Genomic DNA, 458,831 nt, shown 5'->3' with positions numbered 1-458,831 from the left:
GCGCGGATTGTCATGGATTCCATTTCGCCCAATAAGGCTCGCGCGTGGGCTTTATGTCTGGTTCGAACGCTATCTGAGTCCGCTTCTTCAGTTCGTCATTCGTGTCGGGCTTGCCGCTTCACTCGTTAACTTCGTATTGCCAACGGGTTCGTGGTTGCAGAAATCGATGTTGGGCGCCGCGGCGACCGCTCTTGTTCACCCGGCATGGTGTGCGGTGGCGCTCGCGTTAGCGCTCGCGCTTGGCTGTGCGACGCGCTTGGCCGCCCTCGTCATCGCGGTGATGGTGCCAGTGGCCGGTATCGCCATGTCGACCGACGATCGGCTGGCAGTCCTGCTTCTTCTTTTGGTGCTTGTGGTCGCAGGCGGCGGCGCATTTTCCGTCGATTGGCTGCTTGACCGGTGGACGGGCACCAGTTCGCAGGAAGACGATTCCTCCCCGGAGGATTTGCCCCATGTCGTCGTAGTCGGGGGAGGCTTTGGCGGCGTCGCAGCCGCGCAGGGACTGCGCAATGCGCGCTGTCGGATCACGCTGATCGACCAGCGCAACCATCATCTGTTTCAGCCGCTGCTCTACCAGGTGGCGACGGCCGCGCTGTCGCCCGCGGAGATCGCCACGCCGATTCGCAGCCTGTTCCGGCGGCAGCGCAACGTTCAGGTCAGGTTAGGGCAGGTGACGGGGGTGGATGCGGTCGCGCGCGAGGTACACGTGGGCACGCTATCCGTGAAATTCGACTACCTGGTACTGGCGACAGGCGCTCGCCACAGCTATTTTGGCAAGGACAGTTGGGCGCCTTTTGCACCGGGCCTGAAGAGTATCGAAGATGCGACCGACGTGCGCAGCCGCCTGTTGCGGGCATTCGAGGAATGCCGAAAGCGCGGCGGGCGAGACCGAGCGCGCCGCGTGGCTGACTTTCGTGATCGTCGGCGGCGGCCCCACCGGCATCGAACTGGCGGGTGCCATCGCCGAACTGGCCAGGCATGGGATGGCCGAGGAATACCGCAAGATCGATCCGGCTCGCGCTCGCGTGATCCTGTTGCAGTCGGGCCCGCGCATCCTGCCCACTTTCGCCGCCACGTTATCGGGCGCAGCAGAACGCTCACTGCAAGCGCTCGGGGTCGAGGTCCGGCTCGACACCCGGGTGCTGGGCGTGGACAGCAAGGGTGTCGACATTGGGGGGCAGCGCATCGCCGCGCGTACCGTTCTGTGGGCGGCGGGCGTGGCAGCGTCGCCTGCGGCTCAATGGTTGAACCGGACCGCTGATCCGTCGGGACGGCTTGCCGTGGGCGCCGACCTGTCGGTGCCGGACCTGCAAAGGATCTATGCGATAGGCGATACGGCATCCTGTCTGGGATGGCGCGGCGCAGTGGTTCCTGGTCTCGCGCCGGCGGCCAAACAGCAGGGCCTGTATGTGGCCGGCGTGATCGCGGCCAGTCTTGAGGGGCGGCCGCCGCCGCCGCCGTTTCGCTACCGGCATTTCGGCAGCCTTGCCACAATCGGACGTCAGGCGGCGGTTGCCGAGATCGGCAAACTTCGCGTATGGGGGGAGCCCGCGTGGTGGTTTTGGGGCGCAATTCATATCGCCTTCCTGGTCGGCGGACGGAACCGCGCCATCGTTATTCTCGATTGGCTCTGGGCGTATCTCACCTACCGGCGCAGCACCCGGCTCATTACAGGCGATGTACGGGACAAGACGATGGATTGATAGGGCGTGACGTTTCGAATAGACGTATCGGAACCTTGAGTGCTGCTGGTGCGCGCTCGACAAAAGCTATCCAGTCCAGGCTGTAGTCGAAGCCCGAGCAATCCGGTGTTTCTAACGTCCGGCGACTTTTTTCATCAGAAGACAAGAGGCTGCGGGTCCGCGGCCCACGTCAATGCCATGGGCATTTCCCCCCGCAAAATCGTCGCAAGCACTTGGATTACTCTGGATCAAACCGGATAGATCTCCACAAACCGGAGGCGTAATCGAAGCGAACGTATAACGTTTCAGCCATTCGCTGCAGCCCTTTACCAGAAAGCCTCCTGAGCGTTCTATGTATTGCTGGCGGGACGTTTCATAGACTTTCCGGAGTGCGAACCATGGCACGTGCGGTAAGTCATGATGCACCAGATGGTAGTTGTTGTTCGGAACCAACTCAGGATCGTGGAAAGCTATGTGGACCCGGGGGCTGTCAGAAATTTTGTGTTGGAAGGCATAACATGTAGCTCAAAGGAGCATGTATGCCACGCAAACCGGAACAGACGACTGAGGCGCGGACAGACTTGCCATCGATTCCAATGGAACCGGTTGACCAATTCGTGAAGGGACCGATGACAGCGGAGGCGGTAGAGGCGGCTTCGGCCGCATTCAGGAAGGCACTGATGGAACGGGCGCTGGGCGCCGAGCTAGGCCACCATCTGGGCTATCCAGCCGGCGCTGGGCGCCCGCCCCAAGCGACCAATTAGCGCAACGGCACAAGCGGCAAGACCGTGCGCACCGACGACGGCCCGCTCGTCCGATCTTTGCCCGAGCCAGGAGGAGAGCGGGATGGTGTCTAGGCGCGGCGGTCGCCATTACAGGGCAGCGCTGTTGTGCAGAGAACCGATCAGCGGTTCACGAGCTTTGCGGAATACGTCAACGCAAGCGTGCAGCCGACGATCATGCATGCGGCAAAGCCGAACAGGCCAGCGCTCTGCGAGTGGAACGTATCGCGCAACCAGCCGATGAAATATGTGCTGCCGAAGCCGCCGAGGTTCGCGATCGAACAGGCGAAGGCGATGCCCGCCGCCGCCGCGGGGCCTTTGAGGAAGGTCGAAGGCAGAGACCACACCACGGGCATCGCAGCGGCCGCGCCCGCATTGATCAGGGAGAACAGAATGACCGTGGCGACCGTGCCGTGGTGGCCCGAACCGGCGATAACCAGTGCAACCGCCGCGACGAGGAACGGGACCACGATATGCCAGCGGCGTTCACGCATCCGGTCGGAGCTGGCGCCGCAGTAAAGCGTGCTCAGCACGGCTAACGCGTTCGGAATCGCCATCAGCCACCCAATGTGATACGGATCGGCGACGCCGGTATCGCGCAAGATGGACGGCAACCAGAAACTCGTCGCGTACAGCCCGAGCAGCACGCACAGATCGATGAGGCCGAGTGCCCACACCTTGAAGTCGACGAAGGCGCCGCTCAGCGAATGACTCTTGTTGCCGGACGGCTCCGCGTCGAGATTCGCGCGCAGCGTTTTCTTCTCCGCGGCGCTGAGCCAGCGGGCGGATTCGATGTTATTCGGCAGCCACGCGAGGATCGCAATGCCGAGCGCGATCGACGGCAGCGCTTCGAGCAGGAACAGCCATTGCCAGCCGCCCAGGCCGTGTGCGCCGTTGAAGAACGCCATGATCCAGCCGGAAATCGGGCTGCCGATCATGCTCGACAGCGGCAAGCCGACCATGAACAGCGCCACGATGCGAGCACGGCGTGCATCGGGATACCACTGCGTCAGATAGAGCAGTACGCCCGGCAGAAATCCGGCTTCGGCGACGCCGAGCAGGAAGCGCACGATATAGAACTGCATCGGCGTGGTGACGAACAGCGTCGCGCCCGACAGCAGACCCCAGGTAATCATGATGCGCGCGATCCACAAGCGCGCACCAACCCGCTGCAGAATCAGATTGCTCGGTACTTCGAAGAGGATATAGCCGGCGAAGAACAGACCCGCGCCCAGGCCGTAGACGGTATCGCTGAACTTGAGAGCATCGAGCATCTGCAGCTTCGCGAGACCGATGTTGATCCGGTCGAGATACGCCGCGAAATAACACAAACAGAAGAACGTGATGAGACGGATCGTAACCTTGCGATAGAGATCGCTGTTGTCGGTGCTGCTCGTGTCGAGCACGGCACTGCCCTGATAAACATTCGCCATGACTGCCACTCCCGGAAGGTGGTGCGAAAAAAAGGTGGATGTCGTGCGACAGAGATCACTCGCACTTCGCTTGCAGATATCTGTGTATCACGCTAAAAACGTAGCGTATACACTCCAAAATACGGTGCGGGAAAACACCGGTCCAAGCCCATAAAATTTCCTCGTCGATTCGCTCAATCAATCGAAAAATGCCCGTAATTCGTGCTTTTTCACGGGCGTGTTCGTGCTTCTTGCACAGCGGAAGTGCATGAAAAATGTAAAGCGTGTTAGCTACAAATAAGCTGCACGACGCGGCAGCTTGATCAAGGTCGTATTGAGGGTCCGGTTAGGGGGTGTACACTCTTTCTCTTTCGTCTTCAGGCCGCCCGGCCTTGTACCCCTATGGCGCCGCGCAAGGATTCCTACGACTTTCACGATCAGATCGGCCACTTGTTGCGTCGTGCGTATCAACGGCACGTCGCGATTTTTCAGGAAGAGATTCCTGATTCCGATCTGACCGCCGCACAGTTCGTCGCACTGTGTGCGGTCAAAGAGCAGCAACCGTGCTCACTGAACGACATCGTCAAAGCAACCGCGATCGATCAGGCGACGATCCGCGGCGTCGTCGAGCGCCTGAAGGCGCGCGCGCTGATCGAGGTGGGCGCCGACCCGAACGACGGACGCAAGCTTGTTGTGCGTCCCACCGCTGCGGGCCTCGCACTGATCGAGCGCACCGTGCCGTTCGCCCAGGAGGTCACGGAGCGCACCTACGGCGCGCTGAATGCGGGCGAGCGCGTCGCCATACTGTTTCTGCTGCGCAAAATGATGGAGTCGGATGCAGACGGCGAGTAGGTGAGTCACACCGTAATTGTCTTGCCTGGCTCCTAAATATTCGTCGCCTGCGCCGGTTCAGCCGCCAGCAGCTTGCCGGCGGCGCGCAAACCTTCGCGCACAGTCTCTGGCGTGAACGGCGGCGCGAGCAGGCGCACGCCAGTCGCGTCGTAGATCGCATTCGCGAGCGCGGCGGGTCCAGGCACGGAGGCCGATTCGCCGGCGCCCAGCGGCGGTTCGCCTTGACGCGGCATCAGCACGATGTCGACGGCCGGCAATTCCGGAAAAGTCAGGATCGGATAACTGCCCCATTCGCGGCTCGCCACCTTGCCGTCGACGAATCGCACGCGCTCCTTGAGCGAGCGGCTCAGTACCTGGATCACGTTGCCGTGAATCTGATGACGCACGCCGTCGGGGTTGATCATCGTGCCGGTGTCCTGGCCGATCGTGATGCGCTCGACCCGCACCTGCCCGGTCACCCGATCCACCACGAGTTCCACCGCCCACGCCGACCATGCCGCGCCAAAGCCTGGAAAGCGGCTGTGCACGTAGCGTGCGTATGCAATGCCATGTCCGCGCGCATAGCGCCCGTCAGCCGCTTCACTGCCGCGCTTGCGATGCTTCCATCCGGCGCGCGCGGCAAGCGCTTCAAGCAGTTCGGCGGCGCGTGTGTCGTTCAGATGGCGCAACCGAAAATCCAGTGGGTCACAGCCGGTTAGCGCGGCCATTTCATCGGCGAACGAATCGTGCGCGAACGAGTTGGGCAGCGCCGACACACCGCGAAACCATGATGAACGCACGAGCGGGGCGAGATCGTCGCATGCGAAACGGCGGTGTGGGCTTTCGTACGGCGAGACAGCGGTGCGGTCACCCATTTCGAAGACGCGCGCTTGTGGGGCGACGGCGCCTGTCAGCAGCGACGCGAGCAACGGTGCATCGTTCGACGGATAGCGCGTCACGAAGTCGTAGCCGAGCAGACGGCCGTCGTCGCTGACCGTGCCGGTGACGTCCACCACCTGGCCACAGCCTTGCGGCTCCCACGTGTGTTCGTCGGCACGCGAAAGCTGCACGCGCACCGGCGCCCCGACCGCGCGCGAGAGCAGCAGCGCGTCGCCGCAGACGTCGTCCGCACAATTGCGACCGTAGCAACCTGCCGCTTCCATGCGGACGACGTCGATATCGGCTTCGTCGCGTTGCAGGAGGGTCGCGAGATCGAAGCGTAGCGAGACCGGATTCTGCGTGCCCGACCAGACGGTGATGCGTCCCTTGCCGGGTTCGCGAAAGTCGGCCACCGAGCACGATGGACCGATCGAGCCATGCATCTGATAAGGCCATACGTAGGTGCGTGACAGCGTGATCGTGCCGGGCAGGCCGCGCACGGATTCGACGTCGCCTTCTTCCAGCAGAGGCCGTCGTTTTGCCGGCGCAGCGGAGATCGCAGCGCCTGGATCATCCAGAGATTCGAGCGGCGGTAGCGGCTTCCATTTGACGCGCAACTCGCGTGCGGCACGAATCGCCTGTTCTTCGCGCTCGGCCACGACGCCGATGAAATCGCCGATCACCACCACGTCTCGTACACCGGCAATATGGGCGACGGATTCGCGTTCAACCTGCTCGAAAGATGTGCCGACGAAAGCGCCGCTATCGATGCCGCTATAAGGCGGACGCACCACCCGCCCGTGCAGCATGCCGGGCACGCGCATGTCATGCACAAAGGTCAATGCGCCGGTCGCCTTCGCCGGCAGATCGACGCGCGGCGATGAACGCCCGACGAGCCGGTACGTCGATGGATCCTTGACGGGTGTGGCGATGTCGAGTTCAAGCGTCATGCTGCGGCCAGCGAGCAGTTCGGCAAAAGTCACATGTGCGCCGTTCGGGTTGGCCGCGCAGAAAATCCGGGCGTCGTCAGTGGCAAGCTGTTCTATGGCGACGCCGAGGCGCTGCGCCGCGAGTTCGAAGAGCGCGCCGCGCGCCTGCGCCGCCGCACAACGCAGCGGTACCGCCGAAATCTGGATCGTCGCGCTGGCGATCGTGGGACCCTGATTCGGCGTGGCGGCGGTGTCGCCGAGCAGCACCGTGACGCGCCTGGCCGGCACGTCGAGTTCTTCCGCGACGATCTGACCGAGTGATGTGCGTATGCCCGTGCCGAGATCGACGTGACCGTTGAACGCGAGGATCCGTCCGTCATCGAGTATCGCGACGAAGACTTCGGGTATGTCCGGCACGTAGGTCGAGAGGCTGCCGGGCTGTCCCGCAGCGGGCCTGACGGGCGCAGCCGGCCGACGGATCACGGCCAGGCGGCCGATGCGTGCCAGAAGTTCGGAGCGGTTCACGGGCAGAGTCCCAGGATGTGCACCATGCTCATGCGTCAACGCACGCGCTGCTCGATCGCGACCAGCGCGTCCGTGAGCGGCATGACCGCGGCATACTTCTGCTGCATATCGAACAGGTTTGCGTCGTGCGGGCCGACGGCTCGATCGCCGACACAGTCGGACAACACCAGCGGCCGAAACCCATACGACATCGCATCGACAACACTGGCGCGCACACAACCACTCGTCACGGCACCTGCCACGAGCAGCGTTTGCACGGCGCGCTGCGTAAGCCACGGCGCGAGTTGCGTGCCAAAGAACGCGGACGGCACGGTCTTGCGCACCACCAGTTCGCCTTTCGCGGGTGTCAGTTCCGGCACGATCGCGCTATTGGGATGGTCTTCGGTGAGCGTCGCCATGCCCGGCACCTTCAGCGAGAACACGTTGTCGTCGCTGCCGTCCTCCGCGTAGACGATGCGGCTGTGTGCGACCGGCCAACCCGCGGCGCGGGCGTGGGCAAGCGCCGTCACGGTACGTGCGATCGCCGGTGCGATATTGCCGCCGCCGAATGTAGACGGATCAGCAAAGCCGACCACGAAGTCGACGATCAAGAGGCCAATATTGCCGTGCACAGGCAGCGGTGTGCCGAACCCTTGCTGCTGATACACATGGGCTTCGGCGTGCGTTTGGGGAGCATTCATCGCATCAGGTCTCAGAGGGTCGATTCGATTACGCGGCCGTCGCGCACGACGACATCATCGTCGAGCAGCACGGTGCAGTGGCGCAGCGGAATATCGATGTGGCAGGTCGTGGTGCGGCTGCCGCCGCCTTCGTTGTTCGGGCCGAGCGAGAAGAGGAAATTGCCCTCGAACGCGCGCGCATCCATGCCGATGGTCGCTTCACGATCGTAGAGCCCGAGCGTCGACCAGCGCGCACGCGGCTGCAGCCCCCAGCCGATATGCGAGATCGCATAGCCTTCTGGGTCATTGAAGGTTTCCATATAGTCGCGCAGCAACGCGGCATCGACCCCCCCTTCGATCTTTGTCGCATAGCCGCCTTCAACAGTCAGCACGATCGGCTCGCTCACATAGCGTTTCTGCGGCAGCAGGATGTCGCCGCGATCGATCACGATCGTGCCGTGCGCGGTGCGATCGTTCGGATAGGTGAGCGCGAAGCCGCTCGGCCAATGGTCCCAGCGGCCGGGTTCGTCGACGAAACCGTATTCGGCGGTGGGTCCGAACTCGCCAAGCGGACACACGAGCGACGTGCCGGCCGGGGACGTCACGCGCATTTCCCGCGCGGCGGAGATGCGCTTCGCCGCGCCCAGCACCCGCGTGCGGTCGGCCTGGGTCGGCACCATGCGCACGAGCACCTCGGGAGGCTCAACCGCCAGCAGGATTTTCGTGCCGGACTTCAGAATGTCGTGCTGCTCGGGGGAGAACAGCAGGGTCATCAGATCGAGCACGAGATCGCTCGCTTTCAGCGCGGCGATCGCGGGGCCGTTGCCGGTGAGTGGCGTGGTGCCCAGATAGGCGAGCGAATCGCGGCTGAATGCCTTCTCGCCGTTCACCGGCGGCAGATCGAGCCGATTGACGATCGCGCCCATCGATTGCGTCGCGATGAGTGCGCACGACAAGGTCTGCGGATGCGTGGCCGGGCTCGTCAGGATCGTGACGCTCTGGCCGGGTTCGAGGCGAGAGAGCGTGAGCACTTCCTTCCACGCTTCGATCAATTGGTAGTCGCTGACTGGCATCGACGGTTCCTTTTTACGGTCAGTAGACGAGCGGCGCGCCGAGGAAGTCGCTGAAGGCGGCGTAAAAGCCGGCAGCGTTGTCCCACGGAATCATGTGGCCGGCGTTGGGCACGCGTACGTGCAGCATCGCCGGTGTGGCGCGCTGCAGTTCGGCGACGTCCTCGTCGCGCACCACGTCGCCGTTCTGCGCGGTCATCAGCAGCGAGGGCACCGTAAGACGGGCGGCGTCCGCGTGGAAATCGTCGGTGTGGAAGCCTTCATAAGAGGCGAGTACCGCGCGCTCGTCGCAGGTATGCAGCCATTCGGCGCGCAACTGGCGTTCGGCTTCCGTCCAGGTCGGGCAGAACGCGCGCATGCCTTCGGCGTCGGTGCCGCTTCGCGCGAGCGCCATCGAATCGACGTACCAGGGCAGCTTGCCTGGATAGTCGCGGCGGCCGGGTCCGGAAACCGGCGGATCGATCAACGCCACCGATACGAGTCCGCGCGGCGCATGCAGCGCGGCGCGCGCCGCGATGCGCGCGCCCATGGAATGGCCGACCAGGCTGAATTCACGCAGACCGAGCGCCGCGACGAACGCGGCCACGTCGGCGGCTTGCGCGTCGAGGCTGTAGTCGAGGGTCGGCGATGCCGACGACAGGCCACGGCCGCGTACGTCGAGTACATAGGTGTCGTGCGTGCGGCCCAGCACTTCGCCGACGAAGCCCCACGTGATCGCCGGGCTGGTAATGCCCGGAATCAGCACGATGGCGGGGCGATTCGCGCGTGAACCGTCGGCGCCGCCGTAGCGCAGATAGTGCTGGCGGATGCCGTTGGCCGCGACGTTCGCGCCGTACAGGAAGGTAGTCATGGTGCGTCCTCGTGCGGTGGCGGTCAGTAAGCGCCCGACAGCAGGGCGCCTGCGCCCGGCACGATCGGTTCGAGATCGAGTTCGCGCAGCATCGCGTAGGTAGTGGCGATCGCGGCCGTAATCACCGGCTTGCCCGTCATGGCCTCGACCTTGGCGACCGCCGGCAGTGACGGCATCTGTACGCAGGCGGACAGCACGATTGCGTCGGCCTGTTCGAAAGGCATGCTTTTGACGATGTCGGGCAAGCGCGCGGGATCGTGGCGGCCCACATCCAGGTTGTCGGGGATTTCGAGCGCACGATAGTCGATGACTTCATACCCTTCGTGGCGGATGTAGTCGACCACGAGCTCGGTCAAGGGCTTCATATACGGCGCCACGACGATGACGCGTTTGGCGCCGATCACACGCAGTGCATCGACCAATGCCCCCGCGCTCGTCAGGACAGGCGCCTGGCCGCCGTTTTCCGCCGTGCGCTGCGTCAGGCGTGCCTGCGACACGCGGTGATAACCGTGACCCATAGCCATGATCGCGACGAGGCAGGCATAGCCGAGCACGTCGACGCGCGCGTCGGACAACTCGAGTGCGCAGCGGTCCGACTCGGCATCCATTGCCGCCAGTTCTTCCTTGACGACCTTCTTCATGCGCATCCGGCTCGAATGGAAGGTGAAACGCTGCGGGCGGATCGTCTCGCGCAGTCGCAGCATGGCCGGGATCTCGGTTTCCATCGTGGTGTTTGAGCTCGGCACGATCTGGCCGATCCGGTATGTCCTGGTCATTGTGATGCTCTCCGGTCAATGTGAGTGATGCCCGGCGCCTTGCGACGGCGAGGGGGCGTCGTACGTTGAAGCAAAGTCTAGTGTGTACATTATAAAAATTCAACAGAATAAAAATGTTCATGGCGAGCGACAGCAAGAATAAACGCATGATTGCACGTATATAGCCGATAACGTTGGCGTTAGAGTGTACGAAAAATTTTTGTTGTCGAAAGAATGTCGAATGTGTACGCTACATTTAATCGAACTCAACCGGGCCGTCGAAGCATGTCGCTGGGCGGGCGCACGAACAGGAGAACATCATGAGAAAAACCCGTATCGCCGTTATCGGCGCAGGCCTCGGCGGCACGGCGGCTGCCGCGTTGTTGCAACGCAGCGGTTATGACGTCAGGCTCTACGAGCAGGCTCAGGCGTTTTCACGCCTGGGTGCGGGTATTCACCTGGGGCCGAATGTGATGAAGATCATGCGGCGCATCGGCTGCGAGGACGCTCTGAACCTGATGGGTTCGCATCCCGACTTCTGGTACAGCCGCGACTGGAAAACGGCCGAAGCGATCTCGCAGATCCCGCTCGGCGATCACGCGCTCAAGGCCTATGGCGCGAGCTATCTGACGGTCCATCGTGGCGACTTTCATGCACTGATGACCGAGTCGGTGGCGCCCGGCACGATCGTCTTCGGCAAATGCCTGAGGTCTGTCGAGGACACCGGCAGCGACGTGCGCATGACTTTCGCGGACGGCTCGGTCGAGACGGCCGACATCGTGATTGGCGCGGACGGCGTCAACTCGAAGATTCGCGATCACCTGCTGGGCTCGGAGCCGCCGCGTTATACGGGCTATGTTGCGCATCGCGCGGTCTTTCCCGCGTCGCTGCTCGGCCACAAACCGTATGACATGTGCGTGAAGTGGTGGTCGGAAGATCGTCACATGATGGTCTACTACGTGACCGAGGCGCGCGACGAGTACTACTACGTCACGGGCGTGCCGCAGGCCGAGTGGCCCACGGGGGTATCGATGATGGAAAGCAGCCGCGAAGAAATGCGTGAGGCGTTCGCGGGTTTTCATCCGGACGTGCAGAATCTGATCGACGTATCGCCGTCCATTACGAAATGGCCTTTGCTCGAACGCGATCCGCTGCCGTTGTGGAGCCGTGGCCGCCTGGTGCTACTCGGCGACGCATGTCATCCGATGAAGCCGCACATGGCGCAGGGCGCGGCAATGGCGATCGAAGACGCCGCCATGTTGACGCGCTGCCTCGACGAAGTGGGCGCAACCGACTACGCGGGTGCCTTCGCACTGTACGAAGCGAACCGCGCGACGCGCGCCTCCAAGGTCCAACTGGTCTCGCACAACAACACGTGGCTGCGCACGAATGAAGACCCGTCGTGGGTCTTTGGCTACGACGTGTTCAACGTACCGCTCGTGTCGCCGGCCGCCGAGGTCGCTTCGGCCTGAGTGTGCGAGTCGCAAGCACGCGATACGGAAGCGCGTAACGCCGGCGCCATAGCACGCAGCGTGCTTCCGCTGTAAGGTCGTCTCTTTTCATTTATGAACAGGCCCAGATATGGCGCATTCGAGTCCGCCCGCCGGTCCGCTGACGCTCACCGTCAACGGCGTTCGTCGCACCGTTCAGGGCGCCACGACGGACACGCCGCTGCTGTATATCCTGCGCAACGACTTCGAACTGAATGGGCCGAAGTACGGTTGCGGCCTCGGGCAGTGTGGCGCGTGCACGGTGATCGTCGACGACCAGCCGACGCGTTCGTGCGTCGTGCCGGCGAGCATTGCGATCGGGCGCGAAGTTACGACGCTCGAAGGACTGGGGACGGCGGATGCGCTGCACCCGGTGCAGCGCGCGTTCATCGACGAACAGGCGGCGCAGTGCGGTTACTGCCTGAACGGCATGATCATGAGCACGAAGGCGTTGCTCGACCGTAACCCGGAGCCTGACGACGACGCGATCCGCGACGCGCTGCGCTTCAATCTGTGCCGATGCGGCACGCACTTCGAGATCGTCGACGCGGTGCGTCGCGCCGCGCAATATCTGCGACATGAAGGTGTGCATGAATCAGAACGGTGACGACGTCGTAGCGGTGCGTGATGATGAACGTACGCTTGAGTCTTTGCGTGAGCAGTCTGTCGGGAACGAAAAACCCGGTGCGGCACTGTACCGGTCGGAAAGGTATCAATGGCCCGTACGAATGCAAACGGGCGATGCAGCTGCTATGACCCATGCGGACCTGATGGTCGAGACCGGCCACGAGCGCGACGGCACGATGACAACGTGGCAATACCGTGCGCGGCTGGAGCACAACGAGGTTCCAGCGTGCGATGCCGGCGTCGAGCCTGGCACGCCTTTGCTGGTTTACCGGCACGCTCAGACGTCCGTGGCAGTCGAAGCTTCTGCGGCCCGGGCAATTCCTGTTCAGGCGCACGCATTTGCCCGCGAATCGTTCATCGACGAACTCGCTCATGCGCTGCACCGCGACCCTGTCGCGTTGCGCCTGCAGCACCTCGACACGCAGCGTGACGGCGGCGCGCGCGAAACGATCCGCATGGTGACCGAGCGTGCCGCGTGGGGCGGGGCGCTCGCGGCTCAGGTTGAGCCGGCGTCGCCCTGGGTTCGCGGCCGCGGCTTCGCGTTCGACGGCGAAGCGCTCGAACCCGGCGCGCCGCTATCGTCGGATGAGAAAGGCAGTTTGCCTGTGCGCGTCACAACGGGAACCCCGAATCCGGGTGCTGATAGTTGGACTGCGTGGGTCGTGGACGTCGACGTGAATCGTGAAACTGGCGATGTCGCGATCAGGCGCTTGGTCGCGGGCCGTGGTTCCGGCGAGCCGGGTGCCGCGCGCGTCTCGGGCTTGCCGTCGTGGCAGGTGGCCGATGCGGTCGAGCGCTCCACCGGCGTGCGCTTTCTTGCCCGGTCAGCCCACGACGAAACCGGCGTTGCGAACGGCGATGCCGCGGTGTCGCATGAACTGAGTGTGGCGGGGAGAGCGCTGAACGAATCGACTGCCGGGACGGCGCGTACCTTGACGAGCGTGGAGGCCGACACGATAGAGCGTGCTGCGGCGCCCGCCGCCGCCGCGATTGCGAACGCCTTGTTCGACGCAACCGGCGTGCGTTTCCGTGCACCCCCGTTCGACGCGGAGCGCATCCGCCGCGCGTTGGCTGACGCACCTTCCGCTACGTTGGCTGAGGCGCCTGCGCAGATGCGTCGTCCGTCGCGTTGGCGGCGCTGGTTGGCCGGGGGCGGTATCGGGGGCGTGATGGGCGGATTGATCGGCCTTGCCTGCTCGATCCTGCCAGGGCCGGCGCCGATCGCACCTATTTCCACCATCGATACTTCGCTGTGGTCGCCGGCTACGCTCGAACGCGGTCGTCAGATCGCCGCCGCGGGCGACTGCGCGGTCTGCCACACCGCGCCGGGCGGCAAGACCAATGCCGGCGGGTTCGCGCTCGACACGCCGTTCGGCACCGTCTATTCGACCAATCTCACGCCCGATGCGCAGACCGGCATCGGCACCTGGTCATACGAAGCGTTTGCGCGAGCGATGCGCGAAGGTATTTCGCGCGACGGCTCGCATCTCTATCCGGCGTTTCCGTACACCGCGTTCGCGAGGATGAGCGAGGCCGACATGATGGCGCTGTACGCGTATCTGATGTCGCAAGCGCCGGTCAGAAACGCGCCACCGAAAACGAATTTGCCGTTCCCGCTCAATCAAAGACGACTGGTGGCCGGATGGAATTGGCTGTTTCATGACACACGTCCGTTCGTCCCCGACGAGACGCGCTCGACGCAGTGGAATCGCGGCAAGTATCTGGTCGACGGGGCAGGGCATTGCGGCGCGTGTCATACACCGCGCAATGCGATCGGCGCGGAGAAGGGCGGTTTTGCGTATCTGACGGGCGGGAGCGCGGAAGGCTGGGACGCGCCGTCGCTGGTGGCTTCGCGTGCGTCGCCGGTGCCGTGGTCCGAGGCCGCGCTATTCGATTATTTGCGCACGGGCTTTTCTGCGGAACACGGTGTGGCGGCGGGACCGATGGCGCCCGTCGTCGCCGGGCTCGCTACACTGCCGGAATCCGATGTACGCGCGATGGCTCACTACGTCGCCTCGTTGTCGCCACCCGTTGACGCGGAGGTGTCTGCCCGTGCTGCGGCCACGCGTTCAATTGCCACAGACGCGGGCTTGACGACGCTTGGCTTCGAAAACGGCCGCCGCATTTTCGAAGCATCGTGCGCGGTGTGTCATGCGGAATCGGGCGGCGTCGGCCATTTCGGCGTGCGTCCGTTGATGGGGCTGAACACCAGCGTTGCACAGGCCTCACCGGACAATCTTCTGCATGTGTTGCAACATGGGATCGATCAGCCCGCAACGGAATCGCTCGGTTACATGCCCGGATTCGGTGACGTATTCGACGACAAGCAGATGGCTGAGCTCGCGTCGTATATCCGCGCTCGTTATGCACCGGGGCAGCCAGGCTGGCGTGATCTTGAATCGGCGTCCGCAGGCCTGCGCTCGCGGGCGCACTGACGCCGGCTGAAAATATTGCCCGATTTGGTGCAATTCCCTGTGGGTTGGTCACAAAAGACGTGGTCTATTAATGACCTGATGTATCGGCGTTCCGGATAAACAGCGTGATCGCGGAGCCTTGATGGGCACAGATCAACATTCGGTCTCCGCCATATTTCAGACGAAAAATGTTGCCGCAGGTCGGGAGGCGTCACGCTAGGTAGCGGGTCGAATTGGGGATATTTGAAAGAAGATCTGAGACAGTCGGCAACTTGCGCGTGACAGGTCGCGTTCCGGTGCCGTAACTCGAAGCCGTGCAACGGTTGGGGGACGCGTCAACCTGGTCACAGTTCGTCAAGTAAGCTGATTCGATGCAGTCAGCGCTGCAGCCCGACGCGATAGCGACAAGAAGCCTTCCGGGATGAATGACGAAACGCTGGCATGGATTGCCGCGACGGTTAAGGAGTCGCCGAGAGTGCATGGAATAGAGTCTGATCACTGGACCAACGCACGTTTGCGCATCGTGCTTCATCGTCGGCTGGGCGTTGAGTATTCTCGACGTTTGTCTGGGAAATTGCCACGCGGGCCGGCGTGGCAGACCTGCTGACAAAGCTTCGTAGCTGAGCGGCAGTCTATGTAAAAATATGTCGTCAACACTTCCGCTGACCACATGAGTTCGAACTCCGGGCTGAAGCCAATCGCCGCAAAGCGCCTTCAGGCAGCAAAACTACTCGAGAGAGGCTGGCCTGTTGATAGCGTCGCCGAGACCGTGGGAATGAACGTTCGAACGGTCAAGGAATACAAAGCCATGCTGGACGCAGGAGGCATCGAAAAAATCGAACGAATCAGCGTGGGCGGACGAAAATCGGTGCTGGACGACAAAGCCCGAGCCTGGATTGTCAAGACGGTAAAGGGGTCGCCCCGGTTGCACGGTTTTGAAACGGATCGCTGGTCAAATCCGAAATTGCTGACTGTTGTCGAGCGCGAGTTCGGCCTGCGGTTTTCCGACGTGTACATCCGGAAACTCACCATTGACCTCGGGTTACTTGACCGGATGCAGCCGCACAAGGCGCCGAGCCGACGAGCACCCGGAACTATCGACGCTGCGGCGCTTGCCTGGATCGCGTCAGCTTTACGGCAGTCTCCCCCGGGAACAGGGCATCGATGCTGACTATTGGTCGAATGGGCGCCTTAGAACGGCCATCGAGACGAAGTTCGGCGTGCGCTACTCGCGTTTCTATATCTGGCATCTCGCAACAGGATTGGGCCTGTCGCATGTGCTGATCAATATGCGAAAGTAATCGTTGGTCAACACGTGTAGGAGTGCCGGCGCGTCAGACGTTCGAGTGTGTGCAACTCCGGCACCGCCCTTAGGGCGCCTGTCCACACCCGTGTGATGTGGGCAGCGGAATAGTGCACACGGGGAACAGGCACGGCGGTTGTGAATCGCTAGGGGGAGGGGTCCGGGGAGGGATTGAACTCTACGCTCAATGAATATCTAAAAGCTTGCGCTACACAGCGCATGACACCAACCGACCTGCTCCCCAATCCGAGAATACGTCGCGACGCTGAAGTAGCACCGGACGATGTCTGATTTTGAATGGCCTCAGCACTGAGTTCAGTAACTGATTCGCAGACACCCCACACTCGGTCTCAGGCCGCCGGGTTGTACTGACCGGCCCGCGTGCAAAGCTTGCGCGGATGCGGAGAGTCAGCTTGAGCGCTTACAGCTACGACGCGTTGGAACCGCTTGTCGACACTCGCATGCGCGTGCATGTAAAAGTTATGGACATTCCGTAATAGCGACCTTTCTGAACCGCTTTGCTCACGATGCTCACCAAATAGTCGGTATCCATCGTCGGCTTTGCCGGCATTCTTTTCAGGGGAGGCAGCGAGCGATTAGCTGGCTATCTCGTGCTGATTGCGGTCCGCAGGTTCTTTCTCCGGGGTTGCATTTCTACGCGCTTCCTCGACACAGCTGTCGACGTTATCCTGCCGACCATTGCGCTCGCCAGCCTTTTTAGCGAGGTTGAAATAGGCGTTCGCTATGCGGCGCAGGTCTTCCTCCGACGCATCTTCGATACCAATTAAGCGATTGCTGGCCGCGTGGTTTGCTGCAAGCAGCTCGTTCAGCTTCAAATGAACGGCAACACTGTCCTTGTTCTGACTTTGCTGAATCAGAAACACCATGAGGAACGTGATGATGGTGGTGCCGGTGTTAATCACCAACTGCCAGCCGTCAGAATAGTGGAACAGCGGGCCGGTTACTACCCACGCTACAACAACAGCGACAGCCAGGCAGAATGCGAGGGGCGAGCCCGCCCATCGAGTTACCAGGCTGGCGAACGCGTCGAAAACTTTTGTGACGGGGTGTCCGCTTGCATACGCCGGGCTGGACGTGTCCGGCATAGAAGCAATTTCATCGGTTGGACCGCTGGCGGCATCGTTCGTCATATCGTTCTCCCGAAGGATAAGGTTCATCGTTCACAGCAAGTTTTGTACCGGCCGCACGCGTGCGGTTAGTGGCGACTGAACCAGGCATCCCGGCTGCGAGAATACGCGCGTCGACCCGTCGGGTGGTACGAGGGTTGCTCGTTCGTCAAGGCCGCAGTGTTGCCCCTGCGCTGCTTCCCGGGAGAGTTTATGTCACTCGCTGGTCATCCTCGCGAGACGGTCCGCAAGCCAAGGAAAAAAGGTAAATTTGATGAAGCGAAGGAGATAGTTCTGCGCTTCTCGTCGGACCGCTGCATGACCTTAGGCGCGAGCATCGCGTTTTACTCGGCATTTTCCTTAGCCCCGACATTATTAATCGTGCTTGGGGTCGCAGGCTGGTTTTTTGGGGCGGATGCGGCACGCGGGGAGTTGTTTGCACATATGAAAGGCATACTCGGCTCCGACGCAGCTGCAGCCATGCAGGATATCGTCGGCCATGCCCGTTACGCCGAGGGAAAAGGGGTGGCTGCAGTCATCTCAGTCTTGTTGCTTGTGGTCGGCGCTTCTGCGACATTCACTTCGCTCAACACCGCTCTTGATGTCGTATTTGACGCCGAGCGAAAATCTGGCATCGAAGGCTTCGCCCTGTTACTTCGCGCGCGCCTGATGTCCTTTGGGTTGGCAATGGGACTCGGATTTCTGATGGTCGTCTCGCTGGTGCTGGATGCCGCGATTCAATTTGCTGGACACGCCATTTTTGGCGACAAGCCCGTCGTAGTCTTCGCCCTTGTGCTGCAATCAATTCTTGCGTTCGTAGCTCTGACGGCAGGCTTTGCTGCATTGATAAAGTGGCTGCCAGACGTGTCCGTAAGATTTCGGCACGCGCTGGCCGGTGCAGCCCTCGCTGCAGTCCTGTTTACAGCGGGTCGATATCTGTTTGGCTTTTATCTGTCGCATGCTGGAACGGCGAACGCGTTCGGCGCCGCGGGCTCGCTTGCTGTGCTCATGATGTGGTTGTATTTCTGTGCGCTTGTATTTCTGCTGGGCGCCGAAACGACAGCCGCAATTCGGCGGAATAGGATGTCCGCGCTACATCCGAAGGCGGTCTGAACGCAAGCGAGCAGAAAACGCGACGCAGCTTGGACCGAAGGACAAAACCCAACTAATCCAATTGTCGGGTGACCGAAAACGCCGCCAGCACGTGCTTGAGCTCATCAGCCTCCAACGCTCGATTGTGTCGGGTAGGCGGAAGCGTTACAACATCCGATGGCTTGAGTGCTGCGACAGGATTCGAGTCTACTCGTCCGCTGATAATCGCTCGTCTGAATGCAGCGTCAAGGTGTTGGCGCAAACGTATTGCGATGTGAGGAGCGCCCCCGGCCTTGCGTTCATCGCCTGAAAGAGTTTTGCGCTTCGCAATGGATTGGATCAGGTCATACAGGTGCGCCACTGTGATGTCGCGAATTGGCATTGCACCGAGCTGCGAGTCCTTCACGTAGCGTGCAAGGAAGCGCGTGGCTTGACCGTGATAGTACGCGGTCCAGTTCCCTCGGCTGTCGCTCAGCCATTCCTCACACACCGGCCAGAGCGTGTTTTTGTAATGGGCAACGTTCTGCTGTTGAAGATGCTTTTCGTGTGCCTTTGGATGAACCCCGGACGCGACAAGGCTGGCTGCAGCGTTACGAAGTTGACGAGCATCCGCGATAGAGAGATCGGGAAATCGGCCGAGGGTGTAACTGCAATCCTTGCCATCCAACTGGTAGTCAAATTTCCACACCTTCGAACCCGCGACCGACACCAGCAGATACATGGAGTCGCTGACACGAATCTTATAGGGCTTGTCTTGCGGCTTGGCGTTCAGGAGTAGCGGGCAGGTTAGCTTCAGGGAGTTCTCCTCGACGGAAAACCACCATGAATTTTACTCACGATTGACCTGCAAAATCGTCGGAAGCCCTTGGATTACTCTGGATCAAACCGGATAGCTCTCCATGGACCGGAGGCGCAACCGAAGCGAACGTATAAAGTTTCAGCCATTCGCTGTAACCCTTTACCAGAAAGCCTCCTGAGCGTTCTATGTATTGCTGGCGGGAGGTTTCATAGACTTTCCGGAGTGCGAACCATGGCACGTGCGGTAAGTCATGATGAACCAGATGATAGTTGTTGTTCAGAAACAGCAACCGCCAGAACCACGCAGCCTCGTTGATAACGGTGCGATGCTCGTAAGCATGTGCCGCGCGGTGTTCCTGAAACGAGCGGATCGAACCGAGCGACAACGATCCATAACCCGCACCGACGATAAAGACCCACGCCGGGATCGAGCAGACGCGCTGCAGCCAAACCGTCAGTGCGGCTAGCGCGGCCAGATGGGCGAGCCACGTCGGCACGTCACGCCAATCGCCACGTTTGATTTTGCCGAGCGCATCCGCGCCAGTTGCCGCGATCGCGAAAGCCGGGCCGACCAGCAGGCGGCCGCCAAAGGTATTGCGCAGGGTCAACAGCGCACGAATCGCAAAACCGGCGCGTTGCCACACAGGCTGACTCACGAAATAGCTTTCGGGATCGTGCTCCGGGCGCGTCAGATGCGGATCGTCGTGATGCTGAAGATGCGCATCGCGGTAGACGCTGTACGGAAACCACACCGCAAGCGGCGCGAAGCCCAGCAGTGCGTTCAGGCGCGGCGAGCGCGTCGGGTGACCGTGCAGCAGTTCGTGCTGCAGGGACATGTACCAGGCGCCCAACAGCGCCAGCAGCGCGGTCGTCAGCGGCAGGCCGAGCGCGTGCGCGTGCATCGCTACGCCGAACCAGGCTCCATAAATCGTGACGATCAGCAGCCACGTCGGCCATTGTGTGCGCCATGTCCAGCTTGCGGCCTGGTGGGCGAGTGCCTTGCGTTGCGTGTCGTCGAGATATGTCGCCATCGGCTGGATCGGTCGGAATGCAGGTTTAGACCGATCCTACGGACCAATTGGCAGCACTAGAACCATTTTGTTCAGCAATGCATCTGCATATAGATGCAAAAGCCGGGGGACACATCGCGGGCCCTTACGCAATGCGGCCCGACGCTGCCTGCCGCCCAGAACGCTTTGTGAACCTCGGGCAAGCGGCGCTCAACCACCGTCCGCCACGCGGCACGCATGATCGAGCAAACCTTCTGCCGTGCCGCTGCCATTGTCGATATCCAGACCGCTATTCACGATGAGCCAGCCGTCCTGTTTCGCCGATGGCCCCGCGCCGGTCACGAGGACGGTTTGCATCGCCATGGCCTGGCTGTTCGGGTTGTCACGCGCAACGATGCGAAACGGATTGTCGGCCTGAGTGAGGGACGTGACGCGCATGATCCGGTAGCGCTGACCGTCGAGCGTATCCCAATGCCACTCGCCGGGAGTGTCCTTCGCGTGACGTGCCAGTGCGTCGCTGATCTTGTCCTGCATGCAATCGATATGAATATGCAGCTGGTTTTGCGAGCGGCGAAATTGCGAATTGATCTCGAGGCCGAGTTGATTGTCGGGAAGGGTCTGCTTGACGGATTTCTCGACGTAAAGCCGCGAAGTCCATGCGTCGTCCCAGTAGTCCGGCGCGTTCGGCGCCAGAATGAACGGGCTTTCGATGCCGGTGACGCGATCGGTCGGAATCAGCAGATGCTGCGAGCGGCCGACGATATCCTTCAGGATCGCGTAGCGTTTGTCGAGATTGACGACGGTACACTGGCCCGGCGTGCCGGTGGCTTGTTGCGACGGCACGCAACGCACGTCGACGATTTTCCAGAGCGCATTCGAATCGATTGCGGCAAGGCGCGCGCAGGCCGCGGCAGTGCAGGCGAGCGCCAATGCCGCGACGGTTCGCAGAATCGTTTGCCGAAGACGCGCGTGCTTTAACCTGCTGGTCGTCAGCACTCGGATCGGCAGTTTTTGAGCGGTGTGTTCAACGGCATCCTTGAGAGGCATCTTCAGGCTGCCCCTCAGAGCGCCGGCGCCGGCAGTGCGCCGAGCAGTTGCTCGACCGCGACGCCAATTGCCAGCAACCGCCGATCCTCGCCGAGCGGGCCATCCAGCTCCAGGCCGACCGGCAGGCCGGCGGCGCTCAGCCCGGCCGCCAGCGACAAGCCCGGAATGCCGGACGTGCTGGCCGGATCGGTGTTGCGCAGGAACGCTTCCATCGTATCGATCGGCGCGGCGCCGTCGATCGAGACGCTCGACGAACCGTTCAGGTCGTCGATGCGCGCCGCGGTGAGGCGCGTGGTCGGGAACAGCAGCGCATCGAGACGCTCATCGGCGAAAGTCGCTGCGATGTACTGCTGCAAACGCGGCCGCCACTGCAGCAGTGCCGCGTCGTAACGGTCGCCGAGCACGTCGGCGAGTACGTCGTCGTAGATCGCGCGCACATCCGGGCTCGCAATGCGGGCCGCCAGTTCAGCCACGGTCTTGACCGGCGCATCGTTGGCGACGAGCCAGGCGCGCACGTCCTCACGTGCCTCGTGGACTGCGATCGGACCGCCGACCAGGCCGTTCAGGGTTTCCAGTTCGCTCATCGCGACAGGCACGAAGGTGACACCCGCTGCTTCGAGACGGCGCAACGCGGCGCGTGCGACATCTTCCACCTGTTTTTCGAGCCCGTCCCAGAGCGGCGCGGGCAAACCGATGCGCAAACCGTTCAAGGCAAGCACGGGCAACGGCCCGGCCCCCGTGATTACGCCGTCGAGCAGAGCGACATCGGCAACCGTGCGGGCCATCGGTCCTACCGTATCGCGCGTATGGCTGATCGGCACGACGGCATTCGGGTCGTGATAGCGCCGCTCGGCGCCACCGTTGCCGACCGATGGGCGAAACCCCACGGTGCCCGTCAACGCCGCCGGAATGCGGGTCGAGCCGCCGGTGTCGGTGCCGAGACCCGCGGGCACAATGCGCGCGGCGATCGCGGCGGCCGTGCCGCCCGACGAGCCGCCAGGGATCAGGGTGGGGTTGTACGGATTGCGCACCGGCCCGGCGTGCGTGGCGAGATTCGTGCTGGTGATGCCGAACGCGAGTTCGTGCATGTTGGCTTTGCCGAGCACGATTGCACCGGCATCGAGAAGCCGCTGTACCGAAGGCGCGTTCGTCTTCGGGACGAAACCCTCCAGAGCGGGCGTGCCCGCCGAGGTCTGCAGGCCGGCCGTGTTGATGTTGTCTTTCACGACGATGGGCAAACCGGCGAGCGGCAACTGCGCTTTTGCTTCGGGCGGCAATGCATCGATGCGCTGCGCGGCGGCCAGTGCACCATCGAGGTCGAGCGTGGTGAGCGCATTGAGGCTCGACAGCGATGCCGCGCGCGCGAGCAGCGTGGCTATATAGTCTGCGGCTTTGAGGCGCCCGGACTGGATCGCGGCGATTGCTTCGGTTGCGGTTAAAGCTAACTGTTGATCGACGGTCCACGGCATTGCAGGCGACTCCTTGAACTCAGGTGTCGTCTATTCTGGCACAGCCGTTTCAAAACCGACGTCAGGTGTCGCAATGAGCAATAGGCAATAAGGACTGTGCTGAAGGCCTGCGTTTGCCGCTTTGCCGGTTTGTTTAGCGGCTTATTTCCGGCTGTCGATCCACATGCGTCCCCAGCGGAACGCATAGGCGAGCGCATGTTCTTCGTCGAAGAAGTAGTCGAGCGCGTCGAACGAATAGGCCTGACCCTGGCTTGCGGTGGTTTTCTCGATAGTCAGATTGGCAGCGAACAGGCCATTAGGCAGTTGTTGCGCAGCCGGTGCGACTTCGTAGCCTTTGTAGCGGATATGTGAATTCATGGTCGTGGCAGTGAGTGTGCCCGCGTGTGTTGCCAGGGAGCCGGCAGGCGGGACGCAACCCTGTGCGTCAGGCAACCGGTGAGTCAGCGGGCAGGATCAAGCGTAGGCCGCGCCGCGCAGCGGGTGAACCAATCTTTCCTCGTAAGCAAATCAGCGACGTTCTGGAACGGTCTTCAGGAGGCTGGATCGGTCCATAGTCACCAAGCGTAAAGACACTATCCAGCCTTGTTCGCGGATGGTCTGTTATGTGGCGCACGGTTTGGAACGGAGCGGGCGCGGCGGGTCGAGAAAATCGGCCGCCGACGGGAGTTCGCAGAGGATTCTTGCAGAATGCGTGGACCGCGAGGCGCGGTCCACGAGGTCACACGAGGTGCGCTTAAACCGCGTGCAGCAAACGGGCGGGTTGTGCTTCCCTGGCAGCCTGGCCGAGCGGCGCGGCCGTCGGCGTGCGATGCGCGTTGAAAGCCAGCGCGAATTGCGCGGCCTGCTGGCCGACCGTGGCGAGCTGATCGACAACCTTGGCGTCCGAACAGGTCTCGACGGTGTCGAAACGCGTTTCGAGCGTGTTGATTCCCGCGCCGAACGGCGTGGGCCAGCCGCGCAACGCATGGACGATCGAGCGCAGCGAGGTCAGCACCGAGCCGGCGGCCTGCCAGCCATACGCGGTGACGATACAGCCGACCGCGCGGCCATCCAGATAAGGCCGCTCGTCGGCGCGCAGCTCCTCGAGCGTGTCCAGCGCGTTCTTGACGAGACCCGAGACGCCGCCGTGATAGCCGGGCGTCGCGATGATCAGCGCGTCCGCATGGCGCACGGCCTCGATCAGTTCGAGCTGTTCGTCGGTGCGTTGGGGGTTTTCCGGGGCGTAGTGGGGCAGGCTATGCAGGAAGGTGCCGCCGAACAGCCGGGTATTCGCGCCCGCGGCTTGCGCGCCACGCAGCGCAAAGCCGAGTGCGCGCTCGGTCGACGACGCCGCGCGTGTCGTGCCGCCGATGCCGATGACAAGTGGCCGGCGCTGATGATCGAAACTGGTCAACGAAATACTCCTTCGGTAGCGGCTCACGGGACGCTGGCGCGGGGCTGCGCGCAGACGAACCGGGGCGAACCGGACTTTGAAGCGTTATCTTAATGAGCGCGGCGAGCCGGGCGAAGCGACTTTTTGTTCTAACGATATAACCGGGCGGGGTAACTGGCGGCTCGGCGGCCTGTTTGACGAAGGCCTCGAAGGCGGCTTCGAACCCGCTTAGGGATCCACTTAGGGACCCGCTCGGAACCCGCTGCGCCATCTTGTGCAATGCAGTTGAAGCCGCACGGGATAAGCATATGGCGAACCATTGTTTGGGGGTGCGATGACGCACGGCTATGATTGAGCCGTCTCCTCCATGACATCTCCTTGACATGGGATTTGGCCTCGCTGCGTCAGTAGCGGGGCCTTTTTTTGTCTGCAGGTTCGGTGACAGAAGCGCCGGCTGCTTCACGATAAAGCCGTTTTTCGCATGCTACGATGGTTCGCGAAGCGATTCCCCGCGAGGTCGAGCAAGCAATGGCAACCCTCTATGACATGCTCGGTGTGCCCATGCACGCCACCGGCGAAGAAATCAAACAGGCCTACCGCAAGGCCGCGATGAAATGGCATCCGGACCGCAACAGCGGCGCCGAGGAAGTGGCGCGCGCCACCTTCCAGGAAATCAAGGACGCGTACGCGATCCTCTCCGACGCCGCGCAGCGCAAGGTGTATGACACGGTCTATGCCGAGCAGATGCGCGGCTGGGAAGCGCAGCGCGCACGCCAGCAGAAGGCGCAGGCCGAGCGCGAGACGGCGGCGCGGGCCGCGGACGAAGCGGCCTATGCCGAGATGGTGTCGCTTGCCATGCGTTTCGCCGACGAGGGCCACAATCGCGACGTGCTGTTCGGCGTGCTGCTGGGGCGTCGATGCGAGGCGCTGCGAGCCGCGCAGATCGCCGACAGCGTGTCGGCTTTGCAGGCGTCGCGCCGTGAGGCGCAGAGGGCGCAAGCTGCCGCCGAGGCAGCAGCAAACGCAGCGGAGGCTCCCGACGTTGCAGCTACGGCTCAGGCACAAGCACAAGCCACGGATGATGCAGCCGTCAGGCGAGGCACGCCGTCTGACCCCGCCAACCACGGCACGTCCCGCAAGCGCGAAGAAAACGCCGGTGACGCCCACCCTGCCGGGGTGCTGGGCGGACTCTGGTTCCAGTTCCTGAACGGCTTGCGGTTCTGAAGAAAACAGTTATCGCGAGCGCCGCCGGATTGGCGCGCGGTTGACAGCATACTGAAAGCATTCTTGCCGTGCGACAAACCAAGTCATGGAAGTGTCACCAACGCGCAAGACTGCTGCGGCAGAATCCGACAGAGAGAAAAAGAACACAGGTACGGGGTGAGCGTGACCAGAAAATACAAGGTGCTGTTTCTCTGTCGAGAGAATTCAGCACGCAGCATCATTGCCGAAGCTTTACTGCGCGAACTGGCGGGACACCGGTTCGACGTATTCAGCGCGGGGCCAGAGCCGGCCGCGCGAGTTCACCCGACTGCGATCGCGCAATTGCGGCCGGGAATTTCGGACCTCGGCGTGCTCAGCCCGAAAAGCTGGCTGGAGTTCACCGGCGAGTGGGCGCCGCGAATGGACATCGTCATCGCCATGGACGAATGCGTCGCCGGTCACCATGCGCCGCTCTTTCCGGGTGAGCCCTCGTTGAGTCGCTGGATCTTTGCCGATCCGCTTGCCAACGGCTTGTCTGAGCCGGAGCAGGTCCGCGTATTTGAAAAGGTGTTCTGGCAAATCGTGCGGCAGGTCAGCGCATTCATCGAGTCGCCGCGGTTCGCGGCGGCGCGGGAGACTGCCGCGAACACGGAGGCGCCGGCTTGCGTGAGCGGTACGATCTGACGGCTTAGCGGTTGGTCTGGCGCGCCAGCGGGCTGCCGGCGAACGGGTCGTTTACCCAATCCACCTGTTTTCTCGGCTGCGGGGCAGGTGCCGGCGTGGCCGATAATTCGAAGTGGTCAATTGATTGACCTGCGCTAATTGCCTGTTTAAGCCATTGAGGCATTTCTCCCTGGCCATCCCAGCTATCTCCGGTTGCGCTGCGGTAACGCGCGGCGGCTTGCCTCTTCGGTTCGGCCGCCAGCACGGCGGCGAGGTCTTCTGGTTTGATACCAAACTCTTCCATGCGATGGCGGAGATACGCAATCATGCTATCTCTCTTCCTTTCGTCCATAAGATATTCGTCCTTCTAAAGCGTGTGGCGTTCTGTCAGTTGCAGATTGCAAGGGGGAGCCGCGACAGCATTGAGCCCATGTAAATGGGGTCCGCCCGCGGTAAGGTTATTGATCGAAGGAAATCCTGCTGGCAGCGTAAAAACGGTGCCTCATAAATTGCGTTACTGCCTATGCCCAGCGAGCCCGCCTATACGGCTGGCCGCGCCAATCAGTCAATATTCAAGCGCTGCGCCGCGCGGCAGGTACGGCTGGGTAAGCCTTGCGGCCGCGATGGAAAAAACGGTGATGACGATACATTGATTGCGAATCGCCTGTCTCACGCCCGCACTCCGCCTTTCGCCGGTGTTTCGCGTGGGCTGCTGATTTGTGCGTTATTCCACCATCATAACGCACTGTTCGGGTAAATCACGCGCCAGCCCGATTGATTTTGTTGTCGCATGTTGTTGATCGGGGTGCGAACAGGTCGCCGCGCCGGGTTTGAAATCCGCAGTGGCCGACCTATAACGGAACTGCAGAACCACAATCTGCGTTTCCAGCCTGGCGGCGACCGATTCCGGCAAGCCACACGTGCCGCTCGCGCACTGCGGCACTTTCCGGCACGCCCGAACCCGTCGCAGGTTTGGCAATTACTTACTCGTTTAGTTCGGTGACTCGCCGCAGCAGTCCCGCATAGGCATTCGCCCGTCCGTCAGGTCGATCTGGCGATAGGACGTTTTTTCGCGGATCAATTCTTTTTGAAGGGGATGACAGTTGCTGCGCCGGATTCGAGGAGTCTGGACATGAAACTACGTTTATTGATGGCATTGGCAAGCGCCGCTCTCTTTCTGGCACCGAATACGGCCGGTGCCTCGGGCAGCCAGCAGGATGAAATCGCGCCGAACCGGGTGTTGATGCAGAACGCAAACGAATCAGTGCAAGACACCACCGACATGTCGTTCGGTGAAACCACGTTGCCGGCCGCCCAGCCGGTGCAGAACGTCTCCTATGGCGGCGTGGCCGCGGGCACGGCTCAAGCGGGAGGCCGGCAGGGGCGGCCGTGCTCGTCCGGGTCGCTATGCAGGGTCTATTTCGGCCAGTAGTCGGGCCAGTAGTCGGCCGATAATCGCCGATAGCGCGACGGCCGTTCAGGAGGCGGTGGGAAGCAGCACACCGCCTCTGTTTCCGATTCGCGCTGCCTCGCTCCGATCGAAATACCCACACGGCCGACTGCAATTTTCCGGGGTCGTCAGCGAGCGATTTAATACGATGTTAAGGTGTGCGCTATTCAGGGTTTCACCCGCTGTCTTTCCAATTGCAATCATCGGCAGGCCAATATCGCCTGCTTTTTATTCATGATTTGCCGTTCGGGAATTGATTAGTCCGGTGCAACTGCTCTAATCCCACCGTTGTTTAGTTACCCGCAAACAATACTATGTTGATGGAAGATAATCTGCCGGCGAGCACGGCCTCGCCGGACGATGGGGCGTCGTCGTCCCTGCGCTCCTGGCTTGCTGTCGTGGCCGTTGCAATCGGTGCTTTTGCCTTCGTGACCACGGAGTTTTTACCCGTTGGGCTGCTGCCGCGCATCGCGGCGGATCTGGGCGTGATGCCCGGCACCGCCGGATTGATGGTCACGGTGCCGGGTGTCATTGCTGCCATCTCCGCGCCCGGTTTGATGCTGGTGGCCGGACGGATGGATCGCCGGCGGGTATTTCTATTGCTCACGGCCTTGCTGCTGGCGTCGAATCTGATTTCCGCATTTGCGCCGGACTTTCTATTCATGCTGGTCGGACGCGCGCTGCTCGGCGCCGCGTTGGGCGGATTCTGGACCTTGGCGACGGCAGCGTCGGCGCGTCTTGTTCGGCCGAAGGATTCGGCCAGAGCGATGGCGACGATTCTCACCGGCGTGACCTGCGCAACGGTGATCGGGGTGCCGCTCGGCACGTTCATCGCCAGCTTCGCGTCGTGGCGCGCGTCGTTCATGGCGACGGGCGGACTGGTCGCGGTCGCGCTCGTCGCCCAGTTTTTCTTCGTGCCGTCCCTGCCGTCGAATGCCGCCTTGCGGCTGCGCGATCTGATCGCGCTATTGCGCCGGCCGCATCCGCGTAGAAGCATGCTGATGGTGGGGCTCGTGTTCGGCGCGCACTTTTCCTCGTACACGTACATCACGCCGTTCCTGCTGCGCAATGCAAGTTTTACGATGTCGACGATCACGTGGTTGCTGCTTGGCTTCGGCATTATTGGCTTCTTCTCGAACTTCGCCGTTTCGTCGACGGTGACGCGCAACCTGAAACTATCGGTTGGCGCGATGGTGTCCCTGCTCATGTTCGCGCTGCTGGCAATGCCGCTCCTGCAGCAATCGCAGCCGGGGGTCGCCGCGCTCGTTCTCGCGTGGGGTGTTTCGTTCGGGGCGCTGCCGCTGTGCTTCAGCATCTGGATTCAGCGTGCGACGCCGGACTCGCCGGAAGCGGGCTCGGCGCTGTTTGTCAGCATCATTCAGGTTGCCATTGCGCTGGGATCGCTGATTGGCGGCGTCGTGGTCGACCATGTCGGCATCTCCGCCGACTTTCTGTTCGGCAGCACGCTGGCGCTGCTGGGGCTCGCCGCGCTCGTGAGTTTTGGGCGGAGTGAACAGCCGGCCGCGGCGAAAGCGATCGCGTGTCCGGCGTGCACGGATTAGTGGCCGCCCGTCGAACCCGGATCGCTCCCGTGATGACCGCTTCCACGTCGCCCGGCGCGCAGTATCTGAAGGATCATCCGCAACGCCATGTACGCATCGAGCGAAACACAAGCGTAGTGATTGGAAAAGACGGGCAGGGCGACGCGTGATCGTCCTCGTGCGTGGCGTCTGAAGAGCGCATCTGATCGGCGCGCGTGCGATTAAAGGCCTTGCATGGGCTCGATCCGGCGTGGCTGCAAATAAGCAACTGTTTGCAGGTCCGAATCCTCAAGTTGGACAACCGATTTGCGTAGCCAGGTCGTTCAAATCCGTCGCGATGAAGTCCCAGGCCTGCTCGGCATGCAGGTCGCTCTTTTGCGCGGGACCATGCTCGGTCGGCCGCAAGACAAACGCCGTTTTGAGGCCGCATTGGCGCGCCGCTGCCAGATCGCCATTGTGAGCGGCGACCATGCATACCTCCGAAGGCTCGAGGCCAAGGATCTCGGCTGTTTCAAGGTAGACCTGCGGCGAAGGCTTGTACGCGCGCACGACTTCCGCTCCGAGAATCGCGTCCCAAGGGAGTGCGGCGCGTTTTGCCATGTCGAGTATGAGCCTGATATTGCCGTTCGAAAGCGGCGCGATCATGAAGCGACGCTTGAGCCGCAAGAGACCCTCGACGGAATCGGGCCACGGGTCGAGGCGGTGCCAGCTGTGGTTCAGAGCGTCGAGTTCATCCGCGGGAATCGAACCGACGTCGATGCCGTAGTCGGCTAACACCTTGAGCAGGTTTTCCCGGTGCAGTACGTCGAGCCGGACAAACGGCCGGCGGCCACTGCGTATCTCGCCCATTGCGGGCACATACTGACGCCGCCATGCATCCGCGAACTCATACGCGTCAATGTGTGCTGCGTGCCGCCCGAGGAAAGGGCGCAGGTCGCGTGCGACCCCGCTGCGCCAGTCGACGACTGTTCCGAATACATCAAACAGAAGCGCTTTGATTTCTGAGCTATCGGTCACGTCGCAAACCTCGTCGCAAGTTGGGCTGAAAGCGAGTCTAACCGGAGGCTGGGATGACGCCTACGAACCGACGCCAAACCTGAACACGCCCACTCACCGATTCGCTTTTGTTATCACCTCCTTCAATACACGGATTGTTGGCGTATCGCACCCCTCGTATATTGACCGAACGAAAGCAAATGCAGCACGAACAGCAGAAATACAACAATTGAAAGGCAAGCCTCGCAGGCATGCCGCAGGAGCACAGCAATGAACCGAATCGATCTGGAGGGGCGTGTTGTCGTCATTACCGGCGGCGCGCGCGGCATTGGCTACGCGGTGGCTCAACGAGCGCTGAAGTCGGGTGCATCGGTCGCCTTGTGGGACATCGACGCCGAGCGGCTCGCGCGCAGTCAGCAAGAACTCAGCGAACTGGGCAAGGTAACGGCCGTCACGGTCGAACTCACCCAGGAGGCATCGGTCGCTCAGGCAGTGGCGCAAACACTCGCGGCGCATGGTGCGATCGACGTGCTGATCAACTGCGCCGGCATCACCGGCGGCAACGGCACGACGTGGGAGTTGGACCCCGAGGTCTGGCGCCGCGTGATCGACGTGAATCTGATCGGCCCGTATCTCACCTGCCGCGCGGTCGTGCCGCAGATGCTCAAGCAAGGCTACGGGCGGATCGTCAATATCGCCTCGGTGGCCGGTAAAGAGGGCAACCCGAACGCCTCGCACTACAGCGCGTCCAAAGCCGGACTTATAGGTTTGACCAAATCGCTCGGCAAAGAACTGGCGACGAAGAACATCCTCGTCAATGCGGTCACGCCGGCCGCGGCCAAAACGGAGATCTTCGATTCGATGTCGCAGCAGCATATCGACTACATGCTCTCGAAGATTCCGATGAACCGGTTTCTGTTGCCCGAAGAAGCGGCGTCGCTGATTCTCTGGCTCTCCTCCGAGGACTGCGCGTTCAGCACCGGTTCGGTATTCGATCTGTCCGGCGGCCGCGCCACTTACTGAGCTATCGCCGGGTGACCTGAGCGGCGGCCGTGGTAGTGCAAGAGTAAAAAACGCAGAGCGCGACCCGCATGCTCTGCGAAGGAGACGACATGAATCCGCATTCGCCCGCTTCGCTGGAGGCGATCAACAGCAAGGTCATGCGCCGGCTGTTGCCGTTTCTGTTGCTGATGTACGTGCTGGCGTTTCTCGATCGCGCCAATATCGGCTTCGCGCAGAAGGCGTTGCAGCATGATACGGGTTTGTCCAACGCGGCTTTTGCGTTCGGCGCGGGCGTGTTCTTCGTGGGCTATGCCCTGTTCGAAGTACCGAGCAATCTTCTGCTGCACCGGGTCGGCGCGCGCGCCTGGATGTGCCGGATCATGGTGACCTGGGGGCTTGTCTCGGCGGCCATGTGTCTCGCGCATACGCCGACTGCTTTCTACTCGCTGCGTTTCCTGCTAGGTGTCGCCGAAGCAGGCTTCTTCCCCGGCGTGATCTATTACCTGACCCACTGGTTTCCGCAAACGGCGCGTGCGCGAGCGGTCGGCGTGTTTTATTTCGGCGCGCCGCTGGCGTTCATCTTCGGCAGTCCGTTGTCGGGCTCATTGCTCGACCTGCACGGCATGCTGGGTCTGGCCGGCTGGCAGTGGCTGTTTCTGATCGAGGGGGTATTGGCTTCCATCGTCGGCGTGTGGGCGTTCTGGTATCTCGACAATCGCCCCGAAGATGCGGGTTGGCTCGACGCGCAAGAGCGCAGCACCTTGCGCGCCGCGCTCGACGACGATGCGCGCGCCGCATCCGCGCAGGGGCCGCATCATATTCTCGCCGCGCTGCTGGATCGCCGGGTGTTGCTGCTCTCGGCGATCTATCTGCTGATCCAGATGAGCGTCTACGGGGTGATCTTCTATTTGCCGCAACAGGTGGCCGCTTTGCTCGGTACCACGGTCGGCTTGCGCGTGGGCCTCGTTGCCGCGTTGCCGTGGCTGTGTGCATTGGCCGTGACGTGGTACGTGCCGCGTCGTGCCGACCGTACCGGCGGGCACCGGCGCTGGGCGGTCGCGCTGCTGGTGCTCGCGGGCCTCGGCATCGGTGCTTCGGGACTCGCGCATAGCCCGTTGGTCGGCCTGATCGCGCTGTGCTTCGCGGCCAGCGGCTTTATCGCGGCGCAACCGCTGTTCTGGACTTTCCCAACGCGCTACCTGACGGGCGCGGCGGCGGCGGGTGGCATCGCGCTAATCAATTCGCTCGGCGGCCTTGGCGGATTCATTGCGCCCAGCCTGCGCACCGCCGCGGAACGGACCTTTTCCTCAACCTCGGCGGGGCTGATCGTACTGGGCGTGTCGAGCCTGCTCGCGGCGCTCATGATCGGCACGCTATTGCGACGTGATGGCGCTCATTCAGCCGGGTCTTTCCAGCACTTGCTGCACCGCGCCCGCTAGGCGCATTTTCGGCTGCGCGTCAGACGCACCAACAACGGAGCCCTCTTCATGGCCATGCCTACTATCCGGCACGTGCGTGCCTTCATCGTCCGCGGCGGCGGGGCGGATTATCACGATCAACCCGACGGACACTGGATCGACGATCACATTGCCACACCGATGGCGCGTTACCCCGAATATCGTCAGAGCCGCCAGTCGTTCGGTATCAATGTGCTCGGCACGCTGGTCGTCGAGATCGAAGCGAGCGACGGCACGGTCGGTTTCGCGGTAACAACGGGCGGTGAGATCGGCGCCTTCATCGTCGAAAAACATCTCGCACGTTTTCTCGAAGGCCAGCTTGTTACCGACATCGAGAAAATGTGGGATCAGATGTATTTCTCGACGCTGTACTACGGCCGCAAAGGCGTGGTGCTGAATACGATTTCGGGTGTCGATCTCGCGTTGTGGGATCTGCTCGCGAAGGTCCGCAAGGAGCCGGTGTACCAGCTATTGGGCGGCCCCGTGCGTGACGAACTCGTGTTTTACGCCACCGGCGCGCGTCCCGATCTCGCGAAGGAGATGGGTTTCATCGGCGGGAAATTGCCGTTGCAGCATGGTCCCGCGGAAGGCGAGGAGGGTCTCCGAAAGAATCTGGAGAAACTCGCCGAGATGCGTAGCCGGGTTGGCGACGACTTCTGGCTGATGTACGACTGCTGGATGAGTCTCGACGTACCGTATGCAACGCGCCTCGCGCAGGCGGCGCATGAGTACGGCCTGAAATGGATCGAGGAGTGCCTGCCGCCGGACGACTACTGGGGTTACGCCGAACTGCGCCGCAACGTGCCGCGCGGCATGATGGTGTCGACTGGCGAGCATGAAGCGACGCGTTGGGGCTTTCGCATGCTGCTGGAAATGCAGTGCTGCGATCTGATCCAGCCGGACGTGGGCTGGTGCGGTGGCATCACCGAACTCATCAAGATTTCCGCGCTTGCCGATGCCCACAATGTGATGGTGGTGCCGCATGGTTCGTCGGTCTATAGCTATCACTTCGTCGTGACGCGGCACAACTCGCCGTTCGCCGAGTTTCTGATGATGGCGCCGAAAGCGGATGAAGTGGTGCCGATGTTTACGCCGCTGCTGCTCGATGAACCGGTGCCGGTGAATGGGCGAATGAAAGTGCCGGACACGCCGGGTTTCGGCGTGCGGCTCAATCCGGAATGCGCGCTGGTGCGGCCATATCCACGCTGAACGCGTTGGATGCGCGCGAAAGGCGATGCAGCCTCGATTTCGATCTGCAAGTCTGCACGACATCGTACTGATTCAGCCAACAGGAGAGGAACGTGTTGCTCAAGGACAAGGTCGTGATCGTCACCGGCGGTTCGCGGGGCATTGGCCGCGCGATAGCGGTTGCATGCGCCGCCGAAGGCGCGGATGTGGCGATCAACTACTGGGGCGATAACGACGCATCGTACGGACGCCGCTCGGCCGTCGCGGAAGTGATCGGTGAAATCGAAGCACTGGGACGGCGCGTGATCGCGGTCGAAGGCAATGTCGCCGCGCGCGAAACCGGTCAGGAACTCGTGCGCCGAACGGTCGAAGCGTTTGGCCGGGTCGACGTGCTCGCGAGCAATGCCGGCATCTGCCCATTCCATGCCTTTCTCGACATGCCGCCCGACATTCTGGAGTCGACGGTGGCCGTCAATCTGAACGGAGCGTTCTACGTCACGCAGGCCGCCGCGCAGCAGATGAAAACGCAGGGCACGGGCGGCGCGATCGTCGCGACCAGTTCGATCAGCGCCCTGGTGGGCGGCGGCATGCAAACGCATTACACGCCGACCAAAGCGGGCGTGCATTCGCTGATGCAGTCCTGCGCGGTAGCGTTGGGGCCGTACGGCATTCGCTGCAACTCGGTCATGCCGGGCACGATCGCAACCGATCTGAACGCGGAGGATCTCGCCGACGAAGCGAAAAAAGCCTACTTCGAGAAGCGCATTCCGCTGGGCCGCCTGGGCCGTCCGGAGGATGTCGCCGATTGCGTGGTATTTCTCGCCTCCGACCGCGCGCGCTACGTCACAGGCGCCGCGCTGCTGGTGGACGGCGGACTGTTCGTCAACTTGCAGTGATGCGCGACAGCGACGCGATGATGCCGACTTCAGCTAACCGGCGCGGATACGGTCCCAGGTTCGGTGATTGCAGTGCTGGAATCGTCGCGCTTCAGCTTGCGCGAGAAGCCACGCAGCAGTTCGATAAAGCGCAGTGCCGGATCGGCGAGGGCTTCTTCCTTGCGCGTGAGAATGCCGAACCCGGCGAGGCTCTTGCCGATTTCAAGGGGCAGCGCGACCAGCAGCTTGCCGCGCACATGATCGCGCACGACCGACTCGGGCAGCATGGCCACGGCGTCGTAGTTCTCGAGCAATTGCAGCGTGGCGAAAATCGACGCGCACTCGGTCAGATTGACCGGCGTCGCAAGGCCGGCGCGTGCGAGTTCCTCTTCGAACAGCACGCGTGCCGGACTGGTGACCGGTTGCGCGACCCACGGCCAGTCGATCAGCTCCCGCAAGCTAATGCGCGAGCGCTGCGCCAGCGGATGCACCGAACGGACCACCAGCAGCAAGGTCTCGCGGGCGAGCGGCTCGAAACTGAAGTCGTTGTGCTGCAGTGGACTGGTCAGGCGCCCGAGCGCCAGGTCGACTTCGCGGCGATGCAGCAATTGCACGACCTGGTCGCTGGTTTCGCCGAGAATGCGCACGTTCAGCAAGGGGCTTTCGGTTTTCAGGGCGGCGACTGCCATGGCCAGCAGATCGGGCGCGGCGCCCATGATGGCGCCGACGGTCAACTGTCCATGTCCGCCGCGCCGTTTGACCTCGAGGTCTTCGGCAAACCGGGTCAGCTCGGCGAGTGCCCGGCGCGCGTAGGCCAGCGTGACGACACCGAGCGGCGTGGGCGTCATGCCGCGTGCGTTGCGTTCGAACAGCAGGAAGCCAAACGCTTCCTCGATGTCGCCGAGCATGCGGCTCGCGCTGGGTTGCGCGACATTGATCGCCTCGGCGGCCTGATGGAGATTGCGCGCGTCGTCGAGCGCGACGAGCAGCGCGAGGTGCTTGAACTTGAGCCGATTGACGAGTGCGATGGCAGCTGAGTGTTGGCTCATGGTTCCGGTGCGATTCGGTTTGTGGATCGCCCAATCCCAACAACGGATTGAGATGCTATCGACGCAGGAATTATAGTCGTATCGGACGCTTCCACGCTTCTCAGGGAAAGCGCCCGGATACGACGGGAGACAGGCCGCAATGGAAACAATCGCTTTCCGGATGGTGCTCAACCCCGGCATGCGCGAAGAATACGAGCGACGTCATGCGCAGATCTGGCCTGAACTTGTTGATGCATTGCACAACGCCGGCGTGCACGACTATCGGATTTTCTTCGACGCCGAATCGAACCACCTGTTCGCTGTTCTGACGCGCACCACGAATCACACGATGAATGCGCTGCCGCAACTCGACGTGATGCGCAAATGGTGGGATTACATGGCCGACATCATGCACACGGCCTCCGACCATACGCCGCTTCAGCAACCGCTCGAACCGGTCTTTCATTTGAGTTCACTTAGCTGATTTTGCCTGGACCCTGGCGTGGAGGATGTTGCATGCAGGTTGTCGATTCGCATATCCATTTGTGGGACCTGAAGACGCATCGTTATCCGTGGCTGGAAAACCCGGGCGTGTCGTTCGTGGGAGACGCGCGCGCGTTGAAGCACGACTATCTGCTCGACGATCTGCTTGGCGAGGCGGGCGATATCGAAGTGTTGAAACTGGTGCACGTGGAAGCGAATCACGACCCCGCCGATCCCGTTGAGGAAACCCGCTGGCTGCAAGCCATTGCGGAGCGTGCGGGCTCGCGCGGCATGCCGAATGCGATTGTCGCCGCAGTGGATCTGTCCGCGGCGAATGCAGCGGAATTACTCGACGCACATGCGTCGTTCGGCAATACGCGTGGCATCAGGCAGATCCTCAACGTGCACGAGAACAAGCTGTTCGATTACGTGGGCCGACATTTCATGCGTGAGCCGCAGTGGCGTGAGCATTTTGCGTTGCTGCGCCGTTACGACCTGTCGTTCGATCTGCAACTGTATCCGTCGCAGATGGAAGCGGCGGCGGAGTTGGCACGCACCCATGCCGATACGGCTTTTATCGTCAACCATGCGGGCATGTTCGTGGACCGTAGCAGTGTCGCCGGTTATCGCGCATGGCGCGACGGTATGCGATTGCTCGCCGGTTGCAGGAATGTCGCGGTGAAGATCAGCGGGCTTGCCATGTTCGATCATCAGTGGACGGTTGAGAGTTTGCGGCCGTATGTGCTCGAAACGATCGATACGTTCGGCGTCGAGCGCGCCATGTTCGCGTCGAATTTCCCGGTCGACCGGTTGTTCGGTTCTTACCAGGATTTGTGGCACGCGTATGCGTCGATCGTCGACGGTGCGAGCGAAGCTGAAAAAGCAGCACTGTTTTGCCGCAACGCGGAGCGTATCTACCGTATTTGACGTACCGGGCGCGTCTGACGCATTCCCGAAAGCAAAAAGAAGGAGACACGTAGTGCAGCCATCCCCATCCGCTGTGCCCAGGCTCGAACTACGGCGCGCGAGCAAATCGTTCGGCCGGGTCCGCGCGTTATCCGACGGCGACCTCGCACTGTGGCCGGGTGAAGTGCATGCATTGCTCGGCGAAAACGGCGCGGGCAAATCGACGCTCGTGAAGATTCTGGCGGGCGTGCATCAGCCGGATAGCGGCGAGTTGCGCGTCGACGGCGTGGCGCGCCGCTTCGCGACGCCTGCCGAAGCACGCGACGCGGGTCTCGCGGTGATCTATCAGGAGCCGACGCTGTTCTTCGATCTTTCGATTGCGGAGAACATCTTCATGGGACGGCAGCCGGTCGACCGGATCGGCCGCATTCAGTACGACGCGATGCGGCGCGAAGTGGACGGCTTGCTGGCCTCGCTCGGGGTCGATCTACGGGCGGATCAACTGGTGCGTGGCCTGTCGATTGCCGATCAGCAGGTGATCGAGATCGCGAAGGCGTTGTCGTTGAACGCGAACGTGCTGATCATGGACGAACCGACCGCCGCCTTGTCGCTGCCTGAAGTGGAGCGGCTCTTTGCCATCGTGCGCAAGCTGCGCGAACGCGATGTCGCGATTCTATTCATCACACACCGCTTGGACGAAGTGTTCACGCTGACGCAACGGGTCACGATCATGCGTGACGGCGCAAAGGTGTTCGACGGCCTGACCGCCGATCTCACCACCGAAGCCATTGTCGCGAAGATGGTGGGCCGCGATCTGGAAACGTTCTATCCGAAGGCCGAGCGCCCGCCGGGTGAAGTGCGCCTGTCCGTGCGTGGACTCACGCGCGTGGGCGTGTTCAAGGACATTTCGTTCGAGGTCCGCGCCGGCGAGATCGTCGCGCTGGCAGGGCTCGTTGGCGCGGGGCGCAGCGAGGTGGCGCGCGCGATCTTCGGCATCGATCCGCTCGACTCGGGCGAGATCTCGATCGGCGGGCAGCGGCTCGCCGCGGGCAGTCCGGCGGCGGCAGTACGCGCGGGTCTTGCGCTGGTGCCGGAGGACCGTCGCCAGCAAGGGCTGGCGCTGGAACTGAGCATCGCGCGCAATGCCTCGATGACGGTGCTCGGACGTCTCGTCAAACATGGCCTGATTTCCACCCGCAGCGAAACACAGTTGGCCGATAAGTGGGGCACGCGCTTGCGTCTCAAGGCGGGCGACCCCAATGCGCCGGTCGGCACGCTTTCCGGCGGCAACCAGCAGAAGGTCGTGCTCGGCAAGTGGCTGGCCACTCATCCCAAGGTGCTTATCATCGACGAACCCACGCGCGGCATCGACGTCGGCGCCAAAGCCGAGGTGTACAGCGCGCTGGCCGAACTGGTGCGCGACGGCATGGCGGTGCTGATGATTTCGAGCGAGTTGCCGGAAGTGCTCGGCATGGCCGATCGCGTACTGGTCATGCACGAGGGCCGTATCAGCGCCGATATCGCGCGCGCCGAAGCCGACGAAGAGCGCATCATGGGCGCCGCGCTCGGTCAGCCGCTTCCTCCGTTGGGGCACGCGGCATGATGCGCCACTCTTCCACCCATCCCGCACCCGTTCAGGCGCCGGCTCCGAGGCGCAGCGGCAGCGCGCCCGGCGGTTTTATCGCGGGCCTCGCGAAGAGCCGCGAGACCACGCTGTTTGTCGTGCTGATCCTGCTGATTGTGGGCACGGGGCTCGCGAAGCCGCAGTTTCTGAACCTGCAGAATCTGCGTGACGTGCTGCTGAATGTGTCGATTATCAGCTTGCTCACAGCCGGCATGACGGTGGTGATCCTGATGCGGCATATCGATCTGTCGGTCGGCTCGACGGTCGGCATCAGCGCCTATGCGGTCGGCAGCCTGTACGTTGCCTTTCCGCAGATGCCGGTGATCGTTGCGTTGCTGGCCGGACTCGCGATCGGTCTGGTGGCGGGCAGTATCAATGCGTTGCTCGTTGCGGTGGGGCGGGTGCCCTCGCTGGTGGCGACACTCTCCACGCTCTACATTTTTCGTGGCGCGGACTATGCATGGGTACACGGCGGCCAGATCAACGCGACCAGTTTGCCCGACGCGTTTTCCCGTCTCGCTACCGGCACTTTCTTCGGCATACCGACGCTCGCGCTGATCGCGCTCGTCGTGCTGGCCGGGCTGGCCGTTTATCTGAAACAGTTTCGCGGCGGACGGGAGCATTACGCGATCGGCTCGAACCCGGAGGCGGCGCGGCTTGCCGGCGTCAACGTCGAGCGTCGCGTGATGGCGGGTTTTCTGCTGTCGGGCGCAATTGCGGGTTTTGCGGGCGCGTTATGGCTCGCGCGCTTCGGCACCGTCGACGCAAGCACCGCGAAGGGCATCGAATTGCAGGTTGTTGCCGCCGCCGTGGTGGGCAGCGTCGCGATCACCGGCGGTGTGGGCACTATTCTCGGCGCCACGCTCGGCGCGCTCGTGCTGGGTGTGATCAGTATCGCGCTGGTCGTGCTGCACGTCTCGCCATTCTGGGAGCAGGCCATTCAGGGCGCGCTGATCGTCGCCGCGATTACCGCCGATACCTTGCTGGCCCGTTCCGTCGCCAAACGCATGATGAGGAAACGCGATCATGGCTAAACCCGATTCCGCGCTGCTCACGCGCAAACGCGAAACGCCGTTGCAATGGGAAGTGCTGCTGGTTGTCGTGCTGGCTTTGTCGCTTGCGCTCGGGCGATGGTTGTCGCCGGTGTTTCTCACTGGTGCGAATGTCAGCAATATTCTCGCCGATCTGACCGAGATCGCATTGATGGCGCTGCCCATGACGCTGATTATCGTGGCTGCTGAAATCGATCTGTCAGTGGCATCGGTGCTAGGCGCCTCCAGTGCGCTGATGGGGGTGCTGTGGCACATGGGCCTGCCGATGCCGGTGGTAATCATGCTCGTTCTGATCGCCGGCGCGCTGGCGGGTCTGCTGAACGGTCTGGTGATCGTCAGGCTCAATCTGCCCTCGCTCGCGGTCACGATCGGCACGCTGGCGCTGTTCCGTGGGCTTGCCTACGTGTTGCTCGGCGATCAGGCCGTGGCGGATTTTCCGCCGGCCTATACGGCGTTCGGCATGAATACGGTCGGCCCGACCTTCATTCCGTTGCCCTTTGCGATCGTGATTGTCGGCGCGGTGCTGTTTACCGTGCTGCTGCAGTCCACCGCGTTCGGCCGCAGCCTCTACGCAATCGGCGCGAATTCTACCGCCGCGGCTTTCTCCGGTATCGAAGTCGCGAAGATCAGGCTGCGTCTATTCGTGCTGTCCGGCGCGATGAGTGCGCTGGCTGGCGTGGTCTACACGCTGCGCTTCACCAGCGCACGCGGCGATAACGGCGAAGGTTTCGAATTGTCGGTGATCGCGGCGGTGCTGTTCGGCGGCGTGAGTATTTTCGGTGGACGCGGCTCGATGTTCGGCGTGCTGTTGTCGCTGCTGATTATCGGCGTGCTGAAAAACGCGCTGACGCTCGACGACGTGTCGAGCGAAACGCTGACGATCGTGACCGGCGTGCTGTTGCTGGCGTCCGTGCTGATTCCCAACCTGGTTGCCCGCTGGCGGGCGGCGCGTGACCGGCGTTTTATCGCGAAGTCCGCTGCATCCTCATAACGTTTTCCTGAACCGGCTCCAGAAGAAATACCGCATACCAAATACCGACAACCCGGACAGCCATTCGTCCAACAACAAAGCAGGAGACGCCTCATGTTCAATCCTCTACGTCACACCGGCAAGGCCGCGCTCTGCGTCGCTCTCGTCGCGATCAGTTGCGCGGCATCCGCTGCCGGTCTGAAAAGCGGCCTGAAGATTGCCTTCGTGCCGAAGCAGATCAACAACCCGTATGAAGTGATTGCCGACGACGGCGGCATGGCCGCGATCAAGGAATTCGGCGGTGTGGGCAAGGTAGTAGGGCCGTCGGATGCGGGCGCATCGTCGCAGGTGCAATACATCAACACGTTGATTACGCAGCGGCAGGACGCGATCGTGATCGCGGCCAACGACGCGAATGCGGTCGTGCCCTATCTGAAGAAAGCGATGTCGCAAGGCATCAAGGTCGTGACCTTCGACTCCGACACGGCGCCTGAGGGCCGTCAGCTATTCGTCAATCAGGCGAACGCGGAGGGCATCGGTCGAGGCCAGATCCAGTTGGTTGCGAAGTTGATGGGCGGCGAGGGCGAATTCGCCGTGCTGTCGGCCACGCCGAACGCGACCAATCAGAACACGTGGATCAAGTGGATGCAGGAGGAGTTGAAGAAGCCCGAATATTCGAAGATCAAGCTCGTGAAGATCGCATACGGCAACGACGACGACCAGAAGTCGTTCGTCGAAACGCAGGGCTTGCTGCAGGCGTATCCGAATCTGAAGGCGATCGTCGCGCCGACTACGGTGGGCATTGCGGCGGCGGCGCGTTATATCTCGTCGTCGTCGAGCAAAGGCAAGGTGCAGGTGACCGGGCTGGGCACGCCGAACCAGATGCGGGCGTTCGTGAAGAACGGAACGGTCAAGGCGTTCCAGTTGTGGGATCCGAATCAGCTGGGATATCTGGCAGCCTATGCGGCGGCGGCGCTGTGCTCGGGAACGATCACCGGCAAGGAAGGCGAATCGTTCGATGCCGGCAAGCTCGGCAAGCGCACAATTGGACCGCAGGGCGAAATCATTCTCGGACCGCCGACCACGTTCGATGCGAGCAATATCGATAACTTCAATTTCTGATTAGCGAGCCGGGCGCCACCATGCCGCGCATTGGCGCCCGGTTCGTCAGACAGCGCGCGCTCCGTTTGGTACGGGATATGCAGGCCGGCCGATCGATCGAAACCGAAAGCCGCTTTGAAGGTGTACAAGCGGCTTCGGCGTGAACTTTGAGACCTATACTATGAATCGGTGATCCGGGCGTGGGCGTCGTGCGCTCGAACTGCTATCGTACTTGCGAACAAATCCCTGCCTGGAGGTGCATGATGAGCGATATGACCTGGCTTGTGGTGGCTGACGGCGGTCGCGCGCGGGTTTTCCAGACGCCAGGATTGACGCTCGCTCTGCAGGAGAAAGAAGATCTCATCAACACCGCATACACCGGCACGATGCTCACGGAAAAAGACCGTGAGAAATTCGCAAAGCGCGTTTCCGATTATCTGGAAGCCGGCCGGCTTCACCAGCTTTACAATCGGCTGAGGCTTGCCATCGAGCCCAAATTCCTCGGCATGGTCAAGGCGAATCTCAGCGAGGACACACGCCGGCTGATATTCGAGCAGGTTAGCGAGGACCTGTCGACGCTCAATGCCAGGCAAATCGAAGCACATCTCGGGCGAAAGCACTGACCGGCGAGCCGTGGCGCGCTAAGCCAGGGCATTCACACGGCGCGGCCAGGATTGCCCTGGATCCTGCCCCGTGGGCTCTACGCGTCACTCACGCGTGTTTCCGAGCCATCGGATTCCTCGGTATTACGGAACCAGTTTTCCGCGTGCGAACGCTCGGCGACCCAGGAGCGGGACTGCGGCGTGTTGAATTCGCGATCGATATACCGGCGTCCCCATTCAACCCCGTCTCTCACGGCCTCCTCCTCGGTTAGCCATTCGGGCTGAACGGTCATGGGCACAACGTCGATGACAGTCTGACCGCCCCGGCTCACACTGACACTTGCGATCCACGCGCCGAGCTTGTTACGCTCAGGGTGCACGGTAATCTCAAACTCGCCGTACGAAACAGAGCCTGTTGGCATCGTTTTCTCCTTTGCCGTGTTCATGATCGTTAGCTGTCAGCAATCCGGCATGCATGCTTCTTCTTACGGACGCCGTGGCGTCATCATGCCGCAATTCCAGGCTTGTAACACGCAGATATCGCAACTCAGCGACAGACCGGCAGACCGCGTCGACCAATAGCTGGCATCGGAAAAAGCCATGTTCACAGGGTCATGAGTTGTTCATAGACTTCCGGTACGAAAGAATGGCAGGCCCTCATATCATCCAGTAGCAGGAGGTTGTATGGCGCAAAATGAATTCTCATATCGGCGATTTCTCATTTCCGCAACGATCGCACCACTGCAAGCCAACCGGGGCGTCGTCACGGTCGATGTCACGGCCGCCGACCCGGAACGCATTGCCGATCTGGGAACAGAACGTTTTATTCATGTGGAGCGCTGGGTCGAGAGAAATGATCCTGCGTTCCTTCAGGTCGTGGTGGACGAGTGCAAAGTCGTTATCGACCATTACGCGGACAACGTCGACGATAGTTGAATCCGCCGACTCTCGCATGAGGTGTTGCAATGCAGGAATTCGATTTCTACCTCAACCTGAAGAAGCCGACACTCGGGCTCTATGTGCGCAAGGGCGCGGGGCTGCCCGACCTGGTCGACACAAGCCAATGGCAATTCGACGGCCATGTGTGGGAGAGCGAGCTCGCGCCGGACATCCTGAAGGGACTGGAGGCCAATGGGCACGCGTTTCAGGAACTGGGTGGGTGAGTTCGTCCGACGCGCGACCCCATGCCAGCGTCGAGATAGCAATTCGATCCTTGCAAATTAGTACTATCCTAGCCTTAGGCTGGATGAAAGCGCGCTGTCGCATGACAGTCTTTCGGTGGATGCAGGCAACGACCGGTCTTGTGCGAAGCCGCATGGGGTCAGGGAGAAAACCATGCCGCAGCAGCAGGTCAATTTGAGTGACGAGTTCATTGCGCAGCAGCGTCAACGTCTCGAGGCAATGCGCCGCGAACTGTTGGGCGGAGAGGAGAAGACGACCGCTGACGAACGCACCGCTCAGGAGGAGCATGGCGACGAGGCCGAAGAGTCGGAGGACGTAGCCCAAGGCATGGCGCAGAACGAAGTCAACCAGGCGCTGCACGACGTGAACGACCAGCGCATTGGCGATATTGAACGCGCGCTGCAGAAGATCGACGAGGGTACCTATGGTCTCTCCGATGAAAGTGGTGAGCCGATACCGAAAGCCCGTCTCGAAGTCGCCCCGGAAGCGATCCTGACCGTTGAAGAGCAAGGCCGCCGCGAGGCACGGCAATGACTTCCGCCGGCGCGCGGTAGTACCGGCTCCACGCTCAATAGCGATTCATAAAGTTCAGTAGAACCCGGCGCGCAGCGCACCATGCCGCTGCGCGCCGCTGCACGTCCGTGAATCGGACCATCCGGGTGAAACGCGTCGGGGCGGATGCCACCCAATGCCTATCATCGGAAAAGCCAATATTCCCTTCTGCATGAGCCGCTCATAGAATCCAGATACGGATTCCGAGTTTCGTCATGCTAATCATGTTTATGAATCTGGCATGACCGATCCGTACTTTTCAGACAGTGCTCGTCAAAAACGGACGGGATAAAGAATCTCAGGACATGCGGTGTCCGATGGGCCATCGCTATCACGGTTCCTCGCTTATTGAACAAAACAAACGGACCGTGGACGGCGGCTCCGGCGTGTTCGCAATTCACATCGACGCGTTCTATAACCTTTGACATAGCCGGATGTTTTAACCGAAAAGGTGAGTCTACGATGCCAGCCCTCTGCGAAATCTGTAACGCCCGTCCCGCTGTTGCCCGAGTGACCGTTGTGCAAAACGGCGAACGGAAGACCATGTCGATTTGCGACTACGATTACCGTCAATTGATGCGGCACCAAAGCATGCTCAACCCGTTCGACTCGTTGCTCGGGGGCGGCGGCCTGTCGCGCTTCTTCGGCGGCCTCGGCGGTGGCGCCGAACACGACGACGAAGATGCCGGATTCGCCGCCGAGGTGCCGCGCGAATCAGTCGATGCCACCGATGCTTTCAGTGAGCAAACGCTCGAATTATTGCAAGGCGCCGCCGAGAAAGCGCACGAGCTTCGTCGCAACGAACTCGATACCGAGCACCTGCTGTACGTGCTGGCGGATACCGACGTGGGCACCGCGCTTCTGAAGGAGCTCAAGCTCTCGCCGCAAGACATCAAGGGCTATATCGATCAGCACGCGCAAACGGGAACGGCGGACCCCGACGCACCGGTTGACAAGATGACCGTGTCGCCGCGTTTGAAAAAGGCGTTCCAGTATGCGTTCCAGGCATCGCGCGATCTGGGGCACTCGTATGTCGGCCCGGAGCATCTGCTTATCGGTCTGGCGGCCGTGCCCGATAGTATTGCGGGCACGCTGCTGAAGAAATACGGCGTGACGCCGGAGGCCTTGCGGCAGAAGGTCGTGAAGGTCGTGGGTAAGGGCGCGGAGGACGGCCGCGTCGATACGCCCACCGGCACACCCACGCTCGACAAGTTTGGGCGCGACCTCACAGCCATGGCGCGTCAGGGTAAGCTGGACCCGGTTCTTGGCCGTGCGCAGGAAATCGAAAGCACGATCGAAGTGCTGGCACGGCGCAAGAAGAACAATCCCGTGCTGATCGGCGAGCCGGGCGTCGGCAAGACGGCTATCGTCGAAGGGCTGGCGCAGCGCATCGTCAACGGCGACGTGCCTGAAGTCCTGCGCGGCAAACGTCTCGTCGAGGTCAACATTAACTCCATGGTGGCGGGCGCGAAATACCGTGGCGAGTTCGAGGAACGCGCGAAGCAGTTGATCGATGAAGTCACGGCGAAGCAGGACGAACTGATTCTGTTCATCGACGAACTGCACACGATCGTGGGTGCCGGGCAAGGCGGTGGAGAGGGCGGCCTCGACATCGCGAATGTGCTCAAGCCCGCGCTGGCGCGTGGCGAGCTGAGTCTGATCGGCGCCACGACACTCAATGAGTATCAGAAGTACATCGAAAAGGATGCCGCGCTCGAACGGCGCTTTCAGCCGGTGCTGGTGCCGGAACCGACGGTGGAGCAAACCATCGTCATCTTGCGCGGCCTTCGCGACAAGCTTGAAGCGCATCACCAGGTAACCTTTGCTGACGACGCGTTCGTTGCCGCAGCCGAACTTTCCGATCGCTATATTACGTCGCGCTTTTTGCCGGACAAGGCCATCGACCTGATTGACCAGGCGGCGGCACGTGTGCGCATCGGCGCGACCTCGCGGCCGGCGGCGATTCAGGAACTCGAAGCCGAGATTTCCCAACTGAAGCGTGAGCAGGACTATGCGTCCTCCCGCAAGCGCTTCGATGAAGCGAAAGATTTCGAGGCACGAATCGGCGAGAAGCAGACGAAGCTCGACGAGCAAATGGAGGCGTGGCAGCGCAAGACCGGCTCGGAAACACTCGAAGTGACAGTTGCCTCGATTGCTGAAGTGGTGTCGCGTCTTACCGGCATTCCGGTCACGGAGCTCACTCAGGAAGAGCGTCAGAAGCTGCTGGACATGGAGAAGAAGCTGCGCGAGCGCGTGGTCGGCCAGGAGGACGCGGTGCTTGCCGTGAGCGACGCAGTGCGCCTGTCGCGTGCGGGACTCGGCCAGCAGAACCGGCCCATTGCGACCTTCCTGTTCCTTGGACCCACCGGTGTCGGCAAGACCGAACTGGCGAAGGCGCTGGCGGAAACGGTATTCGGCGACGAGCAGGCGGTGATTCGTATCGACATGTCCGAATACATGGAGCGTCACGCGGTTGCGCGGCTGATCGGCGCGCCTCCGGGTTATGTCGGTTACGACGAGGGCGGGCAACTGACCGAGCGCGTGCGGCGGCGCCCGTATAGCGTGATTTTGCTCGACGAGATCGAGAAGGCCCACCCGGACGTGAACAACGTGCTGCTACAGGTATTCGACGACGGGCGGCTGACCGACGGCAAGGGCCGCGTGGTGGACTTCAGCAACACGATCATCATTGCGACCAGCAATCTCGGCGCGTCGATCATCATGGGTAACCTCGAGAAACCCGAAGCGGATCGTCAGACCGAGAAAGCGATTCGCGAGGAATTGATGGACGTACTCAAAGGTCATTTCCGCCCCGAGTTCCTGAACCGGATCGACGAGATCATCGTGTTCCACGGGCTCTCGCGCGACAACATCCGTTCGATCGTGCAGATCCAGCTCGAACGCGTGGTGCGCACCGCGGCCGCGCAGGACATTACCCTCAAGATAGACGACTCGGTTGTCGATCACCTCGCCGATGCCGGCTATCGGCCGGAGTTCGGCGCGCGGGAGCTGAAGCGTCAGATTCGCCAGGAACTGGAAACGCGGCTCGCCAAGCAGATTCTCGGCGGCGCCCTGAAATCCGGCGACACCGTCGACGTCAGTTACGACAAGGACAGCGACGAAGTGAAGTTCAACAAGAGCGAGGCACCTGCTGCTCCTGCTGAATCGAAGACGGCGGCCGGCAAGGCGGCCAACGGACGTGCGAAGAAAAAGACGTCGAAAGAGGCCAGCAGCACGGAACCCACTGCGAGCGCCGAATCGAAGGAGTGAGGTGCATATCCGGCAGGGAGGCACCGCCGCGTCATTGTCGGCGGTGTGCCGGGTTGCCGGCCTGATCGAAGGCGGGGGCGGTGTTCATGTGCGTGAACTGTGCACGCCCGCTGCGGCTCGATCTGTATCTTTCGCAGCGCCTCAACGCAACTAGACTGAATTCCATTCAAGCCTTACGCCGTGACGCGGCGTAACCCCAAGTAAAGCTGCCCGCAGATTTCCTGCGGCGGCTCATGGAGTCTCAAATGACCACGCGACGCGAAGTTCCGGGAATCCGGCCGTATGACGGGCCCGCTGGAGGTTGGGGGGCGCTGCGAGCGACTGCCCAGGCCGTCCGCACACAAATGGAAAACATCGAGGCGCCGATTACGTTGATGCGGACCAATCAGCCTGACGGCTTCGATTGTCCGGGTTGCGCGTGGCCCGACAAGGAGCACAAGTCCACCTTCCAGTTTTGCGAAAACGGCGCCAAAGCAGTGACGTGGGAAGCGACCACGAAGCGGGTGACGCCGGAGTTTTTCGCCGACAACACGGTGTCGTCGCTGCTGCAACGAACGGACTTCGAACTGGAGGATCTCGGCCGTTTAACGCATCCGCTCGTCTACGACCGCGCCACGGACAAATTCCGGCCGGTCGAATGGGAGGACGCATTTGCCCGCATCGGCGAGGTGCTGCAAGGCTTGTCTTCGCCCAATGAGGCCGAGTTCTATACATCGGGCAGGGCATCGAACGAGGCCGCGTACCTCTTTCAATTGTTCGCCCGGGAGTACGGCACCAACAATTTTCCCGACTGCTCGAACATGTGCCACGAGCCGACTAGCGTCGGCTTGCCCCAGTCGATCGGGATCGGCAAGGGCACGGTGTCGCTGGACGATTTCGACACGACCGAGCTCATTCTCTCGATTGGCCACAATCCCGGAACGAATCACCCCCGCATGATGGGCACGCTCCACGAGTGCTCACGGCGCAATGTGCCGATCATCGTGTTCAATCCGCTGCGTGAGCGCGCGCTGGAGCGTTTCGCCGATCCGCAGAGCGTGGTCGAGATGGCGACTTTCGGCTCGACCCGAATCGCCTCGACCTATTTCCAGCTCGACGCGGGCGGCGACGCGGCCGCCCTCAAGGGCATCATGAAGGCGTTGTTGCAGATGGACGCGGAGCAGGGCAAGACGGTCCTCGACCATGAATTCATCGCGACGCATACCCAAGGCTTCGAAGCGTTTGCCGCCGATCTGGAAGCGACGTCATGGGACGATATCGAGAAGGCGAGCGGACTCACCCGTGAAGATCTCGACGAAGTGGCGCTCGCCTATGCAAAATCCAACGCGACGATTGTCACGTATGGAATGGGGATTACCCAGCATAACAAGGGCACCGCCAATGTCCGTCTGATCGCCGACCTGTTGCTGTTGCGCGGCAACATCGGCAAACCCGGCGCAGGCATCTGTCCTTTGCGCGGACACTCGAACGTGCAGGGAAACCGCACGGTGGGTATCACGGAAAAGCCGTCCGCAAGCTTTCTCAAACAGATCGAAGACGTATTCGGTTTCACGCCGCCCGCCGCGCACGGTCACGATGCGGTCCAGGCGATGCAGGCGATGATCGACGGCACGGCCAAGGCGCTGATTTGCCTGGGTGGAAACTTCGCGGTGGCGCTACCCGACGCCGGGCAGTCCTTTCCGGCCATGGGCAAACTGGATCTGAGCGTTCACCTCGGCACCAAACTCAACCGTTCGCACCTGCTGGTGGCGAAGGAGACGTACGTGCTGCCGGTGGTGGGCCGCACGGAGCTCGATATCCAGGCGACCGGCCGGCAATCCATTACGGTCGAGGATTCCATGTCGATGGTTCACGCTTCGTCGGGGAAGCTGAAGCCCGCGTCCGAACATCTGCTCTCCGAGCCGGCGATCATCGCCGGGATCGCCAGCGCCACCTTACCGGACAGCAAGGTGGCGTGGTCGAACCTGGTGGCGGACTACGACCGGATACGGGATCTGATCGAGCGAACCGTGCCGGGATTCGAGGCATTCAATGCGCGGATCAGAGTGCCGGGAGGATTCCGTATGCCGCTTCCTCCAACCGAACGCGTGTGGCCCACGCCATCCGGCAAGGCGATGTTCTCGGTGTATGGCGGCGTGAAAGAAGATGCCGACGTTCTCGGCGCTGAAAATGTGCTGCGCCTCATCACGATCCGCAGCCACGACCAGTACAACACCACCATCTACGCGCTCGACGACCGTTACCGGGGCGTATTCGGCCGGCGTGACGTGCTGTTCATGAACGAGGACGATATGGCGGCGCGCGGAATTGAACATGGCGATCTGGTCGACATCGAAACCGTTTCGGCAAACAGACAGCTCCGTCTGAACAGGATCACGGCGATCGCGTACAACATCGCGCCGGGTTCGGTGGCGGCCTACTATCCGGAGGCGAACGTGCTGGTGCCGCTCGACTTCATCGACAAGGAGAGCGGCACGCCTTCGTACAAGTCTGTTCCCGTTCATGTTGTGCGTCCGGCAGAAGCATGACATGGATATCTTCGACGCGTTTCACCTCGCCAGGCTGCAATTTGCGTTCACGGTTTCGTTTCATATCATTTTTCCGGCGATCAGCATCGGCATGGCGAGTTTTCTCGCCGTGCTGGAGTGGCGCTGGTTGCTGACCGGTGACGCGGCCTACAAGGACATGTTTCTGTTCTGGTCGAAGATTTTCGCGGTCGGCTTTGGCATGGGGGTGGTCTCGGGTGTGGTGATGGCTTACGAGTTCGGCACCAACTGGAGTGGGTTTTCCAGCGTTGCCGGCAACGTCACTGGGCCGCTGCTGACCTATGAAGTGCTGACGGCGTTCTTTCTCGAGGCCGGTTTTCTCGGCGTCATGCTGTTCGGCTGGCAACGCGTCAGTCCCCGCTCGCACTTCTTTGCCACGCTCATGGTGGCGGTGGGCACGCTCATTTCCACCTTCTGGATTCTCGCGTCGAATAGCTTTATGCAAACGCCGCAGGGTTTCGCGATCGAGAATGGCCGGATCGTGCCCGTCGACTGGTTCAAGGTGATTTTCAACCCGTCGTTTCCGTATCGCCTCGCGCATATGACGATCGCCGCTTTCATTGTCGCGGGCTTTATCGTGGCCGCGTGCGGCGCGTGGCATCTGTTGCAGGGCCGGCGCGACAAACCGGTCACACGCAGCTTTTCGATGGCATTGTGGATTCTGCTGTTCCTGACGCCGATACAGATTGTGGTTGGCGATGCGCACGGCCTCAATACGCGCGAGTACCAGCCGGCCAAGATCGCCGCGATCGAAGGGCTGTGGGAAACCGAGAAAGGCGGCACGGCGCTCAATCTGGTCGGCCTGCCTGACATGAATGCCGAGGTGACGCGGTACGCGATCCAGATCCCGCATCTGGGCAGTGTCATCCTGACGCATAGCTGGAATGGAGAAATTCGCGGCCTCAAGGAGTTTCCTCCCGAAGATCGTCCGTATTCGCCGATCGTGTTCTGGACCTTCCGGGTCATGGCGGGTATCGGCATGCTGATGCTGTTGACCGCGCTACTGGGCCTGCTGCTCAGAGTGCGTGGCCGCCTCTATGAGACGCGCTGGTTTCAGCGTTTCGTTTTGTGCATGGGGCCTTCCGGCATCGTGGCGCTGCTGGCGGGTTGGATCACGACCGAGGTCGGTCGCCAGCCCTGGACCGTGTACGGTGTGCTGCGCACCGCGGACTCCGTGTCGCCGATCGGTTCCCAGCAGGCAGGCGTTTCCTTGCTGATCTTTGTGCTGGTGTATTTCCTGGTGTTCGGCATGGGGTTCTACTACATGATGAAGATGATGAAGCGCGGACCGGAGGAGCATCTCGAGCGCAGCAAGTCACGCCGGCATCCGGTGCTGCGTAATCGCCCGCTCGACGCACTGGAAGGGGAGTGACGCCATGCAGATCGATCTTCCTGTTGTGTGGGCCGCGATCATCGGACTCGGTGTTTTCATCTACGTGATGCTGGACGGCTTCGATCTCGGCATTGGCCTGCTGTTTCCGTTTTTCGAGGGGAAGGGCGACCGGCAGGTGATGCTCAATACCATCGCACCGGTCTGGGACGGTAACGAGACCTTTCTTGTGCTGGGCGGCGCCGGGCTATACGGGGCGTTTCCGGTGGTTTATTCGACGCTGCTGCCGGCCAACTATCTGCCGCTGATCCTGATGGTGGTGGGTCTGATCTTTCGCGGAGCGGCCTTCGAATTGCGCGCCAAGGCCGTCAGGACCCAGCACGCGTGGGACCTCGCTTTCATTGGCGGTTCCGCGCTCGCGGGGCTTTGCCAGGGCATCGTGCTGGGCTCGCTGCTGCAAGGCATCAAGATCGTCGACGGCCGCTTCGCCGGTGAACCGTTCGACTGGCTCTCGCCGTTCAGCCTGTTCTGCGGAATCGGTGTGCTGACTACGTATGCGACGCTCGGCTGCGGCTGGCTCATCCTGAAGACGGACGGCGAATTGCAGCGCAAGATGCGCGAACTGATGCGGCCGCTCGTGAGCGTCCTGCTTGGCGCGATGATGATTGTGAGTCTCTGGACCGTGATTGGATTGCCGGCAGTTGCGCATCGCTGGTTCGGCAGCGGCAATCTCGGCTGGTTCCTGCCGGTGCCGATTCTTGTGATTGCCTGCGTGTGGGGCGTGTTCCGTTCGGTGCGTCTGAAGCACGAAGCCACCCCGTTTCTGCTCACCCTCGGGCTGTGCTTTCTCGGTTACAGCGGCTTGCTCATCAGCATCTGGCCCAACATCGTGCCGCCTTCGCTGACGATCTGGGAGGCCTCGTCGAGCCACTCGAGCCAGTTGTTCGCGCTGGTCGGCACGGTGATCGTGTTGCCGGTCATTCTCGTCTACAACGTCATGCAGTACCGCGTATTCCGGGGCAAGGTGCGCGAAGGGGACGCCGGCTACCACTGAGGGTGGCGGCGCAGTCAGACTATTACAAGAGCACGTTATGATTGTGAGGCCAGGGCAAAACTGGTTCCGGCTGCTGTTTATCTGGAATGGTTCTGTATTGCAGTCGATTATTCCTCAACTGGTTTTTATGGGGGCTGTCAGCAGTCTTGCCGTGCTGACGCACGGGCGCATTTTCGGCGAGAAGATCCCGCTCAATACGGCGCCGTTCACGTTATTTGGCCTCGCGCTGGCGATCTTTCTCGCGTTCCGCAATAACGCAAGCTATGAGCGCTTCAACGAGGCGCGCCATCTCTGGGGCAGCACGCTGATCTCAGCGCGCTCGCTGACTTCACAGATGCTGTGCTACGTGCCGCGCGGCGATCACAACGTGCAAATGGCCCATACCCTGATTGCGGCCGTGTACGCGTTGAAGCATCAATTGCGTGGGACCGATCCGACGCCGGACCTCGTTCGACTGCTCGGACGCACGCGAGCCGAGGCACTGCAGCACACCTGCTACAAACCGACTGCGCTGCTCAACGACGTTCGTCGCAATCTGGCCGATCTGCAGGTCCGCGGATTGATCTCGGACACGAAGCTCTGGATGCTGGACGCGCAGATCGACGAGTTGGGAAAGACGGTGGGTGGTTGTGAACGGATCGCATCCACGCCGATTCCGTTCGCCTACAGCGTGCTGCTGCACCGTACCGTCTACGCCTATTGCGTGTTGCTGCCGTTCGGTCTTGTGGATTCGACGGAGTTCTTCACGCCGCTGCTCTGCGTTTTCATTTCTTATACGCTGATTGCGCTGGAAGCGATCGCCAGCGAAGTCGCCGAGCCCTTTTCGCTTGCGCCGAATGCGCTGGCGCTTGATGCGATAACCCGCAATATCGAACGCTCGGTTCTCGAACTATGCGGCTGCGAACTGCCCGCCGAGGTGCAACCGCTGCGCTCGTACCAACTGACCTAGCGGCGCTCATCGACGCGCCCGTGCTAACGGGCGCACCTCGCAACCAGCTTGCCGACGGTAATCACCGCCTGTTCGATCTCGCTCGACCAGGCGCTGCTGTAATTGAGGCGGATGAAGTTCCGATAGGTCGTCTCCGAGACCGAGAACATGTAGCCCGGGCCGATGGTGATGCCTTCATCGAGCGCGAGCTTATAGAGCCGCATGGCGTCGACCTTGGGCGGCAGTTCGATCCACAGCACATATCCGCCGGCCGGGTTGGACATGCGCGTACCTTCGGGGAAGAAGCGCGCGACGGTGGCCTTCATCAGATTGGCCTGCTGCGCATACGCTTTTCGGACTCGTCGCAGGTGATGCTCGTAGCCGTCGCGCTCGAGGAATTCCGCAATCGCCATTTGCGGGATCGACGGAGAAGTCAGGGTGTTCAGAAACTTGAGTTTCTCGACCTTGTCGCGATACCGGCCCGGCAGCGCCCAACCAATCCGGTACGCTGCCGTGAGGGTCTTCGAGAACGAGCCGCAGTGCAGCACCAGTCCCTTCGTGTCGAAGGATTTCAACGTGCTCGGGTGCGTGCTGTCATAGTGCAATTCGTTGTAGACACCGTTCTCGATGACCGGAATGTCCCACTTCGTGAGGCGTTGCACGAGTTCGCGCTTGCGTTCGTCGGGCATCAGAAAGCCCAGCGGATTCTGGAAGTTCGGCATGATCATGCAGGCCGCGATGGTCTGCGATTCCACAATCGCGGCCAGTGCCTCGATATCGATGCCGTGTTCCGGATGCGTCGACACTTCAATCGCTTTCATGCCCATCCGTTCGATCGCGTGGAGCATCGCGTAGAACGTCGGTGACTCGACCGCGATCACGTCGCCGGGTTTCGCGACCGCCTGGAGGCACAGGTTGATCGCTTCAGTCGCGCCGACCGTGATGACGATCTCGTTCGGATCGACCGCCATGCCGTTCTCGAGGTAACGACGCGCGATCTGGCGCATGAGTGCCGCGTTGCCGGGCGGCAGCGCATCCGTCACGCCCCAGCGGGTCTTGCCCCGGCCCGCGTCGTAAGCGTAGCGGTTGAGCTTTTCGAATGGAAACAGCGTGGCATCGGGATAGGGCGAACCGAGCGGCACGGCGTCGTCGACACCGATCGAGCGCAAGGTGGACAGCACGAGGCGGCTCACATCGACCGGCGACGAAATCGGGATCGGTTTCGACGGCCGGAGCTCGAGCGCTTTGCGCTCGCCGCTGTCGCCCCGGAAGTTGACGAAATAGCCCGACTGGGGCCTCGCCGTTAGCAAACCACGGCTTTCGAGCAGCAGATAGGCGCGGATGACGGTCGTCACGCTCAGCCGATGCTGCTGGCTGCTCTGCCGTACCGACGGCAGGCGTTCGCCATGCCCGTACATGCCTTGCCGGATCAGTTTCTCGATATCGTCTGCAAGCTTCTTGTAGAGATTCATCGGACGATTCCCTTAGCGTTTTGCCGCCGCATCCGTGCCGGTCTCCGCGCCGGCTGATGCGCGCTTGCGTGGCTGTGCCGCACGGCTGGTGCCGAGATCGTAGCAGAACTGTACTGGCCGGAGCCGGTCCGATTTGTGCACTCTGCGAGCGACTGCCCGGCCTTACTCTGTTCTCCATCGAATACGCATTGCCAGGTCCCCACGCCGGGGCCTTGCGATGCGTAAGAACGTATTCGGATGATGCGAAATCGGTACATAGGGAGAATGGGCACCATGAATCTGCTAGAAGCCATGCGGATTTACGTCAGAGTGGTTGAACGGGAGAGTATTTCCGGCGCGGCGCGAGACCTGAATATCGGTCAGCCGGCCGCGAGCGAGCGCATCGAGCGGCTCGAGAAGTATCTGGGCTGCCGGCTTCTGCTGCGTAGCGCGCGCGCTTTCAATTGCACGCCTGAAGGGCTCACCTTCTACGAGCGCAGCAAGCGGATCCTGCATGCCGTGGAGCAGGCGGTCGCCGAAGTGTCGAACGACGGCGAGGAGCTCAAGGGCACGATCCGTATCGCGGCGCCGCACTGCTTTGGCGAAACGATCGTGCCGGAGGTGTTGACGCGGGTGCGTGAAACCTATCCGCAACTGGAACTGGAACTGGTCCTGAACGACAGGATCGTCGATCTGGTGACGGAGGGCGTGGACATTTCATTTCGTCTTGGGCAACTGGGCGAAGGGGCTTTCATTGCCCGTCAGTTGGGTCAGGTTGGGCGCGTGCTGGTTGCCGCGCCGGGCTATCTGGGCCAGCACGGTCCGATTGCCGAGCCGTCTGAACTGGTGAAGCATCCATTCATCCGGGTGCAGGGCATGTTCGGCACGGACCAGTTGCCGCTCAGGCACGTCGCGACGGTGGTGGAAAGCGTGCCGATCCGCACTGCGATCAGGACGAGTCATTGGCGGCCCATGTATGAAATGATCCTCGCGGGTGCGGGCATCGGCGTGCTGGAAGAGCCGGCGTGCGTCGAGGCGCTCGCGGACGGGCGGCTGGTCCGCATCCTGCCGGAATTCGAAGTGCTGCCATTCGATCTGAATGTACTGACGCAGGCGCAACGTCCGGTGCCGCCGAGGGTGCGGACGATGGTGACGACGTTGAGAAAGTACACGTCGGAAATTCTGGAAAGAGTGCACGTCGATTGCGGCGAAGTGACAAATCGCTTCGAAGTACTTCCCGACGATGAGGTGTCCGCGATTCTGAAACCGTCGTTGCGGGCCTGAGCCCTCGACGAGCGGGTCAGCTTCTGTTTTCCCGGCGAAGTCACTCCGCTGGATTATCGAGCAACTTGCCAGGTGGAAACATCCTCCGCGCACCGATTCTAAATATCGGCTCAGGCTGTTTCCAGTTTGGCTAGCGTGTGGGCCGGATAGGCGATTCCTCAACCGATAGCAGGAATCGGGAAGAACAAGTGGCAAGTTTGACGGGAAGGACTATCTTTCATAGGCAGCGCAGTTCATTCACGCAGCTCGCTCATTTAGCTTCCGGCATTCGCTGCCTGTTTGCTCGATTCCGCAAAACGCGATGAGGTTTGACGATGGTTGAAGGCAAAATCGTGCAATGCATCGGCGCCGTTATCGACGTGGAGTTTCCGCCTGGGCACATTCCAAAGATCTACGACGCGCTGGTGCTGGAAGGCTCGGACCTCACACTCGAAGTCCAGCAGCAGTTGGGCGACGGCGTAGTCCGCACCATCTGCCTGGGTTCGTCGGACGGCTTGCGCCGGGGCCTGATGGTAAAGAACACCGGTCACCCGATTTCCGTGCCAGTCGGGAGGGCAACCCTAGGCCGCATCATGGATGTACTGGGGCGTCCGATCGATGAAGCAGGGCCGATCGATAGCGAGCACACGCGTTCGATTCACCAGAAGGCGCCCGCATTCGAGGAATTGTCGCCGTCGACGGAGTTGCTCGAAACCGGCATCAAGGTTATCGACCTGATCTGCCCGTTTGCGAAGGGCGGTAAGGTTGGCCTGTTCGGTGGCGCAGGCGTGGGCAAGACCGTGAACATGATGGAACTGATCAACAACATCGCTAAAGAACACGGTGGTTACTCCGTGTTCGCCGGTGTTGGCGAGCGGACCCGTGAAGGGAACGACTTCTATCACGAGATGAAGGATTCGAACGTTCTCGACAAGGTGACGCTCGTGTACGGCCAGATGAACGAGCCGCCGGGCAACCGTCTGCGTGTCGCGCTGACCGGTCTGACGATCGCTGAATACTTTCGTGACGAAGGCCTCGACGTACTGTTCTTCGTCGACAACATCTACCGTTTCACGCTGGCAGGCACGGAAGTGTCGGCACTGCTCGGCCGTATGCCGTCGGCAGTGGGCTATCAGCCGACGCTGGCTGAGGAAATGGGCAAGCTGCAAGAGCGTATTACGTCGACCAAGACTGGCTCGATCACGTCGGTTCAGGCCGTGTACGTCCCTGCGGATGACTTGACCGACCCGTCGCCGGCTACGACCTTCGGCCACCTGGACGCAACCGTCGTGTTGTCGCGTGACATCGCTTCGCTGGGTATCTATCCGGCAGTCGACCCGCTCGATTCGACCTCGCGTCAGATCGACCCGAACGTGATCGGCGAAGAACACTACTCGATTACGCGCGGCGTGCAGCAAACGCTGCAACGCTACAAGGAACTGCGCGACATTATCGCGATTCTGGGTATGGACGAACTGGCGCCGGAAGACAAGCTCGCCGTGGCGCGTGCGCGGAAGATCCAGCGTTTCCTGTCGCAGCCGTTCCACGTCGCCGAAGTATTCACGGGGACGCCGGGCAAATATGTATCGCTGAAAGAAACGATTCGTGGCTTCAGGATGATCGTCGACGGCGAATGCGACAGCCTGCCGGAGCAGGCGTTCTACATGGTCGGCACGATCGACGAGGCTTTCGAAAAGGCCCGGAAAATGAAGTAGATCCGGGCCTGGGCAGGCGCTTGTTCCAGCGGCCTTATTTGGCCTGCCTCATTCGGCCTGGGTCATTCGGCCTGAGTCAGCGACACCGATGCTTCACTCGTCAGCGCGAGGAAGGTCAGCGTCTCGCGCAGATAGAGGCGCACTACCGTGTCGGTATGGCTCGAATAACCGATCGACAGTTCTTCGCCAAGGTGCAGTTCGAAATCGCCGCCTCGCGTGGAGATCACGCTGCCGCCTGCCAGCGCGGGCGCCCAGATGACGTCGCCGCTCACAATCCGCTTGATGTGTTCGATGACCGGATAACCCTGATCGCGCGCCTCGGCGAGTGCCGTGTAGGCGTCGGCGCCAAGCAGCACGGAATAGGGACCGTCGACACCGGCAAGCCGCAGTTCTTCGAGCGCGTTGCTGATCGTGTTCGGATAAGCGGCAATGTCGGCCGGCAGTGCGAGCGCCGGGTTCGACGAGCCTTCGCGCAGGCCGCCGATACCCGCGGCCTTGTAGCCGTCGAAAATCGCGCGATCTTCGGCATAGGCGAGTTCTTTTGCGGCTTCCTTCGCGGGCTGCCAGTCAGCATCTTTTGCGCCGCGCAAGACGCTGTCGATCGCTTCGCGCTGCAGTTCGAACGGCACGGTCAACTCGACAAGGCTCTTGACCTCGGACAGCTTCGCCACAACGCCCGGCTGCGGCGCGGCGATCGCGATCTGGTGCCCGGTGCCGACGCCGGATAGTTCGGTTCCGCCAGGGCCCTTGACGTCAACCACTCGACGGCCGGCAACACTGCGCTTGAAGGTGCGAGCCACTTCGTCTTCGATCTGCGACCAGGCGGCATGAGAGATGGGGGCAAGCTCGCGATGCAGATTATTCATGTTGAGAGATTCCCTTGAGAGAGCCAATATTCAGCGAGCCGTCATGACGCGGCCCTGCGGATGAAGAGGAGTCGGGCGCTGGCGCGACCACGGCGGCAGTTTGCGGATCGCGATCCGCGAGCGCCTCGAGCAAGCTGGCCGACGGCACGAAGAAGAGGTTGCCCGTGACCGCGCGGCTGTAATCGAGCAGCCGGTCGTAGTTGCCCGGCGGCCGCCCGACGAACATGTTTTCCATCATCTGCTCGATCGGTTCGGGCGAACGCGCATAGCCGATGAAGTAGGTGCCGAACTCGCCCATGCCGGGGCGCCCGAACGGCATGTTGTCGCGCAGGATCTTCACTTCCTCGCCGTTTTCGGTGATCGTGGTGAGCGAGCTGTGCGAACAGGTGGGTTTGACCGCTTCGTCGAGTTCGATATCGGACAGTTTCGTGCGGCCGATAATGCGCTCCTGAGTCTCGACCGAAAGCGCGTTCCAGCCGGTCATGTCGTGCAGGTACTTCTGCACGATGACGTAGCTGCCGGCCTCGAATTCCGGATCCTCGTCGCCGATAAGCGTGAAGTCCACGGCCTCGCGACCTTCTGGATTCTCGGTACCGTCGACGAAGCCCACCATGCTGCGCAGATCGAAGTTGCGAAATCCGTGCACTTCTTCGATCACCGTGACCGCATCGCCGAGCCGTCCCGCCAGTTGCGTGGCGAGTTCGAAGCAGAGATCCATCTGATCCGCGCGGATGTGCAGCAGGATATCGCCGGGCGTGCTCACGGCGCGACGTTCACCCGAGCCGAATTCGCGAAACGGATGCAGGGCCGCCGGGCGTGGCGCGCCGAACAGCGTGTCCCACACGTCGGAGCCGAAGCCGACCACGCACGACAGGTTGCCGGACGGGACGCGCTTGCCCACCGAGCGCACCAGGGCGGCAACGTCGCCGCACCACGCACGCACCTGTTCAGCGGGGTCCTGACCATCCTTGAGGGTCGCGACGATGAAGATCGCGCTACGGGTAATGTTATTACATACGGCTTGCGGTTCTGGGATGTCGTCTTTAGGCATCGGATTGATTATGGATAAACCGTCACGGATTCCAGGAGTGGAGCGAATGCTTTCTGTTTGCTATACACCCGGGGATGTTATACCGCCGAGGCACTTTATGGAAAGTGCGTGAAGGTCTTCAACGAGTTCGCACGCGGCCTTGAGAAGGCCGAATGACGGTTCGATAGCGTTGCGCGGGCTGAGTCAGCCGGCGTTGTGCCAATGCGGTGTCGGGCGTGATTGGGCGCCGATATGTTTCGACATTATTCTGTCGTAATTCTCTGCGTCTGTTTCGATACTTCATATTGGGTCCGACGGTCTTTTATTCTCCTGTCATCCCGTTACCATCCGAACAGGCTTCGCTATTGTGGCCCAGAAGGCGACACCAATTAATTCGCATTGCGAATGGAGGTTGAGTACGGTGAATCTGCTCGAAGCCATGCGCATCTACGTCAGGATGGTTGAACGCGGGAGTATTTCCGGCGCGGCGCGAGACCTGAATATCGGTCAGCCGGCCGCGAGCGAGCGCATCGAGCGGCTCGAGAAGTATCTGGGCTGCCGGCTTCTGCTGCGTAGCGCGCGGGCTTTCAATTGCACGCCTGAAGGGCTCACTTTCTACGAGCGCAGCAAGCGGATCCTGCATGCCGTGGAGCAGGCGGTCGCCGAGGTGTCGAACGACGGCGAGGAACTCAAGGGCACGATCCGTATCGCGGCGCCGCACTGCTTTGGCGAAACGATCGTGCCGGAGGTGTTGACGCGGGTGCGTGAAACCTATCCGCAACTGGAGCTGGAACTGGTTCTGAACGACAGGATCGTCGATCTGGTGACGGAGGGCGTGGACATTTCATTTCGTCTTGGGCAACTGGGCGAAGGGGCTTTCATTGCCCGTCAGTTGGGTCAGGTTGGGCGCGTGCTGGTTGCCGCGCCGGGCTATCTGGGCCAGCACGGTCCGATTGCCGAGCCGTCTGAACTGGTGAAGCATCCATTCATCCGGGTGCAGGGCATGTTCGGCACGGACCAGTTGCCGCTCAGGCACGTCGCGACGGTGGTGGAAAGCGTGCCGATTCGCACTGCGACCAGGACGAGTCATTGGCGGCCCATGTATGAAATGATCCTCGCGGGTGCGGGCATCGGCGTGCTGGAAGAACCGGCGTGCGTCGAGGCGCTCGCGGACGGGCGGCTGGTTCGCATCCTGCCGGAATTCGACCTGCCGCCATTGGAATTGAATCTCCTGAGTCAGACACAGCGCGAGGTCTCCACGCGGGTACGGCTGATTGTGACGATGCTGAACAACTGCACGCCGGACATTCTCGGCAGAGTGCGCGCGGAGATCGATGCTCACTTCGACCGATGCCATGCATCGGAAATAAACCGATGGCACGCGCTGCGAAAATCACTATCTTTGATAGACACCGTCGCCGATACGAGGAGCTATCAAATGGCACAGCAATTGATTGTTGCAGTTTTCGACAGCGTGGACGTTGCCGAAAGAGCGGGCCGGGATTTCAGGAATTTCGAGGAAAAAGACCTTGGTTTCAAAATCGAGAGCGGCGTACTGGTTCAAAAGGACGCTACAGGTAAGCTGATTTTGCTCGACAAGCAGACCCGGCCGTTTTGGGGCACAGTGATCGGTGCGTTAACTGGCGGTCTGATCGGAATGCTCGGGGGGCCGGTCGGGTCGATCCTTGGCTTCACGATCGGAGCGAGCGGTGGATTGGCTGAGCACGCAATCAAGGACGCGTTCGATGACGACCTGGTCGCCGCGATAACCAGCAAACTGAGTTCCGGCCATGTCGCATTTATCCTCGAAGCGCAGGAAGCGTCACCGTTTGAAGTCGACAATATCGTGCTCGGTTATGGCGGCACCATTTTCCGCAAAGCGCTACCCTGATCGCGAGCACCATCCAATCTTCAGGAGTAACCGGACATGACTGTACCGCCCGACGAAGCCGTCACCCGTGAAGCGATTGAAGGGCTCTATCGCGCCTTCGAGCAGAAAAGCGTCCCCTTGTTACGAAAGGTGGTGACCCCGGACTGGGAATATGTTCCCGAGCCCGTCGGCGTGGCGCCAGGACCCGACCAGATGGTGCCCATATTCGCGACCCTTGCCACAGCGTTGCCGGATATGAAAATCGCTATTCTCGACGTGCTGATTCATGGGGACCGGGTAGGCGTTCGTGCGGAGGTCAGCGGCACGCAAACCGGGGAGCTACTTGGCATTGCTGCCAGTTCCAGACACATCAGTTTCGCGATTCACTCTTTCCATCAGATGCGCGGAAGTCTGATCGCGAAGACGTGGCACCTGGAGGACTGGTTATCGGTATTCCGGCAGCTTGGGCAGTTGCCGCCCACGCTCGGACGGTCTTGAGTTGCCGCCGGTACGGACGCGTTGGCGCCGGGAAAAGTGTCAATGCGCGTGATGGATTGCTGCCGCGACCAGAAGATGAAACGGCAGCACGAGGAGTGCCGTACCGCCGACGCCGAGCAGCCACAATGCAACGAACCATAGCAGACCGTGGCGCGGCGTTTCAGGGGTATCGCGGCTTGTCTGTGACATGGCATGACTCCTGTCGGCATGGGCGCGAATCTGATAACGAAGCGGGCGCTTGTTCAGTTTGCTCGATTTATTCTAGGCGATCGAATGGTATAGAGCTATCTAAAACCAGACGAACGAGGCGCACCGAAGGATTGACCTTCGGCGCGCCTCGCTCTGCTTTACCCGCGTCAATGCATCAGAACCGATGCTGAATCCCCGCCGTCACACCCGCTTGCGTATCCGCCGCGCCGGTCAGATCGCGCGACAGGCTGACCGCGTTGCCATGCTTGGCCATGGCATAACCGCCCGCCAAATACAGCACGGTTCGTTTTGACAACGCGTACTGCCCGCGCAGGGAGATCAGCGTCGGATCGGCGTCGCTCGCATCCTTGATGTCCTGGTGATAGACCGCGGCAAACAGCGAGAAGAACGGCGTCACGTCGTATTGACCGCCGAGCCAGTACATATCGCTGCGCAACGTCGGCGCGGCGGTGTGGAAGGTGCGCCGATAGTTGCGATAGCCGGCCATCGCCTTCACCGCGCCGAAGTCATAACTCAAGCCCGCATGAATGCCCTGGATGTAGTTGGTGGTGTCCGCGGGCGTCACGCTGTCGTTGGCGCCGTTCTGCCGGTCGAACGTAGCGACCACGGCGAATGGACCATTCTCGTAGCCCAGCCCGAAGTCATATTTCGAGCTCGACTTCATGCTGCCCGGCACGTTGCCGAAGCCGTACATGGCGCCGAATTTGAAACCGGAGAATGTGCCGTCATAGCGCACGGAATTGGCCGAACGCGAGAACAAACCGTCCTTGCGGCCACCCGTCGCCGTGGATGAGGTCGCCCACGAGTAGTTCGGCGCGTAACCCATCGGGTCGAACTGCAGCATGTAGTCATAGGTGGTCGTGAAATTGCGGCCGAGCGTGATTTGCCCGAAGCGGTTTTTCAGGCCGATCGTGGCGCGGCGGTCGAAGATCGCGCCGGGGCCGTCGTCGAACTGACCGTTCGCAATGTTGATGCCGCTCTCCAACTGAAAGACCGCTTTCAGGCCGCCGCCCAGATCCTCGACGCCACGCAGGCCCCAGCGCGAAGTGTTCTTGCCGCCGGACACGAGACGCGCGGCGCCACCGTCCTTGCTCGCGTGATTCACATACTCGACGCCCGCGTCGACGATGCCGTACAAGGTCACGCTCGATTGCGCATGCGCCGCTGCTGCAAATCCGGCGAGGCCGGCGCAGGTCATGCCAAGGGTTGCCTTCTTCATACTCCACTTCATCAACAGTCTCCTGTGCTTGTTTTTTTTACTTCGGTTGGGGATGCGGTGCTGCCGGGTCCATAGACACGTGTTAGCTCGCCTGCGCGAACGCCCAGCAGTCGTTGGCGGGAAATTCAATCCAGTGGCGGCCGGCCGCGCGCGGCACGTGGCCGAAGGCACGCAGGCGCAGATCGCCGCAATGGAACAGGTACTCCCAGCGGTCGCCGAGATACATCGAGGTAATCAGGTCGGCCTCGAGGCGGTTCGCGCCCGGACCATCGGCGACCTGCACACGCTCGAGGCGAATCACGGCCTGTGCGTTTTGCCCGGTGCTGAGCGCTTCGCGCGCCTGCGCCTGCAATTGCCAGCCGTCGCCGGCCAGCGTCACGCGTTCGCCGTCGACCGCGGCCACGCGTGCGTCGATGCGGTTATTGCTGCCCATGAACTCGGCGGTATAGAGCGAGCGGGGCGCACCATACAGTTCGGCCGGCGTGCCTTCCTGTTCGATGCGCCCGTTGCGCAGCAGCAGGATGCGATCGGACATCGCCATCGCTTCGGTCTGATCGTGCGTGACGCACAACGCGGACAAACCCAGTGAAACGATCAGTTCGCGCAACCAGGCGCGCGCTTCTTCACGCAGCTTGGCGTCGAGATTCGACAGCGGTTCGTCGAGCAGAATGACGGGCGGGTTGTAGACCAGCGCGCGCGCAATCGCCACCCGCTGCTGCTGGCCGCCGGAAAGCTGATACGGATAACGCGCGGCGAGATGGCCGAGGCCGAGCTGGTCGAGCGCGGACTGCACGCGTTTTTTCTGCTCAGCGGCCGATACGCGCCGCAACTTCAAGCCATAGCCGACGTTGTCCGCCACGGTGCGATGCGGCCATAGCGCATACGACTGAAACACGAGACCGAGCGAGCGTTGTTCGACCGGCAGATCGACTTGAGCGGTGCCGTCGAAGAACACCTTGCCGTCCAGTTCGATACGGCCCGAAGAGGGCTGCTCGAGTCCCGCGACCGCACGCAGCAGGGTGGTCTTGCCGCTGCCCGACGCGCCGAGCAGGCATACCACTTCGCCGGGGTTCAGGTCGAACGACACACCCTTCAGAATCGGGTTGTCGCCATAGCTGAGAAACAGGTTGTCGACCGAGAGCTTATCCATGCAATTTCACTCCGAAGCGCAGGGCGACGCCGAGTCCGACGCCGACCATCGCGATGTTGATGACAGAAAGCGCCGCGACCTGATCGACCGCGCCGGTCGCCCACAGCGACACCAGCAGCGCGCCGATCACTTCAGTGCCGGGCGAGAGCAGATAGACCGCGGTCGAGTATTCGCGCTCGAAAATCATGAAAATCAGCAGCCATGCCGCGAGCAGGCCGAAGCGCACGAGCGGCAGCGTCACGTCGAGACTGACGCGTGCGCGGGTGCCGCCGACGCTGCGGCCCGCTTCTTCGAGTTCGGGTCCGACTTGCAGCAGTGCGCTTTGAATCAGGCGCATGCCGTACGCGAGCCACACGACCGTGTAGGCAATCCAGATGCTCCACATGGAGTTCTTCAATTCCTTCAGGCCGGGCACGAAGAGGAAAATCCACAGGAAGGCGAGACCGGCGAGCAAGCCGGGCACCGCACGCGGCAGCAGCACGAGGTAATCGAGCAGGCGCGTGGCCCAGTCGTTGCGGCGATGGCCGGCAAAGGCGACCAGCGAATAGAAACCCACAGCCAGTGCGCCGCCGATTACGCCGATGCCGAGCGTGTTGAGAATCGCGCGAACCAGGTTGTCCTGTTCGAACAGTTCGGTGAAGTTCGCGAGCGTCAGCACGTCGGCGAGATTCACGCCTTCGCCCCAGTTGGTGACGAACGCGCGCAGCGTGATGCCGGAGAGCGGGACGAACACCGTGAGCAGCAGCCACAGCGCGACGATTGCCAATGCAACCCAACGCCATGCGCCGAGCGGCAACACGGTCTGACGTCCCGCTTTACCCTTGACCGTGACAAAGCGGTTCGCGCTCTTCAGCAAGCGTCGTTGCAACAGCACCAGCGGAAAAGTGATTGCGACGATGCATACGGCGACTGCGGCCATCAGGTGATACGAAGGCACGCCGAGCTTGTTCGTGAGCTTGTACAGGTACGTCGCCAGCACGAGATGGCCTTCGGGGTCGCCGAGTACAAGCGGCAGGCCAAACACTTCGAAGCCGAGGAAGAACACCAGCACGCCCGCGAACAACAGCGCGGGCAGCGTCATCGGCAGGCTCACGTCGAGCGCGACGCGGAACGGCCGCGCTCCGGCGACGCGCGCGGCTTCTTCGACATCCGAACCGAGATTGCGCAGCGCGGCCGACGAATACAGGTACACGTGGGGCACATGCGTGAGCCCGACGATGATCGTGATCGCGAGAACCGAATACACGCTCCAGGGCGCTTCGGCGGCGCCGAACAATGCCTTCCACCAGACCGAATAGAAACCGACCGGGCCGGCCGCGACCACGTAGCCGAATGCAAGCACCATCGGCGAAACGAACACGGGGGTGAGTAGCAGCGGTTCGAGCCAGCGGCGTCCAGGCAAGTCGGTGCGCACCATCAGGAACGCCAGAATGCCGCCGAGCGGGATCGAGATGAACAGCATCCCGCCCGCGATGATGAAAGAGTTCTTCAGTGCGGACCAGAAGTCGGGGTCGCTGAAAATGAATTCGAAACCGGCCAGACCGAATGTGCGTTTCGCGTCGAAGAACGGTGCGTTCAGCACGCTTTGCAGCAGAATGAAGCCGAGCGGCAGCGCCACCGCGACGGTCAGCACCGCGACGACGAGCCAGCGCAGCAAGCCCGCAAATGGCTGCAGACCGCCGCGCGGCAGCGCGCCTCTCGTGCCGCCGTCGGCCGCGCGTGGTGAGGCATCGCGGTGTCCGGTTGCGCTAGTGGAAAGCATGAGTGTCCCCCTGCAGCGTAAAAGCCGCATATCGACAGGTAGTCAGGAAAGGTAGGGCGCCCGCGCGTTTCGGCGCGCGCGCCGTCAGGTCAGTCGAGGCTTAGCGCTTGATCGACTGTTGCCATTGCTTGAGGAATTCAAGCCGCTTGGACTGGTCGAGATACACCAGCAGGCCGGCGCCGATCGGGATCGGCTTGAGCGAGTCGCCAAGCTGCTTCGTCAGACCGGCCATCGACGTTTCACCGTCTACGTCCGCGCGAATCGAGAACAGGCTCGCCTGGTTCGCGAGCAAGGTCTGACCGCGTTGCGACAGCAGATAGTCGACCCACAGCTTCGCGGCATTAGGGCTTTGCGCCTTCTTCGAAATCGTCACGAGGCGGCTCACCACCAGCGTGTAGTCCTTCGGATAGACGTAGCCGATCGACGGGTCTTTCTTCGCTTTGGTGAGCGCGTACGAGCCAAGAATGTTGTAGCCGATCAGGTTTTCACCCGACGAGATGCGTTCCATCATCGCGCCGGTACTCGATTGCAGCTTCGGGCCGGTTGCGCCCATGGCTTTCACGAGATCCCAGGTGACTTGCGGATTGACGCGCGCGTCCTGCGTCAGATAGTTGAAGCCGACACCGGATTTTTCGATGTCGTACGTCGTGACCTTACCCTTGAACTGATCGGGCTTGTTTTGCAGCAGCTTGATCAGATCGGCGCGCGTTTGCGGCACTTCGCCGGCCGGCAGCAGGCGCTTGTTGTAGACGATCGCGAGCGGCTCGTAGGTGGTGCCGTATGCCTGCTTCTGATACTGCGCCCATTGCGGCAACTGCTTCGCTTCGGGCGATTCGTAGCTGGCCATCAGACCGTCGTTGACGAGCTTCACCTGCAGGTCCATCGCGGAACTCCACAGCACGTCGGCGCTGGTGCTGCTGGCCGCGTTCTCGCTGATGTAGCGGTTGTACAGCTCGGTGCTGTTCATGTCGTTGTATTCGACCTTGATGCCGTACAAGCTTTCAAAATCCTTGATGAGCGGGCGCACGAGGGCGGTGTCCGTGACCGAATACACGATCAGCTTGCCTTCCTTCTTCGCCCCGTCGACGGTGGTCTGGTAGTCGCTGGGATAACCGGCCGGAAAGGCCGCCCACGCTGAGTTTGCGGCGAATGCAACCGCTACGGCGAGATACTTCAAAGAGATTTGCACGTCTTCCTCCAGAAAACATTGTGTTTGTTTTGTGTAGGCGAATGGTAAGAGAGGCGTGCTTTCTGAATGCTTTCAGTTTTCGAAAGAAATGCGTCACAATGGTCGAATCCGCCTCATGGATTTCCCTGGGATTCTGTTTATGCGTGTGCTGCTCGTTGAAGACAATCCGATCCTTTCCCGCTCGCTGACCGACGCGTTGACCAGCGCGAAACTCACCGTCGATTGCATGCACGACGGCGAATCCGCCGACCATGTTTTGCGCACGCAAGACTACGCACTGGTGATTCTCGATATCGGTCTGCCCAAGCTCGACGGTCTCGAAGTGTTACGCCGTCTGCGCGCGCGGCGCAACGCGGTGCCCGTATTAATGCTGACCGCGCATGGTTCGGTGGAAGAGCGCGTGCGCGGCCTCGATCTCGGCGCCGACGACTACCTCGCCAAGCCCTTCGCGCTCACCGAACTCGAAGCACGTGCGCGGGCGCTGTTGCGCCGCAGTCATGGGCAGGAGCCGCTGCACGCGCAGTGCGGCACGCTGCTTTACGACAGTGTCGATCGCGGCTTCACGCTCGACGGCGAGCCGCTCGCGTTGACGCCGCGCGAACGGTCGGTACTCGAGGTGCTGATCCTGCGCAACGGCCGCGCGATCAACAAGGACACACTCTCGGAGAAAATCTTCGGGCTCGACGAATCGGTGAATGCCGATGCTATCGAAATCTACGTACACCGTTTGCGCAAGAAGCTCGAACGCAGTTCGGTCGGCATCGTGACGCTGCGCGGGCTCGGCTATCTGCTGGAAGCGAAAGACGTATGACGCGGCCGAATCTGCGCGTTCGTGTCGCGCTCTGGTTGTTGCTGCCCTTGCTTTTGCTACTCGCTTTCGATGCATGGCTCACGTATCAACGCGCAATGAACGCGGCGCACGCGGCCTTCGATCGCACGCTGGACTTTTCGCTGCGCTCGATCCGCGATGGCATCCGTTTGCGCGACGCCCAGATCGAAGTCGATTTGCCGTATCTGGCGCTGGAGATGTTCGAATCGAACGGCGGCGGCAATATCTACTATCAGATTCGCGAGGAGGGTGGCCGGGTGGTGACCGGCTATCCGGACTTGCCGGCAGGCACGAAGGCGTCTGGCGATCTCTACAGCGTGCAGTTTTACGACGACATGTTTCGTGGCCGCCCGCTGCGTATTGCGATGCTGCGGCTGCCGGTCCACGACGTGCCGAGCGCGCAAACGCGCGTGGTGCTGGTGCGGGTCGGCGAAACGATCGAACAGCGCCAGGCGCTGGCACGCGAAATTCTGATCGGCTCGTTGCAACAGGAATTCCTGCTGGTGGTGCTTGCGCTAGGCATTGTGTGGCTGGGGGTTGCGCGCGGCTTGCGGCCGCTGAACCGCCTGTCGGCCAAAGTCGCCGCGCGTGCCGAGAACGATCCGACGCCGCTCGATACGGTGGGCCTGCCGAGCGAAGTCGCGCCGCTGGTCGATTCGATCAATCAGTACATTGGCCGTACGCAGTTGATGCAGTTGTCGCGCAGGCGATTTTTCAACGACGCCGCGCATCAGTTGAAGACGCCGCTTGCGATCATTCAGGCCGAGTCGGAGCTGGCGCTGCGCGATATCGACGGCGGTGAAGAAGCCTCGCTCGGCAGCCGGCGGCAAGGCGTGCATTTGCGGCGGCTGAATCGAGCGGTGCAGCAGGCGGGGCGCATCGTGCAGCAACTGCTGTCGCTCTCGCGGCTCGATGCGGACAGCGGATATACCGTCAAGCATGCCGCTGTGCCGCTGCACAAGGTAGCGCGCAGCGTGACGCTCGACTGGTCGCCGGTCGCGCGCGCTCGCGGCATCGATCTCGGCTTCGAACAGGACGTGCGCATCGAGGTGATGGGGCAGAGCGATCTGCTGGCGGAACTGGTCGGCAATCTGATCGATAACGCAATTCGTTATTCCGGCGATGGGGCAGTGATTACCGTACGCGTTGCATGTGAAGCCGGGCAGGCGCTGCTGCAGGTGATCGACAACGGACCGGGGATTGACGTCGGCGAACGCGATGCGGTGTTTGAGCGCTTCTATCGTAGTGAGGCGACGCAAGCGGTCGAGGGTAGCGGGCTGGGCTTGTCGATCGTGCGGGAAATTGCACGCGTGCACGGCGCGTCGATCGCACTGAGTGAGGCGCCCGGCGGTGGTCTTGTGGTCAGCGTGCGGTTTCCGATGTTAGAGGCCGCGCTCGCGTGATGACCACGCCGTAATCACCGCAGCGCTCTCTATGCGCGGATAGCGAAGCTCCTTGCGTACGCGGTGGCGACCGTCTCGCTACCCCACACCTTGCCGTCGATGAGCCGTGGGGCATGTTCATCGCCAGGCACGGCTACGCCAACGCGCGCCGCTGCTTCGCGATACAACTGCGTCTGATTGATTCGCGCCGCGATCTCCGCGTAATCCGCGCGCGCGTCGATCATGCCCCAGCGTTCGAACTGCGTGAGAAACCAGGCGCCCTCGGCGGCGCGCGGGTAGTTCACCGCGCCGTTGTCGAAGAACCGTACCGGCAGGCCATGCGGCGCCGATGCAGCGATTTCGTTGCCTAAGCGCGCTGCGATCAACGCTTCATCGATGCCGATGAATTCGGGCCGCGCCAGCCAGTGTGCAATCTCCTCGCGATGCCCGGCGCCGTCGAGCCAGCGGCATGCTTCGAGCATCGTCTGCACGAGGGCGCGGGCGGTATTCGGATTCTCGTCGACAAAATCGTGCCGGCATGCCAGCACCTTCTCCGGATGATCGGGCCACACCTCGCTCGTATAGGCGACCGTTCTGCCGACACCGTTCGCTTCCGCCATTGCGTTCCATGGTTCGCCGACGCAGAGGCCGTCGAGCTTCTCTTCGGAAAGCGCGGCGACCATTTGCGGCGGTGGAATCACCACGCTCTCAATATCGCGCAATGGATGCACGCCTTGCGACGCGAGCCAGTACGACAGCCACATTGCGTGCGTGCCGGTGGGGAAGGTCTGCGCGAACACCGGCTTGCGGCCGAGCGTCGCCAATGCTTTCGGTAAGCTGCCGTGTTCGGCCAACGCATCGGCGAGGCGCGTTGACAGCGTAATCGCCTGGCCGTTGCGATTGAGCACCATCAGCACGGCCATATCCGTTTGCGGACCGCCGAGGCCGAGCTGCACACCGTAGACGAGACCATAGAGCACGTGGGCCGCATCGAGATCGCCGCTTAGAAGCTTGTCGCGCACGGCAGCCCATGACGGCTGTCGGCACAACTCCAGCGTCAGGCCATGGGCGTGGCCGAATTCGAGCAGCTTGGCGGCGACGAGCGGCGCGGCATCGGAGAGTGCGACGAAACCGAGCCGAAGATGAGTTTTCTCGAGCGGTGCGGGCACGGACGAGGAGGAGGCGGAGGCGGCAGAGTTCATGAGCGGCGCTTCATTTGAGCGATTCCGCCGACGCGATGACAGCACGCGCGACTTCGGCGAGTTTGACGCCCTGGTTCATTGCGCGTTTGCGCAGGTTGGCGTACGCAGCGTGTTCGGTGATCTTCTGTTGATCCATCAGCAGGCGTTTGGCGCGATCGATCAGCTTGCGTTCGGTGAGTTCGCTTTCGACTTGCGCGAGCCGCTCGCGTAACTGCGACTCCTGCGCAAAGCGTGCGAGCGCCACTTCGAGAATCGGCGCGAGCCGTTCCGTGGCGAGCCCTTCGACGAGATAGGCCGTGACGCCCGCACCGACCGCGTCGCGAATCAGTTGCTGGTTCGCGTCGTGGCTGAACATCAGCACCGGGCGGGGTGCGGTGGCATTCATCACCGCGAGCTGTTCGAGCGTATCGCGCGACGGCGATTCCGTATCGATGATGATGACGTCCGGCCGTTCGCTCTGCACCACGCGGTGCAGCGCTTGCGGCGTCGCCGTGCCGGCCAGCATCTCGTAGCCAAGTCGTGCGAGTGCGTCGCGCAGATCGCCTATCGGCTTGTCGGTATCGGTAACGAGAAGAACACGCAGCATGGGGGAGGGTTTATCGACGGCTGACAATCGATAAAGCAACCTGTATGCCAGTGCCGGCCAATCACGGCGAAGCTCACGCAATCACGGGCTTATCTGCGGTGCCGGCAAAGGCGGCTGCACTTGCGCGGTGCGTCCGTGGGGTGTGCACCGAAGCGGGGCGCTATATCATGCCACACCCGCACCGCAGCACGCACTCTTCATGCCGGCGGCCAGTTTTGCGATGACGCCCGACCGGGCAAAGCAGCGAAAGCGAACGCGTGCGCTGATCAATACCACCGCGCGTAACTGCGAGGCGAGAACAGGCAACTGACTGCAATCATGGCGGCTATGCTGACGGCGAGCATGATCCATGCAGCCCCAAACCCGCCGCTCCAGCCGCGAACGATGCCGGCAAAAACGGGCGCGACGGCGGCGACGATAAACCCGACACCCTGAGTGAACGCGACCAGTTTTCCCGCGACGCGATGATCGGCCGAATGATCCATGGCGGTCACGAGCGTCAACGAGAACGTCCCGCCAAGTCCGGCGCCGGCAACGCCGACCCAGACCAACGGCGCCGCATCGGGCCATAGGATCAACCCGAGCAAGCCGACGAATTGGGCGGACAAGCCCAGAACCAGCCACGGTCGCCGGTCCCGGAATGGCGCTGCGGCCAGCGGAAGCAATAAGGCTGCTGCTGCCTGAAACATCGTCATGCTGGCAAGCAACGAGCCGCTATCCGTGACACTCACGCCACGCTGCTGGTAAAACGCGGGCAACCACGCGACGAGCGTCGTGTAGCCACCGTTGACGATGCCGAAGTAGAGGCCAAGTGTCCACGCGCGCCGTTTGCGCCACAAAAGAGGCGCCACGGGACGCGTGACAGCGGACTGTGCTGCAACCCCGGCCGCAGACCGAAGATTCGGACCCAACCAGCAGATCAGTGCGATCAGCGCAGGAATAGCCCATACCGCGAGCCCTGCATGCCACGATCCCATCGCGTTGCTCACCCATGGACTCAGGCGCGCCCCCAGTCCGCCGCCACCCATGATCGATGCCGAGAAGACGCCCATCGCCAACGGCACCCGCGTATGGAAGCGCTGCTTCATGACCGCGGGCAGCAGGGCCTGAATCGCCGCGACACCGACGCCCGCCAGCGCAGCCGTGAACAACAGGCCGGCGCCGCTTGCGGCCGTTGCCCAGCGCGCGCCGCAAGCCAGGCCGATCGCCAGCAAACCGAGCGCGACACCGCGCGTCTCGCCGACCGTACGGGTCAGCGCGCCGGCACCGAACGCGCCGATGCCCATCGCGACAACCGGCAGGCTCGTCAGCAATGACGCGCCGTAGAAGCTCAGACCGGTTGCCGCACGGATCGTCGTCATCAATGGGCTGATCGACGTCAGCAAGGGCCGCAAATTGATGCCGATCACCACGATCACGCCCAGCCACAAGGCATCACGCCACGTCAGCGCTTGGGAGGCAGGGATGGCGTCGGTACGGGCTGAAGTGGCGCTGGAGTGCGAATTCACAATGGACCTGGAGGCGAGAGGTGGACGCTGCCGGTAGGCGCGAAAAAACTGTGCGGCTTTGGCGGGATGGCTGGAATAGCGTGTCGAAGGGAACGGAACACTCATCTGGGGCGTATTTTGGTCAACAATAGTATCATTGAATGGTTAACCATTTTTTGTGATTCCCGGTATAGGCAACCGGATAGTCGCGCCGTGAACGCGTGGCGCCGGCCGTGCGCCATCGCTACAATGCCCGGCGATATCGCTTCCTTTCCGTCACTGAATTCATGGCCCCACGTTCCCGAAGTGCATCGTCTGCCGCTACAGAAACGCCTCTTCACACCGTGATCGAAGACGACGCGGTCACGATCGAAGAGCGCATTTACACGTCGATTACGGCGGCGCTATTGCAAGGCCGTTTGCGGCCGGGTGCGCAACTGGTCGAGCGCGATCTCGCTGCCGCGTTTGGTTGCACGCGCGGCGCGTTGCGCAAGGTACTCGCGCGGCTGGGTTTCGAGGGCAAGCTGGTGCTCGAGGCGAATCGCGGCGCGTTTGTGCCGTCGCCGTCGGAGGAGGATATTCGGCAGGTGTATCGCGCCCGGCAGATCGTCGAGGCCGGCATAGTCGCGGCTTTGTGCGGGAGTTTGAGTGCGGCTCACAAGCGCCGCCTGCGCGCGCACGTGCGTGGCGAGGAGAAGGCGTCACGAGCGGGCGCGGTCGACGAATCCGTGAGGCTCGCGGGCCAGTTTCATGTGTTGCTGACCGAGCTCGCGGGTGGTACGGAATTGCTTGGCCTGGTAGGTCAACTGGTCGCGAAGACCGAGCTTTACAAGGCGTTGTTCGATCCGTCGAAGGGCTCGACCTGCTCGGCGGACGAGCACAGGCAGATTATTGAAGCGCTCGATGCGGGAGACCTGCATGCGGCACTCGCGGCGATGCGCGAGCATCTGTCGGAACTGGAGGAGCGGGTGGTCGAGCAGGTGCGCAAGAGCGCCGCCGGAGAGGATCTCGTTGCGGTGTTCGGGGCGTAGGAAGGCACGGAAAGCGCAGGGAAGCGCAGATAAAGAAGGCGTAACGTGTGCGGCGCCCAGGCGCGCCGCTCAGGCTCGAGTCGATGATTCAAGCCGGAGAAGGCGCGCGAAAGGCTTCGCTAACAACCGGACAACAACAGTTCACCACGCGTTGACCGACCACGAAGCAGGTCGTTGAACGGTCAGCGTGCCGCCAGTCTTAACGGCGACGGAATTGCGTATTGCGTGCGCCGCCGCCACCGGTGGCGCGCTCGTCTTTGTGACGGAAATTGATCCGGCCTTTGGTCAGATCGTAAACCGACAGTTCCAGCGTCACGCGGTCGCCCGCGAGAATACGGATGTGATTCTTGCGCATGCGCCCGGATGCGTAAGCGCCAACCACGACGCCGTTGTCGAGCGTCACGCGGTAACGACTATCCGGAAGTACTTCGTCGACGATACCGTCAAGTTCAAGCAGTTCTTCTTTCGCCATGCATAACTCCTGGTCGATGGGATAAGTGGGTGTTGGCCACGCAGTTAAGCCTGGCGCAACATCTGATACGGTTGACAGCTGGCTTTCGGGCCAACTGCTGCGGCACCAGCAGATTCGCTGATAGTACCGCTCAAAGATCGGCGACGGACTGGCCGTCTACACGGCCGTCGATCAATTGCTCGGCGTGGGCCATGCACGCAATGCGCGCCTTGCCCGTGCCGTCGAACGGAAACAGATACTGCAGACGGAACACACGCCCGTCGGCCGCCGGATTGGCGCCTACGCGGCAGATGCGCACCGACGCGTCGTAGCCTGCGTCCGGATTGCGGCTCGTTTGACCGTCCGCCGGGCGGCGCGGATAGACGAGCGGGTGAATTTCGTAACCCTTGTACGTCTTGACAGCTGAATTCATGAAGCACGTGTCCTGTATTACGTGGCCCCCGTGTCACGCGTGTTACGCGCGGCACAACAGGCCGGGCAGCGCTGCACCTTGGGGCGCGCCGCCATGGAAAAGGGTTGGCACAGGCCCAATGGCAAGGGCATGAGCGCGGCCGCGCAAAATCGCGGATTCGATGGAGAAGAAACACGCTGATGTCGCGCAGACATCGGGCGCGTAAATGAACTACTCAGCTGCACAACTCGCGACGGCGAATGCAGGCGGCGCATTGCCGGAGTGACGGGATCGCCGACAGGCGGCGGTCGAACAGTCGGGGGTGGTGCGGAGACGCCAATTGAAACTGTGCTTGATACTGCCGGTGTTACGGATGCGGAATACAGCTATTCCAATATGATGCACTAAATGGGGCTAATTGGATAGCAAAAAGTTCCGTGCGCGGGCAAACCGCCCAACTGGCGGGGCGTTGGGCGAGAAAAGGCTGCTGCGGACGGGGCGCCGGCAGCGGACCGGCGCGCCGCGCCCGAGACGGCGCCGGGAGGATAAAGGCGGGTCTCAGCGGGTCGTTTCGGCGACGCGCTTCTGCAACTCGCGTGAAGCGGCGAGCGGAATGCGTGCGTCGTCCCAGCCGGCCAGCCATTCGACTTCCTTCGACGTAAAAATCTGCCCGTGATTGCGCAGCGTGTATTGCAGGGAATCGATGATGTGGTTGCGAATGATTTCCGGCGTGCCTTCATCATCGAGCACGGCGCGAAATGCTTCGAGCGTGGCCATCTGTTGCTCCGTGAAAGGGTGGATTGTTTTATCGCACGAAAAAAAAGCGCCCGCCACGCGGACAAAAATGCTTCGGTGCGGATGCAACAACGGGAACCCGGGGAAATCATCTGATTGAACGCCCATCAAAGCGCTGCGCGCGATGCGGCCCCGCAATAAAACCGCGCGGCGCAGTCCTCATGCCGTGGCGGTCGCGGTCGTCGAGTGGGGTCGTTACAATGGCGCGTTATTGCATGTTATTGCGCCTCGCTGCCGGGCAGCGTTGTGCTTGCCGCGCCTGACGGCCATAACCCCGGCGCCTTGCCTGGCTCTTCGGAGCACAAGCGGCGCCGCATCCCTCGAACACTGCGATTCATCAATGCGCAAGACAACCGTCTCTCCCGTGAAAGATCTGCTGCTGGAGCGCTACGCATCCATCGCGGACGGTATCGCGGCGCTGTTCTACCCCTGTGCCGAAGTCGTGATTCACGACCTGCGCGACCAGACGATCGCGTATCTCGTGAACAACCTGTCGAAGCTCGAAGTCGGCGGCCCGTCGGTGCTCGATGAAGTCCACTATGCGGCGCGGGGCCGGACGATCGGGCCCTACGAGAAGCTGAACTGGGACGGCCGGCGTATGCGCTGCGTCAGCAATATCCTGTTCGACGACGAAGGCAAGCCGGCCGGCATGCTGTGCGTCAACTTCAACATCGCGGTGTTCGAAGACGTGCGCTCCACGCTCGATCTGTTCATCAAGGGCGGCAATCTGAGCGCCGCGCCCGCGGAGGAACTGTTTCGCGACGACTGGCAGGACCGCATCAATACGTTCCTGCACACCTGGCTGCGCGAGCGGCAAATTGGCATCAATGCGCTCACGCGCGAGCACAAGCGGGAAATCGTCGAGGCGCTGCACGCGCAAGGCGCGTTTCGCGGCCGCAGTTCCGCGAATTATGTGGCCGCCGTGCTGACCATGGGGCGCGCCACCGTCTATAAGATTCTGAAGCAGATGAAAGAGGGTGGCTGAGCGTCACTGCACGGTCGTGTCGATCCGGGTGCCCCGTTTGATGAACAGGGTGACCGGCGTTTTCTCGCAGATCTCGGCGAGGCGGTTGCGCTGGCTATCGTCGAGCGGGCCCTCCACCGAGACGGTGCGCCGAATGAATTGACCGCCGTCGCGCTCGACGTGCAATTCCGTGTCGACCTTGATCCGGCCGCCCGGCCAGGCCTTTCTCTGCATGTACATCCGCAGCGTGGCGGCCGTGCATGCCGCGAGACCCGAGAGCACGAATTCGAACGGCGCTGGGCCGCTATCCTGGCCGCCTTCTCGCGGCCCTTCATCACCGAGCAGGCTGTGTGTGCCCGCATCGACTTTGACGACATAGTTGGGCGCGTCTGCGTCCGAGATGGCGCTTGCGATCGCGAGAGTCATTTTTGTCCTCACTGTTTTATCCATGGACCATCTGGCTGAAACGCCCGGCGTTGAAATACGCGCTTGCCGGCCGGAATCTCGTCGGGCAGATCCATCACGAAGAGACCCTGCACCGGATGCAGGATATCAACGTGGCGTCGCGCGTGCATCCTCGCACCTCACGCTGCTTCCAATCGACGCCTGAAATCGACGCCGTGTGACGCGCTTCATCGTGCTCCCGGATGGTTCGGCGCAATACGATGGTTCTACTCTCTGCTTGCCTTCGTGAAAAATAGCTGCTATTTTTTCATGAAATTATTTGGCTATTTTTCACGGGGCAGCGCAGATGTTCCATCAGTCCGCCGAGCACGTCGCGAGCTACTATGCGCGCACTTATCCTGGCCCGATTCCGCTGCGTCCGGCTCTCGAAGGGCGCCTGGACTGCGACGTGCTGATCGTCGGCGCAGGTTTCAGTGGCTTGCACACGGCGCTACGCCTCGCTCTGGGGGGCAAGCGTGTGACCGTGCTGGAGGCGAGCCGGGTGGCGTGGGCGGCTTCCGGGCGCAATGGCGGTCAGGCGCTGCTCGGCTGGTCATGCGATATGCCGCCGCTGGAAGCGGCGCTGGGGCTGGAACGTTCCCGGCGGCTATGGGACAGCATGTGCTGGGCCGCCGCAGAAATACGGGCGTTGCCGCAGCGGCATGGCTTCGATGCGGACTATCGCGCCGGCAGTCTGTGGGCGGCGGTGCTGCCGCGCCGCGTTGCGCTGCTGCAGCAGGCGCAGCGGGAGGCCGAGGAGAAATGGGGCTACGACCGGATGCGCTTCATTCCTCGCGAGGAGATGCCGGCGTGGATTGCGAGCGAGCGCTACCAGGCGGCGCTCTACGATCCCGAGGCGGGCCACCTGAACCCGCTAAAGCTGGCCCAGGGTCTGGCGGCGGCGATCGAGCAGGCCGGTGGACGTATCTTTGAGCAGAGCCGCGTGCTGGATTACGGCGAGACGCCGGGCGGGCTCGGCGGCTATGTAGCGCGCACCGACAAGGGCGCGGTGCGTGCCGACGTACTGGTCCTCGCCTGCAACGCGTATATCGACCGCCTCGACCGGCAACTGGCGAGGCGCATGTTGCCGGTCGGCACTTACCAGGTGGCCACGGCGCCGTTACAAGCGGAGGTGGCCCGTTCGCTGCTGCCGCGCAACAGTTGCGTGATCGACAACCAGTTCGTTCCCGATTACTTTCGCCTCAGTCCTGACAACCGTCTGTTATTCGGTGGCGGCTGCACGTACGCGGGCGGCATTCCCAAGGATATTGCCGCGGCCACCCGGCCTTACCTCGAACGGGCGTTCCCGCAATTGCGTGGGGTGGAGCTGGAGTTTGCCTGGGGCGGACATATCGATATCAGCATGAAACGCACACCCGATATCGGCCGGCAAGGCGAGCGCTACTGGTTGCAAGGCTATTCGGGGCACGGCGTGCTTCCCACGCTCGCCGCGGCCCGGGCCGTCGCCGACGCGATCCTCGGCGACGATGATCTGCTGGATCTGTATCGGTCCATCGAGAATCCGCCGTTTCCCGGCGGCGCGTTGCTGGCGGCGCCGCTGGAGGTCATGGGTAAGACCTGGTACCGTCTGCGCGACAGAGTCTGAGAGAGCCTGAAGAGGGGATGGAAGGTGAACAAGCAGGAAGAAATCGAAGGTCTTGCGATACTGATTCGCGACCTGCGCAAGCATAAGAAAGTGACGTTGGGCGCATTGGCGGAAAAGATCGGCCGCTCAGTGGGTTTTCTCTCGCAAATCGAGCGTGGTCTTTCGCGTCCGACCGTTGGCGATCTGACCGCCATTGGTGAAGCGCTTGGCGTGCCTACCACGTATTTCTATAACCTGAGCAAGCCGCGAGCGCTGCCTTGGGTGACCCGACCCGATGAACGCCGCACCCTCTATTACGCCGAGGGCGTGACCGACGTGCTGGTGTCGCCGAACATGTCGGCGGGCTTTTCGATGCTGGAAAGCCACCTGGCGCCCGGCGCCAGCAGCGGCGACAAACCGTTGAACGACAGCGACGAGCAAGGTGGCTTCGTCCTCGAGGGCGAGTTGACCATCTGGCTGGACGACGAGGCGCAGCCCGTAACCCTGGGTCCTAACGACGGCTTCCAGGTGCCGGCGCACGCCCGGTTCCGCTACGCCAACCTCTCCGATCAACCGACACGGGTGCTTTGGGTGTTCACCTAGCATTGCGGCGGCCCGCTCGATCAAGCATCGGAGCTGATGCGGAACAAAAATATGGATTGCTAATTACTGACATCGTCAATGAACGTGATAAGCGACCACGGTGAATTTAACATCCCATCATGGCACTGACTTGCCGGCCCCGATCCATCGCAACTTTGCACTGAATCTCAACCCTCGCGCTTGCGCGTGAGAAGGACAACACCATGACGTCCCCCAGCGCTGATCTGCTTAGCGAAGTGAGAGCCTTCCGCGCGGCCTATCCCGAGGTGCGCTACGTCGACCTCATTTGCCTCGACATCCCCGGGCACTTTTACGGCAAGCGGTACCCCGTGGAGATGCTCGAGAAGGTCGCGGGAGGCAGTCTGCTGAAACTGCCGCAGAACTGCATTCTGCTGGGTGCGCAGGGCGGCCTGTACCCGATTGGCGACTATTGCTTTAACGACGGCGACCCGGATGCGGTGCGCCGCCTGATTGCCGGCACCCTCAAACCCGTGCGATGGGAAAGTCAGCTGTTGGGCCAGATGTTGATCAGCTCGGACGGCACCGCGGCGCCCATCGTGTTCGAACCGCGCGAGGTCCTCGCGCGCGTGCTGAAACGCTTCGAGCGGCGCGGCATCCGCCCGGTCGTGGCCTTCGAACTGGAGTTTTACCTGTTCGACGCCCGGCTCGCCGACGGTCTGCCGCAGTTCCCGCGCGATCCATTCTGTGACGACAGGGACGACCAGCCGAACATGCATATCGAGCGTCTGTCGCGCTTCTCCGGGGTGCTCGATGAAATGGTCGAAGTCACACGTGAGCAGGGCGTGGAAGCTACTGTAATCACGGCTGAACTGGGACCGGGGCAGTTCGAGATCAACTTTGCCCACAACGACGATGGCCTGCGCGCCGCAGACTGGGCCGCCCTGTTCTGCCGCAGCACGCGCGGCGTGGCGATGAAACATGGCTACCGCGCCAGTTTCATGAGCAAGCCTTATTTGCAGGCGCCGGGCAGCGGCATGCACGTGCACGTGAGTCTCTACGATGAGGCCGGCAACAACCTGCTGGCGGCGGACGGCCAGCGCCCATTACGCCACGCTGTGGCCGGGTGTCTCGCGCTGTTGCCGCATTGCATGCCGGTCTTTGCCGCCAATCACAACGCGTTTCGCCGCTACGGCTGGAAGGCGAATGCCGCGAGCCGGGGCAGTTGGGGTTTTGAAGACCGCGACGCCTGTATTCGCATTCCCGAATCGGACGATCGCAACCTGCGCATCGAACATCGTGTGGCGGGCGCCGATGCGAACCCGTACCTCGTGCTGGCCGCGATACTCACCAGCATGGAGCACGGCCTTGACACCGGCCGCGAGCCCATCGCGCCGCTCAATGAAGACCGCGCGAGCGGGATCGACTTCCCGAAGGACATGCTCACCGCGGTCGCGGCAATGCAGGATCATCCGGTGGTGCGCGCGGGGATGGGCGAGGAGTTCGTCATGGTCTACTGCGAGAACAAACGGCAGGACCACCTGGATTTTATGAACGAGGTGAGCGCGCGGGAATACCGCTGGTTCCTTTGAGCGCGCATCGAGACTGTAGATCGCTTGCCGCGCGAGTCTCAACGCGTGATTTTTCACGTCCCGACACGGGTTTAAAATAACGGCCGCAACAAGACCGCGTGCTCTGTTTCGGAGGGCGCCGGGTCGTCTACATACATTCCGTCGACCGGAACAGGAGCAGTTGAATGGTGCGTTATCGGCATTACAAAGGCGGCATTTACGAACTGATTTGCGAGGCCACGCTGGAGTCCGACCCAACGGTCACGATGATCGTGTACAAAGCCAGCAATGGTACGATCTGGACGCGTCCGGCTTCGGTATTTTTCGAGCTGGTCGAAATCGACGGCGCCAAGGTGCCGCGTTTCGCGCCGATCAACTAGACGGGCTCGCTCAGGCGATCGCAAGTGCGATCTCTGCCGGAGAGCGCGTGCCGCCAGGTCATTACAAACAGGAAATCTGAATGCGTTTATTGCTTGCCATCATTCTGCCGTGGTTTCAGTTCTTCACGATCGGCCGGCCGTTTGCCGGCATCATCTGCCTGATCTTGCAGATCACGCTGATCGGCTGGATTCCGGCCGCGATCTGGTCGGTGTACGCGTTGAGCCAGTACAACACCGACAAAAAAATCGCCCGCGCAATGGGCAACGGCCGTTGAGGCCGGCTGCGAGCTTATTCGCCGCGCGCCTGTAACTCGACCGCATCCGGTACTTCGAGCACCACGTCGGTTTCCGCAATCGCCACGCACGGCAGGACGTAGCCTTCTGCTTTTTCTTCCCGGCTGAGGCCGGGCCACTCGATCGTGTAGCGCACGCGTCCTGCCGTCATTTTGCAAATGCAGGTGCGGCACGTGCCATTACGGCACGAGCGCGGCAGGCGGAGATTCGCAAAGCCGGCGGCTTCGAGGATCGTGAGCGAATCGGGCGCTTCGAAGCTTTGGCCGAGCGGCTCGACGCGAACGAGAGGCGGGCGGGTGGAGTCGGACATCGTGTGAGCGGGTGACAGATTGCGCCACACTTTACACGCTACGCGCCTGCAGCACGCTGCCGGGCGTCCATGCCTCAGCGTCGCCGGGTCAATGCGTCGTGTTTCCGCGCCGCAGATACCGATACACCGTATTTCGCGCCAGTCCCAGCTCGCGCGCGGCAGCCGACACATTGCCGTCCAGCCGCTCGAGCGTTTGCGCGATCAAGGTGGCCTGCCAGTCTTCCATCCGGGCGGGTGATGCATGCACGGGTGCGGCCTGTCGTTCACGCCCATCACCCCCGTTAGCATTGCCTGAGTGGGTCGAGTGTGCCTCCAACGGCTGGGCGGCGGCCATCGAATCCCTGCAATCCTGCAGAAAATCCTCCGGCAAATCTTCCAGTTCGATCTGCTCCGCGCCTTCGGCCATGATGCTTGCGGTGCGCAGCACGTTAGCCAGTTGCCGCAGATTGCCGGGCCAGCGGCATTGCGCAAACCGTTCCAGAACCTCATCGGATACACGCCGCGGCAAACGCTCGCCATCCGCTTGCAAGGCCAGCATGCGCTCGACGAGCACTGCCAGATCGCTGCGCTCGCTCAGCGCCGGGAGGGTGACGACGAGGCCGTTGATCCGGTAATACAGGTCTTCGCGGAAGGTGCCGGCTTCAATCATCTCGCGCAGATTGCGGTGGGTTGCGCAGACGATGCGCAGATCGACCGGAATCGCCCGCGTGCCACCGAGCGGCACGACGGTGCGCTCCTGCAGGACGCGCATCAGGCGCACTTGCTGGGCGAGCGGCATATCGCCGATTTCGTCGAGAAAAAGCGTGCCGCCGTCGGCCTGCACGATCTTGCCGACGCTGCCGCGTTTCTTTGCGCCAGTGAACGCGCCGTCCTCATAGCCGAACAATTCTGCTTCGATCAACGTATCGGGCAAGGATGCGCAATTCAACGCAACGAACGGCGCGGAGCGCCGCGGCGAATCGTGATGGATCGCGCGGGCGAGCCATTCCTTGCCGGTGCCGGTTTTGCCGAGCACGAGAATCGGAATGTCGCGGCCACGCAGCTTGGCGACTCGTCGCAGGATGGCGGAGACGTGTGGGTCGCCGGTATCGAGCGTTTCGAGTGTCGCGGGCGGTGTGGGTGGCGTTGCTTCGCACGGACGACCCGTCGCGCGCGCGCCATTGGACGCGGACGCACGCGCCGCGTCAGGCAGGGCTTCCGCCGAAGCCACATAGCGTGGCGCGGCAAATTCACCGCGTGCGACCACCCGCACGCCGCTTGGCAAGGTCAACTCGACGCTTTCGCCGGGCGCGCGCGCGATCTGTTGCAGCAGCCGGGCGAACGCGGTACCGAACAGCGCATCGAAGCGCTGTCTTTGCAGCTCGGCGAGTGGCTGGCCGAATTGAAACAGCGCGCTGCGATTCGCGGACAGGAACACGCCGTCTGGGGCAAAGGCGGCTAGTCCTTCGTACAGCGTACCGATGAATTCGGCGCGTGCGTGAAAGTGGACACGAATCGCGTCGGCGAACTGATTGGAGAACAGGTGATTTTCGATCATCTGCGCCGACATCCGCACGAGCGCCAGCGTGTGCTTGTGGAAGCCGCGCGTGTCGCCGCTGACATCGAGCGCGCCGATGGTGCGCCCGAACGGATCGGCGATCGGCGCGCATGAACAGGTCAGGATCCGGTTCGCGTGCAGGAAATGCTCGCCGGCGTGCACGACAGTGGGCTGCCCGTCGACGAGCGCGGTGCCGATCGCGTTCGTGCCGCGATCCGCTTCGGCCCATGACACGCCCGGGCACAGCGCGACGCGATTGGCTTTTTCGATGAAGTCGCTGTCGCCGAGACTGTGGAGAATCACGCCGTGATTGTCGGTAAGCAGCACCATGCTTTGCGTGTCGACAATCTGCGCGTGCAAGGTCTCCATGACGGGGAGCGCGTGCGTATAGAGCGACTGATTGCGCTCGACAAGCTCACGCAGCGCGACGCGGCGCAGCGGCTGAAAGTCCGGCGTTTCCGACGCCCGCAAGCCGACTTCGAGCGAGCGGGCGTGAGCCTGCGCGATGACATCTGGACGACCGACGGCGGGCGGCGTGGCAGCAGGATGAGTCAAAGCATGTCTCCGGTTATCGGACCCGGCAGGTGCGTTGCCCGCCATTGCGTTGCGCAGTGCAGCATACGGGGTGGATGCGTGCTTGCGGCTGAACACCGATATTACAGGACGAAACGGGACCGGAGCGTAACCGCCGCAGCAGGAAAAGATCCGTTCGCACGACCGGGGCGGTGCCTCAAAACAGCACGTCAGGCACCAAAATCAAGCAAACAAAAAGGAAAACTTGCGCAGCGCCCGAACTCGTCTACAGTGAATCCAATCACCTCCGCGAGGCGCGAAGTACGGCGCGCTCGCAACCGCGAGGTGACGGACCCGCACTACCGGCATCCGACCAGGGGGAAAAAGCGCTGCAAGTGCGACCAGACTCAACCAGCGTGCGCAGTACCGACCGATTCATGCGCAGCACCCAACCTTTCAGGTGAATCCCATGCAGATCCTCTTCCCGAACGAAACCCCTGAATATTCAGGTCGCGAACTTACCTTGGCGTTTCCGGCAATGGTCGATGGGCAAAGGGTGGAATGCATGATCACGGCCGAGGCGCTGGAAGACCACTTTGGCGCCGCCTCGCCGCGTCTGGAAGACATGGTCGGCGCATTCGACGCGCACCGGGCCCGGATCGAAGCAGCGACGAGACGTCTGCTGTCGGAAACACGGGCGCAATGTCTGGTGCTGAGAAGCGGTTACGTGCGCTTCTATGAAGCGAACTGGCGCAACTGAGCGCGTGCGCCAAAGACCCGGCGCCGGCTTAAACCATTCGCCGCAGCGTCTGGTCCTTGAACACGACATGGTGTGCAATCGCCGCCAGCGCGTGTAATCCGATCACCCAATAGAACGCGTTGCCGAGCCACACATGCGCGGTCTTGAGCAATGGCTTGGCGACCGGATCCGCGCCGATCAGCGTGTAGTTGACGTTGATCCAGGCGAGCGTGACCGGATGCCCGCCGGCATTGATCATCAGGATGCCGACCAGCGGCTGCGCGAAGATAAAAGCATATAGGGCGAGATGCGCGGCGCGCGCCAGAAACGCGAGCAGCCGGTTGCCGGTGAGTTCCGTGGGTGCGCCGGCCCAAAGCCGCCACAGCAGGCGCAGGACCGCTAACGTCAGCACCAGGGTGCCGGCCCAAAGATGCACGCTGCTCCAGAAAGCCCGGCTGTCCGACCCTTTTGGCCCACGAATTTCGATTGCCAGATAGGCGAGCGCGACCAGCAGAAAAATCGCCCAATGAAAGAAGATCGCGGGCGTCGTATAACGGCCCGAGGCGCGGTGGTAGGACATGCAGGGAACTCCTGTGACCAGATCGTTGGTTTTTATCAATCATCGGATGATAAAGGGTGCCAGAGCTGAACGGACGCCTTCAGGGAAACGATTATTGATCCAGACCGAACCGTGGCCAAACACCGTGGCGCTATCGCCGTGCTCTCAGCCGGGAGCGGCATGGCATTACGCATTGAGCGCTGCCATGCCATGCCGCGTCTTGTTTTGTTTTGTCCCGAACCGGTTCCCGGCTTGCGTGCCAGAAGCCGTCGTGTTTATTCGCTGCCGAGGTAGAAATAGCGGAACAGGAAAATCGCCGCGATGATCCACACCACCAGCTTCACTTTGCGTGCTTGCCCGGTCAGCAGTTTCAGGCCGGCATACGAGATGAAACCGAACGCGACACCATTGGCGATCGAATAGGTGAACGGCATCAGTAGCGCGGTGAGCGCGGCCGGCACGACTTCGGTGGCGTCGTCCCACGGCAAGTCGAGCATTTCGCGCAGCATCAGGCACGACACGTACAGCAGGGCCGGCGCCGTCGCGTAGCCGGGCACGACGGCCGCGAGCGGTGCGAAAAACAGCGCCGCGAGGAACAGCACGGCGACGGTGATCGCCGTCACACCGGTGCGGCCGCCGGCCTGTACGCCCGACGCGCTTTCGATATACGCGGTGGTCGACGACGTGCCCAGCATCGAGCCGGCCAGAATCGCCGTGCTGTCGGCGAGCAGGGCGCGGTTCAGCCGGAACATCTTGCCTTCCACCAGCAGTCCGGCACGATTGGCCACGCCCATCAGGGTGCCGGTCGCATCAAACAGTTCGACGAGGAAGAACACCAGGATCACGTTCAGCACGCCGGTGGAGAGCGCGCCGCGAATGTCGAGCTGGAACAGTGTCGGCGAAATGGACGGCGGCGCGGAGACGATGCCGTGGAACTGGTTGCCGCCGAAGAAAAAGCTCAACACCGTCACGCCGACAATGCCGATCAGGATCGCGCCGCGCACCCGCAGAAAGTCGAGTGTGACGATCGCGAAGAAGCCGATCACCGCGAGGATCACATGCGGGTTGTGCAGATCGCCGAGCGTGACGAGGGTGGCCGGATTGCCGACCACCACGCCCGCCGTTTTCAGCGAAATGATCGCGAGAAACAGGCCGATACCGCCGGTGATGGCAATCCGTATCGAATGTGGAATGCCGTTGACGATCACTTCACGCACGCGAAACAGCGTGACGATCAGGAACAGGCAGCCGGAGATGAACACCGCGCCGAGCGCGGCTTGCCAGGTGAACCCCATGCCTTTAACGACGGTGTACGCGAAGTACGCGTTCAGGCCCATGCCGGGTGCGAGCGCGATGGGGTAGTTCGCGTAGAGGCCCATGATCAGCGAGGCCAGCGCGGCCACGATGCAAGTCGCGACGAAAACGGCGTCCTTCGGCATGCCGGCGTCGCCGAGAATCGCCGGGTTGACGAAGATGATGTAGGCCATCGTCAGGAAGGTTGTCAGCCCTGCGAGCACTTCGGTGCGCAGGTCCGTGCCGGCGGCGTCGAAGCCAAAGTATCGTTTTATGGAGTCCATGTGGCGGGTCTCTCGTTGTTCAAAAAGCGTTTCTTGTGGTTGATACGGGCTATGCGCAGCAGATGAGCAGGCCACGAGCATGGCGACCGCACCGTCCGACACGGATCTGATCGCTGATGCGCCACGCAGCCAGGCCTACCGGCGGATTGTAGTCATGATTGGCGGCGCCGCCCAGATTGCGTGACGGCAGGCTGCACTGAAGGGGCGTGATGATACCTTGTCGGCGCGCGGCGTGGCGCGGCGCGGAGTGGCAAACAGGCTTGCGGCGTTGCGGCGTTGCGGCGGGGAGGGAGGTTTTGCGAGGAGGGCGACGGCAGAGGCATGCCTTACAGACGCGCCAGATGCATTGTCTGCGCAGCGGTAAGGAACACTGCGCCGGCATCGCCCGCAACCGTTGCAGTCGCGGGCGGCCGGCTTGCCGTTCGAAGGCTGGGGTGAGACCGGTTACTGGGTCATGCTTGCGCCTTGCCGCTGCGCGCGACGCGCGGCGACAATGCGGCCGGCGCGCTGCGCGTTGTCCGGATAGTCGATCCAGTCGAGCGGATCGTAACCGGCGGCGCGCCAGTCGGCCAGATCGGCTTTCACCTGGGCACGCGTGAGCGGCGCCGACGGGTCGTAAGGCCGTGAAGTTTGCGCAAACGCGGTGCTCATGCCAACGGCGGCCAATAGCGCGCCGAGTCCAACTAAAGAAACGATTTTCATGATTGGCTCCTATGGAGCGGTTAAAAACAATCCCCGCATTTTAATTTTCGTAAGCTTTTCGATTAAGCCGGTTGAACGTAATGCACCGTTTCATCCGGCGCTTCAAAGCGGCCCCGATTGACGCCGCGTGCCGCTCGTCTCAGGGAGGCGAAGGCTTGCTGAAGCGGTCCAGCACCGCGCTCAGCAGATCGATCGGCAGTGGAAAGACGATCGTCGAATTCTTGTCGGCGGCAATCGTCGTAAGGGTTTGCAGATAACGCAACTGCATGGCCTGTGGTTGCCGTGAGAGCGTCTGCGCCGCCTCCAGCAGATGCTGCGAGGCCTGCAGTTCGCCTTCCGCATGAATCACCTTGGCGCGGCGTTCGCGTTCCGCTTCGGCCTGACGCGCAATCGCGCGGATCATCGTTTCGTTGATGTCCACATGTTTGATCTCGACGATCGATACCTTGATACCCCACGCATCGGTCTGGGCATCGAGTACCTTCTGGATGTCGGCGTTCAATTGCTCGCGCGCCGCCAGCAAATCGTCGAGTTCGTGCTTGCCGAGCACCGCGCGCAGCGTAGTCTGCGATAACTGGCTGGTCGCCTCGAAATAGCGCGCGACCTGAATCACTGCCTTCTCCGGATCGACGACGCGGAAATACACCACCGCATTGACCTTCACCGACACGTTGTCACGCGTGATGACATCTTGCGGCGGCACGTCGAACACGACGGTACGCAAATCCATCCGCACCGCCTGCTGCACGATCGGGACGATCAGCACGAGCCCCGGCCCTTTGACCTTCCAGAAGCGTCCGAGCATGAACACCACGCCGCGCTCGTACTCGCGAAAAATCCGTATCGACGATGCAATCAGTACCGCCACCAGCAGAATCAGAATGCTGCTGAAGCCAAATGTGAAACCGATCATGTGTGTTCTCCTTGTTGTTGTACTTCCGCGGGCACCACGGTCAGCGTCAGTCCGCGCCGTGCCGTGACGCGCACCGCTTGACCGGCTGCGACCGGGGCCGTGCTGGACACCCGCCAGCGCTCACCTTGTACCTGCGCCCAGCCGGCCAGCGTGCCGCCCGTGGTGGCGTTGGTCGTGGCGATTCCCGCTGCATTCGCACTTGCGCTTGCGGCTGCGCTTGCGTCTGCGTTTGCGGTTACGTCTTCAGTTACGCCCCCAGGCAGCGGACCCGCGTCGAGCATGACGCCGAGACTGCCGATCAGCCCTTCGGAGCCGGTCACCACGGGCCGGCGTCGTGCCCGCAACGCGAGCCTCGACACACCGAACACAAACGCGACGCTGAACACCACCACCGCCGCGATCAGCGGCAGCGGAATGCCGTAGCCGGGCACGTCGGTATCGATCAGCATCAGCGCACCGATCACGAACGCGATCACCCCGCCGAAGCCGAGCGAGCCGAAGGTCGGCAGAAACGCCTCGCCGATCAGGAAGGCAATGCCGAGAAAGATCAGGCCGAGCCCGACGTAGTTGATCGGCAGCATCTGCATCGCGAACAGTCCCATCAGCAGACTGATGGCGCCGACCACGCCCGGCAGCAGGAAGCCGGGATTGGCGAACTCGAAGAACAGCCCGTACATGCCGATCATCAGCAGCACCAGCGCGACATTCGGATCGGTGATGACCGCAAGGAACTGGCTGCGCCAGTCGGCTTCGAGCGCGACGACCGGCGCATTTGCAGTGTTCAGCCTGACGTCGCCGCGGCTCGTGCTGATCGTGCGGCCGTTCACCTGGCGTAGCAGGTCCGCAATGTCGCGCGCATTCAGATCGACCACGTGCTGTGCGAGCGCCTCGCCGGCCGACAGGCTGACGGCCTCGCGCACGGCGCGTTCGGCCCAGACGGCGTTGCGGCCGCGCAACTGGGCAAGACCGCGGATGTAGGCAGCCGCGTCGTGGACCTGTTTGCGCAACTCGGTGGATTGGGTGTCGAGCGGCAGGGCGGCGCTGGCCGGCGTGGCTGCGCTGGCGGCGTTGGCCGGGCCGGCTGACGCAGCGGCGCCGGGTTCGTTTTTGGGTGCGCCGGCGCCGGGCAGACCCGGCATACCGCCGCCCGCCGGCGGTTCCGCCCCGCCGATGCCCATCTGGATCGGCGTCGCCGCGCCGAGGTTGGTGCCAGGCGCCATCGCGGCAATATGGCTGGCGTAGACGATATAGGTGCCCGCGCTCGCGGCGCGCGCGCCACTCGGGGCGATGAAGGTGGCGACAGGCACTGGCGAAGCGAGAATCGCCTTGATGATCTGCCGCATCGACGTATCCAGCCCGCCGGGGGTATCCAGTTGCAGTACGGCGAGTTGCGCGCGCTGGTCGGCGGCGCGCTGCAGGCTGCGCACAATGAAGTCGGCACTGGCCGGACTGATTGCGCCATTCACCGGAATCACGACCACGCTATCAGGCGCGATGCTGGCCTGGGCAGCCGAGGCCGGCGGTGCGTTTTCGCACAACGCGAAGCCGAGCGCCAACAGGACGCCGAACGCGGTCATGCCGCGCATCAACCGGCCCGCGACGCCGCCACGGATAAGCGCGGCGCGCGGACCAGACTGCCGGAACGGGAGACGTGGATACGTGCTCATCGCTGACGGCTGCCGCGCCATGCCGACGGGTATCGACGGCGCGGGCCGCTACCTCAGGAAGGCTGGCCTGCTCCTTACAGCTTAGTCCGATTCCGTGCGGCGCGTGAAATCCGCATGCGCCGGCCGGTAGTCGCCTGGCCGCATGCCGGTCCACTTGCGAAACGCGCGATGAAACGCGCTCGGTTCGGCAAAACCCACGGCGGTGGCGATGTCGGCAATCGTGCGCCCGCTGTCCTGCAACTCGCCGATTGCGATGTCGCGCCGCAAGTCGTCCTTGATCGACTGATACGTATAGCCTTCCTGCTTCAGATGGCGCCGCATCGTCGCTTCGGCGACATTCAGGCGCAGCGCCATCTGGTCGGCGGCGGGCCAGCTGGCCATCGGCAGCGCGCGCAGCATTTTGCGCACCCGCGCGGTAAGCGAGCCGGGATTACGGTATTTGACGATGAAGCTGCCGGGCGCATCGCGCAGAAAGGGCTTTGCCGATTTGCTGGTCTGGATCACCGGGAGGTCGAGAAACGCCGTCGAGAGGTCGACGTACGACTCGGCCTGATCGAACGCCATGTCGTCGCAGAACATCAGACGGTACTCGTGCGCGGCAGGCGGCTCGGCGCAGCGAAAACGCGCTTCGATAAGCGGAATGCGGCGTCCGACCAGCCAGCACAACAGGCCGTAGACGAGGATGAAGTAGGTCGCGTAAGCGAACATGGCGGGCGGCTTCGCGCCTTCGCGTTCGACATAGCGCAGCCGCACGCGCTGCGCGTCCGTCTCGATCCGTGCGCCAAGGTCGTCCAGCACGAGCTGCATGAAGCCGACCGCCCGCTTGAGCGCCTGCGCGCCGTTACGTGCGCTCAACGCCATCTGCGTCATCGCGATGAAACTGCCGCTCTTCATGCGGTGCGAATCCTGACCGAAGAATTCGTCGTCCAGCGCGCGGGCGATGCCGGCCCATAACGCGCCGTACTGCGCCGCCGAAACCCGGCTTTTCGGCGACGCCAGCATGGTGGCCGCAATGCCGGCGGCTTCGGCGAGCGGCAGCGCATCGAAACCGCGCGCCCGTGCCAACGCCAGAGCCTCTTCGACCAGGCTGACGGAAATCGTGCCTCTGTCATTCTTGAAGTTCTTCATGTTTCTCATGGCTGTCTGGCAAACGCGCTCAACATTTTCCTTGGAATGAAGTGCGAATCCCCTGAAAAGTCGGCCTGATCCGGCCTTTCATGATACAGGCATGGCAAATGCGCTCAAACAGAATGATCGGGCTGAGCATCGAACCTGTCCAGCGGCTTGCCTACACTTGATCTGAATCGACCGCGGGACGCATTGCCCGGAGACACCCGGCGAGCCAGCCTCGCCGCCGCGACTCGATGCATATAACAGGATTGAGCCATGGATAGCTTCTATACCGAAGAGCAGCGGATGATCCGCGACGCCGCGCGCGACTTCGCCACTGAGCGCCTCGCGCCGCACGCCGCCCAATGGGATCGGGATGCGTTACTGCCGGCAGACGTGGTCGCACAAATGGGCGAGCTGGGTTTCCTCGGCATGATCGTGCCGTCCGAGTGGGGCGGCTCCTATACCGACTACGTGGCTTACGCGCTCGCAATCGAAGAGATTGCCGCGGGCTGCGCCTCCTGTGCCACGCTGATGAGCGTGCACAACTCGGTCGGCTGCGGGCCGATCCTGAACTTCGGCACCGACGCGCAAAAGAACCGCTATCTGAAGGACCTGGCCACCGGGCGCGCCATCGGCGCGTTCTGCCTGACTGAGCCGCAAGCCGGCTCCGAGGCGAACAATCTGCGCACCCGTGCCGTGCACAGCGACGGCAAATGGGTGCTCAACGGCAACAAGCAGTTCGTGACCAACGGCTCGCGCGCCAATGTGGCGATCGTGTTTGCCGTCACCGATCCTGAACGCGGCAAGCGTGGCCTGTCGGCCTTCATCGTGCCGACCGATACGCCGGGCTTCAACGTCGGCAAACCCGAACACAAGCTAGGGATTCGCGCCTCGGACACCTGTCCCATCTCGCTTGAGGATTGCGCGGTTCCCGAGGCCAATCTGCTCGGCGAACCGGGCGAAGGCCTGCGCATTGCGCTGTCGAATCTCGAGGGCGGCCGTATCGGTATCGCGGCGCAGGCGGTCGGCATCGCGCGTGCCGCGTTCGATGCCGCGCGCCGCTATGCGAGCGAACGTGTCCAGTTCGGCAAGGCGCTCAAGGACCACCAGACTATCGCCAGCATGCTCGCCGACATGACCACGCGCCTGAACGCCGCGCGTCTGCTCGTGCACCATGCGGCGCGGCTGCGCACGGAAGGTTTGCCGTGTTTGTCGGAGGCCTCGCAGGCCAAGCTGTTCGCGTCGGAAATCGCCGAGGATGTGTGCTCGAAGGCGATCCAGATTCATGGCGGCTATGGCTATCTCGAGGATTACGCCGTGGAACGCCACTATCGCGACGCCCGCATCACGCAGATTTACGAAGGAACCAGTGAAGTGCAGCGGATGGTCATTGCGCGCCAGGTTTAAACGCGAAGCAAACGGTGTTTGAGCGCAAAATAGCCTGGAAGCAGGGCAAAAAGCACGGCAAAAAGCAGGACAAAAAAAGCAGAAGCTAAAAGCAGAGCGCATAGCGCGCCATCAGCATGGGATCGGACGAGGCGCCAAAGCGCTCACGCCGGCCGACAATGGAGACGACGATGACTGTAGCGAAGGGTTTTCTCGAAGCGCGTGACCTGTTATTGCGCCATCGCACCGACTACGACCGCGCCTACCGCGAATTCGCATGGCCGGCGCCAGGCGAGTTCAACTGGGCGCTCGACTACTTCGACGTGATCGCGCGAGACAACGACAACCCGGCGCTATGGATCGTCGACGATCTGGCCAGTGACGGCTTGCGGCTCTCCTTCGCGCAGATGTCGGAACGCTCGTCGCGCATGGCGAACTTCCTGCGCGGTCTCGGCGTGGGGCGCGGCGACCGCCTGTTGCTGATGCTGCCGAACCGCGTCGAACTGTGGGACGTGATGCTTGCGGCCATGAAGCTCGGCGCGATCGTATTGCCCGCCACGACCCAGCTTTCCGCCGACGACGTGCGCGACCGCGTGCAGATCGGCGGCGCGCAGTTCGTGGTGGTCGATAGCGCGGAGCTCGCCAAGTTCGATGCGCTCGACGTGCCGCTGACCCGCATCTCGGTCGGCACACCGCGCGACGGCTGGATCGACATCGCCGCCGCTTATGATGCATCGCCGCAATTCACGCCGGAGGGCGTCACGCGCTCCACCGATCCATTGCTGCTGTACTTCACGTCGGGCACCACCTCCAAACCGAAGCTCGTCGAGCACACCCACCAGAGTTACCCGATCGGCCATCTGTCGACGATGTACTGGATCGGTCTGCAGCCGAACGATATCCACTGGAACATCAGCTCGCCGGGCTGGGCCAAGCACGCGTGGAGTTGCTTCTACGCGCCGTGGAATGCGCAGGCCTGCGTGTTCGTCTACAACTTTCCGCGCTTCGTGCCGAAAGATACGCTCGACGTACTGGTGCGTTTCAACGTCACCACGCTGTGCGCGCCGCCCACGGTCTGGCGCATGCTGGTGCAGGAACATCTCACCGACTATCCGGTGAAGCTGCGCGAGATCGTCGGCGCGGGCGAGCCGCTGAATCCGGAGATCATCGAGCGCGTCAGGCATGCGTGGGGAATCACGATTCGCGACGGTTTCGGCCAGACCGAAACCACCTGCCAGATCGGCAACCCGCCCGGCCAACCGGTGGTGGCGGGATCGATGGGCCGACCGCTCCCGGGCTACCGGATCGAGCTCCTCGATGCCGACGATCAGCCCGTCACCGAAGGCGAAATCTCGTTGCCGCTGGCCGAACGTCCGCTCGGTTTGATGACCGGTTATGCGAACAACGCCAACGCCACCGCGCAAGCCATGCGCAACGGTTTCTACCATACGTCCGACGTCGCGCTGCGCCGCGATGACGGTTACTACGTGTACGTCGGCCGCGCCGATGACGTCTTCAAATCGTCCGACTACCGGCTCAGCCCGTTCGAACTCGAAAGCGTGCTGATCGAACACGAGGCGATCGGCGAAGCCGCCGTGGTGCCGAGTGCCGACGCGCTGCGCCTGTCTGTGCCTAAAGCGTTCGTCACCGTGCGGCAGGGCTATGAAGCCGGCCCCGAACTCGCGCGCGCGGTGTTCGCGTTCTCACGCGAAAAGCTTGCGCCGTACAAGCGGATTCGCCGTTTGCAATTCAGCGAGCTACCGAAAACCATCTCCGGCAAGATCCGCCGCGTCGAATTGCGGCGCCGCGAAATGGAGCGCGAAACCGAGCCCGCGCGCCTGCCCGGCGAGTACTGGGAAGAGGACTTCCCGGATCTGCGTTGATTCGTTGTTTCCAGTCACCGGTTGGCCCTCATAGGGCCGTCCATGGTCACCGATACGGCCACCGATATGGCCACTGCACAGGAGTTCCAGCATGAACACAATTGCTTCGAACCAGGTCCCCACCGTCAAGCTGCTGATCAATGGCGAGTTCGTCGAATCCAAAACCACCGAGTGGCGCGACATCGTCAATCCGGCCACCCAGGAGGTGCTCGCCCGCGTGCCGTTCGCCACCGCGAATGAAGTGAACGAGGCGATCCAGTCGGCGCACACTGCGTTCAAGACGTGGAAGGACACGCCGGTCGGCGCGCGCATGCGCATCATGCTGAAGTTTCAGGCGCTGATTCGCGAGCATTCGCCGCGTATCGCGAAGACCTTGAGCGCCGAGCAGGGCAAGACGATTCCCGACGCGGAAGGCGATATTTTCCGCGGGCTTGAAGTGGTCGAGCATGCCTGCTCGATCGGCACCTTGCAGCAGGGCGAATTCGCCGAGAACGTCGCAGGCGGCGTGGACACCTACACGTTGCGCCAGCCGATCGGTGTATGCGCCGGCATCACGCCGTTCAATTTCCCCGCGATGATCCCGTTGTGGATGTTCCCAATGGCGATCGTCTGCGGCAATACATTCGTGCTGAAGCCTTCCGAGCAGGATCCGTTGTCGACGATGCAACTGGTCGAATTGGCGCTTGAAGCCGGCGTGCCGAAGGGCGTGCTGAATGTGGTGCACGGCGGCAAGGACGTGGTCGACGCGCTCTGCACGCACGATCTGGTGAAAGCGATTTCCTTCGTCGGTTCGACGGCGGTGGGCACGCATGTCTATCGCCTTGGCAGCGAACACGGCAAGCGCGTGCAATCGATGATGGGCGCGAAGAACCACGCGGTGGTGCTGCCCGATGCGAATCGCGAGCAGACCTTGAACGCGCTGGCGGGCGCCGGGTTTGGCGCGGCGGGACAGCGTTGCATGGCGACTTCGGTGGTCGTGCTGGTCGGCGCGGCGCAGCAATGGCTGCCCGATCTCGTCGCGAAGGCGAAGACGCTGAAGGTCAACGCGGGTAGCGAGCCGAATACCGACATCGGCCCGGTGGTTTCGCGCACTGCGAAGCAGCGCATTCTCGGCCTGATCGAACAGGGCGTGAAAGAGGGCGCGACGCTCGCGCTTGACGGCCGCGACGTGAAGGTGCCCGGCTATGAGCAAGGCAACTTTATCGGCCCGACCGTCTTCACCGACGTCACCACCGACATGGAGATCTACCGCCAGGAAATTTTCGGCCCGGTGCTGGTGGTGCTGAATGCCGCGACGCTCGACGACGCGATCGCGCTCGTCAACCGCAATCCGTTCGGCAACGGCGTGGGTCTCTTCACGCAAAGCGGCGCGGCGGCGCGCAAATTCCAGAGCGAGATCGATATCGGCCAGGTCGGTATCAACATTCCGATTCCGGTGCCGGTGCCGTTCTTCAGCTTTACCGGCTCGCGCGGCTCGAAACTCGGCGACCTCGGGCCGTACGGCAAACAGGTCGTGCAGTTCTACACGCAGACCAAAACCGTCACCGCGCGCTGGTTCGACGACGACACCGTCAACGACGGCGTCAACACGACCATCAGTTTGCGCTGAGCCATTCAGTCCAGTGGAGACAACACCATGAAAATAGGCTTTATCGGACTCGGCAACATGGGCGCGCCGATGGCGCTCAACCTGCTCAAGGCGGGCCACACGGTCAAGGTATTCGACCTCAATGCGCAAGCGGTGCAGGCGCTCGTCGAGGCGGGCGCCAATGCGGCCGCTTCGCCGAAAGCGGCGGTGACCGACGTCGAATCCGTGATCACGATGCTGCCCGCGGCCGCGCACGTGCGCAGCGTACTGACCGCGGACGACGGCGTGCTCGCGGGAATCGCGAAAGGCGTACCGATCATCGATTCGAGCACCATCGACCCGGCCAGCGTGAAGGCGTTTGCCGAACTGGCCGCGCAACACGGCAACACCTTCGTCGATGCGCCCGTTTCGGGCGGCACCGGCGGCGCGGCGGCCGGCACGCTGACCTTCATGGTGGGCGGCAGCGCGAGCGCGTATGAGCAGGTCAAGCCGGTGTTGTCGGCGATGGGCAAGAACATCGTGCATTGCGGCGACACCGGTACCGGCCAGGTCGCGAAGATCTGCAACAACCTCGTGCTCGGCATCACCATGGCCGGCGTGGCCGAGGCGATGGCGCTGGGCGAGGCGCTCGGCATCGACACGAAAGTGCTGGGCGGCATCATCAATACCTCGACGGGCCGCTGCTGGAGTTCGGACACGTATAACCCGATGCCCGGCGTGATCGAAACCGCGCCGTCCACGCGCGGTTATACCGGCGGCTTCGGCACCGATCTGATGCTCAAGGACCTGGGGCTTGCCACCGACGCCGCGAAATTCGCGCGTCAACCGGTCTATCTCGGCGCGTTGGCGCAACAGCTTTATCAGACGATGAGCACGAGGGGCGCGGGACGGCTGGACTTTTCCGCGGTGATCAAGCTCTACCGCGACGACAGCAAAGACGGCAAGGGCAGGGACGCGTCATGATCGAACTCGACTATGCCCACGACGGCGCCGTCGCGCTGCTGACGCTCAAGCGGCCACCCGCGAACGCATTCACGCCGGATGGCTTGCTGATGTTGCAGCAGACCGTCGAACGTCTGAACGGCGAAGCGCGCGTGCGGGCCATCGTGATAAGCGGCGACGGTCCCAAGTTCTTCAGCGCGGGCGCCGATCTGAACACGTTCGCCGACGGCAATCGCGAGGTCGCACGCACAGCGGCGACGCGCTTCGGCACGGCGTTCGAAACCTTGCAGAGCGCGCGGCCGGTGGTGATCGCGGCGATCAACGGTTATGCGATGGGCGGCGGGCTCGAATGCGCGCTGGCCTGCGATATCCGCATCGCCGAGCAACACGCGGTGATGGCGCTGCCTGAAACGGCGGTGGGCCTGCTGCCCTGCGGCTGCGGCACGCAGACGTTGCCCTGGCTGGTCGGCGAAGGCTGGGCCAAGCGGATGATCCTGACCGGCGAACGGGTGGATGCGGCGACCGCCTTGCGTATCGGTCTCGTCGAAGAAGTAGTGGACAAGGGCGCTGCACGCGAGGCCGCGCTGAGCATGGCCGCGCGTGTCGCGACCTTGAGCCCGCAGGCGGTCGGCTTCAGCAAGACGCTGATTCATCAGGGCCGCAACGGCGTGCCGCGCGCGGCGGCGCTCGCGGTGGAGCGGGAACGCTTTGTCGATCTGTTCGACGGCGCCGATCAGCGTGAAGGCGTCAATGCGTTTCTCGAGAAACGCGCGCCACGCTGGCAGGTGACGCAGGTTGAGCACGCAGGGCAGCTCCAACCGGGTGCCAACGTCGAACAGGAGCCCCGTCGATGAGCGCTTTGCAGAGCGTCGCCACCGATACGAGCGCGGAAGCGGAGCGCGAGATTCTGTTTCGCGTGGTCAACCGTGTGGCGATCATTACGCTGAACCGGCCTGCCGCGCTCAATGCGCTGTCGCATGCAATGGTGCGCGAGCTTGCCGTACTGGTCGAACATTGCCGTACCGACGACGGCATCGTTGCCCTCGTGCTGAAAGGCGCGGGCGCCAAAGGTTTTTGCGCGGGCGGCGACGTGCGCGAGGTGCACCGGCTCGCGAAGAATGGCGATAGCCGCTGGCTGGCGTTTTTCGTCGACGAATACCGGCTCGACTATGCGCTGCACCGGTTTCCGAAGCCGGTGGTCGCCTTGCTCGACGGTATTTCGATGGGCGGCGGCATGGGGCTCGGTCAGGGGGCGCGGCTGCGCATTGTCACGGAGCGGAGCAAGGTCGCGATGCCGGAAACGCGCATCGGCTTCCTGCCCGACGTTGGCGCGACGCGGTTCCTGAGCGTGATGCCGGCGGAAGTCGAACTTTACGTCGGGCTCACCGGTGCGACCTTATCCGGCGCCGATGCGCTGCGCCTGCAACTCGCGGATCTGTGCGTACCGGCCGATTGGCTTGCGACTTTCGAAGAGCGCCTGCAGCGCATGCCGCACGCGGGGGACCTGCTGGGTGCGTTGCGCGGCGTGTTCGAGCCGCCTTGCAATATCATTCCCCACGCCGCATTGGGGCCGTTTACGCAACTGATCCTGAAACACTTCGACCGGCGTTCGAGCGTCGAGCGGATTGTCGCGACGCTGCGCCAAGACCTGGAGCGCGAGCCGCCGCGCGAGGTGAGGCAGTGGCTGCAGTCTACCTACGACGCGATGGCCGGGCATTCGCCCACGATGCTGTATGTCGCGCGCGAGGCATTGCTGCGCGGCCGGCAGATGAGCCTCGCGGAGTGCTTCCGGATGGAACTGGGCATCGTCAAGCGGGTGATCGAGGAAGGCGATTTCTGCGAAGGCGTGCGGGCCCACTTGATCGACAAGGATCGCAAGAGCCGCTGGGCGCCCGCGACACTCGCGGAAGTGAGGCCGGAACGGGTCAGGCATTTTCTGGCTTCGCCGTGGAAGCGGGAGAGCCATCCGTTGGCCGCCTTGGGAGCGGAAGAGGGCTGAAGTCCAACGCCTGCGGTAACCAGCACCCGCCACGCTTGCCACGCAGCATGCGGCGAAGGCGGGCGCTTTTTGCTGCTTGCGTGCTGCACCTGGTGCAAGTGCACCAGTAAGCCTGGTGCATTGACCATTGGCGCCGCGGCGCGTTTTGGGCGATTCTGGCGTCTGGACAGGCTCTCGCGTGCTTCCCGCACGTCCACAATAATGACTGCAACACCCTCCGCCGCGCCCGCTCCACCGCTGTCGACCGACGCTTTGGACGACACCCCGCCGCCAGCCGACGACAAGGTACTGCGCACCCAGACCGACCGTCGCCAGTTGCAGCAGATCATTACGGGGTTGACCGAGGGCGTGATCCTCGTCGAACCGGACCAGACCATCGTCTGGGCCAATCAGGCCGCGCTGCAGATGCACGGCATCACCGAAGTCGCCCAACTGGGCGCGGACGTCACCGAATACCGCGAGCGCTTCCGGCTGCGTTACCGCAACAATCACCCGCTGCCGGAAGGCGGCTACCCGATCGAACGGGTGGTGGCGGGCGAGTGTTTCAGCGACGTGGTGGTCGAGGTTTTCCCCGCGCATGACGATGAAGTGAACTGGGTGCACCGCGTGCGCAGCCTCGTGCTGACCAACGCCCGCGGCGAGCCCGACTGCCTTGCGCTGATCCTGCACGATGCAAGCGAATGGGCGAGCGCCGAGAAGCGTTTCGAGAAGACCTTCAACGCCAACCCCGCGCCGGCGGTTATCTGCCGCCTCAGCGATCGGCGCTACATCAAGGTCAATCAGGGCTTTCTGGAGATGACCGGCTATGTGCGCGAAGACGTCATAGGCCGCTCCGTGTACGAACTCGATGTGTTCGAAGGCGCGGAGAAGCGCGAACTGGCAATCGAACGGCTCAGCGAAGGCGCGACGATTCCGCAGATGGAGGCGCTGCTGCGCCTGCCGGAAGGCGGCAACAAGTTCGTGGTGGTGGCGGGACAGCCGATCGACATTGGCGAAGAAGCGTGCATGTTGTTCACGTTCATGGATCTCGAACCGCGCAAACGCGCCGAGAGCGCGCTGCGGCAGAGCGAGGAACGCTTTGCCAAGTCGTTCCGGATGACGCCGGTGCCTACCGCGCTGTTCGTCGCCGACGACTACATGACGCTCGATATCAACGATGCCTTTACCGCGACCACCGGCTTTTCCTCCGAAGAACTGCTGGGCAAGCCGCTGGACCGGAGCGGACTGTGGAACGGCGACGCCTGCGAGCGGATCAGCGCGGCGTTGCAGGAGTCGGGCAGCCTGCGCAACGTCGAATTCCAGGTGAGCAATCACGCGGGCGACGTGCTGAACTGCCTCGTGTCGGCTGAAGCGGTCAGCATTCACGGCAAGGATTGTGTGCTGATGACCTTGCTCGACATCACCGAGCGCAAGCGTTCCGAAATGGAACTGGTCACCGCGATTGAAACCGTCATGCAGGACGCCTCCTGGTTCAGCCAGACGCTGATCGAAAAACTGGTCAACGTGCGGCGCGCGAACGCGCCCGACGCCGGCGGCCATCTCGCCGACCTGACCGCGCGTGAGCGGGATGTGTTCTCCTGTTTGTGCGCGGGTCTCGCGGACAAGGAAATCGCCAGAGAGCTGGGGCTCGCGCCGAACACGGTACGCAACCATGTCGCCACGATCTATGCGAAGCTGGATGTACATAGCCGGGGCGAGGCGATCGTGTGGGCGCAAAGCCGTGGCCACTTCGGGCTCGCGCCTGGCAAAGCCGCCAAAGCGCCACGCCGTAAGGGTTCGAAGACGGCTTAGGCGGATTTCCATTGCGCTTCACTCGCAGGCGAGGTGGCCGGGAACGAAGCGTGCTACACAGATGCGTCCGGGCCGCTGCGGGACGAAGCGGCGCAGATCGGCTCGCGGGTTCAGGCGCGCGGGCGTGCGGTTCAAATGCACCAGGCGATCCGGTGCATTCGCGCCTGTCGGCAGATGCGGTGAAGCTGGACAATGAGTTCCTGCGTCGAGTGTTCGTGGGCAAGCGCTCAGGCTTTTCTGACGCGACGTGCTCGACGTCTTTGGTGCACAACCTAACCTTTCAAGGAAAATCGTCATGGATAAGAATCGTGTCGAAGGTGCGGCGAAACAGGTCAAGGGCTCCGTCAAGGAAGCGATTGGCAAAGTCACCGGCAACCGGACGACCCAGGCCGAGGGCGCGGCCGAAAAACTGGCCGGCAAGGTGCAGTCGAAAGTCGGCGAAGCTGCGGACGCGGTCCGTGACCGCGTGAAGAAGTAATCCGGCAACAACCGTAAAGCGCCCGCTGCGGCGGGCGACGCTTGCTCACTCTGTTCAAGGAGAACGATGATGAATTCAAATCAGATCGAAGGAACCGTGAAAGATGCGGCAGGCAAGGTGCAGGACGCGGTCGGCGGTCTGACCGGCGACGTCGACCTGCAGGCCGAGGGCAAGGTCCGCCAGCTTGCCGGCAAGGCTCAGGCGAAGTATGGCGACAGCGTCGAGCAGGTCGCCGAGACCGCACGCAACAATCCGCTCGGTGCGTTGTTGATTGCGCTCGGCGTCGGATTTCTGCTGGGCAAGCTGATGTAAGCCGGATCACGGCGCTTTGCGACGCGTGGTGCATGGCGTCGCGAAGCGCGCGTCTTTAGCCTTGGCGGGCGCCTGGTTGTCCGATGTTCCCGGCGGCTTTCAGGCGCCGGGTTCGCCGTCTGTTCGAGGAAAGTTAATGCTGGGATTCGACGTCTGCACAGCCAGGAAAGTCTGGACTGCGTTTCTGATTGCGCTGCTGCTGTTCATTATCTATACCGCGTCGTCCACATTGTTAGTGGTCGTATTCGCGGTTTTTTTCAGCTATCTGATCTACCCGATGGTCGATTTCGTCGACCGCTTCCGGCCGCGCCCCGTGCCGCGGGTTGCCTCGATTGCGCTGGTGTTCGTGGTGGTGGTCGCGGTGATCGCGGTGGCAGGTTCGCTATTCGGTGTGCAACTGCAGGATCAGGCCACCCGTCTGTTCGCGCAACTGCCCGAACTGATGAAATCCGACGTGCCTAACCGTCTTCCGTTGCCGCATTTTCTCGAGCCGCTGCGCGAGCGAATTGTGGATTTCGTGCGCGGGCAGATCGAGACCGGTTCCGACAAGGCCGTGCCGATGGCGCGCAGTGTCGGTCTCGGCGTGATGCATGCAGCGAGCAATCTGATTTACCTCGTGCTGATTCCTATTCTGAGCTTTCTGCTCATCAAGGAAGGCCCGCAGATGCGTGATGCGTTTCTTGATCTGCTGACGGACCGGCATCGCGTGCTGTGGGGCGAGATCGTCACGGATCTGAATGTGCTCCTGTCGAAGTATGTACGGGCATTGTTGTTCCTGTCGCTCGCGACGTTGATCTGTTACGGGGTGGTTTTTTCGTTGCTGGGTGTGCCGTATGCGTTTTTGCTGGCCGTTAGCGCAGGGTTGCTGGAGTTTGTGCCGTTCGCCGGGCCGCTGGCGGCGGTGGCCATTACGCTGGTGGTGGCCGTTTTCAGCGGGTATGCGCATTTGCTTTGGCTGGTGATTTTTATTGCGCTGTACAGACTGTTTCAGGACTATGTGCTCAATCCCTATCTGATGAGTGAAGGGGTGGAGGTGAGCCCTTTTCTCGTGATTGTCGGGTTGCTGGCGGGGGATCAACTGGGTGGTGTGGCGGGGATTTTCCTCGCCGTGCCGGTGATTGCCATGTTGAAGATCGTTATTGGCAGGGCGCGGGTTTTTTATGCGTCTTCTGCGAAGGGAGAGGCCGCGCGGCGGGCTCTGGTGGGTGAGCCGGATTAGCAGTTTTTTCTGTGTTCTCGGCCATTTCACCCCGATAACAAGGCCTTCATTCTTCCGGCTGCACCGCGCGCGCCGACGCGGTGCTCCGGGATGGACGCCGGCTTACCTGTTGTCTCGGATTCTCTAACCTTCGCCGACTGCGTTGCTTCCCAATGGCGTGATTGGCGGCAATGAGCTTTCTGCCCCGTGCACTCGCGATATCCAGAATATCGCGACCAGCGCGACGGCGACCGCTGCCCAGCCGACCGTTCCGTACCCCACGATCTGCCCGCTCGGCGAACTGCTTAGCATCAGACCGCCGATCCATGCCCCGCATCCCGTGCCCAGAGCCTGTAGCGCGCTATTTGCGCTTAGAAAAGCGCCTCGGCGGCTTGACTCGGGGACGGTGGTCAGGAGTGCCTGCATCGGTACCATGCGCGCGGACATCAGCACCATGAAAAACGGGAAGAACATGACCAGGACATAGAACGGCAGATCCGGCAGATGCGTGACGAACAGGACGGGTAGAAACGAAAGTAGCGCTGCTATCCGGAATACGCGGCGTGTGCCGAACCGGTCAGCAAGTTTGCCCACGCGGCGCGAAGTGAAGAATGTTGCTGCGCCGCCCGCCATGTACAGCCAGGACAACTGCGCCGGCGCCACCCCATGGTTGGCAACCAGTACCGGTGAGATAAAAGGGATCACCAGCATGTGCGAGACCATCATCATGAAGGTCAGCGCAAACGCATTCATATGGCGCGGGTTGCTCAAGATCCGCCACAAGTCAGGCAGCACCTCGCCAAGCGCCGGCTGACGGCGACTCAGATGCTCGGTAAGCGAAGGCACCAGTTGTGAGCCCGCAACCCACACAAGCAGCGACAGCACTACCAGTAAATAGAAGGGCGCGGCCCAGTTGAAATGCGCGCCTAACATCACGCCGGCCGGCACGCCGGCGATCGCGGCCAATGAAAAGGCCGTCATGATCGTGCCGGTTGCGGCGCCGCGGCGCTGCACCGGAATCACGTCGCCGACAATCGCCATGATCACCGAACCCAGCACGCCGCCCGTAATGCCGGCAAATGCGCGCGCAGCAAGCAGGAGAGGGAAGCTGGTGGCCAACGCACACGCCAGGTTCGATAGCGCGAAGAGCGCATAGACGGTCAGCAACAGCCGGCGCCGGTCGAAGCGGTCGATATAGGTCGCCGCGAATAGGCCCGAAAGCCCTGAGCACCACGAATACGCCGACACGGCCGTTGCAAACGCAGCGGGTGTGATGCTGAATGCGTGCATGATCTGCGGGCCGAGCGGCATCATCACCATGAAGTCCATGATGATGGTGAGCTGCGTCAGCGCAAGCAGCCACAGTAAGCGGCGCTCGTGCTTAGTGCTAATGGAGTACATCGGTCAATTCCTTGTCTTGTTGTTCGGGGCACGCCGCTTGTCGTGCGATCCAGTTTCGCGCGGCCCCGCAGTTCACCCGGCTTACATGGCTCACGTGGCTCACATCGCTCACCCGGTTTGACCGACGTACGCCATCCGCTGCACGCACGCTGTGGACCGTCAATCGTCGAGCGATTCGTGTACCGCTTCGGCGCCCTGTTTCCAGTAGCTGGCCGCGCGAATCCGCGACTTGTCGATACCGCGCTCGGTGCACAGGTGGTAGCGCACCGCACGCATCGTCGCGGATTCGCCCGCGGCCCATACGTAGCCTTCGCCGTCTTCAGGCAAATAGATCTCACGTACTGCCTGCAGCAAGGCCTCGCCGCGATAGGCCGATTCGCTGCGGTGGCGCCAGACCATATGCAGTTCGGCTTGCGTCGTGAATTCGATCTGCGCTGACGGGTCGGCCACTTCGATTACCGCTGCGACACGGGTGCCGGGCGGCAGTTCTTCGAGCCGGCGGGCAATGGCGGGCAACGCGGTATCGTCGCCGATCAGCAGATGCCAGTCGAACCCGGTCGGAATCACCAGCGAGCCGCGCGGGCCGCCAATGCCGAGATACTGGCCCGCTTTGGCTTGCGCCGCCCATGTTGCCGCCGGGCCGGCCTCGTGCATGGCGAACTCGATATCCAGTTCGCGCGCCTCGGCGTCGAAGCGGCGCGGTGTGAAATCCCGGGCGATCGGCCGCGGCTGGCCGGTGGGAAACACCGGACCGTCGGGGCCGGCTTCCGGCAGCACGGGTTTGTCGGCACCGGGTTCGGGAAAGAACACTTTGATGTGATCGTCGAACGAAGCAGAGACGAAGTCGTGCAGATCCTCGCCCGTAAACGTGACGCGAATCAGATGCGGATTCAGCGCGTGGACTTTTTTGACCTGCAACAGACGGAACTTCAGCGGATGCCGTACGCGATGGACGGCCAGATCGGCGCGGTTGTCATTTGTCAGCATAAGGGTGTCATTCCTCGTGGTTGGATTGGCGCGCGAAGGTGGGCATGGGCGCCTTCGCGCGCGAGTGGCAGATCGCGTAGTCTCAAACGGTCGGTTCGCCGCTGGTTGCGTCGTTGCCAGGATTGCCGTCAGCTTCACGTTCGATTTCGTTGACCGCGCGCATCAGAATTGCGGCGATGCGGCGTTGCTCGTCGGCCGGCACGTTGTCGCGGCGCAGGAGCGCATGCTTCAGCGCGCGGCGCGCCTGGCTCAGTTCCGGCAACCAGCCGCCTTCGCTGATGTCGGCCGGCTCCTCGCCGGCGAACGCGCGGCGCACGGAATCCATCTTGCGGGCGATATGCGCCAGTTTGGCGAGCATCAACTCGACGCGGTCGCGATTGGCGGCCAGATATTCGCGGCCCGTTTCCGATAGTTCGTAGCGCTTACGGTTGCCCTCGAGTTGCACGGTGACGTAGCCGAGTTCTTCCAGATAGGTGAGCGCCGGGTAGACCATGCCGGGGCTCGGGCTATAGAAACCGTTCGAGCGCGTTTCGAGCGCTTTGATCAACTCGTAGCCGTGGCTAGGCTGGGCGTCGATCATCGAGAGCAGCAGCAATTGGAGATCTTCGGAGCTGAATTTGCGGCCGCGCGGAAAACCGTCGCCGTCGCCACCGAAGCCTCCGGGGCCGCCGCCGAAGCGTCCGCCACGGCCACCCCCACGATGTTCGTGCCCCCGGCCGATCGCGTGCCACATTGCGTGAAACGAGAAGCGGTCGTAGCCATGGCGGCCGAAGTGGGAGGCGCCGAGATCGTCGCGGTCGCGGCGCTCGTTGCGCTCGCCATGGTGTCCGTGACGACCGTGGCCGTGTTCGTCGCCGTGGAACTCATGCCAGGCGCCGCGGCTGCCGTGACGGCGTTCGAAACTTTCTTCATATCGCTCGCTGCCGCGCTCGCCGGCTCGCTCGTAGCGGCGGGCGAAGGCGTGCCAAAGCTCATGCAGCGACGGGCGGTCATGTCCGGCGAAGAAACCGTCGTCCGCGCCGCGCGAACGGGAAAAACGAGGGTGATGACGCATCTTGGGTACTCCGGTTATGTCTTAAGATGTGTCGTAAGATATATATCTAAAGATAGTTTGTCAAACTTATTTTCTGACGGCGCCGGCAGGGGGACGAATGGAACGGGAGTGATAGGGAGCGTCTCGCGGTACCGTATATCGGTGGATTGAGCGCGGGCGGTGCGGGGCGGTGCGATTGTCGCGCTGCTTTACTTCAGCATGGCATTGGGCAAAGTCACCGTTACCACGCTCAACGCTTGCGGCAGCTTCATATCGCTCAGATTAGTGAACGAGCAACGAAGCGTGAAAATTGCTGAATGTAAGAGCGCTGACAAACCGTAATTGCGCAGACCGACGGGTGCAATTCAAACGCCCCCGGTCTTGTCCAAGTAAGGTGGACCTGCTGCCGAGGCGCGCTTATCGCGACGAGACGAATAGAGCACGTCATGCATGGACCACTCTTTGCGAGGGAGGCATCGTGCAAAAGAAAATCGTCATTCGAATCGTCGCGGGAGGCATCGGCCTGATGGCGCTGTCCGGCGTTGCATTCGCTCAATCGCTGGCGTATACGAATCAGCCTGTGGACGTTTATGCGGGTCCGTCCGGGGACTATCCGGTGGTGGCGCAAGTGCCCCCGAGCGCTCAGCTCACCGTGTACGGTTGCGTCTCCGATTACAGCTGGTGCGACGTCGAAGCGCCCGGACTGCGTGGTTGGGTCTACGGCGGATATCTCGACTATCCGTACCAGGGGAGCGAGGTGCCGGTCATGACTTACGGCGTGCAGATCGGACTGCCGGTCGTGGCGTTCTCGTTCGGAACTTACTGGGATCATTACTATCGCGGCCAGCCCTGGTATCACGACCGGGACCGCTGGGCGAATCACCCGCCGCCGATGCGGGGCGCTCCGCCGCCGCATGGCGGTCCGCCGGCGGCGGGCGGTCCGGTTGTGAATCCGAGGCCGGTCATGCACGGAGCCCCGCAGCCGCAACCCCAGCCCCAGCCGGGGTACGCGCATGGGCCGACGCCGCCGCAGCCGGGGTACGCGCATGGGCCTGCGCAGCAGCCCGGACACATGATGGGCGCTCCCCAGGGACAGGCTCCCATGCACCCGGGCGGTCCGTCCGGTGAGCGCGGCGGCGAGGCGCGCGGCGGCAATGAAGACCGCAATCATCCACCGGATAACCATTAGCGATTGCATTTAGCTGACGTATGGGCGAGGTCTTGCGGTCGTGGCCAATCGCCAACCCGCAAATTCCGGACTGTGCGTGCCCTTTACATCAATCCATCGGTGGAAGGGTCACCCGGCGCCAAAGAAAACAATCAACCTCGCTCACGACGAATTGTTTATTCGGCAGCATCAGAAAATCGACCGCCCCGTATAAGTCGTCAACCATTCCAGCGCCAGCACGCCCGCGAGCGAGTTCCCATTGCTGTCGAGTCCGGGCGACCACACACATACGGCCATCTCACCCGGCAGCACCGCGACAATTCCGCCGCCCACGCCGCTTTTCGCCGGCAAGCCGACCCGGTAGACGAAATCGCCCGCCGCATCATAGGTGCCGCAGGTGAGCATCAGCGCGGAGAGCCGTTTCGCGGAACTGGTGTCGAGAATCCGCTCGCCGGTGGCGGGCACCACCCCATGATTGGTCAGGAACAGCGCCGCCTTCGCCAGCTCCACGCAGCTCATCGAAATCGCGCACTGCCGGCAATAAGCATCGACCACCACCTCGGGCGGCATCTCCATGTTGCCGAAGCTCGCCATGAAATGCGCCATCGCGCGATTGCGGTGCGCGTGCTGCAACTCCGATAGCGCGACGCGCGAATCGTAGTCGATGCTGGTTTCGCCTGTCAGCCGTCGCATGAATTCGACCAGCGCGGTTTCGGCCTGCACGAAACGGCGGCACAACACATCGGTGACGACCAACGCTCCGGCATTGATGAACGGATTGCGCGGCTTGCCGTGTTCGGCTTCGAGTTGGACCAGTGAATTGAAGGCGTTGCCGGACGGCTCGCGCCCGACGCGTTGCCAAAGTTCGTCGCCAAGCAGCCGGAACGCGAGCGTGCAGGCGAATAGTTTGGAAATACTCTGAATGGAAAAGCGCGTGTCGGCAGCGCCGGTGCGGAATACGTCACCCGATGCCGTGACGATCGCCATGCCGAAACTCCCGGCAGGGACGTTCGCGAGTTCGGGAATGTAATCGGCGACCTTGCCGGCGCCCAGATACGGCTGAAGATCGCGATGAATCTGTTCGAGGATGGATGCGTAGTTCATTGGGGCTCGGACCGTTGAAGCCGCGATTCTACTGGCATCCTGCTGCGAATTGGTGATGCGGCGTAGCGCCGCCGTGCCTGCTCGCGCGGCAGCGCCGTCGCCCGGAATCAGTGCGCGCCCGCCGCACCCGGACCGCCGCCACCCTTGGCCGGCTTTGTAATCCAGATCAGCGGAATGATCAGAATGAAAATGATCGCCGACACATAGAAGATGTCGTTCAGGCCCATCATCGCGGCCTGCGTGTTCACCGTGAAATCGAACAGCGCATGCGCCGATTGCGGATTCAGTTGCAGCAGCGACTGGGTGGAATCGATCTGCTGGTTGAACAGCGGGTTGTTGACGCTGGCCTGCTCAGTGAGCCGGGCATGATGCAGCACCGTACGGTTATTCCACTCGTTGCCGGCGATCGACGTGCCCACCGCGCCGCAGAACACGCGTGCGAAATTCGACAGCCCGGCGGCGGCCGGAATCCTGTTTGGCGGCTGTCCGGAAAGAATAATCGCCGTCAGCGGCACGAAGAACAGCGCCATCGGAATGCCTTGCAGCAGCGTGGGCAGTACGAGGTGCCACGTGTCGATTTCGATCACGTACTTCGAGCGCATGTAAAACACAATCGCGAAGCCGACAAACGCGAGCGTCGCGATGATACGTGCGTCCGAACGCGGCAGCACGCGGCCCATGATCGGCGCGAGAATCACCGCAAATACGCCGAGCGGCGCGGTCACGAGGCCGGCATCCACGGAGCGGTAGTTCAGATACTCCTGCATCCATTGCGGCAGCAACACCAGGTTGCCGAAGAACACGCCGTACGCCACTGAAATCGCGATCGTGCCGCCGAGAAAATTGCGCTGCGTGAACAGCCGCAAATCGACGATCGGGTTCTCCTCGGTCAGCTCCCACACAAGGAAAAACGCGAAACTGATCAACGCGGTGATGCCCAGAATCAGGATTACCGGCGACGAAAACCAGTCGAGATCCTTGCCCTTGTCGAGCATGATCTGCAGCGACGCGACCCATGTCACCAGCAGGCCCAGCCCGACCACGTCGATGGGTGGCTTGCGGGTTGGCGATTCGCGGGTGCGATAGATTATCCACGTGACGCCGGCCGCGAAAATGCCGACCGGTATATTGATGTAGAAAATCCACGACCAGCTATAGCTATCCGTGATCCAGCCGCCGAGCGCGGGACCCGCAATCGGGCCGACGGTGGCCGTCATGGCCCACAGCGCGAGCGCGGTCGACGATTTCTCCTTCGGATACGAACCGAGCAGAATCGCTTGCGAAAGCGGGATCAGCGGGCCGGCCACCGCTCCCTGGAACACCCGCGCGATCAGCAGGATCGGCAGCGTGGGCGCAATGCCGCATAACCACGAAGCCAGCACGAACATCAGAATCGCGCCGACGAACAACCTGATCTGGCCGATGCGTTGCGTGAGCCAGCCGGTCAACGGAATCGAGACGGCATTGGCGGCGGCGAACACCGTGATAACCCAGGTGCCTTCGTCGACCGATACGCCGAGGTTGCCCGAAATGGTTGGAATCGCCACATTGGCAATCGACGTGTCGAGCACGTTCATGAAGGTGGCGAGCGCGACGGCGATGGTCGCCAGAACCAGTTTGCCGCCTTGTAGCGGCGGCGGTGGTGCCGGCGGCGCGGCGGCAGGCGCGGAAGAGGGCTGGCTCAAAACGATTCTCCGGATTGCGGTGCAACGGATGTCTGATACGGCGTGATGCTCTGCCCAGGCAGTGAGCCGGGCGGCTGCGCGAATGCCCACAAAAGCATACCTGCATTCACGTTCCGGCGTAGTCGAAGCACGCAGATCGGACGGCAGGAAGCGTTCCGGCAGCGTATGCTCCCGGCTGAGGCGCCGCGGCGGACTGCACGTCGCCGCCTCGCTGGCCACACGTGCTGAAACACGGAAGCGCGGACACGAACCGGAAGTACAGCGAGTACGAAGAGAGGATTTGACTATGGCCTGGGAGCAATTCGAACACGGCTGGCGGCGCGCGCCGTCAGCCACGCCCGCGAGAGCGCTGGTGGTGCTGTTGCACGGCGTGGGCAGCAATGCGCGCGATCTGATGCCGCTTGCGGACATCTGGAGCGAGAGCCTGCCGGACGTGGCGTTCACCTCGCTCGACGGCACCGAGGCCTTTGACGGCGGCTTCGGCGGACGCCAATGGTTCAGCCTGCGCGACGTCAACGAAGGCAATCGCGAAACCCGCGTCGCTGCCGGCTATCCGGCCTTGCGGCGCGTACTCGAGGCGGAACTGGCGTACTGGCAGCTTCCTTTCGATCGCCTTGCGCTGGTCGGTTTCTCGCAGGGTTCGATCATGGCGATGCATCACGTCGCGACGAGCGCGGAAGGCGCTGCCGCCGCGCTCGCGTACTCGGGGCGGCTCGCCTCGGTGATCGTCGCGCAGAACCGCACGCCGCTCACGCTCGTGCACGGCGAGGAAGACGAAGTGATCCCGGTCGAGGAGCTGGAATACGCCGCGGACGCATTCAACAGCGCCGGTTACGCGGTCGACGCCTACGCGTTGCCCGGCATTGGTCACACGATAAACGCGGACGGTGTCGAGCTCGGCAAGCAGGCGCTGGAACATACCTTGGGTGCTTTGCCGCGCGGTTGACTCGCCCGGAATTGAAAAGTGGCCCTAAAGATTCTGATTTACTTGCCGTTAACTGCTCATTGGTATGAAAATCACCCCCGCCGCGCGGATCGCGCAACGCCCAACTGGGCGTGCCAAGCGGTTCGGGTAACCGGGGGCGCATTTTCAGACTGCCCAGCAAGGGCGGATAACGACACATCAGAGCCTTCCTATGGCCAGACCGACGCCGCATTACCCGATTTTCGATCGACTGTTCCGTCATTCCGTGACGGTGGACCTCGGCACGGCCAATACCCTTATCTATACCGACAACGGCGGCATCGTGCTGAACGAGCCGTCCGTCGTGGCGTTCCAGAAAGAGTCCGGCGCCGGCCAGAAACGTGTGGCGGCCGTGGGCACCGAAGCGCGCCAGTTACTTGGCCGCGCTCCGGGCAACGTCGAAGCCGTGCGGCCGATGCGGCACGGCGTGATCGCCAATTTCTCCGCGGCCGAACAGATGATCCGGCAATTCGTCGACATGGCGCGCCCGCGGCCGCTGTTCAGCCGGCGCGCGGCCTTCACCCTGTGCGTGCCGGCGGGGGCAACCCAGGTCGAGCGCCGCGCGATCAAGGAAGCGGCGGTGGCAGCCGGCGCGTGGAAGGTCAGTCTGATCGGCGAATCGCTGGCGTCGGCGGTTGGCGCGGGCTTGCCGGTGTCGGAGGCGGTTGGCTCGATGGTGGTCGACATCGGCGGCGGCACGACCGAAGTCGGCGTGATCTCGCTCGGCGGCCTCGCCTATAGCGGCTCGGTTCGCGTGGGTGGCGACAGTTTCGACATGGCGATCGTCAGTTACGTGCGCAGCCTGTACGGCGTGCTGCTCGGCGAGCAAACCGCTGAACACGTCAAGAAGGGCATCGGTTCGGCCGTACGCGACGTGCCGCTCGAGCATATGAACGCAACCGGGCGCAGCGTCGACGACGGCTTGCCGCGTACGGTTCAGGTGAGCAACCACGATATCGCCGATGCAATCGAGGGGCCGTTGCGTCACGTGATCGGCGCGGTGAAACGTGCGCTTGAAACGGCGCCGGCCGAACTGGTGACCGATATCGCCCATAGTGGCATCGTCCTGACCGGCGGCGGTGCGCTGCTCGGCAATCTGGCCCGCCGCCTGACCAACGATCTCGGACTCGAGGTCCGCGTCGCCGATGAACCGCTCACTTGCGCGGTGCGAGGCGCGGGCGCGGCAGCGGCCGCCGGTTTGCTGGATGACAACGCCTACGAGTGAATCGACTCGACGTGATTCGGCGTGATTCGCCCCCCGCGCGCCGAACGAGCTTCAGCGGATATTCAACGGCTGTGTGACAATACGCGTCGTATCCCAATTTTAGGGATGCGACTCCGCTTTCTTCTTCGAATCCATTTCTAGCCGTCGCCGCTGACAGGTTCAGCCGTCGCCGCGCTGTCCGTGAACCCACCTGTGAATCAGTCCGTTTCGGCTTCGTCCTCTGCTGTCCCTCCGTCCTTTATCGAACTGCATAGTGGCCTGCGCATGCCCTATGTGGAAGCCGGGGAGGGTGAGCTGCTGCTGTTCGTGCATGGCTCGCTGTGCGATTACCGCTATTGGCAACCTCAACTGGCGGGTTTGTCGAAGCAGTATCGCTGCGTCTCGGTGAGCCTCACGCATTACTGGCCGGTGACGGATACCGAGCCCGACCAGCCGTTCAGCTGGAGCGAACATGCGGACGATGTGGCTGAGTTCATCGATCGTTTCGGCGCCGGGCCGGCGCACGTGGTGGGTCACTCGCGCGGCGGCTGCGTGGCATTCCATTTCGCGCGGCGTCATCCGCAGTACGTGCGCACGTTGACGCTGGCCGACCCGGGCGGCCCGTTGCAGATCGCCGGCCGCCCGCCTGCGACTTTGCCGGAAACCGTCAATGCATTGCGTGCGAAAGCCGCACAACTGATCGAAACAGGGGAAGTGGAAGCGGGCTTGCAGCTGTTTGTCGATTCGGTGAGCCGGCCCGGGTTCTGGGCCATGAGCACGCCAGGCTTTCGCCGGATGGCGACCGACAACGCCCACACGCTCGCGCGTCAATTCCGCGACCCGTTGCCGGCTTACGTGCCCGAGCAGGCCGCCGAGGTGCGTTGCCCGGTGCTATTGATCGACGGCGAGAAGAGTCCCGACATGTTCCGCCGCACGGCGACGGCACTGCAAACCTGGCTGCCGGATTCGCGCCGCGAAACGGTGCGTGGCGCTTCGCACGGAATGAATCTCGCGCATCCGGCAGCATTCAATCGCTACGTCGACGAGTTCATTTGCTCAGTGGACGTTTGATCAGCGCGCGATGAGCGCGTCGTGCACTCGCCCGCGTATCGGGGGCGGTGCGCTTTCAATTGATCGCCTGGTGCGGTTCAGGCCTTGCGATGCGCGTCTTTATCGAGTGCACGTTCCGCGGCTTCGCCGACGAGACCGTGGTAATAGAGGTGCACGCCGATCGCGAGTGAGTCGTTGCGAATCTCGTGGAAGGCTTTCCATGCCTTGACCGGATCTTTGAACAGCAGATAGTGCGCTTCATGCGCGATCAGATCCGCGACTTCATGCAGCCCATGGCCGTGCAGGACATTCACCAGTGCGTCGAGGCTGCGATGGGTACGCGCGTCGGTGCGCGGGTAAAGCATATGCAATACCGCCACGTCTTGCGCTTTTAGTGCTGCCGACAAAGCCACGACGATGTCCTGATGATTCAGTGCGGTGACCACGTTGTCTTCGTTGTGGACGTGATCCGGAAACAGCATTTCGAGAGAGGCGTTCATCTGGTCCTTCCTGTTCTTCTGGCTGATTAAAAAGGCCCGCCGTAGGACGGCGGGCCAAAGACAGCGACGTGTTTGCAGGGGAAGCAAAACACGACTTCAGTATCGCAGAGCGACGGGGCTTGCGCAGCTTGACTGCCGCAAAACATTGTTGCAGTAAGCGCGCTAACCTCATTTGGCTGGCAACGGTGCCGAGCGGTTGCAGCATTTTCTCAGACCGTGTACTCGCCGGTTATTTGCGCATGTTTCCGGCGATGGTGCTTATTTTCTGTGCAATGAATGTTGCGCCAGTCGAGATGGATTGTTGCGGTCAATCGTCGCAATCTAAGCTCTTTCGGACCGTAGAATGCGAAGCGGAGCCTGAGCATGCCAAGCGGTGATCCGACGATCGGGCATGCCGGCACGTGTGCGATGTGAAAGTAAAAGGAACGTGTAGATGAACTCGAAGACACACGCAACGCTGAGCTTTTCCGACAGCGATCAGACGATTGATTTGCCTGTCTACCAGGGCACGCTCGGGCCGGATGTCATCGACATCCGCAAGCTGTACGCTCAGACTGGCAAGTTCACGTACGACCCGGGCTTCATGTCCACGGCGGCGTGCAACTCCGAAATTACGTATATCGACGGTGACAAAGGCGAGCTGCTGTATCGCGGTTATCCGATCGACAATCTGGCGCAGAACGCCGACTTCCTTGAAACGTGCTATTTGCTGCTGAAGGGCGAATTGCCGAATGCGCAGCAGAAGGAGGAGTTCGTCACCACGGTTACGCAGCACACGATGGTGCATGAGCAGATGCATTTCTTCTTCCGTGGATTTCGCCGTGACGCGCACCCGATGGCGATTCTGGTGGCGGCGGTTGGCGCATTGTCGGCGTTCTATCACGACTCGCTGGACATCAACGATCCGCAGCATCGTGACGTATCGGCGATTCGCATGATCGCGAAGCTGCCGACGCTGGTGGCGATGGCGTATAAGTACACCGTGGGTCAGCCTTTCGTTTATCCGCAGAATGACCTGTCGTACAGCGCGAATTTCATGCGGATGATGTTTGCGAATCCGGCGCAGGAGTACGAGGTGAATGACGTGCTGGTGCGCGCGTTGGACCGCATTCTGATTCTGCACGCGGACCACGAGCAGAATGCGTCGACGTCGACGGTGCGGCTGGCGGGTTCTTCGGGTGCCAATCCGTTTGCCTGTATCGCGGCGGGCATTGCTTGCTTGTGGGGTCCGGCGCATGGTGGCGCGAATGAAGCCGCGCTGAATATGCTGGAGGAGATTGGCTCGGTCGACAATATTCCTGAGTTCATTGCGAAGGTGAAGGATAAGAACTCGGGTGTGAAGCTGATGGGCTTTGGTCATCGTGTCTACAAGAATTACGACCCGCGCGCGAAGCTGATGCGTGAGACCTGTCACGAGGTGCTTGAAGAGTTGGGGTTGCATGATGACCCGCTGTTCAAGCTTGCTATGGCGCTTGAGAAGATCGCGCTTGAGGATGAATACTTCGTGTCGCGGAAGTTGTATCCGAATGTTGATTTTTATTCGGGTATCGTGCAGCGGGCGCTTGGGATTCCTACTGCGATGTTTACGTGTATCTTTGCGATGGCTCGGACTGTTGGGTGGATTGCGCAGTGGAATGAGATGATTGCCGATCCGGAGCAGAAGATTGGGCGGCCGCGGCAGTTGTTCGTGGGGGAGACTCAGCGCGAGGCTCGGGCGCTCGATAAGAGGTAAGCCGCCTGGTCGGCGGGGTTGTTGGTGATCTGGGGTTTTGGCTTTTTCCTTGCAGGGTGCGTGGGCTGGTCTGTTGTTGGGGTTTTGGTGCTTTGGCCTTTCCTTGCTTTGTTAGTGGTCTATTAGTGTTGCCCCTGTGCGGGGCGGCACCTACTTTTCTTTGCATGCCGCAAAGAAAAGTAGGCAAAAGAAAGCGGCTTTACACCGCCAGCTCATAAGCGGGTCCCCCGCGCAGCCACGGTAGTGGTGCATCTGGAATCTGTGTTCCCGCACATTCCGCTTTAGTGACAAGGGCGTCATACCTCCGGCGGCGCTGCGCGCGCCGATACCCACTTCATAAAACCGCTCGCCGGGTTTTTGCTTCCCTCATTTACCCCGTTTCCTCATTACCCCGTTTCCTGACTCGGCGTTGCATGGCTGCCACCGAGTTGCGTTTCATTCTCCCGGTTGTCCTCGTTCCCCGATTCGCTGTTGCGTCGCTGATCCGGGATGTCGTTTTGCTCTCGCGTTTGCCTCCGTTCCATGACTTGCCGTTGCTTCGCTGCTGCAGCTATAACCGCGGCAGCGATCGCGATCGCACGGCGAAAAGCGTCGCACAGACATCTTCTATGAAGTAGGGGGCGCCAATCATGGCGGGAGCGCTTCGCCGAGGCGAAGCCAATGGCCCCCGCTGCGCGAAACGAAGCCCCCGGGTTTCGCTGGCAGACCCGTCCGCGACGCACGCAGTGCGGAGTGGGAGCTGATGAGTCCTTTGTCAACGGCGTGGAGTGTGCGAGGGCACGGATTCCAGATGCACCACTACCGCAGCTGCGCGGGGGACCCGCTTATGAGCTAGCGGTTTGAGCCGCTTTCTTTTGCCTACTTTTCTTTGCGGCAGGCAAAGAAAAGTAGGTGCCGCCCCGCACAGGGGCAACGCTAATAGACCACTAACAAATCAAGGAAAGGCCAAAGCCCCAAAAAAATACCATCTCAGCAGCGAACCCACCGAGCAGACCCGCCTCCGGCGAGGGAAAAACAAAAAACCAAAAACCGAAACTCTCGTGTGATAAGTTCGTCTGACGCGTGCAGACCTTCTACAATCGGAAGCAGCCGCGCAGCCGCGCAGCCGCGCAGCCGCGCAGCCGCGCAGCCGCGCCCCCACCCCCAGACCCGCGAAAGCGACCCCCACACCGACTACGATCACCACAGGAGTGCCCTTGATGCAGCAGCCAGAAGCCCTCGGCGGCCTATCCCACTCGGGTGGAATCGACCACCACGAACCCGAGCCGGACGGCGCATTCATCCCGACGGAAAACCTCAACGTCGCGAGCGCTACCCAGCACGTGCTGAAGTCCGGCGACACCTTCATCGTCAATGACCCCCTCGGCGATATCACCGGCCATGACGACGGCCTGTTCGTCAACGACACCCGCGTTCTGTCCTCATTGCGCCTCACCTTCGGCGGCCGCGCGCCCTCATTGCTGTCAGGCAGCGTCAGCAGCGACAACACCTCGTTCACCGCGCATCTGACCAATCGCCCGCTGCCGCCGCTCGGCGGCGACAGCACGCCGGAAGGCGTAATCCACGTCGAACGCGTACGCGTGCTCTCGGGCACCGTGCTCAACGAAGCCATCGAACTCACCAACTACGGCACGAGCGATGCAGTCGTGCCGCTGTCGATCTCCTTTGCCAGCGATTTCCGCGACATGTTCGAAGTGCGCGGCCTCAAGCGCGACAAACAGGGTCGTGTCGAACCGGCACGTGTCGAGAACCGCGAGGTGCTGCTCGGTTATATCGGTCTCGATGACGTGGCGCGCAATGTGCAGATCGCCTTCTCGCCGGAACCGGACAAGCTCTTCGCCGATCGCGCGGATTACACCGTCAAGCTGCCCGCGCAAGCGTGCGTGTCGATCTATCTGTCCGTCTCGGTGCAGGTCGTCCCGCAAGCGGACAAGCCGGCCGCGGAAGTCGCACAACCCACGCACGCAGTGAGTGAAGCCCATCTGTCGCAGATCGACGCGGAACGCCCACGAGTCGGGCGCGCTGCCGTGCGCGCCGCACTGGTCGACGCCCACCTGGTGATGCGGGAACGGCGTCGCGTCACCGCGCGTGTGCGTTCGAGCAATCCGCTCTTTAACGCGTGGATCGACCGTTCGCTGGCCGACCTGGGCCTGCTGACCACCGATCTCGCCACGGGGCCGTACCCCTACGCCGGTATCCCGTGGTTCTCGACGCCGTTCGGACGGGATGCGGTCATCACGTCACTGCAGACTCTGTGGCTGCAACCAACACTGGCTGCGGGCGTACTGCGTTTTCTCGCCGAACATCAGGCGCGCGAGAATTCGCCGTTTCGCGATGCCGCGCCCGGCAAGATCATGCACGAGATGCGCAAGGGCGAAATGGCCGCCACCGGCGAAGTGCCGTTCGCGCTGTACTACGGCGGCGTCGACACGACTCCGCTATTTATCGTGTTGGCCGGCGCCTATGCAGCCCGCACGAACGACCTCGCGCTGATCGACGAATTGTGGCCGGCGTTGGAACGCGCGGCGCAATGGGTCGCGGGCGTGTGCGACAAGAATCGCTATGGCCTGCTGGACTATCAGCGCGAGTCCGACGGCGGCCTCGCCAATCAAGGCTGGAAAGACAGCCACGATTCAGTCTTCCACGCCGACGGCCGCTTCCCCGACGGTCCTATCGCGCTCGTCGAAGTGCAGGCCTATGCGAGTGCCGCCTTCGACACGATGGCTCACTTTTCGAAGCTGCGCGGCCAGCACGATCAGGCAAAGCAATACAGCGAGCGCGCGAGGAAAATCCGTCAGTGCGTCGAAGAAAAGTACTGGATGGAAGAGTCCGGCTTCTACGGCATCGCGCTCGACGGCCACGGCGAACTGTGCCGCGTCATGGCGTCGAATGCGGGCCACCTGCTGGCCTTCGGTCTGCCTTCGCGCGAGCGCGGCGAAGCGGTGGTGCGCGAGCTCGACTCCACGCTGTTCCACACCGGCTGGGGCGTGCGTACGCTGGCCGCGAGCCAGGCACGCTTCAATCCGATGGCCTACCACAACGGCTCGGTCTGGCCGCACGACAATGCGCTCTGCGCGCGCGGCCTGTCACGCTATGGCGGCAAGGCGGCGGCCGTGCGGCTGCTGCAGGCGCTCTTCCAGGCCGCGGTCAATTTCGACATGCGCCTGCCCGAGCTGTTCTGCGGTTTCCCGCGGCGGCGCGGCGAGCCGCCCACCGCCTATCCGGTTGCCTGTCTGCCGCAGGCGTGGGCGGCGGGTTCGCCGTTCATGATGCTCGAAGCCTGTCTCGGCATCACGATCGACGCGGAGCGGCGTGAAGTCATCATCGAACAGCCCATGCTGCCTGAGGGTATCGATTGGCTCGAAGTCGGCGACCTGAAAGTCGGCGATTCGTCGGTATCGATCACGTTCCGGCGGATCGGTGACAAGGTGGTCGCGTCGGCGGCCGAGCAGGGTGACGTGCGGGTAGTTGCGCTTCTCTAGATACGCGCCTTCGCGAGGAGGCGCACGCTGGATCTTCGCTGAATCCGCTGTTGGCTGCGATGCCCCGGGTGGTAACATTTGTTGTCATCTTTATCGGCCGGTTACCCGGACCATCGCATGCCAGACAGTTTTGACCAGCTCGCCGCCCTGATCAGGGCGCGATTCTCCGAACTGAGTCCGCAGTTCCAGATGGGCGCGGCGTTCCTGCTCGACCATCCTGACGAAGTCGCGGTCTCGTCGATGCGCAAAGTAGCCGAGCGGGCGCAGGTGCAACCGGCCTCGCTGGTGCGCCTGTCGCAACAGCTGGGTTTTCCCGGCTGGAACGAATTGCGCAACCTGTTCGTCGCGCGCGTGCGTACGCGGCCCGAGCCGCTTACCAGCCGCGCGCGTTCGCTCGTCAAATCGAAAGATGCGCTGGCTAACGACCTGTTGGTCGCGCAACAACACAATCTCGAAGTCACCGCGGCGCATAACAGTCGCGTGATCGTGGAAGCGGCGCGTCTGCTGCGGCGCGCGCCGCACGTGCATGTCGCCGGCTTTCGCTCCTGTTATGCCGTGGCGTTCGGACTGGTTTACGGCTACCGGTTGTTTCGCCCCTCCGTGTCGCTGCTCAACGGCGAAGCCGGCACGCTCGAGATGCAACTGCGTACGGTGGCGCGTGACAGCGCTACCATCGTCATCAGTTTCGCGCCGTATTCCGTCGAGGCTGCGCGTGTCGCCGAGGCCGCGCTGGAAAAGGGCAGCAAGCTGATCGCAATCACGGACAGCGCGGTCTCGCCGATCGCGTTGAACGCTGACAAGGTGCTGATTTTTTCGCACGAAAGCCCGTCGTTCTTTCCTTCGCTGGTGGCAGCCACGGCGATTTCCGAATCGCTGGTCGCGCATCTGCTCGCGCTGGAAGGGGCGGGGGCCGTCGAACAACTCGGCATTGCAGAACAATCGCTGCATGACAAAGGCGCATACGTGCCTTGATGTTCTTCGTCTTAGTCGTTTGAGCGAGGCGCAGGTCCGCGCGGTTTGAAGCAGGCCGCTTCGCTTGTTTCGTTGACACGCAATTTGACAACAAATGTTGTTTGGAAGTATAAATACGTACCGATTGTTGATTAGGTGCGAACCGTGGCGTCCAGGCAGGATTTGAGTCTTTTTCAGGTGAGCGGTGAGCCGTATGACATCGGCTTCCGGCTGGGTGAACTCGCGAGGCCGGTGTTCGCCGCATACATGGAGCAAAGCATTGCGTGGCGGGCGGTTCGGCGCTGGCGCGGCGAGCCGTTCGTGCAGCAACTACGTGCCGCGGCTCACGCACATTTTCCGGCGCTGCTGGCCGAGCTCGACGGCATGGCGGCAGGGCTGGGCTGGTCGGCGGAAGATATCTTTTTGTGGAATTGCCGCGGCGAGTTGATTCACAACGCACCGGACGGTTGCACGACGTTAGCCGCAGTCGAAGGCAATGCGCGTTTCATCGCGCACAACGAAGACGGCGATCCGTTTCTGCGCGAGCGTTGCGCGCTGGTCGAGGTTCGACCTGCCGGCAAGCCCGGCTTTGTCAGTTTCTACTACCCGGGATCGTTGCCGGGCCACACCTTCGCGGCCAACCGCGCGGGCCTCGTACAGGCTATCAACAACCTGCGTATTCGCCTGCCTGCGGCCGGCGTGCCGCGAATGATTCTCGCGCGCGCGGTGCTCGATGCGGCCTCGCTCGACGAAGCATTGTCCATTCTGCGCGGCACGCCGGCCGCGAGCGGTTTTCATCACACGCTCGGCTGTGCGGGCGACGAGCGTCTTCTGAGCGTCGAAGTCAGCGTGCAGCGCTGTTCCATGCAGACGGTGTCCGCGATCGCCGGTCATGCGAATCATCTGATTCATGCTGGCTGCGAAGCCGAGGCGCAAATCGTCACCGATTCTTCACGCGACCGGCAGGCTCGCGTCGAGCATCTGCTGAGCACATACGCCGGTCCAATCAATCCCGCCGCGTTGCTGAATATGTTGCAGGATCGCGCCCCTGAGGGCTTGCCGATCTACCGCGACGACCCCTTCGATCCCGACGACGAAAACACGCTCGCCACAGCGCTTTTCGACATCGGCAGCGACCGTGTTTCGATGACGGTTTATCGACAAGGTCAATGTGCGTTCGAGACTGTCGTCGCCTCCTTGCAGCCCGCGCCGCTGCGCGCCTGAGCCGCCGTCGCCCATAGAAAGGAACAGGAAAACCATGTCTACCGTATTCCATCGCTCGCCGAAGCAGTCACTGCCGGTCGCGATCGCCGGCGACGGCATCGAAATTATCGATTCCACCGGCAAGCGCTACATCGATGCTTCAGGCGGCGCAGCCGTCTCGTGCCTCGGCCATAGCAATCAACGCGTGATCGACGCGATCAAGCGCCAGGCGCAGCAATTGCCGTACGCGCACACGTCGTTCTTCACGACCCAGGCCGCGGAGGAACTCGCCGAGCGCCTGGTGGCGAGCGCGCCGCAAGGGCTCGAACACGTGTATTTCGTGTCGGGCGGCTCGGAGGCGATCGAGGCGGCGCTGAAACTGGCGCGGCAGTACTTCGTCGAGAAGGGTGAATTGCAACGCCGTCATTTCATCGCGCGTCGGCAGAGCTATCACGGCAACACGTTGGGGGCGCTCGCGATCGGCGGCAATGCGTGGCGGCGCGAGCCGTTTCTGCCGATCCTGATCGAAGCACATCACGTAAGCCCGTGTTACGCCTATCGCGAGCAGCGCGCCGACGAAACCGAAGAGCAGTTCGCGCAACGTCTCGCGGATGAACTCGAACAGAAGATTCTGGAACTCGGCGCGGACACGGTGGCCGCATTCGTCGCCGAAACGGTGGTGGGTGCGACGGCCGGCGCGGTGCCGCCGGTGCGCGAGTATTTCCGCAAGATCCGCGCCGTGTGCGATCGCTACGGCGTGCTGCTGATTCTCGACGAAATCATGTCCGGCATGGGCCGCACAGGCTACCTGTACGCGTGCGAGGAAGACGGCGTCGCGCCGGACCTGCTGACCATTGCCAAGGGACTCGGCGCCGGCTATCAGCCGATCGGCGCGACGTTGGTCAGCGAGCGCATTTACCAGACGATTGTCGGCGGCTCGGGCTTCTTTCAGCATGGGCATACGTATATCGGCCACGCCACTGCCTGCGCCGCGGCGCTCGAAGTGCAGCGCGTGATCGCTGACGACCGGCTGCTGCCGAACGTGCAGGCGCGCGGCGAGCAGTTGCGTGGCCGCTTGCGCGAACACTACGCGCAGCATCCGCATATCGGCGACGTGCGCGGGCGGGGCCTGTTTGTCGGCGTTGAACTGGTACGCGAGCGCGCCACCAAGGCGCCGTTCGACGCGTCGCTAAAACTGCATGCGGCGATCCGGCGCGAGGCGTTCGCGCGTGGCTTGATGGTGTATCCGATGGGCGGCACGGTCGACGGCAAGATCGGCGATCATGTGCTGCTGGCGCCGCCGTTTATCTGCACGGCGCGCGACATCGACGAGATCGTCAACCGTCTCACCGATGCGATCGAAGGCGCACTGGCCGCCATCTGACGCCCTTTCTATTTCTGCGAGATTTGCCATGACCGAGCGCTTGCCGCACTTCGAACTGTCCGATGCCACGCCCGAACAGAAGGCCGTACTTGACGAGATATTGTCCGGTCCGCGCGGCAACCTGAACGGGCCGTTTCTGGGCTGGATTCATAGTCCGGAGCTGGCGCAGCAGGCGCAACGGCTCGGCGCGTTCTGCCGCTATCGCACCGGCTTGCCGTTGCGCCTGTCGGAGCTGGCGATTCTGGTGACCGCGGCACGCTGGCAGGCGCAGGCCGAGTGGTACATCCACTATCCGATCGCGCTGGAAGCGGGCGTAGCCGAAGCCGATGCCGAGGCGATCCGCCTGGGGCATCGCCCGTCCTTCGCTCACGCCGATGACGCCTTGATTCACGATTTCGCGAGTGAACTCTACGATACCAAACGCGTGTCCGATGCTACCTATGCAAAGGCCGTCGAGCGCTTTGGCCATCAGGTGGTGATCAATCTTGTCGGATTGCTTGGCTACTATGCCCTGGTGGCAATGACGCTGAACGTGTTCGACATGCGCGCCGTGGGGCAGGAGAGCTTGCCCTTCGCCGAATAGCGGCGGCGGGGGTGGCGGGGGCGCAGGTTTCGCCGCCGGGTTTTGCTCCGCGCGTTTTCGAACCGTAAGCCGTTGCCGTCACGACACTGGCACACGGAAGCGCCTATCATGAAGTCCGGTCCACGCCCGCGCCCCTCGCGCCGCGCGGCACGCCCTCGAGGGAAATCCTTGCGGGCGACTCGCGACCGATGCCGATACCACGAAAATCCGGGCTGGACCGTTGCGGGCGGCATCACGTAGGGTTGAGGAGCGGCACGAAGCAGGGCACAAACAGGAGAGAGCGATGAAGCGCAAGGCATCAGCAGTCTGGCAAGGTGGCCTGCAGGACGGCAAAGGCTCGATTTCTACCGACAGCGGCGTCCTCAAGGAAACCCAGTACTCGTTTTCCACACGCTTCGCGGACGGCATCGGCACGAATCCGGAAGAGCTGATTGCGGCCGCGCATGCGGGTTGCTTCTCGATGGCGTTGTCGGCGGAACTGGGCAAGGCCGGCATCACGCCCGAGCGTATCGGCACCACGGCAACCGTCACGCTCGACAAGGACGGCGGCGGTTTTACGATTACCGCGGTGCATCTCGATGTGGCCGTGAAAATCCCCGGTGGCGACAAAGCCGCGTTCGAAAAGGCCACTGCGGACGCCAAAGCGGGCTGCCCGGTGTCCAAGGTGCTGAACGCCACCATCACGATGGACGCGAAGCTCGAAACCTGAGCACGCGATTTGTGCGCGGCAGATCCGTGCAGCGCCGGTTGGCAGGGGGCACCTTGCCGCCGGCAGCCGCGTTCCGTGCATCTCACTCATTTGTAATCTAACGAACATGACGACGTTCCGGCCGCGCGCGAGTGCGAGAGGCCGGTCGACGTCTTCGATGGGATCGTCAATGACAACACAAACCGAAAAAGCACGGCAATTCCAGTCCTATCACGCAGCCGGCGAAGCCTTCATCATCCCGAATCCGTGGGATATCGGCACCGCGCGGCTGCTCGCGCTGGCGGGTTTCAAGGCGCTCGCCACCAGTAGCGCAGGCTATGCGTTCTCGCGCGGCCGGCCCGACAACGCGGTGGGCCGCGCGCAGATGATGGCGCATCTCACCGACATCGCAGCAGCGACCGATTTGCCGGTCAGCGCCGACCTGGAAAATGGTTTCGGCGATGCCCCGGAAGATTGCGCCGAAACGATCATGCAGGCTGCGGCGGCGGGCGTGGTCGGCGGTTCGATCGAAGATGCGACCGGTCGCGCGGATGAGCCGATCTATGGGTTCGAAGCCGCGGTGGAGCGCGTGCGTGCGGCGGTTGTTGCGGCGCGCAGCTTGCCGTTTCCATTCACGCTGACGGCGCGCGCCGAGAACTATCTGGTGGGCCGGCCCGATCTGGACGATACGATCCGGCGTTTGCGGGCCTATGAGGAGGCCGGCGCGGACGTGCTTTACGCACCTGGCCTCAAGACGCGGGAAGAGATCGCCGCGGTGGTCGATGCACTCGAACGTCCGGTCAATGTGCTGATGGGGCTGCAGGGCGTGCTGCTCAGTTTCGACGATCTGCGTTCGCTGGGCGTGCGGCGTGTCAGCGTCGGCGGTTCGCTGGCGCGCGCGGCGTTGGGCGCGTTTCTCCGCGCGGCGCATGAAATGCGCGATCACGGCACCTTCAACTACACGAAGGAGGCCGCGAGCGGTAACGAGATCAACCAGCTCTTCACGGCCGCCGAACAGAAGTGGGGTAAGCAGACCGGCGAGTGAGGGTAGATGGCGACTGGCGGGCGCGTGAATTCTTGCCGGACCCTCCCGCTATCCAAACTTGCCTTGCTTTCTTGAACGGTTAGTCATAATATCCGCTTCATGAAGCAATCTGGCAACTGGAAGCAATCCGTGAAAAAAGGCGGCGAAGCCCCCCGTGGGCGGCCGCGCGAGTTCGACACGGATACTGTTCTGGCGAGCGCGAGCCAGGTGTTCTGGCATCACGGCTACCATGCCACCTCGATTGACGACCTTTGCAAGGCCACCGGCTTGCTGCGCGGCAGCCTGTACGGCGTCTTCGGCGACAAGCACGGCATCATGCTCGCCGCCCTCGATCATTACGCGGAAGGCTCGGTCGCGCGGCTGGCCGAGCGGCTCAACGCACCGGTGCCGCCGGACGAGGCATTGCGTAACGCCTTGCTGCATTACGCCCGGGTTGCCTGCGCGCTGACTGGCGAGCGCAGTTGCTTCATCACCAATACCACGCTGGAGATGCCGCGCGACGACGAGACCTTGCGTATGCGCGTCGCCGCCATTCAGCGGCGCATGGCAACCTTGCTGGCGGCGGCGGTGATTCGCGGGCAGGCGAGCGGCGCCTTCAATTCCACGCTCGACGAAAAAGCCGTTGGCGATTTCCTGCTGTGCGTGATGCAAGGGCTGCGTGTGCTGGGGCGAGTCGCCCATACGGAAGATGCGCTGGTTGGAATCGTGGACGTCGCCATGCGTGCGCTCGTCTAATTTTTTTTGCCTAATTCTTGAACGAACAGTCATGAATAGAGATCCTATCAAGCCCGCTCCGGCGGCACTCGCGGGGGCGGAGGTTGGGGCCGTTGCCGTCTGTCCTGGTGCCGGCGCGATTGCCGCTCGCGCGGCCGCCGTCTCCGGGAAGGCGGCGGCCGGCTTCGAGCGTCCGGGCCTGGCGCTCGCCGTGCTGTTCGTCGGTGCCTTCCTCGCGCCGCTCGACTATTTCATCGTCAACCTGGCGCTGCCGTCGATTCACACCGGCCTGAACGCGACCGACGCGCAACTGCAACTCGTCGTGTCCGCCTACGCGTCGGCTTATGCCGTGCTGCTGATCACCGGCGGACGGCTCGGCGACCTGTTTGGACGGCGTCGCATGTTCATGACGGGGATGGCGGCATTCGTGGTCGCTTCGGCACTGTGCGGTTTTGCTACCAGCGGTCATATGCTGGTGATCTCGCGGATCGTGCAGGGCATCGCGGCCGCGGTCATGGCGCCGCAAGTGCTCGCGACCATCCGCGCGGTCGTGCCGCTGCATCGGCAGACCAAGGTGATGAGCCTCTATGGTTTCGTCTTCGGGCTGTCGTCGATCGTCGGCCAGTTGGGCGGCGGCGCGCTGATTACCTATCATCCGTTCGGGCTCGACTGGCGCATCATCTTTCTCATCAATATTCCGATCGGCATCGCGGCCTTCATCGGCACCTGGAAGTTCGTGCCGGAAAATCAGCCGGCCACGCAGACCGGCATCGACCTGAAGGGCGTCGCGTTGCTCTCGATGGTGCTGCTGCTGGTTATCTATCCGATGACGCACGGCCGCGAAGCCGGCTGGCCGGCATGGACCTTCGTGACGTTCGCGCTTGCCGTGCCCGTGTTCGCGCTCTTCGTGGCGACCGAGCGGAGCGTCGAACGCGGCGGCGGCCATCCGTTGGTGGATTTGCAATTGTTCCGCAACCCGGCCTTCGCGCTGGGTCTCGTGCTCGCGTTTCTGTTCTATTGCAACAGCGCGTTTTTCCTGACCTACGGAATCTTCCTGCAAACCGGCCTGCACTGGTCGCCGCTGGCCTCGGGCATGGCCATCATGCCGTTCGCGATCGGCTTCGTGATTGGGCCGCTGACGTCGCCAGCGGTGGTCAAGCGGATCGGCGGCCATGTGCTGGCGCTCGGTTTCTCGATGATGACGGTCGGTTTCACGGTTACCGGCTGGTCCGCGACGCATGCCGCCACCCCGGATCTGCTGTTCTATTGCGGGCTGGTATGCGCGGGCGTCGGTCACGGCCTGCTGCTGCCGTCGATCATGCGCATCGTTCTGCAGGAAGTCGTTCCGGAGAAGGCGGGACTCGCCTCGGGCGTAGTGTCGTCGACCTTGCAGATCGGCTCGGCGTTCGGCACGGCGGCCATCAGCGGTGCGTTTTTCGGTGTGATCGGCGGCCGCGAGACACCCGCTGCCTACGCGCACGCGTTCCAGTACAGCCTCGCGATCAATGCGTGTCTGATGTTCGTGTGTATCGGATTGAGCGTGCTGCTGGTACGGCATCAGCAACTCGCATTGCGTCGGAACGCCGCGCAGCCGGTTTGAAAATAACCGGCCGGGAATCGTTTTCAACTGAAGCCGCCGCCGACTTTTATGCCCTCGCTCCAACCGGTTCGTGGTGTGAGATTTACCGGCTAGTTTTTTGTTCACTGGTAATTCTGCTTTTAAGCTGATTGGAATAAACCCGGAGCGGCTTGTCAGGCATGCATTAAATATGACAAATGCAACCCGCATTTTCTACTTGAGATTCGGGTTTTCCAGAGTAATTTTTGCATGTGGATGGCATTGCTGGGACGGCTTGCTGGCTTGATCTGCCGGGTTTTCGCGAGTCTTGCCTTAGCTGCCGGTATGGAAAACCCATTCCAGCGCCTATGAAAACGGTATCAATAAAAAGCGCTTGCCGCGATTAATTCGGATTGTTAATCTTGGTGAGTTCTTTGGGGTTTTCCTTCGGCAGTTCGATGTTGCAAAGCACCAGGCCATAACTATTTCCGCGCAACGGGTTCCGTAGGGATTGAATATGCTGACCGCTATCATTGATGCATTTGAAACACCGCCAGCCGCCCCTTTCAGTGTCGGTGACGTCGTCACGTTAAAAGAAGGCGGTCCGCGCATGACCGTGACCTACGCAGGGCCGGTGGCGCTCAATCCTGGCGACTGGCTGATTTGCGAGTGGTTCGACGAACAGGGCGAACTGCGCCGCGAGATGTTCGCGCACGAGAGCGTGCGGGCTGAACCGCGCTCGATTCCGGCCGGCTCGGTGACGTGGGGCAAGATCGGCCGGGCGGCTTGAGAGAAGCAGCCAGCGGCACGTACTAGCACTAGCAGCCCCGCGAGCCGGCTTATCCGTCGATCAGTTTCAACCCCGCCACTGACAGCACGATCAGCGTCATGCAAATCACCCGGGGTGCCGAAACCGGGTCGTTGAACAGCACCACGCCAAGCACCGTGATGCCAAGCGATCCGATCCCTGTCCATACCACGTAAGCCGTACCGGCCGGCAGGTGTTTCATCGCCAGCGTCAGTAAGAATACGCTGCCGAGCGCGGCCGCAACGCCGCCGATGCTCGGCCACAAACGTGTCCATCCATTTGCATATTTCAATGCCAGCGCCATCAGGATTTCGACCGCGCTTGCGGCGAGCAGAATAAGCCATGCCATCATGAGTTCCATCGGTAAGTGGTTATTGGGCGGCCAGCTTAGAGCTATAGTGATGCGCTCACCATTACTTACCCACTGGTAACCATGGCATTCCCCGAGTCCGCCAGCGCGTCCCTCACATCGGCCGAACAAGCCTATCGCGGCGACGTTTTCGACGCGGCCTGTTCGTCGCGCCTTGCGCTCGAACTGATCGCGGGAAAATGGACACTGCTCATCATGCCGGCGCTGCTGCCCGGTCCGATGCGCAATAACGCGTTGCTGCGCAAGATCGGCGGCATCTCGCAGAAGGTGCTGACGCAGACGCTCAAGGAACTCGAGCGCAACGGTCTGGTGATCCGCGAGGAGCAGCCGGGCGCAGTGGCGCACGTGGAGTATCGGCTCAGCGAGCTGGGGCGAACGCTCAGTGACGCGCTGGTGGCGCTCGATGACTGGGCCGAGAACAACGCGGCCGAACTCGACGCTGCCCGTGAACGCTATGACGCGCGGCAGCAAACACGCCGCTAACTGGCCGGCTGCGATTGCTGCGTACGCTTGTGCTCTGAACTACGGCTGTTTGTTTTCCGGGCGCTCACGCGCCGCGGCGCGCTTTTGCACACGCACCAGAAGCGCCGAAGAAAACGCCCGCATCCGCACGATCTTGCGCGTCTCTATCACTTCACCGGCCACGTTCTTCGGCGGGTTGGGCTGCATCGCCCAGTAGAGTGCGAGTAGCCAGCCGAACCCGGTCCAGCCGAGGCACGCATTGAAGAGCGCCAGCGTCAGCAGGTCATGACGTTTGCGCCGGTCGGCGAGAATGCTCGGCAGAAAATACAGCGCCAGCGCGAGCACCGCGGCGATGGCCTGAACCACGACGTTGCCACCCATAGCCTGGCTCCTCAGGACGCGATGTATCCCCGATTGTCGCGCGATTGTCCTGTTTGCGCAGAGCCGCCGCGAAACATGCAGGTAGGCCGAGGGGTTCAGTGCACAGCGCATCAGGACTATCATGGGCGTTTCGACCGAACAGATCCGCCACGGACCACCCCACCATGATCTCCGACGATACGACCCAGCAGACTCAGCGCATCAACCAGGACACGCTACGCGAATTCGTAGACCGCAAATGGAACGACGAGATCGTGCCCGCGCTAATGGACTACATCGCCGTGCCGGCCAAGAGTCCGGCGTTCGATCCCGAATGGGTCAAGCACGGCTATCTCGAGCGCGTCATCACCGACGCGGCGCAATGGGCCGAGCAGCAACCCGTGCGCGGCCTGAAACTTGAAGTGGTCCGCTTGCCGGGCCGCACGCCGGTGATCTTTTTCGAAACGGCCGCGACCCGCTCGGGCAGCGACGAAACCATCGTGCTGTACGGCCATCTCGACAAGCAGCCTGAATTCGACGGCTGGCGCAACGACCTCGGTCCATGGACGCCGAAGCTCGAAGACGGCAAGCTCTACGGCCGCGGTGGCGCCGACGACGGCTACGCGATCTACGCGAGCCTCACGGCGCTGGCGGCGCTCGACGCGCAGGGCATCGAGCGTCCGCGCTGTGTCGGTCTGATCGAGACCTGCGAGGAATCGGGCAGCTACGATCTGCTGCCGTACGTCGACGCGCTGCGCGAACGGCTCGGCAAAGTCGGTCTGGTGGTGTGCCTCGACTCGGGCGCGGGCAATTACGATCAGCTGTGGCTCACTACGTCGCTGCGCGGCCTGGTGGCGGGCGACCTCGAAGTTCAGGTGCTCGACGAAGGAATTCACTCGGGCGGCTACGGCGGCATTGCGCCGTCGAGCTTCCGCATCATGCGGCAACTGTTCGACCGTCTCGAAGACTCCGCCAACGGCACCTTGCTGCCCAAGGGTTTTCACGTTCAGATCCCGGCAGACCGGCTGCGCGAAGCGGAGGCGACCGCCCGGATTCTCGGCGACGACGTCTGGAAGAAGCTGCCGTGGGCCTGTGGCCAGGACGGCCGGCAGGTGTTGCCCACCACCACCGATCCGCAGGAAGCCTTGCTCAACTCGACGTGGCGTCCTTCGCTGTCCGTGACCGGTGCGGCCGGTTTGCCCGCGCTCGCCGACGCGGGCAACGTGCTGCGTCCGCGCACGGCATTCAAACTCTCGCTGCGCCTGCCGCCGATGATCGAAGCAGAAAAGGCCGTCGCCGAACTGAAGGCGCTGCTCGAATTCGATCCGCCGTACAACGCCAAGGTCACCTTCAAGCCGGACGCCGGCGCGGCGAGCGGCTGGAGCGCACCCGAACTCGCGCCGTGGCTCGCTAGCGCGCTTAACGAGGCGTCACGCGAACACTACGGCGCGGACGTCGCCTATATGGGGCAGGGCGGCACGATTCCGTTGATGAACGTGCTGAAGTCGGGCTTCCCGAAGTCGCAGTTCATGGTGTGCGGCGTGCTCGGGCCGAAGTCGAACGCGCACGGGCCCAACGAGTTTCTGCACGTGTCCTACGGCAAGAAACTGACGGCGGCCGTGGCGCAGGTGATCGCGGCAGCACCTTGACCAGGACTTTGCTTTCCCTTTTCTTGCAATAACATTGCAGGCAAATCAGCGGGCGCCATGAGGCGCCCGCATTTTATTATGCGTATTGAATAGTCCGTCTGTTAGGTCACAAATCAGAAAGCAATCGCCTGCAAACACTATTTTCGATTGCATTACCTAATCGAAAGCCATTTCTTTTTCTTTCAAATCCGGCACGAAATCCAGACACCGTTCGTTCGCTAATTTATCGTGACCGGCTGTCCAATCCACGCCTAATTTCGCCCAGCTCCGGTGCGCAAGCGTTTGCGTCCATAGATCCTCTTTTCCGGTATTTTGCCTTCCCGCAGAGCCCCGTCCGGCGGTGCTCCGGGAACCTGTTGCATTCATCTGTTGGTTACCCCGCTCCCATCCGATTCCGGTCTGCTTTAGGCTCGCATTGCAATGCCAATGTTTAACCTTAAAAAGGATCATTCAAAATGAATCTACATAATCACCACGCCTGCCGTCCGTTCCTCGAGGCCGGCAATTTGTCGCAAATCTCGGCTTACTATGAAGAAGGCCGCAACATCATGTGGATGATGCTGCGGGCACAACCGCGTCCCTGTTTCAATCTCGAACTGGTCCATGACATTCTGGGTCTCGCGCAGGCAGCACGAGAATCCGGCCTGCCGATCGATTTCTGGGTGACGGGCTCGCTGATTCCGACCATGTTCAATGTCGGCGGCGACCTCGATTTCTTTGCCGACTCGATCCGCTCGGGCAAGCGTCAGTCGCTGCTGTCGTACGCGCGAGCCTGTGTCGATTGTGTGCATGCGGCGGCACGCGGCTTCGACACCGGAGCGATTTCGATCGCCATGGTGGAGGGCACGGCACTGGGTGGGGGCTTCGAGGCGGCGCTCGCGCACCATTTCGTGCTGGCGCAGAACGATGCGCGCATGGGTTTTCCGGAGATCGCATTCAATCTGTTCCCGGGCATGGGCGGTTATTCGCTGGTCGCGCGCAAGGTGGGCATGCGTCTGGCCGAGGAATTGATCGGCGTGGGCGAATCGCATACGGCGGAATGGCACTTCAGCAAGGGGCTGGTCGACCATCTGTTCGAGCCGGGCGACGCTTATATGGCGACGCGTACGTTCATTGACACGCTCAAGCCGAAGATGAACGGAATCCGCGCGATGCTGCGGGCGCGTCAGCGCGTCTTGCAACTCTCGCGCGCCGAACTGATGGAAATTACCGAGGACTGGGTGAATGCCGCCTTCATGATCGAAGAGAAGGACTTGGCCTTCATGGAGCGGCTGGTGATGCTGCAAAATCGCCGTACTTCAAATTTGCGCCAGACAGCTTCCAGTGCGGCCAATTTCGCCTGAATCGATCCGCGTCTCGACGACGGCGAACCGCAGCGGGCGCGGGCCGCCAATACTTCACGGGAACTTCTTTCGGGGCGGGGCGCTTCCTGTGGGCCACCGGTTGCGCGGAAGCTCAGGCAATCAGCCTGAGCTTCTGCCTATCCTGCAACCAGCGCTCGAACTCCGCGGCCGGCATGGCCTGACCATACAGAAAGCCCTGCACGTAGTCGACGCCCAGCCCCTTCATGAACACCTCTTCGGCCTCGGTTTCGATGCCTTCGGCGACCACCTTGAAATTCAGTTCCTGCGCGACCGCCACCATCGAGCGCACCAGGGCCTGCGCCTTGGTGTCCGCATTGATCGAGCGGACGAAACTGCGGTCGAGCTTGATGACGTCGAGCGGAATGCGGCCCAGTTGCGAGAGCGACGAGTAGCCTGTGCCGAAATCGTCCAGATGAACCTGTGCGCCGAGTTGGCGGAACTGCGTGATCAGATCGATCGCCGCCGCCTCGTCCTCGATCAGGCAGCTCTCGGTGAGCTCCAGATCGATCAGGCAGGGATCGAGATTCGCGCATTGCAGCGCTTCGCTGAAATGGCGCACCACGGCGGTATCGACCAGTTGCCGTGCCGACACGTTGATCGCGATGCGCAGGTTATAGCCGTCGGCCTTCCACTTGGCGGCTTGCCGCGCGGCTGTTTCCATGACCCAGCGGCCGAGCACGCCGATGAGCCCGGATTCCTCCGCATAGCGGATGAACTCCGCCGGCATGATCTGCCCGCGCTCGGGCGAGTTCCAGCGCACCAGCGCCTCCGCGCCTTGCACCACGCCGGTGGCGAGCGAGAGCTTGGGTTGATAGTGCAGGGTCAACTGGCCTTCTTCGAGGCCGCGCCGCAAGTTGGTATCGAGCCACATGTACTCCGCCACCTTGCGGTTCATGTCGGGCGAGAACACGCGATAGGTGCGCTTGCCTTCGTCTTTGGCGACGTACATTGCCGTGTCCGCGGAACGGATCAGCGATTCGAGGTTGTCGCCGTGCTCCGGATAGAGCGCGATGCCGATCGAGCAGCCGGTGTAGACCTCGACGAGCCCCAGGCTAAACGGCGTGCGCAGGCGTTCGAGAATGCGTTGCGCGGTTGCTTCGAGATCATGGGCGGTGCACCTGGTGGCGAGCACGATGAACTCGTCGCCGCCGAGGCGCGCGAGCGCGTCGCCTTCGTTCAGGCAGGCGTGGATCGCCGAGGACACGTCGCAGATCAACCGGTCGCCGAAAACGTGGCCGTAGTGGTCGTTGACCTTCTTGAAGTTGTCGAGATCGAGGAACAGCACGCCGACCGATTCGCCTGGCGCCGCATCTTCTATCGCAGTCCGGATCTTGTCCTGGATCGCATTGCGATTGGCGAGGCCGGTGAGCGAATCGGTGTTCGCCAGTTCAGTGAGCCGGTCCTGCGCGAGCCGTTCTTCGGTGATGTCGGTGCCCGAGCAGATCAGAAACTGTTCGTCGACACCGCTGCCGCTGTGAACGAACTTGTTGCGAAACAGAAAGAGCCGTTCGCCGCGCAGGGTTTTCACGCGCCGCTCGACTTCGTACGAGACGCCGCGATTGAAGAAGCCCGCGATGTTCTGGCTCGATGCCGCGCCAGATTCAGTGCTCATGAACAACGCCCACACATTGCGCCCAACAATGTCTTCTTCCTTGACGCCGGTGAGCTCCTCGGCAAGGCGGTTAAAGCGCTGTATACGGCCGTGTTTGTCGACGATGACCACAACCGAATTGACTTCGGAGACGACCTGTTCGGCGAACGACAGACCATGGACCAGATCGCGTGCGACGGACTCCGTATCGTCGTAGGCCGAAGCGGTGCCTGCCCAGGTATTGCTGGCGAGTTTTTTTCCGACGAGGTGCAGGCGCAGCGGCTCGCCGAACAGCCGCACGTCGAGAACGAGGTGCGAAGTGATGCCGGTGAGGCAGCGGATTTGCGAGGCCTGCTGGGGATTCAGCGGAATTGCGACGTTAGCCGGCACGTCGCCGCTGACCGGCGTGAGTTCCAATGCGTTGCTGTCGTTCGACAAACGCCAGCAAGGGCTGCTTGTGCCGAACTGCGCAAAAAGCACCTGATCGTGTTGGTCGTCGTTCATGAGATCCCTGGGCGGTGTGCCGATGGGCCCCACCATGAAGGTGGATTGGCGGCAAACAGTCTCATCATACTTAAAGACTTGCCTCATTGTAGCGAAGCAACTGATATTCGGGCCCATAAAACATTAACGATCCGAATGGGCTTTGTCTTTAAACTTTTGTTGCGCCACATATGCGTGCGAAGCTCGCGAAAACGCATAGAAATTGTTTCAGAATCGAATCAAAATCGCTTTAGAATCGCCGCGCCAGCAGGCTTCGTGCGTGCTCCCGTTCGGCGGGAATCGTTTCCACGTCAGGGGCAAACCAGAATGCCCCCGCAATTAGTGTCGCGATAACAACACCATCCCGATACAGAATCCGATTTCCGGCGACAGCAGGCACCCGTTCGCCGACCAGCAAAGTGCCCGCGAGATTTAAAGGATCAGTTGCGGCGACGCACACAAATACACCGTCGTTCGCGTGTCGTCGAACTTCCCGCAACAATGGAATCGCTTCCGGTAATGCGAACTGTTCGCCGGCGAGCCCATTGATAAATCGGCCGCCGCGAACCACGCCGCGCGCTTCGAGCCGTTGGAAAACACGCAACAGATCGCGCCACGGCGGCAACCACTCGGCCTCGCGTTCGAGCAAACGCCAGAACACCACGCCATAGCGGCGCAGCAGCGTCATCGCGATGTGTTCGAGTGTCTCGGGCGCGAACTGCTGGCGACGCGCGGGCGAAGTTTCCGGCGCGGCGGCAACGGTTTGCCGATTGACGAGCGCCCAGCGTCCCGCGTCGTCCATTCCTCCGATGAATGCACCCGACCTGACACGGCGGCTGCTCGAATACGTACTGCGTTTGGCGGCAGGTTTGAGTAGCGCGCGCAAGCCAGCGAAACTATCGGAATTCACGAGGCCTGCTGCGACCAGTTCGCCCAATGCGTTCTCCAGTTCCATCCGCAAGCCGCTTACTTCAGTGAGCAATTCGTCGAAGAACATCGCGCCGTGCTGCGCTAACGTGTCATAAACGAGCTGCGCCCGCGCCGATAGCTCCGGCTGCTTTGACGGATCGATCAGCGCGCTCCAGACACGCACCTGAGCGCGCGGCAGCAACACGATCGGCGTGCTGCGCACCGGCCCCGCCGCGCCGCGTGCCCGTTCGGTCAGACGGGTCCAGACGATCTTGCCGGCCCGGCATAGTTCGTCCAGCGAAGTATTTGCGTACGCCTTCACGCGTGCCGGCAGAATGTCTTCTTCCCATGCGCCCGCAGCCGCCTGAAAACCCTCCATCTGTTCAAGCACGGCGGCCAACGCTTCACGTCCTTCACTGCGGGTGTCCGGCGTCAGATGCTGCCACTCGAATAGAAAGCGCATGAAGTCGTGCCGTTCCACGGGCTCGATCTCGCGGCGCAAGCGCTTCACGGTATAGCGGTGTATCCGCGCCAGCAAATGGCGCTCGCACCATTCTTCCTCGCTTGCGCCCGGCGAGAAGCGGCCACGCATCACGTAGCCTTCCGCTTCGAGGCGCAGCAAGGTCTGTTCGACGGATGCCGCCGGCAAGCGCAGCGCTTGCGCAATCGCCTGCACCGGCAGCGGGCCAAAACCGGTCAGCCGCGCGCGCAACACGTCGAGCAGGGCGTCGTCGGCGCTCCAGGTCTCGGTGAAGCCCTTCGGTGCGGTGAGCGGCGGCTCGAACGGCGCGTCCGGATAGAGCGCCTGGAAACAGGTCAGGCGCTCCACGGGTAGCCACAGCACGTCGTCGCCGCCGAACCGCAGGCGGGTCGCGCGGCCGGATTCGGCAAGCGACGCGAGCCACGCCGGCCAGCCTTCGTTGTGACCCGCTTCGGTTCCGGTGATGCACGCGAGGCCCGTTAGCGCTTCGTGCATCTCGTCGGCGGTGCGTGCCTGCGGCCATGCTTCGCCGCGTACGCTGTCGATCGCGTCGGCGTCCAGGGCGCCAAGGTCGTCGGCGCTGGCCGGATCGGTCCAGCGCCGGTTCAGTACCGCTTGCGTGCGACGCTCTTCGATTGGTGCGTCGTCGAGATAGGCATACGGTTTTGCGTTGAGGATTTCGGCGGCAAGCGGCGAGGGTGCCGGCAGATCGCGGGCGATCAACTGCACGTCGCCCTGTTCGATGCGACGCAGCAAAGCGAGCCAGCGGTCGCTATCCATCGCCTCATGCAGGCAGTCGTCGACGGTTTGGTCCACTAACGGATGGCGCGGGAGTTCACGCTCGCCGACAACGTTCTCCAGGCACGCAGCTTGCTCCGGAAACACGCTTGCCAGCAGATCTTCGCTACGCATGCGCTGCAATTGCGGCGGCGTCTTGCGCCCGCCGGTATAGCGCGGCAGGCCGAGCGAGGTGGTCGCGTTCCAGCGCCAGCGCACGCCGAACAGCGGCGCGTCGAGCAGCGCCTGGATCAGCAGATGCTCGGCGCTGTTCGAATGCAGATAGCGCCATACGTCGTCGAGTACGAACGAATGGCTGCCGGTGAGCGAGAGGACGATCGCGTCTTCAGTGGCGGCGGCTTGCAGTTCGAAGTTGAAGGTTCGGCAAAAACGCTTGCGCAAGGCGAGCCCCCACGCGCGATTCACGCGGCTGCCGAACGGCGTGTGGATCACGAGTTGCGTACCGCCTGATTCGTCGAAAAAGCGCTCCATGACCAGCGTGTTTTGCGTCGGCAGCACGCTGAGGGCGGCACGTGCACGAGCGAGGTAGTCGACAATCTGACGGGCGGCGGCTTCATCGAGACCGAGAGTTTCGATGAGCCAGTCGATTGCGTGCTGCAGGCGTTCAGGCATGGAATCGGTATCGATACCGGCATCGTCCGCGTTCCCGGCAAGCCGACGCTCGATCTCTTCGCGCAGGCGCGCCACGCCGAATGACAGCTCATCGCTGCGCCCCGGCGCTTCACCCAGCCAGAACGGAATATTCGGCGGCTGCCCTTGCGCGTCCTCGACTCGCACGCGGCCGCTCTCGATCCGCAAAATGCGATATGACGCGTTGCCGAGCTGGAACACATCGCCCGCGAGACTCTCGACCGCGAAATCCTCGTTGACGGTGCCGATATTGATCGCCTGCGGCTCGAGCACCACCGCATAGTCGGCGTTCTCGGGAATCGTGCCGCCCGAGGTCACGGCGACCAGTTTTCCGCCGCGCCGGCCGCGCAGCGTGCCGCTCACTACGTCGCGGTGAATATAGGCGCCGCGCGGGCCGTTGCGGCTCGTGTAGCCTTCCGCGAGCATGCGCAGCACGGCGTCATATTGCTCGCGTTCGAGTTCGGCGTAGGGGGCCGCGCGTCGCACCATGTCGAACAACGCGTCTTCGCTCAGTTCGTTGCTCGACACCTCGGCCACGATCTGTTGGGCGAGCACATCGAGCGGCGCGCGCGGGATCCGCAATGCATCGAGTTCGCCGCGTCGCACGCAATCGAGCAGCGCCGCGCATTCGATCAGATCGTCGCGCGAGGCCGGAAACAGCCGACCCTTCGGCATGCCGCCGACGTGGTGGCCCGAGCGCCCCACGCGCTGCAGGAATGGCGCGATCGCGCGTGGCGAACCCATCTGGCAGACCAGATCCACGTCGCCGATATCGATGCCCAGTTCCAGTGAGGCGGTGGCGATCAGCACTCGCAAGTCGCCGCGTTTGAGGCGCTGCTCGGCATCGAAACGGTGTTCCTTCGCAAGACTGCCGTGGTGTGCTGCGACCGCGTCCTTACCGAGGCGCTCGCTCAGATGACGCGCGGCGCGTTCGGCCATACGGCGCGTGTTGACGAAAATGAGCGTGGTGCGATGCATTGCGATCAATTCGGCGAGCCGGTCGTAGACGCGCTCCCACACTTCGTTAGGCATCACCGCTTCGAGCGGCACGGGCGGAATCTCGAGCGCGAGGTCGCGCTCGCGGATGTGCCCCACGTCGACGATCGCGCAATCCGCGGGAGTGGGGCTTTCGATACTCGCGCCGCCCACCAGGAAGCGCGCAACGGCGCTGACCGGTTTTTGCGTGGCCGACAGTCCGATCCGCGGCAAGCGCCGCTCGCACAGCGCGTCGAGCCGCTCGAGGCTGAGCGCCAGATGGCTGCCGCGCTTGCTGCCGGCGAGCGCATGAATTTCGTCGACGATCACCGTGCGCACCGTCGACAGCATGCGCCGGCCGGAATCCGAACCGAGCAGGACGTAGAGCGATTCTGGCGTGGTTACGAGAATATGCGGCGCGCGCTTTTTCAGCGCGTTGCGCTCCTGTTGCGTAGTGTCGCCGGTGCGCACGGCGGTGCGAATTTCGAGCGGCGCTAAGCCGCGCGCGTCGAGTTCCGCAGCGATGCCCTGCAACGGCACTTCCAGATTGATGCGGATGTCGTTGGAAAGTGCTTTGAGCGGCGAGACGTAGACCACCAGGGTTTCGTCGGGCAGGACACCGCCGTTGGCGAGGCCTTGCTGAACCAGTTCGTCGAGCGCGGACAGAAAGGCGGTGAGGGTTTTGCCCGAACCGGTGGGCGCGGCGACGAGCGTTGAGCGGCCGCTGCGAATCTGCGGCCAGGCGGCCGCCTGCGCGTCAGTGGGCGCCGGGAAGGTCTTCAGGAACCAGCCGGCGACCGCGGGATGGAAGTCATCGAGCACAGTGGCCGTTGAAAGGCCGGAGGCGGGACGCGCAGCGGCGTCTGGCGCCGTCCGCGAGGCCGGATCGAAGCTGGCGGAATCAGGGTGCGCGCGCAAGGCGGTCGCGGATGTCGAGGCCGAAGTCATGCTGGCATAGATGGGGGCGCGGCGTGCCATATCCAGAGGACGGCAAGCGCCGGCCTGTTGCGAAGATCAGCGCTCAGTCTGGCAGGTTTTTACCGGCTTTGCCGAGGGCCGACGGGTGGCGAGGAAGGTGTGAAGCGCGCTGGCAATGGCTACCGGCGCGGATCGTGCCGCGCCGCACCGGTAGCGCTTGGCTGGCTATGCGGAAACTACCAGATCCAGCGCACGCCCGCGTCGCCGGTTATCGTTCTCTGATGCGCGCCGCCCAGGTTCGTCAGCCAGCCGAGCGTCGCGAACACGCTGCCGGACGCACTGAATTTGCCGACCACACCCGCGCCGAGCTGCGCCTCGGTTTGTCCGACCGTGCCCTGCATGACGGTTCCTCCGCCGAAGGTGACTTTGTCGTCGGCACCGAACTCGCGCAAGAGGCTGACGCGCAGATAAGGGCGCCATGCTGTCGCGAAGGCCTCGAATTGACCTTGCAGGCGCGCACCGATTCGTCCGACAAAAGTATTGCCGCTATTGAAGCCGACACTCGACACCCCGTCGTTGAAATCGGACAGCGCGAGGTGCTGCCAGACGAGTTGCGCCTGCGGTTCGAGCGAGAGGCCCGCGCTGAGCGGAATCGGCAAGCCGCCTTCGAGCGAACCGCTGACCGCATTCCCGTGCGTCGTCGTGCCGACGCCGTCGCGCGAGAGCGGATCGACGTTCAGCGAGCTTCCCATCAGCACGGCGTCGGTGTACCAGCCGCTCGGGCCGACATGCGTCCAGTAACCGCCGAGGCTATACGCGTTGATCGCAAGGTGGCCCACCGCGAGATTGGGCATGCCGAGCGCAAAGCCGTCGACGTCGCCGGTGGCCCGCGCGAAACCGACGAACACGCCGTAGTGGTTGCGCTGGCCGCTCGCGCCGTGATCCGCGTAAAGATCCTGGCCGGCCTGAATGCCGTACACGGACCCGTCGAATTGCGGACTTGCCGTACCGCTCTGGCTCAACACGCTATGACCACCCCATACGCGGCCCCATGCGGCAGGCAATGTGCCGCTTTCGCTCAATAAGGCCTGATCGCCCAGGCGGTCGTGAAACGTATCGATCTGCATCAGGCCGAGTTCACGCGCGACACCGGGCGCCGCGGCGTAGATCGGCACTTCGACGCGATAGAGCGGCGTGGCGGCCGAGCCGGCCGGCGGTGCGGGCGGCAAGGGCGGTGTGCCCTCGGCTGCAACCGGCATGCCGGGTTCGGCGACCGGGGGCTCGCCGGGCGTGCCAGGCGGCTCGCCCGGTGTAGCCGTGGGCAGTGGCGCGACCGTATTGCGCAGATACCAGTTGTCCGTTGTACCGCCGCTCACACCGCCTTTGGCGAGGTAGTAAGAGTACGCGCCGGCCTTCACCGGTGTGGCCAGCGTGAACGCGCTCGAAGCCGTGGTGGCGCCGTTGGCCCCCTTAACCAGCTCGATGCCGTCCGCAATCGTTTGCGCGCCCTGGCCGCCGATGTTCGTGACTTGCAGACGGGTCGAACCGCTGGCCGTCCCGCCGCTCAGTACGAGGCGATCGGACGCCGCGCCGTCGCCGGCGACAACGGTGTTCAGTCCGATGGTGCCATTCTGGCCGGTATAGTTGCCCGTCACATTCAGCACATTGCCGACGCCGGCGCTGGCCGGACCGCCAATCTGCACGAGTCCTGCATTGAGCAGTGAGCCGTTGATCGAGAACGCGCCGGTCCCCTCGCTGGCCAATAAGGGCAGTGCATTCGCCACCGCCAGCGCGCCATTGTTCTGGACGGCGCCCGTCACGCCGCCGTAGCCGCCGAGCGTCGCGCCGGCGGCCACCGTGGTGGCGCCGCCGCCGGTCAGCGCGGCGTTCGCATGGCTAGCGTCGCCGATCGCGAGACTGCCCGCGGCGACCGTGGTGGGGCCGCTATAGGTGCTCACGCCGGTCATCAGCAAACTGCCGCTGCCGGCTTTCGTCAAGGCGCCGCTTCCGCTTACGGCCTGCGTGAGTGTGGAGTTGAACGCTTGTGTGTCGATGGTGCCACCGCCCGCTGCCAGTGTTATTGCGCGCGTGCCGGCGAGGTCGAAGCTCGAGGTCAATTGCAAGGTGCCGCTGTTGAACGTCAGACCACCTGTGTTCGCGCCGAGCGCATTGTCCGCGCCCACCGCGATTCCGCCTTGATCGATAGTCGTACCGCCCGAGTAGGTGTTGCCGGTGGTCGCCGTCGGCGCGAGCGTCAATACGCCGGCGCCAGTTTTATCGACCGCGCCGGTGCCGCTGATCGTTCCTGCGTAGGTGCCCGCGCTGTCCTGGGCAAAGCGTACCAGGCCATTGTCGGTGACGCTCGCGGGCAGGTTCTGCGCATTCGCCTGCAAGGTCGCGCCGCTATCGACCAGCGCCGTCGCGCTTGCGCCGAGTGTACCGGTGAGACTGAGCGTGCCGGTTTGCACATGCGCGAGCGAGAAGGTCCCGCTGCCGGTCCAGTTCCACAGTGCCCCTTGCATCAGCAAGGTCTGAAAATTGGTGAAGGCGTTCGATGCGGTGCCGGAGCCTTGCAGGATCACCGTGGCCGTTCCTCCGGCGCCGCCGTCGGCCGCGCCGTTGATCACGGAGCCGGTCTGCAGGATCAGCGTGTTGTTGCCGTTGCCCATTGTGATCGCCGTGCCGATGCCGCTCTGCACGAGTCCCGCATTCGTGATGGTGCTGCTGCCATTGAGCGTGCGGATGCCGGAGCCGTTCTGGCTGATGATGCTGCCGCCCGCGAGGTTCTGGATCGTTGCCACGAAGCTCGATCCCGCGGTATTCGAGAACACCGCATCCGAGCCGGCACCGCTCGCGGTGATCGTGCCGCTGTTGATCAACTGGTCGTTATTGCCTTGCAGATAAGCGGTTGGACTGTTCGCGCCGGAGGTGGACAGCGTGCCGCTGTTGTTGATGGTGCCGTTGCCGCCCAGAATCGATGCGGCGCGTGCGTTGCTGCCCGAGGTCGTCACCGTGCCGCTGTTGATCAGCGTGTTGTTCGACTGCCCGACGTTCGTTTGTCCCCACGCGGCCGTCATGCCGTAAGCGTTGGGGCCGCTGGTCGTGATCGAGCCGCGGTTGATCAGCGTGTTGCCGCTGCCGTTGGCGGCCATGCCGTCGTTATAGGCGCCGCTCGTGGTGATGCTGCCGCCGTTCGCGTTGGTGATCTGATTGCCGTTGTTCACGCCGAGCAGCACGGCGCCGCGCGCGGTGCCGGTGCCGCCGCCGCCCGTCAGCGAGAAAGTGCCGCTGCTGGTGATCGTGCTGTTGGTGTCGGTGCTGAAGACGACCGGGGTGGCACTGCGTACGAAGTTGCCAGAGGTGGTGTTGTCGGCATTGATCGTCACACCGGTGCTGCCGGTTTGCGCGACGACGGCGGGGAGGCCGCTGCCCGAGCAGGAGACTGTGGTGCCGCTCGGCGGCGCGGTATTGCTGCACGCGGCCATCGCGGAAGGGGTGAGTGCCCTGGAGAGCAGGACGACGCTGCCCAGGCCGATTCCAAACTTTTTCTTCTTCTTCATACGCGTGGTCCTTTTGGTAAAGGCACTGCACCATACGAGCGGAATGGTCCGACTTATACACGTCTTACCGAAACTTTCCAAATGCCCCTGGCATAACTGACGAATATGTTGCAAATCGCCGACGTTTGCCGGAGACCCGCATGGCGACTGGCTCACCAGGGACCGGATTGTTTTTCCAGGCGAAACATTCAGCGGTAACAGTGACGTCTCGCTGTAATGAAATTGAAACATACGTTCGTTCGGTGGCTGCTTGTGCGACGTGTCGCGCGCTGTGGAAATTTGCCGGGTGAAGTACTCTGTATGGCTCACCGAACCACGAATCTTCAATGGAGTCTCGACGATGCGATACAACCCGTTAGGCCGTACCGGTGTGTTTGTTTCAGAGCTATGCCTGGGCACGATGACCTTCGGCGGTGGCGAAGGCATGTGGAAGCAGATTGGCGATCTGCAGCAAGGGGACGCGGAGCGGCTGGTCGGCCGGGCGCTCGATGCCGGCATCAATTTCATCGACACCGCCGACGTCTACGCGGAAGGGCTGTCCGAACAGATTACAGGCCAGGCGCTGAAGAACCTTAAAGTGCCGCGCGACAAAGTTGTGGTCGCAACCAAAGTGTTCGGTCCAACGGCCGGGTTTCCGAACGCACGCGGCGCTTCGCGCTATCACATCATCGACGGTGTCAAGGCGAGCCTGAAACGCCTGCAACTCGATCACGTCGACCTGTATCAGATCCATGGCTTCGATCCGGCCACGCCGATCGAGGAAACCGTGCGCGCGCTCGACACGCTGGTTCAGCATGGCCACGTGCGCTACGTCGGCGTGTCGAACTGGGCCGCGTGGCAGATCGTGAAGGCGCTGGGCATTGCGGAGCGTCTCGGTCTCGCGCGCTTTGAAACGCTACAGGCGTATTACACGCTGGCGGGACGCGACCTCGAACGCGAGCTCGTGCCGATGCTGCGCAGCGAGGGGCTTGGGCTGATGGTGTGGAGTCCGCTCGCGGGCGGCTTGCTGAGCGGTAAATATGGGCGTGAGCAGCAGGGCGAAGCGGGCAGCCGCCGCACCACCTTCGATTTTCCGCCGGTCAATCGCGAACGCGCTTACGACTGCATCGACGTGATGCGCGATCTCGCGGAGGCGAAGAACGTTTCGGTGGCGCAGATCGCGCTCGCGTGGCTGCTGCATCAACGCGTGGTGAGCACGGTCATCGTCGGGGCGAAGAAAATCGAGCAACTCGACGACAACATTGCGGCGACCAGTGTCACGCTGAACGCCGACGAACTGGCGAAGCTCGACAAGGTCAGCGTATTGCCGGCCGAGTACCCGGGCTGGATGCTGGAGCGCCAGGGCGAGGCGCGCCGCAAACAGCTTGAAGAAGCGCGCCATCCGCTCTAGCCCGTGCAAGGCGTATGGGAAGCTGCGGCTTCCCTCACGCCGAGGGTGACTGGTCCGCCTGATAAGCGGCCACGGCGTCCATGGTGCGCGCCGAGTACACCATCGCGGCGCCCGCATTCACCGCGATCGCGACACCGAGCGCTTCGGCGATTTCTTCGCGGGTCGCGCCGTGCTTCAGCGCTTCGGCGGTGTGCACGGTGATACAGCCGTCGCATCGTGCGGTTACCGCGACCGCCAGCGAGATCAGTTCGCGCGTCTTCGCGCCGAGCAGGTCAGCCTTCTGACCCGCGGCTGAGATCGTTTGATAACCCTTCACCGTATCCGGCGACATTTTGGCGATCTCGCCGATACGGCCGAACAGTTCCTTGCGGTAATCGATCCAGTTCAACATGACAGAGCTCCTTGGTTGGAGGCAAGCCGGCGGGTGCCGGTGCCGTGAGACAAAGTATTGCGCTGTGCCGCGACATCCTGAATACTCGATTCGCTCAACTTTTAGCGCGATCGTCTCATGGATACCCTTAGCCGGCTGATCGACCTTGCCAGGCCGCAAGCCAGCCTCGACCTGCGTTGCCTGTTCAGCGGCGGCTTCGACGTCGATCATGCGCCGATGGAGGCGGGAATTGCGCCTTTTCACCTGGTGCTGGACGGCGCTTGCGTCGTCGAGACGGCGAGTGGCGAGCAGCTTGAATTGCGCGCGGGGGATTTCATGCTGTTTCCACGCGGCGCCGCGCATCGGGTGCGCGATATCGGACGGGCTGGCGGCGGCGCACCGATCAGGTTGGGTCATGACGGCATGCTGCCTGTGCGCCGCAATGATGGTCGCGATGCTGAGCGCAGTCACGCCGTCAATGAAGCCTGTCCTGCGGCATGCAACCCGGCACGCAATCCCGTCGGCAATGGCGGCAATGGCGGCAATGGCGGCGACACGCGCGATTCGAGCGGCGAGTGCGACCTCGGCGTCGATCTGGATCTTCTGTGCGGCCGGTTCGTCTACGCGCCCGGTTCCTCCGCGTTGCTGCTCGACGCGCTGCCCGATCCGTTGCATGTGTCGCTCGGCGGCGTGCAAACACTTGGCGCGCTGCAGACGGTGATTACGCTGATGCGTACCGAAGCCGAACGGCGTCAGCCCGGCGCGCTTGCAATCGTCACCGCACTGAGCCTTGCACTCTTCGCAATGGCCCTGCGCATGCATGGGGAACGGCATGCGTCCAGTCCTGGCGTGCTGGCTCTACTGGCCGATGCGCGCCTCGGTGCGTCTATCCAAAACATGCTGAGCGTGCCCGAGCGGGCATGGACGATCGCGGAACTGGGTGAGATCGCCGCGATGTCCCGCGCGACTTACGCGCGCCACTTTAACGAGCGCGCGGGTATGAGCGTGATGGACTTTCTCACGCGGATTCGCATGACGATTGCGTGCGACCTGCTGCGGCGCACGCAGCGTAGCGCGGCGGAGATCGGCGAGACGGTGGGGTATCAATCGGAAGCCGCGTTTGGCAAGGCGTTCCAGCAGAGCGTAGGTGTGACGCCGGGACGTTACCGGCGTCAACCGCATGAGAGCGATCGGAATGCCCGTTAAGGGTTAAGTCTTCCCGGGTCTGCCGAACCAGCGTTTCTCGATCGACGACATGATCAGAGTCACCAGCAGCGCGCAGATCGTGCCCAGCGTGACTTCGCCGAGGCGCAGCAGAGCCTTGTCCCATGGCGAACCGGTGCCCGGCACCAGCAGCATGATGGTCGCGGTAATGCCGCCCAAACGCGCGGCGCTGCCGACGTTCACGACCCAGCAGGTCAGGATTGCCACGGCGACGGTGGCCGCATAAGCCGCGAGATTGCCGCCGCCGAGCGTTGCGCCGACGAGGCCGCAAATGCCGCCTACCATCGCGCCGATGAACTGATCGCGCGAGAGATTGCGGGTGTCGATATAACTGTGCTGACTCACCGCGATCGCCGTGATCGCGGCCCAGAATGCCTGTTCGGTATGCAGCCAGCGGCCGATAGCGAAAGCGAGGCTGGCGCCGGCCACCGCCTGCGCGGCCATCACGCCGCCTTCGGCCAGGCGGTCGCCGAGCGGCAGCGTCTTGAGAAAAGCAAACAGCGAATTGGCGGCATTCGCGCGTTCTGCGCGTCTTGAGTTGTCGGGAGCGGTCATCGAACGGAAGGAACCTGTTGCAGCGTGCAAGGACTCGTATTCTAGCGACTCCGTTCTGACGACTCCGTGTGTGACCATGCAGGTAAGGGCCGCCATGCTAACGAAGCATGCGCGGCCGGTTGAGGATTAAGCACCCGGACACGTCATCTCATGGTGCGCGTCCGAACGCCTCACGCAACTTGCGTTTGGCCTGTTGCAAGGTGTCGCGGCGCGCTTTCGGCAGATTCCTGCCTGCGCGATTGATATAGAAGTTCAGCATCGACATCGCCGACTGGAACGGCGTGCCCTTGCGGCGGCGGCTTCGCGTCGACGATCGTTTCAGCGATTCGGCGATCGACTCCGCGCTGCCGGTTTTGAAAATATCGTGCTCGATATCCATCGCATCGCTGGTCTCCATGACGTGATGCGACCACTTCTGCGGCTGCCTGGCGCGGCTTCGGCTGGCGGTTTTCGCGCGATGCGCCGCATGCGCGCGAGCATGCCTTTGACGTGGCGGACGCCCGGACTTGCCGCCCGTGGCGGGGCGTTTCGATTTGCTGCTGGTCTTGCCGGTGGCTTTCCTCGCGGCCATGATTTTGCCTCCCGACCTATAGCTTTACGCCGCCGGCTTCCGGCGCATCCGACGAAGCCGCCGGGATGTCGCCAACCCCCACGTCGTCGCGCCGATGATACCGGGCGGGTCCCCAGTAAGGCTCGCTGCCGTAGTACTGATGCACGGAGGTGGCCCAGGTCTGGTCAGCCATCGCCGGCCAGTGATCCTTGTCGAACCCCGGTGCATTTTTCACACGCTCGGCCGTCATATCGAGGACGAAACACTTCCGCTGCGTGTCGAGCGTCAACGCACGCCACGGAATGGCCAGCAGCTTGTCGCCGATGCCCAGAAAGCCGCCGCTCGAGAGGACTACATACGCGATGCGGCCCGAGCCGACGTCGAGCATGATGTCCTTGACCTTGCCGATATCCTCGCCGTCGCTGCTGATCACCTTGTTGCCGTCGAGGGTGGCGGCTGCCATCACTTCGGGGCCCGGACCGTCGGCGGTCTCACTGCCTTTGCCTACGATACGTGCGCCTTGGGTCTGAGTCTGGTCGGCCATGACGTTTCTCCTTTACGTTTCGATGTAGGGAGAACTGAGCAACCGGCATTCCTTCGATTTGCGGCGAGCCATGCACCACAAGGCATAAGGCTTGCTCTGCATTTGCTCTGTAGCTTGCTATGTATTTCGACGACAGCGTGGAGAGCACCGTGGACGGCAGCACGCGGTTGGCCGCCAGGTTGGCCGGCCCGCTTCGATAGACAGGTTGACCAGGGAGAAAATGCATGAAATTCCGGTATTCCCTACAAGTGATGACCGTTGCGCTAGGGTTTGGCGCCGCGTCGGTCGGCACCGTGTACGCGCAAGCCAGCGACGCTCCCGCGAGCGACGCGCCCACGAGCGCCACTCAACTTTCGCCGGCAGACCAGCAGTTCGTGCAGGATGCCTCGCAGTCCGACGCCACCGAGATCGCGGCAAGCAGGATTGCGCTCAAGAACTCGAGCGATCCGCGCGTCAAGAAATTCGCTCAACAGATGATCGCTGACCATACGAAACTCTCGCACGGCATGGCCGCGCTCGTCGCGAAGAAGGGGCTCACCGTGACGCCGTCTGCCGACTCCGCGCTGGTCGGCAAACTGCAGACGCTCAAGGGTCGCGAGTTCGATCAGGCCTATGTCGAGCAGATCGGACTGGAGGCGCACCAGCGCGCGGTCGATCTGTTCCAGCAGGAGAGCCAGAGCGGTACCGATTCGCAGTTGAAGGCGGCCGCCGCGCATGCATTGCCGACCATCAGACATCATCTCGCGATGGCGCAACAACTCGCCGGCGCCATGAAGGGTTCGTCATGAGCGCGACCCTGCCGCGTCCGGCCTATGAGGATTCCCTTATGCACATTACTTTTCCCGACGACCCGCCGGTCTTCGATGGCGCGAACCTGACCGTGCAATTCGTGGCGCGCGTCGACGGCGAAACGGTGGCTTGCGCGATCAGCGCGGAAGCGCTGGAAGACCATTTCGGCGCCGATTCCGCGCTCGAATCCGCGTTGATCGCAGCCTTCAACCGGGGCCGCAACCGTATCCGTTCGGTTTGCGCGGAAGCACTCGACCGTAACGGTGGAGAAGGCGTAGTGTTGCATAGTGGATTGTTCAGGGTGGAAGGCATGGAACCCGATCGCGGCGCCGCCGCGTAGTTCTGCCGCGTAGTTCTGATAGATGCCTGCCGTCTGCGCGCGTTTGTGCAGCGCAAAAGGCCGCGCGGCGGCAAGGTCCGCGAAACGCGACTTAACGATGCAAGGAGGTCTTATGTCACTCATCGTCGCAGCACGCTTCACCACTTTCCCCGCTGCTGAAGATGCGGCGCAAAAACTCTTCAACGCGGGGTTCGTCGAAGAAGACGTCACGCTGTTTTTTGTCAATCCGCGCGGCCAGCACGCACGCTACCCGATTGGCGGCGATACTGGCACCGACCCGGCAGCGAAAGAAGCGCCGAAAGGCGCGGGTATCGGCGTCACCATTGGAGCGGTGGCGGGGGCGGTAGTCGGCGTCGGTATATTTGCGACTTTCTCGGCGCCGCTGCTCGTGTCGCTGATTGCAGCGGGTGTCGGTGCTTACGTGGGCTCGCTGATCGGCGCCATGTTGCGCACGCGTGAACGCGGTCATACCGGCCATCACGTGGCGTTTCACGAGGAGTCGCGCGACTCCGGCGTGCTGGTCGCCGTTCATGTGTCGCCCGACAATCAGTTCGACGCGGCTCGCGTCTTGCGCGAAGCAGGGGGCGCGGCGATCGAGCGCGCGAGCGGGCGCTGGCAGCAAGGGCGTTGGGCCGATTTCGATCCACGCAAAACGCCTGAACCGCTCAACGAATTCAGCGAGAAACATGCTTGAGTGAAGCGAGCAATGCACACGGTTTCGTTCAAGCGTAGACGTGGTCAATCACAAACGGCCCGACAAATTGTCGGGCCGTTTGCATTCCAGCGGGAGAATCGTCCGCGCTTATTCGGCGACGACCTTCAAATGGTTCTTCACGCTCGAGACGCCATCGACGCCTTTCACGACTTCGCCTGCCGCAGCCTTGTCGTCGGCAGTCGGCACGGAACCCGTGAGCCATACCACGCCCTTGCGGGTCTTCACGTGAATATGGGTCGACTTGACGTTCTTCGCGCTGAGCAGTTCAGCCTTGGCCTTGGTGGTGATGGTGCCGTCGTCCACGTGCTGGCCGATGGTTTCGGATGCTGCCGACGGGGCCGATGCACTGGTCTGCGCCGTGGCGTTCAGTGCGAATGCAACACAAGCGATGCTGCCGGCGGTTTTCAGAAGTTGAATAGTCTTCATGGTTTCTCCATTGGGTATTGATGAAGGATGCGTTCAAAGATGCAGTCATTGCCTGCGATCGTCTGCTGGCGACGAGCTGCGTCCGTCCACACCGAGTTCATCCGCAAGGTATGTGCCTGGCCCGCCGCAGCATGGCGCGCTGCCGGAAAAAGCCGTTACCGCCCATGCATTTAGGCTGAAGAATAGGAGGACACGCCGGTGCGGTCCGCCGGGCGACGCCGCACAGGCCATAGGACCGGAAATTGCCGGGTACTTGTAAAAATGGGGCTCGGCGCCTGCGCAATCGGCGGGCCTGAAAACGCAAAACTTAGAAAAAACAGCGTGTTGGGAAAGCTGGTATGACAGTTGCTCTATAGAGGTCACGTACGATTTTTCAGCTAATAACCGGACCTCACTACAATGCCGTCAATTGAACTACGCACAAGGCAGTCTCTCGCACTCACGCCTCGTCTGCAGCAATCGGTGCGTCTGTTGCAGTTGTCGTCTCTGGAGTTTCAGCAGGAGTTGCGCACCGCGCTCGATACCAATCCGTTTCTCGAATACGACTCGACCGACACGGAAGACGTCGCGCTCGCCACTACAACGCCAGGCGAAGACTCTGGCGCTACGCCCGCCACGGACCAGGTCACCGCGGCCGAGTCCGAATCACCACTGGCTGAAAGCAGCGGCAGCGACACAATGGAAAGCGCGGGGCCAGACGATATGCCCGGTGATTTTTCGGGCGAGTTTTCGGGCGACTACACGGGTGACTACAGCAGCCGTGGTTCGTCGCGCCAGAACGGCGACTCGGAAAACAGCGATCCCGCGGAATGGGCGCGCGCCCAACCGACCTTGCGTGAGCAACTGCACGACTCGTTGCGCCTGTACCGACTCGACGACCGCGACCGCGCGGTGGCCCGCTTCATCATCGAGGCACTCGATGACGATGGTTATCTGCGTCAGGAGTTGAGCGAGCTTGCGGAAAGTGTCGACCTCACGCCTGAATTGACGGAAGAAGAATTGCTAGTCGCGCTGCGCCTCGTGCAATCGCTCGACCGTCCCGGTCTCGGCGCCCGCTCGCTGTCCGAGTGCCTGTCGCTGCAAATCGACGCGCTACCCGCGGATACACCGGGACGCGATGTGGCGAAGCAAATCGTCGAGCATCATCTCGAACGTCTCGCGCGTCGCGAACAGGCTGAACTGCAAAAGCAGATCGGCTGTAGCGCTACGGAATTGCGCGTGGCCTGCGCGCTGGTGCGCAAGCTTGATCCGAAGCCGGGCAACAGCTACGGCCGTACCGACGACAACTACGTGGTGCCGGACGTTATCGTGCGCCAGGTGCGCAACAAGTGGGTGGTGTCGATCAATCCGGCCGTGCAGCCGCGTGCTCGCATCCATCGCATGTATGCGGAGTTGTTCGCGCAGTCGGCCGGTGCGAGCCGTTCGCCGCTCGCGCAGCAATTGCAGGAAGCGCGCTGGCTGATCCGCAATGCGCAGCAGCGCTTCGATACGATTCAGCGCGTGGCCGAGTGCATCGTCGCGCATCAGAAGGCCTTCTTCCAGTACGGTGAAATCGCGCTCAAGCCGATGGTGCTGCGCGACGTGGCCGAAGAGCTCGGTCTGCATGAGTCCACGATCTCGCGCGCGACCGGCAACAAATATATGGCTACGCCGCGTGGCATCTTCGAGTTCAAGCACTTCTTCCCGCGTGAACTCGGCACGGAAAGCGGCGGCACCTGCTCGGCCGCGGCCGTGCGTGCGCTGCTCAAGGAAATGATCGCCGCGGAAAACACGCAGGACCCGCTGTCGGACGTAACGCTCGCGAAGATGCTCGCCGATCAGGGCGTGCTGGTGGCGCGGCGTACGGTGGCCAAGTACCGCCATCTGATGAAAGTGCCGCCGGCCGAACTGCGCCGCCAGGTCTGAACGTTCTTCACTGCCGTTAAAGCCGGGATTCACCGTAGAGTCGCGCGAGACTGACCGCTCGCGTGACTCTTTTTCGTATCTGGACGTTTCGCGCGTGCCCCATTACATTGGCGGGTCAAGTCGAAACGGGATGAGTCAATGAAGTACTCGAATCTGGTCGAGCGTTTGCAAGGCAGGCGCACGTCGGCGTGGGAAATCCACCGTGTTGCCCAGCAGGCGCTCGCCAACGGTGAAGACGTGATCGTGCTGAGCGTGGGCGACCCTGACTTCGCGACACCCGCGCCGATCGTCGAACGTGCAATCGAGGCGTTGCGCGGCGGCGATACGCATTACAGCGCCGTCTCGGGGCGTGAGCCGCTGCGTGCGGCGATTGCCGAAGAACATGTGCGCACCACCGGTTGCGCCGTGAGCGCGGCCAACGTGATTCTGACGGCGGGGGCGCAGAACGGCGTGTTTGCCACCTCGCTGTGTCTGCTGGAAGCAGGCGACGAAGTGATCGTCCCCGAGCCGATGTATCTTACGTACGAGGCCTGCGTGCGCGCCGCGGGCGCCACGCTCGTGCCGGTGCCGGTCGACTCCGCGCGGGCGTTTCACCTCGACTGCGACGCGCTCGAGGCGGCGCTCACGCCGCGCACCAAGGCCATCTTCTTTGCCACACCCTGCAATCCGACCGGCGTGGTGATGCCGCGTGCCGACCTCGAACGCATCGCGCAGCTTGCCTGCCGGCATGATCTGTGGGTGCTGTCCGACGAGGTCTATGCCGATCTCACGTTCGAGCGCGAGCACGTCAGTATCGCCGCGATGCCGGGCATGGCGGAGCGCACGGTGACGCTCGGCAGCCTGTCGAAATCGCATGCCATGGCAGGCTGGCGCGTGGGTTGGGCAATCGGGCCGGCTCTCCTGATCGAGCATATGGGGCGGCTCGCGCTGGCCATGCTCTATGGCTTGCCGGGTTTCATCCAGCAGGCCGCGCTGACGGCTCTGCAGAACAAGGCGCCGATCGTAACCGGGATGCGCGAGCTATACCGGCGTCGTCGCGACGTCGTGTTCGAACGGTTGCGCCACGTGCCGGGTTTGCGTTGCCTGTTGCCGGAAGCCGGCATGTTCATGATGGTCGATGTCAGCGGCACCGGTCTCCACACGGTCGATTTCACCTGGCAACTGTTTCGGGCGCAAGGCGTATCGTTGCTCGACGCCAGTGCGTTCGGCGAAACGGCGAACGGGTTCGTGCGGCTGGGTTTCGTAGTCGACGAAGCGAGCCTGATCGATGCATGCGAGCGGATTGCCGCATTCGTCGGCGGATTGCCGGCGTACAAGCGGGCGTAGGCGGAAGCGGGTGCAAAGAACGCTGATGAAAGCTCGGACACAAGGTGGACCGCTGGCGGGGGCAGGATAATTGGTCGGCTTTCTTAACTGTTTCGAATTGCTTTCGTTTCTCCTCGAAGAAGCAACGCGATGCAGGGGACGGGCTTTTTTGAGCCGGTTAGAGTCCGTTAAAGCCCGTTAGAGCCCGTTTTCGATTGACGTCCTTCCTGCTTGCGTCAAGAATCGTTCGCCGAGTTCGTCTTAGTCTGGACGGCCGGAATATCGGCGCCTATCGACTTGCGGACGGAAACTGCATGGCCATTCGCTTTTATCTCGCGTTGCGCCGGTCATTGATGGCCGGATCCGTGGCGGCCGCGCTGATTGCGATGGCGCTCGTCTTCGCCGTTATCGCTGCGTTCAGCCAGATGTGCGTGGCAGCCGAACTGGACGAACCTTCCGCTGCCACCGCCGGCGCGGGAACAGCCGCGTTGCCGGTCAGTCCGGCGAGCGCATCCGGCATACCGGTTACTCAGGCGGGAACAGCCGGTCAGGCCGTCGATGCGAACGGTCAGCCAGTCAGGGCGCCCGGCGCCAATCCTGCACGCCCTGGCCGTCCGTTACGGGTTGCCGCCGCCAGTCAGAACGAATCGGAAGACAACGCGCCGCATAACGCCAAGCCGGAAACTCCGGCGATTCCGGTGCCGCCGGAGAACGCCACGGCGACGCAGCATTCGATCCGGCTCGGCGGCCGCAAGATCGATTACACCGCGACTGCTGGCAACCTGCTGCTGCGTGACAATAGCGGCCAGGCCAATGCGAGCGTGTTCTATATCGCCTACACCGTCGCCACGAAAAATCCCGCGACGCGTCCCGTCACCTTCCTCTTCAACGGTGGACCGGGTGCGGGCACCGTGTTTCTGATGATCGGTTCGTTCGGTCCGAAGCGGGTGCGCACGGCGAGTCCCGCGAACACGCCGCCCGCGCCGTATGTGCTGGATGACAACCCCGATAGTCTGCTCGACACCACCGACCTGGTGTTTATCGACGCCGTGGGGGCGGGCTTATCGAGAGTCGTTGGGCACGGCACGGGGAAGGACTTCTGGGGTGTCGATAAAGACCTCGCCGCGTTTTCGCAGTTCATCGATCGCTACCTGACGGTCAACCAGCGTTGGAATTCGCCGAAATATCTGCTCGGCGAATCGTACGGAACCGCGCGCGCCGCGATGCTCGCGTATGAACTGGGGCAAAACAATATCTCGCTCAATGGCGTGATCCTGATGTCCTCGGTGCTCGATTCCGCGGCGTTTTCACCGGGCTCCGATTTCCAGAGCGAAAGCTATTTGCCGAGCTTCGCGGCCGTTGCCTGGTATCACGACAAGATCGTGCCGAAGCCGGCCAACCTGCCGGCCTTTCTCGACGAAGCCCGCGCGTTCGCCCGAGGGCCTTATGCGCAAGCGCTTGCGCAGGGCGACGCATTACCCGACGCGCAGCGCGACGAGATTGCCGCGCGCGTCGCGCAGTTCACCGGACTCGACGTCGATTATGTGAAGCGGAGCCGCCTGCGCCTCTATCCGTCCCGCTTTCGCGATCAGTTGCTGCGCGATCGATCGCGCAGCGTCGGCCGTTTCGATGCGCGTTTTGAAGGGATCGAGTATGACGGCGTGTCCGAGCATCCCGATTTCGATGCGTCGGTGGCCGGGGTGTCGAGCGCTTTCGATGCCGCGCTTCATCAGCATCTGGCGCAGGATCTGCACTTCACGCCCGCGGACCGCTATCGCGTCTTCAACAACGAGGCGTTGACGCAATGGGACTGGAAGCATCGCGAGTGGTGGGGAGAACACCTGAACGAGCCGTACGCCGCGGGCGATCTCGCTGAAGCGATGCGGCAGAACCCGCATCTGCGCGTGATGTCGGTGAACGGGTATTTCGACCTTGCCACGCCGTTCTATGCAACCGAGTACGCGCTTGCGCATCTGGGCGTCGATGCGCAACTGCATGCCAACGTGCGTATCGCCTACTACCCGACCGGCCACATGATCTATCTCGACGATGCCGTGTTGCATACCCTCAAGCGGGATCTGGCGAGCTTCTATGCGGCGGGTGCGAGCTAGCTTCGTCAGTGGCGCAACGTCGGCGAACGGTATAATTCGTCCACTTCTTCACCCGCGCCGCCCATGCCATTTCTCCCGATCCAGTCCTTCACGCGCAAACGACTTTCCGACGTGGTGTCCGACCAGATCAAGCAACTGATCTCGGACGGCGCGCTGATGCCGGGCGACCGGTTGCCGGCCGAACGGGATCTGGCCACGCAACTCGGTGTGTCTCGGCCGTCGTTGCGGGAGGCGCTGATCAGGCTGGAAGCGGACGGCTATATTGAAACGTCGGGGCGGGGCGGTTTTACGGTTGTCGACGTCACCGCGCCGATCATTTCCAAGCCGCTTGCCGAACTGCTGCTGCAGAATCCGCGTACCAGTGCCGATATTCTCGAACTGCGCCAGGGTCTCGAATCGATTTCGACCGTGTATGCGGCGCAACGTGCCACGGCGGCCGATCTGCAGAAAATTACCGAAGCATTCGAAGCGTTGAAGGCTGGCTCGCAGTCGCAAGATCGCGTGAACCTGGCGGAACTGGACGCCGCGTTTCACCTCGCGATTGCCGACTCTACGCATAACATCGCGCTTGCCCATGTGATGCACGGCATCCATACGCTGATTCGCGAAGGCATGCGCCAGTACCATCGCCTGATCGATTATGACGAGGCGATGGAAAAACAGTTGATGAGTCAGCATCAGGCCATCTATGACGCGGTCATCGCGCGTGACGCGCAAAAGGCGCGCAAGGCCGCCGAGCGGCATTTGACCTTTGTGCGTGAAATGTACAAAGACGACGCGACGAAACCTGCGCCGAGCGTGATTTCCTGATTCCGCCGGGCGTCTGATGTTCCGGTTTATCTGAGCTTTCGAAGTCCATGCGCGCTCGCTGCGCGAGCGGCGCATTGCGCGCCTGCGCGCCTCCTGTCGACCCACTCAACTCGCTCCTGCTCTGATTTCCGGTTGACATCGTGCGGTGCGCTCCTTATATAATTCATGGTCAGACCAACATGACCAGTCTGACTGAGTGCTCACAATGCATGCTCACGACGAGCGACCGCGCTGACTGGCCAGACGCATGGCGTCGGCGGAAAACACCTGCGCCGCGACGATTCCAGCACTAGAGTGGATGAATCGCCGGCCGCCGCCTTTCTTTTCAATGAGCTTATGAAAGTCGCCCTGTTTATCCCGTGTTTTATCGATGCGTTCTACCCCGAGGTGGGCATCGCCACGCTCGAATTGCTCGAACGCTTCGGCATCGAGGTCGACTATCCGCAGAAGCAAACCTGCTGCGGCCAGCCGATGGCCAACAGCGGCGCGCAAGCCGAGGCCGCCGGCGCCGAGCGCGTGTTCGCGCGCAACTTCGCCGGCTACGACTACATCGTCGGGCCGTCCGCGAGTTGCATCCATCACGTGCGCGAGCATTTGACCGCGATCGCGCAGACCGATGAAGTCGCGAAGGTTCGTGCCAACGCCTATGAGCTCGTCGAATTTCTGCACGACGTGGTCGGCGCGCGCGAGTTTCCATGGGCCGAGTTTCCGCATCGCGTCGGGCTGCATAACAGTTGTAGCGCGTTGCGGCATCTGAAGGAAGCATCGGTTTCGGAGATCGCCGCGACGCCGTTTTCGAAGCCACGCACCTTGCTCGAAGGCGTTAAGGGCATCGAGTTCGTCAAACCGTCGCGGCCCGACGAATGCTGTGGTTTCGGCGGCACCTTCTCGGTGACCGAGGAGCCGGTGTCGGTCCGCATGGGACAGGACAAAGTCCGCGATCATCTCAATGCGGGCGCCGAGTACATCGTATCGGGCGACATGTCGTGCCTGATGCACCAGCAAGGTTGCGCGGAACGCATGAAAGCCGACGCGCGCTTCATTCATATCGCGCAGGTCCTTAACGGAGCACGCGCATGAGTCGCATCGATCACGCGAAAGCCGCGGGTGCTTTCATCAGGAAGACGGAGCACGTCGCGTTTCACGACAAGCGTCTATGGGATTTGCGCGAGAAGCGCGATGCGCAGGCGCACGGCATTGCGGAATGGGAGACGCTGCGCGACCTGGCGTCGGGTATCAAGGAACACACGCTGTCGCATCTGTCGGACTACCTCGAGCAGTTCTCTACCGCGGCTGAAGCCAACGGCGTTGTGGTGCATTGGGCCGCGACGGCGGAAGAACACAACGCGCTGGTACACAAGCTGATGTCCGAGCGCGGCATGACCACGCTCGTCAAAAGCAAGTCGATGCTCACCGACGAATGCAAGATGCGCGAGTACCTCGAACCGCGCGGCATCACGGTGATGGAAACCGATCTCGGCGAGCGCATCCAGCAACTCGATCACCAGGACCCGAGCCACATGGTGGTGCCCGCGGTCCATAAACTACGCGCCGACGTGGCCGAACTGTTCGGCCGCACTATCGGCACCGATCCGAACAACAGCGATATTCATTACCTCGCCGAAAGCCAGCGGATGAACACGCGGCCGTATTTCGTCGCCGGCAAAACCGCCGGCATGACGGGCTGCAATTTCGCGGTGGCGGAGACGGGCACGGTGGTTGTGTGTACTAACGAAGGCAATGCCGACCTGTCGGCGAATGTGCCGCCTTTGCATATCGCGTCGATCGGTATAGAAAAGCTGATTCCCAAGGTGTCGGATCTCGGCGTCTTCGTCCGCATGCTGTCGCGCAGTGCGCTCGGTTCGCCGATTACGCAATACACCTCGCATTTTCGCGCGCCGCGTCCGGGCACCGAGATGCATTTCATCCTCGTCGATCATGGCCGTTCGGAGCGGCTTGCGATGGAGGATTTCTGGTACTCGCTCAAATGCATCCGTTGCGGCGCGTGTATGAATACCTGCCCCGTGTATCGGCGCAGCGGCGGTTTGTCGTATGGCGGCACGTATTCAGGGCCGATTGGCGCGATCATCAATCCGACTTTCGATCTGAAGCGCTATAGCGCGTTGCCGTTCGCGTCGACGCTCAACGGCAGTTGCACGAATGTGTGTCCGGTGAAGATCAATATTCACGAGCAGATCTACAAATGGCGCACGGTGATCGCCGAGCGTCACGAGGTGCCGTTCGTGAAGCAGGAGGTGTTGAAAATGGCGGGGCGTCTGCTCGCGAGTCCGACGCTGTATCGGGCGACGGTGTCGTCGATGGGCGGCGCGCTGCGGCGGCTGCCGAATTTCGTGCTGTACAACCCGCTCAACATCTGGGGCCGGCAGCGTGAGTTGCCGGAGGCGCCGAAGCTGACCTTCCACGCCTGGTACAAGAAGAATCGCGGAGGTGGCGATGGCAACGCGTGAAGCTTTTCTGGCGAAGGTGCGCGAGGCGCAACCGGCGGCGCGTCCGCGGCCTGAGGTGCCGTTGTTCGCTTCGCTGGGCGGGGATTTGCGGGCGCGCTTCACCGCTGCATTGCAGGCGATGGGCGGCACGTGCGTCGACGTGTCGGCCGCGGGTGACGTGCTGGCGCTGATCCGCGAGCGGTTCGGCGACGCAGCGTCGGTGGCCTCGGCGACCTCCGAGGTTCCCGGCACGCGGGAGATCACGGCGGAAACCGAGCCGGCTTCATTGCAGGACGTCGAGGTGGGCGTGGTGCGGGCGCGCTTCGGTGTCGCTGAAACGGGTTCGGTGTGGTTCAGCGAGCGCGAGTATGGCGTCAATGCGCTGGGGTACATCGTGCAGCATCTGGTGGTGCTGCTCGATCCGGCGCAGTTACTTGACGGTTTGCAGGACGTGTACCGACGCGATGACTTTCGCGACGCGCGCTTTGCCGCGTTGGTTACAGGCCCTTCGGCCACGGCGGATATTGAAGGCGTGCTGATTCGCGGCGCGCAGGGGGTGAGGTCGTTGACGGTGGTGTGGGTGGCTGGGTCGTAAGGGATCTGGTGCGGGCCTGGCTCCAGGGGACGACGCCCGATCTCATCCGGGCACGTGTTATACTAACTCGATGATCGATATTTGTTCAATTTTTGTTATTATAATCATTGGGTTGCATGTTGATTTAGGTCAACTGTATGAGCGGAGTTTGTCATGGTCCTCGAAGACCGGCTGAAGATAGCAATTGCCAGGCGGGAGTCCGATGTGTTCCTGCGGACCGAGCTTGCCCGTCTTGGTAGCGAGGCCCAGCTTGGCCGGGCGCTTCGCAAACTGCTCGACAGTGGGGTCATCGTTAAACTCGGCGTTGGCGTGTATGCAAAAGCCAAGCGTAGTGTCCTGTCAGGCGTACCGATCCCGGTTCAGCCGGTTGAGGTTTTAGCCGAGCAAGCCTTGACGAGGATGGGTGTCGAGGTCTACCCGAGCAGGCAAGTCGAGTTGTACAACGCGGGTGAAACGACTCAATTGCCGGCCGGCACGGTAATCAACACCGGCAATCGCCGCATCGTGCGGAAATTAGGTTTCGGCAATAAAACTGTTCAATATGAAAATAATCTCAGAAGAACAGAAAGAGCTTATTGATTCGATTACCGCGGAAGGGCTGGCCGGAAACCTCTCTGCCTTCGTTCTCGAGAAAGATATCCACGTCACTGACGCCTTGCATGCGTTGGCGAAACTTCGGCATCGGCACATTCAGTTCGTTTTTTGCGGTGGTACGAGCCTGTCCAAGGCGCATGGTCTGATCGAACGGATGTCCGAAGACGTCGATCTGAAAGTGGTGTTGAATGCCGATCACGGGTTCACGCAAAGCGGCGTGAAGACTCATCTCGGCAAGCAAAAAAACGCTGTAATCGACGCGATGAAGACACTGGGCTTCCACTTCGTCGAAGAAGAAAAACGGGCTCTTAACGCGAACCGTTACTTCGCGTCCGGTTGGCGTTACAACACGCGCTATACCGCTCACACCAGCTTACGACCTCATTTAAGCCTCGAATTTACAGTGCGTACGCCGAGCTTTGCCGTTGTGCAAAAACCTATCGGCTATCTGATCGACCGTTTGGCGGGCCGCGAAAGGGCGCCGATCCGTATGCCGTGTGTGGCTATCGAAGAAACACTCGCGGAAAAAGTCCTGTCGTTTTTGCGCCGTCACGCGGAACACAGAGCCGGCGTGCGGGAAAAGTGGGATCAGGCATTGGTGCGCCACATTTACGACACCTATTGCATCGTGGGCTCGAACGCGGCGTTCGTCGATCGAGCGGCTGCCCACTTTAAAGACTGTGTCGAGTACGATCGCGGAGAGTTTCACCATCACTCCGCGTTTGTCGACGATCCAAAGCAATCCATGACCGCGGCTCTCGCGACTGCGGAAACAGAAGCGCAGACGAAACGTGAGTATGAGCAGGTGCTGCTGCCGCTTGTCTATGGAGCGATGAGGCCGACGTTCGGAGAGGCCTTCGCAGTGTTCAAGTCCACGGCGTCGAAGCTTCTGGCAACGCTTTGAGAACCGCTACACGTCGCACCACTTTCAATAAGGCGTGGGTTAGCTGGTTCTTCCACGGTTTTTGCTATCATAACTGTATAAACATACAGGTTTCGTCAAAACCCCGTGGCAATAGATGCTCCGTCAGACCTCCGCGCTGATGCCCCTTACTACCTGCTGAACTTCGAGCGCGCGCTCGCGTGGCTCGCCGAGCGTTACGACGATCTGCTGGACGCGCACGAACACGGTTTTCTGCGCGATTTCGCCGCTTTGCCGCAGCCTTCGCGTGCGTTGCTGGTTCGCATGCTGATGCGCAAGGGCGAACTGTTCCGCGCCAGCCGTCTTTCTTATGACGAGATCGGCTGTCCCTTCGAAGCCGTTGCTCCCCTCGCGGCGCTCGGCTGGGTCGACACTGAACCGCGCCTGACGCTCGACGATCTCTTTGCGCTCACCACCCGTCCCGAGTTGCTGCTGATCTTTGCGGACGCCATCGCGTTGATTCCAGGCGCGAAGGGCTTGCGCAAACCCGATCTGCTCGAAGCACTGCGGCCGTTGTTCGCCGACCGCGGAGACGAAGGCGAGGAACAAAGCGTTACCGCGTATCCATTGTCCACATGGCATAGCAAAACCACCGACCGTGTTTTCCATGTCGCCGTCGCGCCGCTCTGCGAGCGTCTGCGCCTGATGTTCTTCGGCAATCTCCAGCAGGACTGGTCGGAGTTCGTGCTAGCTGATCTCGGGGTGTTCCAGTACGAGCAGGTTGCGTTCGCGCCATCGTCGCGCGCATTCCAGCAACGTGCGGACGTGGACGTCTATCTTGCGCTGCAGGCCTGCCGCGAAGCACTCGAATGGCTGCCTGCGGGAGACGCTGAAGCCGCGGCGATCGACGAACTCGTCGCCGCGATTGCCGCAATCGAAATTTCGAATCCCTGGCTCGAAACGCGGCGCGCGAAACTGTTGTTTCGTATAGGCCAGCATTGTGAGCGTCAATGGAACTGGGCCGCCGCACTGGCCGTCTACGAGCGCTGTGCCTGGCCAGGCGCGCGCCATCGGCGCTTGCGGGTGCTCGAACGCAGCGAACGATTCGACGAAGCCTTCGCGCTCGCTTCGCAAGCCGCTGCCGCGCCTGAAAGCGAAGAGGAAATGCAGCGTGTCGCACGCATGCTGCCGCGGTTGCGGCGCAAGCGCGGCGAGCGGGTGGCGCGCGTGCCTGCCGCACGGCCGGTCGAGCGCGGCACACTGGTGTTGCCGAGGCCGGAGGCGCCACAACCGGTCGAATACGTTGCCCGGGATCATTTGACTTGCGAGTCGGCGCCGGTTCATTACGTCGAAAACGCGCTGATCAACTCGTTGTTCGGTTTGCTGTGCTGGGAGCCGGTGTTTGCGGCAGTGCCCGGGGCATTCTTCCATCCGTTCCAGCGCGGGCCGGCCGATCTGCATGCGCCGGATTTTCATGCGCGCCGCGCGGACCAGTTCGCCACCTGTCTTGCGCAACTCGACAGCAGTGCCTATCGCGAAACGATTCTGCGGCATCTGCAAAGCAAGGCGGGTCTGCAATCGCCGTTCGTATTCTGGGGCTTGCTGACGCCGGAACTGGTGGCGTTGGCGCTCGATTGCCTGCCGGCCGCGCATCTGAAGCTCTGGTTCGAGCGTTTGCTGCGCGATATCCGCGGCAACCGCTCAGGCCTGCCGGACCTGATCCGTTTCTGGCCGGCCGAGCGTCGTTACGAGCTGATCGAAGTGAAGGGCCCCGGCGACCGCTTGCAGGACAACCAGATCCGCTGGCTCGCGTACTGCGCGCAGCACGGCATGCCGGTACGCGTACTCGATGTGCGCTGGGCCGATGATGATGCCGCTGTGGCCGGGACAACGACGGTGTGGGAGGCGGCGACAGCGGTCACGACGGCGGCTCGGAATGCGGCTCCCGAAAACCTCACCGCGGGTGCCGCGAACGAGGGCGCCATATGACCTACGTGGTCGCCGTACGGGCGATGTGCGAATTTACCGCAAGGCGCGGCGACCTGGATCTGCGCTTCACGCCCGCTCCCACCTCGCTGGAGGGCATGGCGGGCCACGTGACGGTGGCCGGGCGGCGCGCGGGCGGCTATGAAACCGAGATCACGCTAAGCGGCACGCATCGTGGCCTGACGGTGCGTGGCCGCGCCGACGGCTACGATCCGGTGTCGAACCGGCTGGAAGAGGTCAAGACCTATCGCGGCGCGCTCGAACGGATGCCCGCCAATCACCGCACCCTGCATTGGGCGCAGGCGCTGGTGTACGGCCATCTGCTATGCCGTGCCCGCGGGCTCGCCGAATTGACGGTCGCGCTCGTGTACTTCGATGTCGGCACCCAGAAGGAAACGTCGCTGGCCGAAACACACAGTGCACGTGAGTTGGAGATTTTCTTCGTCGAGCAATGCGAGTGCTTTCTCGATTGGGCCGTGCAGGAAGAGGCCCATCGCGCGGCGCGCAACGCTGCGCTCAGCGCCTTGCAGTTTCCGCACGGCACGTTCCGTAGCGGGCAGCGCGAACTCGCGGTGTCGGTGTATCGTGCCGCGCGAGACGGCACGCCGTTGATGGCGCAAGCGCCGACCGGCATCGGCAAGACCCTGGCGACAATTTTTCCGCTGCTCAAGGCGTGTGCGTCGGACCAGATCGACCGCGTGTTCTTCCTCACCGCGAAGACGCCGGGCCGCGCGCTCGCCCTCGATGCGATCGAAACGCTGCATCGGAGCGCCGCGCCGTCCGCAAGCCGGTTGCCGCTCAGAACGCTGGAACTGGTCGCGCGCGACAAAGCCTGTGAGCATCCCGACAAAGCCTGCAACGGCGAGTCCTGCCCGCTCGCGCGCGGCTTCTACGACCGGCTCGATGTGGCCCGCAGCGCGGCGTTGGCCGGGCCGAAGCTCGACCGCGTGTCGGTGCGCGAAGCGGCGCTCGCGCACGAGGTCTGCCCGTACTATCTGGCGCAGGAACTGGCGCGCTGGTCTGACGTGGTGGTCGGCGATTACAACTACTACTACGACAGCAGTGCGATGCTGTACGCGCTCACGCAGATCAATCAGTGGCGCGTCGGCGTGCTGGTGGACGAGGCGCACAACCTGCTCGAGCGGGCGCGCCGCATGTACAGCGCGTCGCTCGACCAGGCGGCGTTCCGGCTCGCCCGTAAAACTGCGCCGGCAACCCTGAAGAGGCCGCTTGAACGGCTTCAGCGCGAATGGAACGCCGTCAAACGCGCGCAGACCGCCACCTACCAGGTCTACGCCGAGGTACCCGGCAAGCTGCTTTCGGCCGCGCAAAACCTGATCGGCGCAGTGACGGACCAGTTGGCCGAAGCGCCGCTTTCAATCGACGAGGCGTCATTGCGGTTCTTCTTCGACGCCATGCATTTCGTCGCGCTGGCGGAGCAGTTTGGCGAGCATTCGATTTTCGACATCACGCTCAGCACGGATCGTTACGCGCCGCGCGACAAGACCAACGCCACGCTGTGCGTGCGCAACGTGATCCCCGCACCGTTTCTCGCCGGGCGCTACGCTGCCGCGCGCACCACGGTGATGTTTTCCGGCACGCTCAATCCGCATCGTTTCTATCGCGACACGCTGGGTCTGCCTGAGCAGACCAACTGGCTCGAGGTCGAAGGGCCGTTTCGCGCCGAGCAGTTGCAGGTGCGCGTGGCGGGCAATGTATCGACGCGCTGGCGCGACCGCGAGCGTTCGCTCGTGCCCATCGTCGAGCTGATCGCGAAGCAGTACGCCGCGCAGCCGGGCAACTATCTCGGGTTTCTGAGCAGCTTCGAGTATCTGCAGCAGGTGGTGGGGTTGATGCGCGAGCGTCATCCGGACCTGCCGGTATGGGCGCAGGAACCGGGTATGGACGAGGCAGCGCGCGATGCGTTCCTCGCGCGCTTTCGCACCATGGGGCAGGGTGTCGGCTTTGCAGTGTTAGGCGGCGCGTTTTCCGAGGGCGTCGATCTGGTCGGGCAGCAGTTGATCGGCGCCTTCATCGCGACGCTCGGTCTGCCGCAAATGAACGACGTCAACGAGCAGATGCGCCGCACGATGGACGCGAAGTTCGGCAATGGCTACGACTACATGTATCTGTATCCGGGTTTGCAGAAGGTCGTGCAAGCCGCGGGACGGGTGATCCGGACCGAGCAGGATCAGGGCGTGGTGCATCTGATCGACGACCGCTACCGGCGGCCGGAAGTGCGCCGGCTGTTGCCGCGCTGGTGGCAGGTGCAATAGAGGCAATAAACGCAATAGGCGCAACAGGCGCGCCATCGGCATAAGCCGATCTCTTTACCTCCCAGGTAATCGACCTGCGTACCGCCGCCGGGCAAAGTGGCGGCACGGCACAACGATTCCGACCCAGCGACTCCAGGTAAAGAGGCTCTCATGAACGCAACCGCACCGTATCTCACCGACGAACCCAACACCGTCCGCACCGCGGACCATACGCGTCTTTTCTACCGCGACTGGGGGCACGGCACGCCGCTCGTGTTCCTGTCCGGATGGACGCTGAATTCGGACATGTGGGCCTATCAGATGGAGCCGCTGTCGCGCGTCGGCTGCCGTTGCATCGCTTATGACCGCCGCGGCCACGGCCGTTCGAGCGATCCGGGGCGCGGCTACGACTTCGACACGCTCGCCGCCGATCTCGATAGCGTACTGAGCACGCTCGATCTAAGCAACGTGACGCTGGTTGCGCATTCGATCGCGAGCGGCGAAGTGGTGCGCTACCTGACGCGCTATGGGGCGGAACGTGTGGCGCGGGTTGCGTTCATCGCGCCGGCCGCCACGCCGTATCTGCTGAAAACCGAAGACAACCCGAACGGGATCGACGCCGCCCTTTTCGAGCAAGGCCGCGTTGCGCTGCGGCGCTCTTTCCCCGACTGGATCGAGGCCAATGCCGCGCTTTACTTCGGATCGGGCACGTCGCGCGCACCGCTGGACTGGACGATCCGCATGATGCTGCAAACCTCGCATCAGGCCATGCTCGAACTCGCCCGCGTTCAGACCGTCACCGATTTTCGCGCGGAGTTGACCCGCATCCGCGTGCCGTCGCTGGTCGTGCAGGGTGATCGCGACGCCTCAGCGCCGCTCGAATTGACCGGCCGGCCCACGGCGGCGCTGATCGAAGGTGCGTCGCTGAACGTCTACGAAGGCGCCGGCCATGGCCTGTATTTCACGCATGCGGAGAGGTTGAACCAGGATTTGCTGGCGTTCCTGGACCACCGGCCGGTTTAGGGTCGGCCGGCGGCTGATCGTCGAGCGGTGCGTCGGGCTTCGCGTCGGTCTTTGAGTCGGCCGCCGTTTTCAGCGAGGTATCGGCTGCCGGCGTTGCCGGCGCCTGGCTTTCCGGTGCGGCCTTGGGGGCGTCATCCGGCGTGCCGTTCGATTCGACTTTGGCCGCCACGCTGTCCGGGTCCCACGTCAGCAAATGCCGTTGCGGGTTTGCGATGGCGATGCCGCGCGCGTTGAACTGATCGAGAATGCGCCGGTTGAATTCGCGCTGTACGCCCCAGCGCGCGGTGTCGCGGCATTGGATCTGGCCGGCCAGCGTTACCGCCGAGCCATCCACGCCATCCACGCCCCAGAAGCTGAAGTCGGACAGGATGCCGTCCTTGTATTTCTCGTCCTCGCGCAGCGCGGCGCCGATTTCCTTCAGCGTGGCGATTGCCAGATCCACATCTTCGCCGAACACGATATTCACTTTCACCGCCGCATTGCCGAGTCCGCGATTGGTGTTGTTCACTGTCGACACCGAACTGAACGGCACGGTGTAGAGCGAGCCGTCGCTGCCGCGCAGCCGCACGGTACGAATCGACAGATATTCGACCGTGCCGGACACGCCCGCGAGCGTGACCCAGTCGCCGACCTGCATGGCGTTTTCCATCAGCAGGAACATGCCGGTGATGAAATCCTGCACCAGCTTTTGCGAGCCGAAGCCGAGCGCCACGCCGAAGATACTCGCGCCTGCCAGCAGCGGGCCGATGTTCACGCCGATCTCACTCAGGCCCGTGAGCACCACCACCAGCGCGATCACGCAAAAGAGCACGCTGCGCAGCATCGGCAGGAGCGTGCGCAGACGCGCGGCGCGCACCAGGTCGCCGCTCGTGGTCCAGCGGTCCAGCCGCTTTTCGATCGCCACATTGGCGCCTTCCCACACCACCAGCGCGATCCCCGCAGCGACCCCGATCGTGACCAGCGCCGAAGCCAGCCGATGACCGATCGAACCGGTCTGGAACAGCTCACCCACGTCGACACCCCATACCTGCAGCAGCGCGAGTGCGGTGACGATGCCGATAATCCACGACACGATCCGTCGCAGCAGCGGGTAATAGCGGTAAGCATGCTCCTGAACGAGTGACTTTTCCGTATCGCCCTGGACATTGAAGAGCCGCGCCATGGCGCCGAAAATCACGATCGCGACGACCCGCGCGCCGACCAGGATCGCCAGCGTAATGCCGCCGAGATGCAGCAGCGTGTGATAGCCGTTCTGCACGTCGAGCGCCCAGATGAACCAGAGCGCCATGACGATAAACGCGGCGAACCACGCCCATGCGTCGGCGAGGGCGTGGCCGAACATTTCCAGCGACTTGCTCGCGGCGAAGCGCTTGCGGATCAGGTCGCCGACCGGCTTTGCGCAACGCAGGATCAGGATCGAGATCATGATGTGGCCGGCGAGCGCGACCACCTTCATTAGCGCGAGATGCGCCGCATCGTTCAGGCCGAGCGACTGCGCGATCTCCGCGATCGCCGAACCGGCGCCGACCACGGCAACGATCCGCACGATCCAGCGCTGCAAGAAAACAGCCCACGTATCGCCCATGCGCAACAGACGCAGGCGTGGCGCGGTAGGTTGCAGGAAGAAGCCGCTGCCGATCACGATCAGGCGGCACAGTACGTAAATGTCGATGATCGAATCGAGCGCGCGGTCCTGCGGCGTGCCGTCGGTGGTGAAGATCGACATGAGCGCGCTTGCCGTGGCGACGAATATCGCCAGCGGCAACAGGCGCAGCACGGCGGTCAGCAGCGCGCGCGGCAGACGCTGCAGGAGCGTCCAGTGATGCGCGGCGTGCTGCTTGCCTTTGGCCTCGATGGCTTTGCCGCTGGTGGGCGAGGACGTGGGCGTGCTGGCGGATGCGCCCGGCGCATCGGCGGGCGGCGCGTGGGCGTCGTCGGCCGCCTGTTCGCGCCGTGCGGCGAGGGCCTTGTAGGCGCGGCGCAGCAGGCGGCGCGCGAGCCATTCGATTCCGAACGCGGGCAGCAGCGCCGCCAGCAGAGACCACGTCACCTGGCCCAGGATGCTGCGCGCTTGCGGGTTGGTCGATTGCCAATGCCACCAGGCGCGCACCGAGGCGACGTCAAGCAGCGCGGCGAGCGAAGTGCGCAGCGATGCGCCGAGGCGCACGGCCCAATGCGCGCCCTGACGCGCCAGTTGCGAGGCAAGGCCATTGGACTGGAATGCGGCTGGAACGAGGGCGGCGGCGCTGCTGGCCGCGGCCGGCGCTGAAGCCGCGGTTGCCGCTGAGGCAGGGGGAGCGCTGAGGGCGCCCGCGGCGGCGATCGCCCGGAGGGTGTCGCTGACTTGCGCGCGGCGGGCGGGGTCATTGAGGACGCTGAGGGCCTGACGGGCCTGTTCGGGCGTCAGGGTAAGCGCGGCGGCGGATGCCCCGGAGGCGGCGGCGGGTTGCACCGCGGCGGCAAAGACCGGCGCGGTGCTCAGAATGAGAAAAAGGAAAAGCCAGGCTTGAAGTATTTTGCGCATAGGGTGTAAAGCGGGGTACCAGCTTCGGACGGTGGTGCCGGGACGCGTGAACCGGTTCGGCGGCGTGACCTTGAACCGACACGGGATTGATCGTACAAGTTCCATCCGTGACGGCTTTCGGTGGCCATGCGAAAGCTCGGCCAGATGGTCCGGATTGTAACGTCCGCCAGCAAAAAGCCTGCCTGTCGGACGATGCCGTCGCTGGCACCAACACCGACGACCACGTCGTCGCGAACCCGCCGGCGTACCCGGCGCTTATTCCGTTGCGTCCACCGCGCCCGATGCCGCCACCCCGAGCGTGCCTTCGACCACTTCAGTGAAGGTGCGCTCCTCGCGCAGAATGAAGCGCCTCGTCTGCGCGAACTGGAAATTTTCCCGCGCTTCCGCATCGCTGCGCAGACGCGCCCGATAGGCTTCATAGGCGGCGAGGCTGTCGAATGCAATCAGGCCCCAGGCGATGTCGTTGGTGCCTTCATGGGGCAGAAAGTAGCCGATCAGATGGCCGCCGCAGCGGGGAATGATGCGGCCCCAGTTGCGAGCGTACTCGTCGAAGGCTTCGCGCTGGAACGGGTCGATCTGATAGCGGATGAAGCAGGTAATTGTCATGTGCAGGCTCCCGATCGGGTGGCAGTGATGGTCTGAGGTAACCAGTTGCCAGTATGGCGACCGGCTGACCACGACGTTTCACCGCCTTCTGAACTGTCGATGGAAATAGCGCGGCCTCGCTAGGGCCCATGTTGCGAGCGGATCGTCAACGCCGCGAGCAACCCGCCGGCCAGCGCGCATGCCGCCGACACCAGCGCCACCGCCCGCAGCGCCGCACCCAACGCCTCGGTCTGGGCCTGGGTTTGGGCGCCGGTCTCGGTCCGGGTCTCGGTCCGGGTTTCGGTCATTCCCGCGTTCACTTCGGCATGCGAAGGGCTTTGCGCAACACCGGACGGCGCGGCCCCCGCATCGCTACCTGCCTGCGCCAGGCCCGTTTGCGCCAGGCGTCCCATCTGGCGTGCCGCGTCGGGCACATGCAACGCGTCGAGCCGCGCGTCGAGCGCCGCGTCGTGCGACCACACGTACACGATCCCGAGCACGGCGATCGCCAGCAGACTCGCCACCCTGGCAACGGCGTTATTGATGCCCGACGCGACGCCGGTGCGCGCGGCCGGTACGGAGGTCATCACGGTGGTCGTCAACGGTGCGACCGTAATCGTCATGCCGAGTCCGAGCACAACGAGCGCAGGAAAGAAGCCGCGCCAGTATTCGCCGCCTGCCCAGGGCAGCGCGAGCATGGCAAAGCCGAGCGCCGCGATTGCAGGTCCGACGCCCAGCAGGAGCCGCGCGCCGTAACGGCCCGTCAGCCCGCCGGTGAAACGCGATAACACGCCGATCGTGACCGGCACCGGCAGCAGTGCGGCGCCGGCTTGCGTCGCGCTGTAGCCATAGGCGCGAATCAGCGTAAACGGCAGGAAAAACAGTGCGCCGCCCAGGCCGAAGTACAGCAGCAGCGTGACGAGGTTCGCGCCGGTGAAGTTGCGCGAACGGAACACGTCGAGCGGCATCATCGGATCAGGGGACTTCGCTTCTAGCGCGACAAAGCCGGCCAGCACCAGCATGCCCGCGAGGATCAAAGCCTGCACCCGGTGATCGCCGAAACCGCGCGCCGCGGCGATGGTCAGGCCGTAGGTCAGCGCCGCGAGTCCTGCGGTGGCTGTCACCGCGCCTCGCCAGTCGAGTCTGGACGGCGCGGGCTGGTTGAGCGCCGCGGCGGGGCCGGATGGCTCGTCTTTGCGCCGGTTATCCGGCACGGCGATGATTGCCAGCGCGATGGTTGCGCACGCAACCGGTACGTTCAGAAAGAAAATCGCCCGCCACGAAAACGCGTCGACGAGCCAGCCGCCCGCCACCGGTCCGAGCGCCGACGTGATCGCGCCGACGCCGGCCCAGGTGCCGATTGCCCGGCCGCGTTCCTTGTCGTCGAACACCGCGCCGATAATGGCAAGACTGCTCGGCACCAGCAGCGCCGCGCCGATGCCCTGCACGGCGCGCGCCGCGATCAGGGCGCGGGCGTCCGGCGCCAGGCCGCAAGCAATCGAGGCCAGCGTGAACACGCCGATTCCCGCGATAAACACGGTGCGGCGGCCGAGCGTATCGCCGAGCGAGCCGCCCACCAGCACCAGCGCGCCGAGAAACAGCAGATAGGCGTTGACCACCCATTGGATGGCCGCGACGCTCGCGCCCAGCTCGGTCTGGATCGAGGGCAGCGCGACGTTGACCACGGAGCTGTCGATGAACGCCATGCTCGAACCAAGGATAGTCGCGGCAAGCACGAGCTTTTTGCGCCGGCAGGGAGGACCGAGGCCGAGGGGCTGAGCGTGGATGGCAAGCGTGTCGCACGGACTCGCCTGGGCCGGAAGGACGGAGGAAGGGCGGCGCGCAAGCGCCGGAGCGTGCTGATCGGCCAAGTCCACTCCCGGGTGGATGAACGGCTTTCAGCATAGCAACGCCAGCAGAGATCCGATAGGCGGTTACGACTTCTGGCGCGCTGGACCGCGATAACCATCCTGCCCGGCGCGTCCGGCGCACCCGGCCCGGGCCGCCAGACTTACGCAGCTTCGCCCGTTCAGGCGGCCGGCAAAATCAAACCAGATACGGCGCCTGCCGCTCCGCCTCCTCGTCGGCATCCGTGCCGCCGTTGGCATTCGGCGCACGCCCGACCGCCGGTTCCTGATGCAGCCGGTTCGCATGCATCAGGCGATACAGCGTGGCGCGTGAAATGCCGAGTTCGGCCGCGGCGTCGGACAATTTGTAGCCATGCCGCTGCAACGCGTGCTCGATGGCGTCCTTTTCAGCCTTGCTGCGGATCTCCGCGAGCGTCACGGCCGGCCCGCTGTCGGTTTCCGGCAAGCCGAGGTCGCTCGCGGTGATAAAGCGGCCCTCGCTCATCACCACCGCGCGGCGCACGCAGTTGATCAGCTCGCGCACATTGCCCGGCCACGGATAGTTCGACATGGCGACGATCGCGTCGCTCGAGAGCCCGCGCAGTTTGCGCGCGCCGTCCTGCCGGTACATGCTGAGCGCGTAGTTGGCGAGCAGCTTGATGTCGCCGCCGCGCTCGCGCAACGGCGGCTCGACGAGCCGCAGCACGCACAGGCGGTGGTACAAGTCGGAGCGGAAACGGCCGTCGTCGACGGCGCGGTCCAGATCGACATGGGTTGCCGAAATCACCCGCACGTCGACCTTGATCGGTCCGCTGCCGCCCAGCCGTTCGATGGTGCCTTCCTGCAGGAAACGCAGCAGGACCGCCTGGCACTCGTGCGGCATGTCGCCGATTTCGTCCAGAAACAGGGTGCCCTCGTTGGCGCTTTCGATCCGGCCGATTTTACGTTGCAACGCGCCCGTAAAGGCGCCGCGTTCGTGGCCGAACAATTCGGCTTGCAGCAGGCTCGGCGGAATCGCGGCGCAATTGATCGCGACGAACGCCCGGCCCGCGCGCGGCGAGCGCTCGTGAATCGCCCGTGCGGTCAATTCTTTGCCGGTGCCCGATTCGCCTGCGACGAACACCGGCGCATCGGTCACGCCGCATTTGTCGATCCGGCGGTACAACTGCTGCATCGCCTCGCATTGCCCGACCATGCCGTGCCGGCCGAGCGAGGGTTCCGTGACGACCGGCGCGTGCCTGAGGCTCGACAGTCCGTGCGCATGGCCGAGCGCGAACACGAGCCGTTCGTTCAACCAGGGCCGGGTGACGAAATCGAAGCAGTAATCGAGGATAAAGCGGCTAACCAGTTCGTTCTCCGACTGGCCCGGCGCGATTTGCGCGACCCAGTTGGTTTCGACGCGCCGCATGCACGAGGCCAGAGCCGACAGGTATTGGGACGTGCAGTCCGTGGGCAATTCGACGAGGCCGACCTTGATATTGGCGCGCTCGATCATGCGCTCGGCGATCGCCGTGCTTTTGGCGTGCACTGCTTGCCAGCCCGATGCGGCCAGGAAGTGGGCAAGGTTCTGATCGGGCGCGCTCGACACGTACAGAACGGTGCGTTCGCTGTCGACAGGTGCGCTAATCGTATTCATGTTACCCCCGGATCGTTGCTTCTCTCAGAACGGCTTTCGACGAATTGGACAGACCGGCAGTGGCAAATTCACGGTAGCGGCAATGACGGGGACTTGGAGCGGCGTGAGCCGCCGAGCGCTGCATTTCGGACAGGCAGCAGAATGAGTGTTCACCGCTGAAACTGCCTGACTATTTCATCCCCGAATCACAAAAAGCCGTTTATTACCTCGGTGGCCTGGCACAGGCGCTCTAAGTGGCGCATGGCCTAACGATATGCGAAAGCGCTTTGGAGCGCCATATAAACAATTCCGGATCAGGAAGCGTTTTTCGCACCGGAACGTATCGGCGTGCCGTTCAAAAATAGCAGGTCAACCCCGGCTGTGAGTGTAAGACCACATAGTGACCGCAAATCTCATGCTGTTAATCATGCAATAAATGGCGTGTCGTCGAATTTCCAGGCATTACCGCGTCTCAAGCTTGCGACATTTTGGGCAGCGGCTGCGAAAGCCGTTTTGTGGCCCGAAGCGTCGGCATATTTGACCGGTGCACGCCGCAAAGCGTGGCCGGAGAGGGACCGATAAAAAGTGCGCCGATGGCCTGCGCAGGTAGATCCTTCCGCCTTGCGTTAGCCGTTGAATCCGGCGCGTGTCAAATCCGAATCAAGCTGTGCCGCGTGACCCGGCCTGGCGCGGTGCGTTGCAGCAAATACTCCATCCAGCAAGGGATTGATGATGCATGGCACAGCCATTGCAATAGGAGTCTCACAAGCAGATTGATTGCCGCCTGGCTCCGGATGCACGGGGAAACAGCAACTGGAGCCCAGCGGCAAAACTTGTCTTCGTAAGCGCGGCCGGGGAAGCCAATGTGTCTTACGAGGGTGCGGCGGGGCCACTGAAAAACGGACGTCAAAAAAACGGGGCGAATGAGCGATACGAAGTATCGGTCATTCCGTCACCGGACGACGTGAAGCATTGACCTCGCCACTTTATCCGTCGAACTGAACGGATTTGAAAGTGAACGGTCGAGGCTGATCGTCATAACGACAGATACCGTGCTCGGGCAGATTACGGGCATGCGAAGCAAAGAATAGGGAAGCGGCAGCGGGGAAGGGGCAGCGCACGGTCCGTACGGCCGGCGCGACGAAGCGGGGAGGAATGGCCTGAGTCTCCACAGAGGGGCACACGCTACGAGGAGAACTGGGCGCCGTGCCCGCGCATCAAGGCGGGCACGGCTTACCTGGAGATGGCCTTGCAATGGCTCTTCATTCGGGGGTGTCATGAAAACGATCAGCAAGCCGGCCGCATTGCGGCTGAATCACCAGAACACGGCGCGCAGCGCCGGCGTCTTCTACTCGCGGCACTTTGCGCAACAGCAGTCGTTGGTCGCCGCGCCGTCGGCCGATCTGCTCACGCTGGTGATCGCCGAGGCAATCAAACGCAAGGCTCAGGCCGAGATTCAGCGCGACGTGTTACGCGAAGCGATCTATGAAATTCCGGTTTTGCCCGAACGCGATCACGATCGGGGCGCAGCCATCTACCCAGCCGATCCCGACGACGACGTCTGAAAGTGGAGCGGGATTGACGTGGCCTTACCCACCGGAAGGCTTCAGTTCGGCGGAGGCCCGACATGATCGACATCTTTCTGATTTCGTCCAGCGTGGAGCGCGCGCCGCATATCGTCGCGCGCCTCGAAGAAAGCGGCGTGGTATTCCGTTTGCGCACCGCTTATGGCACGGCGCGGCAATTGCGCGTGCATGCCCGCGAAATCAGGAGCGCCGATCTGCTGATTGTCGACGACGTCGATCTGAGCGCGCGCGAGTTGCACGGTGTCGAAGAGGCGCTGGCCTGCTCGCCCGCGTTGTATTGCATGCTGGTCACGCCGGCGCCGTCCGCGACCCTGCTGACCGCGGCAATGCGCGTCGGCGTGCGGCACGTGCTGTCATGGCCGCTGGACGCGTATGAGATTGCCGCGGCGCTCACGCATATCGCCGGGAAGAAAAGCGCGGGCGTGCGTCGTGCCGGGCGGATCGTGTCACTGGCATCGTGCAAGGGCGGCAGCGGCACGACGCTGATCGCCGTGAATCTCGCCTGGTCGCTGGCCGCGCAGCGTAACCGGCGCGTGCTGCTGATCGACCTCAGTCAGCAATTCGCCGACGCGAGCCTGCTCCTCGCCGACAAGCCGCCGCCGGTGACGCTCGCCGATCTATGCCTGCAGATCGACTGTCTCGACGCCGCTTTGCTGGATACCTGCGTGATGCACGTCCACGCGAACCTCGACGTGCTGGCGGGAGCCGGCGATCCGCTCAAGGCGGCCGCGATGTTGCCCGCGCAACTGGAGCAGATTCTCGCACTGGTGCGCGAGCGTTACGACGCGGTGCTGATCGACATCGGCCAGAGCCTCAATCCGTCGACGATCCATGCGCTCGATCACAGCGATGCGATCTGCATGGTCGTGCGGCAAAATCCGCTGTATCTGCACGGCGGCCGCCGGATGCTCGATATTTTCAGGGAACTGGGCTATCCGCCCAGCAAGGTGCGGGTCGTGGTGAATCAATACGACAAGAACGCTCGCATCAATCTGCCGACCCTCGAACAGACCCTCGGCGCGAAGGTCGCGCACCAGCTTCCGCGTGACGACAAGCAGGTCAACGAGGCGCTCAACCGCGGCGTGCCGCTCGTCACCACCGCCCACGACAGCGCGCTGGCGCGCGGCATCTGCCTGCTCGCCGACATGCTGTGGCCCGCCATCGCCGAGCCCCGCAAAGGCATGCTCGGCCGCCTGTTCGCTGCGCGGCCTAACGTGCCGCCGCAGTTGAAGCCGGGCCACTGAACCAGGCCGATCGCTGGAACCCGCACGCCCGGCCTGAATCCGGGCGCGGGTGGCGTGACGCGTGGCATGATATGGACAACGGCCCGTTGCGACTGCTACGCTGCGGCACGGGTGGAGCAGAAATCTTCATGCAGCAGACTTGAAAAATAATTCGCAGATCGAAGTGAGTGACGCATGACAGAAACCACACGCTCGGGGGAAGTCGATAGAGAGGGTTCGCTCGAGAATGCCGCGAACGGCGAGCCGGCCAGCGCGGCAGCTCGCGTCGGCGGTGAGGGCAGCGGTGAATACGGCGGGGAAGACCGCGCGATGGCGGCCGGCGGCTGGCGCGAGGCGGCGGTCGAAATCGCCGCGCGTGTCGCCGCGGGGTTCATGCTGAGCATTTTTACCTATGCGGCGGTCAGGCAATGGCTTGTTGCGCCCACCCGTATCACCTTGTTGCTGCTCGTGGTGAGCGCGTTCATGACTCTCGGCCTGTCGCTGTTTGCGCGGGTGCCCAGCAAACGTGACTGGACGCCTTTTGCGTTCATCTGCTCGGTAGGCGGAACCTTCTATTTTCTGGCCGTGCGGCTGTCGCCGGGAGCCCAGCTCATTCCGGAACTGGCCGGTGCGTCATTGCAGTTGCTGGGGATCTTCTGGCAGATGTTTGCGAAGGTGTCGCTGAGCCGGTCCTTTGGCATCTTGCCCGCCAATCGCGGGGTGATCTCCCACGGCGCTTACCGGTTCATGCGTCACCCCATGTACCTGGGGTATTTCCTGACGGATATCGGGTTTTTGCTGGCGAACTTCGGAATTCAGAACGTGATTGTCTACGGATGCCAGTTTGCATTGCAGATTGGCCGCATTGTGCGGGAGGAACGGCTCCTGGCCGAAGACGAGCAGTACCGGGCGTACAGGGGCAGGGTGCGGTTCCGGGTGATTCCGGGCGTGTTTTGACGATGTATGGTGTAGTTCGGGCTACGGCATAAGCGGCAAGATACCCGGCCGGCCCGATTACCCTTGAGAGAGCCGCATCAGCGTAACGTCACCCATGCAAAGCGATATCAACCCGTTCAACGACATGGCGTCGATCCTGTCCAATCCGATCCTCAACACGGATTCCTACAAGGCGTCGCACTATCTGCAATATCCGCCCGAGGCGTCGGCGATGTTTTCATACATCGAGTCGCGCGGCGGCCGCTATGACCGCACGCTGTTCTTCGGCCTGCAGATGCTGATCAAGGAGTATCTGTGCCGCCCGATTACGGCGGCCATGATCGACCAGGCGAAGGCGTTTTTCACGGCGCACGGCGAGCCGTTCAACGAAGCCGGCTGGCGTTACATCGTCGAGCAGCGCGGCGGCTATCTGCCGGTGCGGATTCGCGCGGTGCCGGAAGGCTCGGTCGTGCCCACGCACAATGTGCTGATGACGGTCGAGTGCGACGATCCGCAGGTGTTCTGGCTGGCCTCGTATCTGGAAACCATGCTGCTGCGCGTGTGGTATCCGATCACGGTCGCGACGCAAAGCTGGCATCTGCGCAAAACGATCCGCGCCTGGCTGGAGAAAAGTAGCGACGACCTCACGCAATTGCCGTTCAAGCTGCACGATTTCGGCGCGCGCGGCGTGTCGAGCGCGGAGTCGGCGGCGATCGGCGGTTCGGCACATCTGGTCAGTTTCATGGGTTCGGATACGGTGCTCGGCGTGCTTGCCGCGAACCACTACTACAACGAGCCGATGGCGGCGTTCTCGGTGCCGGCCGCCGAGCACAGCACGATCACGTCATGGGGGCGCGAGCGGGAAACCGACGCCTTCCGCAACATGATCGCGAAGTTCGGCAAGCCGGGGGCGATCGTTTCGGTGGTATCCGATTCCTACGACCTGTTTGCCGCGCTCAAGGTATGGGGCACGGAATTGAAGCAGGCGGTGCTCGACTCGGGCGGCACGCTGGTGATCCGGCCGGATTCCGGCGATCCGCTGACGATCGTTCTGCAAACCATGCGGGCACTCGAGGCTTCGTTCGGTTCGACGGTGAACGGCAAGGGGCGGCGCGTGCTCAATAACGTCCGCGTGATTCAGGGCGACGGTGTGAATCCGGACTCGATCGAAGCGATCCTTGCGCGCATGGATCAGGCCGGCTTTGCCGCGGACAACATTGTGTTCGGCATGGGCGGTGCGTTGTTGCAGCAGATCAACCGCGATACGCAGCGATTCGCCATGAAATGTTCGGCCATCCGGCTTGGCGACGCATGGCACGACGTCCACAAGGATCCGGTTACGGATGCCGGCAAGCGGTCGATGAAAGGGCGACTTACCTTGCTGCAGAATCGTCACACCGGCGAGTATCGAACGGCGACGCTGCCGGTGGCGTGGGACGAGCGCACCGTCGAAGGCGATTGGGACGAGGCGCTCGTCACCGTTTTCGATTCAGGAAAACTGCTCGTGGACACCGCGTTTTCCGACGTCAGGAAGCGGGCTCACGCGGGCGAGAATTAGCCGCGGGTCAACTGAGCTTCCAGACCGACACGCCGGATTCGTCAATATCGATCCGGCAGGGGCTTCCTTCGCGCAGGCGGGCATCTTCGTTGGCGATATCGAACCGTACCCCCGCGATATTCAGCCTGACATACCGCTCGCCGCGCCGTAATTCAACCGCCTCGACCACGCCGGCATGCGCGCCATCGGGACAAAGAAGCACCGCATGGGAAGAGATGCGCCACATCACGCGTTGCCCAACGGCAATCTCCTGGTCGCCGTGAGCCGTTGCGATTGTCAAACCATTGCCGATCTCGATCCGACCCGGGGCGGTCACCGAACCCTTGCCGACATTGTGCAAGCCCAGCAGTTCGGCGACCCGCATCGAAGCCGGCTGTTCGAATACCGCGGCAATGGCACCCGCTTGCAACACGCGGCCCTGTTCGACCACCAGCACTTCGTCGGCGAGGAGAGCCGCTTCGTCGGGATCGTGCGTGACGATGATGGTCACTGCGGCTATCTCGCGCTGCAAGGCTCGCAACGACTGCTGCAAACGCCGCCGCCGCGGCGTATCGAGCGCCGCGAACGGCTCGTCGAACAGCAGCAATTCGCTATGACGCGTGAGCGCGCGGGCCAGCGCCACACGCTGCCGCTGACCGAACGACAACTGATGCGGCAAGCGCGCGACCAGTTGCGCGAGGCCTAGGTGTTCGAGCCAGTAACGCGCGCTGGCGGCATCGGCATCGACCGGAAACGCGAGTTGCTGCGCGACCGTCATGTGCGGAAACAGACCGTAGTCTTGCGGCATATAGCCGATCTGGCGGCGCTCGGGCGGCAGCGGGCTCAAATCGGTGGCGCCCAGCCGGACCGAACAGGACGCGTTAGATTCGAGCCCCGCAATCAGGCGCAATGCCAGCGATTTGCCGGAGCCCGACGGTCCGATGATCGCCAGCCGTCGTGTCGCGGGCGTCCACGCGATGTCGAGTTCGAACGCGCCCAGGCGGCGTTGCAGATGAAAGGCGAGACGCCGGCCGGCGGTCTCGCCCCGGCTGGCGGTGAGATCCGTGCCGGGTTCCGGCGCGTCGTCGCCGTTTTCGGTTTGTTCGAGCGCGGATTTCTGCCGAACGCTATAGACCGACAGCGCCGCGCAAACAATCGCAATGGCGAGCGTTGGCAGCAGCAGGGGCATCATCGCCGGCAGACCCTGGCCGCCGAATACTACGTACGTATACACCGGCAGCGAGTACGGGTGATAGGCCACCATCACCGTTGCGCCGAATTCGCCGAACGCACGCAACCACGCGAGCGCGAGTCCTGCACGAATCGCCGGCCACGCGACCGGCAACATCACGCGGAAAAAACGGCTGCCCGCATGGTGACCGAGCGTGGCGGCCACGTCGTCGAGCACCGGGTCCACGGCGGCAAACGCCGATTTCGCGGCGATGATCAGGAAGGGCGCGGCCACGAAGACTTCCGCGAGCACGATGCCGGCAAACGAATCCGTCAGCGCCCCGTCGGTGAACTGGCCGACCCAGCTATACGGGCCGAGCAGAAACAGCAGCAGCACGCCGCTCGTGAGCGGCGGCAAGGCGAGCGGCAACTGTACGACGAAGCCGAGCAGCGCCATCTTGCGCGAGTTCGACCGTGCCAGCAGATAGCCGAGCGGCACGCCGCCGAGCAGAATCACGAGCGAGGCCACACTGGCGCTCGCCGCCGAGATGCCGACCGCCGACCACACCGCGCGCCAGTCGACATTCGCCCAGTCGGCCGCGCCGAGTTGCGGCACGCTCGCGACAAACGGCGCGCACAGATAGACGGCAAGCAGCGCCGCCAGCCACAGCAGCGGTCGCGCGGCGGACCGGTTTACCAGCTGTTTTGCCACCTTACTGTGCCGCGTCGATCACGGCCTGGACCGAAGGCGGCATTCCCTGTACATCGCCGGTAATGGTCGGCTTGATCACGTCGACGCCGTGTTGCTTGAGCAGCGCGCGGCCTTGCGCGCTCAGCAGAAAGTCGACGAAGCTGCTCGCGCCGTCGCGGTTCGGGGCGTCGCTCAGAATCGTCAGTGTGTAGCTTGCTTTAGCCTGCAATTCGGGCGCCGGACGGAGCGCCGGAATTTTCAGGTCGGAGGTTTCGGTCGAGTAGAAAAAGCCGGCGTCGAGCTGACCGGATTGCAGGCGGCCCACCAGCGTTTCTTCAGGCAAAACCTGAGCGGGATTTTCCGCGTCGCCCAGCGTTTTTTCGACGAGATCCGCTTGATGGTAGAGCGCCGCGGCCTTGGTCATCATCTCGACGGTGAAGGCACCCTTCGGATCCAGCTTCGGATCAGTACGGCCGATGCGGATGCCCGGTTCCTGCAACACCTGGTCCCAGCGCTTGCTCCTGAAGTCTGCCGCGAATCTGCTTTGCGGGTTGTAGCCGATCATCAGCGGCGATTCGGCGAAGTTCACATACCACGTCACGTGATTGCCGTTCGCCTCGCCCATCAGGCTGGTGTTTACCTTCGGGCTGGCGCTGATGAATACGTCGCCGCGCCGCAGTTTGCCCTTGATTTCGTTGGCGATCTTGTTCGAGCCCGCTGCATAGCCACGGAAATGCTGGCCGGTCGCCTTTTCAAAGGCAGGCCCGACGCTGCGCTCCATCAGATTGACGAGCGAACCGGCGTACAGCACGTTGACCGTATTGTCCTGCGCGAAGGCGGGCGCGGCCGTCACCACGCCCGTGACGACAACGAAAGATGCCAGCAGCTTGCGAATCATGCGATTAACCCCGATGCGTTATTAAGAGCGATATATTACGACGTCATCGCCTTGCGTTGTGCGTCGTTGCGCGCCTGGTCCGATCGATTAATTGAGCGGGAAGGTGCGCACGTAGCGGGTGCCGCCCGTGCTGCCGGCGCATACCGACGCATTTTTGCGCCATGGCGATCATCGCAGCGTAATATACACACGGACATAACGAGCCAACAAGCGGCTCAGACACGAAATGCTGGAGATAAACGCATATGGATGGTGTGAATGAGATTGCCGCGCCTGCCGTCGAAAGCGCGCTCGTCCTGTGCGGACGATTTCAGCGCCCGTTGTCTTTCGACCTCGAGCGGCTCAAGGCGTACGAAAGCGTGCTGTCCACGCCCTTCGACCTGCGCTGCTATACGACGAACCGTTTTATCCGCAGCGTCGAGCCATACCGCGGCGTGCGTTTGACGACCTTGCTCTCGGAAGCGGGCCTGCCGAACGAGGTGCCGGGCGAGTTCAAGCGCACGGTATTCGTGGCCGTCGGACACGATGGTTACGTCGTGACGTTTTCATGGCATGAGTTGTTCAACAGCCCGATCGGCGAGAACGTGCTGGTCGCATACGAATGCGGCGGCCGCGCGCTCGACGCCGAAGACGGCGCACCCATTCTGTTTTCCGGTTCGGACATTCTGCCCGCCCCACGCCACGTCAAACGACTCGCCCGTATCGAGGCGCATGTTTTGAGGCCGTTGGGGTAGGCGATCTGGGCGACTGGCGTAACATGGTCCGTTGCTCATCATTGCGTTGCCGCCATGCCTGACGAACCGCTTTCGCCTGCTGTTGGAGGTGCCGTGCCCGGCACCGCGCCGCTGCGTGCGCCGCTCGATGCGCCGGTTGCCGAGCGCGCGGCCAGGTGGCTGGCTGGGGCGACGGACGCCGCCTCGCCCGATACACAACTGTTCGCCAGACTGATTGCCGCGCGCGACGTGCGTCACGAACTCGCGCTGCTGGGCTTGCCGCAGCCGGCATGGCGCGCGCTAGTGGCGCGGCACTTCGCGCATGCGGCCGCGCTTGCGCCGCTATCCGCGTTGCCACCGGTGGACACCGGCGAACACGCGGCATTCGTCGACACGTTGCGCGCGCTCCTGCTCACGTATGCCAGCGGCACCGTCGACGCGGACGACGCCCTCTGTCTTGCTTCGATCATCGCGCACGCATGCCTGCGGCCCGATCACCTGTGGCGCGACCTCGGTCTTGCGGGCCGCGAAGAGGTCACCTGGATGCTGACGCGTTATTTCCCGAAGCTCGTAGCCTTGAATGTCGACAATCTGCGCTGGAAGAAATTCCTTGCCCAGCAACGCGCGCTTTCGTTAGGGCTTGAGCCCGGCCCGGCTCCAGGTTGTCCGGGTTGCGAAGACTACCGGCATTGCTTCCCCGGCCGCCATTGAAGGCCGTTTAGCGTGGGTGGCAGGGCGAGGCGGTTCGTGTATCCTTTCGCGCATGGCTGATACCGCGAAAACCAAACCAAGACCCGCGACGAAATCCGCGAAACCGCGCCCCGAAGTGCGCTTCAGAATGCGTATTCTGAGCGGCGACGCCGTTGCGCTCGGACCCGGCAAAGTCGAACTGCTCGAAGCTGTGCGCGAACACGGCTCGATCTCGGCGGCGGCGCGCAGTCTCGGCATGTCGTACCGGCGCGCATGGCTGCTGATCGACGAGTTGAACCGCTCGCTCAAAGTGCCCGCTACCCATTCGGAGCAGGGCGGGCAGAGCGGCGGCGGCTGCACGTTGACGCCGGTGGGCGAAGACATTATTCGTCTGTACCGCGAGGTCGAAATCGAGGCGCAACGAAGCTGCGCAAAACAGATTGCCGAGTTGACCCGGTTGATCCGCCCGTAAGCGTCGGAGTGCTATCCGGTTCAGTGTCCGGGGTTTAAGCGTAAGCGGCTGGCGGCTACCTCTTACCACCGGCAACTCAACTGTGGCGCAGGCAAAACGCCGTGGGCGGCGGATTACCTAACTGGGCAAGATGTTCGGGCCGCAGCCGGTCCATCAATTCGACGAAACTCGCCACGCTCGCCGTGCGCAACGGGTGGTAGTCGATCTGATGGCGCTCGCATACGCGCTTAAGCGTCGTCATCGAATCGTGATCGACGCAGTCCACCGGAAACACGACGATATCCGCGCCCGGCAGCGCAGCGGCAAGCAGACCCTTGCGATCTTCCACGCCGCCGTCATGCACCACGAAATCACCGCCGGCGGCTTCCACCAGCCGCTTGAGCGCGGCATTCGAGCCGGGGCGGCCGCCTACATACACGACCCGTTTGCCGCGTACGCTGTCCAGGCTCGCTTGCCGCATCCTGACGGCGCCATGGCCTTGGGCGGCATCCACCGTTGCGCGCTCCAGTGCATCACATTCGCTTTGCACCAGTTTGAGGAGCGCCAGCGCCTGATCGTGGCTCTTGCGTAACGCCAGCGCCGCGCCTCGCTCCTGCAGCACCCGCTGCTCCGCGGCCTCGCGGCGGCTGGTATGCAGGGCCACCCACTGGTCGGTGTCGGCCAGTTTGTCGCGCAGTCTGGACACTTCGGCTTCGAGGTCCGTGGGGTCCGTCGACATCTGGCGCGCGGCCAGCGCGGTGAGCTGCGCGATCTGCTCATTGAGCGCGGCGATCGACGCATCGCGCTGCCTGCTGATTTCCTGCAAACGGGCTTGCTGCCGCTCGATTTTCTCTTTCAATTCGGCGTTTTCCGCTTCGAGCGCAACCAGCCTGCGAATGTCCGCGCGATTCGCCGCGCCGACCAGATGCGACAGCATGTGCAGTTCGCCGAACGCTTTCTGGCGGATGTGCAGGTTCGCATACGGATGCGTCATCAACGCCCAGTAAGCCGGTGGGATGTCGCCGTTTTTCAGCGCTTCGTCCCAGAGCTTCTGCAGTTCGGCCTGGTCGGCGGCTTTGTCGAAGCGCCGGATCGCGGCCGCATAGCGCTCGTCGAGCAACTTGTGCAGGGCTTTGGCGCCCGCGCCGCCATCGATCGCGAGTTCGACCGCCGAGTGATGAATCTCCAGATCGCTCGCGTCCCGGCTGTCGAGGGTAGTGAACTTAGGCACCAGCTTGCGCAGCTCATGTGTGCTGAGACAGGTGCCGATGATCGAACAATGCAACTGGCCGTCGAGCTCGGCGAGGCGCGCGCGCCGTTTGACGTTCGAGAACGACGTTTTGGCGGGCGTGCAGCACGGATCGGCCGCGCGCAAGCCGGTGCCGGCCAGTTCGTCGCTGGACAGCTTGAGACGCGAGGGTTGGGCAAGGCGAAACGGGGGCGTGTGCATGAGGACCTCGAATCCGGTTCTGGCGTCAGGCTGAGAGAGCATGCGTGCTCGACATGCACGTCACGCACGGCAAGCAAGCGTCGCTTTCGATATATTCGAAAAGATATAGCGCTGGGCAAATAAAAACGTTCATTTGTGGCTATGGCGATCCAGCACGTGCCCGACGCACAGGCCGATAAAGGCTGTGTCGAGCCGTTCGAGTTCCGCTACCACCTTGCGCAACGCGACCAGATCGTTGCTATAGATGTCCGAGAAAATCGCGTCGCGAAGCTGCTCGGCCGAGCGCGCCTCTTCAATCGACGCTTTCAGCTCGCGCAGGCGGACGAACGCCGCCGCCCTGGCCTCTTCGGCGAGGACCGAGAGCAACTGGTTCAATGAGTGCGAACCCGAGGTGCCCACCGAGGCGAAGTTCAGGCGATCGTCCGTCAGCATCGACACGAAGCGCTCCACGCTGCCATAAAGGCGCCGGTAAGCATCGACGACATCCCGGATTAACTCGGCGCGGCCCCGTTCGGACGTCGACTTGACCGCAACAATGGTCGACGAAAAATCCGTCGGAACGCGTCCCGAAGGGTTGGCCGAGGTGGGCCGCACGATCGGTCGCGAGGTGGATGGCGCTGCGGGTTCCGCTGTAAGTTGCGCTGTAACTGGATTACGCACCGCTGCTGGCTCCTGCTGGCTTGTTTCGCTTCATCGTGCGCGGGCGACAGGCGAGCCGCCGCGCTTCACGAAGCATACCGTGATATTCGACAGGATATAACGAAAGGCGGCGCGAGTGTTACAGAGGCCGCACCCCGGCCGCGCCGTTTTCCGCTATCGTGTGATGCCTGCGCGCCTCAAGTCCTGGTGCGCGCTCCTTTTCCGGATCGTCTCCACGGCCGGCAACGCTTCAGCACAAGCAATGAGCCATTTCAAATGAGCCATCCCCGATGAGCCATCCCAATACCGAACTGATCGAGCGTTTTTACACCGCGTTCCAGCAGCGCGACGCCGACACCATGGCCGTCTGCTACGCCGACGACGTGGTCTTCAGCGATCCGGCCTTTGGCGAGCTGCGCGGCGAAGAGGCGCGCGATATGTGGCGCATGCTGGTGGCGCGGGCGCAGGACTTCTCGCTGACGTTCGACGGTGTCGAAGCCGATGAGCATAATGGTCGCGCTCACTGGGTGGCCCGTTACACTTTCAGTCAGACAGGCCGCACGGTGGTCAACCGCATCGACGCCCGCTTCAGGTTTCGCGAGGGCCGCATCGTCGAACATCGCGATGCGTTCGACCTCTGGCGGTGGACCCGTCAGGCTTTAGGCGTCAAAGGTGTGCTGCTCGGCTGAACCCCTTTCGTGCAGCGCGCAATCAGGGCACAGGCAAGAAAAGGCCTCGATCTCTATCGCCGCAGACAGCGCAGCGCGTAAGAGATCAACCGGAGACCGGCCGGAGATCAACGCGCTTTGCTCCATCCAGTCTTGCTATGCCCCGGCCAGTTGATGCAGTATTTCGTGATATGAACAAGCGGGGAATGCTATGCCGGTAGTGGATGCGTCGTGGGAAGCGTGGCTGAACAGCAATGTGGCACGCGGTTGCAGCATCGACTCGATGATCGACGCGATGGTGCAGGCCGGCTTCGCCACGGAAGCCGCGCGCGTGGAAGTGCACAGGGCGTTTGGCAAGGACCCGGTTGACGCGGGGGGCTCGCCGCCGGGTGCTACCGAGGCCGCGCTGGCGAAAGCCGCGCCGCAAACCTACCAGTACGACACGCCGCCGGTTGCGCGCGGCAATGTGATCCGCGCGCACGATCGCGACGTCCGCGTGCTGATGCGTTGCGAGCGGCCGCAGGTAATCGTGTTCGCGGATGTGTTGTCGCCCGAAGAATGCAACGAGATGATCGAACGCTCGCGGCATCGGTTGAAGCGCTCGACTACGGTCAATCCCGCCACCGGCAAGGAAGATGTAATCCGTAACCGCACCAGCGAAGGCATCTGGTACCAGCGCGGGGAAGACGCGTTCATCGAGCGGCTGGACCGGCGCATAGCGAGTCTGATGAACTGGCCGGTTGAAAACGGCGAGGGACTGCAGATCCTGCATTACGGCACGACCGGCGAATATCGTCCGCACTTCGACTATTTTCCGCCCGATCAGGCCGGCAGCGCGGTTCATACCGCGCAGGGCGGCCAGCGCGTGGCAACCCTCGTGATCTATCTGAACGACGTGCCCGACGGCGGCGAAACGATTTTCCCGGAAGCGGGAATGTCGGTCGCGGCGCGACAAGGCGGCGCGGTGTATTTCCGCTATATGAACGGCCAGCGCCAACTCGATCCGCTGACCTTGCACGGCGGTGCGCCGGTGCTCGGCGGCGACAAATGGATCATGACGAAGTGGATGCGCGAGCGGGCCTACGGCTGACGCGCAAGCAATACGCGCGAGGGGCGCGATTTTTCCGCTATTCGGCCGCGTGACGCCCGGACCGGCGTCCGGCCGCCCGTGCTTCGCTCAAGCAGTCTTGTAGACGTCCGGATTGTGCAGTTCCATATAACGCTCCGGCGTCGTCAGTCCTTTGAAGCCGTGCGGCTCGTAGACGTGGTGAGCGTCGGTCGTGACCAGCACGATCCTGCGCAAACCGGTCAACTGTGGGCTGGCAAATACGTGCTTCATCAACGCCGAAGCGTATCCCTTGCCGCGATAGGCCGGCAGCACGAAGACGTCGCACAGGTAGGCGAAGGTCGCCTGGTCTGTGATCAGGCGGGCAAACGCGATCTGCCTGCCTTCGATATACGCGCCGAAACAGAGCGAGCCGGCCATCGCCCGGTCGAACGTCTCGCGTGGCATGCCCTTCGCCCATGGGGTCTGCTGGGAGAGGAACGCATAGATCATCTCGATGTCGAGATCGGCCTTGTTGTCTGAAATTGTCAGCTCGTTCGCTGGCATCGCGTCTCTCCGCGTGTTCTGGTTAAGCAATCAAAGGAGGCAGTGCCGGCACGGCAGCGCGGTTTCTCTTTACGTCTCTATTCACGCTTCCATTGCCGCTTCACGGCCCGCGTTGTCGTCAGCTTTTCGCCGGGCCCTCGACGCCGCGCGAGCCGCCGCCGATGCTCTGTCCCGCGTTGCGCGCGAGGCCCAGGTAACCGGTCACGGACACCAGCGTCAGCACACCGGCAAACAGAAACGCCAGGCGGAAATCGTCCAGCGTGAAAACGTGGCCGCTTGTCTCGCCATTGAAGACCGCTGCCGCGCGCAGCGAAACGGCGCCGAAGGCAATGCCCAAACCGATCGTCATCTGGGCGGCGGCGCTCCATAGCGTGCTGGCCGCGCTCATCTGCGGTTGTGAGACGTCGGCGTAGGCGAGCGTGGCAAGCGTCGAGAATTGCATCGAGCGCGCCACGCCGTAAATGAACACGACGAACAACACCAGCACGAGCGGCACGTTCGGCGTCAGCAGTCCGCAGGCAATGATGAAAATGCCGGCCACCGTCACGTCGATAATCGACACCATGCGGAAACCATAGCGTTGCAGGATGCGAGTGGTCAGGGCCTTCATGCCGAGATTGCCGAGCGCGCTCGCGAGCAACAACAGGCCCGACTTGAACGCCGACAAGCCGAAACCCACCTGGAACAGCAGCGGCATCAGATACGGCACCGCGCCAATGCCGATGCGGGTGAACGAGCCGGTGACCACCGTCACGGAAAAAGTCGGGATTTTCAGCGTGGAGACGTCGATCAGCGGATGCGGGAGACGTTTCGCATGCTGGAACGCCAGCACGCCCATCAACAAGCCACCGAGGATGACCGCGCCGGCCACCCAGGGATTCTCGCCGGGCTGGCTCGCCAGTTCGGCGCCGTACAAAATCGCTGTCAGCGTGGTGGCGCTCAGCAGGAGCCCGACGACGTCGAGCGGTTTGCGTTCGGTGCCGCGCAGGTTAGGCACCAGCGCGAGCGCAATGGCCATTGCGGCCAGACCGAACGGCACGTTCAACAGAAAGATCCAGCGCCAGTTCGCATACGTGGTGATGAAGCCGCCCACCGGCGGCCCGATCACCGGCGCGGCAATCGCCGGCCATGTGATGGTCGAGATCGCCTGCATCATGCGGCTCTTCTCCGTACTGCGGACCACGATCAGGCGGCCGACCGGCACCATCATCGCGCCGCCCATGCCTTGCAGCAGCCGCGCGGCTGTAAATTCGGCCACATTCTGCGACAAGCCGCACAACACCGAAGCCACCGTGAACACGCCGATCGCGCTGACGAACACCGTGCGCGAGCCGCAGCGGTCGGCAACCCAGCCGCTCACCGGGATGAAAATCGCCAGCGCCAGCATATAGGCCGTCATGCCCAGGCTCAGGCTGTTCGGTCCGACGCCGAACGAGTGCGCCATTTGCGGCAGCGCTGTGGCGATTACCGTGGTGTCGAGATACTCCATGAAGAAGGTGGCGGCCACAATGTACGGCAGCCAGCCGACGTGCGAATTGCGTGCGCCACCGCCGGTCATGAGCTCTTCCTCATCGCACCGCGTGTGGATTCGCTGACGCCGCCGCGCCGGCGCGTACTCAGAGCGCGTGTTGACTTCATGTTTTTGCGACTACCTTTCGAAAACGTGTTTCCGGCATCCGGATATAGACGATCAACAGGATCGCAGACCATACGGTGACGTACCAGTCGAGATACGACTCATGGCTGCTAGCCTCGAATCGTAACGCAACAAACCCGGTCGTACCTGCGAGGATCGCAGCGGCCAGCGCGTAAGGCAAGCCGACGGCGAGCGCGCGGATGGGTGCCGGAAACAGTTCGGTCTTCGCCAGCAGGTGAACTGCCGCTCAATCCTTCGCCGCGTACTCCTTGTCGAGCTTGTCGTACAGCGGCTTGTTCACGAGGCGCTGGCGTTCGCTGAACGGCGCGACCAGCGTAGCGTCTTCATCGAGGCGGCCGTTGCTCTTCAACGTGCCGAGCGCGCGCTGCATGCCGAGCACCGCGCCTTGCAGCGCCGCGTTTGCGTACAGCACGATGCCGTAGCCGAGTTTGGCGAGCGCTTCACGCGATTGCACCGGCGTCTTGCCGCCGATCACGATGTTGATCAGTTGCGGCTTGTCGAACAGTCCTGGAAGGCGCTCGATATCGGCGAGCGATTCGGTTGCTTCGATAAACAGAATGTCCGCACCGGCTTCGATAAAGCGATGACCGCGTTCGATCGCGTCTTCAATGCCGTGGACCGCGGCCGCGTCGGTGCGGGCCATGATCTGCAGATTGCCGTCTTCGCGGGCATCGACTGCCGCGCGGATCTTGCCGACCATTTCGCTCGTGCTGACGACTTCCTTGCCGGCGAAGTGGCCGCATTTCTTCGGCATGATCTGGTCTTCGAACTGGATCACGTCGGCGCCGCTGCGCTCCAGCACGCGCACGGTCTGGCGTACGTTCAGCGCGTTGCCGAAGCCGGTGTCGGCGTCGACGATCAGCGGCAGGGCAACCGCGTCGCGAATCCGCGCGCAATGCTCGGCGACTTCGGCGAGGCCAATGAAGCCGAGATCGGGCAGGCCGAGCGACATGTTGGTGACGCCCGCGCCCGTGATGTAAATCGCTTCGAAGCCGGCGTCCTCGATCACGCGTGCACTCATCGCGTTAAAGGCGCCCGGCACGAGCAGGCCCTGGCGTTGGTTGACCTTGGCGCGGAAGGCGGCGCGGCGGGTGGCAGAAGTGCTCATGGCGGTATGTCTCCAGATGGGAAGTAAGTGATGGAAGCTAGGCCTGACTGCGCAGGAACCATGCCATTCGCCGGGTCCTGGAATTAATGCCGAACAATCAGTAGCTTAGGCTGAGCGGGAGCAGAGGCTCGGTTCATGGCAGAATGCTGGTGTGTTCCATGAAACGTTTAATGGAACGTTTCAGTTGTGAACGGAGCGCTGCAGTGTCTATTTTCACGTCGTCTGTTGCTGGTCCTCAACCGGGCCTGCCAGGTGTTGCTCTGGTCAGTATCAGCCGCTTGCAATCGGTTTGCGAGACGGTCGCGCCGCGTTATGCCGATCGCGCCAGGTTCTTTTCGGTCCGTGAAGGCTACGGCGCTGCCGTTACGGCCCTGCAGGCCTACGTGGACGCGGGTTCGGTCGATGTGGTACTAGCGGCCGGATCGAACGGCGCGTACCTGCGCGACAACCTGAGCGTCCCGGTGGTGATGGTCAAGGTGAACGGTTTCGACGTGCTGAGCGCGATCACCCGCGCCACCACGAGCTGGCCGGGCGCGCAGATCGGCCTCGTCCTGCATGAAACCATCTCGCACGAACTCGCGGACCTGCGCGCGTGGCTGAACATCGGCCTGAAGCAGCGCGCCTATCGCTCGATCGACGAAGTGCGGCTGGCGGTCGCGAATCTGGCGGCTGAAGGTTGCAGCGTGATCATCGGCCCGGGCATGGCCTGCGATTTCGCCCAGCAAGCTGGTATGGAGAGTGTCTTTCTGTACTCGCTCGGCGCGGTCGAAGAAGCGTTCGAGCGCTCCGTTGAACTGGCGCGCGTGAGCCGCCAGAAGGAATCGAAGCGGGTGCGCCTGAACACGATCGTCGCCCATTTGCGCGACGGCGTGGCCGCCTTCGACGATGCCGGCCAGCTCGAAGCCATCAATCCGGCAATGCTGGATCTGCTCGGCCTCGACCGCGAACAGGACGTTGCGGCGCAATTGACACGAGCTGTTGGCCCGCTGCTGCGCGGGACGCTCGAACATGGCATGCCGGTCGAGGAGCGAATCGAGCAGATCGGCGGCCGCGCGCTGATCGTCAACTGTATGCCGATCGTCGAGCAGGGCCTGCGCTCGGGCTCGGTGCTGACGGTGCAGGACGCGCTGGTCGCGCAGCGGATCGACCGCTCGCTGCGCACCAGTCAGCGGCCCAAACATCTGGTCGCGCGGCACCATCTGGACGATCTGGTCGGCAGCTCGCCGGCGCTCGAACGGGTGCGGCGGCTCGCCCGCGCGGGTGCGGCTCACGACGCCACCGTCCTGTTGAGCGGCGAAAGCGGCACCGGCAAGGAACTGGTCGCGCAGGGCATCCACAATGCCAGCCGGCGGCGCGGCAACCCGTTCGTTGCCTTCAACTGTGCGGCGCTCCCCGAAGGGCTGATCGAAAGCGAGTTGTTCGGCCATGAGGAAGGGGCGTTTACCGGCGCGCGCCGCGGCGGCAAGCCCGGCCTTTTCGAAATCGCCCATACCGGCACGATTTTTCTCGACGAAATCGGCGAGATGCCGCCGGCGCTGCAAAGCCGGCTGCTGCGCGTGTTGCAGGAGCGTGAAGTGATGAAGCTCGGCGCCGGGCGCGCGACGCCTGTCGACGTGCGGGTGATTGCCGCCACACATCGCGATCTGCACGCGCTGGTCGCGCAGGGCGTGTTTCGCGCGGATTTGTATTTTCGTCTGAATCTGCTTCAGATAGCGTTGCCGCCGCTGCGCGACAGGCGCGGCGATGTCGAACAACTGGCGCGGCACCTGCTGGAGCGCAGCGCGCGCCAATATGGGCTATCGGAGGCTGCGCTCGAGCGGGTGCTGACCTTTCTCACGCCCCTGTTCAAGCACTATGCATGGCCTGGCAATGTGCGGGAGCTGGAAAATCTGCTCGCGCGCGCCGCTATTTATCTGAACAATGCGGCCGGCGACGAGTGGCAGGACCTGCAAACGGTGTTTCCTGAGTTCGGGCGGATGCGTCAGGTGGCCGCAGACGGGGACGGCGCGATGGATCATACCAGGCTCACCGGCGATAGTCCGGTCCGTCGTTCACCCAGCCGTCGGGACCTCGAACGCGCGCTCGAACAGGCCGGCGGCAACCGCGCCGCAGCAAGCCGGGCGCTGGGCATCGGCCGCACAACCCTCTGGCGGCTGATGAAGGATTTACCGGAAGATTGATGCGCTGCAATAGCCTCCGGCAGCCGTTCAAATAGTAATAAACTATCAAAATAATTGAAACACACCACTTTACCTATTAAGCAGTGTCTGACATACTGACTCCACTTTCCAACCACTCAGAAAGAGGACTCAGTAAATGCCGATCATCAACAGTCAAGTCAAACCGTTCAAGGCGCAGGCATATCACAACGGCGATTTCCAGACCGTCACTGAAGAAGACCTGAAGGGCAAGTGGTCGGTTTTCGTTTTCTACCCGGCTGACTTCACCTTCGTGTGCCCGACCGAACTGGGCGACCTGGCCGACCGTTACGCCGAATTCCAGAAGCTCGGCGTCGAAATCTACAGCGTGTCGACCGATACGCATTTCACGCACAAGGCTTGGCACGACACGTCGGACACGATCCAGAAGATCAAGTACCCGATGCTGGCGGACCCGACGCTGGCGATTTCGCGCAACTTCGACGTGCTGATCGAAGAAGAAGGTCTGGCACTGCGCGGCACGTTCGTGATCAACCCGGAAGGCGAGATCAAGCTGGCCGAAATCCACGACAACGGCATTGGCCGTGACGCTGGCGAACTGCTGCGCAAGGTGCAAGCTGCGCAATACATCGCGGCTCACCCGGGTGAAGTTTGCCCCGCCAAGTGGACGCCGGGCGCTGAAACGCTGACCCCGTCGCTCGACCTGATCGGCAAGATCTAAGGTCTAAAGACCTCTGGCAGTAAGCGCCTCACGGCGCATCGCCGTGCGGACCGCGTCTTACCGCGGTTCGCACGTCCCCGGGCTGCGCGCTCCTATCCGGATGCGCACAGCGCGGGACCCAACACCCCTCGTCACGGAATCGAAAGCCATGCTGGACGCCAATCTCAAGACTCAGTTGAAATCCTACCTCGAGAAGGTTAGCAGACCTATCGAGATCGTTGCTTCGCTCGACGACAGCGCGAAATCGCAAGAGCTGCTGGCGTTGCTGAACGATATCGCGACGTTGTCGGAACGCGTCACCGTGATCGAACGCCGCGGCGACAGCGAGCGCAAGCCGTCGTTTTCGATCGGCGAGCCGGGTAAGGAAACGGGCATCCGTTTCGCCGGTATTCCGATGGGGCATGAATTCACGTCGCTCGTCCTCGCGCTGTTGCAGGTCGGCGGCCATCCGGTCAAACTCGACGACGCGGTGATCGAACAGATCCGCAATCTCGACGGCGACTATCAATTCGAAACGTATTTTTCGCTGTCATGCCAGAACTGCCCGGAAGTCGTCCAGGCGCTGAACGTGATGGCGCTGCTCAACCCGCGCATCCGTCACGTGGCGATCGACGGCGCGCTGTTCCAGAACGAAGTCGAAGCGCGCCAGATCATGGCGGTACCGACCATGTTCATGAACGGCGAAGTGTTCGGCCAGGGCCGCAGCGGTGTGAAGGAAATCCTTGCCAAGCTCGACACCAATGCCGGTGCGCGTGCTGCGAAGGAACTGGAAAAGAAGCCGGTGTTCGATACGCTGATCGTCGGCGGCGGCCCTGCCGGCGCGGCCGCGGCGATTTACTCGGCGCGTAAGGGCATTGCCACGGGCGTGGTGGCCGAGCGCTTCGGCGGCCAGGTGCTCGATACGCTGGCGATCGAGAATTTCGTCTCCGTCACGGAAACGGAAGGACCGAAGTTCGCGATGGCGCTCGAACAGCACGTGAAGAGCTACGAAGTCGACATCATGGACGTGCAGCGCGCCGAAGCGCTGATCCCGGGCCGCATCAACGAGGTGCGTCTGGCGAATGGCGCGGTGCTGAAGGCAAAGACGATCGTTCTGGCAACCGGCGCGCGTTGGCGCGAAATCAATGTGCCGGGCGAGCGCGAATACCGCAACCACGGCGTGGCGTACTGCCCGCACTGCGACGGTCCGCTGTTCAAGGGCAAGCGCGTGGCGGTGATCGGCGGCGGCAACTCGGGCGTCGAAGCGGCGATCGATCTCGCGGGTCTGGTGCGTGAAGTGACGCTGCTGGAATTCGGTGCGCAACTGCGTGCCGACGAAGTGCTGCAACGCAAGCTGCGCAGTCTCGCCAACGTGACCATCGTGACGCAGGCACAGACTACGGAGATCACCGGCGACGGCAAGAAGGTCAACGGTCTGGTCTACAAGGACCTGCGCTCGGGCGAAACGAAGAGCATCGAGCTCGAAGGCGTGTTCGTGCAGATCGGCCTCGTGCCGAACACCGAATGGCTGAAGGGCACGGTCGAGTTGTCGAAGCACGGCGAGATCGTCGTCGATGCGCGCGGCGCCACGTCGGTGCCGGGCGTGTTCGCGGCCGGCGACGTGACCACGGTTCCGTTCAAGCAGATCGTGATTGCCGTAGGCGAGGGTGCGAAGGCGTCGCTTTCCGCGTTCGATCACCTGATCCGCAACAGCGACGCAGACGAAGTGGTCAGCGAGGCGGAAGCTGAAGCGGCAGTTTGATAAGCGTTGTGTGAGTAGAGAACGGCGGCCTGCGGGCCGCCGTTTTTGTTTGTGGTCGGTCGGGATTCGCGTGAATGCGGCTTCGATCGCACGCGTTTTCGCGTGACGGCGGCGCCGACGCTCCGAAATGCACTGCAGCAAACAGGCAAACGCCCGTTTCATTCACCCGCTCGACGCCCATCCTTCCTGCCGCGTTGAGCGCCCCTTTGTTTGGAGCCTCCCACCTGGGCCAATTCCTTGGCTATCCCACCGCTCAGGCCATATAAATCTGGGGTCGGGCGCGTGCCGCCGACATGCGTACTGGCTTGCAAGCGCACAGCGTGCTGCCGCCAGGCGACATAAAACAAGGAGGGAGACAATGGCAATATCGCAAGCAGCCCCCGCCCGGTGGGTCGACGGCAAGCGCTATTTGTGGCTGCTCGGTGCGCTCACCATCACCTTGCCGCTGCACGCCGCCAATCTGGCGTTGCAGACCGGCTGGCATATCTTCTGGTGGTTCGGGCCGATTTTCGTGTTCGGCATTATTCCGGTGCTCGACTATCTGATCGGCGACGATCCGAGCAATCCACCGGAAGACGTCGTCCCCAGGCTCGAACGGGAGCGCTATTATCGCCGCGTGGTGTATCTCGCCACCTTCATCGAATATGTGTCGTTCTTCGGCTCACTGTGGATCGTCGGCACGCACGCGCTGACGTGGTACGACTATCTCGGTTTCGCGCTCTCGCTGGGCGCCGCGACCGGCGTGTCGATCAACACCGCGCACGAACTCGGCCACAAGACCGACGGCTTCGAGAGATGGCTCGCCAAGATCACGCTGGCGCCGGTCGCTTACGGTCATTTCTTCGTCGAACACAATCGTGGACATCATGTGCGCGTGGCAACGCCGCCCGATCCGGCGAGTGCGCGCTACGGCGAATCGTTCTGGCGTTTTCTGCCGCGCACCGTATTCGGCAGTATCGCGTCGGCGTGGCGCCTGGAGAAGCAGCGGCTCGAACGCCTTGGCAAGTCGCCTTGGACATGGCGCAATGAAGTGCTGCATTCGTGGGCGATGACGGCGGTGCTGTGGGGCGCGATGGTTGCGCTGTTCGGCAAAACGGTGATTCCGTTTCTGCTGATTCAGGCGGTGTATGGCGCTTCGTTGCTCGAAGTGGTCAATTATCTGGAGCACTACGGGCTCGGCCGCAAACAGCTCGCCAGCGGCCGTTATGAGCGTTGCCAGCCGCAGCACTCATGGAACAGCAATCGCATCGTGACGAATCTCTTTCTGTACCAGTTGCAGCGTCACGCCGATCATCATGCGAATCCGACGCGCTCTTATCAGGCACTGCGTCATTTCGACGGCGCGCCGCAGTTGCCCTCCGGTTACGCGACGATGATCATGCTCGCGTACGTGCCGCCACTGTGGTTTCGCGTGATGAACCCGCGTGTGGTCGCGCATTATCGAGGCAATATGGCGCAGTCGAATATCCGGCCGGCCATTCGTGAGCGAGTGCTGGCGCAGTTTGCCGGCTAGCGCGCACCGCTTGATGATGCAAATAAAAAGCCGCCCGGGCAATTGGGGCGGCTTTTTTGCTGCGCTTGCGGAACAAGCGCACCGTGGTCCTAACGGCGGTCGATCGAATACTTGCCGGCTCCGGTCACACACAACAGCAGCAATCCACCCATGATGCTGATGTTCTTGTAGAAGTTGATCATGTTTTCGTACTGGGCGGCGCCCGTCATGTTCCAGAAGTGGTGGCCAATGATCGCCGTGCCCAGCGTATAAAGCGCCAGCAGCAGGGCAAGCGGGCGCGTGTAGAAGCCCACCAGCAGCGCGATGCCGACCACAAACTCCATCACCACCGCGATGACCGCCGACAATTCCGGAACCGGCGCGCCGGTGGACGTCATATAGGCGACGGTGCCGGCAAAGCCGGTCAGCTTCGACCAGCCAAAGATCACGAACAACACCATCAACAGGATACGGGCGACGAGAACAACGGCGTCTTTCTGGTTTTCGAATAGCGTATAGCGCATGATTTTTCTCAAAAGGTAAGGAAAGGGGGCGGCTCGCCGCGAACTGCGCAGCGAGCCACGCTTAAGCCTGCCGCTTAATCGGCTTGTCTCACTGAACCGCTTAAGCCCACAACTCCGACACTTCAATATTGCGCAGATCGAACACCAACACCTCCGCGTCGTGACCTTTTGTGAAGGTCAAGGCGTGTTCGTCGCGGACCCGTGCGCCGTCGCCTTCGCCAAGCTCGACGCCGTTCACTGTGACGCTGCCGCGCGCCACATGAATATAAGCATAGCGATTACTGGCCAGTTCGAGGCGTGCAGTTTCGTCACCGTTCAGAAGACCGGCATAGACCCGGGCATCCTGTTGCAGCACCAGCGAACCGTCCGCACCGTCCGGCGACAGCACGAGACGCAACACGCCGCGCTTCTGGTCCGCGCCGAAATGACGTTGCTGGTAGCGCGGCGCGGTGCCTTGCTTTGCCGGCGCAATCCAGATCTGCATGAAGTGCACGGGCTCGCTCTTCGAATGGTTGTATTCGCTATGCGCGACGCCGGTTCCCGCGCTCATCAACTGGATGTCGCCGGGCACGATCACCGAGCCGGTGCCCATCGTGTCCTTATGTTCCAGCGCGCCTTCCAGCACGTACGAAAAAATCTCCATGTCGCGGTGCGGGTGCTTGCCGAAACCCTGAGCCGGCGCGACACGGTCGTCGTTGATCACGAGCAGGTCGGAAAAGCCGTTCTGTTTCGGATCGTGATAGTTCGCGAAAGAAAACGTATGACGCGAGCTGAGCCAGCCGTGTTCCGCGCGGCCGCGTTGATTGGCGTGTCTGATATCGAGCATCGTGTTTCTCCTGGTTCTGGTGGACGATCCGGCCAGATGTTTGGCCGCGATCCATGAACGACAGTTTAGGTCAATCAGGATGGTTATAATCGGGTGTAAATAGGAAACAGTGTCTCGATGAGGTGGACAATACGATGCAACTCGATGACATGCGGATCTTCGTCGCCACGGTCGACGCTCATAACTTCACCGCGGCGGCAAAGCGGCTGGCGCTGTCCAAGCAGTTCGTCAGCCGGCGCGTGATGGCGCTGGAGGAACGGCTTGGCGTGCAGTTGCTGATCCGCAATACGCGCAAGCTGGCCGTGACCGAACTCGGGCAGGAGTTTTATGAGCGCGCGCGGCGCATCCTCGGCGAGGTGGAAGATGCGGAACAGGCTATGTCGGCGGGGCGCGCGGGGCCGCGTGGGTTGTTGCGGGTCAGTGCGCCGATGTCGTTCGGGATGACGCATCTGTCGCCGTTGGTGGCGAGTTTCTTGCGTGAGCATGCGGAGGTGCGCTTCGATATGGAGTTAAGCGATCGCACCGTCGACGTGGTGGGTGAGGGGTTCGATATGGCGATCCGGATCGGCACGTTGCCGGATTCGACGCTGATCGCGCAGAAGCTTGTCGATGTGAGGATGGTGGTGTGTTGTAGTCCAGGGTATGTGCGGCGGCGTGGGGCGCCGGTTGGGCCTGCCGATCTGGCGCGGCATTCATGCCTGTTGTATGGGCACGGTGGGGTTGTGAGTTGGGATTTTGTTGTGGATGGGGTTTCGAAAGGGTTTGAGGTGCATGGGCCGCTGCGGGCCAATAATGGAGAGTTGATTCGCGATGCTGCGATCGCCGGGCTTGGGATTGTTCGGCTTCCTGATTTTATTGTTTCTCAGGCCGTTGGGAGTGGGCTGCTCGTGAGTGTGCTTGATGAGTTTTTGCCTTCGGCGGCTACTGTTTATGCGGTGTATCCGCAGCATCGGCAGAGTTCGGTCAGTATTCGGGCTTTTGTGGAGTTTTTGAGGGAGGGGTTGAGGGGGTGAGCTGGTTTTTTTGCTCTTTTGGCCTTTCCTTGAATTGTTAGTGGTCTATTAGCGTTGCCCCTGTGCGGGGCGGCACCTACTTTTCTTTGCCGGCCGCAAAGAAAAGTAGGCAAAAGAAAGCGGCTTTACACCGCTAGCTCATAAGCGGGTCCCCCGCGCAGCCACGGTAGTGGTGCATCTGGAATCTGTGTTCTCGCGCATTCCGCCTTAGTGACAAGGCAGTCATACCTCCGGCGGCGCTGCGCGCGCCGATGCGTATTTCTATGACCCGTCGTCCGTTTTTCTCTTTACCCGTTTCGGAACAGGAAGCTGTAGCCGTTCAGTGCGGGGACGCCACCCAGGTGCGCGTACAACACGCGTGAGCCATCCGGGAATTCGCCGTTTCGAACCATGTCAATCATGCCGTGCATCGATTTTCCTTCGTACACCGGATCAGTCAGGACGCCCTCGAGTCTCGCGCACAGGCGAATCGCCTCCAATGTGCCATCGTTCGGTAAGCCATACTCCGGGCCGCCGTAGCGCTCGTCCAATACCACGTCCTTGCTCGTAATGTCGCGCTCAAGCGCCACTTTTTCCGCAGTCTGCTTCGCGATTCGGATGATCTGCTCCCGCGTCTGCGCAGGTTTCGCAGATGCATCAATGCCAATCACGCGCTCGGCACGGCCGTCGGCAGCGAAACCCACCACCATCCCCGCCTGAGTGCTGCCCGTCACGGAACACACCACGATATAGTCGAACTTGAAACCGAGTTCGACCTCCTGCCGGCGTACCTCTTCAGCAAAACCGACAAACCCCAGGCCGCCCAGCGGGTGGTCCGAACAGCCAGCCGGGATCGCGTATGGCTTGCCGCCCGCAGCACGCACGCTCGCCAGAGCGTCCTCCCAACTCTTGCGGAAACCAATGTCGAACCCGTCGGAAACCAGCCGGACGTCAGCGCCCAGAATGCGCGACATCTGGATGTTGCCGACCCGGTCGTATACGGCGTCCGAATAGTTGACCCAGTTCTCCTGCACCAGCACGCACTTCATCCCCAGATGCGCGGCAACCGCCGCGACCTGACGGGTCTGGTTCGACTGGATGCCGCCAATCGATACCAGCGTGTCACACCCCTGCGCCAACGCCTCAGGAATCAGATACTCAAGCTTGCGCGTCTTGTTGCCGCCAAATGCAAAACCACTATTGCAGTCCTCACGCTTCGCATACAAATGCACCTTGCCGCCCAGGTGGTCACTCAAACGCTTCAGCGGCTGGATCGGCGTGGGCCCGAAAGTCAGGGGGTAACGTGCGAATCGTTGCAGGTTCATGGCAGCTCCGAAATGATAGGTTCGGCGCGAGCAGCAAGCCGCCGCGCTATCCAGATGGTAGGGAAAAGCGCTCGAAATGAGCTTGCAAATAAATTCTCTCCGGCATACTTTTTAAAATATTCAATCGAATATGACCTAATAAAAAACCGATCAGGAACCAATGAGCACAATAAAAGTTCGTAGCAGATCCGTTGCCGCCGAGGTGCCCGCCGCCCCAAGCGCAACCGCGCCAGCCGACTCGCTCCACGCGCTTGATCGCATCGACCGGGCGATCCTGCGTCAATTGCAAACCGACGCGTCGATTTCGAACGTGGCGCTGGCGGCCAAAGTCAAACTGAGTGCGCCGGCCTGTCTGCGGCGCGTCGAGCGGCTAAAGGAGTCGGGGCTGATTCGCGGCGTCGTCGCGTTGATCGACCCGAAGGCGGCCGGGGCGGGCATGCTGGTGATCATCGGCGTGGTGCTGGATCGGTCCACGCCGGAGTCGTTCGCCGAGTTCGAAAAAGCCGCGCAGAAGGTGGCGGGCTGCATGGAATGTCACGTCGTGACCGGTGAATTCGACTATTTCATGACGATCCGCACGCGCGACAGTGAGAGCTTCAATCGTCTTCACGCGGAGCAGTTGCTTTATCTGCCGGGCGTCCGGCAAATCCGCTCCTTTATGGTGCTCAAGGAGATTCTGTCGACCACGAAATTTCCGCTGTAACCACCGCCATCACGCAAAAAGACGCGCATGCTGTCATAAACGCCGTGGCTGGCCGACTAAGTGTCGGGACCACTCGCGGGCGGCGCGTTCAGCGCCTGAACGGGTGAACGGTACGGACTTTCCGGGACGATCATCATGGCTTGCAGCAGACGAAGTTTCTTCAGGTTAATCGGGGCGGTGTCGCTCGCGGGCAGCACCGCCGCGTGGCGCACGGCACGCGCGGCGGAGTTGGGCGCCGCGGCAGCTTACGAGGTCGCGCACAGCGACGCCGAATGGCACCAGCGCCTGACAGATGCGCAGTACCGCGTGCTGCGCGAGGCGGGGACGGAGCGGCCGTTCAGTAGCCCACTAAACGACGAACACCGCGCCGGCACCTTCGCGTGCGCCGGTTGCGCGCTGCCGCTGTTCTCGTCGAAAACGAAGTTCGATAGCGGCACCGGCTGGCCGAGTTTCTGGCAGCCGCTGGATCACGCGGTCATCACGCGGACCGACAAGTCGTTCGGCATGACGCGCGACGAAGTACTGTGCCGGCGCTGCGGCGGCCATCTGGGGCATGTATTCGACGACGGTCCCAAACCGACCGGCCTGCGCTATTGCATGAACGGCCTCGCTCTCACTTTCACGCCCGCTGCGCGCGGTACCAGTTGATCGAATCAGGACAGACATCATGAACATCGAGAAACGCATCATCGGCAAACCGGCCCGCTCGCGCGGCGCGGCCATCGCGCTTTCGCTCGGGCTCGGCGCGCTGGCGCTGCTGCTGGCGCAGCGCGTGGCCTTTTCGTCGGAAGCCGGGGTTGTCATTGCGCCGCCCGCGCTCGACGAACCCGTCTCCGCCACGAGCGCGCACGAAGAAACCGCCGTGTTCGCGGGCGGCTGCTTCTGGGGCGTTCAAGGCGTGTTCCAGCACGTGCGAGGCGTCACGAAGGCGGTCGCGGGTTATTCGGGCGGTCAGCGCGACACCGCGCAGTATGAGACCGTCAGCGGCGGCGACACGGGCCACGCGGAATCCGTGCAGGTCACGTTCGACCCCACCAGGGTCAGCTATGGGCAGTTGTTGCAGGTCTACTTCTCGGTGATTCAGGATCCGACCGAGTTGAACCGCCAGGGGCCGGACAGCGGAACGCAATATCGTTCGGCAGTGTTCCCGCTCAATGACACACAGCGGCATGTCGCGCAAAGTTACATCGCGCAACTCGACAAAGCGCGTGCTTTCCCGGCGCCGATCGTCACGAAGACGGAGCCGTTCAAGGGCTTTTATCCGGCCGAGTCGTACCATCAGAACTACCTGACCTTGCACCCGAACTCCGCCTATATCGCCATCAACGATATGCCGAAGATCGCCAATCTGAAGCGGCTGTTCCCGAATCTCTACCGCGACAAACCCGTGCTGGTCGAAGCGGCGCAGTAGCAACGCAAACGCCGCGCGGGCGGCAATCTTCCTGTTCCGGCGCCGTGTCACGCGGCGCCGGACGTTTTTTTGTGGCTGTATTCTGCCTGTCACCATCGCCACGGCATGCTTGTCAGCATCCGTCGGTCCGTCCTTGCATTGTCCCTGTCCGAACCGGTCCTCCAGCGACCAGGCCCGCATTTTGCACAGCAGCATGCGTCGGCAAATCTTCCGCAGGTCACGGTTCGTACCAAGGCGCAATTGGCGGGGCGGCATCGGGTCCGAACACTGCGTTTTGTCAGACAAGGCGTGTCGTTTGCTGAAAGAATTACATGCTGCGCGTAGTAAATGCGGCATTCGCCCGGGCGTTTGTTATCCGTTTTGGAGTCCGGGCGAGAACCTAAACCCTTCGCGATATGCGAGAACGGAGGCTTCTGGTGTTGATCAGCCGTAAAAAGCGAATCAGCAAGATTCGCAATGAACGAACAAGTATCGCGGCAAAGTCTCTGGTCGCCGTGACCCTGGGTGGTATCGGCGTTCTGCCGGGCTCGGCGCAGGCTCAAACGCCTTCGCCATTGGGCGAATGGCAGTATTCCGTAGGCATTCCGCTGCAGAAGATGTGGCAACCGGAGATTCCGGACTGGCAGGTGCGTGTTGGCGCGGCGACGTCGTTCCAGCCGCGTTACGAAGGCTCGGACAGGTATCACCTGATGGCGGGTCCAAGCGTCGACGTGCGTTACAAGGACCTGTTCTTCTTTTCGAGCGGCGAAGGCCTCGGGGTCAACTTCGCCCAAGGGCAGAACTGGCGCGCGAGTCTTGCAGCCGTCTACGATCTCGGGCGCCGCGCGCATGACGATCAGCAGGAGTTGAACGGACTCGGCAACATCAATCCCGCGCCGGGCCTCAAACTCTCCGGGGAATATGTCGTGTCGAAGGATTTCCCGCTCGTGCTGCGCGCGGATGTCCGGCGCTATTTCGGCGGCTCGAACGGCTGGATCGGCGATCTCGGCGCTTATATGCCGTTGCCGGGCAGCTCCAAGAAATTCTTCTGGTTCGCCGGGCCGAACGTGACGCTTGCGGACTCTAACTACATGAATGCCTGGTATGGTGTGAACCAGAATCAGGCGGCGCACTCGCAATATTCGCAGTATCACGCGAGCGCGGGTTTCAAGTCGGTGGGCTTCGGCGTTAGCATGGTATGGCTATTCGACAAGCACTGGTTTGCCACGGCCGACGGCGCATTCGAACAACTGGTCGGCAGTGCGGGCAATAGTCCGATTACGCATACCAGGGCCACCGGTGTAGCCGATATCTCGATCAACTATCGCTTCTGATGGACGCGCGGGTTTGCTGCAAGGCGCGATAGCCGGTGTCTTTCGCGACGGCCGGGCTACGGTCGTTGCGCAGTGGACCCGCTAACCCCGCCCATTGTCAATCAACCGGGCTGGCGCGTGGCAGAAGACTGCGCTGTTTTGCCACCCGCGCTTCCAGAAACCGCTGCCACGCCGGGTCCCGTTCGACATTGGCTCGCGCCCCGTTGTGCTACGCTTGCCGGACCGAAACCCAAGCTTGGCAAGCTCGCCTTTATCATGCGTTCCTGGCGCGTATCCACACCGCCCCGCAGCGGGCACATCAATACCTCGCGTGTTACCGACCTCGTCATGTCGATCTCGCATGCCGACCCGGACGCGCTTGCTGCAAGTATTCTGAAAACCGTCGGCGACGCGCTGCCCGTTTCGCAGTGCACGATTTTTGCCTATGAGTTCGACGCGCGGCCGCGTACCGTCTCCGCCGCCGACCATCGGGGCGGCCGCTTTCTGCGCAATGTCGCCGACCACTACGCGACGCACTTCTATGCGCTGGACGGCAATCGCGCCATCATCGGCCGTCCGCAAGCGAAGCAGCCGCATGAGGCGTTAGTGCTGCACCAGCAGCAAAGCGAAGAAATCGAAAACGAAGCCTACCGCGCCGCCTGCTATGCGCAGCCCAACGTGTCCGACCGCTTATCGTTGCTTCTGCAACCAATGGAAAGCGTCTGGCTGTCGATCAATCTGTATCGCGACCGCGCCTATGGCATGTTTCAACCGGGTGAACTGGAGCATGTGGAGAGCGTGGCGCACCTGTTCGCGCATGCGGCGAAAAGCCATTACGCGCTCAACGGCCAGCATCAGCAAGGTACGGCAGCCGCGATGCTGGCGCGCGTGAGACGGGCCTGCCCGACACTGACGCCGCGCGAGATCGACGTGCTGCGCGGCACGCTGGAAGGCGCCAACGCGGCCGAGATCGCCGCGCAAATGGGGATCAAGGCCACAAGCGTGATTACGTATCAGAAGCGCGCGTACGCCCGGCTGGGTATTTCCAGCCAGCGCCAATTGTTCGCGCTATGTTCTGCTGCCTGAGTGGCGTTGAGCGGCCCTAAACGAGCCTGAGCGGTTCGAAGCCGGCGCGCCGAAGTTGCAGCGATCGCCTCGCGGCGCCGCAGTTGACGGGCTACCGCCAAACAGCCGGACTGTAATCGCTCCCGGCTCGACAATCATCCCCGTTTAGCCCGTGCGTCGGCCTGCGTCTCACGATCCCAGCGCTTCAGCCACGGCATGATGAATTCCGCGAAGCCGTCGGCCGGTGGCGACAGCGCACGTTCGGTCGAGCGATACACGCATACCTCGCGGATGGTCTCCGGATCGACAATGCGCTTCATCACCAGACCGAAGGTTCGTGCGAGCGGCGCGACGTAGGCGGGCGCAAGCGTGACCGCAAGCCCCTGTGAAGCGAGGCCGAACGCGGTGGTGACGTTGTCCACCACGTCCACCGGAATGATGCGCGCTTCCACCGGCAGATTCGCCAGCATCTGTTCGACAGCGCGCTCGTGATCGCGGCCGGTGGCCACAATCGGCACGTCGCGCAAATGCTGCCACTGCACCCGGCGCCGCGCGCTCAACGGATGCGTTGCCGCGCACCACATCACCCATGGGCTCGCGAAAGCCGGATCGCAACGCACCCGCGTGCCGCTCTGGCGATCCGGGCCGATTGCGAGGTCTACGTCGCCACTTTCCACGCGTTCCACCAGTTGCTCGACCACGGTATCGCAAATGCGTACGACCACCTTCGGCTTGTCGCGCGCGTATTCGGCGATGGCTACCGGCAGCGCGGTCGCTGCGAGCACTAGCGGCGCGCCGACCCGCACGATGCCGGCGGCGCGATTGCGGATGTCGTCGGCGGATTGGGCGGCGGCGCGCACATGGCGCAACACCGATTCGGCCGACGACAGAAAATCCTGCCCCGCGCTCGACAGGTTGACGCGCCGCGTCGTACGGTCGAACAGGCGAAAACCCAGTTCGGTTTCCAGTTCGGCCAGCAACTGGCTGACCGCCGACGAGGTCAGCCCGAGCCGGTCCGCCGCCGCGCCGATGCTGTGCAAATCGACGATGGCGAGGAAGGCTTCGAACTGACGGATGGTGACGCGCGTAAGTGGCATCAGGCGATTCTAAAGAAAAACTTACTAATCGTGAAAAAACGATTGATTGTATGTGGCGAGCCGTTGGCCGACACTCGTGCTGGTCGACGCGAGGAGGGAACCCGCTTAGACTTTCGTCTTGCCCACGCGGGGCTCCACTCAAGGAATTGCCATGTTCGACCACATTCCCGCCTATCCGGGCGACCCAATCCTGAGCCTGAACGAGGACTTTCAACTCGACCCGCGGCCCAACAAGGTCAACCTGAGCATCGGCATCTATTTCGACGACGCCGGCAAGCTGCCGGTGATGGACGCCGTGCGGCACGCCGAAACCGCGCTGCTCGGCGCGATCGGCCCACGCTCCTACCTGCCGATGGCGGGTCTGCCGCTGTACCGCGACGCCGCGCAGGCACTCGTGTTCGGCGCGAATCACGAAGCGCGTGCGGCGGGCCGCATCGCGACCTTGCAGACCATTGGCGGATCGGGCGCGCTGAAAGTCGGCGCGGATTTTCTGAAGCGCTATTTCCCGGCCTCGCAGATATGGATCAGCGATCCGAGCTGGGAAAATCATCGCGTGGTGTTCGAAAACGCGGGCCTCACGGTCAACACTTATCCGTATTACGACGAACGCACCGGCGGCTTGCGTTTCGCCGACATGATCGAGACGATTAGCCGCTTGCCGGAGCAAAGCATCGTGCTGCTGCACGCGTGCTGCCACAACCCGACCGGCGTCGATCTGAGCCCGGCGCAATGGGCGGAACTGGTGCCCGTATTGCAGCGCCGCAAGCTGATTGCGTTCGTCGACATGGCCTATCAAGGTTTCGGTTCGGGCCTCGAGGAGGACGCCGCCTGCGTGCGCCTGCTCGCCGATGCGGGCGTGCCGTTGATCGCCGCCAATTCGTTTTCGAAAAACTTCTCGCTGTACGGCGAGCGCTGCGGCGCATTGAGCGTGGTGTGCAAGAGCCGGGACGAGGCGGCGCGCGTGCTCGGCCAGTTGATGTCGGCGGTGCGCGCCAATTACAGCAATCCGCCGACGCATGGCGCACGGCTCGTTGCCAATGTGCTGTCGGATGCGTCCTTGCGGGCTTCGTGGGAAGCGGAACTCGCTACTATGCGCGAACGGATTCTGGCCATGCGCGGCACGATTCACGACGGCCTCGCAGGCCGCGTCGATGAAGTGATGCGGGCGCGTTATGTCGCGCAGCGCGGCATGTTCACCTACACGGGCCTGAGCGAAGCGCAGGTCGAGCGTTTGCGCAGCGAATATGCCGTGTATGTGCTGCGTTCGGGGCGCATGTGCGTGGCCGGATTGAATGCGCGCAACGCGGGCTATGTGGCGTCGTCGATCGCGGCGGTGGTGGCAGGCGCTTAAGCGCTGCGACGCGCAACGGCTGCGCATTCGACTCGGTGAACGATAACAATGGAGACCCTGATGACGATTCTCGAAGTACAACCGGCGAGCCCACCGAAGTCCGCGGCGATGCATCCCGACGAATGGCAGGCGCGCGTGCAACTGGCAGCGTGCTATCGCATCTTCGATCTGCTCGGCTGGACCGAGATGATCTACAACCACATCACGTTGCGCGTACCGGCGAGCGTCAGCGGTGACGAGCGTCACTTCCTGATCAATCCGTTCGGGCTGCATTACAGCGAAGTGACGGCGAGCAATCTCGTGAAGATCGACGCTCAGGGACGCGTGCTCGACAACTCGCCGTATCCGGTGAATCCCGCGGGCTTCGTCGTGCATGCGGCAATTCACGAAGGTCTGGCCGACGCGCACTGCGTGATGCACACGCACACCACGGCGGGTGTCGCGGTGGCCTGCCTCGAAAACGGTTTAGAGCAGACCAACTTCTATAGCGCGCAGTTGCACGACCGTATCGCGTATCACGATTTCGAAGGCATTACGGTGCATGCGGAAGAAGGGCCGCGACTGCTCGAACATATCGGTAACAAACAGGCGGTGATCCTGCGCAACCATGGCCTGCTGTCATGGGGCCACACGTTGCCGCAGACTTTCGCTATCCTGTGGACGCTCAACCGCGCGTGCGAAATTCAGATGGCCACGTTCTCGATGGGCCGCGCGCGGCCGGTGCCGGAAGATGTGGCGATTCGCTGTTCGCGCGATTCGTTGCAGTTCGATCCGCGCCACGGTGCGGGACAGGATGTGTTCGACGCGCTGGTGCGGCGTGTGGATCGCATCGACGCGAGCTATAAGGAATAACAGGAATAACGCAAGAAATAACGCAAGGCTTAACGCAAAGCCAGGCTCAGGAATCAAAGCAAGGATTGAATCGATGAAAGTAGCAATCTACGGTGCGGGTGCGATCGGCGGCTGGATGGGTGTGAAGCTCGCGCAGGCCGGCCACGACGTGAGCGTGGTGGCGCGCGGTGCGACGCTCGATGCGTTGCGGCAGCACGGCTTGCGTCTGATCGAAGGTGGCGTGACGCACACCGTGCCGGTGAAGGCGAGCGATCAACCGGCGGATCTGGGCGTGCAGGATCTCGTCGTGGTGGCGGTGAAGGGGCCGGCCATGGCGTCGGTGGCCGCGCATATCGCGCCGCTGCTGGACTCGCGGACCACCGTGCTCACCGCAATGAACGGCGTGCCATGGTGGTTCTGCGACGGACTCGGCCGCGATTTCGCCGGCAAGCGGCTGAAGTCGATCGACCCTGACGGTGCGATCGCCGCCGCGATTCCCACCGCGCAAACGGTGGGCTGCGTGGTGCACGCCAGTTGTCTGATCGAAGCACCGGGCGTCATCCGTCACCATCAGGGCAATGGGCTGATTATCGGCGAGGCGTCGGGACAACCGAGCGAACGCGTCAAAACGCTCACCGCCGCGCTGAGCGCCGCGGGCTTCAATGCGTCGCTGTCGGAGCAGATTCAGCGCGACGTCTGGTACAAGTTGTGGGGCAATATGACGATGAATCCGATCAGCGCCATCACCGGCGCGACCACCGACCGGATTCTCAGCGACGAACTGGTGCGAAACTTCGTCACCAGCATCATGCTGGAAGCGAAGGAGATCGGCGCACGCTTTGGTATTCCGATCGAGCAGGCGCCGGCGGATCGGCACGAGGTCACGCTCAAACTCGGCGCGATGAAAACCTCGATGCTGCAGGACGTGCAGGCGGGCAAGGCCGTCGAGCTCGACGCGCTGGTGGCCGCGGTGCGCGAACTGGGGCAACTCACCGATGTGCCGACGCCGTACACGGACGCGCTACTCGGGCTCGCGCGCTTGCATGCGAGCACATTGGGCTTGTACCCACGACAGTGAACTGTAGTCATAGAAAACCGCCCCGCGTCAGCAGTTCACTCGCGGGGCGGTTTTTTTTCGTCAGATGGTTTGCTTCGGCAGCGCTGCGCCGTATTGCTACCGCGATACGCGATACGCGATACGCGTTACGCGCTCACGGCCGAGGCATCCGGCAGCTTCGCCGCTTCGATCAGCGACAACGCCCGCTGCATATCGCCGAGCTCTGTCATGGCTAGCAGCGCAAGGCGTGCCAGGTACAAAGGCGCTTGCGCTTCGCCTTCGGTGGTGAGTGTCGTGCAGAGCGTCGTGTAGACGCGGTCGAGTTCGCTATCGGTCATGGTGTGGATTCCTCTTGCGTCATTTCGTCAGACTGGCCGTCACGGCGCTTTGCACATTCGCCGCGCTGCCGTTGCGCCAGCGGGCGAGCACGTGACCGTCGGGCCTGATCAGATAGACGGTGCCCGGCGTCGCGTCGAGCATCTCGTGCAGGCGTCCCGCCGGATCGACCACGTTCGGGCAGGCGGTGCGCGGCGCGTCGGCCATGACCAGCGTGACCGCCTTGAACGGAATGCTGTGTTCGCCGAGCGCATGATGCAGTTGCTGCCACGCCTCGTCTTGTGCCGCGTTCGGGCCGAAGCGAAGCGCGGTGAAGCATGGCCCAAGCAGGTCGGTGAGATGGATGTCGACCGGTGCGCCGTCGCATAGGCGTTGCAGGCGGCACTCCGGCAGCACCGTGCCTGGCGCGGGGCCTTTGGCGAACGCGTCCGACGCTGCGGCCGCAACCTGATTGAGCGGGGACTGGGTGTACGCAATTGCATGCGTTTGCCGCGGATTGATCAGTGGCCGCACGGCGGGATGATGTTCGGCAAGTCCCAGCACGGCCTTGCGCATCAGGTCGAACGCGAACGACGGCGGCGCCATGAATTCCGTGCTTTTCATCCCGTAGCTCAGATTTTCACGTGCCGCGAAAACGCGCTCGTCGCTGTAACTGTCGAGCAGCCGTGCCGACGCGATGCCATTGACCACGCAAGCGAGTTTCCAGCCAAGATTGTCCGCGTCGTCGATGCCGGAATTCGCGCCGCGCACGCCGAAGATCGGCACGAGATGCGCGGCGTCGCCCGCGAACAGCACCGAGCCGTGACGGTAGCGTTCGAGGGTCAACGCATTGGCTTTGTAGACCGTAATCCAGATTGGCGACCATGCGCCGGTTTCACCCATCGAATCGAGCACGCTTTGCACGCGCGGCATTACGTTTTCAGGTTTGACCGCGGCTTCGGGGTCTTCGTCGTCGCGAAGCTGGTAGTCGATGCGCCACACATTGTCAGGCTGTTTGTGCACCAGCACGGTCGAGCCGGGATTGGAGGGCGGATCGAAATAGGCGAGGCGTTCGGTGGCGCGCGCACTCTCCAGTTCGATATCGACAATCACATAGCGGCCCTCGTAGGTCGTGCCGGTGAGCTTGAGGCCAAGCGCCTCGCGTATCGTGCTGCGGCCGCCGTCGCATGCAACGACCCAATCCGCGCGCATTGTCCATGCGGTGTCGCCGGTGCTCAGGGCGAGCGTCGCGCCCGTGGCGCCGTCGCCTGCATGCTGCTCGATGCCGGTCACACGCGTTTGCCAGCGCACCTCGATCAGATCGGCGTGCTGTTCCACTTCGTCGAGCAGCAACTGTTCGATCTGGTATTGCGCGATGTTGATCATCGGCGGCAGCGACTGCTCGTCGTCCTGATGCATTGTGAAGCGGAACACTTCAGCGTCGCGGTAGAAGCTGCGGCCGCCGGTCCATGGCAGGCCTTTTTGCAGGAAGCCGTGCACGACGCCAAGGCGTTTGAAAATCTCCAGACTGCGCCGCGAAATGCAGATCGCGCGGCTGCCGGTGCAAACGCCGTCGTCGGCTTCGATCAGCACGGAGCGCACGCCCAGGCGAGCCAGCGCCAGCGCCAGCGTCATGCCGACGGGACCGCCGCCGACAATCGCCACCGCGCGCCGCACGGGGTCGCGTCCGTCGACCAGCGGCGGCACCGCGCCCGCGTAATGACGAGGCGTGAAAGGATAGGGTTTGAAGCTGCGGCTCATGCATGTCTCCTGGATCTTCGATGCCGGGGATCGCCCGCCACGGCGCTGAACGCGCTCTAAAGACGGTGCGAATCGATCGATGAAGTATGCAGGAGGGGTGGCCCGTGGCTGTCCTCATTTTGGGTACATTGCGCCGGTGCATGGGTGTATTCGCGTTTCGGTGCATCGAAGCCGCGCAAACAGAAAGGCCGCGAGGTGCACCGGCACCTCACGGCCTCTTTCATTCGATCCATGCCGGCGTTGCGAGGACTACCTCAATCCGCGCCTGTCGCATGCAAGGGCTGGCGCAGGTGGTACGCGCTCGTCGTCGCCTGGCATTCCTCGATCATCGCGCGGAAGGTCGGCGCCGCATGCAAAGCGCCGGTTGCACCGGTTTCCGGGCTCCCCTCGGGCGCTCCACCGACGCCAACCACCAGGGTTGCCTTCGGCCGCCATTCCCGCGTACGCCGCAGCATATTGCGCAGATACGGCGGCGATTCCGGCGCGTCGAGCGAGATGATGCAGATGATCGGCGCGTCCCTGAAGGTCGGCTCGTCGGCATGGGCGCTGCGATAACCCGAGTGCGTGGCCATGATCGGCGCAAACCCGTGGCGGCCGAGCAATTGCACGGCGATCGCCACGGTGACCTCGTCGAATGCGCCACGTCCAGGCACGCACAGCACCGAGGTCTTTTCTCTTTCGTGGCGCGGCGGCGTATGGGCCGGATTGTGGCTGTCGTCCCGGTCCGAAAGGTCCGCTGACGCCGAAGCCAGCATCGCGCCAGCCGAGCCGGCCGGTTCCGTGCGCGACAGACGATCTGGCAGTCCGTCGGCGACTTCCAGGTTCTCGACGATATCGACCAGCGCATCGTTGATGCGCGCCAGTTGCTCGGGCATCAATACCCCGCGCATCGCATCGTTGCGCGCGAGTTTGAGACCTTCCAGCGCGACGTTGTCGTAGTAGTCGATCAGCGACATCTCGCGCAGCAGGCGCTCGGCTTGCACGATGGCCTCATGGGTATCGTCTGCCAGAAGCCGCTGATAGAAGTTCTGCGCGGGCGTTAGCGCGGGCTGGTCGCCCAGCAGCACCGTGAGAAAGTTCAGACGATCGGCGTAGCGCCCCAGCGTGACGACGCACAGCGTGAGCGGCGTGGACAGCACGAGGCCGATCGGCCCCCACAGCCAGCTCCAGAAAATCGCCGCCACCACTACCGCCAGCGGCGACAGGCCCGAGCGATGGCCATACAGCAGCGGCTCGGCGATCTGACCGGCCGCCACATCGACGACGATGAAGAGGATCAACGTGTAGACCGCCATGGTCCATTGGGGCTGGATGGCGGCGGCGAGAAACACGGCAAGAATCGCGGCGATCCAGATGCCGATATATGGCACGAAACGCAGCAACGCGGCAATCACGCCGAACAGCAGCGCCCCCGGCACGCCGATGATTGCGAGGCCGATCGCAATGATGCCCCCCGCGCTGAGGTTCACGCCCAGTTGCGCGACGAAATAGCGGCTCAGGCGCCCGGCGGCGTCGTCGATGGCGGTGGTCGTGCGGTGCAGGTCGCGCGAGCCGAACAGACTGATCAAACGGTCGCGCAGATCTTCGCGTTGCAACAGGATGAAGATCGTCACCACCAGCACGATGAAGGTCGTCTCGATCGGTGCGATCGCCGGCGACAGCGCCCGTTGTGCGAGTTGCAGCGGCGTGGGCGAGGGTTCGTGCACTTCCACAGGCGTCGGTACAGGGGGTGCGTTGCGCGCCGCGCGCCCGGTCAGGCGCGGCGGGGCCGGCTTGGTTGGCGCGACGCGCTGCAGCGCGGCGGCGGCGCGGCTCATCAGCGAATCGGCCCGGCCGACGGTTTTCTCCTGCACCGTCTCGATCTTTTGCTCGATCGCCTCCTGGTACTGCGGCAGATCGCCGGCCAGTTGCACCAGTTGCGCGCCGATCAGCCCCCCTATGGCCAGCAACGCGGCAAGGGCGAACAGTACGGCGATGAAGATCGACGGCAACTGCCCCATGTGCAGGCGCCGCAACGCCTGCACCAGCGGGGCGAGCAGAAAGCTGAGCAGCACGGAGAGAGTGATCGGGATCAGCACCGCGCGGCCGAAGTACAGCGCACACACCACCACCACGCCGGTGATGACCGAGGCGAGGCCATGCAGGCTGGGCGTGCCCGGCGGGTATACGCGGTTCGGCCGCCCATGCGGCGGTAACGATATTTTCATAAGCACACTTCTCGATATGGTGGCGCTGCCGCTTGGTCTGGAGGCACGCGCGAATGGCAAGGCGGCGGATGGATAAAGCGCCCGAGCAATTCATATGCCTGGATTGTAGGCGTTTTGACGGGCGGCGCCGTTTCCGCCTAGCCCAGGTGCAGCCGCAACAGTTCGAACAGGCGCGAACTCGCATACAGCAGCAAACCGATAAAGCCGCCCACGATCGTCCCGTTGATGCGGATGTACTGCAAATCCTTGCCGATATTCAACTCGACTTGTCGTGACATTTCGCGTGAGTCCCAGTTCTTCACGGTATCGCTGATGTGGCGCGTGAGGAATTGGGCGAAATCCGGCGCCATACCACGCGCCACTTCTTCCATATGATCGTTGAGCGACTGGCGCAGCGCGGGGTCGTGCGCCAATTCCCGGCCCACCCATTGACCCATTGCCATCACCCGGGCATGCAGGGCCGAATCGCTGCTTTGCAGGTCGCGCTTGAGCCATGCGCGCAATTCGCCCCACATGTCCTTCACATACGTGCTCAGCGCTTCGCCTTCCACCAGGTAGCGCTTCAGTTCCTCGCCTTTTTGCAGGAAGGCGGGATCGCTCTTGAGTTTGACGATCAGCTTCTGCGCGGCCTCGTCGAACTTCTGGCGTAACTGATGGGTGGGGTTCTCGCTGATCTGCTCGAGCATCCGGTTCACTACATTGGCGATCGTTTCAGCGCCTTTCTCGCCTAGCCATGCGGACGGCAGAATCATCTCCATCTTCGGATACTCGTTCTTCACCCACTCGACGATGCGTTCCGCGATAAACTCGCGCGCCTGCGGCTCGCTCAGCAGCGCCACGACCTGTTCGATGCCGGCATCGAGCAGTTCCTGGTGGCGGCCGTCTTTGGTGAGCGTGTCGAGAATCGCACCCATGGATTGCGACAGATCGACTTTGGCCAGCACGTCGCGCAAGGCGTCCTTGATGAAGACCTGGATGCGCACGTCGTCGGTCAGCTCGAGGATGCCGCCCGTCAGCCTGACCACGTAGTCGCCCAGGCGCGCGGTGTTGGCCGGCTTCGTCAGCCAGCCGGTGATGCTTTGCGCCGGGTCGTGCTTCTGAATCAGCCCGACCAGCGAGGGCACGTCCAGAAACTTGTCCTGCACGAACACCGCGAGGTTGTCGGCGATCTTGTACTTGTTCCTTGGAATGATCGCGGTGTGCGCGGAGACGAGCGGGATCGGCACACGGCGAAACAGCGCGGCCACCGCGAACCAGTCGGCGAGCGCGCCGACCATGGCGGCTTCCGCCACGGCCTTGATGCCGTCCACCCAGAGGCCACGTGGCATGAAAGCGGTTACGACAAAAATGCAGGTGGCGGCCGCCAGCAACAGCAAGGGGGTGCGTTTGGCCTTCTTCAGGTCGGTTTCTTTGTTCATCGGCAGCAGGGCAGCGTGGGCAGGTCGATTAAATGTTGCGGTGCGATTGATCCGATCGTCCAGAAACGCGAGTGTAGCGCCGCTGTTCCTGCTGCGTGGCACCGGCCCGGGACTTTCTTTGAGCGGCCGGCGCGGTAACATGAGCGCCGAATGACGGTTGAGTCACGAGGCAATTGAACGGAATGGAGGCACAGTGATCAGGTTTCTGCACACCGCGGACTGGCAGATAGGCACGCAATTCGGCCAGTTCGAGCCGGACGATGCCGCGCACCTCGCGGAAGCGCGCTTCGAAACCGTGCGGCGGATCGCCGGGGAAGCCGCCGCGCGCAAGGTCGACGCCGTGCTGGTCGCGGGCGACGTATTCGACTTGCAGACCGTCTCGGATACAGTGATTCGCCGTCTGTTCGGCGCGTTGCAGGCATTTTCCGGCCCATGGATCATGCTGCCCGGCAATCACGATGCCGCGCTGGTCGAGAGCGTGTGGACCCGTGCACAGCGCCTGAACTGCATCGCGCCGAACGTGGCGGTGGTGCTCGAACCCGGCGTGGTGACCCTCGACGCCTGCCAATGCGCATTGCTGTGCGCGCCGCTCACGCAACGCATCACCTACGACGACACCACGGGCTTCTTCGACACAACCGAAACGCCGCCGGGCTATCACCGCATCGGACTCGCGCATGGCAGCGTGAGCGGAATCCTGCAGGAGGGTATCGATTCGTCGAACCCCATCGCCGCGACGCGTGCTGCCAGCGCCCGTCTGGACTATCTTGCGCTCGGCGACTGGCACGGCCATCTGCGGGTCGACGAGCGTACCTGGTATGCCGGTACGCACGAGCAGGACCGGTTTCGCGCCAACGAGCCGGGCTTCATGCTCGACGTCACGTTGAGCGAGCCTGGCGCCGTACCGGCCGTCGAAGCGGTGCGGGTGGGGAAATATCAATGGCATCGCTGGGAGGAAACGATCTCGGTGCCGACGGATGTGGATTCGCTCAGAACGCGCCTTGGCGCATTGGGCAGTCACGACGTGCTGCGGGTCACGATAAGCGGCACGGCCGCGTTGGCCGACGCGGAGGCGATTCACGTCGCGGTGGAAGAAACCCGCGCGCGGGTGCGTGCGCTGCGCGTCGATCTGAGCGGCCTGCAGGTGCTGCCTACCGCCGCCGACCTCGCCGAACTCGGCGCGCAGAGCGGCTACCTCGCGAAGGTGGTGGCGCGTCTGCGAAGCTTGCAGGAAGACCCGCAGTCCGACCCGGAGAAGGTCAAGCGCGCGGCGGAGGCGTTATTGCTTCTCGCGCGTTTTCAACGTGAACTGCCGCGCGAAGCGAGGTCCGCATGAAGCTGGAAAGTATTGCGATTCAGGAATTCAGGCAGTTCACCGGCCGCCTTGTCATCGACGATCTGCAGCCCGGGCTCAACCTGTTCACCGGTCCGAACGAGGCGGGCAAAAGCACGATCGCCGAAGCCGTGCGAGCGGTGTTCCTCGAACGCTACAAGGCTTCGCATCTGAAGGACCTGTTGCCGTGGGGCAAGGCAGGTGGGCAGCCCTCGGTTGAAGTGACGTTCGATCTGGACGGCACGGCGTGCCGCCTGTCGAAGCAGTTCGTCACACGGCAGCGCTGTGAGTTGAAGATCGGTCAGGCGGTGTTCGGTGAGGATGAAGCCGAAGACAAGCTCGCCGCATTGCTCGGCTTTTCGCGTGCCGCGCGTGGGCCGCTCAAGGCGGAAAACGCCGGCGTCCCCGGTTTGTTGTGGGTCCAGCAGGGCGCCACGCAGGAGGTGCGCGACTCCACCGGGCACGCGGCGCAGTATCTGCGCGACGCGCTTTCACAGCTCTCGGGCAGCAGCGAGTCCGCGGGCGAGGACGCGTTGATCGCTGCCGTGCAGCGCGAATTGCGGCAACTGCTTACCGCGCGTACGCAGAAGTCCACCGGGCCGTTGGCCGAGGCCGAACAGGCGTTGGCGGCGCTCCAGCAGGAACGCGGCGAACTGGAGCAGCAGCGCCAGCAATTCGACGACAACATCGTGCGGCTTGCCGCGCAGCAGGAAGCTTTCGACGATGCGCAACGCAAACGCCCCTGGGAGCTTCACGAGCAGAAAGCGGTGCAGGCGCAACAGCGTGCCGATGCCGCGGCGGAACTCGAGCGTAGTCTTCAGGCGCTCTCACAGTCGTTGCAATTGAGGGACGCGGAATTGGCGCTCTCGTTGCAGCAGGAACAGGCGGCGAACGAACTGGAGGCGGCCGTCGCACGCGAGAGGCAGCAACTCGATGCCGCGCGCGCCAACGTGGCGGCGATACAGAACGAACATGCGCAGGCTCAGGCGAGCGTGACGCAACTCGAGCAGGTGTATGCCGACGCCACGCGTGCGCAGGAACTGGCGAACGCCGCAGTGACCGCGGGCGATCTGCGCAGTCAGATTGCGCTGCACCGTGCCGAAAGCGAGCGGCTTGAAGCAGCGATTGTGGCTGCCGACAAGGCAAATGAGACCGTGCTGGAGGCGACGCGCGCGGCTGCCGCGCTCGAAATCGACGCAGCGCAGTTGAAGCGGCTGCAATCGTTCGATGCCGAATTGACCGTGCTGCGCGCGCGTACCGAAGCGGCGATGACGCGCATCGAATACCGGCTGACGGGTGCGATTAGCGTCGGCGATACGCAGGTAAGCGGTGATGGTGTGTTACGGGTCGATGAGGAGAAGCGGATCGGCCTTGGCGAGCTTGGCGAATTGCGCGTGATTCCGGGCGTGTCCGATCTGTCGGCGCAGTTGTCCGAGCTGGCGTCGCTCGAAGCTCGTCATGCGCAGTTATTGCAGGCGCTGGGCGTGGCGTCGCTGGGCGAGGCCGAGGCCCGGCACGAGCAGTGGAAGACGCTGGTCGCGCAGCAGAAAAGTCAGGCGAAGATTCTCGAAGTGCATGCGCCGCACGGTATCGACGCGTTGCGTGCCGCCCTGGCGACGGCTGCTGCACGTTTGCAGACCTCGAATGAGCGGCTGGCGCTATTGCCCGATGCGTCCGCTGCGCTGCCGCTCGACGAAGCTCGCCGCAATGCCGACATCGCGCGCGATGCATTGGAAGCCGCCAGAAAGGTGCTGGCGCAGGCCGCGGAAAGCAGATCAACCGCTACCGCAACGGCAGAGTCGCTCGCGGTTCAGTTGCAGCGCAAGGAAGCCCAATTGGGCGACGAAGCGTTCTGCCGCAACCGTGCGCAGTGGCAGACGAAAATCGTCGAGCAGCGCGTGCAGGTCGAAGCGCTGAAAAAACAGCTCGAAGGACGTGAGCGCGAACTGGAAGCGGCGCGTCTCGACGATCCGGCGGCTGAAGCGAAACGCTATCGCGCGTCGGCTGAGCTTGCGCGCAACGAGCAGCATGAGCGGCAGGTGCGGATTGCGCAATTGCGCAGTCAACTGGAGACGGTTGGCGCGTCCGGGCTTGGCGAACGTCTCGCCGCCGTGAACGCTTCGCTGGAACAGGCCACGCGCCGTAAAGACGAACTGAGCTTGCGGGCAGGTGCGTTGAGTTTGCTAGACGAGGTGCTGGTCGACGAACGCGATGCCGCGGTGGCGCAACTGCGCGCGCCGTTGACCGAGCGCCTCGGACACTACCTGAAGCGGATTTTTCCGCAGTCGACGATCGCGCTCGGCGACGATCTGAGTCCCGCGACGCTGGATCGTTATGGTCGAGCGGATACGCTCGATGCGTTGAGTTTCGGCACGCGCGAACAGTTGGGCATCCTGACGCGGCTTGCCTATGCGGATCTGTTGCAGGCATCGGGACGCCCGACCTTGCTGATGCTCGACGATGCCGCCGTGCATACCGATGCGGCACGGCGCGACGCGATCAAGCGCGCATTGATCGACGCGGCCACGCGGCACCAGATTCTGGTGTTCACGTGCCATCCGGAGCTTTGGGACGATCTGGGGGTGCGGCAGCGGGCGATTGACGATCTGAAAGTGGCGGCTTAGCGGGCTAAGCGGGTCGCCTTTGTTGAACCAGGCGGCTACCCCAAAGGAGGGTGGTATGAGCGAGCCGACCGCTCACTCATACCAGCGCGGCGTATACACCCACTCGCCACCGTCGACGCCGTTGGTAAACCCGCGCGTGGTCGACGAGCCGACGATCACCATCGTCCGCATATCCACATCGGACGAGCGCAGTTCTCCTAGCGTGATCGTACGCAGCGTGCCGCCCGGTCTGCCGATATCGCGACCGAGTACCACCTTCGTTGCTGCCGTGCGATATTCCCGCAGGATATCCAGTGCCTTATCCAGTTGCCACGGTCGTGCGCGCGAGATCGGGTTATAGAAAGCCATCACCAGATCCGCTTCGGCCGCATGCCGGAGGCGCTTTTCGATGATGGTCCACGGTTTCAGATTGTCGGATAGCGACAGCATGCAGAAATCGTGACCCAACGGCGCGCCGGCCTGTGCGGCAGTCGCCATGGCTGCCGACACCCCCGGCACGATGGCGAGTTCGACCGCACGCCAATCGGCGTTCGCCGAACCGCCTTCTTCGAGCGCCTCAAGCACCGCAGCCGCCATCGCGAACACGCCAGGATCGCCCGACGACACCATCACCACCGACCGTCCTGTGCCAGCAAGTTCGAACGCATGGCGGGCCCGCTGCATTTCCTCGCGATTGTCGGTGCCGTGCACGCGTTGATCGGCGCGCAACGGGCCGGCCATTTTCACGTAGGTTTCGTAGCCGAGGATATCGGTGGCTTCGTTCAGCGCGGTTCGTGCGGCGGGCACCATCAGGTCGGCGCGGCCAGGGCCCAGGCCGATCACGGTCAGGCGGCCGCGCGCGCCGCCAATCGTGTGCGGGTCGATGGCCAGCGCGGCCAACGCGAGGGCAACGCCTGCGTCCGCATCGTCGTGCAGCGTTTGATAAGGGACGCGCAGCGCGGCGTGCAGCAGATTGCTCGGCGGTTCGCCGTCCTGCGGGCGCGGCTGGGCAAAACGCAGCGGCACGTTCAGGCTCGCTGCGGCATCGGCGAGCGCCGCGTCCAACATGTGTTCGGAAGGCGCCAGCAATGCCGCGAGCGAAAGCGGCGCAAGACCGTGCGTGTCCAATGCGTCGCGCACCAACGCCGCGATCCGCGCGCCTGAACCCGTCCGGGAATCGGATCTGGAATTTGCGCTGAGGTTTGCGTTCGTAGCAGAGGGCGAGCCAGAACTAGCACCCGCACCCGGCACGGTGACTGCCGCCACCACGCTCCGAGGATGAATCACCAACTCATCATCACGCCCATCCCACGCACGGGGTGTCACGCGAATCGCGAGACGTGCCGATTCGGAGCGCGGCAGTTGCGCATCGTCGAGCCACGGCGCTTCGCCCTCGATTCGCGTGCTTTCTCCAGCGAGCAGGTCTGAAACAAAGCGCTTGCCTTGCGCGATATCGGCGAGTGCATAACCTTCGGGTGGATTGAGCACGCAGGTGCCGAAGCGCAGTTCGCCACTGGTCGTAATCGCAGGCGGCACAGCCAATTCAGCCGCGATCTCACGCGCCATCACGTTGACGCCTGCAAGGCCGCCGAGCAATGGCACGACCGCGCTGCCATCTTCCGCGACGGCCAGCACGGGCGGCTCGACGCCCTTGTTCGACAACAAGGGCGCAATGCAGCGAATCACGATACCGGCGGCGCACAGCGCAACGATCGGCGTGCCGCGCGCATACAGATCGCACAGATGCGCGCGGAGTTCCGCATACGACACGTCAGCTTCGACGCGCCCCTGCAAGGCGTGCACCTGGGAACCGGCATACAGCGTCTGGATACGCCGTGCGGTTGCCAACGCGCCCGTGCCGAGAATGACAATGGCGGGCGGCGTCATCCTTGCCATTTTTCCCCCGGCACCACAAGCAGCGAGAAATACGGCGAGGCCATCGGGTCGACTTCGTCGAGCGCCACAATACGTTGATTGCCCATCGTCGCGCGTTCGACGTAAAGCGCCCGATGCGCGAGTCCCAGTTCGACGAGTACGCGCCGTACCTTATCGAAATTGCGGCCGAGTTTCATGATGACCGCGGCGTCGGCGTCGGCAAGACGCCGGCGCAATTCGTCTTCGGGCAACACGCCGGAGAGCACCGACAAACTCTGATTGCGATACACCAGCGGCGCGCCGAGCACGGCCGCACCGCCGAGCATCGAGCACACGCCGGGCACGACTTCGGCCTCGAAACGCGTGGCAAGGCGGTCATGCAGATACATATACGAGCCGTAGAAAAACGGGTCGCCTTCGCAAATCACCGCGACGTCGCGGCCGGCGTCGAGATGGCCGGCAACGATCTCCGCGGCGGTGTCGTAGAAATCGGCGATGATCGCTTCATACGAAAGCGGCGGTGCGAGCGCTTCGGTCGTGACGGGATACACGAGCGGCAGATGCTGCTGAGCGTCATGCAGATGCGCCTCGATGATGCTGAAGGCATTGCCCTTTTTACCCTTCGCGACGAAATACGCGACCACGGGGGCCGCTTTCAGCACGCGCAGCGCTTTTAGCGTGATGAGTTCCGGGTCGCCGGGGCCGACACCCAGGCCGAATAAACGTCCTCGCACGGTCATTTACTCGACCTCCGTCGCCAGCGCATTCACCGCGGCGGCGGCCATCGCGCTGCCACCGCGCCGGCCATGAATCACGACGTAGGGCACGCCGCGGCTATTTTCCGCCAGCATCGCTTTCGATTCGGCGGCGCCGACAAAGCCGACTGGAAAACCAAGAATCAGCGCGGGTTTCGGTGCATCGTCGTCGAGCATGTCTAGCAGATAGAAGAGGGCGGTCGGCGCATTACCGATCACCACGACGCTGCCGGCCAGATGCGGCCGCCACAATTCGAGCGCGGCGGCCGAACGCGTATTGCCGAGTTCGCGCGCGAGAGCGGGCACGTCCTGATGCGTGAGCGTGCAGATCACTTCGTTGTTGGCGGGCAATCGTGCGCGCGTGATGCCCTGCGCCACCATGCCGGCGTCGCACAGAATCGGCGCGCCTTGTGCCAGCGCCGTGCGGCCCGCGGCGCCCGCCCCCGCGGAAAACCGCAGGTCTTCAATGACGTCCACCATGCCGCAGGCGTGGATCACACGCACCGCGAGTTTTTCGAGGTCGGCGGGAATACGCGAAAGATCGGCCTCAGCACGTATCGTCGCGAAGGATTGGCGATAGATCTCCTGACCGTCGCGAATGTAATCAAGCATCTAAAGGGCTCCGGGCCGGGTGGGCCAATGAGTCGAGCATGTCGGCGGCCTGTTCGATCGTAAGTTGGTGCGCGACGCACGCGCCGAAATCCGGTTCGCCGGTGTGTCGATAGAGGTCATAGAGGCCGGGCGCGGTGGCCAGCAGCGTGTACGGCGCGCAATGGGCCGCAGCGCATGAGCGCGGACAGCCGCTCAGATGAACGTCGACGCCAGCGGGCAAGCGATTCGCCAGAAGCAGTGCATCGGCCTTGGTGTCGGCGAGGCTTTTTGCGCAACCCGTGGAACCGGCGCAGGCGATCAGGTGCGTAATCGGCTGCGCGGGATCGCAGGCGAGACCTAGCGCGTTCATTTCCGCGAGCGCGGCGGATGCGTTATGCGCCGCGATATCGGGAAGCAATACGCTTTGCCAGGGCGTGATGCGCAGCGTGCCGTTGCCGTGCTGCTGAGAGAGTTCCGCGAGGCCGCGTAATGCGGCGGCGTCGAGGCGCCCAAGCGGCGGCTGCCCGCCCACGTGCTGCAGGCCCACCACGCGTTGAGCATGCGCGCCGAGCCGCAGCGTGGCATCGGCAAGCGTGCCGCGTTGCCAGTGTGCGAGCGACGCGTCGCGTGACAGCGGGAAATCGACGTACTGACGAGCGTGCTGCAAGACGGCGTCGATGGAATGCGCGGTAAGCAGATGACGCATGCGCGTGGCATCGGCGGTGCCCAGGTCGAGGAACGTATGCAGCAGCGCGCGAACCAGGCCGGTGACCTGCTTGGGCAGAACGGCGCCGAGGGCGCCAGGTTTCGCGTTCATCTCTGCAGCGGGGCAACCGGCCAGGCCGAACACAAATCGCACGCCGTCTTCGGCTTGCGTCGCCGCCAGCCAGACATCGTGCGGATGATCGACTCTCGCAAGGCGCTCGCCGCCGTCGAGCAATAGCGCGAATTTGGGCGACAGCGCCGCGAAACGCGCTTCGGTCTGCAGCAAGGCAAGCAGTTCGGCGCAAAGAGGCCGCGTGTCGAACAGTGCAAATGGATCGCGCCCGGCAGTCGGACTCAGCATCACATTGCGCACGTCGTCCGCCGAAGTCGCGAGCAGCGACTTGGCGGCATCTACCGCAGCGTCGGCTCGAATCGGCTCGACAGCCGGTCCGAGGCCCGCGTCGAGCAACGCCGCGATCAGTGCCGTTTCCTGCCCGCTGCGCACGCCACGCACCTGCAGATTCGCGCGATTGGTCAGCTCGATCACACCGCTTGCATGCCGCGTGCTGGCCTCGGCGATCGCGATGGCCTGTGCGGCGCTCAACTCGCCGCCGGGCAGTTTGATCCGGCAGATCCCACCGTCGCGCGCGGCGACGATGCGCAGCAGCCCCGGACATGCGGAGGGCCGCAGCGCGAGCGCCGCGTCAGGCAAAACAGTGGAGGGCGAAGCTTGCTTCAAGACGGACACCGGGTTGAGCGTCGCGCGATAGCCCGAGCGCCGCCCTTACGGGCATTGCTGCGGCATCGGTACACCCCGCCCGATGGTGGCTGGCACGAACAGTCTGGCCGGCAGGTCTCCTGGCTGGCAGGTCATCGTCCGCCGCGGCCTTCCCGGTTAAACCAGTGGCGCGCAGCGCAGGCGGACTCGCTGCATACAGTTGCGGGGGCAGCCACAGCGATACTGTGTTCCCTCTTCGGCCCCGAAGGGCACCGGCGGCTGTATTATGCCTTTTTTCGAACAGCACAACGAGGCTGGACGCTTTGACCGGCGTGGCACAGCACAAGATTTGAAGACACAGAATGAGGATGGATGCATGCCGGCGTGGCTGACTGTGGTGGGCATAGGCGATGACGGTTTCGCCGGCTTGGGGAGGCCCGCGCGGCGTGCTTTGCTGGAAGCGTCGGTGATCTATGGCGGCGAACGTCATCTGGCGATGCTGCCCGGGCGTCTGGCCGCGCGCCGGACAGCATGGCCGAAGCCGTTCGATCTTGCACCTTTGCTGGCGGAGCGTGGTGGGCCCGTGTGTGTGCTGGCGAGTGGCGACCCGATGCTGTTCGGCGTCGGCGCGACGCTGGCGCGGCGGTTGCCGCCCGGTGAGTTGCGAGTTCTACCGGCGCCGTCGTCGATATCGCTAGCGGCTGCGCGGCTGGGCTGGCCATTGCAGGACGTCGCCACGGTTTCGCTGGTGGGGCGGCCATTGCCGGCGCTGAATGCCCATTTGTACGACGGCGCGCGCGTGTTCGTTCTGAGCGCTGACGGGCGTACGCCCGCAGCGCTGTCTGAGTTGCTGAACGCGCGCGGTTTTGGCGCGACACGAATGAGCGTGCTGGAACATTTGGGCGGCGACCTGGAGCGGTGTATCGACGGACGCGCCGACCAGTGGTCCGCGGGCGACGTGGCGGCGCTCAACCTGGTGGCGCTCGAATGCCGTGCAACGGAAGGCGCGCCGCGTTTGCCGTTGACCACCGGCTTGCCCGACGACGCCTTTCGCCACGATGGTCAGTTGACCAAGCGCGACGTTCGCGCGATCACGCTGGCGCGCCTCGCGCCGACGCCTGGCGAATTGCTCTGGGACGTCGGCGCGGGCAGTGGCTCGATTGGCATCGAATGGATGCGTGCGCATCCGGGCTGCCGCGCGATCGCGATCGAAGGGCACGCGGAGCGTCAGCGGTTCATCGAACACAATCGCGATGCGTTGGGCGTGCCGGGTTTGCACCTGGTCGCCGGCCGCGCGCCCGAGGCACTGGCAGGATTGGCCGCGCCGGATGCCGTGTTCATCGGCGGCGGCGTGACGGTGCCAGGCGTGCTCGATGCGTGCTGGACGCGGCTGCGCGCAGGCGGCCGACTGGTCGCCAATGCCGTCACGTTGCAGGGCGAGGCGGCGCTCGCGGCATGGCGGGAGCAGCATGGCGGCACGCTGACCCGCATCGCGCTGGCCGAGGCTCAGCCACTCGGCGGTTTCGATACGTGGCGTCAGGCGTTGCCGATTACGTTGCTGGAGGTCACAAAACAGGCCAACGGCGCGTCCGGCAACTCACCTCAACCGTAATCGGAGCCGTGCAATGAAGCGCGTTCTGCTGCTCGGCGGCACCGGCGATGCTGTGCGGATCGCCAGACAACTCGGTCATGAGCATGTGTACAGTCTCGCGGGCCTCGGCAAGGTGCCGGACGATCTGCCGTGCGCGGTGCGTGTGGGCGGCTTCGGCGGTAGCGATGGGATGGCGCGCTATATCGCGGACGAACGTATCGACCTGGTGATTGACGCGACGCATCCGTACGCCGCGCGGATTAGCGCTAATGCTGTGAAAGCGAGTGACGCGGCGCGCGTGCCGTGTTGGGCACTGCGGCGCGAAGCCTGGCTGCCGCAAGCCGGCGACGACTGGCGCATGGTCGGCGATTGGGCCGAACTCACGGCGGCGCTCGCTTCATTCAAGCGGCCGCTTTTCACGCTCGGCCGCGAACCGCTTGCGCATCTCGACGAAATCCCTCTGCGGCAGTTCTGGACGATACGTTGCCTCGACGCATCCGAAACCCATCCGCGTGCGCGGATTCTGGCGACACGCGGGCCGTTTACACTCGAAGGCGAACGAGCGCTGTTCGGCGCGGAAGCCTTCGATGTCATCGTCAGCAAAAACAGCGGGGGTAGCGCCACCGAGGCGAAACTCGAAGTCGCGCGCGAACGCGGCTTGCCGGTCGTGATGCTGCGTCGCCCTGAATTGCCCGCGGTCGATCGCGAGTTTGCAAGCGTGGCCGACTTGCTGGAAGCGTTGCGAGTCTCAGCCTGAATGGCAGGTGCATGACATGCCGACTGAACGAATCATGGAGTACTGAATGACGGTGTTTTTTATCGGTGCGGGTCCCGGTGACCCGGAACTGATCACAGTAAAAGGACAACGCCTCGTGCGCGGCTGCCCGGTGATCCTGTACGCCGGCTCGCTGGTGCCGGCCGCCGTGTTGGACGGGCATAGTGCCGAGCAGGTCGTGAATACCGCCGAACTCGATCTCGATCAGATCGTTGATTTGCTCAAGGCCGCACACGACAAAGGCCAGGACGTGGCGCGGGTGCATTCAGGCGATCCGTCGTTGTACGGCGCAATCGGCGAGCAGATTCGCCGGCTTCGCGAACTCGATATTCCCTACGAAATCGTGCCCGGCGTAACGGCAACCGCGGCTTGCGCGGCGACGCTCGGTTGCGAACTGACGCTGCCCGATATCTCGCAGACGTTGATCCTCACGCGCTTCGCCAGCAAGACAACGATGCCGGAAGGCGAGCAACTCGCCGACCTCGCGAGACATCGGGCGACGATGGCGATTCACCTCGGCGTGCGTCATCTGGCACGCATCGTCGATGAGTTGCGGCCGCATTACGGCGGCGACTGTCCAATCGCGGTGGTCTATCGCGCGAGTTGGCCGGATGAGGAGAAGATCGTCGGTACGCTCGACGATATCGTGGGCAAAGTGCAAACGACCTCCATCGAGCGTACTGCGCTGATTCTGGTCGGGCAGGTACTTGCCGCGGACGGGTTCGCCGAGTCCACGCTGTACGCGAAAGGCGCCTGATTCGCGCGGCGCCGACTCGTTACCCTCCGGTTTTTAGCTGCGCCCACAGCCTGCCTTCCAGGCGCTTGATCGGGGCAGGCAATGGCTTGAGCAGAAACAGCGTTTTCAGCACGGAATCAGGCGGGTACACGGTCGGATCGTTGAGAATTTCCGGGCGCACGAATTTGCGGGCGGCCGCGTCCGCGTTCGGATAAAACACCTCGTTAGTGATGCCGGCATGAACCTCGGGCCGTTCGATGTAGTTGATCCAGTCGAGCGCGGCTTGCGGATGCGGCGCATCTTTCGGAATCGCCATCATGTCGAACCAGACGGGCGCGCCGCCTTGAGGAATGAAGTATTTGACCTCGTAACTCTTGCCGGCTTCGCGCGCGCGATGGCTCGCCATCGACACGTCGCCTGACCAGCTCAGCGCGAAGCAGATATCGTCGCCTGCGAGATCGTTGATATAGCTCGTTGCGTTGAACTGCGTGATGTACGGGCGGATCTTCTTTAGCGCTTCGTACGCGGCCTGGTAGTCGGCGGGGTTCGCACTGTTCGGATCGCGGCCGAGATAGTGCAGCGCGACCGCGAATACATCGGTCGGTGCGTCGAGCACCGACACGCCGCAAGTTTTCAGCTTGCTCAGATATTCGGGCTTGAAAAGGATGTCCCATGTATCGAGCGGCGCGTCGTTGCCGAGAATCTTCCTGACCCGCGTCACGTTGTAGCCGAGCCCCGTGGTGCCCCACGCCCACGGCACGGCGTACTGGTTGCCGGGATCGGCGTCGGCGACCAGCTTCAACAGGCTGGGGTCGAGGTTCGCGAGGTTCGGCAGCTTCGATTTGTCGAGTTTCTGGTAGATGCCGGCCTCGATCTGCTTCGCGAGAAAGTTCGAGGTGGGTACCACGACGTCGTAGCCGGTCGACCCGGTCAGCAGTTTTGCCTGCAAGGTTTCGTCGCCGTCGTAGACGTCGTACCGCACGTGAATGCCGGACTCTTTCTCGAAGTTCGGCACGGTGTCCTTGGCAATGTAATCAGCCCAGTTGTACAGATTGAGTTGCTTGTCGTCCGCGTGCGCGGCGGTGCTGAACGAGCTGAACGTGCAGAAGGTGCAGAGCAACAGCGCGGACAGTGTTGGCGCGGCGGGCGTCCGTTTCATGACGGTATGGGGCATGGTGATAATCCAGAGAGATTTCAACGGAGGAGTAACGACACTTACACGCAGGCGCTTACTCGCGCTGCTGACTTTGCAGCTTCTGGTTACGCATCAGGCACAGCATGTCGGCGGCAAGGTGCGCTGCGGCGAGCGCGGTAACGTCGCTGTGATCGTAGGGCGGCGACACTTCCACCACGTCCGCGCCTACCAGATTCACGGCGCCCAGCGCGCGCACGATTTCAAGCGCCTGCGCCGAGCTCAGACCGCCCGCCACCGGCGTGCCCGTGCCGGGTGCGAAGGCCGGGTCGAGGCAGTCGATATCGAAGGTGAGGTAGGTCGGCGCATCGCCGACGATCGACAACACTTCGTCGATGGTCGCCTGCGTGCCGTTGCGATGCACCCACGGCGCGTCGAGAATGCGCACGCCCATGAAGTCGTCGTTCCAGGTACGAATGCCGACCTGCACCGAGCGGGCGGGGTCGATCAGCCCTTCGCGAATGGCCTTGTAGAACATCGTGCCGTGGTTCAGCGAATCGGGGTTGTCGTCCGGCCAGGTATCGCAATGCGCATCGAAATGGATCAGGCTCAAGGGCTTGCCGAATTTTTCAGCGTGCGCGATCAGGAGCGGATAGGTGATGTAGTGATCGCCGCCGAAGGTCAGCATGCGCGTGCCGGCGGCAAGAATTTCCCGGGCGTGGGCAACGATCGCGTCGCGAATGCCGAGCGGGTTGTGGGCGTCGAAACAGCAGTCGCCGTAGTCGACCACGTTGAGATGGTCGAAGGGATCGATGCCCCACGGAAACGCGCCCAGGTCCGCCAATTGCACCGAGGCCGCGCGCATCCCGGCCGGCCCGAAACGCGTGCCGGGGCGGAAGGTGGTCGCGAGATCGAGCGGAATGCCCGATACGGCGACGTCGACGCCGGCGAGATCGCGCGTATAAGGGCGGCGCATGAAGGACAGCACGCCCGCGTAGGTGGGCCCGGCGGGGTGCCCGGCGGTGGCCGTGTCAGCGCGCGCCGGGGGCATGGCTTCGGCGTGCGGGGCGTGCAGGTTTTGGTGAAGGGTCTGGGACATACAGATCGATCCGGTCGGTTTCAAAGGACGCCATGACACAAATACTGTTCATGTCTGGCGAAATGGCTAAAGGCACGGGAAGGGCGTTGGCGCTATGATTGCGGGGCAATAATCCGGCGAAAAGCGAAGAATCTTGCTGGAAGTATCGATATTTTTAATATCTGGCCGTGAGCCCCCATGCCCCATGTCCATGCGTAGACTTCCCCCTTTGCAGGCTTTGCTTGCTTTCGACGCCGCCGCGCGTCTCGGCAGCTTCACGCGCGCCGCGCAGGAACTGGCGTTGACCCAATCGGCGATCAGTCATCAAATCCTGCAACTCGAGGAATGGACCGGCCAGCCGTTGTTCCGGCGGATCGGACGCGGTGTCGCGTTGACGGCCGCCGGCGCGCTGTATGCGCAAACCGTCACGACCGCGCTCGCCACGCTGGCCGACGGGCGCGACCGGATCGAGCCGTATGGCAATCCGGACTCGGTGATCCTCGTGTGTGCGCCGCAGTTCGCATCCGGTTGGCTGATGCCGCGCATGCGGGCTTTTTCGGAGGCATTGCCGAACCTCGAGATCTGGCTCGTGACGGGCGAAGAGGTCAACGAGATCGATCGTGTCGACGTCGACCTGGTGGTGTCGGAGAAAGCGATTCGCACGCCGGAAGTCGTGTGCGAATTGCTGCTTGAAGAAGAGGCGCTTGCGATCTGCGGCCCTGCGACCGCACGCCGGCTGCGCTCAATGCCGTTTCCGGAAGTTTTGACGCGAGCTCCCTTGCTGGTTCACGAGGCGCACGCGGACTGGGCGCCATGGTTGCCCGAGTTGAGGCGGGGTGGGTTGCGTATGCGGCGGGCGATGACGGTTAGCGACTCGCGTTTTCTCGTGGCGGCTGCCGAGCAGGAGGCCGGCATCGCGATGGTGTCGCGGCTAACCGCGGGCGAGGCCTTGACGAGCGGGCGCGTGGAAATCTTGCCGCAGGTGCCCGGGTTCGCGCTGGCGCCGCTCTGGCTGATGCGCTCGGCCCAACCCGCGCGCTCCGCTGCAGTGGACGCGGTCTATGCGTGGATGATGAAGCTCTGCCGGGATGGCGCTTGACGGCTTGATGCACAGCAGATGCCGTCACGCATCCCGCCAGACCCGTCCATTTGTAGTATTGAAACCCGAGCCTGCGCCCGGGTAAATGCCGCAAGTTCTGCACCGTCTTCCGTCCATGAGACCGCTATCCTAGCGCCATGATGAAGCCCAGCACCGAACGCGATTATCGTCGACGGATCGCCCGCGTAATCGAGGCGATTCTGGTGGAACCCGGCGCGCCGCATACGCTCGAGAGTCTTGCCGCGGTGGCGCATCTGTCGCCTTATCACTTCCATCGGATCTATCGCGCGCTAACCGGCGAAAGCGTGGTCGAGACCGTGCAGCGCCTGCGGCTCGCCCAGGCCGCGCAACGGCTGACCAATGCCGCGGCTTTGGTCACGATGGTCGCGCACGATGCCGGGTACAACAGTCCGCAGGCTTTTGCGCGCGCGTTTCGCGGTTTCACCGGGGTGACGCCGAGCGAATTCAAGGCGCGGCAGAAGCGACTGGCCACGCCGTCCAGAGGGCGCCGGGACAATGAGGCAAACGGGGCCGGCAGCGAACACGCGGCTGAAAGCCGGGTGTCGGCTCTGCCGTCGGTTGAACTCACCGAGATCGCGCCGCTCGATCTTCTGTGCCTTCGCCACGAAGGGCCGGTGGCGACGATCGGACAAACCTTTCGCTCGCTGATGGAGCGGCTCGGCTGTGGCGCGAACGCGCTTGAGGATCAGCGTATCGGCGTCTGTACGCGCGATCCGGCGCAGCCTGCCGGTTTCCACTATCACGCGGGCCTTGTCGCGTCGCTTCATGATGTGCTGGAAGCGGGCGAGGCAATCGAGCCTATGCGCGTGGAGGGCGGCCTGTACGCGGTCCATCGGCTGGTCGGCCCGTATGCGCTGATCGCACCGACCTTCCATGCGCTCTACCGCGGCTGGCTGCCGCAAAGCGGCTATGCACGCGACAACCGTCCGTTGCTCGAGGTGTACCGGAACCCGGCGATTGCCGGGTTGCAGCATGCGTGCGTCACGGATCTGATGATCCCCATTCGCAAGGATTAGTCATGTTTCGTTTCTGCTGTGCCGCCATCGCGTGTTCGGCGGCCTTCCTGTGGGCAGACGCCGCTGCGCCGGCCGATCCGCCCGCCTGGCATGTGGGGGAGGCCGCGCGTGTGTTGCACCCGGCCGCGGCGCGTAACTGGCGCGGGGCCCGGACCCAGGCGCTGGTGACGACCATCTGGTATCCGGCCGATCCGGCGAGCCCGGAACTCGCCCATGATCTTGGCGCACCAGGACGTCCGCTGTTTCATGGGCACCCGGCCGTCGTGGATGCCCCGCTGTCGGGCGCGCGAGCGAAGTATCCGCTGCTCGTGCTGTCGCACGGCACCGGCGGTAGCGCGGACAGTCTCGACTGGCTGGCCTCGGCGCTCGCGGCCAAAGGTTATATCGTGGCGGGCGCCAATCATCCCGGTAACAACGCGTTGGAGCCGATGACGCGCGACGGCTTCATGCTCTGGTGGGAGCGCGCCACGGACGCGAGCGAAGTGCTGGACGGTGTCCTTGCCGATCCGATGCTGAGCCCGCATGTCGATCGTGACCGGATCGGCGCGGTGGGTTTCTCGCTCGGTGGCTACACGGTTCTCGAACTGGCCGGCGCGCGAACCGATTTACCGGCCTTCGAGCGTTTCTGCTCCGGGCCGCAGGCCGATGCGATCTGTCATCCGCCGGAAGCCGCCAGAATCCACGACGACCCTCAGGCCCCAGCGTTGACACTCGCCACGCTTTCGCCGGAAACGAAGGCGTCGCGGGACCGCGCCGGCGACTCGTACCGCGACCCGCGCGTCAAGGCGGTCTTTGCAATCGCGCCGGCGCTAGGCGAGGCATTCGATAGCCACTCGTTCGCGGACGTCGACATTCCCGTCTCGCTGCTCGCGGGCGAGGCCGACGTGACCGCGCCGTTGGACACCAACATTCACCGCATCGCGGGTTTGCTGCCGAAGGCAAGCGTCACGATGGTGCCGGGCGCGTCGCACTACACCTTTCTCGACACCTGCCTGCCCGGTGTAATGGATCGCCTTGCGACTATCTGCAAGGACAATCCGGGTGTCGATCGGGATGCTGTACACGCACAAACGGCCCAGCGGGCGATCGATTTCTTCGCCGCCGCGTTGCCGGCGAGCGGCGCGTAGCGCCACATATCACGCGGCGGCGCTCAATCCTCGAGCGGCGACAACGCTTCAAGCGGAATCTGCTTGGTCGGCCCGATGGAGATGGGCGGCACGAAGCCGAGCAGCACGACCACAAAAATCGCAATCGCGAAGATCGAGATGAAAGTCAGGTGCAACGACTGATGCAGCACCATGCGGATCATGTCGCTGTCGGCGAGACTCGTCACCTGATTCTGCAGCAGCGCTTTCAACTGGTCGGAGGTGACCACGGCCACATTCTTCGAGTGGCTGAGCCCGAAGTTAAGCACCGCGCCGAACAAGGTCGCGCCCAGCGTGCTGCCGAGATTGCGCGAAAAAAGATTCGATGCGGTCGCGCTGCCGCGTTCGTCCATCTTGACGATCTCCTGGATCAGCACGAGCGAGCTGACGCTCGACGTACCCATGCCGAAGCCCATGATGAGCGAGCCGAACGCCGCGATGAGCGGCGAGCCGCCAGGCTGCAGGAACAGCAGCAACACCGCGCCGAGCGGCACGAAAGCGCTGCCGCCGATCAGAATGCGCCGCAAGCCGATGCGGTGAAATGACTTCGCCGCGAGCGTCGCGCCCGCCGGCCAGCCCACCATCATCATCGTGAGCGCAAGACCCGCGACCACGGGCGAACGGTGCAGCACGCCTTGAACGTACATCGGCAGGAAGGTGGTGGCGCCCATCAGGATCATGCCGGCCAGCACGGTGGCGGCATTGCACGCCGCAATCGGCCGCCGGCTCCAGAGCGCGAACGAGATCATCGGCTCGGCCGCGCGGCGTTCCTGGAACACGAACAACAGCAGGCACAGCATGAATGCGCCACCGGCGAGCGAGGCTTTGACAAGGTCGTCGTCGCCCGCATAGGTGAGCGCCATCATCAGTGCCGCGATCGCCGCCATGAAGAGCGCCGCGCCCGCGAAATCGATCGACGGCCGCGCATGCCGTTCCGATTCGCGCAGGAACGCAATGAAGCCGGCTGCCGAAGCAAGGCCGATCGGCACGTTCATCCAGAAGATCCACGCCCACGACAGGTTGTGAATGATGAAGCCGCCGACCATCGGCCCGACCACCGCTGAAATCGCCCACACGCTGGCGAGATAACCCTGCACCTTGCCGCGTTCGCGTGCCGGATAGAGATCGGCGACGATGGTGAGCGTGACCGGCTGGATCGCGCCCGCGCCGACACCCTGGATCAGACGGAACACGATCATCGCGGGCATCGACCACGCAAAGCCGGCCAGCACCGAACCGAGCAGAAAGATCGCGATGCCGGCGAGCATGACCGGCTTGCGTCCGTACAGATCGGCGAGCTTGCCGAACACCACGGTCATCGCGGTTTGGGTCAGCAGGAACGACGAGAAGACCCAGCTATAGAGATGCAGATCGCCGAGTTGCGCGACGATCTGCGGCATGGCGGTGGAAACGATGGTGGCTTCAATGGCGACCATTGCCATTGAAGCCATGACGGCGGCAATGACTAAACGACGCGACGATTGCGGGCTGCGGGACATGGGGGCGGTAGTATTAGGATGTTGGACGCGTCTGACGGCATAACAGGCAACACGCATGCCGCGGCGCATAAGCGCGGCCGCCCGAAGGCGGCCGATCTCGAGTATGCACCTTGCGGAGAATGTGTGCTGAACGCGGCTCGCGGCGGCGCGGGTCAGGCCGGTATTGAAGTGGCACCGGAACGGCTTGGCATGGCCATTGCGGCGTCGGCATTACTTTCACCAAATGGAGGGTCATTATGAGGATCGAATTCACCGGACGCCGTGAAGTGGTGGCAGCGGCGCGCGTCGCCTTCGAAGCCAATGTCGATGGAGCCGACGTCTGGTGCAGCGTGTCGCTGGACGCGCTGAATAACCATTTTGGCAACGAGGGACCGTCGGCCCACGATCTGGTCGGGACCTTCGAGGCCAATCGCGCGCGGATTGAAAATGCTACGCGGCGTGTTCTCGAAAAAAACGGGGGACGGTCAGTGGAACTCGAAACCGGGGATTTCAACTGAGGCCTGAGCGGCCCGAATCCTGACACGGCAGGGCGGGTCCGGCATCTTTGTGCCGGGCCCGCCCTGATTGCTTTTCGCCGGCGCACCGGCTGATTTCTCCAGATTCAACAACAATCCCTTCGATGAGCGCCCGTTACTCCGTGAGGAAGCGGCGCCTATATTGGGTTCAGCGGGCACGACGAGTATGAATCGACTGACCGCCCACCCTTAACTATCGGAGGTTGTTTTTTATCATGAAGTCTTTGATCCAGGCCGTCGTTATCGTTGCTTCGCTTGCCGCTTCGGCCACCGTTTTTGCGCAATCGAATTCCCGCATCACCCGCGAGCAGGTGCGTGCCGAACTGATTCAACTCCAGCAGGCCGGGTATCACGTCGGTGACGGCGACCAGGCGCATTATCCTGAAGCGATTCAGGCTGCGGAGGCACGAATCGCCGCCCGCAATGGCGACATGAGCGGCTACGGTGGCAGCGTTGCGGGATCGTCGCAAAGCGGCCGTCCGGCAGTATCTGCCGCGGACTGGAATGCCATGTACAGCCGTTAAACCGTGAGCTTTGCCGGAAACGCGGCGCGGATTGACTGACCTGGTTGTGTTGCGCTTATGCGTGTCGGTGCGTGTTGCCGTCTGGCGATGCAGCAATGTGGCAGCGCGCATTAGCGCAACGCGTTCGGGTTTTCGCCGCGCAGCCGGCGAGCGGTGGAGAGCGATGTAGAGCGGAGACGACTGGTAGAAAGGACTCTTCCAGAGTCGCGTGTATATCCGCTGCGTCTGCGCAGATACAGTATTCATGCCCGCACGGTTTCCGGTGTGCGGACGAGAGAGTTGGCCCCGGCTGGTAACAGCCGGGGTTTTTTTGTTTGCGGCTTGCTTGCCGCCGGATGAAATGGCAACCGCGACTGCGGTATAGTCCCGCGAACCGATCGCAGACACGCCTTGGACCTTTGCCGCAGTTCCGGCAGGCTAAGGCTTTGACTATCCGGAGAAAATCGTGAAAGAAATCATCGAAGGGCTCATCCGCTTCCAACGTGAAGTCTTCCCGCAGCAAAGCGCCTTGTTCAAGCGCTTATCGACCGCGCAAAGTCCGAAGACGTTGTTCGTGACCTGCTCGGATAGCCGGGTCGTCCCCGAATTACTGACCCAGGTGGAGCCGGGCGCGCTGTTCGTCATTCGCAACGCGGGCAACATCGTGCCGTCATACGGTCCCGAGCCGGGCGGGGTATCGGCCACGGTCGAATATGCAGTGGCGGTACTCGGCGTGCGGGACATCGTGATTTGCGGTCACTCCAATTGCGGCGCAATGACGGCAATCTGCACGTGCAAGAACCTCGACCATCTGCCGGCCGTGGCAGGCTGGTTGCGTCACGCCGACGCCGCGAAAGCGATCAACGCGTCACGAACCTACGCATCGGACACCGAGCGTCTCGAAGCGCTGGTCAAGGATAACGTGATAGCTCAACTCGCGAACATTCGCACGCATCCATCCGTGGCCGTGGGGCTGGCAAACAGAACGGTGCGGCTGCACGGCTGGATCTTCGATATCGAAAGCGGCACGATGCTCGCGCTCGACGGGCGTACAGGACAGTTTCTGCCTTTAGTGGACAACACGGAAATTTACGCCGTCTAGTTTGAGCGGGATGCTTCTGCGCGCCGGATAGCCGCCTATACTGCCAGAACGCGCGGCGCCGGCGATCCCGTTGCACGGTGCCGCGCCACGCGAATTGAACTGACTCGCGAGGTTTCCATGAAAATCCTGGTGGTGCTGACTTCACACGACCAACTCGGCAATACCGGCCGGAAGACTGGTTTCTGGCTGGAAGAGTTTGCCGCGCCGTATTACGTGTTCAAGGATGCCGGCGTCGAGATGACGCTTGCTTCGCCCAAAGGCGGCCAGCCGCCGCTCGACCCGAAGAGCGACGATCCCGATGCGCAGACCGATGCGACGCGCCGGTTCGGCAAGGACAAGGACGCACAAGCCGCGTTGGCGAGTACCGTAAAACTTTCCACCGTGTCGGCCGCGGACTACGACGCGGTGTTCTATCCCGGCGGCCACGGACCGTTATGGGATCTCGCGGAAGATCCGCATTCGATTGCGCTGATCGAAACGCTCTACAACGCCGGAAAACCGGTCGGCGCCGTATGCCACGCGCCCGCTGTGCTACGCCATACGAAGCTGGCGGATCAAGCGCCGCTCGTGCGCGACAAACCGGTTACCGGTTTTTCCAATTCCGAAGAAGCGGCGGTCGGTCTTACCGACGTCGTGCCTTTCCTCGTGGAAGACATGTTGAAGAAACATGGCGGACGTTATTCGAAGGGGCCGGACTGGCAGTCGCATGTGGTGGTCGCGGGCAATCTGATTACGGGGCAAAATCCCGCGTCGTCGGAAGCGGCGGCCAAGGCGTTGCTCGCGAAGCTCGGTTAGCGGCAGGCTCGATCGGCCTCAGTCGGCCTCAAGCCGCATAGCAGCGAAACGCGAGGCTGATACGCGGCTCGGTCACGCCCGCCAGTTTGGGAATGCCGTGCTCATGGGTGAACTGCGAGGCGTAGCTCATGACGATGCAACTGCCTGGCTCCAACTGCACATGCACGATCCGGCCGGAACCCGCCTTTGGCCGGATCGACATACGGCGGCACGCGCCGAGCGAGACGATGGCAATCGGCTGGCCCGGTAACAGCTTTTCGGTTTTGTCGCCATGGAGCGCGACGCTGTCGTTGCCGTCGCGATAGAGATTCAGGCCGACGCGATTGAATGGCGCGCCCAACAGCGCGCGTACGGCCTCGAATGCTTCGCCAAGCGGCGCAGGCAGATCTTCGGCTTCGCGGGCGAAGGTGGCGAGCAGGCGCGGCACCGCCACTTCCCGGTCGTACATCATGCGCTGCTGGCTCACCCAGCCGATATTTTCAAGTAACTGCTCGAACCACTGTTGCGCGGCAATTGCGGGGATCGAATCAGGTAAATATCGAATTCCGCCTTCCGCGTCATTGACGAGGGATAAGGATTCGGGGGCAAACAGGCCTGGCTGGAACACCATGATTCAAACCTTGGGGAGCAATAGCCCGCACACGAAGCAATGGGGCCATCCGTAAAGGCTATTATACTGTGTTTTTATACAGTGTTTCGAGGCAAGGCCGCGCATTTCCACCGGACATCCACGTGAACCGCAAACGAGTACCCGGTCTGTTGGCAGCCGTCTGCATGACGGCGGCGTTTTCGGCCTGCGTGCAAACCGGTGATGGGACGGCGAACGCCGGCGTGCCGCCCGCAACGACAAGCGGTAAAACTGGGTCGCAGTCCGATGACAATCTGGCGATAGCAGTCCGGCGAGCACTCGACAAGGCCCCAGGCTTCAATGTGGCGGGCGTATTCGTGCGCGCACGGGACGGCGCGGTGATCTTGAGCGGCACGGTGCATAGCGCCGAGCAGATCCGGCAGGCGGAGCAGATCGCCCGAACCGTGCCGGGTGTGCTGGTCGTGGTGAACAAGCTCACGCTGTGGCACGGCGGTAACGGCTGAACCCGCGGATTGACGACACCACCAGTCGGCAGTTGTTGCTGGGCTGCCGCGCTGCCGACTGGCGCAACGATCGCTCCGTTAGTTCGATGTCACGAGCGAGTCCGACGGCACGATCCTCAGTGCCGCCGGGTTCTTCGCCATTGGGCTCGACCACGACAGGTGCATGCTCGCCGGGCCCGACCCGTGCACATACTCCACCTTGATCGAGGCGCGCTGCTTCGCGGTGAGCCACGTGGTGCCGCTCACGGTGGCCAGCGCCGAGGTCTTCTTGTCGATGACCCGCACCCCGTTGATCCACAGGCGCGCAACGTTGTCGCTATTGATCGAGAACGTGTAGAGCCCGGTTCTGGCGGCCTCGATTGCGCCGGTCCACCGCACGCCATAACCGGTCGCGTTGACGCCCGCGGAGGCATCAGGCGAATCGGTGCCGCGCTCAGTATTCAGGTCGAAGTCGATCAACGGCGTGACCGAGGTCTTGACCGGCGCGCTGTTGAAAGTCGGATCGTTGTAGTAGCCGACTTGCAGCACCGGCAGCTTCACATCGAATCCGCCCGTCAAGGCCTGGACCTCCGACGTCTGCCACGGGTGGCCATCCGGATAGATCGTCCCCTGGAAGGGCGTGGCCGGTTCGACGGTGGCGGGCGCGCTCGGCACCTGACCCCAGTGGAAGCGCGTATTGGTACGGCCGATCATCAGTTCCCACACGACGAAACCCGTCGTGCCGCCGTAGTTCGACACAATGCCCGGCATCGTCTGTCCCGTCGTGCCGGGGAAGCCGCGCTGCAGCGTTTCGGAATTCAAGGCGCTGACATTGCTGCCGTTCACCGGTCCCGTGTACGGGTTGTTGTACGGATGGAACGCATAAAAGTCCGAGAAATACGTGCCTTCGTCCTCCTGCACCTGGGGCGAATTGATCGGCTGCGTCGCACCGGCATTCAGAATTGCGATGCGCGCGTCGTTCATCATCACGGCGCGGGTTTGCTGCAACGAACCGTTGCCGCTGCAACCCGGTTCGTTCATCGGCTCCCAGAAAATGATGCGCGGGTCGTTGCGGTGCGGTGCGACGAAGTCGGTGATGTAGCTCGCGAGACTCGCCTTATACGTGGTGCCGGCATTGGCCGCTGTAGGCTGGAAGTACGCCTGCTCGACCGGCGTGCCTGGCGACTGCACCCATTGACTGTTATGCACGCCCCAGATCGGCGCGGGTTGCGGGCCATACGCGGGCGTCGGGTTCCAGCAGTCGTCGTAGAAGATCGGCGAGACCTTGATGCCATGCCGCGCGGCGATCTTCAGCAGGTTTTCGAACTTGCTGAGGAATGCGACGCGATCGTTCGCCCACACGAGGTAGTGCAGATACACGGCAATGGTGTTCATGCCATATGTCTGCGCATACGTCAGCTCGCGATTGACGATCTCGGGGTCGTAGTTCTCCCAGAAGTCGATCGCGTTCACCGCGTTGGACGGCGTGTAGACCGCGCCGACCACCTTCGAGAAATCGAAGCGGGGCGACGTAACGGTCGGATAGGTGCGGATCGTGATGTTGCTGAAGCTCGCGCCGACGCCGAAGCGCCGCAGCCCGAAGCTGCCCGACTGGAAGGCCGTGGGGAGCGCGTTGGTGGCGTCGTTGACGCTGATCACGCGCTGCTGGTCGAGATCGACGGTGATGGCCGTGCCGCTCGTCGTGACTTTCAGGTGGTGCGTGCTGCCGCCCACGATCGTGCTCATCGGGTACGCGATAAAGCTCGTCCAGTTGTTGTTTTCCCGGCCGACCTGCAGCACGTGCGAACCCGTATCGAGGCCGATGTAATAACCGGTCAGGCTATCCGGGCCGCCTGCGGTGGGGTTCGTCGTGCGGACGATAAAACCGGCGTTCGCCGCGCCGCTGCCCACCGGCGCGCTGACTGTCACATCCGCTTCGTAAGACGCGGTGGCATAGGTGCTGGCGAGCGCAACCGTTTTGTCGCCGGCGCCTGTGCCGTTGGTGGCCGGCGGCGGAATCGTGATAGTCGAACTGCTCGTGCCGGGCTGCCAGCCTTGGGTCGACCCCGGCGCGAGGTAACTCGTGAAGTCGCCGAAGTTGAGGGTCGTGGTGGAAACCGGTGTGGGCGGGGGTGGTGGCGTGTACGGCGGAAGGTTGAGGGTGGGGTCGGCGATCACGAGCGGCGGCGTCGTTGTCTTCATTCCGAGGGGGATGGTCTTCGCCGCCCTGAACTCGGCTTCCACGTTGGCCGTATCCGCCAGCGCCGCTGCCGAGGCCGCGGCTGCCGCCGACGCTGCTGAGGAATCGACTGCCGCGATCTGCCTGTTCGCCGACGCGGCGACGTCCGGCGAACCATCATTGCCGCCGCAAGCGCCCAGCATGGCGAGCGTTGCCAGCACAAAGTAATTGCGCACCTGTATCTCCTGATGTCCCCGCTTAATTGATGGTCATAATTATTATTAAACTCGCATAGGGCCTCTGACAGTTGGTCTGGCTCCTATGAGTGCGGAAATCGATATGAATAATATTATTAGTTGGCCAGACCTGTATCGGTACTTACCCGGAATGGCGTAGACGCGGGGGCAGGGTGTCAGGCGAGGGTGCAACCGATGCCGGCGGCGCAAAGGAGGCGCGGCAGGCATAATCCGTTTTCCGATTACGCAACCCTTTCATTGGGGTGCAATCCAGGCGGTGCACCGCCGGGTGCGCCGTCAGGAAAACTCATGCCGCCCATCACTGCAGTCCGGAACACCGCCGTGCCGCTGCGCAGCATTGCGCTGATCCTCGTCTCGATGTTCTGCTTCGCGCTGGTCGATGCGCTGGCGAAGTCGGTGGCGCTCGCCTATCCGGCCAATGAAGTGACCTTTTTCCGGATGCTGTTTGGCCTGCTGCCTGCCATCGCGGTTTGCCTGCGCGGCAAACCGCTCATCGAGCGTCTCAGGCATATGGATGTGCGTGGGCAGACCGTGCGCGCGCTGACCTTGCTCGGCGCTTCAGGATTGTTCTTTGCCGGACTGCGTTATGTGCCGCTCAGCGAGGCGGTGGCGATCGTCTACTCGGAGACTTTGCTGGTGATCGTTCTGGCGCCGCTTATTCTGAAGGAGACGCTCAAGCCACGCGATGCGCTCGCCGCCGCGATCGGTTTTATCGGCGTACTTTTCGTGGTGCGGCCGGACGGTTCGCATTCGAGTTGGCTCGGCCCGGCCCTGCTGATTGCGAGCGCATTTTGCGGCGCGTTGTCGATCATTCAGATCAAGCGGATTCGTGCCACCGACGATTCGCGCACCACGGTGTTGTATTTCACGGTGATCGGCACGATCGTCACCGGGGCGTCGCTATTTTTCGCGTGGCGCACGCCATCGCTTCAGGCGCTCGCGGTGATGGCCCTGCTGGGCGGATTTGCCACCGCCGGGCAGTTGCTGATGACGATGGCATTCAGACAGGCCGACGCCGGTGCGCTCGCGCCGTATAACTACACCAGCATCGTATGGGCCGCGTTATTCGGCTATGTCGCGTGGGGCGAGACGATCGGCAGCATGTCGCTGCTCGGCATTGCCTTGATTGTCGGCAGCTCGATTGTGGTTGCGGTGCGTGGCAAGCAGGCGGAAGGGCCGCTCGTGTAGGCCTGTACCGGGCTCTCCGCATGCGCCGGATTCAAACGCTGAATTCAAATTCGCTGCTGATTGCTTCGCAGTTCAAACAATCGTCCTGGAAATGTCTGGCCAGCAAGCTGGCTTTTTCGGACAACACGCCAGACACATGCGGACAGATCGACGTTTGGTGGCTATAAATAGCACATAGCACGCATCCAGCTTGCACTCCTGTTCGTACGTGCCTGTACCGGCCCGAACTTGCGGTCGTTGCGGCGACATCGATTAATTCGCTACGAACCCTCCGATGAATTCGGGCACGTTTGCGATACCGCGAACGCGCACGCGTACGTCCACGATTCGAGGGGAGACGTCATGATTAGTGAACCCAGCAAGATCGTTCTCACGAGCCTGATTGTCGGCACGCTCGGGATCGCGGCTTATATTTCGCAGTCGGATAAAAACTGGCTGCCGGCGGATGACCTGGGTCTCGAGCACGGAAACACTTTGGCTCGCGACGCAGGCGGCGGCACGAACAGCGGTTCGGTAAGTTCGGGACCCGTCCTGACATCCGGCGGCTCGGCGGCAGCTATCGCCGGGAATCTCGACGCGGCGCGCCATAGTCTGCAGCGCAACGATCTGGCTGCCGCGCAAGCGCAACTGGACGCGGTACGGCCGGCACATCGGGGCGACGATCAGGTTCGCGCGCTGCAAAGAGAAGTCGCGGCACGCATGGAGCAGGCACAGCAAGCGCAGGCCGCCGTGCAGGTGCGCCAGCCGACGCGGCAAGGGATCAAACCGGCTCACGCTGCGTCGCTGTCTTCCAGCAACACGGTCCGTTTTCCTGAGCGTCACGTGGCAACGCGCGAACAGTCGAAGCGCGTGCCCGCCAGTTATGCGAAGACCAGGCGGGTTCCAGAAACAGCGGTGACTACGGCTGGCGCGGGCAGCGTGTTGAGCGGGGCAGCGAGTGCCGTTGACGCTCCTGCAACTGGACGCGCATTACCCTCAGTTCCCGCTGGGGTGGCGGAAGTCTCTAACGTGGCCGACGCGCCGGCTGACTCGAAGCCGACCGTGCCAGCGTCAACTGCGCAGTCCGTACCGCGAGCCGAGCTAACCGCGCAAGCCGCATCGGCGCAATCGGCGCAATCGGCGCAATCGGCGCCGCAACTCGCGCCCGCTGCCGGCACGTCGGCGAATTCAGAAGGCGGGGTGATAACACGTGCACAGGTGCGTGCGGAAATCGCCCGTGCCCGTGCCGACGGCGCTCTGCCCGCGTTCGGCAATCCGGACCCGGCCGGACCCGGCGGCGCGCCGAGCCTGACCCTCGCGCCGCGTCCTTGAAGCGTTGTGCGGGAACTGTACCCGCGACACTTCGCGGGCGGTCGGCACGTAGGTATCCGTCACCGTTTCTAACCGGCCGGTGCAGAGGTAAGCAGAAAAGCCCGCATTTTGCGGGCTTTTCTGTTCTCGCCGACGAAGCGGTCCCGCCCTCATGCTCCGAGGCCGCTCATTGTGTACCATGCGGATTGCCGTGCCCCGCTTTGTGCCTTCGCTGCCGCCGGGTGGACGTGGTCAGCACGACGAAGGTCGAATGTGAAGCGCCCGTTATTCCCCCACACGCTGTGCCGGATGAACTGACATGCAGATAGAGCCGTTTCAGATTGCCGTGCCTGACGCCGACATAGATGATCTTCGCCGGCGTATTCGCGCAACCCGCTGGGCCCCGGCGACGCCATCGCCCGCGTGGCAGCAAGGCGCCGATTCCGCGTGGCTACGCGAACTCGCGCAGTACTGGGCCGAGCGTTTCGATTGGCGCGAAGCCGAGCGCAAGCTGAATCGGCTGCCGCAATTTCTCGCGGAGGTCGACGGACAGCGCGTGCACTTCGTGCATCGGCGCGGGGTCGGCCCAGCGTGCTATCCGCTCGTCGTCACGCATGGCTGGCCCGGATCGTTTTTCGAGTTCCACGCGTTGCTCGACCGCCTGTGCGACCCGGCCGCCTTCGGCTGCGATCCGGCCGATGCATTTGACGTCGTCGTTCCGTCGCTGCCCGGCTTCGGGTTCTCGCAGGCTCCGACAGAGGCCGGAACATCCGCGTTTCAGGTGGCGGACCTGTGGGCCTCGCTGATGCGGGGTCTCGGTTATGAACGCTTTGGCGCCCAGGGCGGCGACCTGGGCGCGGGTGTCTCGATCGCGCTCGCGGCAAGGCATCATGAACGCGTCGATGGCATTCATCTCAACTTCCTGCCGAGCTCGTATGAGCCCGCAAGCGGCGCCGCGCAAACACCGCTCACGCCCGCGGAGGAAGCCTATCTGCGGCACAAGAACGAATGGGCCGCGCTCGAAGGCGGCTATGCGCATATGCACGGCACGAAACCGCAGACCGCGGCGGCGGCGCTGAACGATTCGCCGGTGGGGCTCGCCGCATGGATCGGCGAGAAGTTTCGCGCATGGAGCGATTGCGACGGCGACGTCGAGCGGGTGTTTTCGAAAGACGAGCTGCTCACCAATATTTCGCTTTACTGGTACACCCAGAGTATCGGCTCGTCGATGCAGATGTACTGGGAAAACCGGCTGCAGCCGATGCGTTTCGCCGATGGGGCTCGCGTCGTGCCGCCGGTAGGATTCGCCTGCTTTCCGAAGGAAATCAATCAGCCGCCACGCACGTGGCTCGAGCGGACCTTCAACGTGGTGCAATGGAGCGACATGCCGGCCGGCGGCCATTTTGCCGCGATGGAGAAACCGGATCTGCTCGCAACCGAGATTCGCAAATTTTTCAGGAAGTTGAGGCACTAGGTGTCGATTCAATGGCGTGATCGGTTCGGCGATGATGTGCCTGGCCGACACGACCGGCGTGTGTTCCGAAGCGAATCTTCAAATATCGTCAGGGCGCATTGCGGTGCCACGGAGGCCGCGTATGATCGGCAGGGCAACAAGAACAACGCAGTGACGCAGGTCTGGGCACAACGCGTCTCAGAGCAGGCTCTGCGGGAAAACCAAAAACAATGCAGACAATGAAGGCCATGACGCGGCGTGTCATCTATTTCACGCGCGACGCTTCGCCAGAACTATTGGCGAGCTTCGAGGAACGCGATTGGGAGGTCGAGGTGATCGGCTCGGTTCGAGACGTGCGGCGCGCCGTGGACGATGGCTCGCTGGCGGCCGGACTGGTCGATCTGTCGAGCGTGTTCGACGTTCACGACATTGCCGCGCTGGAAGGCTGCCTGGCAATGCCGAACGTCGGCTGGGTGGCAATGACCGCGACGCCGGAGCTCGATGAGCCCGCCGTGCGCCGACTGGTGCGCGACTACTGCTTCGATTATGTGACACTCCCTGCCGCGCACGCCAGGATTGTCGATACCGTCGGCCATGCCTGCGGCATGATCGCGCTCGGCGAACCCGCGTTCGTCGATACGTCGATGGCGGAAGGCGAGATGATCGGCAGTTGCGATGCCATGCTCGCGCTATTCCGCTCGATCCGCAAGGTCGCAACGACCGACGCGTCCGTCTTCGTTTACGGTGAATCCGGTACCGGCAAGGAGCTGACCGCGGCGGCGATTCATGCGCGTTCGCCCCGCCGTAACGAGCCGTTCGTTGCCATCAACTGCGGCGCGATACCGCCGCATCTGCTGCAGTCCGAGTTGTTCGGCTACGAGCGCGGCGCGTTCACGGGCGCGAGTCAACGCAAAATAGGGCGCGTCGAGGCCGCTCACGGCGGCACGCTGTTTCTCGACGAAATCGGCGACCTGCCGCTCGAAAGTCAGGCAAGCCTGCTGCGTTTCCTGCAGCAAAACACGATCGACCGCCTGGGCGGCATCGACGCCATCGATGTCGACGTGCGCATCATTTCCGCTACCCACGTCGATATGGAGGCCGCGATTAACGACGGGCGTTTCCGCGCGGATCTGTACCACCGCTTGTGCGTGCTGAGAATCGACGAGCCACCGCTGCGCGCGCGCGGCAAAGACATCGAACTGCTCGCGCTGTACACGCTGGACCGCTACCGGAAGGATGCGAGCCGGCGGGTGTACGGTTTTTCGCCGGACGCGATCGCAGCAATGCATCAATACGACTGGCCCGGCAATGTGCGGGAACTGATTAACCGGGTGCGCCGCGCGATTGTGATGTCGGAAGGGCGAACGATTGGCGCGGACGACCTCGAACTCTCCAACTACGTCGAAGTCGTGCCCGTGACGCTCGCCCAGGCGCGCGAGACGGCGGAACGCCAGGCCATCGAACTCGCGCTGCTGCGCCATCGCGGACGACTCGGCGACGCCGCGCGCGAACTCGGCATTTCGCGCACCACGCTGTACCGTTTGCTCATCTCGCACGGTATGCGCGAGGGGGAAGATAGCAGCGTGGCCGAAAGCTGATGCGAGGATTGCCGGGCGTTGGCCAATCTGCCCGGCTAATTCACTTCAGCGAATGCACCCAACTGCTGCACCCAAGTAAGTTATTCACGCAAATGTCAAAACACCGGATCGCTGCGCGTACTTTCGACCTCCCGAAAGCCGATTGACGGCGCCCGCGTTGCGTCTCGCTGGCTTTTGGCGGAAAGGGGATGCAAGGACGTGAAACGATAGCTCATACCTGATAGCCGCGGCCCGGTTCATCCGATTCCATCGCCGCGGATCATCACCCGGCTCGAGCGTGACGCCACCAGGGCGCGAGCCGCGGCACGACGGCTCTCGCACCACCTCGCGCGGGCTTCTGGCTTGCCGCCCGATGCGGCCTGTGGATCAATCCGCGAACGATTACGGCAGCGCTGGAAAAAGCGAACCGTCTCTCACACATGGTGAGGAACAACGTGAATCTTTTTCCTTGCACGCTGGTGTATGTGGATGTCGATGCGAATCCGGGGCCCAACTCGAGGAATCGCGATCCGCTGTCGTACGTGAGTCAGGCGATCTGCCTGAACAACAGCTTGCGGCAGGTCGGCATGCCGAAGCTGACCATCGTGACCAATGCGCCGGCACTGGTCGCGCCCCGGCTCGACAAGGTGACGCCCGAGCGCCGGCCCGCACTGATGACCCTGAAGGCGACGATGGAGTTGCCGAAAAACACGCCGTTTTACGCCGCGCATTTCAAGCTCGATCTGATGGACCAGATAGCCGGCTGGCTGCCAGCCGACACGATGCTGTTGCTGCTCGACGCCGACATGGTCGCGCTGCAGCCGCTCTCGCGCGATCTGATCGGGCGTTGCGCTGAAGCTGGCATCGGCGCCTTCGATATTTCAGATCAGGTATTTCCGCCGTACGGCAGCGAACGCGTTGTCGCCGACCTGGAAATCGTCGCGGACAGGCGGCTCAAAAATCCGCGCTGGTACGGCGGCGAGTTTCTCATGGCGACGCCCGCTGCATTGCGCCGGCTGGTGCCGCGCGCTCGCGCCAGCTACACCCGCTATATCAGCGAAATCGAGCGGCTCGGACATCACGGCGACGAAGCGTTCATTTCGGCGGCGCTCAACATCCTGGCCGACGAGGGGCAGGGCCTGATCGAAGTGGGCGCCTATCAGGCGGTGGGCCGCCATTGGCCCGGCAATAACTATCGGGACGTGCGCTGGTTTCGCTGCTGTTCGTTTGTCCACTTGCCAGGTGGTAAGGCATTGCTTGAACGAGAAGCGCGTTTCGCGGATTTTGTGCCGGACCGTTTCTGGCGCCATATGCGACAGGCGCATCTACGTGGCCGCGTGCGCCATGCACTGAAACGCATCGCCCGGTGGCTGAGTGTGGAGCGTCTCGCCACGCGCTCTGCCTGAGACCTGCACGGCGTGAAGCGGTAGGCCATTGCATTCCGCGGGGCACGGCGGCGGTGTCGATCAGATCGTGCCGAACAAAGCCCGGGGGCGATCCTTCAGCGTGCCCGTCAGCAGCCGCAACGCACTCACGAGTTGATCGCGGCTCGCGGCGCACGCGAGGTTGATCCGTACCCCGTGCTCGATCTCCGAGCGGTCCACGGCAAACGCCGACGACGGCATCACCACCACGCCACGCGCCTTCGCATTCGCCGCAAAGTCGTCGGCACGCCACGGCGGCGGCAGCTTGAGCCACACGAACATGCACGCCGGATCGGTCTGCAGCCATTCCTGCGGCAACAACTCGCGAGCGAGGTCTTGTCGGGCACGAATTTCGGCGAGCTGCGCGTCCATGATGTGGCGCGCGGTGCCGTTCTCGATCCAGATCGACGCGATCAGCATCGACATCGGCGCGGGCATCCAGGCGGTGGTGCGTACCGCCTCCGCACACAGCGCGGAACTGTCCGGCGGGCTCAGCAGATAGCCGAGCCGCAGGCCGGGCGCGAGAATCTTCGAGGTCGCCGCGAGGTGGAACGTCAGTTCCGGGCACAGGCTCGCGATGGTCGGCAGCCGCTGCGAAACCAGCGGCCCGTAGACGTCGTCTTCGATGATCGCCACGCCGTGCCGACGTGCAATGTCGACGAGCGCCATGCGACGCTCGAGACTCATCGTCGTCACGGTCGGGTTCTGCAGATTAGGCACCGTGAAGATGGCTTTCACCGGCATGCGCCGGCAGGCGCGCTCTACCTCGTCGGTCAGGAGGCCGTCGCGGTCGCTCGGAATGCCGACGATCTCGAATTGGAACACCGGCGCCAGCGCTTTCAGCCCGTAGTAGGTGAGCTGATCGGCGAGGATCACGCCGTCCGTGCCGATCAGGCTGTTCAGCACCGCATACAAACCGTGTTGCGCACCGCTCGTGACCACCACGTGGTCGGGTGCCGGCGTGAAGCCCGGCGCGGCCATCCAGCGCGCGCCGGCGGCGCGCGCCCAGACGGGGCCTTGCGGCGGCTGATATTCCTGCAATTGCGGGTAACGCGGATCACGCGGCAATTCCGCCAGCGTGCGCGCGAGGCAGTTCAGGAATTCGCCCGTGGCCGGCCGGTTGACGGTCAGATCGATCGCCGCGTTGCTGGCCGCCTGCGCGGGTTCGACGCTCGGCATTGCGCCGCCGGTCACGAGCGAGCCGCGCCGCTTGCTGCCGATCACCAGCCCGCGCAACTGCAATTCCTTGTAGGCGCGGGACACTGTCGACACATTGATGCCCAGTTCAGTGGCCAGTTGCCGTTGCGGCGGCAGGCGGCTGCCCGGTGGATAAACACCGCTGCGAATCTCGTTTTCGATCGAGCTGGACACCTCGACGTAGGTGGAGCGCTTCATCTGCGCCGGTGCGCCGTTGGACCCACGCGCCGTGTCTTTGTCAGAAGCCATAAGAACCGATGTCTCCATACAAAATCGACTTTGTCCGCAATTGTGCGGAATTTTGCCGATTCTATACCAGACAAGCGTCCGCGCAACGCTTAAAAACAAGCGCGCCGGGACTGCACGGTTGTTGCAGCGCCCTTGGCTGCAAGGATCGAACCACAGACCATCCAGGGAAAATGCCAGGGCCACACAATGTGACTTTTAATTGCACACAAAAAAATATTGTGTGATTCTGATTGCCAGAGTTTGTCTGGCGGCGTGCATGTCGCGCTGTCGCCGAACAGTGTCCCGATTCTGTCAGCAGGAGTTTTCCGATGAGTTTTCCTGAGGCAAGCCTCGCGAGTCTCGCCGTCGTCTCGGCCGCGTATCTGCTGGCGGCCAAACGCCGGCAAAGCGAAGGCAGCGCAACCGGCTATCTGTCGCGGATGGGCGTCGCTTCAATGGAAGGACGCAAGTGATGTCGGAGATTGCCATCATCGGTGCGGGATTCATCGGCCTCGCGAGCGCTGCGGCGCTGATGCGCGACGGCCATCGAATCACGCTGTTCGACCCGGCGGGCGTGGGGCAGGGCGCGTCTTTCGGCAATGCGGGGACCTTCGCGCACTATGCGTGCATTCCGGTCAACAATCCGTCCGTATTCCGCGACTTGCCGCGCTTTCTGTTATCCAGAGACAGCCCGTTCAGAGTGCGCTGGGGCTATCTGCCCCATCTTGCGCCATGGCTGGTGCGTTTCATGATGAGTTCGTTGCCGCGGCGCTACGAAGCGAGCGCCGGCGCGCTCGCCGCGCTGCTCGATTGCGCGCATGACGGTTATGCGCCGCTGCTGGCGGACGCAGAACTGGCGCGTTTTGTCCGGCCCCACGAATGTCTTTATCTTTATTCGAGCGCGGCTTCGTTCGATGCCGCGCGTCCCGCACTCGATCTGCGCCGGCAGCTAGGCGTTACCTTCGAGGTGCTGGGCGGCAGCGAAATCCGCGAGCTCGAACCGTTCCTCGCACCGATATTCGAGCGCGCTGTGCTGTTCAGCAATAGCTGGCATTTTTCCGATCCGCACGGTTTTCTTCAGACGCTTTATCAACAGCTTGCCGCGCAAGGATTGAAGCTCGAGCGTTCGACTGTTGACGCCGTGCAGCCTGCCGGGGACGGTGCTGCCCTGAGCGTCGCCGGCGCCACGCGGCGTTTCAGCCACGTGGTGGTCGCAACCGGCGCTCGCTCCGCCCAGTTTGCCAAACAATGCGGCGACCCCGTCCCGCTGGATACGGAACGGGGTTACCACGTCCGCTTTCCAGGCGCGCAGCAACTGGTGTCGCGGCCGGTCGGCTGGGCCGAGCGCGGCTTCTACATGACGCCGATGAGCGACGGCCTGCGCGTTGCCGGCACGGTCGAACTCGCGGGGTTCGGCGAGACCCGCAACCGTTCGCTCATCGATCTGCTGACGTTTTCGTCGAAGCGAGCCTTACCCGCGCTCGATAGGCCGGATAGCAGCTGGCTCGGATTTCGTCCGACCTTGCCGGACGGCGTGCCGGTGCTCGGACGCTCGCGCGCTAGCGAACGGGTTATCTACGCATTCGGCCACCAGCATCTCGGCTTGACGCTAGCCGGGGTGAGCGGGCGCATCGTCGCCGATCTGATCGCGCGGCGCGCGCCGCCGCTCTATCTCCCGCCTTACTCGGCCACGCGTTTTTGACTTTCATCGAGGCTTTGAGCGCACAGGTTTTCTCGCTTCACGATCAGTATCTGAGGACGGTTTCGACGCGTCGCGCATCGGATCGGCCAACCTTCACATCGCGCGACGTTATATCTCGCAAGGAGCGCATCATGAATCGCCGCTATTGGTTGTTGAGTGTCACCGTCTGCGCGCTCGCCACGGCCATGTCGTCGGCGTGGGCGGCCGATCCTGAAGTCGTCAAGATCGGTTTCGTCGGACCGTTGACCGGTCCCGTTGCACGCGTGGGCAAGGACCTGCAGTACGGCGCTCAATTGGCGCTCGACGAAGAAAATGCGAAGCACCCGACGATTGGCGGAAAGCCGGTCACCTTCGTGCTCGATGTGCAGGACGATCAGGCGGACCCGCGCGTGGCAATTCAGGTGGCGCAGAAACTGGTCGACGACGGCGTGGTCGGCGTGATCGGCCACTACAATTCGGGCTGCAGCATTCCCGCCTCGGCCGTTTATCACCAGGCGAACGTCGCGATGATTACGCCGGGCTCGACTAATCCACAACTCACCAAGCAAGGCTACAAAAACGTGTTCCGCACCATGGGGCACGACGGCATCGGCGGTGTCGTAGCCGGGCATTTTGTAGTGGAGCAGATGAAGGCGAAGCGCATCGGCATCATCGACGACCGTACCGCATTCGGGCAAGGCCTGGCGGATGCGTTCGAAAAAGGCGCGAGGGAAGCGAAAGGCAACATCGTCGACCGCGAATTCACTAACGACAAAGCGGTGGATTTTCGCGCTATTCTCACCACGCTCAAGAGCCGGAACGTCGATCTGATTTTCTTCGGCGGCCTGGATGAACAGGGCGCGATGCTGGTCAAGCAGATGCGCTCGCTAGGCATGCAGGCGCAACTGTTCGGCGCGGGCGCGCTGAAGAGCAATGCGTTCCTGCAAATCGCCGGCACCGCAGGGGACGGCACGCAGGATCTCGAGCCCGGCCCGGCGCTCGACAAGCTGCCTGCCGCGCAGGCCTTCGGCAAGCGCTATAAAGCGCGCTTCAATCAGGACGTCGAACTGTACGCACCGTTTGCCTACGATGCCGCGCTTGCAATGATCAAGGCGATTCACAATGCTGATTCGCTCGACCGGGCAAAGATCGTCGACGCGCTGTCGAAAGTGACGGTGACCGGTGTGACCGGCAACATCACCTTTGACCCGTATGGCGATCTCATCAAACCGCCGTACACGCTGTTCCAGGTGCAGCAAGGACAATGGAAGAGCATCAGGACGGTGGGCGGCAGCAGCGGCGTCTAACTGTGCGCGGGCGGGCGCCGGCGATTTTGCCTCTATGACGGCGGGAAAAAACCGTGATACCGGGCGTTGCCGGCAACGCTGGTTTCAACGAGGTGGCCGGCCGCGCCTACCGACTGGAGCGTTTCAACCGTGCCAGTGCGATTCGACACGAAGGTCCACTGCGTGGCGGCGTCCTGCGACGGGTCGCTCGCGTGTATTTTGCGCAGGGCGCTCAACAGCGCCTCGCTATCCGGCGAAACCATCACAAAGCCCTCGTTCGCAAGCGCAGCCTCGTTCAGGCCGAGCTCGGTGCACACCTGCATACGCAGCGGCGCCTCGAGCTGATTCGCGCGCCGCGACTGCTCGATCTGCTCGACGGTTGCCGCATCGACCAGGATTCCCTGCCGGAGCAGCGGCTTGTTTTGCCACGCGTCAGGAGGACAGCCCTTGTTTTGCGGCATCAACTCAACGAACGGATTGATTTCCGCGGGATAGATCCGGCAGACCAGCGGCCGCTGCTCGTAGATATTGCAGCGCATATCGGCGCGCAGATTGGGACAGGCTCCTTCGAATGCCGCGGCGAGCACGATCGAAATGCGGACCGGCAAGCTTCCGCTCATGGCCGGTGACGACCGGGCCCGTTTGTATTCCGCTTGCGCATTGCCGGCTTCGGGCTCGACCGGCCACGGGATGGCCTCGCAAATGAGTTCCATTTTCCCGCCGCGCTCGAGCCACGCGATAGCCTCGGTAACCGTCAGCGCGAGGCGCAGGTCGTGGCAGCATTTGCCGCATTCAGTACATTCGAAATCGATGTCATTCATCATAAGTTCCTCGCCGCGAAAGTCTACGCCGGCTTTAGTCGGACCAGATGACAAATTCTGACAGCAGAGCCGATAAACTTTTTGCGGCGAGCGGCTCTAGCAGTTCCCTCGAATTTGGCTGATTCGCGATCTTCAACGGACCGGCGATACGCCACAAACACAAGTCCGCGCGATCCGGGCAGCCTGCGAAAAATCTTGACAGGGCTCGTGATCCACCTATAGTTCACCATATGGCAAAGTCTCCAGTCAGTCAGCTCGATCGCACGTTTTCCGCCCTTGTGGACCCGACGCGGCGGGCCATCCTCGCTCGCCTTGAGCGGGAGCCCGGGCTGTCGGTCACGGAAATCGCGCGGCCGCTGCCGCTCAAGCTCCCCGCGGTCATGAAGCACCTCGACGTGCTGAGCGACGCGGGTCTGGTATCGCGTACCAAGAGCGGGCGGACGGTGTCGGTCGATCTGGTCGCGGGGCCGATGGAGGAGGCAATGGCATGGTTGAGACGCTATGAGCGTTTCTGGTCCGCGAGCCTCGACCGGCTCGCCGATTTTGTGGAGGGAGACGGGCAATGACCCAGGAAAAGCCGAGCCTGACTATCGTGCGGCGCATCAAGGCACCGCCAGCCCGAGTGTATGCAGCGTGGACCCGGCCCGAACTGATGGTGCGCTGGTGGGGGCCCGACGCCGGGCCGGTACTCAGCGCCGAAGCCGATCCGCGCGTGGGCGGCCGCTTTCGCGTGGTGTTCCAGACACTGGATGGCGAAACGCACGACTGTCGCGGCGAATACCTGGAGGTCGAGGCGGACCGCAAGCTCGTCTTCACGTGGGAATGGGCCACGCTGCCCGAGCGCCGCTCGCAGGTCACGCTCAGGCTGCGCCCGATCGAGGAGGGGACCGAGCTCACGCTCACGCACGCACAGTTCTTCGACGAAGCCGCACGCGATGCTCATCGGAGCGGCTGGGGCACGGCCCTCGACAAGCTCGACGCGTTCATGGCGCGACTGGAAGACGAAGGCAACTGACGCACGTCGAAAAACACATTCAACTCATACCGAGGTCGAATATGAAGCTCTATTACGCGGAGACACTGGCTCCGCGAAAAACCTGTGCAGTGGCAAAGTATTTAGGTTTGCCAATCGAATACGCTTTCGTCGATTTGACGAAGGGTGAGCATCGCAAGCCGGACTATCAGGCGATCAATCCGAATGGCAAGGTGCCGTGTCTTGTCGATGGCGGGAGAAGTATCTGGGAAGCCGACGCGATCATCAGCCATTTCGCCCGGCGCGCGCAGTCCAACCTCTGGCCGGCCGATGACCGGCTGGTCGACGTGCTGCGCTGGTTTAGCTGGAACAACCACCATTTTTATCCGCATGCCGGCACGCTTTACTTCGAGTCCATCATCAAGCCGGTGTTTGGACTCGGCGGCCCCGATCCGTCGAAAGTGGCCGAAGAGCAGGGTATGTTTCGCAAGTCCGCCAGCGTGCTCGAGCAGCATCTTAAAGGCCGTAAATGGCTGCTTGGTGACGGCTTGAGCCTTGCGGATTTCTCCGTCGCCATTGCGCTGCCCTATGCAAAAAACGCAGCCATGCCGCTTGACGAATTTCCGGAAATGCAGCGCTGGCACGATCAACTGAACGAGATCGAAGCGTGGCGCAATCCGTTTCCGGTGCGTTCGGCAATTTCAGCCGCGAACGCTGCGCTCAACGCGTGAAAATACAGTCATGTGCTGCGCGATCGTTGCACTCGCCATGACCTTGCTCGCCAGTTGGCGCAGCGTGTCGGGCACGCTGACCGGCCGCGCCGGATGGCTACGCCGCATCGCGATCGCGTCGATTGCGATCGGCGCGGCCGCCGGCTCCGCGCTGGCAGCCGATCAATTTGCCGATGTTCGTGGCGGACAGTCGGCGTTTTATACCCGCCTGAAGGCAATGCCGATTTGCGCTCATTTCATCCGTTAGCAGCGGATTTTCTTTCATGGACTCGACAGCGGATTAACTTCGTCAGCGCATTGACTGCTGTCCCGCGTCCTATCACACTCCGCGCCGCAATAAAATAAAGTTTCTCGTAGAAGCCGGCGTGCATTCGAGCCTTTAGAGCATTAACTCCGTTTATTACGTGAGCCATTCTGTTCGCATACACCATGCACTGGTGCAGGAAAGATTGTGAAAGGAAGTTGACACGGGAACGTTTGCCAAACTAGGCTACGCACTATCGCTAAAACTGACCTTGTTCCTGTTCACCTGCCCGGAGACGCAGGTATGCCGTTGTGTTGTCTGTCAGTCTGGCGATCGCTTCAAAACGGAAGAAAATGGCTCACGCCAGCTTTTCGAAAGGATTGTAAAGATAAGCCAGCGCAATTTAAAAATCAGCCACAAGTGCTGAGGTAGTAACACGTCCATATATTCTCGCTAGCAATCTGCGGCTAGTGCGGGAGACCTTTTTCGCTGAAAAAAGAGAAACACAGCTTAAGCACTCAACGCACTTTCTTTATGCCGATTTTGTCAGTCGAGGATTAATAATGCGTATAAATTTCCGATTGCAGATACAGTGCCTGGCGTTAGCCGGGATAATGGTCCTGGCGGGCTGCGGCGGTTCAGACGGCTCGTCAACGCCTTCGAGCAAGTCCGCCCAGGCGCCCACGGCCGCTTCCGACGCGGCGCTCGCGCCGCCTACCGCGCCGATCGTCGCGGATGCCTCGATCAACAAGAGCGTGCCGCCGGTCGAATTGCCCGACACGGTCACCCCGATCAACTACAAGCTGTGGTTCCGGCCGAACCCGGCGCTGTCTTCTTTCGACGGCCGCGCGGACGTTCAGATCAAGGTGCTGAAGTCCGTCAACGCGATCACGATCGCCGGCCACCGCATCAAGTTCACCAACGGCTCGATCACGCTGCAGCCGGGCAACATCCAGTTGATCGCCACGCCTCAGGATGACGGCGATTTCTACCAGCTTCGGCCCGTGAGCGGGCAGATCGCCGCCGGCAACTACTCGCTGCACATGGAGTGGAGCGGCATCATCAACTTCAAGACCTATGACGACCCGGTCGCCAAAACCGGCGGCAGTTGCGGCAACGATCCCTATCCGGGTTGCTCCGCGGCGGAGGGCGTGTTCCGCGTCGATCTGAAGTCGACCGATGGCACGACCAGCGGCGCGATTCTCACGCAAGGTGAATCGAACCTCTCGCGCCAATGGTTCCCGGGCTGGGATGAGCCGGCGTTCCGGCCCACCTATGAGGTCAGCGCTGAAGTTCCGCAAAACTGGAACGTCGTGTCGAACGCGGCGGAGAAACCGGCGGTGAACGTGGATAGCGGCTACAAGCTGGTCTCGTTCGAAAAAACCCCGCCGATGCCGTCCTATCTGCTCTTCTTCGGCGGTGGTCAATTCGACATTCTCGAAGACGATTTCGCGAGCCCGCTGCCCGATCACAAGGGTCTGCATCTGCGCATCTTCACGCCACCCGGCATGCGTCACTGGGCAAAACCGGCCATGCAGCAGACCAAGCAGGCGCTCGATTACTACTATCGATACACGGGTATTCCGTTGCCGCTCACCAAGTTCGACACGATTGCTGCGAACGACGCCTTCAAGGAGCAAAAGGACCTGAACTTCGGCGGTATGGAGAACTGGGGCGCGATTCTCGAGTTCGCCGACGATATTCTGCCGCCGCCCGGCACCGCGATGTCCGACTATGGGGTGACGGTTTTGACGCATGAAGCCGCGCACCAATGGTTCGGCGATCTGGTCACGCTCGACTGGTGGGACGACGTGTGGCTCAACGAATCGTTCGCGACGTTCTTCGAGAACAAGACCAAGGTGCGCTTCTTCCCGGACCGCTTCAGTTGGGTCGATGACGTGAAGAACAAGTATGCGGTGATCAATGCCGATCTGAAGTCCACTTCCTTCCCGGTGCAGCCGAACTTTAACGGCTGGGCCTCGAACGACTTCGTGCTGAGCGCAAGCGCCTTTACATACGACAAGGGCGGCCATGTGCTGAAGATGCTGGAAAACTATCTCGGCGAGGAGGTGTTGCGCAAGGGGTTGCAGTCGTATCTGGCCGACTACGCGCTCGGCAACGGCACGCCTAAGCGTTTGTGGGACGAACTGGCCAAGGCCAGCGGCGAGCCGATGGTCGCGATTGGCGACAGCTTCGTGCGCCAAACCGGCGTGCCTTTGCTGTCGCTCGACACCCAGTGCGATCTGACGACCAATCAGACCGTGGTCACGCTGAAGCAATCGCCGTTTCCGAACCAGAACCAGTACCCCGGCACGCAATGGACGATTCCGTTGACGCTCGCTTACGGTGATGGACTGAGCGCGCGCAAGACGGTTGCGATGAAGGACACGCAAATGCAGGTGCGTCTGAACGGCTGTTCCGCCGTGCTCGCGGATCCGAGCGGCCTCGACTACTACGTGACGAACTACAGCAACAACGCGTGGAGTCAGTTGCTGACGCAAGGTAACGCGCTGAAGGACCCGGTGTTGCTGACCAGTTTGCAGCTCGAGGCCAAGCTGCTGGTGAAGAACGGTCTGGCGGATCCGTCGCGTGAAAGCAGTATCGGTTCGCTGGGCGGCGCAACGGCTACGCCGCTCGCACGTCAGTTGTTGATGACGGCGCCGACGACACAGTCCCTGCGTCCGACGATCCGCTATCAGGGCAAGTTCAAGCTGAAGCCGCAGGCGCAGCAGGCGCAATAAGCCTGGCAGGGTGGGCAGACGGCCTCGCGCCGTCGTGAAAGAGCCGTCACGTGGCCCGCATTCTTCGCGATGCGGGCCACGGTACGACTGCATCCATCGGAGCCATACGCCGCGAGCGGTGCTCATCGAGCAAGGCGCCATCTCGAACGATCAGATCCGTGCCATCGCCACCTCAAGCCGAACGTGGTCTGCTCTCCAGCCAGTTTCGCAACAAGCCCGCCAGAAGCGCGCTAGCGAGCACGGCAAGATACAGCGTAACGAGACTGTGACGCCATGTATCGAGCGCAAGCTGATGCGTCAGCAGTTTCGAATCGGGCGCGGGGAGAACGGCATGCATTGCGACGACCGCCCGCTTCATTCGCAGAAAACCCACGGCCGAAAGCAACGGCAGAAGAACGAGCAGGGCAAACAGTACCGGTCTGGCGCGTTGCGCCGCCGGATGATGACGCAAGCGGAACCACACGCCAAGGCAACCATGAATCCAGCCCGGCGCAAGCAGCGCAAGTTGCAGACCTTGCGTGCCGCTTGTGATCAGCGATATCACAATCCGCTCGTAGTTCGGCTCGAAACCATATAGCGACGCCGCAAGGCGCGTTGTGACCGCATGCCGGATGAGCAGCAGAGGCAGGCTGAGCCCGGCCCACAGGCGAATCCATTCGTCCGGCGGGAGCGCCCAGTGACGCCGCCCGTAAATCGTGCGCACAGCCAGCGCGAAATGGAGCAGGGCGGCACCATACAGCAGGATCGTGCCGGGCACGCTGTGCCATACCCATAGAGCCAGCATCAGTCCGCGCCCGGCTAGATCGAGCGACCAGATTCCGAGCGCATGATTGACCAGATGCAAAGACAGATAGATGAGCAGCACGACGCCGGACCCCAGTTGCAGGCGGCGCAGAAGAGGCCGTAGTTCCGCTCGCACTTTACCCTCCCTTCCATTCGTAAGCTGCGTAGAAACGGCTTGAGGGGCCGCCGCAGCCGGGTCACGTCGAGCATATCGCGGCGCCTGCCGGGTTTCTGCGTTCCTCATGCTTTGCGAGCAGGCGTAAGCGCGCGCTTGCGGGATCGGCTCTCGTGTGCCGTACTCTGGCGCACCGCCTCGGCGAATCGCTGTAGCGCGGACAGCGAGCCGCACACGCTCTGATATTCCTCGCGGCCGATCCTGCCGTCGAGGATGACGGCCATGCCCGAGGTACGAGCCATGTCGATGATGTCCATGTTGACTACTCCTTTCAGGTTCTCTCACCTGCAAGACTGCGGACGCGGCGTGGCTATTCCCGCGTTGACGATCGTATTTAGCCTGTAAGCCGCCGGCACTGAATTCGCCCGCCACCACTATTTTCGTTTTTCCGGGAATAAAGCCGGCGACACCGTGGTCTTGCAGGTGAACCGAGTCGTGTGGCCCGCCGGATGATCCCGCGGTTTGCCTGCGAATCCTTATCGTGAGGTCGACATGTCGTCACATCATTCATTCAACCCATCGCGCCGCGGCGCACTGAAATGTCTTGCTTTCGGGGGCGTAGGCACGGTGTTCGTGCTCGCGGGCGGCATTCTCACGCCCGTGGAGCTGGCGCTTGCGGCCGACGCGAAATCGTCCGCGACATCGATGGGTGTGCCGCTTTTCCTGCAGATCAGCGATTCACATATCGGCTTCAATAAAGAGGCGAATCCGGACGTCGCGGGCACGCTCAAGCAAACGATCGACTACGTCAATGCCATGCCGGTCAAGCCCGCGCTGACTATCCACACGGGCGACATCACGCATCTTTCCAAGCCGGCGGAATTCGATCTCGCGGCGCAGCTGATGTCAGGGTTGAATATCACGGAGCTTCATACCGTGCCGGGCGAACACGATGTGACGGACGGGCCAGGAACCGAGTACTTCAGCCGCTTCGGCAAGGCTTCGGACAACAAAGGCTATTACAGCTTCGACCACAATGGCGTGCATTTCGTCGCGCTCGTCAACGTGATGCATTTCAAGCCTAACGGCCTGGGCAGCCTCGGCGACGATCAACTCGCCTGGCTTGAAAACGACCTCAAGAGCCGCTCGTCCAGCACGCCGATCGTCGTCTTTGCCCACATGCCGATGTGGACGATCTACGAGCCTTGGGGATGGGGCACGGGCGACGCCGGTCAGGCGATGAGCTATCTGAAGCGTTTTGGCTCGGTGACCGTACTGAACGGCCATATTCATCAGATCGTGTCGAAGGTCGAAGGCAATATCACGTTCCATACCGCTCGCTCGACCGCCTATCCGCAACCAACCGCCGGCAATGGTCCCGGCCCCGGGCCGCTCACGGTAGCGAGCGATCAACTTCCAAAGATGCTCGGCGTGACCAGCATCAAGATCGAGCGCCATCCGCTCAAAGCGACGCTTGACGATACAACACTCGTTTGATTGCAGGATTTTCTTTCACGCAGGAGATCAGTTATGCGAAATAATTCTCTATACAGTACGCTTGTGATGTTGTTCGGCGGCTCGGCGCTCGTCGCCGCATCGGCCGGGCTTTCCGTTGCACAAGCCCAGACGCCCAACACCGTGGTCATCAAGAACTTCATGTTTTCGCCGATGGAGCTCACCGTCAAAGCCGGATCGACGGTGACGTGGAAAAATCTCGACGGCGAGCCGCACACTGTCGTGAACGACGCCGGCATGTTTCGCTCTGCCGCGCTGGATCAAAACGATACCTACCAGTTCAAGTTCGACAAGCCCGGGGTGTACAAGGTCTTCTGCGGCATCCACCCGAATATGAAAGAGACGATCACCGTGCAATAGGTGCCGGATCCTGCGTGGGCGCTACGCGCTCACGCAGTCATGCGTCGCGTTTAAAGCGGCAACTGCCCGCAGGCAGCGCGTCCGTTGGCGTGCTTATTGCATAATAAGGATGCACCGCGCATGTTCGTACCGCTTCCTATCCGCCCAGCCCGGAGTTGTACCGCAAGTGTTCGCGGTGTCGCCTATTGATACATGCGGCGTTGAATCTTTTACCTGTTTCGCCGACGTGTACCGAACTCGTCAAACTGCTGTTTAAAGTGCAGCATTGCCGTAGCGAGGCTGCACGAGACGCGAAATAGATTCATCCAACAAAATAAATTTCTCGAACATCACCCGCCGTTGAATCGTACGAACAAAGTCTGACCTATAGGCAGACATAGGGATTCCGGAGAGTATTGCGATGTCCAACGATACTGACTTGCCAAAATCCGCCATGGAGCGTCCAGATACTCGCTTCGACGCCGGCAGCCGGCCGTCGTCGGCTGCGCCGCCACCCATGCGGTTCGGACGTCTTGCATTATGCGTTGCAACAGCGAGTGCACTAGCTGTCGGCGTGGTGGGTACGGTCGCGTATGGCGTCTGGTTCAACCACGACCAGCAAAGGTATGCCGACGCTATCTCAGGCGCGCGGCAGGCGCTCGGCACGGCCGGGTCGACGGTGGTCAGACAGGCGATCGCGGAACCCGCGCATTCGATCGCACCGCCCGGATCGGCCGCAGTACCCGCGCACGCAGTACCCGTGCAGACAGCAGCGGCAGCATCACCCCTGGAAGAGGCTGGGACAAAAGAGGCCTCCTGGTCCGGCCCGGTTACGCGTCCTCCCGCGCCGACGGTCAGCCGGACCGCCGTAGCCGACGCGACTCCGGCCACCGCTTCGCAGCCTGCCGTTCTTCACGCGGCGTCTCCCGCCAATCCTCCCGTGCAGCAATCGGGCGTCGCCCGATCAGGCAGAGACGCGCGTCTTGCGCAGTCGGATCGCCGGTCGGCTTCGACGGCCAATGCCCGGCACAAGAGCAGTCTGTTCGCCCGGATGGGTTCGTTCTTTCGTCGCGTGAGCTATCGTCAGCATGGCACCGGAAGCCAGCAAGACATCTATTCCCATCCCTGAGCGAGCGCGCAACCGGTTCGCTGCCGGGAGGCCCACGCTTGCCATCCGCTTCAGGCCGGGCCCGGCTGTGATCGCCGCGGCCGCGCTGATTTGTCTGCTGACAGGACTTCTGTACCTGGCGCTGCAGATCCGGACGATCTTCTCCGATCAGTTGAAGCAGGAGTATGCGGGGCTCGTTCTCGAAGCGGTCGAACGCGCGGAAAGCGCGCGAAACGTAGTCGGCATCTGGCAGCAACTGCCCGACGCCGCGCAAGCCGGAGCCGCCGGATACCAGCGGGCTCAGGGGTACCGGCAGGCGCGAACCGAACTTGCTCAGCGGCTCGCGTCACTCGCGGCGCTGGTGAATGCCAGTCCATCGGCGGCGCCGCGTTTGCCCGCATCTTCGCTTGGACCCGACGCCGATCTGCGCGATACGGATGCCGCGCTCGGTGCCGCGTCGGCCTGGTGGCGAGCACAACGCGACGCGGACAGCGCCGACGTGCGCGTGCGAATTGCTCACATTGCGCGCACGCTGATCGCATTGGCAGCATTGCTATTCTGCATGCTGATCACCGCGCTGGGGATGTATGCGAAACGCAATCGCCTGCTGGCAGGCAGGTCGAACGAATTCGAATGGGCGGCCCTGCACGACGCAATGACCGGCTTGCCGAACCGGCGCAAGCTGTTCGCCTCACTCGAAGAGGTGGTGACGAAATCGCACGCGTTCGCGGCGCCTTGCAAAATCGCCGTGCTGTATGTGGATCTGGATGGCTTCAAGCACGTTAACGATTCGCTCGGCCACCGCGTCGGCGATGAATTTCTGATCGCCGTTTCGAAGCGCTTTCGTGAGTCGGTGCGTAAAGGCGATGTGGTTGCGCGGATCGGCGGCGACGAATTCGCCATTCTGGTGTGCGAGTTTTCGACGAGTGCGGAACTGGGCGAAATCGCCCGGCGGCTGATTGCCTGCGTCGCTCAAACGGACCGGGAGATAGGGGTCGGCGGAGTTCGCGCCAGCATCGGGATTGCCAGTTTCCCCGATCCCGTCGACGATTATCAGCGCCTTGTGGCGTCCGCCGACGAGGCGATGTACCGCGTCAAGCGTAGTGGCAAGAACAGTTACGCGTTCGCGAGCGGGGCGAGTTGATCCGCGCCTTTGATGATGCCCACCCGATTAGAGCGTCGCGGCCTTTTCAGCCGTCAGCGTCGACTTGCGGCGCGATAGTTCGTCGATCAACACGATGCGCAGTTCGTCGGACAAGTGTTTCCATCCGCGAATTTCGTCGCGTGTGCGCAGACAGCCGATGCACCAATCCGTATTGCTGTCGATTTTGCAGATGTCGATGCAAGGCGAGGCAACCGTTGCGATCGGTGCGCTCGGTGCAATCGACTCGATCGGTGCGGCGCTTGCGCTGGCTTGATCCTGCTTTTTATCGAATGCTCCCGCAGAGCCAGGCTGGCATTCTGTGTCATACGCAGCGCTCTTTAAGTCGCTCATTTCCGGATCCGTTCTACTTGAATTGGCTGTGAGCGCGGCGACCAGCCGTTCGGCCACGCGCTCCAGAATTGGCCCGCGGAGTATAGCAAGCGGCTGCACAACCCTGCGCCTCGCGCGCGAACGCACGCGCCGACTTATTTCGTGTTAAAAAATCGGGGCCTGCCGATATGCGATGAAATACGTCGGCACGGCTGCCGTGTTCCGAAGTCATCCGCAGCGGAAGGGTCAATGTCCAGATATTCGTTGATGCGCGCCCTGGAGCGTGCAAGCCGGCCTGAGTGGATCGTTGCTGTGCTGACGGCGGCACTGGCGGCCTGCGCGCCGCTACCGCCGGCTGCAAATCCGGTTGCAAATCCGGCTGCGGATCAAGCCCAGCATCAGGACGCGCCGCAAGCGCCTGCTTCGGTTGCGGTGCGCTCAGCCGACGGACCGCTGCCGGTTCCCCCGAATCTCATCGCGTTGACGCAGCCGGCGGGCCAGAAGCGCCTGATGGGCACCGTCCACAACCGCTCGTACTGGCCGCTTTCGCAATACTTCGAAACGCAGCGCAACGAGGCTTACTGTTCGGTCGCGACTTCGGTGATGGTGCTTAATGCTCTGGGCATTCGCCGTCCCGCGTCGACGTTGTATCCGGATTTCCCATACTTCTCGCAAGAGGATTTCTTTCGCGACGTCGATCCGCAGGTGGCCAATGCCGCGCGGGTATCGAAGGAAGGCATGACGCTCGACCAGCTCAGCGCGGCCCTGAACGCATTTCCTGTCGAGGTGAAGGCGTTCCATGCCAACGATCTGACGCTCGGCCAGTTTCGCGATCTGATTCGCGACACGACGAGCCGCAGCGGCCGCTTTGCGTTGCTGAACTTCAGGCGGGTGGACATCGGTGAAACTGGCGGCGGCCATTGGTCGCCGCTGGCCGCTTACGACGCCGCAAGCGATAGCGCGCTGCTGCTCGATGTCGCGCGCTACAAGTATCCGGCGGCGTGGGTGCCGGTTGCGCAACTGTACGCGGGAGCCTTGGCGGTCGACTACGTCAGCGGACTTTCGCGCGGGATTGTGATCGTCGGCACGCGAGCGCATTAACGCTTTCTCCCGGCTTGCCGGTCCCGCAGACTGTCCGGCGCGATTGAACTGAGCGCGCCTCAGTCGTCCTGATTGCGCCACTCGGCGAGTCCCTCCCGCGCATTCAATTCGATGAACGACGGCAGCGCGCGCAACCCGCGGATATAGCGCGCGAGATGCGGCCAGCCGAGTGCCGGACGCGGCATATTGCGGGTCCAGCGCATCAGCACGACGGCGAGGAAATCCGCTGTGCTGAGCTTGCCGCCGACCAGATAATCGCGTCCGTCGGCGAGCCCGGCGTCGAGCCGGTCACAGGCTTCTTCGATGCGGCGTCGCGCAAGCGCCCGAACGCCTTCGGCCCCCGCGGGATCGCCGTCGCTATCCGCGTAAAACCAGTCGCGCATGGCGGGCAGCACCGTGTTGGCCAGATAGATCATCAACTCCAGCCACGCCGCGCGCTCAGCGGAGCCGGGCTCGGGGGCAAGGCCCGCTTCAGGATGCCGTTCGGCCAGCAGCATGAGCAACGCGGCCGACTCATGGCGCGGCGTGCCGTCGACCATCAGCGTGGGCACGCGGCCAGACGGATTCAGCCGCAGATATTCAGGGTCGCGCTGCTTGCCGACGTTGATGTCGACAAGACGGGTCTGGAACTCGACGCCCATTTCTATCAGCATCCAGTGAACCGCCATACTGGCCGCGCCGGGCGAATAGCAAAGAAGGTAGCTCATTTGTCGGTTGACGAGGTTGGCTGAAGTGGAGCGTAGTCTAACGCCATGCGTGCCGGGCAGGCACTCGGCAGGGACTCAGCGGTCCCGCAAGAGCCGCATGATATCGGCCGCTCAACCGCCCGGCCGGCGCGCGCGATTGCCGTCCTTACGAAAACTCGTGGGTAGTCCATCGGACGTTAATGGTCCTATGCTGCCCCTGTCCATGTTCGAAGGTGACGCAACGCGATGTGTGCACTCGATAGGCGGACTTTGCTAAAAGGCGCGCTCGCCGCGCCGTTGCTGCGCGTAGCAGCGCGCTCTCCTGCGTACGCCCAGCACGCTTCGAACGGTCCAGCTGAGCCGCCGCCGGGCCCGACCCAACGCCGCGTGCGGCCCGGCGACCCGTCATGGCCGTCGGCGCAGGCCTGGCAGGAGCTGAACCGGGCCGTCGAGGGCCGCCTGAGCGCTGTCACTTCGCCATTGGCGATCTGCGCGCAAACGCCTGCAAGCACCGCTTGCACGGAAGTCTTCGGTCGCCTGAAAAACCCGTACTACCTCGGCGACACCCCGGCGCTGACGCAGGCATCAGGATGGCTCGATGCATGGACATCGGCGCCGAGCGCCTACGTGGTGGCTGTCGCCAACGCGAACGACGTCGCGCGCACAGTCGATTTCGCGCGCGAACATCGTCTGCGGCTGGTCGTTAAAGGCGGCGGTCACAGCTACCAGGGCACGTCGAACGCGGCCGATTCGCTGCTGGTCTGGACGAGATCCATGCGCGACATCACCCTGCACGATGCGTTCGTACCGGCAGGATGCGAAGGACGCCTGAAGCCCGCGCCCGCGGTGACCGTAGGCGCCGGTGCGCTGTGGGGACACGTGTACGACGCCGTGACCACGCGTGGCGGCCGCTATGTTCAAGGCGGCGGCTGCCTGACGGTAGGCGTGGCCGGGCTCGTGCAAGGGGGCGGCTTCGGGAGTTTTTCGAAACGGTTCGGCACCGCCGCCGCGAATTTGTTGCAGGCGGAAGTCGTCACGGCCGATGGCGAGGTGCGCATCGTCAATGCATGCTCGCACCCGGATATTTTCTGGGGGTTGAAGGGCGGCGGTGGCGGCAGTCTCGGCGTCGTTACGAGCCTGACGCTACGCACGCATGAGTTGCCCGATCAGTTCGGTCTGATACGCGCGACAGTGAAGGCATCGTCGGATGACGCGTTCAAAGCGCTGATCGGCGAGTTCGTCGCATTCAGCGCCGACCATCTGGTGAGCAAGCATTGGGGCGAAACGGTCGCCTTCCACGCCGACAACACGTTAGGCATTTCGATGCTGTTTCAGGGCATGAACCAGGACGATGCCGCACGAGTCTGGCAACCGTTTTTCGATTGGATCGCGGAGCCCGCCCACGGCTGCACGACAACACCGCCGCAGGTGCTGAGCCTGCCGGCGCGACGTTTGTGGGACGCTGAGTTCGTGATGCAGCATCTGCCCGGCGTGCTGAAGATTGACGATCGTCCGGGCGCGCCGGCAGAGAATGTTTTCTGGACGAGCAACGTCGGCGAAGCGGGGCAATATCTGTACGGCTATACCTCGACCTGGCTGCCTGTCGCGCTGGTGGCTCCCGCTCAGCGGGGGCGCCTGACCGATGCGCTGTTCGCAAGCACCCGGCACTGGACGGTCTCGTTGCACTTCAATAAGGGCCTCGCGGGGGCACCAGCGGACGCATTGAACGCAACCCGGGATACCCCGATGAACCCGGCCGTACTCGACGCCTTTGCATTGGCGATCATTGCAGGCGAGGGTGCTCCGGCCTTTCCCGGCATGCCGGGCCACGAACCCGATGAAGCGCGGGGACGACGTGCTGCAACGCGAATCGCGCAGGCTGCGCAGACACTACGTACGGTTGTCCCGGAGCCTGGCACCTACTTGTCCGAGAGCAATTTCTTCGAAGCTGACTGGCAGCAAGCGAACTGGGGACGCAATTACGCGCGGCTGGCTGCCGTGAAACGCCAATACGATCCTGACGGCCTGTTCTTCGTCCATCACGGCGTGAACTCGGAAGAGTGGAGCGCCGACGGTTTCACGCGAGTCCAAAATACAGAAGGGGCTGGCGCCTAAGGCGGCCAGCCCCTTTAACCACGATGCGGCAAGCTACGCGGAACGCCTCAATGCACCGGCGCGTGAGTCTGCTCGGCCGGACGCGGCTGCGTCACGGCGCTCACCAGGAAGAAAACGATGATGTTCACGGCCAGGGCCAGGAAGCCGATATTGATGTCCTTTAGCGCGTCGGGCAAAAACGGCATCAACTGCCCAATGCTCAGATGGAGCGTGGTGGTCAGGGTCACGACCGCGACGCCCGCCAGAATCCCGCAAAACGCGCCGTACTTGGTCGCCCGGTTATTCGGCATCAAACTGCAGATCACCGCCGGAAAGAGCTGGGTCACAAAGCTGTAGCCCATCAGCAGCAAGGCCACGATCGTCTCGCCGCCGTGCAGCGTAAAGCCGACGGCCACCAGCGCCACCACCGGCACTAGGAAGCGCGCGAGGTTGGCTACCGTCGCGTCGGACGCATTGCGGCTCACCATGCCGCGATACACGTCGTTGGCAAGCAGCGTGGATGCCGACGTCAGGATCATCGATCCCGGCACCAGCGCCGTCAGAATCCCGGCCCCGCCGATCACGCCGACGAACCACGGGTCGAAAGTCTGCAACGACAGGCGGAACAGCGACAGGTCGATGTCGCCGCCCTTCAGGCCCGGCACCTTCAGCGTTGCTGCAAAGCCCACGAAGAACACGAACAGCAGAATGAGCTGGTAGAGCGGCAGCACCATTGCGTTACGGCGGAAAATACGCTCGTTCTTCGCCGTGAAAATCGAACCGAACGAGTGCGGCCACATGAAGAAGCCCAGTGCGGTCAGCAGCACGGTCGACTGGAACCAGATCACGCTCGACCCCTTGGCCGGGAAGCTCAGGAAGCCCGGGCGCGCGGTGTCGATGGCGCGGAACATGTCGGCGAAGCCGCCGTAATAGTGCAACGGCAGGTAGATGCCGAGGAACAGTACGATCGCCAGAATCAGGATATCTTTCACCACCGAATTCCACGCCGAGCCGCGCACGCCGGATACCGTCACGTAAGCCGTCACCACCGCGGCGCCGATCCAGATGGCGGTTGTCGAGGAAATCGCGCCATACGAGGCGGTTGCCACGATGATGCCCAGGCCCTTGAGTTGCAGCACGAGGTACGGAATCAACGCGGCCACGCCGACCAGCGCGACCAGCGTACCGAGCGCTGGGCTATCGTACTTGCGCGCGAAGAAATGCGGCTGCGAAACGAGGCGGTGGTTTTTCGCGTAACGCCAGATCGGCGGCAGCATCCAGTACGAAAGGATGTACGCCAGCGTGCCGTAGGCAAGAATGTAGTAGACCGGTGCGCCCTTGCCGTACGCAAAGCCGCTGCCGCCGAGGAAGGTGAAGGTCGTATAGATCTCGCCGGCCATCAGCAGGAACACGAACGCGGTGCCGAAGCTGCGGCCGCCCACGGTCCACTGTTCGAGACTCATGTCGTGGCCGCGCCGCGCGCGCACGCCCAGGTACAGCGCAAACAGCGTAATGGCCGCAATGATGATGAGGGCGCTCATGAGTGGGCCTCCTCGGCGTCAGCCGCAAGCTGACGGTTGCTCGGATCCAGACGGTAGACGATCGCCATGATGAGGGCACTCAGGACCACCCACATGACGATCCAGGCCAGCACGAATGGCATGCCGAATACCAGCGGTTCGACACGATTCACAAACGGGACGCCGAGCAGAATGCCGATGAACGGCAGCGCGGCGAGTGCACGAAGCAACATGGGGGCAACTCCTCGAACCGGTAAGTACGTCTCGTTGAAAGTGCAGCTTCGCTGAGGACTTTATGCCTGATGCTTCGAGCCCGTAAAGTCCGTCAAAAAAGTGTAGGCTTTCTGAAAGTTGCACGCGCATCTTTCCGCGCCTGTCTGCTGCGGTGCAACGCCGCGCGTGGCTTGCATCGTCCCTTTTTTACCTATTTGCGTGCCGCACCGCGATATCATCTGCCTCACACAACGCGGGCATCGCTCTGGAGCGAGGAGCGCCCCAGCACTTCAACTCAGCGTAGCGCCCCGGCGGGCAGTCAGTCAATCAAGCCGCCGGAGCCGCTGCCCGAAACGGATCGCATATGGTCGAAAGTCTGGTCTCGGATATCCTGTTTGGCTTCACCGGGCTGATCAGCATCATCAATCCAATCGGCATGGCGTTCGTTTTTCTCGACCGCACCGCATCGCTCACCACCGAAGACCGTACCGCGCTCGCCAAGAAGATCGCCTTCAACGTGATGTGCGTGCTGCTGGTTGCCTTCTTTGTCGGCACCCCGATTCTGCATTTCTTCGGCATCTCCATGCAGGCCTTGCGGATCGGCGGCGGCCTCGCGGTAGCGGTGAGCGGCTGGCAGATGCTCAATGCGCCCGATACGCCGGCCGAACAACCGGCCGTCAAGCGGGTGGATTCCGATAACGCGATGTCGAAGGCATTTTTTCCGCTCACCATTCCGCTTACTACCGGGCCGGGTTCGATCGCCACCGCGATCGCGCTGACCGCGAACCGCACGCACAAACTCTCGGAGTTCGTGCTGTCGGGCATCGCTTCGGTGGGGATCTCGATCCTCGTGGCGGTCACGGTCTATCTGGTCTACAGCCGAGCCGTGGTTTTCGCGAAGTATCTCGGCGCGGACGGCACCAAGGTCGCGATGCGCGTCTCGTCGTTTCTGCTACTGTGCATCGGCGTGCAGATTATCCTGACCGGTCTTTCGGAGTTCCTGATACCAATCGCGCAGATGCAACCCGTGGTCAAATAGCGAAGACAGGAGGGAATCTCATGTGCCGCTGGCTCGCTTATACCGGCAACCCGCTTCAACTCGAAACGGTGCTGTTCAACGCCAAACATTCGCTGATCGACCAGAGCCTGCATTCGCGGCTCGGCCATACCACCACGAACGGCGACGGGTTCGGCATCGGCTGGTACGGCCATCCCACCGATATCCCGTTTCGCTACCGCTGTATCCAGCCCGCATGGAGCGACCGCAATCTGCGCGAGGCCGCGCGGGCCATCCGCGCGCCATTGTTCGTCGCGCATATCCGTGCGGCTACCGGCACGCCGTCACAGGAAACCAACTGTCATCCGTTCCGCTATGGCCGGTGGCTCTTCATGCATAACGGGCTGGTGCGCAACTTCCCTCTGGTGCGCCGCGAGCTGATGCTGGCGATCGATCCCGAGTTATTCGCCTCGGTTGAAGGTTCGACGGATTCCGAGGTGCTGTTTTATCTCGCGCTGACCTTTGGTCTCGAACTTGCGCCGGTGACCGCGCTCGAGCGCATGGTGGGATTTGTCGAAGACGTCGGGCGCAGACAAGGGGTGGATGAGCCGCTGAACATGACGGTCTGCGCGACGGATGGCGAACAGATCGTCGCGGTTCGTTATTCGAGTGAAAGACAGTCGCGCTCGCTCTTTCACAGCACCTCGTTCCAGCATTTGCACGAGCTGTATCCGGACGACCCGCGCATCACGGCGGTGGGCGATAACGCCTTCCTGGTGTTGTCGGAGCCGCTTTCGGATCTGCCGGGCTGGTGGGAGGAGATTCCCGAGAGCACGGCCGTGATCGCCCGGGGTGGCGAGATAGAGCAGTATTCGTTCGAACCGAAACTGGTCGAGATCAAATCGGCGTAGCTGTGTTCCAGCGATACTTCGGTTCGGGCCGCCGCGATCCGTGACCCCGCGTTGTGCCGCGCTAGCGCGTCAGCAGCATCGAACTCAGCACCGAAAACACCGTCGACGGCAATTCCGCGAGACGGCTCACTACCACGTTGTGTGGATAGAAATCCTCGACTGCATCGGTCAGCACGCCGATGCCGACCAGTTCGATGCCGCGTTTGTGGATCGCCGCGACGCGTTCGCGCAGATCGTAGCGCAGCACCTGCGGATCGCCGTCGCCGGTCGACGGATAGCCGTCTGAGAAGACGATCAGGATGCGCCGCTCGGCCTGATGATCGGCGAGCCGCGTCGCGGCCCAGGCGAGCGCCTCGCCGTCCGGATTCTCGTGACCGCAGTCGATTTCGGCAATGCCGCTCAGATCCGTCGCGCCAAAGCGTTTGTAGACTTTCAGGTCGAGCCGCTCGACAAAGCGGTTATAGCGCCGCAAATCCGCGCCGCCCGCCAGTTGCCTTTCATACAGTTGCTTCATCGGTGCGGATTCGAGCGAGCAATAGCCGAGCACTTCGCAGTCGAACGACAACTGCGTAAGCGCATCGCACAGCGCACTCGCGCACAGGCGCGCGAGTTCGATCTTGCGCCCGGCCATCGATCCGCTGCGATCGATCAGCAAGCTCACGGCGACGTCGCGCCCTTTAGCCGCCCGCTGCGTGCGAAACGGCGTACGGTAACCCGGCGACGTGGCGAGTTTCGCCAGCGCGGTGCGATCGATTTCGCCGCGCTCCTGTTCGCGGCGCCAGCGGGTGCGTTCGTCGGCGCTCAGCGCGCGTTCGAGTTTTTCCTTGAGCGGTGCCGTATCCGCGCGGGCCTGCGCGCGAAGCTCGCGCCAGGTTGCGCTGTCGCCCTGGCCGGTGACGTCGGTGATTTCGTCGAACTCGGTGGCAAGCGGAATCGATAGCCGGTCGCGAGATGCGTTTGACACTGCGGCGGCTTCGCCTTCGGAACGCGCGGACGACTGCTGCGCATCGGCCAGCGATTGCCCCATGCCGACCGCATTTTCCGCCTGCGCACCGCCGCCTTTGTCGGACGGAGGCGAGGCAGCGTTGTCCTGGTCGGGCAGGGCGGTGTCGTCGTCGTTGAACGGTTCGGACGAAGAAGCCGCGGTTTCCGTGTCGAGGTCTTCAAGCGGATCCGCGGTGAACACCATGCTGTTGACATCGCCCGCCGACAAAGCCCGCACGCGCGCGACCAAGGCTTGCGCCGCCGCAATGCTATGCGCGCTCGAACGGCTTCTGCGGGCCTCGTCCAGCAGGTCCTGCGAGGCGTGCAGCGCGGCCAGCAATGAGTGGACCGCTTCGGTGCGGGTCGGCTGCTCGTCCCATAGCGTGCGCTCCACCAGCCAGACCAGCCGGTCGCGCCAATGCAGCTTCGGCCAGCGTTGCCGCGCCTGTTCGGCGGCATGTGCCCGCAGTTTGCCGATGAACCAGCGCGCCCCCGGATACTCGTCGAGCAATTGCATGCAGACGCGGCGGTCCTCGATCACCTGTGCGAGATTCGCGCTCACGCCGGCCGGTTGCGCATCCATCTGCGCGAGCGACGAGTGCTTGGCGCGCGCCACCAGCAGATCGAGATAGCCGATCAGCACGTCGCGCTCGACGCCGCCGCTCAACTCATAGTCGGGAATCACGATGCGGCCGGGTTCGACACGCGGACCATCCGGACTGAACGCGACCGTCACGCCATATTGTCCGGTCAGCACGCGCGCGACCTTGCTGAGCGTCGATTCGAACGCGAAACCTTGTGTGTCGCGGGTGAGATGCCTTGCGTTCATGGCGATCGCCTAGGGTGCACAGCGGGCGTCAGGCGGCCGGCGCGATGTGATGGCGAACGATGCCGCGAATCAGCGCCGCGTCTTCCGGGCTGACTTTCGCGTAAATCGCCGGACCGGCAGCCCGTTCGGGGTCGCCGGTACGCAGCATCAGTTCGGCCCAGTCGAGCAGGCGCCGCGTGGAGAATGCGCTCGACAGGTCTTCGCGGGCGAACGCCGCGCGGCAGTCGGCGGCAATCGCGGCAAGCGTGGTGGCGAGCGCGCGTGTCATATGCGGCGCGAGGGTACGCATCAGCACGTCGGCTTCTTCGGCGGGCGTCAGATAGTCGAGCATATAGACGCGCCAGCGATCGAGAAAAGCCTCGTTCATCAGATTCGCACCTTGATACAGGTGACGGAACTGGCTCATCGCGCCGACCGCGTTCGCCGTGGCAAACAGCCGGAAGGCGGGATGCGGCGCGACGATCTCATTGCCTTTTTCTTTCAGCACGAGGCGGCCGTGCGGTTCGAGCACGGCGGTGAGGGCGGCGAGAATCGACGGTTCGGCGAAATCGATTTCGTCGACGATCAGCCAGAGACCTTCGCGCATTGCGGTGGGCAGCACGCCGTCCACCCAGATCGTCTCGCCGCCCTTGACCGTCCAGAAGCCGACAAAATCGCCGACGGTGGTTTGCCCATTCATGTTCGAGCGCAACACACCGTGATGCGAGCGTGCGGCTACCTGTTCGATCAAGCTGGTCTTGCCCGCGCCAGTGTGACCGATCAGCATCACGCGCCGGTTCTCCACGATATCTTCGACAATGTCGTTAAAGCGCTCGGAGAACAGATAAGCGGGATTGACGCGCGGCACGAGCGGATTGTCCACACCGCACGGCACGTCGACCCGGCCGATGCGCACGGTTTCGCGTGCATCCTCCTGTTTCTGCAAATGATGTTTTGCTGCCGAGGCTCGCGCCGCGACGCGCTGCAACTCGGGAATGAAGGCCACGCGCTCCGCTGTCCCTGCTTCATTTGAGGCATCGGGCGTATCGATGGCAAAGCCCTCGCGGCGCCACTTCTTCAGCTTCGCGCGCAGGTTCTCCGCGTCGACCACCAGATCGATATCCACCGATCCGATGCCGGCGCCTTCATTGACCCCATGCTCGAGCCGATAGTTTTCCGGCCGGTCCGCCACGCTGACGCGCCACCATTCCGCGCCGGTTTCGGTCGCCCGTTGGTAAAGGCCAAGGTTTTCGTCTTCGGTCAATTCAGGCGCGTTCATGGCGAGTGGCAAATGGTGAATGTTGATGGATCAAATAACAAATAATGCGTTTCGATTTGGCTGAGGCCGAATGACCGACTATCTTATCGTGAGTACCTTTCGTTCTCCCCGCCAGGCATTTCATTTGCAGCGTATGCGGATTCAACTGAGGATTCTCAATGTCGAGCGCGCTGATCGCAAAAGTTTATTGCGTGAAATGGATAGGCTATCAAGCACCGATCACCTATAGTTCGTGCGCGACGCGTGTAGTTTTGCAACATCTCAATTGCAAACTGGCTGGATCCGGTGTTCGCTCCAGCATTACAAGCATTACGCCGGTGTAACCCGGTAGGTGCAACAGGTCATTGCCCATACCGTTCCGTTGTATGCACGAGGCCTCGCAGACGGGCCTGGCGCCAGGTGACCGTGGCTTGACGCAGAGTCGGTCGCGGTGCGACACGCTGAGTAGTTTTGAATCATCGGCAGTCGGCTTTGCGCATCATTTCTACAAAAGAAACTCACGGCAAAAACAATGAGACTACCTACAAAATTAATGGCGGCGCTGGCGGTGGTCAGTCCGCTGGCATACGGTCAAACCAGCGTGACGTTATATGGCCGTCTCGACGGCGGCGTGGAATATCTGAATCACATCAACAACGGCGCGGGCGGCACATCGAACCGCTGGAGCGCTGAAGGCGGCGATTGGGGCACCAGCATGCTGGGCCTGAAAGGCAACGAAGATCTGGGCGGCGGCCTGAATGCGATCTTCAATCTGGAAACCGGTCTGCAAGTCATGAACGGCACCACCAGTGGCGGACGCCTGTGGTCACGGCGCGCGTTCGTCGGTCTGAAGGACAATCAGTGGGGCACATTGCAGGCTGGGCGTAATCTGTTTATCGACAGCGACGGCGTGTGGGAATTCGACCCGTTCGTGCAGCAGGCGTTTTCTTCGGCCTCGCTCGTGCGCGGACGCAACTGGCAGCAGACCAGCAACAACGTCGAGTATCACAGCCCGGTGTTATGGGGCTTCGACGTCCAGGCGCAGTACGCGTTCGGCAACCAGGCAGGCGCGTTCAACAACGGTGCGGCGGGCGAGTTTGGCCGCTCCGACGGCATCATGCTCACGTATCACTCGCCGCTCTTCGACGTGCGCGGCATCTACGACGAACTGCGCGACAGCAATGGCCGCTTCAGCAACATCTTCCAGGCCTCGCGCGAATATTTCGCCGGTGCGAACGTGCATTTCGATGCGTGGAAGATCCAGGGCGCCTATACGCATTACTCGGCGCCGGATTCACCGGTGGGCGTGGCCGATAGCGCCGATCACTACTGGCTGGGCGCCACGTACAACATTCAGTCACGCTGGGCGGTGACGGCGGGCGGCTATTACATCAAGGTCGGCGACGGCGGCGGCGATGCCGCGCACGACCCGTCCGGCCACGCGATGATGTACGTGCTCGGCACCACGTACAACCTCTCCAAACGCACGTTCGTGTACGGCACCGTGGGTTACGTGCGCAACGGCAGCAATTCGAATTTCTCGCTCGAAGCGTCGCCGCGCGATGCGACCAATAACACAAGCCCACTCGCGGGTGAATCGCAAACCGGTGCGTACGTCGGGATGTTGCATCAGTTTTGACGCAGTAAAACGACTCACAAGGGAACAACAACATTGACTCCACAAGACTCTCACGGCGAGTTCGCCGCGAGCGATGAACCGTCCACGATGACGCGCCGCCGCTGGCTGCAAGGCGCGCTCGCGTTGACGGCCGCGGGCCTCACCGGCTCGCTCACGCTCAAGGCGCTGGCCGACGACTCGGCCGCGCCGCCCATCGACGCCTTCATGACGCTGTCGCAATCGCTGACGGCGAGACCCGCTCTCGATCGCGATGTCGGCACGCGCCTGCTGGCCGCGTTGCAGAAGTCCACGCCCGATCTCGCGCAGCAGTTGCCGAAGCTGGCCGGCGCGCTCGCCGCCGGTTCCGCCGACGCCGCGCAGCAGGCGCTCGCGCTGAAGATCATGGAAGCCTGGTATCTCGGCACGGTCGACAATCAGGTTGTCACGTATGAACAGGCGCTGATGTACGACGTGGTGTCCGACACGTTGATCATTCGTTCGTACTGTCCCAACAAGCCCGGTTTCTGGGCCGCCAAACCCATCGAAAGGCAAGCCTGAGCTATGGCCGATGCACAAAACCAGGCTGAACAAGCCGATATCGTCGTAGTCGGGTCGGGCGTTGCGGGCGCGATCGTCGCGCATCAGTTGGCGTTGGCCGGCAAGTCCGTGATCCTGCTCGAAGCAGGGCCGCGCATGCCGCGCTGGGAGATCGTCGAGCGCTTTCGCAACCAGTTCGACAAGTCGGACAACTCCGCGCCGTATCCGTCCAGCGCGTGGGCGCCGCATCCGGAATACGGGCCGCCGAACAACTATCTGATCCTGAAGGGCGAACACAAATTCAACTCGCAGTACATCCGCGCCGTGGGCGGCACGACATGGCACTGGGCCGCGTCCGCATGGCGCTTCATGCCGAACGATTTCCGCATGAAGACCACCTACGGCGTGGGCCGCGACTGGCCGATGGACTACGAGGAACTGGAGCCGTATTACCAGCGTGCCGAAGAAGAGCTCGGTGTGTGGGGTCCGACCGACGAAGAACTCGGTTCGCCGCGCAGCCAGCCGTATCCGATGGCGCCGCTGCCGCTCTCGTATAACGAGCAGACCATCAAGAGCAAGCTCAACGCATTCGACTCGGGTTATCACGTGGTGACCGAACCGGTTGCGCGTAACAGCCGTCCGTACGACGGGCGCCCAACCTGTTGCGGCAATAACAACTGCATGCCGATCTGCCCGATCGGCGCAATGTACAACGGCATCGTACACGTCGAAAAAGCGGAGCAGGCCGGCGCGAAGCTGATCGTCAACGCTGTCGTCTACAAGCTCGAAGTGGGTGCGGACAAGCGCATCACCGCCGCGCTGTACAAAGATCCGCAAGGCAACGAGCATCGCGTGGAAGGCAAGTATTTCGTGCTGGCTGCGAACGGTATCGAAACGCCGAAGATCATGCTGATGTCCACCAGCCACGATTTCCCGCACGGCGTGGGCAATAGCTCCGACATGGTGGGCCGCAATCTGATGGACCATCCGGGCACGGGGATTACGTTCTACGCGGACGAAAAACTCTGGCCGGGCCGCGGTCCACAGGAAATGACCTCGCTGATCGGCTTTCGCGACGGCCCGTTCCGCGCGAACGAGGCCGCCAAGAAGATCCACCTGTCGAACCTGTCACGCATCGACCAGGAAACGCAGAAGATTTTCAAGCAGGGCAAGCTGATCAAGCCGGCTGAACTGGACGCGCAGATTCGCGACCGTTCGGCGCGCTTTGTCGAGTTCGACTGCTTCCACGAAATCCTCCCGCAGCCGCAAAACCGCATCGTGCCGAGCAAAACGGAGGTCGACGCGATCGGCATTCCGCGCCCCGAGATCACGTACGCGATCGACGACTACGTGAAACGCGGCGCCGTCCATACCAGAGAGGTCTACACGAACGCGGCGAAAGTGCTGGGCGGCACCGAGATCGAGTATCAGGACGAATTCGCGCCGAACAATCACATTACCGGCGCGACGATCATGGGCAGCGACCCGCGCGACTCGGTGGTCGACAAACATTGCCGGACCTTCGATCACCCGAACCTGTTTATTTCGAGCAGCGCGACGATGCCGACCGTGGGCACCGTCAACGTGACGCTGACCATTGCCGCGCTGGCACTGCGCATGGCCGACCAGTTGAAGAAGGAAGTTTGAACGTGCTGAAAAAGACCTTTTTCTGGCTGCTGGCCGCTGCGTTGACCTCGCCCGCATTGGCGCAGGCTGATGATTCCGCGAGTCCGGTGAGCGGCAACGACACCGCGTTGATCAAACGCGGCGAGTACCTCGCCACCGCGGGCGATTGCATGGCCTGCCATAGCACCGCCAAAGGCAAGCCCTATGCCGGCGGCCTGCCGTTGAAAGTGCCGATGCTCGGTACGATCTATTCGAGCAACATCACGCCGGACCCGCAAACGGGTATCGGCGCGTGGACGCTTGCGGACTTCGATCGCGCGCTGCGCAAGGGCGTCTCGAAGGACGGCCACAATCTGTATCCGGCGATGCCGTACGTCTCGTACGCGAAGGTCAGCGACGACGACGTGAAGGCCTTGTATGCGTACTTCCGTTACGGCGTGGCACCGGTGAACGAGGCCACGCGCACGAGCGACATTCCGTGGCCGCTCAACATGCGCTGGCCGCTGACCGTATGGAACTGGGTGTTCCTGAAAAACGGCGCGTATGAAGCGAAGCCGAATCAGAGCGTCGCCTGGAATCGCGGCGCGTATCTCGTGCAGGGCCTCGCGCATTGCAGCACGTGTCACACGCCGCGCGGCTTCGCGATGCAGGAGAAGGCACTGGATGAAACCGGCAGCGGTTTCCTCGGCGGTTCGGTGCTGGCGGGTTGGGAGGGCTACAACATCACCTCGTCGGTCAATAGCGGCATTGGCGGCTGGAACCACGCGCAACTCGTGCAGTATCTGCAAACCGGCAGCGTGCCGGGTCTCGCGCAAGCGGCCGGCCCGATGGGCGAGGCCGTCGAGCATAGTTTCTCGAAGATGAGCGACGCGGACATCGATGCAATCGCCACTTACGTCCACACGGTGCCGGCCGTAGAGGGCGGCAGTTCGCAAGCTCGCAGCACGTGGGGCAAGCCATCGACAGACGTTACGCGCTTGCGCGGCGTTGCGTTGAGCGACGGCACGCTCGACCCGGCACGGTTGTACCTCGGCAATTGCGCAAGCTGCCACCAGGCGCAAGGCAAGGGCACGCCGGATGGCTACTATCCGCCGCTGCTGCACAACTCGACGGTGGGTGCGTCCAATCCGGGCAACCTCGTCCAGGTGATCCTGCACGGCGTGCAGCGCAAAACGGCCGCCAACGACGTCGGCATGCCGGCTTTCGCCACGCAGTTGAATGACGCGCAAGTCGCCGCGTTGACCAACTATGTGACGACGCAGTTCGGCAATCCGGCGGCCACGCGGGTGACCGATAAGGACGTCGCGAAGCTGCGTTAGGTCGATCAACCGGGGCATGCGTACGAGGCCGCTGGGTCACCATTAAAACCGCAAGCCGAATGAAAGGGGCGCCGCCAATCATCGGTACAACGGGGCATTCGATGTAACGTGCCGTGCAGTTTTGTGCGCATCGGCGCATCATCGATAGGCCTTGCGGTCCTCAAGCGTCCTTTCCACGTTCTTCCGCGCGAACACGGTTCGCCGGGCACGGCCGATGCACGTCGTCCCGGCGAAGAGTTCCCAACCGCCGAACAAGGAGTGTCCCTATGCAAAACGATCCCGCCCTCGATCAGTTGTGCATCAACACGATTCGCACGCTGTCGATGGACGCAGTGCAAAAGGCTAATTCCGGTCACCCCGGCACGCCGATGGCACTGGCGCCAGTCGCCTATCATCTGTGGCAAAACCACCTTCGCTACGATCCGGACGAGCCGCTCTGGCCAAACCGGGATCGTTTCGTGCTCTCGGTGGGGCACGCTTCGATGCTGTTGTACTCGCTGCTGCATCTGGCCGGCGTAAAGGCCGTGGATGAGCACGGCAAGCCCACCGGTTCGCCCGCCGTCTCGCTCGACGACATAGAGCATTTCCGCCAGCTCGACAGCAAGACACCGGGCCACCCCGAGTACCGTTTGACCACCGGTGTGGAAACGACGACCGGTCCGCTCGGCCAAGGGCTCGGCAATAGCGTCGGCATGGCAATGGCGGCGCGCTGGTACGAAAGCCACTTCAACAAACCGGACGTGCCGCTGTTCGATTACCGCGTCTATGCGCTATGCGGCGACGGCGACATGATGGAAGGCATCTCGCACGAAGCGGCGTCGCTCGCCGGACATCTGCAACTGTCGAATCTGATCTGGATCTACGACAGCAATCGCGTGACGATTGAAGGCCACACGGATCTCGCGTATAGCGACGACGTGGAAAGCCGCTTTCGCGGTTACAACTGGCACACGCTTCGGGTGAACGACGCGAACGACGCCGCGGCGCTGGAGGCCGCGTTTGTCGAAGCGAAAAGCATCACGGACCGGCCGACGCTGATCGTGGTGCACAGCATTATCGGCTGGGGCGCGCCGCATAAGCAGGATAGCTCCGCCGCGCACGGCGAAGCGCTCGGCGTCGAAGAAGTGGCGCTGACCAAGAAGTTCTATGGCTGGCCGGAAGACAAGTTTTTCTACGTGCCGGACGGCGTGCGTGAACGTTTCGCAGAGGGTATCGGTGCGCGCGGCAAGGCGGCGCGCGCAGCATGGCAGACGAAGCTCGACGCATACAGCACGAAATATCCGGACCTGTCACGCCAGTTCGCACAAATGGAAGCGCATGAATTGCCCGCGGGCTGGGACAGCGATATCCCTACCTTCGATGCGGATCCAAAGGGAATCGCGTCACGCGATTCATCCGGCAAGGTGCTCAACGCGATTGCCGCGCGCGTGCCGTGGATGATCGGCGGCGCGGCCGATCTCGCGCCGTCCACCAAGACCAATCTGAAATTCGAAGGCGCGGGTAGTTTCGAGCACGACAACTATGGCGGCTGCAATCTGCACTTCGGGATTCGCGAACACGGCATGGGCGCGGCGGTGAATGGTCTCGCGTTGTCGAATTTGCGGCCGTTCGGTTCGACCTTCCTGATTTTCAGCGACTACATGAAGCCGCCGATTCGCCTGTCCGCGATCATGGAGGTGCCGTCCATCTTTGTGTTTACGCACGATTCGATCGGCGTCGGCGAAGATGGCCCAACCCATCAGCCGATCGAGCAACTGGCGTCGCTGCGTGGGGTGCCGGGGCTGACCGTATTGCGCCCGGGCGACGCGAACGAAGTTGCCGAGGCATGGCGCGTAGCCATGTCGGATCCACGGCGGCCGTCGTGCATTGTCGTGTCGCGCCAGGCGTTGCCGACGCTGGACCGCACGCGCTATGCGCCGGCCAGCGGCGTGCAGAAGGGCGCGTATGTGCTTGCCGACGCGCCGGACGGGCAGAAGCCCGAGGTTATTCTGCTCGCCACGGGCAGCGAGTTGTCGCTCTGCGTCGACGCCTACGAGAAGCTGAAAAGCGAAGGGATTGCCGCGCGGGTGGTTTCAATGCCGTCGTGGGATCTTTTCGAGCGTCAGGACGAGGCATATCAGGAGGCCGTGCTGCCGTCCGATGTGGACGCACGTGTGGCCGTCGAGCAGGCGGCAACGCTCGGTTGGGATCGTTATGTCGGGCGGCTCGGCGCGCAGGTGGTGATGCATACGTTCGGCGCGTCCGCACCGCTGGCCGACCTGAAGAAGAAGTTCGGCTTCACGCCCGAGCGCGTGTATGACGCCGCGAAGCAGCAGATTGCGCGGGTGAAGGGCAAGACCGGCAAGCAGTAGCAGGGCCTGTTTGCAGGCGTTCGCGCGGCCCGTATGGCTAGGCGAGCGTCTGCACCGCTGTTGCTCCAGTCTCCACACGGCCGGCTGTACCGTCGAGCGTGTTGCGATAGCCATGCGATTGCATTTCCGCAAGCCTGCTGAGTGTTCTCGACAGATCGTGCGCGCCCTCCAGTCCGCTGAGCGCCGCCTCGATCGGCTGATCGGAGGCGATGAACAGCGCGCATTTGCGGTCGTAGAAGATGTCGACGAGCCAGATGAACCGTTGCAGCGTATGGGCTTTGGCAAGCCATTCGGTGTGCACGTGGTCGAGAATCAGGCCATGCCATTGCTCGGCGAGATCCAGATAATCGAGGTGCGAACGGCTCGCCACGCACAGGCTCTCGAAGTCCGCCCATAGCAGGGCCGCGCCCGCGGCACGTGCAACGAGCGGCCGGCCTGCCGCGCTGACGGTGGTTGACTCCAAGGCCTCGTTGCCTTCATAGCGCACAAAAATGTCCAGTAGCGCGTCGTGCGTCGCCGGGTCGAGCGGTGCAAAAAAATGCGGAAGTGCCGCTTCTTCGGCGCCGAAACGGTAATCGCGCGCACCGTCGAAGTGAATCACAGTGAAGCAGCGTTTGATCTGTTCGATGGTCGGCAGGAAGCGCTCGTGAAACTCCGGGTCGGACAACAGCGTGTCCGGTGCGTAGTTCGACGTCAGCACGATGCGCGTGCCCTGGCCGATCGCGGTATCGAGAAAGCGGCCCATCAGGAATGCATCGGCGATATCGTGCACATGAAATTCGTCGAAGCACAGCAACTCCACGCCGTCGAGCCATTGTTTCGAGACCGAGCCCAGCCGATCGTCGCCGCGCGGCTCGTTCACCAGACGCCGGTTCATCTCGCGTAGAAACTCGTGAAAGTGCACGCGCCGTTTGCGGCAGTCCGCCAACTCGAACACCGTATCGACCACCAGGCTTTTGCCCCGGCCAGGCAGCCCATGGCAATACACGCCCTGATGCGCGCGCGCGGCGTTAGTTTTCAGACGGTGCCCGTTATCATTCGCGCCGAGCAACGCGACGAGCGCCGCAATGGCATCGCGCTGCGTGGCATCGGGAACGATCTGGCGCGCGGCGAGGGCACTGACTATCTGGGTTTCATCGAGCATCGGTTGAAGTTTCTGTCTGTTGTTCCTGTGCGCTTTTTGTTCGTCACCGGGTCAGCGCCTCAATACCCGCTGCAATTCGCGCGGATCGACCGGCTTGGTGAAATGATGGTCGAAGCCGGCCGCTTCGGCGGTCTGCTTGTCCTGCTGCTGGCCCCAACCGGTGACGGCGATCAGCAGCATGCCGGCATCGTGATAATCGCTGCGAACGCGGCGCGCCACTTCATAGCCGTTCAGGCGCGGCAAGCCGATGTCGAGAATCACCGCATGCGGGGCGAATTCGCCGATCAGTTGCAGCCCGGCGATACCGTCACCGGCTGTGCGAACCTCGTGGCCTTCGAGTTCGAGCACCATGGCGAGACTATCGGCGGCGTCCGCATTGTCGTCGACGATCACCACACGCAAGCCCTGCGAGCGCGGTACATCGAGCAGCGCGCTATCGGAAGGCTGTGGGATCGCTTTCGACAAGGGCAGACGGATCACGAACTCGCTGCCGCTGCCCGGACCGTTGCTGAATGCGGCCACGGTGCCGCCGTGCAGTTCGGCGAGGCCGCGCACCAGCGCGAGACCGATGCCGAGGCCGCCCTGCGAGCGGTCCAGCGCAGGGGCGAGTTGCGAGAACATTTCGAACACGCTGTTCAGATGCTCGCGCGGAATACCGATGCCTGAATCGCGCACTACGATCACCGCTTCATCGCCTTCGCGCGATGCGGCGAGCGAAATGTCGCCGCCTGGCGGCGTGTACTTGGCGGCATTGTTCAACAGGTTCAGGATCATCTGCGACAGCCGTGTGGGATCGGCGTCGAGATAGAGCGCCTCGCGCGGCAAGGTCACGCTCAGATGATGCGCCGAGGCCTGCACGGTGGGCCGCGCCGCTTCCATGGCCGCCTGCATCGCGCGGGCGAGTTCGAGCCGCTGTTTGCGCAATTCGAGCTTGCCCTGCGTGATGCGCGACACTTCCAGCAGGTCGTCGACCAGATGCGTCATGTGTTGCAATTGCCGCTCGAATACGTCGCGCGACCAGCTTAGCTGCGGGTCGGCAAAATCTTTCAGACGCAGGATTTCGAGCACGTTGCGCATCGGCGCGAGCGGGTTGCGCAACTCATGTGCGAGCGTGGCGAGAAATTCGTCCTTGCGGCGGTCCGCCTTCGAGAGTTCCAGGTTCAGGCGTTGCAGTTGCTGTTCGGCACGTCTGCGCCCGGTGATGTCGCGGCTTACGCTAACTGCGCCATAGATGTCGCCGCGCGCGTTCGCCAGCGGTTTGACGACCGTTTCGCAGACGCCGTGAGTGCGGTCGCGTCGCACGAAAACCAGTTCGCTGCGCCACGTGCCCTCGGCGGCGAGGGCGGCGAGCGCTTCCCGGCGAATGCGCAATGCGTCTTCCGGCAGATTGAACATTGCAATTGGCTTGCCGAGAATTTCACGCCTCCGGTAACCCAGCATGCGCTCGCCGCCGGCGTTGAAATCGGTGATGTTGCCGCGCAGATCGGTGATGACGATCGCGTCGCTCAGATGCTCGAAAATGGCAGCCTGACGCAACAGCACGGTCTGCGCGTCCTTGCGCCCGGTAATGTCGATGCCGAGACCGTAGATCGTCAGCGGCTCGCCGTGCTGGTCGTAGGTGGCGCGGCCGCGGCCTTCCATCCAGCACCAGTCGCCGCTCGCATGCAGGAAGCGGAATTCGGCAACGTAATCATCGCCGTTTGCCACGGCAAGGTCGACCGCCTGCTTGAGCGCGCTAAGGTCGCCGGGGTGGATCAGTTCGAAAAAGCCCTCGGGCATTTTTGCAAAACGTCCCTCGGCATAGCCCGCGAGCGCTTCCAGTTCGCGGCTCCACCAGAATTTGCCCGATTCCGGCTCATGCGACCACGCACCCATGCGCGCCCCGCGCATGGCGAGACTCAGCACGTCACGGCTTTCCTGCAAAGCTTTCTGCGCGAGCTGATGCCCGGCGAGGGAAGCTTCCGCGTTGCGGCGCGCAAGCAGCAATTCCTGCTCGTACTTATGACGATCCGCGACGATCAGCGCCGCCACTTCGACGTAGCTGCTTTCGCCATGGCGGCGGCTCACTGCGTTAAGCAGCATCGGCACGACGTGGCCGTCCCGATGCAGCATGTTCAGTTTGACCTCGGCCACTGAGCCTTGTTTGTGCAGCAGCGGCGACCAGTGCGTCCGGTAGAACACCTTGCCCTCGGTAGTCAGCAGATCCTGAATAGACTTCGCCTCGGCGAGTTCCGCCGCGCTATAGCCAAGCCATGTGCAAAAGGTGGTGTTGACACGCAGGATCCAGCCATCGGGAGTGGTCACGAGCAGGCCGCAGGCGGCATGCTCGAAAAGCGCATCGGAGGAGGGCAGCGGACGGTACGCGCTCTGCATCGTCTTATGGGCTCAGCGGCTCGGCGCTACGGGGCATGCACGGATTGCAGCCAGCGCCATGCGCCGGCACCATGGTCCGCTTGCCGCTAGCGCAAATCTTTATGTCGTTGTATTTGCTGAAGCTCATGATCGAATCCTGTGACCTGCCAGTGGGCCAGGGTAAGCGATAAATACTGCGGTAAATATGGCGGTAAATACTCCAGGGCCCGGCGCGAATAGGGAATGTTACCGAAGTTTGAGTGTTTTCCCCAACCCGAGCGGACTATATCCGTCCGTATACAGCGGGATAATGATGTCGAAGTGAATGCAAAGTTATGCGCAATGCACGTAATCAGCACGATATGCACGGCGGAAGGGCGTTTCATCGATCTTTCCGCACAACAACCCGCGCTTGCGCACGATGTATCGGGGCGAGTCAAGACAGCATAAATCAGGAAGCGGCAGCGCGCCCGGTGAGCTATGTTGACGAAACAGGAAGCGGCAGCGCAGACCAGGGAGAATGAGGTGACGTTCGACAACAGAATGGACGAGAACGATGACGTTGTGGTTTGGCGGCCCATCCCGTATGCGATGGCTTCGAACCGTCGCGTGCTCGTGGTCGACGATTACCGGGAAGCGGCTGAAGCGCTGCAAATGCTCCTGGCTGCCGACGGTTTCGAGTGCCGCGCGCTTGAAGACCCGTTTGCCGTTTGCGAGGCGGCCTGTGAATGGCGGCCGTTCGCGGTTCTGCTCGACATCAAGATGCCGGGTCTCGACGGCTTCGAACTGGCGCGCCGCCTGCGCGCCGATCCGTTGACTTCGGACATGCTGCTGGTGGCCTGTACGGCATTTTCTTCACGCGCCGACCGGGCGCGTGCCAAAGCAGCGGGTTTCGACGCGCATTGTGCCAAACCCCTGACGCCGGAGCGTCTCTTGCGCGTGCTCGAATCGGCTGCCGCGATGCCTGCGCTCGGGCCACCATAAAATTTACGCCTAAGCGGTGTCTGGGTCCGGAATTTGCTGGAGCAGCAAGCTTGCGCATGCCAAACACATGTGCGGCATTCTCAGCTTCCACAGGAATCCCTATGTCATCCCAGACCAGCTATTCGACGCGCATCGCGGAAGGCACACCGTTCCCGCTCGGCGCGACGTGGAACGGAAGCGGTGTCAATTTCGCGCTGTTTTCAGCGCACGCAACCCGGGTCGAACTGTGTCTGTTCGATGAAACCGGCGAGACGGAAATCGAACGCATCGAACTGCCGGAGTACACCGACGAGGTCTGGCACGTGTTCGTGCCAGGTCTGAAACCGGGTGCGGTGTACGGTTACCGGGTCCACGGTCCTTACGAGCCGGAAAATGGACATCGCTTCAATCCGAACAAACTTTTACTCGATCCCTACGCCAAAGCGCATATCGGCGAGCTGAAGTGGGCGCCGGAAATCTTCGGTTATACGCTGGATTCGGAAGAGGGCGACCTGTCATTCGACGAGCGGGATAGCGCCCCCTTCGTGCCGAAGTGCAAGGTGGTGGACGCCAATTTTTCGTGGAGTCATCCGGAACGCAATGCGCTGCCCTGGGAGCGCGTGATCTTCTATGAGACCCATGTGCGCGGTTTTACCAAACGCCACCCCGGCGTACCGGAAAATCTGCGCGGCACCTTCGCGGGGCTTGGCCAGCAGGTCGTGCTCGATTACATCAAGGGGCTCGGCGTCACCTCGGTCGAATTGATGCCGGTTCAGACCTTCGTCAACGACAGCTACCTGCTCGACAAGGGGCTCACCAACTACTGGGGCTACAACACGATCGGCTTCTTCGCGGCCGATCCGCGCTATTTCGCGTCGTCGAGCGACCCGGTCGGCGAATTCAAGGAAATGGTGGACCGTTTTCATAACGCGAACCTCGAAGTCGTTCTCGACGTGGTCTACAACCACACTGCCGAAGGCAACGAGCGCGGCCCGACGATTTCTTTCAAAGGCATCGACAACGCGTCTTACTATCGCCTGATGCCTGACGAGCCGCGCTATTACATCAACGACACCGGCACGGGCAATACGCTCAATCTGTCTCATCCACGCGTGCTGCAAATGGTGACCGACAGTCTGCGCTACTGGGTGACCGAGATGAAGGTGGATGGTTTCCGTTTCGACCTTGCCACGATTCTCGGCCGCGAAGCGCACGGTTTCGACGAAGGCGGCGGCTTTCTCGACAGTTGCCGGCAAGACCCGGTGCTCTCGAGTGTGCGGCTGGTTGCCGAGCCTTGGGACTGCGGCCCCGGCGGCTATCAGGTAGGCGGCTTCCCACCGGGATGGGCCGAATGGAACGACCGTTTCCGCGACACGGTGCGCGAGTACTGGAAGGGCGATGAAGGCAAGGTGCCCGATCTCGCGACACGCCTGACCGGTTCCGGCGACAAGTTCAACCATCGCGGCCGGCGGCCATGGGCGAGCGTCAACTTCATCAGCGCGCACGACGGGTTCACGCTCAACGACCTGGTCTCGTACAACGACAAACACAATGAGGCCAACGGCGAGAACAACCAGGACGGCCACTCGGACAACAAGTCGTGGAACATGGGTGTCGAAGGCCCGACCGACGATCCGGAAATCCGCCAGCAACGCGAGCGTCAGAAGCGCAATCTGCTGGCTACGCTGCTGCTCTCGCAAGGCACGCCGATGATTCTTGCGGGCGACGAGTTTGGCCGCACGCAAAAGGGCAATAACAATGCATATTGCCAGGACAACGAGATCAGTTGGGTCGATTGGGAAGGCATCGACGACGACGGACGCGCGTTGACCGAGTTCGTCAAGAATCTGACCACGCTGCGTCACCGTCTGCCGGTATTGCGTCGCGGACGCTTTCTCACCGGCGAATTCAACGAGGCGCTCGAGGTGACCGACGCGCGCTGGCTTTCGCCCGACGGTACCGATCTTTCGCAGGAGCAGTGGGACGACCCGGCAATGCGCTGCTTCGGCCTCGTGATCGACGGGCGCGCGCAGGCGAGCGGCATCCGGCGTCCCGCGTCCGATGCGACCTTGCTGCTGGTGCTCAATGCCCATCACGACGTGGTCAATTTCACGCTGCCGGATATTCCCGAAGGCGATCAGTGGACCTGTCTGCTGGATACGAACATGCCGGTGCGCCCGGAGTTGCCACAATTCAGCGCGGGCGATGCCTATCAGGTAACCGGCCGATCCCTGCTGCTGTTCGCACTCGACGCGCCGAGCCGCGCAACCCAGCGCGTGTTCGAACGTCTGGAAGAACAATTGACCAGCGACGAAGGCGAACAGCCCGCCGGCACGTGAGCGAGGCGTGGCTTTCGCGTGAGCCGGTTGTAATCCCTGCCGCGGCGCGTGTAACGTTTTCACGGCCCGGCACCCTATGGAGAACGGCGGAAGTGCGGTAAATTCCGTGGAAAGGAAATAGCGCACGAACAACGTGGGGGCGTTGTGCACTGCCACCCGACCACTCATTTTTCATGGAGATCGTGACCGTGCAACGTGCGGAGCGTGCCGCAATCGACTTCCCCATGCCGTCGCGTAATTTCGCGGCGACGCGGCGCGTGCTGCTGATCGTGCTTGCCGTGTCGATTGTGTTCCCGCTGACCTGTCTGGCGGGTTATGGCTATTTCGACTACCAGCGCCGGATTGCCGACTCGAACGACGTGATCGACCGGCTCGCGCGCGTGGCCGAGGAGCAGGCCGTCAAAGTGTTGGACCTCAACCAGCAGATGGCTTCGCGCATTGTCGATCTGCTAGGCAATGACGACGACACGCGGATTCGTATGCAGGAAGCCAGCCTGCACGACCGGTTGCGGCAAATCGGCGGCGACTTTCCGCAAGTCGCGTCGATTTACCTGCTCGGTGCGAACGGCGATCTGCTGGTGTCGAGCCGCGCTTATCCGGCGCCTGTCATGTCGACGAGCCAACGCGACGACTTCGTTACCGCCAAGGCGATGCGGCCGCAGCCGTACTTTTCCCAGCCGATGTTCGGGCCGCTGTCGCAGACCAATGTGTTCAATACGTCGATTGGCCGTTCCGGCGAGAACGGGCAATTCCTCGGCGTGGTGTCCGTGGCGCTGCGCACCGAGTACTTTTCGCGCTTCTATCGCGATCTGACGAATGGCGATCCGTCGCTCTCGTTGGGGCTGTACCGCCAGGACGCCAGTCTGCTGGTGCGCTATCCCCCGTGGCCCAAGGGCGCCAAGCCGACCCCGCACAGCGCGTTTAGCGCGGCGTTGCGCGACAAGCAGTTGTTCGGCCACATTCGTCTGACCTCCTCGGTCGACGGCGTCGAACGGCTGCTGGCTTTTCGCCGGGTCGGCGACTATCCGCTCTATGTGATGAGCGCCTACGCGACGGCCGCGATCGCCGACGCATGGCGCCAGCACTTCATGGTGATCGCGGGGATCACGGCCGTGCCTTGCCTCGCGATCTGGCTGCTGGTGTTTTTCTCGTTACGCCAGCTCGCCGACGAGCGCCGCGCGTGGGAGCGCTGGCAAGGGGAAGTGGCCATGCGTCTTTCCGCGGAGGCATCGACCCGGCAATTGCAGCGGATGGGCGCGCTCGGCAATCTGGTCGCCAACGTCGCGCATGACTTCAACAATCTGCTGATGGTGGTGTCGGCCAACACCGAGCTTGCGCGTTTGAAGCGTTACAACAGCCTCGAAAAAGAGGTGCAAGCCATCGAACGCGCCACCGCCACGGCGGAATCGTTGACCCGGCAGCTCCTGAGCGTGGCGAAGAAGCAGCCGCTCAAACAGCAGCCGGTCGACCTTGCCACGTGGCTGCCGAACGCCGCGCCGCTGATCGACGCATCGCTCGGCGACAACATCGAATTTGCGTTGAACATGGTCGACAACATCTGGCCGGTGCTGGCCGATCCGACCGACCTCGAATTCGCGATCATGAATCTGGCGGTCAACGCCCGCGATGCGATGCCGCGCGGCGGGCGCTTCGTGATCCGTTGCCAGAATAACCGCCTGGTGGGCAGCGACACCTTGCTGCCGGACGGCGAATATGTGCTGATCACCTGTTCCGACGACGGCGAGGGCATGCCCGATACGGTTGTCCGTCGCGCGTTCGAGCCGCTCTTTACGACCAAGCTGCGCGGCTCGGGCACCGGTCTCGGCCTCGCCCAGGTTCTCGCCATGTGCGAGCAGGCCGGCGGCACGGCCAAAATCGACAGCGTGCCGGGCCGCGGCACGACGGTCAGACTTTACTTGCCGCGCTATCGCGAACGGCAAAAAGCCCTGGTGCCGGAGGTGGAAACGACACTGGAGCCAGCGCCGGCGTCAAAAGGCGTGGTGCTGCTGGTGGAAGATAACGAAGACGTGGCGGCCGGCGTCGCCGCCGTGCTGGAGACCTTTGGCTGCGAAGTGCACCACGAACCGACCGCCGACCAGGCGCTCGATCTGCTGAACGGCGGCGCGACATTCGAACTCGTGCTGTCCGACATCCAGATGCCGGGCAGGCTCAACGGCATCGATCTTGCTGAGAAGGTGCGCAGCGCCTGGCCCGCGCAGAAGATCGCGCTGATGACAGGCTACGCGGACGAACTCGAGCGGGCGCGCCGCCTCGGCGTGGCGATACTTGCCAAACCCTTCAATATCGACGAACTGCACGCCCTGGTGGTTTGCGAACCGTAAGACTGAGCCCGCCGGGCACCGGTCTTTGCAATGCGGCGCAACACACGCGACAATGCGGGAAGAAGCCGTGAGAAAGCGGCGAAGGCCTGACGCTGCAAGACTGCGCGGGCGCCGTCACGCGGCGTAGCGCACAAGGGATGGGTATGGCGGGTAGTGAAACAGGGGCGTCTCCGGCAAACACGCAATCAATCGCGCCAACGGACACGCAAACTGACAACGCAGCAACGAATACCGACAGCGCGGACGTCTCGGCGGCGCGCACGCCTGGCCCGGAGACCCGTTCGCTCGATTTTCCAGTGGTGGGCATCGGTGCGTCCGCCGGCGGCGTGCAGGCACTGCTGCGTTTCTTCGAGAATGCCACGCCCGACATGGGCATGGCATTCGTGGTCGTGCTGCATCTCTCGCCCGACCATGCGAGCAGCGCGGACCAGGTTCTGCAGCACGCTACCGACATGCCGGTGCTGCAGGTGCAGCACCCCGTCCAGGTCGAAAAAAATCACGTCTATGTCATTTCACCGTCGAACGATCTGTCGCTCGACGACGGCCATCTGACTCCCGTCGAAGCCGGCCGGCCGCGCGCCCGCCCGATCGCCATCGACCTGTTTTTCCGCAGCCTCGCCGACACCCACCGCGAACGCGCGATTGCCATCGTGCTGTCGGGTACGGGCGCGGACGGCGCGACCGGCATCGGCCGCATCAAGGAGCAGGGCGGTCTGACTATCGCGCAAGAACCGGCGGATGCCGAATACCCGGAAATGCCGCAGAACGCGATTGCCACCGGTATGGTCGACCTCTCGCTGCCGGCCGCGCAGATGCCGCGCAAGCTGCGTGAACTGGCCGACAACGCCCGCGCGATCCGCTTGCCGCCCGCCGAAGACGAACCCGAAACGCTGGCCGCCGCGCAGCCCGATCCCGTGTCCACCGCCGAGCGGGCTTTGCTAGGTGTGCTCGCCACCTTGCGCGCACGCACCGGCCACGATTTCCGTCACTACAAGCGTGCCACGATCCTGCGGCGTATCGAACGCCGTCTGCAGGTCAACGGTATTGCCGATCTGCAGACGTACCAGGACTACGTCCTCACCCATCCCGAAGAAACCCCGGCGTTGCTCAAGGACATGCTGATCGGCGTGACCAATTTCTTTCGCGATCGTGAAACCTTCGAGGTGGTCGAGCACGAGATCGTGCCCAAGCTGTTCCAGAAGAAATCGCAGGACGATCCGGTGCGTGCCTGGATCGCCGGCTGCGCGACCGGAGAAGAAGCCTATTCGCTCGCCATGCTGCTCGCCGATCATCCTGAGCGTCAGGAGGGCATACCGGTCCAGTTGTTCGCGACCGATATCGATGAGCGCGCGATTGCTTTCGCACGCGCCGGCATCTATCCCGAGTCAATTACCGCTGACGTCTCCGCGCAGCGCCTGCGCCACTTCTTCATGCCGGAGCGCTCGCACTTTCGTGTGACCAAGGCTATCCGCGAAAAGGTGCTGTTCGCCGTGCACAACGTGCTGCGCGACCCGCCGTTTTCGCGCGTCGACCTGGTGTCGTGCCGCAATCTGCTGATCTACCTCGATCGCAGCGTGCAGAGCCAGGTGCTGCAAATGTTTCACTTCGCGTTGCAACCCGGCGGCTATCTGCTGCTCGGCAGTTCGGAATCCGCGGAGGCTGCAGGCGATCTGTTCACGCCGGTCGACAAGAAAAACCGCATCTACCGGGCCAACGCGGTGACCAGCGCGGTGCGCCCGCCGATCAGCATGCCGGTCGTGCAAAGCGGCGGCACGGCTGCCACGGCGAGCGCCGGTCCCACGCCGCCGCTGCCGCAGAGCCTGCCGTTTTCGGCCTTGCATCAGCGCATTCTCGAGCTCTATGCGCCGCCGAGCGTCGTGGTCGATACGGACGCGAACATCCTGCATATGTCCGAGCACGCCGGCCGTTTCCTGCGTTTCGTGCGCGGCGAACCGTCGTATAACCTGATCATGCTGGCGAACCCGGCTTTGCGCCTGCAACTGCGCGGTGCGCTGTTTCAGGCGATGCGCGGCAACAGCGAGGTCGTGACCGCGCCGATCGAATTCACGTCCGAGGCGCAGGTGCGAATTATCGTGCGCCCGTACCGGCGTGCCGAAGATGCACCGGAATTCGCGCTGGTGCTGTTCGAAGAGAGCGCGGCCGGGACCGCCGTGCCCGCCATTCAGCCGAGCGGACCAGCCGCGCAGGATTCACTGCTGGGCCACCTCGAAGACGAACTGCACCGCACGAAGCAGGAGTTGCGCTCCACGGTCGAGCAATCGGAAGCGTCGACCGAAGAGCTGAAAGCGTCGAACGAGGAATTGCAGGCGATCAACGAGGAATTACGCGCGGCCACCGAAGAGCTCGAGACCAGCAAGGAAGAGCTGCAGTCGTTGAACGAGGAACTGTTTACCGTCAACGCGGAGTTGCAGGCGAAGATCGAGGAAACCGGCAAGGCCAAAGACGATCTGCAGAACGTGATCGCCTCGACCGGCATCGCGACGGTATTCGTCGATCGCGAGATGCGCATCAAGCGCTATACGCCGGCCGCGACGGAGCTGTTCAACGTGATTCCCTCCGACGTGGGGCGCCCGCTGCACGACATTACGCACCGGCTCGACTACCCGCAATTGGCCGACGACACGGCCACTGTTTTCGACTCGCTGCAACTGATCGAGCGTGAGATTCGCGGCGTCGACGGCCGCCATTTCCTGACGCGCCTGTCGCCGTACCGTACTACCGACGATCATATCGACGGCGCGGTGCTGACCATCGTCGACATCACAGCATTGCGGCGCGCCGAGCAGCTGGTGCGCCAGAGCGAAGCGCGCCTGCATCTCGCCGCGCAAAGCACCAACGACTTCGCGATCGTCGTGCAGGATCTGGATGGCCGCGTGGTCACCTGGAACAAGGGCGCGGAGCGGATTTTCGGTTACAGCGAGAGCGAGATGGTCGGCCAGTTGCTCGACCGGCTCTATCTGCCGGAAGAGCGCGAAGCCGACGAACCGCTTGCCGAGCGGCAGCGCGCTCGCAACGACGGCCGGGCCGAAGACGAGCGCTGGTACGTTCACAAAAGCGGCACGCGGCTTTATTGCAGCGGCGTGATCACGCCGGTTGCATCGGATAACTTCAGCGGCTTTGCGAAGATCGTGCGCGATCTGACACAGCGTAAAGGCACTGAGGCACTCGAGCAGCGCAAGATTTCTCTTGAACGCTCGATGCGCCAGAAGGTGGAAGCGGCCAGCCGGCTGAAGGACGAATTCCTCGCGGTGCTATCGCACGAACTGAAGAACCCGCTGAACCTGATCCACGTGAAGGCGGACATGCTGGACCGCGCACCGTCGACGCAGGGACTGCCCGTGGTGCGCGACGCGGCCGATGCGATTCGCCGTTCGGTGATCAGCCTCGCGAAGATCATCGACGATCTGCTCGATCTGTCGCGCGTGCGCACCGGCAAACTGGCGCTGGAGCGTTCGCGCGTGGACATTGCGGCAATCACGGCGCAGGTGAGCAGCGCGATCGAAGCCGATGCGCTGGCACATCACGTAAGCGTGACGGTGCACGGCCTGGCCGAGCCGTTCTTTATCGACGTCGATCCCGTGCGCTTCGAACAGATTCTGTGGAATCTCGTGAGCAATGCCGTGAAGTTTACGCCGCAGGGCGGGCAGGTGAGCCTGACCCTCTCGCGTGAAGACGGTCATGCCTGCATCGAGGTCCAGGATACCGGGCGCGGTATCGAAGCGGGCTTTCTGCCGAACGTATTCGATATGTTCAGCCAGGCCGAAGGCGCGCATCGGCGCCATAGCGGTGGCTTGGGAATCGGGCTCGCGCTCGTCAAGCAACTGGCCGAGATGCATGGCGGCCATGTGCAGGCGGAATCCGCGGGCCTCGGCAAGGGCGCGCGGTTTCGCGTCTGGCTGCCGGCCGACAGTACGGTGGCGCAGCCCGAAACCCGCGAGATGCCAGGAGACGTCAGCTTGCTCAAAGGCATGCGGATACTATTGATCGACGATGCCGTGGAAAGTCTGCAGGCGTTCCAAAGCCTGCTCGAACTCGAAGGCGCGCAAGTCTGGCCTCAGGCCAATGGCGCTGACGCACTGGCCGTTGCCGGCCGCCAGCCGTTCGATCTGATCCTCTCGGATATCGGCATGCCCGGCATGGACGGCTACGAACTGATCGCCGCGCTGCGCAAGCTGCCCGCCACCGCCTCGGTGCCGGCGCTTGCGCTAACGGGCTTCGGCCGGCCGCAGGACGCCACGCGGGCGATCCGCGCCGGCTATGACGGCCATCTCGGCAAGCCGGTTTCGCTGCAGGCGCTGCTCGACAAGATTGCGCGCGCCACCACCGCGAATCGTGAGCAGCCGTAGAGACCGGGGCTCAGGCACGTCGAGGCTAGCCCTTTTCCTGCGCCGCGTCATACTTGCCGAGCGCCGCCGCGCTGTTCAGACGGGCGCGCTTGAGCAAGGCGGCCTGCGCTTCCTTGACGTTGCCCGGCTGGCCTCGCCAGGCTTGCAGCGGCGGTTCCTGCAGCGCCCGGCCATATGAGAAGCTCAGATTCCACGGCAGCGGCCCGAGGCGATTCATCGCATCGAGATTGGCGGTTGCCTCTTCCGGCGTCTGGCCGCCGGACAGGAACACGATCCCGGGCACCGCCGACGGCACCGTGCGCTTGAGTACCCGCACGGTGTGCGTGGCGATATCGGCAACCGACGATTGCTGCGCATGCTCGGCGCCCGCCAGCACCATGCTCGGTTTCAGCAGGATGTGTTCGAGCACCACGCGGTGCCGGTGCAGCGCGTGAAAGACTTCGTGCAGAACGGCTTCGGTTACTTCCGCGCTGCGTCCGATCGTGTGGTCACCGTCCATCAGCACTTCCGGTTCCACGATCGGCACAATGCCCGCTTCCTGCGAGATTGCCGCATAGCGCGCGAGCGAGTCGGCATTGGCTTCGATGGCAAGGCGGCTCGGCAGGCTCGCGGTGATGTTGTAGACCGCGCGCCATTTCGCGAAGCGCGCGCCTTGCCGTTTATAGTCGACGAAGCGCCTGGCGAGACCGTCGAGGCCTTCGGTGATTTCGTCACCGGGCGCGAGTGCGAGCGCAACCTTGCCGAGGTCCACCTTGATGCCGGGCACGATGCCGTTGCTGGCGGCAAGTTGCGGAAACGGTGTGCTGTCGTCCGCTTTCTGGCCGAGTGTTTCTTCGTACAGGATCACGCCGCTTATGAAGGCGCCGAGCCCCGGCGTGGTGAGCAGCAGGTTGCGGTAAGCGCGGCGGTTTTCCTCGCTGGATTGGAGGCCGATGGTCTTGAAGCGTTTAGCGATGGTCGGACCGCTTTCGTCGGCGGCGAGAAGACCTTTGCCGGGTTGGACCATTGCATTGACGGTGGCTTGCAGCTCGCTACGGGTGTCCATGAGGTGTGCTCCCTTGGTGTCTTTGCTGATGTGCGTCCCTGGTGTGCGTTCTTTAGTCCGGGTTGCGGACGAATTCCTGCATCAAAGTGAAGCGAAAGCGCTGGCGATATCCGCGGCGCTGGTTGGGCGCACGATGCGTGCGACCTCGGCGCCGTCGCGCATGAAGACCAGCGTGGGCCAGAGTTTGACCTTGAAGGAGCGGCCAAGTGGGCGCCCCGGCCCGTCTTCGACCTTGAGATGCCGGACGCCGGCATGAGGCTCGAAAGCCTTGGCGATCGACGCTTGCGCGCCCTGGCAGAAACCACACCAGTTCGTGCCGAATTCTATAACCGTGGCGCCCGGCAGGGCGTCGATCTCCGCTCGGGAGGGCGCGTGCGGAGAATAGGGGATTGGGCTTGCCATAAATGCTCCGATACTTTTTTCCCTTCGCAGACAGCGATTTGCGCTCGCGCGCGACGCTGCCGTGGGTGGATTAGGTAAAGAGTATCAGCTATGGCCGGGATCGTCAGTGGCGAGGGCAACGCAATGCGACGCAAAGCCGTCATCGCGCGCATTGCTCCGCCGCGAGGGCCAAAGCGTCCTGTTTGGCGGGGTTCTGAAAAAAGTCCTCGACGCTGACATGCTGCTCGTTCGCGAGCGCTTGCAAGCAGCGCTCGTTGTTGCTGCGCACCGCTGCGGGCGCGCAGGCAATCGCAATGCCCAACAGGATACAAAGCGACAACCCGATCGCGGCGCCGAATATCCAGTTCGCCGCGACTCGCGTGCCGCCTGACACGCTTGCTGTGACCCTACCCGTTGCGGTGCCGCGCTGACTCGCCAGATGGTTCATTCGATTTTCTCTCCGTATATGGTTAGCAAGACAACTATCTGGTAAAAAAGCGCCATGCCGAGGCGCCTTGACGAGGCACCTCATCCCAGCGCCTTACGCACGTCATGCATGGATGCAACGGCCGCTTCGAACAACTCCGGGCCCACCCTGGCGCGCAGATTCTTCGCTATTTGCGCGCTGGCTTCGTTGATGGGCCGCTCAAGCGCCTTACCCGCGCGGGTGGCATACACCCGCCATTCGCGGCCATCGGTTTCGCCTTGACGGCGCTCCACCAGCCCCTTGTCGTTCAGGTTGTCGATCAGCCGCGTCACGGTAGGGCGCGCGATGCCCAGCAGATCGGCCACCTGGCTGCTCAGACAACCGGGCGTGGCAAGGACCACGCGCAGCACGAAACCCTGCGGCGGCGTCAACCCGAAGCCGGCGTACGCGGCGCCCCATTCGCGCTCGACGAGCCGCGACAAGGCGGACGAATTGAAGTAAAGGCAGTGATCGAACATGGCTGCTATTGAAACGCAATATGGTTAGCAAGGCAACTAAAATTTGACGGCGCGAATCGAGCGGCAGCAGTTGCGCTGCGTTGAGCTACTTCAAGGGCGGCCTGCGAACGGCCGGCGGCTGCGGCGTCCCGAAGATTTCACGCAGGCGCATATGCTTGCCAGCGTGACATGTTAAACGTCATGATTCGCTCTAGCCGCATCATCGCATTCAGGAAAGGACATGGCAGAAAGGATCTATCTTCAGCGCCCCGGGCAGGACGACGTTGTCGCGGTCGCCACGGGCTTCAGCTGGGGCGCGTTGCTGCTGGGCTTCGTCTGGGCGATGTCGAAGAGAATGTGGTTTGCCGCTTTCGTTATGCTGGGTGTCAGCACGATACTGTTTCTCAGTGGCTTATGGGGCGACACGATCGGCACGATCGGATTGGTGCTGTCCGTGCTGTTCGGTGTTGCCTGCGGTGTCTACGGCAACCAGTGGCATCGCTGGACGCTCGAGAAGCGTGGCTACGTAGTCATGCAGCAGACGGGCGAGGGGAGGTAACGGTGCCGGTGGCGTCAGCTTTCCCGCCGCGATCTTTTGTGTCCCGAATTTGGGATGTGAGGCGCACAGGTTTACGTTCCCGCAAGCCAAGCCGATAATCCTCCGGTTGTTCCGGCCATGAAACCCGCGGTTTGCGTCACGCGTCGCGAACCTGTTGCTCTGACCCACCGCTACTTGCGTTGAAAACCTCCCGTTTTTTCGACCTGCTGCACATCCCGGGCTTCAAGCCACTGGCCGCCGCGACCCTGATGCTCGGCGTGGCGATGTCGTTCACCGCGCCTTATCTGTCGCTATTCGGCGTTGAACGCGCCGGCATGACGCCGCTCAGGCTCGGCCTCTTCATGACGCTGATCGCCGCCAGCGGGGTGCTCGCCAGCACCTTCGCCGGCCGCTGGAGCGATGCGAGCGGACGGCACCGGCCATTGCTGCTGGCAGCACTGGTGGCGACCACACTGGGCTATCTGTGTTTATGCGTGGTGCGTGACTACCGGCTATTGCTGATAGTCGGCATTGTCTTTATCGGCGCGGGCGGCTCGGCCATGTCGCTGGTGTTTTCGTTCAGCCGCGCGGCGCTGCCGGTATCGAGTGCCGCGGAGCGCGCCTTCGCCAGCGCCACCTTGCGGACCATTCTGTCGGCGGCGTGGGTGTTCGGCCCGTCGGTGGGGGCACTGGTGCTCGCCGGCGCCGGCTTCTATGGGCTCTTCCTGTTCGCGGCAGCGAGTTTCGCGGCCTGCGCGAGCATCGTCTGGCGCATGCGGGAGCCGCAAGGCCATCTGGGCGATCACACGGTGGAAGACACGGCCGCCGAGCCGTCAGCCTCGATTACGGTCCCACCGCTGATCGCGCCCGGTGAAGATGCGCACGAGGACCTGCCGGGTGTTGCTTCGCCGAACGACATTCGCCGGGCCGTAGCCGCGCTGACCTTACTCGGACTCGCCGCGAACGCCACCATGATCGTGCTGCCGCTTTACATCGTGCATGGCTTAAGCGGCACGCATCTGGACGTGTCGGTCATGCTTGGCCTCGGCGCCTTGACGGAGATTCCGATGATGCTCGCGCTCGGCGCGAAGTCGTCAACGCTGCACAAGCCAAACTGGCTGGGCGCCTGCGCGGCGGTGCATGCGGTGTATTTCGTGGCGATGTCGCTGGCGGGCAGCGTCCACGTGCTGATCCCGATGCAGATACTCAACGCCTTCGTCGTCGCGGTGACCTCGTGCCTGGGCATGACCTATGTGCAGGACCTGATGCCGCAGTCGCCCGGCCGCGCGACCGCATTGTTCTTCAACGCGGCGCGGGTCGGTTCGATTCTCTCCGGCGTGCTGTCCGGTTTGCTGGTGGAGGCATTCAGCTATCGCGGCACGTTCCTGTTCTGCGGTTTGCTGGCGCTGTGCGCGTTGGTGCTGTTCGCCGTGCCGGGTGAGCGCTATCCGCAGATGTGGCGTGCGGTGCGGCGTTTTGCGCGCACGCAGCACCGGAAGGTTCAGGCACGGCGGCGTTGAGACTCCAGTCGTACAGCCACCTCTGCGCACGTCCGGTGTCGCCCTCACTGCTCCAATGCTGCGAGGGTGGTCGCGACGCGATCGCGCTTTGGTGCTCCAGTGCTCCGGTCCTTTAGTGTTTTAGCGCTCAATGAAAGTGTAAGAGGATCGTTGGCAAAATCGAAGCCTGCCTCACGACGACGGCGTCTTACCGATCCACGCCCGGAACTTTAGCTTGCGCAAAACCTCTGCAAAGAAGCGTATCGTCGTTTGACGCATGCGGGGCCCGATTCGCTGCAAGGACGGTCCGGGGCTGCTACCGTGTGTCCGTCGGATCACGCAAAACGCAACTACAGCAACTACAGTTAGGAAAGTCGCTTACCGCGCACGGAACGTGCGGTAAGACCCCGGCACGCCGAACCAGATCGGAACGCGCAACGAGACATTTTCCGGAGCGAGATATGCAGCTAGGCATGATTGGATTGGGACGCATGGGCGCGGACATGGTGCGCCGCCTGACGAAGGGCGGTCAGCAATGCATCGCTTACGACGTACAGCCGGCCGCAGTGGACAAGCTGAAGCAGGAAGGCGTGGCAGGTGCCGCGTCGCTTGAAGATCTGGTCGCGCAATTGCAAAAACCGCGCGCGGTGTGGCTGATGGTGCCCGCCGCGGTGGTCGACCAGACGCTCGACAAGCTCGTGCCCTTGCTCGAACCCGGCGACATCGTGATCGACGGCGGCAACTCCTATTACCACGACGACATTCGCCGCGGCGCCGAACTGGCGAAGCGTCAGCTTCACTATGTCGACGTCGGCACCAGCGGCGGCGTCGCGGGACGTGAGCGCGGCTACTGTCTGATGATCGGCGGCGAGGCCGAAGTCGTGAAGCGGCTCGAGCCGATTTTCTCGACCCTCGCGCCGGGTGCGGGCGCCGCGCCCGCCACGCCGGGCCGCGCAGCCGGCGCCAGCACCGCGGATCAGGGCTTCCTGCATTGCGGCCCGCAGGGCGCGGGGCACTTTGTGAAGATGGTTCACAACGGTATCGAATACGGCATGATGGCCGCGTATGCCGAAGGCCTGAACATTCTGCGCCATGCCGACGCCGGCAAACACGCGCGCGAAGCCGATGCCGAAACATCGCCGCTGGGCCGTCCCGAGCTTTACCAATACGACCTGGATCTCGCCGAGGTCGCCGAGGTCTGGCGGCGCGGCAGCGTGATCGGTTCGTGGCTGTTGGACCTGATAGCGGGATCGCTGGCCGGCGACGCCGATCTGCAAAGCTATGCAGGACGCGTATCAGATTCGGGCGAAGGGCGCTGGACCGTCGCGGCGGCAATCGACGAAGGCGTGCCGACACCGGTGCTGAGCGCCGCGCTATTCGCGCGTTTCAGTTCGCGGGGTGACGCGGACTTTGCGAACCGGGTGTTATCGGCGATGCGGCACGACTTCGGCGGCCACGTTGAAAAAGCGGCCACGCCGGTCGACGGGCATAAGAGCTAATTCACGGGAGCCGTTATGGAAACCGCTAACGCCACGTCTCACGATGTCGTGTTCCTGTTCGATTGCGATAACACCTTGCTGGACAACGATCATGTGCTGGCGGATTTGCGCGCGCATATGGTGCGCGAGTTTGGCGAACAGAACAGCGCGCGCTACTGGGAAATTTTCGAAGGCTTGCGCGCGGAGTTGGGCTACGCCGATTACCTTGGGGCGTTGCAGCGCTACCGGCTGGAGCATCCGCGGGACACGCGTCTGCTGCTGATGTCGTCGTTCCTGATCGATTATCCGTTTGCGAACCGGCTGTATCCGGGGGCGCTGGATACGATCAAACATGTTTCCAGATACGGCCCGTCGGTGATTCTGTCCGACGGCGACGTGGTGTTCCAGCCGCGCAAGATTGCCCGCTCGGGCTTATGGGACGAGGTCGAGGGCCGGGTTTTGATCTACATCCATAAGGAGCAGATGCTCGATCAGGTGATGGAATGTTATCCGGCCCGGCAGTACGTGATGGTGGATGACAAGCTAAGGATTCTGACGGCGATGAAGAAGGCCTGGGGCGAGCGGCTGACCACGGTCTTTCCTCGCCAGGGACATTACGCTTTCGATCCCAAAGAGATTTCCAGCAATCCGCCCGCGGACGTGACGATCGAGAGGATTGGGGAACTGGCCGATATCGACATCGATATGCTGCTGCGCGGAGGGACAGCAGGGGGTGCCTAGCTTGTCTCCCGTTAGGGCCGGTCCAGCCGGTGGCGTGCTAGCCAACGCCGAACAGTTTAACCAGCAAGCCGAAAACGCCTACCAGGACGGCAACGCCGGCGCACAACAGCACGATCGACAGAACAAGAATCAGGGGCGTTTTGAAGCGGCTGGTTGTCGACATGGTGACCGTCTAGAGGAGGGGCGAGCAGTAGAGGACGCGGCAGATGCGATCCGCCATAGCGCATTTGGCACGCGAAGCTTAAGCGCCTTCACTTAATGTGCGCTTAAAGTCTAGCGCAAGAGCAGCAGTCCCTGGCACGCCAACGGCCCGGCTGCACAATGGCTTACAGACACGGCGGCCAATTGAGCGCATGATCCTTGCTTGGCGTGCATTTTTGTTAGGTTGGTTCAGAATCAGCCGCGCGCTCAACCGGGTGCCCATCTCCACGTCGCCGGCGATCAAACGGCGCGCGGCGGCCGGGCCCGCCAAGGGGAAATCATGGTATCGGCAATCCTCGGCATCGTGGGTGGCATGGCGTTGATGTTCGGCGCTTCACTGTACCTGCGTGAGCTTCGTCTCCTGCGTCGCCCGGACCGCCGCTGGACAGGAAAAAAACACTGATTCGCCCCACATCCTCGAAAAGGGAGGCTGTATGTCACTACCTTCTCAGCGGCGTTCACCGTCGCCGTTGCGTCAGGCCGATTCGCCAGGCGCCGTACGCGACCGGCGCACCGAACTCGGCCGGGCCGACGAAGCCCGCGCCGAACAACGCGAACGCGACGACGCGCGCAACGATCCCAATGCCAGCAAATGGCGCTACCAGCCACCTCAACGCAAAGAGAAAGAGCAGGCGTAAAGCGTCCGGCTGGATAGCAGCGAACCGGCGCCGGCCGGTGTTCGGGCCGGCAATCGGATCGGCCGCTCCACGCGCGATGCTTCCTGTTCACACATACACCGCGCATACACCGCGCATACACAAAAGCGACGCACATCCGTCGCAAGATCAGACGTTGGACAATCGCGTCGAACCATGACGCGCGCTTCCTGTCACATCCCTGACGATTCCCGGCCACATTCCCAAAAACCGTAAGCAACGGACCTTTGCCGATCCCTCCGCGTTATGTCATGCGCATGACAGATCGGCTGGCGTTGCGGGTTTTCTTCATCGGCCGCGTCACGAACAATCGCTGCAGCACCCGCTAACCTGCCTGACAGTCCTTTTCAAGGAGCGACGCCATGGCCGAAGCAACCTCCCGTCCCACCCCGCCGACCACCCTCGACCCCGACACGTTGCGCAAGATGGACCGCTACTGGCGCGCCTGCAACTACCTCTCGGCCGGCATGATCTACCTGCGCGACAACCCGCTGTTGCGCGAACCACTCAAACCCGAACACATCAAGAACCGCCTGCTGGGCCATTGGGGCTCGGACCCGGGGCAAAGTTTCCTGCTGGTGCATCTGAACCGCCTGATCAGGAAGCTCGATCTGAACGTGATCTATCTCGCGGGGCCCGGTCATGGCGCGCCTGCCACGCTGGCCCACAGCTACCTCGAGGGCCATTACTCGGAAATCTATCCTGACCGCAGCGAGGACGAAGCCGGCATGCGGCGCTTCTTCCGGCAGTTCTCGTTTCCGGGCGGCATCGGTTCGCATTGCACGCCCGAAACACCAGGCTCGATTCACGAAGGCGGCGAGCTTGGCTACAGCCTGTCGCATGGTTACGGCGCCGCGTTCGACAACCCCGACCTGACCGTCGCGGTGATGATCGGCGACGGCGAAGCGGAAACCGGACCGCTCGCCACCTCCTGGCACTCGAACAAGTTTCTCAACCCGATTCGCGACGGCGCGGTGCTGCCGGTTCTGCATCTGAACGGCTACAAGATCGCCAATCCGACGATCCTCGCGCGAATTCCCCGCGAGGAGCTCGAAGCCTTACTGATCGGCTACGGCCACAAACCGTATTTCGTCGAAGGCGACGATCCGGAAACCATGCATCAGCAGATGGCCGCGACGCTCGAGCAATGCGTCGGCGAAATCCGCGCCATCCAGCAGCACGCGCGCGAGTCCAATGACGCGGCGCGGCCACGCTGGCCGATGATCGTGCTGCGCTCGCCGAAAGGCTGGACCGGGCCGAAGGAAGTCGACGGTCATCAGGTGGAAGGCTCGTGGCGCGCGCACCAGGTGCCGGTGCTCGATCCGGTCACGAACAGCAAGAGCCTCAAGCTCGTCGAGAACTGGCTGCGCAGCTACGAGCCGGAGTCGCTATTCGACGAAGCAGGGCGGCTGGTCGAGGAATTGCGCGAGCTCGCTCCCGAAGGCACGCGCCGCATCAGCGCCAATCCGCATGCGAACGGCGGCTCGCTGTGCAAGACGCTTGACCTGCCGGCGTTTCGCGATTACGCGGTGGCGGTGAAAAAGCCCGCTGGTTCGTACACGTCGCCCACCGAGGTGCTCGGCACGTTTCTGCGCGACGTGATGCGCAACAATATGACGAACTTCCGCGTGTTTGGCCCGGACGAAACCGCCAGCAACAAGCTGACCGCCATCTACAAGGCCTCCGAGAAAACCTGGCTGGCCGAAACAATGGCCAGCGACGCCGACGGCGGCGAACTCTCGGTGGACGGCCGCGTGATGGAGATGCTGAGCGAGCACACGCTCGAAGGCTGGTTCGAAGGTTACGTGCTCACCGGCCGGCACGGACTGCTCGCTACCTATGAAGCGTTTGTCCACGTGATCGATTCGATGTTCAACCAGCACGCCAAGTGGCTGGAGAAAGCGAAGCGCGATCTCGGCTGGCGGCAACCGGTGCCGTCGATCAATCTGTTGATCACGTCGCTGGTATGGCGTCAGGATCACAATGGCTTCACGCACCAGGACCCGGGGTTTCTCGACGTCGTGACCAACAAAAGCCCGGACGTGGTGCGTATTTACCTGCCGCCGGACGCGAATTGCCTGTTGAGCGTCGCCGATCACTGCCTGCGCTCACGCGATTACGTCAACGTGATCGTGGCCGACAAGCAGCCGCATTTGCAGTATCTCGACATGGAGGCCGCGGTCACGCACTGCACCAAGGGCATCGGCATCTGGGATTGGGCGTCGACGGATCAGGGCGTCGAACCGGACGTGGTGATGGCCTGCGCCGGCGACATCGCGACCATGGAAGCGCTCGCCGCCGTGCAGATTCTTAAGGAGCACTTTCCCGAGTTGAAGATCCGTTTCGTCAACGTGGTCGATCTGTTCCGCCTGATGCCCGAACATGCGCATCCGCACGGCCTGTCCAGCCGCGATTTCGATTCGCTGTTCACCGCCAGCAAGCCGGTGATTTTCAACTTCCATTCGTACGCGTCGCTGGTGCACAAGCTCACGTACAACCGTACCAACCACGACAATCTGCACGTGCATGGCTATCGCGAGAAAGGCAACATCAACACGCCGCTCGAACTGGCGATCATCAACCAGGTCGACCGTTTCTCGCTGGCGATCGACGTGATCGACCGTGTGCCGGTGTTGCGCGGCGTCGGCGATCATGCGAAGGAATGGCTGCGTGGGCAGATCATCGAACATCTGGCTTATGCGCATGCCGAGGGCATCGATAAGGAAGAGATCCGCAACTGGACATGGAAAGGCTGAGCGAGGCGGCCCATGCATACTCAAGACGCCACCCGGGTTCCGACGATTCTGGTGCTGAACAGCGGTTCATCGTCGCTGAAGTTCGGGCTGTTTACCCACGCCGCGCACGCTGCACACGCGGGCGGCGATGAATCGTTGCTGCTCGCCGGCAGTGCGGAAGGAATTGGCCGTAGTGACGGCAGCTTGCGCATCACGTCGCCCGACGGCCGCGTGCTGGTTCAGCAGGAGCGCGTGCTGGAGTCGCAGACCGACGCGTTGCAGGTGCTCGCGCGCGTCCTTGCGGAGCACAAGCACCCGCGGCCGGCGGCGGTGGGGCATCGGGTGGTGCATGGCGGCCCGCACCTGCGGGCGCATCAGCGCTTGACACCGGAAGTGCGCCAGCGCTTGCAGGATGCCGTGCATTTCGCGCCTTTGCATATTCCGCCAGCGCTCGCCTTGATCGACGAGGCGTCCTCGATCTTCAGCGACGCGCAACATTTTGTCTGTTTCGACACGGCGTTTCATTCGACACTGCCGCCGCGTGCGGCGCAGCTCGCATTGCCGCGCCGCTATCTGGATGCGGGCGTGATTCGCTACGGTTTTCACGGCCTTTCGTACGAATCGCTGGTCACGCGGCTTGGTGCCGATTTGCCAGCGCGAGCGGTGTTCGCGCATCTGGGCAACGGTTCGAGTTTGTGTGCGCTGCAGAACGGCAAGTCCGTCGATACGTCGATGGGGCTGACGCCGACCGGCGGCGTGCCGATGGGCACACGCAGTGGCGATCTCGACCCAGGCGTGCTGCTGTATCTGATGCGCGTGGAACATCTCGATGCCGATGCACTGGAGACGCTGTTGAACCGCCAGAGCGGTCTGGCCGGTTACGCCGATGGCGAAAGCGATATGCAGGCGCTGGAGAAGCGCGCCGCGGCGGGGGATGCGAATGCGTCGCTGGCGCTGGAGGCGTTTGCTACCGCCGTGCGTAAGACGATCGGCGCTTATGCGGCCTTGCTGGGCGGGATCGACTTGCTGGTGTTCACGGGCGGCATCGGCGAGCACAGCGCGGAGATTCGCCGTCGCGTCTGTGATGGGCTCGCTTTCATGGGTCTGGTGGAGGGCGATCCGGCGGGGAAGGTGAGGGCGATTCACACCGAGGAGGAAAAGCAGATTGCACGGCATTGCCGGGCACTGCTGCAGGCTGGTTGATGCTATCCGGCCTTGATTCTGGTTCGATCGGTGACACCCGCGACGCCGAACAGGCGGGATACGTCTTCGAGCGCCGCGGTTTTCTGATGAACGTCCTGGAGTACACCTCGCAAGGTGACTCTGCCGCGCTCGACTTTTACTTTCACCTTATCCCTGGGGACGGCCGCGTCCCAGGAGAGCCGCCTCACGGCTTCCGCCGCGATCTGGTCATCGCTAAAGCGTGGGCTGCCGGTGCTGCGCACGGTGAGGCGGTCACGAGGCATGACGCTCTCCTGTTTGTTTCACTATCGGCGAATAGGCTCGGTGCACATCTCGTCCGAGCCCGGTATTAAGGCAGAAACTCGCGTAGTGCCGCAGTGCGTTCCGCAGTGCGCTCAATGGTGAGCGCACCTTTAATGTCATCGGCCGAACCAAGCCATGATGTTAACCTGGCTTTTCAGGCGCGCATTCTGGTAACGGCATGCCCGCGAGTGCGTGGGCCTATTCAATAACCCCGGCTACCGCCTGCGCCGTGGCTGCCGACAACGTCCAGCCCAGATGCCCGTGGCCGGTGTTGTAGAACACCCCACGCCGTTTGCCGCGGCCCACCTTCGGCAGCATGTTCGGCAACATCGGCCGCAAGCCCGCCCACGGAATCACGCGCGAAGTCGACACCTCGGGAAAATGCCGGCGCGTCCAGTCCACCAGCGGAGCGATCCGGTCCGAGCGGATATCGCGGTTAAAGCCGTTGATCTCCGCCGTGCCCGCCACGCGGAAACGATCGACGCCGAGCCGGCTCGTCACGATCTTCGCGCTGTCGTCGAGCAGGCTCACCCACGGCGCGCGCTGTTGGCTGACTTCATCGTCGAGGCAAACGGTGATCGAATAGCCCTTCACCGGATAGACGTTCACGTGATCGCCCAGCATCGCCGCAAAGTCGCGGCTCTTCACTCCCGCGCACACGACGATCCGCTCAAAGGCAAAACGCTGCGACTCGCCCTCGAGATTGACCGTCAGCGAAAACCGTCCTTCGGCCGGCTGCTCGATCGCTTTGATCTCGGCATCGTAATGAAACTCGACGCCGTGCCGCGCGCAGGCGTCGGCGAGGCCGCGTGTGAATTTATGAATGTCGCCGGTCGAGTCGGAGGGCGTGAAGAACCCGCCGAAAAAATCGCCATGCAGCGTAGGCTCGATCCGCTGCAACTCCGTGGCCGTCACCGGATTGCGATCGAGGCCGCCTTCGCGCAACAACGCATTCACCTTGTTCGCCGCGTCGAATTCCTCGCGGGTCTTGTAGATGTGCAGAATGCCGCGCCGCTCCAGATCGAAGTCGATCCCTTCGCGCTCGGCAATCGAAAACAGATGCTCGCGCGCCGCAATCGCGAGCCGGACGGTCTCGACCGTGTTCGCGCGGTAATGCGGAATCTGCCGCAGAAACTCACCCATCCACGAATACTTGTGCCACGTGGGCATGGGATTGAGCAGCAGCGGGGCGTCGCGCGTGAGCATCCAGCGCAGGCCCTTCAGTACGGTGGCGGCGCTGTTCCAGACTTCCGCATTGCTGGCGGACAACTGCCCGCCATTGGCGAACGAGGTCTCCATCGCAGCATAGCGATGACGCTCGAACACGGTGACGTGGTGGCCGCGCTGCGCGAGGGCGTGAGCAGTCGTGACGCCGGTAATGCCGGCGCCAATAATGGCGATTCGTGACATGACATGATCCAGAGTAGTTGGGCATCACCGGTGTCGATTTCGTGTCGAAACCGGCGTCGATGCCCCATCTGTCCATGTACCTGAGAGTTTCTTCCCGCGAGCAGAGGAGCGCGATCTAGGCGCCATGCCGGGAATCCCCTTCGGTGGGCGCGCACGGCGCCGCTCTCCAGATGTTCCTGCTGCGCGGTCCTTTTGCCTGAGAGTTTCCGGGGCGGTTGCTCCGTCGGCGTCGTCACAAGCCTCTGACGATCTCTCCCGCACTGCATTGCAGAACTGCTCGACAATACCGGGCAAAAAATTTCGCCGCAAGTGTTTCGTGCGATGCAGCGCCCAATCGATCCGCCGAGCACTTGCGCCGGGCAGGCTGAAAAGCCCCATCGGCAGGACGGCGATTGGGGTTGGCGGGGGCGACATCGGCTATGACATCGGCTATATTCGGCGGCATAGTGCCCGCCTTCAATCGCCAGAGGAGCCGCCGTGCCCACTGCTACAACGTTGCTCGCCTTCGCGCTGGTCTCACTCGGCATGGTGCTTACGCCGGGTCCGAACATGATCTACCTGATCTCGCGATCGCTCTGCCAGGGGCGGCGCGCCGGGCTCGTGTCACTCGGCGGCGTCGCGCTCGGCTACGTGTTCTATATGTTTTGTGCCGCATTCGGTATCACGGCGCTGCTGTTGACGGTGCCTTATGCCTACGACGCGCTGCGTTTCGGCGGCGCGCTTTACCTGCTGTATCTGGCCTGGCAGGCGGTCAAGCCGGGCGGGCGCTCACCGTTCCAGGTGCGCGACCTGCCGCACGACAGCCGCCGCAAGCTGTTTACGATGGGCCTCGTCACGAACCTCGCGAATCCGAAGATCGCGGTCATGTACCTGTCGCTGCTGCCGCAGTTCATTTCGCCGGGGCACGGCAGCGTGCTGTCGCAATCGATCGCGCTCGGCTGCGTGCAGATCGTCATTGCGGTCACGGTCAATGCCTTGATTGCCAGCATGGCGGGTTCGATCGCCGGCTTTCTCGCCGGGCGGCCGGTGTGGCTGCTGGTGCAACGCTGGCTGATGGGCACCGTGCTCGCCGGCCTGGCCGTGCGGATCGCGTTCGACGCGCGCCGTTAAATCACGCGCTGAAGACTCGCGTGAGTCTTCAGCGCTGTCCTGCGCGCCGGCTCGTCACAACGCCTTGTACATGATGGTGGTCGAGTCGAGCCGCTCTTCCTGCGTGTCGCGGCAAAACTGCGGGATCACACCGGCCGTTTGATAACCCAGCGCGGCGTAAAGCGGCTCCGCTTTGTCGCCGGTGCGCGTATCGAGCGTCAGCAGGCTGCGCTGCAGTTGCAGCGCACGGCGCTCCAGCTCCGCCATCAGCGCTTTGGCAATGCCCTGGCGGCGAAACGCCGGGTGAACCAGCAGCTTGCGCACTTCGGCGCGATGGCGTTGATTCGGCATCGTGTCGTAATTGAGTTGCACGGTGCCCGCGATCGACTCGCCATGACGCGCGACGAACAAGACCAGCGCGCCCCCGCGCAGCGACGGCAACACCTTGCCGCTCCAGAATGCCTCACTCTCCGCCACGCTGTGCGGCAACACAAAGCCCACGCTCGCGCCGTCATGGACGCAGGCACGCAGCAGCGCGCCGAGTTCGGGCAGATGCCGGACGAGGTCGTCGGCGGAGAAGGTCGTGATGATGGGCGCGCTCATGGTAGCTGGAACTCAGACGATGAAGAGGATGTAGCGGGCCGCGCTGTGCGCGGGCGTGGCGAAAGCACTGGGGCCGAATAACTGATAGCGCAGACAGTCACCGGCTTGCAGGTCGTGACTGCGGCCGTCGACGGTGATCTGCAATTGCCCTTCGAGCAGGATCAGATGATGTTCGAGGCCGGCTCGCGGCGATGCGTCGTAATCGATTCGCGCGCCAGCATCGAGTTCGCATTCCAGCGCCTCGCCGCTCAGCGCCTGAGCCGGTGGCGACACGGAGCGGCGCCGGAAGCCGATGCTCGCGTCGGTCCAGACGGCCTGCGCATTGCGCGGCACCAGCGGCGCGAAGTCTTCTTCGACCATGTGCATGAGGCGCGACATCGGCAAGCCGTAGGCGACGCACAGCTTGCCCAGCACGCTGGCCGTGGGGCTCACGGCGGCGTTTTCGAGGCGGGACAGCGTGGCGCGGCTGACGTTGCTGAGTTTCGCGAGATCGTCGAGGGACCAGTTGCGCTCGGCGCGCAGCGCTCGCAGACGCTGGGCAATGCGGCGGTCGATGGCGTTGTCGTCGGAGAGTGTGTTTTCCATATTCGGGAAATTATCTCCAATGTGGGAATTCGTCAACGAGAAAAAAACACCCGAGGGACGCGAACGCGTTCAGACGGCCGGGGCATCGCAGAGATTCGTACACCCCGCGCGGCCTGGGCGTTTATGATGGTGCCCACCAACTAAAACCCGCCGCCCGGTTGCGCAACGGGGCTGTGCATCGATCACGCACACTGTCCACGAGACCCGGCGGCGCTTGCCGCGACATCCTCTATGAACTCCACTCCCGACGCTGTTTCCCGCCCCTCCATCCGCGCGTTGACCTTGCTTGAAGGGCGCGTGCTCGGCGTGCTGGTCGAAAAGCAGCACACCGTGCCGGACAGCTATCCGCTTTCGCTGAACGCACTGACCTTGGGCTGCAACCAGAAGACCGGCCGATCGCCCGTGATCAACGCGACCGAAGCCGAAGTGCTGACCGCCGTCGATGGCCTGAAGCGCCTGAGCCTCGTAATGGAAGGCAGCAGCAGCCGCGTGCCGCGCTTCGAGCACAACATGAATCGTGTCCTGGGCTTGCCGAGTCAGTCGGCGGCCTTGCTGACCACCTTGCTGCTGCGCGGTCCGCAGACCGCCGCCGAGTTGCGCCTGAACAGCGCGCGCCTGCATGGATTCGCCGATATTTCGTCGGTCGAGGCGTTTCTCGACGAACTGGCGGCCAACGATCCGCCGCGCGTGGTGAAACTGGCCCGCACACCGGGCGAACGCGAAAACCGCTGGATGCATCTGCTATGCGGCGAAGTCAGCGCGAGTGAGCTCGCGCAACCGGGCGGGGAAGACGAGGTGGTGCCGCTGTCGGCGTTCGAGGCGGTAAAAGCCGAGCAGAAACGGCTTGCCGACGAGTTGAGCCGGCTTCAGGCGGTGGTGCGGCGCATGGCCGCTGAACTGGGCATCGAAATCGATGAAGCGTCCGGCGCGGAAGACTGAAGTCCGCTTGGCTGCTCGTGTGCTGCTCGCGCGCTGCGCGTGAGCGCGCGAGCAGCCGGAAACTAGAACTTGTAGTTCACCGAAGCGAGCGTATTGAGCTCGGATCTTTTTTCGGTAATCGGGCTATTGGCCGCGTCGTGTTCCAGCCGCCCGAAAGTCGCGGAAACCGAGCCATTCCAGTGTTTGGAAAAGTCGTACGTCACCATGGCGTTCATGTGGATGTCCCGTACGCCGGCGCTGGTGCTATACGTAGGCAATCCCGAGGCCGCGCTCTGCTGTCCGGATACGCCGAAGAAAGTCCGGGTATAAGTCCCGTTCGCCCACGTAAAGCCCGGGCCCACGGAAAACAGCCAGCCGCCAACCGGCGCGGACGCCACGAAATCCGTGCTGACCGTAGTCCCCTGGTGATGGCCGGCAATATCCTGGTACAACGCCACCGAGCCGGTAAACGCCCACCACGTGTAGTCGGCGAAAAGCTTCAGTTTTGGGCCGCCATGCACGTCGCCCAGTCCATGCAGACGCGGGTCGTCGGACTCCTTGCGAGTCTGGAAGTCGAAACTGAACGCCGCGCCCACGTGATAGGCCGGACCGCGCAGCACGTTGACACCGAGCACGTCAGGACCCTGCGAGAAAATCCGGTCGTCGTAGGAGATATCCAGCGAGGGAAACGGGAAGAAGCTTAGCTGTCGCGAGCCCGGGTATTTGGGGGTGATCACGAGACCTGGCCCCACACCGATTTTCCATTTGCTGTCGGCGGCCGCGCTAGTGCCCGCGTCAGGCGTCGCATTCGGACTTGCATCGTCCGCGTAGGCCGCGCGCGCGGCGCACAGGCCGAGAGCCGCGGCGAGCAGCAGCGACCGGCGTGCGGTTTGACCGAATCTGGGTGTGCTGCGTCGCGACGCGCGCGTGGCCTTGGCCGGCGCGGTCATACGCGCTCCTTGCCGAGTGCCGCGAGTTGTCTGAGGCGCCGCGCCAGCGCCTTCGAGACCACCGGTTGCTTGCCGCTGTCGTCGCCGCCGTGGGCCACTTCACTCTCGCGCAGAAACAGCGCGGTTTCACGCGCGACGATTTCGCGCTCGTTGTCCGACGTAATCATGTGATACGAATCGTCCAGCCAGATTGTTCGTAAGAAGGCAGCGCCGATATTCGCGGCGACAAAGCGTGCATTGCGCGGGCTCGACGTCTCGTCGTCGATTGCATGAACAATCAGGCAATCGGTCTTGATGTCGCGCACCTGCGTGCGCACACTCGCGGCGAGGCGGCTTGCCTCGTGCAATGCCGGCAATGAAATCGTCGACGGACCGACTTCGCTGAAGTCGCTGCGCTGCATGGCGCGGGCGATCTTCGCCCTGAGCGCTTCGTTGCGCAAACCGAACGGTGCTTCCTCGCGGTAGCGCCAGCGTTTGCGTAGTGGCGTGAAGTACGCCCAGTTGAGCAGGAATCGATACCAGGGGATCGCCCAGCCGTCGTAAGAGAGCGTCAGCGACAACAGCACGAGCGAGCGCGCCGCGGGACGGCGATGCGCGAGCGCGAGCGCCAGCGCCGCACCGATCGACAGCCCGCAGATCGAGACGTGAGCAAAGCGCGCGGCCAGCGCGTCGTATTCGCGCACGGCGGCGTCGAGCCACGCTTCCATCGCCGCCTCTTCGGAACCGGCGCTGTAGCCCGGCAGAACAGGTGCGCAAGTAGTGAAACCCTCGGCATTCAGATAGCGCGCGAGAAAGCGTAATTCGAGCGGCGAACTCGACAGTCCGTGCAGCATCAGCACGGCATGATCGTCGCCGGCTAAGAACAGGCTCGTAGGCTGGCTCATGGATCAGTCTCCGATCCGCAGCACGAGGAATTCGCCGGCGTGCGTGGTGAAGCGTTCACACATGCACTCGGTCAGCCTCGACGCGCCGTCGGCGCCTTTCATGCGGACGCGATGACTGCCGGGCCACAGCGCCTTGCTGAGCCGTTGGATGTCTTCGGTATCGACGTCGGCAAAACGCGGACCCGGCGCAATTTCGTTGGGCAGACGCGGCAACAGGCCGGGCGTCCTGACGTCGTCCACTTGCTGCAGCGCATCGCGTTCGAGCGCCTGAATGAAAATGAAGGTCCGGTGATGGTGCGACAGATGGCGCAGCAGCCGGTGCGTTTCGTCGACGGCGCGGCGTGCGAGCAAGCGTTCGTTGTCGTGCCGCAGCAGCATTTCATAGCGTGACTGCGCGACCGAGGCGATCAGTTCGGCGCGAAACTGCGACCGGCGCAGACGTTCGATCAAGACGATGACGAGCAGCGTCACCAGCGGATACGAGATCAGCAGAACCAGGTCGGCGCTATTGAATACGGTGATGGCTGCGTAGGGCGGCACGAACAGATAGTCGGCGATACCCAGGCCGAGCAGCATGACCGCGAGCGCCGGCGCCAGCCCGCAAAAATACTCGACCAAGGCCGCCGCGATGCAGAACGCGGTGCCCGGCATGATCGGTCCGAGTAGCGGATGGAGCAACATGCGCACACCGCTGGCGATCGCCAATGCGGCGGCCGCGGTGAGCCAGACGCGTGTTCCCCGTGGTGCCCAACGACGGGCGTTTTGGACTTCCATAATATTTTTTTTAGGGAGCGATTGCGCTTCCCGATTGAGTGTGGCAATGCGCTTTAAAGCGCAGGTCGGACAATACCATAATCGGAGCGGCGTGAAGGCCCCGAAAGAAGGGCCCTGGCAGAAGTAAATACCGGCGGTCCCTGCGGTCGTATTGTGTTGCGAACCGCCGATCGAAAAACGTGCTCGCGAATAGGGGTATTCTCACTGGCACGTCGCGCGCCGGCGGGTTTGGCAGGTATACAGCAGGCGGCGCCGTTGCTTCAATTGAAGTTAAGCCAATTTACAAATGACACAGAACATTTACGACGACCCCATTTTCTTCGAGAACTACAGTCAATTGGGTCGCTCGACGCAAGGCCTTGCCGGCGCCGCCGAATGGCCGGCGTTGCGCGCGATGCTGCCGGAGATGCTTGGCCTGAAGGTGGTCGATCTTGGCTGCGGCTACGGCTGGTTCTGCCGGTGGGCGCGCGAAGCGGGCGCAGCCACGGTGCTCGGCGTCGATGTTTCGCAGAAGATGCTGGAGCGGGCGGAATCGTCGACGAACGATCCCGGCGTGACCTATGCCCGAGCCGATCTCGAACATCTCGACTTGCCGGAGGCCGGTTTCGATCTCGTCTACAGCTCGCTCGCGTTCCACTACATCGAAAATCTGCCCGGCCTGTTCGACACGGTGCACCGCGCGCTGGTGCCGGGCGGGCGCCTCGTGTTCTCGATCGAACACCCGATTTTCATGGCCCCGCGTGAGCCAGGCTGGTCGGTCGATGCGCATGGCCATAAGCACTGGCCACTCGACAGCTACCAGCTAGAAGGGCCGCGCGTGACGAACTGGCTGGCCGACGGGGTCGTCAAGCAGCACCGCACCATCGGCACCTTGCTCAATCACCTGATCGGCGCGGGCCTCACTATCGCCCATGTCGACGAGTGGGGGCCGACCGAGGCCGATCTTGCCGCGCGGCCTGAACTGGCGGAAGAGCGCGAACGGCCGATGCTGCTACTGGTGTCCGCGATACGCCAGCCTTAAGGCAAGGGGGTGCCGCTCAGGCGTCGCGGCTTCTGCGCGGTTCGTCGGCGAGGGTTCGCTGCGTGCGGTAAAAGACGCGGGGCGGCACGTTCGGCGAATCTTCAGCGAGCCGGTCGAGTTCGTCGCGAATCGCGCTCAGATAGTGGCCGTCGCGGGCATCCGCGTCGCCGGCGTAGATCGCTTCAAGCTTGCGCCGCACCGCGCCATAGCGCGCGCCGGCCGCGCGATGCTTCTCGGCGCGCTCCGCGTAGCGGAAGAATGTTTGCAGCGCGGCGGAGACCGCCGCCGCCACGCTGACCGCGCCCACGAAAATCCTGAGCGCCGGTGACACAGCTGTCGCATTCAACGACGCAAACACGGCCGTGCCCACAAAGGCCGTCAACACGGTGACCAGCCAGCCGATGCCGCGCTCTCGCGCGCAAAGCAGGTCGGCCATGTCGTAATGGCTCATCTGGGATTCGCGCGCGCGCCGGATCCACTTCAGCAGAAGCTGGTCTTCGTCGACCGGGGGCTCGTAGGCAGTCGGGTTTTTCATGGGGCTCGTCGGGGCTATTCAGTGTCGCCAAGCGTAGCGCATGGGGTTGACGATACTGTGCCACATGCCGGCAACGAACTGATCGCCGCGTAACCGGCGTGGTGGATCAGCCGAGCAGGCGGCGCACCCGTGGAATAACTTCTTCGGCAAAAATACGCATATCGGTCTCGAATGGCTGGAATTGCAGCATGAACAGTTCGATTCCCGCGCGATGAAACGCGGCGATCCGCTGCGCAACGGTGTCGTAGCTGCCGACGAGGCCGGCGGCCGTGCCGCCGTTCGAGCCCACACGTGGGGTTTGCGCGAAGGTCTGGAACATCACCGCCTTCGGGTCGATGTTCGATTTCTGTTGCTCACGCAACGGGGCGTCTTTCGCGGCCAACGTGAAGAGATGATCGAGGTGTCGATTGGCCGCCTCATCGCTTTGGCGCGCAATCACGAACGCTGACAAACCAAATCGCAACGGCTCATGCGACTCGGGGCGCTTGCGCCCCGCGACATTCGCAATCAGCGCTTTGACATCGGCGAGGGGATGGCCGTTGATGAACCAGACGTCGCCTTTGTCCGCGACCAGTTCCCGCGCCGGTTCCGATTCACCGCCGACATAGATCCGCGGACGGCTGCGAAACGGGTCCGCGGGCCGCAATAGATAGTCATCCACATTAAAATGCGCCCCGCGAAACCGGGTGCGCTCGCCACGCAGCAAGGAATCGACCACCGTAATCCACTCGCGCCCGTAGGCATAACGCGCGTCGTGCTCCGCGAAGCCAATGCCGGCACGCTCCAGTTCAGGGCGATTCCATGCGTTGACAAGATTGATGGCGAAGCGCCCACCGCTGATGTGCTCGATCTGCTGCGCCATCTTGGCCAGCACCACAGGGTGATACAGATAAGGCTTGATCGCGGCGATGATTTCGATGCGCCCGGTCAGTGCCGCGAGCGCGGCCGATGCAGTCCACGCTTCGAGTTGATCGAAATCGGAATTGTGCGGGTTGATCGTATGTTGCGCGACCAGCACGGAGTCGTAGCCGAGCCGTTCGGCCTCGAGAACGAGCGCCTTGTTTCTCGCCCATGACGCGTCGTACGGTTCATCGGGGTCCTGCAACGCGGCACGGCTGCCGTGAACCAATGCCCAGATGCCGAAGCGGGGAGGGAGTGCCGAGGTCATGCAGAAATCTCCACGGGAATGCGTGTCCGTCAATTCGTATCAAACCTCGAATGATGAGCGATGCCGCCGTCACGCGTTCCAATTTCTGCCCATATCGATCGATGAAATCGGTCTTTGGGCGGGCGTCGTTCTTTTATATATTCGTCGATTCCCCCAAGCACTTGGACGTTGATCGATGCCATCCGTTTTCTCCCGCTCGCGAATCCTGCGACGCCTCTGCGTGTGCCTGACCTTGATTGGCGGCGTCCTGTCGGCCAGCGTGGCAAGCGCTAACGAAACCGTGTCGATCAGCTACCAGCGGTCGTCGACGCTGTTCATCCTGCTGAAACGAACCGGCGCGCTGGAAAAGAAACTCAACGCGCTCGGCTATGACGTGAGCTGGCACGAGTTTTCAACGGGCCTGCTGCAATCGCTGAACGCCGGCAGCGTCGATTTGCATGCGGATGTCGCGGATGCGTTTGCGCTCTTCACGCAGGCTGCCAACGCACCGCTTACGTACTACGCCGAAGAAACCTCCGCGCCCACCGCCCAGGCGATCATCGTGCCGCCGGATTCGCCGATTCATTCGGTAGCCGACCTCAAGGGCAAGCGCGTGGCGGTATCCAAAGGCTCGGGATGCAATTTCCTGCTGCTGAGCGCTCTGGCTAAAGCAGGGCTGACGATCAACGACATCCAGGTGCGCTATCTTGAGGCGCCCGATGCGCTCGCTGCATTCCGTGGCGGCAACATCGATGCATGGGCCATCTGGGACCCGTTCCTCGCCGCACAGCAGCGTGATGCGCACGTTCGCGTGGTGGCGGACGGCAGCGGCGGGGTCGCCCAATACAACCGTTTTTACACGGCGACCACGGCCTTCGCCGACAAGCATCCGGACGTGCTGCGCGTCGTATTCGATGAATTGAACGCCACCGGCAAATGGGTCAAAGCGCATCCCCAGGAAGCCGCGCAGATTCTCGGGCCGGTGTGGGGCAACATTCCGGGGCCGACTGTCGAATTGGCCAATAGCCGCCGCAGCTATGAGATCGTGCCGGTGAAACGCGATCAGCTGGCTGAGCAGCAGCGCATCGCCGACACCTACCGCGCGGCCGGGCTGATTCCCGCCGCCTTGAAAGCGACGGACATCCGTATCTGGACGCCTCCGGCGAAGTGATCCACGTATCCGGACCACGCCGTCGAGCCGAGCTTCGGTGTGGGATACACCGGCGACGCAGCGCTTCTTCCGGGCCTTCGGTGCTGTTTTCTTCAGCGACCCCGGGCCACGCAGGCGTCCGGGCGGATCAGCATAGATTCCCCTCCCTCCCGCCAGCGCTCTTCAGGCCGCTTACGCGGCCTTAGTCGTTTTTGGTGCGTGCTTTTAAAGCTGCGTCGCAGCGGTGGAGGCTTCCGCGTTCCGGGCCACACCGAACCTTTCCTGATGTGCTTTTCCGTTCAGGTAGAAGTCACCGATCGCGGCTTCGCGGGTGATCGCCGGGTTGTGCGATGCGAGCACTCGCGCATTGCGCCAGTAGCGATCGAAGCGGCGCGTTTCGCTGGTTGCCGATGCACCGCCTACTTCGAACAGCAGCGTTGCCGCCTGCAGGGTCTGCTCGATAACGATCTGCTGCGCCTGGAAGGTCTGGATATCGAGGCGGATATAGGTTTGCTCGTCGGCCCGGCCTTCCTGCCGCGCCACGGATACCGCATCGATCGAGCGGGCAAGCGATGCGCTGATACTTTGTGTCGAGTAAGCAAGGCTCGCGAGACGGCCGACGACACGATGCACCAATGGATTGTCACGCGGACTCGATTCACCGGGAACACCGAAGGTTCTCGTCCTGGCTTGCGTGAACGTCACGGCATCGCGCAGCGCCGCACGGCTGATACCGGCCAGATTGGCGATATGCAACGCCTGATAGTACGCGGTCAGCAGACTGTTGCGGCGAGGTTCGGCCGCGCTATAGCGGCGGTACAGATTGTCGAGCGAGACCGGCACATGCTCGAAACGCGCCGTGCCGCTGCCGGTCAGGCGCTGCCCGAAACCATCCCAGTCGTCGATTCGCGAGAGGCCTGGCGTGTCGCTCCTGACGAGCACACGCACGTCGCTCTGTCCGTCGTGTGCGGTGACGTCGACCCAGTCCGCGTAGAGCGTGCCGGTGGTGTAGTACTTCTCGCCGTCCAGATGCCAGGCGCCGTCGGTTTGCGTGAGACGCACGCTGTTGCTGGTGGTGCCGGTGCGCTCGGATACGGCGCCGCCGATGATCTGTCCTTGTGCGATGCGCGTGAACCAGCGGTCGCGCAGCGGTTCGTCGCTACTTTCCAGCAGTGCTTCGATGAACCCGCCGTGTACCCGCAGGATTTGCGGAAGGTTCGAGTCGGCCTCGCCAAGCCGCGTGACTAGCGCGAGGAACGCTGTAAATGTGACGCCTTCGCCACCGTACTGTTTCGGCACGCGCAGTCTGGTGTAGCCGGCCTCGCGCAGCCATTCCACGGGCGCGTACGGAAGTTCGCGATTCTGCTCGCGTTCTACCGCGCCTTCGGCGATGCGCGTGAAGACGGGAATGAAACGCCGGGTCAGCTCGTCTTCAGCGAACAGTTCCGCTGCGTCTGCGCCAAGTTGATCTGGATTCTGGTTTTGCTGCGATTCGGATGCTGGCATGAGTCCTCCAATACGGGTCCGCAAACTGGGAACGGTACGGGAGGGGGTGAGGGACTAGCAACCAAGTATTTGGTCGATTCTTAGAAGGTGGCGTGAAATGGATTGTTCGCCCGTGCGCTGGAGCCGCACAATGCGCTCGATGCGTCTGACGCAAGTAGCGCGATGCGTGGCAAAGCAACTGCCACGCCCTCTCATTCGTACGAAAACGCGCCGCCGAACTTGTCCATCCGCTCCAGCGCCATGCCCGAGCCGCGCACCACGCAGGTCAGCGGCGCCTCGGCGACGAACACCGGCAGGCCGGTTTCTTCGGCCAGCAGGCGATCGAGGTCGCGCAACAGTGCGCCTCCTCCTGCGAGCATGATGCCGCGTTCGGCGATGTCGGCGCCCAGTTCCGGCGGCGTCTGTTCGAGCGCGATCTTCACCGCCGAGACGATCTGGTTCAGCGGATCGGTGAGGGCTTCGAGAATCTCGTTGCTGGACACCGTGAAGCTGCGTGGAATGCCTTCGGACATATTGCGGCCCTTGACTTCCATCTCCTTGACCTCGGAGCCCGGAAAGGCAGAGCCGATTTCCTTCTTGATCGCCTCGGCGGTCTGTTCGCCGATCAGCATGCCGTAGTTACGGCGAATGTAGTTGACGATCGCATCGTCGAACTTGTCGCCGCCTACGCGCACCGAGCCCTTGTAGACCACACCGCCGAGCGAGATCACGCCCACTTCGGTGGTGCCGCCGCCGATATCGACCACCATCGAGCCGGTCGCTTCGGAGACGGGCAAGCCGGCGCCGGTGGCCGCGGCCATCGGTTCTTCGATCAGATAGACCTGCGAGGCGCCGGCGCTATGCGCGGCTTCCTTGATCGCGCGGCGCTCGACCTGGGTCGAACCGCACGGCACGCAGATGATGATGCGCGGCGACGGTGCGAACATTCGCGATTCGTGCGCCATCTGGATGAAGCGCTTGATCATCTGCTGGGTGATGTTGAAGTCGGCGATCACGCCGTCCTTCATCGGGCGGATCGCCTCGATATTGCCCGGCACCTTGCCGAGCATCTGTTTCGCTTCCTTGCCGACGGCCAGAATGATCTTCTTGCCGTTCGGGCCGCCTTCCTGACGAATCGACACCACCGACGGTTCGTCCAGCACGATGCCCTTGCCACGCATGTAGATAAGGGTGTTCGACGTGCCGAGGTCGATTGCCAGGTCGTTGGAAAAATAGCCACGCAGAAAACCGAACATTCAAATTCCTGTCTCGCTGATGCTGGACGCGTGAGCGCGCCGCTTGGGAATGCCGCCCGGAGGCGGCAGGCGACCAGGTGGCGGTCGGCAGAGAGGGAAGAATAACAGTTTCGGCAGGCGGACTACCTGGGTGCGCGTACTCGCAGCGCGTTGCCGGCCTGCCATTTGATGCGTTCGCAATTGCTTTTGACCCGCGCCGCGAACTCCGCCGGGCTGTTGAGTTGCAGCGAGCGCATCTGGATCGTATCGCTATCGCCGCGCCGCCAGCCGTTCTGCCAGCGCGTATCGAACTGGCTGGCCTCGGTGAGCACCTTTCTCAGCTTCTCCTTGTATTCGGCCACCTCCTGCGCGGAGACGCCACAGAATTCCAGGTCGAAGCGGGCACGCTGGCCCGCGGCTTCCGCGCTGGCGTTGGCGCTGTCCTCGCTGGCTGATGCGGGCCGTGGCTGGGCCAGCAGCAGAAGCGGTAGCAGGAGCACCAGCGCGAGCAGGGGGCGGCGGCAAGGTTGGTTTTTAGACACGATTGGCTCCTTCTGGCCGTATTCCGGCGCCGCAACGAGTCGCGGGGATCGCGCGAGTAGTGCGCGAGTAGGACGGCAGTAGCTGCTGCCATCCATCTTACCGTGTCTGGCTGGAGCTTCCACTGGCCGGCGCGGCCAGCCTGAAAACGGCGTTGTGCCGCACCGCGGCGTGCTGCCGCCAACATTACCGGATCGTAATCATCTCGCGCTCCGCTTGCCGGTATGATCTAGCGATCAAGCACAGCGGAGCACTCCCATGCGAATCCTGGTGATCGAGGATGAGCTCAAAACAGCGGCTTATCTGAAGAAAGGCCTGGAAGAATCGGGCTACGCGGTCGATGTCGCGAACGACGGCCCACAAGGGCTGATCCTCGCACAGGAAGAAGAGTACGACGTGATCGTGCTCGACGTGATGCTGCCCGGCATGGACGGCTGGACTGTCGTCAAGACCTTGCGCAGCACGCGGACCACGCCGGTGTTGTTCCTCACCGCACGCGACGATGTCGACGACCGCGTGCGCGGTCTCGAACTCGGCGCCGACGATTATCTCGTCAAGCCGTTCGCCTTCGTCGAGTTGCTGGCCCGCGTGCGTACGCTGGCACGCCGGGGGCCGCCGCGCGAAAGCGAACTGATCAAGGTGGGCGATCTGGAAATGGACGTCAATCGCCGGCGCGTGAAACGCGGCGGCACGCGTATCGATCTCACGCCGCGCGAGTTTTCGCTGTTGCAGTTGCTGGCGCGCCGTCAGGGTGAAGTGCTGAGCCGCACGCAGATTGCGTCCTATGTATGGGACATGAATTTCGACAGCGATACCAATGTCGTCGAGGTGGCGATTCGCCGGCTGCGCACCAAGATCGACGATAACTTTCCCGTCAAGCTGATTCACACCGTGCGCGGCGTCGGCTACGTACTCGAACTGAAGGATACCGCTTGATGCGTGGCCGCTCGCTCGCCGCAACGCTCGCGCTTGCCTTCGGTGTCACCACGCTCGCGGTTTTCGTGCTCGTCGGGAGTTTTCTGTACCTTGCGCTGGAAAAACAGATCAAGGCGCAAGACGATCTCGACATCGTGCTCGCCGCACGCCACGCACGGCGGCTTGCTGAGGAGCTTGACGCGGCGAAGGGGATCCGCGAGCACGGCGACCGCCTGACCAGGCTCGTGCTGGGTAATGAAGCGATGTCGATGGAGGTGTTCGGTCCCGATGGGCATATGGCGATCGAACACAATGCCGGGGAAACCTTCCCGGCGCCGGGCGGCACGGCCGGCAGCGCGGTTTCGGCGGTTTCGGCTGTTTCCAGTGCGTCGAGTGCTCCCATAGCAGTGGGTGGGGCAAGCGAGCCGGACGACTCGAGCGCGGCAAGCGATCTCCAGGATCCCGGCGAGACCGCCGAACCAGGCGGCGTCCAGACGCTCGACGCGTTGCCGCCGCTCAAGCGCATTGCCGCTTCTGCACGCATTACCGACGCGGATATCGGCGCCTGGACCGGCCGGCACGGTGCGCCGATCCGCGGCATTCTCGCGGATGCGCGCCTGCATGACGGCGACACGGCGACCGTGCTGATCGCGCGCAACATGAGCGACCGCTGGCGGCTGCTCGACCGCTACCGCGACAAGCTCCACATCGCCGGCGCGGTGGGTGTGATTCTCGCGGTGCTGCTGAGCTATCTGCTGATTCGCGCCGCGATGCGGCCGCTGCGCGATATCGCGGCGAGCGCGGCCGGTGTCACGGTCAATCGATTGAATACGCGAATCGCGGTGGCGCGCGTCCCGAGCGAACTTGAAGCCCTGGTGAACGCACTCAATGCGATGCTCGAACGCGTCGACCGTGGCTTTCAGCACCTGTCGCGCTTCACCGCCGATCTCGCGCACGATATGCGCACGCCGCTTGGCAATATGCGTGGCGCCACCGAAGTCGCACTCGCCCGGCCACGCTCCACCGAGGAATACGAGTCGCTGCTCGCATCGAATCTGGAGGAATGCGACCGCCTCGCGCGAATGATCGAAAACGTGCTGTTTCTGGCCCGTGCCGAGCATCCGCAATTCGTCAAACATATGCGCGAGTTCGATGCGGCGCAGGAGTTGACGCGGATCGCCGAATACTTCGAGGGTATTGCCGAGGAAGCTAATGTCAGCGTGCAGGTTTCCGGTTCCGCGATGCTGACGGCGGATCTCGAACTGTTCCGCCGCGCCGTCAGCAATCTGCTTGCCAACGCGATTCGCTATACGCCACGCGGCGGCGAGATCGCGCTCGAGGTCCACGCTTTCGCCGACAGGGTACGCGTCACCGTATCGAACCAGGGGCAGCCGATTGCCTCCGAGCATCTCGAACGGATTTTCGACCGTTTCTATCGCATCGATCCGTCGCGCAGTGCCTTGCCTTCGTCCGGCGTATCGCAAGGCTCGCCGGGTTCGACGGGGCTCGGGCTTGCCATCGTCCGCACGATCATGGAGTTACACGGCGGCACCGTGCATGCGGAAAGCGACGCGCGGGGCACGCGCTTCGTGCTTACGTTCCGGCGGGTTTAAGGGCGGGCAACGTCCCGCCCAGCGCCTTTAACAACAACACGCTCGCCTCCAGCCGTCGCGCCGCGATCTGATCCGCCATGCGCTGATTCGTCAACGCAATCGTCTGCGCCGTCACCACGTCGAGATAACTGACCGCCCCCGCATTGAAGCGATTCGTCGTGAGCTGCAACGACAGATCGGCGGCCGTGGTCGCGCGCTGCTGGCTGGCGGCTTCGTCGGCGAGCGAGTGCAGGGCGGACAGATTGTCCTCGACCTGCTGGAAAGCCACCAGCACCGATTGCCGGTAGTCCGCGACCGCGCCGTCGTACTGCGCCGTCGCGCCATGCAGGCTGGCGGTGCGCTTGCCGCCGTCGAACAGCGTGCCGACCAGTTGCGGGCCGAGCGACCAGAACAGGCTCGGTGCGCTCAACCACGGCGCGAAGAAGGTACTTTCCAGGCCCGCGCTCGCCGACAGCACCAGATCGGGGAAGAACGCCGCGTGCGCCACGCCGATCTGAGCGTTCGCCGCCGCCACACGTCGTTCGGCGGCTGCAATATCAGGCCGGCGTTCGAGCAGTTGCGACGGCACGCCGACGGGAATCGCCGGCGGCGTCGCGGCCGAGCCGTTCGGCGGCAGCGTGAAGCTCGAAGCCGGCTCGCCGATCAGCGTGGCAATCGCATGCTGCATCTGCGCGCGGGTGATGTCGATGTCGGTGTCCTGCGTGCGGGTCGCTTCGAGTTGGGTGGTGGCCTGAGCGACCGCGGAGGCGTCGATCGCGCCGTCTTTTAGTTGCTGCTCCAGCAGCTTCAGGGCGGCGGCGTAGGCGGTTACGCTGTCGTCGAGCAGCTTCTTTTGCGTGTCGAGCGAGCGCAGGGAGAAATAGTCGACCGCGAGATCGGCGCTCATCGACAGACGCACGGCTTCGAGATCGGCCTCGCTCGCAGCGGCATCGGCCCGCGCGCCGGTCACGCTGTCGCGCACGCGGCCGAACAGGTCAGGTTCCCAACTCGCCGATACGCCGGCCGAATAGTCCGGTACGGTCTTGCCCGCGAGTGATTTGCCCTCGACGTTCTGTGAGGTCCGGAAACGGTCCTGCGCGGCACCGGCCGTGATTGTCGGGAAAAAACCGGCGCGCTGATAATCCACCATCGAACGTGCCTGCTCGACCTGTGCAACCGCTTTGCGCACGGTCTGGTTCGAGACGTCGATGCGGGCTTCGAGTTGATTCAGCACCGGGTCGTTGAAAATCGTCCACCAGGGGCCACGCGGCGCGGTGTCAGCCGGCGCGGCCTGGGCCCAACCCGGCGCCGTGCCTGCGTACTGCGAGGGCATCTGGACGGCGGGGCGCTGGTACGGCGGCAACGTCGAGCAGGCGCTCAGCAGCGCGCCGATCAGCACGGCCACCAACGAGCGGCGTAACAGCGGGCGTAATTGCAGACGCAACAGCGGACGTGACGGCGGACGCAACGGCGAGTTTGAAGACATTAGGCTCATCCTTTCCATGACAGGCGCTCAACCATGCGCGGCCGGCGCGATCTGCACGAGCTGACCGGTACTTAGCGAATCGCCGGGGTTGTCGATCACTCGGTCGGTCGCGGCGAGGCCCGTGGTGATCTCCACATGCGTGCCGAAATCGCGGCCGATGTGCACCGTCCGGAGCGCTGCACGTCCATTGCCGTCGACCACGGCAACCGTCACGCCATCCGGACGAAACAGCAGCGCGCTCACCGGCAGATCGAGCGCCGGGGTGGTCGATTGCAACTGCAGATGCACCTGCGCATAAGCGCCCGGCAGCAGCGCGCCGTCCTTGTTGTCGACGTCCACTTCGACGCGCAATGTGCGGCTCGCCGGATCGATCGAGCCGCTCGTGCGCGCTACCCTCGCCGCGATGTGCCGCCCGGGATACTGCTGGACGCTCAGATACACGCCGGTGTCGGGCGTGACGTAGGGCGCGTCGTTCTGCGGCACGTCGACGAACACGCGCAGCACGCCCGTCTGCTGAATATGAAACAGCTCGCCCGACATACCCGGCGTGCCGGGCGTGCCGCCCGCCGTCACCAGGCTGCCGACATCGACATTGCGCGCGGTGATCGTGCCGTCGAACGGCGCGGTGATCTTTTCGTAGGACACCAGCTCGGCCAGATGCGCGACGTTGGCCTGCGCCGACGCCAGCATCGCGCGCCGCGCCTCCATGTCGCTAACCTTCGTATCCGCATCCTGCTGCGCGACCGATTGGGTTTTCAGCATCTCCTGCCAGCGCTGCGCCGTGGTTTTCGCGAAGTCGAAGTTGGCCTGCGCGGTGGCTTCGTCGGCACGCGCCTGACGCAGTTGTGCGTCCAGATCGGGGGCGTCGATCGTGGCGAGCGTCTGACCGGCTTTCACCTGGGTGCCGATGTCGGCGCTCCAGTGCGCCACGTAGCCGCTCGTGCGCGCGTAGATCGATGCTTCGGCGAAGGGCGTCACCGCGCCGGGCAGCAGCAATTCGTGGACAGCAGGCGCGGGGCGCGGTAAGACCACGGACACGCTGAGCGCGCTTTGCTCTTGCGTCTGTTGCGTGAGCGCGGCGCTGGCATGCAAACGCGGCACGATGCCGGCGATCAGCAGCGCCACGGCAAGGCCGGTCAATGCCAGCGGCCACATGCGTCGGCGAGGCTTGAGGCTGGTGGGCAAACCGGCGGCGCGTGGGTCCTCGCTGGCGCTCGCCGGCTGGGCCGGCTCGGCGGCATGCGCGGTGTCGGCTGCGCGTGACGCTTCGCTGCCCTCGGCAGCCGTGGCGGCGCGATCAGCCTCGCGGGCCGGTTCAAGCCCGTCGCCGAGATCGGGTGGAAGTGATGAGTTGTTCATGAGCGGGCTCTCGTCGGAGTCAAAGTGTGCGGGCGGGAACGCGGGATTCCTGGGCGGCGGTGCGAGCCGCGCGGCGTTTGTCGAGCCATGCATGCACCGTCCCGTAGACGACGGGAACAAACAGCAGCGTGGATACTGTGCCGAGCGCAAGGCCGCCAATGACGGCGCGGCCAAGCGGCGCATTCTGTTCGCCGCCGTCGCCGAGGCCGAGCGCCATGGGCAGCATGCCGATCAGCATCGCGAGCGCGGTCATGAGTACTGGCCGGAAGCGGCTGAAACCCGCCTCGAGCGCGGCTTGCAGCGGTGGTTTGCCGCCATGGTGGAATTCGCGCGCGGTGTTGATCACCAGAATGCTGTTGGCCGTGGCAATGCCGATGCACAGAATCGTGCCGGTCAGTGCCGGCACGCTCAGGCTCGTGCCGGTGCTGAACAGCATCCAGGCAATGCCCGCGAGCGAGCCCGGCAGGCCGCTGATGATGATGAGCGGATCGAGCCACGACTGAAAATTGACGACCATCAGCAGATAGACGAGCGCGATCGCGAACACCAGACCGCTGGCGAGTCCGCTGAAGGAATCGTGCATCGCCTGCACCTGGCCGCGCATCACGATCGATGCACCGGGCGGCAATTGCGGGCGGATCTGATCGACCAGCCGGGTTACGTCAGCCGCCACACCGCCGAGATCGCGCCCTTGTGCCGACGCGAAGATATCGAGCACCGGTTGCACGTTGTAGTGCGAGACGACGGCCTGCTGCGTGACGCGCGTCAGCGTGCTCAGCGCGCCGAGCAGGTTCTGCGGCACGGGCCCGTTGCCGCTCGGCGCACCGGACGCTGTCGTCGCGCCCGTACTGGCAGCGCCGCTCTGTGCAACAGGAATATTGGCGAGCGCCTGCAGCGAGTTGATGTCGTACTGCGGCATCATCGCCATCAGCGGATAGCTGACGCCGTTCTTCGGATCGAGCCAGAAATTCGGCGTGGTTTGCGAACTGCCGGAAAGCGCGATCAGCAGATTCTGCGACACGTCGCGTTGCAGCAGGCCCGCCTGAATCGCCCGGGTACGGTCGACATTGACGTTGATCGCGGGTTCGTCGCCCGGTTGCTGGATGCGCGCATCGACGAGGCCGCGCACACCGCGCAGTTGTTCGAGCAGGCGGTTCGCTACGACACGATTGGCGTCGAGCTTGTTGCCGACGATCTGGATATCGATCGGCGCGGGCAGCCCAAAGTTCAGAATCTGGCTGACGATGTCGGCGGGCAGGAACGCAAACGTAACGCCGGGAAAATCTTTCGATAGCACGGTGCGCAGCGTCGTCACATAGGCGGCCGTGGGTTTGTGGCCGGCGGCGAGCGTGATCATTACCTCGGCGTCTTCCGGGCCAATCGGGTCGGAGGAGTCGTAGGTCAGGTTGATGCCGCTCACCGGCACACCGATGTTGTCGAGCATGGCCGCGAGCTCCTGTTTCGGGATCACGCTGCGCACGCGGGCCTCGACTTCATCGGTGATGCGCGCGGTGTCTTCGATGCGCGTGCCGGTCGGCGCACGCAAATGCAGGCGAATTTCGCCGGTATCGACGGCAGGGAAGAAATCGCGGCCGGCGAATGGCACGAGCACGAGCGAGCCGATACACAGCAACAGGAAGATAGCGATGAACCGGCGCGGTGTCGCGATCGCCGACCCAAGTACGCCGCGATAGCGTTCGCGCAACCGCTCGAAGCGATGTTCGAAGGCGGCCTGGAAGCGGATCAGGCGCGCGATCGGGCCATTACCCTTGACCGGTGCGTTGCTGCGCGCACGCATCAGATACATCGCCAGAGTCGGCACCAGCGTACGCGAGAAGAAGTACGACGCGATCATCGCGAATACCACCGCTTCGGCGAGCGGCACGAACAGATAACGCGCCACGCCGGAAAGCAGGAACATCGGCACGAACACGATGCAGATAGACAGTGTCGAGACGAACGTCGGCACGGCGATTTCGCCGGAGCCGTTCAGAATCGCGTCGTGCAGCGGCTCGCCGTTTTCCAGATGATGGGTGATGTTTTCGATCGCGACGGTGGCATCGTCGACGAGAATCCCCACCGCGAGCGCGAGCCCGCCGAGCGTCATGATGTTGATGGTCTGGCCCAGCGCGGACAGCGCGATCAATGAGGTCAGCACCGCAAGCGGAATCGACACCGCGATGATCAGCGTGGCGCGCCAACTGCCGAGGAACAGCAGGATCATCAACGCGGTCAACGCGGCGGCGATCACGGCCTCGCGCGCCACGCCCATCACCGCCGACTTCACGAACACCGATTGATCGGACAACGCGGTGATATGCAGCGCGCTCGGCAAACCGGCGGCGATATGCGGCAGCATCGCCTTGACCTGCTGGATGATGGTCAACGTCGACGTGCTGCCGGATTTTTCGATGGTGAGGAGCGCGGCGCGTTTGCCGTCGCTGCGCACGATGTTGGTTTGCGGCGCGTAGCCGTCGCGCACATGGGCGACGTCGCGCACGTACACCACGCCGCCCGCTACCGTCTTGATCGGCAGGTCGTTCAGCGCGGCCACCGTGTCGGTGCTGCCGTTCATCTGGACGTTGTATTCCTTCGTGCCGATCTTGGCGGTGCCGCCCGGCAGGATCAGGTTCTGTGCGTTGACGGCGTTAACCACGTCGAGCGGGGCAAGACCTTTGGCTTGCAGGGCGCGCGGATCGATATCGACCATGATCTGGCGCACCTTGCCACCGAACGGCAGCGGCACCGATGCGCCTTGCACCGTCGCCAGTTGCGTGCGGATCTGGCTGTTGCCGAGGTCGTAGAGCTGCTGTTCGGACAGCGTATTGCTGGAGAGTCCGAGTTGCAGGATCGGTACTGTCGACGCGTTGTACGTAATGATGTTCGGCGGCAGGGTGCCGGGCGGCAGCACGCGCAGGATCGACGCGGAATTGGAAGCCGCCTCGGCGATCGCGCGATTGATGTCCGCGCCCGGGTGGAAAAAGATCTTGACCACCGAGACGCCATTCAGCGATTGCGACTCGATGTGCTCGATATCGTCGACGTCGGAGGTCAGCGCACGTTCATAGTTCGACGTGATGCGGTTGGCCATGTCCTGGGCGGAAAAGCCGTTGTACGTCCAGACGATGCTGACCACCGGGATATTGATGTTCGGAAAAATATCGGTCGGCGTGCGGAGTATCGTGAGCGGCCCAACGATAAAGATCAACACCGCGAGAACCACGAAGGTATATGGGCGGCGCAGCGCGAGCTTGACGATCCACATGACGGTTTCCTGAAAAGAGGCAGAGGGAGGCGAGCGTCCTGCTGGAGCGCCTGGCGGCACGCGACGCGGGCTTCTTGATGAGTCAGGAGTGTGGAGAAGAGGCGCTTACCGGGGACGGTCCGCTAGATTACGGTTCTGTTATCTGCCGTTCTTCTTTGAGTTCTTTTGTTTAAGCGCGACGTATAGATAACAAAACGGTAATCCTCGGGTCAGTGCTCCGACAGCTGAAATGACAAGAATAGGAAACGTGGTTCAGACCACTCATTTCTTGCACTTCACCGGAGAGACATCATGAAACTGCTTACCGCTATTGCTGTTGCCGCGCTCAGTTTGCCGTTCGGAGCGAATGCGTTTGCGCAATCCAATCCGTCGGGACTCACACGGGCTGACGTTATGGCTCAGTTGAAACAAGCTCAGGCCGAAGGGCTCGTGCCGACGCCCAATAACGACTATCCCCCTACCGCGGTGGAGATTGCGCGTAATCGGGAGATTTATGACATTCAGCATCACACGGATGGCGCTGGCGCGGTCAAGACGGCTGGCGTACCGGCCGCGGATGCGGGTGCGGCTTCTAACTGATGCCCGGTCTGCTTTCCGACGGGAACTGACGACGGACTACAGCGCGAGGCAAGGTTTTATTATCGCCCCGCATTCAACGTGAATGGGCAAGGCCTCGTTCAGGCCAAACCCAGCGCCCAATCCACCGCCGCATCAAACAGACTGTTACCCGCCGGCGAGAGGTTGCCGAAGGTGTCGTTGTTCAGGAAGAACATCACGCGCCGGGCCGGCGCCAGCGACTCGTAGTCCATCGTGGCGCCTTTCTCATACGCGAAGATTGCCGCCTTTTCAGGCTGGCCATACAGCGTTGCAATGGTCGTCGCGCCCAAGCCCGGTTTGCCCCAGCTCATCGCGGCCTGCTTGACGTAGACGTTCGTCACGCCCGCCGGCAAGCCGGCCGCAATGGGGTGGGGCGCGTTGACCAGCCACAGGTAACGCTCCTTTTCCGCTTCGCCAAAATCGACGTCGTGACGCTTGCCCGTCATCGCGAAGTCGTCGAGCAAATCGTTTTCCCATGTCAATAACGGCTTGACCAGGTAGCGCCAGCCTCCCGCCACCTGTTTCGATGAGACCGTCGATGAAATGACGACCAGATCCGCGTCGCCCACCGCCTCGGGCGGTTGCGCCTGATCCAGCATGCGTACGCTGTAGCCGCGCGCGGTCAGGTGCGCCGCGATCTTCTGGTCGACGGCCAGGCTCGGGCCATTCAGTTGCACGAGCATCACGACTTTCTTGCCCGCGCGCGGATCGCTCGATGCGGCGCGCGCGGCGGGTGTCGCGACCGCCAGCACCGCACCGAGGCTCGCCGCGGTAGTGAGAAAGGTCCGGCGTTTGCGGGCGGGCGCCAGACCCTTGTTAGCGCGACGGTTCCAGAGTTTCATCGTGACTCCCATATCCTGTTGATCCATTGAACCCACATATCGTGCGTACGGTGTCCGTGCGCACGCCTAGAACTCGAGCGTCGACAGCAAGGAGACCTGGCGCGCGTCGCCAACCGCGACGAAGTAGCGGTTCGCGCTCGACGGGTAGTAGGTCTTGTTGAACAGATTCTTCACGTTGAGCTGGAACGACAGATGGCGATTGCCGAGTTTTGTTTCGTAAGTGGCGAAGGCATCGGCGACGGTGTAAGCCGGCAGCGTGAAGCTATTGGCCGAATCGCCGGGGCGTGGGCCGACATAATGCGCGCCGGCGCCCACCCGCAACTGGTCGCCGCCGAAGATGGTGCCGAAGTCATAGACCGCAGCCAGCGATGCCGTATTCTGCGGCGCGTTCCACAGGCGCTTGCCGGCATACAACGGGTCTTCGGTGGTTTTCGCGTCGATGTACGCGTAGCTTGCGATCACGCTCCAGTGCTGGCCGATCTGCCCGGCCACATCGAGCTCCACTCCGCGTGAACGTGCCTTGCCGGCCGTGCGCCAGTCGGTCTGTTTGGTGGCGTCGTTGTACTGCTGCACCAGCACGTTTTTCTTGTCGATGTTGAAAAGCGCTAGCGTGCCGCTGAGGCCATTGGGCATCGCAATCTTGGCGCCGAGCTCCCACGACGTGGCTTCTTCAGGCTGCACCGACGAATCGATCACCACGCCGGTGGCAAGCGGCGCGATCGTCGAGGTCGGCTTGAGCGACTGGGTATAGCTGCCGTATAGCGATACCGTGTCGGTCCATTTGTAGACCACGCCCGCGCGCGGCAGCCATTTGCTGCCGTTGATGTCCGTATTGACGACAAACGGCCGGCCCTTTCCCGCGATCTGGTTGTAGCTCAGAAAACGCGCGCCGCCGATCAGAATCCACTTGTCGGTGAGATGCAAATTGTCCTGGAAGAAGAACGAGCGGTCGTGCAGCGTGTCGGTCTGATCGCTGTCGCTTGCGGACACGGTGGTCGACGGGCTCTCGCGTCCGTAGATCGGATTGAAATAGTTGAACGGATATTTCGTGGCCTGGCGCAGCAGGTCCTTGCGATAGATGCGGCGGTACTCGCTGTCGACACCGACCTGCAAATCGTTGCGCAAACCCGCCAGGTTGAAATGGCCGTCCACGTATGCGATCGCGTAGCTGTCCGTGCTGAGCGCGCCATGCGTCGCGTCGTTGCTGCGCGACACGGCGCCGGTCGTGCTGTTGATACCCTGCACGCGCAACTGACCGGCGTCGTAGGTCTCACGGTTGTAGCTATAGCCGAAATGAGCCTTCCAGTTCGCGTTGATCTGATGATCGACGCTGATTTGCGCGAGGTTCGATTCGCCGTCCATTTCGTTGAACGGTTCGTCGAGACGTTCGCGGCTCGAAATCGCAAGCGGCTGGTTGGTCTTCGGATCGAGCGCGGTGCCGCGGTCGAACGGATAGAGAAACTTGCGATATTCGTACGACACCACCACCTGGGTATCGCGTCCGTACCACGCGAGCGACGGCGCCACGAGCGTCTCGCGGTGCTCGCCGAAGTTGCGCCAATACTGCTCGTCGGTCTGATCGACCACGAGCCGGTAGGCGAGACCGGAGTCGCCGATCGGCCCGGTTGTATCGAGCGTGGCGCCGGCGCCGTTGCGGCCGTGTCCGTAGGTCGAACCGAGCACGGAGATCGCGTGATAGGGCTGAAGCAAGGGCTGCTTGCTCACCACGTTGACGACGCCGCCCGGGTCCATGATGCCGTACAGCAGCGAGGTCGGGCCTTTGAGCACTTCGACACTGTCGGCCGCCGCGTTCAGCGCGCGCCCTTGCACCAGCGGCATGCCGTTATGCATGATCGAACCGTCGCGATTGCCGCCGAAGCCGCGCTTGAGCAAGGTGTCCTGCGTGCCGGCCAGCGTGTTGCCTTGCACGATGCCGCTTACGTTCGCAAGCGCATCGTCGAGATTACGCGGACGCTGGTCATGCAGCACCTGGGACGGCACGATGTTGACGGCTTGGGCGGTGTCAAGCACCGGCGTGTCCGAACGCGTTACCACCGAGTCGGCAGGGGGCCGGTAGCTGCCGGCTTTCACCATTGTCGAACTGACCGTGACGGCGGGGAGGGTGGTGCCGTGCGGGTCGCCGTCGTCCGCTGCCGCCTCAGTGCGCGGGACGAGCGTATAGCCGCCATTGGCCTGCTGCGTCGCGCCGAGTCCTGTGCCGCGCAGGATTCGCTCGAAGCCTTGCCTGACGTCGTAATCGCCGTGCAGGCCTGCGCTCGTGCGCCCGTCTGTCAGTGCCGCCGGAAAGGACAGTAACAGCCCGCTTTCGCGCCCGAAGCGATTGAGCGCCGCTTCGAGCGGCCCGGCCGGAATGTCGTAGTTCTTGCGCGCTGGCGCCTCGGCGGAAGACGGCGCATCGGCTGCCAGCGCCAGGTTGAACGGCAGTCCGGCGGAGATCAGTGCGGCCGTTGCGATGTGCCGCGCGCGCATCGCGCCACGACTGCCACGGCGGCGATTGCCGGCGCCGGTCTTTCGATACTGTCCCATGTTCAAAACTCGCTGGAAGGGTGACGATGTGTTGCTCTCATCTCCCTTGTCACGCGAGATTCGAAAACAGCTCACAACAGACGAAATAATTTTCAGCGACGCTTGGGTTCGCCGGTTTCAGGTGCGCGCCGCGCGCACGGTGCCCCAGTAGCGCGTAATGAATACGACCTCGACCGGCAAGGTTGCGGCCACGGTGTCGAGCACACGCTCCGTGTCGGCGAGCGGGAAGGTGCCCGAGATCCGCAAATCGGCCACGGACGGATCGCAACCCAGATGCCCCGTGCGGTAGCGATCCAGCTCGGCTACGAAATCGCCGAGCCGCATGCCGCTCGCGACGATCAGACCATCCGTCCACGCTGCGTCGTTCTCGCTGAGCGGCTCGACTGCGCCGACGTTGCCGTGCGTGAAGCGGACGCGTTGTCCGGCACGGACCACCGGCGCAAGGCCGGCTGCGTCGCGCGGGCTGACCCGCACCGCGCCCTCGAATACATCGAGGCGGCTAAGCGCACTCTGCTGCCTGACGGCGAAGCGTGTCCCCAAGGCTTGCAAACGCCCTTGCACGGTCTCGACAATGAACGGCCGTTGTTCGCCGGCGGGATGGCCGGTCGCGATCATGATTTCGCCTTTGATCAGGCGCACGCGCCGCTCGGTGCCGTTGAAGCCGATATCGATGGCGCTGTCGGTGTTAAGCGTGACGCGGGTGCCGTCGGCAAGTGTGACGGTGCGGCGCTCGCCGGGCGCGGTGTGCACATCCGCACTCCATGCGCGCCACGGCACGTGTTCACCGGCGAGCCATGTCGCGCCGCCGGCGAACAACAAGGTCGCGAGGACTTTGACGCTCGCGCGGCGCCTAGCCGACCCGGTACGCGTCAGCGCAGCGCGAGCGGCCGCTGCGCCGCCTGCGTCCACAACGCCCGTGCCTGCTTCGGTGAGTCCCCTGAAGCGACTGCTGACGCTGCAGATGTGCTGCCACGCGCGTTCGTGATCGGGATGCTCGGCGCACCAGCGCGCCAACGCGAGTTGCTGGGCGCGCGTGTCTTTACCGGATTGCAATTCCATCCACCACTGCACGGCGCGCATGGCGATGTGTTGCGGAATATCGGGTCTGGCGCTCGCGTTCATCCGTCGATCCGTCAGGCCACGTTCAGCGCAAAGAAACACTGTGCGCCGGCGCGCACCAGATGACGTTTCACGGTCGAGATGGAAAGCTTCAGTTGTGCGGCGATCTCGGCGTGGGTCAATCCGTCGAGCTGGGCCAGAAGGAAAGCACGTTTGACGGCGAGCGGCAGCCGTTCCAGCAGGCTGTCGATCTCGCACAGCGCTTCCAGAAGCAGCGCGCGCTCTTCAGGTGAGGGCGCGAAATTCTCGGGCACGAGCGCCAACGCTTCCAGATACGCACGCTCGATCTGCTCGCGACGCCAGTAATTGGCCATGACGCGTTGCGCGACCGTGGTCAGAAACGCGCGCGGCTCTTGCAGACCCAGCGGTTCATCACGGGCGAGCAAACGCAGGAACGTGTCGTGCGAGAGGTCGGCCGCACGATGCGCACAGCCGAGCTTCTTACGCAGCCATGCGTGGAGCCAGCCGTGATGATTGCTGTAGAGCACCTGCATCTCGTGATGCAGGGCCGATTCGTTTGCCGCCATGACCCACCGGGCGCGTCAGATCCGCGGATGCGACGCCTTTGTAAATGAGAATGATTCGCATCATAACATGTCAAAATGTAAGGTGGAAAGGCATCGACTCATGCATTAGCCTGCTTTACGAACCCAGTTGCCCCCGTGTGCCGCGGCTCGCGCTGCCGGCGAGGTCGCGAGATAAGCCAGCGCCTGTTCAGTGGAGCCTTCGTGATGGGGCGTGTAGCGTGGATTGAAATAGCGCAACGCCGCCGAAATCATTTTCCAGAACGACGGCAGACAACGGCGCCGCGCTCCGGCGCGCCACGCGAGAATAAAGCCGTAGTACCTGCCGGCAGCAGGATCGCGTTGATGCATGAAGCGTGCGCCGCGCGTCAGGAAGTACAGCAGAAGCATGACGGTCGAGAGCATATGGAAGCAGCGTTCGAAATAGGTGCCGCCCATATGCCGGAAGATGTCGAAGGCCACCGTGCGATGTTCGACCTCTTCGGCACCGTGCCAACGCAGCAGGTCGAGCATGGTGGGGTCGGCGTGGGCTGCATCGAGCCCGTCGGCATTCAGCACCCAGTTGCCGAGATAGCCGAAAAAGTGCTCCAGCGCGGCGATCACGCCAAGCTGCTGGCGCAGCCAGAAGCGCGTTTTCCCGATCTTCAGCCCAAGCGGCTGTTCGCCGAGCAGCTTGCCGAACAGCCAGTCGAGTTGTTTCGTGAAGGGCTGCGTATCGATGCCGTGTGCCTTGTAGTAATGCGTGAGCACGCCGCCGTGCGAGCGCGAATGCACCGCTTCCTGACGCAGAAATCCCTCGGCGTCGTCGCGCAAGGCCGGGTCGGTAATGAGCGGCAGCGCCTTGTTGTAGACGCGGCAGAACCATAGCTCGCCGGCCGGGAACAGCAGGTTCAGCACATTGATGATGTGCGTGCTCGACGGATCGCCCGGAATCCATTGAATCGGTGTTTGGCTCCAGTCGAACTTCACGTGACGGGCCTTGATCTTGTGCTGGGTTTGCTCCTGGTTCATAACGGTCTCCGGCGTCTGATTGGTGAGCCCACTGAGTTCAGCGCGGCATCATGCTGATGCGGGCGATCGCGCGGGTGAGCGGCACCTGGTGCCGTGCGGTCAGTTCACGGCGCCAGTACTTCGGCACCCATCGCGAGAGATCTTCGGATAGTGCCGGGCTGACGTATTTGTCCAGCGTCGGCACGATCGCCTGGACTGGGGCGTGCGCGTAACGCTTGCGCGGCATGCACAGGCAGCGGATGAAGTTGACGCGGTACGGGTAGCCATGCACGAGGACCACGGTCGGCCGGGCGGGGCCGCCCCATGCGCTGGCGGCCAGGGTCACGTCGCCCGGGCGCACCGCGAAACTCGTGCGATGCATCGCGGGCGGCGCCTCGTACAGCGTGGGCGGCACGGGTTCGGTCAAAAGCTGCATATGCGCCTCCGTCATGCCGCGGCCAACGCCCGTCCGCGCTGTGCCCAACGGCGCACATGCGGCAGGTCGTCGTCGAGCCAGTAGGCGTCGTCTTCGGTGATGACGAGCAGTTCTTCGAACTTGGCGCCCACGCCCTGAAATCCGAGATGCGGCTCGACGGCCCACAAGCCGGGCGTCGGTGCATGATCGGAACGGCGATCGATCGACCACAGCGGCGACCAGCCTTCTTTCCTGCCCGCGCTCACCTGGTCGAGGACCAGATTGCGCGTGGCGTTCAGACCGAAGCGCGCCACGAAGCGCGGCTTGGCGGGGTTGTGCAGCTTCGCGACACGATGCGCCAGCACCTTGAACGGATAGGCCTTATGGCGCGGCTCCACGCCCTGTTGCCTGCATAGCAGGTCGACCGCGCGCGCCACGTCGGCAAGTGTGCGCCGTTGCTTGACCATACTGACGATCAGTTCGCGGTGTTCCGCGAGATCGTCTTTCAGTTGCTCGAGAATCGGATTCGTACCGACGCAGGTGGCGTAGCCGACATCGGCGATCACGCCGTTCAACACGGGTGCCACGTCGAGAATGACCGGCATGTTTTCTTCCAGACGGCGTGAACCCGGGAAGAAGGCGAGATTGAAGCCGGCCATGTGCGACAGCCCGGAGAAGCCCTCAAAAGCGGTACGGTCACCAAACCAGGCGAAGGGTTTGTGCAGCCAGTCATGCACGCCATGGTCCTGTAACCATTCGCTCAGCAGCCGGGCGGCGTCCTTTTCCGTCATGCCCGGTCGAAGCAGGTCGCCGATGCTCTCGACGCACCGGTACGCCAGTTGCTGGACTTCGCGGAATTGCGCCAACTCGTCCACGTTGACGTGTGGAATGGCCTTCTCGCCCATGCCTGCCTCCCAATATGCTGTCCGACGGGCGTACAGCAGCCCAGCACGATGACATTTTTTATTGTTACATTGAATGATGTAACGATTGGATGCTACACCATGAAAAAGACCAGTCCACTGGTTTTTTCCCTGGTGGGTCGTCGGGTGGGGAGGAGTGCGCTCCGGCCGGGATCGCGTCCAGTCGGCTGAACTGAAGTCCGATCACCGACTGAAAGCGGGGGGCACACTCGACAGGACGCTAAACGGCCGGTCGATCAAGGTCGCGGGGTATGGATGCAGTCGCGATGGCGGCAATGATTGAAGCAAGGCCGGCCATCACGAACGTCGCGGACAGGGAGGTTGTGATCACCATCCCCGCAATGGCCGATCCGAGCGGAAAGCCGGCGAGATTCAGGCTCATCGAGATGGACAGCACCCGGCCGAGCTGACGCGGATCGGTGCGCCGCTGACGCAAGGTCAGCAGCGCGACGTCGATTGGACCGGACGCCACCCCGGCAAGCATCAATCCGATGGCTAAGCCGCCAAAGCCGAATTCCGCTGCAACCGGCCATGCAGCCAGGGCGGTAACGATCATCCCGGCCGCCATGATGAGGCGTTCACGGCCCGTGGTCCGCAGATGGCCGGCGAGAAGCGCTCCCAAGCCACCGGCCATGCCCATCGCGGCCCACAGCAAGCCGGTTACTGAACTGCCCACCGCGCTGGCGTAGTGATTGGCCACGAATACCGGAACCACCACAACGAGAACGCCCCAGGTGGCCTGATACAACGAATAGGAAATGGCGAGTCCCCGCAGCGTCGGCTGACGCGCGACCATCTGAATGCCCTCGATCGTCTGGCGCAGCAGAGATGTCTGGGTGGAGGCGAGGCCGGGCAGATTCTGGACGTAAGACAAACAGATCGCCGCGCCCGCGTAAGCCACGGCGATGACGGACAGCGCGGATTCAGGTCCGAACGAAGCAACGATCAGCCCGGCCAAACCGGGTCCCACCACGTCGACCACGGCGTAGACCGCGGTGTCCAGCGCATTGGCCCGATCGAGCGCGTGGGCCGGCACCAGACGCGGCAGCAGGGTTCGCGTTCCCGCCGCGCCCAACGGACCGGTAAGCGAGAGCAGCACGACCAGCACAAACAGAACCGGTATGCTGGCCCAGCCAACCCAACTGGTCATGCTGATGGCGGCGATGTAGATCGCGCTCGCGATCAGATCGATCCTCAATGCCGTTGTCGGGCCCATACGGTCAAGCAGCGCACCCGCGATGGGGCTGACCACCAGGCCTGGGACAATCGCGGCGAATGTCAGCCATCCGGCCAATGCCGGCGACGAAAATCGCGTCAGCACGAACAGCACTAATGTCAGGGTGAACATGCGCCCGGCGAGGCGCGACAGAGTCGCCGCAAGAATGAGCGAAGACAGGCTGGGGATCTTGAGAAGAGCACGATAGGAATTCTGTTGTTCCATGGTGGCCTGTTGGTGGAACCGGCTCGACGTCGCGCAGGCTCAGGCTGAAACGGAAATACCACCGAACCGCGCACCTGATGACGACGGCAGGGAAGCGGTGACCGTGATAAAGCGATTTCGTTTCTTCACCACTTCATTCTACCGTCGCCGCTCCATCAGCCTGCCAGTGCCGCGAGGCCACCTCGGTTGTATAGAGCCGCCACCCCTTACGCGGCACGGCGAAGAATGCGAACGCGCCAGTGGTCTGGGCGTGGCCAGCCGCTTCAGGCCGCGCTTTCACGCTCCATGCGCTGTTCATCAGCGCCGCCGCGCTGTGTCTGCTGCGCATTCAGATAGCGTGTGAGGTCGGTATTAGTCACGAAGCTAGCGGCCGAGGAGGCCGTGAGAATGTCCTCGGCCTCTTGCGGTTTCGCGATCGCGAAACCTTGCACGTAGTCGACGCCCAGTTCATTCAGCGCGCGCAAGGTCTCGAGGTCTTCGACCCATTCAGCAATGCTGCGCATGCCGAGATTGCGTGCCAGGCTAATGATCGCCTCGACGATCGCGACGTCGGCCGGATGGTTACACATCGTGCGCACAAACTCGCCGTCGATTTTTAGTGCGTCGGCCGACAGCTTCTTGAGGTAACGAAGTGAGGTCTGACCCGCGCCGAAATCGTCGATCGCGATCTTTGCACCCATGTCGTGGACGCGCGCGATGAAGCGCTCCGTATGCTCGAGATCGTGCAGCGCGACGCTTTCGGTGATTTCGACGCACAGGTAATGAATGACGTCTTCGTGACGCGAAAACAGCTCGAACAGCTCGTCGAGAAATTGTTCGTCGTTGAGCGAACCGCCGCTCAGGTTCACGCATACGAAGCGAGTGGTGGAGAGCGACGCGCGGTTGTCCCTGAGCCATGCGAGCGTCGTCGAGAGTACCCATCGGTCGATCGCGGTGATGGTACCGGAGTCCTCCGCGGCGGCGATCAGTTTCGCGGCGGTCGCGACCGAGCCGTCCGGCATGCGCAGACGCAGCAGCACTTCAAAGTCGAGCGCTTCTGTCGGTGCGCGCATCGACATGATCGGCTGCATCACGAGGAACAGCCCCTCGGGTAACCGGCTCTGTCCCAGCGCCTCGATCAGGCTGATCTCGGCGGCGCGCTCCTCAAAGGCCGGCGCGCCCTTGCGCAGTGCGACGAGCCGCGCATTGCCGCCGCGTTTTGCAGCGCGACACGCACGGTCGGCATAGGCGAGGGCGTCGAGGACTCGCTCACCTTGCGAGCACTCGACTACGCCGACCGATCCTCTGATCTGGAACGCTCGCGTGTCGACATGAACCGGTGCGGAGTTTAGCGCCGAGACCAGTTCACGGCAGCGCGCGACCGCATCGTCGATTTCCATGTTCACGAGCACGCAGACGAATTCGTCCCCGCCGATTCGCCCGATCGGCACGTCGGAACCGAGGCGCTCGACGAGGCGCGCAGCGACATGCCGCAGTATCTCGTCGCCGGTCCCGTGGCCGAACAGGTCGTTTAACAGCTTGAAGCGGTCGAGATCGAGATACGCGAGCGCCCACGGACCGTTTTCGCCGCTTTGCCGGCTGATTGCATGCTCGATACCGCGACGGTTCAGGAGACCGGTGAGTGGGTCGTGCTCGGCCAGGAAGTGCAGCCGCTCCACAGCTTTCGAGCGGTCCGTCACGTCCTCGAGCGAGCCTTCGATGAAGCCGTTCGCGCGAATCGCTCGCAACGAGTAGCGCCGCGCCTCTGTCTTCGTGCCGGCTGTACCCTCGATCTCGATCGACGCCGAGTCGTCGCGCTCCAGGAGTTCAGCGAGCGCGCGCTCGGCGCCCGGGGCGAAATAGTCGGCCCAGCGATGCGCGCCGTGGTGCTGTTGAGGCAGGCCCAACATCGAGTGCAGCGCCGGATTGGCGCGAAGGAAGGCGCTGTCCCCGCTCAGCGTGAAGAGGCCGATCGGCGTGACGTCATACGTGTTGCGCAGTTCGATTTGCATTTGTCGGCGCCGCTCTCGCTCTTCGCGCATACGTTCCGCAATAGCGAACGCACAAAGCATGCTCGACGACAGTGCTGTCACCACGGGGCTCAGCGCGCCGGCCAGCGCCTTCACGCCGAGCGCGGCGGCGAGTACTTGCGACAGCGTCGCGAATAGCACGATGCCCATTGACGCGACATACCAAAGCACGGTCCGTGAGCGGGCCTTGATGAACAACTGTACGAGGAAATAGGTCAGCACCAGTATGCAGAAGCTGGCGCACGCCCAGAGCACGGGAATGAAGTGCGCGTAGCTCAGCGTACATGCGGCGATCATCAGCAGGCAGCCGCCATACCGCACGGCGTGCAGGCTCCAGCGCAGGCCGATTGCTTTCAGCTCGCGGCGAAAAAGCTCCACAAAGAGCGTCGTGGTCAGCACGTAATAGGAAGCGAACGTGAATTCCCGCAACAGTGCGATATGGTCAGGCGGAATGAGCCAGCCCATCCATTCGGTATCGAAGCCCATTGCGTTGGCGCTCAACCGGAGATTGCCGACGAGCCAGGCGGCAAAGATCACGTAAGTCCATTCGCGATTGATGATTGCTGTAACGAATACGAAGATCGCGAGCGTCAGCAGGCCGCCAGTGATCAGCGACGCGCTCTGAGTAAAGTCGAGGGCGGATACCTCGAGCTCCTCGGCGTTCGTTGCGGATGCGGTGATATACGCGGGTCCGGAGAAGGTGCCTCGGCACAAGATCTGCGTTTGAGCGGCGTGCTCGTCGAGCCTCAGCGCAAAGCCGGCCTTGTTGGCGCGCATCTCTCCGCTCGTGCCTTGGCGGTTGGCCGCGCCGAGCAGCGTCAGGACGGGGCCGGTCCGCCAGCAGGACAGCGCCTGTGCGTGCCGCGACGGCAGGTCGATGAATGTCGGGCCTGCGCCGCCCAGAGCAGGCGCGGTGAGCATGAACCAGAAGGGTGTTTCAGCGAGATGGGTACTAAAACGTGCAGTGGGCGCGGCGTCGCGTAGGCGGGCGATGGCGGTGGCGGGTGACAGTGTCGCCGACGGATCCGGAATCACGGGAAAGCTGAGCGCGACCATTCCTGTCGTGTCAAATTGGCGCGGCGCCCAGAACACGACTGCGATGCTGCCGAGCACAATCACAAATGGCGCTACGTATACCGAGAACCGCTGAAAAGCCCAGCCGGTCAGTCGGTCCCGGAACGCCCACTTAACGCGTGTCATTTGCTGCCCTTCCCCAATGACTTCACTTTGGTTTCATTGTGATGCTGCCATAGTCAGTCGCGATAGCACGACTGCGCTGACGCGACCGAGCTCCTGTCCGCCCGAGTTTCTTCGGGCGGACATCTTGCTTTACGTTTCGCTCAGCGGCCACGGATGACCTGAGGCGCTATCCGTCAGGGCACCGCAATCAGCCTCATGGCCCGCTGCGCTCTGATTTGATGCGCTGGTGATGTCGATGTCAATGTGATCCGTTTCAAAAAAGAAACCGTAGAACGGGTGATTAACCTTCGCCCAACGCTGACGGACCAAAGCAACCGGTTTCGCCATTACGCGATGTGGCAACCCTCCAACGTGCGCCATTGGAAGGAACTCGTTCTGGCCGTACACATCGCCGAATAACATCGCTTCATATTCCCGATCGAGCGGTGAGCGCGCCGTAATTAACATCCAGTCGACCCCATTCTGCGCACAATACATGAAGAACGCTTTGCACAGCGCCACCTTCACCATGCGACCGATCGGACCGCGCGCGACTCCAAGCCTCGTCGCCTCAGCGAGGCTTGCCTGACCCAGCCAGTCCGGCAGACGGACCGATTGTTCGACGGCCAGCGGACCGAATGTATTGGTCTGGACCCGCATGGTGCCGAGCGGGCCACCATCCAGACGCGATTGCGCGAGTAGCACAACGGTGCCGGGCGCGCGGTCCAACGTCTCGACGACCATGGTCTCGGCGAATTCCGGCACGTGACGTCGATAGGCGGCGCGACGCATCTCGACGGCTTTGTTGAGGTCAGCCAGGTTACTTGCCACCTGTACCGTAAACGGCAACCTTTCCGTTTTCTTTACGGTGTTCTGATTGAATCGTTCTTCGAGCGACGTGTAGCCCGTATTTTGCGTTAAAACAACTGAATCGATGCGGTCCATTTCAACCTCGTAGACGGATGAGAAGAAAAGTCTGTCGCCTTGGAAGCGATGGAGTTGCTTCCAAGGCGACAGACTAGATTCTCATGAACGCAAACGAGGTGACTTAAACGGCGGGGAAAATTTGGAGAGGCGGGTTTTGGTGGGAAAGGTTTGGAAACCCGAGAAAATTAGCGCCAGCGGTGAGGCGCGGGTGCGCTGCGCTTGCAGCGCGCTGACGGCGCGCGCTAGCCACCGCGAAATGTCATCGGTCAGGCGCGCCGCCGGCATGGGCACGGATCGCAGGATGTCGATCGCGCGGACCACCGCGGCGGCGTGCCGGGTCCGGCTGGCCGTCTCATCGCCCATCGCGACACAACCCTTTTTCGTACGGCAAGGATTGCGAGACTCTTTTTTAAAATACGGATGGCTGCTGGTCCCGCGGGCGCAAGGCCGGCTGAATCTCTGTCAATCAATCGCAACTGAAGTCATTGTGAGCAAGCGTAATGTAGTGGTGCTGGGCGCGGCCGGTCGGCGATCGGAACTTTCGGCGGATCTCTTGCCCACATCGACCGGCGGAATTGGCCGGTACGGTCATGAAAGAGACGCTCACGCGCTCCGGCGTCGACCCGGCGGCGATCCATTCCGTGACCGTCGGCAACACGATCCTCACCGAGTCCCGCTTTGCTTACCTGGCGCGCGTGGCGTCTATCCAGGCCGGTCTTCCCATGGATTCGGTGGCGATGTCGGTGAATCGTTTGTGTTCGTCCGGCCTGCAGGCCATCGTGACGGCAGCGCAGAATATTTTGCCAGGCGATTGCGACTATGGCATCGGCGAAGGGGTCGAAGTGATGAGCCACGGCGGCTATCTATCCACCGCCATGCGCAACGGCGCGCGCTCACCGCCGGGCTGCGCCGGCGATCGCCGAAGGGCGTTTTAATTCGCAAATCGTTCCCATCGTCAAACAGACGAAGAAGGGTGAAGTGAGATTCGACACCGACGAGCACGTGAAGCCCGGCACGACAATGGAGACGCTCGGGAGGATGAAGCCGGCGTTCAAAAAAGACGGCACGGTGACCGCGGGCAACGCATCGGGTATCAATGACGGCGCGGCCTTTTTCCCGATGCGGCAGTGGCCACCGCTGCCAAGGTGTTGGATGCCGTGGACATGGAGGTCGACTGGTCGCTGGGGGAGCCTGAGCAGGCGTCAACTCCGCTACCATCGCCTGGCACGTGAATCCGAAATCAGTAGCTCAAACCCGCCAGTTCTCTTCGGAGCCTGGCGGGTTTTTCCTTGCCTGCGGGGCGCGAGCTACATACGGCGGTGGAGTCGCTCAATCGTTTAGTTGCGATTCGACGTTCAGGACGATCCGTGCCACCGGATTGTTGTCTGCCGATTGCGGAGCGAACTTGATCTGGGCGAAGGTGACAATACCGAGAGCGACGACCAGGAGTGCTCCAGACGCGGCGATGCGGGTAAGGTATTTCACAGGGACCTCATTTTGATGATGTAGACAAAAACTGGACGTAGTTGACAGGTGTGTCGACTCAACTTCAGCGGCATCTCGGTCCGCAACCCAGCAACGCCGGACGCGGCTGTCGGATCGCGCTTGCCGATCGGACGAAGTTTGTGCAGTGCACTATAACACAACCATCGGATCGCATCTACCGGTCACACGGGCTTGTGCGGTGCACTATAAATGGTTTATCCGTATGCCCGGTGCGACATCCCGTCGCGAGCGGATGCTTAATTGCTTGAGCATTTCTTATGTGAAAGTTTTCTGTAAGTCGCAATGGGCCGTCATGCTATGTGGGTGATTCTTGCAGGCATGGACACATGGCCGCCTCCGGAATCTCGCAACGGACCGACCAGCATGCCAGCATTCAAAAACACGACATTTCTATCTGGCTAGAACACGACATTTACATAAAGCTGCTACATGCAGTTTGTTGATAATTTATATTATGTAAAATCACTTATCCAACCTCGACACGGCGAAACCGAACTGAAACTTTTCCGGCAAGTTGATCGCTGTGGCCCGATCGAGGATCGAATTCCGCAAGCCATTCGCACAGGCGCTCCCCCCAATAGCCGCACCGTCCACGATTTGCCGACCTCACTCACGACACAAACGGCAACTTGCTATCGCGCGCGGCGGCCAGCATGGACAGCGTGATCTTGCGCACTTCGAGTTTGCTCTGCGTGATATGCGCACGCAGCAGAATGATCGCCTCTGTTAACCGGTTGCGCTCGATCAGATTTAGCATGGTCGAGTGTTCGTCGTAGGTGGCGCTCGTACGGTGCGGCTTCAGAAAATCCAGTCGACGCACGATGCGAATGCGCTCGGTAACTTCGTTATGCACGCGCAGCATCTCCGCGTTGCCCGTCGCCGCGACCAGTTGACGGTGGAAGTTCTCATCCATGCCGAACATCTTCACCGGATCGCTCTCACGCAATTCGGGCTCGACGCACCATATCGCCTTCAGCGCTTCCACGGCCGCATGGGCGACGTCGCCTCCCACCCCCACCCGTTCGACAGCCGCCACTTCCAGCACAATGCGCAAATCGTAGAGCTGATCGAGTTGATCGAAGTTGATCGGCGCAACTTTCCAGCCGCGCCGGAAACCGACTTCCAGGTAGCCCTCGCGTTGCAAACGAAACAGGCCATCGCGCATCGGCGTGCGCGACACGCCGTAGTGCTGCGCGATGCCGTTTTCGGAAAATCGGTCGCCGGGAAACAGGCGGAAACTGAAGATATCGTTCTTCAGTTGCTGGTACACCTGCTCGGCGAGCGGATTGGCGGCGGCCGGCACGCCAGGCATGCCCTGCGTTCCCGCAGCGCCCGGCGTTTCAGGCCCTGCGGGGGGCTCGAGCAGATTCGTCGTATCGTCGTTCATTGATGCCTCATCCCCCTTTTTCTTATTATCGGCGTTTCATGGCATCGCGATAAGGCTGACATGAGCCGCGACGATTTTCCAGCCGTCGGCGGGACCGAGCCTCGCCCATGTCTGCATCTGACGGCCGATCAAAGGCGTGGCGTCGCTGGTGAATTCAGTGCTGACGGTGGCGAAGTCAGTACCGAAGGTCGTTACCACGGTGCGATGCAGCTTGCGCGACTTCGGCACCGGATCGCAGCGCTCACGCCATGCACGGATCGCTTCGCCGCCATGCTGGATTTCGGCAATCCCATAGCGGACCGTCTCCGGCGTGTGCCAGAAAAGCGCGTTCATTGCCGCGACGTCGTTGTCGACCAGCGCGCGCTCGTATTCGACAAAGGCCGCCTGCACTTGAGCGACCACTTCCGGCTGATTTATCTCCATGCGGGAATTGCCTCGTCGAGTTTCGTCAATGATGAAAACGGCGCGGTCCAGCCGACAATGCCGCCTTGCGAGCTAATCATGTCGAGTGTCGCCTGTTTGAACGCGGGGAAATAGCTGGCGGTTGCGTCTTCGATCAGCAAACTGTCGTAGCCGCGGTCGTTGGCTTCGCGCATCGAGGTCTGCACGCAAACTTCAGTGGTCACGCCCGCGAACACCAGATGCGTGATGCCGCGTATCGCGAGCTCTTCGCCGAGCCGGGTGGCGTAGAACGCACCCTTCCCCGGTTTGTCGATCACGAGTTCGCCGGCTAGCGGCGCGAGCGGTTCAATGATCGCATTGCCGGGCTCGCCGCGAATCAGGATGCGTCCCATCGGTCCGGCATCGCCAATGCGGGCATTGGGCGCACCTCTGAGCCGTTTCGCCGCCGGGCAGTCGGACAGATCCGGTGCATGCGATTCACGCGTATGCACCACGAGCCATCGATGCCCGCGCGCGAAAGCGAGCAATGCGGCGACAGTCGGCACGATTTCGGCCAGCAGCGACACGTCATTACCCAGCGATTCGCCGAAGCCGCCCGGTTCGATGAAATCGCGCTGCATGTCGATTACGATCAGCGCGGTTTTTGTGGAGTCCAGGGTGAAGGGACCCGGTTGGGCGTCGATTGTCAACTCGGTTTGCTGGGTCATCCGATGGCTTCCTTCATTCTTTCCGTGGGTACGGCGTCATGCGCCGCGGTATCGCCGTGCCCTGCCATATGCTGACCGAGCAAGGCCCGATCCGCGTGCGCCGCCGGCGTCTCGAACACCAGCCTGCCCTCCGCGATCACCACGATACGGTCCGCCAGTTCGAGCAGTTCGTCGAGGTCCTCGCTAACCAGCAGCACCGCCGCACCTGCATCGCGTGCGGCCATCAGACGGGCATGAATATCGGCGACCGAAGCGAAATCCAGACCGAACACGGGATTCGCGACAATCAGCACATTCACCGGCTGCCCGAGTTCGCGCGCCAGCACCGCGCGCTGCACATTGCCGCCCGACAGCGTGCCGATGGGGCGCTCGGGTAGCGGCGGACGCACATTGAACTCGGAGATCAGCTGTGCGGCGCGCTCGCGCACAGCACGCCGGTCGAGCCACCAGCCGCCGCGCCGCAACGGCTCGCGATCGAAGTCGCGCAGCGCGAGGTTCTGCGCCACGCTCATCGTGGCGACGCAGGCGTTTTTCAGGGGCTCCTCGGGAATCGCGAACACGCGCCTGTGGGTCATCTTTTCACGCGTTGCATGGTAGGCCTGGCCCGCCACCTCCATGTCGCCGGTTTTCACACGGCGCTGACCGACCAGCGCCTCCACCAGTTCCTTCTGTCCGTTGCCGGAGACGCCCGCCAGCCCGAGGATTTCGCCCGCCCGCAGGGACAGCGTCGCGTGCCTGACCGCCGTGTGGCCGCGATCGTCTTCCACTGATACGTCGCGCAGTGCGAGACGCACTTGCGCCATGTCGTCGACGGGTTTGCGTGGCAGACGCTCGACGGTCACCGCGGCCATCAATGACGTTTCGTTTTCCGAATGGATTTCGTTCGGCGCATGACTGGCGACGGTCCCCATCATCCACGCTGCGAGTTCGTCGCGGCTTGTGTCGGCAACTGCGCTTGTGCCGACTTGCCTGCCCTTGCGCAACACGGTGACATCGTCGGCATAGGCCATCACTTCGCGGAACTTATGCGTGATCATCAGCACCGTCAACTCGCCGCGTGAGCTCAGATCGCGCATCAGGCCAAGCACTTCGTCTGCTTCTTGCGGCGTCAGAACCGAGGTGGGTTCGTCGAGAATCAGGAAACGCTGCTGCAGATAGAGCTGCTTCAGGATCTCGAGTTTCTGCTTTTCACCCGCAGCGAGAATGGCCACCGGCGCGTCGAGCGGCAAGCGAAACGGCATGCGTTGCATGAATGCGGCAAGCGCGGCACGCTCGCCCTTCCAGTCGATTTTCCACGGCATGCGTCCGCGCGCGAGCAACAGGTTTTCTTCGACAGACAGGCCGGACGCCAGCGTGAAATGCTGATACACCATGCCGATGCCGAGCGCCTGTGCATCGCGCGGCGACGCGATATGGACCTCGCGACCGTCGGCGGCGATCTGTCCGCTGTCGAGTACGCCATAGCCGACCAGCCCTTTCACGAGCGTGCTCTTGCCCGCCCCGTTCTCGCCAAGCAGCGCATGAATCGTGCCGGCCTTGACCTTGATCGAGACGCTATCCAATGCGCGAAACGCACCGAACGATTTGCTTGCGTTCAGCACTTCCACGCCCAATGCCTTCGGCGCCGTGGTCATGATTTATCTGCCTGAAATGGCGAGCGCCGCTGCCGGCGCCGTCGTCGTGGCCAGTAACGTGGCGAGCAACGCGTGCGAGTCCGATACCGTGCCGAATACGCCCCCTTGCATGGTGATCATGTGCAACGCGGCGTCGTGATTGCGCTTGTCGGTCGCGCCGCAGCAATCGGCCAGCACCGTGCATTCGAAGCCGCGATCGTTGGCTTCGCGCATCGTCGTGTGAACGCAGACGTCGGTGGTGATGCCCGTCAGCACCAGATTGACGATGCCGCGGGTGCGCAGGATCAGTTCGAGATCCGTCGCGCAGAAGGAGCCCTTGCCGGGTTTGTCGATGATGATTTCGCCTGGCAGCGGCTTCAGTTCGTCGATGATTTCCCAGCCCGGCTCACCGCGCACGAGGATCCTGCCGCACGGGCCGTCGTCGCCGATGCCTACGCCGTCGGTGCCCGCGCGGCGGCTGCGCCAGCGTTTATTCGCGGGCAGGTCAGAGAGGTCCGGGCGATGCCCTTCACGTGTGTGAATGATCGTGAAGCCCAATTGGCGCATGAGTTGCAGGACGCTTTTGATCGGCTCGATCGGCGCGCGCGTCAGCGACAGGTCGTAGCCCATTTTGTCGACATAACCACCGTGGCCGCAAAAATCCGTCTGCATGTCGATGATCACCAGCGCTGTGTTGTCCGCGCGCAGGTTGCCGTCGTAGGGCCACGGATAGGGCTTCGCTTCGATGAATCGGTTCATGGTGGTGAGGTCCTCGTTGGGTTCCTGGTAAGGTTCCTTGATGCACGCAAGAACGCATGCACAGGCGCGCGCTCAGCGCGTCAGGCTCAACTCGCCCGGCGCGCCCGCCAGTGTGCGATCCGGACGGCAGTTGACGATCATGATCGCGAGGGTCAGCACATACGGCGCCGCGTTGTACAGGTAGTAGCCGCTCGTCACGCCGATTGCCTGCAACGCGGGGCCGAGCGCACCAGCCGCGCCGAACAGCAGGGCTGCCCACAGACAACGCAACGGCTGCCAGCGCGCGAAAATCACCAGTGCGACCGCCATCAGCCCTTGTCCGCTGGAGAGTCCTTCATTCCAACTGCCGGGATAGACCAGCGACAGATACGCACCGCCGATGCCCGCGAACACACCGCCCACCGCCGTCGCGGCGATACGCACGGACGTGAGCGGGTAGCCCATGGCACGCGCCGTTTCAGCGTGATCGCCGACGAGCCGCAGCACCATCCCCCAGCGGGTATTGCGCAAACCCCATTGCAGAACGAAGGCCAGTGCAACGCCAATCACGAACAGCAGGTTGATATGCAACGCATTGTGTAATTGCGGTGACGAGGTCCACATGCCTAGATCGATAAACGGCAGCATCGGCGCCTGCGGTTCGATAAAGGGCTTGCCGAGATAGAACGCGAGCCCGGTGCCGAGCAGCATCAACGCGATGCCGAAAGCGATATCGGACACGCGCGGCAAGGAACACACGAGGCCATGCAGGCAACCGAGCAGCAAACCGGCGATACCGGCGATCAGCACGCCGGCCCATGGCGAGCCGGTCAAGAAAGCGCCGGCATAGCCGCTCATCGCGCCCGACACCAGAATGCCTTCGAGGCCGAGATTCACACGGCCGCCTTTCTCGGTCAGACATTCGCCAAGGCTGACAAACAGATAAGGCGTACTGACGCGGATCGCACCGGCGAACAGCGACAGCAGCAGGATCGCGATGGGCGAGTGCATATCAGGCATGGGTCTGCTCCAGTTGCACGGGAAGGTCGGTCTGCGCGACGGCCTGCAATTTGACGCGCCACGCGGCGATGCGCCCGCCAAGCGCTTCCCACGCGAGCAGGTTCGCGAACAGGAGGCCTTGAAGGACGAGCGTGGTGGCGTCGGGAAGATCGAGCCGCCGCTGCAGCAGTGACCCACTCGCCTCGATGCCGCCGATCATCAGCGCACACGCGATGATCGCGAGCGGATTCTGGCGCGCCGCGAACGCGACGAGGATGCCCGCATAGCCGTAACCCGCGAGCAAGGACGCATTCGCACTGCCCTGCACCGCCGCGACTTCGAACATGCCGGCGAGTCCGGCAGCAGCGCCGCCCAGGATGCATGCGGTCAAGGCCAGCAGATTGACCGGCAAGCCGACCAGGCGCGCCGCGCGATGGCTGCCGCCCACCACGCGCATCGCGAAGCCCTTGGTGCTGAACTTCACGAACACCCACGCCGCGAGGCAGGCAACGACGCCCCAGAACAGCCCCCAATGCGTGTCGAGTCCGGGGATCGACCCAACCATCATCGCATCGGGTACCGGATAGGTGGACGGCTTGTTCAGGCTCGCGGGATCGCGCAACGGCCCTTCCACCAGATGCTTGAAGAGCGCGATCGCGATATACGACATCAACAGGCTGCTGATGGTCTCGTTGACGCCGCGCCATTGCCGCAACGCGCCGACCGCGCCGATCCAGACGCCGCCGGCCAGCATGCCGGCCACCGCCATCAAGGGCGTGGCGACGAGCCACGGCGTGCCGTGCGGCAGTATCTGCGGGACGATTGCCGCGCACATGCCGCCGAGTGCTAGCGCGCCCTCGCCGCCGATCACGATCAGTCCGACCTGGGCCGGCAGCGCGACGCATAGCGCCGTCAGCATCAGCGGCGCCGCACGCAGCAAGGTGCTCTGCCACGCGAACGACGAGCCGAAAGCGCCCTCGAAGATCAGCCCGATCGCATCGAGCGCCGGCTGTCCCTGCACCAGCAGGAACAGCGAGAACAGCAGCAGCGTGCCGACCACCGCCAACGCGGTCGGCAGCGCGGGCAAGAGTGACAGGATCACTCTCGCAGTAGGGGCATTGGGACGCATCACGGCTCCTTCGCGCATGCACACTCACTCAATCGCACAGGCCGTCGTCAGATCTGACCGACGACACCCGCCACCAGATAATTCATGCTTTCGAGCGTGTAGTCGGTCTGTATATGGCTCGTGCCGGAGGCGATCACCGTGCCGCCTTTGTTGTCCTTCATCGGCCCCTTGAAAATCACGAAATTGCCGGCCACCATGCTGCTTTTGATCGCGTCGGCGTTCTGCTTCGCCTGCGCGCTGACTTTCGCGCCATACGGCGACATCTTCACAAAGCCTTCTTTCAAGCCGCCGCGCAACACGTTCGGCTGCGCGGTGCCGGCCTGTGCGCCGGTGACCAGTTGCCTGTACGGCGTCGCCCAGTCCCATTCCGCACCGGTCAGATAGCCCTTCGGCGCCAGAGCCGCCTGGCTCGCGTGGTAACCGCAGCTCATCGCGCCGCGTTTTTCGGCTGTCTCGACGACGACCTTCGGACCGTCGACGTGGCAGGTCAGCACATCGCAACCCTGATCGACGAGACTGTTGGTGGCTTCGGCTTCCTTCACGGGCATCGACCAGTCGCCCGTGAAAATCACCTGTGTGGTGATCGACGGGTCGACAGACTGCGCGCCGAGCGTGAACGAGTTGATGTTGCGCAGCACCTGCGGAATCGGTTTGGCGGCGACGAAGCCGAGCTTCTTGCTCTTCGTCATATGACCCGCGACCACGCCGTTCAGGTACTGGCATTCGTCGATGTAACCGAAGTAGCTGGTGATGTTCGACGGATTGCCCTGCTTCCACAAACCGCCGCAATGCGCGAAACGCACCTTCGGGTATTTCGCCGCCATCTTCAGCACATGCGGATCGAAGTAGCCGAACGAGGTCGCGAAAATCAGCGTGGCGCCGTCCTGTTCGATCATCGCTTCCATGGTTTTCTGCACGGCGATGGTTTCGGGCACGTTCTCCTCTTCCACCACCTTCACATCGGGCATCTTCTTGATGACGGCGGCAGCGCTCGCCTGAGCCTGGTTGTAGCCGTAGTCGCTACGCGCGCCGACGTAGATCACGCCGACCGTCGTCTTCGGCGCGGCAAATACCGACTGAATCGGCAGGATATTGCCGAGCGTGAGCAGACTGGCGCTCTTGATGAAATTGCGGCGACTGGTCATGGTGTCCAATTCCTTGTGGAGAGGTGAAGAGCGTTGGCCTTTAGTCGACGTTCAGGCTGTCGAGATAAGCGAGCCAGCCGCCAAACGAGGTGATATCGAGTGCGCCACTGCCGTTGCAGATCGCCGCCGGCTCGCAGATGAAGCCCTTCACCGCGAGGCCGCCGGCGAGTTGCACGGTGCCGATGCCGAGCGGCGCGGGCACGTCGGCGACGAATTTGCCGAAGTTGCGCAGCGGCACTTCCCAGACTTCCACGGCGATCGGTGCGCCTTGCCGGTCGGTGACGCGCACGAGGCCCGGTTTCGGTGGCTGCGTATTCGCAAGCGCGTAAAGCGTGTAATCGGCGGCGGTATGCGTCGCCATAACGAAACGCGCGCCGGCTTCCTGCAGTTGCCAGTTCAGCGGCTGGCCGCGCAGATGCGCGCCGACCACAGCGAGCGCAACAGTCGGCTCCTGAAACGGCAGCGGTTCGAGTGCGTTCGCCGCTGTCGCGATTCGCGTTGTCGGCTCGGCAACTGCGGCAGTCTCGCTTTCGCTCGGGAGTTCGTTGCCGCCCGCGAACAGCGCCTGGATCCGGGCGCCCAACTCGGCGAGACGCCGGTCCGCGCCGCTCGGGGCAATCAGCGTGATGCCGGCCGGCAAGCCGTCATGGCGACGCTGGCACGGCACGGCCAACGCGCACAGATCGAGCAGGTTGACGAAATTCGTGTAGTAGCCGAGCTGGCTGTTCAACTCGACCGGATTGGCCTGTACATCGGCGATCAGTGGTTGCGTAGGCGCGGTCGGAACGATCAGAACGTCAATCGACTCGAAAAGCTGTTCGGCGCGGCGTTTCAGCTCGACTAGCGCGTACTGGCCGTTGAACGCGTCGACGGCGCTGTAGCCGTCGGCTTTGCCGATCACCGCGGCCACGACCGGATCGATCGCGTCATGATGCGTGTCGAAGAACGCACCGAGCGCGGCGCGCCGTTCGGCCACCCAGGGACCGTCGTAGAGCAGCGCGCAGACCTGCTTGAGCGGCTGAAAATCGATCGGCTGGGGCTCGAGTGACAGACGGGTCGAGAGCGTATCGAGTGCGGCGCGGAACGCCTGACTCGCCGCCGCGTCGCCGAAGAACTCCAGATGATCCGGCACGCCGATCCGCGGCGCGCCACGCAAGAGACCGAGACCTGGCACCTTGCGCGAGTAGCCGTCGAGCGGATCGAAGCACGCGATTTCGCTGAACACGCGCCAGGCATCGTCGACGTCGTGCGCGAACACCGAGATCGTGTCGAGGCTGCGGCACGCCGGCACGACGCCGCGCTTGCTGACGAGGCCGAGCGACGGTTTCAGCCCGACAAGCCCGTTGAACCCGGCCGGCACTCGGCCTGAGCCAGCCGTGTCGGTACCGAGCGAAAAGGCCACGCAACCCGTCGCGACCGCAACCGCCGAGCCTGAACTCGACCCGCCCGACACATACTGCGGAAATTCGGTGTTCCGCACCGCGCCATAAGGCGAACGCGTGCCGACAAGGCCGGTGGCGAACTGATCGAGATTGGTCTTGCCGATCAGGATCGCGCCGGCGTCGATGAGACGTTGCACGGCGAACGCCGAGGTGTCCGGCGTCGTGCTGAACGACTCGCATGCGGCGGTGGTCGGCAAGCCGGCGACGTCGATATTGTCTTTGACCGCGAACGGTACGCCGAATAGCGGCATCCGTTCGAAGACGGCGCCCCCCTGCTCTTCGTAAAGCGCTTCGAGCGCGCGGGCGCGGGCCTCGAGATCCGCTGCGGGCACACGCAGAATCCAGACTTCCGGCCGGTCGATGTCGGCAATGCGAGCCAGCGCCGACGCCACGACCTCTGTCGGCGTAAGACGTTTGGCGGCGTAGGCCGAGAGGAGACCGCGGACCTTCAGGAGCGAGGGGACAGACACAGGTTTTTCCTTGAGTTCAATCTTGAATACAAGTTTGAACTCAATAAGCACGCGCTATGCCAAGTGGGTTCGAGACTCAGCTTAACGCGCTGTCAGCGTTACCCGGCCTGGTTTTGCGACGATTTCCCGGAGCCTCGGACGGGCCGCGCTGCAGCCCTTCGATCATCGCGTCATGGTGCAGCGCTCCCCAACTCGGGGCTCCTGCGCCCCGCATTCGAACCTGGCGCACAGCGCGGCAGGCGTTACGTCGCACCAGCAGCGACAAACGCGCGCACCATCTCATGTGCCTGCGCCTTGTGATCTTCCTGCCACTGCGTGGCGAGCATGTCGGTGTTGAAAATTCGCGACAACGTAAAAGCGTTCGACTTGTGAAACGAACACAGACTCACCAGAGCGACATACAGATGAAGCGGGTCCATGCCCTTGCGCAACGAGCCGTCGTCTTCGCCACGCGCGATCACCGTACGCAGCAGGCTCAACACCGGCGATGACATTTCGGGAATCGCGCTCGAACGCTTCATCACCCGGGCGCGGTTCAGATTTTCGAACGACAGGAGCTTCGACAGTTCGGGATGGGTCGCGAAGTGCCCCTCGATGAAATCGTAAAGCTGCACGATGGCCGTGACGGGCTCGATCTGGTCGACATCGAGCTTGAGTTTGAGTTCGGCTTCCCGCAGGCGCCCCAGCACGAACTCGAGCACCTCCAGATAAAGCGCCTCCTTGCCGCCGAAGTAGTGGTAAATCATCCGGATGTTGACCTTCGAGCGGCTCGCAATCGTCTCCACGCGCGCGCCGCTTAGCCCCTTGTCGGAAAACTCGGCGATCGCAATCTTGAAGATGCGTTGACGGGTCGCCGCGGCAAGCTTCTGACGCTGGGTCGTGGGCATGGCCGATGCAGCGGAGGTCGATCGGGCGGAAGCACGTTTCATATCGGTGAAAAGCCTGGCGGTGGCTGGGTTGCGTCAAGAGGACGCGTCAGGGTTGCGTAACTTCACGGGATTGTAAGCGCGGCCTCAGCGCCGGAACGGCTGGGTTAGCGCAAGCGGCGCGGTTTGCCGGCCGATCAGCCCCGCCACCGCGATCAGCGCAAGCAGATAAGGCAGCATCGCCAGCAGCGCGGTCGGCACATGCACACCGATCAAGGGCAACTGAAACTGCAACGCGCTCGCGGCGCCGAACAGCAAACACGCACCGACTGTGCGGCCGATCTTCCAGTTGCCGAAGATGATCGCCGCGATTGCGAGGTAGCCAGCGCCACCAGTCATCCCTTCGGTGAAGGTGTGAATGTCACCGATCGAAATGAAACAACCCGCAGCACCCGACATAACGCCTGAAAACAGCACGGCGCCATAACGCAGCCGTGTCACCGACAGCCCCGACTGATCGACCGACCTCGGCGCCGCGCCCACCGCATGCAGCGCCACACCGAGCGCGGTCCGCCGCATCACGAGCGAGGTTGCCAGCAGAATCGCGAGGCCGAGATAGACGAGCCACACCTGATGGAACACGGGCTCGCCGATGACCGGAATCGCACCTAAACCGGGCGGCGACCAGCGCGCGAGGCCGGGAATCACCGCGCTCGAGCGTTCGCCGAACAGTTCGCGATAAGCGAGCGTCGTCGCGCCGAGCGCCAGGATGTTGATGCCGATGCCCGTGACGATCTGATTGGCGCGCAACGTCACGCTCAGGAACGCTTGCAGCAAAGCGATCGGCAGCACGCCGAGCATGCCGATCGCCAGACCCAGCGCCGCATTGCCGGTCGCCCATGCGCCCGCCGCGCCGAGAAATGCGCCCGACAGCATCATGCCTTCCACGCTCATGTTGAGCACGCCGGCCCGTTCGCTGATCAGTTCACCGGTCGAAGCCAGCATCAGCGGGGCGGCAAACCGGATCGAGGAGCCGACGAAAACCGCTACGAATTCCGCGTTCATCGACGTGCTCCTTGCGGCTCGAGCCACAGCGACCCGCCGGCCAGCGCGACGATCACGACGCCCTGCACCACCAGCACCAGCGCGGACGGAACGGATGCGACCATTTCCATATTGATGCCGCCCGAGCGCAGAAAGCCGAACAGCAACGCCGCCGCGCACACGCCGGTTATCGAGCCGCGCGCGAGCAAGCCGACCACGAGACCGTCAAAACCATAGCCCGACGAGAAGCCGGCTTTCAGCGAATATTGATCGCCTTGCAGCATCAATGCGCCAGCGAGACCGCCGAGCGCACCGGCCAATGCCAGCGCGCCGACGATGGTCGACGTGATCGGCATGCCGGCGCGGCGCGCCGCCAGTGCGTTCAGGCCGACTGCGCGCAGATACATGCCGAAGCGGCTATACACCAGCACCAGCGCCACCACGATGCACAGCACGAGCGTGATCGGCAAACCGATATGCAGCCCCGTGGAGCTTGCACTCGACAGCAGCAGAAGTTTGGTCGAGTCGGGAATATCCAGCGACTCGGGCAGCGTGGCTGCGTTGGTCATCGGCTGGCGCAGCAGCGCTTCGGATTGCACGCACCAGTAGAGAAACCACACCGCAATGAACGTCAGCAGCAAGGTGCTGATCACCTCGCTGGTGCCAGCGCGCGCTTTCAGCCAGCCCGGAATCGCGCCCCATGCCGCGCCGGCCAGCGCGGCCGCCAGCATCGGCATGATGAACGACATGCCGAGCGGCAAGTGAGCGACGTGCCCATAGAGGCTGACCGCAGTGGCGGCGATGCCCCCCATCGCGATCTGCCCTTCACCGCCGACGTTGGTCAACTGCGCGCGGTTCGCCAGCACGAAGCCGCTGCCGACCAGCGCGAACACGAGGCTGCGATTGATCGATGCGCCAATCGCGTAAGGCGAGCCCCACGCGCCGTCGGCGAAAGCGGCGAGCGCGTCGCCGAGCGGCACGTGAACGATTGCGATCAACGCGAGCGCCGCTGCAACCGCGAAGAGCGCGGCACCTCCCAGCACGGCCGCGGTTCGCACGCGCCGCGAACCGTGCCATGAGACCAGAGACAAAGAAGTCGACGAGGTTGAAGAGGTTGAAGAGGTCGTGGGAGTCATGCTGTCTGGCCTGCCATCCATGCGCCAATGCGCTCGCGTTGAAGATTGACTTGCGACGCATCCGGCACGCAGGTGCCCATGATGCGGCCGCGATACATGACGAGGACGCGGTCGGCCACCGCCATCAGCTCGTCGAGTTCGGACGAGATCAGTAACACGCCGACGCCCCGGTCGCGCGCGGCGCGAATATGCTCATACACCGCCGCGACCGCGCCGACGTCGAGGCCTCGCGTTGGCTGCGCCGCCACCAGCACGGCGAGCCCTTCGAGCGTGAGCTCGCGCGCCAGCACCGCTTTTTGCTGATTGCCGCCCGACAGGCCGCGAAACGCGACATCGGGACTTGCGGCACGCACATCGAAACGTTGCATCAGCGCGCGGGCGTCGCGCCGCATCGCGCGCCGGCGCATGAAGCCGCGTCGCGTGTAATCGTCGAGGCGGTTGAGAAAGAGGTTTTCCGTCAGACTCATGTCGGGCACACAACCAACCGCGTGCCGGTCCTCCGGCACCACGCCGACACCCGCCTTGGTCAACGTCTGCGGCGCAGCCTGTGTGCAATCTTTGCCCTGCACGAAAAAGCGCCCGGCACTCGCGCGCTGCAAGCCGGCCAGCACCGCACCGAGTTCGCTCTGACCATTGCCTTCCACGCCGGCGATGCCGACGATCTCGCTGCGGTTGACTACTAGCGTGCAGTCTTCAAGGCGCGTGACGCCGCTGGCATCGCGCACCGTAAGGCCGTCGATCTGCAAGGCTTCATCAGCGAGCGGCCGGCCGTAGGGTGAGGCGCTGCGGCTTTTCAGCGGCGCGGGGCTCGCAGTTTGATTCGCGCTGTGCCCCGTGCCGTGTTCCTCAGTCCCCGGCCGTTGAATCATGGCCCGCACGAGCGTATCGACATCGGCTGACGGCGTGCTCGAACGGGCGACCACCCGGCCACTTTGCAGCACCGTCGCACGGCTTGCGATTCGACGGATCTCCGCCAGCTTGTGCGTCACCAGTACAACCGCGCAACCGCGCGCGACAACCCGCGCACAGGTGTCGAGCAACGCATCGATTTCAGCCGGCAGCAGCACGGCGGTCGGCTCGTCCAGCACAAGAAGCCGAGGCTCACGGATCAGACACTTGACGATCTCGACGCGCTGTTTTTCGCCGACCGACAGATCCGCGACCCGCGCATCGGGATCGAGTGCCAGACCCAGATCAGCCACCAGCGCGCGCACCCGTTGCGCCTCGCGTTTGCGGTCGAGCCAGCCGCGGACCTGGCCGAGCAGCAGGTTGTCGAGCACGCTCACGTCTTCGACGAGACTGAAATGCTGATGCACCATCGCGATGCCGTACGCAAGGGCGTCGCGCGGACTGTGGGGCCGATACGGCGCGCCGTCCAACCACATGGAGCCCGCATCGGGCTGATGCACGCCGAACACCACGTTGCACAGTGTCGATTTGCCGGCGCCGTTCTCGCCCAGCAGGCAATGCACTTCGCCCGCGAAGAGTTCGAGCGAGACGTCGCTCAGCGCCTGAAACTGGCCGAAACGCTTGTCGATGCCGTCCATGCGCAGGACAGCGGTGCGCGGCGCGTCGTGACCCGCGTGGGCCGTGGCGCCCTCACCGGCCAACGCCGTTGCGCAAGCGGCAGAAGCTGGAGTGACGTCCATCTCAGCCTTCCGAGACCTTGATCTTGCCGCTCTCGATGTCCTGTTCGATCTGCCTGATCTTCGTCGACATCTCCGGCGTCGGTTTGCAAACCACCATGCCCGACGCTTTCGGCCCCATTGCCAGGCCGAACGCCTTATAGCCCGGTTGCCACGTGCCAGCCGCCATCTGGTCGATTGCATACTGAACCTGATAGCCGACGCCGGTAATCGAATACGCGATATACAGCGGGTCCGTGCCGCAGCGGTCGGTATAGCTGCCGATCACATGTGTGTGCTTTTCGTTGGCCGCCTGCTCCATGCCGCGCAAGCCGAGATTGAGGATGTGATAGTGAACGTCCGCGCCCTGGGAGATGGCCGCGAGTGTCGCTTCCTTCGCCTTCGAGACGTTATCGAAATCGCCCGTGTAGCTCTCGAAGTACTTGATCTTCGGATTGATCGAGCGCGCGCCGTTGCCGAACTCCTTGCCGGCGTTGACGATTGACGGAATCTCCATGCCGCCCACGTAGCTGACCGCGCCGTTCTTCGACAGCATCGCCGCGGCCGCGCCGGCCACGTAAGCAATCTCAGCCTGCTTGACGTCATAGCCCGCCACGTTCGGCGGCATGTCCTGCCCCTTGTTGCCGCCGACGATCGCGAACTTCACATTGGGAAAGCGCCTGGCGATCTTCAGCACCGACGCCTGCGTCTGCCCGCCCACGCCGATCACCAACTGGTTCTTCGACGCGAGGTTGGTCAGCGCCTGCTCCATGTCGGCGTAATTGATGTTTTCGATCATCTGCGTCTTGAGCTTCGGACCCAGTTCCTTCTGCGCGGCAACGAGCCCGTCATAGCCGGACTCCATCCAGCCCTTGTCCGATTTCGAGCCGGGAATCAGCACGCCGACCCGTAACGGATCGGCAGCGAAGGCATGAACCGCGCTGGTGGATACGGCGAGCGCTGCGACGCAGGTGGCGAGGGTTTTGAATCTGCTGATCGACATTCTGGCATTCCTCTTGCGTTTGGTTTCGGTAAGTAGGTTATTCATGAACGAAACAGACGCAACTTCGATGCCATGCCGTGCTTTTGAGCGGCGCCGGACTTCGTTCCGATCTGCTCGAAACAACGGACTGCGCACCTCAGCCGCACCGTGCGGCAAGGTCCTGGCAGCACCCTTTTTATGGCGATTCAGACACGATGGAGAACCTCCGATGAAACAGCACGACGCATATGGCACAAGCGTTTCCGGCCAGTTGGGCCGCGACGGCCGCTATCGCTGGAGTGCCAGCGAGAAACTGGTCGACATGTCGTTACCTCTGCCCGAACCAATCGTCGCGACACTGTCGTGCGAACCGCAAAATGTGCGCATCGACCTGCGCAGCACGGCGATCGTCGTGATCGACATGCAGAATGATTTCTGCACCAACGGAGGGTGGGTTGCCCAGATTGGGGGAGATTTCGAGGTTGACCGCGCACCGATTGCACCATTGCAGCGCCTGCTGCCGGCGCTGCGTGACCGCGGCGTGCCGGTTATTTGGGTCAACTGGGGAAACCGGCCCGACCTCGCCAACATGCCGCCGAACCAGTTGCATCTATATAAACCGACCGGAACCGGCACGGGCCTCGGCGAACCGCTCGCGAGCAACGGCGCGCATGTGCTTGAAAAGGATTCCTGGGCGGCCGCGGTAGTCGAAGAACTCAAGCCCCTGCCCGAGGACATCTGCGTGGACAAGTACCGCATCAGCGGTTTCTGGGACACGCCGCTCGACAGCATCCTGCGCAATCTCGGCATTCGCACGCTGATGTTCGCGGGTGTGAACACCGATCAGTGCGTGCTGCATTCGCTGACTGACGCCAATTTTCTCGGCTATGGCTGCGTGCTGGTGGAAGACTGCTGCGCGACGTCGTCGCCGGCGTTCTGCACGGAGGCCACCGTCTGGAACGTGAAGAAGTGCTTTGGCTTCGTCACCGATTCGACGCGTATCGTCGATGCCCTGGCGGAAGCCGCATGAGTGCATTTATCCCTGGCCCTCGCGTACGGGTGGCTGCGACGGCGACCGGGCCACTCGACGGTCTGCGCTTTGCGGTGAAGGATCTGATCGACGTCGCGGGCGTGACGACAGGTGGCGGCAATCCCGATTGGCGGCGAAGCCACGAGCCGGCGCGTTGTCATGCGCCTTGTGTCGACGCGCTGCTGGCGGCCGGCGCGACGCTCGACGGCAAAACGATTACCGACGAACTCGCCTATAGTCTGGAAGGCGCGAACCATCATGACGGCACGCCGCTCAATCCGCGTTGGCCGCATGCGTTGCCGGGCGGCTCGTCGAGCGGCTCCGCGTCGGCAGTGGCCGGCGGTGAGGTGGACTTTGCGTTAGGCACCGATACCGGCGGCTCGGTGCGCGTTCCCGCTGCGTTCTGCGGATTGTGGGGCATGCGACCGAGTCACGATGCGATTTCGCTTGAGGGTGTGTTGCCGTTCGCGCCATGTTTCGACACGGTCGGCTGGTTCGCGCGATCAATCGATGTGCTTGCCGCGGTGGGTGACGTACTGCTGCCGCAAGCGCCCCCGTCAGCTTTCCCGTCCGGGCAGCCGACGCGCCTGGTTCGTGTCGCCGAGGCGTTCGCCGCGCGTGCGCGCAACGAGCCCGACGATGCTTTACGCCTTGACGCGCTAGCTGAATCGTTAGGCGCGCACACGTCGCTCGAGCTGTTCGCGAGGAACGAGGCGAGTTGGCTTGCGTGTTATCAGGCCGTGCAGGACCTTGAAATCGACGCCTCGCTCGGCGACTGGATCCGCTCGGCGCGGCCGCGTTTCGGCCCCTCCATTGCGGCCCGCTTTGCGCGGCTGGAGACGCTCGATCGAAAGCGGGCTGTGCAATGGCGCGCCGTGCAATACGAACTACGCCGCGTGCTCGACGCGATGTTAGCGCCCGATGCCGTGCTGCTCGTGCCGACCACGCCCGTTGCGCTGTTGCCGAAAGACGTATCGGGCGCCGCAATCGGCCGCTTCTATGACGATGCGCTCACGATGAACTCGATCGCGGCGATTGGCGGCCTGCCGCAAATCACGCTCCCCTTCACCGACGAAATCGACCGTCCGCTTGCGCTGTCGCTCATCGGCGCGCGCGGCAGCGACCGCGGGTTGCTTGCCCTCGCGCGCGATCTATACTCGCAGCGCACCTTGGCGAATCTTCAGTAGCGGAACATTGATGCACAATCTGAAACTCGCCAGCAGCACGCGTGGCATGGTCACCAGCCCGCACGCCGCTGCTAGCGCCGCGGGTCTGGACGTACTGCGTGCGGGCGGCAACGCGATCGAAGCCGCGATTGCCATCGGCGCGGCGCTGTGCGTGACCTATCCGCATTTCACGGGACTCGGCGGCGACGCATTCTGGGTGATCGGCGACCGGCAAGGCATGTTGCGCACGGTATCGGGCATCGGCCAGGCCGCGGCGCAACTGCCGCCGTACGGCGGCGCCATTCCTTTGCGCGGCGCTGCGTCAGCGATCACCACGGCGGCAACCGTCGACACGTGGCATCAGGCTTATCAAATCAGCCGGACCTCATGGGGCGGGCAGCAATCGTGGGCATCGCTGTTCGATCGCGCGCTCGGCTATGCAGCGGAGGGGTTTCCCGTCACGCCTTCGCAGCATTTCTGGCACACACTGCGCGCGAACGAATTGCGTTCCTTGCCAGGCTTTGCGGCAACTTTCGCACCGCACGGCCGTATTCCTGCCATTGCCGAGCGTTTCGCGCAACCGGCGCTGGCGAAGAGCATCGAGCGGATTGCCCGCTTCGGCGCGCGCGAATTCTATGAGGGCGAGCTGGCAGAGCGGATCGCACGGGGTTTGCGCGAGGCCGGTTCGCCGCTGACGTTGAACGATCTGGCGCGAACGCAGGCACGCGATGAGGCGCCGCTGCGTGTGGCCTATCGTGGCGGCGAACTGGTCAGCATGCAGCCGCCGACTCAAGGGGTGACGACCCTGCAAATTATGGGCATGCTCGATCGTTTCGACATCGCGCAAATCGCCGAGGGCACGGCCGACTACTACCACTTGCTGGTGGAAGCGGTGAAGTGCGGGTTCGTAGAGCGCGACCGCTTCGTGTCCGATCCTGAGTTCAACGCCGTGCCGGTCGACGACATGCTTTCGCCCGCCGTGCTCGACGCGCATGCGCGCTCGATCAACTTGCGTGAAGCGCGCCCATGGCCTCATGTGTTCCGCCCGGGCGACACGGTGTTTATCGGCGCGACGGATAGCGAAGGCCGCAGCGTCAGCGTGCTGCAAACGGTTTACTTCGACTGGGGCAGCGGTGTGGCGGCAGGCGATACAGGAATTCTCTGGCACAATCGCGGCGCGTCGTTCAGCACGAATCCCGCGCATCACAACGTCGTGCAACCGGGCAAGCGGCCGTTCCACACGCTCAACCCGGGCGTGTACCTGAAGCATGGCCGGCCACACCTGTTATTTGGCACGCAAGGCGCCGACGGTCAGCCGCAAACGCTGGCCGCGATTCTCACGCGCGTGATCGACTACGGAATGGACCCGCTCACTGCCCTCGCCCGTCCGCGCTTTCTGCTCGGCAAGACCTTCTCCGATACGCGCGATGCCCTGAAGCTCGAAGAGGACGCCGGCGCCGACGTGTTCGCCAAACTCGCTGCACGCGGACATGAGGTGAGCGTTATTCCGGCGCAGAGCCCATTGGCGGGCCACCCAGGCATGATCCGCATCGAGTCGGACGGTGCCGCATCGGGCGCGCACGATCCACGCAGCGACGGCTGTGCGCTCGGGGTGTGACGCGCTCGAGCGTAAAACTACGGTGGCCCCGGTGAGGCGACTTTTGCCGAGATCCAGCTTCGTTACATGGGCCGACTACCCAGGATCGCATATCGCCGGGATGAAGCGCGCAAGGCAACGTCAATGTCGCGCGGCTGCTTCCGTGTCCTCCATCCCATCAAAAAACCTCGCTATGCATGCTCCGTGCAACAATCTGGTTTTTCCGAGTGAGAATCGACTTGAGCCATGACTGACCAGAGCCGCAGCAAGTTGGAAATTAGAAGACTATCGCCGCCGGAATGGATGCACGCATACCCTGTCATCACTCAACTTCGGTCCCTTGAAGAAGCCGAATTCATAGAGCGAGTCCGCCGCCAATCGCATTCGGGCTATGAGCTTGTAGCCGCGTTCGATGACGGGAAGATTGTCGGGGTAATGGGCATGCGGCCCGTTCACACTCTGGCGCGCGGGGCGCATCTGCATATCGATGACCTTGTGGTCGATGCGGCGGGCCGAGGGAGCGGCGTCGGTCGATCCTTGATGGAATATGCCGAAATCGACGCCCGTGCTCGCGGTATGAGCGCGATTTTTCTCGACGCGCGGCCAGACGCCATTGCGTTCTATGAGCGCGAGAGCTACGTACTACACGCGGCGCCATCAATGAAGAAAGCTCTGACTCCGCCACTTCCTCCACGCGGGGCGGATTGACGACGTCGATGCGTCCATTGCCGGCACTCATCGACTGCCCGGTGACAGAGAAAAGTACTTGCCACGACTCGCTTCCTGTAGCGATTCTGCTGTAATTGGACGGATCACTCGAGAATCCACATGGCAAAAATCTGCATCTACGGCGCGGGGTCCATTGGCTGCTATATCGGCGGACGGTTGCTTGCCGCCGGCAGCGAGGTGGATTTTGTCGGGCGTGCCCGTATGGCCGACCTGTTGCAGCAGCAAGGCATCACCCTGTCGCACTACGACAATCGACACTGGTTCGTACCGTCAGAGCGGATCCACATATCTACGCAGGCAGTAAAGGCAGCCGCAGCCGATCTCGTGCTGGTGACCGTCAAGTCCGCCGCGACACCCACCGCGGCGGCGGAACTGGCGAGCGTGCTTCGTCCGGGCGCCGTGGTCGTCAGCTTCCAGAACGGCGTCGGTAATGCGCAGGTGCTGCGCGCGGCGCTGCCGCACCACACAGTGCTGGAGGGGATGGTGCCGTTCAATGTCGTCGAACGCAGCCCGGCTGCGTTTCATCAGGGCTCGGCGGGGAAACTGGAGATCCGGCAAACGCCGGCCTTGCAGCCGTTCGTCGACGATTTCAGAAATGCAGATCTGCCGCTGATCCAGCACGCCGACATGTTGCCGGTGCAGTGGGCCAAGCTGCTGCTCAATCTCAACAACGCGATCAACGCGCTGTCCAACCGGCCACTGAAGGAGGAACTCTCGCAGCGCGCCTACCGGATCTGCCTCGGCATGGCGCAGAAAGAAGCACTCGTGCTTCTGAAGCTGGCCAACATACGGCCGGCCAAAGTGACGCCGCTTCCGGCCACCTGGCTACCGCGTGTTCTCAGCGTGCCTGATGCGTTGTTCGAACGGCTGGGCCGCACGATGCTGACGATCGATCCGCTCGCGCGCTCGTCGATGTCCGACGATCTGGCCGCGGGCCGCACCACGGAAATCGACTGGATCAATGGCGAAGTCGTGCGCCTGGCTGATCGCCTTGGCCGGACGGCGCCGGTGAACGAACGGCTATGCGAGCTCGTGCGCGAAGCCGAGCGAAGCGACGTGCGGCCGTCATGGTCGGGCGAAGCGCTGCTGGCCCAGATGCGAGCCGCAGCGGGTGCCTCTTCGGTACGGCACGCCGCGCGCTAAATATGACCGCGTGTCGGGGCCGTCAGCCTCGCTCGTCACATGCGCTTCAATCCAGCACGGTTGCGTGGACTGCGGTCCCGTAACACAGCACCTCGGTAATACCCCTCGCAATCTCGGTCGCGTCGTATCGCATGCCGATGATGCTGTTCGCCCCCAGATCCGCGGCCTCGGCAAGCATCCGTTCATACGCGTCTTGCCGCGTTCGCTCACACAGCGACGTGTACAGCGAGATGTTGCCGCCGAAAATTGTCTGCAGCGATGCGCCAAGCGAGCCAACGATGGATCGCGACCGAACGACGATCCCGCGAGCGACGCCGAAGGACCGCTCGATCCGGTGCCCCGGAAGCTCAAATGCTGTCGTAACCCTATGCCGTTCTATCATCGCCCTCTCCCGATACGTCTGCGTATCAGCCATTATCCCTATCGATGAGCGACCGTTCCAGATTGGCGTCGATTCTCAGCAACAACGCCAGTAATTGGGTTCGTTCTTCGGACGTAAAGCCGCTCAAGGCTGTTTCGCAAACCTCGTCCATGACCCGCTTGCCGTTGGGCATCTGCTTCGCGGCATGGGGAGTCAACGAGATGAGCCGGCTTCGGCCATCGGCCGGATCGGGCACGCGTTTGACTAGCCCGTCGCGTTCCATCCGGCTCAGCAGTTGAGCCATGCTGGACTGCTCAACCTGCGCCGTACGCGCCAACTCTGCCTGAGACAGGGCGCCGGCTTTTTTCAGCGTCACCAGAACGGGCAACTGGCCATACGCGAATCCCAACTGACGCAGCGGCGTGTCGACCAGCCTCGCAAAGCTTCGATACACCTGGCCGATCAGCCTCATGGGCCGGCCCGGATCTTCGGTGTGCGATTCGCTTGACATATCAATAGGTACCTATATATATTACATAGGTGCCTATATTAATGAAATCTCTCATGAATGCAAACCCCAGGATTGCCATTGTCGGCGGTGGACCCGCGGGACTCACGCTTGCGCGTCTGCTTCATCTTCAAGGGATTACCGCCACGATATTCGAGCGCGATACGCATCCGCTCGAACGACCGCAAGGCGGCACGTTGGACCTGCACGAAGAGTCCGGCCTGCTGGCACTGCAACGTGCCGGCTTGACCGATGCATTCCAGGCGGTCGCCCGCTATGAGGATCAAGGCACACGTCTGCTAGACAAACACGGGCAGGTACTTTTTGAGGACCCCGACACCGCGAGCGGAAATCGGCCCGAAGTCGACCGCACGGCTTTGCGCGCCATGCTGCTCGATGCCCTGCCGGACGGCATGGTTCAGTGGAACCGGCCGCTGCGCGAAGTACTGGACAATGGCGACGGACGCTGGAACCTGCTGTTTGATGCCGGCATTGAAGGTCCATTCGATCTTGTGATCGGCGCCGACGGCACATGGTCACGGGTGCGGCCGCTGCTGTCGCCGTACATGCCTCAATACAGCGGCCTGTGTTTCGTCGAATTCGGCATCGACGACGTCGACCGCTCTCATCCCGTTCTGGCGCGCCTGGTCGGTCGCGGCAAGATGGGCGTGGAAAGCGACGGCAAGGGGCTGATCGTCCAGCGCAACGGTAACGCGCATTTGCGCGGCTACGCAATCTTCCGCGTTCCGCCTGGCTGGGTGGAACGGCGCTTTGATTTCACGTCGCCGAAAGCGGTCCGGGAAGGCTTGATACGCGAATACTCGGGCTTCGCCGAAGGCATCCTGGATCTGTTTCGCGCCAGCAACGATCAATTTGCCGTTCGGCCGATTCATGCCCTGCCCGTAGGGCATTGCTGGACGCACCGCACTGGCCTCACGCTGATTGGTGATGCGGCGCATGTGATGTCGCCATTCGGCGGCGAAGGCGTGAACAATGCGATGCTCGACGCCGCCGAACTTGCGCGGCTGCTGGCTGCGCACTCATCGTGGGACGACGCTGTTTCGGAGTATGAAACATTGATGTTCGCGCGTGTCATCGAGTCCGCCGAAGCTTCAGCCGAAGGCGCCGCGACGTTTCTGTCCCACGACGCCGAAGCGCTGACAATCGAAATGTATCGTCGTCACCGGACAGAATCCGGCGTGCTCACCGGTGGCAGTTGAGCAGCCGTAGATCTGCTATCCCCTCGCCTCACCTCACCTCGCAGAAGCTTTGCAACGCTACGGTTGCTCGAATAAAGCCCAGGCATAGGCATTGCACGTACCGCTGACACGATCACCCCGGTTCAGCGGTATGCACGAAACAGCGTCATTTCTGATCGCCGGCGGCATCTTCGTCGTCATGGGCATTGCGAGTTCAATGTTCGAGCGCCTGCCATGCAGCACGGCGATGTTCTATCTGGCTGCCGGCTTCGTGCTCGGCCCGGCAGGCGTCGGGCTGCTTGCGCTGTCCCTTCCCCACGACGCCGCCCTGCTGCGCATCCTCACGCAAATCGCGCTGCTGGTGTCGCTGTTCGCGATCGGCTTACGGCTGAGGGTACCGGTGCTCGACGCGATGTGGAGCCTGCCGCTGCGGCTCGGATTCCTTGCGATGATCGTCACCGTGCCGCTCCTGACCCTGGCTGGCGTCGGCATATTGAAGCTTGGCTGGGGACCGGCGCTGCTGCTTGCCGCCATTCTGGCGCCGACCGATCCAGTGCTGGCGCATGATGTGCAAGTCCGCCATTCCGGCGATCTCGACCGGGTGCGCTTCGCGCTCTCCGGCGAAGGCGGTCTGAACGACGGTGTTGCTCTACCGTTCGTACTCGCCGGCCTCGCGCTGTGTTCAGACCCGCAAGCAGGCGTCGAGCGGGTGTTTTCGATCGGTTTTCTGGGCATGACGGTATGGGGTATCGGCGGCGCAATAGCCGTGGGCGCCCTGCTGAGCTGGACGACTACCCACGCGGTCACCTGGCTGCGCACTCATCACGCCCAGGCCCTTGGACTCGAAGGTTTCTTTGCGCTTGGCCTGATCGCACTTTCGTACGGCGCTGCGCAACTGCTCCACACGTTCGGATTTCTCGCCGTGTTCGCGGCGGGTGTCGCGATGCGCCGGGCCGAACATCGCGCGAGCGGCAAGCGATCGGCGCCCGCCGCAATCGGGGCCGTCGATCCGGGCGACATCCAGGCGACCGCCGCGCATCCGCGCAAAGCACATGCGTACATGGCCGAATCGGTGCTGGGTTTCACGGTTGAACTCGAGCGGATCGCCGAACTGGCGACGATGATGATCATCGGCAACGTCCTTGCGTCACTCCCTGTGGCGCTCTTCACCTGGTCGAACGCGGCGCTGATCGTCGTATTGTTTGTGCTCGTGCGGCCGCTCGCCGTCGAAGCGTCGCTGATCGGCTCACCGGCCTCACCCGCGCAGCGGCGCTTGATGAGCTGGTTCGGGATTCGCGGGATCGGCTCGTTTTACTATCTCGCGTACGCACTCGAACATGGCCCGCGCGCCGACGTGCTGCCGCTCGTGCCACTCGCACTGGCGGTGGTGACCGCTTCCGTGGTCGTGCACGGTATCTCCGCAACGCCGTTGATGAACTGGTATCAGCGTTTGCGTGGCGTGGCGCGCTGAGTGGTCAGCGTCTGTCCGTTGCCATCGCGCGAAATCCTTTCCTGCCGCGCGATCTCCGGCATGTCGCGCTCCTTCCGGGGAGACTGGCGCAAGACTTGCGGGCTTAAGCCATGCCGAGCCATTGCTCGATAACGGGACCACGCTCACCCAGCACCGGATCGCTGGGGGGAAACGGCAGCGACTCCATTGCGGCGAGTTCTTCCGGGGTCAGCTTGTCGCGCCTGATGTCCCATTGTTGCCCCGCCGGGTACGCGCCCACCACGCGCAGATTGCCGTTGAACGCCTGCAGGCAATGTCCGGTGCCGGCAGGCAGCAGCAGCGCATCGCCCGGATGCAGGGTGGCCACGCTTCCGCCCGGGCCGCCAATGATGACATCGGCTGAACCCGACGCGACGCCCAGCACTTCGTGCGCGGTCGAATGAAAATGATGGTAGTCGAAAATACCGTCGCGCCATTGCGGCGGCCATTGGTTATGCTCGAAAAGCGCCTCGAATTCGGCGGCCAGATCGCCGCCTGCACCCGGTATCGCCGTTCGATAGATCGCTACGGCGAGTTTGCTGTTGTTCGGCACCCAGTCGCGTGGCGCCAGCGTGAACGCTTCGTAGTATCCCCGTTCTATCTGCCGCTCGTATCGCATATGACTCCCTGCTTGCGAAGCTGTGTGCCCGCAAGCATCGTCTTGCTCGACGATGCACGATGAACCTCGGCGGAAAACCTTACATCGCTGCGCGCATCATTTACAAACGCCGACGCGCTGCGGGCACGGACTCGTGAGCGTTTGTCATGCAGCCCTTCTCTACCGAGAAGGCGCCGGCCACAGTGCAGCCCAGGACACAGGACTCACGCTGGCGTGGTTTACCAACACGCGAAGCACGTCCTGTGCCGTGCCGCCGCAATCATGACACTGCCGACAGCCCGCGCGACGCCCTGTTTTCCGTCCGAACCTTCATCTCCGGCCGACTTAACCCACCAAGCGCTTCCCGCAGATGAAATTTGTCTGTCGAGACATGCAGCAGTTGCGCCAGCTCCGTCAACGACTGCGCCGCTGCTGCCGCCTGTTCGACCAGCGCGGCGTTTTGCTGCGTCATGCTATCCATCTGCGTAACGGCAATGTTGACCTGATTGATGCCGGCGCTTTGCTCCTTGGCGGCCGCCGTGATCTCGTGTACGACCCCGGACACTCTCGCGATCGCATCGCGCGCAGCCTCGATTGTCTGCCCGGTTTTATCGACGAGTTCAACGCCGCTCTGCACCTTTCCCACCGCGCGATTGATCAGAACCCGAATTTCTTTTGCCGCACTCGCACTGCGCTGCGCCAGCGTACGCACTTCGCCGGCCACGACAGCGAAACCGCGTCCCTCGTCTCCAGCTCGCGCCGCTTCCACCGCGGCATTGAGCGCGAGGATATTGGTCTGAAACGCAATGCCTTCGATTACTGAAATGATCTCCACCATCCTGTGCGATTCGCTCGACACCTCCTGCATGGTCGACGCCGCTGCCGTTGCCATCTCGCCACCGCGATTGACGACTTCCTCCGCATTCGCCGTCATTTCACTTGCCGTTTGAGCGTTCTCGGCCGTCTGTCTGACCATCGCGGTCATTTGCTCCATGCTGGCAGCGGTTTGCTCGAGCGAGGCGGCCTGATTCTCGGTACGCGCGGACAGGTCGGCGTTGCCCGCGGCAATCTCGCCCGCGCCCATCGCCACCTTGCTGGCGGCGTCCTTGATCTGTCCAATCGTGTCGGCGAGCCCGTCGCGCATACTCTGCATCACATGCAACAGACTGGAATCGTCGGTCCGGCGGGTATCGATGTCGATGGCGAGGTTACCCAGCGTGATCTCGGCGGCCACCTGGGCTGCATAGGCCGGGTCTCCGCCGATCGTGCGTTGAATGCTGCGGTTAGTGAACGAGACCAGCGTCGACAGCAGTACCGCGAGTCCGGCAAATATGCCGCCCACGAGATAGAGCGACTCTTTGAACGCCGCGTCGATATCGTCCACATAAGCGCCGGTAGCGATAATCCAGTCCCACGGCGCATATCGCACGACGTAGCCGATCTTGTCGACCGCTGCATTGGCCGGATCGTGTGGATGGGGAAACACGTAATCGACGAAACCACCGTTGGGCGCCTGCGCGACCGAAGCGAACGTCACGTAATGATGGCGGCCATCGGCATCGGCGGTTCCCGCGAGGTCTTTTCCATTCAATGCGGGTTTCATCGCATGCATGACCATGCGCGGTTTGGAATCGATCACGAGAAAATAACCGTCTTCGCCATAGCGGATATTGCGCAGCCGCTCGAGTGCCTGTTTGCGGGCATCCGCCTCGGTGAGCGCGCCGTTCTGCGCAAGTGTCGCGTATTCCTTCACGATGCTGAGCCCTACATGGGCGACATTGACCAGATCGTTCTTACGCTCTTCAATGCGGGTCTGACGGGACAACCATGCCGCCGACACGGACACCACGAGGAGTGCCATCAGACTGACGATCAGAGGCAGCCAGAGCTTTTGCGTGAAACTGAATCGGTGCATGCACGCTCCACAACGCTATCGAGGGTTCGCCCCAGGTCTCGTTACGGCCGTGCTGCTGCGACCCGGGGATCGGCGAGCCGTTGCCTGAACACGGCTACCCGCTCTGTTTATCGACATGGACGGTGCGGATATGTCTAGAGACAAACCCTTGCGGACACATTAAGCCGCGCAAGAGGATCGACCCGGCGTGGCCGGGAGCCGATCGCGGCCGGCCAACGCCTACGCCGCGCGCCGGCGCAGGCGATGCCGTTCCCAAAGAAAGGTGCCCGAAACTCAGTGACTGATCGCCTCCAAAGCCAGCCCGCGAGTAGGCGGTCCAAGCAGAATCATGCAGATCGCGACGATCATCGAGATACCGATAAAGACCGCGACGCCGGGTACGCCGTAGCCGTGCAGCAAAACCCCGATCGCAAGACCGGCGAAAGCCGCGGAAATCCGACTCCACGAGTAGACGAACCCGATGGCGCGCGCGCGCACCCGAGTCGGGTATAGCTCGGCCTGGTAGCCGTGATACGCGTAGGACATGATGTTCGACGACAGCGTGAACAGAACGCCGAGCGCAATCAGCAGCCAGGGCTCGGAAGCTTGCGAGAACACCGCAATCACCACGCCCATGACGACAAGACCGCCAATGATCTGAACCTTGCGTTCCACCCGGTCTGCAAACCAGGTGCCGAGCAGTGGGCCAAAGGGGTTGGCAATGGCAATGACGAAGGCGTAGCCGAGGCTGGCAGTCACATGAATGCCGCGGTGAATCAGCAGCGTCGGCACCCAGGCCGCGAAGCCGTAGAAGCCGATCACCTGAGCCATGTTGAAAATCGACAGGATGATCGTGCGGCGGCGATACTGGGACGTAAAAATTTCTCGCAACGTGCCCGCCGCCTGACTCTCCGGCATGACGGCCTGCGGTGCGGCGAGTGGAATGCCTTTCTCCGCGACCACGCGGCGCTCGATATCCGTGACAATGCGCTCCGCTTCGTCGACCTTGCCATGCCGCGCCAGCCAGCGTGGGCTTTCAGGAATGTGGCGCCGCAGGATCCAGACCACGATTGCACCTACCGAGCCAATCAGGATGACGACGCGCCAATAGTCGAGCCCTAGCGGCCGGGTGCCTTTCAAGACGAAGGCAAGGAACGCCACCACCGGCACAACGGAGAACGTGATGAACTGATTGACCGCGTAAGCGCGTCCACGCTGGCCGCTTGAAATCAGTTCGGAAATGTAAGTATCGATAGTCACCAGTTCGACCCCGATCCCTATTCCGGCAATGAAGCGCCAGATATCGAGGCCCAGCCCGGACGACTGGAAGGCCATGATGATCGTGCACACCATGTACCAGATCAGCGACCACGTGAAGACCAGACGGCGGCCAAAGCGGTCGGCGACATAACCGAATACCAGCGTGCCCACCCACAGACCGGCAAACGTCGCGAACACGAAGGTGCCAAAGCCGGACACGGCCAGCGGTTGAAGCGACGCGAGAAAGCCCAGCGATTCAGGCTTGAAAAGCCCGGACTCGTTCATACCCGGCGCAACGTAACCCGTAAAGAACAGGTCGTAGAACTCGAACACGCCGCCAAGCGAGATCAGGATCACCATCGTCCAGATGGTGCGCGATGGCGGCAAACGGTCGAGCCGCGCGGCAATTTCGGCTGCTTTCTGCTGGGACATAGGATTCCTCGCTTTGCGTTATCCGCGCCGTCGGCGTTGGCATCCCGGCACTTTCGGGTAAGGCTGCGGCAACCGGTCCGCAACGCGATTCTTTGCCGGAATCTGGACGGCAATCTCGCACATGTTCACGAGCGGGCGCAATGCGTGTCAGTACCGAGAAGGGCGCAGCTCGGCGGGCACGCTCAGTGCGTTGCCGCGTGCGAGAACTGGAACACGTTGAGCGCATCGCGCGGGCTTTGCGCCAGACAAGACGCGATCGATTCGCGGCGGTCGGCTGCATATCGGCGCGCGGCCGGATTTCTGGAGTAAGGAAAACGCGGATGCATAACGGCGGCCGCCTCGATGGCCGAGCCTCGATGGCCGCCGAAACGACAGCGGGCGGCTCCCGCTATCCAGGAAGCCGCCCGCGTCAATTCGCTGAAAACCCTTAGAACGAATGCCGCATGCCGATCCGCACGTCAGACTGCGTATTCGACGTCGACGGTGCGAAGCTGTAGCCGATCACCGCGTTCACGCCATTCGAGGCGCGCAGGTAGTCGCCGGAAACGTAGACATCGGTACGTTTGGAAAGCAGGTAATGCAAGCCGAGCGAGCCCTGGTTCCAGTGATTGCCTTCGAAACTCGTGTGCTGATAGCCGCCGTAAAGCGACAACGCCGGCGTGAAGTTATACGACGCGCCCGCTTCGTACACCTGCATATGCGAGGTCTGTCCGAAGCCCTTGATCGTCGTATACGTGAAGTCGCCCGTGAGCATCAGGTTGCCGATCGTATAGGCGGCGCCGACCGCGAACGCACCCTGCTTATCCACCGGAAATGCCGACGCGCTATACAGATCGGTCACCGCGCCCGTGGCCGGATCGACGGACACGGTCGGTTGGCCGAGGAAGGTCCGCGTGCCGATCATCGCGTACGGGTCGAAAGCATAGATGCCGTACGGATTGTTCAACTGCGTATACGCGAGGCCCATGTTGAACGGGCCGTGGTCATAGTGCGCGCCGACGCTCCATGCGCTCTTCTGATGGAAGTCGCCGGCGGTGTTGCCGAACGAGTACATGCCGCCAAAGGTGAAGCCGGAGAAATCGTTCGACAGGAACTTCACTGAATTCGGCAGACGATCGCCGTTCATCCGGTCGAAGTCGCCCTGGTGGATCGCGTAACCGCTCGCCCATGCCGAAATGTTGTACAGGTAGACGAACTCTTCCGTCATATCGAGCTGATTGCCGAACGAGAAAGTACCCCAGCCGTTCTTGATACCCACGTAAGCCTGGCGTCCGAATTCAGCACCGCCGAATCCCAGTTGGCCATTGCCCAGGTGAAAACCCGATTCGAGTACGAAGACCGCCTGCAAACCGCCGCCCAGATCTTCTACGCCTTTAAAGCCGATCCGGTTGCCGTAGGAAATACCGTCGTCGAATTTGAACTGGTGTGCGCCCCCGGCATTGTTCACGTAGGTGATGCCGGCATCCAGAATCCCGTACAGCGTGACACTGCTTTGCGCATGGGCCACCGTTGGTGCACATACCGCGCTTGCCGCGAGAGCAAGTCCCGAAAGACTAACGGCATTTCTCTTCTTCATCTAATTCTCCCCTGCTCTTTGCCTGCGTATTTCGTTGGATAAAGCGATCTCCGCTGCGCGTTGTCTTGCAACGCACCGCGCTTCTCGCATGACGGGCAGTTCGAAATCGGCTGAGACTGGTTGAAACGAATTGAAGCTATCGGCGATGCATGTAACGATTTGTCATGTTTGCATCGACGGCTAAAGAATACGAGTCCAGATTTATGAAGATTCGACCTGATGCGACATGAATCTGTCGAGTAGCGACCTCGATGTGTGAAACGCCACGCTTATTTCACGCCCAGTGCGGCTTGCACGGCTTGCAGGCCGTTGGCGCCGTTGACTGTGTTCACGCCGTCGAGCCACGACTTCAGCAATTCCGGGTGGCGCTTGAGCGCCTCGGTGGCGGCCGCATCGACACCGGTCTTCTTTTCCAGCACCTCGGTGATCACGCCGTTCTCCAGATCGACATTGAACGTGAGCTGCCTGAACAGGCGGCCCACATTCGGACACTGCTCGGCGTAGCCGTTACGCGCAACGGTATTGACCGTGGCGCCGCCGTAGTTCGGCCCGAAGTACTTGTCGCCGCCGTCCAGGTACGTCAGCTTGAATTTCGTATTCATCAGATGCGGCTCCCATGCAAGGAACACGATCCATTTCTTGTCCCGCACGGCGCGCTCGACCTGCGTGAGCATGCCGGTCTCACTCGATTCGACCAGCTTCCAGTTGCCGAGCCCGTACGCCTTGTCGTCGACCATCTTCTTGATGTTCTGATTGGCCGGCGCGCCCGGTTCGATGCCATAGATCTTGCTATCGAACTTGTCGGCGTTCTTCGCGAGGTCCGCGAACGAATGCACCCCTGCGGCGGCGACGTAGTCGGGCACGGCGAGGGTGAACTTCGCATTGCTCAGGTTCGGATGCACGACTTCGATCGACTTGTCATCTTCGAACGGCTTGACGAGCGGTGCCTGAGCCGGCATCCAGTTGCCGAGAAACACGTCGATCTGCCCTTTCTTGAGGCCCTGGTAGGTGATCGGCACCGACAGGTTCGCCACGTTCTGATGGTAGCCGAGCGCCTTCAGCAACACGCCGGTCATCGCATTGGTGGCGTCGATGTCGGTCCAGCCAGGCCCCGCCATGTTCACCTGCGTACAGGATTGCGGCTCGGCCGCCACGGCGAAGGTGGCCGCCGCGCATAGCAGCGCAACGCCGGATACAGCCTGTTTGAAGAGCTTTTTCATCATGTCGGCTTCCTATAGCTGAGAGGGTGTTGGGAGGATAAGTGGCTTGAACCGTAAGTGGAGAATCAACGCGTCACAGCGGGAAAACGTGCCATTGCTTCGAGCGTGTCGAGATCGATGTGATTGCGCATATAGCGCTGGCTCGCATCGACATGCGGCTGCCAGTCCCATGATGCGACGGTGCCTTGCGTCGTGGCTTCGAAATGGAACCGGCGGCGGCGCTGGCTTCGGAGTACTTCGTTGTGCAGCGCGGCAAGATCCCAGCGCCGCGCGACTTCCTCGCGCAATGCCGCCACCTGGGTGGCGTAGGCGGCGTGCGTCGCGAGATTCTCACGTTCGAGCGGATCCGCTGCCACGTCATAGAGCTGATCAGGATCGGCCGGTGTATGAATGAACTTGAAGCGCCCGCGCCGCAGCATCACAATCGGTGCAATAGCGCCTTCGGCCAGGTATTCGCCAATCGCTTCGTCGTGCCCATCATGGGTGCCTTGGGTACCGCGCAGATGCGGGACGAGACTTTGACCGTCGAGCGAATCCGGCCAGCGCGCCGGTTGTCCGCCGCGCGCCAGTTCCACCAGCGTGGGCAACAGATCGAGATGCGAGACCGACTCGCGTACCCGATGCGCGTCGAACTGCTGCGGCGCATGCACGATCAGCGGGACCCGGCAGCCGCCTTCGAAGAAAGTCATCTTGTACCAGAGTCCGCGCTCGCCAAGCATCTCGCCGTGATCCGACGTCACCACGATGATGGTATTTTCGGCAAGCCCCGCCTGTTCGAGCGCTTCGAGAATCGCACCGAACTGGTCGTCGACGTAGGAAATCGCGCCGTAGTAAGCACGCCGTGCATCACGGATCTGCTGCTCGGTCGGTGGCGTGCGGTCGGTTTCGCATACATGCCGCAAACGCTTCGAATGCGGATCGGCTTCATCGAGCGAATCGCGATGCGTGGGCAATGCGATGTCTTCATCGGCGTACAGGTCCCAGTATTTCTGAGGAATCGCGTAAGGGTCGTGCGGATGCGTCAGCGAAGCGACGAGGCAGAACGGCCGTTCGTCTTTGCCTGCATGCCGCTCACGCGCGATATCGAAAAGCTTCTGGCGCGTGGTGAACGTGACTTCATCGTCGAAATCCAACTGATTGGTACGCACGCAAGGGCCGGCGTCGATCACCGAACTCATGTTGTGATACCACGTAGGCCGTGTTTCGAAATCGTCCCAGTTCGGCGTCCAGCCGAAATCGGCGGGATAGATGTCGGTGGTGAGCCGTTCTTCGAAACCATGCAGCTGATCGGCGCCGCAGAAATGCATTTTGCCGGACAGGATCGTGCGATACCCAACAGCGCGAAGATAGTGCGCGAATGTCAGCGTTTGCGACGGAAATTCCGCTGCATTGTCATAGGCGCCGATCGCGGACGGCAGCTTGCCGGACAGAAAAGAAAAGCGCGACGGTGCACATAGAGGACTGGCGCAATACGCCGAGTCGAAGACCACGCCCTGTTTGGCGAGGCGATCGAGATTGGGGGTCTTCGTCAGACGATGTCCGTATGCGGCCAGCGCAAACGGCGTCATCTGATCGGCCATCAGAATGAGGATATTCTGTTTCGTTTCAAGCATTGGGGCGCGCCTCGAATAGAATCGCAAATGCGGATGCAGGTGTCGTTGCAAGCGGAATAGCCGGCACGCCGGCCCCGCATGAACACCACTATTGCCGTCCAATTCGAAGCTGTGAAGACGGCAAATCGTTATGTGCCTATAAGGGGGCCTTATGTCGAGGCAGGATCGTTTGCCGCCAATGCAGGCATTGACAATGTTCGAATCCGCCGCGCGGCTTGCGAGTTTCACGGCGGCCGCGCGTGAACTGGGCTCGACGCAGCCGGCGGTCAGTCAGCGTGTGGTGCAACTCGAAGAAGCCGTAGGCGCACCGCTTTTCGAACGCGGCCATCGTGGCGTCACGCTGACGCAAGACGGCGTATGCCTCTTCGAAGCAGTGCGCAACGCGCTCGACACCATCCGCGTGGCCACCGCCGAGATTCGCGCACGGCGCACGCCGCAAACCCTCACGCTCTCCACCGATTTCGGCTTCGCCACCTATTGGCTGATGCCGCGCCTGTCGCAATTCAAGGCGTTGATGCCGGACGTCGACGTCAAGATCATCACGTCGCAAACCGTATTCGATCCCTCGCACGATCAGGCGGACGTTGTGATTGCGTTCGGCGACGAGGATGCCGACTGGACCGCGCGAGGCGCGCTCAAGCTATTTCCGGAACGTGTCACGCCGGTGTGCAGTCCGGCATTTCTGGCGGCGCATCCGCAGTTGCGTACGCCGTCCGATCTGACGAGCTTGCCGCTGCTGCATCTCGAACCCACCCAGCCGGCGCGCTGGCTGTCGTGGGCCGACTGGTTTACGGCACACGGCCTGGATGCGCCCGCCGCGCATCGCGGCATCACCTTCAACAGCTTTACGCTGGTCGCCCATGCAGCGATCATGGGCCAGGGCGTCGCGCTCGGCTGGGCGCCGCTGATCGACGAACTGCTCGCCACCGGCCAACTCGTCGAACCGTTCGACACACCCGTGGTCACGGAGCGCGGCTATCTGCTCGTCACACAGCGCGCGGCGACACCGGCGGTCAGCGCATTCCGCCAATGGTTAATCGGTGAGTGCGGGCTCGACGCAGAATGAGGGCCGAGCATCGGAGAGCCGGAAGCGAAGTGTGAACTGCGGTTGACACATGTGTAGTCCATGGATTACACTTTCTGAATGTTGAAAATCCGCACCACCGAGACATTTGACGCCTGGTTCGACGGCTTGAAAGACCGGATCGCGAGGCGCCGCATTCAGGCCCGCATCGACCGTCTGGCGATGGGCAACCCCGGCGACACGAACTCCGCCGGTGCGCCAATTATCGAACTGCGGATCGATCACGGTCCCGGCTATCGCGTCTACTACGTGCAGCGCGGCGCAGTGCTGGTGATCCTGCTGTGTGGTGGTGACAAGTCGACTCAACCCGCAGATATCAAAGCCGCACACAAGATGCTGGCGAACCTTGAATCGGAGTGAACAATGGGAAAAATCAAAACCCGGCCATGGGATTCGGCCGAACACCTGAAGACCGAAGCGGACATGGCAGAGTATTTCGAGGCCTGTCTGGTCGAAGGCGGCGACGATCCTGCATTCCTCGCGCATGCGTTGGGCGTGATCGCGCGTGCGCGCGGCATGGCGCAACTCGCCCGCGATACCGGGATCTCGCGCGAGGGCTTGTACAAGGCACTCTCCGAAGATGGCAACCCCAGCTTCGCGACGATCATCAAGGTGATCCGCGCTCTTGGTCTGGAGTTGCACGCGGCGCCTGCTCACGCCTGAAATTGATCTGTGCCCGGGGCGCTCCGGGCCTCCGCCGCCCCGCCCGCCTCTGACGCTCCCATTCCAGCGCGACGGCGTTTAGCTTCTATCCCCGTACGCCGCCGATTTGCTCTACTGCGATGATGCATGCCGCGCCCCGCGGTGTGCCCCATAGCCCCAAGTGGAGTGCGCATGTCCGTCGATTCCCGTCCCGATCAACTGGTTCTCACGGTCGCCTGTCCGAGTGCGGCGGGCCAGGTTGCCGCCGTCGTCGGCTTTCTCGACCGGCATCATTGCTATATCGACGAATTGACCGTTTTCGACGACGACCTCAGCGAGCGCTTCTTCGTACGCTGCGTGTTTCATGGCGTCGATCCCAACGAGACCCTGCACATCGCGACACTCAAGCGCGAATTCGCAGCGATCGCCGAACGTTTCCGGATGACCTGGGCGATGCATGACGTCGGCACGCGGCCGAAGGTGCTGATCATGGTGTCGAAGCTCGAACACTGTCTCGCCGACCTGCTGTTCCGCTGGCGAATGGGCGAGTTGAAGATGGATATTGTCGGTATCGGCTCGAACCATCGCGATCTGGAACCGCTCGCGCAACAGCACGGCCTGCCGTTCCATCATTTGCCGATCAGCGCCGATACCAAACCGCAGCAGGAGGCGCGTCTGCTCGATCTGTTCGACACCTCAGGCGCCGAATTGATGATCCTTGCCCGCTACATGCAGATCCTTTCCGGCGAGACGAGTCGCGCGCTGGCGGCCCGCGCGATCAACATCCATCACTCGTTTCTACCCGGCTTCAAAGGCGCGAAGCCCTATCACCAGGCGCATGCGCGCGGCGTGAAGCTGATCGGCGCAACCGCGCACTTCGTGACCGACGATCTCGACGAAGGTCCGATCATCGAACAGGTCGTGGAGCGCGTCGATCACTCATACAGCCCGGAGCGCCTGCTTGCGACAGGACGCGACGTCGAATGCATCACGCTTGCACGCGCCGTGAAGGCATTTATCGAGCGACGGGTATTCATCAACGGCGATCGGACCGTGGTGCTGCAATAGCCGCCAAACAAAACGCCGCTGAAAGAGCGGCGTTCCTTGACGAAAAAAAACGCCGCTCGATGTGAGCGGCGTCTCTTTCATGCAAATCACGAGATCACTTCAGCCAGCTATCCACCCGATCCCCATGCGCGCTGATCCAGGCATCGGCGGCGGCTGTCGGTTTCTCGCCGTTTTGCGCGGCAAGCATCACGCTGTCGATCTCGCCCGGTTTCCATTGAAACTTCTTGAGGAACGCGACAACCGTAGGCGCCTTCGTCTCCAGTTGAGGATTGACGACGCTATCCACATGCTCCGCCTCGCCGAACACCTTCTTCGGATCGTCGAGGAATTTGAGCTTGTACTTCGCGAACATCCAGTGCGGCTTCCAACCCGTTACGATGATCGGCTTGCTCGCCGCCTCCGAACGAGCCAGCTCCGCGGTCATCGCACTGCCGGAACTCGGCATCAATTGATAGTCGAGCCCATAAGCCTTGATGGCTTCGCTGGTTTTCTGCATCACGCCCGCGCCGGCATCGATGCCGACGATACGCGAGCCGAATTCCGCCTTCTTCGCTTCGAGATCCCCAACGCTCTTCACGTCGGCGTTCTCCGGCACGATCAGGCCGATCTTCGCATCGTTGAAGTTGGCGCCGAGGTCGACGACCTTATCCTTGAAGTTGTTCCAGTACGCGCCATGCGTGACCGGCAACCATGCGGACAGCGTCGCGTCGAGGTCGCCGCGCGCCACGCCTTGCCACATCACACCGGCCGCGACCGGCACGAGCTGCACCTGATAGCCAAGGCGCTTTTCGATCACGCGCGCGGCCACGTTCGAGGTTGCGACGCTGTCGTCCCAACCCTCCACGTAACCGATCTTGATGGTCGGCTTGGTATCGGCCGACACGCTTACGCTGCTTGCCGCCAGCGCCGCGCTCAACACGCTCAACATCAATATCTTTCTGACCAGTCTCATCGCCCTTCTCCCGTTTGCCGTCCAAACAACCTGTACCCATTGAGCATTTAGAATCGCCAGCCAGAATTGCCGGGTAGCGTCGTTTTCCGACATCCAGTTGTCCGCAGGCGACCTTGGGCGGGGGCCCGAGGCCTGCTCTCGTCTTACTTATCGACAACCAGATCGCTCAGTGGTTTGCTGCAACACAGCAGCACCATGCCCTGATCGATTTCGCGCTGACGAATGCCGCCCGCGTGTTTCATGGCGACTTCGCCCGACACCAGCTTGACCTTGCAGGTGCCGCACATGCCTTGCGTGCACGAAGCTGCGAGCCGCACGCCCGCCTTTTTTGCCGCATCCAGTACATGCTGCCCGCTGCCGCATTCGATCTCGCGGTTGCTTTTGACGAAGCTCACCTTGAATTTCGTTTCCGTCTCGAGCGGTATTTCTGCCGGCGTGAATCCGGCCGCCTGTTCACGTGTTTCGGTAAAACGCTCAGCGGCGACTGTCGGTGCCTGTAAAGCATCCGCGACATGCGCGGTTGTCAGTTGCGCGGCCACCTCGCTGATCGTCTCGAACGAGAAGCTTTCCTCGTGATAATGGCTGCGGTCGAAACCGCCTTCGGCGAGCAGGTTCCGGACGGCCTGCATATAAGGCGCGGGACCACAGGTGAAAATCTCGCGTTCCAGAAAATCCGGCGCAATGAGTTTAAGCAAGGGCAAGCTCAGAAAGCCGGTGATGCCTGGCCAATTGGTCCTCGCGCCAAGCCGTTCACAGACAAACGCGGTGCGGAAGTTCGCCTGATTCGATGCAATCAGATCGAGCTCGCGCGCGAAGATGATGTCGTCCGGGGTCCGGGCGCTGTGCACGAACACGATGTCGCTATCTTCGCCGAGTTCATGATGCGCGCGGCTCATCGACATAAGCGGCGTCACGCCCGATCCTGCCGACAGAAACAGAAACTTACGCGCCGGATGCCGGGCACAGGTGAACTCGCCGGACGGCCCCAGCACGCGAACCTGCATGCCCGCGTGCAGATTGTCGTGCAGCCAGTTCGACACCTTGCCGCCCGGCACCCGCTTCACGGTGATGGAAATAGTGTGCGGACGGGTGGGCGGCGACGAAATCGTATAGCAGCGATTCACCGCCTCGCCGTCGATCTCGAGTTCCAGCGTAATGAACTGCCCCGGTTCGAACACGAACGCGCGTTCGGACGGTGCACGAAAGAAAAAGCTCTTGACGTCGTGCGTTTCCTGGCGGACGAGGCAACACACCAGCGTGTCGTCGGTATCGCTGTTCCAACGCGCCGGCAAGGTCTCCCAGAACCGCGGCTGCGTCACGCGGCTTGACGTCCCGCTGCCTGCAAGCTCACGATTCGCAACCAGCTCGGGACTGAGCTGAAGCGTCGCCTGATCGCGCATCATTGTTTTCTCCCGCTCCTGGTTGCGGTATCGCGCTCAGCGCATGAAAGACACGACTTTTTCGCCGTGCGAAACCGGCGCTTCGCCGGCATCATGGGTTTGGGGTGCATTGCTGTACTCCGCAATGCGGCCGATATACCACTCGCAGAATTTCTCGACGAGGCCTTCGGTGAAAGGCGAATACGGGCCCGGTTCGTACGCGCTGCTGGTCGCACCGCGTTGCGAGTACTCCACGAGCGCACGGTCCTGGTCATTGGTGGCGCGCCACACGGCCGTCAGATTGTTCACGTCGTAATCAATGCCTTCGCGCGCATCCTTGTGGACGAGCCACTTGGTACGCACCAGCGTTTTACCCGCCGACAACGGAATGACCGAGAAGCTGACGATATGATCGCTCATGAAGTGATGCCACGAATTCGGCTGCGTCCAGAACGAGAGACCGCCGAGATCGGCCTGCTCAAAACCGCCGAGCAGTTTCTTCGACGCCACCTTCGCGTCCATCGTCTGCGACTCGCCGTCGCGATCGAGCGGCAGGCGTTGCGTACGGAAACCCGTCACCAGATCCGCCAGCCGGTCGATCTCCGCCGACGGCAGCTTCATCGCCTCCCACTGCGCGGTACGGCGCGCCACGGTTGCTTCGAATGCGGCCATGCCTTCTTCATTGGCGGGCGTGCGTTGATAGCCGAAACCGTATTCGTAAAGCGAAATCGTCAGCTCCGGATGATTCGCGACGCAGTGATAGCACTCGCGGTTGTTCTCCATCGTGAGCTTCCAGTTGCCCTCTTCGATAATGTCGATCGACGCCGCGACCTTGCAGCCGGCCAGATCGTGCGGCAACAGGTACGGTTCCATTGCGGCGCGCATTACGGCGAAGTCGGCGGGCGGCTCGTCCGCGAGACAAATGAAGATGAGCCCGGCCAGGTTCTCGACATGCACCGCTTTCAGGCTGTGCTTGCAACGATCGAACTGATCGCCCATATGCTCGGCGAACATCAGATCGCCGTTCAGGTTGTAGGTCCAGCTGTGATACGGGCAGACGATATTGCCGAGCGAGCCTTTATCCGTATTGCACAGACGTGCGCCGCGATGGCGGCAGACGTTATGGAACGCCCGCACCTGCATGTCGTCGTCGCGCACGATCAGAATCGAGTCGCTGCCGATTTCCACTGTGATGTAGTCGCCCGGTTCCGGTACGTCCGGTTCCACCGCGACCTGGATCCAGTGCTTGCGGAAAATCGCCTCCATGTCGAGCGCGAAAATTTCCTCGCCCGTATAGAACGGCGCTTCCAGCGTGTGATTCCTCTTGCGGCGTTCGATCATTGCGCGAACGTCTGCCGAAACTTTCATTGTGTGCTCCGTTGCATGTCACGTCTGGCGCCGCGCCAGGCCCTCCTGGTCGCATGCTCGCCCGAACCGGAAATCAGTAATCCACGAGTTGATGCTCGCGCAAATACGCAAGGATCACTTGTGCTTTTTCGACGCAACTCCCTTCAATTACGACGCTGCCGCCACGGCTCTCCGTGGTCGTCGCCGAGAGCATGCGGGCATGGCCCGAGCGCTTCTCGGCGGCGGCGAGGCGCACCGGTTTGGCGGTCGCGGGACGGGTCGTCCAGGCGAGAGTGTCGGCATTGGCAGTGTCCGGGCTTGCCGGTGTTTTCTCCACGACCGGACGGATGGTGCCTTCGCGCAACCTCGCATAGGCGTAGGTCGGCGCCGCGTTGGCCATCGGGTGCACCGCGATCACAGCCGGCAGCCGCACTTCAACGCGCCGGCGCAGGCCTTTCGGCATGAATTGCCGGACTTCCGCACAGCCGTCGCGCAGTGTCAGATCGACGGCGGCACCTACCAGGGGCATCTCCAGCGCACTGGCGACGCGATACGGCAGCATGCCGCTGTCGAATGCGCCTTCGGCACGAGTGCCGGTCAACACCAGGTCGTAACCGCGCAGCCGCGCGGCGAGCGGCGCTGCCGCATCGCCTGGCAGTCCGGCAGAAGCAGGCACTTCGAGCACTTCGACCGCATGGGCGCCCAGCGCGAGGTATTCCTTCAACGCCGGATTGGACGCATCGCCCGCATGCAGTACGTCGAGCGTCGCGCCGTGTGTTCTGGCGAGCGAAAGCGCCATTGTCAGCGCGGCGGCGTCGTTACGGCTGTAACGCGCAGTGCCGCTGACCGGGTGCCGCCCCACCGAAACCAGTACGGCGATCTTCATGCCAGTGCTCCTTCCGCAACAGCCGTTGAATTCAATATCGCCGCACCGGTGCCGCGTGCGCTACGCGCAGCCGCCGCGGCTTCATTCAGCGCCGCGATGACTTCTCCCGCGTCGCCGATAACGGTCAGATTCGCGCGTTTGGCGATCGGCGCACTGGCGTCGAGATTCACGGCGATCACATGCCGGCAATCCTTGATGCCCTGCAGATGCTGCACCGCGCCGGAAATACCGAACGCGATATAGACGCTCGCCTCGACGGTCTTGCCGGTCGCGCCGATCTGCTTGTCGCGGCTGAATTTGCCGTCGTCCACGGCAACGCGGCTTGCGCCAATCGCGGCGCCTAACGTAGCCGCCAGACGTTCGAAGGCCGGCACATCGCTAACCCCATTGCCTGCCGAGACGATGAAATCCGCTTCCTCGAGCGCGAGTTGGGCTGCGTCCATCTCCTCGATGCCCAGATCGCGCACGATGCCTTTCGAGGAGGCCGCTTCGCCATCGAAACGCCAGACCACGCGCTCGCCCGCGCCGACGAACGGCAACTTCGGATCGACCGCGTTCGGTGCGAGCAGCACGACCTCGGGCAGTGCCCGCACGGCGAACGCCGTATTCGTCTGGATATAAGCCGCGACATGCGCGCCATCGATCTCAACCACGTGCGTCGCGACGCTCGCGTTCGCGGCTGCCGCATAACGGCGGCCGAGATCGCCGTCGCCGGTGACGTTGTCGGGCAGGAAAATGTGCGCCGGCGCATAGGCCGCCACGCACGCGGCCAGTGCGTTCAATTCGTCCAGCGGCGCAAAAACGCGGCGATCGAACATCGGCAATTCGATCAGCTTGTCGGCGCCGAGCGCGGCGGCATCGCCCGTGAATTCGCCGAATACAAGCAGCACGACCTCGGTCGTTGGGTTCGCGATCAACGCGGCCGCGGCGAGAGCCTGGCGCGCGTGATCGTCCAGCGCGCCGCGATCCGCGTGCGCGGCCACCAGCAGCACGCGCTGCGCCGCAGCCGTCGTACGGCGCGGCTTCGCATGCTCGCGATGCGCCGGCCCCGAGGCGCCGTGCACCGCGAATTCCGTCGCGCCGGCGACGCCCGTCATGCCGAGCGTAATGCGCCTGAGTCCGTCGGCTGTGATCGTGAACGGCCGGCGCGGGTCGATTCGTTTGAGCATGTTCATGGCGTTACTCCAGCGCTGCCGCAACCAGTTCGGCGACGTCCAGCACTTCCGGACGGGGGCCGACCACGCCTTCGAGCATCGCCGTGCAATTCGGGCAGCCCACCGCAACGATCTCGGCGCCTACCGTGCGGGCGTCGTCGATACGGATGTCCGGAATGCGTTTCTTGCCGGGGATGTCGGTCAACGGCGCACCGCCGCCACCTCCGCAGCACCGCCCGCGCAAGCCGTTGCGTTCCATTTCGACCACCTTGATGCCGATGCTCTTCAGCAGCCGGCGCGGCGCTTCGGTCTCGCCGTTATAACGGCCCAGATAGCACGGGTCGTGATACGTGATCTTGCGGTCCGCGAACGCGGCAACCGCCTTCGGCGACAGCTTGCCGCTCGCCACCAGTTCTTCGATCAACGCGGTATGGTGCTGCACCTCGTAGAAGCCGCCGAGTGCGCGGTATTCGTTGCGCAGGCTGTGCAGCACGTGCGGATCGGCGGTGACGATCTTGCGGAATGCGTACTGCGAGAGCGTGCCGATCAGTTTCGTGGCGAGTTGCTGGAAGGTGGCTTCATCGCCCAGACGCCGGGCCGTGTCGCCGGTATCGGTTTCGACGCCGCCGAGCACCGCGTAGTCGATTCCCGCCCGATTCAGCACCTTGACCAGGGCCCGCAACGTGCGCTGATAACGCATGTCGAACGCACCTTCGCCGGCGATCAGCAGCACGTCGACCGGGCGCCCGGGTTGCGCGACCTGTACCTGCAGATCGACGGCCCAGTCGTAACGCGCACCGATGTCGTAGCCGTTCGAACTCCCGGTCTCGCGCAGATTCGCGAGTGTGATCGGGCCTTTGCCAGGTACGCTGCCTTCGACCAAGGTCTGGTTGCGGCGCATATCCACAATCGCGTCGACGTGCTCGATCAACATCGGGCATTCCTGCACGCAGGCACGGCAGGTGGTGCACGACCACAGGGTATCCGCTTCGATCAGGCTCGATACGAGCGGCTTGCCCGGCGCACCGCCGTGTTTGCCCACTGGAATGCCGGGGGTCGGACTGCCCGCGTAGGCTTCGTCCGTGCCGCCGACCATGCCCGTGACCAGATCCTGAATCAGCTTCTTCGGATTGAGCGGCTGCCCGGCGGCAAACGCGGGGCATGCCGCTTCGCACTTGCCGCACTGCACGCAGGCGTCGAAGCTCAGCAACTGGTTCCAGCGGAATTCGACCGGCTTGCCCACGCCGTATTCCTTCGCGTCGAGCAGCGGCACTTTCAATGCGGTCGGCGGCACGAGGTCGTTGTCGTTACGCTCGGCAAAGCGCTCCTGACGCGGGTGAAACGCGAGGTGCAGCAGACCGGCGAGCGCATGCTTCATCGGGCCGCCGCGCGCTGCGCCGAAGGTCATCGTGAACGCGCCCACCGCGATCAGCAGCGCGACGATAATCGCAAGCGCCCCCGACATCGCCGCGGCCGGCAGCGCGATAAACAACGCCAGACCAAGCGCGAACGACCCGAGCAGCAGCGGCAGATGATCCCACGGTCCGCGCGAGAGTCTTGCCGGCACGGCCTTCGCACCATGCCGCCGGCGCCAGACGAACACTGCGCCGACCAGCATCACCAGCGCCGCCAGAAAGATCAGCTTGTCGAGCCACGGCGAATAGATCGCGAGACCATAGTTGACGAACACCAGCGCCATCGCCAGGATCGCACCGCCCGCGGTCGCCACGTGGGTCTTCGCGATGTACGGGTCGCGCGCCACCACATGATGCAGATCGACGAAGTAACGCTTCGGAATGGCCAGCAGATTGGTCCAGCCGTACGCGCCCGCCGCCGTGGCGCGGCCTTCGCGCCAGTACGCGGCGCGCTTGACGAGCGCGAACGCCAGACCCGCCACCGACAACCACAACAGGACGGTGATGACAAACACGGGGCTCATCGTCAGAAATCCTTGCAAAGGCGCAGCGCGTCGTAGATCGCGCCGTGAATGTTGTGCATGGAAATGCAGTCGCCGACGCGGAACAGCAGGAAGCGGCCGTTGCCGAGTTCTTCGCTGAGCGACGGTTGCGGCTCGGACGCGAAGAGCTTGTGCACGTCCACCTGGCCGCGATTCACCGATTCGGGCTTGAGCGCCCAGTAGAGCTGGTCGTTCGGCGTGCTGCCGTTCTCGATCACCACCTGATCGACCGCGCGCTCTTCCTGCTCTTCGGTGTACTCGTTGCGGATCACGGCGATCTTCTTGCCGTCTTCCTCGTAGACCTTGTCGAGCCAGTAGTTCGGCGTATGAATCACGCCTTGCGCGTAGAGGCGTCGGTAGAAGATCGGGAACGTGGTGCCGCCGACGTCATCGGCGACCTTCACGTCAGGCGTCACGATCTCGACGTTCGAGCCGCGGCTCGACATGAAATCCGCCACGCCCGCACCGGCGTGCGTGCTGACGCCGTCATACACCAGCACGTTCTTGCCCGGCTCGACCTTGCCCGACAGCACGTCCCATGAACTGACCGCGAGCCCCTCTTCGACACCCCACGCCGCGACTTGCGACGTGAACGACGAGCCGCCCGTGGCCAGCACGACGATGTCCGGTTTCTCGGCCATGATGGTTTTTTCGTCGGCGGCAACCCCGAGGCGGCGATCGACGCCGAGGCGCTTCGTCTCCATATCGAACCAGCGCACAATGCCTGCCATCTGCTCGCGTTGAGGCGCTTTCGCGGCCAGCATGATCTGGCCGCCCACGTAGTCGTTCTTCTCGAACAGCACCACGTCGTGACCGCGCGATTTCGCCACGCGCGCCGCTTCCAGTCCGGCCGGACCCGCGCCGACCACGACCACCTTGCGCTTCGGACCGCGCGTCTTCGCGATTACGTGCGGCATGGTTTCTTCGCGCGAGGTCGCCGCGTTCTGCACGCACAGCACATCGAGCCCGTTGTACTGGCGGTCGATGCAATAGTTCGCGCCGACGCATTGCTTGATTTCGTCCTCGCGGCCATCGCGAATCTTGATGACCATATGCGGATCGGCGATCTGCGCGCGCGTCATGCCGACCAGATCGACCATGCCGCTCGCCAGCAGGCGCTCGGCCTGCCCCGCGTCGCGAATACTTTGCGCGTGCATCACCGGCAGCTTCACGACCGACTTGATCCCCGCCGCGAGATGCACGAACGGTTCGGGCGGCAGCGCCATCGGCGGCATGCAGTTCGCCAGCGTGTTGTGCGTATCCGCGCCGGAACCGATCACACCGAGGTAATCGATCAGGCCGGTTTCGCTCATCGCCTGAGCGATTTCTTTCAGTTGTTCGTGATCGAGACCGTCTTCATGGAACTCGTCGCCGCACATGCGCAGACCGACGCAGAAATCGGCGCCTACCGCTTCGCGCACGGCCTTCAACACTTCGGTGCCGAAACGCAGACGGTTCTCGAGCGAGCCGCCCCATTCGTCGGTGCGGAAATTCGTGCGCGGACTCCAGAACTGATCGATCAGATGCTGGTGGGCCGCCGAAATCTCGATGCCGTCCATCCCCGCGTCCTTCACGCGCTTCGCGGCGGCGGCAAAGTCCGAGATGATGCGGCGAATCTCTTCGACTTCAATGATCTTCGCGTTGCCGCGATGCACCGGCTCGCGCACGCCGGAGGGCGACATCAGATGCGGCCAGTGCTCACCGTGAAAGGCCGACCGGCGGCCCATATGCGTGGCCTGGATCATGATCTTCGCGCCATGCCGGTGCATTGCTTCGGCCAGCCGCGCGAGCGGATCGACGATCTTGTCGGTCGAGAGATTCACCGATTTCCACCAGCCTTGCGGGCTGTCGATCGACACCGGGCTTGAGCCGCCGCACACGGCGAGGCCGACGCCGCCCTTGGCCTTCTCTTCGTAATAGCGGATATAACGGTCGCCGGGCAGACCACCCGGCTCCGCATACACCTCCGCGTGCGCGGTGCTGACAATGCGGTTGCGCAAGGTCAGCTGGTTCAGCGTGAGAGGCTTGAAAAGGTTCGGGTAACGCATCGAGATCGACCTCGGAATAGAGTGCTGTGTACGGCCTGGCGCGCGTTGCGCTTACGACGCGAGCGGCGACACTTCGAACACGCAGTAATCGTGGCCTTCGGCCGCGCAGCGCGCTTCCTGCGAATGGGACGGCGGACCCTTGCGCTGTCCAGCCGGCGCGGTATCGTTCACCCAGTCCATCGCGCCCGCGAACCAGCCCGCGAACATGTAGCAAAGCTTGCCTTCCTTGCCCGGTTGCGCGAGCACGAACGACGAGTGGTGCAATTCGATGCGGGCCCGCGAGCTGGACGGATCGGCTTCCGTGATCGTGAAGAGTCCCCAGCCGCGTTGCGACAGGCGGTTCAGGTAATGTTCGAATACGGCCATGCCGGCAATACCGTGCTGTTTTGCTTCCTTGTCGCACCAGAAATAGGCGGACTTGTAGCCGGCCTTATAGAGAATCTCGGCATACGCGTCGCGGCCGAGTGCTTCCTCGACGGCCGTGTGATTGTTCGTGAAGAAATGACGCGGCACGTACAGCATCGGCAGCGCATCGGTGGTCCAGACGCCGGTGTTCGGATCGACGTCGATAGGCAGTTGGGGTTGCATGTGGGGGCTCCGTTTTTATGGGTTCAGGTTCGGTGAATGAAGAATCAGACCTTCCAGACTTCGCCGAACACCCGCACCCAGTTTTCACCCATGATCTTTTTGATGCGGGTTTCGCTCCAGCCGGCGCGCTCCATCGCGGCCGTCAGGTTCGGAAACTCGCCGATCGTGCGAATGCCTTCTGGGTTCACCACCTTGCCGAAGTTCGTCAACTGGCGATAACGGCCCTTGTCGTGCGTGATCCAGTCGAAGAACTCGGTGCTATAGCCTTGCGTAAAGTCCGTGCCGATACCGACCTGGTCTTCCCCGATCAGATTCACCACGTATTCGATTGCTTCGATATAGTCGTCGACGGTCGCGTCCGAGCCGCGCTTCAGGAACGGGGCGAACATCGTCACGCCGACGAAGCCGCCCGCATCGGCGATCTCTTTCAGTTGCTCGTCGCTCTTGTTGCGCGGATGTTCTTTCAATCCCGATGGGCAGCAATGCGAGTAGCACACCGGCTTTTTCGACGCTGCGATCGCCTCGGAGGACGTCTTGCCGCCCACATGCGAGAGATCGACCATGATGCCGACGCGGTTCATCTCCTGAATCACCTCGCGGCCATAGCCCGACAATCCGCCGTCACGTTCATAGCAACCCGTGCCGACCAGGTTCTGCGTGTTGTAGCAAAGCTGGACCACGTTCACGCCAAGGTCCTTGAAGGCCTCGATATAGCCGAGGTTGTCTTCGAACGCATGCGCGTTCTGAAAACCGAAAATGATGCCGGTCTTGTTCTCTTTCTTCGCGCGCAGGATGTCGTCGGTCGTGCGCACGAGCGTCAGGATCTCGCCGAACTCGCGAATCTGCTGCTTCATCTCGGCAATGTTGTCGACGGTCTTCTGGAAGCTTTCCCAGACCGACACCGTACAGTTCACCGCGGTCACGCCGCCCTTGCGCATGTCTTCGAACACCGAGCGCTCGAACTTCGAAATGTTCAGACCGTCGATGATGATGCTGTTGTCGTGCAAAGTGCTCATCGTTTGCTCCAGGCGTGCTTAGTAGATGGGAAAGCGTTCGCACAGCGCGAAAATCTCGCGGCGCACGCGTTGTTCGGTGGCGGCGTGGCCTTCCGGGTGGTCTCGCAGCGCGTCGAACACCTCGACGATCAGCCGCCCGACTTCGCGGAACTCGCTCACGCCGAAGCCGCGCGTCGTGGCCGCCGGCGTGCCGAGGCGAACGCCGGAGGTGACCGTCGGCTTCTCGCTGTCGAAAGGAATGCCGTTCTTGTTGCAGGTGATGCCCGCGCGTTCCAGCGCCTGCTCGACCTGATTGCCCTTGAGGCCCTTCGGACGAAGATCGACCAGCAGCAGATGGTTATCGGTGCCGCCCGTCACCAGATCGACGCCGCCCGCCTTCAGCACTTCGCCCAGCGCCTGGGCATTCGCAAGCACGTTGTCGATGTAGGTCTTGAAGCCCGGTTGCAGCGCCTCGCCGAACGCCACCGCCTTGCCGGCGATCACATGCATCAGCGGGCCGCCTTGCAGGCCGGGGAACACAGCCGAGTTGATCTTTTTGGCGATGTCTTCGTCATTCGTCAGTACAAAGCCGCCGCGCGGACCGCGCAACGTCTTGTGCGTGGTCGACGTGACGACGTGTGCGTGCTCGACCGGATTCTGGTGACGCCCGGCCGCGATCACCCCGGCGATGTGCGCCATATCCACCATCAGCTTCGCGCCCACGCCGTCGGCGATCGCACGCAGCCGGGCGAAATCCAGCGCGCGCGGATAAGCCGAGAAGCCGGCGATCAGCAGCGCCGGTTTATGCTGCTGCGCGAGTTCCTCGATCTGCTCGTAATCGATCAGCATCGTGTCGCGATTCACGCCGTACTGGACCGCGTTGAACCACTTGCCCGACATCGCCGGCTTGGCGCCGTGAGTCAGGTGACCGCCGGCATCGAGCGACATGCCGAGGACCGTGTCCCCCGGCTTCACCAGCGCGAGCATCACGGCGCCGTTAGCCTGAGCGCCCGAATGCGGCTGCACGTTAGCGAATTTCGCGTTGAACAGTTGCTTGATCCGGTCGAGCGCCAGCGTTTCGATCACGTCGGCGTATTCACAACCCCCGTAGTAGCGCTTGCCCGGATACCCTTCCGCGTACTTGTTGGTGAGCACCGAACCCTGTGCTTCGAGCACCGCGCGCGACACGATGTTTTCCGACGCGATCAATTCGACTTGCGACTGCTGGCGCTCCAGCTCTTTCAAAATGGCGCCGCGCACCGCCGCATCACGCGTGGCAAGCGATTCTTCGAAGAAAGGATTCGGGTTCGACATGGTAGGTCCGTGAGGAGGTTGGCGATGGGCCGCAAGCGGCTGCCGGGCGGGCTAACAAGCCCTGCTGCCACCGCTCTGCATTGGGTCTATTCTTGACGTTAGCCCCGCGCGCCAATTTACGAATTCAGACGCGTTCTTTGCCTTTTCCGCCATTCGCGTCCTTTTTCGACAAGTCGCGATGAGGGGTTTCGAACGGTCGTTAGCGATTCGCGTTTTTGCTGCACTGCAACTGATCGTCGTGCGCGCTTCGGGTGCGCAGGCAGGCCCTGACGGCTCCGTTCTGGTGCCGTTTGTTTAGCTATCCCTCTTTATTGACAAGCAACTGAGGGTTTAGCCTGATGGCACGTTAGTTGCGCCCGTCCTCAAAATTGCAGCAGTCGCTGCTCCCCACGGCGACGCGATATTACAGATTCGAAGGAATCATTTCCCCCATGTCCACCGATCGCACGGCGTCGTTGTCGCACTTTGCATTCATGCCGGTGCCGAACTTCACGATGATCGCGTTTACCAACGCGATCGAAGTTCTCCGCATGGCGAACTACCTGACAGGGCAAACGCTTTACCGCTGGTCGATCGTGAGCCCCACCGGCGGCCCGGTGACGGCGAGCAACGGCCTCGCGGTCGATACCGGACCGGTCGAATGCGTCGGTCAACCGGATATCGTATTCGTGGTTGGCGGGATCGACGTGCAGCGCGCGACCACCGCCGAGCATCTGATCGCACTGCGCCGCTTCGCCCGCATGGGCAGCGTGCTCGGCAGCCTGTGCACCGGCACTTATGCGCTGGCGCGTGCCGGCTTGCTGGCCGGTTATGCGTGTGCGATTCACTGGGAGAACATGTCGGCGCTCAAGGAGGAGTTTCCCGACACGCGCTTTCTGAAAGAACTGTTCGTAATCGATCGCGATCGCGTGACGTGCACGGGCGGTGTCGCGCCGCTCGACATGATGCTCAACCTGATCGCGCCGCGCGTCGGTACGGCACGGGTCACGCAGATCGCCGAGCAGTTCATCGTCGAACATGTACGCGATACGAGCGCGCAACAGAAAATGCCGCTGGTGGCGCGGCTCGGTTCGGCCAACAAGTCGCTCTTCGAAGTGATCGCGCTGATGGAGAACAACATCGAAGAACCGCTTTCGCGCGAAGAACTCGCACGGCTCGCCGGCATGTCGCAACGGCAATTGCAGCGCCTGTTCCGCGAGCATCTGGGCATGACGCCCACGCATTACTATCTGACGCTGCGCCTGCGGCGCGCCCGTGAATTGCTGCTGCAGACCGACATGTCGATCATGCATATCACGATGGCTTGCGGCTTCCAGTCGGCTTGCCACTTCTCGAAGAGCTATCGCGACGCGTTCGGCACCGCGCCGACGCGCGAACGGCGCAAGCAGGCCCCCTCCCTCGCCGCCGCGCCTGTCATGGCGGCGTGATTCCCGGCCGGCGTTTCGGTTAAAGGCGGCACGGCTGGCCAGACGTACGCGCCAGACGCGTATCGCCGTCGTTGTGCATGCGTTGAAGAACAAACAACGCATGCACCGCGATGCCGACGTCAGGCCGCTTTCAACAGCCCATGCGGGTCGATCACAAACTTCTTCGGCGCACCGCCATCGAATTGCCGGTAACCGTCCGGGGCCTGGTCGAGCGAAACGACCGTCACGTTGACGATATCCGCAATCGGCAAGCGGTCCCACAAGATTGCCTGCATCAGATTGTGGTTGTACTTCATCACCGGTGTCTGCCCCGTGTGGAACGAGTGCGACTTGGCCCAGCCGAGACCGAAGCGGATGCTCAGGCTGCCTTTGCGCGCAGCGGCGTCGGTGGCGCCCGGATCGTCCGTCACGTAAAGACCCGGAATCCCGATCGCACCCGCGGCCCGGGTGATTTCCATCAGCGAATTGAGCACGGTAGCCGGCGCTTCCTCATGCGAACCGCTGCTGCCGTGACCGTGTGCCTCGAAGCCGACGCAGTCCACCGCGCAGTCCACTTCCGGCTTGCCGAGAATCTGTTCGATCTGCTCGCCGAGCGTAGCGTCCTTCGACAGGTCGATGGTCTGGAAACCCATCTTGCGAGCGTGCGCGAGCCGCGCCTCGTTCATATCGCCAACGATCGTGCAGGCTGCGCCCAGCAAACGCGCGGAAGCGGCCGCCGCCATGCCCACCGGTCCGGCACCCGCAATGTAGACGGTCGCGCCAGGCTTCACGCCTGCCATCACCGCGCCGTGATAGCCAGTCGGCAGAATGTCGGACAGGCACGTCAGATCGCGGATTTTCGACATCGCTTGCGCGTAGTCGGGGAATTTCAGCAGATTGAAGTCCGCGTACGGCACCAGCACGTACTCGGCCTGGCCGCCGATCCAGCCGCCCATGTCGACGTAGCCGTAAGCCCCGCCGGCCCGTGACGGATTCACGTTGAGGCACACGCCGGTATGCTGCGCCTTGCAGGTCGGGCAGCGTCCGCAAGCCACATTGAAGGGCACCGACACCAGATCGCCGACCTTCAAGGTTTCGACGTCGCGGCCCACCTCGATCACCTCGCCGGTGATCTCGTGACCGAGCACGAGGCCGATTTCGGCCGTCGTGCGGCCGCGCACCATGTGCTGATCGGAACCGCAAATATTCGTGCTGACCACTTTCAGGATCACCCCATGGCCGATCGACCGGCCACGCGGATCGACCATCTTCGGAAAGTCGATCGATTGCACTTCCACCTTGCCCTGCCCTAGATACACGACGCCGCGATTGCTGCTCATTTGCCTGTCTCCATGTTCTGTGAGCGGCGCGCCCGCTTCGATGTGGCGCGCCGTTCAACGAGCGTAGCGCCCGCTGAAACAAAGGACACGCACCGAACGCGACACGGGTTTGGCTGGAACCGACACGCCGGGCGCAACCCGTGTGCGCGCTGATGCAACCCGTTTTTTATTGATTGACCGTTCAATATAAAAAAACTAACATGCGCCATCGAACACTTGGGCGGCCTGCCTGCGCCCGCCGCCTCCAGCACCATGCCCAAACTCGGAATGCGCGAAATCCGCCGCGCTCAACTGATCGACGCCACCCTGCTGACAATCGACCAAACCGGTCTGGCCGGCGCCACGCTTGCGTCGGTGGCGCAGCGCGCGAGCATTTCCACCGGCATCGTCAGCCACTATTTCGGCGACAAGGACGGCTTGCTCGAAGCCACCATGCGTCATGTGCTGCGCGATCTGTGGCAAGCCACCTCGAGGCGGCGCAGTGCGGCAAAGGCGGATCCCCGCTCGAAACTGCGCGCGGTCGTCGCGGCGAATTTCGACGCCGAACAGACCAGCGGCCCGGTCATGAAAACCTGGCTCGCGTTCTGGTCCGAGAGCATGCACAAGCCGCAGTTGCGGCGGCTTCAATACGTGAACACCCGGCGCCTGAATTCGAACCTGTGCGCGGATTTTTCCAAAGCGTTGCCCCGTCCGGCGGCGCGCCGCGCGGCGAGCGGCCTCGCGGCACTGATCGACGGGCTATGGCTGCGCGGTGCGTTGTCAGGCGAGCCCTTCGATACCAAGGCCGCGCTGCGCGTGGCAAACGACTACATCGATCTGCTGCTGGAAGCACGCAATTAGCACGCGTCCAGAGCGGCGGCATTTTCAGAAAAAGGAGCAAGTCATGGCGGTATTCGCAACGCAACGTCTTTACATAGGCGGCGCCTACGTCGACGCGACCGGCGGCGAAACTTTCGATACGGTCGACCCCGCCACCGGCGAAACGCTCGCGACAGTGCAACAGGCCTCGGCAGCGGACGTCGATCGCGCGGTGCAAGCCGCACGTGCCGGTCAACGCGAATGGGCCGCACTCACGGCAATGCAGCGTTCGCGCATTCTGCGCCGCGCGGTCGAGCTTCTGCGTGAACGCAACGACGAACTCGCCTTGCTTGAAACTCGCGACACCGGCAAGGCGATCGCGGAGACCCTGGCGGTCGACATCGTCACCGGCGCGGACGTGATCGAGTACTACGCGGGGCTGGCCACCGCGATCGAAGGGCAGCAGATTCCGTTGCGACCGTCGTCGTTTGTTTATACGCGGCGTGAACCGTTGGGCGTATGCGCCGGCATCGGCGCGTGGAATTACCCGATCCAGATCGCGTGCTGGAAGTCGGCGCCGGCGCTCGCGGCCGGTAACGCGATGATCTTCAAGCCAAGTGAAATCACGCCGCTGTCGGCTCTGAAACTCGCCGAGATTTATACCGAAGCCGGGGTACCGGCCGGCGTCTTCAACGTCGTACAAGGCGACGGACGTGTGGGTGCCATGCTCGCCGCGCACTCCGACATCGAAAAGATCTCGTTCACCGGCGGCGTTGAAACAGGCAAGAAAGTGATGTCACTGGCAGGCGCCTCGTCGCTCAAAGAAGTGACGATGGAGCTGGGCGGCAAATCCCCCCTGCTCGTCTTCGACGACGCCAACCTGGAACGCGCCGCTGACATCGCGATGAGCGCCAACTTTTTCAGCTCCGGTCAGGTGTGTACCAACGGCACACGTGTCTTCGTGCAGCGCAGCGTGCTGGAACGGTTCGAAGCGTTGGTGCTGGAGCGCGTCAAGCGGATTCGCGTCGGCGCACCCACGGACGCCGATACCAACTTCGGTCCGCTGGTCAGCGCCGCGCAATTGCAGAAAGTGCTCGGCTACATCGAAAGCGGTGTACAGGAAGGCGCGCGGTTGATCGCCGGCGGCAAGCGGCTCACACAAGGCCATTTCGGCAACGGCCAGTATGTCGAGCCGACGGTTTTCACCGGCTGCCATGACGAGATGCGGATCGTGCGTGAAGAAATTTTCGGCCCGGTCATGAGCATCCTCGTTTTCGACGACGAAGACGAGGCGATCTCGCGAGCGAACAACACCGCCTATGGTCTTGCCGCGGGCGTCGTCACCGAGAACCTGGCGCGCGCGCATCGCGTGATTCATCGTCTCGAAGCGGGTATCTGCTGGATCAATACGTGGGGCGAGTCGCCGGCGGAAATGCCGGTGGGCGGCTACAAACAGTCGGGCGTGGGCCGTGAGAACGGCATCACCACGCTCGAACACTACACACGCATCAAGTCCGTGCAGGTCGAACTCGGCCCGTATCAACCGGTGTTCTGAGGAGAAGTGGCGATGGCTTCGAACGAATACGACTACATCATTGTCGGCGCGGGGTCGGCGGGCAACGTGCTCGCCTCGCGCCTGACCGAAGACGCGGACGTGACCGTGCTGCTGCTCGAAGCAGGCGGCCCCGACTACCGCTTCGATTTTCGCACGCAGATGCCCGCGGCCCTCGCCTACCCGTTGCAAGGGCGGCGCTATAACTGGGCGTACGAAACCGATCCCGAGCCGCATATGAACAACCGGCGCATGGAATGCGGGCGCGGCAAGGGGCTCGGCGGTTCGTCGCTGATCAACGGCATGTGCTATATCCGCGGCAATGCGCTCGATTACGACAACTGGGCAGCACGTCCCGGACTGGAAAACTGGACCTATCTGGATTGCCTGCCGTATTTCCGCAAAGCCGAGACACGCGATGTCGGCGCAAACGCGTATCACGGCGGCGACGGCCCGGTCTATGTAACGACCAGCAAGCCCGGCAACAATCCGCTGTTCGCCGCGATGGTCGAGGCCGGGGTGCAGGCGGGTTTCCCGCGTACCGACGACCTCAACGGCTATCAGCAGGAGGGCTTCGGTCCGATGGATCGCACGGTTACGGCGAATGGCAGACGCGCCAGCACCGCGCGCGGCTATCTGGATCGTGCGAAGGCGCGTCCCAATCTGACCATCGTGACGCATGCCATGACCGATCGCGTGCTGTTCTCGGGCAAGCGTGCGATTGGCGTGGCGTATCTGCATCATGGCAATGCCGTCACTGCGCACGCGCGCCGCGAAGTGCTGGTATGCAGCGGCGCTATCGCCTCGCCGCAATTGCTGCAGCGCTCAGGCGTTGGCCGCTCGACGTGGTTGCGCGAACTCGACGTGCCGCTGGTGCACGATCTGCCGGGTGTCGGCGAAAATCTGCAAGATCATCTGGAGATGTACATTCAGTACGAATGCAAGGAACCGGTCTCGCTATATCCCGCGTTGCAATGGTGGAATCAGCCCGCCATCGGACTTGAATGGATGCTTAACGGCACAGGGATCGGTGCGAGCAACCAGTTCGAAGCGGGCGGCTTTATCCGTACCCGCGACGACGATCTGTGGCCGAACATCCAGTATCACTTCCTGCCTGTGGCGATCAACTACAACGGTTCGAACGCCATCAAGATGCACGGCTTCCAGGCGCACGTCGGTTCGATGCGCTCGCCGAGCCGTGGCCGCGTGAAGCTCAAATCACGTGATCCTGCCGCGCATCCGAGCATTCTGTTCAATTACATGGCCGATCCGCTCGACTGGCGTGAATTCCGCGACGGCATCCGCATTACGCGCGACATCATGCGGCAGCCGGCGCTCGATCGTTATCGCGGCCGCGAGCTGAATCCGGGCGCGGACTTGACCACCGACGAGCAACTCGACACGTTTGTGCGGATGCGGGCGGAGACGGCTTTTCATCCGTCGTGCTCGTGCAAGATGGGTTACGACGATATGGCCGTGGTGGATGGCGAGGGCCGCGTGCACGGTATGGAAGCGCTGCGCGTCGTCGACGCGTCGATCATGCCGCAGATCACAACCGGCAATCTGAACGCGCCGACGATCATGCTGGCGGAGAAGATCGCCGACCGGATTCGCGGGCGGGACGCGCTGGCGCGGGTGGAGACGCCGTACTTCGTAGCCCGCGGCGTGGCGTCGAGAAAACGCGAAGCGGCGGCGGTTTAGTCCCCGCCAGGACAATCACTCGCGCGCAGGACTCAACACCCCCTGCGCGTCCGCCTCTACAGCTTCGGACACCAGCGTCTCCAGGGCCAGCCCACGCGTCTCGATGCCCATGATCCACACCGCCGCAGCGGCGACCACAAAGCACATCGCGCCAAGCGAGAATACGCCACCTTGCCCGAACATCGGCAGCACCACGCCGACTACATAAGGGCCGATCAGCGACCCCACGCGTCCAATCGCCGATGCAAAGCCCGAGCCTGTCGCCCGCGCTCCCGTGCCATAAAGCTCCGGCGTATAGGTGTACAGGACCGCCCACATCGCAAACATAAAGAACTGCATCGCCAGTCCGGCACAGATAAGCAAGGTCGGCGTTTGCGCATGCAGCGCGGTTTGTCCATAGACATAGGCCATCACCGCGCTGCCGGCCAGCGACGCGATACAGGTCGGCTTGCGGCCCCAGCGTTCGACCAGCCACGCCGCGCAGATAAACCCGGGAATCCCGCCGAGCGAAATCAGCACCGTATACAGCACCGACTTCGTCACCGCAAAGCCCGCTTGCTGCATCAACGCGCCGAGCCACGAAGTCAGCCCGTAAAAACCGAGCAATGCGAAAAACCACAGCGTCCACACCATGATCGTGCGACGCCGGTAGGCCGCGCTCCAGATCTCGCGAAACGCGCTCGTGCCCTTCGCGGCCGGCGGTTCCTGCAACATCACCGGGGCGCGCAACTGGCTCAGGCCGGCCGCTTTCATAACCTTTGCTTCGACCTCGGCGAGGATCTTGTCCGCTTCGGCGAGGCGCCCCCGATGTTCCAGCCAGCGCGGCGATTCCGGCACGACGCGGCGCACGATCAGCACGAATACCGCGGGAATCGCCAGCAAGGCGAACTCCGTGCGCCAACCGAACGCCGGCAACACGAAATACGACACCACGCCCGCCGTGATGAAACCAAGCGGCCAGAAGCCATCCATCAGCGCGATCAGCCGACCGCGCGACGTTGCCGGCACGAACTCGGACAACAGCGTCTGCGCAATGGGAAACTCCATGCCCATACCGAAACCCAGCAGCACGCGATAGAAAATCAGCGCTTCGACGCTCTGCGCGGTCGAGCACAGATATGACGCCAGGCCCCACAGCACCATGCTCCACTGGAACACCGGACGCCGCCCGAAGCGATCCGCCAGCAATCCGGCGACAGCCGCGCCGATTACCATGCCGAAGAAGCTCGCACTCGCAACCAGCCCCGTCGTCGCACTCGACAAATGGAATTCGCTTTTGATCGAACCGAGCACGAAAGTCATCGTGCCGAGATCGACGGAGTCGAAAAAGAATGCGATCGCGATGATGATGAAGATGGTCCGGTGGTATCCGGAGAACGGCAGTCGCTCGAGTCTGGCGGCTGCGCTCGCGCGAGGCTGAAAAGCGGTAGACATGTCATCCCCTCGTTGATGCGGCAGTTGCCGCGTGGACGTTCCGATCAGTGCATTTTCAGTAGACGCCGACATAATTCGGCCACATAGAAGAAATACGTCATCGGGATGGAACGGGGGCGTCGTTCGCTTTATGCGGGGGTTCAATGCCTGGGTTCAATGCGTGCGTTCAGCCACGCGGGCGCAGGCGCGCGTTTGGCCGAGCGGGCGCAGGCGCGCCGCTTACGACCGAAGCCGCGCCCTCGCTGCGGCGGCAATGCGCGCGAGCACGTCCGCGCTCAGGCGGGCGGCGATTTTCTCGACGTATTCGTGATGCCGCGACTGCAGCGGCGCACCCAATTGCTGCGCGAGGAGATAACGGATCAAGGCGATGCGCCGGTGCCGCAACTCGATGCTCTGATCGAGCAGCGCGAGTGCGGCATGGGCATCGCCCTGTTGACACGCGCGCTCGGTGAGACGCGCGGTGGCTAGACGTGTCGACGTCATGTCAGTCGGTGGCCGGAAGAGCCGCGAACGGTGCCATAAGAAGACCCCGTTCGCCGCCTGTCACGACATGAGCGGCTCAGCCGCGTCGAGCATCATCTTGACGAAATAGTCCGCGAAGCTGCGGCGCACAACGATGTCGAAGCTGTCGGCGCCGGTGGGCAAAAGCGTCATCGATGCCTTGAAATAGTGGCTCTGCGCGCACTGTCCGACACCGAACAGTTTCGGGTGCAGATCGAGCGGACAACCGCGCGCCAGCACTTCACGCGAACGCGTGCCGCTGATTTCGAGCACCGTATAGCCGCTGCCGATATCCACCGCCGACGCGAACACGCCCGCGAATGCCGCGCCGAGCTTCGCGAGCAAAGGCGCGGGACGGGTCGCGTCGTGCGCCGTCGCCGACCGCACCAGCCACTCGTCCGGGCCGAGCCACAGCATGTCGTAGCCATTGCCGCGCGCCAGGGTGTTCGCCTTCTCGGGCGGCCGGCAGCCGAGCACGCTTTCCACCGCGCTCACGAACGCCGCGTCGCGCGTATCGCCGCGCACATTCACCAGTTCCAGAAACGGCCGCTCGTTCAGGCGAAACGCAGCCGACGCCGTTGCCTGATGCTTCTTCAGCAGCGCATCCACCCCCACCAGCGGCGACTCCTGCCACACGCCCGTTTGCTCGCCGACGGCGCGGTTCACCGCCGCCACCGTCCCTCTTGTTTCATTCCACATGTTGACGTGCTCCTTCGCTGTCGTAGAACACCGAGCTGGTGATTCTTGCTGCAATCTGCTTGCCGCTCGCGAGCGGAATCGTGACCGTTTCGCCAATCTTGTCGAGACCGCCCTTCACCACGGCCATGGCAATCGAGCGCTTCAGAATCGGGCTGTAGTAGCTCGACGTGACGTGGCCGAGCATCGGCGCGGTATCGCCCTGGAACGGACCGGCGACGATCTGCGAGCCTTCGGGGATCACAAACGAGGGATCGTCCGGAAGCAGCCCGACCAGTTGCTTGCGCCCCGCCTTCGCGGTGTCCGTCCGCGTCAACGAACGCTTGCCGAGAAAGTCTTTCGACTTCGCGACCAGCCCACCCATCCCCACGTCATACGGCGTCATCGAACCGTCCGTATCCTGGCCCACGATGATGTAGCCCTTCTCCGCACGCAGCACGTGCATGGTTTCCGTGCCATACGGCGTGATGTCGAACTCCGCGCCGGCGGCCATCAGCGCTTCCCACACCGCGCGGCCCACGTTCGCGGGGACGTTCACTTCGTAAGCCAGCTCGCCGGAGAAACTGATCCGCATGACGCGCGACGCCGCACCCGCCACGGTACCTTCGCGATAGCTCATGAACGGAAAGGCCGCGTTCGCGAAGTCGATGTCCTGACACACCTTCTGCAAGACCTTGCGGCTGTTCGGACCGACCACGGCAAACGTCGCCCAGTGGTCCGTTACGGAAGCGAGCCGCACGCGCATGTCCGGCCACTCGGTTTGCAGCCAGCGTTCGAGCCACGTGAGCACGCGTGCCGCGCCGCCGGTGGTGGTGGTCATCATGTAGTGCTGGTCGGCGAGTCGCACGGTCACGCCGTCGTCGAAAATCATGCCGTTTTCGTCGAGCATCAGACCATAACGGCACTTGCCGACCTCCAGCTTGCTCCACGGATTCGTATAGACCCAGTTCAGCAATTTCGCCGAATCGGGCCCCTGAATGTCGATCTTGCCGAGCGTCGAAGCGTCGAGAATCCCCACGCTCGTGCGTACCGCCAGCGATTCGCGCGCCACGGCGGCATGCATGTCCTCACCCGGTTTCGGGAAGTACCACGGGCGCTTCCAGTTGCCGACGTCCTCGAACGCCGCACCGTTCTCCACGTGCCATTCGTGCACTGCCGTTTTGCGTACCGGATCGAGAAACTCGCCCAGCTCGCGGCCGGCAAATGTGCCGAACGTCACCGGCGTGTAGTTGGGACGGAACGTTGTCGTGCCGGTTTCGGGAATCGTCTTGCCGAGCGCCTGCGCGAGAATCGCCATGCCGTTGATATTGCCGAGCTTGCCCTGATCGGTGCCGAAGCCCATGGCCGTATAACGCTTCACGTGTTCGACCGATTCGAAGCCTTCGCGCGCAGCCAGAAAAATATCGGCTGCCGACACATCGTTCTGAAAATCGACGAACTGCTTCGGTCCGCGCGTTGCGAGCTCGCGGCCGCCGACGAGCCACAGCGGTTGCATCTTCGCTTCGGTAATCTCGGCGATCTGCAACGGATTCGGCCGCGCAACGATATGACCCGCCGCCCGCGCCGCCTCGACACCCGCGTCGACGGCAAAGCGGATGCCCTGTGCCAGCGTAAAGTCGCCCGCGCATGCACCGACGCTCGTCTCCGCCTGCATCGCCTTGCCCGGCACGAAGCAGGCCTTGTCGTCATGCCAGTGCGCCTTGCCGCCGGACTGGGCGAACAGGTGCAGCACCGGGCTCCAGCCACCGGACATCGCCAGCAGATCGCAAGGCAGGTCGCCCTGCTTCGCGCCTACCTGTCCGTTCGAATACGACGCCACCTCGACCGAGGCGACCCGCAGCTTGCCGTGCGCCGCGGTCACGGCCACACCGTTCATCACCTTGACGCCGTAGCGGCGCGCGAGCGCAGGCAATGAACCCTTCGATTCACCCGGGCGCGGATCGACGACCGTCACCTGAGCGCCGGCTGATTTCAGATCGAGCGCGCATTGATAACCGTCGTCGTTGTTCGTGAACACGACGGCATTGCGGCCCGGCAGTACCGCATAGCGATGCAGGTACGTCGACACCGCCGAGGCCAGCATCACGCCCGGCAGATCGTTGTTGCCGAACACGATCGGCCGCTCATGCGCGCCCGTCGCCAGAATCACGCGTTTCGCGCGAATCTTCCACATCAGTTCGCGCGTGCCCTTTCTCTGCGACACCGGCAGATGTTCCGTGAGCCGCTGCGTGACGGTGATGAGGTTATGGTCCTGGTAACCGAACGCCGTGCTGCGGCACAGAATCTTCACGTCGGGCATCTGCCGCAGTTCGTCTTCGATCTTGTGGACCCATTGCAGCGCCGGCTTGCCGTCGATCTCCGCGCGGCACGACAGCAGCGAGCCGCCAAGCTCCGGCTGATCGTCGACGAGCGTCACGCGCGCGCCGGACAATGCCGCCGCATGCGCGGCCGCCAGACCCGTCGGGCCGCCGCCGACCACCAGCACGTCGCAATGCGCAAAGCACTTGTCGTATCGATCCGCATCGGTTTGCTCGGGCGCCTTGCCGAGGCCGGCCGCATCGCGGATCACCTCTTCGTATTTCGGCCAGAATTTGCGCGGCCACATGAAGGTCTTGTAGTAGAAGCCCGCCGGAATGAAGCGAGCGAACTTCTGGTTGATCGCCATGCGGTCTTTCTCGATGCTCGGCTTCGCGTTCACGCTGGTCGCGACGAGTCCCTGATACAGCTCCACTTCGGTCGCGCGCGCGTTCGGCACCGTGTAAGCACCGGTTTCGAGCTGCACGATCGCATTCGGCTCTTCCACACCCGCCGTCACGATGCCGCGCGGCCGGTGATACTTCCAGCTGCGCGCCACGAAGTGTTCACCGTTCGCGAGCAGCGCGGAGGCGAGCGTGTCGCCCTGATAGCCCTGGTATTTGCGCCCGTTGAACGTGAAGTTCAGGACGATCGCGCGGTTGATACGGCCGCCGCTGGGGAGTCGGTCTTTCTGGCTCATGGTGCCTTACCCTCGTTTGTCTTGCCTTGTGCGTTTGCCTCATTGGCGTCCAGCGTGAGCAGCGGACGCTCGAAGGTCTCATAGCCCTGAATCTCGTAGCTCACCGTGTCGCGCTGCGCCTTGAACCAGCGGCGGCATCCTTGCGTGTGCATCCATTGCTCGCGATGCACGCCGCGCGGGTTCTTGCGCATGAACAGGTAGTCGCCCCATTCCTTGTCGGTGAGTTTTTCCGTATCGAGCGGACGGGCGATATCCGCTTCGCCGCCGCAGGAAAATTCGGTTTCGGCGCGCGGCCCGCACCATGGGCATTCGATCAGCAGCATCTGGTTTTCCTCGGCGTGAGCGTTAGTGGGCAACAGCGGCAGCGCCGTGTTCGTCGATCAGGTGGCCGGTGTAGAAGCGATCCAGCGAGAACGGCGCATTCAGCGGATGCGGTTCATCTTTCGCGATCGTGTGCGCATAGGCCCAACCCGACCCTGGCGTCGCCTTGAATCCGCCCGTACCCCAGCCGCAATTGAAATAAAGCCCCTTGACGTCGGTCTTGCTGATGATCGGGCATGCATCCGGCGACACGTCCACGATGCCGCCCCACTGGCGGTTCATCCGCACGCGCGAGAACACCGGGAACATTTCGACGATCGCTTCGAGCGTGCCTTCGATAATCTGGAAACTGCCGCGTTGACCGAAGCCCGTGTACTGATCGACACCCGCACCGATTACCAGATCGCCCTTGTCGGACTGACTGATGTACGCATGCACCGCGTTCGACATCACCACCGTATTGACGACCGGTTTGATCGGCTCCGACACCAGCGCCTGCAACGGATGGCTCTCCAGCGGCAAGCGGATGCCGGCCATGTCGGCGAGCGTGGACGTATTGCCTGCCGCCACCACGGCGACCTTCTTTGCCTTGATGAAGCCCTTGGTGGTATCCACACCGACCACCTGGCTGCCGTCGCGGCGAATCCCGGTGACCTGGCAATTCTGCACGATGTCGACCCCATGCTGATCCGCACCGCGTGCAAAACCCCAAGCCACCGCATCATGCCGGGCCACACCGCCGCGCCGCTGGATCGACGCTCCGAGCACCGGGTAACGGCTATTCAGATTGATGGTCGGCTCGATTTCCTTGATCTGCTCCGGCGTGAGGAACTCGGCATCCACACCGTTCAGCCGGTTTGCATTCACACGCCGTTCTGTGTCGCGCACGTCCTGCAGCGTATGCGCAAGGTTCATCACGCCGCGCTGGCTGAACATCACGTTGTAGTTGAGGTCTTGCGACAGACCCTCCCACAGCTTCATCGCCTTCTCGTAGAGCGCGGCCGATTCGTCCCACAGGTAGTTCGAGCGCACGATCGTCGTGTTGCGCGCGGTATTGCCGCCGCCGATCCAGCCTTTTTCCAGCACGGCGATATTGCGCACGCCGTGCTCTTTCGCGAGGTAATAGGCAGTGGCGAGACCATGCCCGCCGCCGCCGACGATCACGACGTCATACTCGCGCCTGGGCTCCGGGCTCTTCCACTGACGCTCCCAGTTCTCGTGATACGACATCCCGTTGCGCAACAGGCTGAATATCGAATAGCGGCTCATCGTTGGTCCTTTGGGTCCTGTTGTTACTCTTTGCTTCCTGATCCGTTCAACACTCGATGACGTTCACGGCAAGACCGCCGCGCGACGTCTCCTTGTATTTGGTCTTCATGTCCGCGCCGGTTTCGCGCATGGTCTTGATCACGTTGTCGAGCGACACGTAGTGCTGGCCGTCGCCCTTCATCGCCATGCGCGCGGCGTTCAGCGCCTTGATCGCGCCCATGGCGTTGCGCTCAATGCAGGGAATCTGCACGAGGCCGCCAACCGGGTCGCAGGTCATGCCGAGGTTGTGTTCCATGCCGATTTCGGCGGCGTTTTCCACCTGGGTCGGCGTGCCGCCCATCACGGCGGCGAGCGCGGCAGCGGCCATCGAACAGGCCACGCCGACCTCGCCCTGGCAGCCCACTTCAGCGCCCGAGATCGATGCGGTTTCCTTGTAGATGATGCCGATCGCGGCTGCCGTCAGCAGGAAGGTGACGATGCCTTCGTCGTTCGATGCATGCATGAACTTCACGTAGTAATGCAGTACCGCGGGAATCACGCCGGCCGCGCCGTTGGTCGGCGCCGTGACGACGCGGCCGCCCGCCGCGTTTTCTTCGTTCACGGCCATCGCGTAGAGATTGACCCAGTCGAGCATCGACAGCGGATCGCGCAACGACTCTTCCGAGCGCGAACGCAGTTGCGCGCACAAGTCGGCGGCGCGGCGCTTCACGTGCATCGGGCCCGGCAGTTCGCCACGCACCTTGCAGCCACGTTCGACGCATGCCGACATGACCCGCCAGATCGTCAGCAAGCCTTCGCGCACCTCCTGTTCGGAGCGCGACGCGCATTCGTTGCGCAGCGTCACCTCCGCGATCGACAAACCGGTTTCACGGCACACGCGCATCAGATCGTCGCCGGTGCGAAACGGATACGGCACGTCCGCGCCGGCGCGCAGGCCGTTGACGCGATCGCCTTCGCGATTGATCACGAAGCCGCCGCCGATCGAGTAATACTCTTTCTCCACCAGCAGTTGGCCGTTTTCGTCGAAAGCCTGAAAACGCATGCCGTTCGGATGCACGACGCTCGAACCCGGCGCACCCGGCATCAGCTTGCGGAAGAAGCCCAGTTGTTCGCGCTCGTCGAATTTGACCGGGTGCTTGCCGAGCAGCATCAGTTGCTTCGTTTCGCGAATCGCTTGCAGGCGCGGCTCGATCACGTCCGGGTCGATCAGATCGGGCAGATTGCCTTCGAGGCCGAGCAGCACCGCCTTGTCCGTGCCGTGCCCCTTGCCGGTCGCGCCAAGCGAGCCGAACAGTTCGACCTTGACGCGGCGCACGAAGCCAAGCAGATTGGCGTCCTCGATATGCGAAGCGAAGCGGCACGCAGCGATCATCGGCCCGACGGTGTGCGAGCTGGAGGGACCGATGCCGATCTTGAACAGATCGAAAACGCTGACGTTCATGGTGTGCCTTGTACGTTGCGATACCAGATTTAGCGGGGTTGCCGGTTTGGCTTCAACTAGCCCCTATTGCACCGCACGTCAAATTGGACCGATAGAATAAAAACGGCATGACAGTGGGATAGTGACGTCAAGCGGAGCGCCGGTCACGCGCAGCGGCGCATTTGCGATGACTTCTGACGCATTTTCGACAGGCGCCGGACTTGCGGTTCGCGATGCTCGGAACAACGCTGAATGGGCCGCTATCCCCGGTGCTATGCTTGATTCAACTCTTTTCTTTCGCTGGCTGCATGCATGAATTCCGCTGAACCGCGTCCCCTTCAATCGATCGACGGCCCCTCGAAGCAGCGCATCCGCTTCGGCATCATCCTGCTGCCGAACTTCACGCTGACGGCGTTCTCCGGGTTCGTCGACCTGTTGCGCCTGTCCGCGGACGAAGGCGACTTCAGCAAACCCGTGCGCTGTTCGTGGAGCGTGATAGGGGAAACCCTCGCCCCCGTGCGTGCGAGTTGCGGGATCCAGATCACGCCGTGGGAAACCTTCGACAAGGCCGAGCCGTTCGATTACGTCGTGGTGGTGGGCGGCCTGCTGCATTCCGGGCCGGCCGCGAACGACGCAACGCTCGCCTTCATCCGCCGCGCCGCCGCTACCGACGCAACCCTGGTCGGCATGTGCACGGGCGTGTTTTCGCTGATGCGCGCGGGCGTGCTGGACGGCCATCGCATCTGCGTGAGCTGGTTTCACTACTGGGATTTCATCGAACGCTTTCCGGCGGTCAATGAAGAGACGCTGGTGGCGGACAGGCTGTTCGTGATCGACCGCCGGCGCATCACGTGTTCGGGTGGACGCGCGTCGATCGACGTGGCGGCGGCGATCCTGTTGCGCCACTTTGAAACGGCCACGGTACAGAAGGCACTGCGCATTCTGCTGGTCGACGATATGCAGAAAGGCAATGCGCCGCAGCCGCATCCGCCCGGACTTGCACCCGCCGCGCATCCGAAGGTGAAGCGCGCGATTCTGCTGATGGAACAGCACGTGGGCCGCTCGCTGTCGCTCGACGAACTGGCGCGCAAGCTCGATCTGTCACCGCGTCAGCTTGAGCGGCTCTTCAAGGCGGAAACCGGCAAGGCGCCGCAGGCCTACGCGAAGCAGGTACGCTTGCGCACCGCCGCGTGGCTGCTGACGAGTTCGGATAAGACGGTCGCGGACATTGCCTCCAGTTGCGGCTTTTCCGATGCCTCGCATCTGGGCCGCGAGTTCCGCAAGCAGTTCGGCCTGCCGCCGATGATGTACCGCGAGCAACGCGGCACGGCGGCGGAAGTCGATGACGGCTCGGGCTATGACGAGACTTTTCCGGGGCGGGCCCAGGCGATCTAGGCCCGAGCCCCTCTTACTGCCCTGCGACGTACGCCTTCACCGCCGGCAAGCCGTCCTTGCCATCAAACGTCTTGACACCGGCAAGCCACTTGTCGAGCACGCCCGGATTCGCCTTCAGCCAATCCTTGGCCGCCTTGTTCGGATCCGTCTTGTTCATGATCGGCAGCATCACGTGGTTCTCGATGTCGGTCGTGAAGTGCAGGTTCGACACGAGTTTCGCGACGTTCGGGCAACGCGTCGAGTAATCGGTCGGCACGACCGTCATCACTTTGGCTTCGCCGTAGTTCGGCCCGAACACGTCGTCACCACCGGACAGATAATCGATCTTCATCTGCACGTTCATCGGATGCGGTTCCCAGCCGAGAAACACGATCGGCTTCTTATCGCGAATCGCGCGATTCACTTCGACCAGCATGCCCGCCTCGCTCGACTCCACCAGCTTGAACTTGCCAAGGCCGAACTGGTTGCTGTCGATCATCTTCTTGATCAGCGCATTGCCGTCGTTGCCTGGTTCGATCCCGTAGATCTTGCCGTCGAGCTTGTCGTAGTTCTTCGCAATGTCGGCGAAGCTCTTGATACCCGCCTGATACGCGTAATCCGGCACCGCCAGCGTGTATTTCGCGCCGGTCAGGTTCGGCGTGGACAGCACGGTGAGCTGACCGGCCTTCCTGAACGGATCGATGATCGGATCCATGGTCGGCGACCAGTAACCGAGAAACACGTCGATCTGCTTGCTCTTCACGCCCGCAAAGGTGATCGGCACCGAGGCGATGGTTTTGGTCGGCTTGTAGCCGAGGCCTTCGAGCACCGTCGAAGCGAGACCGGTGGTTGCCGCAATATCGGTCCAGCCGACGTCGGCGAACCGGACGTCCCGGCAGGTGGCAGGTTCCACGGCAAAGACAGACGACACCGACAGCGCGCACAACGACGCAGCCCACAAACGTTTCATGGCGTTCCCTCAGGGTGATTGAAGCTAGACTGGTTTTATCAAGTGGATTTTCCAGGCGCGATGAATCGCGCCGACTTACTCGAAGCCAACTCTTTTACGTCAACCCGGTCACGCCGACAGCCGCCGCTCGACGCTTGGCGCGTGCCCAAACTGCGCGCGATAGGCCTTGCTGAAATGGCACGGCGAATGAAAGCCGCACACGGCCGTTACGCGTGCAATCGAAGCGTCCGTGTTGCGCAGCAGCTCGCGCGCCCGGCGCAAGCGCAAAGTCAGGTAGTAGTGCGTCGGCGATACGCTCAGGAACATCTTGAACATGCGCTGCAAATGACGTTGCGACAATTGCACGAGCCGCGCAAGCTCATCGAGCGATAACGGTTCTTCGATGTTCGCCTCCATCAGGCGCACGACTTCGATCAGTTCCGCCCGCGAGAAGCCCACCCGCGCATCGACCGGGATATGCTGATAGTCGGTCGAACCGCGAATCCGTTCGACGATGAACTGCTCGGACACCTGCGCCGCGACCGCATGGCCGAGGCGCGTGCCCACCAGGTTCAACATCAGGTCGAGCGGCGCGGTGCCGCCCGTGCACGTCAGCCGGTCACGGTCGATCACGAACAGCTCATCGGCGAAACGCACGTGCGGGTAGCTTTTGTGCAACGGCGACATATCTTCCCAATGCACGGTACAGCGATAACCGTCGAGCAGGTTCGCGGCCAGCAGCGCGTAGGGCCCGGTGCACAGTCCGCCCAGCGGAATCCCTTGCGACGCTACGTCCTGCAGCAACGCGATCACCGTCTCGTTCACGTAATCGCGCACATGCCAGCCGGCGCAGACGATCAGCACGTCCGGCATACCCGCTTCAGCGAGCGTCGTGGTCGGCTTCACGGTGATGCCGTTGCTCGCTCGCGCCGGCTCGCCGTCCGGCGTAATCACGGACCATCTGTAGTGCTGCGCGCGGCCGACATAATTGGCCATGCGCAGCACTTCGACCGCGCTCGTGAACGCGATCATCGAAAAGTTCGGCAGCGTCAGAAAACCAAAGTGCGCGAGCCCGGACAACGGCGAATCGGTTGGGGCCTCGACAGTAGGAATCGCGTCGCGCTTCATAGGCGGCTCAGCTGTGCTGCGCCGTCGGCGCGCGGCGCACCTTCATGACGCTGCGCAGGCCTGACAGCAGTGGCGCCCGCGCTGTGCCCGGCGAACGGCCGAAACTTTCGGTAATGCGGTCGAGAATGATCGCCAGCATCACCACCGAGAGACCGCTTTCGAAGCCAAGACCGATATCGAGCCGCTGAATACTCGCCAGCACGTCGTTGCCGAGACCGCCCGCGCCCACCATCGAGGCGATGATCACCATCGAGAGCGCCATCATGATGGTCTGGTTCACACCCGTCATGATCGACGGCAGCGCGTTCGGAAACTGCACCTTGTAGAGCAATTGCCAAGGCGTACAGCCGAACGCCTCGCCAGCTTCGACGATTTCGCGATTCACATGCTTGATGCCGAGCGACGTGAGACGCACAGCCGGCGGCATGGCGAAAATGACGGTGGAGAGAATCCCTGGCACGCGGCCAAGACCGAACAGCATCGCCGCCGGAATCAGGTAGACGAACGCGGGCATGGTCTGCATCAGATCGAGCACGGGTCGCACGATCATCTCGACGGTGCGGCTCTTCGCGGTCCAGATGCCGAGCGGCACGCCGAACAGCAGGCTGATCAGGGTCGACGAAAGCGTGAGGCCGAGGGTAATCACCATCTGGTCCCAGAAGCCGGTGCCATAGATCAGCAACATTGCCAGCAGCGTGAACAGCGCGAAACGCCAGCCAACCCGCCACAAACCGATTCCGACGAAAAACGCCATCAGAGCCCACATCGGCACGGCTTGCAGACCGTGCTCGATCAGCGCGGCAAAACTTTCGATAACCTTGCCGATCGAATCGAAGGTTTTCGCGTCGTGGTCGAGCAGGTAGTGAACGCCGTGATCGACCCAGGCGCCAAGTGGAATGACTTCAGACATGGGAACCTCGATGGCGCGTGAGAACGTGCAGCACGTTCGTCTTGTTGATCGAACCGCAGTAGGAGCCGTCCGCTTCGACGACCGGCAGCGGTGCGCGGCTCGCCACCACGCGTTCGACGACGTCGTCCAGAGGCGTGGTACGGCGGATGCACTCGATGTGATTGAGTTGCGGTGACGCACTGCCCATTGCATCGCGGCACACGAAGCCGCGAATCTTGCGCTCGGCGTCGAGCACGAACGCGTAGTCGGCGCTGCCGTTGAGCGTCGCGGCCACGCTCGAGGCGTCGATCTGCGGCGAATGCTGCATGAGCGGCACCGCGTCTGTCTGCATCAGGTCGCCGGCCGTCAGATAGCGGCTGGTGTCGATGCCTTCGAAGAACGCGCGCACGTAGTCGTCGGCGGGATTGGTGATGATTTCCTGCGGCGTGCCGATCTGCACCACCTTGCCGCCTTCCATGATCGCGATCCGGGTGCCGATGCGCATCGCCTCTTCCAGATCGTGCGAGACGAACAGGATCGTGCGTTGCTGCTCGCGTTGCAGATCGAGCAGCACGTTCTGCATTTCCTTGCGCTTGAGCGGATCGAGTGCGGAGAACGCTTCGTCCATGATCATCAGCGACGGATTGACGGCCAGCGCCCGCGCCAGACCCACGCGCTGCTGCATGCCGCCGGACAATTGGGCCGGCAGCTTTTCCGCGAACGGTGCGAGGCCGACCTGTTCAAGCACGGCCATGGCGCGCTTCTCGCGCTCCTTCTTGCCCACGCCCGCCACTTCCAGCCCGAAAGCCGCATTGGACAGCACCGTGCGCTGCGGCATCAACGCGAAGGACTGGAACACCATGCTCATGTCCTTGCGGCGCAACGCCGTGAGTTCCCGGCGCGGCACGCTCACCACGTCGCGGCCGTCGATCAGCACCTTGCCGGCCGACGGGTCGACGAGCCGATTGATCAGGCGAATCAGCGTCGACTTGCCGGAGCCGGACAGCCCCATCAGGACGAAGATCTCGCCTTCCTTGACTTCGAACGATACGTTGTGGACACCGACTATCTGACCGGTGCGCGCGAACACTTCTTCTTTCGTCGCGCCGCCTGCCAGCATGCCGATCGCCTGTTTCGGGTTAGTGCCGAACACCTTGCACAGCCCTTCGACCACGACCTTGGGGGAATTCATTGAATGCTCTCCGTGCGTGGCGGACGTCCGTCCGCGCTGTGCATACATAGTTGCCAGAAAAAAGTACGCCTAGCCGACTATTTGCGACAACCACATGTGGAAATACGACACCGCGGCCGCGCGGGTTCCGGCCGGCGGCGGCCAAAACCCGGCTGGACAAGGGTTTGCGGGGTATGGAGGGGGCTCGCCGTGCGTGTCGCGCCAGAGCAAGTCGGGGCGGTCCGGCGAAAAAACGCCTGAACCGGAGAAGCGGCGGGCGGACTTGCGGCGGTGCAGCAAGCGCACCGGTGCCCAGCGGGCATGGTAGCGCACCCGCGAATGGCGTGAACGACAGGGGTGGGAGCGGGATTGAGGCTGACGGCGTACCGTCTTCGAAATGACGAAAAAGGTCCTTCGCCTTCCCTAAGGAGAAGTTAAGGAAAACTGCTTATTGTGTAGACATGCGCTGGCCGGAAATGGCCGGTGCGGCACCCTCACCCAATTGGAGAACCGTCATGAAAGCACTCAAACACGTCATGCTCATCGCTTCGTTCATCGCGATCCCGACCCTGTCGTTTGCCCAGCAAATGAACACACCGATGAACGGCGCCACGCCCGCACCCGCCGTTTCGCTGCACGACACGCAGAACAGTCAGCCGGGCGCGCAAAATCAGCAACCGTCGCACAAGATGTCGGGCTACGGCGACAGCTCGGGTTACGGCGCACCTGCGACAAGCTTTTCACAATCGTCAACGATGCATTTCGCGGGCAAGAACTCGCGCCTGTTCAATCATTGAATACGCGCGATGACGGGCTGCGCTTGCCGCTCGCGAGCGAGGTCATTGCGGCGCCGGCGCTGCCCGATAGCCTCGCCGGCCGACGGCGAGAGCAAGTATGGCGGATACCGCAAGACTTGCCGCCACCACGTAGAGTCCGGCAGCATATCCCCCAGTCAGACTCTTCAGCCAGCCAATCGCAAATGGGCCGACAAAGCCGCCGAGGTTGCCGATCGAATTGATCATGGCAATACCGGCCGCCGCGCCGGCGCCCGATAGGAAGGTACTCGGCATGGCCCATAACGGCGCCTTCGCCGCACTAATGCCCACGTTCACGACGATCAGCGCAAGCACCACCGCGACGACCGTGTCCGCAAAGCCAGCCCATGCGAGCCCGACGCCTGCCGCGATGCATGGAATCACCACGTGCCACGTGCGCTCTCCCGTGCGATCGGAGTGGCGTGCCCACATCACCATGCCGAGCACGGCGAGCACGCTGGGAATCGCATTCAATGCGCCCGTGCCGAGCGCGCTGAAGCCAAATTGACGAATGATCAGCGGCGCCCATAAGCCGAGCGTATAAAGACCCGCGGACGTGCCGAAGTAAATCATCGACATGATCCACACACGCGGGTCGCGTAAGGCGGCGAGCGCGCCCGCTGCGTGGCCGGCTTGCGACTCACGTCCCGCGCGCTCGTCACGCAAGGTTGAGATCAGCCACGCTTTCTCGTCCGCGGCGAGCCATGCCGCTTTCTCCGGCGAATCAGTGAGCGCTTTCAACACGGTGAAACCGAGAATGACAGCGGGAATCGCTTCGATGATGAACAGCCATTGCCAGTCTTTCAATCCGAACAGCGCCGGCATCTGCATGATGGCGCCTGAGATGGGCGAACCGATTGCCGTCGACAAAGGCGCGGCCGCCATGAACGCCGCGGCCGCGACTGCACGTTGACGCGCGGGAAACCACTGGCTGAGATAGAGAATGATGCCGGGAAAGAAACCCGCTTCCGAGACCCCGAGCAAAAAACGCAGCACGTAGAACGAGTTCGGCCCAACAACAAACGCGGATGCCGCCGACACCAGCCCCCACGTCACCATCACGCGCGCAATCCAGATACGCGCACCGACCTTGTTCAGAATGAGGTTCGACGGCACTTCGAACAGGAAGTAGCCAAGAAAGAAGATGCCGCCGCCAAGTCCGAACATGGTCGGCGAAAGGCCCAGGTCCTTATTCATCGTGAGCGCGGCGAAACCGACGTTCACGCGATCGAGAAAGCTGACGAAGTAAAGCAGCATGACGAACGGCAAAATGCGCCACGTCAGCTTGCGAACCACGCGGGCTTGCAATTCATTGGCCATGCGAGTCTCCATTCTTTGAACCGCCCGTGACGTGTGCGTCCGGGCGGTATGTTCTTTTGAAATGCGTGCGTTGCGTGTTGCGTGTTGCGGGGTTCCGGATTCAGGCTGCCTTGAACTGCGCCGCCGGTTCCTCTGCGAGAATTGCGCAGACGGCATCGGTCACCTGCACGGTCGTCGCCGTGCCGCCAAGGTCGCCCGTGTGCAACGCCGGATCAGCGGTGATGCGTTCGATCGCGCTCATCAATTGCTGCGCGGCGGCCAGCTCGCCCAGGTGCTCGAGCATCATCACCACCGACCAGAACGTGCCGACCGGATTGGCGAGACCCTTGCCCATGATGTCGAAAGCTGAGCCGTGAATCGGTTCGAACATCGACGGATAGCGCCGCTCGGGATCGAGATTCGCGGTCGGTGCAATGCCGAGGCTGCCGGCCAGTGCCGCGGCCAGATCGCTAAGAATATCCGCGTGAAGATTGGTCGCGACGATCGTATCGAGCGTCGCCGGACGGTTGACCATGCGCGCGGTGGCGGCGTCGACGAGTTCCTTGTCCCATTTGACGTCGGGAAATTCCTTTGAGACTTCGAGCGCGATCTCGTCCCACATCACCATCGCGTGACGTTGCGCATTGCTCTTGGTAATCACGGTCAACAGCTTGCGCGGCCGCGACTGGGCGAGGCGGAACGCGAATCGCAGAATGCGCTCGACACCCGCGCGGGTCATCATCGACACATCCGTTGCCACTTCGATCGGATGGCCCTGATGCGCGCGTCCACCTACGCCGGAGTACTCGCCCTCCGAGTTCTCGCGAACGATCACCCAGTCGAGATCCTTCGGCCCGCAGCGCTTTAACGGTGCGTCGATACCGGCAAGGATGCGAGTGGGACGCACGTTCGCGTACTGATCGAAGCCCTGGCAGATTTTCAGGCGCAGTCCCCACAGCGTCACGTGATCGGGAATATGCGGGTCGCCCGCCGAGCCAAACAGAATGGCGTCCTTGTTGCGGATAGCGTCGAGCCCGTCGGCCGGCATCATCACGCCATGTTCGCGGTAGAAATCGCCGCCCCAGCCGAAGTTCTCGAACTCGAACTGAAAGGCGTCGCTTCGCGCGGCGATCGCTTCGAGAACGCGTTGGCCTGCCGGCACGACTTCCTTGCCGATGCCGTCGCCGGGGATGGTTGCGATGCGGTAGGTCTTCATGGGCGTCTCCTGGATGTTGAATGGTTGACCGCAATCCTAGAACGAGGACCGCTCGTGAAAACGCTGCTAAACTCAAAGCATCCTTAACCTGAAGTTAACAATGGGTTCTGATCGGAGATGCTCGCCGGCCTGCACATGGCCCCACTGACCGATCTGCTCATGGGCCCGCTTCTTAGCCCACTCCTCAGCCCGCGCATTGGCCCGTCGATTGCCCAACCAAGATGACCTCAGCGATACACCCGGACGACCTCGCCTTCTTCTCCACGCTCGCCGCAAGCGGCAGCCTGACCGCGGCTGCGCGTGAACTCGGTTTGAGCACCGCGGCCGTGAGCAAGCATCTGGCGCAAATGGAATCGCGTGCGGGCGTGTCGCTAGTCAACCGCACAACGCGGCGCATGAGTCTCACGCCGGAGGGCGAACTTTATCTGACCCGCGCACGGCGCATCCTGAGTGAAATGGACGACCTGGCCCAATTGCTCGGCGGTTCGCAGGCCGCGCCGAAAGGTTTGCTGCGCGTGAACGCGACCCTCGGCTTTGGCCGTAGTCACGTGGCGCCGTTGATTTCGCGGTTCGTGCGGCGCTTTCCCGAAGTGGACGTGCAGTTGCAACTCTCCGTCGACCCACCGCCGATCAGCGACGATGCGTTCGACGTGTGCGTGCGTTTCGGCGAACCGCCGGACGCTCGCGTGATTGCTCGGCGGGTCGCGTCCAACCGGCGGCTGCTTTGCGCATCGCCGGCGTATTTCGCTAAACGGCGTACGCCACGCAGCCCGGCGGAGTTATCGCAACACAACTGCATCGGCATCCGTCAGGGCGACGACGGCTATGGGCTATGGCGCCTAACCAGCGGACGCGGTTCAGCCGAAAAAACCGAGACGGTTCGCGTGCGAGGCAACCTCACCACCAATGACGGCGAGATCGCGGTGAAGTGGGCGCTGGACGGCCACGGCATTCTGATGCGGGCGGAATGGGATATCGCGGAGTATCTCGCCGATGGCCGCCTGATCCATGTCCTGCCGGAATACCGCACACCGGGCGCCGATATTTACGCGGTGTATCCGCAACAATTGCAAATGACCGCGCGGGTCAAGGCATTCGTCGACATGCTGATCGAGGCGCTCGGCGCGCGTTGAATCGATTCCGGGTAATTCTGCAATGCAGAACATCCACGTCACGCGGATAGGTGACAATTCAAACCGGATAATTCCCGCAATCTCCTTGTATTACATAGCCTTACGGTGCAAATCAAGCGCACTGAAAACGCCAGGTGTTTTCCCTATTCTGGCCTGCATTGCAGTCCAATCGAGCGATTTCCCCCGTTGACACAGCACGAACGGTCGTGCCAAATTGCGCCTGCATCCTGTGCGCAAGCACGCGACCAATGAACTCATAACCGCGCCGAGCCACCCCACAGATCAGGAGACAAGCCAGCAGGCAACCGGACTCGAAGTACGCTCCAGCAGACCCATTCTTTTGCAATCCTTAGCAGGTTGCGAAGGTCTTTCGTCGCCCATTGAAATCGCATCGCGCAACAGATCGCCAGAACCTTGCAGCACACGCATTACTTCGCCAGTTCACTCGATTCCAATAAACACGGAGACACGAAGCATGCAGGCAAGTTATCGCAATCGGCTTGGAACCATTCTTGGATTAGCCGGCGCATGCGCACTAGGCGCCGCCCAAAACGCCCATGCGCAAAGCAGCGTCACGCTGTACGGTATCGTCGACGGCTCCCTGCTCTACACCAGCAAAACACTCAACCCGGCAACCGGCCAGAGCGCCGGGCATCAATACTCGTTTACCGACAGCGGTCTGTCGGGTTCGCGCTTCGGCATGCGCGGCGCGGAGGATCTCGGCGGCAGCGTGCGCGCGATCTTCGAACTCGAAAGCGGTATCAGCATCGCCAACGGCTCGCTCAGCAATTCGAACGGCAACGAATTCGGTCGTCAGGCGTGGGTCGGCATAGATAGCCGCTACGGTACGGTCAAGGCCGGTTTGCAGTTCTCGCCTTTCTTCCTCGCGGTGTACGACTTCGATCCGCGCGAGATGTCGTACTTCGGCAGCGGGCTCGTCACCTACCTCAACAACGTCTATGTGACCGGGCTGTTCAACCCGAACGGCATTTCGTACACGTCGCCGGAAATCGCCGGTCTGCAAGCCAGCGCGATGATGGCGCTCGGCGGCACAGCCGGGGATTTTCAGGCGGGGCGCCAGTACTCGGCGAGCCTGCGTTATCACCTCGGCTCGCTGACCGTCGATGCCGCGCTTTACAGCGGCAACGCCGGCGGCAGCGCGGCATCGATCGCCATTCCGAGCGTGGTCGAATTCGACGGCCGCGCAATCGGCGCCAGCTACGTATTCAACAACCTGACCGTGAAGGCGTCCTACGTGCAGTACAAGGTGGCGGGGTCGTTTAACGATCGCGTCTATTCAGGCGGCGCCAGCTATCGCTTCACCCCCGCGCTGACCGTCGATGCGGGCGTGTGGGTCACGCGCGACGGCAACAACTCGTCGAACAATTCGATACTCGCGTCCACCGGGCTCGATTATTCGTTGTCGAAGGCTACCGTGGTGTATGGACAAGCGGGCTTCGTCACCAACCATGGCGCGATGCATACGGGCTTGTCCGTCAACAACGCATTGAACGAAGCGACCGGCACAACCGCCGGTGTGAGCCTCGGTATCCGGCACATGTTCTAGTCGCAGGTGCGCAACGCGAGAGGCCGGCGTGCCGCGCGAAACGGCACGCCGGACGGATCGTGCGGAATGGGGCGCTACAGATCGTAGCCGGGATTGCGCCGCGCCAGACGCCGCAGCAGGCCGGGCCACACCAGATCGGCGCCCTTGCCTTTGCTGACTAGACGCGCCTGCTCACCCATCGTTTCGATAATCGATTGCGGCACTTCGATCAGCTTGCCGCCGGCTTGCGCGAGGATCTGGATACGACATGACGTTTCGAACAGATACATCGCCTGAAACGCTTCGGCGACGGTGCGTCCACAGGTCAGTAGTCCGTGATTGCGCAGCATCATGTAATTGGCCTCACCGAGATCGGCGACCAACCTCGCCTTCTCCGCATCGCGCAGCGCGACGCCTTCATAGTCGTGATAGGCGAGATTCGTCAGCACGAAACCGGATTGCTGCGACAACGGCAGCAAGCCGGCCTCTTGCGCGGCGACCGCGATGCCATGCGCCGTATGTGTGTGCAGCACGCAGTTCACGTTGGGCCGCGCTTCGTGCACGGCGCTATGAATCACGAAGCCGGCAGGATTCACGTCGAACGGGGTCGGCATCACGGGCTGCCCCTCGTGGTCCACCTTGACCAGACTCGATGCCGTGATTTCCTCGAAGAACAGGCCGTACGGGTTAATCAGAAACTCATGCTCGCGGCCTGGTACACGTGCCGAAATATGCGTGAACACCAGGTCGTCCCAACCGAACAACGCCACCAGCCGGTAGGCTGCGGCGAGTTCGACACGGACCTGCCACTCTTCTGGCGACACCATCTGACGAACGCTGGGGATATCAAGTGCGGAATTCATGGAGACACCTTGAGCCAGGCGATGAGCATCATGTTGACGGCCGCTTTGTGAAGCATTCGCGCGCGGATGTGGGAGCGCGTTAGCGGTGATTCATTTCTGCATTGCAGAATACTGGTGCGCACAAAGTGAAGTCAAGCCGACTTTCTCTTTTTACCAGTGCCGCAACTGGGTGCGACGGCTACACCTTCTACCTATGCCGGATACGGGCAACGGCGCGGTTCCCGGGCGATGTTGATGGCTCCGTCAAACGCAGCAGCGTGAGGCATGCGCCATCTAAGTGACTTCCCTAATAATCTGCATTGCAGAACAATCAAATGGAAAAACCTATTGACGGAAAGCGAACGCCCGTGCCAAATTTCTCTCGCGCAGCCTTTGCAACTGACGCCGATGCGCGCGTGTTTCAAACCGTTCGCGAGCGTCGACAAACGTCGATCACGGCCGCCGGGTTCGGGCAGCGGCTGTTGTCCCGTCCGTAGTCAGGCGTGTGGCGATGCCTCCCTGGAAACCAGGGGAAGCACTGCACCGCGCGCCTTCCGTTGGAGGGTGTAAAAGCGTGGATATGTTTTTGCAGCAGGTTCTCAACGGGTTGACGCTGGGCGGCATCTACAGCCTCGTCGCGCTCGGACTCACACTGGTCTACGGCATTCTCGCGGTGCCGAACTTCGCCCACGGCGCGTTCTACATGGTCGGCGCGTTCGTCTCGTTCTACCTGATGAGCAGGCTCGGCTTGAACTATTGGCTTGCCATGATCGGCTCCGGCCTCGCGGTCGCCGTGCTCGCGATCCTCGCTGAACGACTGGTGTTCAATCCGCTGCGCAAATCGTCCGAATTGCATCCGATGATCGCCGCGATCGGCCTTCTGCTGTTTCTCGAAGCCGGCGCGCAGGCGATCTGGGGCGCGGATTTTCATCGCATGGCTACGCCCTACGCCGGAATCGTCGACCTCGGCGGCGTGACCGCACCGTTGCAGCGCCTCCTGATCATCGGCGCGGCGTTCGCGCTGGTGGTGCTGCTGCAACTCTTCCTCCGGTACACGGTGATCGGCTCAAGCATCATTGCGATGGCGCAGGACCGCGAAGGCGCCTCGCTGATGGGCATCGACGCCAACAAGGTGACGATACTGACTTTCGGCATCTCGGGCCTGCTTGCCGCCGTGGCGGCCACGCTGTACGCGCCGATCAACCTCGTCTATCCGGCGATGGGCCAACTGGTGATCCTGAAGGCCTTCGTCATCATCATTCTCGGTGGCATGGGCAGCGTGCCGGGCGCGATCGCGGGCGGCCTGATCATCGGCATGGCCGAGAGCTTCGGCGCGTTCTACATTTCGACCGACTACAAGGACATCATCGCCTTCGCGCTGCTGGTGGTGATTCTGTCGGTTCGTCCTCAAGGACTGTTCACCAGGGAACTGCGCGCATCGTGAAATCAGTCATAAAAATAGTCGAGGGCAAGCGTGGATGGATGCTGTTGTTCGTGCTGGGCCTCGTGTTCCCGTTTCTGGCCAGCAACGACTACATGCTCACGGTGATGTCCACCGCCTACGTCTTCGCGCTGGCCACCGTCGGGCTGAATCTGATTACCGGCTATACGGGACAGTTCAATCTCGCGCACGGCAGCTTCATGGCGGTGGGCGCATACACGGTGGGTATTCTGACGGTCGATCATCAGGTGCCGTTCTGGCTCGCATTTATTGCCTCGGGTGTGGTTGTCGCGATACTGGGCGCGCTGGTCGGTCTCGTGTCGTTGCGTCTGCGTGGCCATTACTTTTCCATTTTCACGCTGTGCGTCGGCTACATCATGTTTCTTGTGATCGAGAAATGGGACGCTCTCACGCATGGTGTCTCGGACATCGTCGGCATTCCGGCGCCGTCGGGCTTCGGCATCGTGTCGTTTGAGAACCCGCTGCCGCTCTATTACATGGTGTTTGCGTTTCTCGTGCTTGGTGTATGGCTGATGCATCGCATCGTCAATTCGCTGCTCGGCCGGACCTTCATGGCGATCCGCAATAGCGACGGCCTCGCGCAATCGCTCGGCATCAACCTGATGCGCAACAAGGTGCTGGCCTTCGTGCTCTCGGTCGTCTATGCCGGGTTCGCGGGCGGTCTCTATGCGGGCGCCGTGCGCTTTCTCGGCCCGGATCTGGCCGGCGTCGAGCACACCTTCGACATGACCATGTACATGCTGGTGGGCGGTATCGGCACCCTCGCCGGCCCGCTGCTCGGTGCGCTCGCCATACCATGGCTCACACAGTACCTGCAGTTCCTGCAGGCGTACCGCTTCGTCGTGTTCGGGCCGATCCTGATTCTGCTGGTGATCTTTCTACCGAACGGTATCGTCGGTTTGTATATCGCAAGAAAAAACCGGCGTGCGAAATCGGCTTCGCCGAAGAACGGCATGGCCGCACGTCAAGCGCAACGCGCGCGCGGAGACCGTCATGCTTGAAATCCACTCGCTCAGCAAACGCTTCGGCGGCCTCGTCGCGGTGGACGACGTCAGCACGCATATCGAAGCCGGCAAGATCAACGCGATCATCGGGCCGAACGGCGCGGGCAAAACCACCTTCTTCAATCTGATCAGCGGCACCCATCTGCCAAGTTCGGGACGCATCCTCTTCAAAGGCCAGGATGTAACAAAGCTGGGCGCCGACCGGATGGCGCGCCTCGGTGTCGCGCGCACCTTTCAATCGACCGCGCTGTTCGATCGGGCCAGCGTGCTCGACAACCTGATCGTCGGTCACCGGCTGCGGACGCGCTCGGGGCTATGGGACGTACTGACTCATTCGGCGCGGCTCAAGCAGGAAGAACGCATCTGCCGCGACAAGGCGCGCGCGGCGCTGGACTTCGTCGGCTTGTCGGCGATCGCGGAACGGATGGCGGGCGACATCTCGCAGGAAGAGCGCAAACGCGCGGCCGTGGCACTCGCGCTTGCCACTGAACCGAGCCTGATGCTGCTCGACGAACCGGCGGGCGGCGTGAATCCTGAAGAGACCGAAGGGCTTGCCGAACTGATCCGCAAGCTGGTGAAACACGGCGTGACGGTGTGTCTTGTGGAGCACAAGATGAATATGATCATGAAGCTCGCCGAGCGCATCATGGTGCTGAACTACGGCAAGAAAATCGCCGAAGGCACGCCCGCTGAAATTCGCGCGACCCCGGCCGTGATCGACGCCTACCTGGGGAGCGAGCATGCTGAAGTTTGACAACGTCTCGCTCGATTACGGCAGCTTCCGCGCACTGGACGGAATCAATCTGCACGCGAACGACGGTGAACTGGTGGTGCTGCTTGGCGCAAACGGCGCGGGCAAGAGTTCGATCTTCCTCGCCACGAGCGGCCTGCGGCGCGCCGCGAGCGGCAGCCTACGCCTGGGCACTCGCGAGCTGCTCGGCATGACGCCCGCGCAGATCGTGAAGAACGGCGTGATCCAATGTCCCGAAGGCCGCAAGCTGTTCCCGGGTATGTCGGTACTGAAGAATCTCACGCTCGGCGCCTACGTGCATCGCGGCGACAAAGCCGGCAATCAGCGCAATCTGGACCAGGTGTTCGCACTCTTCCCGCTGCTCGCCGAACGCAAGGACCATCCGGCGGGTTCGCTATCAGGGGGCCAGCAACAGATGGTGGCGATCGGCCGCGCGATGATGGCGCGGCCCAAGGTGCTGTTGCTCGACGAACCGTCACTCGGTCTCGCACCGCTGGTGGTCAAACAGGTATTCGAGGTCATCCAGCAGATCAATCGCGCGGGCACGACTGTGCTGCTCGCCGAACAGAACGCGTTTGCGGCACTGAAAATCGCGCACCGTGCGTACGTGATCGAGAACGGCCGCATCGTGCTGGAAGGCGATCACGCGAGTCTGATGAACAACGAAGCGATCCGGCGCGCTTATGTCGGCGGTTGAACGAAATTGACGCATGGCCTGGCGCATGAAGATCATGCACCGGGGCGATTCGAATAATCCCAAAGGAGACACGTATGACGATCAAACGCTTGTACGCACGGGCGGGCCTGTGCGCGGCTGTCGCGACGATTGCGCTATTGGGCACGGGCGCCGCAATGGCGCAACAGGTGGTCCATATCGGCTACTCGGGCCCGTTGAGCGGCGGCGCGGCGAAGTACGGTCAGGAAGTGCTCGACGGAATGCAGATGGCGGCGGCCGATGTCAATCAGGCCGGCATCGAAGTGGCCGGCAAGAAGATCAAGTTCGAAATCGTGCCGCTCGACGACAAGTACAACCCCGCCGAAACCGCGATCAATGCGCGGCGTCTCGCGCAGGAGCAGCAGGCCACGGTCGTGCTCGTGCCGCATTCAGGTGGCGGCTTCGCCGTGCAGACCAGCAACGAGCAGCAGAAAATACTGCTGCTCTCCTACACCAGCGTGCCGCAGATCAGCGAGCGCGGCAACAAACTCACCGTGCGTATTCCGCCCGCGTTCACGTCGTATCTGAACTCGTTCGTCAAGTACGAAATGGCGACGTACGGCAAGAAAGTGGCGCTTGCGGCCACCGATACCGATTACGGCAAGGTCTGGGTTGCCGCATTCAAACCCGCGTGGGAGGCGGCCGGCGGCACGGTCGTCGCGGACAATGCAATGTCGTATAACCGCGCCACCGATTTCTATAGCGGCGTAAGCCGCGTGCTGGCGGCCAAACCGGACGTGATGTTCATCGGCGGCCCATCCGAGCCGACCGGGCTGATTGCACAGCAGGCGCGCGAATTGGGCTTCAAGGGCGGCTTTATCGTGATGGACCAGGCCAAGCTCGACGAAGTAGCCAAGGTCACGGGCGGCTATGCGCCGCTGAACGGCGCGATCGGGGTACTGCCCTTGGCCAGCGACGAAACGCCGAATGCCAAAGCGTTTGTGGAACGCTTCCGCAAGAGCCACGGCGGCCGCGATCCGAGCCAGGAGGTCTCGCTGAATTACACCGCGGTATACGCAACGGCCCTTGCGATGAAGTTGGCCGGCACGGTCAGCGACGCGACCGCGATCCGCAATCAGTTCGACAAGGCCGTGAAAGCGCTGCCGCCGCAAGCCAATCCGAACAGTGTGAGCGGCGTCGACGAACGCGGCGGCTTTGTGCTCGGCAATCCGCTGGCGGCGGTGGTTCAGGGCGGACAGTTGAAGTCGGCGGGTTTGAGTTCGTTGGCCGCGGCGAAGTGATGACGCGATAGGAACGGAGAAGGATTCAGGAAAGGCGCCGTGATTTTCACGGCGCCTTGAATTTTAGAAACCTCGCGTGTCCGAGACCTCCTTGCGAGGCGTCCGCCGGCTCCCGGCTACCCTTTCAACGCTTCGATAATCTGCGCGCGCACTTCAGGCCGCTCCGCAAACGGGTCCGTCGGATTGCGCGGCATGACGATATCCTCGGCACGCGTTTTCACAGCGCCTAACGCGTGCGGATGCGAAAAGATATAGAACTGCTCTTCGCGGATCGCATTGAACACCATATCCGCGACCTCCCGCGCGCTCACCTTCCCCGAACTCACTGCCTTCTCGCTCATCACACGCGACACACGCTGCGATAAGGTCGGCGGCGTGTCATTGGCGAGTTCGGACGGCCGGTTGCGATGCGCCTTCGCAATCCCCGTCGGCACAAAGTACGGGCACAGCACCGAACACGCCACCTGCTGCGTGACCAGCGAAAGGTCCTGATACAGCGATTCGGTCAGCGACACCACCGCATGCTTCGACACGTTGTACGGGCCCATCATCGGCGGATTGAGCATGCCGGCCATCGACGCGGTATTGACGATGTGCCCGCGATAGTCCGGATCGCGTCTGGCCGCTTCCAGCATGAGGGGCGTGAAAACCCGCACGCCATGAATCACCCCCCACAGGTTGACGCCCAGCAGCCATTGCCAGTCGCGCTCGGTGTTCTCCCACACAAGGCCGCCGCTGCCGCCCACGCCCGCGTTGTTGAAGACCAGATGCACGCCGCCGTAAGCGTCGAGCGTGGCGCGCGCCAATGCGTCGATCTCTTCGCCTTTCGCGACGTCGACACGGCGCGCGATCGCCTGCGCGCCGGCCGCGCTTACTTCGGCAAACGTTTCGTCGAGTGCGTCCTGTTGCACGTCGGCGAGTACGAGGCGCATCCCCAGTTTCGTGCCGAGCCGAGCAAACTCCCGGCCGAAACCGGAGCCCGCACCCGTGATCACCGCGACCTTGCCTGCAAAATTGTTCATGCGTTGTCCCGTTTCCAGTTGCCATGTCCAGTCAGATATCACTGCTCGATGCGCTTCCGGCACTGCCACCGCTATGAGGCGCCGCCTTCGCTCTGACTGGCCGCCGCCGTGCGCGCCGCATCCTCTTCCTGTAACTTGCGCCACAGAATCTTGCCGCTACCCGACTTGGGCAGCGACGTCACGAACTCGACGATGCGCGGCGCCTTGTAAGACGCCATCTGTTCGTGCGCCCAGTCGACAATCTCCTGCTCGCTGATCGCACCGGCATGCGCCGCGGCGGGCACTACCAGCGCCTTGACGGTTTCTCCGCGCTTCGCGTCCTTCACGCCGATCACGCACACTTCGTGTATCGCGGGATGCCGGTACATCAGCGCCTCGACTTCAGCCGGCCAGACCTTGTAGCCCGATGCGTTGATCATCCGTTTAAGGCGGTCCGTCATGAAGAAATAGCCGTCCTCGTCGATATGACCGAGATCCCCGGTGCGCAGAAAACGCTTGCCGTCGAGTTGGATAAACGCTTCGTCTGTCGCCTTGGGATTGCGCCAGTAGCCTTGCATCACCTGCGGCGCATTCACGATGATCTCGCCGGTTTCGCCTTGCGGGAGTTCCTGCAGCGTGACCGGATCGATCACGCGCGAGTCCACGTCGAACACCGGAATGCCGAGACACTGCGGCTTGGGCCGATGCGGCGGATTGATGTGCGTGCCGGCGATCGTCTCGGACATGCCATAGCCTTCGACGTAATCGAGCCCCGTCAGTGACTTGAGCTTTCTGGCGATGGCCTCCGGCATCGCCGCGCCGCCGCCGCGCGCGCCTGTCAGGCTCGACAGATCGTATTCGTCCAGTTTTGGGTTGGACAGAAAATCGACCATCATCGCCGTGATCGACTGCCACGCGCTCACGCGATATTTCTGCATGCATAGCGCCGCCGCTTCCCGATCCCAGCGAGGCAATATAACGATGGTTGCCCCGGAGAACACGGCGCTGTTCATGCCGCCTTGCATGCCGGTCACATGAAACAACGGCAATACCGAGAGATACACACCGTCCGAGGGCGCCGAGAACCACACGCAACCGCCCAGCAGCGTGCTCATCACGCTGCGGTGCGTGTGCATGCATCCCTTTGGCTTACCGGTGGTGCCGGAGGTATAAGGCATCACGCACAGATCGTCCGGACCGGCGGTGAGCGGACCCGGCGCGAGATGTTTTTCGAGCACCTCGCGCCACGGCGTGACGCCCGGCATATCGAAGGTCTTGCGCGGCGCCGCCACCAGTTCCGGCACGGGAATCGACGATGGCCCCTTCACGTAGTCGCTATAGGTTGCGACGATCGCATGCTCGATGCCGCGCCCCGGGCCAGTGCCGATCAGCGGCGCGACGTTCGCGAACAGGCATTGCGGTGCAATGATCGTAGTCGCGCCGCTATCCTCGACGTAATGCGCCAGTTCGCCGCTCATATTCATCGGGTTGACCGGCACCACGACGGCGTTTGCACGCAGGATTCCGTAGTAGGCAATGATCCATTGCGGGCTGTTCTGCATATAGAGCAGCACGCGGTCGCCGGCCTTGACGTGGCACTCCTGTTGCAGAAAGCCCGCAATCCGCTCGGCTTCGTCCTTGAACGCGGCGAACGTGACCGGCGTGTCATAGAAAATGATGAACGGCTTGTTGGGATAGCGCGCCGCCGACACCTCGGCGTTATAGAAGATATTGGTTTCGGGCAGCGTCAGATGCTTTGGCACGTGCGGCGGCCAATGCGGATAATGGCGTTCGTTCATAGGCGTCTCCTGCCTGACTGTCTGTGCGCGTCGCACGGGGCACGCGCTTCGTTCACATCCGCCGCATGGCGGATGCGGCCAACTGATGAATCCGGTGAATCAGAGGTGGCCACCGGCGGCTTCACAAACGCCCGAGGTGACGTCCAAGCTCCATCTTCGCGATCGCATTGCGGTGTACTTCGTCGGGGCCGTCCGCAAACCGCAGCGTGCGCGAGCTCGCGTATGCGCGTGCGAGGCCGAAGTCGTCGCTGACCGCGCCGCCGCCGTGCACCTGCATGGCCCAGTCGATCACCTGGCACGCCATGGCCGGTGCGGCCACCTTGATCATCGCGATTTCCTGGCGCGCGTCCTTGTTGCCGACCGTATCCATCTTGTGCGCCGCGTTCAGCACCAGAAAACGCGTCTGATCGATCATGATGCGGGCGTTCGCGATCCGCTCGCGCGTCACCCCCTGGTCGGCGATTGGGCGGCCAAACGCCACGCGTTCGAGCGAGCGGCGGCACATCGCCTCGAGCGCGCGTTCGGCGCGCCCGATCAGGCGCATGCAGTGATGGATGCGGCCCGGCCCGAGCCGCCCCTGCGCGATCTCGAAGCCGCGCCCCTCGCCGAGCAGCATGTTGCCGGCCGGTACCCGGACGTTTTCAAAAGCGATTTCAGCGTGGCCGTGCGGAGCGTCGTCATAGCCGAATACTGGTAGATGGCGCAGCACTTTCACGCCCGGCGTGTCGATCGGTACGAGGATCATCGACTGCTGCTGGTGCCGGTTCGGGTGATCCGGATTCGACTTGCCCATGAAGATCAGCACCTTGCAGCGCGGATCGTTGGCGCCCGAGGTCCACCATTTGCGGCCGTTCAGGATGTAGTCGCCGCCGTCGCGCTCGATACGCGCTTCGATATTGGTCGCGTCCGACGAAGCGACTTCCGGTTCCGTCATCGCAAAGGCCGAGCGAATCGTGCCGTCGAGCAACGGCAACAACCATTGCTCCTGCTGTTCGGGTGTGGCGTAACGCACCAGCGTTTCCATGTTGCCGGTGTCGGGTGCGGAGCAATTGAACGGCTCCGCGCCGATATGCGAGCGCCCCATGATTTCGCACAGTGGCGCGTATTCCAGGTTGGTGAGCCCAGCCCCGTATTTCGACTCGGGCAGGAACAGGTTCCACAAACCCACGGCCTTCGCTTTCTTTTTCAGATCCTCGATCACCGGCGCGGGCTGCCAACGGTTGCCGGATTCACGCGCGGCGTCCATCTGCGCGTCGAAAACCGCCTCGGCCGGATACACGTATTCGTCCATGAAAGCGTTCAGGCGCTGCTGCAAATTCCTGACTTTGTCCGAGTGCTGAAAATCCATGCGGCGTCTCCCGTCTCATGCAAAGCTGTTGTGTGCGTGGGCCCGGCGCGCCTGAACCCACGCGCAGTGCCTCGGAACCGCTCCGTTAGACCATGAGTCAGACGATGATCGAGCCGCCGTCCACCGCGAAATACTCGCCTGTGATGTGACGCGACGCCTCGCTCGCGAGGAACACGACCGGGCCTTTGAGGTCTTCGTCGCCGCCGAGGCGCTGCAACGGTGTGCGCGCCACGATGGCGCCTTCGAGTTTGTCGAGCAGTCCTGCCGACATTTTCGAGGGGAAGAATCCCGGGCAGATCGCGTTGACGTTGATGTTGTACTTGCCCCATTCCGCCGCGAGCGCCCGCGTGAAGTTGATCGCCGCGGCCTTGGACGTGTTGTACGCAATCGTGTTCATGCCGGGTGGCGAGCCTTTCAGGCCCGCCACCGAAGCGATGTTGATGACCTTGCCGGCGCGGCGCGGGATCATGCTGCGCTTGCCGACTTCACGAGCGACGAAAAACGGCGCATGGACATTCAGGTTCATCACCTTGTGCCACGCTTCGTCCGGATAGTCCTCAGCCGGTGCGCCCCATGTCGCGCCCGCGTTGTTCACGAGAATGTCGATGTGGCCGTGCGCGCCGATCACTTCATCCACGAGGCCGGGGATACCCTCGAAGCGCTGCAGGTCGTTGACCAGCGTCTGCACCTCGATTCCAAGGCTTTGCAGATGCGTTTTCGCCTCGGCGAGTTCGTCGGCCTTGCGCGCGGTGATCGCCACACGGCAACCCATTTCCCCCAGCGCCTCGGCCATTTGCAGGCCCAGCCCGCGAGAGCCGCCGGTGATCAGTGCAACCTTGCCGTCCAGTTGAAACAGGTCTTTCACAGACATTACGCCGCTCCTCCAGTTGTTCTGCAATGCAGACTTTCATTCCAGATTTTTCAACCATCATACGTGCCGAAATTCACCGTGTAAATAAAAGCACGCTCATTCACTTTTGCTTTAAACTGACACGCATCGCCGATGGGCGGATCATCGGGACTTACCCGAATACCGCACTTTTAATCGAGCCGCGCCCATGCGAGCCGTGCGTGCCGACACGCGTGCGGCGTCGTTGTTCTGCATAGCGGCTCACTTCTGACGGGTCTTCTTCCATGCAAGATGCGCTGATCATCAACTCGCGTGATCTGGAGTTCCAGCTATTCGAAGTGCTCGAGGCCGAGACGCTCACGCAGCGCGCGCGCCATGCCGACCATAGCCGCGAGACCTTCAACGCGGCGCTCGAAACAGCTCACGCGGTCGCCACCGAAAAATTCGCGCCGCACAACCGCCTCTGCGACGAACACGAACCGCAATTCGACGGCCAGCGCGTGACGATGCCTGCCGCGGTAAAGGAAGCGCTCGACGCGCTCCGCTCCGCAGGCTTTCTTGCTGCCGGCAAAGATTACGAATTGGGCGGCATGCAGTTGCCCGCGGTGATTTCCTTTGCGTGCCTGTCGCTCTTCAAGAGCGCCAACATCGCCACCTCGTCTTACGCGATGCTGACCACGGCGAATGCCAACGTGATCGAACGTTTCGGCAGTGCTTCGCAAAAGCGCAAGTATCTGCAGGCATTACTGGAGGGCCGCGCGTTCGGCACGATGGCGCTGACCGAGCCGCAAGCAGGCTCGAGCCTGTCGGATCTCGTCACCAGTGCGGTGCCCAATGAAGACGGTACCTATTCGATCCGCGGCAACAAGATTTTTATTTCGGGCGGCGATCACGAGCTTAGCGAGAACATTGTCCACCTGGTGTTGGCGCGCATTCCTGGCGGGCCGCCGGGCGTCAAAGGCATCTCGCTCTTCACGGTGCCGAAATTCCACGTGAACGACGACGGCAGTCCCGGCGCGCGCAACGACGTCGCGCTGGCGGGGCTGATTCACAAGATGGGTTGGCGCGGCACCACGTCGACGATGCTGTCGTTCGGCGAACGCGGCGAATGCATCGGCGAACTGGTGGGCGAACCGCATCATGGTTTGGCGTATATGTTCCACATGATGAACGAGGCGCGCATCGGCGTCGGCCTCGGCGCGGTCATGCTCGGCTATCGCGGCTACCTGGCCTCGCTCGATTACGCCCGCGAACGGCCGCAAGGACGGCGCCCGGACAACAAGAACCCGCTCGATCCGCAATTGCCGCTGATCGAACATGCCGACGTGCGCCGCATGCTGCTTGCCCAAAAAGCGTATGTGGAAGGCGCCTACGCGCTGTGCCTGTACGCGGCGCGCCTCGTCGACGAGCAGAACACCGGCGAGAGCGACACTGCGCGCGCCGAAGCGGGCCTGCTGCTCGATCTGCTGACGCCGATCGTGAAGTCGTGGCCCTCGCAGTGGTGCCTGGAGGCGAATAGCCTGGCGATCCAGATTCACGGCGGTTATGGCTATACGCGCGAATATCCGGTCGAACAGTTCTACCGCGACAACCGCCTGAACATGATTCATGAAGGCACGCACGGCATCCAGGCGCTCGATCTGCTCGGCCGCAAAGTCGTGATGAAACAAGGCGCGGCGCTCGCACTGCTGGGGCGTGAAATACAGCGCAGCATCGAGGCGGCGCGCGTTCATCCGGCGCTGCAAGCGCACGCGGATTCACTCGGCAACGCATGGAGCGAATTGACCGGCACCGTCGAAGCGTTACTGCCCACCCTGGCAAGCGAAAGCGAACGCGCGCTTGCCAACGCAAACGCTTTTCTCGAAGCGTTCGGTCATATCGTGCTTGCTTGGACCTGGTTGCGCCAGGCGCTCGTTGCGAGCGCGGCCTTACCTGAAGCTGAAGCGAAGAACGAGGCTGACGGCGACTTCTATCGCGGCAAGCTGCATGCGTGCCAGTGGTTCTTCCGGTGGGAATTGCCGCGCGTGTCGCAGATGCTTGCCACACTGCGCGATCTCGACGATACGACGCTCAGCATGGCGCCGCAGTGGTTCTGAATGCCCTCGCCTGCTCAATGCGACAGTGCGCTTTCCAGTTGCGTCACCACGTCGATCAGGCGTGGGCGCACCTCCTCGAGCAGGAATTCTTTCGAGAGCCTGAATGAGGGGCCGCCGACATTGATTGCCATGATCGGCAATTCTCCGCCCGGCTGGAAAGCGCGCGCGATGCCGTTCACGTCTTTCTGCCAGTCGCCAAACGAAGTCGTAACCCCGAGCGTGCGGTAGTCTTCGAGCGCATTCTCGATGCCGCGGCGGGTTTTCGGCCACGCCACATGATCGAGCTCACGCACCTGCTCCATGAAGCTGAGACGGTCGTGTTCAGGAATCGCCGCAAGCCATGCACGGCCAATCGCCGACGTGGCGACCGGAATACGCGAACCGACTTCCAGGGTCAATGCGAGCGCTACCGAGCCCCGGCAGTTTTCCACGTAGATCATCGAGAGGCGATCGCGCGTACCCAACGACACGCTCGCGCCGATGGTCTCCGCCAATTCCTGCATCACCGGCCGCGCAATCTTGCGCACATCGAGCCGCGCCAGCATCGCGCTGCCCAACGCAAGCGAGGCCGTGCCAAGCCGGTATTTACCGCTCTCTTTCAGATGAATCAGATAGCCGAGCAGTGTGAGCGTGTGAGTGAGGCGCGAGACCGTCGATTTCGGCAACTTGCAACGCAAGGCGAGCTCCTGATTGCTCAGTGACTTGTCGCCCGAGCGGAAACACGCCAGCACTTCGAGTCCACGCGCGAGCGCCGTAACGAAATGCCGGTCGTCCTTATGCGCCTCGTGTGCCGTCCGGCTCGCGAGGACTGAACTTGTCCTCGCGGATGCCGCGGGCGATGCAGTGTCGCCGGCGCGCAGATTCTCGGCCGGATTATCGATTGGGCTCTGACTGGTTTTGCTCAAAATGAAACGCGCTCCTGCGAAACGGCACCATCTGAAAGACAAACCGTGGCCCGGATCGCGAGTGATCCGGCTGCGGAATTATAGACAAACGCAAGCCGCCGCTCAGGCCTCTTCTTTCGGCGCAGCCACCACCGGGCTGAAGAAATAGACGATCGCGCCGATCGCAAGCGGCACGACAGTCACGGCGAACAGCGCCGAGTAGATTCCCGCGTCCGATAGATGCGCTCGCTTTGCGGCGCCCGCGATCCAGCCGAAACAACTGCTGGTTAGCGCCACGCCGAGAAAAACCAGGCTATTGAGCAGCCCCAGGCCTAGTCCGAGCCGGCGCGGCGCGACGATGGCACGCGCTTGCGACATCACGAGCGGATGGATCGAGCCGACCGAGAACAACACACAGATCAACGCGACGCTGAGTACCCAGTTGCCGTCCGGAACGAGCGCAAGCACGAGTGCCGCCAGCACGCCGCCGATCAGCCACAGCAACGAGATCAGCTTGGGCGCGCAGAATCGCACGGCGAGCGGGATGCCAAACGAAGCGGCGATTCCGATCACGCTGGTGACAGTCATCGCATTGCCGCGCGCGATGACGTCGAAGCCGTAGACGTCGGCAAGATACGGTCCGCCCCATGACGTGCGAAACGTGCTGCCGACCGAGAGCGCGAGGCAGGCGGGCATCAAGGTCCAGAAACCCGTGTACCGCCTCACCGCGCCGGCCGCATGTTGCGATGCAGCGAGGCTTCGCTCATGCTCGACGGCATCGCGCCGCTGCACGAAGCCCAAGACGCCCAGCGTTGCGCATAGCATGGCGAGCGCGGCGGTGACCATGACCGGACGCCAGCCGAAGCTGGCCGTCGCCCGGCTCAGCGGAAACGCGGCAAGCAAGGCACCCGCCATGCCGATCGCACTCGCCGTCGTGACCGCGCGCACATTGCGCGTGCCGTGGCCGCTACGCAGCACGTAATTGAGCAGTCCCATGAAGACGGGCGCGCAGCCCAACCCGACGCCGGCTTGCGCGACAAGCGCCACGGTTGCGCTCGTTGTGATCGAAAGGACGCCGGCACAGGCGGCGCCGATAGCCATCAGAAACGCGGTGGGTCCGCGCACGCCGTAGCGGTCGAACATCAGACCGACCGGCAGTTGCGCGATGGCGAACACGAGAAAGAACGAACCCGCGAACCAGCCGAACATTTGCGGCGAGAAATGAAAATCGCCGATCAGTTGAGTGGCAATCACGGCGATGTAGCTGCGGAAAAATTGACTGAGCACGTAGCTGAAAGTCAATGCCCACAACCCGTAATCGATCGACGATCCGGTGGGTTCCGTGCGTGTTTCGTGCAATCGTTGCTGTACGCCATCGGACATCTGCGGTGCGCCTTTGATGATCGAAGCCGCCATGATAGGGCAACCGGCAACGGGCGGCAGGGTGAGTTTTTTCAGCACTTGCGCGTTTGCTGGAGTATTGTTTAAACGCGCTGGAAGCTTCACGACGTCACTCTTCTACAAGACAGGGAGCTCCGTGCAGGCGGAAAAGCGCTTGCAGGCGCGTGTTTTTTGCATGCAACGATGCGACATCAACTTTTCGAGGAATGGAGAAAACGTGAAAACAGTCAATCTATTGAAGGCACTCGGCATCGCATTGTGTGTGGCGACGGCATCCAGCGCCTATGCCCAGGCGAGCGATGCCATGGCCTCCGACAGCATGGCCGCCCCGGCTGCCAGCCCTAAAACCGTCAAGAAGGCGGACCGCAAGCTGGGTCTGGACGTACGCAAGGCTTTGTCGAAAGCCCAAGGTTTTGATGTGTCGAACGTGTTTGTCCGCGCGCGTGGAGGCGCGGTGACGCTCACTGGCACAGTGCCCGACGGCGCACAGATTTCGCAGGCGGAGGAAGTCGCCAAGGGTGTTGCAGGCGTGAAATCGGTGAACAACAAGCTGACACTCGGCACGCAGGGCGGCGGTGGGGGTTGATCGCGCCGCGCAATTGATCAGCGACGGCGGGTTACGACAGAGAGCGTCGCAAGCGCCCATTTGCGGCGCTGCCTGTCGTCCCGCCTCGTTCTGTTCCGCTCCGGCATTTAAAAACCTTCACCGTCGAACCAGGCCGACGACATAGCGGCAAACTGTGTTCCCGCCATTGAAGAACTCACACTCGAGCGGCGCGCCGAGCTGCAGGCAATCCCCTTCCGCAAGCTGATACACCTGCCGGCCTTCACGAAAAGTCAGGACCCCTCGCGTCACCCAGATCTGCTGATGCTGAAACGCAAAGGCATCCGGCGGATAAGGCACCCGCACCCCCACCGGCAATTCGATCTCCAGCAACTCGAGCACCCCGCCGGTAGGCGGTGAAATCCGCCGCCGCGTATAACCCGTTTCCGGGTCCTGCCAGACAGGCTGCCCGGCTCGCCGCACCAATCGCTCGCCACTCTGCTCGGCAAGCGCCAGCAGGGTCGACAAGGTCAGACCGAAAGCGCCCGAGAGACGGCCGAGCACGGTAGCGGTTGGACTCGCCTCGCCCCGCTCGATCTTGCTGATCATCGCCTTCGACACCCCCGAGCGCTCCGCCAGTTCGCTCAGCGACCAGTTACGCGCTTCGCGCTCGGTCTTGACGCGTGAGGAAATCGCCTCGGTCAAATCGATAGCAGAGGATTCGGACATGAAAGGATCGGAACCGGAAAAAGGTGAGCTTACCGTGAGCTCGTTCACTTTGAGCCCTCATTAAAGGCCAGAATCAATGTCTTGCATAGTGATTTTTCGTCCACTATATTAAACGCACGATACCCGCCCGGCTTCACCGCCCGCTCGCCTGTTCTGAACTGCACCCGTAAGCATCCGTCCACCTCAGCCGGAAGACACCATGCCGAAGGAAATTGTTCTCAACGCTTTTGACATGAACTGCGTCGGCCACATCCAGCAAGGCATGTGGACTCATCCGCGCGATCAGTCCACCCGCTATACCGATCTTCAGTACTGGACCGACTATGCGCGCTCGCTGGAGGCAGGTCTGTTCGACGGCATTTTTTTCGCCGACGTGGCGGGCGTGTACGACGTCTACGGCGGCAATCCCGACGCGGCGATTCGCGGTGCGGTGCAGGTGCCGGTGAACGATCCCACCTTGCTGATTCCGGCCATGGCCGCCGTTACGCGTCACCTGTCGTTCGGCGTTACATCCAATCTCACCGTCGAGCAGCCCTATCTGTTCGCGCGGCGCATGTCGACGCTCGATCATCTGACCTGCGGCCGGGTCGGCTGGAACATCGTGACGGGCTATCTGAACAGCGCGTCGCGCGCGATCGGTCTGTCCGGGCAAATGGCCCATGACGACCGCTACGATCTCGCCGACGAATATATGGAACTCGTCTACAAACTGTGGGAATCCAGTTGGGAAGACGGCGCAGTGCTGCGTGATAGAACGCAAGGCATCTATGCGGACGCATCGAAAGTCCATGTGATTCGTCATCACGGCAAGCAGTATCGGGTAGACGCTATGCATCTGAGCGAACCGTCGCCGCAACGCACGCCGGTACTCTACCAGGCGGGATCGTCGGCGCGCGGCAAGCAGTTCGCCGCGGCGCACGCGGAGTGCGTGTTCGTCAACGGCCAGGCGAAGGCCGCCGTGAAAACCATCGTCGACGATATCCGCGCTCACGCCGTGGCGCATGGGCGCCATGCGAACGATATCAAGGTGCTGCTCGGGCAAACGGTAATCACAGGCCGGACGGATCGCGAAGCACTGGAGAAGTACGCCGAATACCGGCGTTACGTGAGCAGCGAGGCAGCGCTCGTGCATGCGGCGGCGTCGCTCGGTATCGACTTCGCGCGCTATGACCTCGACGAACCGATCGACACCGGCAAGAGCCAGGCTATCGTCTCGAACGTCGAGGCGATGACGCGCGCCGCCGGCCCGCAATGGACCCGGCGCAAACTGCTCGAACAGATGGTGCTCGGCAGCCGTCAGGCACCGCTCGTCGGGTCGGCCGAACACATTGCCGACGAACTCATCGCATGGACCGAAGCAACTGGCGTGGACGGTTTTAATCTCTCGCGCACGGTCGCGCCGGAATGCTTCGACGATTTCATCGCACTCGTGGTGCCGATTCTGCAGGAACGTGGCGCCTATAAACACGCATATCGCGACGGCACATTGCGTGAAAAACTATTCGGCCACGCACGTTTGCCTGCCAGCCACACGGCGGCCCGGTTTCGCGGAGGCGCGGATCCCCATGCTTGACAAGCACATCTTTCGCGACGCCATGGCCGGCCTTGGCGCCGCCGTCAACATCATCAGCAGCGACGGCGTCGCAGGTCTCGCAGGCTGCACGGCCTCCGCGGTATGCGGCGTGACGGACGAGCCGCCTACCCTGCTCGTCTGCATCAATCGCGGCAGCCGCAACAACGCGACCTTCCGCGCCAACGGCGCGCTGTGCGTCAACGTCTTGAGCGCGGATCAGCAAGCCCTTGCGGCGCATTTCGCCACGGGCTCGCTGCCCATGACCGAGCGCTTTGCCGCCGCGCAATGGAACACGCTCGCAACAGGCGCGCCCGTCCTGCTCGGCGCGCTTGCCTCGCTCGACTGCGAGATCGAATCAGTCACCGAAGTCGGCACGCATACGGTGTTCTTTTGCGCGGTGAAGGCCGCGCATACGCATGTCGGCGGCGATGCGCTGATCTACTACGGCCGCCGTTATCATCGGGTCGGCACGCGCGGCGCGCCGGCAACGCTCGCTCAACCCGCCCAGTGTCCCGGCACCCACGCCCAGTGATTGCCTTCCCAGCGATAGTGGCCTTTCACCCAGTGATAACCCGGCGCGGGTGCGGGCGGCATCACCTCGACGAGCGGAGCGGGCTGTGGCGGCCGCGCCGGTTCGACGACGCAGGCTGATAACAAGGCGGCACTCAGGCCTGCAAGCGATACGGCACGAATAGTCGATCTGATTTTCATATGCTCTCCCTGGTAATTTTCAAGTCATGCACGCACGAGCCCGGTAGTTGGCCGCATTCCCGCGTTCTGGCCGAACAACGTGTTCGCCGTACGCTGCGGATCGAGGCCGAGACTTTCGCTGGCGGCACCGGCAATCAGCGCGTCCAGTGACATGGTCGGTTTGAGATCGCGCGCTTCGTAGAGGTCGGCCGGTTTCAGGCCGGGCCAGTCAGCCAGCACGCGTCCGCCCGCTACCGACCCGCCCAGTACCATCGCCACCGAGCCGGTGCCATGATCGGTGCCGCCCGTGCCGTTGACCGCAACAGTCCTGCCGAATTCGGTGGCCACCACCACGGTGGTCTTGTTCCACAGCGGACCCATGCCGTCACGCAGTGCCGCGAGCATCGTATCGAGCGCTTTCAACTGATTGGCAAGCCGCGCGTTCTGCGCCGTATGCGTGTCCCACCCGCCGGTTTCAATCATCGCGATCCGTGGACCGTCGTCGCGCGACAGAAAGCCAGCGGCAAGCTTGCCCAGGCTCGCCGGGTCCTGACGCGCACCGGCCTCGCCCGCGAGCCCGCGCGCGGTCATCGCCGATTCCCACAGCGGGCGCAATTGCGCGTCCTGGTCGTACAGTTGCGAGACTCGCATCAGCAGATCGTCAGGCGCGGGCGGCAAGCCCGAGGGCGCGTACGACGTCACCGCCGCCTTGCCACGCAGCGCCATCGGCACGGTCGGCGCGAAGGCAATCGCATTCTCGCGCGTGGCCGGCAGCGACGCGACGAGCCGGTTCAGCCAGCCGTCCTTCATCTGATACGGCGCGGTGCCGCCGGTCTCCAGCACGTTCTGCCCGTCGAAGTGCGAGCGGTCGCGGTACGGCGACGCCACTGCGTGGACGAACAGCGCCTGACGATTCGCATACATCGCGGCGGTCTGCACCAGCGCGGGATGCAGCGCGAAGGTGCCGTCGAGCTTTGTCGCGTTGCCGGTGTCGATCGCGAGTGCGCCGCGCAGCGACGCGTAGGCGGGTTCCGCATACGGCATGACGATGCTCAGCCCGTCGGCCGCGCCGCGCTGGATGACGAATATGAAGCGGCGCTCGGTTGCGACGCTTGCAAAAGCGATCCGCGGCGACACCAGAATCGCGCCCGCGCCTGCGGCGGCGACGCTCAAAAACTTGCGGCGTGAAAGCATGGCATTCATCTCCGTTGAAAATCCGGCGAGACCAGCAGCAGCGCGATCGCCGTCGACGCGCTATCGGCACGCGACACGGCCGTGGCGGTCGGGGCGCTGAGCGAGCCGGCCAACAGGGTCTGGCCGAGCGCGCGCGCATCGAGCCGGTCGCCTACCCGGGCCGCGAAGCGCTGCGCGACATCGACCCGGCGCACGAGTGCATCGGGCGCCGCCCAACTCGCGGCGATGTCGTCGTATCCGGCGGGCGAACCCGGTCGCCATACCGGCTGGCCGAGTTGCGTCAGGATAGGGGCGGTCTGCAGATTGCCGAGGTCCTGCCAGCCGAGCCCGCGCATTGAAGAAATGGTCCACTCCCACGGCGTCTTGAACTTCGTGGCGACGGGCGACCACGCCTGCGGCAGGTCGATCAGCGTCCGGTACACGGTCGGCAGATCGCCGCCGCTGCGCTCGAATGCGTTCGCCAGCCGCTCGCTCACTTCAGGCGGCGGATTGTCCGCGACGAAGTGACGGGCGAGCTTGCCGCCGATGTGCTGCGCCGTCGCCCGCGAACTCGCGAGGTCGTGCAGGACCGCCAGGGCCTGCTCTTCTCCGGGCTGGTCATAGCGGCGGCCCATGATGGTTCGCGAGCCCGGCTCGTGCAGCGCGACGCGAAACACGAAGGTGCCAGGGGCGGCGTCCGGTTGCGCGCCAAACCGGCCCCGCTTAGCCGCATTACCGGGATTGCCAGGTTTTCCGGCGAGGCTCCAGCCGGTCAGCGCGCGGGCGAATTCGGTGACGTCGTCCTGGGTATAGCCGCTGCGAACACCGAGCGTGTGCAGCTCCATGATTTCGCGCGCGAGGTTCTCATTCAGCCCGCGTTTGACGTTTGGATTACGCTGCTCGGCGCGCATGGCCGCCACGCTGTCCGGTCCGACCGAGCGCGTCTGGTCGAGAAACAGTTGCATGGCCGGATGACGTTCGACCGCGACCAGCATGTCTTCGAAACGGCCAAGCACATGCGGACGGATCGCCTCCGCTTCGAATGAGCCGGCCAGCGCGGCGACGCCGGGTTTTTCCGTGGACACCGCGAAGTGGTTCGCCCAGAAATGAACCAGCCGCTCCACGAAAGGCGTCTGCGTGGTCAGCGCGCTTGCGACACGCGCGTTCACCGAGGCACGGTACATTGCGGCAATCTCGCCGCGCAGCGCTTTTCGTTCGGCTTGCTTAGCAGTTTGGGCTTGCGTGTCTGTTGCAGCTTGTCCGGCGCCTGGCGAGCTCGTCTGCGCATTACCCTGACTGGCGAGCGCACCCTCGCCGACATTCTGCGGATTTTTCCGGGCCAACTGATTCAGTTCCATGCGCTGCTGGATCAGTTCGGTGGACAGCGTCACCGAGTCGGGCTGGTTCGCCCATGCGGCAGGCCGCGCCTGATACTGTTCGAACTGCGCGAGCAGCCACGCCTTCGGGTCGGCGGGCGGCGTGTCGTCGACACGCGCGCCAAGGCCGAAGCGGTTCAGTGCAATCGCCGCGGCATTCATGTTCGGTGAGGTAGACATACCGTCCTCTTCGGCGTTGGATATTTCTTTAAACGAGCGCAACGATGAAATCCGTCGCGCTCGCCCAGAAATTTTTATCCACCCGAAGCGGCACCTGATGCTGTACTCGAAGCATCGCTCGAGGTCGGACTGGAGGCCGCCGGCTGCGGCGGTTTTTTCGCATTGGCGGCCGCTTGCGGCTCACGCCATTGGCCGCGCAGCTTCAGGCTGTCGGCGAATTCGACGCGCTCCTCGGGCGACAGCGTGGCCGCAAAATCCGCCACACTGCCCTCCACTTGCGCGCGCAAGCTGCTGTCCGCTTCACGCGTGCGGGCCAGCGCGGCATCCAGCGCCGCGCGATCGAACTGAGGCGCGGCGAGCAGCCGCAACACTTCGTGTCGCCCTTCGCGGGCATCGCGGGCAAAATCGCGACCCTCGCGGCGCGCTTTCTTCAAGCTTTCGAGAAAAGCCTTCTGACGCTCGGCCGACAGCGTTTCGGCCGCGAAACGCAGCGCCGTGCGTTGCTGCGCCTGCACCGGCGTCATCGCGCCATGTGCCGCGAACCATTGATAAGCACCACCGACAATCGCACCCACCAGGAACACGTTGAGCACCAGCGAAGCCACCAGCACGATTTTCCATGACCGGCCGTTCATTCGCCGCTCCAATCGGCAGATGAACCACCGAAGCTCGAGGTTAAATAAGAAGACTCATGCACAGGCGGAGCCGTCCACGTCAACACGAAGAACGACACCGCAAAAGCGCCGGCCACGCCGCCCAGCAGTCCAACGCCCGCCACCGCCGCGCCCGACCACCATAACCGTTTGCGCGGCACACTGGGCCGCCGCGCCGGCGCGCTGCCGATGATGCGCTGCTGCAATGCCGCGCCCGGCGGCTCGACCTTGTCGGACGCGAGCCACGCATCGATGCCGGCCGCGTCCGCCAGCATCGCATCGGCCTCGGCACGGTGCGCAGCGGCCCACGCCTGCCCCGCTGCGCGTTCCTGTTGCGGCCAGCGGCGCGGATCGGCGCCGTAGGCTTCGACGATCTGATGGAATCTTTCGGGCGTCATGATTTGTCCTTGCTAAGGCCGCTGCCGGCCAGTTGGGCGCGCAGATTGCGGCGCGCACGTGCCAGCAGACTTTCCAACGCATCGACCGTGATGCCCATCAGGGCGGCAGCGTCGATGTTCGACATCTCCTGGTAGTAATTGAGCACCAGTGCCTCGCGCTGTCGTGCCGGCAATGCGGCGAGCGCCTCGCGAACGCGCTCGTCCTGGGCGCGCGCTTCGAGGGTGGCGTCGGGTAATGCGGCGGGGTCGACTTCATCGGGCAGGTCGTCGTCGGGGACTTCGCGGCGGCCGCGCAACCGGTCATAGCAAAGATTGAGCGCTACGCGGTGCACCCACGTATCGACCTTCGCCTCACCTTCCCGCCAGCGCGGGGCCTGTTTCCAGATCCGCACGAAGACCTCCTGCGCCACGTCTTCCGCTTCCATGCGATCTCCCAGCATGCGCGTGGCGAGCGCGAGCAGACGCGGCAGCTTGCGCGCGACGAGCGAACGGACGGCGGCCGGGTCCTGCCTGGCAACCCCTGCCAACAGCTCCGCATCAGGATCGCGTTCGCTCAAGGCATGCGGCTCCACAACGCAAGCAAAATGCGAAGCGCGGATCGATCGGTTGTGCGCGCACCGTTACGAACAGTGCGCGCCGGGCAGGTGGCAAGGTGCATTGAGCTCAATATACGACGACCGCCGGCCGATAGTAGGCAGGCCGCGCCGGGTAGACGACACAACCGGCGAGTGTAGCGGCCAGCAGAATGATCACAAGCGTTTTCATGGCAACCTGTCTGATGGGATTACAAAGCGCGCCACGGCGCTCGACGTTCAGGCCCAATGCCCTTCGACCCAGCGCCAGTTCGGGCCGCGCTGCACCCAATGCCCCGGCACCCAGCGATAGCCGGCCCGGACCGGCCGCCAGTGGCCGGGCACCCATACGTAACGGCCATGGTCCCAACGCCAGCGACCCTGATCCCAGACGTAGCCGGCACGCGGCGCCGGCATCACCTCGACGCGCGGCGGCGGCGGCGCCATGGGTGCGACGATCACCGCTTGCGCCAGAGCGGGCACGGTCGTCAGCGCTGCAACGCACGTGATCCCCGCAGCGAGAACGGAAGTCAGAAGGCGGACCGGTCTGGTCGATGTCATGCTGGTTTCTCCCTTAAGTGCCGAAGCCAGAAGCGGCTGCGTTTCTTCTTGAACGCAACAGCCAGAGAAATCCGTCGTTTTGATTTGCACTGAAAGAAACGCAATGTGGCGTGCGAATCGTGACCGGCAACACCGCCCTCACGTTGCGGCTCGCAGAAAGTAGAACGACAGCAAAAGTTATTCAAATGAATGGCAACCGATAGGCAACGTAATGTTCGCGCCCCGAAATCTTAATCAGCCGATGTTTCAATGCGCGCTGTTTCTAGCGGTAAGACGTCTCAGTTGTCCTTCTAACTTCCTAACAATATCCCCAGCGAATATCCACACGTGCATCACTGGAAACGCTGAACGGCGAAGTCGAATCTGGAGCCAGTCACATGTTCCGTAGAACCCTGTTACCCATCCCGTTTGCCGCGATGCTTGCGCTCGCAGCATGCGGCAACAATAACGTGAGCACGCCGGCGTCAGCGCCGGCTACCGCTTCGACGCCGGCAGCAACCGTATCGGCGCAGGATGCCGTCGCGACGGCCACGCCGATCAAGCACGTGGTGGTGATCTTCGGCGAGAACGTTTCGTTCGACCACTACTTCGCCACCTACCCGCAGGCCTCCAACCCGGTCGGCGAGCCGCAATTCACCGCGGCGGCGGGCACGCCCACGGTCAACAACCTCGCCAGCAACAATCTGATCACCGCGAACCCGAACGCGCTGTCGACCTCGCCGAACACGGCGGGCCGCACGGTCGGCTCCGTGACAGTCGCGGGCCTGGGTCTGCCGGCCGCCGACCTGCTGCCGTTCCGTCTCGATCGTTCGCAAGCCAATACGTCGAGCCAGAATCACGCGTACGCCGCGGAACAGCTCGCGTATAACAACGGCGCGATGGATTCGTTCCCGCTGTTCACGGCGGCCGGTTCGACAATTGCCGGCAGCACCGGCGCGTTCGCCACGAAGGGCCAGGTGCTCGGCTACTTCGACGGCAACACGGTCACGGCAATGTGGAACTACGCGCAGAACTTCGCGATGAACCAGAACGCGTACACGGACACGTATGGTCCGTCGACGCCGGGCGCGATTGCAGTGGTCTCGGGCCAGAACAACGGCGTGGTGGTGACGGGCGGTACCTCGGCCAACGCGATTCCGGATTCGACCGGCGGCTTCACGCTGGTCGGCGATCTGGACCCGACCGGCGACGTCTGCACGATCGCGGCAAAGAGCACGGTGACGGCGGCGATGTCGTCTGCCAACAAGAACATCGGCGACCTGCTGAACGCGAAGGGCCTCACGTGGGGCGGCTTCATGGGCGGCTTCAACCTGAGCACGGTGAACGCCAACAACACCACCGGCTGCTCCCGTTCGACCTTCTCGCAAGTGCTGAACGCGACTAAGCCCGACTACGTGCAGCATCACGCGTGGTTCCAGTACTACGCGAGCACGGCCAACCTCGCGCACACCCGTCCGACGTCGACGGCGGTAATCGGCATGACCGATCCGCTGGACAACTCGGCTACGCCGGTTCACCACCAGTACGACACCGACGACTTCTTCGCCGCGGTGAAGGCCGGCAACTATCCGTCGGTGAGCTTCCTGAAGGCGCCGGCGGTCGGCGACGGTCACCCGGGCAACTCGGACCCGATCGACGAACAGGCTTTCGTCACGAAGGTGATCAACTTCCTGCAGCAACAGCCTGACTGGAAGAACACCGCCGTGATCATCGCTTACGACGATTCGGACGGTTGGTACGATCACCGCTTCATGGCGCCGAAGAACTCGTCGTTCGATTCGACCACGGCGCAATCCGCGGGCGGCGTGACGGTGGCCGGCACCGACAACCTGAGCGGTACGGGTCAGTGCACGGCAACGGGCGCGGTTCAACCGCAGGGTGTGAATGGCGGCACGGTGAACGGCCGTTGCGGCCCGGGTACGCGTACGCCGTTTATCGTGGTGTCGCCGTGGGCGAAGGTCAACTACGTCGACGATACGCCGATCACTCAGGCCTCCGTGGTGAAGTTCATCGAGGACAACTGGCTCGGCGGTCAACGCCTTGGCAACGGTTCGTTCGATGCAACCGCCGGCAGCATCATGAACATGTTCAACTTCTCGGGCTCCGGCAACAATCCGACGGTGTATCTGGACCAGAACCTGGGCACCAGGCTGTCGGCGCCGCCGGCGAGCTGAGCGACACGTGTGAATGGCTCTTATGGTGCGCTCCCGATGGATTCGACCTCAGGTCATGCACGCGTGCTGTTCGTGCGTGACCTGACGAAGCGCGGCACCAGCAGGGTATGAAGCACATCAAGCTGTAGCTGGGCGTCGAGCCAGTGCAAACGTGCTGGCTCGATTTGCTTTTTGATCGAACCCGATCGAATTATTTGTCACTACCGCCATGAATCATCCTTCAGACGCCGCCCTGCCCTCGCACCTGCCTGCCGGCGGTGAGCCGGGTCCCGTCATTACCCGTCGCTCGTGGCTCAGGCTGCTCGTGTGGAGTGCCGCCGGCATCGTGCTTGCGCTCTTCGTGGTTTGCGCGTACGCGCTCGTCTATCCGGAACGGATGCCGCCCGCCGTCGGCGCGATCGTCGAAGAAATCACCGGCGCGAATCCGAATCCGGTTCAACTGATGCGTCCACAAGACGCGCCGCTGAGCGCGGTTGCGCTGCTCGGCAAACAGATTTTTTTCGACGCGTCGCTATCGGCTTCGGGTACGCAATCGTGTGCGTCGTGCCACTCGCCACAGCATTCGTACGCACCGGATAACGCGTTTCCGGTGCAACTGGGCGGCGCGCACATGAATCAGGCCGGCTACCGGCCGCCGCCGTCGCTGGCCTATCTGTATCGCCAGGCTCCGTTCAGCATCGGGCCGGATCAGGGCGATACCGACGTGCCGGTGGATATGACGCAACTGGCCTCGCAGGCCGCCGGCGTACAGCGTGCACAGAAGACGGCGCTCGCCGCGCCGGCCGCTCCGGCAATGGTGCCGCAAGGCGGCCTGTTCTGGGATGGCCGCGCCGATACGCTGCAAATCCAGGCAATCGGTCCGCTGACCAACCCGGTGGAGATGGCCAATGCGACGCAGGAAGATGTCGCGCACAAGCTGCTGCAAACGAAGTATCTGGACCAGTTCAAACAGATCTTCGGGCCGGGCATCGTCAGCAATCCGAGTCTGCTGATTTCGGAAGCCATGTTCGCAGTGGGACGGTATCAGACCGAGGATCAGTCGTTTCATGCCTTTAACAGCAAGTACGACTACTGGCTCGAAGGCAAGGCGCGCCTGACGCATGCGGAGCTGCATGGCTTGCAGTTGTTCAACGACAAGGACAAGGCTAACTGCGCCGGTTGTCACCTGAGCCAGCCCAGCAAGGACGGTCTGCCGCCGGTGTTTACCGATACGCAGTACGAGGCGCTTGGTGTGCCGCGCAATCCGGCGATTCCCGCCAACAAGGATCCGAAGTTCTTCGATATGGGCGTGTGCGGGCCGTTCCGCGACGACATGAAGACGGAGACGCAGTATTGCGGAATGTTCCTGACGCCGACCCTGCGTAACGTTGCCGAACGCAAGGTGTTCTTCCATAACGGCGTTTATCACGACCTCAAACAGGTCATGGATTTCTACAACCTGCGCAATACGGCGCCCGAGAAGATCTATCCGCGGGATGCGTCGGGCAAGGTACAGAAATACAACGATCTGCCGCCGCAGTACCACGCCAATGTCGACGTCGCCGACGCGCCGTTCGATCGTAAATTCGGCGATCAGCCGGCCATGACGGATCAGGATATTCAGGACATCATTGCGTTTATGAAAACGCTGAGTGACGGGTACAAGCCCGGTTCCTGAGCGCTTACGGGCAACGGTCGCGTAGCGCTTGCATAATGTTTGCGCGGCGGCCTGCGCGGCGCCGCGCGAGCCGGTGAGGTATCCTTGCCGGTTGCGCGACCACTTTCCGTACCCTGCCCGATGGCTGATTTCCCTTTCGACGCCGTACTTTTCGACTGCGACGGCGTGCTCGTCGACTCCGAACCCATCACCAATCGCGTGCTCACCGAAATGCTCGGCGAATTAGGCTGGCAATTGAGCGTCGAAGAGGCGATGCAGATTTTTGTCGGCAAGGCCGTTCGAGATGAAGCCGCACTCATCGAGGCGCGCACGGGTTTCGCAATCACCGCGGACTGGCTCATGCAGTTTCGCGCGCGCCGCAATGAGGCGCTCGATCGCGAACTGGTAGCGATTGACGGCGCGGCCTCGGCCGTGCGCGCGCTTTACGCGACGCTCGACGGACGCATTGCCGTTGCTTCAGGCGCCGATCGCGTCAAGGTCGAGTTGCAACTGGCCAAGGCCGGTATTCTCGACTGCTTCACAGGGCGTATTTCCAGCGGTCACGAAACGCCGCGCAACAAACCCTATCCCGATGTCTATCTCGCCGCAGCCGCAGGCTTAGGTGTAGATCCGCAACGTTGCGCCGTCGTGGACGATACGGTCACGGGCGTGACGGCCGGTGTGGCCGCCGGCGCCACGGTGTTCGGCTACTGCCCGAAAGAATTGAGCCACAGCAGCGCGACTGCGCTGCACGGCGCGGGCGCGGTTCACGTCTTCCGGGACATGGCCGAATTGCCCGCCCTGCTCGCCGGATGGCGCGGCGTGCAGGGCTGAAGCCTCCATTGACCAAGCCGAATGCGCTGGTGCATGACGGTGGACCGTATTTGCGGTAGACGTGAAGTTGGGCATGACAATGACGTGTGCCCCCGCGACGGAGGACTGCCAACGCGCTCCGCTCGTTATTGCGCCTTGTCGAGCCGACGCAGTACCTGCCCGCTCGCGCTGTCCTCCACCTGCCAGCCTTCGGTTTTCAAACGGTCACGCAGACGGTCGGCCGCATTCCAGTCCTTGGCCGCGCGGGCCCTTTCGCGTTCAGCGGCGAGACGCGCGATATCGGCGGGAATCGCCGACACGTCCTGCTTCCAGTCGGCAAGCCGAAGTCCGAGCACGGCGTCGAAGCAATCGACCGTTGCCCGCCGCGTGGCCATCGGAAGATCGCTTCTCACCAAGTCCCACAGCACGGCGAGCGCGCGTGGCAGATTCAGATCCTGATCGACCTCGAGCCTGAAACGATCGACGTACACGTCGTCGGGTGTTCCCCCTTCCGGCCATTGCACATACGCGCGGCGCAAACGGTCCAACGCGGATTGCGCGGCATCGAGCGCCTCCATGCTGAAACGCAGGTTGCTGCGGTAATGCGCACTCAGGCACAAGTAACGATACGCAAGCGGATCGATGCCCCGCCCGGTCAACGTCGAGAGGCGCACGAAGTCGCCACCCGACTTCGACATCTTGCCGGCATCCAGCATAAGGAAATGACCGTGCATCCAGAAGTTGGCGAGACGGGTTCCATGGCATGCCAGAGTTTGCGCGATTTCATTGCTGTGATGCACGGCGATGTGATCTTCTCCGCCGCAGTGAATGTCGAACCACGGGCTCAGGTATTTCGCCGACATCGCCGAGCATTCGATATGCCACCCCGGAAAGCCCCGGCCCCATGGACTATCCCATTCCATCTGCCGCACGGTATCCGGGGGGCTGAATTTCCACAGCGCGAAGTCGGTCGCGTGCCGCTTCTCGCCTGGTGCAACGCGTTTGCCCGGTTGCAGCCCCGCTGCATCGAGACGCGCGAGAAAGCCGTAATCGTCCTGCTTGCTCGTGTCGAAGTAAACGCCGTCGGTCGTGCGGTAGGCATAGCCGTTACGCTCGATCTCGGCAATGAAGTCGATCTGTTCGGCTATGTGATCGGTCGCCCGGCACCATAGCGAGGGCTCCAGCAGGTTCAACGCGCGCCAGTCGTTCATGAACGCCGCGGTGTAGCGTTCCGCGATTGCCCAAGCCGACTCGCCGGTGCGCCGACTGCCCTTCTCCATTTTGTCTTCGCCTTCGTCGGCATCTGAGACCAGATGACCCACGTCGGTGATATTGACAACGTGCCGCACGCTGTAGCCGTTCAATGCCAATGCGCGTCGCAGCACGTCTTCGAAGATGTAGGTCCGCAGATTGCCGATATGCGCGTGGTCGTACACGGTAGGGCCGCAGCAATACAGACCGACGTGGTCCGCCCGGATCGGCGAGAAAGCGCGCAAGGTGCGCGACCAGGTGTCGTACAGGACGAGCGGCATGTGAACTCCCGTGGTGTTAAACGCGAAAAAATGCGGAGCAGAACGGCCAAAACAAAAAAGCCACCGGTCTAGTGACGGGTGGCCTCAGGGATACGGACGGTACAGATCGACTCGCTAGACGCGGGCTCCCCTTGGCAGGCTGCAACAGCATGCGTGCAAAGAATGCGAACGGGAATGGATAGAAGCGATCATGGAAACGATGCTACCGTGTGTTTCGAGGCGGGTCAATTGTGAATCGCCGGATAGTGCCGGCATGACATGTCCTGGGCGCAGATGAAAAAACCCCCGCAAGACTTTCGCCTTGCGGGGTTTCTCTTGCTCTGCTGCGTTATCCGCCTAACGGGACATCATGTGCATGCTGACGTTATGCATGATCCACAACGAACCGACGATCAGAATCACGGCCGTCAGTACGGTGAAGCCGAACGCCATGATGTTCCAGCGCTGTGCCGACGAGGCATTCATGTGCAGGAAGAAAATCAGGTGCACGACGATCTGAACGAATGCGAGGCCCGCGATCGCGAGCAACGCGTTCTCGCCCGTCAACGTGCCGGTCAGCACGAGGCCGAATGCGGCCACCGTCAATACGACGGACAGAATGAAACCCACCGTATAGCTGCCGAAGCTGCCGTGACTTTCGCCGCTATGACCTTCGTCCGGATGTGCCAGGTGTGAGTGATGGCTATGGTCCATTTAGATCACGCTCGCAAGGTAGACAAAGGTGAAGACGCCAATCCACACGACGTCCAGGAAGTGCCAGAAAAGGCTCAGGCACGTCAGGCGGATCATGTCGCGCTCGGTCAGATCGCGACGTCCCATCACCTGCACGGCGAGCACCGCCATCCAGAGCAGGCCGAACGTCACGTGCAGACCGTGCGTGCCGACCAGCGTGAAGAACGACGACAGGAATGCGCTACGGCTGGGGCCCGCGCCTTGGGCGATCAGATGCGAGAACTCGCGCATTTCCAGCACGAGAAACGCGAGGCCTAGCAGGAACGTCACGCCGAGCCAGAACAGCAGTACGCCCTTCCTGTTCTTGTGCGCACCCAGCATCGCGAAACCATACGTGATGCTGCTCAGCAGCAGCATCGACGTTTCGAGCGCGACGCCCGGGATCTCGAACAGATCCTTACCGGTCGGACCACCCGCGAACTGGTGCTGCATCACCGCGAACACCGCGAACAGCGACGCGAAGATGATGCAGTCCGTCATCAGGTACAGCCAGAAGCCGAATACCGAATGCGACGGCGGGTGATCGGCATGATGCGCATCGTGATGATGCAGGCCCGCCGCAAGAGTGTTGTTTGACATCAATCCACCTCCAACGCGACCTGCGCATCGGCGCCGGAGCGTTTTTCTTCAATCGCGACCTGCGCACCGGCGCCGGAGCGTTGTTGTTCAATCGCCGCTACCGTGGCAGCCGGGATGTAAAAGCCTTCGTTCTTCTGGAAGCTGTAAATGATCACAGTAGCGATCGAACCGACCAGACCGACAATCGCGAGCCACCAGATGTGCCACACGGCGGCAAAACCCAGCACCAGCGAGAACATCGCCACAACCAGACCCGCGGACGTGTTCGACGGCATGTGAATGTCGCGATACACCGGCTTCGGTTGATTCTTGCGCGACTTCATTTCAGCGAAGGCGTCCAGTTCACGCACGTCCGGAATGATCGCGAAGTTGTACGACGCCGGCGGCGAGCTCGTTGCCCATTCCAGCGTGTGACCGTCCCACGGATCGCCCGTCACGTCGCGGTTTTTCGCCAGGTTGCGATCGCGGATGCTGACGACCAGTTGCACCACCTGGCAAGCGATACCGATGGCGATCAGCACAGCGCCGACCCATGCGAACATCAGCCACTGATGCCAATCCGGATTGTCGTAGTGATTCAGACGACGCGTCATGCCCATGAAGCCCAGCACGTACAACGGCGTGAAGGCAACCCAGAAACCGATCTGCCAGAACCAGAACGACGCCTTGCCCCACTTCTCATTCAGCTTGAAGCCGAAGGCCTTCGGGAACCAGTAGTTGAAACCGGCCAGGTAGCCGAACAGCACGCCACCAATAATCACGTTGTGGAAGTGAGCGATCAGGAACAGGCTGTTGTGCAGCACGAAGTCCGCGCCTGGAATCGCCATCATCACGCCGGTCATACCGCCGATCGTGAAAGTGACCATGAAGCCGAGGGTCCACAGGATCGGCGTCGTGAATTGCAGACGGCCCTTGTAGATCGTGAACAGCCAGTTGAACACCTTCACCCCGGTCGGAATCGCAATGACCATGGTCGCGATACCGAAGAACGCATTGACGTCGGCGCCCGAACCCATCGTGAAGAAGTGGTGCAGCCACACGAGGAACGACAGCACCATGATCGCGCAGGTTGCCCACACCATCGTCTTGTAGCCGAACAGCGGCTTCTTGGCGAACGTCGCCACGACTTCCGAGAAGATACCGAACGCCGGCAGGATCAGGATGTACACCTCGGGGTGACCCCATGCCCAGATCAGGTTCAGGTACAGCATGGCGTTACCGCCGCCGTCGTTCGTGAAGAAGTGCATGCCGAGGTAGCGGTCCAGACCGAGCAGCGCGAGCGTGACGGTCAGGATCGGGAACGCGGCCATGATCAGTACGTTCGTGCACAGGGCGGTCCACGTGAACACCGGCATCTTCATCCAGGTCATGCCCGGAGCGCGCATCTTCACGATGGTCACGAAGAAGTTCACGCCGGTCAGCAACGTGCCGATACCGGATAGCTGCAGACTCCACAGGTAATAATCGACCCCGACACCTGGACTAAACTGCAATTCGGAGAGTGGCGGATAAGCCAGCCAGCCCGTTTGCGCGAATTCACCGATTACCAGCGAGATGTTGATCAGGATCGCGCTGATCGCGGTCATCCAGAAGCTCAACGAGTTGAGGAACGGGAACGCCACGTCGCGGGCGCCGATCTGCAACGGCACGATGATGTTCATCAGGCCGACCATGAACGCCATCGCCATGAAGAAAATCATGATGACGCCGTGCGCGGTAAAGATCTGGTCGTAATGATGCGGCGGCAGGAAACCTGGCGCGTTATACGACAGCGCTAGCTGGGTACGCATCATGATCGCGTCCGCAAAGCCGCGGAACAGCATGATGAGCGCAACCACGATGTACATCACGCCCAGCTTCTTGTGGTCGACCGAGGTGAGCCATTCGGTCCACAGGTAGCGCCACTTGCCAAAGTAGGTAATCAGACCCAGAACGAGCGCACCGCCGAGGGCGATCCCGGCAGCCGTCACCATGATAATCGGCTCGTGGTACGGAATCGAGTCTAGTGAGAGTTTTCCGAACATGCGTTACCCCTTACCCTTTGGCGCACAGTTAGCGTCTTTCATGTTGTCGAGGACGTTACCGTTGTTGTATCGGGCAACGATGTTGTGAAAGAGCTTTGGATCGACCGACGAGAAGTACCGCACCGGCTCCTTCTCGGTAGGCGCCGATACCGCGTGATAGCGGTCCATGTCGAGACGGTCGGACGAGGCGCGTACCTTGGCGACCCACGCATTGAACTCCTCAGGCGAGGTGGCGAGCGCGCGGAACTTCATGTCCGAAAATCCCCGGCCGCTGAAGTTCGCCGCAGTGCCCGCGTAATTGCCGGCTTCGTCGGCGATCAGATGCAGACGCGTTTGCATACCCGCCATCGCGTAGATCTGGCCGCCGAGTTGCGGAATGAAGAAGGAGTTCATCACCGTGTCGGACGTGATGACGAAGTTGACCGGCGTGCCGACCGGGAACGCCAACTGGTTCACCGAGGCAATGCCGAGGTCGGGATAGATGAAGAGCCACTTCCAGTCGAGCGCGACGACTTCGACGTTGATCGGCTTCACCTGCGACTCGAGCGGCTTGTACGGATCGAGCTCGTGCGTGCTCTTCCACGTCAGCACGGCGAGAAACAGAATGATCAGCGTCGGGATCGTCCAGATGGCGATTTCGATACCGGTCGAATGCACCCAGCCCGGTCGGTATTCGGCATTTTTGTTCGAAGCGCGATAGCGCCATGCGAACAGCAGCGTGAGCGCGATAACCGGAACCACGACAATCAGCATGGCCCAGGTCGACGTGGCGATCAGCTCACGTTCGGCCAGCCCCACACTCCCCTTCGGATTCAAAATATCGAGGTTGCTGCAACCCGAGAGCAACAACACGAGGCCGGTGGAAAGGAAACTTGTCGACCCTCGCAGAGTCTTTCCTTTCATATCCATTGCCTTCTTTCTACGACTTCAACGAACGTCATTCGACCGCTCTCCTTTTTATAAGCGATCGCATAATAAGGGGTCGTCGAACGGATATAAACACACAGTTTTGCAACAATCTATTGCGTCGCAACACCGCGCGACATGTTGTCGCAGGCTTGGGTGCGCGTGATGGTCTGCTGTGCTCGATCGCACGCTGCCGGCACAGCCGCCGGATCACGAAAGTCCCTTTAAACAAGCGATAAAACGCAGCACGATCTGAATGATCGTGCTGCGCTGGACGCTCGAAAAGAGACGCTTATCGGAGCGAAAAACGCATCAGGAAAAGGCCGCATTCACGCAAAGAATGCTGCACCTGCTCAACGCTTCGCGCTGATCAGCCTGGCGTGCGTGCCGCCACCGTTGCGGGCGCCGCCGCCTGCAGATGTTCGCCGCCGTCAACCGGTACGGAATCCGAAGGATGTGCGCTCCGTTCCGATTGAGCCAGCAGCGTCCCGACCGACGGATCGATCGCATCGGTGAACGGCTTCGGATTGATACCGATGGCCAGCACCAGCAAAGCCATCGCGCCGAGCAGCACGAACTCGCGCTTGCCGAGGTCCTGCAGCTTCGCGACACGTGCGTTGGCAATCGCGCCGAAAATCACGCGTTTGTACATCCACAGCGTGTAGGCCGCGCTCAGGACCAACGTCGTGGCCGCGATTGCGCCGATCCAGAAATTGAAACGGATCGCCCCCATCAACACCATGAATTCGCCGACAAAACCCGAGGTGCCCGGCAGGCCGATATTGGCCATCGAGAACAGCATCACGAAGGCGGCGAAGCGCGGCATGGTATTGGCGACGCCACCGTATTCCGCAATCGAAGCGGTCTTGGTGCGGTCGTAGAGCATGCCCGTGCACAGCAGCATCGCGCCGGAAACCACGCCGTACGACAGCATCTGCACGATTGCACCCGCCTGGCCGATGCGGTTGAAGACGAACAGGCCAAGCGTCACGAGCCCCATGTGGGCGATCGTCGAATACGCGAGCAGGCGGCGCATGTCGGTCTGCACGAGCGCCAGCAGGCTCGAATAGATCACCGCCACCAGCGAGAGCGTGATCATCATCGGCGCGAAGAAGTGGCTCGCCTGCGGCGCGATCGGCAACGCGAAACGCAGCAGACCGTAACCGCCCAGCTTGAGCATGCCGATCATCACGGCGGCGCCGGTCGGGCCGTCGAGGTGGACGTCCGGCAGCCACGTATGCAGCGGCCACATCGGCACCTTGACGCCAAACGCGGCCAGGAAACCGAGGAACACCAGCACCTGCGCCCAGGTGCCCAGATGCGTTTCGCGCCACAACGCGAGGTCGAAGCTGTGCGTCTGGCTGTACAGGTACAGCATCGACATCAGCATCATCAGCGAGCCGAGGAACGAGACAAAGAAGAACTTCACCGCGGCATACGAGCGGTTCGAATTGCCCCAGGTTCCGATCAGCAGGTACAGCGGAATCAGCGTCGCTTCGAACGAGATGAAGAACAGCATGCCGTCCATCGACGTGAAGACGCCCTGCATGAAACCCGACAGCATCAGGAAGGAGCCGAAGTACTGCGCGGTACGCTCGGTGATCGACTCCCATGAAGCGACCACGATGATGATCGTGGTCAGCGCGGTCAGCGCGACGAGCCATAGCGAAATCCCGTCCACGCCCACATGCCATGCGATGTCCAACGTAGGCGACCAGCGAACGTTCTCGACGAACTGCATCGACGTCACGTCGTTGCGGAAGTTCGACACGAGCGGGATCACCGGCAGGAAGCCGGCAATCGCACCGATCAGCGCGAGCCATCGCGTGCGACTACGTGCCGCGTCAGATCCGGCACGCAAAACCACCAGGCCGGCGACAATAGGGATCCAGATGAGTAAGCTAAGAAGCGGAGGCAATGGCATGTGTTCTGTTGAAAACTTGAAATACAAAACGCCGCTCCAACGCCTTCGAAAACGAAAGCATTGAAATGGATCTGTAGGCTGGATTTCGCTGAATTTGACGCCGAAGCGGTGCTGCCCGCTTCGCGTTTACCCGCAGTCGAATGACCAAGGGTGGGAGATTACCAAGATAAGAATACTTTTGCAGCGCAACAACGCTGCAACGCCCTTGGCAATGCATTGTTGTCACGTCCACGCTTGCGAAATAGCGAAAAATGTGCAGACGCACAAATTCGCTCCAACAGGTTATCGTCCATGCTTTTTGCATGCAGAAGAAAGGAATAGCCCGCCAATTAGGCACTCTTGCAGGAATGCTTTCCCGCGAGGCTTGCACCGGAATAGTTCATGCAGGCGCATAACCTGCCTTCGGGCCTGATTTCGGGCCGCCAGCAAAAATTTAGCGCGGCCGCGAATAGAAATTTTTTTTGATCCGGCACTCTAAAGAAACGCCGGTATGCGCTCAAAAATGCCTGCACGGCCGACTCGCCCGCCTGCTTTCAGACAGTTATCAGGCGATGGCAACGTGGCCTGCGAGCCTTACAGAACCCGCATATACTTCGGCGGTTCAGGGGCCGGCATACGTGCGCAGCAGCGCAGTTTCTTCGCACGACTAGATGCCGCCCTCGCCGGCCAGACCTATCGGATACCGCATGCTGCTTTGTGATGAAGGTGTCGTTCCCGCGCTCGAATGCCGCGAACTCGGCAAGACCTACGGCGCCGGCCGCGTTGTGCTGGCGCACCTCGATTTCAAGCTCGCGCCGGGTGAATTCGTCGCGATCATGGGAGACTCAGGCGTCGGCAAATCGACGTTGCTCAATCTGATTGCGGGCTTGGACAGCGCGGATAGCGGCGACGTGATCATCGACGGCAGCACGGTCTCGCAGCTGGATGACAACGCGGCAACGCGTCTGCGTCGGCAAAAACTGGGCTTCGTGTTCCAGGCGTTTCACGTTCTGCCCCATCTGACGCTCGCGCAGAACGTCGCGCTGCCATTGCTGCTAAACGACCTGCCCACGGCCGGCGCGCTCGATATGCTCGCGGCCGTCGGCCTGGGCGGCCGTGGCGATGATTTTCCGCGGCAGTTGTCGGGCGGCGAGTTGCAGCGTGTCGCCATTGCGCGGGCGCTCGTGCATCATCCGAAACTGATTCTCGCCGACGAACCCACCGGCAATCTCGACCCCGATACCGCTCACGATGTGCTCGGCCTGTTCCGCGCGCAAAGCAAGGCCACGGGTGCGGCTACTATCATGGTCACGCACTCGGAAGCAGCCGCGGCCGTCGCAGACCGCATCCTGATTCTGAGCGACGGCGGTTTGCACGCGTCACCGGGACGCAACACCATTTCCGGCTCGCCACCCGCTACTCGATCCACTGCGCGTTCAGCCGACGATGCACGCTGACCCACGCTCGCTACAGCGCACTCGAGGCCATCGCACGCTCACGCGCTGGCTGTTGAGCGCCGAGTGGCGCAGTCATCGCGGCCGCGCCCTGGTCGCAATTGCAACGATCGCGCTCGGTGTCGCACTGGGCTACGCCGTTCAGTTAATCAACAGCGCGGCCTTCAATGAATTCTCGGCGGCGGCCCGCAGTCTCTCGGGCGAGGCCGATCTGCAGGTGCGCGGCGCCCAGCCCTTGATCGACGAGTCCATCTATCCGCGCCTGTCGACCGAGCCGGGTGTCGCGCTGGCGAGTCCAGTACTCGCTCTCGATGTCACCGTGCCGGATCGGAATGCCGCGCTGCCCGTGCTCGGCATCGACGTGTTCAAGGCAAGCCGCATTGCGCCTGAGCTGATCGGCGTGCCGGCGCCGGAGAGGCCGTTCGATACGCTCGCCGCTAATACGGTGTTTCTTTCGACCGCGGCGCAGCAATGGTTGAAGGTGAAGATCGGCGATGACGTGGCACTGCAAAGCGGCACGTCGATCGTGCACTTGCGCGTGGCCGGCGGTCTCGTGAGAACCCGGCCTGGGCAGCGGCTCGCAGTGATGGACATTGCCGCCGCGCAGTGGCAGTTCGGCAAGGTCGGCAAGCTGTCGCGTGTCGACGTGCAACTCGAACGCGGTGTCGATCGCGAACGCTTCAAGCGTGATCTGCAGGCGCGACTCGGCAACCGGTGGGTGATCGCCGAGACGCGCGATGCGGAAAGCCGCACCGATCGTCTGTCGCGCGCTTATCGGATCAACATGAATGTGCTCGCACTGGTGGCGCTTTTCACTGGCGCGTTCCTCGTGTTTTCGACGCAGGCGCTAGGTGTCGTGCGGCGCCGCGCGCAGTTTGCGATGCTGCGGGTGCTTGGCTTGACGCGTGGTCAGTTGCTGCGTCAGATCCTGATGGAAGGCGCGCTGCTCGGCCTGCTCGGTTCACTGTCCGGGCTTGCGCTCGGCTATGCGCTGGCGAGCGGCGCGTTGCGCTTTTTCGGCAGCGATCTGGGCGGCGGCTACTTTCCCGGCGTGCAACCGCACGTCGGCTTCGAGCCGCTGGCGAGCGCACTGTTTCTGACGCTCGGCGTCGCCGTGTCGGTATTGGGCAGTCTTGCCCCCGCGTTGGAGGCAGCGCATGCGCGGCCTGCGGCGGCGCTCAAAGCCGGCGCCGAAGAAGGCGCGTTGGCGCAACTGGCTACGCCGTGGCCCGCGCTGGGTTGTCTGCTGGTTGCCGGCGCTCTCACGCAGGCGCCGCCTTTGTTCGACATGCCGATCGGCGGCTATCTGGCCGTTGCTCTACTACTGATCGGTGGGATTGCGCTGATGCCGCGCGTGACCGCTTCGATCTTTGGTGCAGCGAACCGTGCGCTTGGCGCGCGGCGTCGCGCCGGTGCGGCGAACACTTTGGCATTGGCGCGTCTCGCGAATGCGCCGGGCCACGCATCGATTGCAATGGGCGGCGTGCTGTCGAGCTTTGCGCTGATCGTCGCGATGGCGATCATGGTGGCCAGCTTCCGTGTTTCTGTCGAAGACTGGTTGGGCCACTTGCTCTCCGCCGATCTGTACGTTCGCGTGGCGCCGAATGGCGACACAGGCGGCTTGCGCCCGGACGAGCAGACGCTGCTTACCAGTGTGCCCGGCATCAGGACCGCTGCGTTCGCGCGCTTCTCGCATCTCACGCTCGACCCGGCGCGCCCTGACGTTGCCCTGCTCGCGCGTAAAATCGATGCCGCCGATCCGGGCGCGAATCTGCAGATGACCGGAGCGGTATTGCCGCCCTCCCAACTTCACGATGGAGAAACACCTGTTTGGGTCTCCGAAGCAATGGTCGATCTGTATGGATATAAGCTTGGCCAGCGCTTGCAGTTGCCGCTCGGCGAGCGCGGCCACGTGTTTGTCGTGGCCGGCATCTGGCGTGATTACGCGCGCCAGACGGGCGCAATCCAGATACGGCTTCCGGATTACCGGCGCCTGACCGGCGACACGAACGCGACGGATGTGGCTGTCACGGTTCAACCGGGGACGAGTGTCGAGCGTGTAATGAGCGGCCTGCGTGCACTGCCCTTCGGTGCATCGCTGGAGCTGTCGCAGCCGGGTGAAATTCGCGCGCACACGCTGGTAATTTTCGATCGAAGTTTTGCCGTTACTTATCTTCTCGAGGGAGTCGCGATCGTAATCGGCCTGTTCGGCGTGGCGGCGACGTTTTCCGCGCAGACGCTCGCACGGGCCCGCGAGTTCGGCATGCTGCGACACGTAGGTGTCACCCGCTCGCAGGTTCTCGCGATCCTTGCACTTGAAGGCGGCATGCTCACCGCTTGTGGTATCGCAATGGGGTTTGTGCTTGGATTCGCGATCAGTCTGATCCTCGTATTCGTCGTCAATCCGCAGTCGTTTCATTGGAGCATGTCATTACACGTTCCATGGACCGCGCTCGGCACGGTCGCGCTGGTGATGCTGGCCTCGTCGTGTTCGACGGCGGTGATTGCGGGACGCGGCGCGGTATCGGTGGATGCGGTGCGCGCAGTGAAGGAGGATTGGTGATGAAGGGATTGCCGCGTGCGATGACGGTTCGCGTTGTGAGTGCGCGGCGGCCAAGCGCCAAGGCGCGCGCCGCATTGCTTTGCATGGGCTTTCTTGCCATCGCGCCGGCATTCGCCGCGGCACCCGCGTTCACTGCGGTCACGCCGGATCATCCGATCGCCTTTCCGCAAGACACCGGCGCACACCCGGCTTTTCGCACCGAATGGTGGTACGCAACCGGCTGGCTCACTACGCCGGACAACCGGCCGCTCGGTTTCCAGATCACCTTCTTTCGCTCGGCAACCGGCCACGACCCCGCCGATCCGAGTGCGTTCGCGCCATCGCAATTGATCATTGCGCATGCCGCGTTGAGCGATCTCGCACTCGGCCATCTTGCCCACGATCAGCGCATTGCCCGCCAGGGCTTCGGATTGGCGTATGCAAAGCCGGACAATACCGATGTCAAACTCGACGCCTGGAAAATCATCCGTGCCGCTGACGGCCACTACGACGTTACAGCGGACGCTAACGGATTCGCGCTGCACCTCGCGCTGACGCCGACACAGGCACCGCTAATCCAGGGTGAGCACGGCTATTCCCGCAAAGGTCCGCGGCCCGAACAGGCGAGCTACTACTACAGCGAGCCGCAATTGCGCGTGACCGGCAGCGTCGTTCGACCAGTTGCGGCAGGCGGCAAATCGACAGGGGAAACAGTCGTGACCGGCGCGGCGTGGCTCGATCACGAATGGTCGAGCACGCTGCTCGATAGCGACGCAGTCGGATGGGATTGGATCGGCGCCAATCTGACGGACGGTTCGGCCTTCATGGCTTTCAAGGTTCGCAGTCGCGACGGACATGCGATATGGGCACATGCGGCACTCAGAAATCGCGATGGTCGAGTGACGACATTCAATCAGGATCAGGTCGACTTCATTCCGGTTCGCACATGGAGATCGCCACGCACGAACACGTCTTATCCCGTCTCGATGACGGTCAAGACCGGCGAGCTTACATGGCGCCTCGATCCATTGATGGACGATCAGGAACTTGATTCGCGCGAGTCGACCGGCGCGGTGTACTGGGAAGGTGCAGTGCGGGTGAGCCGCGACGGTGCGGACGTGGGCCGTGCGTATCTGGAACTGACGGGTTACGCAAACGCGCTGCGGATCGGCAAGGAGTGAGCGGCGTGCCTGCCGGTATTTCCGGGGTGCGTAAACGCAGAAACCCCACCTTTGTGGGGTGGGGTTTCTGATGCTGCAGGGGAGCCTGACGATTACCTACTTTCACACGGGAATCCGCACTATCATCGGCGTGGAGTCGTTTCACGGTCCTGTTCGGGATGGGAAGGGGTGGGACCGACTCGCTATGGTCATCAGGCATG

The 458,831-nt window shown here is 62.7% G+C and carries 395 protein-coding genes, 1 rRNA gene, 8 pseudogenes and 2 riboswitches (1 of these 406 running past the window's edge); of the genes and pseudogenes, 206 read left to right on the top strand and 198 right to left on the bottom strand.

Annotated elements, in window-relative coordinates; translation table 11 throughout:
- Both AC57B6_RS21290 and AC57B6_RS21285 read left to right on the top strand, forming a co-directional pair.
- Positions 1-787 (top strand): annotated as a pseudogene (locus AC57B6_RS21290) (DoxX family protein) (its annotated part extends 389 nt beyond the left edge of the window); the annotation flags it as partial.
- Positions 788-821: 34 nt separating this feature from the next.
- Positions 822-1,703: an NAD(P)/FAD-dependent oxidoreductase gene (locus tag AC57B6_RS21285; protein WP_496422044.1), complete on the top strand. Its 882-nt coding sequence runs from the start codon at positions 822-824 to the stop codon at positions 1,701-1,703.
- A 111-nt stretch (positions 1,704-1,814) separates the two neighbouring features.
- Here the strand turns inward: AC57B6_RS21285 and AC57B6_RS21280 are convergent.
- Positions 1,815-2,126, bottom strand: a pseudogene (locus AC57B6_RS21280) (hypothetical protein); the annotation flags it as partial.
- 95 nt (positions 2,127-2,221) lie between these two features.
- Here AC57B6_RS21280 and AC57B6_RS21275 point away from each other — a divergent pair.
- Positions 2,222-2,533 (top strand): annotated as a pseudogene (locus AC57B6_RS21275) (IS256 family transposase); the annotation flags it as partial.
- Positions 2,534-2,586: 53 nt separating this feature from the next.
- On the opposite strand, the gene AC57B6_RS21270 reads toward AC57B6_RS21275, so the two are convergent.
- Positions 2,587-3,897 carry an MFS transporter gene (locus tag AC57B6_RS21270; RefSeq protein ID WP_028194766.1) on the bottom strand — a complete coding sequence of 437 codons (1,311 nt, stop codon included), beginning with the start codon at positions 3,895-3,897 and terminating at the stop codon, positions 2,587-2,589.
- Positions 3,898-4,278: 381 nt separating this feature from the next.
- Here AC57B6_RS21270 and AC57B6_RS21265 point away from each other — a divergent pair, with 381 nt between their 5' ends.
- Positions 4,279-4,728 carry a MarR family winged helix-turn-helix transcriptional regulator gene (locus AC57B6_RS21265; protein ID WP_028194765.1) on the top strand — a complete coding sequence of 150 codons (450 nt, stop codon included), beginning with the start codon at positions 4,279-4,281 and terminating at the stop codon, positions 4,726-4,728.
- Between the two features lie 32 nt (positions 4,729-4,760).
- Here the strand turns inward: AC57B6_RS21265 and AC57B6_RS21260 are convergent, their stop codons facing one another.
- Genes AC57B6_RS21260 through AC57B6_RS21240 form a run of 5 tightly spaced genes read right to left on the bottom strand, consistent with a single transcriptional unit; the run spans position 4,761 to position 10,395 of the window.
- A complete protein-coding gene (locus AC57B6_RS21260) occupies positions 4,761-7,040 on the bottom strand; it encodes a xanthine dehydrogenase family protein molybdopterin-binding subunit (RefSeq protein ID WP_496422043.1) in 2,280 nt (759 codons plus the stop codon).
- Positions 7,041-7,075: 35 nt separating this feature from the next.
- Positions 7,076-7,720, bottom strand: coding sequence for an isochorismatase family protein (locus AC57B6_RS21255; RefSeq protein WP_030100366.1), 645 nt, complete (start codon positions 7,718-7,720; stop codon positions 7,076-7,078).
- Positions 7,721-7,731: 11 nt separating this feature from the next.
- The gene (locus AC57B6_RS21250) at positions 7,732-8,772 is read right to left on the bottom strand and encodes a 2,5-dihydroxypyridine 5,6-dioxygenase NicX family protein (protein WP_030100367.1); all 1,041 of its coding nucleotides are present in this window, start codon (positions 8,770-8,772) and stop codon (positions 7,732-7,734) included.
- A gap of 19 nt (positions 8,773-8,791) precedes the next feature.
- Complete coding sequence (locus AC57B6_RS21245; protein ID WP_028194761.1) at positions 8,792-9,619, bottom strand: alpha/beta fold hydrolase; 828 nt, start codon at positions 9,617-9,619, stop codon at positions 8,792-8,794.
- 23 nt (positions 9,620-9,642) lie between these two features.
- A complete protein-coding gene (locus AC57B6_RS21240; RefSeq protein ID WP_028194760.1) occupies positions 9,643-10,395 on the bottom strand; it encodes a maleate cis-trans isomerase family protein in 753 nt (250 codons plus the stop codon).
- 299 nt (positions 10,396-10,694) lie between these two features.
- On the opposite strand from AC57B6_RS21240, the gene AC57B6_RS21235 reads away from it, so the two are divergent.
- The 4 genes from AC57B6_RS21235 to AC57B6_RS21220 all read left to right on the top strand — a co-directional run bounded on the left by AC57B6_RS21235 (position 10,695) and on the right by AC57B6_RS21220 (position 16,076).
- Entirely contained in the window at positions 10,695-11,846 is a 1,152-nt protein-coding gene (locus AC57B6_RS21235) for an FAD-dependent monooxygenase (RefSeq protein WP_200570639.1), read from the top strand.
- Positions 11,847-11,955: 109 nt separating this feature from the next.
- A complete protein-coding gene (locus tag AC57B6_RS21230; protein ID WP_496422042.1) occupies positions 11,956-12,471 on the top strand; it encodes a (2Fe-2S)-binding protein in 516 nt (171 codons plus the stop codon).
- A gap of 145 nt (positions 12,472-12,616) precedes the next feature.
- Positions 12,617-14,926, top strand: coding sequence for a c-type cytochrome (locus AC57B6_RS21225; protein ID WP_496422041.1), 2,310 nt, complete (start codon positions 12,617-12,619; stop codon positions 14,924-14,926).
- Positions 14,927-15,575: 649 nt separating this feature from the next.
- Positions 15,576-16,076 (top strand): helix-turn-helix domain-containing protein, encoded by a 501-nt coding sequence (locus AC57B6_RS21220; RefSeq protein WP_496422040.1) that lies wholly within the window; start codon positions 15,576-15,578, stop codon positions 16,074-16,076.
- 728 nt (positions 16,077-16,804) lie between these two features.
- On the opposite strand, the gene AC57B6_RS21215 is transcribed toward AC57B6_RS21220, so the two are convergent.
- On the bottom strand, positions 16,805-17,359 hold the full coding sequence (locus tag AC57B6_RS21215; protein WP_030100372.1) for a low affinity iron permease family protein: 555 nt from the start codon (positions 17,357-17,359) through the stop codon (positions 16,805-16,807).
- A 189-nt stretch (positions 17,360-17,548) separates the two neighbouring features.
- On the opposite strand from AC57B6_RS21215, the gene AC57B6_RS21210 reads away from it, so the two are divergent.
- Positions 17,549-18,448, top strand: coding sequence for a YihY/virulence factor BrkB family protein (locus AC57B6_RS21210; protein WP_030100373.1), 900 nt, complete (start codon positions 17,549-17,551; stop codon positions 18,446-18,448).
- Between the two features lie 52 nt (positions 18,449-18,500).
- Here the strand turns inward: AC57B6_RS21210 and AC57B6_RS21205 are convergent, their stop codons facing one another.
- The 6 genes from AC57B6_RS21205 to AC57B6_RS21180 form a co-directional block, all read right to left on the bottom strand.
- Positions 18,501-19,148, bottom strand: coding sequence for a tyrosine-type recombinase/integrase (locus AC57B6_RS21205; RefSeq protein WP_046572816.1), 648 nt, complete (start codon positions 19,146-19,148; stop codon positions 18,501-18,503).
- 112 nt (positions 19,149-19,260) lie between these two features.
- Complete coding sequence (locus AC57B6_RS21200) at positions 19,261-20,256, bottom strand: fatty acid desaturase (protein WP_046572817.1); 996 nt, start codon at positions 20,254-20,256, stop codon at positions 19,261-19,263.
- Between the two features lie 189 nt (positions 20,257-20,445).
- On the bottom strand, positions 20,446-21,282 hold the full coding sequence (locus tag AC57B6_RS21195) for a CDP-diacylglycerol diphosphatase (RefSeq protein WP_496422039.1): 837 nt from the start codon (positions 21,280-21,282) through the stop codon (positions 20,446-20,448).
- Between the two features lie 14 nt (positions 21,283-21,296).
- Complete coding sequence (gene iaaH, locus AC57B6_RS21190) at positions 21,297-22,751, bottom strand: indoleacetamide hydrolase (protein ID WP_496422038.1); 1,455 nt, start codon at positions 22,749-22,751, stop codon at positions 21,297-21,299.
- Positions 22,752-22,892: 141 nt separating this feature from the next.
- The gene (locus AC57B6_RS21185; protein WP_028645884.1) at positions 22,893-23,108 is read right to left on the bottom strand and encodes a DUF6566 family protein; all 216 of its coding nucleotides are present in this window, start codon (positions 23,106-23,108) and stop codon (positions 22,893-22,895) included.
- Between the two features lie 376 nt (positions 23,109-23,484).
- On the bottom strand, positions 23,485-24,144 hold the full coding sequence (locus AC57B6_RS21180) for an NADPH-dependent FMN reductase (protein WP_030100379.1): 660 nt from the start codon (positions 24,142-24,144) through the stop codon (positions 23,485-23,487).
- A gap of 507 nt (positions 24,145-24,651) precedes the next feature.
- On the opposite strand from AC57B6_RS21180, the gene AC57B6_RS21175 reads away from it, so the two are divergent.
- On the top strand, positions 24,652-25,347 hold the full coding sequence (locus tag AC57B6_RS21175; protein ID WP_028645886.1) for a J domain-containing protein: 696 nt from the start codon (positions 24,652-24,654) through the stop codon (positions 25,345-25,347).
- 162 nt (positions 25,348-25,509) lie between these two features.
- The gene (locus AC57B6_RS21170) at positions 25,510-26,010 is read left to right on the top strand and encodes an arsenate reductase/protein-tyrosine-phosphatase family protein (protein ID WP_028194749.1); all 501 of its coding nucleotides are present in this window, start codon (positions 25,510-25,512) and stop codon (positions 26,008-26,010) included.
- Positions 26,011-26,014: 4 nt separating this feature from the next.
- Here the strand turns inward: AC57B6_RS21170 and AC57B6_RS21165 are convergent, their stop codons facing one another.
- On the bottom strand, positions 26,015-26,341 hold the full coding sequence (locus tag AC57B6_RS21165) for an H-NS histone family protein (RefSeq protein ID WP_028194748.1): 327 nt from the start codon (positions 26,339-26,341) through the stop codon (positions 26,015-26,017).
- A gap of 780 nt (positions 26,342-27,121) precedes the next feature.
- Between AC57B6_RS21165 and AC57B6_RS21160 the strand changes: the two genes are divergently transcribed.
- Both AC57B6_RS21160 and AC57B6_RS21155 read left to right on the top strand, forming a co-directional pair.
- A complete protein-coding gene (locus tag AC57B6_RS21160; protein WP_028194747.1) occupies positions 27,122-27,421 on the top strand; it encodes a hypothetical protein in 300 nt (99 codons plus the stop codon).
- Between the two features lie 332 nt (positions 27,422-27,753).
- Positions 27,754-29,001 (top strand): MFS transporter, encoded by a 1,248-nt coding sequence (locus AC57B6_RS21155; RefSeq protein WP_444513588.1) that lies wholly within the window; start codon positions 27,754-27,756, stop codon positions 28,999-29,001.
- Positions 29,002-29,268: 267 nt separating this feature from the next.
- On the opposite strand, the gene AC57B6_RS21150 is transcribed toward AC57B6_RS21155, so the two are convergent.
- Positions 29,269-29,997, bottom strand: coding sequence for a haloacid dehalogenase type II (locus AC57B6_RS21150; RefSeq protein WP_028194745.1), 729 nt, complete (start codon positions 29,995-29,997; stop codon positions 29,269-29,271).
- 249 nt (positions 29,998-30,246) lie between these two features.
- Here AC57B6_RS21150 and AC57B6_RS21145 point away from each other — a divergent pair, with 249 nt between their 5' ends.
- From AC57B6_RS21145 to lra1, 4 genes are all read left to right on the top strand, one after another.
- The gene (locus AC57B6_RS21145) at positions 30,247-30,999 is read left to right on the top strand and encodes an SDR family NAD(P)-dependent oxidoreductase (RefSeq protein WP_028194744.1); all 753 of its coding nucleotides are present in this window, start codon (positions 30,247-30,249) and stop codon (positions 30,997-30,999) included.
- A gap of 89 nt (positions 31,000-31,088) precedes the next feature.
- Positions 31,089-32,417, top strand: coding sequence for an MFS transporter (locus tag AC57B6_RS21140; protein ID WP_496422037.1), 1,329 nt, complete (start codon positions 31,089-31,091; stop codon positions 32,415-32,417).
- Between the two features lie 48 nt (positions 32,418-32,465).
- Positions 32,466-33,644, top strand: coding sequence for an L-rhamnonate dehydratase (gene rhmD / locus AC57B6_RS21135; RefSeq protein WP_046572821.1), 1,179 nt, complete (start codon positions 32,466-32,468; stop codon positions 33,642-33,644).
- Between the two features lie 92 nt (positions 33,645-33,736).
- Positions 33,737-34,519, top strand: a complete 783-nt coding sequence (gene lra1 / locus AC57B6_RS21130; RefSeq protein WP_030100385.1) for an L-rhamnose 1-dehydrogenase Lra1 — start codon at positions 33,737-33,739, stop codon at positions 34,517-34,519.
- A gap of 29 nt (positions 34,520-34,548) precedes the next feature.
- Here lra1 and AC57B6_RS21125 read toward each other — a convergent pair whose 3' ends face one another.
- On the bottom strand, positions 34,549-35,547 hold the full coding sequence (locus AC57B6_RS21125; RefSeq protein ID WP_408332278.1) for a LysR family transcriptional regulator: 999 nt from the start codon (positions 35,545-35,547) through the stop codon (positions 34,549-34,551).
- Between the two features lie 139 nt (positions 35,548-35,686).
- On the opposite strand from AC57B6_RS21125, the gene rhaM reads away from it, so the two are divergent.
- The 7 genes from rhaM to AC57B6_RS21090 all read left to right on the top strand — a co-directional run bounded on the left by rhaM (position 35,687) and on the right by AC57B6_RS21090 (position 42,285).
- Positions 35,687-36,010 carry an L-rhamnose mutarotase gene (rhaM, locus tag AC57B6_RS21120; RefSeq protein ID WP_028194739.1) on the top strand — a complete coding sequence of 108 codons (324 nt, stop codon included), beginning with the start codon at positions 35,687-35,689 and terminating at the stop codon, positions 36,008-36,010.
- Between the two features lie 32 nt (positions 36,011-36,042).
- The gene (locus AC57B6_RS21115; protein WP_491564470.1) at positions 36,043-36,936 is read left to right on the top strand and encodes an amidohydrolase family protein; all 894 of its coding nucleotides are present in this window, start codon (positions 36,043-36,045) and stop codon (positions 36,934-36,936) included.
- Between the two features lie 52 nt (positions 36,937-36,988).
- The gene (locus AC57B6_RS21110) at positions 36,989-38,518 is read left to right on the top strand and encodes a sugar ABC transporter ATP-binding protein (RefSeq protein ID WP_496422036.1); all 1,530 of its coding nucleotides are present in this window, start codon (positions 36,989-36,991) and stop codon (positions 38,516-38,518) included.
- A complete protein-coding gene (locus tag AC57B6_RS21105) occupies positions 38,515-39,573 on the top strand; it encodes an ABC transporter permease (protein ID WP_028645898.1) in 1,059 nt (352 codons plus the stop codon). The genes AC57B6_RS21110 and AC57B6_RS21105 overlap by 4 nt, the downstream gene beginning before the upstream one ends.
- Positions 39,566-40,582 (top strand): ABC transporter permease, encoded by a 1,017-nt coding sequence (locus AC57B6_RS21100; RefSeq protein WP_496422035.1) that lies wholly within the window; start codon positions 39,566-39,568, stop codon positions 40,580-40,582. Before AC57B6_RS21105 ends, AC57B6_RS21100 begins: the two co-directional genes overlap by 8 nt.
- 93 nt (positions 40,583-40,675) lie before the next feature.
- Positions 40,676-41,683 (top strand): rhamnose ABC transporter substrate-binding protein, encoded by a 1,008-nt coding sequence (gene rhaS / locus AC57B6_RS21095; RefSeq protein ID WP_028194734.1) that lies wholly within the window; start codon positions 40,676-40,678, stop codon positions 41,681-41,683.
- Positions 41,684-41,922: 239 nt separating this feature from the next.
- Positions 41,923-42,285, top strand: a complete 363-nt coding sequence (locus AC57B6_RS21090; RefSeq protein WP_235430056.1) for a host attachment protein — start codon at positions 41,923-41,925, stop codon at positions 42,283-42,285.
- Positions 42,286-42,362: 77 nt separating this feature from the next.
- Here the strand turns inward: AC57B6_RS21090 and AC57B6_RS21085 are convergent, their stop codons facing one another.
- Positions 42,363-42,686 carry a DUF6566 family protein gene (locus AC57B6_RS21085; protein ID WP_046573300.1) on the bottom strand — a complete coding sequence of 108 codons (324 nt, stop codon included), beginning with the start codon at positions 42,684-42,686 and terminating at the stop codon, positions 42,363-42,365.
- Between the two features lie 262 nt (positions 42,687-42,948).
- Here AC57B6_RS21085 and AC57B6_RS21080 point away from each other — a divergent pair, with 262 nt between their 5' ends.
- The 8 genes from AC57B6_RS21080 to AC57B6_RS21045 all read left to right on the top strand — a co-directional run bounded on the left by AC57B6_RS21080 (position 42,949) and on the right by AC57B6_RS21045 (position 53,147).
- Positions 42,949-43,200: a hypothetical protein gene (locus AC57B6_RS21080; protein WP_046572829.1), complete on the top strand. Its 252-nt coding sequence runs from the start codon at positions 42,949-42,951 to the stop codon at positions 43,198-43,200.
- A gap of 29 nt (positions 43,201-43,229) precedes the next feature.
- Complete coding sequence (locus AC57B6_RS21075; RefSeq protein ID WP_028194730.1) at positions 43,230-43,427, top strand: hypothetical protein; 198 nt, start codon at positions 43,230-43,232, stop codon at positions 43,425-43,427.
- A 172-nt stretch (positions 43,428-43,599) separates the two neighbouring features.
- Positions 43,600-43,980: a TraR/DksA family transcriptional regulator gene (locus AC57B6_RS21070; protein ID WP_028645902.1), complete on the top strand. Its 381-nt coding sequence runs from the start codon at positions 43,600-43,602 to the stop codon at positions 43,978-43,980.
- A 480-nt stretch (positions 43,981-44,460) separates the two neighbouring features.
- Positions 44,461-47,268, top strand: coding sequence for an ATP-dependent Clp protease ATP-binding subunit (locus tag AC57B6_RS21065; protein ID WP_496422034.1), 2,808 nt, complete (start codon positions 44,461-44,463; stop codon positions 47,266-47,268).
- Between the two features lie 245 nt (positions 47,269-47,513).
- A complete protein-coding gene (locus AC57B6_RS21060) occupies positions 47,514-49,796 on the top strand; it encodes an FdhF/YdeP family oxidoreductase (RefSeq protein WP_496422033.1) in 2,283 nt (760 codons plus the stop codon).
- Position 49,797: 1 nt separating this feature from the next.
- Positions 49,798-51,186, top strand: a complete 1,389-nt coding sequence (locus AC57B6_RS21055; RefSeq protein ID WP_028645904.1) for a cytochrome ubiquinol oxidase subunit I — start codon at positions 49,798-49,800, stop codon at positions 51,184-51,186.
- Positions 51,187-51,190: 4 nt separating this feature from the next.
- A complete protein-coding gene (cydB, locus tag AC57B6_RS21050) occupies positions 51,191-52,198 on the top strand; it encodes a cytochrome d ubiquinol oxidase subunit II (RefSeq protein ID WP_028194725.1) in 1,008 nt (335 codons plus the stop codon).
- Positions 52,199-52,235: 37 nt separating this feature from the next.
- Positions 52,236-53,147, top strand: coding sequence for a bestrophin family protein (locus AC57B6_RS21045; protein ID WP_178371086.1), 912 nt, complete (start codon positions 52,236-52,238; stop codon positions 53,145-53,147).
- A 23-nt stretch (positions 53,148-53,170) separates the two neighbouring features.
- Here AC57B6_RS21045 and AC57B6_RS21040 read toward each other — a convergent pair whose 3' ends face one another.
- The gene (locus tag AC57B6_RS21040) at positions 53,171-54,598 is read right to left on the bottom strand and encodes an aminotransferase-like domain-containing protein (RefSeq protein WP_496422032.1); all 1,428 of its coding nucleotides are present in this window, start codon (positions 54,596-54,598) and stop codon (positions 53,171-53,173) included.
- A 273-nt stretch (positions 54,599-54,871) separates the two neighbouring features.
- On the opposite strand from AC57B6_RS21040, the gene AC57B6_RS21035 reads away from it, so the two are divergent.
- Positions 54,872-55,861: a LysR family transcriptional regulator gene (locus AC57B6_RS21035; protein WP_253044738.1), complete on the top strand. Its 990-nt coding sequence runs from the start codon at positions 54,872-54,874 to the stop codon at positions 55,859-55,861.
- A gap of 314 nt (positions 55,862-56,175) precedes the next feature.
- Positions 56,176-57,555, top strand: coding sequence for a F0F1 ATP synthase subunit beta (atpD, locus tag AC57B6_RS21030; RefSeq protein WP_496422031.1), 1,380 nt, complete (start codon positions 56,176-56,178; stop codon positions 57,553-57,555).
- Positions 57,556-57,617: 62 nt separating this feature from the next.
- Here the strand turns inward: atpD and AC57B6_RS21025 are convergent, their stop codons facing one another.
- Positions 57,618-58,421 carry a family 1 encapsulin nanocompartment shell protein gene (locus tag AC57B6_RS21025; RefSeq protein ID WP_028194720.1) on the bottom strand — a complete coding sequence of 268 codons (804 nt, stop codon included), beginning with the start codon at positions 58,419-58,421 and terminating at the stop codon, positions 57,618-57,620.
- On the bottom strand, positions 58,414-59,472 hold the full coding sequence (locus tag AC57B6_RS21020) for a Dyp-type peroxidase (RefSeq protein WP_028194719.1): 1,059 nt from the start codon (positions 59,470-59,472) through the stop codon (positions 58,414-58,416). Before AC57B6_RS21020 ends, AC57B6_RS21025 begins: the two co-directional genes overlap by 8 nt.
- Before the next feature lie 400 nt (positions 59,473-59,872).
- Between AC57B6_RS21020 and AC57B6_RS21015 the strand changes: the two are divergent.
- Positions 59,873-60,763, top strand: a pseudogene (locus tag AC57B6_RS21015) (LysR family transcriptional regulator); the annotation flags it as partial.
- A 615-nt stretch (positions 60,764-61,378) separates the two neighbouring features.
- Positions 61,379-61,819: an ester cyclase gene (locus AC57B6_RS21010; protein ID WP_454807341.1), complete on the top strand. Its 441-nt coding sequence runs from the start codon at positions 61,379-61,381 to the stop codon at positions 61,817-61,819.
- Positions 61,820-61,858: 39 nt separating this feature from the next.
- Here the strand turns inward: AC57B6_RS21010 and AC57B6_RS21005 are convergent, their stop codons facing one another.
- The 5 genes from AC57B6_RS21005 to AC57B6_RS20985 form a co-directional block, all read right to left on the bottom strand.
- Positions 61,859-62,008, bottom strand: coding sequence for a hypothetical protein (locus AC57B6_RS21005; RefSeq protein ID WP_167531021.1), 150 nt, complete (start codon positions 62,006-62,008; stop codon positions 61,859-61,861).
- A 175-nt stretch (positions 62,009-62,183) separates the two neighbouring features.
- Complete coding sequence (locus AC57B6_RS21000) at positions 62,184-63,260, bottom strand: porin (protein ID WP_496422030.1); 1,077 nt, start codon at positions 63,258-63,260, stop codon at positions 62,184-62,186.
- 70 nt (positions 63,261-63,330) lie between these two features.
- Positions 63,331-64,398 carry an ABC transporter ATP-binding protein gene (locus AC57B6_RS20995; protein WP_216750616.1) on the bottom strand — a complete coding sequence of 356 codons (1,068 nt, stop codon included), beginning with the start codon at positions 64,396-64,398 and terminating at the stop codon, positions 63,331-63,333.
- A complete protein-coding gene (locus AC57B6_RS20990) occupies positions 64,391-66,160 on the bottom strand; it encodes an ABC transporter permease (protein WP_496422029.1) in 1,770 nt (589 codons plus the stop codon). Before AC57B6_RS20990 ends, AC57B6_RS20995 begins: the two co-directional genes overlap by 8 nt.
- 100 nt (positions 66,161-66,260) lie before the next feature.
- Positions 66,261-67,349, bottom strand: a complete 1,089-nt coding sequence (locus tag AC57B6_RS20985; RefSeq protein ID WP_025496325.1) for an ABC transporter substrate-binding protein — start codon at positions 67,347-67,349, stop codon at positions 66,261-66,263.
- 139 nt (positions 67,350-67,488) lie between these two features.
- Here AC57B6_RS20985 and AC57B6_RS20980 point away from each other — a divergent pair, with 139 nt between their 5' ends.
- The gene (locus AC57B6_RS20980) at positions 67,489-68,160 is read left to right on the top strand and encodes a response regulator (protein WP_025496324.1); all 672 of its coding nucleotides are present in this window, start codon (positions 67,489-67,491) and stop codon (positions 68,158-68,160) included.
- Complete coding sequence (locus AC57B6_RS20975) at positions 68,157-69,581, top strand: sensor histidine kinase (protein WP_496422028.1); 1,425 nt, start codon at positions 68,157-68,159, stop codon at positions 69,579-69,581. The genes AC57B6_RS20980 and AC57B6_RS20975 overlap by 4 nt, the downstream gene beginning before the upstream one ends.
- A gap of 29 nt (positions 69,582-69,610) precedes the next feature.
- Here AC57B6_RS20975 and AC57B6_RS20970 read toward each other — a convergent pair whose 3' ends face one another.
- The 3 genes from AC57B6_RS20970 to AC57B6_RS20960 all read right to left on the bottom strand — a co-directional run bounded on the left by AC57B6_RS20970 (position 69,611) and on the right by AC57B6_RS20960 (position 72,856).
- On the bottom strand, positions 69,611-70,762 hold the full coding sequence (locus AC57B6_RS20970) for a CmpA/NrtA family ABC transporter substrate-binding protein (RefSeq protein WP_496422027.1): 1,152 nt from the start codon (positions 70,760-70,762) through the stop codon (positions 69,611-69,613).
- A 10-nt stretch (positions 70,763-70,772) separates the two neighbouring features.
- Positions 70,773-71,348: an ANTAR domain-containing response regulator gene (locus AC57B6_RS20965; protein WP_028194712.1), complete on the bottom strand. Its 576-nt coding sequence runs from the start codon at positions 71,346-71,348 to the stop codon at positions 70,773-70,775.
- Between the two features lie 266 nt (positions 71,349-71,614).
- Complete coding sequence (locus AC57B6_RS20960) at positions 71,615-72,856, bottom strand: cyanate transporter (protein ID WP_496422026.1); 1,242 nt, start codon at positions 72,854-72,856, stop codon at positions 71,615-71,617.
- 266 nt (positions 72,857-73,122) lie between these two features.
- Between AC57B6_RS20960 and AC57B6_RS20955 the strand changes: the two genes are divergently transcribed.
- Positions 73,123-73,866: a GntR family transcriptional regulator gene (locus AC57B6_RS20955; RefSeq protein ID WP_235430057.1), complete on the top strand. Its 744-nt coding sequence runs from the start codon at positions 73,123-73,125 to the stop codon at positions 73,864-73,866.
- Between the two features lie 199 nt (positions 73,867-74,065).
- On the opposite strand, the gene infA is transcribed toward AC57B6_RS20955, so the two are convergent.
- The 3 genes from infA to AC57B6_RS20940 all read right to left on the bottom strand — a co-directional run bounded on the left by infA (position 74,066) and on the right by AC57B6_RS20940 (position 75,506).
- Positions 74,066-74,338, bottom strand: coding sequence for a translation initiation factor IF-1 (gene infA / locus AC57B6_RS20950; protein WP_012427521.1), 273 nt, complete (start codon positions 74,336-74,338; stop codon positions 74,066-74,068).
- A gap of 130 nt (positions 74,339-74,468) precedes the next feature.
- Positions 74,469-74,750, bottom strand: a complete 282-nt coding sequence (locus AC57B6_RS20945; protein WP_007177609.1) for a hypothetical protein — start codon at positions 74,748-74,750, stop codon at positions 74,469-74,471.
- A gap of 537 nt (positions 74,751-75,287) precedes the next feature.
- A complete protein-coding gene (locus tag AC57B6_RS20940) occupies positions 75,288-75,506 on the bottom strand; it encodes a hypothetical protein (RefSeq protein ID WP_028194708.1) in 219 nt (72 codons plus the stop codon).
- Positions 75,507-75,864: 358 nt separating this feature from the next.
- Between AC57B6_RS20940 and AC57B6_RS20935 the strand changes: the two genes are divergently transcribed.
- Positions 75,865-76,509, top strand: a complete 645-nt coding sequence (locus AC57B6_RS20935) for a helix-turn-helix transcriptional regulator (RefSeq protein WP_028194707.1) — start codon at positions 75,865-75,867, stop codon at positions 76,507-76,509.
- Positions 76,510-76,512: 3 nt separating this feature from the next.
- On the opposite strand, the gene AC57B6_RS20930 is transcribed toward AC57B6_RS20935, so the two are convergent.
- Positions 76,513-76,914, bottom strand: coding sequence for an OsmC family protein (locus AC57B6_RS20930; RefSeq protein WP_178371092.1), 402 nt, complete (start codon positions 76,912-76,914; stop codon positions 76,513-76,515).
- A gap of 2 nt (positions 76,915-76,916) precedes the next feature.
- Here AC57B6_RS20930 and AC57B6_RS20925 point away from each other — a divergent pair, with 2 nt between their 5' ends.
- From AC57B6_RS20925 to AC57B6_RS20900, 6 genes are all read left to right on the top strand, one after another.
- Positions 76,917-77,114, top strand: a complete 198-nt coding sequence (locus AC57B6_RS20925; protein WP_281662628.1) for a hypothetical protein — start codon at positions 76,917-76,919, stop codon at positions 77,112-77,114.
- 125 nt (positions 77,115-77,239) lie between these two features.
- Positions 77,240-78,538: an NAD(P)/FAD-dependent oxidoreductase gene (locus tag AC57B6_RS20920; RefSeq protein ID WP_496422025.1), complete on the top strand. Its 1,299-nt coding sequence runs from the start codon at positions 77,240-77,242 to the stop codon at positions 78,536-78,538.
- A gap of 24 nt (positions 78,539-78,562) precedes the next feature.
- On the top strand, positions 78,563-79,120 hold the full coding sequence (locus AC57B6_RS20915) for a helix-turn-helix domain-containing protein (RefSeq protein ID WP_028194704.1): 558 nt from the start codon (positions 78,563-78,565) through the stop codon (positions 79,118-79,120).
- A gap of 203 nt (positions 79,121-79,323) precedes the next feature.
- Complete coding sequence (locus AC57B6_RS20910) at positions 79,324-80,670, top strand: glutamine synthetase family protein (RefSeq protein ID WP_028194703.1); 1,347 nt, start codon at positions 79,324-79,326, stop codon at positions 80,668-80,670.
- Between the two features lie 164 nt (positions 80,671-80,834).
- Positions 80,835-81,029, top strand: a complete 195-nt coding sequence (locus AC57B6_RS20905; RefSeq protein WP_028194702.1) for a DUF1653 domain-containing protein — start codon at positions 80,835-80,837, stop codon at positions 81,027-81,029.
- Positions 81,030-81,109: 80 nt separating this feature from the next.
- On the top strand, positions 81,110-81,304 hold the full coding sequence (locus AC57B6_RS20900; RefSeq protein WP_028194701.1) for a YqaE/Pmp3 family membrane protein: 195 nt from the start codon (positions 81,110-81,112) through the stop codon (positions 81,302-81,304).
- Between the two features lie 14 nt (positions 81,305-81,318).
- On the opposite strand, the gene AC57B6_RS20895 is transcribed toward AC57B6_RS20900, so the two are convergent.
- Both AC57B6_RS20895 and AC57B6_RS20890 read right to left on the bottom strand, forming a co-directional pair.
- Positions 81,319-81,633, bottom strand: a complete 315-nt coding sequence (locus tag AC57B6_RS20895; RefSeq protein WP_028194700.1) for a 2Fe-2S iron-sulfur cluster-binding protein — start codon at positions 81,631-81,633, stop codon at positions 81,319-81,321.
- A gap of 88 nt (positions 81,634-81,721) precedes the next feature.
- A complete protein-coding gene (locus tag AC57B6_RS20890; protein ID WP_496422024.1) occupies positions 81,722-83,725 on the bottom strand; it encodes a sigma-54-dependent Fis family transcriptional regulator in 2,004 nt (667 codons plus the stop codon).
- Between the two features lie 427 nt (positions 83,726-84,152).
- On the opposite strand from AC57B6_RS20890, the gene AC57B6_RS20885 reads away from it, so the two are divergent.
- The gene (locus AC57B6_RS20885) at positions 84,153-84,443 is read left to right on the top strand and encodes a DUF1488 family protein (RefSeq protein ID WP_028194698.1); all 291 of its coding nucleotides are present in this window, start codon (positions 84,153-84,155) and stop codon (positions 84,441-84,443) included.
- A 28-nt stretch (positions 84,444-84,471) separates the two neighbouring features.
- Here the strand turns inward: AC57B6_RS20885 and AC57B6_RS20880 are convergent, their stop codons facing one another.
- The 6 genes from AC57B6_RS20880 to AC57B6_RS20855 form a co-directional block, all read right to left on the bottom strand.
- On the bottom strand, positions 84,472-85,002 hold the full coding sequence (locus AC57B6_RS20880) for a cytochrome b (protein WP_496422023.1): 531 nt from the start codon (positions 85,000-85,002) through the stop codon (positions 84,472-84,474).
- A 254-nt stretch (positions 85,003-85,256) separates the two neighbouring features.
- Positions 85,257-86,558: an NCS2 family permease gene (locus tag AC57B6_RS20875; protein ID WP_028194696.1), complete on the bottom strand. Its 1,302-nt coding sequence runs from the start codon at positions 86,556-86,558 to the stop codon at positions 85,257-85,259.
- 444 nt (positions 86,559-87,002) lie between these two features.
- A complete protein-coding gene (locus AC57B6_RS20870; RefSeq protein WP_030100411.1) occupies positions 87,003-87,260 on the bottom strand; it encodes a DUF4148 domain-containing protein in 258 nt (85 codons plus the stop codon).
- Positions 87,261-87,399: 139 nt separating this feature from the next.
- Positions 87,400-88,173, bottom strand: a complete 774-nt coding sequence (locus tag AC57B6_RS20865) for a slipin family protein (protein ID WP_028194694.1) — start codon at positions 88,171-88,173, stop codon at positions 87,400-87,402.
- Positions 88,170-89,840 (bottom strand): NfeD family protein, encoded by a 1,671-nt coding sequence (locus AC57B6_RS20860; protein WP_496422022.1) that lies wholly within the window; start codon positions 89,838-89,840, stop codon positions 88,170-88,172. Before AC57B6_RS20860 ends, AC57B6_RS20865 begins: the two co-directional genes overlap by 4 nt.
- 81 nt (positions 89,841-89,921) lie before the next feature.
- On the bottom strand, positions 89,922-90,968 hold the full coding sequence (locus AC57B6_RS20855) for an AraC family transcriptional regulator (protein WP_028194692.1): 1,047 nt from the start codon (positions 90,966-90,968) through the stop codon (positions 89,922-89,924).
- A 258-nt stretch (positions 90,969-91,226) separates the two neighbouring features.
- Here AC57B6_RS20855 and AC57B6_RS20850 point away from each other — a divergent pair, with 258 nt between their 5' ends.
- From AC57B6_RS20850 to AC57B6_RS20805, 10 genes are all read left to right on the top strand, one after another.
- Positions 91,227-92,360 carry an acyl-CoA dehydrogenase family protein gene (locus AC57B6_RS20850; RefSeq protein WP_144194899.1) on the top strand — a complete coding sequence of 378 codons (1,134 nt, stop codon included), beginning with the start codon at positions 91,227-91,229 and terminating at the stop codon, positions 92,358-92,360.
- A 170-nt stretch (positions 92,361-92,530) separates the two neighbouring features.
- Positions 92,531-94,222, top strand: a complete 1,692-nt coding sequence (locus AC57B6_RS20845; RefSeq protein WP_183799333.1) for an AMP-binding protein — start codon at positions 92,531-92,533, stop codon at positions 94,220-94,222.
- A 91-nt stretch (positions 94,223-94,313) separates the two neighbouring features.
- Positions 94,314-95,831 carry a CoA-acylating methylmalonate-semialdehyde dehydrogenase gene (locus AC57B6_RS20840; protein ID WP_028194689.1) on the top strand — a complete coding sequence of 506 codons (1,518 nt, stop codon included), beginning with the start codon at positions 94,314-94,316 and terminating at the stop codon, positions 95,829-95,831.
- A 27-nt stretch (positions 95,832-95,858) separates the two neighbouring features.
- Positions 95,859-96,773, top strand: a complete 915-nt coding sequence (mmsB, locus tag AC57B6_RS20835) for a 3-hydroxyisobutyrate dehydrogenase (RefSeq protein WP_496422021.1) — start codon at positions 95,859-95,861, stop codon at positions 96,771-96,773.
- Positions 96,770-97,606, top strand: coding sequence for an enoyl-CoA hydratase (locus AC57B6_RS20830; protein WP_496422020.1), 837 nt, complete (start codon positions 96,770-96,772; stop codon positions 97,604-97,606). Before mmsB ends, AC57B6_RS20830 begins: the two co-directional genes overlap by 4 nt.
- Entirely contained in the window at positions 97,603-98,751 is a 1,149-nt protein-coding gene (locus AC57B6_RS20825; protein WP_496422019.1) for an enoyl-CoA hydratase/isomerase family protein, read from the top strand. Before AC57B6_RS20830 ends, AC57B6_RS20825 begins: the two co-directional genes overlap by 4 nt.
- A gap of 201 nt (positions 98,752-98,952) precedes the next feature.
- Entirely contained in the window at positions 98,953-100,542 is a 1,590-nt protein-coding gene (locus AC57B6_RS20820) for a PAS domain S-box protein (RefSeq protein WP_496422018.1), read from the top strand.
- Positions 100,543-100,837: 295 nt separating this feature from the next.
- Positions 100,838-101,020 (top strand): CsbD family protein, encoded by a 183-nt coding sequence (locus AC57B6_RS20815; RefSeq protein WP_028194685.1) that lies wholly within the window; start codon positions 100,838-100,840, stop codon positions 101,018-101,020.
- 66 nt (positions 101,021-101,086) lie between these two features.
- The gene (locus AC57B6_RS20810; protein ID WP_235430058.1) at positions 101,087-101,332 is read left to right on the top strand and encodes a CsbD family protein; all 246 of its coding nucleotides are present in this window, start codon (positions 101,087-101,089) and stop codon (positions 101,330-101,332) included.
- Positions 101,333-101,468: 136 nt separating this feature from the next.
- Entirely contained in the window at positions 101,469-102,551 is a 1,083-nt protein-coding gene (locus AC57B6_RS20805; RefSeq protein WP_106357209.1) for an AI-2E family transporter, read from the top strand.
- A 123-nt stretch (positions 102,552-102,674) separates the two neighbouring features.
- On the opposite strand, the gene AC57B6_RS20800 is transcribed toward AC57B6_RS20805, so the two are convergent.
- The 3 genes from AC57B6_RS20800 to AC57B6_RS20790 form a co-directional block, all read right to left on the bottom strand.
- Complete coding sequence (locus tag AC57B6_RS20800; protein ID WP_496422017.1) at positions 102,675-103,931, bottom strand: MFS transporter; 1,257 nt, start codon at positions 103,929-103,931, stop codon at positions 102,675-102,677.
- A 159-nt stretch (positions 103,932-104,090) separates the two neighbouring features.
- Positions 104,091-104,918, bottom strand: a complete 828-nt coding sequence (locus AC57B6_RS20795; RefSeq protein ID WP_491564593.1) for an SIP domain-containing protein — start codon at positions 104,916-104,918, stop codon at positions 104,091-104,093.
- Between the two features lie 82 nt (positions 104,919-105,000).
- Positions 105,001-105,972, bottom strand: coding sequence for a PadR family transcriptional regulator (locus AC57B6_RS20790; RefSeq protein WP_046572859.1), 972 nt, complete (start codon positions 105,970-105,972; stop codon positions 105,001-105,003).
- Between the two features lie 457 nt (positions 105,973-106,429).
- On the opposite strand from AC57B6_RS20790, the gene AC57B6_RS20785 reads away from it, so the two are divergent.
- Positions 106,430-107,140, top strand: a complete 711-nt coding sequence (locus AC57B6_RS20785) for an SH3 domain-containing protein (RefSeq protein ID WP_496422016.1) — start codon at positions 106,430-106,432, stop codon at positions 107,138-107,140.
- A 168-nt stretch (positions 107,141-107,308) separates the two neighbouring features.
- On the opposite strand, the gene AC57B6_RS20780 is transcribed toward AC57B6_RS20785, so the two are convergent.
- Together AC57B6_RS20780 and AC57B6_RS20775 are read right to left on the bottom strand one after the other, a co-directional pair.
- Positions 107,309-108,223 (bottom strand): glutaminase, encoded by a 915-nt coding sequence (locus tag AC57B6_RS20780; RefSeq protein ID WP_028194678.1) that lies wholly within the window; start codon positions 108,221-108,223, stop codon positions 107,309-107,311.
- 107 nt (positions 108,224-108,330) lie between these two features.
- The gene (locus tag AC57B6_RS20775) at positions 108,331-109,908 is read right to left on the bottom strand and encodes a DHA2 family efflux MFS transporter permease subunit (RefSeq protein ID WP_046572860.1); all 1,578 of its coding nucleotides are present in this window, start codon (positions 109,906-109,908) and stop codon (positions 108,331-108,333) included.
- Between the two features lie 286 nt (positions 109,909-110,194).
- Here AC57B6_RS20775 and AC57B6_RS20770 point away from each other — a divergent pair, with 286 nt between their 5' ends.
- From AC57B6_RS20770 to AC57B6_RS20760, 3 genes are all read left to right on the top strand, one after another.
- Positions 110,195-110,854 (top strand): alpha/beta hydrolase, encoded by a 660-nt coding sequence (locus tag AC57B6_RS20770; protein ID WP_496422015.1) that lies wholly within the window; start codon positions 110,195-110,197, stop codon positions 110,852-110,854.
- Positions 110,855-111,044: 190 nt separating this feature from the next.
- Positions 111,045-112,097, top strand: a complete 1,053-nt coding sequence (locus AC57B6_RS20765) for a rod shape-determining protein (RefSeq protein WP_496422014.1) — start codon at positions 111,045-111,047, stop codon at positions 112,095-112,097.
- Positions 112,098-112,289: 192 nt separating this feature from the next.
- Positions 112,290-113,147 (top strand): alpha/beta fold hydrolase, encoded by an 858-nt coding sequence (locus AC57B6_RS20760; RefSeq protein ID WP_496422013.1) that lies wholly within the window; start codon positions 112,290-112,292, stop codon positions 113,145-113,147.
- Between the two features lie 77 nt (positions 113,148-113,224).
- Here AC57B6_RS20760 and AC57B6_RS20755 read toward each other — a convergent pair whose 3' ends face one another.
- Positions 113,225-113,626 carry a hypothetical protein gene (locus AC57B6_RS20755; RefSeq protein ID WP_028194673.1) on the bottom strand — a complete coding sequence of 134 codons (402 nt, stop codon included), beginning with the start codon at positions 113,624-113,626 and terminating at the stop codon, positions 113,225-113,227.
- Between the two features lie 433 nt (positions 113,627-114,059).
- Between AC57B6_RS20755 and gltA the strand changes: the two genes are divergently transcribed.
- The 11 genes from gltA to AC57B6_RS20700 all read left to right on the top strand — a co-directional run bounded on the left by gltA (position 114,060) and on the right by AC57B6_RS20700 (position 127,756).
- On the top strand, positions 114,060-115,358 hold the full coding sequence (gene gltA / locus AC57B6_RS20750; protein ID WP_178371109.1) for a citrate synthase: 1,299 nt from the start codon (positions 114,060-114,062) through the stop codon (positions 115,356-115,358).
- Between the two features lie 1,199 nt (positions 115,359-116,557).
- Positions 116,558-118,840 (top strand): amylo-alpha-1,6-glucosidase, encoded by a 2,283-nt coding sequence (locus AC57B6_RS20745; RefSeq protein WP_028194670.1) that lies wholly within the window; start codon positions 116,558-116,560, stop codon positions 118,838-118,840.
- Positions 118,841-118,957: 117 nt separating this feature from the next.
- Positions 118,958-119,812 (top strand): MurR/RpiR family transcriptional regulator, encoded by an 855-nt coding sequence (locus AC57B6_RS20740; RefSeq protein ID WP_028194669.1) that lies wholly within the window; start codon positions 118,958-118,960, stop codon positions 119,810-119,812.
- 144 nt (positions 119,813-119,956) lie between these two features.
- On the top strand, positions 119,957-121,015 hold the full coding sequence (locus AC57B6_RS20735) for a C45 family autoproteolytic acyltransferase/hydrolase (protein WP_496422012.1): 1,059 nt from the start codon (positions 119,957-119,959) through the stop codon (positions 121,013-121,015).
- 34 nt (positions 121,016-121,049) lie between these two features.
- The gene (locus tag AC57B6_RS20730; RefSeq protein ID WP_030100426.1) at positions 121,050-122,378 is read left to right on the top strand and encodes an aspartate aminotransferase family protein; all 1,329 of its coding nucleotides are present in this window, start codon (positions 121,050-121,052) and stop codon (positions 122,376-122,378) included.
- Positions 122,379-122,406: 28 nt separating this feature from the next.
- On the top strand, positions 122,407-122,961 hold the full coding sequence (locus AC57B6_RS20725) for a carboxymuconolactone decarboxylase family protein (protein WP_028194666.1): 555 nt from the start codon (positions 122,407-122,409) through the stop codon (positions 122,959-122,961).
- 283 nt (positions 122,962-123,244) lie between these two features.
- Positions 123,245-123,670 carry an OsmC family protein gene (locus AC57B6_RS20720; protein WP_028194665.1) on the top strand — a complete coding sequence of 142 codons (426 nt, stop codon included), beginning with the start codon at positions 123,245-123,247 and terminating at the stop codon, positions 123,668-123,670.
- A gap of 169 nt (positions 123,671-123,839) precedes the next feature.
- Complete coding sequence (locus tag AC57B6_RS20715; protein WP_030100428.1) at positions 123,840-124,694, top strand: isocitrate lyase/PEP mutase family protein; 855 nt, start codon at positions 123,840-123,842, stop codon at positions 124,692-124,694.
- A gap of 99 nt (positions 124,695-124,793) precedes the next feature.
- On the top strand, positions 124,794-125,429 hold the full coding sequence (locus AC57B6_RS20710; RefSeq protein WP_028194663.1) for a TetR/AcrR family transcriptional regulator: 636 nt from the start codon (positions 124,794-124,796) through the stop codon (positions 125,427-125,429).
- 31 nt (positions 125,430-125,460) lie between these two features.
- Positions 125,461-127,008 carry an MFS transporter gene (locus AC57B6_RS20705; protein ID WP_030100429.1) on the top strand — a complete coding sequence of 516 codons (1,548 nt, stop codon included), beginning with the start codon at positions 125,461-125,463 and terminating at the stop codon, positions 127,006-127,008.
- A gap of 475 nt (positions 127,009-127,483) precedes the next feature.
- On the top strand, positions 127,484-127,756 hold the full coding sequence (locus tag AC57B6_RS20700; RefSeq protein ID WP_028194661.1) for a YodC family protein: 273 nt from the start codon (positions 127,484-127,486) through the stop codon (positions 127,754-127,756).
- Between the two features lie 49 nt (positions 127,757-127,805).
- On the opposite strand, the gene AC57B6_RS20695 is transcribed toward AC57B6_RS20700, so the two are convergent.
- A complete protein-coding gene (locus AC57B6_RS20695; protein WP_028194660.1) occupies positions 127,806-128,123 on the bottom strand; it encodes a DMT family transporter in 318 nt (105 codons plus the stop codon).
- An 84-nt stretch (positions 128,124-128,207) separates the two neighbouring features.
- Here AC57B6_RS20695 and AC57B6_RS20690 point away from each other — a divergent pair, with 84 nt between their 5' ends.
- On the top strand, positions 128,208-128,627 hold the full coding sequence (locus AC57B6_RS20690; protein WP_028194659.1) for a winged helix-turn-helix transcriptional regulator: 420 nt from the start codon (positions 128,208-128,210) through the stop codon (positions 128,625-128,627).
- A 39-nt stretch (positions 128,628-128,666) separates the two neighbouring features.
- Here AC57B6_RS20690 and AC57B6_RS20685 read toward each other — a convergent pair whose 3' ends face one another.
- Positions 128,667-128,987 carry a superinfection immunity protein gene (locus AC57B6_RS20685; protein WP_496422011.1) on the bottom strand — a complete coding sequence of 107 codons (321 nt, stop codon included), beginning with the start codon at positions 128,985-128,987 and terminating at the stop codon, positions 128,667-128,669.
- A 164-nt stretch (positions 128,988-129,151) separates the two neighbouring features.
- Here AC57B6_RS20685 and AC57B6_RS20680 point away from each other — a divergent pair, with 164 nt between their 5' ends.
- Positions 129,152-130,615 (top strand): M20 family metallopeptidase, encoded by a 1,464-nt coding sequence (locus AC57B6_RS20680; RefSeq protein ID WP_496422010.1) that lies wholly within the window; start codon positions 129,152-129,154, stop codon positions 130,613-130,615.
- Between the two features lie 455 nt (positions 130,616-131,070).
- On the top strand, positions 131,071-131,958 hold the full coding sequence (locus AC57B6_RS20675) for a crotonase/enoyl-CoA hydratase family protein (RefSeq protein WP_028194656.1): 888 nt from the start codon (positions 131,071-131,073) through the stop codon (positions 131,956-131,958).
- A 112-nt stretch (positions 131,959-132,070) separates the two neighbouring features.
- On the opposite strand, the gene pdeR is transcribed toward AC57B6_RS20675, so the two are convergent.
- The 3 genes from pdeR to AC57B6_RS20660 all read right to left on the bottom strand — a co-directional run bounded on the left by pdeR (position 132,071) and on the right by AC57B6_RS20660 (position 142,324).
- On the bottom strand, positions 132,071-134,074 hold the full coding sequence (pdeR, locus tag AC57B6_RS20670) for a cyclic di-GMP phosphodiesterase (protein ID WP_030100432.1): 2,004 nt from the start codon (positions 134,072-134,074) through the stop codon (positions 132,071-132,073).
- 229 nt (positions 134,075-134,303) lie between these two features.
- Positions 134,304-138,794 (bottom strand): DEAD/DEAH box helicase, encoded by a 4,491-nt coding sequence (locus AC57B6_RS20665; RefSeq protein WP_496422009.1) that lies wholly within the window; start codon positions 138,792-138,794, stop codon positions 134,304-134,306.
- A 206-nt stretch (positions 138,795-139,000) separates the two neighbouring features.
- Positions 139,001-142,324 carry an autotransporter outer membrane beta-barrel domain-containing protein gene (locus tag AC57B6_RS20660; protein ID WP_496422008.1) on the bottom strand — a complete coding sequence of 1,108 codons (3,324 nt, stop codon included), beginning with the start codon at positions 142,322-142,324 and terminating at the stop codon, positions 139,001-139,003.
- A 340-nt stretch (positions 142,325-142,664) separates the two neighbouring features.
- Between AC57B6_RS20660 and AC57B6_RS20655 the strand changes: the two genes are divergently transcribed.
- Positions 142,665-143,714: an aldo/keto reductase gene (locus tag AC57B6_RS20655; protein ID WP_028194652.1), complete on the top strand. Its 1,050-nt coding sequence runs from the start codon at positions 142,665-142,667 to the stop codon at positions 143,712-143,714.
- Between the two features lie 34 nt (positions 143,715-143,748).
- On the opposite strand, the gene AC57B6_RS20650 is transcribed toward AC57B6_RS20655, so the two are convergent.
- Entirely contained in the window at positions 143,749-144,105 is a 357-nt protein-coding gene (locus tag AC57B6_RS20650; protein ID WP_178371118.1) for a carboxymuconolactone decarboxylase family protein, read from the bottom strand.
- A 117-nt stretch (positions 144,106-144,222) separates the two neighbouring features.
- On the opposite strand from AC57B6_RS20650, the gene AC57B6_RS20645 reads away from it, so the two are divergent.
- Positions 144,223-145,290 (top strand): AraC family transcriptional regulator, encoded by a 1,068-nt coding sequence (locus AC57B6_RS20645; protein WP_281664747.1) that lies wholly within the window; start codon positions 144,223-144,225, stop codon positions 145,288-145,290.
- A gap of 3 nt (positions 145,291-145,293) precedes the next feature.
- On the opposite strand, the gene AC57B6_RS20640 is transcribed toward AC57B6_RS20645, so the two are convergent.
- The 3 genes from AC57B6_RS20640 to AC57B6_RS20630 all read right to left on the bottom strand — a co-directional run bounded on the left by AC57B6_RS20640 (position 145,294) and on the right by AC57B6_RS20630 (position 146,957).
- Positions 145,294-145,863 (bottom strand): FUSC family protein, encoded by a 570-nt coding sequence (locus AC57B6_RS20640; protein WP_028194649.1) that lies wholly within the window; start codon positions 145,861-145,863, stop codon positions 145,294-145,296.
- Between the two features lie 148 nt (positions 145,864-146,011).
- A complete protein-coding gene (locus AC57B6_RS20635) occupies positions 146,012-146,434 on the bottom strand; it encodes a DUF3175 domain-containing protein (RefSeq protein WP_030100437.1) in 423 nt (140 codons plus the stop codon).
- A 16-nt stretch (positions 146,435-146,450) separates the two neighbouring features.
- Positions 146,451-146,957, bottom strand: a complete 507-nt coding sequence (locus tag AC57B6_RS20630; RefSeq protein WP_496422007.1) for a PRC-barrel domain-containing protein — start codon at positions 146,955-146,957, stop codon at positions 146,451-146,453.
- Between the two features lie 224 nt (positions 146,958-147,181).
- Between AC57B6_RS20630 and AC57B6_RS20625 the strand changes: the two genes are divergently transcribed.
- The 3 genes from AC57B6_RS20625 to AC57B6_RS20615 all read left to right on the top strand — a co-directional run bounded on the left by AC57B6_RS20625 (position 147,182) and on the right by AC57B6_RS20615 (position 148,780).
- Positions 147,182-147,745 carry a DUF4142 domain-containing protein gene (locus AC57B6_RS20625; protein WP_496422006.1) on the top strand — a complete coding sequence of 188 codons (564 nt, stop codon included), beginning with the start codon at positions 147,182-147,184 and terminating at the stop codon, positions 147,743-147,745.
- Entirely contained in the window at positions 147,742-148,086 is a 345-nt protein-coding gene (locus AC57B6_RS20620; RefSeq protein ID WP_491564505.1) for a DUF1488 family protein, read from the top strand. Before AC57B6_RS20625 ends, AC57B6_RS20620 begins: the two co-directional genes overlap by 4 nt.
- 112 nt (positions 148,087-148,198) lie before the next feature.
- Positions 148,199-148,780, top strand: coding sequence for a membrane protein (locus AC57B6_RS20615; protein WP_028194644.1), 582 nt, complete (start codon positions 148,199-148,201; stop codon positions 148,778-148,780).
- A 108-nt stretch (positions 148,781-148,888) separates the two neighbouring features.
- On the opposite strand, the gene AC57B6_RS20610 is transcribed toward AC57B6_RS20615, so the two are convergent.
- Positions 148,889-149,227, bottom strand: coding sequence for a BON domain-containing protein (locus AC57B6_RS20610; protein ID WP_028194643.1), 339 nt, complete (start codon positions 149,225-149,227; stop codon positions 148,889-148,891).
- Between the two features lie 399 nt (positions 149,228-149,626).
- On the opposite strand from AC57B6_RS20610, the gene AC57B6_RS20605 reads away from it, so the two are divergent.
- From AC57B6_RS20605 to AC57B6_RS20550, 12 genes are all read left to right on the top strand, one after another.
- Entirely contained in the window at positions 149,627-151,132 is a 1,506-nt protein-coding gene (locus AC57B6_RS20605; protein ID WP_496422005.1) for an RNA polymerase factor sigma-54, read from the top strand.
- Positions 151,133-151,270: 138 nt separating this feature from the next.
- On the top strand, positions 151,271-152,458 hold the full coding sequence (locus tag AC57B6_RS20600) for a pyridoxal phosphate-dependent aminotransferase (protein ID WP_496422004.1): 1,188 nt from the start codon (positions 151,271-151,273) through the stop codon (positions 152,456-152,458).
- Positions 152,459-152,751: 293 nt separating this feature from the next.
- The gene (locus AC57B6_RS20595) at positions 152,752-154,548 is read left to right on the top strand and encodes a S10 family peptidase (protein WP_496422003.1); all 1,797 of its coding nucleotides are present in this window, start codon (positions 152,752-152,754) and stop codon (positions 154,546-154,548) included.
- A 63-nt stretch (positions 154,549-154,611) separates the two neighbouring features.
- Positions 154,612-155,358: a FadR/GntR family transcriptional regulator gene (locus AC57B6_RS20590; protein WP_028194639.1), complete on the top strand. Its 747-nt coding sequence runs from the start codon at positions 154,612-154,614 to the stop codon at positions 155,356-155,358.
- A 336-nt stretch (positions 155,359-155,694) separates the two neighbouring features.
- Positions 155,695-156,438, top strand: coding sequence for a (Fe-S)-binding protein (locus tag AC57B6_RS20585; RefSeq protein WP_496422002.1), 744 nt, complete (start codon positions 155,695-155,697; stop codon positions 156,436-156,438).
- Positions 156,435-157,826: a lactate utilization protein B gene (locus AC57B6_RS20580; RefSeq protein ID WP_252890286.1), complete on the top strand. Its 1,392-nt coding sequence runs from the start codon at positions 156,435-156,437 to the stop codon at positions 157,824-157,826. The genes AC57B6_RS20585 and AC57B6_RS20580 overlap by 4 nt, the downstream gene beginning before the upstream one ends.
- On the top strand, positions 157,813-158,400 hold the full coding sequence (locus tag AC57B6_RS20575; RefSeq protein WP_496422001.1) for a LutC/YkgG family protein: 588 nt from the start codon (positions 157,813-157,815) through the stop codon (positions 158,398-158,400). Before AC57B6_RS20580 ends, AC57B6_RS20575 begins: the two co-directional genes overlap by 14 nt.
- Positions 158,401-158,553: 153 nt before the next feature.
- Positions 158,554-158,979: a type IV toxin-antitoxin system AbiEi family antitoxin domain-containing protein gene (locus tag AC57B6_RS20570; protein ID WP_028194635.1), complete on the top strand. Its 426-nt coding sequence runs from the start codon at positions 158,554-158,556 to the stop codon at positions 158,977-158,979.
- Positions 158,942-159,898, top strand: a complete 957-nt coding sequence (locus AC57B6_RS20565; protein WP_496422000.1) for a nucleotidyl transferase AbiEii/AbiGii toxin family protein — start codon at positions 158,942-158,944, stop codon at positions 159,896-159,898. Before AC57B6_RS20570 ends, AC57B6_RS20565 begins: the two co-directional genes overlap by 38 nt.
- A gap of 105 nt (positions 159,899-160,003) precedes the next feature.
- The gene (locus tag AC57B6_RS20560; protein WP_496421999.1) at positions 160,004-161,845 is read left to right on the top strand and encodes a VRR-NUC domain-containing protein; all 1,842 of its coding nucleotides are present in this window, start codon (positions 160,004-160,006) and stop codon (positions 161,843-161,845) included.
- Positions 161,842-164,118: an ATP-dependent DNA helicase gene (locus AC57B6_RS20555; protein WP_496421998.1), complete on the top strand. Its 2,277-nt coding sequence runs from the start codon at positions 161,842-161,844 to the stop codon at positions 164,116-164,118. Before AC57B6_RS20560 ends, AC57B6_RS20555 begins: the two co-directional genes overlap by 4 nt.
- 150 nt (positions 164,119-164,268) lie before the next feature.
- Positions 164,269-165,120: an alpha/beta fold hydrolase gene (locus AC57B6_RS20550; RefSeq protein ID WP_496421997.1), complete on the top strand. Its 852-nt coding sequence runs from the start codon at positions 164,269-164,271 to the stop codon at positions 165,118-165,120.
- Here AC57B6_RS20550 and AC57B6_RS20545 read toward each other — a convergent pair.
- The 4 genes from AC57B6_RS20545 to AC57B6_RS20530 form a co-directional block, all read right to left on the bottom strand.
- A complete protein-coding gene (locus tag AC57B6_RS20545; protein WP_496421996.1) occupies positions 165,059-167,644 on the bottom strand; it encodes a mechanosensitive ion channel family protein in 2,586 nt (861 codons plus the stop codon). The two genes, AC57B6_RS20550 and AC57B6_RS20545, sit on opposite strands and share 62 nt — an antisense overlap.
- Positions 167,645-167,899: 255 nt before the next feature.
- Positions 167,900-168,250, bottom strand: a complete 351-nt coding sequence (locus tag AC57B6_RS20540) for an NIPSNAP family protein (RefSeq protein WP_046572888.1) — start codon at positions 168,248-168,250, stop codon at positions 167,900-167,902.
- Between the two features lie 119 nt (positions 168,251-168,369).
- Positions 168,370-170,100, bottom strand: coding sequence for an MFS transporter (locus AC57B6_RS20535; RefSeq protein ID WP_496421995.1), 1,731 nt, complete (start codon positions 170,098-170,100; stop codon positions 168,370-168,372).
- A gap of 175 nt (positions 170,101-170,275) precedes the next feature.
- Positions 170,276-171,712 carry a sigma-54-dependent transcriptional regulator gene (locus AC57B6_RS20530; protein ID WP_030100454.1) on the bottom strand — a complete coding sequence of 479 codons (1,437 nt, stop codon included), beginning with the start codon at positions 171,710-171,712 and terminating at the stop codon, positions 170,276-170,278.
- Between the two features lie 1,256 nt (positions 171,713-172,968).
- Here AC57B6_RS20530 and AC57B6_RS20525 point away from each other — a divergent pair.
- The 4 genes from AC57B6_RS20525 to AC57B6_RS20510 all read left to right on the top strand — a co-directional run bounded on the left by AC57B6_RS20525 (position 172,969) and on the right by AC57B6_RS20510 (position 176,994).
- Positions 172,969-173,256 carry a hypothetical protein gene (locus tag AC57B6_RS20525; protein WP_496421994.1) on the top strand — a complete coding sequence of 96 codons (288 nt, stop codon included), beginning with the start codon at positions 172,969-172,971 and terminating at the stop codon, positions 173,254-173,256.
- 62 nt (positions 173,257-173,318) lie between these two features.
- Positions 173,319-174,521: an AAA family ATPase gene (locus AC57B6_RS20520; protein ID WP_144194863.1), complete on the top strand. Its 1,203-nt coding sequence runs from the start codon at positions 173,319-173,321 to the stop codon at positions 174,519-174,521.
- Between the two features lie 174 nt (positions 174,522-174,695).
- Positions 174,696-175,457 carry a methyltransferase family protein gene (locus AC57B6_RS20515; protein ID WP_496421993.1) on the top strand — a complete coding sequence of 254 codons (762 nt, stop codon included), beginning with the start codon at positions 174,696-174,698 and terminating at the stop codon, positions 175,455-175,457.
- A gap of 94 nt (positions 175,458-175,551) precedes the next feature.
- A complete protein-coding gene (locus tag AC57B6_RS20510; RefSeq protein ID WP_030100457.1) occupies positions 175,552-176,994 on the top strand; it encodes a nicotinate phosphoribosyltransferase in 1,443 nt (480 codons plus the stop codon).
- A 7-nt stretch (positions 176,995-177,001) separates the two neighbouring features.
- Here the strand turns inward: AC57B6_RS20510 and AC57B6_RS20505 are convergent, their stop codons facing one another.
- Entirely contained in the window at positions 177,002-178,855 is a 1,854-nt protein-coding gene (locus tag AC57B6_RS20505; protein WP_496421992.1) for an ABC transporter ATP-binding protein/permease, read from the bottom strand.
- Position 178,856: 1 nt separating this feature from the next.
- Positions 178,857-179,732: an extracellular solute-binding protein gene (locus tag AC57B6_RS20500; RefSeq protein WP_106354782.1), complete on the bottom strand. Its 876-nt coding sequence runs from the start codon at positions 179,730-179,732 to the stop codon at positions 178,857-178,859.
- Positions 179,733-179,977: 245 nt separating this feature from the next.
- Between AC57B6_RS20500 and AC57B6_RS20495 the strand changes: the two genes are divergently transcribed.
- Genes AC57B6_RS20495 through AC57B6_RS20485 form a run of 3 tightly spaced genes read left to right on the top strand, consistent with a single transcriptional unit; the run spans position 179,978 to position 181,607 of the window.
- On the top strand, positions 179,978-180,466 hold the full coding sequence (locus tag AC57B6_RS20495; protein ID WP_496421991.1) for a molybdopterin-dependent oxidoreductase: 489 nt from the start codon (positions 179,978-179,980) through the stop codon (positions 180,464-180,466).
- A gap of 54 nt (positions 180,467-180,520) precedes the next feature.
- Entirely contained in the window at positions 180,521-181,156 is a 636-nt protein-coding gene (locus tag AC57B6_RS20490) for a nitrogen fixation protein NifQ (protein ID WP_496421990.1), read from the top strand.
- A gap of 52 nt (positions 181,157-181,208) precedes the next feature.
- On the top strand, positions 181,209-181,607 hold the full coding sequence (locus AC57B6_RS20485; protein ID WP_244144027.1) for a winged helix-turn-helix domain-containing protein: 399 nt from the start codon (positions 181,209-181,211) through the stop codon (positions 181,605-181,607).
- 76 nt (positions 181,608-181,683) lie between these two features.
- Here the strand turns inward: AC57B6_RS20485 and AC57B6_RS20480 are convergent, their stop codons facing one another.
- A complete protein-coding gene (locus AC57B6_RS20480; protein WP_496421989.1) occupies positions 181,684-183,036 on the bottom strand; it encodes a DUF2325 domain-containing protein in 1,353 nt (450 codons plus the stop codon).
- 129 nt (positions 183,037-183,165) lie between these two features.
- Positions 183,166-183,696 (bottom strand): hypothetical protein, encoded by a 531-nt coding sequence (locus tag AC57B6_RS20475; RefSeq protein WP_496421988.1) that lies wholly within the window; start codon positions 183,694-183,696, stop codon positions 183,166-183,168.
- A gap of 269 nt (positions 183,697-183,965) precedes the next feature.
- Between AC57B6_RS20475 and AC57B6_RS20470 the strand changes: the two are divergent.
- Both AC57B6_RS20470 and AC57B6_RS20465 read left to right on the top strand, forming a co-directional pair.
- A pseudogene (locus AC57B6_RS20470) lies at positions 183,966-184,445 on the top strand (nuclear transport factor 2 family protein).
- A gap of 109 nt (positions 184,446-184,554) precedes the next feature.
- Positions 184,555-185,433, top strand: coding sequence for a 2OG-Fe(II) oxygenase (locus AC57B6_RS20465; RefSeq protein ID WP_030100465.1), 879 nt, complete (start codon positions 184,555-184,557; stop codon positions 185,431-185,433).
- A gap of 87 nt (positions 185,434-185,520) precedes the next feature.
- Here AC57B6_RS20465 and AC57B6_RS20460 read toward each other — a convergent pair whose 3' ends face one another.
- The 3 genes from AC57B6_RS20460 to AC57B6_RS20450 form a co-directional block, all read right to left on the bottom strand.
- Positions 185,521-185,955, bottom strand: coding sequence for a GNAT family N-acetyltransferase (locus AC57B6_RS20460; protein WP_030100466.1), 435 nt, complete (start codon positions 185,953-185,955; stop codon positions 185,521-185,523).
- A 118-nt stretch (positions 185,956-186,073) separates the two neighbouring features.
- A complete protein-coding gene (locus AC57B6_RS20455; protein ID WP_183804029.1) occupies positions 186,074-187,513 on the bottom strand; it encodes an MFS transporter in 1,440 nt (479 codons plus the stop codon).
- 325 nt (positions 187,514-187,838) lie between these two features.
- Positions 187,839-188,720 carry an isocitrate lyase/PEP mutase family protein gene (locus AC57B6_RS20450; RefSeq protein ID WP_028194614.1) on the bottom strand — a complete coding sequence of 294 codons (882 nt, stop codon included), beginning with the start codon at positions 188,718-188,720 and terminating at the stop codon, positions 187,839-187,841.
- 170 nt (positions 188,721-188,890) lie between these two features.
- Between AC57B6_RS20450 and prpR the strand changes: the two genes are divergently transcribed.
- The 4 genes from prpR to AC57B6_RS20430 all read left to right on the top strand — a co-directional run bounded on the left by prpR (position 188,891) and on the right by AC57B6_RS20430 (position 194,854).
- Positions 188,891-190,900: a propionate catabolism operon regulatory protein PrpR gene (gene prpR / locus AC57B6_RS20445; protein ID WP_496422067.1), complete on the top strand. Its 2,010-nt coding sequence runs from the start codon at positions 188,891-188,893 to the stop codon at positions 190,898-190,900.
- A 136-nt stretch (positions 190,901-191,036) separates the two neighbouring features.
- The gene (gene ahpC, locus AC57B6_RS20440; RefSeq protein WP_028194612.1) at positions 191,037-191,600 is read left to right on the top strand and encodes an alkyl hydroperoxide reductase subunit C; all 564 of its coding nucleotides are present in this window, start codon (positions 191,037-191,039) and stop codon (positions 191,598-191,600) included.
- A gap of 148 nt (positions 191,601-191,748) precedes the next feature.
- On the top strand, positions 191,749-193,341 hold the full coding sequence (gene ahpF, locus AC57B6_RS20435; RefSeq protein ID WP_028194611.1) for an alkyl hydroperoxide reductase subunit F: 1,593 nt from the start codon (positions 191,749-191,751) through the stop codon (positions 193,339-193,341).
- Positions 193,342-193,699: 358 nt separating this feature from the next.
- Entirely contained in the window at positions 193,700-194,854 is a 1,155-nt protein-coding gene (locus AC57B6_RS20430; protein WP_183804019.1) for an alkane 1-monooxygenase, read from the top strand.
- An 89-nt stretch (positions 194,855-194,943) separates the two neighbouring features.
- Here AC57B6_RS20430 and AC57B6_RS20425 read toward each other — a convergent pair whose 3' ends face one another.
- Entirely contained in the window at positions 194,944-195,357 is a 414-nt protein-coding gene (locus AC57B6_RS20425) for a DoxX family protein (protein ID WP_028194609.1), read from the bottom strand.
- Between the two features lie 100 nt (positions 195,358-195,457).
- Positions 195,458-196,183, bottom strand: coding sequence for a pirin family protein (locus AC57B6_RS20420; RefSeq protein ID WP_178371140.1), 726 nt, complete (start codon positions 196,181-196,183; stop codon positions 195,458-195,460).
- 134 nt (positions 196,184-196,317) lie between these two features.
- Between AC57B6_RS20420 and AC57B6_RS20415 the strand changes: the two genes are divergently transcribed.
- The gene (locus AC57B6_RS20415; RefSeq protein ID WP_444513527.1) at positions 196,318-197,196 is read left to right on the top strand and encodes a LysR family transcriptional regulator; all 879 of its coding nucleotides are present in this window, start codon (positions 196,318-196,320) and stop codon (positions 197,194-197,196) included.
- A gap of 287 nt (positions 197,197-197,483) precedes the next feature.
- Here AC57B6_RS20415 and AC57B6_RS20410 read toward each other — a convergent pair whose 3' ends face one another.
- Positions 197,484-198,500, bottom strand: a complete 1,017-nt coding sequence (locus tag AC57B6_RS20410) for a 1-aminocyclopropane-1-carboxylate deaminase (RefSeq protein WP_106354767.1) — start codon at positions 198,498-198,500, stop codon at positions 197,484-197,486.
- Positions 198,501-198,660: 160 nt separating this feature from the next.
- Here AC57B6_RS20410 and AC57B6_RS20405 point away from each other — a divergent pair, with 160 nt between their 5' ends.
- The 5 genes from AC57B6_RS20405 to AC57B6_RS20385 all read left to right on the top strand — a co-directional run bounded on the left by AC57B6_RS20405 (position 198,661) and on the right by AC57B6_RS20385 (position 202,992).
- Positions 198,661-199,203, top strand: a complete 543-nt coding sequence (locus AC57B6_RS20405; protein WP_496421987.1) for an Lrp/AsnC family transcriptional regulator — start codon at positions 198,661-198,663, stop codon at positions 199,201-199,203.
- Positions 199,204-199,338: 135 nt separating this feature from the next.
- Positions 199,339-199,851, top strand: coding sequence for a peptide-methionine (R)-S-oxide reductase MsrB (gene msrB, locus AC57B6_RS20400; protein ID WP_082094535.1), 513 nt, complete (start codon positions 199,339-199,341; stop codon positions 199,849-199,851).
- 19 nt (positions 199,852-199,870) lie between these two features.
- A complete protein-coding gene (gene msrA / locus AC57B6_RS20395) occupies positions 199,871-200,614 on the top strand; it encodes a peptide-methionine (S)-S-oxide reductase MsrA (RefSeq protein ID WP_281664726.1) in 744 nt (247 codons plus the stop codon).
- Between the two features lie 416 nt (positions 200,615-201,030).
- A complete protein-coding gene (locus AC57B6_RS20390) occupies positions 201,031-201,927 on the top strand; it encodes a MipA/OmpV family protein (RefSeq protein ID WP_496421986.1) in 897 nt (298 codons plus the stop codon).
- A gap of 255 nt (positions 201,928-202,182) precedes the next feature.
- Entirely contained in the window at positions 202,183-202,992 is an 810-nt protein-coding gene (locus AC57B6_RS20385; RefSeq protein WP_046572909.1) for a helix-turn-helix transcriptional regulator, read from the top strand.
- 134 nt (positions 202,993-203,126) lie between these two features.
- Here AC57B6_RS20385 and AC57B6_RS20380 read toward each other — a convergent pair whose 3' ends face one another.
- Positions 203,127-204,068, bottom strand: a complete 942-nt coding sequence (locus AC57B6_RS20380; RefSeq protein WP_178371142.1) for a LysR family transcriptional regulator — start codon at positions 204,066-204,068, stop codon at positions 203,127-203,129.
- Between the two features lie 151 nt (positions 204,069-204,219).
- Between AC57B6_RS20380 and AC57B6_RS20375 the strand changes: the two genes are divergently transcribed.
- The 3 genes from AC57B6_RS20375 (at position 204,220) to AC57B6_RS20365 (ending at position 207,328) form a co-directional block, all read left to right on the top strand.
- Positions 204,220-205,419: an amino acid aminotransferase gene (locus tag AC57B6_RS20375; protein ID WP_144194817.1), complete on the top strand. Its 1,200-nt coding sequence runs from the start codon at positions 204,220-204,222 to the stop codon at positions 205,417-205,419.
- Between the two features lie 60 nt (positions 205,420-205,479).
- A complete protein-coding gene (locus AC57B6_RS20370; protein ID WP_028194598.1) occupies positions 205,480-206,271 on the top strand; it encodes a class II aldolase/adducin family protein in 792 nt (263 codons plus the stop codon).
- A gap of 73 nt (positions 206,272-206,344) precedes the next feature.
- Positions 206,345-207,328, top strand: a complete 984-nt coding sequence (locus AC57B6_RS20365; protein ID WP_496421985.1) for a 2-dehydropantoate 2-reductase — start codon at positions 206,345-206,347, stop codon at positions 207,326-207,328.
- Between the two features lie 125 nt (positions 207,329-207,453).
- Here the strand turns inward: AC57B6_RS20365 and AC57B6_RS20360 are convergent, their stop codons facing one another.
- From AC57B6_RS20360 to AC57B6_RS20345, 4 genes are all read right to left on the bottom strand, one after another.
- Entirely contained in the window at positions 207,454-207,645 is a 192-nt protein-coding gene (locus tag AC57B6_RS20360) for a hypothetical protein (protein WP_030100479.1), read from the bottom strand.
- A gap of 19 nt (positions 207,646-207,664) precedes the next feature.
- Complete coding sequence (locus AC57B6_RS20355; protein WP_106354757.1) at positions 207,665-209,383, bottom strand: FAD-dependent oxidoreductase; 1,719 nt, start codon at positions 209,381-209,383, stop codon at positions 207,665-207,667.
- 254 nt (positions 209,384-209,637) lie between these two features.
- Entirely contained in the window at positions 209,638-211,590 is a 1,953-nt protein-coding gene (locus tag AC57B6_RS20350; RefSeq protein ID WP_496421984.1) for an AI-2E family transporter, read from the bottom strand.
- Between the two features lie 137 nt (positions 211,591-211,727).
- Positions 211,728-213,008 (bottom strand): DUF445 domain-containing protein, encoded by a 1,281-nt coding sequence (locus tag AC57B6_RS20345; RefSeq protein ID WP_042273969.1) that lies wholly within the window; start codon positions 213,006-213,008, stop codon positions 211,728-211,730.
- A gap of 193 nt (positions 213,009-213,201) precedes the next feature.
- Here AC57B6_RS20345 and AC57B6_RS20340 point away from each other — a divergent pair, with 193 nt between their 5' ends.
- A complete protein-coding gene (locus AC57B6_RS20340) occupies positions 213,202-214,344 on the top strand; it encodes a metallophosphoesterase family protein (protein ID WP_444513518.1) in 1,143 nt (380 codons plus the stop codon).
- Positions 214,341-216,965: an AAA family ATPase gene (locus AC57B6_RS20335; RefSeq protein ID WP_496421983.1), complete on the top strand. Its 2,625-nt coding sequence runs from the start codon at positions 214,341-214,343 to the stop codon at positions 216,963-216,965. Before AC57B6_RS20340 ends, AC57B6_RS20335 begins: the two co-directional genes overlap by 4 nt.
- A 72-nt stretch (positions 216,966-217,037) precedes the next feature.
- On the opposite strand, the gene cobJ is transcribed toward AC57B6_RS20335, so the two are convergent.
- The 4 genes from cobJ to cobG are packed head-to-tail and all read right to left on the bottom strand — an operon-like array spanning position 217,038 to position 221,618.
- Complete coding sequence (gene cobJ, locus AC57B6_RS20330; RefSeq protein ID WP_496422066.1) at positions 217,038-218,831, bottom strand: precorrin-3B C(17)-methyltransferase; 1,794 nt, start codon at positions 218,829-218,831, stop codon at positions 217,038-217,040.
- Positions 218,828-219,559 (bottom strand): precorrin-2 C(20)-methyltransferase, encoded by a 732-nt coding sequence (locus AC57B6_RS20325; RefSeq protein WP_106354746.1) that lies wholly within the window; start codon positions 219,557-219,559, stop codon positions 218,828-218,830. Before AC57B6_RS20325 ends, cobJ begins: the two co-directional genes overlap by 4 nt.
- Positions 219,560-220,186 (bottom strand): precorrin-8X methylmutase, encoded by a 627-nt coding sequence (locus AC57B6_RS20320; RefSeq protein ID WP_144194529.1) that lies wholly within the window; start codon positions 220,184-220,186, stop codon positions 219,560-219,562. It lies immediately after the preceding gene.
- Positions 220,179-221,618: a precorrin-3B synthase gene (cobG, locus tag AC57B6_RS20315; protein ID WP_496421982.1), complete on the bottom strand. Its 1,440-nt coding sequence runs from the start codon at positions 221,616-221,618 to the stop codon at positions 220,179-220,181. The genes AC57B6_RS20320 and cobG overlap by 8 nt, the downstream gene beginning before the upstream one ends.
- A gap of 83 nt (positions 221,619-221,701) precedes the next feature.
- Positions 221,702-221,880: riboswitch (cobalamin riboswitch) on the bottom strand.
- Positions 221,881-221,964: 84 nt separating this feature from the next.
- On the opposite strand from cobG, the gene cbiE reads away from it, so the two are divergent.
- Genes cbiE through cobM form a run of 3 tightly spaced genes read left to right on the top strand, consistent with a single transcriptional unit; the run spans position 221,965 to position 224,711 of the window.
- Positions 221,965-223,200, top strand: coding sequence for a precorrin-6y C5,15-methyltransferase (decarboxylating) subunit CbiE (gene cbiE / locus AC57B6_RS20310; RefSeq protein WP_496421981.1), 1,236 nt, complete (start codon positions 221,965-221,967; stop codon positions 223,198-223,200).
- Positions 223,201-223,213: 13 nt separating this feature from the next.
- A complete protein-coding gene (locus AC57B6_RS20305) occupies positions 223,214-223,936 on the top strand; it encodes a cobalt-precorrin-6A reductase (protein ID WP_216750559.1) in 723 nt (240 codons plus the stop codon).
- 46 nt (positions 223,937-223,982) lie between these two features.
- Positions 223,983-224,711: a precorrin-4 C(11)-methyltransferase gene (gene cobM, locus AC57B6_RS20300; RefSeq protein ID WP_216750558.1), complete on the top strand. Its 729-nt coding sequence runs from the start codon at positions 223,983-223,985 to the stop codon at positions 224,709-224,711.
- Positions 224,712-224,730: 19 nt separating this feature from the next.
- Here cobM and AC57B6_RS20295 read toward each other — a convergent pair whose 3' ends face one another.
- Both AC57B6_RS20295 and speB read right to left on the bottom strand, forming a co-directional pair.
- On the bottom strand, positions 224,731-225,864 hold the full coding sequence (locus tag AC57B6_RS20295; RefSeq protein ID WP_496421980.1) for a polyamine ABC transporter substrate-binding protein: 1,134 nt from the start codon (positions 225,862-225,864) through the stop codon (positions 224,731-224,733).
- 55 nt (positions 225,865-225,919) lie between these two features.
- Entirely contained in the window at positions 225,920-226,873 is a 954-nt protein-coding gene (gene speB, locus AC57B6_RS20290; protein ID WP_496422065.1) for an agmatinase, read from the bottom strand.
- A 238-nt stretch (positions 226,874-227,111) separates the two neighbouring features.
- Between speB and AC57B6_RS20285 the strand changes: the two genes are divergently transcribed.
- The 3 genes from AC57B6_RS20285 to AC57B6_RS20275 all read left to right on the top strand — a co-directional run bounded on the left by AC57B6_RS20285 (position 227,112) and on the right by AC57B6_RS20275 (position 230,163).
- Positions 227,112-227,999: a LysR substrate-binding domain-containing protein gene (locus tag AC57B6_RS20285; protein ID WP_496421979.1), complete on the top strand. Its 888-nt coding sequence runs from the start codon at positions 227,112-227,114 to the stop codon at positions 227,997-227,999.
- Between the two features lie 137 nt (positions 228,000-228,136).
- Positions 228,137-229,036, top strand: a complete 900-nt coding sequence (locus AC57B6_RS20280; RefSeq protein WP_375792427.1) for an AraC family transcriptional regulator — start codon at positions 228,137-228,139, stop codon at positions 229,034-229,036.
- Between the two features lie 2 nt (positions 229,037-229,038).
- On the top strand, positions 229,039-230,163 hold the full coding sequence (locus AC57B6_RS20275) for an alpha/beta hydrolase family protein (RefSeq protein WP_496421978.1): 1,125 nt from the start codon (positions 229,039-229,041) through the stop codon (positions 230,161-230,163).
- A gap of 23 nt (positions 230,164-230,186) precedes the next feature.
- On the opposite strand, the gene AC57B6_RS20270 is transcribed toward AC57B6_RS20275, so the two are convergent.
- Entirely contained in the window at positions 230,187-231,680 is a 1,494-nt protein-coding gene (locus AC57B6_RS20270; protein ID WP_144194534.1) for an MDR family MFS transporter, read from the bottom strand.
- A 236-nt stretch (positions 231,681-231,916) separates the two neighbouring features.
- Between AC57B6_RS20270 and AC57B6_RS20265 the strand changes: the two genes are divergently transcribed.
- The 4 genes from AC57B6_RS20265 (at position 231,917) to AC57B6_RS20250 (ending at position 234,595) form a co-directional block, all read left to right on the top strand.
- Complete coding sequence (locus tag AC57B6_RS20265) at positions 231,917-232,177, top strand: DUF1488 family protein (RefSeq protein WP_028194579.1); 261 nt, start codon at positions 231,917-231,919, stop codon at positions 232,175-232,177.
- 233 nt (positions 232,178-232,410) lie between these two features.
- Positions 232,411-232,719, top strand: coding sequence for a DUF4148 domain-containing protein (locus AC57B6_RS20260; protein ID WP_028194578.1), 309 nt, complete (start codon positions 232,411-232,413; stop codon positions 232,717-232,719).
- A gap of 445 nt (positions 232,720-233,164) precedes the next feature.
- Positions 233,165-233,800: a carbonic anhydrase gene (locus tag AC57B6_RS20255; protein ID WP_028194577.1), complete on the top strand. Its 636-nt coding sequence runs from the start codon at positions 233,165-233,167 to the stop codon at positions 233,798-233,800.
- 117 nt (positions 233,801-233,917) lie between these two features.
- Positions 233,918-234,595 carry a type 1 glutamine amidotransferase domain-containing protein gene (locus tag AC57B6_RS20250; RefSeq protein ID WP_454807415.1) on the top strand — a complete coding sequence of 226 codons (678 nt, stop codon included), beginning with the start codon at positions 233,918-233,920 and terminating at the stop codon, positions 234,593-234,595.
- A 28-nt stretch (positions 234,596-234,623) separates the two neighbouring features.
- Here the strand turns inward: AC57B6_RS20250 and AC57B6_RS20245 are convergent, their stop codons facing one another.
- Entirely contained in the window at positions 234,624-235,205 is a 582-nt protein-coding gene (locus AC57B6_RS20245; protein WP_496421977.1) for an alpha-ketoglutarate-dependent dioxygenase AlkB family protein, read from the bottom strand.
- Between the two features lie 122 nt (positions 235,206-235,327).
- On the opposite strand from AC57B6_RS20245, the gene AC57B6_RS20240 reads away from it, so the two are divergent.
- Entirely contained in the window at positions 235,328-235,687 is a 360-nt protein-coding gene (locus tag AC57B6_RS20240) for a BON domain-containing protein (protein WP_244144023.1), read from the top strand.
- Between the two features lie 78 nt (positions 235,688-235,765).
- Here the strand turns inward: AC57B6_RS20240 and AC57B6_RS20235 are convergent, their stop codons facing one another.
- The gene (locus tag AC57B6_RS20235) at positions 235,766-238,081 is read right to left on the bottom strand and encodes a PA14 domain-containing protein (RefSeq protein ID WP_496421976.1); all 2,316 of its coding nucleotides are present in this window, start codon (positions 238,079-238,081) and stop codon (positions 235,766-235,768) included.
- A 309-nt stretch (positions 238,082-238,390) separates the two neighbouring features.
- Here AC57B6_RS20235 and AC57B6_RS20230 point away from each other — a divergent pair, with 309 nt between their 5' ends.
- The 5 genes from AC57B6_RS20230 (at position 238,391) to AC57B6_RS20210 (ending at position 245,016) form a co-directional block, all read left to right on the top strand.
- Positions 238,391-239,290 carry a DMT family transporter gene (locus tag AC57B6_RS20230; RefSeq protein ID WP_216750555.1) on the top strand — a complete coding sequence of 300 codons (900 nt, stop codon included), beginning with the start codon at positions 238,391-238,393 and terminating at the stop codon, positions 239,288-239,290.
- A 342-nt stretch (positions 239,291-239,632) separates the two neighbouring features.
- Positions 239,633-240,601: a hypothetical protein gene (locus AC57B6_RS20225; protein WP_496421975.1), complete on the top strand. Its 969-nt coding sequence runs from the start codon at positions 239,633-239,635 to the stop codon at positions 240,599-240,601.
- A 298-nt stretch (positions 240,602-240,899) separates the two neighbouring features.
- Positions 240,900-242,054: an epoxide hydrolase family protein gene (locus AC57B6_RS20220; RefSeq protein WP_046572927.1), complete on the top strand. Its 1,155-nt coding sequence runs from the start codon at positions 240,900-240,902 to the stop codon at positions 242,052-242,054.
- Positions 242,055-242,272: 218 nt separating this feature from the next.
- On the top strand, positions 242,273-243,631 hold the full coding sequence (locus AC57B6_RS20215; RefSeq protein WP_216750625.1) for a sigma-54 dependent transcriptional regulator: 1,359 nt from the start codon (positions 242,273-242,275) through the stop codon (positions 243,629-243,631).
- Between the two features lie 434 nt (positions 243,632-244,065).
- A complete protein-coding gene (locus AC57B6_RS20210) occupies positions 244,066-245,016 on the top strand; it encodes a hypothetical protein (protein ID WP_046573321.1) in 951 nt (316 codons plus the stop codon).
- A 60-nt stretch (positions 245,017-245,076) separates the two neighbouring features.
- Here the strand turns inward: AC57B6_RS20210 and AC57B6_RS20205 are convergent, their stop codons facing one another.
- Complete coding sequence (locus AC57B6_RS20205; RefSeq protein ID WP_183803841.1) at positions 245,077-246,480, bottom strand: aminotransferase-like domain-containing protein; 1,404 nt, start codon at positions 246,478-246,480, stop codon at positions 245,077-245,079.
- 308 nt (positions 246,481-246,788) lie between these two features.
- Between AC57B6_RS20205 and AC57B6_RS20200 the strand changes: the two genes are divergently transcribed.
- The 3 genes from AC57B6_RS20200 (at position 246,789) to AC57B6_RS20190 (ending at position 249,447) form a co-directional block, all read left to right on the top strand.
- A complete protein-coding gene (locus tag AC57B6_RS20200; protein WP_178371159.1) occupies positions 246,789-246,932 on the top strand; it encodes a hypothetical protein in 144 nt (47 codons plus the stop codon).
- Positions 246,932-248,161 carry an NAD(P)/FAD-dependent oxidoreductase gene (locus AC57B6_RS20195; protein ID WP_030100504.1) on the top strand — a complete coding sequence of 410 codons (1,230 nt, stop codon included), beginning with the start codon at positions 246,932-246,934 and terminating at the stop codon, positions 248,159-248,161. The genes AC57B6_RS20200 and AC57B6_RS20195 overlap by 1 nt, the downstream gene beginning before the upstream one ends.
- A 131-nt stretch (positions 248,162-248,292) precedes the next feature.
- Positions 248,293-249,447, top strand: coding sequence for a branched-chain amino acid ABC transporter substrate-binding protein (locus AC57B6_RS20190; RefSeq protein ID WP_030100505.1), 1,155 nt, complete (start codon positions 248,293-248,295; stop codon positions 249,445-249,447).
- A 32-nt stretch (positions 249,448-249,479) separates the two neighbouring features.
- Here AC57B6_RS20190 and AC57B6_RS20185 read toward each other — a convergent pair whose 3' ends face one another.
- Complete coding sequence (locus tag AC57B6_RS20185; RefSeq protein WP_406869690.1) at positions 249,480-250,250, bottom strand: YkgJ family cysteine cluster protein; 771 nt, start codon at positions 250,248-250,250, stop codon at positions 249,480-249,482.
- A 227-nt stretch (positions 250,251-250,477) separates the two neighbouring features.
- Here AC57B6_RS20185 and AC57B6_RS20180 point away from each other — a divergent pair, with 227 nt between their 5' ends.
- From AC57B6_RS20180 to AC57B6_RS20160, 5 genes are all read left to right on the top strand, one after another.
- Positions 250,478-250,813, top strand: coding sequence for an ArsR/SmtB family transcription factor (locus AC57B6_RS20180; RefSeq protein WP_106354718.1), 336 nt, complete (start codon positions 250,478-250,480; stop codon positions 250,811-250,813).
- Positions 250,810-251,262 (top strand): SRPBCC family protein, encoded by a 453-nt coding sequence (locus AC57B6_RS20175; RefSeq protein ID WP_030100508.1) that lies wholly within the window; start codon positions 250,810-250,812, stop codon positions 251,260-251,262. The genes AC57B6_RS20180 and AC57B6_RS20175 overlap by 4 nt, the downstream gene beginning before the upstream one ends.
- Before the next feature lie 41 nt (positions 251,263-251,303).
- The gene (locus AC57B6_RS20170) at positions 251,304-251,951 is read left to right on the top strand and encodes a glutathione S-transferase family protein (protein WP_496421974.1); all 648 of its coding nucleotides are present in this window, start codon (positions 251,304-251,306) and stop codon (positions 251,949-251,951) included.
- 10 nt (positions 251,952-251,961) lie between these two features.
- Entirely contained in the window at positions 251,962-252,198 is a 237-nt protein-coding gene (locus AC57B6_RS20165; RefSeq protein WP_046572933.1) for a hypothetical protein, read from the top strand.
- 560 nt (positions 252,199-252,758) lie between these two features.
- Positions 252,759-254,936: a M1 family metallopeptidase gene (locus tag AC57B6_RS20160; RefSeq protein WP_496421973.1), complete on the top strand. Its 2,178-nt coding sequence runs from the start codon at positions 252,759-252,761 to the stop codon at positions 254,934-254,936.
- Between the two features lie 172 nt (positions 254,937-255,108).
- On the opposite strand, the gene AC57B6_RS20155 is transcribed toward AC57B6_RS20160, so the two are convergent.
- The gene (locus AC57B6_RS20155; RefSeq protein WP_042273914.1) at positions 255,109-255,855 is read right to left on the bottom strand and encodes a hypothetical protein; all 747 of its coding nucleotides are present in this window, start codon (positions 255,853-255,855) and stop codon (positions 255,109-255,111) included.
- A gap of 104 nt (positions 255,856-255,959) precedes the next feature.
- Complete coding sequence (locus tag AC57B6_RS20150; protein WP_028194558.1) at positions 255,960-256,151, bottom strand: hypothetical protein; 192 nt, start codon at positions 256,149-256,151, stop codon at positions 255,960-255,962.
- Between the two features lie 235 nt (positions 256,152-256,386).
- Between AC57B6_RS20150 and AC57B6_RS20145 the strand changes: the two genes are divergently transcribed.
- The 4 genes from AC57B6_RS20145 (at position 256,387) to AC57B6_RS20130 (ending at position 259,940) form a co-directional block, all read left to right on the top strand.
- The gene (locus AC57B6_RS20145; protein ID WP_028194557.1) at positions 256,387-257,331 is read left to right on the top strand and encodes a metallophosphoesterase family protein; all 945 of its coding nucleotides are present in this window, start codon (positions 256,387-256,389) and stop codon (positions 257,329-257,331) included.
- A gap of 33 nt (positions 257,332-257,364) precedes the next feature.
- On the top strand, positions 257,365-257,709 hold the full coding sequence (locus tag AC57B6_RS20140) for a cupredoxin domain-containing protein (protein ID WP_030100513.1): 345 nt from the start codon (positions 257,365-257,367) through the stop codon (positions 257,707-257,709).
- Between the two features lie 400 nt (positions 257,710-258,109).
- Entirely contained in the window at positions 258,110-258,817 is a 708-nt protein-coding gene (locus AC57B6_RS20135; protein WP_081922959.1) for a hypothetical protein, read from the top strand.
- Positions 258,777-259,940: a diguanylate cyclase gene (locus AC57B6_RS20130; protein ID WP_496421972.1), complete on the top strand. Its 1,164-nt coding sequence runs from the start codon at positions 258,777-258,779 to the stop codon at positions 259,938-259,940. Before AC57B6_RS20135 ends, AC57B6_RS20130 begins: the two co-directional genes overlap by 41 nt.
- Before the next feature lie 27 nt (positions 259,941-259,967).
- On the opposite strand, the gene AC57B6_RS20125 is transcribed toward AC57B6_RS20130, so the two are convergent.
- Positions 259,968-260,180 carry a DUF1289 domain-containing protein gene (locus AC57B6_RS20125; protein ID WP_406869805.1) on the bottom strand — a complete coding sequence of 71 codons (213 nt, stop codon included), beginning with the start codon at positions 260,178-260,180 and terminating at the stop codon, positions 259,968-259,970.
- A 339-nt stretch (positions 260,181-260,519) separates the two neighbouring features.
- Between AC57B6_RS20125 and AC57B6_RS20120 the strand changes: the two genes are divergently transcribed.
- Complete coding sequence (locus tag AC57B6_RS20120; RefSeq protein ID WP_406869693.1) at positions 260,520-261,371, top strand: phytochelatin synthase family protein; 852 nt, start codon at positions 260,520-260,522, stop codon at positions 261,369-261,371.
- A 59-nt stretch (positions 261,372-261,430) separates the two neighbouring features.
- Here the strand turns inward: AC57B6_RS20120 and AC57B6_RS20115 are convergent, their stop codons facing one another.
- The gene (locus AC57B6_RS20115) at positions 261,431-262,078 is read right to left on the bottom strand and encodes a glutathione S-transferase family protein (RefSeq protein WP_496421971.1); all 648 of its coding nucleotides are present in this window, start codon (positions 262,076-262,078) and stop codon (positions 261,431-261,433) included.
- 225 nt (positions 262,079-262,303) lie between these two features.
- Between AC57B6_RS20115 and AC57B6_RS20110 the strand changes: the two genes are divergently transcribed.
- On the top strand, positions 262,304-264,172 hold the full coding sequence (locus tag AC57B6_RS20110) for an FAD-binding oxidoreductase (RefSeq protein ID WP_496421970.1): 1,869 nt from the start codon (positions 262,304-262,306) through the stop codon (positions 264,170-264,172).
- A gap of 47 nt (positions 264,173-264,219) precedes the next feature.
- Here the strand turns inward: AC57B6_RS20110 and AC57B6_RS20105 are convergent, their stop codons facing one another.
- Together AC57B6_RS20105 and AC57B6_RS20100 are read right to left on the bottom strand one after the other, a co-directional pair.
- Positions 264,220-265,692 carry a sodium:solute symporter family protein gene (locus tag AC57B6_RS20105; protein WP_028194551.1) on the bottom strand — a complete coding sequence of 491 codons (1,473 nt, stop codon included), beginning with the start codon at positions 265,690-265,692 and terminating at the stop codon, positions 264,220-264,222.
- Positions 265,689-265,904, bottom strand: coding sequence for a DUF3311 domain-containing protein (locus AC57B6_RS20100; RefSeq protein ID WP_028194550.1), 216 nt, complete (start codon positions 265,902-265,904; stop codon positions 265,689-265,691). The genes AC57B6_RS20105 and AC57B6_RS20100 overlap by 4 nt, the downstream gene beginning before the upstream one ends.
- A gap of 344 nt (positions 265,905-266,248) precedes the next feature.
- Between AC57B6_RS20100 and AC57B6_RS20095 the strand changes: the two genes are divergently transcribed.
- Complete coding sequence (locus tag AC57B6_RS20095) at positions 266,249-266,923, top strand: MarC family protein (protein WP_030100519.1); 675 nt, start codon at positions 266,249-266,251, stop codon at positions 266,921-266,923.
- 20 nt (positions 266,924-266,943) lie between these two features.
- Positions 266,944-267,792 (top strand): class II glutamine amidotransferase, encoded by an 849-nt coding sequence (locus AC57B6_RS20090; RefSeq protein WP_496421969.1) that lies wholly within the window; start codon positions 266,944-266,946, stop codon positions 267,790-267,792.
- A gap of 61 nt (positions 267,793-267,853) precedes the next feature.
- Here the strand turns inward: AC57B6_RS20090 and AC57B6_RS20085 are convergent, their stop codons facing one another.
- On the bottom strand, positions 267,854-269,605 hold the full coding sequence (locus AC57B6_RS20085) for a cobaltochelatase CobT-related protein (protein WP_496421968.1): 1,752 nt from the start codon (positions 269,603-269,605) through the stop codon (positions 267,854-267,856).
- A gap of 28 nt (positions 269,606-269,633) precedes the next feature.
- The gene (locus AC57B6_RS20080) at positions 269,634-270,863 is read right to left on the bottom strand and encodes an AAA family ATPase (protein WP_406869698.1); all 1,230 of its coding nucleotides are present in this window, start codon (positions 270,861-270,863) and stop codon (positions 269,634-269,636) included.
- Positions 270,864-271,374: 511 nt separating this feature from the next.
- Between AC57B6_RS20080 and AC57B6_RS20075 the strand changes: the two genes are divergently transcribed.
- From AC57B6_RS20075 to tkt, 5 genes are all read left to right on the top strand, one after another.
- Complete coding sequence (locus AC57B6_RS20075) at positions 271,375-272,481, top strand: porin (protein WP_474632075.1); 1,107 nt, start codon at positions 271,375-271,377, stop codon at positions 272,479-272,481.
- 87 nt (positions 272,482-272,568) lie between these two features.
- On the top strand, positions 272,569-273,018 hold the full coding sequence (locus AC57B6_RS20070; protein ID WP_030100523.1) for a sugar dehydrogenase complex small subunit: 450 nt from the start codon (positions 272,569-272,571) through the stop codon (positions 273,016-273,018).
- 3 nt (positions 273,019-273,021) lie between these two features.
- Positions 273,022-274,644 (top strand): GMC family oxidoreductase, encoded by a 1,623-nt coding sequence (locus tag AC57B6_RS20065; protein WP_252890235.1) that lies wholly within the window; start codon positions 273,022-273,024, stop codon positions 274,642-274,644.
- Positions 274,645-274,646: 2 nt separating this feature from the next.
- Positions 274,647-275,942 carry a c-type cytochrome gene (locus tag AC57B6_RS20060; RefSeq protein ID WP_491563501.1) on the top strand — a complete coding sequence of 432 codons (1,296 nt, stop codon included), beginning with the start codon at positions 274,647-274,649 and terminating at the stop codon, positions 275,940-275,942.
- A gap of 266 nt (positions 275,943-276,208) precedes the next feature.
- Complete coding sequence (gene tkt, locus AC57B6_RS20055; protein WP_496421967.1) at positions 276,209-278,293, top strand: transketolase; 2,085 nt, start codon at positions 276,209-276,211, stop codon at positions 278,291-278,293.
- Between the two features lie 37 nt (positions 278,294-278,330).
- Here tkt and zapE read toward each other — a convergent pair whose 3' ends face one another.
- Positions 278,331-279,437 carry a cell division protein ZapE gene (zapE, locus tag AC57B6_RS20050; protein ID WP_496421966.1) on the bottom strand — a complete coding sequence of 369 codons (1,107 nt, stop codon included), beginning with the start codon at positions 279,435-279,437 and terminating at the stop codon, positions 278,331-278,333.
- 51 nt (positions 279,438-279,488) lie between these two features.
- Positions 279,489-281,810: a hybrid sensor histidine kinase/response regulator gene (locus tag AC57B6_RS20045; RefSeq protein ID WP_474632071.1), complete on the bottom strand. Its 2,322-nt coding sequence runs from the start codon at positions 281,808-281,810 to the stop codon at positions 279,489-279,491.
- Positions 281,811-282,314: 504 nt separating this feature from the next.
- Here AC57B6_RS20045 and AC57B6_RS20040 point away from each other — a divergent pair.
- The 4 genes from AC57B6_RS20040 to AC57B6_RS20025 all read left to right on the top strand — a co-directional run bounded on the left by AC57B6_RS20040 (position 282,315) and on the right by AC57B6_RS20025 (position 291,800).
- Positions 282,315-282,773: a response regulator gene (locus AC57B6_RS20040; protein WP_028194538.1), complete on the top strand. Its 459-nt coding sequence runs from the start codon at positions 282,315-282,317 to the stop codon at positions 282,771-282,773.
- A gap of 101 nt (positions 282,774-282,874) precedes the next feature.
- The gene (gene glgX, locus AC57B6_RS20035; protein WP_030100528.1) at positions 282,875-285,091 is read left to right on the top strand and encodes a glycogen debranching protein GlgX; all 2,217 of its coding nucleotides are present in this window, start codon (positions 282,875-282,877) and stop codon (positions 285,089-285,091) included.
- A 188-nt stretch (positions 285,092-285,279) separates the two neighbouring features.
- Positions 285,280-287,433, top strand: coding sequence for a hybrid sensor histidine kinase/response regulator family protein (locus AC57B6_RS20030; protein ID WP_454813647.1), 2,154 nt, complete (start codon positions 285,280-285,282; stop codon positions 287,431-287,433).
- A gap of 143 nt (positions 287,434-287,576) precedes the next feature.
- Positions 287,577-291,800 carry a CheR family methyltransferase gene (locus AC57B6_RS20025; protein ID WP_081922960.1) on the top strand — a complete coding sequence of 1,408 codons (4,224 nt, stop codon included), beginning with the start codon at positions 287,577-287,579 and terminating at the stop codon, positions 291,798-291,800.
- A 25-nt stretch (positions 291,801-291,825) separates the two neighbouring features.
- Here the strand turns inward: AC57B6_RS20025 and AC57B6_RS20020 are convergent, their stop codons facing one another.
- From AC57B6_RS20020 to AC57B6_RS20005, 4 genes are all read right to left on the bottom strand, one after another.
- Entirely contained in the window at positions 291,826-292,845 is a 1,020-nt protein-coding gene (locus AC57B6_RS20020) for a class I fructose-bisphosphate aldolase (protein WP_496421965.1), read from the bottom strand.
- A gap of 81 nt (positions 292,846-292,926) precedes the next feature.
- Positions 292,927-293,247, bottom strand: coding sequence for a thioredoxin family protein (locus AC57B6_RS20015; protein WP_028194534.1), 321 nt, complete (start codon positions 293,245-293,247; stop codon positions 292,927-292,929).
- A gap of 139 nt (positions 293,248-293,386) precedes the next feature.
- A complete protein-coding gene (locus AC57B6_RS20010; RefSeq protein ID WP_028194533.1) occupies positions 293,387-293,674 on the bottom strand; it encodes a hypothetical protein in 288 nt (95 codons plus the stop codon).
- An 80-nt stretch (positions 293,675-293,754) separates the two neighbouring features.
- The gene (locus tag AC57B6_RS20005) at positions 293,755-294,171 is read right to left on the bottom strand and encodes a MarR family winged helix-turn-helix transcriptional regulator (protein ID WP_028194532.1); all 417 of its coding nucleotides are present in this window, start codon (positions 294,169-294,171) and stop codon (positions 293,755-293,757) included.
- A 220-nt stretch (positions 294,172-294,391) separates the two neighbouring features.
- On the opposite strand from AC57B6_RS20005, the gene AC57B6_RS20000 reads away from it, so the two are divergent.
- The 4 genes from AC57B6_RS20000 (at position 294,392) to AC57B6_RS19985 (ending at position 298,406) form a co-directional block, all read left to right on the top strand.
- The gene (locus AC57B6_RS20000; protein WP_028194531.1) at positions 294,392-294,709 is read left to right on the top strand and encodes a DUF2628 domain-containing protein; all 318 of its coding nucleotides are present in this window, start codon (positions 294,392-294,394) and stop codon (positions 294,707-294,709) included.
- 179 nt (positions 294,710-294,888) lie between these two features.
- Positions 294,889-296,208, top strand: a complete 1,320-nt coding sequence (locus AC57B6_RS19995; protein WP_496421964.1) for a sugar efflux transporter — start codon at positions 294,889-294,891, stop codon at positions 296,206-296,208.
- Between the two features lie 302 nt (positions 296,209-296,510).
- Positions 296,511-297,686 carry a phosphogluconate dehydrogenase (NAD(+)-dependent, decarboxylating) gene (gene gnd / locus AC57B6_RS19990; RefSeq protein WP_496421963.1) on the top strand — a complete coding sequence of 392 codons (1,176 nt, stop codon included), beginning with the start codon at positions 296,511-296,513 and terminating at the stop codon, positions 297,684-297,686.
- Between the two features lie 15 nt (positions 297,687-297,701).
- Positions 297,702-298,406, top strand: a complete 705-nt coding sequence (locus tag AC57B6_RS19985; RefSeq protein ID WP_183803897.1) for an HAD family hydrolase — start codon at positions 297,702-297,704, stop codon at positions 298,404-298,406.
- Positions 298,407-298,443: 37 nt separating this feature from the next.
- On the opposite strand, the gene AC57B6_RS19980 is transcribed toward AC57B6_RS19985, so the two are convergent.
- Complete coding sequence (locus AC57B6_RS19980) at positions 298,444-298,569, bottom strand: hypothetical protein (RefSeq protein WP_255246769.1); 126 nt, start codon at positions 298,567-298,569, stop codon at positions 298,444-298,446.
- 472 nt (positions 298,570-299,041) lie between these two features.
- Between AC57B6_RS19980 and AC57B6_RS19975 the strand changes: the two genes are divergently transcribed.
- From AC57B6_RS19975 to AC57B6_RS19965, 3 genes are all read left to right on the top strand, one after another.
- Positions 299,042-299,245, top strand: coding sequence for a hypothetical protein (locus AC57B6_RS19975; protein ID WP_106354674.1), 204 nt, complete (start codon positions 299,042-299,044; stop codon positions 299,243-299,245).
- Between the two features lie 380 nt (positions 299,246-299,625).
- On the top strand, positions 299,626-302,019 hold the full coding sequence (locus tag AC57B6_RS19970) for a phosphoketolase family protein (RefSeq protein ID WP_496421962.1): 2,394 nt from the start codon (positions 299,626-299,628) through the stop codon (positions 302,017-302,019).
- A gap of 12 nt (positions 302,020-302,031) precedes the next feature.
- A complete protein-coding gene (locus tag AC57B6_RS19965) occupies positions 302,032-303,201 on the top strand; it encodes an acetate/propionate family kinase (protein WP_496421961.1) in 1,170 nt (389 codons plus the stop codon).
- Positions 303,202-303,203: 2 nt separating this feature from the next.
- On the opposite strand, the gene AC57B6_RS19960 is transcribed toward AC57B6_RS19965, so the two are convergent.
- Positions 303,204-303,464 carry a BON domain-containing protein gene (locus tag AC57B6_RS19960; protein ID WP_106354668.1) on the bottom strand — a complete coding sequence of 87 codons (261 nt, stop codon included), beginning with the start codon at positions 303,462-303,464 and terminating at the stop codon, positions 303,204-303,206.
- Positions 303,465-303,681: 217 nt separating this feature from the next.
- Entirely contained in the window at positions 303,682-304,893 is a 1,212-nt protein-coding gene (locus AC57B6_RS19955; protein ID WP_496421960.1) for a D-amino acid dehydrogenase, read from the bottom strand.
- Positions 304,894-305,067: 174 nt separating this feature from the next.
- Positions 305,068-305,161: riboswitch (glycine riboswitch) on the bottom strand.
- A 209-nt stretch (positions 305,162-305,370) separates the two neighbouring features.
- Here AC57B6_RS19955 and AC57B6_RS19950 point away from each other — a divergent pair.
- On the top strand, positions 305,371-306,003 hold the full coding sequence (locus AC57B6_RS19950) for a LysE family translocator (protein WP_028194522.1): 633 nt from the start codon (positions 305,371-305,373) through the stop codon (positions 306,001-306,003).
- A 54-nt stretch (positions 306,004-306,057) separates the two neighbouring features.
- On the opposite strand, the gene AC57B6_RS19945 is transcribed toward AC57B6_RS19950, so the two are convergent.
- Positions 306,058-306,585, bottom strand: a complete 528-nt coding sequence (locus AC57B6_RS19945) for a GNAT family N-acetyltransferase (protein WP_496421959.1) — start codon at positions 306,583-306,585, stop codon at positions 306,058-306,060.
- Positions 306,586-306,597: 12 nt separating this feature from the next.
- Entirely contained in the window at positions 306,598-307,170 is a 573-nt protein-coding gene (locus AC57B6_RS19940) for a helix-turn-helix domain-containing protein (protein ID WP_106354663.1), read from the bottom strand.
- Positions 307,171-307,401: 231 nt separating this feature from the next.
- Here AC57B6_RS19940 and AC57B6_RS19935 point away from each other — a divergent pair, with 231 nt between their 5' ends.
- Positions 307,402-308,109, top strand: coding sequence for a YceH family protein (locus AC57B6_RS19935; RefSeq protein ID WP_406869715.1), 708 nt, complete (start codon positions 307,402-307,404; stop codon positions 308,107-308,109).
- A 62-nt stretch (positions 308,110-308,171) separates the two neighbouring features.
- Here AC57B6_RS19935 and AC57B6_RS19930 read toward each other — a convergent pair whose 3' ends face one another.
- From AC57B6_RS19930 to AC57B6_RS19920, 3 genes are read right to left on the bottom strand one after another with little or no spacing between them, the layout of a single operon-like run.
- The gene (locus AC57B6_RS19930; protein ID WP_496421958.1) at positions 308,172-309,038 is read right to left on the bottom strand and encodes a MipA/OmpV family protein; all 867 of its coding nucleotides are present in this window, start codon (positions 309,036-309,038) and stop codon (positions 308,172-308,174) included.
- Positions 309,035-309,922 (bottom strand): alpha/beta hydrolase, encoded by an 888-nt coding sequence (locus tag AC57B6_RS19925; protein WP_030100544.1) that lies wholly within the window; start codon positions 309,920-309,922, stop codon positions 309,035-309,037. Before AC57B6_RS19925 ends, AC57B6_RS19930 begins: the two co-directional genes overlap by 4 nt.
- 3 nt (positions 309,923-309,925) lie before the next feature.
- The gene (locus tag AC57B6_RS19920; RefSeq protein ID WP_030100545.1) at positions 309,926-310,696 is read right to left on the bottom strand and encodes a DUF4118 domain-containing protein; all 771 of its coding nucleotides are present in this window, start codon (positions 310,694-310,696) and stop codon (positions 309,926-309,928) included.
- Positions 310,697-310,982: 286 nt separating this feature from the next.
- On the opposite strand from AC57B6_RS19920, the gene AC57B6_RS19915 reads away from it, so the two are divergent.
- Entirely contained in the window at positions 310,983-311,717 is a 735-nt protein-coding gene (locus AC57B6_RS19915) for a class I SAM-dependent methyltransferase (RefSeq protein WP_444513481.1), read from the top strand.
- A gap of 16 nt (positions 311,718-311,733) precedes the next feature.
- Here AC57B6_RS19915 and AC57B6_RS19910 read toward each other — a convergent pair whose 3' ends face one another.
- Positions 311,734-312,252 carry an SLATT domain-containing protein gene (locus AC57B6_RS19910; protein WP_030100547.1) on the bottom strand — a complete coding sequence of 173 codons (519 nt, stop codon included), beginning with the start codon at positions 312,250-312,252 and terminating at the stop codon, positions 311,734-311,736.
- A gap of 106 nt (positions 312,253-312,358) precedes the next feature.
- Positions 312,359-313,420, bottom strand: a complete 1,062-nt coding sequence (locus AC57B6_RS19905) for an LLM class flavin-dependent oxidoreductase (protein ID WP_496421957.1) — start codon at positions 313,418-313,420, stop codon at positions 312,359-312,361.
- 175 nt (positions 313,421-313,595) lie between these two features.
- Here AC57B6_RS19905 and AC57B6_RS19900 point away from each other — a divergent pair, with 175 nt between their 5' ends.
- Positions 313,596-314,570, top strand: a complete 975-nt coding sequence (locus AC57B6_RS19900; protein ID WP_183803921.1) for an aliphatic sulfonate ABC transporter substrate-binding protein — start codon at positions 313,596-313,598, stop codon at positions 314,568-314,570.
- A 204-nt stretch (positions 314,571-314,774) separates the two neighbouring features.
- Here the strand turns inward: AC57B6_RS19900 and AC57B6_RS19895 are convergent, their stop codons facing one another.
- The 3 genes from AC57B6_RS19895 to AC57B6_RS19885 all read right to left on the bottom strand — a co-directional run bounded on the left by AC57B6_RS19895 (position 314,775) and on the right by AC57B6_RS19885 (position 317,811).
- The gene (locus tag AC57B6_RS19895) at positions 314,775-316,055 is read right to left on the bottom strand and encodes an acyl-CoA dehydrogenase family protein (protein ID WP_496421956.1); all 1,281 of its coding nucleotides are present in this window, start codon (positions 316,053-316,055) and stop codon (positions 314,775-314,777) included.
- Positions 316,056-316,246: 191 nt separating this feature from the next.
- Positions 316,247-317,290 (bottom strand): rod shape-determining protein, encoded by a 1,044-nt coding sequence (locus AC57B6_RS19890; protein WP_028194510.1) that lies wholly within the window; start codon positions 317,288-317,290, stop codon positions 316,247-316,249.
- A gap of 122 nt (positions 317,291-317,412) precedes the next feature.
- Positions 317,413-317,811: a hypothetical protein gene (locus AC57B6_RS19885; protein ID WP_183803930.1), complete on the bottom strand. Its 399-nt coding sequence runs from the start codon at positions 317,809-317,811 to the stop codon at positions 317,413-317,415.
- Positions 317,812-318,067: 256 nt separating this feature from the next.
- On the opposite strand from AC57B6_RS19885, the gene AC57B6_RS19880 reads away from it, so the two are divergent.
- Positions 318,068-318,745: a heavy metal response regulator transcription factor gene (locus tag AC57B6_RS19880; protein WP_028194508.1), complete on the top strand. Its 678-nt coding sequence runs from the start codon at positions 318,068-318,070 to the stop codon at positions 318,743-318,745.
- The gene (locus tag AC57B6_RS19875) at positions 318,745-320,337 is read left to right on the top strand and encodes a heavy metal sensor histidine kinase (RefSeq protein WP_496421955.1); all 1,593 of its coding nucleotides are present in this window, start codon (positions 318,745-318,747) and stop codon (positions 320,335-320,337) included. Before AC57B6_RS19880 ends, AC57B6_RS19875 begins: the two co-directional genes overlap by 1 nt.
- On the opposite strand, the gene AC57B6_RS19870 is transcribed toward AC57B6_RS19875, so the two are convergent.
- Genes AC57B6_RS19870 through AC57B6_RS19860 form a run of 3 tightly spaced genes read right to left on the bottom strand, consistent with a single transcriptional unit; the run spans position 320,318 to position 326,426 of the window.
- A complete protein-coding gene (locus AC57B6_RS19870; RefSeq protein WP_496421954.1) occupies positions 320,318-321,802 on the bottom strand; it encodes an efflux transporter outer membrane subunit in 1,485 nt (494 codons plus the stop codon). The two genes, AC57B6_RS19875 and AC57B6_RS19870, sit on opposite strands and share 20 nt — an antisense overlap.
- 27 nt (positions 321,803-321,829) lie before the next feature.
- Complete coding sequence (locus AC57B6_RS19865) at positions 321,830-323,161, bottom strand: efflux RND transporter periplasmic adaptor subunit (protein ID WP_496421953.1); 1,332 nt, start codon at positions 323,159-323,161, stop codon at positions 321,830-321,832.
- 19 nt (positions 323,162-323,180) lie between these two features.
- Positions 323,181-326,426 carry an efflux RND transporter permease subunit gene (locus AC57B6_RS19860; RefSeq protein ID WP_496421952.1) on the bottom strand — a complete coding sequence of 1,082 codons (3,246 nt, stop codon included), beginning with the start codon at positions 326,424-326,426 and terminating at the stop codon, positions 323,181-323,183.
- Between the two features lie 291 nt (positions 326,427-326,717).
- Here AC57B6_RS19860 and AC57B6_RS19855 point away from each other — a divergent pair, with 291 nt between their 5' ends.
- A complete protein-coding gene (locus tag AC57B6_RS19855; protein ID WP_046572963.1) occupies positions 326,718-327,005 on the top strand; it encodes a DUF4148 domain-containing protein in 288 nt (95 codons plus the stop codon).
- Positions 327,006-327,103: 98 nt separating this feature from the next.
- Here the strand turns inward: AC57B6_RS19855 and AC57B6_RS19850 are convergent, their stop codons facing one another.
- The 12 genes and pseudogenes from AC57B6_RS19850 to AC57B6_RS19795 all read right to left on the bottom strand — a co-directional run bounded on the left by AC57B6_RS19850 (position 327,104) and on the right by AC57B6_RS19795 (position 340,302).
- Positions 327,104-327,865 carry a hypothetical protein gene (locus AC57B6_RS19850; RefSeq protein ID WP_496421951.1) on the bottom strand — a complete coding sequence of 254 codons (762 nt, stop codon included), beginning with the start codon at positions 327,863-327,865 and terminating at the stop codon, positions 327,104-327,106.
- A gap of 66 nt (positions 327,866-327,931) precedes the next feature.
- Positions 327,932-330,412 carry a TonB-dependent siderophore receptor gene (locus AC57B6_RS19845; RefSeq protein WP_183803944.1) on the bottom strand — a complete coding sequence of 827 codons (2,481 nt, stop codon included), beginning with the start codon at positions 330,410-330,412 and terminating at the stop codon, positions 327,932-327,934.
- Positions 330,413-330,529: 117 nt separating this feature from the next.
- Positions 330,530-331,534, bottom strand: a complete 1,005-nt coding sequence (locus AC57B6_RS19840) for a FecR domain-containing protein (RefSeq protein ID WP_496421950.1) — start codon at positions 331,532-331,534, stop codon at positions 330,530-330,532.
- Between the two features lie 11 nt (positions 331,535-331,545).
- The gene (locus AC57B6_RS19835; RefSeq protein WP_496421949.1) at positions 331,546-332,058 is read right to left on the bottom strand and encodes a sigma-70 family RNA polymerase sigma factor; all 513 of its coding nucleotides are present in this window, start codon (positions 332,056-332,058) and stop codon (positions 331,546-331,548) included.
- Positions 332,059-332,163: 105 nt separating this feature from the next.
- Positions 332,164-333,066 carry a metal-dependent hydrolase gene (locus AC57B6_RS19830; protein WP_030100559.1) on the bottom strand — a complete coding sequence of 301 codons (903 nt, stop codon included), beginning with the start codon at positions 333,064-333,066 and terminating at the stop codon, positions 332,164-332,166.
- Between the two features lie 73 nt (positions 333,067-333,139).
- Positions 333,140-333,322 (bottom strand): annotated as a pseudogene (locus tag AC57B6_RS19825) (SDR family oxidoreductase); the annotation flags it as partial.
- Positions 333,323-333,492: 170 nt separating this feature from the next.
- Entirely contained in the window at positions 333,493-334,365 is an 873-nt protein-coding gene (locus AC57B6_RS19820; protein ID WP_046572967.1) for a M24 family metallopeptidase, read from the bottom strand.
- 238 nt (positions 334,366-334,603) lie between these two features.
- Positions 334,604-335,824 (bottom strand): MFS transporter, encoded by a 1,221-nt coding sequence (locus AC57B6_RS19815; protein WP_183803952.1) that lies wholly within the window; start codon positions 335,822-335,824, stop codon positions 334,604-334,606.
- A 22-nt stretch (positions 335,825-335,846) separates the two neighbouring features.
- Positions 335,847-335,951: pseudogene (locus AC57B6_RS19810) on the bottom strand (IS6 family transposase); the annotation flags it as partial.
- A 136-nt stretch (positions 335,952-336,087) separates the two neighbouring features.
- Positions 336,088-339,033 carry a putative bifunctional diguanylate cyclase/phosphodiesterase gene (locus AC57B6_RS19805; RefSeq protein ID WP_406869731.1) on the bottom strand — a complete coding sequence of 982 codons (2,946 nt, stop codon included), beginning with the start codon at positions 339,031-339,033 and terminating at the stop codon, positions 336,088-336,090.
- A gap of 129 nt (positions 339,034-339,162) precedes the next feature.
- Positions 339,163-339,957 (bottom strand): N-acyl amino acid synthase FeeM domain-containing protein, encoded by a 795-nt coding sequence (locus AC57B6_RS19800; RefSeq protein ID WP_406869732.1) that lies wholly within the window; start codon positions 339,955-339,957, stop codon positions 339,163-339,165.
- A gap of 81 nt (positions 339,958-340,038) precedes the next feature.
- Complete coding sequence (locus tag AC57B6_RS19795; RefSeq protein ID WP_406869848.1) at positions 340,039-340,302, bottom strand: hypothetical protein; 264 nt, start codon at positions 340,300-340,302, stop codon at positions 340,039-340,041.
- 124 nt (positions 340,303-340,426) lie between these two features.
- Between AC57B6_RS19795 and AC57B6_RS19790 the strand changes: the two are divergent.
- Positions 340,427-341,052, top strand: a pseudogene (locus AC57B6_RS19790) (thiolase family protein); the annotation flags it as partial.
- A 216-nt stretch (positions 341,053-341,268) separates the two neighbouring features.
- Here AC57B6_RS19790 and AC57B6_RS19785 read toward each other — a convergent pair.
- From AC57B6_RS19785 to AC57B6_RS19715, 15 genes are all read right to left on the bottom strand, one after another.
- Entirely contained in the window at positions 341,269-341,424 is a 156-nt protein-coding gene (locus tag AC57B6_RS19785) for a hypothetical protein (protein ID WP_408352638.1), read from the bottom strand.
- Between the two features lie 631 nt (positions 341,425-342,055).
- Entirely contained in the window at positions 342,056-342,832 is a 777-nt protein-coding gene (locus tag AC57B6_RS19780) for a GntR family transcriptional regulator (protein ID WP_028194478.1), read from the bottom strand.
- A gap of 36 nt (positions 342,833-342,868) precedes the next feature.
- Positions 342,869-343,255 (bottom strand): oxalurate catabolism protein HpxZ, encoded by a 387-nt coding sequence (gene hpxZ, locus AC57B6_RS19775; protein ID WP_496421948.1) that lies wholly within the window; start codon positions 343,253-343,255, stop codon positions 342,869-342,871.
- The gene (locus tag AC57B6_RS19770; RefSeq protein WP_028194476.1) at positions 343,246-343,941 is read right to left on the bottom strand and encodes a cysteine hydrolase family protein; all 696 of its coding nucleotides are present in this window, start codon (positions 343,939-343,941) and stop codon (positions 343,246-343,248) included. The genes hpxZ and AC57B6_RS19770 overlap by 10 nt, the downstream gene beginning before the upstream one ends.
- Entirely contained in the window at positions 343,938-345,575 is a 1,638-nt protein-coding gene (locus AC57B6_RS19765; RefSeq protein ID WP_496421947.1) for an ABC transporter ATP-binding protein, read from the bottom strand. Before AC57B6_RS19765 ends, AC57B6_RS19770 begins: the two co-directional genes overlap by 4 nt.
- A 3-nt stretch (positions 345,576-345,578) precedes the next feature.
- Complete coding sequence (gene biuH, locus AC57B6_RS19760) at positions 345,579-346,313, bottom strand: biuret amidohydrolase (protein WP_252890194.1); 735 nt, start codon at positions 346,311-346,313, stop codon at positions 345,579-345,581.
- 72 nt (positions 346,314-346,385) lie between these two features.
- Positions 346,386-347,312: an ABC transporter permease gene (locus AC57B6_RS19755; protein WP_028194474.1), complete on the bottom strand. Its 927-nt coding sequence runs from the start codon at positions 347,310-347,312 to the stop codon at positions 346,386-346,388.
- Positions 347,305-348,420, bottom strand: coding sequence for an ABC transporter permease (locus AC57B6_RS19750; RefSeq protein ID WP_496421946.1), 1,116 nt, complete (start codon positions 348,418-348,420; stop codon positions 347,305-347,307). The genes AC57B6_RS19755 and AC57B6_RS19750 overlap by 8 nt, the downstream gene beginning before the upstream one ends.
- A gap of 47 nt (positions 348,421-348,467) precedes the next feature.
- Complete coding sequence (locus AC57B6_RS19745; protein WP_028194472.1) at positions 348,468-349,565, bottom strand: BMP family ABC transporter substrate-binding protein; 1,098 nt, start codon at positions 349,563-349,565, stop codon at positions 348,468-348,470.
- Between the two features lie 40 nt (positions 349,566-349,605).
- Positions 349,606-351,477 carry an allophanate hydrolase gene (gene atzF / locus AC57B6_RS19740; protein ID WP_496421945.1) on the bottom strand — a complete coding sequence of 624 codons (1,872 nt, stop codon included), beginning with the start codon at positions 351,475-351,477 and terminating at the stop codon, positions 349,606-349,608.
- Between the two features lie 242 nt (positions 351,478-351,719).
- Complete coding sequence (locus tag AC57B6_RS19735; RefSeq protein ID WP_028194470.1) at positions 351,720-352,406, bottom strand: TetR/AcrR family transcriptional regulator; 687 nt, start codon at positions 352,404-352,406, stop codon at positions 351,720-351,722.
- A gap of 84 nt (positions 352,407-352,490) precedes the next feature.
- Positions 352,491-353,408 (bottom strand): ABC transporter permease, encoded by a 918-nt coding sequence (locus AC57B6_RS19730; protein WP_028194469.1) that lies wholly within the window; start codon positions 353,406-353,408, stop codon positions 352,491-352,493.
- Positions 353,405-354,523, bottom strand: a complete 1,119-nt coding sequence (locus tag AC57B6_RS19725) for an ABC transporter permease (RefSeq protein WP_252890191.1) — start codon at positions 354,521-354,523, stop codon at positions 353,405-353,407. Before AC57B6_RS19725 ends, AC57B6_RS19730 begins: the two co-directional genes overlap by 4 nt.
- Positions 354,520-356,172, bottom strand: a complete 1,653-nt coding sequence (locus tag AC57B6_RS19720) for an ABC transporter ATP-binding protein (protein ID WP_496421944.1) — start codon at positions 356,170-356,172, stop codon at positions 354,520-354,522. The genes AC57B6_RS19725 and AC57B6_RS19720 overlap by 4 nt, the downstream gene beginning before the upstream one ends.
- A 1-nt stretch (position 356,173) precedes the next feature.
- Positions 356,174-357,151 carry a BMP family protein gene (locus AC57B6_RS19715; protein ID WP_030100575.1) on the bottom strand — a complete coding sequence of 326 codons (978 nt, stop codon included), beginning with the start codon at positions 357,149-357,151 and terminating at the stop codon, positions 356,174-356,176.
- A 208-nt stretch (positions 357,152-357,359) separates the two neighbouring features.
- Here AC57B6_RS19715 and AC57B6_RS19710 point away from each other — a divergent pair, with 208 nt between their 5' ends.
- The 5 genes from AC57B6_RS19710 to AC57B6_RS19690 all read left to right on the top strand — a co-directional run bounded on the left by AC57B6_RS19710 (position 357,360) and on the right by AC57B6_RS19690 (position 362,795).
- Positions 357,360-358,160: a cysteine hydrolase family protein gene (locus AC57B6_RS19710; RefSeq protein ID WP_178371203.1), complete on the top strand. Its 801-nt coding sequence runs from the start codon at positions 357,360-357,362 to the stop codon at positions 358,158-358,160.
- The gene (locus AC57B6_RS19705; protein WP_496421943.1) at positions 358,157-359,347 is read left to right on the top strand and encodes an amidase; all 1,191 of its coding nucleotides are present in this window, start codon (positions 358,157-358,159) and stop codon (positions 359,345-359,347) included. The genes AC57B6_RS19710 and AC57B6_RS19705 overlap by 4 nt, the downstream gene beginning before the upstream one ends.
- Before the next feature lie 10 nt (positions 359,348-359,357).
- Entirely contained in the window at positions 359,358-360,944 is a 1,587-nt protein-coding gene (locus tag AC57B6_RS19700; RefSeq protein WP_496421942.1) for a gamma-glutamyltransferase family protein, read from the top strand.
- A gap of 225 nt (positions 360,945-361,169) precedes the next feature.
- A complete protein-coding gene (locus AC57B6_RS19695) occupies positions 361,170-361,631 on the top strand; it encodes a GNAT family N-acetyltransferase (protein ID WP_496421941.1) in 462 nt (153 codons plus the stop codon).
- A gap of 120 nt (positions 361,632-361,751) precedes the next feature.
- Positions 361,752-362,795 carry a 2-dehydropantoate 2-reductase gene (locus AC57B6_RS19690; protein ID WP_496421940.1) on the top strand — a complete coding sequence of 348 codons (1,044 nt, stop codon included), beginning with the start codon at positions 361,752-361,754 and terminating at the stop codon, positions 362,793-362,795.
- Positions 362,796-362,841: 46 nt separating this feature from the next.
- Here the strand turns inward: AC57B6_RS19690 and AC57B6_RS19685 are convergent, their stop codons facing one another.
- Together AC57B6_RS19685 and AC57B6_RS19680 are read right to left on the bottom strand one after the other, a co-directional pair.
- Positions 362,842-363,177 carry a YbjQ family protein gene (locus tag AC57B6_RS19685; protein ID WP_454807479.1) on the bottom strand — a complete coding sequence of 112 codons (336 nt, stop codon included), beginning with the start codon at positions 363,175-363,177 and terminating at the stop codon, positions 362,842-362,844.
- Positions 363,178-363,202: 25 nt separating this feature from the next.
- Entirely contained in the window at positions 363,203-363,628 is a 426-nt protein-coding gene (locus AC57B6_RS19680; RefSeq protein ID WP_235430068.1) for a MarR family winged helix-turn-helix transcriptional regulator, read from the bottom strand.
- A 92-nt stretch (positions 363,629-363,720) separates the two neighbouring features.
- Between AC57B6_RS19680 and AC57B6_RS19675 the strand changes: the two genes are divergently transcribed.
- Both AC57B6_RS19675 and AC57B6_RS19670 read left to right on the top strand, forming a co-directional pair.
- Entirely contained in the window at positions 363,721-364,884 is a 1,164-nt protein-coding gene (locus tag AC57B6_RS19675; protein ID WP_496421939.1) for an FAD-dependent oxidoreductase, read from the top strand.
- A 130-nt stretch (positions 364,885-365,014) separates the two neighbouring features.
- Positions 365,015-366,334 carry a cation:proton antiporter gene (locus AC57B6_RS19670; protein ID WP_183803797.1) on the top strand — a complete coding sequence of 440 codons (1,320 nt, stop codon included), beginning with the start codon at positions 365,015-365,017 and terminating at the stop codon, positions 366,332-366,334.
- Positions 366,335-366,437: 103 nt separating this feature from the next.
- Here the strand turns inward: AC57B6_RS19670 and AC57B6_RS19665 are convergent, their stop codons facing one another.
- The 6 genes from AC57B6_RS19665 to betC all read right to left on the bottom strand — a co-directional run bounded on the left by AC57B6_RS19665 (position 366,438) and on the right by betC (position 374,945).
- The gene (locus AC57B6_RS19665) at positions 366,438-366,971 is read right to left on the bottom strand and encodes a cupin domain-containing protein (protein ID WP_106356551.1); all 534 of its coding nucleotides are present in this window, start codon (positions 366,969-366,971) and stop codon (positions 366,438-366,440) included.
- Between the two features lie 259 nt (positions 366,972-367,230).
- Positions 367,231-368,865 carry a methyl-accepting chemotaxis protein gene (locus tag AC57B6_RS19660; RefSeq protein ID WP_496421938.1) on the bottom strand — a complete coding sequence of 545 codons (1,635 nt, stop codon included), beginning with the start codon at positions 368,863-368,865 and terminating at the stop codon, positions 367,231-367,233.
- Between the two features lie 273 nt (positions 368,866-369,138).
- The gene (locus tag AC57B6_RS19655) at positions 369,139-370,536 is read right to left on the bottom strand and encodes an MFS transporter (RefSeq protein ID WP_496421937.1); all 1,398 of its coding nucleotides are present in this window, start codon (positions 370,534-370,536) and stop codon (positions 369,139-369,141) included.
- A 427-nt stretch (positions 370,537-370,963) separates the two neighbouring features.
- A complete protein-coding gene (locus tag AC57B6_RS19650; RefSeq protein WP_028194454.1) occupies positions 370,964-372,112 on the bottom strand; it encodes a porin in 1,149 nt (382 codons plus the stop codon).
- Positions 372,113-372,381: 269 nt separating this feature from the next.
- The gene (locus AC57B6_RS19645; protein ID WP_235430069.1) at positions 372,382-373,335 is read right to left on the bottom strand and encodes a choline ABC transporter substrate-binding protein; all 954 of its coding nucleotides are present in this window, start codon (positions 373,333-373,335) and stop codon (positions 372,382-372,384) included.
- 62 nt (positions 373,336-373,397) lie between these two features.
- Positions 373,398-374,945 (bottom strand): choline-sulfatase, encoded by a 1,548-nt coding sequence (gene betC / locus AC57B6_RS19640; RefSeq protein ID WP_030100588.1) that lies wholly within the window; start codon positions 374,943-374,945, stop codon positions 373,398-373,400.
- Between the two features lie 151 nt (positions 374,946-375,096).
- On the opposite strand from betC, the gene AC57B6_RS19635 reads away from it, so the two are divergent.
- The 4 genes from AC57B6_RS19635 to purU all read left to right on the top strand — a co-directional run bounded on the left by AC57B6_RS19635 (position 375,097) and on the right by purU (position 377,739).
- On the top strand, positions 375,097-376,011 hold the full coding sequence (locus tag AC57B6_RS19635) for a choline sulfate utilization transcriptional regulator (RefSeq protein WP_178370025.1): 915 nt from the start codon (positions 375,097-375,099) through the stop codon (positions 376,009-376,011).
- A 78-nt stretch (positions 376,012-376,089) separates the two neighbouring features.
- On the top strand, positions 376,090-376,389 hold the full coding sequence (locus tag AC57B6_RS19630) for a type II toxin-antitoxin system RelE/ParE family toxin (RefSeq protein ID WP_028194450.1): 300 nt from the start codon (positions 376,090-376,092) through the stop codon (positions 376,387-376,389).
- Positions 376,390-376,392: 3 nt separating this feature from the next.
- On the top strand, positions 376,393-376,692 hold the full coding sequence (locus AC57B6_RS19625) for an addiction module antidote protein (RefSeq protein WP_028194449.1): 300 nt from the start codon (positions 376,393-376,395) through the stop codon (positions 376,690-376,692).
- Between the two features lie 171 nt (positions 376,693-376,863).
- The gene (purU, locus tag AC57B6_RS19620; RefSeq protein ID WP_030100590.1) at positions 376,864-377,739 is read left to right on the top strand and encodes a formyltetrahydrofolate deformylase; all 876 of its coding nucleotides are present in this window, start codon (positions 376,864-376,866) and stop codon (positions 377,737-377,739) included.
- 94 nt (positions 377,740-377,833) lie between these two features.
- Here the strand turns inward: purU and AC57B6_RS19615 are convergent, their stop codons facing one another.
- The 10 genes from AC57B6_RS19615 to AC57B6_RS19570 form a co-directional block, all read right to left on the bottom strand.
- Entirely contained in the window at positions 377,834-378,691 is an 858-nt protein-coding gene (locus AC57B6_RS19615) for a glycine betaine ABC transporter substrate-binding protein (RefSeq protein ID WP_028194447.1), read from the bottom strand.
- 143 nt (positions 378,692-378,834) lie between these two features.
- Entirely contained in the window at positions 378,835-380,094 is a 1,260-nt protein-coding gene (locus AC57B6_RS19610; RefSeq protein WP_028194446.1) for an FAD-binding oxidoreductase, read from the bottom strand.
- 33 nt (positions 380,095-380,127) lie between these two features.
- Positions 380,128-381,438: an aromatic ring-hydroxylating oxygenase subunit alpha gene (locus AC57B6_RS19605; RefSeq protein WP_046570534.1), complete on the bottom strand. Its 1,311-nt coding sequence runs from the start codon at positions 381,436-381,438 to the stop codon at positions 380,128-380,130.
- A 73-nt stretch (positions 381,439-381,511) separates the two neighbouring features.
- A complete protein-coding gene (locus AC57B6_RS19600; RefSeq protein WP_496421936.1) occupies positions 381,512-382,303 on the bottom strand; it encodes an electron transfer flavoprotein subunit beta/FixA family protein in 792 nt (263 codons plus the stop codon).
- Complete coding sequence (locus tag AC57B6_RS19595) at positions 382,300-383,478, bottom strand: electron transfer flavoprotein subunit alpha/FixB family protein (RefSeq protein WP_406868515.1); 1,179 nt, start codon at positions 383,476-383,478, stop codon at positions 382,300-382,302. Before AC57B6_RS19595 ends, AC57B6_RS19600 begins: the two co-directional genes overlap by 4 nt.
- Before the next feature lie 4 nt (positions 383,479-383,482).
- Positions 383,483-385,396, bottom strand: a complete 1,914-nt coding sequence (locus AC57B6_RS19590) for a (Fe-S)-binding protein (protein ID WP_030100595.1) — start codon at positions 385,394-385,396, stop codon at positions 383,483-383,485.
- 2 nt (positions 385,397-385,398) lie between these two features.
- The gene (locus AC57B6_RS19585; protein ID WP_028194441.1) at positions 385,399-387,462 is read right to left on the bottom strand and encodes an NADH:flavin oxidoreductase; all 2,064 of its coding nucleotides are present in this window, start codon (positions 387,460-387,462) and stop codon (positions 385,399-385,401) included.
- A gap of 51 nt (positions 387,463-387,513) precedes the next feature.
- On the bottom strand, positions 387,514-388,050 hold the full coding sequence (locus tag AC57B6_RS19580; RefSeq protein WP_028194440.1) for a DUF5943 domain-containing protein: 537 nt from the start codon (positions 388,048-388,050) through the stop codon (positions 387,514-387,516).
- Positions 388,051-388,094: 44 nt separating this feature from the next.
- A complete protein-coding gene (locus tag AC57B6_RS19575; RefSeq protein WP_496421935.1) occupies positions 388,095-389,066 on the bottom strand; it encodes a dipeptidase in 972 nt (323 codons plus the stop codon).
- Between the two features lie 18 nt (positions 389,067-389,084).
- Positions 389,085-390,359 carry a serine hydroxymethyltransferase gene (locus tag AC57B6_RS19570; RefSeq protein WP_028194438.1) on the bottom strand — a complete coding sequence of 425 codons (1,275 nt, stop codon included), beginning with the start codon at positions 390,357-390,359 and terminating at the stop codon, positions 389,085-389,087.
- Positions 390,360-390,790: 431 nt separating this feature from the next.
- On the opposite strand from AC57B6_RS19570, the gene AC57B6_RS19565 reads away from it, so the two are divergent.
- Entirely contained in the window at positions 390,791-391,786 is a 996-nt protein-coding gene (locus AC57B6_RS19565) for a GlxA family transcriptional regulator (protein WP_030100598.1), read from the top strand.
- Positions 391,787-391,905: 119 nt separating this feature from the next.
- Here AC57B6_RS19565 and fdhA read toward each other — a convergent pair whose 3' ends face one another.
- Positions 391,906-393,105, bottom strand: a complete 1,200-nt coding sequence (gene fdhA, locus AC57B6_RS19560; RefSeq protein ID WP_178370032.1) for a formaldehyde dehydrogenase, glutathione-independent — start codon at positions 393,103-393,105, stop codon at positions 391,906-391,908.
- A 252-nt stretch (positions 393,106-393,357) separates the two neighbouring features.
- Here fdhA and betI point away from each other — a divergent pair, with 252 nt between their 5' ends.
- From betI to betA, 3 genes are read left to right on the top strand one after another with little or no spacing between them, the layout of a single operon-like run.
- Positions 393,358-393,945, top strand: a complete 588-nt coding sequence (betI, locus tag AC57B6_RS19555; protein ID WP_028194435.1) for a transcriptional regulator BetI — start codon at positions 393,358-393,360, stop codon at positions 393,943-393,945.
- 43 nt (positions 393,946-393,988) lie between these two features.
- Complete coding sequence (gene betB / locus AC57B6_RS19550; RefSeq protein WP_496421934.1) at positions 393,989-395,458, top strand: betaine-aldehyde dehydrogenase; 1,470 nt, start codon at positions 393,989-393,991, stop codon at positions 395,456-395,458.
- A 12-nt stretch (positions 395,459-395,470) separates the two neighbouring features.
- A complete protein-coding gene (gene betA / locus AC57B6_RS19545) occupies positions 395,471-397,156 on the top strand; it encodes a choline dehydrogenase (protein ID WP_028194433.1) in 1,686 nt (561 codons plus the stop codon).
- Between the two features lie 15 nt (positions 397,157-397,171).
- Here the strand turns inward: betA and AC57B6_RS19540 are convergent, their stop codons facing one another.
- From AC57B6_RS19540 to AC57B6_RS19510, 7 genes are all read right to left on the bottom strand, one after another.
- Positions 397,172-398,590 carry an MFS transporter gene (locus tag AC57B6_RS19540; RefSeq protein ID WP_496421933.1) on the bottom strand — a complete coding sequence of 473 codons (1,419 nt, stop codon included), beginning with the start codon at positions 398,588-398,590 and terminating at the stop codon, positions 397,172-397,174.
- A gap of 219 nt (positions 398,591-398,809) precedes the next feature.
- Positions 398,810-399,073 carry an SET domain-containing protein gene (locus AC57B6_RS19535; RefSeq protein ID WP_081832928.1) on the bottom strand — a complete coding sequence of 88 codons (264 nt, stop codon included), beginning with the start codon at positions 399,071-399,073 and terminating at the stop codon, positions 398,810-398,812.
- A 60-nt stretch (positions 399,074-399,133) separates the two neighbouring features.
- A complete protein-coding gene (locus AC57B6_RS19530) occupies positions 399,134-399,790 on the bottom strand; it encodes a sarcosine oxidase subunit gamma (protein ID WP_028194430.1) in 657 nt (218 codons plus the stop codon).
- On the bottom strand, positions 399,780-402,782 hold the full coding sequence (locus AC57B6_RS19525) for a sarcosine oxidase subunit alpha family protein (RefSeq protein ID WP_178370037.1): 3,003 nt from the start codon (positions 402,780-402,782) through the stop codon (positions 399,780-399,782). Before AC57B6_RS19525 ends, AC57B6_RS19530 begins: the two co-directional genes overlap by 11 nt.
- Positions 402,779-403,105, bottom strand: coding sequence for a sarcosine oxidase subunit delta (locus tag AC57B6_RS19520; protein WP_028194428.1), 327 nt, complete (start codon positions 403,103-403,105; stop codon positions 402,779-402,781). The genes AC57B6_RS19525 and AC57B6_RS19520 overlap by 4 nt, the downstream gene beginning before the upstream one ends.
- 22 nt (positions 403,106-403,127) lie before the next feature.
- Positions 403,128-404,372 (bottom strand): sarcosine oxidase subunit beta family protein, encoded by a 1,245-nt coding sequence (locus tag AC57B6_RS19515; protein WP_028194427.1) that lies wholly within the window; start codon positions 404,370-404,372, stop codon positions 403,128-403,130.
- 46 nt (positions 404,373-404,418) lie between these two features.
- Positions 404,419-405,813, bottom strand: a complete 1,395-nt coding sequence (locus tag AC57B6_RS19510) for an L-serine ammonia-lyase (RefSeq protein ID WP_178370038.1) — start codon at positions 405,811-405,813, stop codon at positions 404,419-404,421.
- Positions 405,814-406,104: 291 nt separating this feature from the next.
- Here AC57B6_RS19510 and AC57B6_RS19505 point away from each other — a divergent pair, with 291 nt between their 5' ends.
- Positions 406,105-407,187, top strand: coding sequence for a GlxA family transcriptional regulator (locus AC57B6_RS19505; RefSeq protein WP_030100609.1), 1,083 nt, complete (start codon positions 406,105-406,107; stop codon positions 407,185-407,187).
- A 13-nt stretch (positions 407,188-407,200) separates the two neighbouring features.
- On the opposite strand, the gene AC57B6_RS19500 is transcribed toward AC57B6_RS19505, so the two are convergent.
- From AC57B6_RS19500 to AC57B6_RS19485, 4 genes are all read right to left on the bottom strand, one after another.
- Complete coding sequence (locus tag AC57B6_RS19500) at positions 407,201-408,136, bottom strand: choline ABC transporter substrate-binding protein (RefSeq protein ID WP_046570569.1); 936 nt, start codon at positions 408,134-408,136, stop codon at positions 407,201-407,203.
- A 108-nt stretch (positions 408,137-408,244) separates the two neighbouring features.
- Positions 408,245-409,243, bottom strand: a complete 999-nt coding sequence (locus AC57B6_RS19495) for a GlxA family transcriptional regulator (protein WP_496421932.1) — start codon at positions 409,241-409,243, stop codon at positions 408,245-408,247.
- A 7-nt stretch (positions 409,244-409,250) separates the two neighbouring features.
- Positions 409,251-410,153 carry a choline ABC transporter permease subunit gene (gene choW, locus AC57B6_RS19490; protein WP_028194422.1) on the bottom strand — a complete coding sequence of 301 codons (903 nt, stop codon included), beginning with the start codon at positions 410,151-410,153 and terminating at the stop codon, positions 409,251-409,253.
- Positions 410,146-411,324 (bottom strand): quaternary amine ABC transporter ATP-binding protein, encoded by a 1,179-nt coding sequence (locus tag AC57B6_RS19485; RefSeq protein ID WP_028194421.1) that lies wholly within the window; start codon positions 411,322-411,324, stop codon positions 410,146-410,148. The genes choW and AC57B6_RS19485 overlap by 8 nt, the downstream gene beginning before the upstream one ends.
- A 494-nt stretch (positions 411,325-411,818) precedes the next feature.
- Here AC57B6_RS19485 and AC57B6_RS19480 point away from each other — a divergent pair, with 494 nt between their 5' ends.
- Positions 411,819-412,100, top strand: coding sequence for a hypothetical protein (locus AC57B6_RS19480; RefSeq protein WP_496421931.1), 282 nt, complete (start codon positions 411,819-411,821; stop codon positions 412,098-412,100).
- Positions 412,101-412,142: 42 nt separating this feature from the next.
- On the opposite strand, the gene AC57B6_RS19475 is transcribed toward AC57B6_RS19480, so the two are convergent.
- Both AC57B6_RS19475 and AC57B6_RS19470 read right to left on the bottom strand, forming a co-directional pair.
- Complete coding sequence (locus AC57B6_RS19475) at positions 412,143-413,438, bottom strand: MFS transporter (RefSeq protein ID WP_496421930.1); 1,296 nt, start codon at positions 413,436-413,438, stop codon at positions 412,143-412,145.
- A gap of 100 nt (positions 413,439-413,538) precedes the next feature.
- The gene (locus AC57B6_RS19470; RefSeq protein ID WP_496421929.1) at positions 413,539-414,633 is read right to left on the bottom strand and encodes a tartrate dehydrogenase; all 1,095 of its coding nucleotides are present in this window, start codon (positions 414,631-414,633) and stop codon (positions 413,539-413,541) included.
- Between the two features lie 221 nt (positions 414,634-414,854).
- On the opposite strand from AC57B6_RS19470, the gene AC57B6_RS19465 reads away from it, so the two are divergent.
- On the top strand, positions 414,855-415,766 hold the full coding sequence (locus AC57B6_RS19465; RefSeq protein WP_030100616.1) for a LysR family transcriptional regulator: 912 nt from the start codon (positions 414,855-414,857) through the stop codon (positions 415,764-415,766).
- Between the two features lie 475 nt (positions 415,767-416,241).
- The gene (locus AC57B6_RS19460) at positions 416,242-417,333 is read left to right on the top strand and encodes a porin (protein ID WP_216750497.1); all 1,092 of its coding nucleotides are present in this window, start codon (positions 416,242-416,244) and stop codon (positions 417,331-417,333) included.
- A gap of 74 nt (positions 417,334-417,407) precedes the next feature.
- On the opposite strand, the gene AC57B6_RS19455 is transcribed toward AC57B6_RS19460, so the two are convergent.
- The gene (locus AC57B6_RS19455) at positions 417,408-418,175 is read right to left on the bottom strand and encodes a class II aldolase/adducin family protein (protein WP_216750496.1); all 768 of its coding nucleotides are present in this window, start codon (positions 418,173-418,175) and stop codon (positions 417,408-417,410) included.
- Positions 418,176-418,734: 559 nt separating this feature from the next.
- On the opposite strand from AC57B6_RS19455, the gene AC57B6_RS19450 reads away from it, so the two are divergent.
- From AC57B6_RS19450 to AC57B6_RS19430, 5 genes are all read left to right on the top strand, one after another.
- Positions 418,735-419,598 (top strand): branched-chain amino acid ABC transporter permease, encoded by an 864-nt coding sequence (locus AC57B6_RS19450; RefSeq protein ID WP_253958692.1) that lies wholly within the window; start codon positions 418,735-418,737, stop codon positions 419,596-419,598.
- Between the two features lie 38 nt (positions 419,599-419,636).
- Entirely contained in the window at positions 419,637-420,617 is a 981-nt protein-coding gene (locus AC57B6_RS19445) for a branched-chain amino acid ABC transporter permease (protein WP_496422064.1), read from the top strand.
- A complete protein-coding gene (locus AC57B6_RS19440; RefSeq protein ID WP_496421928.1) occupies positions 420,610-421,374 on the top strand; it encodes an ABC transporter ATP-binding protein in 765 nt (254 codons plus the stop codon). The genes AC57B6_RS19445 and AC57B6_RS19440 overlap by 8 nt, the downstream gene beginning before the upstream one ends.
- Entirely contained in the window at positions 421,361-422,068 is a 708-nt protein-coding gene (locus AC57B6_RS19435) for an ABC transporter ATP-binding protein (RefSeq protein WP_106356596.1), read from the top strand. The genes AC57B6_RS19440 and AC57B6_RS19435 overlap by 14 nt, the downstream gene beginning before the upstream one ends.
- Positions 422,069-422,142: 74 nt before the next feature.
- Entirely contained in the window at positions 422,143-423,327 is a 1,185-nt protein-coding gene (locus AC57B6_RS19430) for an ABC transporter substrate-binding protein (protein ID WP_496421927.1), read from the top strand.
- Between the two features lie 116 nt (positions 423,328-423,443).
- On the opposite strand, the gene AC57B6_RS19425 is transcribed toward AC57B6_RS19430, so the two are convergent.
- From AC57B6_RS19425 to AC57B6_RS19410, 4 genes are all read right to left on the bottom strand, one after another.
- On the bottom strand, positions 423,444-424,349 hold the full coding sequence (locus tag AC57B6_RS19425; protein ID WP_046570593.1) for an SDR family oxidoreductase: 906 nt from the start codon (positions 424,347-424,349) through the stop codon (positions 423,444-423,446).
- A gap of 71 nt (positions 424,350-424,420) precedes the next feature.
- Entirely contained in the window at positions 424,421-426,127 is a 1,707-nt protein-coding gene (locus tag AC57B6_RS19420) for a long-chain fatty acid--CoA ligase (protein ID WP_496421926.1), read from the bottom strand.
- Positions 426,128-426,248: 121 nt separating this feature from the next.
- Positions 426,249-427,475 carry an acyl-CoA dehydrogenase family protein gene (locus AC57B6_RS19415; protein WP_030100623.1) on the bottom strand — a complete coding sequence of 409 codons (1,227 nt, stop codon included), beginning with the start codon at positions 427,473-427,475 and terminating at the stop codon, positions 426,249-426,251.
- Between the two features lie 97 nt (positions 427,476-427,572).
- The gene (locus AC57B6_RS19410) at positions 427,573-428,346 is read right to left on the bottom strand and encodes an SDR family oxidoreductase (protein WP_183803721.1); all 774 of its coding nucleotides are present in this window, start codon (positions 428,344-428,346) and stop codon (positions 427,573-427,575) included.
- Between the two features lie 263 nt (positions 428,347-428,609).
- Between AC57B6_RS19410 and AC57B6_RS19405 the strand changes: the two genes are divergently transcribed.
- On the top strand, positions 428,610-430,421 hold the full coding sequence (locus AC57B6_RS19405; protein ID WP_496421925.1) for an acyl-CoA dehydrogenase: 1,812 nt from the start codon (positions 428,610-428,612) through the stop codon (positions 430,419-430,421).
- Between the two features lie 14 nt (positions 430,422-430,435).
- Here AC57B6_RS19405 and AC57B6_RS19400 read toward each other — a convergent pair whose 3' ends face one another.
- Together AC57B6_RS19400 and AC57B6_RS19395 are read right to left on the bottom strand one after the other, a co-directional pair.
- The gene (locus AC57B6_RS19400) at positions 430,436-431,326 is read right to left on the bottom strand and encodes an IclR family transcriptional regulator (protein WP_235430070.1); all 891 of its coding nucleotides are present in this window, start codon (positions 431,324-431,326) and stop codon (positions 430,436-430,438) included.
- 102 nt (positions 431,327-431,428) lie between these two features.
- The gene (locus tag AC57B6_RS19395) at positions 431,429-432,688 is read right to left on the bottom strand and encodes an MFS transporter (RefSeq protein ID WP_496421924.1); all 1,260 of its coding nucleotides are present in this window, start codon (positions 432,686-432,688) and stop codon (positions 431,429-431,431) included.
- A 235-nt stretch (positions 432,689-432,923) separates the two neighbouring features.
- On the opposite strand from AC57B6_RS19395, the gene AC57B6_RS19390 reads away from it, so the two are divergent.
- Positions 432,924-433,292: a BON domain-containing protein gene (locus AC57B6_RS19390; RefSeq protein ID WP_046572982.1), complete on the top strand. Its 369-nt coding sequence runs from the start codon at positions 432,924-432,926 to the stop codon at positions 433,290-433,292.
- 117 nt (positions 433,293-433,409) lie between these two features.
- On the opposite strand, the gene AC57B6_RS19385 is transcribed toward AC57B6_RS19390, so the two are convergent.
- A complete protein-coding gene (locus AC57B6_RS19385; RefSeq protein WP_046570600.1) occupies positions 433,410-433,979 on the bottom strand; it encodes a helix-turn-helix domain-containing protein in 570 nt (189 codons plus the stop codon).
- 199 nt (positions 433,980-434,178) lie between these two features.
- Between AC57B6_RS19385 and AC57B6_RS19380 the strand changes: the two genes are divergently transcribed.
- Entirely contained in the window at positions 434,179-435,552 is a 1,374-nt protein-coding gene (locus AC57B6_RS19380) for an LLM class flavin-dependent oxidoreductase (protein ID WP_496421923.1), read from the top strand.
- On the top strand, positions 435,545-436,084 hold the full coding sequence (locus AC57B6_RS19375; protein WP_496421922.1) for a flavin reductase: 540 nt from the start codon (positions 435,545-435,547) through the stop codon (positions 436,082-436,084). Before AC57B6_RS19380 ends, AC57B6_RS19375 begins: the two co-directional genes overlap by 8 nt.
- Here the strand turns inward: AC57B6_RS19375 and AC57B6_RS19370 are convergent.
- The 7 genes from AC57B6_RS19370 to AC57B6_RS19340 all read right to left on the bottom strand — a co-directional run bounded on the left by AC57B6_RS19370 (position 436,048) and on the right by AC57B6_RS19340 (position 441,155).
- Complete coding sequence (locus AC57B6_RS19370; RefSeq protein WP_028194398.1) at positions 436,048-436,263, bottom strand: YXWGXW repeat-containing protein; 216 nt, start codon at positions 436,261-436,263, stop codon at positions 436,048-436,050. The two genes, AC57B6_RS19375 and AC57B6_RS19370, sit on opposite strands and share 37 nt — an antisense overlap.
- 24 nt (positions 436,264-436,287) lie before the next feature.
- Complete coding sequence (locus AC57B6_RS19365; RefSeq protein WP_496421921.1) at positions 436,288-437,436, bottom strand: DUF1501 domain-containing protein; 1,149 nt, start codon at positions 437,434-437,436, stop codon at positions 436,288-436,290.
- A 5-nt stretch (positions 437,437-437,441) separates the two neighbouring features.
- Positions 437,442-438,971, bottom strand: a complete 1,530-nt coding sequence (locus AC57B6_RS19360; protein WP_496421920.1) for a DUF1800 domain-containing protein — start codon at positions 438,969-438,971, stop codon at positions 437,442-437,444.
- A 74-nt stretch (positions 438,972-439,045) separates the two neighbouring features.
- Positions 439,046-439,606: a periplasmic heavy metal sensor gene (locus AC57B6_RS19355; protein ID WP_144193828.1), complete on the bottom strand. Its 561-nt coding sequence runs from the start codon at positions 439,604-439,606 to the stop codon at positions 439,046-439,048.
- On the bottom strand, positions 439,603-440,022 hold the full coding sequence (locus tag AC57B6_RS19350; RefSeq protein ID WP_028194394.1) for a hypothetical protein: 420 nt from the start codon (positions 440,020-440,022) through the stop codon (positions 439,603-439,605). The genes AC57B6_RS19355 and AC57B6_RS19350 overlap by 4 nt, the downstream gene beginning before the upstream one ends.
- Positions 440,019-440,579 carry an RNA polymerase sigma factor gene (locus tag AC57B6_RS19345; protein ID WP_246216418.1) on the bottom strand — a complete coding sequence of 187 codons (561 nt, stop codon included), beginning with the start codon at positions 440,577-440,579 and terminating at the stop codon, positions 440,019-440,021. Before AC57B6_RS19345 ends, AC57B6_RS19350 begins: the two co-directional genes overlap by 4 nt.
- Positions 440,580-440,834: 255 nt before the next feature.
- Positions 440,835-441,155, bottom strand: coding sequence for a YXWGXW repeat-containing protein (locus tag AC57B6_RS19340; protein ID WP_046572984.1), 321 nt, complete (start codon positions 441,153-441,155; stop codon positions 440,835-440,837).
- Positions 441,156-441,532: 377 nt separating this feature from the next.
- On the opposite strand from AC57B6_RS19340, the gene AC57B6_RS19335 reads away from it, so the two are divergent.
- From AC57B6_RS19335 to AC57B6_RS19325, 3 genes are all read left to right on the top strand, one after another.
- On the top strand, positions 441,533-443,329 hold the full coding sequence (locus AC57B6_RS19335; RefSeq protein WP_496421919.1) for a phospholipase C: 1,797 nt from the start codon (positions 441,533-441,535) through the stop codon (positions 443,327-443,329).
- Positions 443,330-443,537: 208 nt separating this feature from the next.
- Entirely contained in the window at positions 443,538-444,986 is a 1,449-nt protein-coding gene (locus tag AC57B6_RS19330; RefSeq protein WP_496421918.1) for a cytochrome-c peroxidase, read from the top strand.
- 120 nt (positions 444,987-445,106) lie between these two features.
- Positions 445,107-445,799, top strand: coding sequence for an HAD family hydrolase (locus AC57B6_RS19325; protein WP_025648083.1), 693 nt, complete (start codon positions 445,107-445,109; stop codon positions 445,797-445,799).
- 125 nt (positions 445,800-445,924) lie between these two features.
- On the opposite strand, the gene cysS is transcribed toward AC57B6_RS19325, so the two are convergent.
- The 6 genes from cysS to AC57B6_RS19295 all read right to left on the bottom strand — a co-directional run bounded on the left by cysS (position 445,925) and on the right by AC57B6_RS19295 (position 453,475).
- On the bottom strand, positions 445,925-447,310 hold the full coding sequence (cysS, locus tag AC57B6_RS19320; protein ID WP_496421917.1) for a cysteine--tRNA ligase: 1,386 nt from the start codon (positions 447,308-447,310) through the stop codon (positions 445,925-445,927).
- Between the two features lie 336 nt (positions 447,311-447,646).
- Positions 447,647-448,003, bottom strand: a complete 357-nt coding sequence (gene cyoD, locus AC57B6_RS19315; RefSeq protein ID WP_106356617.1) for a cytochrome o ubiquinol oxidase subunit IV — start codon at positions 448,001-448,003, stop codon at positions 447,647-447,649.
- Positions 448,004-448,621, bottom strand: a complete 618-nt coding sequence (gene cyoC / locus AC57B6_RS19310) for a cytochrome o ubiquinol oxidase subunit III (RefSeq protein ID WP_216750478.1) — start codon at positions 448,619-448,621, stop codon at positions 448,004-448,006.
- Complete coding sequence (gene cyoB, locus AC57B6_RS19305; RefSeq protein ID WP_496421916.1) at positions 448,621-450,645, bottom strand: cytochrome o ubiquinol oxidase subunit I; 2,025 nt, start codon at positions 450,643-450,645, stop codon at positions 448,621-448,623. Before cyoB ends, cyoC begins: the two co-directional genes overlap by 1 nt.
- A gap of 3 nt (positions 450,646-450,648) precedes the next feature.
- Complete coding sequence (gene cyoA, locus AC57B6_RS19300) at positions 450,649-451,548, bottom strand: ubiquinol oxidase subunit II (protein WP_025648013.1); 900 nt, start codon at positions 451,546-451,548, stop codon at positions 450,649-450,651.
- Between the two features lie 373 nt (positions 451,549-451,921).
- A complete protein-coding gene (locus tag AC57B6_RS19295) occupies positions 451,922-453,475 on the bottom strand; it encodes a complex I subunit 4 family protein (RefSeq protein WP_025648010.1) in 1,554 nt (517 codons plus the stop codon).
- A 686-nt stretch (positions 453,476-454,161) separates the two neighbouring features.
- Here AC57B6_RS19295 and AC57B6_RS19290 point away from each other — a divergent pair.
- From AC57B6_RS19290 to AC57B6_RS19280, 3 genes are all read left to right on the top strand, one after another.
- Positions 454,162-454,911 carry an ABC transporter ATP-binding protein gene (locus AC57B6_RS19290; RefSeq protein ID WP_496421915.1) on the top strand — a complete coding sequence of 250 codons (750 nt, stop codon included), beginning with the start codon at positions 454,162-454,164 and terminating at the stop codon, positions 454,909-454,911.
- Positions 454,901-457,471: an FtsX-like permease family protein gene (locus AC57B6_RS19285; protein ID WP_496421914.1), complete on the top strand. Its 2,571-nt coding sequence runs from the start codon at positions 454,901-454,903 to the stop codon at positions 457,469-457,471. The genes AC57B6_RS19290 and AC57B6_RS19285 overlap by 11 nt, the downstream gene beginning before the upstream one ends.
- A gap of 83 nt (positions 457,472-457,554) precedes the next feature.
- Positions 457,555-458,631 carry a lipocalin-like domain-containing protein gene (locus tag AC57B6_RS19280; RefSeq protein WP_496422063.1) on the top strand — a complete coding sequence of 359 codons (1,077 nt, stop codon included), beginning with the start codon at positions 457,555-457,557 and terminating at the stop codon, positions 458,629-458,631.
- A gap of 83 nt (positions 458,632-458,714) precedes the next feature.
- Here AC57B6_RS19280 and rrf read toward each other — a convergent pair.
- A 5S ribosomal RNA gene (gene rrf, locus AC57B6_RS19275) occupies positions 458,715-458,827 on the bottom strand.
- Positions 458,828-458,831: the final 4 nt, after the last annotated feature.

This window comes from Paraburkholderia sp. BGA-UO-ETr-F12 (assembly GCF_059567945.1).
The sequence above is the reverse complement of the archived record's forward strand: the minus strand, read 5'-3'. Positions and strand labels throughout refer to the sequence as shown.

Excerpts from the sequence above, each read along its gene's own strand:
- AC57B6_RS21285 (WP_496422044.1), top strand. The coding sequence starts at position 822 with ATGCGACCGACGTGCGCAGCCGCCTGTTGCGGGCATTCGAGGAATGCC.
- AC57B6_RS21270 (WP_028194766.1), bottom strand. The coding sequence starts at position 3,897 with ATGGCGAATGTTTATCAGGGCAGTGCCGTGCTCGACACGAGCAGCACC.
- AC57B6_RS21265 (WP_028194765.1), top strand. The coding sequence starts at position 4,279 with ATGGCGCCGCGCAAGGATTCCTACGACTTTCACGATCAGATCGGCCAC.
- AC57B6_RS21255 (WP_030100366.1), bottom strand. The coding sequence starts at position 7,720 with ATGAATGCTCCCCAAACGCACGCCGAAGCCCATGTGTATCAGCAGCAA.
- AC57B6_RS21250 (WP_030100367.1), bottom strand. The coding sequence starts at position 8,772 with ATGCCAGTCAGCGACTACCAATTGATCGAAGCGTGGAAGGAAGTGCTC.
- AC57B6_RS21245 (WP_028194761.1), bottom strand. The coding sequence starts at position 9,619 with ATGACTACCTTCCTGTACGGCGCGAACGTCGCGGCCAACGGCATCCGC.
- AC57B6_RS21240 (WP_028194760.1), bottom strand. The coding sequence starts at position 10,395 with ATGACCAGGACATACCGGATCGGCCAGATCGTGCCGAGCTCAAACACC.
- AC57B6_RS21235 (WP_200570639.1), top strand. The coding sequence starts at position 10,695 with ATGAGAAAAACCCGTATCGCCGTTATCGGCGCAGGCCTCGGCGGCACG.
- AC57B6_RS21230 (WP_496422042.1), top strand. The coding sequence starts at position 11,956 with ATGGCGCATTCGAGTCCGCCCGCCGGTCCGCTGACGCTCACCGTCAAC.
- AC57B6_RS21225 (WP_496422041.1), top strand. The coding sequence starts at position 12,617 with ATGACCCATGCGGACCTGATGGTCGAGACCGGCCACGAGCGCGACGGC.
- AC57B6_RS21220 (WP_496422040.1), top strand. The coding sequence starts at position 15,576 with ATGAGTTCGAACTCCGGGCTGAAGCCAATCGCCGCAAAGCGCCTTCAG.
- AC57B6_RS21215 (WP_030100372.1), bottom strand. The coding sequence starts at position 17,359 with ATGACGAACGATGCCGCCAGCGGTCCAACCGATGAAATTGCTTCTATG.
- AC57B6_RS21210 (WP_030100373.1), top strand. The coding sequence starts at position 17,549 with ATGTCACTCGCTGGTCATCCTCGCGAGACGGTCCGCAAGCCAAGGAAA.
- AC57B6_RS21205 (WP_046572816.1), bottom strand. The coding sequence starts at position 19,148 with ATGTATCTGCTGGTGTCGGTCGCGGGTTCGAAGGTGTGGAAATTTGAC.
- AC57B6_RS21200 (WP_046572817.1), bottom strand. The coding sequence starts at position 20,256 with ATGGCGACATATCTCGACGACACGCAACGCAAGGCACTCGCCCACCAG.
- AC57B6_RS21195 (WP_496422039.1), bottom strand. The coding sequence starts at position 21,282 with ATGCCTCTCAAGGATGCCGTTGAACACACCGCTCAAAAACTGCCGATC.
- iaaH (WP_496422038.1), bottom strand. The coding sequence starts at position 22,751 with ATGCCGTGGACCGTCGATCAACAGTTAGCTTTAACCGCAACCGAAGCA.
- AC57B6_RS21185 (WP_028645884.1), bottom strand. The coding sequence starts at position 23,108 with ATGAATTCACATATCCGCTACAAAGGCTACGAAGTCGCACCGGCTGCG.
- AC57B6_RS21175 (WP_028645886.1), top strand. The coding sequence starts at position 24,652 with ATGGCAACCCTCTATGACATGCTCGGTGTGCCCATGCACGCCACCGGC.
- AC57B6_RS21165 (WP_028194748.1), bottom strand. The coding sequence starts at position 26,341 with ATGGACGAAAGGAAGAGAGATAGCATGATTGCGTATCTCCGCCATCGC.
- AC57B6_RS21160 (WP_028194747.1), top strand. The coding sequence starts at position 27,122 with ATGAAACTACGTTTATTGATGGCATTGGCAAGCGCCGCTCTCTTTCTG.
- AC57B6_RS21155 (WP_444513588.1), top strand. The coding sequence starts at position 27,754 with ATGTTGATGGAAGATAATCTGCCGGCGAGCACGGCCTCGCCGGACGAT.
- AC57B6_RS21145 (WP_028194744.1), top strand. The coding sequence starts at position 30,247 with ATGAACCGAATCGATCTGGAGGGGCGTGTTGTCGTCATTACCGGCGGC.
- AC57B6_RS21140 (WP_496422037.1), top strand. The coding sequence starts at position 31,089 with ATGAATCCGCATTCGCCCGCTTCGCTGGAGGCGATCAACAGCAAGGTC.
- rhmD (WP_046572821.1), top strand. The coding sequence starts at position 32,466 with ATGGCCATGCCTACTATCCGGCACGTGCGTGCCTTCATCGTCCGCGGC.
- AC57B6_RS21125 (WP_408332278.1), bottom strand. The coding sequence starts at position 35,547 with ATGAGCCAACACTCAGCTGCCATCGCACTCGTCAATCGGCTCAAGTTC.
- rhaM (WP_028194739.1), top strand. The coding sequence starts at position 35,687 with ATGGAAACAATCGCTTTCCGGATGGTGCTCAACCCCGGCATGCGCGAA.
- AC57B6_RS21115 (WP_491564470.1), top strand. The coding sequence starts at position 36,043 with ATGCAGGTTGTCGATTCGCATATCCATTTGTGGGACCTGAAGACGCAT.
- AC57B6_RS21105 (WP_028645898.1), top strand. The coding sequence starts at position 38,515 with ATGATGCGCCACTCTTCCACCCATCCCGCACCCGTTCAGGCGCCGGCT.
- AC57B6_RS21100 (WP_496422035.1), top strand. The coding sequence starts at position 39,566 with ATGGCTAAACCCGATTCCGCGCTGCTCACGCGCAAACGCGAAACGCCG.
- rhaS (WP_028194734.1), top strand. The coding sequence starts at position 40,676 with ATGTTCAATCCTCTACGTCACACCGGCAAGGCCGCGCTCTGCGTCGCT.
- AC57B6_RS21090 (WP_235430056.1), top strand. The coding sequence starts at position 41,923 with ATGATGAGCGATATGACCTGGCTTGTGGTGGCTGACGGCGGTCGCGCG.
- AC57B6_RS21085 (WP_046573300.1), bottom strand. The coding sequence starts at position 42,686 with ATGCCAACAGGCTCTGTTTCGTACGGCGAGTTTGAGATTACCGTGCAC.
- AC57B6_RS21080 (WP_046572829.1), top strand. The coding sequence starts at position 42,949 with ATGGCGCAAAATGAATTCTCATATCGGCGATTTCTCATTTCCGCAACG.
- AC57B6_RS21075 (WP_028194730.1), top strand. The coding sequence starts at position 43,230 with ATGCAGGAATTCGATTTCTACCTCAACCTGAAGAAGCCGACACTCGGG.
- AC57B6_RS21070 (WP_028645902.1), top strand. The coding sequence starts at position 43,600 with ATGCCGCAGCAGCAGGTCAATTTGAGTGACGAGTTCATTGCGCAGCAG.
- AC57B6_RS21065 (WP_496422034.1), top strand. The coding sequence starts at position 44,461 with ATGCCAGCCCTCTGCGAAATCTGTAACGCCCGTCCCGCTGTTGCCCGA.
- AC57B6_RS21060 (WP_496422033.1), top strand. The coding sequence starts at position 47,514 with ATGACCACGCGACGCGAAGTTCCGGGAATCCGGCCGTATGACGGGCCC.
- AC57B6_RS21055 (WP_028645904.1), top strand. The coding sequence starts at position 49,798 with ATGGATATCTTCGACGCGTTTCACCTCGCCAGGCTGCAATTTGCGTTC.
- cydB (WP_028194725.1), top strand. The coding sequence starts at position 51,191 with ATGCAGATCGATCTTCCTGTTGTGTGGGCCGCGATCATCGGACTCGGT.
- AC57B6_RS21045 (WP_178371086.1), top strand. The coding sequence starts at position 52,236 with ATGATTGTGAGGCCAGGGCAAAACTGGTTCCGGCTGCTGTTTATCTGG.
- AC57B6_RS21040 (WP_496422032.1), bottom strand. The coding sequence starts at position 54,598 with ATGAATCTCTACAAGAAGCTTGCAGACGATATCGAGAAACTGATCCGG.
- AC57B6_RS21035 (WP_253044738.1), top strand. The coding sequence starts at position 54,872 with ATGAATCTGCTAGAAGCCATGCGGATTTACGTCAGAGTGGTTGAACGG.
- atpD (WP_496422031.1), top strand. The coding sequence starts at position 56,176 with ATGGTTGAAGGCAAAATCGTGCAATGCATCGGCGCCGTTATCGACGTG.
- AC57B6_RS21025 (WP_028194720.1), bottom strand. The coding sequence starts at position 58,421 with ATGAATAATCTGCATCGCGAGCTTGCCCCCATCTCTCATGCCGCCTGG.
- AC57B6_RS21020 (WP_028194719.1), bottom strand. The coding sequence starts at position 59,472 with ATGCCTAAAGACGACATCCCAGAACCGCAAGCCGTATGTAATAACATT.
- AC57B6_RS21010 (WP_454807341.1), top strand. The coding sequence starts at position 61,379 with ATGACTGTACCGCCCGACGAAGCCGTCACCCGTGAAGCGATTGAAGGG.
- AC57B6_RS21005 (WP_167531021.1), bottom strand. The coding sequence starts at position 62,008 with ATGTCACAGACAAGCCGCGATACCCCTGAAACGCCGCGCCACGGTCTG.
- AC57B6_RS21000 (WP_496422030.1), bottom strand. The coding sequence starts at position 63,260 with ATGAAGTGGAGTATGAAGAAGGCAACCCTTGGCATGACCTGCGCCGGC.
- AC57B6_RS20995 (WP_216750616.1), bottom strand. The coding sequence starts at position 64,398 with ATGGATAAGCTCTCGGTCGACAACCTGTTTCTCAGCTATGGCGACAAC.
- AC57B6_RS20990 (WP_496422029.1), bottom strand. The coding sequence starts at position 66,160 with ATGCTTTCCACTAGCGCAACCGGACACCGCGATGCCTCACCACGCGCG.
- AC57B6_RS20980 (WP_025496324.1), top strand. The coding sequence starts at position 67,489 with ATGCGTGTGCTGCTCGTTGAAGACAATCCGATCCTTTCCCGCTCGCTG.
- AC57B6_RS20975 (WP_496422028.1), top strand. The coding sequence starts at position 68,157 with ATGACGCGGCCGAATCTGCGCGTTCGTGTCGCGCTCTGGTTGTTGCTG.
- AC57B6_RS20970 (WP_496422027.1), bottom strand. The coding sequence starts at position 70,762 with ATGAACTCTGCCGCCTCCGCCTCCTCCTCGTCCGTGCCCGCACCGCTC.
- AC57B6_RS20965 (WP_028194712.1), bottom strand. The coding sequence starts at position 71,348 with ATGCTGCGTGTTCTTCTCGTTACCGATACCGACAAGCCGATAGGCGAT.
- AC57B6_RS20955 (WP_235430057.1), top strand. The coding sequence starts at position 73,123 with ATGGCCCCACGTTCCCGAAGTGCATCGTCTGCCGCTACAGAAACGCCT.
- infA (WP_012427521.1), bottom strand. The coding sequence starts at position 74,338 with ATGGCGAAAGAAGAACTGCTTGAACTTGACGGTATCGTCGACGAAGTA.
- AC57B6_RS20945 (WP_007177609.1), bottom strand. The coding sequence starts at position 74,750 with ATGAATTCAGCTGTCAAGACGTACAAGGGTTACGAAATTCACCCGCTC.
- AC57B6_RS20940 (WP_028194708.1), bottom strand. The coding sequence starts at position 75,506 with ATGGCCACGCTCGAAGCATTTCGCGCCGTGCTCGATGATGAAGGCACG.
- AC57B6_RS20935 (WP_028194707.1), top strand. The coding sequence starts at position 75,865 with ATGCGCAAGACAACCGTCTCTCCCGTGAAAGATCTGCTGCTGGAGCGC.
- AC57B6_RS20930 (WP_178371092.1), bottom strand. The coding sequence starts at position 76,914 with ATGACTCTCGCGATCGCAAGCGCCATCTCGGACGCAGACGCGCCCAAC.
- AC57B6_RS20920 (WP_496422025.1), top strand. The coding sequence starts at position 77,240 with ATGTTCCATCAGTCCGCCGAGCACGTCGCGAGCTACTATGCGCGCACT.
- AC57B6_RS20910 (WP_028194703.1), top strand. The coding sequence starts at position 79,324 with ATGACGTCCCCCAGCGCTGATCTGCTTAGCGAAGTGAGAGCCTTCCGC.
- AC57B6_RS20905 (WP_028194702.1), top strand. The coding sequence starts at position 80,835 with ATGGTGCGTTATCGGCATTACAAAGGCGGCATTTACGAACTGATTTGC.
- AC57B6_RS20900 (WP_028194701.1), top strand. The coding sequence starts at position 81,110 with ATGCGTTTATTGCTTGCCATCATTCTGCCGTGGTTTCAGTTCTTCACG.
- AC57B6_RS20895 (WP_028194700.1), bottom strand. The coding sequence starts at position 81,633 with ATGTCCGACTCCACCCGCCCGCCTCTCGTTCGCGTCGAGCCGCTCGGC.
- AC57B6_RS20885 (WP_028194698.1), top strand. The coding sequence starts at position 84,153 with ATGCAGATCCTCTTCCCGAACGAAACCCCTGAATATTCAGGTCGCGAA.
- AC57B6_RS20880 (WP_496422023.1), bottom strand. The coding sequence starts at position 85,002 with ATGTCCTACCACCGCGCCTCGGGCCGTTATACGACGCCCGCGATCTTC.
- AC57B6_RS20875 (WP_028194696.1), bottom strand. The coding sequence starts at position 86,558 with ATGGACTCCATAAAACGATACTTTGGCTTCGACGCCGCCGGCACGGAC.
- AC57B6_RS20870 (WP_030100411.1), bottom strand. The coding sequence starts at position 87,260 with ATGAAAATCGTTTCTTTAGTTGGACTCGGCGCGCTATTGGCCGCCGTT.
- AC57B6_RS20865 (WP_028194694.1), bottom strand. The coding sequence starts at position 88,173 with ATGATCGGTTTCACATTTGGCTTCAGCAGCATTCTGATTCTGCTGGTG.
- AC57B6_RS20860 (WP_496422022.1), bottom strand. The coding sequence starts at position 89,840 with ATGAGCACGTATCCACGTCTCCCGTTCCGGCAGTCTGGTCCGCGCGCC.
- AC57B6_RS20855 (WP_028194692.1), bottom strand. The coding sequence starts at position 90,968 with ATGAAGAACTTCAAGAATGACAGAGGCACGATTTCCGTCAGCCTGGTC.
- AC57B6_RS20850 (WP_144194899.1), top strand. The coding sequence starts at position 91,227 with ATGGATAGCTTCTATACCGAAGAGCAGCGGATGATCCGCGACGCCGCG.
- AC57B6_RS20845 (WP_183799333.1), top strand. The coding sequence starts at position 92,531 with ATGACTGTAGCGAAGGGTTTTCTCGAAGCGCGTGACCTGTTATTGCGC.
- AC57B6_RS20840 (WP_028194689.1), top strand. The coding sequence starts at position 94,314 with ATGAACACAATTGCTTCGAACCAGGTCCCCACCGTCAAGCTGCTGATC.
- mmsB (WP_496422021.1), top strand. The coding sequence starts at position 95,859 with ATGAAAATAGGCTTTATCGGACTCGGCAACATGGGCGCGCCGATGGCG.
- AC57B6_RS20830 (WP_496422020.1), top strand. The coding sequence starts at position 96,770 with ATGATCGAACTCGACTATGCCCACGACGGCGCCGTCGCGCTGCTGACG.
- AC57B6_RS20825 (WP_496422019.1), top strand. The coding sequence starts at position 97,603 with ATGAGCGCTTTGCAGAGCGTCGCCACCGATACGAGCGCGGAAGCGGAG.
- AC57B6_RS20820 (WP_496422018.1), top strand. The coding sequence starts at position 98,953 with ATGACTGCAACACCCTCCGCCGCGCCCGCTCCACCGCTGTCGACCGAC.
- AC57B6_RS20815 (WP_028194685.1), top strand. The coding sequence starts at position 100,838 with ATGGATAAGAATCGTGTCGAAGGTGCGGCGAAACAGGTCAAGGGCTCC.
- AC57B6_RS20810 (WP_235430058.1), top strand. The coding sequence starts at position 101,087 with ATGATGAATTCAAATCAGATCGAAGGAACCGTGAAAGATGCGGCAGGC.
- AC57B6_RS20805 (WP_106357209.1), top strand. The coding sequence starts at position 101,469 with ATGCTGGGATTCGACGTCTGCACAGCCAGGAAAGTCTGGACTGCGTTT.
- AC57B6_RS20800 (WP_496422017.1), bottom strand. The coding sequence starts at position 103,931 with ATGTACTCCATTAGCACTAAGCACGAGCGCCGCTTACTGTGGCTGCTT.
- AC57B6_RS20795 (WP_491564593.1), bottom strand. The coding sequence starts at position 104,918 with ATGCTGACAAATGACAACCGCGCCGATCTGGCCGTCCATCGCGTACGG.
- AC57B6_RS20790 (WP_046572859.1), bottom strand. The coding sequence starts at position 105,972 with ATGCGTCATCACCCTCGTTTTTCCCGTTCGCGCGGCGCGGACGACGGT.
- AC57B6_RS20780 (WP_028194678.1), bottom strand. The coding sequence starts at position 108,223 with ATGAACTACGCATCCATCCTCGAACAGATTCATCGCGATCTTCAGCCG.
- AC57B6_RS20770 (WP_496422015.1), top strand. The coding sequence starts at position 110,195 with ATGGCCTGGGAGCAATTCGAACACGGCTGGCGGCGCGCGCCGTCAGCC.
- AC57B6_RS20765 (WP_496422014.1), top strand. The coding sequence starts at position 111,045 with ATGGCCAGACCGACGCCGCATTACCCGATTTTCGATCGACTGTTCCGT.
- AC57B6_RS20755 (WP_028194673.1), bottom strand. The coding sequence starts at position 113,626 with ATGAACGCCTCTCTCGAAATGCTGTTTCCGGATCACGTCCACAACGAA.
- gltA (WP_178371109.1), top strand. The coding sequence starts at position 114,060 with ATGAACTCGAAGACACACGCAACGCTGAGCTTTTCCGACAGCGATCAG.
- AC57B6_RS20745 (WP_028194670.1), top strand. The coding sequence starts at position 116,558 with ATGCAGCAGCCAGAAGCCCTCGGCGGCCTATCCCACTCGGGTGGAATC.
- AC57B6_RS20740 (WP_028194669.1), top strand. The coding sequence starts at position 118,958 with ATGCCAGACAGTTTTGACCAGCTCGCCGCCCTGATCAGGGCGCGATTC.
- AC57B6_RS20730 (WP_030100426.1), top strand. The coding sequence starts at position 121,050 with ATGTCTACCGTATTCCATCGCTCGCCGAAGCAGTCACTGCCGGTCGCG.
- AC57B6_RS20725 (WP_028194666.1), top strand. The coding sequence starts at position 122,407 with ATGACCGAGCGCTTGCCGCACTTCGAACTGTCCGATGCCACGCCCGAA.
- AC57B6_RS20720 (WP_028194665.1), top strand. The coding sequence starts at position 123,245 with ATGAAGCGCAAGGCATCAGCAGTCTGGCAAGGTGGCCTGCAGGACGGC.
- AC57B6_RS20715 (WP_030100428.1), top strand. The coding sequence starts at position 123,840 with ATGACAACACAAACCGAAAAAGCACGGCAATTCCAGTCCTATCACGCA.
- AC57B6_RS20710 (WP_028194663.1), top strand. The coding sequence starts at position 124,794 with ATGAAGCAATCTGGCAACTGGAAGCAATCCGTGAAAAAAGGCGGCGAA.
- AC57B6_RS20705 (WP_030100429.1), top strand. The coding sequence starts at position 125,461 with ATGAATAGAGATCCTATCAAGCCCGCTCCGGCGGCACTCGCGGGGGCG.
- AC57B6_RS20700 (WP_028194661.1), top strand. The coding sequence starts at position 127,484 with ATGCTGACCGCTATCATTGATGCATTTGAAACACCGCCAGCCGCCCCT.
- AC57B6_RS20695 (WP_028194660.1), bottom strand. The coding sequence starts at position 128,123 with ATGGCATGGCTTATTCTGCTCGCCGCAAGCGCGGTCGAAATCCTGATG.
- AC57B6_RS20690 (WP_028194659.1), top strand. The coding sequence starts at position 128,208 with ATGGCATTCCCCGAGTCCGCCAGCGCGTCCCTCACATCGGCCGAACAA.
- AC57B6_RS20685 (WP_496422011.1), bottom strand. The coding sequence starts at position 128,987 with ATGGGTGGCAACGTCGTGGTTCAGGCCATCGCCGCGGTGCTCGCGCTG.
- AC57B6_RS20680 (WP_496422010.1), top strand. The coding sequence starts at position 129,152 with ATGATCTCCGACGATACGACCCAGCAGACTCAGCGCATCAACCAGGAC.
- AC57B6_RS20675 (WP_028194656.1), top strand. The coding sequence starts at position 131,071 with ATGAATCTACATAATCACCACGCCTGCCGTCCGTTCCTCGAGGCCGGC.
- pdeR (WP_030100432.1), bottom strand. The coding sequence starts at position 134,074 with ATGAACGACGACCAACACGATCAGGTGCTTTTTGCGCAGTTCGGCACA.
- AC57B6_RS20665 (WP_496422009.1), bottom strand. The coding sequence starts at position 138,794 with ATGACTTCGGCCTCGACATCCGCGACCGCCTTGCGCGCGCACCCTGAT.
- AC57B6_RS20660 (WP_496422008.1), bottom strand. The coding sequence starts at position 142,324 with ATGAAGAAGAAGAAAAAGTTTGGAATCGGCCTGGGCAGCGTCGTCCTG.
- AC57B6_RS20655 (WP_028194652.1), top strand. The coding sequence starts at position 142,665 with ATGCGATACAACCCGTTAGGCCGTACCGGTGTGTTTGTTTCAGAGCTA.
- AC57B6_RS20650 (WP_178371118.1), bottom strand. The coding sequence starts at position 144,105 with ATGTTGAACTGGATCGATTACCGCAAGGAACTGTTCGGCCGTATCGGC.
- AC57B6_RS20645 (WP_281664747.1), top strand. The coding sequence starts at position 144,223 with ATGGATACCCTTAGCCGGCTGATCGACCTTGCCAGGCCGCAAGCCAGC.
- AC57B6_RS20640 (WP_028194649.1), bottom strand. The coding sequence starts at position 145,863 with ATGACCGCTCCCGACAACTCAAGACGCGCAGAACGCGCGAATGCCGCC.
- AC57B6_RS20635 (WP_030100437.1), bottom strand. The coding sequence starts at position 146,434 with ATGGCCGCGAGGAAAGCCACCGGCAAGACCAGCAGCAAATCGAAACGC.
- AC57B6_RS20630 (WP_496422007.1), bottom strand. The coding sequence starts at position 146,957 with ATGGCCGACCAGACTCAGACCCAAGGCGCACGTATCGTAGGCAAAGGC.
- AC57B6_RS20625 (WP_496422006.1), top strand. The coding sequence starts at position 147,182 with ATGAAATTCCGGTATTCCCTACAAGTGATGACCGTTGCGCTAGGGTTT.
- AC57B6_RS20620 (WP_491564505.1), top strand. The coding sequence starts at position 147,742 with ATGAGCGCGACCCTGCCGCGTCCGGCCTATGAGGATTCCCTTATGCAC.
- AC57B6_RS20615 (WP_028194644.1), top strand. The coding sequence starts at position 148,199 with ATGTCACTCATCGTCGCAGCACGCTTCACCACTTTCCCCGCTGCTGAA.
- AC57B6_RS20610 (WP_028194643.1), bottom strand. The coding sequence starts at position 149,227 with ATGAAGACTATTCAACTTCTGAAAACCGCCGGCAGCATCGCTTGTGTT.
- AC57B6_RS20605 (WP_496422005.1), top strand. The coding sequence starts at position 149,627 with ATGCCGTCAATTGAACTACGCACAAGGCAGTCTCTCGCACTCACGCCT.
- AC57B6_RS20600 (WP_496422004.1), top strand. The coding sequence starts at position 151,271 with ATGAAGTACTCGAATCTGGTCGAGCGTTTGCAAGGCAGGCGCACGTCG.
- AC57B6_RS20595 (WP_496422003.1), top strand. The coding sequence starts at position 152,752 with ATGGCCATTCGCTTTTATCTCGCGTTGCGCCGGTCATTGATGGCCGGA.
- AC57B6_RS20590 (WP_028194639.1), top strand. The coding sequence starts at position 154,612 with ATGCCATTTCTCCCGATCCAGTCCTTCACGCGCAAACGACTTTCCGAC.
- AC57B6_RS20585 (WP_496422002.1), top strand. The coding sequence starts at position 155,695 with ATGAAAGTCGCCCTGTTTATCCCGTGTTTTATCGATGCGTTCTACCCC.
- AC57B6_RS20580 (WP_252890286.1), top strand. The coding sequence starts at position 156,435 with ATGAGTCGCATCGATCACGCGAAAGCCGCGGGTGCTTTCATCAGGAAG.
- AC57B6_RS20575 (WP_496422001.1), top strand. The coding sequence starts at position 157,813 with ATGGCAACGCGTGAAGCTTTTCTGGCGAAGGTGCGCGAGGCGCAACCG.
- AC57B6_RS20570 (WP_028194635.1), top strand. The coding sequence starts at position 158,554 with ATGGTCCTCGAAGACCGGCTGAAGATAGCAATTGCCAGGCGGGAGTCC.
- AC57B6_RS20565 (WP_496422000.1), top strand. The coding sequence starts at position 158,942 with ATGAAAATAATCTCAGAAGAACAGAAAGAGCTTATTGATTCGATTACC.
- AC57B6_RS20555 (WP_496421998.1), top strand. The coding sequence starts at position 161,842 with ATGACCTACGTGGTCGCCGTACGGGCGATGTGCGAATTTACCGCAAGG.
- AC57B6_RS20550 (WP_496421997.1), top strand. The coding sequence starts at position 164,269 with ATGAACGCAACCGCACCGTATCTCACCGACGAACCCAACACCGTCCGC.
- AC57B6_RS20545 (WP_496421996.1), bottom strand. The coding sequence starts at position 167,644 with ATGCGCAAAATACTTCAAGCCTGGCTTTTCCTTTTTCTCATTCTGAGC.
- AC57B6_RS20540 (WP_046572888.1), bottom strand. The coding sequence starts at position 168,250 with ATGACAATTACCTGCTTCATCCGCTATCAGATCGACCCGTTCCAGCGC.
- AC57B6_RS20530 (WP_030100454.1), bottom strand. The coding sequence starts at position 171,712 with ATGAATACGATTAGCGCACCTGTCGACAGCGAACGCACCGTTCTGTAC.
- AC57B6_RS20525 (WP_496421994.1), top strand. The coding sequence starts at position 172,969 with ATGAAAACGATCAGCAAGCCGGCCGCATTGCGGCTGAATCACCAGAAC.
- AC57B6_RS20520 (WP_144194863.1), top strand. The coding sequence starts at position 173,319 with ATGATCGACATCTTTCTGATTTCGTCCAGCGTGGAGCGCGCGCCGCAT.
- AC57B6_RS20515 (WP_496421993.1), top strand. The coding sequence starts at position 174,696 with ATGACAGAAACCACACGCTCGGGGGAAGTCGATAGAGAGGGTTCGCTC.
- AC57B6_RS20510 (WP_030100457.1), top strand. The coding sequence starts at position 175,552 with ATGCAAAGCGATATCAACCCGTTCAACGACATGGCGTCGATCCTGTCC.
- AC57B6_RS20500 (WP_106354782.1), bottom strand. The coding sequence starts at position 179,732 with ATGATTCGCAAGCTGCTGGCATCTTTCGTTGTCGTCACGGGCGTGGTG.
- AC57B6_RS20495 (WP_496421991.1), top strand. The coding sequence starts at position 179,978 with ATGGATGGTGTGAATGAGATTGCCGCGCCTGCCGTCGAAAGCGCGCTC.
- AC57B6_RS20490 (WP_496421990.1), top strand. The coding sequence starts at position 180,521 with ATGCCTGACGAACCGCTTTCGCCTGCTGTTGGAGGTGCCGTGCCCGGC.
- AC57B6_RS20485 (WP_244144027.1), top strand. The coding sequence starts at position 181,209 with ATGGCTGATACCGCGAAAACCAAACCAAGACCCGCGACGAAATCCGCG.
- AC57B6_RS20480 (WP_496421989.1), bottom strand. The coding sequence starts at position 183,036 with ATGCACACGCCCCCGTTTCGCCTTGCCCAACCCTCGCGTCTCAAGCTG.
- AC57B6_RS20465 (WP_030100465.1), top strand. The coding sequence starts at position 184,555 with ATGCCGGTAGTGGATGCGTCGTGGGAAGCGTGGCTGAACAGCAATGTG.
- AC57B6_RS20460 (WP_030100466.1), bottom strand. The coding sequence starts at position 185,955 with ATGCCAGCGAACGAGCTGACAATTTCAGACAACAAGGCCGATCTCGAC.
- AC57B6_RS20455 (WP_183804029.1), bottom strand. The coding sequence starts at position 187,513 with ATGACCGGCGGTGGCGCACGCAATTCGCACGTCGGCTGGCTGCCGTAC.
- AC57B6_RS20450 (WP_028194614.1), bottom strand. The coding sequence starts at position 188,720 with ATGAGCACTTCTGCCACCCGCCGCGCCGCCTTCCGCGCCAAGGTCAAC.
- prpR (WP_496422067.1), top strand. The coding sequence starts at position 188,891 with ATGGAACGTTTCAGTTGTGAACGGAGCGCTGCAGTGTCTATTTTCACG.
- ahpC (WP_028194612.1), top strand. The coding sequence starts at position 191,037 with ATGCCGATCATCAACAGTCAAGTCAAACCGTTCAAGGCGCAGGCATAT.
- ahpF (WP_028194611.1), top strand. The coding sequence starts at position 191,749 with ATGCTGGACGCCAATCTCAAGACTCAGTTGAAATCCTACCTCGAGAAG.
- AC57B6_RS20430 (WP_183804019.1), top strand. The coding sequence starts at position 193,700 with ATGGCAATATCGCAAGCAGCCCCCGCCCGGTGGGTCGACGGCAAGCGC.
- AC57B6_RS20425 (WP_028194609.1), bottom strand. The coding sequence starts at position 195,357 with ATGCGCTATACGCTATTCGAAAACCAGAAAGACGCCGTTGTTCTCGTC.
- AC57B6_RS20420 (WP_178371140.1), bottom strand. The coding sequence starts at position 196,183 with ATGCTCGATATCAGACACGCCAATCAACGCGGCCGCGCGGAACACGGC.
- AC57B6_RS20415 (WP_444513527.1), top strand. The coding sequence starts at position 196,318 with ATGCAACTCGATGACATGCGGATCTTCGTCGCCACGGTCGACGCTCAT.
- AC57B6_RS20410 (WP_106354767.1), bottom strand. The coding sequence starts at position 198,500 with ATGAACCTGCAACGATTCGCACGTTACCCCCTGACTTTCGGGCCCACG.
- AC57B6_RS20405 (WP_496421987.1), top strand. The coding sequence starts at position 198,661 with ATGAGCACAATAAAAGTTCGTAGCAGATCCGTTGCCGCCGAGGTGCCC.
- msrB (WP_082094535.1), top strand. The coding sequence starts at position 199,339 with ATGGCTTGCAGCAGACGAAGTTTCTTCAGGTTAATCGGGGCGGTGTCG.
- msrA (WP_281664726.1), top strand. The coding sequence starts at position 199,871 with ATGAACATCGAGAAACGCATCATCGGCAAACCGGCCCGCTCGCGCGGC.
- AC57B6_RS20385 (WP_046572909.1), top strand. The coding sequence starts at position 202,183 with ATGCGTTCCTGGCGCGTATCCACACCGCCCCGCAGCGGGCACATCAAT.
- AC57B6_RS20380 (WP_178371142.1), bottom strand. The coding sequence starts at position 204,068 with ATGCCACTTACGCGCGTCACCATCCGTCAGTTCGAAGCCTTCCTCGCC.
- AC57B6_RS20375 (WP_144194817.1), top strand. The coding sequence starts at position 204,220 with ATGTTCGACCACATTCCCGCCTATCCGGGCGACCCAATCCTGAGCCTG.
- AC57B6_RS20370 (WP_028194598.1), top strand. The coding sequence starts at position 205,480 with ATGACGATTCTCGAAGTACAACCGGCGAGCCCACCGAAGTCCGCGGCG.
- AC57B6_RS20365 (WP_496421985.1), top strand. The coding sequence starts at position 206,345 with ATGAAAGTAGCAATCTACGGTGCGGGTGCGATCGGCGGCTGGATGGGT.
- AC57B6_RS20360 (WP_030100479.1), bottom strand. The coding sequence starts at position 207,645 with ATGACCGATAGCGAACTCGACCGCGTCTACACGACGCTCTGCACGACA.
- AC57B6_RS20355 (WP_106354757.1), bottom strand. The coding sequence starts at position 209,383 with ATGAGCCGCAGCTTCAAACCCTATCCTTTCACGCCTCGTCATTACGCG.
- AC57B6_RS20350 (WP_496421984.1), bottom strand. The coding sequence starts at position 211,590 with ATGAAAATATCGTTACCGCCGCATGGGCGGCCGAACCGCGTATACCCG.
- AC57B6_RS20345 (WP_042273969.1), bottom strand. The coding sequence starts at position 213,008 with ATGAACAAAGAAACCGACCTGAAGAAGGCCAAACGCACCCCCTTGCTG.
- AC57B6_RS20335 (WP_496421983.1), top strand. The coding sequence starts at position 214,341 with ATGAAGCTGGAAAGTATTGCGATTCAGGAATTCAGGCAGTTCACCGGC.
- cobJ (WP_496422066.1), bottom strand. The coding sequence starts at position 218,831 with ATGACGCCGCCCGCCATTGTCATTCTCGGCACGGGCGCGTTGGCAACC.
- AC57B6_RS20325 (WP_106354746.1), bottom strand. The coding sequence starts at position 219,559 with ATGACCGTGCGAGGACGTTTATTCGGCCTGGGTGTCGGCCCCGGCGAC.
- AC57B6_RS20320 (WP_144194529.1), bottom strand. The coding sequence starts at position 220,186 with ATGCTTGATTACATTCGCGACGGTCAGGAGATCTATCGCCAATCCTTC.
- cbiE (WP_496421981.1), top strand. The coding sequence starts at position 221,965 with ATGCCGGCGTGGCTGACTGTGGTGGGCATAGGCGATGACGGTTTCGCC.
- AC57B6_RS20305 (WP_216750559.1), top strand. The coding sequence starts at position 223,214 with ATGAAGCGCGTTCTGCTGCTCGGCGGCACCGGCGATGCTGTGCGGATC.
- cobM (WP_216750558.1), top strand. The coding sequence starts at position 223,983 with ATGACGGTGTTTTTTATCGGTGCGGGTCCCGGTGACCCGGAACTGATC.
- AC57B6_RS20295 (WP_496421980.1), bottom strand. The coding sequence starts at position 225,864 with ATGCCCCATACCGTCATGAAACGGACGCCCGCCGCGCCAACACTGTCC.
- speB (WP_496422065.1), bottom strand. The coding sequence starts at position 226,873 with ATGCCCCCGGCGCGCGCTGACACGGCCACCGCCGGGCACCCCGCCGGG.
- AC57B6_RS20285 (WP_496421979.1), top strand. The coding sequence starts at position 227,112 with ATGCGTAGACTTCCCCCTTTGCAGGCTTTGCTTGCTTTCGACGCCGCC.
- AC57B6_RS20280 (WP_375792427.1), top strand. The coding sequence starts at position 228,137 with ATGATGAAGCCCAGCACCGAACGCGATTATCGTCGACGGATCGCCCGC.
- AC57B6_RS20275 (WP_496421978.1), top strand. The coding sequence starts at position 229,039 with ATGTTTCGTTTCTGCTGTGCCGCCATCGCGTGTTCGGCGGCCTTCCTG.
- AC57B6_RS20270 (WP_144194534.1), bottom strand. The coding sequence starts at position 231,680 with ATGTCCCGCAGCCCGCAATCGTCGCGTCGTTTAGTCATTGCCGCCGTC.
- AC57B6_RS20265 (WP_028194579.1), top strand. The coding sequence starts at position 231,917 with ATGAGGATCGAATTCACCGGACGCCGTGAAGTGGTGGCAGCGGCGCGC.
- AC57B6_RS20260 (WP_028194578.1), top strand. The coding sequence starts at position 232,411 with ATGAAGTCTTTGATCCAGGCCGTCGTTATCGTTGCTTCGCTTGCCGCT.
- AC57B6_RS20250 (WP_454807415.1), top strand. The coding sequence starts at position 233,918 with ATGAAAATCCTGGTGGTGCTGACTTCACACGACCAACTCGGCAATACC.
- AC57B6_RS20245 (WP_496421977.1), bottom strand. The coding sequence starts at position 235,205 with ATGGTGTTCCAGCCAGGCCTGTTTGCCCCCGAATCCTTATCCCTCGTC.
- AC57B6_RS20230 (WP_216750555.1), top strand. The coding sequence starts at position 238,391 with ATGCCGCCCATCACTGCAGTCCGGAACACCGCCGTGCCGCTGCGCAGC.
- AC57B6_RS20225 (WP_496421975.1), top strand. The coding sequence starts at position 239,633 with ATGATTAGTGAACCCAGCAAGATCGTTCTCACGAGCCTGATTGTCGGC.
- AC57B6_RS20220 (WP_046572927.1), top strand. The coding sequence starts at position 240,900 with ATGCAGATAGAGCCGTTTCAGATTGCCGTGCCTGACGCCGACATAGAT.
- AC57B6_RS20215 (WP_216750625.1), top strand. The coding sequence starts at position 242,273 with ATGAAGGCCATGACGCGGCGTGTCATCTATTTCACGCGCGACGCTTCG.
- AC57B6_RS20205 (WP_183803841.1), bottom strand. The coding sequence starts at position 246,480 with ATGGCTTCTGACAAAGACACGGCGCGTGGGTCCAACGGCGCACCGGCG.
- AC57B6_RS20200 (WP_178371159.1), top strand. The coding sequence starts at position 246,789 with ATGAGTTTTCCTGAGGCAAGCCTCGCGAGTCTCGCCGTCGTCTCGGCC.
- AC57B6_RS20195 (WP_030100504.1), top strand. The coding sequence starts at position 246,932 with ATGTCGGAGATTGCCATCATCGGTGCGGGATTCATCGGCCTCGCGAGC.
- AC57B6_RS20190 (WP_030100505.1), top strand. The coding sequence starts at position 248,293 with ATGAATCGCCGCTATTGGTTGTTGAGTGTCACCGTCTGCGCGCTCGCC.
- AC57B6_RS20185 (WP_406869690.1), bottom strand. The coding sequence starts at position 250,250 with ATGATGAATGACATCGATTTCGAATGTACTGAATGCGGCAAATGCTGC.
- AC57B6_RS20180 (WP_106354718.1), top strand. The coding sequence starts at position 250,478 with ATGGCAAAGTCTCCAGTCAGTCAGCTCGATCGCACGTTTTCCGCCCTT.
- AC57B6_RS20175 (WP_030100508.1), top strand. The coding sequence starts at position 250,810 with ATGACCCAGGAAAAGCCGAGCCTGACTATCGTGCGGCGCATCAAGGCA.
- AC57B6_RS20170 (WP_496421974.1), top strand. The coding sequence starts at position 251,304 with ATGAAGCTCTATTACGCGGAGACACTGGCTCCGCGAAAAACCTGTGCA.
- AC57B6_RS20165 (WP_046572933.1), top strand. The coding sequence starts at position 251,962 with ATGTGCTGCGCGATCGTTGCACTCGCCATGACCTTGCTCGCCAGTTGG.
- AC57B6_RS20160 (WP_496421973.1), top strand. The coding sequence starts at position 252,759 with ATGCGTATAAATTTCCGATTGCAGATACAGTGCCTGGCGTTAGCCGGG.
- AC57B6_RS20150 (WP_028194558.1), bottom strand. The coding sequence starts at position 256,151 with ATGGACATCATCGACATGGCTCGTACCTCGGGCATGGCCGTCATCCTC.
- AC57B6_RS20145 (WP_028194557.1), top strand. The coding sequence starts at position 256,387 with ATGTCGTCACATCATTCATTCAACCCATCGCGCCGCGGCGCACTGAAA.
- AC57B6_RS20140 (WP_030100513.1), top strand. The coding sequence starts at position 257,365 with ATGCGAAATAATTCTCTATACAGTACGCTTGTGATGTTGTTCGGCGGC.
- AC57B6_RS20135 (WP_081922959.1), top strand. The coding sequence starts at position 258,110 with ATGTCCAACGATACTGACTTGCCAAAATCCGCCATGGAGCGTCCAGAT.
- AC57B6_RS20130 (WP_496421972.1), top strand. The coding sequence starts at position 258,777 with ATGGCACCGGAAGCCAGCAAGACATCTATTCCCATCCCTGAGCGAGCG.
- AC57B6_RS20120 (WP_406869693.1), top strand. The coding sequence starts at position 260,520 with ATGTCCAGATATTCGTTGATGCGCGCCCTGGAGCGTGCAAGCCGGCCT.
- AC57B6_RS20115 (WP_496421971.1), bottom strand. The coding sequence starts at position 262,078 with ATGAGCTACCTTCTTTGCTATTCGCCCGGCGCGGCCAGTATGGCGGTT.
- AC57B6_RS20110 (WP_496421970.1), top strand. The coding sequence starts at position 262,304 with ATGTGTGCACTCGATAGGCGGACTTTGCTAAAAGGCGCGCTCGCCGCG.
- AC57B6_RS20105 (WP_028194551.1), bottom strand. The coding sequence starts at position 265,692 with ATGAGCGCCCTCATCATCATTGCGGCCATTACGCTGTTTGCGCTGTAC.
- AC57B6_RS20100 (WP_028194550.1), bottom strand. The coding sequence starts at position 265,904 with ATGTTGCTTCGTGCACTCGCCGCGCTGCCGTTCATCGGCATTCTGCTC.
- AC57B6_RS20095 (WP_030100519.1), top strand. The coding sequence starts at position 266,249 with ATGGTCGAAAGTCTGGTCTCGGATATCCTGTTTGGCTTCACCGGGCTG.
- AC57B6_RS20090 (WP_496421969.1), top strand. The coding sequence starts at position 266,944 with ATGTGCCGCTGGCTCGCTTATACCGGCAACCCGCTTCAACTCGAAACG.
- AC57B6_RS20085 (WP_496421968.1), bottom strand. The coding sequence starts at position 269,605 with ATGAACGCAAGGCATCTCACCCGCGACACACAAGGTTTCGCGTTCGAA.
- AC57B6_RS20080 (WP_406869698.1), bottom strand. The coding sequence starts at position 270,863 with ATGAACGCGCCTGAATTGACCGAAGACGAAAACCTTGGCCTTTACCAA.
- AC57B6_RS20075 (WP_474632075.1), top strand. The coding sequence starts at position 271,375 with ATGAGACTACCTACAAAATTAATGGCGGCGCTGGCGGTGGTCAGTCCG.
- AC57B6_RS20070 (WP_030100523.1), top strand. The coding sequence starts at position 272,569 with ATGACGCGCCGCCGCTGGCTGCAAGGCGCGCTCGCGTTGACGGCCGCG.
- AC57B6_RS20065 (WP_252890235.1), top strand. The coding sequence starts at position 273,022 with ATGGCCGATGCACAAAACCAGGCTGAACAAGCCGATATCGTCGTAGTC.
- tkt (WP_496421967.1), top strand. The coding sequence starts at position 276,209 with ATGCAAAACGATCCCGCCCTCGATCAGTTGTGCATCAACACGATTCGC.
- zapE (WP_496421966.1), bottom strand. The coding sequence starts at position 279,437 with ATGCTCGATGAAACCCAGATAGTCAGTGCCCTCGCCGCGCGCCAGATC.
- AC57B6_RS20045 (WP_474632071.1), bottom strand. The coding sequence starts at position 281,810 with ATGCAGAGCGCGTACCGTCCGCTGCCCTCCTCCGATGCGCTTTTCGAG.
- glgX (WP_030100528.1), top strand. The coding sequence starts at position 282,875 with ATGTCATCCCAGACCAGCTATTCGACGCGCATCGCGGAAGGCACACCG.
- AC57B6_RS20025 (WP_081922960.1), top strand. The coding sequence starts at position 287,577 with ATGGCGGGTAGTGAAACAGGGGCGTCTCCGGCAAACACGCAATCAATC.
- AC57B6_RS20020 (WP_496421965.1), bottom strand. The coding sequence starts at position 292,845 with ATGGACACCCGTAGCGAGCTGCAAGCCACCGTCAATGCAATGGTCCAA.
- AC57B6_RS20015 (WP_028194534.1), bottom strand. The coding sequence starts at position 293,247 with ATGGCAAGCCCAATCCCCTATTCTCCGCACGCGCCCTCCCGAGCGGAG.
- AC57B6_RS20010 (WP_028194533.1), bottom strand. The coding sequence starts at position 293,674 with ATGAACCATCTGGCGAGTCAGCGCGGCACCGCAACGGGTAGGGTCACA.
- AC57B6_RS20005 (WP_028194532.1), bottom strand. The coding sequence starts at position 294,171 with ATGTTCGATCACTGCCTTTACTTCAATTCGTCCGCCTTGTCGCGGCTC.
- AC57B6_RS20000 (WP_028194531.1), top strand. The coding sequence starts at position 294,392 with ATGGCAGAAAGGATCTATCTTCAGCGCCCCGGGCAGGACGACGTTGTC.
- AC57B6_RS19985 (WP_183803897.1), top strand. The coding sequence starts at position 297,702 with ATGGAAACCGCTAACGCCACGTCTCACGATGTCGTGTTCCTGTTCGAT.
- AC57B6_RS19980 (WP_255246769.1), bottom strand. The coding sequence starts at position 298,569 with ATGTCGACAACCAGCCGCTTCAAAACGCCCCTGATTCTTGTTCTGTCG.
- AC57B6_RS19975 (WP_106354674.1), top strand. The coding sequence starts at position 299,042 with ATGTCACTACCTTCTCAGCGGCGTTCACCGTCGCCGTTGCGTCAGGCC.
- AC57B6_RS19970 (WP_496421962.1), top strand. The coding sequence starts at position 299,626 with ATGGCCGAAGCAACCTCCCGTCCCACCCCGCCGACCACCCTCGACCCC.
- AC57B6_RS19965 (WP_496421961.1), top strand. The coding sequence starts at position 302,032 with ATGCATACTCAAGACGCCACCCGGGTTCCGACGATTCTGGTGCTGAAC.
- AC57B6_RS19960 (WP_106354668.1), bottom strand. The coding sequence starts at position 303,464 with ATGCCTCGTGACCGCCTCACCGTGCGCAGCACCGGCAGCCCACGCTTT.
- AC57B6_RS19955 (WP_496421960.1), bottom strand. The coding sequence starts at position 304,893 with ATGTCACGAATCGCCATTATTGGCGCCGGCATTACCGGCGTCACGACT.
- AC57B6_RS19945 (WP_496421959.1), bottom strand. The coding sequence starts at position 306,585 with ATGAGCGCGCCCATCATCACGACCTTCTCCGCCGACGACCTCGTCCGG.
- AC57B6_RS19940 (WP_106354663.1), bottom strand. The coding sequence starts at position 307,170 with ATGGAAAACACACTCTCCGACGACAACGCCATCGACCGCCGCATTGCC.
- AC57B6_RS19935 (WP_406869715.1), top strand. The coding sequence starts at position 307,402 with ATGAACTCCACTCCCGACGCTGTTTCCCGCCCCTCCATCCGCGCGTTG.
- AC57B6_RS19930 (WP_496421958.1), bottom strand. The coding sequence starts at position 309,038 with ATGACCGCGCCGGCCAAGGCCACGCGCGCGTCGCGACGCAGCACACCC.
- AC57B6_RS19925 (WP_030100544.1), bottom strand. The coding sequence starts at position 309,922 with ATGAGCCAGCCTACGAGCCTGTTCTTAGCCGGCGACGATCATGCCGTG.
- AC57B6_RS19920 (WP_030100545.1), bottom strand. The coding sequence starts at position 310,696 with ATGGAAGTCCAAAACGCCCGTCGTTGGGCACCACGGGGAACACGCGTC.
- AC57B6_RS19915 (WP_444513481.1), top strand. The coding sequence starts at position 310,983 with ATGACACAGAACATTTACGACGACCCCATTTTCTTCGAGAACTACAGT.
- AC57B6_RS19910 (WP_030100547.1), bottom strand. The coding sequence starts at position 312,252 with ATGAAAAACCCGACTGCCTACGAGCCCCCGGTCGACGAAGACCAGCTT.
- AC57B6_RS19905 (WP_496421957.1), bottom strand. The coding sequence starts at position 313,420 with ATGACCTCGGCACTCCCTCCCCGCTTCGGCATCTGGGCATTGGTTCAC.
- AC57B6_RS19900 (WP_183803921.1), top strand. The coding sequence starts at position 313,596 with ATGCCATCCGTTTTCTCCCGCTCGCGAATCCTGCGACGCCTCTGCGTG.
- AC57B6_RS19895 (WP_496421956.1), bottom strand. The coding sequence starts at position 316,055 with ATGCCAGCATCCGAATCGCAGCAAAACCAGAATCCAGATCAACTTGGC.
- AC57B6_RS19890 (WP_028194510.1), bottom strand. The coding sequence starts at position 317,290 with ATGTTCGGTTTTCTGCGTGGCTATTTTTCCAACGACCTGGCAATCGAC.
- AC57B6_RS19880 (WP_028194508.1), top strand. The coding sequence starts at position 318,068 with ATGCGAATCCTGGTGATCGAGGATGAGCTCAAAACAGCGGCTTATCTG.
- AC57B6_RS19875 (WP_496421955.1), top strand. The coding sequence starts at position 318,745 with ATGCGTGGCCGCTCGCTCGCCGCAACGCTCGCGCTTGCCTTCGGTGTC.
- AC57B6_RS19870 (WP_496421954.1), bottom strand. The coding sequence starts at position 321,802 with ATGTCTTCAAACTCGCCGTTGCGTCCGCCGTCACGTCCGCTGTTGCGT.
- AC57B6_RS19865 (WP_496421953.1), bottom strand. The coding sequence starts at position 323,161 with ATGAACAACTCATCACTTCCACCCGATCTCGGCGACGGGCTTGAACCG.
- AC57B6_RS19860 (WP_496421952.1), bottom strand. The coding sequence starts at position 326,426 with ATGTGGATCGTCAAGCTCGCGCTGCGCCGCCCATATACCTTCGTGGTT.
- AC57B6_RS19855 (WP_046572963.1), top strand. The coding sequence starts at position 326,718 with ATGAAACTGCTTACCGCTATTGCTGTTGCCGCGCTCAGTTTGCCGTTC.
- AC57B6_RS19850 (WP_496421951.1), bottom strand. The coding sequence starts at position 327,865 with ATGAAACTCTGGAACCGTCGCGCTAACAAGGGTCTGGCGCCCGCCCGC.
- AC57B6_RS19845 (WP_183803944.1), bottom strand. The coding sequence starts at position 330,412 with ATGGGACAGTATCGAAAGACCGGCGCCGGCAATCGCCGCCGTGGCAGT.
- AC57B6_RS19840 (WP_496421950.1), bottom strand. The coding sequence starts at position 331,534 with ATGAACGCGAGCGCCAGACCCGATATTCCGCAACACATCGCCATGCGC.
- AC57B6_RS19835 (WP_496421949.1), bottom strand. The coding sequence starts at position 332,058 with ATGGCGGCAAACGAATCGGCCCTGCATCACGAGATGCAGGTGCTCTAC.
- AC57B6_RS19830 (WP_030100559.1), bottom strand. The coding sequence starts at position 333,066 with ATGAACCAGGAGCAAACCCAGCACAAGATCAAGGCCCGTCACGTGAAG.
- AC57B6_RS19820 (WP_046572967.1), bottom strand. The coding sequence starts at position 334,365 with ATGGGCGAGAAGGCCATTCCACACGTCAACGTGGACGAGTTGGCGCAA.
- AC57B6_RS19815 (WP_183803952.1), bottom strand. The coding sequence starts at position 335,824 with ATGGAACAACAGAATTCCTATCGTGCTCTTCTCAAGATCCCCAGCCTG.
- AC57B6_RS19805 (WP_406869731.1), bottom strand. The coding sequence starts at position 339,033 with ATGACACGCGTTAAGTGGGCGTTCCGGGACCGACTGACCGGCTGGGCT.
- AC57B6_RS19800 (WP_406869732.1), bottom strand. The coding sequence starts at position 339,957 with ATGGACCGCATCGATTCAGTTGTTTTAACGCAAAATACGGGCTACACG.
- AC57B6_RS19795 (WP_406869848.1), bottom strand. The coding sequence starts at position 340,302 with ATGGGCGATGAGACGGCCAGCCGGACCCGGCACGCCGCCGCGGTGGTC.
- AC57B6_RS19780 (WP_028194478.1), bottom strand. The coding sequence starts at position 342,832 with ATGAACGACGATACGACGAATCTGCTCGAGCCCCCCGCAGGGCCTGAA.
- hpxZ (WP_496421948.1), bottom strand. The coding sequence starts at position 343,255 with ATGGAGATAAATCAGCCGGAAGTGGTCGCTCAAGTGCAGGCGGCCTTT.
- AC57B6_RS19770 (WP_028194476.1), bottom strand. The coding sequence starts at position 343,941 with ATGACCCAGCAAACCGAGTTGACAATCGACGCCCAACCGGGTCCCTTC.
- AC57B6_RS19765 (WP_496421947.1), bottom strand. The coding sequence starts at position 345,575 with ATGACCACGGCGCCGAAGGCATTGGGCGTGGAAGTGCTGAACGCAAGC.
- biuH (WP_252890194.1), bottom strand. The coding sequence starts at position 346,313 with ATGAACCGATTCATCGAAGCGAAGCCCTATCCGTGGCCCTACGACGGC.
- AC57B6_RS19755 (WP_028194474.1), bottom strand. The coding sequence starts at position 347,312 with ATGCCTGATATGCACTCGCCCATCGCGATCCTGCTGCTGTCGCTGTTC.
- AC57B6_RS19750 (WP_496421946.1), bottom strand. The coding sequence starts at position 348,420 with ATGCGTCCCAATGCCCCTACTGCGAGAGTGATCCTGTCACTCTTGCCC.
- AC57B6_RS19745 (WP_028194472.1), bottom strand. The coding sequence starts at position 349,565 with ATGACCAGTCGCCGCAATTTCATCAAGAGCGCCAGTCTGCTCACGCTC.
- AC57B6_RS19735 (WP_028194470.1), bottom strand. The coding sequence starts at position 352,406 with ATGAAACGTGCTTCCGCCCGATCGACCTCCGCTGCATCGGCCATGCCC.
- AC57B6_RS19730 (WP_028194469.1), bottom strand. The coding sequence starts at position 353,408 with ATGAACGCGGAATTCGTAGCGGTTTTCGTCGGCTCCTCGATCCGGTTT.
- AC57B6_RS19725 (WP_252890191.1), bottom strand. The coding sequence starts at position 354,523 with ATGACTCCCACGACCTCTTCAACCTCTTCAACCTCGTCGACTTCTTTG.
- AC57B6_RS19720 (WP_496421944.1), bottom strand. The coding sequence starts at position 356,172 with ATGGACGTCACTCCAGCTTCTGCCGCTTGCGCAACGGCGTTGGCCGGT.
- AC57B6_RS19715 (WP_030100575.1), bottom strand. The coding sequence starts at position 357,151 with ATGTCGATCAGCAGATTCAAAACCCTCGCCACCTGCGTCGCAGCGCTC.
- AC57B6_RS19710 (WP_178371203.1), top strand. The coding sequence starts at position 357,360 with ATGAAACAGCACGACGCATATGGCACAAGCGTTTCCGGCCAGTTGGGC.
- AC57B6_RS19705 (WP_496421943.1), top strand. The coding sequence starts at position 358,157 with ATGAGTGCATTTATCCCTGGCCCTCGCGTACGGGTGGCTGCGACGGCG.
- AC57B6_RS19700 (WP_496421942.1), top strand. The coding sequence starts at position 359,358 with ATGCACAATCTGAAACTCGCCAGCAGCACGCGTGGCATGGTCACCAGC.
- AC57B6_RS19695 (WP_496421941.1), top strand. The coding sequence starts at position 361,170 with ATGACTGACCAGAGCCGCAGCAAGTTGGAAATTAGAAGACTATCGCCG.
- AC57B6_RS19690 (WP_496421940.1), top strand. The coding sequence starts at position 361,752 with ATGGCAAAAATCTGCATCTACGGCGCGGGGTCCATTGGCTGCTATATC.
- AC57B6_RS19685 (WP_454807479.1), bottom strand. The coding sequence starts at position 363,177 with ATGATAGAACGGCATAGGGTTACGACAGCATTTGAGCTTCCGGGGCAC.
- AC57B6_RS19680 (WP_235430068.1), bottom strand. The coding sequence starts at position 363,628 with ATGAGGCTGATCGGCCAGGTGTATCGAAGCTTTGCGAGGCTGGTCGAC.
- AC57B6_RS19675 (WP_496421939.1), top strand. The coding sequence starts at position 363,721 with ATGAATGCAAACCCCAGGATTGCCATTGTCGGCGGTGGACCCGCGGGA.
- AC57B6_RS19670 (WP_183803797.1), top strand. The coding sequence starts at position 365,015 with ATGCACGAAACAGCGTCATTTCTGATCGCCGGCGGCATCTTCGTCGTC.
- AC57B6_RS19665 (WP_106356551.1), bottom strand. The coding sequence starts at position 366,971 with ATGCGATACGAGCGGCAGATAGAACGGGGATACTACGAAGCGTTCACG.
- AC57B6_RS19660 (WP_496421938.1), bottom strand. The coding sequence starts at position 368,865 with ATGCACCGATTCAGTTTCACGCAAAAGCTCTGGCTGCCTCTGATCGTC.
- AC57B6_RS19655 (WP_496421937.1), bottom strand. The coding sequence starts at position 370,536 with ATGTCCCAGCAGAAAGCAGCCGAAATTGCCGCGCGGCTCGACCGTTTG.
- AC57B6_RS19650 (WP_028194454.1), bottom strand. The coding sequence starts at position 372,112 with ATGAAGAAGAGAAATGCCGTTAGTCTTTCGGGACTTGCTCTCGCGGCA.
- AC57B6_RS19645 (WP_235430069.1), bottom strand. The coding sequence starts at position 373,335 with ATGATGAAAAAGCTCTTCAAACAGGCTGTATCCGGCGTTGCGCTGCTA.
- betC (WP_030100588.1), bottom strand. The coding sequence starts at position 374,945 with ATGCTTGAAACGAAACAGAATATCCTCATTCTGATGGCCGATCAGATG.
- AC57B6_RS19635 (WP_178370025.1), top strand. The coding sequence starts at position 375,097 with ATGTCGAGGCAGGATCGTTTGCCGCCAATGCAGGCATTGACAATGTTC.
- AC57B6_RS19630 (WP_028194450.1), top strand. The coding sequence starts at position 376,090 with ATGTTGAAAATCCGCACCACCGAGACATTTGACGCCTGGTTCGACGGC.
- AC57B6_RS19625 (WP_028194449.1), top strand. The coding sequence starts at position 376,393 with ATGGGAAAAATCAAAACCCGGCCATGGGATTCGGCCGAACACCTGAAG.
- purU (WP_030100590.1), top strand. The coding sequence starts at position 376,864 with ATGTCCGTCGATTCCCGTCCCGATCAACTGGTTCTCACGGTCGCCTGT.
- AC57B6_RS19615 (WP_028194447.1), bottom strand. The coding sequence starts at position 378,691 with ATGAGACTGGTCAGAAAGATATTGATGTTGAGCGTGTTGAGCGCGGCG.
- AC57B6_RS19610 (WP_028194446.1), bottom strand. The coding sequence starts at position 380,094 with ATGATGCGCGATCAGGCGACGCTTCAGCTCAGTCCCGAGCTGGTTGCG.
- AC57B6_RS19605 (WP_046570534.1), bottom strand. The coding sequence starts at position 381,438 with ATGAAAGTTTCGGCAGACGTTCGCGCAATGATCGAACGCCGCAAGAGG.
- AC57B6_RS19600 (WP_496421936.1), bottom strand. The coding sequence starts at position 382,303 with ATGAAGATCGCCGTACTGGTTTCGGTGGGGCGGCACCCGGTCAGCGGC.
- AC57B6_RS19595 (WP_406868515.1), bottom strand. The coding sequence starts at position 383,478 with ATGAACATGCTCAAACGAATCGACCCGCGCCGGCCGTTCACGATCACA.
- AC57B6_RS19590 (WP_030100595.1), bottom strand. The coding sequence starts at position 385,396 with ATGAGCCCCGTGTTTGTCATCACCGTCCTGTTGTGGTTGTCGGTGGCG.
- AC57B6_RS19585 (WP_028194441.1), bottom strand. The coding sequence starts at position 387,462 with ATGCGTTACCCGAACCTTTTCAAGCCTCTCACGCTGAACCAGCTGACC.
- AC57B6_RS19580 (WP_028194440.1), bottom strand. The coding sequence starts at position 388,050 with ATGCAACCCCAACTGCCTATCGACGTCGATCCGAACACCGGCGTCTGG.
- AC57B6_RS19575 (WP_496421935.1), bottom strand. The coding sequence starts at position 389,066 with ATGAGCACTTTGCACGACAACAGCATCATCATCGACGGTCTGAACATT.
- AC57B6_RS19570 (WP_028194438.1), bottom strand. The coding sequence starts at position 390,359 with ATGTCGAACCCGAATCCTTTCTTCGAAGAATCGCTTGCCACGCGTGAT.
- AC57B6_RS19565 (WP_030100598.1), top strand. The coding sequence starts at position 390,791 with ATGTCCACCGATCGCACGGCGTCGTTGTCGCACTTTGCATTCATGCCG.
- fdhA (WP_178370032.1), bottom strand. The coding sequence starts at position 393,105 with ATGAGCAGCAATCGCGGCGTCGTGTATCTAGGGCAGGGCAAGGTGGAA.
- betI (WP_028194435.1), top strand. The coding sequence starts at position 393,358 with ATGCCCAAACTCGGAATGCGCGAAATCCGCCGCGCTCAACTGATCGAC.
- betB (WP_496421934.1), top strand. The coding sequence starts at position 393,989 with ATGGCGGTATTCGCAACGCAACGTCTTTACATAGGCGGCGCCTACGTC.
- betA (WP_028194433.1), top strand. The coding sequence starts at position 395,471 with ATGGCTTCGAACGAATACGACTACATCATTGTCGGCGCGGGGTCGGCG.
- AC57B6_RS19540 (WP_496421933.1), bottom strand. The coding sequence starts at position 398,590 with ATGTCTACCGCTTTTCAGCCTCGCGCGAGCGCAGCCGCCAGACTCGAG.
- AC57B6_RS19535 (WP_081832928.1), bottom strand. The coding sequence starts at position 399,073 with ATGACGTCGACACGTCTAGCCACCGCGCGTCTCACCGAGCGCGCGTGT.
- AC57B6_RS19530 (WP_028194430.1), bottom strand. The coding sequence starts at position 399,790 with ATGTGGAATGAAACAAGAGGGACGGTGGCGGCGGTGAACCGCGCCGTC.
- AC57B6_RS19525 (WP_178370037.1), bottom strand. The coding sequence starts at position 402,782 with ATGAGCCAGAAAGACCGACTCCCCAGCGGCGGCCGTATCAACCGCGCG.
- AC57B6_RS19520 (WP_028194428.1), bottom strand. The coding sequence starts at position 403,105 with ATGCTGCTGATCGAATGCCCATGGTGCGGGCCGCGCGCCGAAACCGAA.
- AC57B6_RS19515 (WP_028194427.1), bottom strand. The coding sequence starts at position 404,372 with ATGAGCCGCTATTCGATATTCAGCCTGTTGCGCAACGGGATGTCGTAT.
- AC57B6_RS19510 (WP_178370038.1), bottom strand. The coding sequence starts at position 405,813 with ATGAACGTCAGCGTTTTCGATCTGTTCAAGATCGGCATCGGTCCCTCC.
- AC57B6_RS19505 (WP_030100609.1), top strand. The coding sequence starts at position 406,105 with ATGAATTCCGCTGAACCGCGTCCCCTTCAATCGATCGACGGCCCCTCG.
- AC57B6_RS19500 (WP_046570569.1), bottom strand. The coding sequence starts at position 408,136 with ATGAAACGTTTGTGGGCTGCGTCGTTGTGCGCGCTGTCGGTGTCGTCT.
- AC57B6_RS19495 (WP_496421932.1), bottom strand. The coding sequence starts at position 409,243 with ATGAAGCGCGACGCGATTCCTACTGTCGAGGCCCCAACCGATTCGCCG.
- choW (WP_028194422.1), bottom strand. The coding sequence starts at position 410,153 with ATGTCTGAAGTCATTCCACTTGGCGCCTGGGTCGATCACGGCGTTCAC.
- AC57B6_RS19485 (WP_028194421.1), bottom strand. The coding sequence starts at position 411,324 with ATGAATTCCCCCAAGGTCGTGGTCGAAGGGCTGTGCAAGGTGTTCGGC.
- AC57B6_RS19480 (WP_496421931.1), top strand. The coding sequence starts at position 411,819 with ATGAAAGCACTCAAACACGTCATGCTCATCGCTTCGTTCATCGCGATC.
- AC57B6_RS19475 (WP_496421930.1), bottom strand. The coding sequence starts at position 413,438 with ATGGCCAATGAATTGCAAGCCCGCGTGGTTCGCAAGCTGACGTGGCGC.
- AC57B6_RS19470 (WP_496421929.1), bottom strand. The coding sequence starts at position 414,633 with ATGAAGACCTACCGCATCGCAACCATCCCCGGCGACGGCATCGGCAAG.
- AC57B6_RS19465 (WP_030100616.1), top strand. The coding sequence starts at position 414,855 with ATGACCTCAGCGATACACCCGGACGACCTCGCCTTCTTCTCCACGCTC.
- AC57B6_RS19460 (WP_216750497.1), top strand. The coding sequence starts at position 416,242 with ATGCAGGCAAGTTATCGCAATCGGCTTGGAACCATTCTTGGATTAGCC.
- AC57B6_RS19455 (WP_216750496.1), bottom strand. The coding sequence starts at position 418,175 with ATGAATTCCGCACTTGATATCCCCAGCGTTCGTCAGATGGTGTCGCCA.
- AC57B6_RS19450 (WP_253958692.1), top strand. The coding sequence starts at position 418,735 with ATGTTTTTGCAGCAGGTTCTCAACGGGTTGACGCTGGGCGGCATCTAC.
- AC57B6_RS19445 (WP_496422064.1), top strand. The coding sequence starts at position 419,637 with ATGCTGTTGTTCGTGCTGGGCCTCGTGTTCCCGTTTCTGGCCAGCAAC.
- AC57B6_RS19440 (WP_496421928.1), top strand. The coding sequence starts at position 420,610 with ATGCTTGAAATCCACTCGCTCAGCAAACGCTTCGGCGGCCTCGTCGCG.
- AC57B6_RS19435 (WP_106356596.1), top strand. The coding sequence starts at position 421,361 with ATGCTGAAGTTTGACAACGTCTCGCTCGATTACGGCAGCTTCCGCGCA.
- AC57B6_RS19430 (WP_496421927.1), top strand. The coding sequence starts at position 422,143 with ATGACGATCAAACGCTTGTACGCACGGGCGGGCCTGTGCGCGGCTGTC.
- AC57B6_RS19425 (WP_046570593.1), bottom strand. The coding sequence starts at position 424,349 with ATGAACAATTTTGCAGGCAAGGTCGCGGTGATCACGGGTGCGGGCTCC.
- AC57B6_RS19420 (WP_496421926.1), bottom strand. The coding sequence starts at position 426,127 with ATGAACGAACGCCATTATCCGCATTGGCCGCCGCACGTGCCAAAGCAT.
- AC57B6_RS19415 (WP_030100623.1), bottom strand. The coding sequence starts at position 427,475 with ATGGATTTTCAGCACTCGGACAAAGTCAGGAATTTGCAGCAGCGCCTG.
- AC57B6_RS19410 (WP_183803721.1), bottom strand. The coding sequence starts at position 428,346 with ATGTCTGTGAAAGACCTGTTTCAACTGGACGGCAAGGTTGCACTGATC.
- AC57B6_RS19405 (WP_496421925.1), top strand. The coding sequence starts at position 428,610 with ATGCAAGATGCGCTGATCATCAACTCGCGTGATCTGGAGTTCCAGCTA.
- AC57B6_RS19395 (WP_496421924.1), bottom strand. The coding sequence starts at position 432,688 with ATGTCCGATGGCGTACAGCAACGATTGCACGAAACACGCACGGAACCC.
- AC57B6_RS19385 (WP_046570600.1), bottom strand. The coding sequence starts at position 433,979 with ATGTCCGAATCCTCTGCTATCGATTTGACCGAGGCGATTTCCTCACGC.
- AC57B6_RS19380 (WP_496421923.1), top strand. The coding sequence starts at position 434,179 with ATGCCGAAGGAAATTGTTCTCAACGCTTTTGACATGAACTGCGTCGGC.
- AC57B6_RS19375 (WP_496421922.1), top strand. The coding sequence starts at position 435,545 with ATGCTTGACAAGCACATCTTTCGCGACGCCATGGCCGGCCTTGGCGCC.
- AC57B6_RS19370 (WP_028194398.1), bottom strand. The coding sequence starts at position 436,263 with ATGAAAATCAGATCGACTATTCGTGCCGTATCGCTTGCAGGCCTGAGT.
- AC57B6_RS19365 (WP_496421921.1), bottom strand. The coding sequence starts at position 437,436 with ATGCTTTCACGCCGCAAGTTTTTGAGCGTCGCCGCCGCAGGCGCGGGC.
- AC57B6_RS19360 (WP_496421920.1), bottom strand. The coding sequence starts at position 438,971 with ATGTCTACCTCACCGAACATGAATGCCGCGGCGATTGCACTGAACCGC.
- AC57B6_RS19355 (WP_144193828.1), bottom strand. The coding sequence starts at position 439,606 with ATGAACGGCCGGTCATGGAAAATCGTGCTGGTGGCTTCGCTGGTGCTC.
- AC57B6_RS19350 (WP_028194394.1), bottom strand. The coding sequence starts at position 440,022 with ATGACGCCCGAAAGATTCCATCAGATCGTCGAAGCCTACGGCGCCGAT.
- AC57B6_RS19340 (WP_046572984.1), bottom strand. The coding sequence starts at position 441,155 with ATGACATCGACCAGACCGGTCCGCCTTCTGACTTCCGTTCTCGCTGCG.
- AC57B6_RS19335 (WP_496421919.1), top strand. The coding sequence starts at position 441,533 with ATGTTCCGTAGAACCCTGTTACCCATCCCGTTTGCCGCGATGCTTGCG.
- AC57B6_RS19330 (WP_496421918.1), top strand. The coding sequence starts at position 443,538 with ATGAATCATCCTTCAGACGCCGCCCTGCCCTCGCACCTGCCTGCCGGC.
- AC57B6_RS19325 (WP_025648083.1), top strand. The coding sequence starts at position 445,107 with ATGGCTGATTTCCCTTTCGACGCCGTACTTTTCGACTGCGACGGCGTG.
- cysS (WP_496421917.1), bottom strand. The coding sequence starts at position 447,310 with ATGCCGCTCGTCCTGTACGACACCTGGTCGCGCACCTTGCGCGCTTTC.
- cyoD (WP_106356617.1), bottom strand. The coding sequence starts at position 448,003 with ATGGACCATAGCCATCACTCACACCTGGCACATCCGGACGAAGGTCAT.
- cyoC (WP_216750478.1), bottom strand. The coding sequence starts at position 448,621 with ATGTCAAACAACACTCTTGCGGCGGGCCTGCATCATCACGATGCGCAT.
- cyoB (WP_496421916.1), bottom strand. The coding sequence starts at position 450,645 with ATGTTCGGAAAACTCTCACTAGACTCGATTCCGTACCACGAGCCGATT.
- cyoA (WP_025648013.1), bottom strand. The coding sequence starts at position 451,548 with ATGAAAGGAAAGACTCTGCGAGGGTCGACAAGTTTCCTTTCCACCGGC.
- AC57B6_RS19295 (WP_025648010.1), bottom strand. The coding sequence starts at position 453,475 with ATGCCATTGCCTCCGCTTCTTAGCTTACTCATCTGGATCCCTATTGTC.
- AC57B6_RS19290 (WP_496421915.1), top strand. The coding sequence starts at position 454,162 with ATGCTGCTTTGTGATGAAGGTGTCGTTCCCGCGCTCGAATGCCGCGAA.
- AC57B6_RS19285 (WP_496421914.1), top strand. The coding sequence starts at position 454,901 with ATGCACGCTGACCCACGCTCGCTACAGCGCACTCGAGGCCATCGCACG.
- AC57B6_RS19280 (WP_496422063.1), top strand. The coding sequence starts at position 457,555 with ATGGGCTTTCTTGCCATCGCGCCGGCATTCGCCGCGGCACCCGCGTTC.